Here is a 461,373-nt window from a genome sequence, read left to right as displayed (position 1 = left end):
GCCACCACATCGTGGCCATCCACTTCGCGCACACCGAAGCCGAAGCTGCGCCACTTGTCGGCCAGCGGGGCCATGTCCTGCACCTCGCTGACCGGGCCATAGGACTGCAGCTTGTTGTGATCGACAATGGCCACCAGATTTTCCAGGCCATGCTTGCCGGCCGACATCGCGGCCTCCCAGACAGAGCCTTCATTCAGTTCACCATCCCCGGTCACGACGAACACACGCCAATCCTGCTTCTGCATGCGTGCCGCCAGAGCCAGACCCAGGCCGATCGACAGACCATGCCCCAGCGCCCCGGTCGAGGCCTCGACACCAGGCAGACTGCCAAATTCCGGATGGCCGCCCAGGCGGCTATCGTATTGGCAGAAAGTCTGCAGCTCTTCACGCGGAAAGAATCCCTTGTCGGCCAGAATCGCATACCAGGCCAGGCAGCCATGCCCCTTGCTGAGGATGCAGCGATCGCGCAGCGGCCAGCCCGGCTCGTCGGGCCTGACACGCAAAATATCGTCGTAAAGCACACGCATGACCTCGACCAGCGACAGCGCCGGACCGGGATGGCCACGCTTGGCGGCCACCATGGCCGATACCACCAGCTGACGCAAAGCCAGCGAGCGCGCATCCAGCGCGGCCACACTGAGCTCAGAAGGATGGGCAGTCATCAATCACCTCCTGCAATTGCACGAAGAACCCCCGGGCCAGCTCAAGCTGCTGTGCACCGGCCTCGGCCAGGGAGCGCTGCTCGCCCGCCAGCACGCGGCGTTGCCAGATCTCGGGGATAAACACATTCAGAATAATCAGACACCACAGGCTGCCGCACAGCCCGAGCATGGCTGGCAGCCTGGCGGCAAACAGCGGGTCGCGCGGCGCAAACTGCTGCAGCGCCCGGGTCAGTGCCATGCGGCGCATGGCGGGCGACAGGGCAGAACCGGGATGCAAGACCAGATCACAGCTGAATTTCACTGCGTCATCCCAGCCAAAATATTCAAAATCAAGAAAACACAGACGGCCATCGCGGCGGCGCAGCAGATTGTGCCGGCCAAAATCCGACGGCGACAGGCACAGGGCGGACGCCGGCAGCGGTGCCGCCAGCGCACAGCCATGCTGCGCCAGCAGCGCGGCATACGGCGCCAGCAGGCCCTGCTGGAAGGGCTGCAGCGTATTCAGGGCAAAATCGCGCAGCGCCTCATGCTGCGACAGCACAGGCTGAAGACGTTGCCAGCGCTGCGCGAACTGCCTTTGCGGCGCGGCGAAATCCAGGCTGGCGTGCGAGGCCGCCGGCAAGTCCTGCGCATCCGGCGCCAGACGCAATCGGTCCAGCGCGGCCACCAGGGAGAACATCTGCTCGAGATCCGCAGCCGCCAGTGCCTCCGGGCGCACCCCCTCAATCCATTCGTAGATGGCGATCCGCCGCGCCGGATCACAGGCAATGGCCTGTGGCGTCAGCGTGACACCATGCCGGAACAGGAAACGCAACGCACCGAATTCCGCGCCGAGGCGATCACGGTCATCCGGCGGATAATGCTTCAGCACATAACGCTGCCCGGCCACCGCCAGCAGAAACAGCTGGTTATTGCCGCCCCCCGGCATAGGCTCACAGGACTGCACGGGCATCCCGAGCAGGCCCTCGGCCAGGTCTTTCATCGTCATCACGTTGCAGCAGGCCATAGCACGTCACTCAGCGTGGCCCAGGAAGGCAGGGCCGTCAGCGGCGGATGCTGCCGGTTGCCGGGCGCAAACCACAGCGCACGGCAATCTGGCGGAAAGGCGCCGTCCAGCAAGACCTCGGGCAGATCATCAATGAACACCCGGCAGCCCTGACGGGCAATGGCCGCCAACTTCTCGCCCCGCTCGTCGTGAAACGAGACATCCCCCGCGACAAAGCCCAGCCCATCGGGGGCAAAGAAGCCTCGCTGCAGCATCCAGTCCATGGCCGCCTGGCGCAAATCCACCTGCTCGGGATCAAAATGACCATAGCGGGACTTGTGGCTGATGATGCGCAGTACGGCGCCCTCTTGCCTGGCCCGTTGCACGAACTGATCAAAGCCGGGGAACACGCTGGCCAGACCGATTTCCCGGCCATAGACCAACCCCTGCAAACGCATCCAGGCCTGCTCGCCGGCCTGTTCGCGCACCCGCTGCCTGACTTGCGCCTTGTCGAGACCGCTGGCCTCGTCCAGCAGTCCCATGGCACAAGCCACGCGGGCAAAGGCCTGATCATAGCAGGCAATGGTATTGTCGAAATCGATGCCGATGATCAGCGGGCCGGACGCAGCCTGGGCCACGTCCGCTACCGCAGCCTGCCGTTTCATCGGGTAAACGCCTGCACCCACTCGTCGAGGTGGTCTTCCAGCAGATAATGCCGACCCACCCACTCACGCAGGGCATCCCCTTCGCGATAAGCGGCATCCAGATCATGCACCCGCTCACGGATGGCATCGGTCCAGGCTTCCACCGTGTTCGGCACACGCTTCACCGGCGCCTGGTTGGTCTGGTACGGATAGATATCGGTACACACCACCGGCCAGCCCATGGCACCGTACTCCAGCAGACGCAGATTACTCTTGCTCTCGTTGAAGGCATTCACCTCCAGCGGGGCAATCGCCAGGTCCAGATTCAGACTGGCCATGGTGCCCGGATAATCCTTGAAGGCCACCCAGTTGCGCTTGACCTTGATGAGATCCTCCAGCTCCTTGGGCCACATGCCCATGAAGACCCAATCCACTTCATCCGCCGTGGCCCGCACCACTTCCTGAATAATCTCCAGGTCACCCTGATGCTGCTGCGCGCCGACCCAACCTACACGCGGCTTCGGTCCGACGCTGCGCTTCGAGCGCAGATTCCACCACATTTCCTTGTTCAGTCGGTTCGGCACCAGGCGCACATCGCCGATCAGGTCGCGGCAGGCTTCGGCCAGTGGTTCGGTCGAGACAATGGCACGGTCAACCAGCGCCAGGCACTCGCGCATGCGACGGCGCGCATCGCGGAAGTTGGCTTTGATGTGCTTGTAGAGCGAGCTCTTTTCCGGCAGATCCGTCAGCAAGTCGTCGATCGTCACGATGCGCAGCTTTTCCGGGAAGAACTCACGATAGAAGCGCGAGGTTTCCAGATGCATGTCGTTGAAGCCGTTTTGCGACACCAGCACATCCGGATTCATGCGCTCGATTTCCAGCGGCTTGGGCATCAGGTTACGGTTCTGCTCCATGCGGATGCAGCAAACCTGAGCCTTGCCGGCCACCGCCAGCGCACGCAGCGGTTGCACCACACGATACTCGCCACTGCCGCCGGCAATGGCGGCAGCCAGAATGCGTGGCCGCTCGGTGAACTCAGGATCCCAGGTATAGGGAATGCCATGCTCGATGGTCAGCGGGGTGTTGCGCAGGGTCAGGTTGCGGTTGTAGGCCCGGTCATTGGCCAGTTCCTTCATCCAGTGCTCGAACATATACATGTGTTCGCGCTTGCTGCGCTCGGCAAAGCGGCCCTGCTCGATCGGATCGGCCAGACGGGCATTGACGCTCATGCCATGGTGATGCACCAGGATGGCATAAGGCGTCCACAACAGCTTGTAACCGGCGCGGCTGATCCGCAGCCCGAACTCGATATCATTGAACAGTACGCTGAGTTCTTCATTGAACCCGCCGACCTCCTGGTACACATCACGGCGCACCAGCAGGCAGGCGCCGGTCAGGCCGGAGAGACTCATGTCGCACTGGTTACGGTTCATGTAGCCAGGATCATCCAGCTTGCAGTCCATGCCGTAGTGATTGCCGATCGCCAGCATGATCTGGCCATTGCCCAGCACGATCCCGCCATGCTGAACCATGCCGGTTTCCGGATACACCAGTTTGGCGCCGACAGCCCCGACTTCCGAGTGCTGCGCATGCATCAGCAGGCGCTCCAGCCACTCGGGCTGAACGATTTCAATATCGTTGTTCAGCAACAGGACATAGTCGCCACGAGCGGCACCGGCCCCGAGGTTGCACTGCGCCGAGAAGTTGAACGGTGCATCGTAAGACACCACCCGTACGCGATCCGGATACTCCGCCACCACACGTTCGTAGTAATCCAGTACATCCGGGTCCTGACTCTGGTTGTCCACCACCAGCACTTCGAAGTGCTGGTAGGCGGTCTTGGCGAACAGACTTTCCAGGCAGGGCTGCAGGAATTCCAGCTTGTCGCGGTTCGGGATCACGATCGACACCAGCGGCTGACCCTCTACCGGGTACTCGACCTTGAAGATGCCGGGACGGGCACCGTCCAGCACCTGCCCCGGGCGGCCGAGGCGTGCCAGATGCTGCTCGATCGCCACCCGCTGTGCGGTCCACTCCAGCACACCTTCTTCGACCTGCGGCAGGTGGAACATCGGGAAGGCAATGTGGCCGATCGACGACTCGCCGTACTGTTGCGACATCCGCAGCAACAGCTCGTAGCTTTCCTTGCCCGGGAAGGCGGCAAAGCCGCCGACATTCATCACGGCCTGCTGATTGAAGACGCAGGCAGCACCGATGTAGTCCCAGGACAGCAGGTACTCCAGATTGAAGTCAGGCTTGAACTGCGGATCGGAGAAGCTGCCCGGCAGCAGCAACTGGTCATGGTCGGTATAGACGGCGGCCAGATGATCCTTGCCCTGGACATAATCGCCCAGACGCAGCAGGCACTCCGGCGACAGCTCGGTGCCCGGCGGCACCAGTGCCAGCCAGTCGCCCGGCAGGTCGGTCACAATGGCATTCAGCCCGGCCACCACCTGCTCGTCGTTCTCCAGCGATTCGACCTCCAGCCAGCCCAGCAGATCGGTGCTGTTGAAAATCGGATCCGGGGCCGGGAAATCGGCCACCACGATCAGCCGCCAGGTCTGATACATCTGTTGCTGCAGAGACTGGATGGTGCCACCCAGCGCCTCCAGATTGGCCTGCGCCACCTTCATCACCAGGGTGATCAGCGGTTTGCGGTGCCACTTGGTCAGCATGCGTTCGGCCAGGATTTCCACGTCGACTTCGCGCAGGCCATGGGCGTCTTGCCACAGCAGGTATTCTGTCGACCCCGCCGAGGCACGGGCCGGATGATCCGCAGCCATGACGGCGGCACGGCCGACACGGATCAGGGCATTGCCCATGTCGTCATAACGTTCGTAAATCTTGCTGAACAGCGCCTTCAATCGTCCCGACTCACGGCCGGTCATGTGATCTTCGGCATCTTCGCGCTGCCGCACTTCGACCGTGGTCTGCTGCAAATGGATGAACTGAGTGGCACGAGACAGGCGAATCAGCAGATCCCAGTCCTCCAGCGCCGTCAGGGTTTCATCGAACACCCCGACCTGATCGAACCAGGCGCGGGCAAAGGCATAGATATTCACCGGCAGGTAGTTGGCCACCTGCAGACGAACCATGTCGTAATCTTCATGCACGAAGTAGCGGGAACGCTTCACCTCGCGGCGCACGCCCTTGTCGACCGACTCCGTCACCAGTTCAGCGCCGGTGTAGACCACGCACTCCGGATTGGCCACCAGACCATCGCGCAGCACCTGCAGGTGATTCGGCTGCATCAGGTCATCGTCATCCAGGAAGCAGACAAATTGGCCACGGGCCAGCTTGATGGCGGTATTTCGTGCTGCAGACAGGCCGCGATTAGGTTGACGGACATAGGTGATACGCGGATCACGGCCAGCCCATTCGACGGTGTTTTCCATCATGTCACCGCCATCATTGACCACCAGCACCTCAAAGTCCTGGCAAGTCTGCGCCAGAATGCTGGCCACGGCATCCTGCAGCATGCGCGGGCGCTTGTAAGCGGCAACAATCACCGAGAAGAACGGTCCGTCCTGCACCGCGATCTGGCTCTGGCGCGTCGACTTGTTCAGCACGGCACGCAAGGCCGGCGAGACCACGGTGAGCGGATCCATCTTGATCAGCGTATTGAAGCGCTGGCGGAAATACTCGAAGCGCTCGTGAATATACTGATCCATCTCCTGGCTCGGCGGATTGGCGTGCTCGACATAGAACAGGTATTTGCCATACAGCAGGGTGAAAATATTACCCAGCTGACCGCTCAGACGCGGCAGATTGGTTTCGACCAGATAGCGGTCCAGCAACAGCATGTGCTCGACAATCGCCATCCCGCTGGCGGCATAGGTATCCACACTGGACGCCTGCTTGGCATGCTGGCGGAACACCGAAATCACTTCGTTGGTGAATACCCCGCGCACATTGCGCAGGCTCAGATCCAGCATCATGTCCCAGTCGGTGGCGCGGAAGAAGCGCTCCCCCGGGAAGGCCTTGAGCGTCACATCGAAGAAGGCCTCGCGCAGCTGCAGGACCTCGTTGCGGAACAGGGTCGAGCCGATCTGGATGTAGCAGTCATGTGCCAGTTGCGGGGCAAATTCATCGCGGGTACCGGCATAGGGCTCGGTCAGCCAGCCGGGATGCTGCAGTTTGAAAATATTATTGTCGGCTTGCTGAACGTTATAGCGACCGAAGGCATAGCCGCACTCCGGGTGGGCATCCAGTGCGGCCTTGAGCGTCTTGAGTGCGCCGGGCATCAGCGCATCATCGGCACTGACCACCATCACGTACTCGCCCTGAGCCAGGCCGACCGCATAGTTGTAGTTGAGGATGGCGCCCAGATTGACCAGGTTGCGGTAACCATGCACGCAAGGGTACTTGGCCTCGTATTCGGCAATCACTTCCGGCGTATTGTCGGTCGACGCGTCATCGCAGATCAGGATCTCGAGGTCGTCGATGCCCTGAGCTAGCACGCTGTCGATGGCCGCTGGCAGATATTTGCCATAGTTATACGCTGGAATGACGATAGAAATCATGCACCCTCCCGATTTCGGAATCTCAATGGTTTTCGCCGCCATACCCCCATCCGTCACCAGGGCATGGCAGTGGCAAATAATAATTCAGACAACATAACGCGCCGCGCCGGAGCCGCTCAAATGAAATTGATGTGCGGCACGCTTTGCTGCACCAGCCGGTCCAGATAACGGTTGACCTCATCCATGCGGCAATTCTTGCGGCACTCGTGAATATCCAGGTCATGGCGCACATAGCGGAAGTTTTCCCGGCGCTTGTCGCCCTCCCAGATTTCCTGGAAGGTATTCTGGTTGATGTTGCCGTATTCAAAGCGCTGGTCGAGCAAATAGGCGCTGCAGCCGTACACACGGCCATCCGCCATGACATAGCCCCACAGAAATGGCGTGGACTGGCATTTCTTGTAACGGGTTTGCGGGTCTTCCTGATATTTGCGCATGGTATGCGCACGGAAAACCACCTGGAACTGATCGGTATTCAGCGGCTCCAGCTGAGCCGCCAGATCCAGATACCCCTGATAATTGACATGCTCGTATTCATGCGTTTCGCTGAACAGGTGCTGTGAATAAGGTTTGATCACCAGATAATCTGCACCGATTTCATCACGGCAAATGCGTGCCAGCTCCACCATCTCGTGAGCATTTTCCGGTAGCAGCAAGGTCTGCACGCCAATCACGGTATCCAGCCCGTGCGCCCGCTTGTAATCGCTGGCCGCCCGCAGGTTGTCGATCACGCGCTGGAAATCACGTTCGCGCGTGCGGTGAATGGCGGCGTAGCTGGCAGCGCTGCCGGCATTGAGCGACACCTTGATCCACGACACCTTGTCCAGCGACTCTTCCACAAAACGCTGATTAAGCAACACGCCATTGGTCGTGAACGCCACATCGATGCCGCTGGCCTTGGTCATGGCCACGATCTCGTTGATCTTCTTGTGCAGCAGCGGCTCGCCTTCCCCGGCGTACATGATGCTCTTCACGCCCAGACGCGCCATTTCCGGAATGCGCTCGGCCAGCACCTGCTCGTCCAGCATCACCGCCTTGTAGCCGATGTAATCTACGGCACAGAAGGTGCAACGATGATTGCAGGCGCCCACCGGCGCCATCTCCAGATAAATCGGATAGACCGACTTGGCACGCTCCCAGTCATCGCCGACTTCCAGCAGCTGCGCCACGCGCTTCGGGTGATAGATCAGCTTGTGGCTGTCGATCAAAAACTTGTCCATATCACGGCCTTTCCCGGCTTACTTGAGTAGCGTGGTCGCGTACTTGAAGAACAATACCGGATCGACCGGCTCGCGGTTGCAGACGATCTGCACATCCAGCGCGGCAGAAATGCTGCCCGCCAGCACGGCAATCTCCGCCGGCAGCCCGGCGCCCATGCAGGCACCGGCCAGCGACAGGAAGGCATCGCCGGCACCGATGCGATCGACCACCTTGGAGGACAGCGCCGGGATCGACAACATGCGATCCTGACCGACCAGCAGGGCCCCCTGACTGCCGCGGGTAATGGCGGTCGCCCTGGCGGAGAGACGACCGTTGAGTTCGCTGGCAATCATTTCCAGCGGCGACAACCGGTCATGCGCGGCCAGACGGGCCTCGGGTTCGTTCAGGCACAGGAAGTCGGCACGCGGATAGCGGGTAATCACGTGATAGCCACGATTGCCACTGTTGATCTGGGTGTTGACCGCCAGGAAACGGGCATGGCGCGAGATGGCATTGGCGATTTCACGGGAAATCATGCCATTGCCGAAGTCCGGCACGATCACCGTATCGTAGTCGCCCGCATTCTCGGCCAGCCATTGGCAAACCTGCTGATCCAGCGTGGTGCGCTCCTGCTCCACGCCGCCGAAATACACTTCAAACAGCCGCTGCAGCTCCTGATCGACAAAACGTCGCTTGATCAGCGTCTGTGCCGTCGGGAACTCGATGGTCGGCAGCTGGACATTGGGGCGCAGCTTCTCGGTCACGTACTCGCGTGTGCCGGGCTCCTTGCCCAGTGCCGTCAGCAGCGTCACCTCCTGGCAGAAACCGGCCACATGATTGGCCACGGCGATGGCGCCACCGGCGAAACGCTCTTCCGAGGCGTAGCGCACGGCCAGGGTATTGCCCTTGCCCGTCTGCCCCAGCGTCGACACATAGTGATACTCATCGATGATGGCATCCCCGACGACCAGCACGCGCTGCGACTTGAGCTGTTTGACGCGGGCGATGAATTCGTCGAGCGGATATTGCTGCTTGAAGTCCGCCAGAAACGCTCGCGCTTCCGGCGAGAACACATCGAAATGGTTGTTGAGCAGACTGGTGGAGCTGAAGGTGATTTCATCCGTGAAATGCACATCGCCACCGTGAGCCCGAACGGCCTCGACTTCCAGCGCAATATTGCCGGTCAGGTCGGTACCGGCATCGACATAATCACTGCCCTTGACGTACAGCGAGGGCTTGAGGGCATGGATCACATTGATCGCCGTCTCGGCATGATTGATGGCGACATGATCCACGCAGGCCAATGCGGCCAGGTTCTCGGCGCGCAGGTCCTCGCCGAACACCGGGCGCCCGGGTCCCTTGCGCACGAAGGGGTCGCCGGTCAGGGTCACCACCAGCACATCACCCAGCTTGCGGGCGCTCTGCAGATGGCGGATATGGCCGGTATGCATCAGATCGAACGTGCCGTGGCACAACACCACCCTGCGCCCCAGCGCTTTCAGCTGGGCAACAATCGCTGCCAGATCGTCGAGAGAATGAATCTTGTGCTCGGTCATGTGCGCTCCGCCAGACAATCCGCCACGTAATGCAGCAAGAACAAATGAGAGACTTCGACTTCACCGTAATCGCCGGAGGGACTCCAGAAATTGATCTCCCCCAGCGTACGCAGGGGATTTTCGGCAGTGAAGCCGCTACAGGTCACGACCGAGGCCCCCGCTTCGCGCGCGGCAGCCACAGCCTGCAGGATATTGGGCGACTTGCCCGAACTGCTGATGGCAATCAGCATGTCGCCCTTGCGGGCATACAGTCCCACCATGCGGCCGAAGGCCTGGTCATAACCGAAATCATTGCTCATGCAGGTCATCAGCGATGGCTCGTGCAGCACCTGGGCACGCAACTTGCCCTTGTTGACCAGATCATTCTGGATATGCGCCGCCACGGCGGCACTGCCACCGTTCCCGATGATGAACACCGAGCCACCGGCATGCCGCAGGGTCACCAGCGCGTCCAGCAGGGCGGCAATGGCCGTATCCGCCGGGACCGGTCGATCCGCCTGAGTGCACAGCAAACCATTCATCACACCGGAAAAGCGCTCGCAGGCGCCTGACAGGGTTGCACTATTCATGATTTGTCCCCCAGGTTGTCGAACCAGCTCTTGGTGGCCTGTTCGATGCTTTTTGGTGTCCATACCGGCGCATCACGCCAGTCTTCCAGGCAGGCCAGCATATTGGCGACCCCCTGCTCCAGCGGGACCTCGGCCTGCCAGCCCAGCAGCCGGGTAATCTTGGCAGTATCGGCAAACGTGCAGTCCGGCTCGCCGGGACGTTTGGGGATATGCACTTTTTCACCGCCCAGCAGGGCCACCAGGCGATTGACCTGGTAATGACCGCCGCTGCCGACGTTCATGATCTCGCCCTCGACCCGGGAGGCGCCGGCCATCATGAAAGCACGCGCCACATCCGTCACATAGGTGAAATCACGACTTTGCTCGCCGTCACCCACCACGGTAAACGGCAGGCCTTTCAGCTTCTGGGCCAGGAAGACGCCAAACACGGCACCATAGGTGCCGGCAGTACGCGAACGCGGGCCGTAGACATTGAACAACCGCAGGGAAACCACCGGCAGATGGTAGACCTTGCCCCAGTGCATCACCAGCTCTTCCCCCATGGCCTTGGTCAGGGCATAGGGGTATTCGGGGCGGATCGGCGAGGTTTCCGGCGTCGGGTAAACATCCGGAATGCCATAGCAGGAGGAGGAAGCGGCATACACCAGGCGACGCACGCCATGCAGACGCGCCGACTGCAGGACATTGAGCGTGCCCTGCACATTCACCGAAAAATAGGTTTCCGGATCATCGATCGACGGCACGATATCGGCGCGGCCAGCCAGATGGAACACCTGCTCCACACCGGCAAAACAAGGTTCGAGCGCGGCGCGATCCCGAATGTCCACCTGATGGAAAGTGCAGGCGCCCCGGGCCAGCAATGCCTCGATATGTGCCCGTTTCCCGGTGGAAAGATCATCAACCAACACCACCTCGGCGCCCTGCTCAAGCAGCATTTCCGCCAGATGGCTACCGATAAACCCGGCGGCACCGGTAACAAGAGCTTTCATCTATCGTCACACCAATAAGAATGAATATTGTATCGGCCTCAAACGGCCTTACTTGAATGAGCGAACCTGCCAGGTCAGGAATTGAGCATTTGAAGCAATATCCGTTCCACGGAGGGCAAAGAGGTCGCCAGCACAGCCGAGGCACCGGAAAAGTCGACTTTATGGCCACTTTCCCCGCGACCGGCGGCAAAGTTTGCCACGACGGTCAGCATGGCATACGGCAAATCCTGCTCCCGCGCCAGCGCGGCCTCGGGCATGCCGGTCATACCGACCATGTCGGCGCCATCACGCTCCAGCCGGCGAATTTCGGCGGCGCTTTCCAGGCGCGGCCCCTGGGTGCAGGCATAGACACCGCCATCGACCAGATCAATCGACGCTTTGGCCGCAGCCTGAAGCAGGCGGGCACGCAAGTCGGGACAATAGGGATGGGTAAAGTCGGCGTGGACCACCGGCTTGTCGAGCCCCTCGAAGAAGGTATGCTCGCGCCCGGTGGTGTAATCGATCAGATCATCAGGCAACGCCAGCGTCCCCGGCGTCATGTCGGGGCGAATGCCCCCCACCGCGCCGATGGCGATGATGCCTTTGATGTTTTGCTGCTTGAGCGCCCAGATGTTGGCGCGATAGTTGATTTCATGCGGCGCCAGGGAATGGCCATAACCATGACGTGCAATGAAAACGACATGGCTTTCCCCCACCAGTCCGAACGTGAGGGCACAAGACGGTTCGCCGAATGGCGTACGCACGACCTGCCGGTGCGTCACTTCGAGAACCGACAGTTGCGCCAGACCACTACCGCCAATGATTGCCAGCATGCTGCCCTCCATCCATAAATTATGTCGCAACACTATGGGTGGGAGTGTATAGCCTTTGCGGGGCAAGGGATAGGGTGGCAAAGCGCCGAACGCCTCTCTTTGGGCGATTTGCCTCTCCCCACGCAGAAAAGCAAACAGGCCGATGCATCGCATCGGCCTGTCAGCTTGCCCAGGGGCGGAAAAACTTACTTCAGGGCATGGATGGCCGGCAGGTTACGCCAGGCGCCACGGACGTCCATGCCATAACCGAAGACATAACGGTCCGGCACGTCGATGCCGACGAAATCGGCAAGGATCGGCTTTTCCTTGGTGATCAGCTTATTGGCGAAAACACCGCTGTAGAATGCCTTGGCACCCATTTCCATGACTTTGTCGCGAATGGCGGCCATGGTATGCCCCTCATCCAGAATGTCATCCAGCACCAGTACCACGCGGTCCTGAACGTCTTCTTTCGGGGCCTGTTTCCACACCAGCTCGCCACCGTGCGTTTTGTCGCCATAGCGGGACACGTGCACATAGTCAAAATCCAGCGGGAAATGCAGGCGCGGCAACAGCTGGCCGGTAAAGACCACGGCACCACCCATGACGGACAGCACCAGCGGATAGGCTTCCCCAAGCTTGGCAGTAATTTCTTCGGCCATGCGATCTACGGCACTGCTGACTTCTTCCGCGCTGAACAGAATGTCCGAGCTATTCAGAATGCCCAGAGCTTCGGCTACGTTTGCCATGCTGACTCCTTTACTTCAAACCCCCGCGCCGCAGGCCGGACACGGGAGGATTACAATGATTGGTTTTTAGCGGTTGGCCAGATAATCCGCAAAGGCCTCGCCGACCTCGTGATGCTTCAGACCATAACTGACGGTGGCCTTCAGATAACCCAGTTTGGAACCGCAGTCATAGCGCACGCCGGAGAACGGCAGCGCCAGAATGTCTTCTTCCTTGAGCAAGGCCGCGATCCCGTCGGTCAGCTGGATCTCGCCACCGGCACCCGGCTTGGTATTGATCAGCTTTTCGAAAATGCGCGGGGTCAGAATGTAGCGACCGACCACGGCCAGGTTCGAAGGCGCCTCTTCCGGACGCGGTTTTTCCACAATCGAGGTCACCTTGCGATGGCCGCTGGCGCCATCACTCACCTCGACGATACCGTAGGAACCGGTTTCCGACGGCGCGACGGTTTCCACCCCAAGCACCGAGCAATGGGTCTCGTCGAACAACTTGACCATTTGCTCCATGGCACCCGGCTCGCCGTCGATCAGATCGTCGGCCAGAATCACGGCAAACGGCTCATTGCCGACCACCGGCTGCGCACACAGCACCGCATGGCCCAGACCCAGCGCCTCGGGCTGACGGGTGTAGACACAGGTCACCGACGGCGGCAGGATGCCCTGCACCATGTCGAGCAACTTCTGCTTGTTCTTGTTTTCCAGCTCGGTTTCCAGCTCATAGGCCTTGTCGAAGTGATCCTCGATGGAGCGCTTGTTGCGCCCCGTCACAAAGATCAGTTCGGTGATCCCGGCTGCAACGGCCTCTTCCACCGCATATTGAATCAACGGCTTGTCGACCACAGGCAGCATTTCCTTCGGACTGGCCTTGGTTGCCGGCAAAAAGCGCGTGCCCAATCCGGCGACCGGAAACACGGCTTTGGTAATTTTCTTCATTGGCGTACTAAGCTTTCTGAATTTAATCGGGCGTATTCTAACTTGCCGCAGCGACAGGCTCTAGCAATTTGCCGAATTATTGCGGTTCCAGCAGCGTGCTCAGCACTTCAGGCAACACCTGCAGCACATTCTGCCAGTCATGCAACGTCTGTTGGCGCAACAGGCGCATGGACGGATACCACGGCATCCGCTCCCCTTCGGCCGGGAACAGATTGCCCCCCAGGGCCGACATCAGCACCACGGTCGGCAAGCCCATGGCCGCGCCGAGATGGGCCGCGGCGGTATCCACCGTCACCAGCCCGTCCAGCTGCCCGAGAATGGCGGCGCTGTCGGCAAAGTCGGTCAGTGCCGGTTGCGCCAGCATGGCCTGCAGCTCGTCCGGCAGGGCCTCGGCCCCAAACTGCAGACTCACCCAGTCCGCGTCCAGCGACGACAACAAGGCGTGCAACACCTCGTGCGACAGACTGCGCGCCTGCCGGTCACGCTCATCCGCGCCGGTGCCGGCCTGCCCCGACTGCCAGACCAGTCCCAGCCTGGGACGACCACGCCGGGCAGGCAGTGACGGCGCCCACCGGGCAGTCAGGGCGGGATCCGCCGCCAGATAGGGCGCAAAGGGTGGCAAGGTGTCAGGCGTCAGTTGCAGCTGCATCGGCAGCGACATCAGGGACAGATGGAAATCCGCCGGCGGCAGCGGCGCTTGCGTGTCGAGCAGTAGATCCACGCCCGGCAAACCGGCCAACAGTCGCAGCAGGGGCGGCGCCACCCGCAGCACCACCCGGCATTCCGGCTGGCGCGCCCGCCACAGCGGCAGAAGACGCACCATCTGAAGCGTGTCCCCCAGCCCCTGCTCCTGCCAGAGCAGCAAGGTTTTGCCGGCGAGATACTCGCCCTGCCAGGCCGGCAGCTGCGCATCCATGTCCTGCTTGCGGGCCGCCAGACGCGGCAGGGCCCAGCGCTGCTCGTACCAGCGGAAACCGCGCAGCCACTCGCCGGACTGAATCAGGGCAATGCTGTAGTTGTAGGGCAATTCCGGTGGCGGGTCGCCGGCCTGGTCCAGTGCCTGACGGTAGATCGTCAGGGCCTCGTCCAGCCGGCCTTCGGCCTTGAGCAGCAAGCCCAGATTGGTCATGACGCGCGCGCTGTCCGGCGCCAGCTGCAAGGCCGTCTCCAGGCACAGATGCGCCTGCTCGAACTGTCGGCAATCCCGATACAGATTGCCCAGATTATTCAGGGCATCCTGGTAGTCAGGCCGGCTGTCCAGCGCCTCCAGCCACAATTGCTCGGCCAGCGACAGTTCGCCCAAACCGGCCAGCAGCAGGGCCAGATTGTTGCGGATCTCGGCCGAAGCCGGATTGATGCTCAAGGCTTTCATGAAGCCATCCAGCGCCTGCGGGTACTGGCCCAGCAGATAGGCCTGATTGGCCAGACCAAACCAGGCTGCGCCGTTGTCCGGCTGCAGGCGGGTCAGATGCAGAAAGGCATCATGCGCTTCGGCCGGCAGCGCCAGCTCGACACAGCGTTGCGCCAGCTTTTGCCACAGCACCGGGTTCTGACGCTGTCGCCCGGCTTCTTTTTTCAGTTGCAGCAACTCACCAGGAAGCGGATTCACCATCGCGTCTTACCCTTGCATGTCTTGCAGCTGACGCTGCACTTGCGCCAGTACCGGCAGCCAGTCACCAGCCACCGGCTGGCGCAGAACGCGGATACTCGGATACCAGGGGGCCTGCTCTCCCGTCACACCGAAGAACGGCGCCCCTTCCTGCCGCATCAGCAGCCAGACCGGATGCCCCATGGCACCGGCCAGATGGGCCACGGCGGTATCAACGCACAACACCAGATCCAGCTGGGCGATCAGCGCCGCTGTATCGGCAAAATCCTGAATCGCCGGCGCGTGAACGTGACCTTGCCAGCTGTCTGGCAAGGCACCGGGCCACAGGCTGACAAAATCGGCCAGCGGCAGCAGGCGCTGCAGCAAGCCAGGCTCGATCGACTTGTACTGCCGGGTCAGGTCCTGCGCGCCGACGCCCCAGACGCCTGACTGCCACACCAGACCGACGCGCCGCTTTCCGGGCTGACGGGCAGGCAGTCGCTCAGCCCACTGCGCCACCCGCTGTGGATCCGCCGCGAGATAGGGCAGGACCGGCAACTGATCGATTTCCGTCTGGAAAATGCCTGGCAGCGAGGCCATCGGCAGCTGCCAGTCGAATGGCACGCTGTCCGTGGCCTCGATCAGCTCGATGCCGGACAGCGAGGCGAACAGCCGGTGCAGACTGGCCGGGCAGGCCAACACCAGCCGCGCCTCAGGATGGGTGGCTCGCAGCAGGGGCAAAAAACGCGCCATCTGCAGACAGTCTCCCAGCCCCTGCTCGCTCCAGATCAGCAGACAATCCTGCCCCAGCGGCTCGCCCTGCCAGCGGCGTTCGGTAAAGCGCGGCGTCAGGATGGTCTGCCAGCGCGACTCGTACAGGGGCCAGGCCTCGCGATAACGCCCGAGCATGAACAGCGGAATCGACTGGTTGTAGCGGGCTTCATGGTAGTCCGGCGCCAGTTGCAGGGCATTGCCATAGGCCTCGACCGCTTCGTTGAGATACAGTCCGCCGGTCAGGGCATTGCCGAGATTGGTCCAGCGCGCCGGACTGTCACCCGCCAGCTCGATGGCACGCACATGGCATTGCGCCCCCTGGTCATATTGCAGCCGGTAGACGCGCACAATCCCCAGATTACTCCAGGCATCGGCATGCGCCGGGTCCAGCTGCAGGGCCTGAACCAGGAGCGATTCAGCGGTATCCAGCTGACCAAGTTCCTTGAGCAGTACGGCAAAGTTGACCAGCAGATTGACGGCATCCGGCTTGATGGCCAGCGCCAGGCAATAATCATCCAGCGCCTTGTCGAAAGCGCCGAGACGGTAATGGATCAGGGCACGGTTGGCGCGCGACTGCCAGTCCTGGTCATCCGCGGCCAGCAGCTGATCGAACACGGTCAGCGCGGCATGCAGTTCTCCCTGTGCCAGCAGATGGCACCCCTGTTCGAAATCTGCCACGCCCGCGTTGCCCTGATTCATGTCTTGGTCTCCAGCAATTGCCGTAATCCGGCTTCATCAAGGATGGCGATGCCCAGCGACCGGGCTTTGTCCAGCTTGCTGCCCGCCGCCTCGCCCGCCACCAGGTAGTCCGTCTTGCCCGACACGCTGCCGGCCACCTTGCCGCCGGCCGCCTCAATCAGCGCCTTGGCCTCATCGCGCGACAGGCTGGGCAACGTGCCGGTCAGGACCAGGGTCTTGCCGGCCAGCGGCAGGCTGGCCACATCGACAGCCGCTTCCTGTGGCCAGTGCACACCGGCTTCGATCAGGGCATTCACGACCTCGCGATTGTGCGGTTCGGCAAAAAAATCCAGGATGGATTCGGCCACGACCGGGCCGACATCCGGCACCGCCATCAGGGTATCGAGCGCACGCGCACGCTGCAGCGGATCGTCCAGCCCCTCCCCCAGTGCCATCAAGACAGACAGCTCGGCAAAATGCCGGGCCAGATCGCGCGCGGTGGCCTCGCCGACGTTGCGGATCCCCAGGGCGTAGATAAAGCGCGCCAGCGTGGTCTGCTTGCTGGCCTCGATGGCCGCCACCAGGTTGTCGGCACTTTTCTGCCCCATGCGCTCCATGGCCGCCAGCGTGGCCGCATCGAGCCGGTACAAATCGGCCAGGGTATGCACCAGCCCGCGGTCGACCAGTTGCTCGATCAGTTTGTCTCCCAGGCCATCGATATCCATGGCCCGGCGGGCGGCAAAATGCCAGATCGCCTGCTTGCGCTGAGCCGAGCAGAACAGGCCGCCACTACAGCGGGCGATGGCCTCTCCCTCTTCCTTGACGATATGCGAGCCACACACCGGACAGTGCGTCGGCAGGCGATAGGCCGGATACACCGGCTCCTGCGCCGGCGAGAACAGATCAGCCCCCGGCACATCGCGCATCGGCCGTCTTTCCAGTACCACCGACACCACCTCGGGAATCACGTCGCCGGCACGGCGCACGATGACCGTGTCGCCCACACGCACATCTTTGCGCAGCACTTCGTCCTGGTTGTGCAGTGTGGCATTGGTCACCGTCACGCCGCCGACAAAAACCGGCTGCAAACGCGCCACCGGGGTGATCGCCCCGGTTCGCCCGACCTGCTCCTCCACCGCCTCGACGACGGTCAGCGCCTCTTCCGCCGGAAACTTGTGCGCGATAGCAAAGCGCGGGGCGCGCGAGACAAAACCCAGCTGGGTCTGCTGATCAAGCCGGTTCACCTTGTAGACCACGCCGTCGATGTCATAGGGCAGCCCCGGCCGACGCGAGAGCACGGTTTCGTAATAGCCGGTCAGGCCATCCAGCCCCTGCACCACCGGCCGCAAGTCTGGCGCCACCACCGGCAGCCCGAGTTGCGCCAGCCAGTCCATCTCCCCCTGATGGGTGGACGGCCAGTCCGCCCCCTCGATGCGGGCGATGGCATAGGCAAAGAAGGACAGGTGGCGACGCGCGGTAATGCGCGAGTCCAGCTGCCGCAGACTGCCCGCCGCGGCATTGCGCGGGTTGGCAAAACGTTTTTCGCCCTGCGCCTCCTGCGCCTGATTCAGACGTTCGAAGTCGGCCTTGAACATCAGCACTTCGCCGCGCACCTCCAGCAGGGCGGGCCAGGCCTCCCCCTGCAGCCGCAGGGGAATGCCGCGCACGGTACGCACGTTCTCCGTCACATTCTCGCCGGTCAGGCCGTCACCCCGCGTCGCCGCCTGCACCAGCACGCCGTCGCGATACAACAGGCTGATGGCCAGGCCATCGAATTTCGGCTCGACGGCATACTCGACGGTGCCACTGGCCAGCTCGCGCGTCACGCGTTCGTCGAACTGGATCAGCTCGGCATGACGCAGGGCCGGATCGGTCTGTTCCATATCGGAAAAGGCATTGTTGAGCGACAGCATGGGAACGGCATGCGTCACCGGCTCGAAGGCATCCAGCGGGGCGCCGCCGACGCGCAATGTCGGCGAGTCGGCGGTTTGCAATTCGGGGAACTGGGCTTCGAGCGTCTGCAGTTCGCGCATCAGACGGTCGTATTCGGCATCAGGGACCGAAGGGGCATCCAGTTCGTAGTATTCGCGACCGTAACGGTCCAGCAAGGCACGCAACTCGGAGGCGCGTTGGTGAGGGGCAGTGGGCATAGGATTCAGGTCGGAAAGGAATCAGGGCCGGCGATCGGCCGGCCCTGCAGGTCAGGCAAACAAGCGCAGCGCGGCGACACTGCCCGGGGCAATCCCGCGGTCATCCATGCTGCCATAGATTGTTTTGAGCTGGTCGCGGATGCGGCCAAGGCCGACATCGGTCAGCAGGCGACGATTATCGTCCACCAGTTGGGCATCGAACTCCTGTGCCAGCAGACGGGCAAACTGAACGGCGCGGTCAAAGACCTCCACCCCGCCGGCGACACGCGGCACATCGAACAGCAGGCACAGCGCCGGGAAGCTGTTGTCGAGCAGGGTGTGCAGGGTGAACGGCATCTGGTCGGCCGCCATCAGCGAATAGAGGGTATTGCCGGAGTCGGCCAGATAGTGGAAGGCACCATCCGGCTCAAGCTGCATGCCGTTGGTTTCGGCAAAGCTGCGCAGCCGGGTGCCTTCGATGGCCTGGCGCGGCACGATATTGATGCCGATCAGCACATCCACGTCGGCACAGAAGCGGTCCAGCTCTCGGGCGGCGACCAGCTTTTGCTGGCGCTGAGGGAAGCTGGCTGCGGCGCTGTACTCGTCGGCAAAGCGCGTCACCTGCTGGCAGAAGCTCGCCAGTTCCTGCTCGGTCACGGCACCACCGCGATCCACCAGCTGCAGGCCAATATTGATCTGCTTGTAGCGGATGCCGGGCAGCACTTCGGCAGGTTTCCACAACCCCTTCTCGGTCCGTCCGATGATCTGGACGCGCTTGGCCACATTGAAGCGCGGCATGCTGACCAGTTCCAGCGGCTCGTGGAAAACCACTTCGCAGATGAAATCCAGCGAAGGATCGAGCATGGCCACCACCAGCGCCTGGTGGTCCGCCGCATCCAGCGACACCTCGGCCACCGGACTGGCGGGTGCCGGCTCGGTTTCCGCCTGGGCGTCCAGCGGCGGCACATCGACTTCGAACGGTTCCGGTTCCGGCAGATCAGCGCGTCCGGCATCAATCAGCACCGGCTCCAGGCGATCGGCACGGACACCGTCACGCACATTGTTCTTCGGGACGTTCAGCAAGGGATCGTCCTGCGTGCGCACGAAAGACTGGCGCATCCTGCGACGGAAGCGCCATTCCTGAATGACATTAAAACCGTATACCAGGCCGACTACCGACCCGCCCAACACCAGTAAACCTATTTGCAATTCGCTCATCAGCCAGTCCGCAAGGGCGAATAAATCCGTGGGTAGTATAACGAATCGCCGGTCAGGCGACACCTGTATAGCAGAGAATCATACGGGAAAGCCTGCCGATGCGGGGGTTCTCGCTCATTTTCAAGCTACCAGCATGCCACCACGGACAAGTGGAAGTCGATACATTCATCATCTATTTGTGCTAGAAATTCATGCACAAGCCACTTTACAATTAGTTCTAACACGAACTATATTCATCCATACAAAAACGGAGACACCATGAGTGCCACACCCCGGGAGCCCTTCTTGCCGGTGATCCGATTACTCGCTCAAACCTATCAGACCTTCGAGCAGTTCTCGGCGCATCACGTCCGGCAGATGGGACTGACACCGCCGCAATTCGACGTGGTTGCCACACTGGGCAATACCCGCGGCATGAGTTGCAAAGAGTTGTCCGAGAAGACGCTGATTACCAAGGGCACGCTGACCGGTGTCGTCGACCGTCTTTGCGACAAGGGCCTGGTACAGCGCACGACCATGGAACACGACCGCCGCAGCGTGTTTGTCGCGCTGACGGCCAAGGGGGAAGCCCTGTTCGAGCAGGCCTTCCCCGCCCATCTGGCGTATATGCAGCAGGCTTTTGCCGGTTTCAGCGGCCAGGATTATGAGCGTTGCGCAGCAGAACTGCTGCGCCTGAGAGAGGCCTTTGCCACGGCCATGAGCGAGGTACCCAATGAAATCTGCGATTAACGCCCGTTATGCCAAAAGCGCCGTCCTCCTGCACTGGCTGATGGCCTTTCTGATCATTGCCTGTTTTGCCGTCGGGCTGAAAATCTGGAGCCTGCCGCTGTCGCCCCTGCGCCTGAAGCTGATCCTCGGTCACAAGTCGACCGGCATCCTGATTCTGTCCCTGCTGGCACTGCGCGTGCTGGTCCGCCTGTTCAGCAAGGTGCCGCCGCTGCCGGATCACATGGGCCCGGGCGAGCAGCGCCTGGCCCACCTCGGTCATCTGGCACTGTATCTGCTGATGCTGGCGGTGCCGCTGTCCGGCTGGGCCATGAGTTCGGCCTTTGGCATTCCGGTCGTGGCATTCGGGGTGGTTCACCTGCCCGCCTTGTTGCCGGCGGATCAGGCACTTGGTGAACAACTGCAGCTCGTACACCGCGGCCTCAACCTGCTGCTGGCCCTGACGGTGATCGGCCATGTCCTGGTCGCCCTGAAACATCACTTTATCGACCGGGACGGCATGCTCAACCGCATGCGCCTCGGCGGTTCCTGACACCTGACAGAAGGAATTTGGCATGAAATGGTCTCTTGCTCCGTGGCTGTTGCTGATGAGCGGCCCACTGTTGGCCGTACCGCTCGATAGCGCCCAGAGTCGCATCGACTTCTCGCTGAAGCAGATGGATATCCCCATGCAGGGACAGTTCAAGCGTTTCAGCGGCGACATTGCCCTCGACCCGGCCCATGCGGCCCAGGGCAAGGCTGACCTGACCATCCAGGTGGCCAGCATCAGCCTGCCGACGGCAGACGCCACGGCGCAGGCCCAGAAACCAGAGTGGTTCGGTGTGGCACGATTCCCCACCGCACGCTTCGTCACCAGCAGCATCCGCCCGCTGGGCAACAACCGCTATCAGTTCAGCGGCAAGTTGACCATCAAGGGCATCACGCGCGACGTGTCGGCCCCCTTCACGCTGTCGCGCCAGGGGGCGCTCAATGTCGTGGACGGCACGCTGCCGGTGTCGCGTCTGGCGTTCAAGGTGGGCGAAGGTGAGTGGGCCGATACCGACACCGTCGCAGACCAGGTCAGCATCAAATTCCATGTTGCCTACCCAGGCAACAAATAACAGCCCTGCAAGGAGAAAACCGTGATGAAACCCCTGTTGTTGGCCAGCCTGCTGGCTGCGGCCAGTTCGTTGCCCCTGGCGGCACCGGTCAGCTATACCGTTGATTCCAGCCACACCTATGCCGCCTATGAAATCAATCACATGGGCTTTTCCAACCAGTCCGGTACCTTTACCAAGGTCGCCGGCAAGGTCGTGCTGGATGCGGCAGCCCACAGCGGTGCAGTCGATGTCACCATCGACACCAACTCGCTGCAAACCTTCTGGCCGGCACGCGACAAGCACCTGAAGAGCGAAGCGTTCTTCAATGTCGCCAAGTTCCCGACCATGAGCTACAAGGCCGACAAACTGGTCTTCGTGGGTGACAAGCTGAGCCGTGTGGATGGCAATCTGACCCTGCTGGGCGTGACCAAGCCGGTATCGCTGACCGTGACCAACTTCCACGGCGGCAAGGATATGGCCGGCAAGGATGCCTATGGCGCCAATGCCGTTGCCCAGATTAAGCGCAGCGACTTCGGCATGATGACCTACCTGCCGGCCATCGCCGACGACGTGACCCTGCACCTCACCATCGAAGCCCAGGCTCAGTGATTCAGCCTGAACGGCACAGTCATCCTCAACCGTGACGCAATCGGCACCCCGGCACGCTGTGCCGGGGTGTACGTCCCCCGCCGCAACAAATCCAGCGCCGCCTGATCCAGCTCCTCATCCCCACTGGAGCGAGTCAGCTTCACCGCGGTCACCCGACCGTCGGATGCCAGGGTCACTTGCACCTCAACCCGTCCCTCGGCACCACGCGACCGGGCCGACTCCGGATAAGGCGGATCCTGGGCATCGCCCAGATACCGGGCGGGCGTCACGCTGGCAGGCTGAACACTCCCCCCTGACGGTGCTGTCAACGCTCCCGCATTGTCCGCCTGTGTCGTCGCGGCCGGCGCCGGTGTTCTGGCACCGCCACGCTCGGCCTGGGCCGCCGCGGATGGCAAGGCGATCACCGCTGCCGGGGCAGGCGTGCTCACCGTATCAGCAGGATGATGAGCGCCCGGAGGCGCCGCCCTGGACTGGACCACCGGGCGTGAGGGATGAGGCCTGGCCGTGGTTGCCGCCCCGCCGCCATGGCCGGGAGCATTCAGCAACTCGACCTGCAGCGGTGCCGGCAAGGGTTGGCTGGCACGCAGCGGCAACAACAGCAGCAACACCAGCAGGTGCGCCAGCACGGACACAGCCAGGGCCAGACGCAAGGGATGACGACGCAGCATGGACATCAGCAACGCATGACCGCACCACGCCGGGTGTAGCACCACCAGGCAATCAGCGAGGCCAGCAGATAAAACAGGAAAAACAGGCCGAAAGCCGGTACGAAACTGTTGAACCAGCTCAGCGAACTGCCAAAAGACTTGGGAATGAAAAAGCCGCCGAACGCCGCCCCGACTGAACAGATGTTCATGGCCAGCGCGCCGTTGCGACCACCGCGGGTATAGGCCTGTGCCTCATCCTCGCCGCGCTCGGCCGCCTGCAGCATGGCTTCGTGCATGAAGACTTTGGGCGCCAGCTGGTAGGAGGAGCCATTGCCAATGCCGGCGGCAAAGAAAATCACCTGCACCATGCAAAGGAACAGCCAGAACGATCCGCCGCCATTGTCCCCAGGCAGGCTGAGCAGTACACCGACCGTCCCGGCGGCCATCAGCACATTGCTGAACAAAGTGGTAATCCCGCCGCCCAGATGATCCCCCAGCCAGCCGCCAAAGGGACGCACCAGCGCGCAGATCATCGGGCCGATGAACGCATAGGCCAGGGCGTTATGCAGCGGGAACATGGCATGCGACAGCAGGGGAAACGCTGCCGACAGGCCGAGAAAGGTGCCGTAGCTGCTCAAATACAGCAGACAGATCGCCCAGGTATGCGGATGCTTCATGGCACTGAGCTGATCGACCGGGGTCAGTCGCAGACGCGGCATATCGTGGGCGTAGAGCAGACAGATGATGGCCATCAGGGCAATCAGCGGCGTCCAGCAATAGCCGGCATTTTGCAGCCAGACGGCATGCACGTCGCCCCCCTGCCCCCAGATCTGCGGCTCGCCGCCGGTCCAGCCAAACAGATTGACCGAGATCAGCACGGCCACCACCAGTTGCGAGACCGAGACACCGAGATTACCCAGGCCGGCATTGATACCCATGGCAAAGCCTTTGGCCGCCTTGGGAAAAAAGAAACTGATGTTCGGCAGATGCGAGGCCGAGGCCCCGCCGCCAATACCGCAGCAGGCGGCAATCAGCAGCAGCATGGGAAACGGCGTGGCGATGTCCTGCACCACATGGGCCACGCCCAGCGCCGGAATCAGCAGGAACAGGGTCGATAGGGCCATCCAGGTCCCGCCCCCCACCCAGCTCCACGCCCAGGAATAGGCAATGCGCATCAGGGCCCCGACCAGACCGGGGATCGAAACCAGGAGGAACTCTTGCTGACGGGTCAACAGAAAACCGACGGCCGGCAGGTTGACGACCACCATGCTCCACATCATCCAGATATTGAAATTGAGATGAAGCGAGCAGGTAGACAGCAACAAGTTACGGTTGGCAATGCGTCGACCGTGCGTCAGCCAGAAAATCCTGTTTTCCGGTTGCCAACGCTGGATGCGAATGGTCATCGCGAACAGCTCGGTGGATAGAAGATCAGCATTATATATTTATTGTACGTCATCGATGAACCTCAGGCGCTCTCGCGCATCTGCAGCGCCTGGACAATATCCACCGCCACCACGCGGCTGACCCCCTTCTCCTGCATGGTCACCCCCACCAGTTGCTCGGCCATTTCCATGGTCAGGCGATTGTGCGAGATATAGAGGAACTGGGTGCGCTCGGCCATTTTCTTCACCAGATCGCAGAAGCGGCTGGTATTGGCATCGTCCAGCGGGGCATCCACCTCGTCCAGCAGGCAGAAAGGGGCCGGATTGAGGCTGAACAGCGAGAACACCAGGCTCATCGCCGTCAGGGCTTTCTCGCCACCGGACAACAAATGGATGGTACTGTTTTTCTTGCCCGGAGGCTGGGCAATGATCTGCACCCCGGCGTCGAGCAAGTCCTCGCCGGTCAGGGTGAGCTCGGCACGACCACCGCCGAACAGCGTCGGGAAAAACTCGCTCATCTTGGCATTCACCGCATCGAAGGTGCTCTGCAGAATGGCCCGCGATTCGGCATCGATTTTCTGGATGGCACTCTCCAGGGTGGCAATCGCCTGCAACAGGTCATCGGCCTGTGCGCCCAGATACTCGCCGCGCAACCGGGCCTGCTCCAGCTCTTCCAGCGCGGCGAGATTCACGGCGCCCAGTCCTTCCATGGCGCGAGCCAGGCGGGCGATTTCCGCCGCCAGCGCATTGGGTTTCACCCCGGCACCGAGATCGGCCAGCAGCGCCGCCTCATCGGCTGCCGCCTCTTTCAGCTCCTCGCTGTAGCGCTCCATGGCGATGCGCGCTTCCTGATGGGCCAGCAGGGCAGACTGACGGGCCTCGCGCAAGGCGGGCAGAGCCTGATTGATCTCGTGCTGCTGAGCGGCCAGGGCACGCATGCGCTCAGCCAGACCATTGAGCTGGTCACGGGCGGCTGCCAGCTCGCCATCCGCCTGCTCGCGCTCGGCGAGCAGCAGTTGCAGAGACGCCTGGCCATCATCCTCCAGCAGCGATTCCGCCTCTTCGGCCAGGGCTTCGAGTCGTTCCGCCAGCAGGGCATCGCGCTCGCCGCGCTCCTCATCGCGACGGGTCAGTTCGGCAACCTGCTGCTCGGCGGCCTGCAGGCGCAGACGAATGTCATGCATCTGGCGCTCGGCCTGCTGCGACTGCTCGCGCGCGGCGGCCAGCGTGGACTGGGTCCGGGCACGAGCCGCCCGGGCCTGAGTCATCTGCTCATCCAGCGTCTCCAGCTCGAGCGCCACGCTTTCGATCACTTCGGCCGCTTCCAGCATCTGTGCCTGCGCCAGCGCCAACTCTTCTTGCAGCTGGGCCTCCTCGCTCAGAATGGCCATGCGGCGGGCACTGCCCTGACGGGCAGCCTGATCCAGCCGCACATGCGCCACCGTGGCGGCATTGAGCTCGCCGTCCAGCCGGGTGACGGCCCCTTTCTGACCACGAATGGCTTCGGCCAGCATGTTCATCTGACTCACCAGGCTGTCACGCCGCGATTGCAAGGCCGCCACTTCGGGGCTCAGCGCCGCGACGCGGCTGACCGCCTCGTCCAGACGCGCCTTCTGCGCCATCAGACCATCGTCTGCGGTGTCCCCATGGAACTGCACACTATGGCGATCCACACGGTGTCCCTGCGGGGTCAGCAGACATTCTCCCGTCGCCAGCTGCGGGCGCAAGGCCAGTGCCTGCTGCAAGTCCTCGGCCAGATAGACCCCGGCCAGCCAGTCGTCCAGCGCCGCCGCGAACGGCGCACCGGCCTGCACGCGGTCGCGCAATGCAGGCAGAGACCTCGCCACCACCGCGGGGGCTGAGGCCGGTGCCTCATCGATCAGCACCAGGGCGGCCGGTGGCGGCTGCGCGGGCAACATGCCATGGCGTGCCGTCAGGCGTTCGGCCAGCACCGCTTCCAGCGCACTGCGCCAGGTTTCCTCCACTTGCAGTGCCTGCCACAGCTGCGGAGCCTGCTGCAGCCCCTGTTCGGCCAGCCAGTCCGTCAGTGCACCGGCATCCTGCTGGCGCGACAACAGCGCGCTCAGCGCCGAGACCTCGGCCTCGGCCCGTGCCAGCTCGCCCCGCAGCCGGTGCAAGCTTTCATCCAGCTTTTCGCGCTCGCTGGCCAGATCAGCCTGCTTGGCCTCATCACGCACCACGCGTTGCTGCACCGAGGCCAGCGCCTCGCGCGCGTCGTCGACCACTCGCTGCGCTTCATCCAGCGCGCTTTGGCTGGGAAGATTCAAGGCAATCTGCTCTTGCTGCAGCGCCTTGAGACGATCATTTTTTTGCTGCAGGGACTGCTGCAGGTGCTGGATATGCTGACTGGCCAGATCACGCTGACGCAAGCGCTCGCCATGCTGTTCGCTCAGACGACTCTGCAGGGCCTCGTGACCGGCATGCTCAGCCTCGACGTCCGGCAGCTGGGCCCGGTCGTCTTCCAGCCGCAGCATGGCCTCTTCCAGCTGCATCTGCAGCTCTTCACGCTGTGCCAGCCACTCGCTGCGCTGATCCGCAATGCCTGACTGCTCATCCGCCAGCATGGCGCGGTCATTGCGAGCCCGCGCCAGATCGCGCTCGATGCGGGCACGGGTTTCCTGACGATGGCGTTGTTGTTCTTCCAGTCGCGCCAGCTGGGCATTGGTTTCAAAGACCTGATGTTGTGCCGCCTGGACCCGGTCACCGGCACTGAAGTGGCTGTCGCGCACGGTTTCCAGCTCGGCATCCAGGGCGGAGAGCGCCTGCGACAAGCGAGCCTCTTCGCTCTCCAGCCGCGCCAGTTCTGCGCGGGCATGGGCTTCGTCGCGGGCAGCTTCCTCGCGCCGGGCCAGCGCCAGCAGATTCTGCTTGTGCGTCAGGGCGGCACGCAGATCATGGTATTGCGCGGCCACGGCGGCCTGTTCGGTCAGTCGCTCGACCTGGCGTTCCAGCTCCAGACGCAGGTCGTCGACACGGGACAGATTGTCTCGGGTATCCGCCAGGCGGTTTTCGGTTTCGCGGCGCCGGTCCTTGTAGCGCGACACGCCGGCCGCCTCCTCCAGATAGACGCGCAGCTCTTCCGGCCGGGCTTCGATGATGCGCGAGATCATGCCCTGCTCGATCACCGCATATCCCCGTGCCCCCACGCCGGTACCGAGAAACAGGTCGGTGATGTCGCGCCGGCGCACCACCTGATTGTTGATCAGATAGCTGGACTCACCCTGGCGGGTCAGCACGCGCTTGATGGCGATTTCGGCGTACTGGCCCCAGGGGCCGGCCATCTGGCCGTCGGCATTGTCGAAGACCAGCTCGACCGAGGCACGCGAAACCGGCTTGCGGGTGGTGGATCCGTTGAAAATCACGTCCTGCATCGACTCGCCACGCAACTGCTTGGCGGAGGACTCACCCAACACCCAGCGTACGGCATCGATCACATTGGATTTGCCGCAGCCATTCGGCCCGATCACCGCCACCAGCTGGCCGGGAACCGGGATGGAGGTCGGATCGACAAATGATTTGAATCCGGATAGCTTTATATGCGTAAGCCGCACCACACCCTCGCTTGCGAGACGCTCGAAACCGACAGTTTAACAAGGCTTGTCACGGCGTGCCGAACGCGATCCCGTCCCCACCGGGTACGGCAAGCGTCTTTATGTGCCGCCTGTGCCATAATGCAAAAATGAAATCGTTATCGCTCGCCAATCAGTTTCTCATCGCCATGCCCAACATGGCCGACCCGCTCTTTGCCCGCGCGCTGGTCTACCTGTGCGAGCACGGTGAGCACGGGGCCATGGGGCTGATCATCAACAAACCCTCCGGCATTGCGCTCGCCCAGCTGTTCGACCAGATCGACCTGTCGATCGAGCCGGGCCCGATCGCCGCCACCCAGGTGCTGTTCGGCGGGCCGGTTCAGCCAGACCGCGGCTTCGTGCTGCACAGTCCGATCAGCGACTGGCAGTCCAGCCTGAAGGTGACCGACGACATCATGCTGACCACCTCCAAGGATGTGCTGATCGCGGTATCCGAACAAAAGGGGCCCGAGCACATTCTGGTCACGCTCGGCTATGCCGGCTGGTCAGGCGGACAGCTGGAAGAGGAAATCGCCAGCAACGCCTGGCTGACCGTGCAAAGCGACCCGCAGATCATCTTCGATCTGCCGGCGGAAGAACGCTACGACGCCGCCATGGCCCTGCTGGGGTTTGATCCGTCCCTGCTGTCCGGGGATGTCGGTCATGCCTGAGGGATCCGCACTGGCATTTGATTTCGGCGAACGCCGTATCGGGGTCGCCACCGGCGAAGCGCTGGTCGGCATTGCCCACCCCCTTTGTACCATCGACACCGAAAGCAATGACGAGCGCTTTGCGCGCATTGCCGCCCTGATCGCCGAATGGCAGCCGCAATCGCTGGTGGTCGGGCTGCCGACTCACGCCGACGGCACCGAACACGACATGACAAGACTGGCTCGCCGCTTCGCCAACCGGCTCAAGGGGCGCTTTGCCCTGCCGGTATGGCTGGTGGACGAGCGTCACACCTCGCTGCTGGCCGAATCGCTGCTGCGTGAGGCCGGCCTGCGCGGCCGCAAGCAAAAACCCGTGCTGGACCAGGTCGCGGCGCAAGCCATCCTGCAAACCTGGTTCGAGCAGCCGGGCGAGCAGGTCTGAGCCCGGCCGGGTTTACTCGGCCGCCGACTTGCCCTGTCTTTCCTTCTCGCGCGCGGCCTTGTCCACCAGGCGCTGCGCTTCGCGCTCCCGCGCCACTTTGAGCCAGACCACCCACTCTTCCGGGCGCTCCAGGGTAATACGGCCGGTCGAACCAGCCCGGAAATCGGTCAACACCACCTCGGCAGCCTTCTGGATATTGACCCGTCCGCCGCCCAGCATGGCCCCGCGCTTGCGCCCGATGGCCTCAAGCACATCCACGTCCTGCAGCCCTTCCAGACTGTCGAGCTTGTAGCGCTGGCAAAGGGCATCCGGGTAACGGCGCATCAGATAGCCCAACAGAACCAGGCTGACCTCTTCCTCGTCCATGGCATTGCGACCGATGGCACCGCTGGCGGCCAGGTTGTAGCCCCCCTCCTCGACCAGGATTTTCGGCCACAGCATCCCCGGGGTGTCGAACAGCTCGAAGTCATCGGCCAGCAGGATACGCTGCTGTGACTTGGTGATGCCCGGCTCATTGCCGGTCTTGGCGACACGGCGCCCGGTCATGGTGTTGATCAGCGTGGATTTACCCACGTTCGGGATGCCGCAGATCAGCACCCGCAGCGGCTTGTCCAGCCCGCCGCGATGAGGGACCAGATCACGACAGGCGGTAATCAGTTTCTGCGTCGGCGCGCGGTCACCGGCATCCAGGGCCAGAGCGCGGGTATTGGGCTGACCGTTGTAATGATCCAGCCACAGCCTGGTCACCTGAGGGTCGGCCAGATCCTGCTTGTTGAGGATCTTCAGTGCCCGCTTGTTGCGCGTCAGCTGCGCCAGCATCGGATTGGCACTGGATGCCGGCAGACGGGCATCGAGCAGCTCGATGACCACATCGATATCCTGTACGCGCTCGGCAATTGCCTTGCGCGCCTTGTTCATGTGGCCGGGAAACCATTGAATTGCCATGCTTAACGCTTTCTTAGAGGATCCAAAAGAGACATCAGCCCGTTATGCTGGAGCTCAAACACCAGCTGCAACAGACGACCGATCTCTCCCGGCGGAAATCCCTCACGTGAAAACCAGGACAGATAATGAAGCGGCAAATCGGCAATCAGCCGTCCTTTGTACTTGCCGTAAGGCATCTGGCGCGTGACCAGCAGCATCAGGTCATCGTTTTGCATCGTGAAATATCTCGGCAGGGATGCGCATTGTGCCAAAAACGGCACAACTAAGCCATGAAAACGCTTTGTTTACAGCAATTTGTTGGATTGTCGGTGACATCTCCAGGCCTGGCCATGCTTTTGACATGGCTCAAGGGGATGTCGTTTGACTGACGACAAGGGCGGGTCAAAACCGGTAGCATCGGCGCCAGTCACAATCATGGCCCCGGACATCCCTCCCGGCAGGCTTGCATATTGTTGGCCATCCGGGTTTTCCCGGATTTGACGGCTCGCGCAGAGCGCTGGGGGCATTCCGCAAGGGTGCCCCGTTTTTATGGCCTAGGCCGCCAGGCCCCCAGCAACAGGGCAAAACGCTTCTGACAACGCTGGCGCAAGGCTCGCGCCTGAGGCGAGCCGGCAGCTGACGCCACCACCCCCTCCCCCTCGTCAACGGACAAGGGACTCCAGCCATGCAGCACCATCGGCGCCGTCGGCAACTGGGGAGACGTATTCAAGACCGGCAGCAGGCCCGTTGCCACGGGCAAACCATGGGCAGCGAGCCGGCGCAACCTGAGATTGGCCTCGTCGAACATGGCCATCTGGGCCAGCGTGATCTCGACATGCGACAACCCCAGCAAAAACGCCCGGGCGCACAGCCAGTCGGCCTCATCGGCGAAATGCGTCGGGGAGCGTGCGGCATGGCGATCGGCCCGCCGTGCGGCCAGCAGCATGGCCAGCGCACGGATTTCCGGCAGAGAAGACTCCATCACACACTGACCGGCCCCCTGCTGACGCAGCCGCTCGATCTGCGGTGCCAGCTGGGCATAAGGGCGCCAGACCGAAGAGAAAGCCTGTACATCGGTCACCAGCGTGACCGGCCGGAGCATCACCAGATGCCCGGAGTCTGTCTGTTCGGTCGCAACCTGTCGGTCGCCGGTCAATTCTTCCATGATGGGGATCCCCTTGTTCGACCGCTGGCCGGGGAGATCATCTGTATCGTCACTAGGTGAAAAAACAAATGCCGCCCGGTTCGCGGCGGCATTTGTCGTGATCATTCTGCAATAACTTCAGAACAGACAGACCCCTTGGCGCCGCGCGTCAGTGCGGTACCAATACCAATAACGGTTCAGGGAGAATGTCTGTTGGCTCATGGTGAGTATGCTGACCCGCCGTCAGAAGTAAGTCAAGCCTCTTTTCATCACTTCTGACGACAGGTCTTCCGGAATTACATATTCGGATAGTTGGGACCGCCGCCGCCCTCCGGCACGCTCCAGACGATGTTCTGCGTCGGATCCTTGATGTCACAGGTCTTGCAGTGCACACAGTTCTGCGCATTGATCTGCAGCCGCGGACCACTGCCCTCCTGCACGATCTCATAGACCCCGGCCGGACAATAGCGGGTTTCCGGCGCAGCATACTTTGCCAGATTGATGTCAATCGGCACCGAAGGGTCCTTCAGCCGCAAGTGAATCGGCTGATCCTCACTGTGATTGGTACTGGACAGAAAAACCGACGACAGGCGATCGAAGGTCAGCACGCCATCCGGTTTCGGATAGCTGATCGGCTCGACACTGTCGGCGGTCTGCAGACACTCGCTGTCCTTGTGGGTGTGATGCAGCGTCCAGGGCGCCTTGCCGCGGAACAGCCAGGTATCGATGGCCGAATAGATCATGCCGGCCCACAGCCCGTAGCGGAAGGAAGGACGAATATTGCGCACGCGATAGAGCTCGTCATACAGCCAGCTCTGGCGGTAACGCTGTGTATAGCCCTGCACCTCGGCCCCTTCGGTCTCGGGCTGCTGCGACAGCTGCTCGAAGACGCCCTCGGCGGCCAGCATGCCGGACTTCATGGCCGCATGCGAACCCTTGATCTTCGGTACATTGAGGAAGCCGGCGGTATCGCCGATCAGCGCGCCCCCCGGGAAAGTCAGCCTGGGCTGGGACTGAATCCCGCCCTCGTACAGCGCACGTGCCCCGTAAGCAATGCGGCGCCCCCCCTCAAAGACGCCACGGATCGCCGGATGGGTCTTGAAGCGCTGGAATTCTTCGTAGGGAGACAGATAGGGGTTGGCATAATCCAGACCGATGACAAACCCCACCGCCACCAGATTGTCTTCCAGGTGATAGAGGAAGGAGCCGCCATAGGTGCTGTTGTCCAGCGGCCAGCCGATGGTATGGGTAATCATGCCCGGCTGATGCAGTTCGGGCTTGACCTCCCACAGCTCCTTGATGCCGATGCCGTAAGTCTGGACATCGCTGTCGGCATCCAGCTTGAAACGTGCCAGCAAGGTCTTGGTCAGCGAGCCTCGACAGCCCTCGGCGAACAGCGTCTGCTTGGCCCAAAGCTCCATGCCCGGCTGCCAGGCATCCGTCTTCTCGCCATCGCGGCCAATGCCCATGTCGCCGGTCGCCACCCCCTTGACCGAGCCATCGGCGTGGTAGAGCACCTCGGCCGCGGCAAAGCCCGGGTAGATTTCGACGCCCAGTTCTTCGGCCTGGGTCGCCAGCCAGCGACAGAAATTGCCCAGGCTGACGATGTAGTTGCCTTCGTTGTGCATCTGCGGCGGGGTCGGCAGCTGCACCGACTCGGTCTGCGTCAGCAGCAGAAAGCGGTCCTCACGCGCCGGCGTGTTCAGCGGCGCGCCCTTTTCCCGCCAGTCAGGGATCAGCTCATTGAGCGCGCGCGGTTCGATGATGGCACCGGACATGATATGCGCACCGACTTCCGAGCCTTTTTCCAGCACACAGACGCTGATTTCCCGACCCGCCTCGGCGGCCAGTTGCTTGAGACGAATCGCGGCGGCCAGCCCGGACGGACCGGCGCCGACAATCACCACGTCATACTGCATCGATTCGCGTTCCACCGTTTCTCCTTTGCGCTTTGCGCTCTAATACACGCAATAATGCAATGAACCCACCACGTTCGTCAAAAATCAAACAAACGTTTAAATGGAGCCTTTGCCTCTGAGTTGTGCGATGGAAACAGCGTCATAACCCAGTTCGCTCAAAATGGCATCGGTATGTTCCCCCAACTTCGGCGGAACGCGGGTATAGCTGACGGGCGTGCCCGAGAGCTTGATCGGACAGCCGACCATGGGCACATCCTGTCCCCGTTCATCACGCAGATGAATCTCCAGACCACGGTGTTTCAGCTGGGGATCGGCAAAGGCCTCATCGATGGTATTGATCGGCCCGCCCGGTACGCCGATACGATCGAGGTCGGCCAGCCAGGCGTCTCGCCCGCGCCGGGCGAACTCGGCCGCCAGCAGCGGGATCAGCACATCGCGATGCCTGACCCGTTGCGGGTTACTGGCAAAGCGTTCATCGCTCGCCCACTCTGCATGACCGAGCAGCTGGCACAGCGCGGCAAACTGGCGATCATTGCCGCAGGCCAGGATGAAATGCCCGCCGTCACCACAGGCAAACACCTGATACGGCACGATGTTGGCGTGCGCATTGCCCAGCCGCGGCGGCACCTTGCCGCCGACCAGCCAGTTTGAATTGACGTTGGCCAGCATGGCAACGGCACAGTCGAACAGCGCCATGTCGATATACTGGCCCTGCCCGCTGCGCTCGCGCGCCAGCAGCGCCGCCGTCACGGCATTGGCGGCATACAAGCCGGTAAAGACATCAGTGACGGCGACGCCCACCTTGTGGGGCTCACCATCGGCGGGACCGGTAATGCTCATCAGCCCCGACATGCCCTGCAGAATGTAGTCATAGCCCGGCAGTTCGCTATAGGGTCCATCCTGACCAAACCCGGTGATCGAGCAATACACCAGCCGCGGATTCAGCTGCGACAGACTGGCGTAATCCAGACCATATTTGGCCAGCCCGCCGACCTTGTAGTTTTCCAGCAGCACATCGGCATCGCAGGCCAGGCGCCGGACGATCTCCTGACCTTCTGCCGTGGCGATATCCACCGTCAGCGAACGTTTGCCGCGATTGGTACAGAGAAAATACGCCGCCGTACCATCCTCCAGCGCCGGCGGCGCCCACTGCCGCGTGTCGTCGCCCGTGCCGGGACGTTCAATCTTGATGACATCGGCCCCCAGATCGGCCAGCAACTGGCCTGCCCACGGGCCGGCCAGCACGCGCGACAAATCCAGCACCTTGATCCCTTCCAGTGCGCCTGCCATGGTCATCTCCCGCTCAGCCGAAAGCCTGGATACCCGTCTGGGCACGCCCCAGAATCAGCGCATGCACATCGTGCGTCCCCTCATAGGTATTGACCGCCTCGAGGTTCATCACATGGCGGATGACGTGGAACTCATCGGCAATGCCGTTGCCACCGTGCATGTCGCGCGCCACGCGGGCGATGTCCAGCGCCTTGCCACAGTTATTGCGCTTGATCAGCGAGATCATTTCCGGTGCCGCCCGACCTTCGTCGAGCAGTCGGCCGACCCGCAATGCCGCCTGCAGCCCGAGGCTGATTTCCGTCTGCATATTGGCCAGCTTGAGCTGGACCAATTGGGTCGCCGCCAGCGGACGGCCAAACTGCTGACGGTCCAGCGTGTACTGACGGGCGGCATGCCAGCAGAACTCAGCCGCCCCCATGCTGCCCCAGGCAATGCCATAACGTGCCTTGTTCAGACAGCCAAACGGCCCCTTCAGCCCCTTCACCCCCGGCAGCAGGGCATCCTCCGGTACCAGCACGTCATCCATGACGATTTCCCCGGTGATCGAGGCACGCAGGCTGAACTTGCCGTGAATCTTCGGCATCGACAGCCCCTTCATGCCACGCTCGAGAATAAAGCCGCGGATCTCGCCTTCATCATCCTTGGCCCAGACCACACAGACATCGGCAATCGGGCTGTTGGTAATCCACATCTTGCTGCCCTTGAGCACATAGCCACCCTCGACCTTGCGCGCCCGGGTCTTCATGCTGCCCGGATCCGAGCCGGCATCCGGCTCGGTCAGACCGAAGCAGCCGACCAGCTCACCCGTGGCCAGCCGCGGCAAATACTTATCCTTCTGCGCCTCGCTGCCGTAAGCCCAGATCGGATGCATCACCAGCGAAGACTGCACACTCATGGCCGAACGGTAGCCGGAATCCACCCGCTCCACCTCGCGCGCCACCAGGCCATAGGCCACATGCGACAGACCGGCACAGCCATAGCCATCGATGGTGCAGCCCAGCAGGCCCAGCTCACCCATCTCCGACATAATCTCCCGGTCAAAGCGCTCCTCGCGATTGGCCGTCAGCACACGCGGCATCAGTTGATCCTGGCAGTAGGCGCGCGCCGTATCGAGCACCATGCGCTCGTCATCGGTCAGTTGCTCATTCAGCAGCAAGGCATCGTCCCAGGCAAAGGCCGGACGCTGGGTGGATTGGGCCATCTGGATTCTCCTTTTGTTCTGCATTGCAGAATTATGTTTTACTGTGCAAAATAAGCCTAGCAACCCCCACATGGACTTGTAAAGCGATTTATGTCAAATCAAAGGCTTGTCGAAGCATCCGACTACGACCCGGCGCAGGATCGCCACTTTGTCACCGCGCTGGCACGAGGGCTGGAAGTGCTCGCGGCCTTCCGCCCGGGCGAAGGAACACTGTCCAATCAGCAACTGGCTGCGCGCACCGGCCTGCCCAAATCGACGGTGTCGCGCCTCAGCTACACGCTGACGCGGCTCGGCTATCTGGCCCAGGATGCCGAACAGGGCGGCTACCGCCCGGGGCTGGCCGCCATCTCGCTGGCCGGCAGCCTGCTGGGCAGCTTCGACATTCGCCGTGTCATGGCGCCCCTGCTGCGCGACTTCTCGCTCTCGCATACCATCTCGGCCAGTCTCGGCCTGCTGGATGGCACCGATATCGTCTATCTGGAAACCTGCCGCAGCCAGGCACGCGTCTCGGTGCAACTGAGCGTGGGTTCGCGCGTGCCGCTGGCCACCACCGCCATCGGGCGGGCCTGCTACGCCGGCCTGCCGTCGTCAGAACAGCTGCGGCTCAACACGCTGCTGGCCAGCCGCTACGGCGAGGAATGGCCATCCCATGCAGCCCGCTTGCAGGCAGCCTGCGCACAGTACCAGCAACAAGGGTTTTGTTCGTCATTCGGAGAGTTCGAGCCGGATGTGATGGCAGTCGGTGTCGCCCTGCCGCCACTGGGGCCGGGGCAAGGCGCCATGTGCCTGAATGCCAGTGGCCCGGCCTTTGCCTTCACACCGCAGGACATGGCCGGGCGCATCGGCCCGGCACTCTTGGCGTTGCGCGACCAGATCCTGCCGCGCACAACGGGATGAGGGAGATCAGGCGGTCTGGATGTACTGCACCAGCTGATCAATAAAGAATTGCTGCTCGGCGATGGTGGCACGCACCAGGTCGCCAATCGACAGCATGCCGACCACCAGATCGTCCTCCAGCACCGGCAGGTGGCGAATATGGCGCTCGGTCATGAGCGCCATGCACTCCTGCAGGGTATTTTCCGGCTTCACATAAACCACGCGGCTGGTCATGATTTCGCGCACCGGCGTCGTCACCGAAGTACGGCCCTGCAACACGATGCGGCGGGCATAGTCGCGCTCGGAAAAAATGCCCACCACATCGCCCATCTCCATCACCAGCACCGCGCCGACATCCTGATCGGCCATCACCTGAAGCGCCTGATAGACCGTTGAATCGGGGCTGACCGTGATCAGCGAGCGATGCGATTTCTCATTGAGCAGCTGTCGTACCGTATGCATGTCATCCCCCATTGTTGTCGTGATTACACGGGTCGTGACATCACTATAGATCAATGAGAACGAATGTCATTATGCATGGATCATGGTGCCAAGAGGACTGTCGGTCAGCAGCTCCAGCAACAAGGCATGCGGCACCCGGCCATCAATGATATGCACGGCCCCCACCCCGCTGCTGGCCGCTTCCAGCGCCGAACTGACCTTGGGAATCATCCCCCCGTACAGCGTCCCGTCGGCCATCAGCGCCTGAATGCGCGCCCCGGACAGCGTGGTCAGCAAAGCCCCCTGCTTGTCCAGCACACCCGGGGTATTGGTCAGCAGCATCAACTTCTCTGCCTGCAGGCTCTGCGCCAGACTGCCCGCCACCAGATCGGCATTGATATTGTAGGCCTCGCCCCGCTCACCGACACCGATCGGGGCAATCACCGGAATGAAACCGGAACGGGCCAGGAGATCGATCAGCGTCGGGTCGATGGCACTGACCTCCCCCACCTGCCCGATATCCACCGGCTGGCCCTGCTCGTCCTGCAAGGTCAGCTTGTGGGCGCGGATGCAATGGCCATCCTTGCCAGTCAGCCCCACCGCCCGCCCCCCGTGCTGATTGATCAGCGAGACAATCTCCTTGTTGACCTGCCCGCCCAGCACCATTTCCACCACGCTCATGGTCTCGGCATCGGTGACCCGCATCCCCTGGACAAACTCACCCTGCTTGCCGACGCGCGCCAGCATGTCATTAATCTGCGGCCCGCCCCCGTGCACCACCACCGGATTCAGACCCAGCTGGCGCAGCAAGACCACATCCCGGGCGAAATCCGCCTTGAGAGCATCATCTGTCATGGCGTTGCCACCGTACTTGACCACGATGGTCTTGCCCGCCAGCTGGCGGATGAACGGCATGGCTTCGGCCAGCACCCCAGCCTTCTCTGCAGCTTGAATCGTCACGCGTTGCTCCTTTATTTCTTATCTTCCTGTCATCTTACCGGCTTGCCGGCACTTGTGCTGCCCTTATGCCTAATCTGCTCGCTGCGCGGTACAATCCTTGCCTTGTCCCCCACCAGCCTGACTGGCGAACTGCGCCAGCCGGGCCACAGAACCGGATCGCACCGTGAACAGACCCGTCCCCATCCTGGCCGCCATCCTGCTGTCGGGCAGCCTGGCGGCGACAGCTCAGGCGTTCGACCTGCTGCAAGCCTGGCAGGCAGCCCGTCAATATGACAGCGGCTATGCGGCGGCAGGCGCCAACTGGCGCGCCGGCCAGGCACAGGGCGACCAGGGCCGAGCCCTGTTGCTGCCCCAGCTCAGCCTGAGCGGCAACTACAGCCAGAACAAGCCAATCCACGCCGCCACCGCGGGCGGCAGCGAGCCTGGCGGCGTCACCCACGGCTACGGCGTCAACCTGACCCAGCCATTATTCGACGCGGCCAGACTGGCCAATTACCGCAAGGGCCAGATCAATCAGGCCCAGGCCGGGAGCACCTACGACAGCGCCGGCCAGCAACTGATGGTTGACGTCGCGGCGGCCTACTTCAGCGTGTTGCAGGCACAGGACAATCTGGCCGCCACCGAAATCGCCAAGCGCGCTTATGCCAGCCAGCTGGCCCAGGCAAAAACCGAATTCGACATCGGTACAGCCACCATTACCGATACCAACGAGGCACAAGCCGGCTACGATGGTGCAGTCGCCGATGAGATTCAGGCCCAGAGCGACCTGGAGCTCAACAGCAATACCCTGGCACGCCTGACCGGACTGCGGCCGCAAGAAATCCGCCCCCTGGCCGACAGTTTCCCGCTGCAGCGGCCGCAACCGGACAGTCTGGAGGACTGGCTGGCCATGGCCCAGCGCAACAGTCCGAAAATCATCAGCAAGCAGCAGGCGCTGGAACTGGCCGAACAGACACTGGCTGAAAAACGCGCCGGACACCTGCCCGTGGTACAGCTGACCGCCGGCTACCAGGACAACATCACCAACGACCCGGCCAGCACCCTCGGCGGTCAGGCCCGCACCCGCGGCAGCACGATCGGCATCAATATCACCGTGCCGCTGTATTCGGGCGGCGGCATCCGCGCCCAGGTCAGCGAAGCGGTCGCCCTGCGCGACAGCGCCCGCGACGAGCTGGAAAACACCCGCCGGCTGGTACGCGAAGAGGTCCGCCGCGCCTGGCTCGGCGTCACCAACGGCATTGCCGCCATCCGCGCCCAGCAGCAACGCCTGCGCTCAACCAAAAGCAAGCTCGATTCGACCCAGCTGGGCCGCGAAGTGGGGATCCGCACCAATCTCGACCTGCTCAAGGCCCAGCAAGACTACAGCACAGTCCTGAAAGACCTGGCCAGCGCCCGCTATCGCTATCTGAATGCCCGCCTGCAGCTGGCGCAAGCCGCCGGTACACTGGATGAAACCATGCTGGCCGACGTCAACCAGGCACTGCAACACAGCGCCCGCTGATCATGCTGCTGCCATGCAGCATGTGCTTGGCGCGCAACACGTGTTTAATTTATTCATCCCTCTGTAGCTTTTTGCTAAACGGGTTATTAGAATCAGATAATCCATTACAGGGCACTGCCTACAGAGGAGAACCAGATGTCGGATTTGCTGAAGCGCAAGGCGCAGGCTACCCCGCGCGGAGTCGGGGTCATGTGCGATTTCTTTATCGATCATGCCAAAAATGCCGAACTGTGGACCACGGAAGGCAAGCGCTACATCGACTTCGCCGGCGGTATCGGCGTACTGAACACCGGCCATCTGCATCCCAAGGTGCAGGCTGCCGTCAGCAAGCAGCTGCAACAGTTCAGCCACACCTGCTATCAGGTGGTGCCCTACGAGTCCTATATCTCGCTGGCAGAAAAAATCAATCAGCGCGCACCGGGTGCCGGCGCCAAGAAAACCGCCTTCTTCACCACCGGTGCCGAAGCCGTTGAAAACGCCGTCAAGATCGCCCGAGCCGCGACCGGCCGTCCGGCCGTGATTGCCTTCGGTGGCGCCTTCCATGGCCGCACCCTGCTGGGCATGGCATTGACCGGCAAGGTCGTTCCCTACAAGGTCGGCTTTGGCCCGTTCCCGTCCGACATCTATCACGCCCCCTATCCGAACGCCCTGCATGGCGTCAGCGTGGATGATGCCCTGGCCGGCGTTGAGAAACTGTTCAAGTACGACGTCGATCCGGCCCGCGTGGCCGCCATCATCTTCGAACCGGTTCAGGGCGAGGGGGGGTTCTACCCGGCACCGGCCGACTTCGTACAACGCCTGCGCAGCCTCTGTGACCAGCACGGCATCCTGCTGATTGCCGATGAAGTCCAGGCAGGCTTTGCCCGCACCGGCAAGCTGTTTGCCATGGAACATTACGGCGTCAGCGCCGACCTGACCACCCTGGCCAAGAGCCTGGCCGGCGGATTCCCGCTGGCGGCCGTGGTCGGTCGCGCCGAACTGATGGATGCACCGGCACCTGGCGGCCTGGGCGGTACCTATGCCGGCAACCCGCTGGCCCTGGCCGCAGCCGAAGCCGTCCTGGAAGTCATCGAAGAAGAAAACCTGGTGGCACGTTCGGCCCAGCTGGGCGCCCTGCTGCAGGAAAAGCTGCGCAGCCTGAAACAGGCGGTACCGCAGATTGCCGACGTGCGCGGCCTGGGAGGCATGGTAGCGGTCGAGTTCATGAAACCGGGCACCCACGAGGCCGATGTCGACTTCACCAAGAAGGTACAGGCCGAAGCGCTGAAGCGCGGCCTGATCCTGCTGACCTGCGGGACTTATGCCAACGTGGTGCGCTTCCTGTTCCCGCTGACCATTGAAGACACCGTATTCAATGAAGCACTCGGCATTCTCGAACAAGCACTCAAGGCCTGACAGGGAGTCATCGCATGCTGAATCTGAAAGATCCGAGCCTGCTGCGCCAGCAGTGCTATATCAATGGCGAATGGCAGGATGCCGATAACGGCGCCACCATCGAAGTGACCAATCCGGCAACCGGCGAACGCCTCGCCACGGTGCCGAAAATGGGCAAATGCGAAGCGGAACGCGCCGTTGCGGCGGCAGAAAAAGCTTTCCCGCTGTGGAAGAAAAAGACCGCCAAAGAACGCGCGGCCATCCTGCGCCGCTGGTATGACCTGATGATGGCCAACCAGGAAGACCTGGCCACCATCCTGACCGCCGAGCAGGGCAAACCGCTGGCCGAAGCCAAAGGCGAGATCGCCTATGGCGCCTCCTATATCGAGTGGTATGCCGAAGAAGCCAAGCGCGTCTATGGCGACACCATTCCGACCAGCCAGGGCGACAAACGCATCCTGGTACTCAAGGAACCGATCGGCGTCACCGCGGCCATCACACCGTGGAACTTCCCCAATGCCATGATCACCCGCAAGGCAGCACCGGCACTCGCCGCCGGCTGCCCGATGGTGGTCCGCCCGGCCAGCCAGACCCCGCTGTCCGCCCTGGCCATCGCCGTCCTGGCCGAACGCGCCGGTATCCCGGCCGGCGTCTTCTCGGTACTGACCGGCGGATCGAGCGAAATCGGCGGCGTGCTGACCGGTGCCGACGCGGTGCGCAAATTCAGCTTCACCGGCTCGACGGAAGTGGGCCGCAAGTTGATTGCCCAGTGCGCAGAAACCGTCAAGAAAGTCTCGATGGAATTGGGCGGCAATGCGCCCTTCATCGTCTTCGATGATGCCGACCTGGATGCGGCAGTCGAAGGGGCCATGATTTCCAAATACCGCAATGCCGGCCAGACCTGCGTTTGCGCCAACCGTATCTACGTGCAGGATGCTGTACACGATGCCTTCGTCGAGAAATTTGTCGCCGCCGTCGCCAAGCTGAATGTCGGCAATGGCCTGGAGGCAGGCGTGAACCAGGGACCGCTGATCGACGACAAGGCGATCAGCAAAGTGGAAGAGCATGTCGCCGATGCCCTCGGCAAGGGCGGACGTCTGGTGCTGGGCGGCAAACGCCATGCACTGGGAGGCAACTTCTTCGAGCCGACCGTGGTGACCGGCGTGACAAGCGAAATGAAGGTGGCGCGCGAAGAAACCTTCGGACCGCTGGCACCGATCTTCCGCTTCAAGACCGAGGAAGAAGCCATCCAACTGGCCAATGATACGGAGTTCGGGCTGGCCAGCTACTTCTACTCGCGAGATCTGGGCCGCATCTTCCGTGTCGGCGAAGGACTCGAGTATGGCATGGTCGCCGTCAACACCGGCATCCTCTCCAACGAAACCGCACCGTTTGGCGGCGTCAAACAGTCCGGACTGGGCCGAGAGGGATCGAAATACGGCATCGAGGATTATCTGGAAATCAAATACCTGTGTCTCGGCGGCATTGACCGCTAAAGACAAAAAAGCCGGCGCAAGCCGGCTTTTCTTCTTTGGACCACGCGCTCAGTGCAGCCGCGAGATACGCTCGGCCAGCGGCACACCGGCCTCGCGCAAGCAATAAGTCAGATCATCCAGGGCGCGACTGCGGTCCGGCGCCACATCCGGCACCAGCAGCCAGGGCAGACGCGCAACCACCTCTTCACGTCCGCTCTCGCGCAGCAACACCTCATAAGACAGATGCTCCGGCTGATACTCGGCTTCCGCATGCAGCGCCTTCAGCCCGCCCAATTGCGCGCCACACAGGGCCAGCGTCAGCCCCAGCCGCTTGCGATTGACACTGCCAATCCCGCTGGCCAAAGCCTCCCACCAGGGCATGGGCGCAAACAACTCGGCTTCGCCATACTCCATTTCCCGACCGATCGCCTCCTGCACCAGCGGCATCACCGCATCCAGCGCCTTGCGAGCATGTCGACGAGCCTGATCTGGCGGCAGCGCACCACGCTCCACCAGGAAGGGAATAAACGCCAGCATCAGTCGCGGATCCTGCGTCTGGCGAGCGGCTTCGTAAGTCGCACGCGCATCCTCCGGATTCACCGGCGCATAGTCACACCCCAGATCCATCACCGGCGCCAGATGCACCAGATCCTGGCAGCTGCGCTCATTGAGCATCTCGACGGTGAAACAGGTCGGCGACATCCACAGGATTTTCTTTTCCGGCAGCCCGAGCGCATCGGCCAGAACCGGCTCCACCCGCTCCATCATGGGGAAATGCCACCACGCCCCACCCTGCGCGCGGGAAAAAGCAAAAGGCAATGCCCACAGCTCGAACGACAGAATAGAGCCATCCTTGCGCACCACCTCGGGGAAGGCGATACAGTCACGCGCCGTCGCCAGCAATAAATCACGCGCCTGCGGCTGCGTCAGCAAGCCGAGCTGCGCTTCGGTCATGACCGCCTGATCATCCTGCGCCAGGGTCTGCTGCACCAGGCCACTCAATTGCAGCTTGCTCATCGGCCGTTCGCAGGCCTCCAGCGCCATGGCCTGCAAAGCCTTGACCGCAGCCGAACGCGCGGCAGGCAATAAAGGCTTGATCGGATAGGCACGCATCTCGCGCGCCGGCATGGTCGCCTCACGCTCGCGATGTTCCTGCAGCTGCAGATAGATCTTCATGGCCTCATCACAAATGGCATGCAGCTCTGCGGCCGTCGGCGTGGTGTCATGAAAATTGAAATCGAACAGACGAAAACCCGGATTGCAGACATAAATCGTGGCATTGTCGCCCTCATCAAACAGCAAGGCGCTGGCGAAGGCATCCTGATCACGACCATCAAACGGCGTGACATCATAGCCGACCAGACGGCAGACAAAAGCAGGCGACTCGGTATGAACCACATATTCGCAAGGCTCCAGGCCCTGCTCATCCATGGCATCACCGAAAATGAAGCGGTTCGGGCGCAAGGCCGAACCCTTGATACGGGCATTGCGGGGGTGCGGCTTCATCATTCCATCACATTCAATACTGGCTAACGGTGAATTGTAGCCTGAAATCGGCCTCGTTGATCACGGCATAGCCGGGCACGAGTCCTGGTACGGCCACAAAGCAAAAAGCCCAGACCTGTCGGTCTGGGCTTTGCATGGGGAGTCTGGCAGTGTCCTACTTTCACACGGCGAATGCCGCACTATCATCGGCGCTAAGGCGTTTCACGGTCCTGTTCGGGATGGGAAGGCGTGGGACCACCTCGCTATGGCCGCCAGACATAAACTGTCTACAAACTGCAGAAGCCGTTTGGTTTGAATTCGTATGTATCGGGCACAAAGCCCATCAAATGATAGGATCAAGCCTCACGAGCCATTAGTATCGGTTAGCTTCACGCCTCACAGCGCTTCCACACCCGACCTATCAACGTCCTGGTCTCGAACGACTCTTCAGGAGGGTCTAGCCCTCAGGGAAGTCTCATCTTCAGGCGAGTTTCCCGCTTAGATGCTTTCAGCGGTTATCTCTTCCGAACTTAGCTACCCGGCGATGCCACTGGCGTGACAACCGGTACACCAGAGGTTCGTCCACTCCGGTCCTCTCGTACTAGGAGCAGCCCCCGTCAAACTTCCAACGCCCACTGCAGATAGGGACCAAACTGTCTCACGACGTTTTGAACCCAGCTCGCGTACCACTTTAAATGGCGAACAGCCATACCCTTGGGACCGGCTACAGCCCCAGGATGTGATGAGCCGACATCGAGGTGCCAAACTCCGCCGTCGATGTGAACTCTTGGGCGGAATCAGCCTGTTATCCCCGGAGTACCTTTTATCCGTTGAGCGATGGCCCTTCCATTCAGAACCACCGGATCACTATGTCCTGCTTTCGCACCTGCTCGACTTGTCGGTCTCGCAGTTAAGCCACCTTTTGCCATTGCACTATCAGCACGATTTCCGACCGTACCTAGGTGACCTTCGAACTCCTCCGTTACACTTTGGGAGGAGACCGCCCCAGTCAAACTGCCTACCATGCACTGTCCCCGATCCGGATCACGGACCTAGGTTAGAACCTCAAACACACCAGGGTGGTATTTCAAGGACGGCTCCACGCAAACTAGCGTTCACGCTTCATAGCCTCCCACCTATCCTACACAAGTCTGTTCAAAGTCCCATGCAAAGCTACAGTAAAGGTTCACGGGGTCTTTCCGTCTAGCAGCGGGTAGATTGCATCTTCACAAACATTTCAACTTCGCTGAGTCTCAGGAGGAGACAGTGTGGCCATCGTTACGCCATTCGTGCGGGTCGGAACTTACCCGACAAGGAATTTCGCTACCTTAGGACCGTTATAGTTACGGCCGCCGTTTACCGGGGCTTCGATCAAGAGCTTGCACCCCATCACTTAACCTTCCGGCACCGGGCAGGCGTCACACCGTATACGTCCACTTTCGTGTTGGCACAGTGCTGTGTTTTTGATAAACAGTCGCAGCCACCGATTCTCTGCGACCTCTCAAAGCTTCGGACGCGAAGTCCTACACCCTAAGAGGCATACCTTCTCCCGAAGTTACGGTATCAATTTGCCGAGTTCCTTCTCCTGAGTTCTCTCAAGCACCTTAGAATTTTCTTCCTGCCCACCTGTGTCGGTTTGCGGTACGGTTCTCATACAGCTGAAGCTTAGAGGCTTTTCCTGGAAGCAGGGTATCAGTCACTTCAGGTCCGTAGACCCTCGTTATCACTTCTCGGCGTTAACGAACACGTGGATTTGCCTGCGTGTCCCGCCTACCAGCTTGAACCAACTATTCCAACAGTTGGCTGACCTAACCTTCTCCGTCCCCCCATCGCACTGTATGAAAGTACTGGAATGTTAACCAGTTTCCCATCGACTACGCATTTCTGCCTCGCCTTAGGGGCCGACTCACCCTACGCCGATGAACGTTGCGTAGGAAACCTTGGGCTTTCGGTGAGCGGGCTTTTCACCCGCTTTATCGCTACTCATGTCAGCATTCGCACTTCTGATATCTCCAGCATGCCTTTCGACACACCTTCACAGACCTACAGAACGCTCCCCTACCACTTGCACTCGCGTGCAAATCCGCAGCTTCGGTTATCAGTTTGAGCCCCGTTACATCTTCCGCGCAGGACGACTCGACCAGTGAGCTATTACGCTTTCTTTAAATGATGGCTGCTTCTAAGCCAACATCCTGGCTGTCTGGGCCTTCCCACTTCGTTTACCACTTAACTGATCATTTGGGACCTTAGCTGGCGGTCTGGGTTGTTTCCCTCTTGACGATGGACGTTAGCACCCACCGTCTGTCTCCCATGCTTGCACTTTCCGGTATTCAGAGTTTGCCATGGGTTGGTAAGTCGCAATGACCCCCTAGCCATAACAGTGCTTTACCCCCGGAAGTGATACATGAGGCACTACCTAAATAGTTTTCGGGGAGAACCAGCTATCTCCGAGTTTGTTTAGCCTTTCACCCCTATCCACAGCTCATCCCCTAATTTTGCAACATTAGTGGGTTCGGACCTCCAGTGCGTGTTACCGCACCTTCATCCTGGCCATGGATAGATCACTCGGTTTCGGGTCTACGCCCAGCAACTGAAGCGCCCTATTCGGACTCGCTTTCGCTACGCCTCCCCTATTCGGTTAAGCTCGCTACTGAACGTAAGTCGCTGACCCATTATACAAAAGGTACGCAGTCACCCCTTGCGAGGCTCCCACTGTTTGTATGCATCCGGTTTCAGGTTCTATTTCACTCCCCTCCCGGGGTTCTTTTCGCCTTTCCCTCACGGTACTGGTTCACTATCGGTCGATCATGAGTATTTAGCCTTGGAGGATGGTCCCCCCATCTTCAGACAGGATTTCTCGTGTCCCGCCCTACTTGTCGTACGCTCAGTGCCACCATTCAGTTTTCGTGTACGGGGCTATCACCCACTATGGCGAGCCTTTCCAGACTCTTCCACTAACTCAACGGCTAAAACGTACAGGCTCTTCCATTTTCGCTCACCACTACTCACGGAATCTCGGTTGATTTCTTTTCCTGCGGGTACTTAGATGTTTCAGTTCTCCGCGTTCGCTCTACCCACCCTATGTGTTCAGGTGGGAGTGACCCCTAAGGGCCGGGTTTCCCCATTCGGACATCGCGGGATCAAAGCTCTATTGCCAGCTCCCCCGCGCTTTTCGCAGGCTTACACGTCCTTCATCGCCTATGATCGCCAAGGCATCCACCAGATGCACTTACTCGCTTGACCCTATCATTTCAAGGGCCTTGCGCACTCGCCTTGCCGATACCTCTACCGGCAAAACGTCGATACATACAATTACCCAAAGTTGAATCCAAACGAGGATGAAACCATCCTGGCTCAGAATCAATTTTGTATTCGGCTTCTTCAGTTTGTTAAAGATCAGTGCGCTAAACAATTAACGCCAATCACAAGGCTCTGCTTGAAAGCCTTCTGATTGTCATTAAGAGTGGGGTGGTGGAGGCAGACGGGATCGAACCGACGACATCCAGCTTGCAAAGCTGGCGCTCTCCCAACTGAGCTATGCCCCCATTTGAACGGTCACATGCAGGATTGGTGGGTCTGGTTGGACTCGAACCAACGACCCCCGCCTTATCAAGACGGTGCTCTAACCGGCTGAGCTACAAACCCCCAGATAGTCATTGCATGCGACTTTGCGCTTTGAACAACCGATAGGCTGTGAGTACCAGGATCGACTTTCTCTAGAAAGGAGGTGATCCAGCCGCAGGTTCCCCTACGGCTACCTTGTTACGACTTCACCCCAGTCATGAAGCATACCGTGGTAAGCGGCCTCCTTGCGGTTAGCCTACCCACTTCTGGTATCCCCCACTCCCATGGTGTGACGGGCGGTGTGTACAAGACCCGGGAACGTATTCACCGCAGCATGCTGATCTGCGATTACTAGCGATTCCGACTTCACGCACTCGAGTTGCAGAGTGCGATCCGGACTACGATCGGTTTTTTGAGATTGGCTCCACCTCGCGGCTTCGCGACCCTCTGTACCGACCATTGTATGACGTGTGAAGCCCTGCTCATAAGGGCCATGAGGACTTGACGTCATCCCCACCTTCCTCCGGTTTGTCACCGGCAGTCTCATTAGAGTGCCCAACTTAATGATGGCAACTAATGACAAGGGTTGCGCTCGTTGCGGGACTTAACCCAACATCTCACGACACGAGCTGACGACAGCCATGCAGCACCTGTGTTACCGCTCCCTTTCGGGCACACCCAAATCTCTTCGGGCTTCGGTACATGTCAAGAGCAGGTAAGGTTTTTCGCGTTGCATCGAATTAATCCACATCATCCACCGCTTGTGCGGGTCCCCGTCAATTCCTTTGAGTTTTAACCTTGCGGCCGTACTCCCCAGGCGGTCAACTTCTCGCGTTAGCTACGCTACCAAGGATTCAAACCCCCAACAGCTAGTTGACATCGTTTAGGGCGTGGACTACCAGGGTATCTAATCCTGTTTGCTCCCCACGCTTTCGTGCATGAGCGTCAGTGTCATCCCAGGGGGCTGCCTTCGCCATCGGTATTCCTCCACATCTCTACGCATTTCACTGCTACACGTGGAATTCTACCCCCCTCTGACGCACTCTAGCCTTGCAGTCTCCAATGCCGTTCCCAGGTTAAGCCCGGGGCTTTCACATCAGACTTGCAAAACCGCCTGCGCACGCTTTACGCCCAGTAATTCCGATTAACGCTTGCACCCTACGTATTACCGCGGCTGCTGGCACGTAGTTAGCCGGTGCTTATTCTTCAGGTACTCTCATCCCCGCTCATTATTCACAAGCAGGATTTGCTCCCTGACAAAAGTCCTTTACAACCCGAAGGCCTTCTTCAGACACGCGGCATGGCTGGATCAGGGTTGCCCCCATTGTCCAAAATTCCCCACTGCTGCCTCCCGTAGGAGTCTGGGCCGTGTCTCAGTCCCAGTGTGGCGGATCATCCTCTCAGACCCGCTACTGATCGTCGCCTTGGTGGGCCTTTACCCCACCAACTAGCTAATCAGACGTCGGCCGCTCGAATAACGCGAGGCCCGAAGGTCCCCCGCTTTCCTCCTCAGAGCGTATGCGGTATTAGCACAACTTTCGCTGCGTTATCCCCCATTACTCGGCACGTTCCGACGCATTACTCACCCGTTCGCCACTCGCCACCAGGAGCAAGCTCCCGTGCTGCCGTTCGACTTGCATGTGTAAAGCATGCCGCCAGCGTTCAATCTGAGCCAGGATCAAACTCTTCAGTTCAATCTCTATGCTTTTCGTACTATCTGGCACGCAAGGACTTCAAAAGAACCCCGTAAGGTTTTTTTCTGTCTCTTGCAGTGCAAGTGTCGGTCTCTCCCGGCACTCACACCTATCGGTTGTTCGTTTTGTTAAAGAGCAGTGCTGCGTTGTTGCTGCAGCGGAGAAGGCGAACTATACAGACGGAAAAATCCGGCGTCAACCCCCATTTTCAGAAAAACCTTAACCCCCGCAGGGAACATCCTTGTCGAAAGCGTCGTCTTGCCGCTACCCTCTATCAGAACCTTATATCGGAGCAACAGTTTGCACCCCACCTGGATTTTCGACCTCGACAATACCCTGCACAACGCCGACCACGGCATTTTCCCCTGGATCAACCGCAGCATGACCGATTACATCATGCGCCAGCTCGGCCTTGATGAAGCTGCCGCCCATGCGCTGCGCCACCGCTATTACACCCGCTATGGCGCCACCATGCGCGGCATGCACCGACACCACGGCATCGACCCGGATCTCTTCCTGCGCGAAACCCATCCCGTCGCAGCCCTGCTACCGCTGATGAAATGGGATGCCCACGTCGGCACCTTGCTGGCCGCACTGCCCGGACGCAAAATCCTGCTCTCCAATGGCCCACAGACCTATGTCGAGCAAGTCACCCGCCGTATGGGCATCGATCGCCTGTTCGACGCCCTCTATGGTGTCGAACGCGTCGGCTATCTGCCCAAGCCCCATGCCCGCCCCTTCATCACCGTCTGCGCACGCGAGCGGCTCAACCCGGCGACCTGCATCATGGTGGAAGACAGCTTGCCCAATCTGCTCACGGCCAAATCACTCGGCATGCGCACGGTCTGGATCACCCCCACCCCGCGCCGCCCCGTCTATGTCGACTATCGCATCAGCTCGATACGCGACCTGCCGCGTCTGACCTGGCTGCAGGCGTAAAAAAAGCGCACCTGGGTGCGCTTTTTTCTGACGACGTCCGATCAGAACTTGGTACCGATACCCACACCGTAGACCCACGGGTTGATGGTCAGCGTACCCAGCGGGGTGCCGTTCAGGTCCACATCGGTCTTGATGTAGAGCTTCTTGACATCCAGGTTGACGAACCAGTCTTTGTTGATGGCAATGTCAGTACCCACTTGCAGCGCACCGCCCCAGCTATTTTGCTTGACGTTAATGCCGGCATTCAGGCCGTTATCGTAGAAACGGGTATAGTTCACACCGGCACCGACATACGGGCGAATCGTACCTTGCGGATTGAAATGATATTGCAGCGTCAGGGTCGGCGGCAGGACGCTGACCTTGCCGATGCTCGACCCATTGAGATCTACCTCATGGCGGGAAGTCCCCAGGATCAGCTCAGCACCAATGTTATTGGTGATCATATAAGTGAAATCCAGCTCGGGCACAACGTCGTTCTTTACCTTGGCACTATTGGCAGACAAATAACCAGTGCTGGAGGTTTGCGGGCTAACATCAATCACGCGGAAGCGAGCCAGAATATCGCCTTGGTCAGCAAAAGCGGAAGCAGAGAGCAGGCCGGCCACGGCAACAAAAGCGATCTTTCTCATTTTATGATTTCTCCTGGAATACAATAATTGGATACCCCGCCACGCATATTGAATTGATTTGCACCATAACGGGCCGCGTAGCGTTCATGACAAAATGTAGTGAACGTCATAACAGAAGACTTTGTTCTAGATCATGAGAGCGTCATGAAATACACCGATCTACGTGATTTTGTTGCACAACTCGAACAACAAGGGGAATTACGCCGCATCAGTCGGCCAGTGTCACCGCACCTCGAGATGACCGAGATTGGCGACAGAGTCCTCAAATCCGCCGGACCCGCCCTGCTGTTCGAACGGCCTCAGACGGGGGATCAGCAATATGACTACCCGGTGCTGGCCAATTTGTTCGGCACGCCTGAACGCGTTGCCATGGGGATGGGGGCCAGCCATGTCAGTGCCTTGCGCGAGATCGGGCAGTTGCTGGCCTATCTGAAAGAGCCAGAACCACCACGCGGCTGGCGTGATGCCTGGGACAAGCTGCCTATGCTCAAACAGGTCCTGAGCATGGCGCCGAAAGAAATCAGCAAAGCCCCCTGCCAGCAGATTGTCTGGGAAGGCGACCAGGTCGACCTGTCCAGACTACCCATCCAGCATTGCTGGCCCGGCGACGTCGCACCGCTGATCACCTGGGGGCTGACCGTCACCCAGGGCCCAAACAAAAAACGCCAGAATCTCGGCATTTACCGCCAGCAGGTCATCGGCAAGAACCGCGTCATCATGCGCTGGCTCGCCCACCGCGGCGGGGCACTGGATTACCGCGAGTTCCGCCTGGCCAACCCCGGGCAGCCCTTCCCGGTCGCCGTGGTGCTCGGCTGTGACCCGGCGACCATTCTCGGCGCCGTCACCCCGGTTCCCGACACCTTGTCGGAGTATCAGTTCGCCGGTCTGCTACGCGGCAGCCGCACCGAGCTGACGCGCTGCATCGGCTCCGAGCTGCGCGTCCCGGCCCGGGCCGAAATCGTGCTGGAAGGCCACATTCATCCCGATGACATGGCGCTGGAAGGCCCCTATGGCGACCATACCGGCTATTACAACGAACAGGACCAGTTCCCGGTCTTTACCATCGACCGCATCACCATGCGGGAAAACCCCATCTACCACAGCACCTACACCGGCAAACCACCAGATGAGCCGGCCGTTCTGGGCGTGGCGCTGAATGAAGTCTTCGTCCCCATCCTGCAGAAGCAGTTTCCCGAAATTGTCGACTTCTATCTGCCGCCCGAAGGCTGCAGCTACCGCATGGCCGTGGTGAGCATCAAGAAACAATACCCCGGCCATGCGCGGCGGGTGATGATGGGCTGCTGGAGCTTCCTGCGTCAGTTCATGTACACCAAGTTCATCGTCGTGGTGGACGACGACGTCAACACCCGCGACTGGAAAGAAGTCATCTGGGCCATTACCACCCGCATGGATCCGGTGCGCGACACCATGCTGGTAGAAAACACCCCGATCGACTACCTCGACTTTGCCAGCCCGATCTCCGGACTGGGCGGCAAAATGGGACTGGATGCCACCAACAAGATGCCGGGAGAAACCAGCCGCGAATGGGGCACCCCCATCGTCATGGACCCGACCGTCAAACAACGCGTCGATGCGATGTGGGATGAGCTCGGACTGTAAGGCGCTGCCAAGCCCCCGGCGCCACCGATCACTGGTATGATTCGGCGCAACAATATCGATTAGGAGTCAACAATGCGAACGGCACGTAACCCCGCACTGGCCAGCCATGTAAAACGCATGAGCCCGCGCCTGCGCAAAAAACTGCGCGTCGGCGAATTCCGCGAACTGGGCTTCAGCCTGAAGGCTTCGATTGATGCCGGACTGGAGGTGGCCGCGCAGGATGCCCTGCTGGATGCCTGGCTGGGCGAAGTGGACCGCCATGGTGTCAGCTTTGGCGGTCAGTTTGATGCCCGCGGCGCCATGGAAGGGGTCGTCTTTCCGGTCGCCGGCAATCTGGTCACCGAGGCGATTCGAACCGGGCTGCTGGACTGGCTCAAGGCCCGCCCGGAAGTCAAGGACCTGCAGGCCAGCGGTCTGTTCGACATCTGGCACGAAGCCTGAGCGCCAAAAAAAAGCCGCTTTTAGCGGCTTTTTTCTTGCCCGAAACATCACGACACCGTACGGAAAATACGGTATCCGACGTACAGCCAGGTTTCCCGCGACAAGAAGGCAATCCGCGCAGACAGCGTGCGGAAACGGGTTGAACGCGTCGGCGAGGGCGACGCCGCCAGCCCGAGATCACGCGCCATCAGTACCGCGCGACGCATGTGCCAGGGATCACTGACCAGCAGATAGGTATGAATACCGAACGGCTCCGCCAGCTTCTTGGCATTTTGCAGATTTTCCCAGGTCGTGCGCGAATCCGGCTCGGCCAGCATGACCGTCATCGGCACACCGGCCTTCAGCGCATAGTCCCGGCCGACATCCGCCTCGGACGGATAGCCCGGCACCGGGGTTCCGCCGGTAAACACGATCCAGTGCACCTGACCGGCCTTATACAGTTCAACGGCGTGGCGAATCCGCTCGCGAAACACCGGGGAAGGTTTGTCGCCCCAGGCCGCGGCGCCGAGCACCAAAGCGGCGTCAGCCCTGGCCGGATAATCCGGGGGCTCTCCATAACTCACGATGCTCCATGCGACCGCCCCCATTCCGACCAGCACCAGGAAAAAGGCCAGCAGCACACCTTTGAGCACCAACCACCAATAATGCATGCTCGACTCATTGTGCCAATTAACACGTTATTATAACGGTATGGGCGCATTGGCGGCACATCCGGTCAGGCCTTCCGTCAAACATTGCTGCCCGACACGCACCAGACAATCCTTCCCAAGCCGGTGATTCTCACTCCAGGCCACCAGATAAGGCTGCCAAACCGAGTCGGATCGAATGCAATGCGCAAGCACAGGCTCCTGCGCATCGACCAGGCCATGCAACAGCGCCAGCCAGTCCGCCAGCCAGCGCCGCTGCAACCGCCGACACTTGTCAGACAGCGGAGCAGCGCCGGACAGCGTGGTGGCGCCAAAGAAAAATTGGGAACGGCAGAAAACCTGCTGGCAACGCCAGTGACTGACATGAAGCGAGACCAGCGCGGGCCAGACACTCACCGGCACGGGGGGATCCATCATGACAAACTCCCATTGTGCACCGCACAATGGGAGTTTAGTCCGACCAGCGGGAGATACAAGCCCGCGTTACATCAGGCTCACTCGCGGGTGGCCTTGACCACCCAGTCCTGCGTACTGGGCGCGGCATTGAATTCCTGCACCACCGACTTCATCAGCTCGAAAGCCGAAACAGCATCCAGTTCGTGGCAAGCTGCCTGCAGGCGATCCAGCAAGGCACGCAACGCCGGCTCGGCAATCAGCGACTCCTGGGCCCGCATGATGCGCTCATGCTCGGTATCCAGCACATTGTCGCCGATCAGCAGCTCTTCATAGAGCTTCTCCCCCGGACGCAGGCCACTGAAACGGATCTCGATATCACCATGCGGCCGGTTGGCATCCTTCACCTCCAGCCCGGACAAATGGATCATGCGGCGCGCCAGATCGGCAATCCGCACCGGTTGCCCCATATCCAGCACGAACACATCCCCCCCCTGCCCCATGGCCCCGGCCTGAATCACCAGCTGCGCCGCTTCGGGAATGGTCATGAAATAGCGCGTGATGTCGGGATGCGTCACCGTCACCGGCCCACCCTGCTTGATCTGACGCTTGAACAAGGGCACCACCGAACCGGACGAACCGAGAACATTACCGAAACGCACCATGACAAAACGAGTGCGGCTGCCACGCGCATGACGAGCCTGCAACACCAGCTCGGCCAGGCGTTTGGTCGCCCCCATGACATTGGTCGGACGCACCGCCTTGTCCGTGGAGATCAGCACAAAGGTATCGACCCCGCAATCTTCCGCGGCCTGGGCGGCCGTGTCGGTCCCGAAGGCATTGTTGAGGATGCCGGAGACCGGATTATGCTCGACCATCGGCACATGCTTGTAGGCCGCCGCATGATAGACCGTCTCGACCTGGAAAGCCTGCATCACCTGACGCATGCGCGCGGCATCACCGACCGACCCCAGCAAGGCCACACGCGGACAGTTCGGCGCCATGACCGACAGCTCGTGGTCAATCGCATACAGGTTGTATTCCGACAGCTCGAACAAGACCAGCAACCGCGGGCGACACTGGACAATCTGCCGCACCAGCTCCGAGCCGATCGAGCCACCGGCACCGGTCACCATCACCACCCGATCTTCGATATTGGCCGACATCAACTCGCGACGAGGCGGCACCGGCTCCCGACCGAGCAAATCCTCAATATCAACCTCCTTGAGCTCTTCAACCCGCACCTCGCCCGACACCAGATCCGCCATCCCCGGCAACCGCTTGATCGGCACGCGCAGCGACTCGAGACTCTCCAGAATCTCGCGCTGCCGCGAGCGACTGACCGAAGGCAAGGCCAGCAAAATCAGCTTGGACGACGTCTCCTTGATCAGGATCGGCAGCTCCTGCGGACCATGCACCGCGACACCGCGGAAAGTCCGGCGCCACAACGAAGGATTGTCATCGACAAAAGCCATCGGCCGGTATTCCCGGCCCGCCTGCAAGGCCAGCATCAGCTGCACACCCGCCCGGCCGGCACCATAGATGATGACATGCTCGCGCGGAGCATCCACCGCATCGATCCGGCGCACCAGGCCGCGCAGCAGAAAACGGCTGCCGCCAAGATAAGCCATGGCGAACACCCAGAAAATAATGATCGAGGAACGCGGAAACGGATGCATGCCAGACAGGGCAATCACCGCCGTGAGCACCAGCACGGCCAGGGTCACCCCGCTGAACACCGTGTAGACGATCTTGTCGTCCAGATACTTGAGCACCGCCCGGTACAAGCCGAGATGGATGAAAATCGGAATCACCCAGAAAGGCGGGACAAAGAAAATCCACAGAAAAGGATTCAGCTTCGGATCCCAGCTGCCACCCAGCCGCAGCACCACCGCACTCCATAAAGCCAGCGGCAGCAGGATGGCATCCATCAACATCAGCAGCACCATCTTGTTGTGGCGCGAAAACGAAAGCATTTTTTCCAGCATGGCAGTCAACGTGAGACGATCTTCAGCAAGGTGGCAAGAATGATGCGAATGTCGCCAGGCAAGGTATGGGTGTCGGCGTAGCTCGCATAATAGGCCAGTTTCTCCGGCAGCACCTGTTCGATATACGCCCGCTCCGGATCTTCGGCAGCGCCCAGGATCTCGTTTTCATCAATCATGCGGATCGACGCCCAGTCCGTAATGCCGGGACGCAAGGCCAGCACCTTGTCGCGCAGAGGCGCCGGATAGCAGGCCACATAACGCGGCACCTCCGGGCGGGGACCGACCAGACTCATGCGCCCAGACACCACATCAAGCAGTTGCGGCAACTCGTCCAGCTTGGTTTTGCGCAACAGGCGTCCGGCACGGGTCACCCGACCATCCGCGCCGACCGTCAACTGGCCATGCCGCTCGGCATCCACCCGCATGGTACGGAACTTGTGGATACGGAACGGCACACCGTAGCGTCCGACCCGCTCCTGGCGGAAAAACACCGGCCCCGGCGAATCCAGCCGGATCCACAGCGCCAGCAGCAGCAAGACAGGCGACAACAGCAGCAGGCCGGTTCCGGCCGCCAGCAAGTCAAAAGCGCGCTTGACCCGATCCGAGCCAGGCGCGCCGCATCCGGCAACAGACGTCATCAGGCACCCAGAATCTGGCGAATAGCCGCAATCACCCGCGTCTGATCTTCATCCGTCATGCGGGTATACAGCGGCAGGGACACCTCACCCTCATACGCCTTCTGCGCATTCGGGAACTGCGCCGGCGTCAGCTGGTAGCTGTCGCGCCAGACCGGATGCAGATGCAAGGGGATGAAATGCACCGAGCAACCGATGCCCAGATCGGCCATGCGCTGGATGAACTCGCCACGCTCGATGCCCGCCTCCGGCTTCAGGCGGACCGGATACAGATGCCAGGCATGGGCATCACCGGCCAGCGGCTTGGCCGGCAGAATCAGCGGCAGCTCGGCCAGCTCAATATCGTAACGCTCGGCCATATCCATGCGCGCCAGGTGGAAACGGCGCAGCTTCTTCAGCTGGTGAATGCCGATCGCCGCCGAAATATCCGGCATGTTGTACTTGAAACCGGGCTCAATCACCTCATAGAACCAGGCCGGCGCCTTCGAGGTATAGCGATCAAAGGCATCACGACTGATCCCGTGCAGGCGCATGACCTTGCAACGCTTGATCAGCTCCGGATGCTTCGAAACCACCATGCCGCCCTCACCGGTCGTCATGGTTTTGTTGGCATAAAAGCTGAACACCGTGGCATCCGTATCCAGCGTGCCAATCAGCTTGCCCTTATAGCTGGTCGGCAGAGAATGCGCGGCATCCTCCACCACCTTGAGGCCATGCTCGCGGGCAATGGCGATGATCTCGTCCATCTCGCAGGCCAGACCGGCAAAATGCACCGGCACGATGGCCCGGGTCTTGTCGGTAATGGCGCGACGAATGGCCTGCGGATCAATATTCAGCGTCTGCGGATCGACATCCACCAGCACCGGATGCGCGCCCAGATAACGCACCACTTCCGCCGTCGTGGTAAAGGTATAAGTCGGCACGATCACCTCGTCGCCCGGACCGACCCCCACCGCTTCCAGCGCCAGATGCAGGCCGGACGTCGCCGAGTTCACGGCAATCGCCTCCACATCCTCGCCGATGAAGGCCGCAAAATCCGCCTCGAACTGCCTGGTCTTCGGTCCGGTCGTCACCCAGCCCGAACGCAGCGCATCCACCACTTCATTGATCTCTTCCTCACCGATTTCCGGCAGGGCAAAAGGCAAAAATTTCTCGCTCATGATTCTTTCCGTCATCCCCGATTGCGATCACATCTCGCTTAATTTGATCTCCGGCGTCCACTCGCCGTCCACTTGCTTGGTAATGGCCTGGGCGACAATCACCCGCTCACCGTTAAACGTCAGCGCCGGCGGGCCATGCAATAACCAGCCAGCATTCAGCGCCTCCGTCACCCGCAGACAAAACGTGGCATCATCCGGTCCGGTCAGCACCCGATAAAGATTCATCACGAAGCCTTGCTGCGCTTGAACAACTTCTGGAAGCGCTTGGCCAGCACACTGTAATCATGATTGTCGAGGACATAGCGCTTGCCGTTCTCGCCCAGGCGCTGACGCTCGGCGGGGTCCATCGCCATCAACTGGCGCACCGCCGCGGCAATCGCCGCCGGATCTTCGGCGGCCACCGACAAACCGGCCTGCGCCTCGCGCACAATGTCATTACCGGCCTCGACCGAATGAATCACCGGCCGTGCCGACATCATGTAATCAAACAACTTGTTCGGGTTAATCCCGAAACGATAGATCGGCAATTTGCGCCAGCCGATAAACAACGCATCCATATGAGCCAGCAAAGCCGGCACCGCGGCCTTGGCCACCGGCGGCAGGAAATGCACATTGCCCAGGCCCAGTTCGCGCGCCATCTGCTCCAGCGCCAGCTTGTCCGGACCATCGCCGACCAGCACAAAAGACACCGGCTCATCACGCAGCCAGTCAGCCGCCTTCAACAGCTCCTGCAGAGCATTCGCCAGGCCATGGCCACCCGCATAGCCGACCAGGAAATGGCCTTGCGCCTTCAACTGCTCGATCTTGGCCAGATGCACCTCCGGCAGCGACTGCGTCGCACTCTCCCACTCCGAGACCACAATGCCGTTCGGCACATAGTGGAACTTCTCCGGCGCCATGCCGTGCTCGACCATGTGCTCCTTGGCACAAGGCAACATCGACACCACCGCATCAGAAACGCGGTAAGCAAAATTCTCCGCCTTCTGCAGCAACCAGATCCAGGGGTGACGCGGCGACATCCCGCCCACCTCGACCGGCGTCAGCGGCCACAGGTCATGCACCTCAAAAATCAGCCGGGCCTTGGCATGCTTGGCAATGAACCGTGCCGGGTAAATATCCAGCGGATACGTACTGGAAGCGATCACCACATCCGGCGTCCACTTGTTGACGAAGAAGCGGCTCATGTTCCAGACCTGGAACAGATAGACAAAAATATTCAGCACCCGGCCGATACCATTACCCGAATACTTGGGCGTGGCGTACCAGGAGTAAATGATGCCGTCGATTTCTTCTTCGCCGAACAGACCCGGCAGATCCTTCGGGTTGTTTTGCCGCAGATGCGAATAACTGGCGGCCAGGATATTGACCTTGTCCCCGCTCTTCAGCCACTCGCGCGACAGGTAATACGGCCGATACTCCATGCCATGTTTCGGCGAGCCGGCATAATGGTTCAGATAAAGAATACGCATGTTCGGAATCAATCCAATCTTGTTGCGGAAACCGGGCAGGCCGACCACATCAGCCCGCAGCCGGTCCGGTCATGCCAACTGGTCGTAAAGTGCCAGCAACTTTTCGCCTTCTGCCTGCCAGCTGTACTTGGCCAGCACCGCCCGCTGGCCACTGGCGCCCATCGCCGCCGCACGCTGATCGTCGGCCAGCAGCGTATTCATGGCAGCAGCAATCGCGGCCGGATCCTGCGGATCGACCAGCAAACCACAACCGGCATCTTCCACAATGGCGCGCCAGACCGGAAAATCCGACGCCACCACCGGGATACCGGCCGCCATATACTCAAACAACTTGATCGGCAAGGCATCAACATAATTCGGCGTCGGGAACAGCGTCACCAGACCCACCTTGCTGCGCGCCAGCACCCCGGCCACCCCCTGGCGATCCAGCACGCCCAAATCATTCACCCGGCTCCAGCCCGCCGACGCCATCAGCTCATCCTTGAGCCCGGCCTCGCCCCAGATCCCGGCCAGATTCAGCCTGGCCGGCACATCCGGCATCGCCGCCACAATCGGGCCAATCCCGCGAATGCGGGTAATCCCGCCGAGATAACACACCTCATTGTGCCGGCTCTCCCAGGGCGTCTCGCGCACCAGCTCGCTCAGAATGGGATAATTGCAGACATCCACCGCGCGGGCGTTGACCCGGGCAAAACGCGTGCGGATATGCGGCGTCGACGTGACGATCGCATCAAAGCGGCTGGCCACCCGGTTCTCCAGCACCTCGAACACCCGGGAAGTCAGCGGACGCAACATACCCGGAATCCAGTGCTTGGCCAGCAACTGGCGCGGCAAATCTTCATGCACATCGTAGACCACCCGGATACCCGCCTTTTTCAGCTTCAGCGCCGCCAGCATCAGCTCCGGGTCATGGAAATGCGCCACATCCGGACGCAGACGCAACGCCGCCTGGATCACCCGATCCACCGTCCGGGTCATGCGCGCCAGACGACCGCCGGTCCTGGCGCCGACATCATGAATGCGCACCCCGTCGCGCACCTCTTCCCCCAGACCATCGGCCACGATCAGCGACACCTCATGGCCGCCGCGCGCCAGCGTACCGCACTCCTTGATGAAAATTCGAATGTCGTGACGCGGATGCGCACTGGTCAGATGGGCGATTCTCATTGCTTTTTCTTCAGCGGCCGAGGGCCGTCCTTGAGAGTACGGGCATACAGCGCGGCAAAGCGGCGCATATTGTCGGCATGCAAAGCCTTCTGCGCCACCAGCTGACGATTGATGTCCGCAATGAACTGCAGGCGCTGATCATCGCTGGCCTCCTGCATGGCGGCCAGCAGACTGTCAGACAGACAGCGCATATCCTCGGCAATCCGCCCGTTCAGGCCATCGATGATCCACTCGCCATTCGCCGGCAGATTGGACAACACCGGCAAACAACCATGACCCATGGCCTCCAGCAGACTGATACTGGTGGCATCCGAACGCGGCACACTGACAAACACCCGGCTCTTGCGATACAGCTCAGCCAGCTCATGACCGGGAATGAACCCCGGGAAATCAATCCGCTTCAAACCCAGCGAGTCCGCCAGCCGCTTCAGCTCCGGCGTCTGATCACCGCTGGCCGCCACCGTCAGATGCCAGTCAGCACACTGCCCACTGGCCTCGATCGCGGCCCAGGCATGCAAAATCGCGTCGATACGGTACAAAGGCTTGTGCAGCCGGCAGGACAACACCCGCTTTTCCTTGAGCGCCAGATCCGGCGACAGCGGCAGTGCATCCATGCCGTAATTCAGCAACTCGATGCGACACCCCTCACCGGCCAGCTCGCGAATCCGGGCCGCCATATACAGCGAATCCGAGGTAATCACGTCGGCAGCCTGCAAATTGCTGCGCACCATGCGCCCGAACAGCGCATTCGACTCCGGCAGCAACAGAATGTCCGAGCCCCAGGCCGTCAGCACCTGCGGAATGCGCAGGCCACGCATCGCCCGGCTGGCGTGCCAGGCCACACTATTGGCCTGATGCACATGCACCAGCTCAGGACGGATCGCCTTGATCCAGCCGCGCAGTCGCCCCGAAGCCACCAGCGAAGAAAGACGAAAATCGATTTTCTGGTAACCGGCCAGATTGGCCGGACGATACTGCTCCGGCGCCTCGCGATTACTGGCCAGCCAGACCTCGCCCACATAAGGCGCAATCCCGGCCAGATAGCGCCAGGTATGCACCGACGCCGAACCGACCACCAACAACCGCGACAGAACCGGCTCAGTCACGACTCCACTCCTCATACATCGCCCGCAACGCCGGATCCGACGCCAGCCACTCCTGATCCATCTCGCGCGTATCACCGACCACCTGAGCCGGGTTACCCGCCAGAATCGCATAGTCGGGATAATCCCCCGCGGCGACAAAACTATAAGCCGAGACCAGCGAGCCCCGGCCCAGACGAACCCCCGGCATCAGCACCGAATGCGGACCGATAAAGCTGTAGCGCCCGATTTCAGACGACTTGCGCAAATAACCCGCATGCTGCTTATGGTCCAGATAATGACGACCATACAGACGAATGGCGATATGACTCGAATGCGTCAGAATCGACACGTAATTGGTAATCTGGCAGCCCTCGCCGACGGTCAGACCGCCCGAGGCATCCACAAAGTTGAAATGGCCGATATACACGTTATCGCCGATATCCAGACGATGAACATGCTCCACCCGGGTCAGGTTGGACAAACGGGTGCGCGGCAGAAACACCCCGTCATGGCGACGAAAGCCATAGACCATGCGCGGTCGGATCCACGCAGAGAGGCGAAAACGCAGACTGGTCAGAAGTTTTGTCAGAATCATTTATTAGCTGCGTGATATAGCCAAGTGAAATAGAAAATAAAATACCCGACCATCACCCAGGAAACCAGTGTGAATGCGCAGACCGGATCACCCCAAAAATGGAAACCACTCCACAAAGCACCGACGAAAAGCACCGTCTGCACCAGCGAAAGCATAAACGCCGTGCGTTGGCGCTCAATCACCAAAGGCACCATGGCCAGCGGCGAGGCAACAAAATGAAACAAAATAAATGGCGACATCGCCTCCGCATAGCGCCCGGCCGTACGCCAGGCCTGGCCGAGCACCAGCCCGAACAGCGGCTCACCCGCCAGCTGAATCACCAGAAACGGCACCAGCGCCATCCCGCCCAACGCCACCGCCATCCGCTTGATGATCGGACGCAACGGACGACCGGCATTACGCGCCTCGGCCAACTCACGATAAGCCACCTGCGCCACCGCCTGCCCGATCAGCGCCGCCGGCAGCTTCAACAGGCGCATCATCATCCCGTAGTAACCCACCGTCGCCGTCCCTGACAGCGTCCCCAGCAAAGACAGCGTCAGTGAATCCTGCAAGGCCGTGACAAACGCATGCGGTGTATTGACCTTGGGAAACTCCGAATACTCGCGGGCCACCAGGACCATCGTGTAGCGATCCACCTCATGCAGCCAGCGGAACCGCTGCTTGATATCCAGCCAGGCCTGCGCCAGCAGCGACGAAACCTGACCGGCAAACTGCCCCAGAATCAAGCCGCCCGGCCCGGCATGCAGCACCCCGCCCACCAGCTGCGTCAGCGACATGCCGACAGACTGACTCATCCGCCCCGAAGCGTTCGCCTGATAACGACTGTGACGATTGTTCCAGTTGGTCCAGGCCTGCATCATGCCGGCCAGCCACAAAGACAAGGGCAGCAGATAGAGCCAGAAAGAAAAGTCATGCTCACTGGTGGCCCCGCCCATCAGCCGGAGCAGCCAGTGATTGACACCGAACAGCTGAGCCAGCAGCACCAGCGTCGCCAGCGTCGTGGCAAACAACATGGACAAGGCCATCAGATTGCTGGCGCGCTTCTCCTCTGCCGGCAACACGATGGCCAATTCATAGCGGGCGGTGGCCAGCACCGCCAGATTCGACATCAGCGCCACATACAGCGACAACACACCGAAAGCATGCGGCGTGTACAGGCGCGTCAACACAGGCTGCACCAACAGCGGAATCACCTGCGCCAGGGCGGCGCCCGTCGCCAGCGTGGCGATGTGGCGCACAAACCCCGAACTGGTGAAACGCCGGCACGAAGCCAGCAGCGAGGCCGCCCGGGCCTTAGCCGATGGCACGCTTCACGGCCTCGACAATCGCATCCTGCGTGGCCTCATCCAGGAACGGATGCATCGGCAGACTCATCACGCGCTGCGAAGCCGCCTCAGCATGCGGGAAACTGCCGGCCGGCTGATTCAGATGCGCAAAAGCCGGCTGCAAATTCAGCGGCACCGGATAATGCACCGCCGTCGGAATACCCGCCTCCTTCAGCGCCGCTTGCACCGCCTCGCGCCGATCCACCTCAATGGTGTACTGGGCATACACACAATCGCAGCCCTCGGCCATCTGCTGAACCCGCACCACATCCTGCAGCAACTGACTATAGCGGGCGCCAATACGCTTGCGCGCCGTCAGCTCCTGCTCGAAAGACGGCAACTTGGCCAGCAAAACCGCCGCCTGCAGCGTATCCAGACGACCGTTAATCCCGATCACCGGATGATGATAACGACGATCCTGACCATGCACACGGATCTGCTTCATCTTGCGCGCCAGCTCGTCATCATTGGTAAAGCAGGCACCGCCATCGCCATAACAACCCAGCGGCTTCGACGGGAAAAAGCTGGTGGTGGCAATCGTCGTCGCGCCGCAGGAACGACGATCCTTGTAACGGGCACCAAAACTCTGCGCACCATCCTCGATCACCGCCAGACCATGACGCGCCGCCACCGCATTGATGGCATCAAAATCGGCACACTGACCATACAGACTGACCGGAATAATCGCCTTGGTCCGCGGCGTGATCGCCGCTTCCAGCAGCGCCGGATCCAGGTTATAGGTCGCCGGATCAATATCGACAAACACCGGCTTGCCGCCCAGCAGGGCAATCATCTCGCCGGTCGCAATAAAAGTGAACGGCGTGGTAATCACCTCGTCACCCGGGCCGACCCCCAGCGCCATCAGCGCCACCTGCAGCGCCGTCGTGCCATCCGAAACACCAATCGCGTGCTTGACCCCGACAAAACTCGCCAGCTGCTGCTCCAGCTCCGCCACCTCCGGCCCCATAATGTACTGACCGTGATCCAGCACCGCCTGAATGCGGGCGTCAATTTGCGGTTTCAGATGCTGATACTGTGCTTTCAGATCAATGAAGTTGATGCTCATCGCGTATTTCCTCAGGCCAGCGGCGTGCAGTGATTGCCGCCGATATCATAACGTTGCGCGCATACCGGGCAGGCATGCTCGCCAATCTGGGTCGGCAAGCGCTCGCCGCACTGGCACATCCAGCCCAGCCGACGAGCCGGCGTCCCCACCATCAGCGCATAAGCCGGCACATCGCGCGTCACCACACTGCCGGCACCGATAAAGGCAAACTCGCCGATCGTATGACCACACACCACCGTGGCATTGGCCCCGATCGTGGCACCACGCTTCACCACCGTGCGGCGGTACTCATGCTTGCGCGAGACGTGACTGCGCGGATTATTCACATTAGTGAACACCATGCTCGGACCGCAGAACACATCGTCCTCCAGCGTCACCGCATCGTAGATCGACACATTGTTCTGCACCTTGACGTTATTGCCGACAATCACATCATTGCCGACAAACACATTCTGCCCGAACGAACAACGCTCACCGATACGGGCACCGGCGCAAATATGCGTCCAGTGCCAGACCCGGGTACCGGCCCCCACCTGGGCGCCGGCATCGATGATGGCGGTTTCATGGAACTGGCATTCGCTCATGGCCTGACCTTTCCTGTTCAGTAGTCCAGCGGCAGGCTGACACGACGGCCATCACGCGCCGACAAATACATGGCGATCAGCAGCTCCAGCGACTTCAGCCCCTCGCGACCATCCGTCTCCGGCTCCGCCGTGCCCTGCATCACATTCAACACATTGTCGTAATACATCGGGTGGCCGAAACCATAGACACTGGTCGTCGCATAACTGGCGTTCTTGATCTCCTCATCCATCGGATGCGGCTCGGCAAACTCCCAATGCTGAATCTCGTTCACCGCCACACCGCCCACACGGATCGAACCCTTCTCACCCAGAATCGTGATCGAACCTTCCAGATTCTTCGGATAAGTCAGCATGGTCACATTCATGCTGCCCAGCGCACCCGAACGCCACTTCAGGCTGACCACACCCGTGTCTTCCACTTCAATATTGCGCTCCAGCGTCGCCGTATAGGCCTGCACGCTCTCCACCGGGCCCACCAGCCAGTCCAGCAAATCCACATAGTGACTGGCCTGATTCATGAACGCCCCGCCATCGAATTCCCAGGTACCACGCCAGGCAGCCGAATCGTAATACGCCTGCGGACGCGTCCAGAACACATTGACGTTCACCATGTACAGACGACCGAAACGGCCTTCCTGCATGGCACGCTTGAGCAACTGCAGCGTGGCATTGCGGCGGTTCTGCTTCACCACGAACAGACGCTTGCCGGCGTGGTCGCAGGCCTTGACCATTTCCAGACCATCCTGCCAGCGCGTCGCCATCGGCTTCTCGGTCATCACATGGAAACCGGCTTCGGCACACTCAATCGCCTGCTGCGGATGCAGACCAGAGGGCGTCGTCAGAATCACGATATCGGCATTGCTGACCGCCAGCATGGCGCTCAGACTGCTGTGACCGCGGGCGCCGGTACGCTCCACCGCCGCTTGCAGTGCCTCAGGATTGATATCACACACATCCACCAACTCGGCGCGGTCGGCATGCTTTTCCAGCGAACCGAAATGATTGGCGGCAATGCGGCCACAACCGACCAGCGCGAAGCGGATCTTGCGGTCAGTAATAGCGGGATGTTGAACAGTTTGCATGGTTCGGCCTCGGCAAATGGCAAAAGGCGACCCCAGGGTCGCCCATATTTCCTGCGCTAAAGTTTTACGCTTTAACGATGTGTTCGGCAGGTTCCAGGAACTTGCCGCGCGAATCGACAATCAGCTTGGCCGATTGCTTCAACAGCGGATAATCGAACTTGTCATGATCCGTCGCCAGCACCACACAATCGTAGCTGGCCAGCGACTCGGCCGTGAACGGCTCGCTCTTCAAGTCGAACGTGTGCTCGCGCATCTTCGGGAACACCGGCACATGCGGATCCGAATAAGACACGCGGGCACCCAGATCACGCAGCTTTTCCATCAGCATCACCGACGGACTCTCGCGCATATCATCGACATTCTTCTTGTAAGCAATGCCCAGCACCAGCACACGGCTGCCGTTGATGGCCTTCTGACGCTTGTTCAGCGCCGCCGCCACCTTGCTGACCACATAATCCGGCATATTCGAGTTCACCTCACCGGCCAGCTCGATGAAACGGGTATTCACCCCGTACTCACGCGCCTTCCAGGTCAGATAGAACGGATCAATCGGAATACAGTGACCACCCAGACCCGGGCCCGGATAGTAAGGCACGAAGCCAAACGGCTTGGTCGCGGCCGCGCGGATCACTTCGTGAATATCAATACCCATGCGGTCGGCCACGATCTTCATCTCGTTCACCAGACCGATATTCACCGCACGGTGAATATTCTCCAGCAGCTTGGTCATCTCCGCAGCGCGCGTCGACGACACCGGCACCACCTTGTCAATCACCGCCGAATACAGCGCCACACCAATCTCCTGGCAGGCCGGGGTCACACCACCGCAGACCTTCGGAATCGTGCGGGTAGTGAAATCCGGATTACCCGGATCCTCACGCTCCGGCGAGAACACCAGGAAGGCATCCTGACCCACCTTCAGACCACGCGACTCAACACGCGGCAGCAGCTCTTCATCCGTCGTCCCCGGATAAGTGGTGGACTCCAGCGACACCAGATGACCCGGGCGCAGATACGGCACCAGCGAATCAATGGTATCCAGCACAAAAGACAGATCCGGCTCGCGATACTTGTTCAGCGGCGTCGGCACACACAGAATCAGCGTGTCGGCCTCGCCGGCACGGCTGAAATCCGTCGTGGCTTCAAAACCGCGCTCACGCGCCTGCGCAATCGAGGCCGCCGAAATGTGTTCAATGTAGGACTTGCCGGCCATCAGGGCGTCGACCTTGCTCTGGTCGATATCAAAGCCCAGCACCTTGTAGCCGACTTCGGCAAAACGCAGCATCAGCGGCAGGCCCACATAGCCCAGACCGACGATACCGATCACCGCGGATTTATCCGCAATCCGGTTGAGTACTTGCTGCTTGATCACAATGATTTCCTTCAAAAATAACCGTGGGCCCGTGCCGCCGGGCGGCAAGAGCCCAGAATTCTGTCATCCGTCTCCCCGTAGTGTGAGGCATGGCCTACGAAAGGCTGCTGATCTTGCTCAACACCCGGTCGGATTCAAACCAGCCATTATACGCCGCAACGCGGCAATGTATAACGCTAACAGCTAATACACCCAGATTGACTAAGGATTCAGGCAGCGCTCACCCTGCGGATTCATCAGCCGCATCCGCGAAACAAACTCACCAAACTCCAGCCCGAAACGACGCTCCAGCTCATCCGCCCGCTTCTCCAGCGCCGCCCAGCGCGTCAGCTTCGGCATACTGTTAAACGCCATCACCGCCACATTGCCATGACTGGCCGCCGGCAACTCCAGCACCCGACCTTCGAACACCCCCAGCAGCCGCTCCAGAAAAGCCATATAACGCTTATCCCCGCTCCACCAGTTCGTCACGAAAATCCCGTCCTCGGTCAGCGCACGGCGACAATCCTCGAAAAAATCCTCCGTCGTCAGCGCATCGACAATCTGCAGACCATCAAAACCATCCACCAGAATCACATCCGTCGAATCACGGAAAATCTTCACGTAGTCCGCGCCGTCCGCCTCAATAATCTCGAAACGCTCACCCTCTTCCGGCAACTCAAAGAAAGCCCGCGCCACCGCGATCACCTGCGGATTAATATCCACCGCCACACTCTTGGTATCACGCAAATAAAAATCAATGAAGCGCGACAGCGAGCCGCCCCCCAGACCAATCTGCAGAATATGCGCCGGATCGGCATTGAACAGCAGAAACCCCATCATGGCCCGGCTATAAGACAACACCAGATCCGTCGGGTCATCCAGATTCATCGAGCTTTGCACCGTTTCCGAACCGAGATGCAGCGAACGAATCCCATCCGCCTCGCTGATCTCCACCTCCGGCATGGCCTCGACGCCCGGCCGCACCCGGCGGCGGAACGGATGACGCGCCTTGTTATTCGCCACAGGCCGACTCCTTCGGGCGCGAATCCAGAATATTGATCGTGGCAGGCGATTTGAACTCTTCCTTGTCGAAAGCCAGGTCCCCCCCGCCCGCCGGCACCTCGCCCAGCTTCAGCCCGGCGAAATCAAACAGCGACGTATCCGCCAGATGCGAAGGCACCACATTGCGCAACGCACTGAACATGGTTTCGGCCCGGCCCGGGAAACGCTTGTCCCAGTCCTGAATCATCTGCTTCACCACCTGGCGCTGCAGATTCGGCTGCGAGCCACACAAATTGCACGGAATAATCGGGAACTGACGCAGCGCGGCATAACGCTCCAGATCGCTTTCACGACAATACGCCAGCGGGCGAATCACCATATGACGACCATCGTCGGACACCAGCTTGGGCGGCATCGACTTGAGCTTGCCGCCATAGAACATATTGAGAAACAGCGTTTCCAGAATGTCATCGCGATGATGACCGAGCGCAATCTTGGTCGCGCCCAGCTCATCGGCCACACGGTACAGAATACCGCGACGCAGACGCGAGCACAGACCGCAGGTGGTCTTGCCCTCGGGAATGACACGCTTGACGATCGAGTAGGTATCCTCCTCGACGATGCGATATTCAACGCCGAGGGTTTTCAGGTAATTGGGCAGCACATCCGCCGGAAAGCCGGGCTGCTTCTGATCGAGATTGACCGCCACCAGCGAAAAATCGATCGGCGCCGACTTCTGCAGGCCAAGCAGGATGTCCAGCAGGGCGTAACTGTCCTTGCCCCCCGACAGACACACCATCACCCGGTCGCCCGGCTCAATCATGTTGAAATCGTTGATGGCATCACCAACGTGATGACGCAGCCGCTTGGTCAGTTTGCCGGCCTCGTAGGCCGCCTTTTTGGCCTTGGCATCTGCCTCGGTAACGGGAGTTTGCATGGTCAGGCGTAACAGATTGAAAAACGGGCGATTTTAACCCGTTCCAGGCAGAAAAAGCCAGCAAAACCCGGGAAGACCGACCGACAGACAGCGGCAGCCACAACCACCGTCCGCCTTACAACACCACACTGCGCCCGCCATCGACCGCCAGCACCTGCCCGGTCACATAAGCCGCCTCCGGCGACAACAGCCAGGCCACCGCCCGCGCCAGATCCGCCGGCGCCCCGACCCGCCCCAGCGGAATCGACGCCTCAATCGCCGAACGCTCCTCGGCAGTGAAATGCTCCCCGCCCTCCGGCCAGATATTCGCCCCCGGCGCCACACCATTCACCCGCACCTGCGGCGCCAGCTCCAGCGCCAGCGCACGAATCAACTGCGCATGCCCCGCCTTGGCCAGGCTATACACCACAAAACTCTTCAACGGACGATCAGCATGAATATCGACAATACCGACAATCGCCCCCTGCGTTGCCGCCAGATGCGGCGCCGCCGCCTGCGCCAGAAACAGCGGCGCCTGCAAATTACTGCCCATCAGATCCGCCCAGTGCCCGGGCGTAATCTCCCCCAGCGGCGTGGCAAAAAAACTCGACGCATTATTGACCAGACCATCCAGCCGGCCGAAGCGCTCAATACACGCCTCGACCAACCGCGGCAACTGCGCCAGATCCAGCAGATCCGCCTGCACCGTCGCCACCGAATCCGGCCGGTGATGATTCAACTCCCCCGCCAGCGCCAGCGCCGCCGCTGCCGAACCACGATAATGCAACATCAGACAGGCGCCGCGCGCATGCAGCTCACGCGCAATCTGCGCCCCCACACGCCGGGCAGCACCAGTAATCAGCACCACCTTATTTTGCATCACTGGCCGCCCCCTTCTGCCCCGACAAAGCCCCGCTGCAAGGCCGCAACACCGACAACATCAGCGAAGCATCGGCCGGAATCACAAAATGAGCCTGCATATTGCCCTGATTACGCCGCAAACCATCCAGCACCACCTGCACCCCGTCCTGACGACGCGTCAGACGCGCCAGCAAAGCCTCATTCGGCTGCCAGCTGAACATAAAACTGGCGTTATCCCCGGCAATCCCGGTATACACCGGCCGGTCAATCACCCGGCGATTCGCCGCCATGATCTTCAGAAAACGCCGGCGCAGCGACACACTGCCACTGCCCGAACTGTCATACGCGTGAAAATCCCAGTCCGCCACCATCACCGGCACCCGCAACACCACCCGCGGCACCGCCGCCCCCGGATGACAGGAAAACTCCAGCGAGGCCGGAAAATGGTTGCCCGACGCCGTGCCCTCACCAGACAGCACCGCCACCTTGAGCGGATTACCCTGATAAGGCGTGGTGATACGCCATGCCGCCTCAGCCCGCGCCACACCCGCCAGCGCCAGCAACACCGCCAGCGGCAGTGTCATACGGAAAAATCGGCCCACCCTCTTCTCCTTATTCTCGCTTTCGCCCACAATCGCCTGTCATTGTAGCAGGACGCCCAGAATGAGCACTTTACCCGAACCCAGCCCGGCCGCCCTGGCCATCAGCCAGCAACTACAAGCCCGCCTGCGCCAGATCATCACAGACGCCGGCGGCTGGATTCCTTTTTCGCATTACATGGAACAGGTACTTTATGCACCTGGACTTGGCTATTATGCCGCCGGCAGCCACAAATTGGGCGGCGCCGGCGACTTTACCACCGCGCCGGAAATGACATCGCTGTTCGGCGCCACCCTGGCACGCCAACTGGCCGAACTCCTGCCGCAGACCGCCGGCACCGTGTACGAATTCGGCGCCGGCAGCGGCCGCCTGGCCGTCGACCTGCTTCGCGAACTGGAACAACTCGACAGCCTGCCGGCGCAATACTGCATCCTCGACCTCTCGCCCGACCTGATCGCCCGCCAGCGCGACACCCTCCGCCGCGAACTGCCGCACCTGCTGCCCCGAGTGCAGTGGCTGACCGCCCTGCCGGACACCCTCGACGGCGTCATCATCGGCAACGAAGTGCTCGACGCCATGCCCTGCGAACTGATCCACTGGACCCCCGCCCCCATGCAGCGCGGCGTGGTGATCCAGGACGAACAATTTGCCTGGCAGGACCGCCCGATCGACCACCCGGACCTGCAGGCACGGGCAGACGCCCTGGCCATCGACCTGCCCGGCTATACCTCGGAAATCAGCCTCAGCAACCTGGCCTTCCTCCGCACCCTGGCCAGCCAGCTCACGCGCGGCGCCATCCTGCTGCTGGACTACGGATTTCCGCAACACGAGTACTACCACCCGCAGCGGCGCATGGGCACCCTGATCGGCCACTACCGCCACCACACCATCGACGACCCCTTCTACCTGCCAGGACTGATGGACCTGACCTGCCATGTCGACTTCAGCGCCGTGGCACAGGCCGGCATCGACGCCGGACTCGACCTGATTGGCTACACCAGCCAGGCACAATTTCTCATCAACAGTGGCATTGGGGACGTGATGCAACGCCTCGACCCGCAGAACGTGCGCGAATGGGCGCCACAGGCCGCGGCGGTGCAGAAACTCATGTCACCGGCGGAAATGGGCGAGCTGTTTAAAGTGATCGGCTTTGGCCGCGCGGTCAGCATCGACTGGACAGGCTTCGTCGACGGCGACCGCTGCCACACCCTGTAGAAACCCCGAACTCAGCCGGGCAGATCGGCGGCCGCCAGGTCGCCCGTCTCCCGCTGACGTTGCCGCTGACGCAGCATGCGGGCAATGGTCATCAGATTGGCCACCCCGACAAACGACTCCAGCACCGTACCGCCAATCGAGCCGCTGTGCAGATTATTGGTGAACCACAGCACCGTCCCCAGCAGCAGGGTCAGACGCAGCGGCAAACCGGTCAGGCGGAACATGGCATACGTCCCCAGACAGGCCGCCAGAATCGGCAGCAAGCCCCAGGGGCTGTGCACCAGCCAGAACGCCATCAGCAAATTCACCCCGATCACCGCCCCGGCCAGCCACAGCGAGCGGGTACGCACCGCGGCAAACGAACGAAACGACGACACCAGCGAACTGGCCGCCGCGGCCGCATTGCCCAGCAGAAAGAAGTGCAACGCATAGGCCAGCGACTGGCAGGCATTGAAACGCTTCAGACGGTGATCCTGACGTTGCAGGAACGCGCAGACCCCCAGCAGCAGGGCCAGATAGCCAACGCACTGCGCCGGCGAAAGAAAGTCGGTAAACATGGGAAAAAACCAGGAAAACAATCAGCAGAGTCGATCACTGTACGCCGCTCAACGCCCCGGCACAATGCACGATTCCGACCGGCTCAGAAAAATCTTGGTGACAGGTGTTGACAGCCAGCCAGAGGCTCGGCATAATTCGCCCCACTTCGCGATTACATCAACGAGTACGGCGAATTAGCTCAGTCGGTTAGAGCGACGGAATCATAATCCGCAGGTCCGGGGTTCGAGTCCCTGATTCGCCACCAGGATTTCAAGGGGTTACGTGCAAACGTAACCCCTTTTCCGTTTCCGCAATTGCGGAGCATGCTTCGCAATTTTCTCCCCTCTGGAAAATCTAAGTATTTTCTATCAATAAGTTACCTGCACGACTCGACGGAAATTTGCTCCGCAAAACCATTTTTGCCATTTGCCTGTTCTTCATCAAGCCAAAACCAATTTGAGTCTGGAAAGGCTCAAAAAATGCCATTACGCTAGCAACTTGGGATTAGCGGCTTTCGGCCAAGAGCAGACAGAAGGTTGGATACTGACTGTATTTTATTTAGATTGATTCATTATCTCTATATGACGTATTCGATGATAGCCTTTTTTAAGAATCTCTTTGGGAAAAAAACTATACCAGACCAGTCTTTTGAAGAGAAAGGGTTCGTTGATTTAGATTTCCCAATAACAGAGATTACATTTGAGCCAACCGGTGCTACGCGTTGCAAAGTAAGGGGAAATGTCGCAGGCGTCGATGTTGGGCTTGCTGTCGTTCTTCATTCGGAATGGAACCCACAACCTCTGGTGGAGCACGGTGCGACTTTCTACTGGGGAACTGGCAATTTTCAGCGAACCGGCCCAGAGAGTGATCGATTTGTCAGCCTCTTGCGACACATCTACTCATTACCAGCACCAGACGGTCCTGCAGCCATGTTAGATAACATATCGGTGCAGGTCGTTGGCCTTAACTCCGATCCGTCTAAAGCAAAAGACATTGGGGCAAGAATGAAGATGTTTTTTCATTATGAGTCAGAAGATGGGCAACGGTACGCAGAAGTATTCACAAACATCAATATTGAAAAAGGCGTACTCGAATTTCACGAAAAGGACAATGAATACCGACTGCCACTTGTCCGCGCTTTCTGCAATGACTTGTAATGACCTACTGAATTCCTGCTCAGGTCATCATTCACACAGGAGCATGTGATGAGTATGACCATGGAAGACGAAATCAAGCGTTGGACCGCCAAGCGTAAAGCCGCTCTGGTGATGGAAATCATTCAAGGCAAGACCACGGCAACCGAGGCTTCGCGGTCCTTCGATCTGACACCATCAGAAGTCGAGGAGTGGGTCGATGAGGCCAAGCGCGGCATGGAGAATGCGTTGCGAGCCAGGCCGATGGAGACTCGTGAACAGAACGAGAAACAGATCAAGGATCTGCAGAAAGCCTACGGCGAAGCCATGCTGGCGCCACTTGCCAGAAAAATTGTGCAGTCCGTGTATGGCGAGGACGACAAGTCATCGCGTCTGTTCCGCAGGGACTGGCAGAAGACGGTATCCAGATATCGATCAGCAAATTGTGCCGCTGGTTTGATGTGCCGCGACGCACGGTGTATTACCGTGTGCAGAGGGCTGCGCCCAAGCTCCAGCAGCACTTGGTGGCACCGATCAAGTCGATGATCGAGGAGAATCCCTCGTTCGGTTACCGCACGGTGGCGGGTCTGATTGGTTTCAACAAAGACACGGTGCAGCGCATCTTCCAGCTCAAGGGCTGGCAGGTGAAGAAACGCCCGGGAGGCGTCCGTCCTCGCGTCCAGGCACTGCCTTCGGTGGCGCAGCCGCCAAATGAGCGCTGGGCCACAGATCTGTGCCGTATCTGGGCGGGAAAGGATGGCTGGAGTCACCTGGCACTGGTCATTGACTGCTGCACCCGGGAATTGCTTGGCTGGCATCTATCGCGCAGTGGCAAGTCGCAAACGGCGGAGTCGGCTCTGGAGCATGCGCTGATCAATCGTTTCGGGTGCCTGGGGCGCGTCCCCGAACGTTTCCTGCTGCGGAGCGACAATGGTCTGGTCTTCACCAGCCGGCGCTACACTACGCTGGTGAAAAGCTACGGCCAGCAGCAAGAGTTCATCACGCCATATACGCCGGAACAGAATGGCATGATTGAGCGCGTGATCAGGACCTTGAAGGAGCAATGCGTGCATCGCCATCGCTTCGAGCCCCTGACCCACGCCAGCCGTGTTAATGCAGACTGGATCGGGTTTTATCACCACCGGCGTCCCCATCAGGCATTGGGGATGAAAACGCCGGCGATGATGTATGAGTTAGCCGCCTGACCTGTGCAGGAAGTGCTGGGTCATTACATGCGGACAGAGCAGAGCTTACCAGTTGGATTGCGGTTGATGACCATCCAGAAGGATGGGCAGAAGAAGATCGGAAGCGTCTGATCCAGACGGCAAGCGCAACCGGACTATCTGATGAATACGTTCGAAGTCAGCTTTACCATACGCTACGCTCATTATCTCAACATAGTCGGCAGCCTTAACCTAAAGAGGCATCTTTCCCACGACCAAGTCCAACGGTTTCAAGTAGAGAGCTCCTTAGTGAACAGCCTTTGCATTCCATCAAATAGTCATAAATCATAAAAATTTTGATGCTTTTTTGATACAGCATATTCCGATATGACATCGGCTAATGTAAAATTTTGTGACGCCACACATATCAGATCGTGGACTTTTAGTGCCCGAAAGCGATACAACCTCTAAGTGGAAACAAGCAAAAATGTCCAATGGGAGCCCTTCCGTAGTTTGCGTCAACCCTCGAGAGGCCAACCTCAAAAGAAAGGTGCGTGAACACCTACAAGCTCTAGGATTTACAAAATCCGATGGAGGGCTTTTACAGGCCCCAGGACATGGAAAAGACACTATCCGATCGCTCCATCAACACCAGAGAGATGAACGGCAACTAGCAAATAGCCAATTTATATCCCGAAAAGGGAAAAAGCTTTTTCAATTCTTTGCATCTGGCAAGGAAGTTAATCCTGAAAAAATATCCCCCGTGTTGGAGCGTATTTCATCCAATACCGTACACGGTGATCTCTTCAGACTAGCTGCATTATCCTGGTCCGTTCCCGTGTCAAATGGATTCGGTCGGCGTCTCCGCTATCTAGTCTGGGATGAAAGCAATGGAAAACTGATTGGTCTTATTGCTATTGGAGACCCGGTTTTTAACCTTGCGGTCAGAGATCAGTATATCGGTTGGGACACTCACGATAGAAGCGCACGCCTAGTTAACCTTATGGACGCATACGTGCTTGGAGCGCTCCCACCCTACAATGCGCTTCTTGGAGGAAAGCTTGTAGCCAGCCTCCTCCGAAGCCGCGATCTTTATGACGATTTTTCAAACGTCTACGGCCGCTCTACTGGGGTTATTTCCAATGAAGAAAAGAACGCCAGACTCCTTGCAATTACAACATCATCTTCGATGGGCCGTTCATCTATTTATAACCGATTGAAGCTTGATGGGACTCAGTATCTCGAATCAATTGGTTACACGGGAGGATGGGGGCACTTTCACATTCCTGATTGGTTATTTTACGAATTACGTACTTACCTACGTGATATTGACCATACCTATGCAGACCAACATGGATTTGGCCAAGGACCAAACTGGCGTTTGCGAACAACTAAGGCAGCTCTATCCGCTCTTGGCTTCAAGGACGACATGATGAAACATGGAATACAGCGAGAGGTTTTTATCTGTCAACTAGCAAACAATGCGAGCAAAATTCTCAAAACAGGTAAAGGCCAACCCGACATATCCTCACTATTATCTGCAAAAGATATTGCTTCTTTAGCATTGGACAGATGGGTTATCCCCCGCTCGAAACGTAGGCCAGAATATCGCCATTGGGATTCTCGAGACCTCATTAATTTATATGGAAACCAAGCAGTAAATTTACATGCACAACTAGTAAACACTGGAGCAACAAGGAAAGCAGTCTAGCTCAGCGGCAAAGGGAGAAACGGGTGGAGTATGCTATCAACCGCTTAACCGGAAAGCTGGAGTCAGCAGCAGCAGCAACACGCTGGAGCACTTATATGTGCCCAGTCTGTAAAACTAGAGTTACCCACCGATCAAGTACTAAAATTTCACCATCCTTCGCCCATTGGCCAGGTTTGGGCTCTCCTGCATGTGAGAATTTTGTTCTTGGACAACAATGGAAACACATCCAGGACCATGCCTCCGTATCATCGGAAGTTCAGCGTATGGAACTCCGATTATTAATCCCAAACGAGCCTAACCGTGTCAGATGGTCACTAGAGCTGTTAATTCCCTCCTGTCATGAATGCGCGGCTACAATCGATTTGGATGTGGGAGGTCGAATTCAAAAGCTAGATATGCGGGGGATGAAAACCCGCCGTCGAGTCACAGCCGAGCTGTCAGCAGAACCTTACCGTATTATCTCCTTCAGTGGAAAACCTGATCCGGTTTTCTATGCAAATGTAGAACGCGAATGTCCAGGCTTACCACTTGTAGGGGCTGCGGCCTTTTCTGCCTATGGAGCAGGGGGAACCAAAGGCTTCCCAAGGTCACATGTGTTACGGAGTGGTGAGATATTCGCGCTGCTGTGGAAGGGTACAGAAGATGCAAAATTCCCAGCTGAATTAAGTGTCGAGCAACTGCCTAGCCGACAGGGATGGCAACTGGCTCTCGTTATGATCCCTGACCAGATATCAAAAAAATGTAGCGATTGGCTGCGTACCTTCTCAGGGTTACCTATAGCCCCCCCTGCTCCATCTATCACTGTCGTGTGGCCGTTTCTAACAAATGACTTAAGTCTTAATGAGGTCCAGTGCACAAATTCAGACAATATCCTGCTATCAGCAAACAGGATGCCGGCTAATAAAATCGGTAGTGGTCCAACCATGCTGGCTCAAAACTCGTCGACTGAACATACTGCCACCAGCGAGACACTATCACCTGCATTATTTACTCTACAACCTGCTGGTACTGATTTCCTTAAGGTCACGGCAACAAATATCCCCGAGCTTGAAAAATTCTTTTCATTCACCCCAATCCCGACTTTCACTCACAGCTATTCTGCCATTGAGTTTACCTTCCGAAGTAAAGCGGGCACTCTCCAAGTTGCGACTCTGCACAAAAAAAACTGCGTAGCTATCGTAAAGGAAGCTAGAGAGCAAGAAAGTCAACTTGAACACTTTTCGACCCCGCCTGGAGCGAAGGGATCACTCATAATTGAAAGTCCATTCGGTCGTGAAAAATATTCGATACAACCAGGGGAAGAAATCTCGCCTCTCAATCAAACCATGCGACTTGTCCCATCGGAGATCTTAATCAAGTTGAGATCAGCTTTTGCCGATCCACAATCGAATGTTGAAATTGATTTCGGTGGCTTCGGGCGCCTCTATCTCCCCGGATCATTGACCGGCACTAGTAATAAACGAATGGGCAGCTATTTGCAGCCAGCAGTACGGAATCGACTGCTCTGCTTCTTACGCCAACTACAGGTCACTCCCCCCCCCATTACAAGTGGGGATGATGCTGCGTTGGTATGCACATTGTCCTTGGTCAAGCCAGAACAAAAACTCTTACCGCATTACCGTGCGCTGCTGAAGGAAATCCTCTCCAGCGGCTTTGAAATTTAACACATCGGGAAATATATCTCGTCATGAGTTACCAGTACAGCCAAGAAGCCAAAGAGAGAATATCTGCATTGGGTCAGGCCACTGTCGTAGAGTTCATCGAAGAAATCCCCCAAGATCTTCGCAGGAAAGTGTATGACCGCTTACCAAAAGTCCAAGGATTTAGGCCCGGAACACAGGTTGAACTGAAAGAAAAACAAAAGCGCCTAATCGGACACCTAATTAACCCCCAAGCAAGTCAAACGTTCGACTGGCAAAGTTTCTCTCTTCTTTGGGAAGCATGGGCTAGGCTGCATTTTGGCAACACATTCCCCCCTGGAGATAACACCCTACCAACCTCAGAAGCCGGGGTAACTTTTTTAAAAAACCTTGCCACCAACTTCACTGGAGTCGCCAGGGAGGATGCTGAGCGATTATTCGTATTTAGCTGTTTTCCAAACCATCCTGACACTGCTGCCATACTCGAACGATTTCTCCCGGAATGTGCTCTTGCAAGAGATAGATTGATTGACTCCCTGCCAAAAAATTTGGGAGAAATTGAATCTCGCCTCAAAAAATCAGAGTCCTCAGTTGAAACTCTCACTCATCGAATTAAAGAAATTGAGAATTCCTCCGCTGCATTAATCCTCAGTCAAGAATCTGCAATTGAAAGCAATAACAAAAACGCATATGCAATAGCCAAATTAAATGCGGATCACGACAAAACATCCTCACAAGTGGATTCTATCGAGAGGCGAATAGAAACTCACACCACCGCCATTAGCGAATTATCAGAATCCATTTTGGCTAGAGAAAAACAATCTAATGCTATAGAGCAATGTGTTCACAACCTTGCCTCTCGAGGAAAAGAATGGGACACACTTGCTAAAGACGTAAGTTCTATTCAATCGACGATGGCAGCTTTTCAGGAACAGACAGTCGATTGGGCCATGACCGCAAATGCCTTAGGCATTCTAGCTAATCGAGTAACCGCCTTAGAGGGTATCTTGGCCAACGGAAATATTAGGGCCACAACAAACCAACGAATTAGCCCTTTTGAACGAAGGGTAGAGGGGCCTTTCGATGAAATCCTCTCCACCGACAATGCGTGTGTCATGGTTGTATCGAATCTTCTGGCAACAGGGGTTGCAAGGAGCACAGCCATCACTATATCCAGGCTGATTGTTTCTGCTCTTGTAACAGGCCAGTTGATCCAATTCACAGGTTCACTCGCCGACGTGATCGCAGACGCGGTGGCTGCGGCAATTGGAGGCCCTCTATTCCATGAAGTTCGGGTACCTGTCGGACTTATCTCTGATGGACCGATATCAGACTGTATTAAAGCAGTAGCAGAGTCATCTAGTTGCCTGATTTTGAAAGGGGCGAACCTTTCAGCTTTTGAGGTCTATGGCGCACCCATTCGAGATGTAGTAGTGCGACGGCAATTCACTACCTACTGTCATGGACAACTCGCCCTGATCGCAACGTGGGCACAAGGCCCTGCAACATTCCCTGATGGAGGTATGTTGGCCGAGTTAGGCCCCGTATTCGATACAGATACCTTCGCAATGAAAGGGGTGTCTACCAAACTACCTCAACTAGTTTGGGGCCGCCTCGCAAAAGATTCATGGGAGAAAATCGATCGCATTGAGTCCCAAACGACAGCAGCAGAAGCTGAGCAATTAAGCTCAATTCTAAACGAGGCTCAATTCGACGGTGGCGCACTGTGGAAGCGTATCGCCCACCGCGCATACACAACTCTCAGATCTATTCATGGGGAAGAGTCAGAAAGAGACCTTCACTCGATTTTGTACCACTGGGCAGTCCCTTGGGCAAAAGCAAAAGGGGTAAATACGGAGGACATCATCCGCATAGCGGCCCGCGAGTTGGCCGATCTGCAGGCCGATACGCCATATTAAGGGGCTACCGATGAAATGGAATGCGGCATCTGCAGAACAAGCCATGATGCTCATAGCAAAGGGAATGCATTGCAGGATGACCGGGGAAGGGCTTCGGATTTCGGCGATATCAGAATGTCTTCGAGCGGCATCCCATTTGTGTTCCGCACCAGGGGAAAACCGAAAAGAGTGGGAACCCGCAGCCTCGTTACGCCTTGCAAACATGGCCAAACATCGTCTAGTGCCACTTTGGCCAGACCTGATTGGCCAAGGAACCGATACTCGTCCAGGCGTTCTGGAAGTGCTCAACAGTTTGGCTGCTCTTGGCGACATGGCACGACTCACTGGAGGTCGATGGCTCCCCGCTCCACCTCATGCAATACAAGTAGATGACGAGCATGCAGTCTTACTAGGTGGCGGGCCCCTGGAAGTGCTACCTAGCGCCATAACCTTGACAGCCAAAACTTTAGGGCGAGTTCGACTTGTGGAGCAGTCGGCATGTAAAGACTGGACAGATATATGGGAAGTAAAGGAATGGATAGGAGCGCCAGAGAAAGGACTTCAGACATGGGCAGAGCGGCTCATAGCTGAAGCAAAAGAGCAACTCACAGATACTCCAAATGACATAGGCGAAGCTCACGCTTACGTATGCACCAAATGGATCAGGCTGCCCGAACTACCTTCAGGAGAGAAGGAGTTTATCCTCTGTAGGACACGAAGCGGACAAGAAGCTTTTTCATACTTTATCGGTGAATTCATCAGAGGAAATCTTAAAAGACTACGCTCCATTTCATCCACTGATGCAAGACGCCTTCGCTTTTATTTGGATGTCAAAGCCACCCGTCCATATAGGGTAAAGGCAACCAAGTCACAAGGACTAACCACTCTTAGGCTGACCCGCCTCTTGCCAGATAGAGAAGCCAAAGTTCTTCTTCTCGGCTGGCAACTCCCCATGCCTGCAAGAGAGCGTCCCGGAGTAACACATCACGTATTCCCATGGATTTGCCCCCGTATAACAGGACACCGATCAACGCTTAAGTTGATGAAGCCGCCAGGCGTCGAAACTCTCGTGGAGAGCGGTATTTCAACGCACTATGCGGGTGAAACTCGTTGTAGTGCTCAATGGCAATCGCCAGATTCCGGTAGGCCGTGTGGGCATCCGGTTTCGGCATATGGCCGACGTAGTCCCGCTTCAGCGTCTTGACCATGCTTTCCGCCATGCCGTTACTCTGCGGGCTGCAGACGGGCGTGGTTAACGGCTTGAGGCCGATTTCTCGCGCAAACAGCCGCGTGTCGGCGGCAATATAACTCGAACCATTGTCGCTCAGCCATTCCACCTCGGGCGAGATGCCCAACTGAATGCCGCGTTTCTCAACAGCTTCCAACATGACATCTCGAACCATGTCGCCCGTGTAGCCCCCGGTCGAGGCTGTCCAACTGATGATTTCACGGTCGCAGCAGTCCTCCGCAAACACGACACGCAGCTTTTCGCCGTTATCGCAGCGAAATTCGAAGCCGTCAGAGCACCAGCGGCGATTACTGTCGGCAACAGCAACCCTACCATCATGGCGCCGCGGGGTGCCTGGTTGCTTGATCCGCCGCTGAAGCAGCAGACCATGCTGGCGCATGACGCGATAAACGCGCTTCACGTTGACCGGCGGCAAGTGACCGGCCTCTCGCTGCCGGCGAATCACCCCCCAAGTCCGGCGGTAGCCGTAGCTGGGCAGCGGCGAAATCGCGGCCCGAATTGCCTCGACCAGCTCACTATCGTCGGTCGAGCGACAGGAACGCCCATCCCGCCAATCGGCAGAACGCGACACACGGCGAATCACATTCGAACGCGCCAACCCCAGCGAGGTACAGACCGGTGCTACTGGTCTTCCCCCGGCAATAAGGGTGAGCGCGCAATCCACTTTTTTGCGCGGGCGATTTCCACGGCTTCTTTGAGGATTTCGTTCTCCATCGTCTTCTTGCCGAGGAGTCGCTGTAGTTCGCGTATTTGCTTGATGGCAGAAGCCAATTCAGAGGCGGGCACGACTTCTTCTCCCGCGGCAATCGCCGATAGGCTGCCTTCCTGATAAAGCTTGCGCCACTTGAACAGCTGATTGGGATTGAGCCCATGACGGCGGGCAACGAGGGAAACCGACTGGCCGGGCATGAAGCTCTCGGCAACGATGGCCTGCTTCTCCTCGATGCTCCAGCGGCGACGACGCTCGGGTCCGAGCACGTCTGTCTTGTTGTTGGTGTTAGTCATAAACATAGCCTTAAACCTATCCCTTATTCTAAGCGGGAATCGGTGTCCTATGTTTCAGGGGGCTCGTCCATCCCATCAGAATTGATGCCAGTCGTTCGAGAAGCACTCAAGGGTCTTGGAATAGTGTTGGACGAACGCATTGAAGCGATAAGAGGAAACAAATGAGTATGACATCAAAAGAGACAGAGCTTACAGGTGTTCACGAAACCGCGAAGAGCTTGGCGGAAAGTCTCAGACAGTACATTGAGGCCCAATACCACATTCGTAATGAGGGTCTAGTCAGAGAACGACACGCGCTTCTTCGAAAGGACACAACAATCGCTCAGGTTCCCTATGTGGAGGCGACCCCTGTATACAAGACAGGAGATACATACGCGAACCTACCAATTCCCAAGCCTGCAATCGATGCACTTACTCAACTTGCGGATATGGGGGTCGGCCTATACCCCAAACCATATGAACATCAGTCTCAAGCACTAACGAGCTTTTTGGGCCAAGAGGCTGCCGATTTGGTTGTCGCAACCGGTACTGGTTCAGGGAAGACCGAAAGCTTTCTTATGCCTGTCATCGGAAAACTAGCCATAGAGGGGGTAGAACGGCCAGAATCCGCAGCACGGCCGGGCTGTAGAGCAATGCTACTGTATCCGATGAATGCTCTGGTCAACGATCAACTTGCGCGCATAAGACGATTGCTCGGCAACAGTGAAGCCGCCAAGGTCCTCTCAAAAGGACGACTAAGACCCATTCATTTCGGTAGCTATACTGGGCGCACCCCCTATCCCGGACAAAGGTCCGCAAAGAGGGACGAACAGTTCATCAAACCGCTCTTTGAAGAATTCTACCGCAAAGTCGCAGAACGACCAGTCGTCAAAGGGGAATTGGAGCGCATCGGTCGTTGGCCAAGCAAAGATCTCGATGCATTTTACGGACTCGAGTCAGCTCAAACCAAGACCTATTCCTCGGGGAAAAAAATTGGCCAACAGCATATCGCGAACAACTGGCGCTATCGACTTAAAACACAGCCTGGTGATCGTGAATTAATGACTCGGCATGAAATGCAGCAGGAATGCCCGGAACTGCTCATCACAAACTATTCCATGCTCGAATACATGCTCATGCGCCCCATTGAACGAAGAATATTCGAGCAAACAAGGGATTGGCTCAAATCCGACTCTAGAAATGAATTTATCCTCGTTCTCGACGAAGCCCATATGTACAGGGGCGCAGGCGGCGCAGAGGTCGCCCTGCTTATTCGGCGTCTGTGTGCACGCCTGGAAATACCACGTGAACGCATGCGTTGCATTCTTACCAGCGCGAGCCTTGGCACCGTAGAGGACGGTGAGCGGTTTGCCCGCGACTTGACTGGATTATCGGAGACCTCTCATCGAGCGTTCAGAGTAATCCAAGGAACCCAAGAACCCCGCCCTGCAGCCCGCTCAGCCACGCGCGAAGAAGCCGAGGCGTTAGCTAACTTTGATCTGACGGCTTTTCAGGACGCTGCCAACGATTTGGAATCTGCACGCGAGGCATTGACGATTCTGGCGACGCGTTTGGGGTGGAATCCACTCCCCCCGGTTGACCACGATTCACTCCGGAACTGGCTGTTCGAGAACTTGACAGGCTTCGGACCACTAGAGGCACTGATCACGACGGTATCTGGTAAAGCAGTCAAACTCGACGCCCTAAGCGAGAAGCTATTCACAGGGAGTCATCCCGATACGGCAAGGCGAGCAACTGATACGTTACTCGCCTTGGGTAGTTATGCCCGTCGACACTCGGACGGCCGAGTCCTCATTCCAACTCGGTTACACCTCTTCCACAGAGGCCTGCCGGGTCTTTATGCCTGCGTGGATCCAGAATGCACAGAAAGGCTCAACTCCCACAGTGGTCCAACCATCTTAGGAAGGCTTCACACGAAGCCACTGGATCAGTGTGGCTGCACGTCAAAGGGGAGGGTCTACGAACTTTTAACTCATCGTGACTGCGGTGCTGCGTTCATCCGTGGATACGTAAATTTGGACATGAATTTCGTCTGGCATCAACCGAGCGGCCCTTTGTCGGAGGGTGAGACTATTGAACTCACCCCTATCGAGATTTTGGTTGAAGAAAACGTTCATCCGCGGAGCCGTCACAGGGATAAGTGGCTGCATATTTCTACAGGGAGTCTTTCTTCAGTATGCCCTGCAGACGCATCGGGCTATCGAAAGGTACGTGTTCCGGACATGGCTCCAGGTAAGGATGGAATTACCTTCGATAATTGCCCTGTCTGCATGCGTAAGACAAGAAAGACCAAGGAAGATCCCTCCAAAATTATGGATCATGTGACTAAAGGCGAGGCTCCATTCGCCACATTGGTCCGCACACAGATGGCTCGCCAGCCAGCCAGCCGCCCTGTTGACGTAAAGCATCCTAATGGTGGCCGAAAAGTGCTTATATTTTCAGACGGTCGCCAGAAAGCAGCCCGACTGGCACGCGACATTCCGCGGGACATTGAACTCGACGTGTTCCGACAAGCAATCGCAGTAGCATGCGCACGCCTGACTGAAATTGGTCTGGAACCGAAGCCGAACCAGAACCTCTATCTCGCTTTCTTATCCGTTCTTTCTGATCACGATCTCCCAATTTTCGATGGTCAGGATGCAAGCAAAATTTCGGCCGCCCGTATCGAATACGAACGGGATTGCGAAAGTGACCTGACACAGGCGTTGGGTGACGGATTCGTGCCGTTAGATCCTCCTGCAAGATACCGGATTGCACTGCTTAAGCTCCTGTGTGGCAATTATTATTCGCTTTCTGGAACCACGGTTGGCTTTGTAGAACCCACACAGCCAAAATTCAAGAGGTTACGTGTAGACCTTAAAGCTGCAGGGGTCATGCTTGATGAGAAAGAAGTCCGCGCCCTAGCGGTAGCTTGGATAGATTCGCTACTGGGGGACTTTGCATTTGATGAATCTATCGACCATACACTTCGACGCAAAGCTGCAGGCTATTTCAGGCCAGACGGGGGGGGAAAAGGTCTGTTTGATAGTGCACTCAGGGAGACATTGATCAACCTCCCAGACTGGGGAAAAAAAACAGTAGAAGCTATTGAAGCTGTATTTCGCAGCCAGTTAGCATCAGAAACGGAAGTTGGATGGTTCTTGTCTCCGAACTCTCTTCGCCTTAGGGTTGACCTGTCTCATATATGGGCCCAGTGCCCAGAGTGCACGGCCTTAATGCCGTTCGCCTTTAGAGAAAAAACTTGCCTTGCCTGCGGAAGTGAAGGAACGATACAGGTCGATCCCACAACAAGCGATTACGTGGTCGCCCGCAAGGGCTTCTGGCGCATGCCCGTACAAGAAGCACTAGTCCCAGAGGCTCGGATTTCAAATCTCAGCGTTGAAGAACACACCGCACAACTGTCCAATCGTGATCGCAGCAGTGTCCACGCAACCACCGAACTCTACGAATTAAGGTTTCAAGATGTGCTCATCGATGCCGCTGATAGGCCAATCGATATACTAAGTTGCACTACAACCATGGAGGTCGGCGTGGATATCGGCTCGCTAGTTGCGGTAGCGCTAAGAAACGTCCCTCCGCAAAGAGAGAACTATCAGCAACGGGCTGGGCGAGCGGGCCGACGAGGTGCTTCAGTTTCGACCGTAGTGACATACTCTCAAAACGGCCCTCACGATAGCCACTACTACCTGAACCCCGAGGAGATCGTTGCAGGACCACCACGTACACCTGAAGTGAAGGTGGACAATGAGAAGATCGCCCGGAGGCATGTACACGCCTACTTGATCCAGACCTTCTTCCATGAGCTCATGGAGCAAGGTGTTCACGGTTCTGGCGAAACAACGTCGAGACTTGAGAAATCATTAGGTTCCACTCGAGAATTTTTCCATGGGGCACAAACCACTGGGTTAAACCTCGAAAATTTCAAGAATTGGGTGGACCGCCGAGTCCTGATAGAAAATGGAGACCTCAGGACATCTGTCGTAGCTTGGCTTCCCTCGTCCCTTGACACTGCAGGCCGCCCCTTAGAGCAGTGGCTTACGGACGTTGCTCAAGTTTTTCTAGCTGATCTACTCCGTCTTGGAGCAGATGTCCCGGCGCCTGTTACCTCGAATGAAAATGAAGAGAGCGACGACCCTGAGATTAGTGAGAACGCAGGGCAAAAACTGGAACAGGAAGATCTTCTAGAGTTTCTTTTCTTCCATAGCTTTCTCCCTAGCTACGCGTTCCCCACCAGCCTCTGTAGCTTCCTGGTGGAAAAATACGAGAAAAACATCAAAGGCATTCGAGAGGTCCGCACAGTTCAGAGACCACAGCAGTCGATCTCACAAGCGTTGAGCGAATACGCACCAGGCAGGTTGATTGTCATCGATAAGAAAAAATATCGGTCTGGAGGGGTATTCGCAGATCTCCCCGCAGGTGAAGTCAATCGTGCCAGGCCTTTGTTTGCAAATCCCAAACGGCTTATCCACTGCGCGGCGTGCTCCTTTATCCGCAATCCCCATAATACTCAGGGGGGCGACAGCGTCTGCCCAGTCTGCGGAGGGAATTTGATCGAGGAAATCATGATCGAACCAGAGGTATTTGGTCCCGAGGACGCCAAAGAACTGCCTGACGACGACAACGAGCAGGAGATTACGTTTGCCACTATGGCCCAGTTTCCACAACCAGTTGATCCAGAAGTTTTCACGTTCAGATCTTGCGGACCGAACGCAAGTTTTACCCATGCGACTGACCGTAGGCTAGTCACCGTCAATCGAGGCAAAGATAGTAGCTCAGCAGGAGGATTCTTAGTCTGTGGAGAGTGTGGTGCGGCATCCGTTTATGACGAATACTCCCCCGGGAAGGGAGCGCACAAGCGTCCCTACAGGCACATCGGACCACCAGGGACTCCAGAACTATGTTCCGGTGCATTCAAACACGTGCTTCTGGGCCATGACTTCAGTACGGATCTACTGCTGCTAAGGCTGAGGATTGTAGCCCCGCTTGTGACCGATACCTCGAACGCAATTGCGCTGCGAATGCTGGAGGACGCACTTCATACAATCGCCGAAGCACTTCGACTCGCGGCGAGCCGGCACAAGCAGTTGGACCTTGACCCGGCAGAGTTCGGTTCAGGCTTCCGGATTGTCCCAGAGCTCCAAAACGAAGCCCGGATGTTGGACGTCTTTTTATACGACACACTCTCAGGCGGGGCGGGCTACGCCGAGGTCGCAGCCAGGAACCTACCTGAGATATTGGAAGCTACACTCGCATTGCTTGAAGAGTGTACGTGCGACACTTCTTGCACTGAATGCCTCAACCACTTCCACAACCAGCACATACAAGGGAGGCTGGACAGAAAGCTAGGGGCTGCACTTCTCCGTTATGCCGTGCATGGGCAAGAGCCACAATGCGCATCTCCAGAAGACCAAGCAACCACTTTGTCCCAACTGTGCTCTAGTCTGGAATTGGATGGCTTTCATTGCATTAAGAGTGAAGTGCCAGAGGCGCCAATTTTGGTCGAGAGTGGCGGACACCGAATCGCCTTGGGATCCTTTCCTGGACTCATCGGTAGGCCTGAATTCGTTCATAAGGTTAAAGATGCATCTCATGTGAATGGGAGTCTGGCTCTGAACGAATATTTACTCAGAGCGAACGTACCAGATGCTCACCAACAGATACGAGCTATGTTCCGCTAGGTAATCACATGAAGGGGCATGGACAAGCCATGCCCCAATGTTAGCTCGGCAAACAGAGGAACAAGCCGTGTCTCCTCCCGGAAATCGCAAGATGAGATCGTTCGGTTAGCTGGGAGGAGGGTGTGCCCGGATATTTGTGTAAAGCAGCCATTGTCCACTACTCGGATCAATGGCTCCTTCGGCCCAAAAACCGCCCCCCCCACCAAGATCCCCCCCATCGGCGCACTTGAAGAGTGCGCCCTACGGTGCTCTCCAGGACGGATGACCGCGCAAACTTGCGGATCTGTCATCGCATTCGCTAGGGTATGTGGCGCGGCAATGATGCCGTGAAAGAGGCGCGGGCCCGAAGGTGCTGACACACCGACGGACCCGCTAACCAAACCAACTCTCGTGAGGAGTCAGTATGGCTGCCAAGCATGGTAATTCACCCCTGTCCCACTTCACAAATCGCCGTTCTCATCCGTCGTCGTTCATGCCGCTGTTTGAGCTGGTTTCCGAGCTGTGCCCACCGCGTGAAGCGCTGTCCCAGCCGGGGCTATGCCGCCTGATCGTCGATGGCCGGCTTGACTGGTCACTGGCCAGGGTCAATGGCCAGAGCTGGCTGTATCTGCCGCAGGCGGTACCCATGCGGCAATTGGCGGGCTGCACGGTGTTGTTGGCGGAGTAGGACATTCAACTGGAGGCCGGGGGGTGTTAAGCCCCCCGGGGGGGTCGGTTTGGTTCATTGCTGCGGTGCATTGCTGCGGTGCATTGCATCGGTGCATTGCATCGGTGCATTGCATCGGTGCATTGCCTTCGGCGAATGCACCCTACGCGAATGTGCCCTACGCGAATGCGCCCTACGCGAATGCGCCCTACACATCGAAAAGCCGTATCCCCCGAAACGGGCTAGACAGCCTTTTTCTCATACCGGAAGATAGCTGACAGTCCAAATAAAACCATCAGGCCTGAGGCCTGGTGATGCCAAGGGGGGTACACATATGTCCAGAATGTTTATTCTGGTGTTGCTGGTCGGTAATTTGCTAGCCCAAGCGTCTTGGGCAGAGGAAACGGACAGCAGCTGGGTAACGATTACAGAATCGTCCAACACTGTATGGCAAGGCAAAAAACTCAGCGGCCACCTGACCAGAGTGGATGGCAAGAAAAACGCTGGTTATGTCTATGTTTATCAGGTCAAAGACAAGCAAAAAGACACCTATGAGTTCGGCCAGGTTGTCGTGTTGCTGGACACCTGCCGAAAAGGCTACGGCTATCTGTTTTACAACGACATGCAGGGCAAGTTCACCGGCAAGGACGAGTTTGTCCGCTATGGCAAGACCGTTGCCGATAATCTGGGCAGTATGGCCTGTACCAGCTGGGACAACAGCACCGGCAAGATTTCACACGCCGAGAATGGCGACAAGTGGCAGTTGGTGGTGACGGCCACCCAATCGCGCAATGAATACTCCATCCTGCCGGACACCGTCCGCAGGCGCACATTCGGTGGCAAACCCGCCATTGCTGCATTGCTCAGCCTGAAAGATGTACAGGCGGACACCACCACCTACAACGAGTACGTCATGGCGACGGCAGACTGTCAGCGTGGATACGGCACCATTCGTACACTCAACTTTGATGGCGCGGTCCGGGAACAATATGATGTCGCGCTGAATGGGTCCTCGGTCATCGCCGCCATTGCCGATACATTATGTAAAAAAATGTAGCGTAAGGGCGCACGTTTCAAGTGCGCCATTCCTTTGGCGCATTGTTGTGGTGCATTGCCACTCGGCGAATGTACCAATGCAATGCGGACGGCGCACTTGGAGAGTGCGCCCTACAGCCGAAGGACACATTCACGTAGGACACATTCACGTAGGATGCATTCGCCGAAGGCAATGCATCAATGCAATGCGCCAATGCAATGTGGACGGCGCACTTGAAGAGTGCGCCCTACGTAGGATGCATTCGCCGAATGGCAATGCATCAATGCATCGCGTAGGGTGCATTCGCCGAAGGCAATGCGCCAATGGTGCATTCGCGTAGGATGCATTCGCCGAAGGCAATGCATCAATGCAATGCATCAATGCAATGCGCCAATTCAATCCATCAATATTCGATGGCGCATCATGGCTCCCGGCGTGTGGTTCATGGGCTATAGAGTGTTACGCAATAAGGGAGTTCCATGACGCTTTGCATGCCCCGGTCATCGCCCACCGTCGCCGCTCCTGTCCCCACACAACCGTTCAATTCCCTATTCCGCCGTTCGGAACATTCTTCTTTTTTGTACATTATTTATCTCTAAACTTCGCTGCGTCAGAAGTCCACTCTGGACGATTACTGTCATCAGGGAGATAAGAAAATGTCGTCATCAAGCGAAGTTGTACGCGACAGTGGTGCGGTCAGCACCGCTGCTACCCCCGCCTGGAGTTCCCACGATACCAGTTGGGTTCTGGGTCTGTTTGCCACCGCCATCGGCGCTGGCACCTTGTTCCTGCCGATCAATGCCGGCCTGGGCGGTATCTGGCCCCTGCTGGTCATGGCCGTACTGGCCTTTCCGATGACCTATCTGGCTCACCGTGGCCTGATCCGTTTCATCCTGTCCTCGTCCAAGCCGGGCAGCGACATTACCGAAGTGGTCGGTGAGCATTTCGGCGCCACTGCCGGCAAGCTGATCACCCTGCTGTACTTCTTCACCATTCTGCCGATTCTGTTCCTCTACGGTGTCGGCCTGACCAATACGGTCGAAAGCTTCGTCACCCACCAACTGGCCATGGAAGCCCTGCCGCGCGCGCCGCTGGCCTTCGTGCTGACCGCCATGCTGATCGCCATCGTGGCCAGCAGCGAGCAAATGGTCGTGCGTGTGATGGGCTGGCTGGTTTATCCGTTCATCTTCGTGCTGCTGGGTCTGGCGCTGTATCTGACCAAGTCCTGGAACGGTGCCATCCTGCAAGGTGGCGTGCCGAGCGCCGGCAAGTTCAGCTACACCCTGTGGCTGAGCATCCCGGTTCTGGTGTTTGCCTTCAACCACTCGCCGGTGATCTCGCGCTTTGCCGTGGCTCAGCAAGAGCGTTATGGCAAGAACGGTGTGCGCAAGGCAGAACAGATTGAAAAGTACGCTGTCATGATGATGACTGCCGTGGTGCTGTTCTTCGTCTTCAGCTGCGTCTTCGCCCTGTCGCCGGCTGACCTGGCGGCTGCCAAGGCTCAGAACATCTCGATCCTGTCCTACCTGGGCAACAAGTTCCAAACCCCGATCATCGCGCTGGTGGCACCGGCCGTGGCCTTCATCGCCATGTCCAAGTCCTTCCTGGGTCACTATCTGGGCGCACGTGAAGGCCTGCATGGTCTGATCGCGCAACAAATCGGTACCGAGAAGGCTGAACGTCAGGCCAAGACCATCAACCGCGGCATCATGGCCTTCCTGTTCCTGTCGATCTGGGGTGTGGCCACGGTCAACCCGAGCATCCTGGACATGATCGACTCGCTGTGTGGCCCGATCATCGCCGCCATGCTGTTCATCATGCCGATGTACGCCATCCGCAAGGTGCCGGCAATGCGCAAGTATGCCAACCAGCCGGGTAACGTCCTGGTGGTATTCATCGGTGCGATCGCCATGTCGGCCATCCTCTACAAGCTGCTCGGTCTCTAAGCCTCCCATTCGCGCGTCATCCGGCCCCCGCACCCGTCCCGTCGGGGCCGGGGATCCGGCTGGCGCGCGAAACGCATAAGGAAATCACATCATGATCAGCATGTTCCATCTGTATAAAGTCGGGATCGGTCCTTCCAGCTCGCATACGCTTGGTCCGATGAATGCCGCTCGCCGCTTTGTCGATGATCTGCGCGCACGCGGCCTGCTCTCCAGGGCCACCTCCCTGCAGATCGACGTGTTCGGCTCGCTGGCACTGACCGGGCTGGGTCACAAGACCGACGTGGCGCTGTTGCTCGGCCTGATGGGCGAACTGCCCGACACCGTCGATGTCACCGCCATCCCGGTACTGATTCAGCAGGTTCGCAAGACCGAACGCATCCGCCTGGGGCATGATGGTCCGGTTGTCGAGTTCTCCAACAAGGCCATGACCTTCCACCGCTCCAACCTGCCGCGGCACGAGAACGGTCTGACCATCAAGGCGTTTGGCGGCGAGCAACTGCTGCTGGACAAGAACTATTACTCCATCGGTGGCGGCTTCGTCATCGAAGATGGCGACAGCGCGGCAGAAGAAGATGGCGCGCCGGTCGGCCCCTACCCTTACCGCACGGCCGCCGAGCTGCTGGCGCATTGCCAGAGCACCGGGCTGTCGCTGTCCGGTCTGGTGATGGAAAACGAGTTGCACCTGCACACTCAGGAAGAAATTCAGTCCTACTTCGACCATATCTGGCAAACCATGCAGCAGTGCATGGCGCGCGGGATGAAGGCCGAAGGCGTGCTGCCGGGCCCGTTCCGCGTACCGCGTCGCGCCTCGGCGCTGCATCGTCGTCTGACGGCGGCCGAATCGCTGTCGCGCGATCCGATGAGCATTGTCGACTGGGTCAATATGTTTGCCCTGGCGGTGGCGGAAGAGAATGCCGCCGGTGGCCGTGTGGTGACCGCGCCGACCAACGGGGCCTGCGGCATCGTGCCGGCGGTACTGGCTTACTACAATCAGTTCATCAGCCCGCTGGATGAAGAGCGTTGCATTCGTTTCTTCCTGTCTTCCGCCGCCATTGGCACCCTGTTCAAGACCAATGCCTCGATCTCCGGCGCCGAAGTGGGCTGCCAGGGGGAAATTGGTGTGGCTTGCTCGATGGCCGCGGCCGGTCTGGCCGAGCTGCTGGGCGGCTCGCCTGAGCAGGTATGCATTGCTGCTGAAATTGCCATGGAGCATAATTTGGGCCTGACCTGCGACCCGGTCGGCGGCCAGGTTCAGATTCCCTGCATCGAGCGCAATGCCATGGGCGCGGTCAAGGCCATCAATGCAGCACGCATGGCGCTGGCCCGTACCAGTGCGCCGATCGTTCCCCTCGACAAGGTCATCGAAGTCATGCTGGAAGTCGGCAAGGACATGAGCGCCAAGTATCGGGAAACGTCGTGTGGCGGTCTGGCGCTGAAGCTGGCGGCACCGGTGCACAACTGCTCGGCAGACAATGAGGCAGAATGCGTCTGCTGGGCGCCGTAAGCGCACCGCACCATTAAAGGAACACCAGCCGGCGAAGGGCGACGGCGAACGAAACAGGAAAAGGGGTCAGGATGGATTTGCACTCGGTCATCACGCTGTCGGTGATGTTGCTTCAACAGATGTGCGTCTACCTGGCCGTCGCCTACGCCCTGAGCCGGACCCGGCTGTTCATTCCCCTGACGCGTGCCACCATTCGCTGGCCGCACCGTCTGGCCTGTTATGTCATCTTTACCGCGTTCTGCATCATGGGAACGCTGCTCGGTTTTCCGGTGGTCAGCGGCAATGCCATCGCCAATACGCCCGCCATCGGCGCGGTGCTGGGCGGTCTGCTGGGCGGCCCGGTGGTCGGCCTGGCGGTCGGCATTACCGGTGGTATCCACCGTTACTTCCTCGGCGGCTCTTTCGGTCTGGCGGCCTCGCTCGACATCGTGATGCAAGGGCTGATCGGCGGCCTGACGCACCGTTATCTGATCCGTCGCGGCAAGACCCGTCTGCTGTTCAGTCCGCTGCTGGCCGGCGGGCTGACCTTTGTCACCATCCTGCTGGAAATGGGCATCGACCTGGCGCTGTCGCGGCCATTCGATCAGGCGCTGCATATTGTCTACCTGATTGTGCTGCCGGAGCTGATCGCCAACTCGGCCGGTGCCGCGGTGTTTGCCAAGATCCTGCTGGACCGGCGTGACAGCCTGGAGCAACACTCGCGCGCGTTCTCCGCCAAGGCGCTGGAAATCGCCGCCCATGTGGATGGGGTGCTGCGTGACGGCTTTGATCATGAGAACAGTATGCGCGTGGCGCGCATCATCTACGATCAGACCGGCGTCGGCGCGGTGGCGATCACCGACTGCAACAAAATCCTGGCCTTCATCGGGATCGGGGCCGATCATCATCTGCCCGGCACGCCGATTACCTCGCCGCATACCTTGCATGCCATCGCCAATAACGAAGTGTTGTTCGCCGATGGCAACGAAATTCCCTATCAGTGCTCGATCAGTCCGCACTGCAAGCTGGGCTCCTCGCTGGTGATTCCGCTGGTCGGCGAAGACAAGCAGGTGATCGGCACCATCAAGCTGTACGAGCCGAAAACCCGGATTTTCTCGACCATCAACCGCACGCTGGGCGAGGGGATTGCCAAGCTGTTGTCGAACCAGATTCTCGACGGGCGCTTCGAACGGCAGAAGAGCCTGCTGCTGCAATCGGAGCTCAAGCTGCTGCATGCGCAGGTCAACCCGCACTTTCTGTTCAACACGCTCAACACCATCATTGCCGTCACCCACGACGACGTCGACAAGGCGCGCGGGCTGTTGACCGACCTGGCGGTGTTTTTGCGCAAGAATCTCAAGCGCCCGACCGAGGATGTGCAGTTGTCGGATGAAATTGAACACATTGATGCCTATCTGCGCATCCAGCTGGCACGCTTTGCCGACCGGCTGTCGGTCGAGTTCGACCTGCCCGAGCCGCTGTTGCGGGTGCGCGTGCCGGCTTTTACCCTGCAGCCGCTGGTGGAAAATGCCATCAAGCATGGCACTTCGCAGATGATCCGTGCCGGGGTGATCCGCATCAGCGCCCGCCAGAATGAGCAGGGGGTGGAGCTGGTGGTGGAGGATAATGCCGGCTTGTACGATCCGGGCAGCAGCGGCGGCCTGGGCATGAATATCGTCGACCGGCGCATCAAGACCCGTTACGGCGAATCCTACGGCGTCACCATGAGCTGTGAACGCAATGTTGTCACCCGGGCCACGGTCCGGATTCCTCTGGAGGCAGCAAGCTAATGATCACCGCATTGATCGTCGATGACGAAGTCCATGCCCGGCAGGCGCTGCGGCGCTCGCTGGAGCCGGCCCGGGATATCCAGATTCTCGCCGAGTGCGGCAACGCGCTGGAGGCGCTGGCCCGCATTCATACCGACAAGCCGGACGTGGTGTTTCTGGATATTCAGATGCCGCAGGTCACCGGCCTGGAAATGCTCAGCATGCTGGACCCCAAACACATGCCGTTCATTGTGTTTCTCACCGCCTATGACGAATATGCCGTCAGTGCCTTCGAGAAGAATGCCTTCGACTATCTGCTCAAGCCGGTGACGGCAGATCGTCTGGCGCTGACGCTCGACCGGCTGCGGCACAGTCTGATCCACCAGGATTTCAGTGCCCTGCCCGAGGCCAAGCATCTGCGCCAGATTCCCTGTTTCAGCTTGCAGTCGATCGTGTTTCTGAAGATGGAAGAGGTGGAGTACATCGAGTCGCGCACCACCGGGGTCTATGTACGGGATACGCTGGGCAAGGAGCATCTCACCAGTCTGCGGCTGAATGTGCTGCAGCAACGCACGCCGCTGATGCGGTGTCACCGGCAGTATCTGATCAATGTCGATCAGGTGGAAAAACTGCAGTACCTCGAGAGCGGCCTGGCGGAATTCGTCACGCGCAGCGGTCGCGTCCTGCCGATCAGCCGCCGTCTGCTGCCCGACATCAAAGAGCAGCTCGGCATCGCCTGAGCGAGGCTGTTGCGCGGGCCAGGCAGGTTCACTCTATCGCGGTATGATATCGGTATTGGAAACCAGCTTCCCGATACCATGACACCCATCCTGCTCGACTTTCCTGATCACTTTGCAACCGAACGGCTGCTGGTCCGTGCCCCGCGGCCCGGCGATGGTGCCGCCCTGTTCGCCGCCGTCAGCGAAACGCTGCCGGACTTGCGCGCCTGGCCGGCCTCCCTGCCCTGGGCGCAGCACGAACCGTCACCGCAAGCTTCCGAGCAGTTTTGCCGCAACGGTCATGCGGCGTTTCTGGCGCGCAGCGACTTGCCGATGCTGATGTTTCTGCAGCAGGACCATCAGTTTGTGGGGTGTTGCGGGCTGCACCGCCTGGACTGGTCGGTGCCGAAAGCGGAAATCGGCTACTGGTGCCGCAAGCGCTTTCATCACCAGGGCCTAGTCAGCGAGGCCGTCACCGGGCTGGTGCAGTTTGCCTTTGAGCATCTCGCCATGCACCGGCTGGAGATCCAGTCCGATGCCGCCAATCAGGCCAGTCGTGCCGTGGCGGAACGCTGCCGGTTTGCACTGGAAGGCATCATGCGCCATGAGCGCAAGACACCGACAGGCGAACTGCGCGATACCTGCCTGTATGCCTTCATCCGCTAACCAACGACGAAAACAGCCGGGGTCAGGTCTTGTATTTTGCGTAGGACGGGGTCAGGTCTTGCGTAGGACGGGGTCAGGTCTTGTATTTTGCATCTTGATGCAAAATACAAGACCTGACCCCGTCTGTTGGCGCATCTTGATGCAAAATACAAGACCTGACCCCGTCTGTTGGCGGACCCCGTCTGTTGGCGCGTCTGTTGGCGTTTCAGCGGCCTTTGAGTTTTTGGTAGTCGGCCAGCACGCCTTCGGCCAGTTTGCCGGCCTGTTGCAGTGCCTCGGCCTGGGGCCAGCCCTCGAAGGTTTGCGTGGTATCCAGCGCCTGCAGGGTGCGCAATGCATGCTGGCAGACTTCGACGCAGCTGTTGAAATCCGTGGCGCTGATCACCCGGCCGTGTCGGATTTTGCGGTAGTGGATGGCGGTCATCGACAGATATTGCTGTGCCCGCTCCGGCAGGGTTTCCCCTTTGTCGCGCTGCAGCTGGAACAGGGTGTCCATCAGTGAGCGGCACGCCGTCTCGCTGCGCTGCCAGCGCTTGAGCGCTTCCTGCTGCACGGCCTTGTTGGGGGGGGGTGCTTTCTTGCCTGCCATAGATGCCACCGGGAATGGGTAAGACGCGATTCTACCTGTCGGCGGCCCGGCACACTACCGCCATCCTGCGCCCGCGCTTACTGCCGCATGCCGACGGCCAGGCGGTTGAAGGCATTCATCAGTGCCACGGCAAAGGTCAGATCGCTGATTTCCCGGGCGCTGAAGTGTGCCAGCAAGGGCTGGTAATCCTGATCGGCGGCCTGGCGGTCGGGCAGTGCGGTCAGCGATTCGGCCCACTGCAGGGCCACCCGCTCGCGCTCGCTGAAGCGGCTGCTGGCCTGCCAGCCGGCCAGGGCATCCAGTTTGGGCTGTGGGACTTCGCGCTGGCGCAGGGCCTTGCTGTGCATCTCCAGGCAGTAGCTGCAGCCGTTGATCTGCGAGATGCGCAGGTACACCAGCTCGATGAGCTCGGCGCCCAGCGGGCTGTTTTCCAGTGCGGCTTTGGTCTGGCGCAGCCCGGCAAATGCTTCGGGCGACAGGGTGTAGTAGGGTTGGCGCAAGGTCGACATATCAAACTCCTTTGATGACTGTGTGGGTTCGCAGCAGGTAATGGGTCAACCGCTGGAGGGTCGGCGCCAGCAGCAGCACCACGGTGAAGGCCGCCGGCCAGGCATGGACGAAGGCATGGCCCCAGCGCGCCAGATAATCGGCGCTCAGGCCGAGGTTGAGCCAGGTAACCCAGCCGCACATCAGTGCTGACATGCACAGCGACATCAGCAGCGAAAACAACAGGCGGACTTTCAAGGCATGGTTCATCGAGATCTCCTCTGCTGGAATGCCAGCCACCTTACCTCACCCACTTTTTTGCAAATAGCGCTAAAATTTCAATTTCTAATTGCAAAAATGAAATCATGCTGGACGATCTGGCCTTATTTATCCGCATTGTCGAGTGCGGCAGCCTGAACGCAGCGGCTCAGCGCCATGCCATGCCGCCCGCCACGCTGACTCGCCGACTGCAGAAGCTGGAACAGGCACTGGGCTGCCGGCTGCTGCATCGCAGTGCGCGGCGCCTGCTGCCGACGGAAGCAGGCTGGCAATACTACGAGCGTTGCCGTCCCTTGCTGGCCTCGTTGCAGCAGGCCACCAGCTCGCTGGATGCCGAGCTGAATCGTCCGGCCGGGGTGGTGCGGGTGCTGGCACCGGTGACGCTGGCGGGCGTGCTGTATCGCGAAGCCTGGGCGCGGTTTATGGCGCAGTACCCGGATATCCGGCTGGTGCTGCAGCTGGCCAATGAGCGTCAGGACTTGCTGGCGGAAGGGGCGGATCTGGCGCTGCGTGTGGGGGAGCAGGCGGACTCGCTGTATGGCCAGCGTCGGCTGGGCACGGGGCAAACGGTACTGGTGGCGGCTCCGGACTATCTGGCGCGCGCAGGCTGGCCGGACTCGCCGGCGGCGCTGGCGCAACATGATTTGCTGGTGGCCGAACCGATGCGGCGCTGGCGCCTGCAGGACACGGCGGGCGGTAACGCGACGGTGTTCCAGCCGCAGGATCCGGTCAGGCTGCGGGTCAACGATATGCAACTGGCGGTCGATCTGGCGGTGGCCGGCCAGGGCATTCTGTATTGTCCTTTGCGTGCCGCCGAAGCGGCGCTGGCCAGCGGCCGGCTGGTGAATCCGCTGCCCGGCTGGCAGGGCGAGGCTTTGCCGGTGTATGCGCTTTGGCCGCCACAGCGTGCTTTGCCGGCGCGGGTCCGGGTCTTGCTGGATTTCCTGCTCGACTGGACGGCAGGTGCCACACCGCGCGGCGCACAATGAACTATGCTGGCAGTCCGGGCCAGACCACTTGAAGGGCATGTCATGGATACCAGTCATCATCACCTGTCGGCGTTGTTCGACGAGCTGGGCCTGCCGGCCGAGCCGGAGGCCATTCGCCGTTTCATTGCCAGCCACCCGCTGGCGGCGGATCAGAAGATCTATCAGGCCGACTTCTGGAATGAGGCGCAGCGTGATTTTCTGCAAAGTGCGCTGGAGGAGGATGCCGACTGGTCGGATGCGGTCGAGCAGTTGACCGTGATGTTGAGCCGTTAAGCGCCGTTAAAATTCGCCAAACCGTCTTATAATTGTCATAACAGTCTGCCGCGGTGTCATGACATCTGCCGCAGCGATAAAAACAGCATCACCGGGGGCGGTCATGACGACGGAAGAACAACACCACACAGCGGGTGATCTGTGGGGGGGGCTGGCGGCCATGCTGGTGGCGCTCCCCTCGGCGATTGCCTTTGGCGTCACCATCTTTGCCCCGCTCGGCGGGGACTATGCGGCTCACGGCGCGCTGGCCGGCATCCTTGGCGCCACCAGTCTCGGGCTGGTCGCCGCGACCTTTGGCGGGACGGACCGCCTGATCACCGCGCCCTGCGCGCCGGCGGCGGCGGTCATGTCGGCCCTGTCGATCTCCCTGATGCAGCAATCCACTTCCCCGGCCAGCATCATGCTGCTGCTGATGCTGATCGCGCTGCTCGCCGGTGCCATTCAGGTCATGCTCGGTCTGGCGGGGATCGGCCGTCTGATCCGTTTTATTCCCTATCCGGTGGTGAGCGGCTATCTCAGCGGGGTGGGTCTGACCATCATTTTCGGCCAGTTGCCCGCCCTGCTCGGCACGCCCAAGGGCATGAGCCTGTTCAGGGCCTTGCAGCAGCCGCTGCTGTGGCACTGGCAAAGCCTGCTGGTCGGTCTGGCGGTGGTGGCGACCATGTTGCTGGCGCCACGGGTGGTGCGCATTGTGCCGGCGGCGATTCTGGCCATGCTGACCGGCATCGCGGTGTATCTGCTGCTGGGTCTGGCGGACCCTGGTCTGTGGCAATCGCATGGCAATCCCTACATCATCGGTCCGCTGGTGGGCGGTCATGGCGAACTGGCCGAGATGCTGCAACAGAATCTGCAGGCGCTGCAGCAGGGTGACCCGGCCATGCTGGCCCAGGTGATCATTCCGGCACTGACGCTGGCCGCGCTGCTCTCCATCGACACCCTGAAAACCTGTGTGGTGCTGGATACCCTGACCTACTCGCACCACAATCCGAACCGTGAGCTGGTGGCCCAGGGGCTGGCCAATGTGGCCTCGGCGGTGATGGGCGGCATCCCCGGTGCGGGGCAGATGGGGGCCTCGATGGTCAATCTGTCCAGTGGCGCCCGCACGCGCCGTTCCGGTCTGCTGGCCGGCGGCTTTGCGCTGCTGGCCTTGCTGCTGTTGTCGCCGCTGGTGGCCTGGGTACCGCTGGCGGCGCTGGCGGGGATTTTGCTGGTGGTCGGGGCGCGCATGATTGATGTGCGCAGTCTGGCGTTCTTCCGCAGCAAGGCCACGCGCTTTGACTTTCTGGTCATCATTGCCGTGGTGGTGACCGCGCTGAGTGTCAGTCTGATTGCGGCGTCGGGGGTAGGCATCCTGCTGGCGATGATGCTGTATCTGCGCGAGCAGATGCGCAGCACGGTGCTGCGCCGCAAGATCGAAGGCGGCGGCGCCTTCTCGCGGGTGATGCGCCACGAACAGGAGCTGGCCATCCTGATCCGCGAAGGCAGCAAGACGGTGATCGTCGAGCTGCAGGGCAGTCTGTTTTTCGGCACCGCGCACCAGCTTTATCTGGCGCTGGAGCCGGAAATCGGTCCGCGCACTTATGTGATTCTCAATCTGCGCCGGGTGCAGTCGATCGACCTGACGGCCACGCATGTCCTCGAGCAGATCAAGGACCGGCTGGAGGCGGTCGGGGCCTGGCTGATTTTTTCGGAAATCCCGCACGGGCTGCCCAGTGGCTTGAAGATGAAGCGCTATCTGCGGCAGGTGGGCCTGCTGCAGGACAGCCCGAAGGCGCTGGCTTTCCGTCAGCTGGATGAGGCGCTGGAGTGGGTGGAGGGGCAAATGCTGCGCGAAGCGGCCTGTCTGGTGCGCGAGGAGGCGGAACCGCTCAGCCTTGACGCGCTGGAGCAGGTCTTGTGCTGGAAGCCCGGCTCACTGACCCGGCTGGCCGATCTGATGGAAACGCACCATGCGGCCGCCGGGGAAAAGGTGTTTGCGCTCGGTACCGAGGGCGGCGATTTGCTGTTCATCCGCCGCGGCACGGTGCGGGTCAGTCTGCCGTTGCGCAAGAAGGAGGCCTGGCATATCGGCACTTTCGGTCGCGGCGACTTTATCGGCGAGATGGGCTTTCTCGACAGTGTGCGCCGTACAGCCGAAGCCGTCGCCATGACCGACACTGACTATTACCTGCTGTCGCGTCAGCGCTTTGACCAGTTTGCGGCCACCCAGCCGGATGGCTGTGCCGCCATCTTCGAAGGGATTGCGCTGGTGCTGGCCATGCGCATGCGCATGATGAACAAGGAGCTGCGCGTGCTGCGCGACTAGGGCCTATGGCTTGAGCAGCAACTGGCGCCACTCGGCCGGGCTGTGGCTGACGTTGTACTGCATCCAGCGGCTGGCGATGCCGATGTTGAAGCCGTAGCGCAGCGCAATCACCAGTCCGGCACGATCGGTCGCGGCCATTTGCGGCAGCGCCGCGCGCGCCACCTGATTGGCCATGGTCTGCGTCAGCCGGGCGCGCTGATCGACCTGGGCCGAGACCTGCAGGAAGACTGTCGGTGGCGCCCCCTCAGGCGAGGTGCCGCCCTTCTGTGCCTCCTGCACGCCGATGGCCCTCACGCCGGGCACCGCCTGCACGGCATTCGCCACCCGGGTCAGCTCTCCATAGACCGGTGCATTGAGCCAGTGCGCCAGCATGGGCGGCAAGGCGGCGGCCAGGGCCAGCATGGACAGCCCGGCATAGGCATGACCTCGCCAGAAGACAGGGTTCGGCAAGTCTCCCGGCTGTTTGCGCAGCACCAGCGTGCGGCACAGTACATCGGGCAGCCACTGTCCCTGCCGGCGGTTGAAGATCATCATGTACAGGCAGGCCAGCCCGACCCCCAGGCTCAATGCCGCTTGCAGCATGGACAAGCCCATCTGGCCGTCGCCCGGCCCCTGGCTGAGGGCGTTGATTTCCAGCGGCAGCGCAATCACCAGGTAGCGCAAGGCGCTGCGTACGGGGCTGATCCGTTGCCCCGCCTGGTGGTAGAGCACGATGCCCAGCAGCCGTTTGCCCAGTGTCTGGCCGCCGCCCAGACGACTGTCGAGTACGCCGAAATACAGCACACTCAGCACCAGTCCGATCAGACGTCCCCAGCCACCGAGGCTCGCCAGCTGGTCAAAGGCCACCAGGCCGCAAAGCTGGCCCACGGTGCCCAGCAGCAACAGATCGATCGCAAAGGCCGCCAGGCGGCGCCAGAATCCAGCATGGGTCATCAACGGCTTCCTGTCTGAGGCGCGTCCGGTTGGCTGCCGGCACGCAATGATAAAAGCATGAAAAATAATTGGCGATTATAGCCTGCTCATGATCGGCGGGCATCCGTTCATCCGGTGTCAGCACCGGTCATCGTGCAGTACGGCAGTTCATCGCCTGGTCCTGTGCTCGCAACCTGCCGGTCGGCATGCTGGGCGCCATCGAACTCGACAAGGCGCCTGACATGCTTCTGATCATTCTGCAGCACACCCCGATCTGGGTGTTTCTGTTGCTGGCTTACCTGCTGTATGCCGGTTATCTGCAAACCCGGCCGCGCGAAGTGCCGCTGGCGCGCGTGCTGATCCTGCCGCTGGTGATGCTGGGGCTGTCGCTGGGCGGGCTGGCCAGTGCCTTTGGCTCGGCGCTGGCTTTTGCCTGCTGGGGCGGTGGTCTGGTGATCGGCCTGAGTCTGTGGCAACGCCGGGGGGGCGTATCGACCGCACGCTATCTGCCGCAGCAACGCCGCTTCTGGCTGCCGGGCAGCCGCTGGCCCATGCTGGTCATGCTGCTGATCTTCTGCAGCAAGTATGCGGTGGCGATCAGCCTGGCGCGCAGCCCGGCGCTGGCGCAGCAACGCGATTTCGTCATGACCATTGCCTTGCTGTACGGGCTGTTCAGCAGCTATTTCGCGGCGCGCCTGCTGCTTTTGCTCAGGCTGACGGTGCCAGCCAGGCCGACTTGAAATCGAACCAGCCCAGGCTGTTGAGCCGCACCCCCTGCATCTGGTGGCTGCCCTGCAGGCGGAACCAGTGATGAAACAGCGGCAACAGCCAGCCGCTTTGCACCACTTCGGCGGCCAGCGCCTGGGCCGTGACTTCACCGCGGCGCCAGGCGGAATGCCAGCTGGCCAGTGGCAGCGTGCCGGCGGCCTCCAGGCCATGGCGCAGCAGCGGCGTGCCGAGCAACCAGGCGGCGACGGCGTATTCCGGATTGCCGGCAAAATTGATGGAGCCCAGCCAGAGGTCAAACTCGCCCTCGCCCTGGTCCCAGGCGTCGTAGGGCAGGCAATGGCATTCGAGTTGCACGCCCTGTGCGGCCAGTCGTTGCTGCATCAGGTCGGCCACGATCGGGTAATCCGGCTGTTCGGCGTGGTAAGCCAGGCGCAGGGTCAGCGTGGGCTGCGGGGGCGTGGCTGTCTGCGCCATCTGGCCATGAAACCATTGCGGCAGCAGACCGGCGGCCGGGGTCCAGTAGCGGCGCACTTCGGGCGTCAGGCCGGCGATCAGGCCCAGCGGGGTCAGTTCCTGGCTCAGCCATTGCCGCAGCGGTGCCGAGTGCATGCGCGCCGAGCGGCCGTCAAACAACAGGAAGTGGCAGCCCTGCTCGCACACCATCTCGTCACGCGCCTGGCTGGCATCGCCGGCCTTGACCTGGACCTTCAGTTCGCAGGAAGAGCGCCGCTCATGCAGGGCCGAGCCATCGATCAGATCCGGCACGATCAGGATATCCACCTCGTCCAGCAGGGCCCGGTAGCCAAAATAGTCGTCGAAGGCCTGCAGCTTGAGCTGGTAGTTGTCATTGATCTGCACGCGGTAGGGGCCGGTGCCCACCGGCAGGCGCGCGAAGTCGGGCCGGGTCGACGCCTCGGGCGGGACGATCATGGCGCTGGCATCGGCCAGCAGCCAGGGCAGCCAGCCATCCGGTTCGTGCAGCTCGATGGCCAGGCAGCGCGGCGACAGGATGCGCACTGCCCGCCAGTGGCGAAACAGCGGTTGTGTCATCAGGCGCTGCAGGGCGGCCACGACTTGTCCGATCTCCAGCCGCGAGCCGTCATGCCACTGTACCGAGGGGCGTAGATGAAAGTGCCATTCAAGCGGAGTATGGGCATACCAGTGGTGCGCCAGATCCGCCTCGATTTCCCCTTTTTCCTCATTTAGTCGGGTCAGGCCGCTGAACAGCTGGCCGGCCAGATGGCGCTCGGTTCGCCGCAGCGGGGTTCCGGGCAAGAGGTGATGCAGCGGCCGGTAGTAGGGCACGGTCAGGACCTGGCGCCCCTGCTCCCAGCGCTGCCCCAGTCGCGACAGCAACAGCGAGGACAGCGCATCGCGATCTTCCAGCAGATCGACGGCTTGTTCCAGGCGTCCCTGCGCCAGCAATTGGCCGGCGCGCTCGCGCTGCAGCTGGTCCGGGGTATGGCAGAACACCAGCTGCGAACGGCCGCCGCGGCCGGCTCGCGACTGCCACTCGATCCAGCCCTGTGCCTGCATCAGCGCCAGCAGGTTGCGCATATGGCGCCGGGTGCAATGCAGGGTATCGGCCAGTTGCTGCAAGGTGGTCTGTACGGTTTGCCCGCCATGGGCCTGGTACAGACGCTGATACTGCTGGCTCAGCCGTGCGGATAGCATAAAGAGGAAATCCCTTTCTCATATCTCAGCAATTTTTCTTACCCCTTTTCAGCGCCAAAATAGCGCATCCCCCTTTGCGGAGTCCAGTATGCAAAAGCAAATCCTGCTCGGCTATCATGCCGAATACCTGAAACGCCATCTGCCGCGTTTCGGGATCCAACCCGAGGTCGCCATGGCGTTGCTGACCGATTTGATCCAGGGTCCGGCGCAGCGCAAGGGCGCCCCCCTCAACCCGTGCACACGAAAGCCATCATCCGATGCAAAGGCAAACTGATTTTTCCCTGTGGGCGAATGCCCTGCTGTTTGACATGGACGGCACGCTGGTCGATTCCAGCGCGGTCGTGGAAAAGGTCTGGCATGGCTTTGCCGCCCGCCACGGGCTGGATGCCGCCGCGGTCATGGCGCGTATTCCCGGCCGCAAGGCGGAGGAAAGTGTGGCCCTGCTGGCGCCTCCCGGGGTGGATGTCGCGGCCGAGGCGGCACGGCTGACGGCGGAAGAAGTGGCCGATACCGAGGGCATTGTCGCCTTGCCGGGCGCCGCACGCCTGCTGGCCGCGCTGCCGGATCATGCCTGGGCGCTGGTCACCTCGGCGCCCAGGGTGCTGGCCGAAGCCCGCATGCGGGCCGCCGGGCTGCCGCTGCCGGCGGTGATGATTTGCGGCGAGGAGGTGGAACGCGGCAAGCCGGACCCTGAGGGTTATCTGAAGGCGGCGCAGAGGCTCAAGGTGGCCCCCGCTGACTGTGTGGTGTTCGAAGACGCGCCGGCGGGTCTGCAGGCGGGTCTGGCTGCCGGCATGCAGGTGGTGGCGCTGGCCGGCACCTTGCCGTCCGCACAGCTGGCCGACTTCTGCTGGCTCACCGATTACCGCGATCTGCAGCTGCAACAGCAAAACGGCCGCTTCTGCCTGAGCAGAACGCGGCCGCTGGTGCAGGTGGAGCCGGTCATGGCGACACGTCTTCGCCAAAGTACTTGAGCGACAGACGCCTGTAGGTGCCATCGGCTCGAATCTGGCCCAGTGCCTGATTGATGGCACTGACCAGCGCCGGATTGCCCTTGCGCAGCACCACGCCGGCCGATTCGGCGTTGGCCTCGTAGGCGGCGACTTTCAGCGGGGCATTCGGCTGATGCTTCTTGAAGTCAAAGAAGGACAGACTGTCATTGATGGTCGCATCCGCTCGTCCGGACAATAGCAACTCGACGCTCTCGTTAAATCCCTGCACCGGGATCACCTCGGCGCCGTTGGCCTGGGCCAGGCGGGCAAAGTTGCTGGTCAGTGAATTGGGTGATTTCTTGCCTTTCAGGTCGGCAAAGGACTTGATGCTGTGGTTGTCGCTGCGCACGATCAGTGCCGCCTTGGAGACGATATAGGGCGCGGAGAAATCGTATTTGGTCTGGCGCGCTGGCGTGATCGACACCTCATTGATGACCACGTCGTAACGGGCCACATCCAGCCCGGCAATCAGCCCGTCCCATTTGCCTTCGACAAACTGCGGCTTGACGCCGAGTTTCTGCGCCAGCGCTTCGGCCAGTTCGACATCAAAGCCAACCAGCTTGCCGCTGGCGTCATGAAAGGTGAAGGGGGGGTACGAACCTTCCGTGCCGATTTTCAGTACGCCGGCGGCCTTGATCTGGGCCAGGGCATCGGCGGCGTGGGCACTGGCGGCCAGCAGGGGCAGAACCAGCAACAATAAACGGGGCGCAAATCGATTCATACAGCACTCCTGAGGTCTTCGTGAATAACGTCCCCCGTCAGCGGGGGTGATCAGGGATGAATGTAACAGCCGCGCTTTATTCTGATTAATAACTTAATTTCCGGCTGTCATTACTAAAATATATATATCACCCCTGTCGCACATCGTCCTGAGCCTGCTGCGGGCTGTTACACTCACCAGTCTGACATTGTTATTCATTCATCATGATCATTACACCTGCGACCAGTAGCGACTGGCCGGCGCTGGAGCAGCTCTTCCTGCACACCCGTCTGGCCACTTTTTACTGGCAAACCCCGGCACAGCTGAAGGCCGACAATTTGCGCCAGCAGAGCGAGGGCGAAGCCATCTGGCTGGCGCGCGACGCGACCGGGCAGTTGTGTGGTTTCATCAGCGTGTGGCAGCCCGATCACTTCATCCACCACCTTTATGTCGCCCCCGGCCATCAGGGCCAGGGCATTGGCCGCCTGCTGCTGCAGTCGTTGCCTGACTGGGGCCGCCAGCGTTACACCCTGAAGTGTCTGCAGCAGAACCTGGCCGCCAGGGCTTTTTATGATCGGCAGGGGTTTGTCCAGCTGGCGCGGGGCGAGGGCCCGGACGGCGCTTATTGCCTGCTGGCGCATGAGGGACGAGGCAGCATGATGTATGACCGCAAGACCGCCGACACAATGGACATCTCGCCCGCCACGTCCGCCGAACGCTCGGCGGTGCAAGCGTTTTACACCCTGGTCGGCTACAACGGCAGCTTGCGTGAGACGGACCTGATCATGGTGGCACGCCTGCATGGACAGCTGGTCGGTGCCGTTCGCCTGTGCCTGGAGCAGCAGACCATGGTGCTGCGCGGCATGCAGATTCATCCCTTGCATCAGCAACAAGGCATCGGTGCGCGCTTGTTAGGTGCCTGCATCCCGCACCTGCAGCTGGCGACTGCCTACTGCCTGCCCTATGCCCACCTGCGCAACTTCTATGGCCATGCCGGCTTCGAAACCGTGTCCGCCAGCGAGCTGCCACCATTCCTCGCCGAGCGACTCACCGACTGCCTGGCACAGGGAGAACCCCTGATTGCCATGCGCCGCCACCCCAGCACCCACCGTTGATGGCGCAATGAAAGATTGCGCCCTACAACATCCACGTAGGGCGCATCCACGTAGGATGCATTCGCGTAGGATGCATTCGCGTAGGGTGCATTCGCCGAAGGCAATGCGCCAATGCAATGCATCAATGCAATGCCACAACCGTTGAGGCGCAATTAAAGATTGCGCCCTACCGCCACAGGACACATTCGCGTAGGGTGCATTCGCCGAATGCAATGCCCCAATGCAACGCCCCCATGCCCCCCACCAACGGTTGACATGAACCTCACCGGCTGCCGAGATGAGGCCGCGGGTGTTCGTACCAGTCTCTGGAGCCATTCACGACCCGCACGACCAGCAACATCACCGGCACCTCGATCAGCACGCCGACCACGGTGGCCAGTGCCGCGCCAGACTCGAAGCCGAACAGGCTGATGGCCGTGGCCACGGCCAGCTCGAAGAAATTCGACGCCCCGATCAGCGCGGACGGCGCGGCAATCGCATGCTTTTCACCCAATTGCCGGTTCAGCCAGTAGGCCAGCGCGGCATTGAAAAACACCTGAATCAGGATGGGCACCGCCAGCAAGGCGATCACCAGCGGCTGGCGCAGGATGGCTTGCCCCTGAAAGGCAAACAGCAGCACCAGGGTGGCCAGCAGCGCCGATATCGACCAGGGTGCGATGCGGGCCAGGGTGGCATCGAACACCGCCTGTCCTCTGGCCAGCAGGGCTCGACGCCAGAGTTGGGCCAGGGTGACGGGCAAGACGATGTAGAGCAGCACCGAGGTGAGCAAGGTGCCCCATGGCACGCTGATCGAGGATATCCCCAGCAGCAGGGCGACAATCGGCGCAAAGGCAAACACCATGATGGTGTCGTTGATGGCGACCTGCGACAGGGTGAACAGCGGGTCGCCGCCGGCCAGGCGGCTCCAGACGAAGACCATGGCCGTGCAGGGCGCGGCCGCCAGCAGTATCAGGCCGGCAATATAGCTGTCGAGCTGCCCCGCCGGCAGCCAGGGCGCGAATAGCTGACGCACGAACAGCCAGCCGAGCAGGGCCATGGAAAAGGGCTTGATCAGCCAGTTGACCAGCAGGGTCACGCCAATGCCGCGCACGTGGTGCCGGATTTCATGCAGGGCGGCAAAGTCCACCTTGAGCAGCATCGGAATGATCATCACCCAGATCAGCAGCCCAACAGGCAGATTGACGCGGGCAAACTCGATGGCACCGATGGCATGAAACAGGCCCGGCGCCCACTGGCCGGCCGCGATGCCGGCCAGAATGCAGAGGACAACCCACACGCTCAGATAGCGTTCGAAGCGATTCATGGCCATGGCCGGACGAAGGGGCTGCGCCATCATGCCTGCTCCAGTCCGAGCGCGGCGCACACTGCCGGCACCAGGCGGGCGCGAATGTCGTCGCGCACCGCCAGGAATTGCTGCAAAGGCTCGCCATGCGGGTCATGAAAACCGACATGCAGCTGTTTGACCCGGCGCGGAAACACCGGGCAGCTTTCCCGGGCGTGATCACACACCGTCACCACCAGATCAATCTGCCGGTCCAGCCAGGTATCGACCGATTTGGGCCGCAAGCCCTCGCAGGGCAATCCGGCCATGCGCAGGGCGGTCAGTGCCCCCTCGGCCACTTGCGCCTGGGGCTGGGTGCCCGCCGAGATGGCCTGTACCCGCCCCGCCAGGTCATGGTTCAGAATGGCTTCGCCCATCTGGGAACGGCAGGCATTGCCGGTGCACAGCACCAGCACGGTCGGAAGGTCAGACATTTTGCATGGTCTCCGGTCGGTCGGCTGGCGTGCAGCAGGCTGTTGTCGTCAGACAGGGCGAGCCCTGACAGCAGTTCTGCGTCAGAAAGGCGATCAGTCCATCGACCGATTCATAGTTGGCTGAGTAGTGAATGAAACGGCTGGCGCGCTGACCACGGATCAGGCCAACCCGGCTGAGATGCGCCAGGTGGAAGGACAGCGTGGCCGGCGCCATGGCCAATTGGGCGGCAATGGCACTGGCGTGCAGACCTTGTGGTCCCGCTTCGACCAGCAGGCGAAAGACCGCCAGGCGTGAGGCATGCCCGAGGGCTGCCAGCAATTCGACCGCATTTTCTATTTCCATATTTCCATTATTATCGAATCATCAGCAAAAGCCAACCCTTGTGTCTGGTGCGCACAGGCACAGCTTGCGCCGATTTGTTAGCATGGCGTTTTCTCTTCAAGCCAACCCATCGTGTCCTCCTCTCTGCGCCGACTTGATACGGCCACCCTGTCCGCCCTGCTGCTGATCCTGTTCAATCCGCTGGGGGTCGATCTGTATCTGCCGGCGCTGCCTGCCATTGAACAATCGCTGGGGGGCCATGCCTCGGTCAGCATCAGTGTGTTTGTGTTCAGTCTCGGGCTGGGGCAATTGCTGTTCGGCCCGCTGGCCGACCGGATTGGCAGGCGGCCGGTGGCTTTGTCCGGCCTGCTGCTTTATGCCCTCAGCGCCCTGTTGGCCAGTCACAGTCAGCAGCTGGGCAGTTTTCTGCTGCTGCGGCTGACGCAGGGGCTGGGCGCCAGTGCCAGTGCGGTGTGCGCCTTTGCCGTAATCCGCGACTGCTTCGATGGTGATGCCGCCGCTCGCCGTTACAACCTGCTCAATGGCACGCTGAACATTGTCCCGGCGCTGGCGCCGGCGCTCGGTGGCTGGCTGACGCAGGGCTGGGGCTGGCCGCTCTGCTTTGAACTGCTGGCCGGCGCGGCCTTGCTGGCCTCGCTGTGGCTGGGCTGGCGTATGCCGGAAACGCGCGTCATCCGGGTTGCGCATGCTCGCCCGCTGCCGCTGGCTCGGGTACTGACCCACCCGGCCATGCTGCGTTATGGCTTCTGCTGCTGCGCGGCACTGGGGCTGATCATCAGCTATGTCACGCTGGCGCCGGCGGTGCTGATTGCCCGCGGCGGGCTGTCCGGCGCGGCGTTTGGCCTGCTGTTCGGGGCCAATGCCCTGCTGATCATGGCGGCCAGCTTCATCAGCCTGCGTACCATCGGCCGCTTCAAGCTGCGTCATGTCTTGCGCTTCGGGCTGTTGTTGATGTTGCTGGCCGGCCTGTTGATGTGGCTGTTGGCCGCCCGGCAGGGCGCGTGGCACTACATGCTGCCGGTGGGCGTGCTGGGGATCGGGTTCGCCTGCACGCTGGGTCCGGCCAGCAGTCTGGCCATGGCACCGTTCGGCGAGATGGCCGGGCGCGCCGCCGCGGTGGTGGGCTGTGCACAGATGCTGTTTGCCTCGCTGCTGTCGGCGACGCTGGCGGCCCTGCCCTGGCCGGCTGAATGGGCGCTGGGCGGTGGCATCATTGTGCTCAGTGGGGTCGGCTTGCTGCTGTTGCGGGATCGTCAGGGCGACTGAGTCGGTGCCAGCGGCGTCAGCCGGCGCAGGCGCCAGGCCAGCGCCAGCGCCAGTAGCTGCAACAGCGCGAGCAGCAGGATGACACCCGGCCAGCCGCGTGCCCCGAAGGCCAGACCGGAGACCGATCCGATGATACTGCCGCCCAGATAGTAACAAGCCAGATACAGTGCCGAAGCCAGTGCGCGCCCCTGGCGGGCGCGCAGGCCGACCCAGCTGCTGGCCACCGAGTGGCCGGCAAAGAAGCCGATGGTGCAGAGTGTCAGTCCGGCGATGATGAGCCACAGGCTGTCGGCCAGTGTCAGGCCGAGGCCGGCCAGGACGACGCACTGGGTCAGCCACAGCACATTGCGTCGCCCGACCCGATCGGACAGGCGCCCGGCCCAGGCCGACGACACGGAGCCGACCATGTACAGGCTGAACACCAGCCCGATGGTGCCGGGACTCAGCAGATAGGGGGCCGCTGCCAGGCGGAAGCCGAGATAGTTGTAGACACTGACGAAGCAGCCCATCAGGGCAAACGAGGTCAGAAACAGCCATGGCAGCCCGGCATCGGCCAGATGCGCGCGTGCGGCCTGTGCCATGTCGCCCAGTCGCGTGCGTTGCGGCCGGAAATGCCGCGATGGCGCCAGGTTGTGCCAGAACACCCAGGCACTGCCGGCGCCCAGCAAACCGATCAGCAGCAGTGCCACGCGCCAGCTGAAGTGCTCCACCACCAGCGACGACAGAAAGCGACCGCTCATCCCGCCCAGGGCATTGCCGCCCACATACAGCCCCATCACCCGACCGAGCGAGGCAGGCTCCATTTCTTCTGCCAGATAGGCCATGGCGGTGGCCGGCAGGCCGGACAGGGCCAGTCCGACCAGTGCGCGAAGCAGCAGCAGCTGGCCAAAGCCGGTGGTCAGTGCGCAAGCCAGGGTCAGCAGGGCGGCCAGTGCCAGCGCCGCGCCCATGAGCGGCTTGCGGCCGACCCGATCGGCCAGCCAGCTGGCCGGCAGCAGGCCGAAGGCCAGGCTGGCGGTCGAGGCGGACAACACGCCGCTGGCGCTGGCCGCACTGATCCCGAAGGCCTGGCTGAACTGCGGCATCAGGGGCTGCAGGCAGTAGAGCATGGCAAAGGTGGCGAAGCCGCCGGCAAACATGCCGCGTGCCGTGCGCCAGAAGGCGGGGGTGCCGGCGACCAGACGGGCGGGTTCGGTGCTGCGGGGCAAGGACATGACGGAATCCGTCGAAGAGGTCTGTCGATTGTAAGCGACTTTGCGCTTTCTGGTGACGCTCGTGGTCCAGCAGCCATGGCGGGTGCCTCAGCCCGCTGCCATCGCCGGTCAGGGTGCCCATGCGGATTGTCTGTCCCTGAGCGCTGTCGGTCTGACCATACGGCACCGGCTGCCTGGGGCATTGCGCTATCATCAAGACGCCGAGCCTGACGATGCGTATGCCTTGTGGAGTGACTATGTCGCCGTTATCCCGAACCGCCCTGACCCTGATGATCTGCCTGCCGCTGTCTGCTGCCGCCTGTACCCTGTGGGGGGTGACAGGCTCACAGGCGCCGATGACGCTGATCGCCAAGAATCGCGACTGGCGGCCGGATCACCAGCAGTCGCTGCGGCTGGTGAAACCGGTACATGGCCTGCCCTATGTCGGGCTGTTCGCCGATGGCGGCCGGGCGCCCGGGCTGAAGGCCGGCGTGAATCGTGCCGGCCTGGTGGTGGTGAGTGCCTCGGCCAGCAGTCTGACGCGCGCGCAGCGCGACGCCAGCAGCGGCGAACAGGGGGTGATGCGCCGCATTCTGGCGCAGGACGCGGATCTGGATGCCGTCGAACAGCATGCCGCGCAGTGGTTCGCCCATGCCCGGCCGATGTTTCTGCTGCTGGCCGACCGCCACGGACTGATGCAGGTGGAGATCGGTCTGAATGGCCGCTATGCCCTCAGTCGGCAGCGCGATGGCAGCATGGCGCATACCAATCATTATTTCGACCCTGCCCTGGTGGACGGCGCTCAGCGTATCGGCCAGAGCAGCCGCGTGCGGCTGGCGCGGGTGCGCAGTCTGATCGCCGGGCATCAGGGGCCGTGGGCGATCGCCGACTTTCAGCGGATCAGTCATGACCAGCACGATGGCCCGGATGACAGCCTGTGGCGCCATGGTCGCGAAGATACCCTGGCCGGCTGGCAAGTGGCGCTGCCGGCGCAGGCGGCGCCGCAACTGTGGCTGCGGCTGGCCAACCCCGGGGCGCCGGTGCGTGATCTGCAGCTGACCCTGGACGAGGCCTTCTGGCGGCAAGCCGCCCAGACCCTGGCCGGGGCGGCCGGGCGTTGAGCCTGTCATGGCATGCTCATGACAAGTTAATCATGCCGCCACATAATGAGCCCATGTCGATGGAACTGTCATGAGCAAATACCGCGAACTGGTCGAACACCTGATTCACAGCATCGAGCGGGGGGATTATCTGCCCGGTGAGCTGATCCCTTCGCTGCGCCACAGCGAACAGCATTTCAACGTCAGTCTGAACACGGTGCGCCGTGCCTACGAAGAACTGGAGCGTCTGGGCTATATCGAGGCGCGGCCGCGCAGCGGTTACGTGGTGGCCCGCGGGGCTGCCGGCATGCAGGATCTGCTGGCCGCACCGCTCGGTGCGCCGTTCATCAATCCGCAGCTGCATGACACCCGGGCGCTGACGCGGGCGTTTTTCCATGCCATGCGCCATTACCAGCAGGGGCTGGCGGAGCCGGCGCTGGCCGGTTTGCCGGCACTGCGGCGCCAGCTGGCGCGTCTGGCGCACGGTGAAGGCTGGTCGCTGCATGCTGACGAAATTCTGGTGACCTGTGGCGGGATGGAGGCTTTGTCGCTGGCGATTTCGGCGGTCACGCTCGGGCAGCATGAACCGGGGGTGGCGGTGCTGTTGCCGGCTTTCCCCGGCCTGCTGGGCCGGCTGAACGAGCAAGGGGTGCGCATCTGGCCCATGACCTTGCTGCCGGATGGTCTGCCCGATCTGGCGGCCATCGAACCGGCGCTGTCACAGGGCAAGATTCAGGCCATTGCGCTGATGAGTGTCTATGGTCATCCGCACGGCCAGACCCTCGGTCCGGCCGCCCGGCAGGCCATCCTGCAACTGGCGCAGCAGCACGATATCGCCATCATTGAGGATGATGCCTACCGCTGGCTCGGGTTTCATGCGACCACCCCGGTTCCCTTGCAGGCGATGGATCAGTCCGGACGCGTCCTGCTGTGCAGTACGTTCTCCAAGACGCTGACGCCCGGTTACCGTCTCGGCTGGCTGGTCCCTGGCCGCTATGGCGAGATCTGCCGCCGCCTGAAGCTGGCGCAGACGCTGTCGTCGCCCCTCCCCAATCAGATGGCGCTGGCCGAGTTGCTGGCGCAGGGCAGGCACAAGGGGATGCTGGCGCAGCTGACTGACCGGCTGGCGCAGCAGGTGCGTGCCGTGGAGGGGCTGCTGCACGACAGGTTGCCGTTCGGACGTTTCAGCCCGGCTCAGGGCGGCTATTTTGTCTGGTTGCGTGATCTGCCGGTCGACAGCAGTCATCTGACGGTGCAGGCCCAGCGCCACGGCATCCAGCTGGCGGCGGGCTGGCTGTGCCAGCCCGACGAGGTCGGCCGCCATGCCTTGCGCATCAATGCCAGCTACTACGATCCGGCGCAACAGGCCGCGTTCGACTGGCTGCTGCAGGCGCTGGCACAGCCTGACCTCAGGGCATCAGCAGCCGTGCCGCTTCGCTGACGCGCTGGCCGGGCTCACGCTGATCGACCAGTTCAAACTGCAGGGGATGGCTGCCCGGCGCCAGCACGGAGGGGTCGGCAATCACCGCCAGCTGCACGCTGGCGCTGCCATCGGCCGGTGCACGCAGTGGCTGGCGCAGGTCGGTGCGCACGACGCCGCTGCCGCGGACAGTCAGGGCGTATTGACGCGCCTCTGGCCGGGTATTCTGGATGCGCAGGGTATAGACATTTTCGATCAGGCCATCGGGGGTTTCGCGCGCCATGACCGCCCGGTCACGCAGCACATCGACGCGGAAGGGTTCGCGCCATGCCAGCCCCCAGACCATCATCGCCACCAGGGTGCCGAGCAGGGCGCTGTACACCAGCACGCGCGGACGCTGCCACAGGGTGCGTGCCTGCGGGGTCTCCGGGTTGAGCCGGTCGAGGCGGATCAGGCCGCGCGGCCGTCCGATCTTGTCCATCACCTGGTCACAGGCATCGATGCAGGCGGCACAGCCGATGCACTCATACTGCAAGCCCTGGCGGATATCGATGCCGGTCGGGCAGACCTGCACACAGAGGCCGCAATCGACGCAGGCGCCTTTGCCGGGGCTTTTCAGGCTGCCGCGCGGTTCGCCGCGCCGGGTGTCATAGGTGACCAGCAGGGTATCGGCATCAAACATGGCACTTTGAAAGCGGGCATAAGGGCACATGTGCTTGCACACGCTCTCGCGCAGATGGCCGGCCAGCAGCCAGGTAAAGCCGGCATAGCCCAGGGCAAACAGCCACTCCCATTGTCCGGCGCCGCCGTTGAACCAGCGCGGCGCCAGTTCGCGCATCGGCGAGAAATAGCCGACCAGGGTCCAGCCGGTCAGCAGGCTGAAGGCCAGCATCAGCGCCTGGGTCAGGCTCTTGCGCGCCAGTTTGCCGGCGGACCAGGGCGCGGCATCGCGGCGGCGGCGCTCGGCTGGCGGACCTTCGATCCAGCGCTCGATCCACAGCATGATCTGGCTGTAGACCGTCTGCGGGCAGGAGAAACCACACCACAGGCGCCCGGCCAGGGCGGTCCACAGAAATAGTCCCAGGGCACAGAGAATCAGCGTCCCGGCCAGGTAGATCAGGTCGCCGGGCAGCAGGGTGAGGCCGAACAGATAGCCGCGCATGCTGACGAAATCGAAGCGCACGGCTTGTCGCCCCTGCCAGTCCAGCCAGGGGGTGAGGAAGAACAGCGCCTGGGTGATCAGCACCAGGCCGACGCGCCAGCGATTGAACCGGCCGCTGGTCAACCGTGGATAGAGCTTGATTGGCTGGGCTTGCAGGGGCGTTGCCATCGGGTCGTGCCTCATCGGGAAAAACGTTCCCCGAGGGTAGGCACTCTGTGCCGGCGGCAACAGGCACAGATGGCACGCAATGACGGATACAGGTCCGGACCGGGCCTGTATCTGTCAGGGATGCAGGGGTTCGGTCAGATGCGCACGGTTCTCCGGCGCCGGATAGGGGTCGGGCCAGTATTCCACCAGCCGGACGATCAGGTCGTCCTCGACACTGAAGAAGGAGATGGCGCGTGCTTGTTGCACGCCATCGGTAATGCTGACGTCGCTGACGACTTCATGTTCGTCGGCCACCAACCGGTTGATGGTGAAGCGCCATTTGCCATGTGCCGGGTATTCCTGGTTCATGCGTGCGAAGCGCTCGGCTCCGCGGATGCGTTCATTGGATTGCGGCCATTCCAGCACAAAACCGGGCGCCAGCAGCGGGCACACCGAATGGAAATCATTGCTGGCCATGCGGCGCCAGAATTCGCGCACCACATTCAGGGCAGAGGCTTGGGACATGGGGCACTCCTGAAACAGATGTCGAGGCATTGTGGCATCCTTGCCCCTGCCATGACAACGTCAACATCCATGCCATGGTTCTGCCCATCTTGCCGCACTCAGATCAAAGACTTGGCTTGGCAAACTGCGGTACGCTAGGCGCCCCGCTTGCCCATTTGCAGGACATCATGCAGGTTGATTATCAGGCCATCCTTGAGGATATCGCGCTGGAAGTGGCGCCGCTGACCCATCAGGGGCGCGTGGCCGACTATATTCCTTCGCTGGCACAGGTGCCGCTGGCTCAGTTCGGTATGTGCGTCGTCACGCTGGATGGCCGTTATTATTCGGTCGGCGCGGCTGACAAACGCTTCTCCATCCAGAGTATCTCCAAGCTGTTTGCCCTGACCCTGGCCTTCCGCCAGTTGGGGGATGCCTTGTGGGAACGGGTGGGACGCGAGCCCTCGGGCAATCCGTTCAATTCGCTGGTTCAGCTGGAGAATGAGGCCGGCAAGCCGCGCAATCCGTTTATCAATGCCGGTGCGCTGATGGTGACCGATGTGCTGTGCAGTCACTCGGTCAACGCCCATCTGGCCATTTTGCATTTCCTGCGCCGCCTGAGCGGGCGGAGTGATATCCACTTTGATCACGCCGTGGCCGAGTCGGAAGCCGCCACCGGCCATCGCAATGCGGCCATGGCGCACTTCATGAAGAGTTTTGGTCGCATCCAGTCGCCGGTCGATGTGCTATTGAACAGTTATTTCCACCAGTGTTCGATTGCCATGAGCTGTCGTGAGCTGGCCACGGCGGCGCTGTTTCTGGCCAATCGCGGGGTGGTGCCGAATAGTGGCGAGCATTTGCTGACGGCCAGTGAGGCCAAGCGGATCAGTGCGGTGCTGCTGACCTGCGGCACCTATGATGCGGCCGGTGACTTTGCCTATCGGGTGGGCTTGCCGGCCAAGAGCGGGGTCGGCGGCGGGATTGTGGCCATCGTGCCGGGCGAACTGGCGGTGTGCGTCTGGTCGCCCGGGCTGGATGCCAACGGCAATTCGCTGGCAGGGGGCATGGCGCTGGAGCGCTTTACCACCCTGGCGGGTAACTCCATTTTCTAGGCGACCCGGCGCTCAGACTTTTTTCAGGAAGCAGGCCTTGAGCATGAAGTTGCCGGCATCCATGCGGCAATCCACTTCGTGATCGCCGCCGCTGACCAGGCGGATGCTTTTGACTTTGCTACCCATTTTGAGGGTGATGGAACTCCCCTTGACCTTGAGATCCTTGATCAGGACCACGGCATCGCCATCATGCAAGATGGTGCCGTTGGCATCCTTGACCGGTGCGGCCTCTTCTTCACTGGCCGCTGTGGCGAGCGCCGACCACTCGTGGCCGCAATCGGCACAGACATAGTTGTCGCCATCCGGATAGGTGTTTTCCATGGCGCATTGTGGGCAGGCGGGAATCTGGGACATGCTGCATTCCGATCAAGGTAAAAGAAGGCGAGAGGATAACCGATCCCCCTGATGGCAGAATAGTCTTCTGCCGCGACATTTTCCCGGACCTGTGAGGCAACAGGCCGGTTTCAAGGAGTGATCGATGCTGAGTCCCCGTCTTTCCCTGAGCCGTCATGGCCCGTCTTTTTCCCGCATTGTGGCCGGCATGTGGCGTCTGGCCGACTGGAATCTGTCGCTGGCCGAGCGCATTCGTCTGATCGAGCAGTGTATCGAGCTGGGGGTCACGACGTTTGATCACGCCGATATCTATGGCGATTACCAGTGCCAGCAGCTTTTTGGCGCGGCGCTGCAGCAGGCGCCGGCGCTGAAGCAGCAGATTCAGCTGGTCAGCAAGTGCGGCATCAAGCTGACTTCGTCGCACCGGCTGGAACACCGCATCAAGCATTACGACACCAGCGCGGCCCATATTCTGGCCTCGACCGAACGTACGCTGGCGGAGCTGCAGGTCGAGACGCTGGACCTGTTGCTGATTCACCGCCCCGATCCGCTGATGGACTATGACGAGATGGCCCGGGCGTTTGAAACGCTGCGTGCCGCTGGCAAGGTGCGGCATTTCGGCGTGTCGAATTTCACCCCGCTGCAGTTCGAGGCGCTCAACAGCCGTATTGAGCTGGTGACCAATCAGGTGGAGTTCTCGCCGCTGCAGCTGTCCGCCCTGCAGGACGGGCAGTTCGATACGCTGCAGCGTCACGGGGTCGCCCCGATGATCTGGTCGGCGCTGGGGGGCGGGCTGTTGTTCCGCCACAATGACACTTCGCCGCTGCAGGCGGTGCTGGCCCAGCTGGCGGCGCAATACGGCAGCTCGGTGGCCAGCCTGGTCTACGCCTGGATCATGCAACTGCCCTGCCGGCCCCTGCCGCTCACCGGCAGCGGGCGGATCGAGGTGATCCGCGACGCCGTGGCCGCGTGTTCCTTGTCGCTGGAACGGCAGGACTGGTACCGGATTCTGCAGGCCGCCTGCGGCCACGAGGTCGCCTGAGTCAGGCATGCCGACCCGCCCGCAACGGGGTCGGCATTTTTCTTGTCCGGCCACTAGACGACCGGTCTAATTGATATTATAGTGTGCTCATTGATGCCATCGCCGCAGTTGTCTGCGGATTTTTTTGGCCCACAACCTAGACGACTGGTCTACTCAACAGGATCTGCCATGACACACGCTTCACTGAACAATCGCCGTATCGTGCTGGCCTCGCGCCCGGTCGGCGCCCCGCAGGCCGAGAACTTCCGCCTGGAGGACGCCACGTTGCCCGCGCTGCAAGAAGGGGAACTGCTGGTGCGACAGGTTTATCTGTCGCTGGACCCGTATATGCGCGGTCGCATGAGTGATGCCAAATCGTATGCGGCGCCGGTGGCGATTGATGAGGTGATGGTGGGCGGCACTGTCGGTCAGGTGCTGCAATCCAGGGACCCCGACTTTGCCGAAGGTGACTGGGTGCTGGCCAATGGCGGCTGGCAGGAACTGGCCGTCGTCGCGGCCGGGTCGGTGCACAAACTGGGGCGGGAGGTCGCCGAACCGAGCCGTTATCTGGGCGTGCTCGGGATGCCGGGCTTTACCGCCTATATGGGTCTGCTGGATATCGGCCAGCCGAAGGCCGGCGAGACGGTGGTGGTGGCCGCCGCGACCGGTGCGGTGGGTTCGGTGGTGGGTCAGTTGGCCAAGCGTCTGGGCTGTCGGGTGGTCGGCATTGCCGGCGGCGACGAGAAATGTCGCTACGCCGTGGAAGAGCTGGGCTTTGATGCCTGTATCGATCACAAGGCGGCTGATCTGCCCGGCCGGCTGGCTGCGGCCTGTCCGCAGGGGATTGATGTTTATTTCGAGAATGTCGGCGGTGCGGTGTTCGATGCGGTGCTGCCCTTGCTCAACCCGGCCGCGCGCGTGCCGCTGTGCGGGCTGATCTCTCAGTACAACGCCACCGGCCTGCCGCAAGGCGAGGACCGCCTGTCGCTGCTGATGGGGACGTTGTTGCGCAAGCGTATCCGCATGCAGGGTTTCATTATTTTTGATGATTATGCCCATCGCTATGGCGAGTTTCTCGAAGCCATGCTGCCGCTGGTGAACAGTGGCGCGATCAAGCTGCGCGAAGACCGGGTCGAGGGGCTGGAGAAGGCACCCGAGGCCTTGATGGGTCTGTTGCAAGGCAAGAATTTCGGCAAGCTGGTTGTCCGGCTGGCCTGATCCCTATCCAACATCACGAGGAGCATCATGATGAAGATTTTTTACAAGACCAGTGCCACCGCCATCGGTGGCCGCAGTGGCCATGCCCGTCTGGATGACGGCAGCTTTGATGTGGCGATGTCGACGCCGGGCAGTGGCAAGTCCGGTGTCAATCCGGAACAACTGTTTGCGCTGGGCTATGCCGCCTGTTTCGACAATGCCCTGATTCATGTCGCGCAACGTCTGAAAATGGCGCTGCCGGGCAGCCAGACGCGGGCGGAAGTCGGCATGGGGCAGAATGCCAGTGGCGGTTTTTCGCTGGACGTTGATCTGCATGTCAGCCTGTTTGGCGTCGATCAGGAAAGTGGGGAGAAACTGCTGGCCGCGGCGCATGCCGCCTGCCCCTACTCTAATGCGCTCAAGGGCAATGTCGAGGTACGGCTGCATCTGACGGTGGTGCCGAAGCAGGCTCGTGTGCTGATGGTGCTGACCTCGCACGATCAACTGGGCAATACCGGCCACAAAACCGGCTTCTGGCTGGAAGAGTTTGCCGCGCCCTACTACACCTTCCGCGATGCCGGTGCACGCATTACCCTGGCCTCGCCCAAAGGCGGTCAGCCGCCGCTGGACCCGAAAAGCGATGATCCGGCGTTCCAGACCGAGGAAACCCGCCGCTTCCGCCAGGATCCTGCCGCTCAGGCCGCGCTGGCTGCCACGAGCCCGCTGGCCGGCCTCCATGCGGAGGACTTTGATGCCGTGTTCTATGTCGGTGGTCACGGTCCCTTGTGGGATTTGAGCGAAGATGCCCACTCGATCGCCCTGATCGAGGCTTTTGATCGTCAGCGCAAGCCGGTGGCCGCGGTGTGCCATGCGCCGGCCGTGCTGCGCCATGCCCGTCAGGCGGATGGCCGCCCGCTGGTGGCCGGCAAGCGGGTCACGGGTTTCTCCAATAGCGAGGAGGATGCGGTACAGCTGAGTGCGGTCGTGCCGTTCCTGATCGAGGACGAGTTCAAGCGTCTGGGGGCCGATTATCGCAAGGGCGATGACTGGCTGGCGCATGTCGAGGTGGATGGTCTGCTGATCACCGGTCAGAATCCGGCCTCTTCCGCCCCGGTGGCCGAAGCGCTGTTGCAGCTGCTGTCGCGATAAGTGATTCTCATTGCCGCCCCCGGTTGCCGCATGGCAGCATGGGGGCATTGATCTGCCCGGAGTTATCATGACATCCAATTTGTTGCGTCACCCGATTGTCGGCCTGGACGGCCAGCGTATTGACCCGGCCAGCCTGCAGGGCAAGGTCTTGCTGCTGGTGAATACCGCCAGCCAGTGTGGCTTTACGCCGCAGTTTGCCGCCCTGCAGGCGCTGCATGAGCGCTTTGCCGCTCGCGGTCTGGTGGTGGTGGGCTTTCCCTGCAATCAGTTCGGCAAGCAGGATCCGGGCAGCAATCAGCAGATCGGTGCTTTTTGCCAGAAGAATTTTGGCGTGAGTTTTCCGATGGCCACGCGGATCGAGGTCAATGGTCCGCAGGCACACCCGCTGTGGCGCGAACTCAAGCAGGCTCGGCGCGGGGTGTTGGGCCTGGGCAGGATTCACTGGAACTTCACCAAGTTTCTGGTGAATCGTCAGGGCCAGGTGGTTGGCCGTTTCGCCCCGTTCACCCGGCCGGAAAAACTGGCCGCCCGCATCGAGGCCCTGCTCTAGGGGCCACAGGCATCTTTCCGGCAGGCTCAGCCCGCCGGTTCCAGCAGGCGAATGCGGTGACCATCCGGGTCGAGCAGCACCATGCTGCGGCCATAGGTCATGTCCTGTGGCGGCTGGATGATGCACAGGCCCAGCTGCTGCAATGCATGGTAGCGCTCGTCCACGGCGTCCTCGTCGTCCAGCACGATGACCAGCTCGGCCCCGCCGCCGGCAATGGTCGCCTCCGGCTGCACGCTGTGTCGGGCCCACAGCCCGAGGCGCAGGCCGGTAGGCTGCTCGAACAGGACAAAGGATGGGTCGCTGCGCACCGGCAGGTCGCCGAGCACGGTCTGATAGAACGTGGCACTGGCGTCGGGATCGTCGACATAGAGCAGTACGTGAGAGGGAATCGCCATGGCAGCTCCTGTGCTTGCCTTTCTATTTTCCTGTCATAAACCGTTATAGTTGATTTTTTAGTAGTTTATTAATCTGCATTTGAATAGAGGCCTGCATGCCCCCGCGTCGCGTCATCTTGTCTTTTCTGCTGCTGTCCGCCCTGCTGCATCTGTATATCGGTCTGCGGCTGCTGAGTGCGCCCGGTCCGGTCTCGCTGGCCCTGTTGCTGCTTTCGGTGCTGGTGGTGCCGTTTTCTCTGCTGCTGCGCAGTATTCGCTGGCCGGCCCTGGCCGATGCGCTCTCCTGGATCGGCCTGAGCTGGTTCGGTCTGTTTGCGCTGACATTGAGTTTGACGGCATTGCGGGATGTGGCGCTGCTGGCCATCCGGCTGGTGCATCCGGACTGGCTGGCCAGCTTCTCGCCTGACTCGGCCACGGCGGTCATCTGGCTGTCGCCTTTGTTGCTGCTGGTCGGCATGGCGGGGGCCCGCCGGGTGGCCCGGGTACGACAGGTCACGGTGCCGATTGCCGGTCTGCCGCCCGAGCTGGAAGGGCTGCGTATCGCCCAGCTGAGCGATATCCATGTCGGGCCGACCATCAAACGTGGGTATCTGGCCCGGATGGTGGCGCGAACGAATGCCCTGGGTGCGGACGTGATCGCCATCACCGGGGACGTGGTCGACGGCAGTGTACGGCAGCTGGCCGGGCATACCCGCCCGCTGGCGGACTTGCAGGCCCCGCAGGGGGTCTATCTGGTGACCGGCAATCATGAGTATTACTCGGGGGCGCGCGAATGGATCGCCGAGTTTCGCCGGCTCGGCCTGACGGTGCTGGAAAATCAGCACGTGGTGCTGCCACGCGGATCGCGTTCATGGGTGCTGGCCGGGGTCACGGATTATTCGGCCGGGCACTTTGAAGGGGGGGTGGCCAGCGATCCGCAGGCTGCGCTGGCCGGCGCGCCCGCCGAGGCGGCGCTGCGCGTCCTGCTGGCCCATCAGCCGCGCTCGGCCCCTGCCGCGCAAGCCGCAGGTTTCGATCTGCAGCTTTCGGGGCATACCCATGGCGGTCAGTTCGTCCCCTGGAACTGGCTGGTGCCGCTGCAGCAGCCCTTTGTCGCCGGGCTGCACCGCCTGGGTGATTTATGGGTCTACACCAGCCGGGGTACGGGCTACTGGGGACCGCCGGTCAGGCTGTTTGCCCCGTCGGAGATCACGCTGTTGCGCTTGACGCGCGCATAGAGAGGCTAGCGATTTGATGGCTTTTGGCCGTATAATCAGCGGTTTGAATACGCACCCGCCAGAGCGGCGCGTCACGCCCAAGCCCGTTGAGCCGGTTCAACGGGCTTTTTGCATCGGACATGCGCCCCTGGCCTGACAGGCTGGATCGATTGCAATGAAGAAAGTGTTTATCAAGACCTTCGGCTGCCAGATGAATGAGTACGATTCGGACAAGATGCTCGACGTACTCGGCAGCGCCGAAGGCATGGTCAAGACCGACTCGCCGGAAGACGCCGACGTGATCCTGTTCAACACCTGTTCCGTGCGCGAGAAGGCACAGGAGAAGGTGTTCTCCGACCTGGGGCGCGTGCGTGAGCTGAAGTTGCAGAAGCCCGATCTGCTGATCGGGGTGGGCGGCTGTGTCGCCTCGCAGGAGGGCGAGCAGATCATCAAGCGCGCGCCCTATGTGGACGTGGTGTTTGGTCCGCAGACCCTGCACCGCCTGCCGGAGCTGATCAAGAGCCGCCAGGACAGCGGGCGCTCCCAGGTGGACATTTCCTTTCCGGAAATCGAAAAGTTCGATCATATCCCGCCGGCCAAGGTGGAAGGGGGCGCGGCCTTTGTCTCGATCATGGAGGGCTGCTCGAAGTACTGCTCCTATTGCGTGGTGCCCTACACCCGGGGGGAGGAAGTCTCGCGGCCGTTCGAGGACGTGCTGACCGAGGTGGCCGGTCTGGCGCAGCAGGGCGTGAAGGAAATCACGCTGCTGGGGCAGAACGTCAACGCTTATCGTGGCCTGATGGCCGATGGCAACATCGCCGACTTCGCCATGTTGCTGGAGTATGTGCACGAGATTCCGGGGGTGGAGCGGCTGCGTTTCACCACCAGCCATCCGCGCGAGTTCACCGACCGGCTGATCGACTGCTACCGCACACTGCCCAAGCTGGTCTCGCACCTGCACCTGCCGGTGCAGAGTGGTTCCGACCGCATCCTGATGGCGATGAAGCGTGGCTATACCGCGCTGGAGTACAAGTCGGTGATCCGCAAATTGCGCGCCGTGCGGCCGGATCTGTGCCTGTCATCCGACTTCATCGTCGGTTTCCCGGGCGAGACCGAAGCCGATTTCGAAGCCACGCTGAAGCTGACGCGCGACCTGGCTTTCGATCTGAGCTTTGTGTTCATCTACAGTCCGCGTCCCGGCACGCCGGCAGCCAATTTGAGCGATGACACGCCGCAAGAGGTCAAGGTGCGTCGTCTGGAGGCCCTCAATGAAGTGATTGAGGCCAATCATTACGCGACCAACCAGGCCATGGTGGGCAGCGTGCAACGGGTACTGGTCGAAGGACTGGGCAAGCGGGAGGCGGGTCAGCTGGCGGCGCGTACCGCCAATAACCGGGTGGTGAATTTCCTGGGGCACCCGCGTCTGATCAATCAGATGATCGATGTCCGCATCGTCGAGGCCTTCGCGCATTCGCTGCGCGGCGAGGCACTCATCCAGGACTGAACGGGAGAACACGGCATGTATATTGTTTCGCTGACTTATACCCGTCCGCTGCAAGAGGTGGATGCCCTGCTGGAAGCGCACATTGCCTGGCTGAAGGACGCGTATGCCGCCGGTGTTTTCATCGCCTCCGGCCGCAAGGTGCCGCGCGAGGGTGGCGTCATTCTGGCGCGCGGCGAGCGTGCCGAACTGGATGCCTGGCTGGCCAGGGATCCTTTTGCTGTCGGCGCCGTGGCGCGCTACGATGTGACCGAATTCGTGCCGAGCATGACGGCGCCCGGCTTTGAAGTGCTGACAACGGCGTGACCGTACGCCTTCTGGAGATCTCTGCAACTTGCTGACAGAACCACTGAGTTTCAATCCCGTCGACAATGAGCGCCTGGCCAATCTGTGCGGCCCGCTGGACGAGAACCTGAAACAGATCGAAAACGCCCTGGACGTGGCCATTCAGCGCCGGGGCGAACATTTCAAGATTCAGGGCGAACTGGCCCGCACCGCGGTCCAGGCCCTGACCGAACTCTATCTGCAGGCGGAAAAACAGCCGGTGGACATCGAGGATGTGCAGCTGTGTCTGGTGGAGATTCGCCGCCAGGGTCCTGCGGCAGAACAGGAAGATCGACTGCACCTGCGCACCCGTCGTGGCGAATTGCGCGGGCGCACGCCGCGTCAGGCGCATTACATCAAGGCCATTCTCGAGCACGACATCACCTTCGGTATCGGTCCGGCAGGGACGGGCAAGACCTATCTGGCGGTGGCCTGCGCGGTGGATGCCATGGAGCGCGACCAGGTCAAGCGTCTGGTGCTGGTGCGCCCGGCGGTCGAGGCGGGCGAGAAGCTGGGCTTTCTGCCCGGCGATCTGGCCCAGAAGGTCGACCCCTATCTGCGCCCCCTGTATGACGCGCTGTATGACCTGATGGGTTTCGACAAGGTCACGCGCCTGTTCGAGAAGGGGCTGATCGAGATTGCCCCGCTGGCTTATATGCGCGGTCGCACGCTCAACAACAGTTTCATCATTCTCGACGAAGCGCAGAACACGACGCCGGAACAGATGAAGATGTTCCTGACGCGGATCGGCTTCGGCTCGCGCGCGGTGATCACCGGCGACGTGACGCAGATCGACCTGGCCCGGCACCAGAAGAGCGGCCTGGTGGAGGTCGAGCGCATTCTCGGCCAGATCCGCGGCATTCATTTCCAGCATTTCCAGAGCGAGGACGTGGTGCGCCACCCGCTGGTGCAGAAGATCGTCGACGCTTACGAACAATGGCAGGGTCAGGATGAAAATCGCCAAGCAAAGAACTAGACGACAAGCCGCTGCCCGTCTGCAGCTGGCGATCGAGTTTGTGGTGGACCCGACGGGTCTGCCGGATGCGGCCCTGCTGCGCCGCTGGGCCGAAGCCGCCCTGCTGCCGGACGTGGCGCAGGCGGAAATCGGCCTGCGGGTGGTGGATGAACAGGAAGGCCGCACGCTGAACCGCGACTATCGCGGCAAGGACTATGCCACCAATGTCCTCACCTTTGCCCTGAATGAGGGCGAAGATCCGATCCCCGGCATGCCGCTTTTTGGCGACATTGTGCTGACGGCCGGTGTGGTGGCGCGCGAGGCGGAAGAGCAAGGCAAAACACTGGATGCACACTATGCGCACCTGGTGGTGCACAGCATGTTGCATCTGCAGGGCTTCGATCATCTGGAAGAGGATGAGGCCGAAGCCATGGAAGCGCTTGAAACCGTCATCGTGAAACGGCTAGGATACCCTGACCCCTACGGCGAGGAGCACGCCTGAACATCATGGAAGACCCCAGTAAACCCCGTCCCAACTGGTTTGAACGTTTGTCCGAGCTGTTCCAGCACGAGCCTGAAGATCGCGAGGAACTGGTCGAACTGTTGCATACCGCCTTCGAGCGCAAGCTGCTGGATGCCGATGCGCTGGGCATGATCGAGGGGGTGCTGTCGGTCGGCGAACTGACCGTCGGCGATGTCATGATCCAGCGCAGTCAGATGGATGTGATCCGCGAAGCCGAGCCGATCGAGCGTTTTCTGCCGATGGTGGTCGAAAGTGGTCACTCGCGTTTTCCGGTGATCGGCGAAGACCGCGATGATGTGATCGGCATCCTGCTGGCCAAGGATCTGTTGCGCTACTTCCACAATCCGGAAACCTTCGACCTGGCCAAGACCTTGCGCCCGGTGGTGTTTGTTCCGGAGTCCAAACCGCTCAACGTGCTGCTGAAGGATTTCCGCAGTACCCGCAATCACCTGGCGGTGGTGGTGGACGAATATGGCGGCGTCGCCGGTCTGGTCACCATCGAGGATGTGATCGAGCAGATTGTCGGTGACATCGAGGATGAAACCGACTTTACCGATACCGAAGAACAGATCGTGCCGGTACGCGGCCAACGCCACCGGGTGAGCGCCCTGACCGAAATCGATACTTTCAACGATTACTTCGGCACCCGCTTTGCCAGCGACGATGTCGACACCATTGGCGGTCTGGTGCTGGAGATGTTCGGCCACGTTCCCAAGCGGGGCGACAGCCAGGTGTCCGACGGCATGCGCTTTACCGTTATCAAGGCCGACAGCCGTCGGCTGCAAACCCTTCTGGTAGAAAAAATCCGCAGTGACGCCTGAACGTTCCAAAGCCATGCGCCTCGCGCTGTTGCTGATCCTGGCCACCCTGGCCGGGGTCATGACCCTGCTCGCTTTCGCACCCTATCGCCTCTACTGGGTGATGCCGCTGTCGCTGGCCATTCTGGCCAACACGCTGCAGCGCGGCGGCAAGCATGCCTTCTGGCTGGGCTATGCCTGGGGGCTGGTCGCCTATCTGTGCAATTTCAACTGGATCTTCATCTCGCTGCATGACGTGGCCGGCATGCCGGCGGTGCTGGCCGGGCTGCTGACCTTGCTGCTGCCGGCCTATCTGGCGCTTTACCCCGGTCTGGCGGCCTGGATGACTGTCCGCATCAGCGACACCTGTCAGCATGGCGCAGCCACCCGCTGGCTGGTGCTGTTTCCCGCCAGCTGGACGCTGACCGAGTGGTTGCGCAGCTGGATGCTGTCCGGCTTCCCCTGGGGACAGATTGGTTATTCGCAGATTACCGAGAGTGCACTGGCCGGCTTCGCGCCGATCGGCGGCATTCTGCTGGTGACGCTGCTGGTGGCGCTGACTGCCGGGGCCTTGCAGTTGGCGCTGCAATCCGGCAAGTGGTGGCGCGCGGGTCTGGCCATCGGCCTCGCGCTGCTCTGGGTCTGGGGCATGCAGCTCAAGATGCTGAGCTGGACCACGCCGGTCGGCAAGCCGATCACCGTGGCACTGGCTCAGGGCGATGTCCCGCAATCACTGAAGTGGGATCCGGTCAGTTTCGAATCGACGTTGCGGCTGTATGGTCAGCAGGTCGCCAACACCCGGGCCGATTTGATGATTCTGCCGGAAACCGCCCTGCCGGTGTTTCTGAACGAATTGCCGCCGAATTACGTCGAGGTGCTGCAAAGCATCGCCAGCCACAACGACATGGCGCTGGCGGTCGGCGTGCCGCGTCGCAGCGACAAGGATCCGGCGGGCTATCTGAACGCCGTGGTGGCACTGACCACGCCGGGCATGCCCTATTACGCCAAGGATCATCTGGTGCCTTTCGGCGAATTCATTCCCTTGCCCTGGCTGACCGGCTGGCTGTATCAGCTGATGCACATGCCGCTGGCCGGCTTTTCGCGCGGTGGCAGCGATCAGGCACCACTGGAGATGGCCGGGCAGAAGATTGCCTTCAATGTGTGCTATGAGGACAGTTTTGGCGAGGAGCTGATCGGTCCGGCCGCACGTTCGACCATGCTGGCCAATGTCAGCAATCTGGCCTGGTTCGGCAAGAGCACTGCCGCCAGCCAGCATCTGCAGCTAGCTCAGGCGCGGGCGCTGGAAACCGGCCGCTTCATGCTGCGTTCGACCAATACCGGCATGACCGCCATCATTCGTCCGGATGGCGCGGTGGATGCGATTGCCGCGCCGTTCACCCGCCAGGTGCTGCTGGGCTATGCAGAGGGGCGCAGCGGTCTGACGCCCTATATGCGTTTCGGCAACCTGCCGGTGCTGCTGGCCTGTGCCGCCTTGTTGCTGCTGCCGCTGCTGCGGCTGTGGCGTCGCCCGTCCGGCATCCGGGCGCGCTATCGCGATCATCTGTGAGTCACGGGGCCGGGCCGACCGGCCGGCCCCGATGGACTCAGACCTTGAACTTCGCCACCAGACTGCGCAGCAGCTCGGTGCGCCGGTGAATCTCTTCTACCGCCTGTGAAGTCTGCATGGTCGCCGAGGCGTTGGTATTGCTGCTCTGTGCGATCTGATCGACATGGCGGGCAATGTCGGCACTGACCTCGCCCTGCTGACGCAAGGCTTCGGTAATGTCCTGCACCGCGCTCAACACTGATTCGGCACTTTGCTGAATGCGGCCAACGGCATCGCCCCCCTGATGCATCATGTTCAAGCCGCTTTCCAGCCGCTCGACCGCCTGCGCCATGGTTTCATGGGAGGCATCCGAGCCTTGCTGGATTTCCTCCACCATGGTGGCAATTTCCCGGGTCGCCGAAGCGGTCCGCTCGGACAGTTTGCGCACTTCATCGGCCACCACGGCAAAGCCTCGTCCGGCCTCTCCGGCCCGGGCGGCCTCGATGGCCGCATTCAGCGCCAGCAGGTTGGTCTGATCGGCCACTTCGCGAATGACCTGGACGATGGAGGTAATGTTGGCTGTCTTGGCTGCCAGATCGCCGATGGTCTGCGCCGCCGCATTGACCGAGTCGCCGATGCGGTTCATCTCCCCTTCGGCCTGGCGCAAGACATCGGTCCCTTCGCGCGATAGCTCGCCGGAGACCTGGGACAGGCGTCGGGCCTCCTGGGCATGCTCGGCAATCGATTGAATGCTCTGGGTCATGGACTCGACCGAGGCGGCCATATTGCTGGCTGCCTGGCTCTGTTCGCGCGAGCCGATGGCGACGTGCTCGGCACTCTGGGTGACCTGGGCGCTGGTCTGTCCCAGATGATTGGCGCCGGCCAGAATGTCATTGACCAACTGGCGCAGTTGCTGGCGCATGTCGTCCACGGCGGCCAGCAGGCTGTGGCGGTCGCCGGGCTGCAGCGGCACCGGTTCGTCCAGATGCCCGGCGGCAATGCGATGCACCACGCCGGTGGTGATATCCGGCTCGGCCCCGAGCTGGCGCAGGATGCGGCGGGTCACCAGGGCGCCCAGTGCCAGCAACACCAGCAAGGACAGGGAGACCTGCAGCAGCAGCCAGCGCATCTGGGCATAAAAGGCATGGTCGACATCATCCAGATAGATGCCGGTGCCAATGATCCAGTGCCAGCCGGGTGTCGTCATCAGGTAGGAGACTTTGGGTTGCGGGGTATCGAACCCCGGTTTGTCCCAGATATAGGCGGCAAAGCCCTTGCCGTTGCCCTGTGCCAGCGTCTGATCGAACAGCTCACCCAGATTCTTGCCGCCGGCATCGTGCAGCCCGTGGGCATCCTTGCCGAGCAGGGCTGGTTTCACGCCCTGCACCAGATAGTGCATGCCGGCGTCGAAGCCAAAGAAATACTCTTTCTGGTCGTAGCGCATGGCCGAGAGGGCGGCCTTGGCCATCTTTTGCGCCTGATCCAGCGGCACCTGCCCCTCGGCAGCCATGGTTTCGAATCGGCTCACGGCACTGACGGCCGACTCGACCTGATTGCGGATTTTGTCCTGACGATCCTGCAACATGATGTCGCGCTGATTGAGGATGCTGAATCCCCCCTGGACACAGATCAGGAGTGCGGCAAAGGCCATCAGGGCGATGAGCCTGAGCCTGAGACTCATGCCTTTGGATGCTGCTGTAATCATATCCCCTCCGCATCGGGCTTCGCCCGTTTGTCATTATTTATATATTTAGATTTTCAATACGTCATTACTTATAAATCACAGTTTAGTATCACACCCGCGGGAGACAAGCAGAAGCAACAAGCCCTGCATTGAGCAGGGCTTGGGGAGAAACGCAGCGAAAATGCAACGTTATTTCATGGTCGGCATCACAAACTCGGCATGAAGGTTGTCCGGCCAGCGGCTGGTCACCGTCTTGATGCGGGTATAGAAGCGCACGCCTTCTGGCCCGTGCATGGCGTGATCGCCGAACAGGGAGGCTTTCCAACCCCCGAAGCTATGGAAGGCCATCGGCACCGGCAGGGGCACATTGATACCGACCATGCCGACCTGGATGCGCTGCTGAAACTCGCGGGCAACGCCCCCGCTGCGGGTAAACAGGCTGACGCCGTTGGCGAACTCGTGACGGTTGATCAGCGCCAGCGCCTGCTCGAAATCGTCGACGCGCACCACGCTCAGCACCGGGCCGAAGATTTCTTCGCGATAGATGGTCATTTCCGGGGTGACGTGGTCGAACAGGCTGGCCCCGAGGAAGAAGCCCTCCGGCGCCTGCGCATGCCGGTATTCCCGCCCGTCCACCACGAGCGAGGCGCCCTGCTCAACCCCGCTGGCAATGTACTGGCTGACCTTGTCGCGATGCTGGCGGGTCACCAGGGGACCCATTTCGGCCCCGGGCTGATTGCCGCTGCCGATTTTCAGCGTGCGGGCACGCTCGGCCAGCCGCTCAACCAGCCGATCGGCCACGTTGCCCACGGCGACAGCGACCGAGATGGCCATGCAGCGCTCGCCGGCAGAGCCGTAGGCGGCACCGATCAGTGCCTCGACCGCCTGATCGAGATCGGCATCGGGCATGACCACCAGATGGTTCTTGGCGCCACCGAGTGCCTGGACACGCTTGCCGTGGGAGGCGCCGGTTTCATAGATGTACTTGGCGATCGGGGTCGAGCCGACAAAGCTGAGTGCGGCGACTTCCGGATGCGCCAGCAAGGCATCGACGGCCAGTTTGTCCCCGTGGACCACATTGAATACGCCGGCGGGCAGGCCGGCTTCTGCCAGCAGTTGCGCCAGCAGCAGCGCGGCAGAGGGATCGCGTTCGGAAGGCTTGAGGATGAAGCAGTTGCCGCAAGCCAGCGCCACCGGGAACATCCACATCGGCACCATGGCCGGGAAGTTGAACGGGGTGATGCCGGCCACTACCCCCAGGGGCTGGCGCAGACTGAAGCTGTCGATGCCACTGCCGACCTGCGGGCTGTATTCGCCTTTGAGCAGATGGGGAATGCCACAGGCAAATTCCACCACCTCCAGACCGCGGGTGACCTCTCCCAGCGCATCCGGCACCAGCTTGCCATGTTCGGCGGAGATCAGCGCGGCCAGCTTTTGCTGGTTTTGCTCCAGCAGCTCCTTGAAGCGGAACAGGATGCGGGCGCGCTTGAGCGGCGGGGTGTCGGCCCAGGCGGGGAAGGCGCGGCGGGCGGCGTCTACCGCTGCCGACACTTCGGCGGCACTGGCCAGCGGAACGCGGGCGGTGACGCTGCCGCTGGCAGGGTCGAACACATCGGCAAAGCGTTCGCTGTTGCCAGCGTGTGGTTCGCCGGCGATGTAATGAGTCAGGGTCTGCATGGGGGCTCCGGATTCAGTGTGTCTGTTCAATGGCGCTGCCGATGACGGCAAACAGGCGATCAATCTGCTGGGCATCGATGATCAGCGGTGGCGAGACGGCGAGGGTGTCGCCGGTCACGCGCACCATGACACCCTGTTCCCAGCACTTGAGGAAGACCTCCATGCCGCGTTTGCCGGGCTCGCCGGCCCGCGGGGTGAGTTCGATGCCGGCGACCAGTCCCAGGTTGCGGATGTCGCGCACATGAGGCTTGCCGCGCAGGCTGTGGACGGCCCCCTCGAACAGCGGCGCCATCTCGGCGGCGCGCTGGAACAGGCCCTCGTCGCGGTAGAGCTGCATGGTGGCAATGGCCGCCGCGCAGGCCAGCGGATGGGCCGAGTAGGTGTAGCCGTGCGGGAATTCGATCACGTGCTCCGGCGCGCTCTCCATGAAGGCCTGATAGATGCCGGGTTTGACCAGTACGGCCCCCATCGGCACGCAGCCATTGGTCAGGCCTTTGGCACAGGTCAGCAAATCGGGCAGGACGCCGAATTTGTTGCTGGCCCAGTCGGCCCCCAGTCGCCCGAAGCCGGTGATCACTTCATCGAAGATCAGCAGAATGCCGTACTGGTCGCAGATCTGACGCAGTCGCTGCAGGTAGCCCTTGGGCGGCAGGATGACCCCGGTCGAGCCTTGCATGGGTTCGACGATGACGGCGGCGATGGTCGACGGGTCGTGCAGGGCCAGGATGCGGCTTTCCAGTTCATCGGCCAGTTCGGCGCCATGTTCCGGCAGGCCGTGGCTGAAGGCGTTTTTCTCGATGTTGAGCGGGTGGCGCAGATGGTCGACGGTGGGCAGGCCGACCGGAAAGTGCTTGCGGTTGCCGGCCATGCCGCCCACCGAAATGCCGCCGAAATTGACGCCATGGTAGCCGCGCTCGCGACCGATCAGGTTGACGCGGGCAGCGTCACCGCGTACCCGGTGGTAGGCCAGGGCCATCTTGAGGGCGGTTTCGACCGCCTCGGAACCGGAGTTGACGAAGAAGGCCTGGGTCAAGCCCTCGGGTGCCATGGTCACCAGTTGCTCGGCGGCTTCAAAGGCGAGCGGGTGCCCCATCTGGAATGGTGGCGCATAGTCGAGGGTGGCCGCCTGACGCTGGATGGCCTCGACGATGGGTTGGCGGTTGTGGCCGGCGTTGACGCACCACAGGCCGGCCGCGCCATCCAGTACCTGACGGCCATCGGCATCGGTGTAGTACATGCCATCGGCGGAAACGAGCAGACGCGGGTTCTGCTTGAACTGACGGTTGGCGGTAAACGGCATCCAGTAGGCGTCGCGATTGCTGCTCATGGTGTTCTCCTCTGCCCGGGCGGGTCTGATGCGTTCAATCTAATCGCCTCACCAATACAATTACATATACAGTTGGCGATTTTTGTGAAAAACCGTATCAGTGTTCCGACCAGTACAGTTGCGGTCATCGCCATGAAAAAAGCCACCGCTGGGCGGTGGCTTCGTCGGCAAGACGGTCGTGATCAGACGCGGAAGCGGCCGAACATTTCACGCATCTTGGAGGCGGCATCATTGAGGACCGACAGGGTCTGGTGCACGCCCTGCAGCGAGTTGTCGCTGTCGATGATGCGGCCGTTGATGCGCTCGGTACTTTGCGCGATCACGGTAGTGGCATTGTGCTGCTCACTGGTGGACAGCGAGATTTCGTTCATCTTGGCCACGACGCTCTGCATGGCGGCACGGATGTCCTCGATACGCTGCACCGCGTTCTGGGTCAGTTCGACCCCGCCATCGACCGAGCTGACGGTGCGCTGCATGTTGGTGACGGCCTGGCTGGTTTCTTCGCGGATGGTGTTGACCATGCCGGTAATTTCCAGCGTCGCCTGTGCCGTGCGTTCAGCCAGCTTGCGCACTTCGTCGGCCACCACGGCGAAGCCGCGGCCCATTTCACCGGCACGGGCCGCCTCAATCGCGGCATTCAGCGCCAGCAGGTTGGTCTGGTCGGCAATGTCCTTGATCACGTTGGTGATGCCGGTAATCTGCTGCGAACGGTTGTCGAGGGTTTCCAGCATGCTGGACAGGCCCTTGACGGCGTCGACGGTGCGTCCCATTTCGCGCGAGATCTTCTCCATGTCGGCGGCACTTTCGCTCGACACCGAGCCGGTCTGGCTGACCAGGTTGTCGGCTTCGCGTGCGGCATCGGCAATGTGCGAAATGCTGACGGTGATCTGTTCCAGCGTGGCCGCATTGGAGCTGGACACATCGGAGATTTCGCGCGAATCGTCTGCCACGCGACGTACCGTGCTGCCGGCCTGTTCGACACCGCTGATGACGCGATCCGCTTCTTCCTTCACGGCACGGAACATGTCTTGCAGGTGGCCGACGAAGGTATTGAAGGCCATGGCCGTTTCGGCAATTTCATCCTGACCCGAAACATTGATGCGACGTGTCAGGTCACCTTCACCTTGCGAGATTTCGCGCATGGCCTGGCTCAGGCGCTTCAGGCCGGACAGCATGCTGGCGAGCACGGCACTGGCGATCGGCACCAGAATGATCAGCGCGATGACGGCAATACCAATGATGGTCAGCAGCAGCTTGGTCATCGGCTCGCTGACGACGCTCGAACCCATGGACATGCCGAGCAGCCAGTCGGTGCCGGCAATCGGCACCACCTTCACGTAGTTGTCGGTCCCTTCCAGCTGGGTTTGCAGTACGTCGCCACTGGCCGCCGCCGCATTGAGTTTGTCGGCGGTCAGATCCGGGGCGATGTTGGCCAGCGGCTTGAGCGTCAGTTGCTGGTTGTGGTGGGCAATCACGTTGCCAGCCTTGTCGACCAGGAAGGCATAGCCATCACCACGCAGCTTGACCGACAACACGGCCTTGACCAGCGCATCGATGAACACGTCGCCCCCCACCACGGCCTTGACGTTGCCCCCCTCCATGACCGGGGAGACAAAGGTCAGGCAGAGCTTGCCGGTATCAAAGTCGACATAGGGTGCCGAGACGCCCGGCTTGCCCATGGCGACGGCCTGTTGGTACCAGGGGCGCTTGACGGGGTCATAGCCGGCTTTTTGCGGGTGGCCGTCCGAGTAGACGATGTGGTGATCGGCAAAGCCGACATAGGTGGTGGCGAAGCCGGCCGCTTCGTTCATGCGGGCCAGTGTCGGCACCGGGTCGGCGCTGTTGACCAGCGGATTGCCGGCAACGACGGCCTGCAGACGGTCGTCATACCAGCCTTTGACGAAGGTCGCATAGCCTGCTGCCGTGCCGCCGAGTTCGTTGTTGACCCCCTCGACGATGCTGCTGCGCATCTGGCTGTAGACCAGACCGGCAATCACCGCGCTGAGAATGGTCATCAGCACAGCGACAAAGATGATGAGCTTGACTTTCAATGACCGCATGATTGGTGCTCCCCGAAGACTCTTATATTTATACTCAGCCTGCCCGGCATGCGACCGGTTTGGCCACCGCGTTTACTGAATGTTGTTCCTCAATGCAGCTTGTGTCTTGTTTATTGCGCCAGCGCGCGTTTGCTACCCCACTATAGACAGAGAATGGCAATAATGAATAACACTACATTACTGCTTATGCGATATTTGTAACATATAGCCTTGGGTTTCGATAGACTAGGGTTTAAATTAGCCATAATGCATAACCAATTGCAGCAAAATCGATGAAACCACGCCTGAAAGCAGCGCCGACGCGCGCTGAACAAATTGAATTATCGATGGCCGAGGCGATCGAGCAGGGCAGCAGCCCGCCGGGAACCCGCCTGCCCTCCATCCGGCAGCAAGCGGCGCAAATTGGCGTCAGTCCTTTCACGGTGGTGGAGGCGTATGAGCGGCTGGTCGCACGCGGGCTGATCGAGTCACGGCGCGGCTCGGGGTTTTTTGTGCGCGAGCGTCTGACACGCTCGCCGGTCAGTACCCCGCGCATTGTCGACCTGCCGGTCGATGAGCACTGGTTGCTGCACAATGTGTATCACCAGTCCGACCAGCGACTGCCGGCGGGCTGCGGCTGGTTGCCGCAGGACTGGTATGACATCGAGGCGCAACACCGCGCCTTGCGCGCGCTGGCGCGCGACAATGCCCTGACGGCGGAGTATGGCGACCCGCAGGGCTTCGCCGGTCTGCGCCAATGGCTGGCAGGCGCGCTGGGCGAGCAGGGTCTGGCGCTGGGAGCCCAGGAGATTCTGCTCACCCAGGGCGCCAGCAGCGCACTGCATATCGCGGCGAGCTGCCTGGCACGGCCTGGCGATACGGTGCTGGTGGATGACCCGGGCTATTGCAATGTGTTGTCGAGTCTGACCTTTCAGGGGATCCAGGTGGTCGGGGTTCCCTGGACGCCGCACGGACCGGATACGGCGGTACTGGCAGGGTTGCTGCGACAGCACCGGCCCAAGGCGTTCATTACCAATCCCTGGCTGCAGAATCCGACCGGGGCCAGCTATGACATGCAGACGGCGCATCAGGTTTTGAAGCTGGCCGAACAGCATGATTTTTATCTGATTGAGGACAATGTTTCGGCGGAGTTGGCTGGCTGGCCGCAACCGACGCTGGCAGCGATGGATGGGCTTGAGCGGGTGATTTATATCGGCAGCTTTTCCAAGTCCTTGTCACCGGCGCTGCGGGTGGGCTTTCTCGCGGCACGCGAACCGCTGCTGGCTCAGATGACGCGCTTCAAGATGATGACCGGCATGACGTCGCCGGAATTGAACGAGCGGGCGATTCTGACCATGTTGCAGGAGTCGAAGCAACACAAGCAGCTGGAGAAGTTGCGCGGCAGGCTGGCGCAGGCGCAGTTCCGCTGTGCGGATCGATTCTCGGCCATCGGCTGGAAGCTGTTTACCCGTCCCTATAATGGGCTGTTTTTGCTGGCCCGACCGACCATGCCCTATGACAGTCTGGAGCTGGCCCGGCAGGCCAAGGCCGCGGGCTTTTTGCTGGCTCCGGGCAATCTGTTCCGCCCCGGCGGTGGGGTATCGCCCTGGCTGCGCTTCAATGTGGCATTCTGCCAGGACGAGTCGCTATGGGATTTTTTGCAGACATTCAACCTGTAATGCAGGCAGAGGGCTGATGCGGCGCCCTGCCCGGTTTTCAAGGAAGGTTTATGCGTTTAGCTAATCTGTTTGTGCACCCGCTGAAATCTGGCCGCGGGATCGAATATACGCGGGCGTTTGCCGACCAGCAGGGGCTGCTGCATGACCGTGAGTGGCTGCTGGTGGATGGCAGCGGGGCGTTCATGACGGCCAGGACGCATCCGGCCATGGTGCGGATCGAAATTGACCTGATTCCGGGGGCGGCCTTGTTTAAAACCGCTGACCGGGCGCCTGTACTGGCGATGATGACCGTCTATGACGAGCCCGTGGAGTGCCAGGTATGGGGCGATCACTTTGTGGCCTATCACGGTGACGAGCGGGTGGATGCCTGGTTCAGCGACTACCTGGGTGAGCCCTGTCGGCTGCTCTGGCTGGGCCAGCAGCCGACCCGGTCGCAGAAGGATCAGGAAGCGGCCTTGTCTTTTGCGGATGGCTATCCTTATCTGCTGGTGAACCAGTCCTCGCTGGAGGCGCTCAATGGCTTGCTGGCGAAACCGGTCACCGTTCGTCATTTCCGGCCGAATTTGCTGATTAGCGGGGCCGCAGCTTATGAGGAAGATGACTGGCTGCGAATTCGTATCGGGGAGGTGTTGTTCGAGGTCACCAAGCCATGTTCGCGTTGTGTACTGACGACGGTGGATCCGGATACCGGTGTGAAGGATGAGCAGAATGAGCCGTTGAAGACGTTGATCCGTACCCGGCAGCTAGCCGAGGGAATTTGCTTTGGCAGCAATTTGCGGGCGCTGAATGCCGGACTGATCTACGTCGGCGATGAGGTGGAGGTGCTGGAAAGCCGTTATTCGTTTTGATCAGACGTAAAAAAAGCCAGCTCGATGAGCTGGCTTTTTCGAATCAACCGATATTACTCGGCGGATTCATCAGCAGCAACCACGCCTTCGGCACGGTCTACCAGCTCTACCAGAGCCAGCGGAGCGTTGTCGCCCTTGCGGAAGCCACATTTCAGGATACGCAGATAACCACCATTGCGGGTAGCGAAACGCGGGCCGAGCACGTCGAACAGCTTAACGACGATTTCGCGATCACGGGTACGGTCAAAGGCCAGGCGGCGGTTAGCCAGCGAGGGTTCTTTGCCCAGGGTGATCAGCGGCTCTGCCACACGGCGCAGTTCCTTGGCCTTCGGCAGCGTGGTCACGATCGCTTCGTGACGCAGCAGCGAGTTGGCCATGTTGCGCAGCATCGCCAGACGATGGCTGGTCGTGCGGTTCAGTTTACGATTACTGTAACGATGACGCATTGTTAATGTCCTTTAGTCTCAAACCTTACGGCTTTTCCAGCCCTGCCGGAGGCCAGTTCTCCAGCTTCATGCCGAGAGTGAGGCCCTTGGAGGCAAGAACTTCCTTGATCTCGTTAAGAGATTTACGGCCCAGATTCGGCGTCTTGAGCAATTCAGTCTCAGTACGCTGGATCAGGTCACCGATGTAATAGATGTTCTCGGCCTTCAGGCAGTTTGCAGAACGAACCGTGAGTTCAAGATCGTCGACCGGACGCAGCAAGATCGGATCGATCGGCGGCGCCTTCTCAACGACTTCTTCAACCGCAGTGCCCTGGAGATCAGCAAAGATCGACAGCTGGTCAATCAGGATGCGGGCAGCGCTACGCACTGCCTGCTCCGGCTCGACAACCCCATTGGTCTCGATATCGAGAACCAGGCGGTCGAGGTCGGTACGCTGTTCCACACGGGCGCTTTCCACTGCATAGCTCACGCGGCGAACCGGCGAGAAGGAAGCGTCCATCTGGATGGTACCGATGGAGCGGTTGTCATCATGACTGGAGCGAGCAGAGACGGGCTGATAGCCACGACCCTTTTCGATCTTCACTTCGAGCTCGATCTTGCCGCCGGCAGCGAGGTGACAAATCACGTGGTCCGGATTGATCACTTCAACGTCGTGCGGCAATTCGATATCGCCAGCCAAAACAGCGCCTTCACCTTCTTTACGAAGGGTAAGTACGACGCTGTCGCGACCATGCAGCTTGAGTACGACGCCCTTGAGGTTCAGCAGGATGTCAACGACATCTTCGCGGACACCGTCGAGGGCCGAGTACTCATGCAGAACGCCAGCGATGGTCACTTCGGTCGGAGCGTAACCCGGCATCGACGACAGCAGAATGCGACGCAGCGAATTGCCCAGAGTATGGGCATAGCCACGCTCGAACGGCTCCATCGACACACGTGCATGCGTAGCCGAAATCGGTTGGACGTCGATGATTCGAGGTTTCAGAAATTCCGAAGCGCTGTTTTGCATAGTCATTCCCTAAGAGCTAGCGATTACTTGGAGTAGAATTCCACAACGAGCTGTTCGTTGATATCGCTAGACAGTTCGGAACGTTCCGGAGCGCTCTTGTAAACGCCTTCCATCTTCTTCGAATCAACAGATACCCAGGAGGGGAAGCCGCTTTGTTCAGCCAGGGACAGGGCTTCGGCTACGCGAACCTGCTTCTTGGCTTTTTCACGAACAGCTACCACGTCGCCAGATTTGACCTGGAAAGACGGAATATTCACAACCTGACCGTTTACCACGATGGCCTTGTGGCTGACCAGCTGGCGCGATTCCGCGCGAGTGGAGCCAAAGCCCATGCGATATACAACGTTGTCGAGACGGGACTCGAGCAGTTTCAGCAGGTTTTCGCCAGTGGAGCCCTTGCGACGAACAGCTTCCGCGAAGTAGTTGCGGAACTGACGCTCAAGAACGCCGTAAATGCGGCGAATCTTTTGTTTTTCACGCAGCTGTACGCCGTAATCCGACAGGCGGCCTTTGCGGGCGCCATGTTGGCCAGGTACGCTGTCCAGTTTGCACTTGGAATCAAGTGCGCGACGCGCGCTCTTCAGGAAGAGGTCGGTGCCTTCGCGGCGCGCGAGCTTACATTTCGGGCCGATATAACGTGCCATGTCTCACACTCTCCGAATTAAATACGACGTTTCTTGGGCGGACGGCAGCCGTTGTGCGGCACCGGCGTCACGTCGGAGATGCTGGTAATCTTGAAACCAAGCGCGTTGAGAGCACGAACAGCGGACTCGCGACCCGGTCCCGGGCCCTTGATCCGAACTTCGAGGTTCTTCACACCATATTCTTGGGCAACTTTACCAGCGTGCTCCGCTGCTACCTGAGCAGCAAAGGGTGTACTCTTGCGCGAGCCCTTAAAACCAGCGCCGCCAGAGGTAGCCCAAGACAGTGCATTGCCTTGACGGTCGGTGATAGTGATGATGGTGTTGTTGAACGAAGCGTGCACATGCACGATACCTTCGCTCACGCTCTTGCGCACTTTTTTACGTACACGGACAGCTGTGTTTGCTTTAGCCATTATCTGTGTTCCTTAAGTTACTTCTTGCCGGCAATCGCCTTGCGCGGACCCTTGCGGGTACGAGCATTGGTACGAGTGCGTTGGCCACGGCAGGGCAAACCACGACGATGACGCATGCCGCGGTAGCAGCCCATGTCCATCAGTCGCTTGATGCTCATCGTGACTTCGCGGCGCAGGTCACCTTCAGTGACAAACTTCGCTACTTCTACACGCAGAGCTTCCATTTCGGCTTCGGTCAGATCCTTGACTTTCGTCGAGGTCGCCACGCCGGCAGCAACGCAAATTTGCTGGGCGCGGGTTTGACCGATGCCGTAGATTGCCTGCAGGCCGATAACGGCATGTGCATGATTGGGGATATTTACCCCTGCAATACGGGCCATTCTCTTTCCTTAAGCCTTAAGACCTTGAAAAGGTTGCGATTGTAACACGCAATCGCAAGACTAACAAATATTAGCCTTGCTTTTGCTTGTGACGGGGATCCGTGCAGATCACTCGAACTACGCGATTGCGGCGGATAATTTTGCAGTTACGGCAAATTTTCTTTACCGAAGGCTGTACTCGCATTTCAGTTCCTTTCAATCTAAAAGAGCGAGTGCGTCATTTCGCACGGAACACGATTCGGGCACGGGTCAGGTCATAGGGCGTCAATTCGACCGTAACCTTATCCCCTGGAAGAATACGGATGTAGTGCATCCGCATCTTCCCGGAAATATGACCGTGCACTATGTGTCCATTCTCAAGCTGGACCCTGAAAGTTGCATTAGGCAAATTTTCAAGGACCTCGCCTTGCATCTGGATGGTGTCTTCCTTAGCCATAGAACCCAGTGTCAACTCGTTTATCAGCGGGTGAGCGCATTGCCTTTGAAGTTAGCCTTCTTCAGCAAGCTCTCATACTGGTGAGACAATACGTAGGATTGAACCTGCGCCATAAAGTCCATCGTGACGACAACAATAATCAACAGCGATGTGCCACCGAAGTAGAACGGAGCGTTCCACTTCAAGACCAGAAATTCAGGCAACAAGCAAACCAACGTGATATAGATCGCACCGATAAGCGTCAGACGCAGCGTGATCTTCTCGATGTAACGAGAGGTCTGCTCACCTGGACGATAGCCCGGGATGAACGCGCCACTTTTCTTCAGGTTGTCTGCGGTTTCTTTCGGGTTAAACATCAACGCCGTGTAGAAATAGCAGAAGAAGATAATGGCCGCTGAGTACAGCAGGACGTAGATCGGTTGCCCAGGGTGCAGCTTGTCGGCAACACTCTTCATCCAGCCCAGACCATCCGTATTACCGAACCAGCCGAGTGCGGTGGCCGGGAACAGGATGATGCTAGAAGCGAAAATCGGCGGAATCACCCCTGCCATGTTGAGCTTGAGCGGCAAATGCGTGCTCTGACCCTGCATGACGCGATTACCGACCTGGCGCTTGGCGTAGTTCACCAGTACCTTGCGTTGGCCTCGTTCGACGAAGACCACCAGATAGGTAACAAGCAGAACGCCGGCAAACAGCACGACGGCAAACAGAAGAGGCAGCGAACCCTGACTGGTCAGAGTCAGGGTCTTACCGATCGCCGCGGGAACACCGGAGGCAATACCGGCGCAGATGATCAAGGAGATACCGTTGCCGATACCCCGCTCGGTAATCTGCTCACCAAGCCACATCAGGAACATGGTGCCGGTCACCAGGGTGACCACGGTGGTCAGGTAAAACTCCCATTGGGCAGTTACCACCAGATTGGGCTGCTTATAAAGCATAACCGCAATGCCGAAACTCTGGAACGAGGCCAACACTACAGTCGCGTAACGTGTGTACTGGGTTACCTTGCGACGTCCCGCATCGCCCTCTTTCTTCAGCTCCTTGAGGCTGGGGATAACCTCAGCCGCAAGTTGCAGAATGATCGAGGCAGAGATGTACGGCATGATGCCAAGGGCAAAAACCGTAAATCGGGACAGGGCGCCCCCCGAGAACATGTTGAACATGTCGAGGAGCCCTGTCTGCGACGTGCGGAACAACTTCGCTAGCTCAGCCGGATTGATCCCGGGAACCGGAATGTGTGCGCCGATGCGGAAAACGATCAACGCCCCGATCAGGAACCAGATCCGGCTCTTCAGATCACCAAACTTATTGGCTTTTGCCACTATCGAAGTATTCGCCACGTACGTGTGCCTTATTCAACAATACTGCCGCCAGCTGCCTCAATTGCGGCGCGGGCACCGGCCGTAGCGGCCAGACCACGCAGCTTGACAGCACGCTCAACCTTACCGGACAGGATCACCTTGGCGGAGATCGCCAGGGCGCTTACCAGACCAGCTTGCTTGAGGGCGAGCAGATCGATTTCGTCAACCGGCAGCAGGTTCAGTTCGGACAAACGAACTTCAGCCATTTTGCCAGCCGTCAGGGACTTGAAGCCACGCTTCGGCAGACGACGTTGCAGCGGCATTTGACCGCCTTCGAAGCCTACCTTGTGGAAACCGCCCGCACGGCTCTTTTGACCCTTGTGGCCACGGCCACCAGTCTTGCCCAGGCCGCTGCCGATACCACGGCCGACGCGACGCTTGGCATGCTTGGCACCGGCACCAGGTTTAATGGTATTCAGTTCCATGCTTAGCCCTCGAATTTCAGCAGATAGCTGATCTTGTTGATCATGCCACGGTTCTCAGGCGTATCGATCACTTCGACAGTCTGGCGAATCTTCTTCAGACCCAGACCGCGAGCGCAAGCCTTGTGAGACTCCAGGCGGCCGATCAGGCTCTTAACCAGAGTCACCTTGACAGTCTTGGTGTTACTCATGATCTACCCCCAGAATTTCTTCCACGGTCAGACCACGCTTGGCCGCGATTTGCGCCGGAACGCAAATCTTGTTCAAGCCGTCCAGCGTGGCGCGAACCACGTTGTACGGGTTGGTCGAACCCTGGATCTTGGCGGATACGTTGCGAACGCCCATGGCTTCAAAGATTGCGCGCATCGGACCACCGGCCTTGACACCGGTACCATCCTTGGCGGGCTGCATCAGAACGGTGGTAGCACCGTGCTTGCCGTGTACGGCGTGGTGCAGGGTACCGTTCTTCAGCGGAATCTTTACCAGATTGCGGCGAGCTTGTTCCATTGCCTTCTGCACAGCGACCGGCACTTCCTTCGAGCGACCTTTGCCCATACCGATGCCGCCGTCGCCATCACCAACCACGGTGAGAGCGGAGAAAGCCATAATGCGACCGCCCTTCACCACTTTGGTGACGCGGTTGACGCTGATCATTTTTTCGACCAGACCGTCGCCACGATCTTCCATTTCGTGCTTAGCCATTCTTCACTCCGAATTAGAATACCAGACCGTGTTCGCGGGCAGCGTCAGCCAGTGCCTTGATACGACCGTGGTACTTGAAGCCCGAGCGATCGAAAGACACGGTTTGGATGCCGGCAGCCTTGGCTTTTTCGGCAATTCGCTTGCCAACCATGGCTGCTGCGTTCACGTTGCCACCATTGGCGATGTCGGCGCGTACTTCGGCTTCCAGGGTGGAAGCGCTTGCAAGTACCTTGCTGCCGGTCTCGTCAATGATCTGAGCGTAAATGTGGCAGTTGGTGCGGAATACGGTGAGTCGCACCATCTTGAGCTCCGCAATCCGTGCACGGGTTTTACGTGCGCGGCGGAGTCGAGCTTGTTTCTTGTCCATATCAGGGCCTCAGTTACTTCTTCTTGGTCTCTTTCAGAACCACGACCTCATCAGCGTAGCGAACGCCCTTGCCCTTGTACGGTTCCGGAGAACGGTACGCGCGGACTTCAGCGGCTACCTGGCCGACTTGCTGCTTGTCGGCGCCCTTGATGATGATCTCGGTCTGAGAGGGCGTTTCCACCTTCACGCCAGCAGGCATCTTGTGCGCTACCGGGTGGGAGAAGCCCAGAGAAAGGTTGAGCACGTCACCCTGAGCCTGGGCACGATAGCCCACGCCGACCAGGGTCAGCTTCTTTTCGAAGCCCTTGCTTACACCTTGGACCATGTTGTTGAGGAGCGCACGCAGCGTGCCAGACATGGCACGAGCGAACTTGCTGTCATTCTTGGCTGCGAACGTCAGCTGACCGTTGTCCAGCTTGACATCCACCTCAGTGCACAGCGGGGTGCTGAGGGTGCCAAGGGAGCCCTTAACGCTCACCTCGGTTGCGTTGAACTTGACTTCAACGCCGGCCGGGATCGCTACAGGATTCTTAGCTACGCGAGACATTACACCCTCCCTTACGCCACGATGCAGAGCAGCTCACCACCGATGCCGGCAGCACGTGCCTTGCGATCGGTCATCACACCCTTGGAGGTGGACAGGATAGCTACGCCCAGGCCATTCATGACCTTCGGAATTTCAGTGGTGCCCTTGTACACACGCAGGCCAGGACGGGATACGCGCTCGATGCGCTCGATCACCGGACGGCCAGCATAGTACTTGAGCTGGATATCGAGGACAGGCTTCTTGGCTTCGCCGGCGACGGCGAAGTCTTCGATGTAGCCCTCTTCTTTCAGGACCTGCGCAAGTGCAATCTTCAACTTGGAAGACGGCATCGCAACGGCGACCTTGGCGGCGCGCTGTGCGTTGCGAATGCGGGTCAGCATATCGGAAATAGGATCATGCATGCTCATTTATGTGTCTCCTATTACCAGCTGGCCTTCGTAACACCCGGGATTTCGCCTTTGAGGGCGATTTCACGCAGTTTGCTACGACCGAGACCGAATTTGCGGAACACGCCACGCGGACGACCGGTGATGGCGCAGCGACGACGCTGGCGTACCGGGCTGGCGTTACGCGGCAGTTGCTGAAGTTTCAGACGGGCTGCGAAACGCTCTTCTTCCGAGAGGCTCTGGTTGTTGATGATGGCGAGGAGCGCTTCGCGCTTGGCAGCAAACTTGGCAGCCAGCTTTGCGCGCTTCTCTTCACGGTTAATCAGTGCTTGTGTCGCCATGTGCTTAACCCTTGAACGGGAACTTGAAAGCTGCCAGCAGTGCGCGGGCCTCTTCGTCAGTTTTCGCCGTAGTGGTAATGGTGATGTTCATACCGCGCAAAGCATCAATCTTGTCGTACTCGATTTCCGGGAAGATGATTTGCTCGCGCACACCCATGTTGAAGTTGCCGCGGCCGTCGAAAGACTTGGCGGAAACACCACGGAAGTCGCGTACGCGCGGCAGCGCGATGGTAACCAGGCGGTCGAAGAACTCGTACATCCGTTCGCGGCGCAGGGTAACCTTGCAGCCGATCGGATAATGATCACGGATCTTGAAGCCTGCGATCGATTTGCGAGCGGTGGTCACGACCGGCTTTTGGCCAGCCAGCTTTTCCATATCGCCCACAGCGTGTTCCATCACCTTCTTGTCGGCTACCGCTTCACCGACACCCATGTTCAGGGTGATCTTCTCGATGCGCGGAACTTCCATAACCGACTTGTAGCCGAACTGTTTCATCAGATCCGGCACTACGGTGTCTTTGTAGAAATCGTAGAGACGTGCCATGTTGACTCCTTACGCCCCGATGACTTCGCCGGAAGACTTGAACACGCGTACCTTGCGGCCGTCTTCAAGAACCTTGAAGCCTACGCGGTCAGCCTTTTGGCTAGCCGGATTGAAAATAGCCACGTTGGACACGGCGATCGGCATGGTCTTTTCGACAATACCGCCGGCGATCCCACGGATCGGGTTCGGCTTTTGATGCTTCTTGGCAACGTTAACGCCTTCTACGACGAGCTTTTCGTCCAGGACGCGCAACACGGTACCACGCTTGCCTTTGTCTTTGCCGGTGATTACTACGACTTCATCACCCTTGCGAATTTTGCGCATGTGTTCTCCTTACAGCACTTCAGGAGCCAGCGAAACGATCTTCATGAAGCGTTCGGTACGCAGTTCACGCGTTACCGGCCCGAAGATGCGAGTGCCGATCGGCTCAAGCTTGGTGTTGAGCAACACAGCCGCATTGCCGTCGAATTTGATCAACGAGCCATCGGCACGACGCACACCCTTGGCAGTGCGTACAACGACAGCGTTGTATACATCGCCTTTCTTGACGCGTCCGCGCGGAGCGGCATCCTTGATGCTCACCTTGATGATGTCGCCAACTGCTGCGTAGCGACGCTTGGAGCCGCCCAACACTTTGATGCACATAACAGAGCGCGCACCAGTGTTGTCTGCGACCTCAAGAATGGTCTGCATTTGGATCATTTATGATTACCTTTCTATCCAACTTATCCCGTCACTTTCATCCGTGATTACGCAGCCTATTGCCGCCAGACCACGATCACAGACGAAACGCCGCAGATGACTCTGCGGCGTATCAAACGGCCAGTTTTGGACCCCGTAAGGGCAGAGTCCTGCCAAAACGGTGGCAGGAAAACGGCCATTGTACAGAGGAGTTACCCCCTCTGCAAGCTTTTTACACTTGACGAGATTTCTCGACCAGTGCAGTTACCACCCACGACTTGGTCTTCGAGAGGGGACGGGACTCGCTGATGACTACGATATCGCCGGCCTTGAACTCGTTGTTCTCATCGTGTGCATGGAACTTTTTGGAAAGACGGACAATCTTGCCGTAGATCGGGTGCTTAACCTTGCGCTCGACCAGAACGGTTACGGTCTTGTCCATCTTGTCGCTGACCACCTTGCCGGTCAGCGTACGTACCACTTTGGTTTCGCTCATCTTAAGCAGCCTTCTCTTTCAGAATGGTGCGTACACGAGCTACATCGCGGCGCACTTTCTTCAGTTCACTGTTCTTGGCGAGCTGCTGGGTGGCGTGCTGCATGCGCAGCGCAAACTGGGCCTTCAGAAGGCTCAGCAGTTCGGCCTTCAGCTCGTCCACGCTTTTCGCTCTCAGTTCGGACGCTTTCATTACTGACCTACCTGTCTAATTACAAATACAGTCGGGATCGGCAACTTGGCTGCGGCCAGACGGAAAGCTTCGCGAGCGAGTTCCTCGGAAACACCATCCATTTCGTACAGCATCTTGCCAGGCTGAATTTCCGCAACGTAGTATTCCGGGCTACCCTTACCATTACCCATACGTACTTCTGCAGGCTTGGAGGTAATCGGCTTGTCCGGGAAAATACGAATCCAGATGCGGCCACCACGCTTAATGTGACGGGTCATCGCACGACGGGCGGCTTCGATCTGACGTGCAGTCAGACGACCACGGCCCAGCGCCTTCAGACCAAAATCACCAAAGCTCACCTTGTTGCCACGGGTGGCGATACCGGTGTTGCGGCCTTTTTGCTGTTTACGGTACTTGAGTCTAGTTGGCTGCAGCATTGCGAGCGCCCTTTCTCACTTTCTTTTCAGGAGCAGCAGGAGCAGCGGCCTGTACTTGGCCCGGCTTCAGCTCACCCTTGTAGATCCACACCTTGATACCAATGATGCCGTAAGTGGTCTTGGCTTCAGAGGTAGCGTACTCAACATCGGCACGCAGGGTGTGCAGCGGAACGCGGCCTTCACGGTACCATTCGCTACGAGCGATATCGATACCATTCAGACGGCCGGAGCTCATGATCTTGATGCCCAGGGCGCCCATGCGCATTGCATTTTGCATGGAACGCTTCATGGCGCGACGGAACATCACGCGCTTTTCCAGCTGCGAGGCGATACCATCGGCAATGATTTGTGCATCCAGTTCCGGCTTGCGAACTTCTTCAATGTTCACATGCACCGGAACGCCCAGACGCTTTTGCAGTTCAGCCTTCAGAACTTCGATGTCCTCACCCTTCTTGCCAATCACGACACCCGGACGGGCGCTGTGAATGGTGATACGGGCGGACTTGGCCGGACGCTCGATGGTCACGCGACCAACCGAAGCGTGCGCCAGGCGCTTCTTCAGGAACTCACGGACTTCGATGTCTTGCTTCAGCATGCCAGGGAAATTGGCGCTGTTGGCAAACCACTTCGAAGACCAGTTTTTGGTGACGGCAAGACGGAATCCCGTCGGATGAATCTTCTGACCCATTTCTTACCCCTTAATTGCCCACGGTCAACATGATGTGGCAAGTCTGCTTTTCGATCTTGTTGCCACGACCTTTAGCACGTGCCGTGAAACGCTTCAGGCTCGGGCCCTTGTCAACGTAGATGGTCTCCACCTTCAGGGTGTCGATGTCAGCACCTTCGTTGTGCTCAGCGTTGGCGATTGCCGACTCCAGCAGCTTCTTGACCAGACCGGCGCCCTTCTTGGGGCAGAAGGTCAAAATGTTCAGCGCCTCTTCGACGGACTTGCCGCGAACGAGGTCAGCCACCAGACGGCCCTTCTGTGCCGACAGGCGAACGCTCTTCAGATATGCAGATACTCTCATCGCTTCACCTTACTTCTTCTTCGCCTTCTTATCGGCCGCGTGGCCTTTGAAGGTACGAGTCAGCGAGAATTCGCCCAGTTTGTGGCCGACCATGTTTTCAGAAACATAGACCGGGACGTGGGTACGACCGTTGTGCACAGCGATGGTCAGACCAATGAAGTCCGGCAGAATGGTCGAACGGCGAGACCAAGTCTTAATCGGACGCTTGTCACTGGTCGCACGCGCCGCGTCCACCTTCTTCAGAAGGTGAAGATCAACAAACGGGCCCTTTTTTTGCGAACGTGCCATATGTCAATTACCCTTTAGTGGAATAGCGGCGGCGTACGATCATGTTGTCGGTACGCTTGTTGCGACGAGTACGGTAACCCTTGGTCGGCGTGCCCCATGGGCTAACCGGTACACGACCTTCGCCGGTCTTACCTTCACCACCACCGTGCGGGTGATCGATCGGGTTCATGACCACACCACGGACGGTCGGACGGATACCGCGCCAGCGGTTCGCGCCGGCCTTGCCGATCTTGCGCAGGTTGTGCTCTTCGTTACCAACTTCGCCAACGGTCGCGCGGCAATCAACATGGACCTTGCGGATTTCACCGGAACGCAGACGCAGCTGGGCGTAAACGCCTTCACGTGCGAGCAGCATGGCGGAGGAACCAGCGGAACGCGCCATTTGCGCGCCACGGCCAGGTTGCAGTTCCACGCAGTGAATCGTGGTACCCACCGGGATATTGCGGATCGGCAGCGCGTTGCCGGCCTTGATCGGGGCTTCTGCGCCCGACAGCAGCTCGGCACCAACCTTCACACCACGCGGAGCGATGATGTAACGGCGTTCGCCATCGACATAGCACAGCAGGGCGATATGCGCGGTACGGTTCGGATCGTATTCGATACGTTCCACCTTGGCCGGAATACCATCCTTTTCGCGACGGAAGTCAACGATACGATAGTGTTGCTTGTGACCACCACCCTTGTGACGGGTCGTGATATGGCCGTTGTTGTTACGGCCACCGGTCGAGTTCTTCTTTTCGACCAGCGAAGCCAGCGGGGCGCCCTTGTGCAGGTCAGGGTGAACCACCTTGACGACTGCGCGACGGCCTGCCGATGTCGGTTTTACTTTTTGGATAGGCATGCTCTATCTCCTTACTCAGCAGCTGCGCCGGTCAGATCAAGTTCCTGACCTTGCACGAGGCTAACGTAAGCCTTTTTCCAGTCCTTGCGACGACCGGTCATGCGGCCAAAGCGCTTGACTTTGCCCTTGACATTCACGGTGGACACACCCTCAACCTTGACGTTAAACAGCAGTTCAACGGCAGCCTTGATTTCGGGCTTGGTCGCATCGCCAGCAACGCGGAATACCACTTGCTGGTTCTTCTCGGACACCATGGTGCTCTTTTCAGAAACAACCGGAGCAAGAATGACTTGCATCAGACGTTCTTGATTCATGCCCATTGCTCCTCAAGTTGCTTCACGGCGTCACGGGTGATCACGATCTTCTTGAAGCGCAGCAGGCTGTACGGATCAGCTTGCTGAGCCTCGATCACCAGCACGTTCGGCAGGTTGCGAGACGAGAGATAGAGGTTTTCGTCGAGTTCCTTGGTGATGAACAGGGCGTGTTCCAGGCCCATGGACTTCACCTTGCCAACGAATTCCTTGGTCTTCGGCGATTCAACCGTCAGGCTGTCAACCACGATCAGACGCTCGTCACGGACCAGCTGCGACAGAATCGCGGCCATGCCGGCACGGAACATCTTGCGGTTAACCTTCTGGCTGAAGTTTTCATCCGGCTTGTTCGGGAATGCACGGCCACCACCACGCCATACCGGCGAGGAAGTCGTACCGGAACGCGCACGGCCGGTACCCTTTTGACGCCAGGGCTTGTGGGTGGTGTGCTTCACTTCGGCACGGGTCAGCTGAGCGCGGTTGGCGCTACGGGCATTTGCCAGGAACGCAGTCACGACCTGGTGAACCAGTGCTTCGTTGTATTCACGACCGAACAGGGACTCGGAAGCTTGCAGGCTGTCTTGAGCCTGACCTTGGGTATTGATTACTTTCAATTCCATCATGCACCCGCCTTCACGCTAGGACGTACGACCACGTCGCCGTTCTTGGCACCGGGTACAGCACCCTTGACCAGCAGCAGCTGACGCTCTACGTCAATACGGACAATTTCCAGGCACTGCATGGTGCTCTTGGTGTTGCCATATTGACCAGCCATGCGCTTACCCGGCAGTACGCGGCCCGGATCCTGCGCTTGACCGATGGAACCCGGCGAGTTGTGCGAGCGCGAGTTACCATGGGAGGCACGGTTGGAGGAGAAGTTGTGGCGCTTGATGGCACCGGAGAAGCCCTTACCCTTCGAGGTACCGGTTACATCAACCAGTTGACCTTCGGAGAAGATCTCGACGGTAATGGAATCACCAGCCTTGTAGCCAGCCAGCTGTTCAGCAGTCAGCGTGAATTCACCCACGCCACGACCGGCTTCAACGCCTGCCTTGGCAAAGTGACCAGCTGCCGACTTGTTCACGCGGTTAGCGCGACGCTCGCCGAAAGTGACTTGAATGGCGCTGTAGCCATCCACTTCGGGGGTTTTGATTTGCGTGACGCGATTAGCGGACATGTCCAGCACAGTTACCGGAATGGAAGCACCATCTTCGGCAAAAATGCGGGTCATGCCGACTTTGCGACCGACAAGACCTAAACTCATGTTTATTTCCTTTTGCAGGGCCGATTACGATTGACCGGCTTACAAAAACAATAGCGGACTCGCCAAAATGACGAGTCCGCTACTATATCACCAAAAATTCAAGCACCGCAAGCACTTAGCGTACTCGCGGGCTGGATTCGTGATTATTGCAACTTGATTTCCACATCCACACCGGCCGGCAGGTCCAGCTTCATCAGCGCGTCGACAGTCTTGTCGGTCGGGTCGATGATGTCCATCAGGCGCAGGTGGGTACGGATTTCCAGCTGGTCACGCGAGGTCTTGTTCACGTGCGGCGAACGCAGAACGTTGAAGCGCTCGATCTTGGTCGGCAGCGGAACCGGGCCCTTGACAACGGCGCCGGTACGCTTGGCGGTTTCAACGATTTCTTCAGCCGAACGGTCGATCAGGTTGTAATCGAAAGCTTTCAGGCGGATACGGATCTTTTGGCTCTGCATGATAGCTTCCTGATTACTTGATGATCTTGGCTACAACGCCGGCGCCAACGGTACGGCCACCTTCGCGGATAGCGAAGCGCAGACCTTCTTCCATGGCGATCGGAGCGATCAGCGCAACGGTGATGCTGACGTTGTCGCCAGGCATAACCATTTCCACGCCTTCAGCCAGCGATACAGCACCGGTCACGTCCGTGGTACGGAAGTAGAACTGCGGGCGGTAGTTGGCGAAGAACGGGGTGTGACGGCCGCCTTCTTCCTTCGACAGAACGTAAACTTCAGCGGTGAAGTCGGTGTGCGGGGTGATGGAACCCGGCTTGGCCAGAACCTGACCACGCTCAACTTCTTCACGCTTGGTACCACGCAGCAGAACGCCGACGTTGTCACCAGCCTGACCCTGATCCAGCAGCTTGCGGAACATTTCCACGCCGGTGCAGGTGGTCTTGGCGGTAGCCTTGATACCAACGATTTCGATTTCTTCGCCGACCTTGACGATACCGCGCTCAACACGACCGGTCACAACGGTACCACGGCCGGAGATCGAGAACACGTCTTCGATCGGCAGCAGGAACGGCTTGTCGATGGCACGTTCCGGGGTCGGGATGTAGCTGTCCAGAGCATCAGCCAGACGGAAGATCGACGGTTCGCCGATTTCGGACTGGTCGCCTTCCAGCGCCTTCAGGGCCGAACCCTTGATGATCGGCAGATCATCGCCCGGGAAGTCGTAGGAAGACAGCAGATCGCGCACTTCCATTTCAACCAGTTCCAGCAGCTCTTCGTCGTCTACCATGTCGCACTTGTTCAGGTAAACGATGATGTACGGTACACCCACCTGGCGAGCCAGCAGGATGTGTTCGCGGGTTTGCGGCATCGGACCGTCAGCGGCCGAGCAAACCAGGATCGCGCCGTCCATCTGGGCAGCACCGGTAATCATGTTCTTCACGTAGTCGGCGTGGCCCGGGCAGTCTACGTGTGCGTAGTGGCGGGTCTCGGTTTCGTACTCAACGTGAGCGGTGTTGATGGTAATACCACGTGCCTTTTCTTCCGGCGCGCTGTCGATCTGGTCGTAACCCTTGGCTTCGCCACCGAACTTCTTCGACAGAATGGTGGTGATTGCTGCGGTCAGGGTGGTCTTGCCATGGTCAACGTGACCGATGGTGCCGACGTTTACGTGCGGTTTCGTCCGCTCAAACTTGCCTTTTGCCATTTTTGCAAAATCCTTAAATATAAAGAACAGTAGATCAGGGCGGGGCCCAGGGCCCCGCCACAGCGCGCATTACTTCTTGGCGTTCATGACGGCTTCAGCAACATGCTTCGGCGCTTCAGAGTAGTGCTTGAACTCCATGGAGTAGGTAGCACGACCCTGGGTAGCAGAACGCAGGTCGGTCGAGTAGCCGAACATTTCAGCCAACGGCACTTCGGCACGAATCTTCTTGCCGCCGATGCCATCATCATCCATGCCCTGAACGATACCGCGACGACGGTTCAGGTCACCCATCACGTCGCCCATGTACTCTTCCGGGGTTTCCACTTCAACAGCCATCATCGGTTCGAGGATGCACGGGCCGGCACGACGCATGGCTTCCTTGAAGGCCAGCGAGCCGGCCAGTTCGAAGGCGATCTGCGACGAGTCGACATCGTGGTACGAACCGAAGGTCAGGCGAACGGTCACATCGACGACCGGGAAGCCGGCGAGAATACCGTTGTTGAGGGTGTTCTGGATACCCTTGTCCACCGACGGGATGAATTCGCGCGGAATCACGCCACCCTTGATTTCGTCGATGAACTGGTAACCCTTGCCTTCGCCCGACGGTTCCAGCGTGATCACGGCGTGACCGTACTGACCCTTACCACCCGACTGCTTGACGTGCTTGCCTTCCACGTCGGTCACGGTCTTGGTGATGGTTTCACGGTAGGCCACTTGCGGTGCGCCGACGTTGGCTTCTACGCCGAATTCACGGCGCATGCGGTCAACCAGAATTTCCAGGTGCAGTTCACCCATACCGGAAATAATGGTCTGGCCGGATTCTTCGTCGGTGCGTACGCGGAACGACGGGTCTTCCTTGGCCAGGCGGTTCAGGGCAACGCCCATCTTTTCCTGGTCAGCCTTGGTCTTCGGCTCAACGGCAACGTGAATCACCGGATCCGGGAACTCCATACGCTCGAGGATGATCTCGGCGTCAACGGCACACAGGGTTTCACCGGTGGTGACTTCCTTCAGGCCGATGGCAGCAGCGATGTCGCCAGCGCGGACTTCGTCGATTTCCTTACGGTCGTTGGCGTGCATCTGCACGATACGGCCGATACGTTCCTTCTTGCCCTTGACCGAGTTCAGCACGGTGTCGCCCGACTTCACCACGCCCGAGTAGACGCGGAAGAAGGTCAGCTGACCGACGTACGGGTCGTTCATCAGCTTGAACGCCAGCGCCGAGAACGGCTCGTCGTCCGAAGCGTGACGTTCGGCTTCAACGCCATCGGTTTCGCCCTTGATCGCCGGTACTTCGGTCGGCGACGGCAGCAGCTCGATCACGGCGTCCAGCATGCGCTGCACACCCTTGTTCTTGAACGCGGAGCCACACAGCATCGGCTGGATTTCGCACTTCAGAGTACGTTCGCGCAGACCCTTGACGATTTCCTCTTCAGAGAGCGTGCCCTCTTCCAGGTACTTGTTCATCATGTCTTCGTCGGCTTCGGCAGCTGCCTCAACCATCTTTTCGCGCCACTCTTCGGCAACGGCAACCAGGTCGGCCGGGATTTCACCGTATTCGAACTTCATGCCTTGCGAGGCCTCATCCCAGATGATGGCCTTCATCTTCAGCAGGTCGACAACACCGGTGAAGCCGTCTTCTGCGCCGATAGGCACAACGATAGGCACCGGATTGCCGCGCAGGCGGGTCTTCACTTGCTCAACCGCACGGAAGAAGTTGGCACCCTGACGGTCCATCTTGTTCACGAAGGCGATGCGCGGAACGTGGTACTTGTTCGCCTGACGCCATACGGTTTCGGATTGCGGCTGAACGCCGCCCACCGCGCAGTAAACCATTACCGCGCCGTCAAGGACACGCATGGAACGTTCAACTTCGATGGTGAAGTCAACGTGTCCGGGGGTGTCGATGATGTTGAAGCGGTGTTCCGGGAACTGCATCCCCATACCCTTCCAGAAGGTAGTGGTTGCAGCGGAAGTAATGGTAATACCGCGTTCCTGCTCCTGCTCCATCCAGTCCATGGTGGCAGCGCCGTCGTGAACTTCACCAATCTTGTGGTTCACACCGGTGTAATACAGGATGCGTTCGGTAGTAGTGGTCTTACCGGCATCAATGTGAGCGCTGATACCAATGTTACGGTAGCGCTCGATAGGGGTTTTCCTAGCCACGGCCTTAACCTTTATGGTTAGTTGAATTTAGAAGCGGAAATGCGAGAAGGCCTTGTTGGCTTCTGCCATGCGGTGTACTTCTTCGCGCTTCTTCATTGCGCCGCCACGGCCTTCGGCTGCATCCAGCAGCTCGCCTGCCAGACGCAGGTCCATGGACTTCTCGCCACGCTTGCGCGCAGCATCGCGCAGCCAGCGCATGGCCAGAGCCATACGACGGGACGGGCGTACTTCAACAGGAACTTGATAGTTGGCACCACCAACACGGCGGCTCTTTACTTCGACAACCGGCTTGGCGTTCGAGATGGCAGTGTTGAACACTTCCAGGGCGTTTTTGCCGGTCTTCTTCTCGATCTGTTCCAGGGCACCGTAGATGATGCGTTCTGCAACAGACTTCTTGCCGTCAATCATGACGACGTTCATGAACTTGGACAGGTCCTGGCTACCGAACTTCGGATCCGGCAGGATCTCGCGTTTCGGGACTTCTCTGCGTCTTGGCATTTCGATTCCTTCAATCTATTCAGTTGAGCTTCGCGCTCATGGCGCCCATGTTGGAGCGACCACTTACTCGACGACACAAGGCCGCCGTTGCAGCTACCGCCAGCGACTTACTTAGGACGCTTGGCACCGTACTTCGAACGGGACTGCTTACGATCCTTGACGCCTGCGGTATCCAGGGAGCCACGGACGGTGTGGTAACGCACACCCGGCAAGTCCTTAACACGACCGCCGCGGATCAGTACCACGGAGTGCTCTTGCAGGTTGTGGCCTTCACCGCCGATATACGAAATCACTTCGAAACCGTTGGTCAGACGTACCTTGCACACCTTACGCAGTGCCGAGTTCGGCTTCTTCGGGGTGGTGGTGTATACGCGGGTGCACACGCCACGCTTCTGCGGGCAGGCCTCCAGCGCAGGCACCTTGCTCTTCGCCTTTTCGGCGAGACGGCCCTTGCGGACCAGTTGGTTGATGGTTGGCATTACTCTCAGTTCCTAGTTGAGTTCCTCACAACGGCAACACGCCGCCATGAAAGAGGGTGGATTATATTTTAGTCAACAACCCACCGTCAATGGAAAACACGCTGCCATTCAACGGTTTAGCGTTGAATGGGCAGCGTTGTTTTCTAAAACCACAAAAAACCGGGTTTTATTCGTTGCTTTCCAGGCTGGTTTGCGGCGTTTCCAGCGACATCGCGTCAGCAAACAGATCTTGCGAATCCGGGTTGCGACGACGGTTGCGGTGGTAAGCCAGGCCGGTACCAGCCGGGATCAGACGACCGACGATCACGTTTTCCTTCAGACCACGCAGATCGTCCTTCTTGCCCATGATGGCCGCTTCGGTCAGAACTCGGGTGGTTTCCTGGAAGGAAGCCGCCGAGATGAACGAGTCGGTGGACAGCGACGCCTTGGTAATACCCAGCAGTACGTTTTCGTACTGAGCCGGTTCCTTGCCGTCGGCCAGCATGCGGTCGTTGGTTTCCAGCACTTCGGCACGTTCTACCTGCTCACCCTGGATGAACTCGGTCGAGCCGGAATCGGTGATGATCACACGGCGCAGCATCTGGCGGATGATCACTTCGATGTGCTTGTCGTTAATCTTCACACCTTGCAGTCGGTACACTTCCTGTACTTCCTGCACGATGTAGCGCGCCAGCGCTTCGATACCCTGCAGACGCAGAATGTCGTGCGGATCAACGGCACCGTCGACAATCAATTCGCCGCGGTTGACCACCTGACCGTCGTGCACGAGAACGTGCTTGTCCTTCGGAATCAGGTTTTCAAAGGTATTGCCGTCCAGATCAGTAATGATCAGACGTTGCTTGCCCTTGGTGTCCTTGCCGAACGATACGGTACCGGTGACTTCGGCCAGCATACCGGCGTCCTTCGGCGAGCGGGCTTCGAACAGCTCGGCCACGCGCGGCAGACCACCGGTAATGTCGCGGGTCTTGGTGGTTTCTTGCGGAATACGCGCCAGAACCTCACCCTTGCCGACTTCCTGACCATCCTTGACGGTAATGATGGCGCCGACCTGGAAGGTGATGGACACCGAAGCATCCGAACCGGCCAGTTTGACTTCCAGACCATTCTCGTCCAGCAGCTTGACCAACGGACGCAGCAGCTTGGATTGCGAACCGGCGCGACGTTTCGGGTCGATGACCACCAGCGTCGACAGACCGGTCACTTCGTCCACCTGCTTGGCGACCGTGGTGCCTTCTTCCACGTTTTCGAACTTCACGCGGCCGGCGTACTCGGTAATGATCGGACGGGTATGCGGGTCCCAGGTCGCCAGCACGTGACCAGCCTTGATGACCAGACCATCGGTTACCAGCAGGGTCGCACCGTACGGTACCTTGTGACGTTCGCGCTCGCGGCCGATATCATCATGGATCACCACTTCACCGGAACGGGTGATCACGATCAGCTCGCCCTTGGTGTTGGTGACATAACGCATCTGGCTGGAGAAGCGTACGGTACCGTTCGACTTGGCTTCCACCTGGCTGGCAGCAGCGTTACGCGATGCGGCACCACCGATGTGGAAGGTACGCATGGTCAGCTGGGTACCCGGCTCACCGATCGACTGGGCAGCGATGACACCGACTGCTTCACCGGCATTGACTTCCTTGCCTCGGCCCAGATCGCGGCCGTAGCACTTGGCGCACAGACCGTAGCGCGTGTCGCAGGTGATCGGGGTGCGAACCTTGACTTCGTCGATACCCAGGTTGTCGACCATGTCAACCAGATGCTCGTCCAGCAGCGTGCCGGCTTCGATCACGGTTTCGCCGCTCGACGGATCAATCACGTCCACCGCAGCCACGCGACCCAGAATACGGTCACGCAGGGCTTCGATCACGTCACCACCCTGCAGGACGGCCTTCATGGTGAAGCCGTTGGTGGTGCCGCAATCGTCCTGGATCACGACCAGATCCTGCGTCACGTCGACCAGACGACGGGTCAGGTAACCGGAGTTTGCCGTCTTCAACGCGGTATCCGCCAGACCCTTACGGGCACCGTGGGTCGAGATGAAGTACTGCAATACCGTCAGACCTTCGCGGAAGTTCGAGGTAATCGGGGTCTCGATAATCGAGCCGTCCGGCTTGGCCATCAGGCCCCGCATACCGGCCAGCTGCTTGATCTGAGCCACCGAGCCCCGGGCACCGGAGTCGGCCATCATGTAAATCGAGTTGAACGATTCCTGGTCGACTTCCTTGCCGTCGCGATCCAGCACCTTCTGCTTGGACAGCTCGTCCATCATCGCCTTGGCGACCTTGTCACCGGTGCGACCCCAGATATCGACCACCTTGTTATAGCGTTCGCCCTGGGTCACCAGACCCTGGCGATACTGCTCTTCGATTTCCTTGACTTCCTTGTGCGCCTCGGCGAGCAGATCGGTCTTCTTGGTCGGCACGAGCATGTCGTCGACGCAGATCGAGATACCGCCGCGGGTGGAGAAGGCGAAACCGGTGTACATCAGCTGGTCGGCAAAGATCACCGTGTCGCGGATGCCGCAACGACGGAACGATGCATTGATCAGCTTGGAGATTTCCTTCTTCTTCAGCGCCTTGTTGATGTGCTCGAAGCCCAGGCCCTTCGGCAGGATGTCGGACAGCAGCGCACGACCCACGGTGGTCTCGTAACGCTTGATGACCGGCTGGAACTCGCCTTGCTCGTCCTTTTCCCATTCCTTCAGGCGCACGGTGATGCGGGTGGCCAGTTCGACCTGACGGGTTTCGTAGGCGCGATGCACTTCCTTGGTGTCGGCAAATACCATGCCTTCACCCTTGCCATTCACGCGGTCGCGGGTCATGTAGTACAGACCCAGCACGATATCCTGCGACGGCACGATGATCGGCTCGCCGTTGGCTGGCGACAGCACGTTGTTGGTGGCCAGCATCAGGGTACGGGCTTCCATCTGCGCTTCCAGCGACAGCGGCACGTGAACGGCCATCTGGTCACCGTCAAAGTCGGCGTTGAATGCCGCGCAGACCAGCGGATGCAGCTGGATGGCCTTGCCTTCGATCAGCACCGGCTCAAAGGCCTGAATACCCAGACGGTGCAGGGTCGGGGCACGGTTGAGCAGGACCGGATGTTCGCGGATCACGTCTTCCAGGATGTCCCAGACTTCCGGCACTTCCTGCTCGACCAGCTTCTTGGCCGCCTTGATGGTGGACGCCAGGCCCATGACTTCCAGCTTGTGGAAGATGAACGGCTTGAACAGCTCCAGCGCCATCTTCTTCGGCAGACCGCACTGATGCAGACGCAGGGTCGGGCCCACGGTAATCACGGAACGGCCGGAGTAGTCGACGCGCTTGCCCAGCAGGTTCTGACGGAAGCGACCGCCCTTACCCTTGATCATGTCGGCCAGCGACTTGAGCGGACGCTTGTTGGCGCCGGTCATGGCCTTGCCGCGACGACCGTTGTCCAGCAGCGAGTCCACCGACTCCTGCAGCATGCGCTTTTCGTTGCGCACGATGATGTCCGGCGCGCGCAGTTCCAGCAGGCGCTTCAGACGGTTGTTACGGTTGATCACGCGGCGATACAGATCGTTCAGATCCGAGGTCGCGAAACGACCACCATCCAGCGGTACCAGCGGACGCAGTTCCGGCGGCAGGACCGGCAGCACTTCCAGGATCATCCATTCCGGCTTCATGCCGGAACGCAGGAAGGCTTCCAGCACCTTCAGGCGCTTGGCAATCTTCTTGATCTTGGTGTCGGAACCGGTGCTTTCCAGTTCGCGGCGCAGGGTTTCAATCTCGCGTTCCAGGTCCAGGCTGCGCAGCAGTTCGCGCACGGCCTCGGCACCCATCATGGCCTTGAACTCTTCGCCGTACTGGTCTTCCTTGTCCAGGAAGTCTTCTTCGGACAGCAGCTGGCCACGGGTCAGCGGGGTCATGCCCGGGTCGGTCACGACGAAGCCTTCGAAGTACAGTACGCGTTCGATGTCGCGCAGGGTCATGTCGAGCACCATGCCCAGACGCGACGGCAGGCTCTTCAGGAACCAGATGTGCGCGGTCGGGCTGGCCAGCTCGATGTGGCCCATGCGTTCACGGCGAACCTTGGACAGCGTGACTTCCACGCCGCACTTTTCGCAGATCACGCCACGATGCTTCAGGCGCTTGTACTTGCCGCACAAGCATTCGTAATCCTTCACCGGCCCGAAGATGCGGGCGCAGAACAGGCCGTCACGTTCCGGCTTGAAGGTACGATAGTTGATGGTTTCGGGCTTCTTGACTTCACCGTAGGACCAGGAACGGATCTTGTCCGGTGAGGCGATGCCGATCTTAATCGCATCAAACTCTTCTTCTTGCGTCACCTGCTTAAAGAGGTCGAGCAGTGCTTTCATTGCGTCTCCAGTCAGGGGGCCGGCGCGGCGAGTGCCGCACCGGCGCGCCTATCAATAACGTTCCAGGTCGATGTCCAGGCCAAGCGAGCGGATTTCCTTCACCAACACGTTGAAGGACTCCGGCATGCCGGCGTCGATCTTGTGCTCGCCCTTGACAATGTTTTCGTACACCTTGGTACGGCCGGTCACGTCGTCGGACTTCACCGTCAGCATTTCCTGCAGGGTGTAGGCGGCGCCATAGGCTTCCAGTGCCCAGACTTCCATCTCACCGAAGCGCTGACCACCGAACTGTGCCTTACCACCCAGCGGCTGCTGGGTCACCAGCGAGTACGGGCCGGTCGAACGGGCGTGCATCTTGTCATCGACCAGGTGATGCAGCTTCAGGTAGTGCATCACGCCAACCGTGACCTTGCGGTCAAAGGCTTCGCCGGTACGGCCATCGTGCAGCGTCAGCTGGGTCTTGGAATCATTGAAGCCCAGTTGAGCCGTACGCGGATCTTCGTCCAGGTAGGCCAGGTTCAGCATGTGGCGGATTTCCGCTTCCTTGGCACCGTCGAACACCGGCGTGGCGAACGGCATACCCTTGCGCAGGTGGTCGGCCAGCATCAGGATTTCGTCGTCCGTCATGCTGTCGATCTGCTCCGGCTTGCCGGTTTCGTTGTACACGCGGGTCAGGTACTCGCGGATCTCGGCCACAGCGCGCTGACTCTTCAGCATGCCGTCGATGCGCTCACCGATACCCTTGGCGGCCCAGCCCAGATGCACTTCCAGAATCTGACCGATGTTCATACGCGACGGTACGCCCAGCGGGTTCAGCACGATGTCGACCGGGCGGCCATCGCCCATGAACGGCATGTCTTCCACCGGCAGGATGCGCGACACCACACCCTTGTTACCGTGACGACCGGCCATCTTGTCACCGGCCTGCAGGCGGCGCTTGACGGCCAGGTAGACCTTGACCATCTTCTGCACGCCCGGGGGCAGTTCGTCGCCCTGGGTGAGCTTGCGCTTCTTGTCTTCGAACTTGAGGTCGAATTCTTCACGCTTCTGCGCCAGGCTGTCCTTGATCAGTTCCAGCTGCTTGGCGATGTCTTCATCGCTCATGCGGATGTCGAACCAGTCGTGCTTGGCACCCAGGCTTTCCAGGTACTCGGCATCGATGATGGTGCCCTTGGCCAGACGCTTCGGACCGCCATTGGCCGGCTTGCCGGTGATCAGGCGTTCGATACGGCTGAAGGCATCGTTCTCGAAAATACGCAGCTGGTCATTCAGGTCCAGACGATAACGCTTCAGTTCGGCGTCGATGATCGACTGGGCACGCTTGTCGCGCTCGATGCCTTCACGGGTGAAGACCTGAACGTCGATCACGGTACCGGTCATGCCGGTCGGTACGCGCAGCGAGGTGTCCTTCACATCGGAGGCCTTCTCGCCGAAGATCGCACGCAGCAGCTTCTCTTCCGGCGTCAGCTGGGTTTCACCCTTCGGGGTGACCTTGCCGACCAGCACGTCACCGGCCTCGACCTCGGCGCCGATGTAAACGATACCGGACTCATCCAGACGGCCAGCCATGCGCTCGGACAGGTTCGGGATATCACGGGTGATTTCTTCCGGTCCCAGCTTGGTGTCACGGGCAACGACCGACAGTTCTTCGATATGGATCGAGGTGTAGCGGTCTTCTGCCACCACCTTTTCCGAGATCAGAATCGAGTCCTCGAAGTTGTAACCGTTCCACGGCATGAAGGCGATGGTCATGTTCTGACCCAGCGCCAGTTCGCCCAGGTCGGTCGACGCACCGTCAGCCACCACATCACCCTTGGCCAGCTTGTCGCCGACATGCACGACCGGGCGCTGGTTGATGTTGGTGTTCTGGTTGGAACGGGTGAACTTGGTCAGGTTGTAGATATCCACACCCACTTCACCAGCGGTGGCTTCGTCGTCATTGACGCGAATCACCACGCGGTTGGCGTCCACCAGATCGACCACGCCGCCACGGCGCGCCACGACGGTGGTACCCGAGTCGATGGCCACATCGCGCTCGATGCCGGTGCCGACATACGGCTTTTCCGGACGCAGGCACGGTACGGCCTGGCGCTGCATGTTGGCGCCCATCAAGGCACGGTTGGCGTCATCGTGTTCCAGGAACGGAATCAGCGAGGCAGCAACCGACACCACCTGACCGGTGGCCACGTCCATGTACTGTACGCGGTCCGGGGTGGACAGAATGGTTTCGCCCTTCTCACGGCAGGTCACCAGGTCGTCGATCAGACGGCCTTCTTCATCCAGCTCGGCGTTGGCCTGAGCGATGACGTAACGACCTTCCTCGATCGCGGACAGGTAATCGATCTCGCTGGTTACCTTGCCATCCACGACCTTGCGGTACGGGGTTTCCAGGAAGCCGAACTCGTTGGTGCGGGCATAAACCGACAGCGAGTTGATCAGGCCGATGTTCGGACCTTCAGGCGTTTCGATCGGGCACACGCGGCCGTAGTGGGTCGGGTGCACGTCGCGGACTTCGAAGCCTGCACGTTCGCGGGTCAGACCGCCCGGGCCCAGGGCCGAAACACGGCGCTTGTGGGTAATTTCCGACAGCGGGTTGGTCTGGTCCATGAACTGCGACAACTGGCTGGAACCGAAGAATTCCTTGATCGCGGCCGATACCGGCTTGGCGTTGATCAGATCATGCGGCATCAGGTTGTCAGATTCAGCCTGGTTCAGACGTTCCTTGACGGCGCGCTCGACACGCACCAGACCGGCACGGAACTGGTTCTCGGCCAGTTCGCCCACCGAACGCACGCGACGGTTGCCCAGGTGATCGATGTCATCGACTTCGCCGCGACCGTTGCGCAGTTCGGTCAGGATGGCAATCACCGAGACGATGTCTTCGGTCGACAGGGTGCCGTCCATGATGTCGCGACGCGACGCGAACTTCTCGCCGATCAGGGTCTTGAACCACTCCGGCGTCTTGTCATCGAACTTGTACTGGTAGGTGCGCGAGCTGAACTTCATGCGACCCACGCGCGACAGATCGTAGGTTTCTTCGCTGAAGAACAGGCGCTGGAACAGTTGCTCGACGGCATCTTCGGTCGGCGGTTCGCCAGGACGCATCATGCGATAGATCGCAACACGCGCCTGCAGGCGATCCTGGATGTCATCGACACGCAGGGTTTGCGAGATGTACGCCCCCTGATCCAGGTCGTTGGTGAACAACACGTCGATTTCCGATGCTTCGGTCAGCGCCAGCTTGGCCAGGATTTCTTCCGAAATCTCTTCGTTGGCACGGGCGATCACTTCACCGGTATCGGTATTGACCACGGCGCGGGCCAGTACGCGGCCCAGCAGGGCATCGGCCGGCACTTCAACGCGGTCCAGCTCGGCGGTCTGAATGTCGCGGATGTGCTTGGCGGTGATGCGCTTGTCCTTGGCGACGATCAGCTTGCCGTCGGCACCGACCAGATCAAACTTGGCCACTTCGCCCTTCAGACGATCGGCCACCACCTTCATGAACACGCCGTTCTTGGTCAGGTAGAAGGTGTCGAAGCTGTAGAACTCGGACAGGATCTGCTCTTCGGTATAACCCAGGGCCTTGAGCAGGATGGTGACCGGCATCTTGCGACGACGGTCGATACGGAAGTACAGCAGGTCCTTCGGATCGAACTCGAAGTCGAGCCAGGAGCCGCGGTAGGGAATCACGCGAGCCGAGAACAGCAGCTTGCCCGAGGAGTGGGTTTTGCCGCGGTCGTGCTCGAAGAAGACGCCAGGCGAGCGATGCAGCTGGCTGACAATCACGCGCTCGGTACCGTTGATGATGAACGAACCGTTGGTGGTCATGAGCGGAATTTCACCCATGTACACTTCGTTTTCGCGCACTTCCTTCACCACCGGCTTGGAAGATTCTTTGTCAAAGATCGTCAGGCGGATACGGGCGCGCAACGGAGCAGCATAAGTAATGCCGCGCAGTTGACACTCCTGCATATCGAACGGAGGCTCGCCAAGAATGTAGTGTGCAAAGTCCAGACGGGCATAACCGTTGTGACTGGTGATCGGGAAGATCGACTTGAAGGCAGCCTGCAGACCAACATCCTTGCGCTGCTCTACCGGAGTACCCAGTTGAAGGAATTCGGTATACGAATCAATCTGGGTCGCCAACAGGAATGGGACATCGAGAACACTGGCACGTTTCGCAAAGCTCTTACGAATACGTTTCTTCTCAGTAAACGAATAACTCATAGAGTCTCCATCGAGGTGGGGTGGCGCAAGAAACCAAATGTCAGCAACCACACGCTATTAATTGCTGGCGTTTAACTTCTCTAATCACTCATTCACAAGCGCAACAAGGCTGGCGGATTTCTCCGCCAGCCTTCCTTCTTTTTTCAAAGAAGATTACTTGATTTCAGCCTTGGCACCGGCTTCGGTCAGTTGCTTAACGATGTCGTCAGCTTCAGCCTTGGCAACGCCTTCCTTGACCGGCTTCGGAGCGCCGTCAACCAGGTCCTTGGCTTCTTTCAGGCCCAGACCGGTGATAGCACGTACAACCTTGATCACGTTAACCTTGTTGTCGCCAACGGCGGACAGGATAACGTCGAACTCGGTCTTTTCTTCAGCAGCAGCAGCGCCACCAGCAGCCGGGCCGGCAACGGCAACGGCAGCAGCGGAAACGCCGAACTTCTCTTCGAACGCCTTAACCAGGTCGTTCAGTTCCATAACGGTCAGGCCAGCAACGGCTTCGAGAATGTCTTCTTTGGTGATTGCCATGTGAAAATCTCCAGAAATCTGTATATATCAAAAAGGTTAAGCGGCTTCGGCCTGCTTCTTTTCCGCCAGTGCGGCCAGTGCGCGGGCAAAGCCGGACACAGGAGCCTGCATAACGAACAGAAGCTTGGACAGCAGTTCTTCGCGGCTCGGGATCGACGCCAGCTCAGCAACCTGAGCGGCATTCAGAACGTTGCCATTGTAAGAACCGGCCTTGACGATGATCTTGTCGTCGGTCTTCGCGAATTGTTGGAGCACTTTGGCTGCAGCAACCGGATCAGCAGAGATACCGTAAACCAGCGGGCCGACCATGTGGTCAGCCAGGCCTTCGAATGCGGTACCCTGAACGGCGCGACGTACCAGCGTGTTCTTCAGAACGCGCAGATACACACCGTTCTCGCGTGCCTTGGCACGGAGCTGGGTCATGCTGCTAACCTCGATCCCCCGATATTCGGCGATTACGATGGTCTGGGCGTCAGCCAGCTTGGCCGATACCTCAGTGACAACCGCCTTTTTATCTTCAAGATTGAGACTCAAGGTCTACCTCCTAGTCTGAAATGAAGTGCGAACATCGCACTCCGCTTTGCAGCGGCGACCTTTCAGGAGACAACATGCGTCGTTTCGGTGGTGCCCATGGGCAGAATTGAACTGCCGACCTCTCCCTTACCAAGGGAGTGCTCTACCCCTGAGCTACATGGGCTCGAAACGCTGAAGCCTTCTATTCGGGTACACCATCTGCGTAGGATGCTGTTTCCAGCGATTAAGCCCTGAGGCTCCTACGGTCTTTGACAATCTGGCGGGACGAGCCCGCCAGCCCAAAGCCTTGACAGGCTTGCGCCTGTCACAACTTCATTGCACTCAGGCAGAGAAGCTGTTGGTATCTACGCGAACGCCGACGCCCATGGTGCTGGAAACGGCAGCCTTCTTCAGATACTGACCCTTTGCTGCGGCCGGCTTGGCCTTCAGCAGGGCATCAACCAGTGCAACCAGGTTCTCGCGCAGGGCAGCGGCTTCGAACGAAGCGCGACCGATGGTGGCGTGAACGATACCGGCCTTGTCGGTACGGTACTGAACCTGACCAGCCTTGGCGTTCTTCACAGCCTCGGCAACGTTCGGGGTCACGGTACCCACCTTCGGGTTCGGCATCAGGCCGCGCGGACCGAGGATCTGACCCAGCTGACCGACAACGCGCATGGCGTCCGGTGCTGCGATCACAACGTCGAAGTCCATTTGACCGGCCTTGACTTGCTCGGCCAGGTCTTCGAAGCCAACGACTTCGGCACCGGCTTCACGGGCTGCATCAGCGGCAGCACCCTGAGCAAACACGGCAACGCGAACCGACTTACCAGTACCACGCGGCAGAACCACGGAGCCACGAACCACTTGGTCGGACTTACGCGGATCAACGCCCAGGTTAACGGCAACGTCGATAGACTCGTCGAACTTGGCAGTCGCCGCTTCCTTGACCAGCGCCAGGGCTTCGTCTACCGGGTACAGCTTGTTGCGATCGATCTTGGCAACAACTGCTTGCATGCGCTTGGAAACTTTAGCCATTTACACACCCTCCACTTCGAGACCCATGGAGCGAGCGGAGCCAGCGATGGTACGCACGGCGGCGTCCATGTCGGCGGCAGTCAGATCCGGCTGCTTGGTCTTGGCGATTTCTTCCAGCTGGGCACGGGTCACCTTGCCTACCTTCTGGGTATTGGCACGGGGACTACCCTTCTGCAGGCCGGCGGCCTTCTTCAGCAGAATGGTGGCCGGCGGGGTCTTCATGATGAAGGTGAAGGACTTGTCTGCGTAAGCAGTGATCACAACCGGAATCGGCAGACCCGGCTCAACGCCTTGAGTCTGGGCGTTGAACGCCTTGCAGAATTCCATGATGTTCAGACCGCGCTGACCCAGAGCCGGGCCGATAGGCGGCGACGGATTGGCTTTACCAGCGGGCACTTGCAGCTTGATATAGCCGACAATTTTCTTTGCCACGATTTACACTCCTAAACGGGTATAACGCAGGCGCAAGCCTGCTTCCCAGACGAAAGGGTTGGATTATACACATCCTTCACCCACATTGCCAAGTAGCAATCAGACTTTTTCTACTTGACTGAATTCCAGCTCAACCGGGGTATCACGACCGAAGATCTGCACCGAGACACGCAGCTTGTTGCGCTCGTAGTTGACTTCGTCGACCGTACCGTTGAAATCGTTGAACGGACCATCGGTCACACGGACCTTTTCGCCCACTTCGAACAGCACCTTCGGACGGGGCTTCTCCACCCCTTCCTGGATCTGCTGCATGATCGAATCGACTTCCTTCTTGGAAATCGGCGCCGGCTTGTTCGCCGTGCCGCCAATGAAGCCGGTCACCTTGGGCGTACTCTTCACCAGGTGCCAGGTTTCATCGGTCATTTCCATTTCGATCAGCACATAGCCCGGGAAGAACTTGCGCTCGGTGATCGAACGGCGACCGTTCTTGATATCCACCACTTCTTCAACCGGCACCAGAATCTGGCCGAACTGATCAGCAACATCGGAACGATCGATGCGCTCGCGCAGTGCTTTTTGCACGCTCTTCTCGAAACCGGAATAAGCGTGCACGACATACCAGCGTTTAGCCATTTATCTATCAACCTCGACCGAGAATCACGTCGTAGACCAACCAGGTCAGACCCGAGTCAACCAACCACATGAACAATGCCAGGACGGCAACAAACAGGAAGACAATCCCCGTCATCTGCATGGCTTCCTTGCGGGTGGGCCATACCACCTTGCGCCCTTCGGCGACCGAGTCGCGCGCATAGGCAACGAACTCTCGTCCGGACTGCGTGGTCCAGACAACGGCGGCAGCCAGCACCAGCGCCACAAACATGGCCAGGACGCGCACAAAGCTCTGCGCCTCCGGAATCATATAGAAGCCTACCACGCCAGCGGCGATCAGCAGACCAGCCAGGGACAGCTTGATTTTGTCTTGCATTTCCATACGGAATGTTCTCAGCGCGTATGTGACAAAAGACCAACCGGCGCAATAGCGCCGGTTAGTCTTACTTGGCAGGCCAGGAGGGTCTCGAACCCCCAACCCTCGGTTTTGGAGACCGATACTCTACCAATTGAGCTACTGGCCTATAAACCTGCAATTACTTGATGATCTTGGCTACAACGCCGGCGCCGACGGTGCGGCCACCTTCGCGGATAGCGAAGCGCAGACCTTCTTCCATGGCGATCGGAGCGATCAGCGCAACGGTGATGCTGACGTTGTCGCCAGGCATAACCATTTCCACGCCTTCAGCCAGCGATACAGCACCGGTCACGTCCGTGGTACGGAAGTAGAACTGCGGGCGGTAGTTGGCGAAGAACGGGGTGTGACGGCCGCCTTCTTCCTTCGACAGAACGTAAACTTCAGCGGTGAAGTCGGTGTGCGGGGTGATGGAACCCGGCTTGGCCAGAACCTGACCACGCTCAACTTCTTCACGCTTGGTACCACGCAGCAGAACGCCGACGTTGTCACCAGCCTGACCCTGATCCAGCAGCTTGCGGAACATTTCCACGCCGGTGCAGGTGGTCTTGGCGGTAGCCTTGATACCAACGATTTCGATTTCTTCGCCGACCTTGACGATACCGCGCTCAACACGACCGGTCACAACGGTACCACGGCCGGAGATCGAGAACACGTCTTCGATCGGCAGCAGGAACGGCTTGTCGATGGCACGTTCCGGGGTCGGGATGTAGCTGTCCAGAGCATCAGCCAGACGGAAGATCGACGGTTCGCCGATTTCGGACTGGTCGCCTTCCAGCGCCTTCAGGGCCGAACCCTTGATGATCGGCAGATCATCGCCCGGGAAGTCGTAGGAAGACAGCAGATCGCGCACTTCCATTTCAACCAGTTCCAGCAGCTCTTCGTCGTCTACCATGTCGCACTTGTTCAGGTAAACGATGATGTACGGTACACCCACCTGGCGAGCCAGCAGGATGTGTTCGCGGGTTTGCGGCATCGGACCGTCAGCGGCCGAGCAAACCAGGATCGCGCCGTCCATCTGGGCAGCACCGGTAATCATGTTCTTCACGTAGTCGGCGTGGCCCGGGCAGTCTACGTGTGCGTAGTGGCGGGTCTCGGTTTCGTACTCAACGTGAGCGGTGTTAATGGTAATACCACGTGCCTTTTCTTCCGGCGCGCTATCAATTTGATCGTAGCCCTTGGCTTCGCCACCGAACTTCTTCGACAGAATGGTGGTGATGGCAGCAGTCAGGGTGGTCTTACCATGGTCAACGTGACCGATGGTGCCGACGTTTACGTGCGGTTTAGTCCGCTCAAACTTACCTTTTGCCATGATGAACTTTTCCCTGAATCCAAATCAAAAAGTTACGTGGTGGTGCCCATGGGCAGAATTGAACTGCCGACCTCTCCCTTACCAAGGGAGTGCTCTACCCCTGAGCTACATGGGCCTCTAACAGGCTAATACGCTTGGAGCGGGTGAAGGGAATCGAACCCTCGTCATAAGCTTGGAAGGCTTCTGCTCTACCATTGAGCTACACCCGCCTATCACGAACACGGACGACCATTTACTACTCGCGCCAAAACGCTTGAAATCTGGTGGAGGGAGAAGGATTCGAACCTTCGAAGGCAGAGCCGTCAGATTTACAGTCTGATCCCTTTGACCGCTCGGGAATCCCTCCGTGAAGAGAGCCGAATATTATAGAAGCCCCTCAGGGGTGTCAACACCCAAAACAAAAAAAATTCAGCTTTTTTCCACACCGCCAAAAGACAACGCCCGGCAGGCTGGGCGGCCATCCCGGGCGTTTCCTTTCGGATCATGAACTTAGCGGCAGGAATCAGCCTTTGGCAGAGATCCGCTCATACTTTTGCATCAGCTCTTCTTCGCTTTCGACACGCGAAGGATCCAGCGGAATGCAATCTACCGGACAGACTTGCTGGCATTGCGGCTCGTCGTAATGACCAACGCACTGGGTGCACAGCTCGGGGTCGATCTGATAAATCTCTTCGCCCTGCGAAATCGCATGATTGGGGCACTCGGGTTCACAGACGTCGCAATTGATGCATTCGTCGGTAATCATCAAAGCCATAATTCATTCCTCTACACATTTCACGGCAGACTCGTCCGGTCGCAGACCGGTCTCATCCATTCATACACCATTCAGTCGGCGGCGTCGCGGGCAATCAATCCATAACAGACCGTTCCCGCCTTCCCCCGACGCAATTCCGTCCACCCTGCCAGAGCGGGCCATTGCCGGCTCTCCAGATACACGACCGCTTCCGGTGCCAGCAATCCCGGCAACATGGGCAGCACCTGCTGCAGCAAGTCGCTATCGTACGGCGGATCGACAAACACCACATCAAACACTTCACGACTGTGGCGCAGATACTGCAGTGCATCGGTACACTGCACATCGACATTGCCCGCAGCCAGCAACTGCCTGTTGGACTGCAGCGATGCAGCCACGGCCTTGCTCTTCTCCACCATCACCACACTGCTTGCGCCGCGGGACGCGGCCTCAAACCCCATGGCACCGCTGCCGGAAAACAAATCCAGGCATTTCTTGCCGTACAGATTCTGCCCCAGCCAGTTGAATACGGTTTCCCGCACCCGGTCCGGTGTCGGTCGCAAGCCTGCGGAGTCCGGGAAGGACAACAGGCGCCGCCGGTGCTCGCCACCGATGATTCTGACTTTGTTACGTTGCTGATTCATGCCATCCGCCAGAGTTGCATACTACCGTTTGTCGAACAGGCTGACACCGCCCTCGGTCAAACATCGTCAATAAAATACGTACAACCCGTTATTCTTTCATGAACCGGCGTGCCGGGCACAGCTTTAATGGGTACAATTTCACCATTCGCCTTTAATAGCATCAACAGGTCACGCATGTTCAGTTTTTTCAAAAAGAAATCCGATACCGACGTCAGCGAAGTCGAAGCCGCTCCGCGCGAACCTTCCGACACGCCGGCCATCCCTCAGCGCAGCTGGACCGAACGACTCAAGTCGGGCCTGGCCAAGACGCGTGACAAACTCGGCAAAAACCTCGCCTCGCTCTTCGGTGGCGGACAGATCGACGAAGCGCTCTACGAAGAACTCGAGACCGTGCTGCTCACGGCCGACATGGGGGTCGATGCCACCGAACACCTGCTGCGCGAGGTGCGCGCCCGTGTCTCCCTGCGCGGTCTGAAAGACAGCACTGAACTCAAACAGACACTGAAAGACGTGCTGTATGAGCTGATCGCGCCGCTGGAAGTACCGCTCGACACCAGCCAGGGCAAGCCGTTCGTCATCATGATGGCCGGGGTCAACGGCGCCGGCAAGACCACCTCCATCGGCAAACTGGCCAAGTACTTCCAGAATCAGAACAAATCCGTGTTGCTGGCTGCCGGCGACACCTTCCGTGCCGCGGCGCGCGAACAGCTGATGGAATGGGGCGAACGCAACAATGTGACCGTCATTACCCAGCAGGGTGGCGACTCCGCCGCCGTTTGCTTTGATGCCATCAACTCGGCCAAGGCCCGCGGCATCGATATCGTGCTGGCCGATACGGCCGGCCGCCTGCCGACTCAGCTGCACCTGATGGAAGAAATCCGCAAGGTCAAGCGCGTCATCCAGAAGGCGCTGCCCGAGGCACCGCAGGAGGTCGTTCTGGTGCTGGATGCCAACATCGGCCAGAACGCCCTCAATCAGGTCAAGGTGTTTGACGAGGCGCTGGGGCTGACCGGCCTGATCCTGACCAAGCTAGACGGTACGGCCAAGGGAGGCATCATCGCCGCCATCGCCAAGCAGCACCCGGTTCCACTGCGCTTCATCGGCGTCGGTGAAGGTCTGGACGATCTGCGCCCCTTCTCGGCCCGTGACTACATCGATGCACTGTTCGATTGAGTGGCACGACAGCAACCCGACATTGTTGAGGATCACACCGCATGATTCAGTTTGACCAGGTGAGCAAGCGTTACCCCGGTGGCATTGAGGCACTGAAGAACCTGTCCTTTTCCATCGACACCGGCGAAATGGTTTTCCTGGCGGGGCACTCCGGCGCAGGCAAGTCCACCCTGCTGAAGCTGATCGCCGGTATCGAGCGTGCGACCCAGGGTGGCGTGCTGGTCAATGGCCAGAACCTTACCCGCATGCGCAACAATCAGATCTGCTTCATTCGCCAGCATATCGGCATGGTGTTCCAGGACCACAAAATCCTGTTCGACCGCAACGTCTTCGATAATGTGATGTTGCCACTGGACATCATCGGCTTCGACCGGCGCGACGCCGCGCGACGCGTGCGTGCAGCGCTGGACAAGGTCGGTCTGCTGGGGCGGGAGAAATCCATGCCCATCCGCTTGTCCGGTGGTGAGCAGCAGCGCCTGTGCATCGCCCGCGCCGTCGTGCACCGTCCCTCCATCCTGATCGCCGACGAACCTTCGGCCAATCTGGACCGTGCCTACGCACTGGACATCATGGAACTGTTCAAATCCTTCCATCAGGTTGGGGCCACCGTGGTGATCTCGGCGCACGACGAAACCCTGATGGAGGATTACGGCCGCCGCATCATCCGTCTGAGAGAAGGACAATTCGCCGCATGAAACACTTCTTCTATCTGCACGCACAAAGCGCCCGCAGCGCCCTGATCAAGATTATGCGCCAGCCCTTTGGCAGCCTGCTCAACCTGCTGATGCTGTCGGTGGCCCTGGCGCTGCCGCTGTCGCTGTTTGTCGCCATGGCCAGCCTGCAGGACTGGGCCGGCCGGCTCACGGCCACGCCGCAAATCACGCTGTATATGGAGCAAAGCGCCGAGGCGGCCGACATTTCTGCCGTCAACAGCACCTTGCACAAGCACCCCGAAGTGCAATCCTTCGTCTACATCAGCAAGGGTCAGGCACTGAAAGACATGGAAGCGCGCAACGGCCTGCAGGGCCTGTCGGACGGACTGGGCAGCAACCCGCTGCCCGACGCCTTCGTCGTCACCCCGACCACACTCGACCCGCGCGAACTGGACATGCTGCAAAAAGAGCTATCCGGCCTGCCAATGGTCGAGAGCGCCCAATTCGATGCCAGCTGGGCCAAGCGCCTGTTCGCCATGATCTCGCTCGGCCGCCAGCTCACCTGGTTCCTGGCCGCGGTGCTGGGCGTAGCCCTGGTCCTGGTCACCCACAACACCATTCGTATGCAGATCCTGGCCCGGCGCGATGAAATCGAAGTCACCAAGCTCATCGGCGCACCGGACAGCTTTATCCGCCGCCCGTTCATCTACCACGCGCTGTGGCAGGGCATTCTGGCCGCCCTGATCGCCTGGGGGCTCACCAGCTGGCTGGCGCTGATTGCCAATCCGCCGATTCAGGCCTTTGCCCGTCTCTATAACGAGCACGTCTCCCTGCGCATGCTTCAGCCTGTAGAACTGGCGGTATTCATCGGTGGCGCCGCCCTGCTGGCGGTGATTGGCGCCCGTCTTGCCGCCGACCACCACCTGCGGCATATCGGGCCACGCTGATAACAACAGGCTATTAAATCGATAAACAAATACATCAGGGAATGAAACTTTATCGACTAGCACTCGACTAACCCGAGTGCTAACATTGCATTACCTTGATTGGAGAACCAACGCCCTATGACCACAACTTTTGCATTGCCCGTTCCATCAACCTCCGGCAGTCTGGAGCAGTACATCCAGGCCGTGAACAGCGTCCCGATGCTGACGGCGGAAGAAGAGAACGAGCTGGCAACCCGCTACCACGGATCCAACGATCTGGAAGCGGCGAAAAAGCTCGTGCTCTCGCACCTGCGCGTCGTGGTGTCCATTGCGCGTGGCTATGCCGGTTACGGCCTGCCGCAGGCCGATCTGATCCAGGAAGGCAATATCGGCCTGATGAAGGCAGTCAAGCGCTTCGAGCCCAACCGCGGTGTCCGCCTGTTCTCGTTCGCGATCCACTGGATCAAGGCTGAAATCCACGAATTCATCCTGCGCAACTGGCGCCTGGTGCGCATTGCCACCACCAAGCCGCAGCGCAAGCTGTTCTTCAACCTGCGCAGCATGAAGAAGAACTTTTCCGCACTCACCGATGCAGAAGCACAGGCCATCGCAGATGATCTGGGCGTCAAGCGTGAAGAAGTGCTGGAAATGGAAACTCGCCTGACCGGTCAGGATATCGCCCTGGTGGCGGAAGAAGGCGACGACGAAGCCTTTGCCCCGATCGACTGGCTGGCCGACGCCGAAACCGAGCCGACCCGTCAGCTGGAAAAGAAGGCCCTGGCTCAGCTGCAGACGGTTGGACTGGAAAAAGCACTGTGCACGCTGGATGACCGCAGTCGCCGCATCATCGAAGCGCGCTGGCTGGCCGATGACAGCGGTGCCACCCTGCATGATCTGGCTGCCGAGTTCGGCGTCTCTGCCGAGCGAATCCGCCAGATCGAGGCCAAGGCGCTGGGGAAAATGAAACAGGCGATGCTCAGCCAGGCCTGATCTTCACTCACCGCCCATGAAAAAACCCTGCCGCAGCCGGCAGGGTTTTTTATTGCCTGCCCCGTACGGGGCCCTGTCGAACAGGGCCCGGGGCATCCGCGGCATTATTCGGCCGGGGCGGTACGATAACGCGCCGGCAGCCTGGCATAAGCCTCACTGCTGATGACACGCAAACGCTGCCAGGATGCCGGGCCGTCCTTCAAATCTTCGATAAAGTCATGGGCATAGGTCGGGAACGAAGCCAGCGCCAGACGCAGTGTCTGTTCGGCCTGTGCTTCCTGCCCCACCAGCGCCTGCATTTCTGCCTGCTTCAGCAACACATCCGGATAGGGACGAATGGCGGCCATCTGATCCACCCAGGCACGCTTCTGCTGCAGATTGTCCGGTGTCGCCTCGAGATAATTGTCGAGCGTATACAGTGCATGGAAGGCGTACAGCGGCTCATCGCGCACAATCTGCCCCAGGCGAGCAATGCGGGGATTGTCGATTTTCTCGTTGTCTGCCGGGGTATAGAGCCCGGTCAGCTCGCTGTAATGCCGCACCGACGCCACCGACATCACCGCCAGCGCCACCATGCCGGCAAACAGCACCAGCCGCCACAACACCCCCAGACCGGTACCGCGACCACGTTCCGGCAAGGGCGCCAGCGACATGAAAACCACCAGCATCGCCAGGAAGTACAGATACCACAGCGGATACTCGACCATGCTGTGGATCAGGGTCACCGCCATGCAGGCCAGCGGCAGCACGCCTTCCACCTGGGCCTTCTGGCTGAAATAGGGCCAGATCACCCAGCCGAAACCAACGAAGACAATCGCGGTGATCACCCAGCCCATTTCGGCCAGCAACTGCAGCACCAGGTTATGGGCATTGGTAAACAGGCCACTGTTAAAACCATCATTGGCAAACTGCGGCAAAGCCTGCAGACGCACACTTTCGGCAGCAAACTGCGACCAGCCCACGCCGTGTACCGCGTGGGCACGGAACACCAGCCAGGCCTTGTACATCTCGGCAAAACGCCGGGAAGACATATCGTCGCCATTGGCGGCCAGCCGCTGCACACCGGAAGATACGGCCTGCTGATTATGGGTAAACAGCGCCACAAACTGATTGACGTATGGCAGCAGGAACTGGCCCGCCACAATGGCGGCGCAGGCCAGCAGCATGGACAGCATCAGCCGGCGCGAAATGGCCGTGCGAATCCGGGCATGCCAGACAATGCTGATCAGCACCACGGCCACCACGTACAGCAGTACGGTACGCGAGCCGGCATAGGCCAGCATCACCGACAGCCAGACCATCCACAGCAGGAACCAGCGCCCGCGCAGTTTCTCGGTCGAGAACAGGTATACCCCGGCGATCATGCCCCACATCAGATAATGCGCGTACTGATTGCGCTGCCCGATATGACCAAAGATGTTGGTCGTCAGATGTGAGGAATCATAAAACACCACGCCGCCCAGCATGGGGGCAATCCCGGTCAGCTGCGTCAGACCGATCAGCGATTGCACCAGCGCCCCGGCCATCAGGGCCCAGGCCAGCCAGTAGGTCAGGCGCGGCAGACCCAGCTCATCACGCAAGGTCAGGGTCACGGCTGCCAGATAGGCCAGCGCACTGAATGCCAGCGCCGTGGCGTAATTCATGCCGGGGAACAGGATTTTCACAAACCAGGGCTGAATCGCCCAGCACAGCGCCAGCACCAGACACCAGATCATCGCGCGCGGCAGGCGTTCGAACAGGATGCCGTTGCAGGCCAGCAGCAGTCCGGCCCCAAAGGCCAGCCAGACCGTCATGAGCTCACCCCACCATTGCGGCAGCGGCACATAGTGAATTGGCGAGGCGAAGGGGACGATGGCAATCAGGCACCAGAACAGGGTGGCCATCGACAGGGTCAGGGTTCTGAATTGCATAGCTCGGGGTCGTTTCGTTGAAGCCGCAAGGATAGCGCAAAAATCGTGCTAAGCCAGCACGCTTTTTAATCAAATTCGCTTAAACAACAACGTTTGCCGCCTCCCCGGCGGTTTTGATGCACAAAGCACACAGGAGAAGCCCCTGTGTGCCTGTTTGCCACATCCTTTTCGTCTTATTTCCCGCCAGAGCGGCAGTTGGCTGGCAAGAATGAATTCGGGATCGGTTCCGCCCCGGAGGCATTTCCCGGCAGGCAACGCCAGCTGATCACCCCGCGGGCATTGAGGGTGCGCTCGCTGCCATCAGCCCCCTGCACCGTCCCCGTGCCGCCGGACTGGGCCATTTCGCCTCGCATGGAAAAGGATTTGCCATCGACCTGCGGATTACCCGTGTTGTGCACCGTGACCGTCAACACAGCATCATTACCCTTTTTTGTTAATTCGATCTTCTTGACCACTTCGCTGCTGATCTCCTCAACACCGGCCTCCTCCAGGCTCTCCGGCCAGCCCCCCCGGGTCACCATGGCCTCGGCCACGCTGACCCGGGCCGCGGCCACTAACTGAAGCGCCTCGGTCAGTTTTGCCCGGGTGGTGTAGTCCTGATAGCGCGGTATGGCCGTCACCGCCAGCAGCCCGACAATCGCCACCACCACCATCAGTTCGATCAAGGAAAAGCCCGCATGGACCCGCTTGTGCCACATATTGCCTCCTTTGACAGTGTCAAATCCCCGAAGGGCGGAAGTCCATGCTAGCCAGCCGGCGAAGCTTCAACAGCTCAGCGCGGCAAGCCGGAAGTCGGCGAGCGTGATAGCATCACTACCCTGATTTTGTTCTTGGATGGAATACCGGCATGTCGAATCAAGACTGGCTGACACGCAGCACTCAGGCTGTATGGCACCCCTGCACCCAGATGAAACGTCACGAGCGCTTTCCCCTGGTGCCGATCGCCAGCGCCGAGGGCGCCTGGCTGAGTGACTTCGATGGCAAACGCTATCTCGACGCGGTCAGCTCCTGGTGGGTCAACCTGCTCGGTCACGGCCATCCGCGCATCAAGCAGGCTATCCGCACCCAACTGGATCAGCTGGAGCACGTCATGCTGGCCGGCTTTACCCACCGTCCGGTCATCGAATTATCCGAGCGCCTGGCGGCGCTGACGGGACTGGGCCATGCTTTCTATGGCTCCGATGGCGCCAGCGCCACCGAAATTGCCCTGAAAATGAGCTTCCACTACTGGAAGAACAGCGGCAAAGGGGAGAAGTGTCGGTTTATCAGTCTGGAGAACAGCTATCACGGTGAAACCGTCGGCGCGCTGGCAGTCACGGATGTGCCCCTGTTCTCGGCCACCTATGCCCCGCTGCTTCAGCGCGCCATTCGTGTCCCGACACCGGATGCCCGCCTGGCGCAGTCGGATGAAACGCCAAGTGCCGTCGCACTGCGCGCCGCCCGGGCGCTGGAGAATGTCCTGCGCAAGCATGCAGGGGAGACCGCGGCGCTGATCCTGGAGCCGCTGGTTCAGGGTGCCGCCGGCATGGCCATGTACCATCCGGACTATCTGCGCGAAGCCCGCCGTCTGTGCGACCAGTACCAAATTCACCTGATTGCCGATGAAATCGCCGTCGGTTTTGGCCGCACCGGTACGCTGTTTGCCTGTGAGCAGGCCAACATCCGTCCGGATTTTCTTTGCCTGTCCAAGGGCATCACCGGTGGTTTTCTGCCGCTGTCCTGCGTCCTCACCACCGACGAGGTCTATCAGGCCTTTTACAGCGACGATGTCCGCGACGGCTTTCTGCATTCACACAGCTATACCGGCAACCCGCTGGCCTGCAGCGCTGCACTGGCGGTACTGGACACCCTGCAGGAAGAAGACATCCTGGCGCTGAACCGCGACAAGGCCGAGCGCTTCAGCCGGCTGATGCAGCCTCTCGCCACGCGAGGCGATGTACGCCACTTCCGTCATCAGGGCATGATCTGGGCTTTTGATGTCGAGACAGAACGCGGCGATTTCGCCCTGGCCTTCTTCGCCGCCATGCTGCAACGTGGCTGCCTGTTGCGACCGATCGGCCAGTCGGTGTATTTCATGCCGCCCTACTGCCTGACGGACAGCGAGATGAGCCAGTTGATCGAGGCCACCTGCCTCACACTGGACCACCTGGCGCAGGGCCGGACGGAGGGCGCGGCACAACCTCCGCTGCCCTGAGAGGCTTCGCCGCCGACGCGGCTCCGCCTATAATTGACCTCTTTCATTCGGACATCTTTCACCATGCATTCGGTCATCCACGCAGCCAGCCGCATTGTCGTCAAGGTCGGCTCCAGTCTGGTCACCAACGACGGCAAGGGGCTCGACCTGGCGGCGCTGGGTCGCTGGGCTGAAGAAATTTCTGAACTCAAACGCCGCGGCAAGCAGGTGGTGCTGGTTTCCAGCGGCGCCATTGCCGAAGGCTGCCAGCGACTGGGCTGGGCGACCCGCCCCAAAAGCGTCGACCAGTTGCAGGCCGCGGCCGCCGTCGGGCAAATGGGTCTGTGTCAGGCTTACGAAACGGCCTTTCGCGCCTTCGGTCTCGGTACCGCACAAATCCTGCTCACCCACGAGGATCTGGCCGACCGCACCCGCTACCTCAACGCCCGCTCGACCCTGACGACACTGCTCAACCTGAACGTGGTGCCGATCATCAATGAAAACGACACCGTGGTAACGGATGAAATCCGGCTGGGGGACAACGATACACTGGGCGCACTGGTCACCAACCTGATCGAAGCCGATGCCCTGGTGATCCTCACCGACCAGATCGGCCTGTTCACTGCGGACCCGCGCAAGGATCCCCAGGCGCGGCTGGTTGAAGATGCCACGGCGGGGGACCCGGTGCTGGAAGAGATGGCAGGCGGTGCAGGCAGCAAGGTCGGTACCGGCGGCATGCTGACCAAGATTCTGGCAGCCAAGCGCGCGGCCCACAGCGGCGCCCACACCGTCATCGCCTGCGGTCGCGAGCACCATGTGCTGTCGCGCCTGGCCGACGGCGAGCGCATCGGCACCCAGTTGCAGGCCGTCACCAGTCGCATGGCGGCACGCAAGCAATGGCTGGCCGACCACCTGAAACTCTCCGGCCGCATCATGCTGGATGCGGGAGCGGCCAGGGCCATCGGCGAAAACGGCACCAGCCTGCTGCCCATCGGGGTGGAGGCGGTCGAGGGCGACTTCCTGCGGGGTGAAGCCGTGGCCTGCATCGCGCCGGACGGCCGCGAACTGGCTCGCGGTCTGGTCAACTACAGCTCGGACGAAGCCCGGCAGATCATCAAGGTCGCCACCCGCGACATTGAGGGCGTGCTCGGTTACATCGGCGAGCCGGAACTGATCCACCGAGACAATATGGTCCTGTCCTGACCTCGGCCGTTGTGCAAAAAAAATGCCGCGATATCGCGGCATTTTTGCTTCCTCGCAGATCAGGCCTGCGGGTCCTGGTCTGGTTTTTGTCGCTTTTGCTCGATACTGCGCAGAATCACGATGGCAATCATGCCGCAGAGGAAAAACAGCAACAGCAGCCAGACAATCGACTGCAAGGTCTCAATGACCGTGCGATACACCTCCAGCACCCAGCTCATGAAGGTGAGCGGCGGCGGCGCGCCACTATCCCCCTTGTTGGCGATGTACTTCTGCAGCTCCCACAGCTGTACCCCGCCGGATACCCCGACCACCACGATGGCGAACTGGATGTACTTGTGCCAGGCATCGGCCAGCTCGACGCCGACAATCCGCGCCAGAATACTGTCCACCGCCTTGTCAAAAAAGCGAGCGGTCAGCGTGGCCGTCAACAGCGACACCACCAGCGCCACCACCAACATGACTAAAAACATGCCTCACCTCATCGTTGAATTATCAGATCGTTTTCGATCATTCTAGACGCTCACGCCAGCGGCGTGGGCATCGTTCCAAAGCATGCCCCCGGCTTGGCCTCCGGGGGAGTGACTTGTCCGGGGAACCTGGGTTCAGTCCTTTTGCGGCAGCCCGAAATGCGTGAAGGCCTGGGCGGTCGCCATGCGGCCACGCGGCGTACGCTGCAGATAGCCCTGCTGGATCAGATAGGGCTCGATCACGTCCTCGATGGTGTCGGTACTCTCGCCGATCGCCGCCGCAACATTATCCAGCCCGACCGGCCCGCCACCGAATTTCTCGATGACCGCCGACAACAACTTGCGGTCCATCACATCCAGCCCGGCCACATCCACATCCAGCATCGACAGCGCCGCATCGGCCACTTCCGCGCTGACCACGCCGTCGGCACGAACTTCGGCGTAGTCGCGCACCCGCCGCAGCAGACGGTTGGCAATGCGCGGCGTCCCCCGGCTGCGGCGCGCCACTTCGAAAGCGCCATCCGCCCCCAGCGTGACCTCCAGCAGACCGGCCGAGCGCTGCACGATGCGTGTCAGCTCCTCGGCAGAATAAAACTCCAGCCGCGAGACAATGCCGAAACGGTCCCGCAGCGGGTTGGTCAGCATGCCGGCGCGCGTCGTCGCGCCGACCAGGGTAAACGGCGGCAAATCGATCTTCACCGAACGCGCTGCCGGCCCCTCGCCGATCATGATGTCGATCTGATAATCCTCCAGCGCCGGATAGAGGATTTCCTCCACCACCGGGCTGAGACGATGGATTTCATCGATGAACAGCACATCATGTGGTTCCAGATTGGTCAGCAAGGCGGCCAGATCGCCGGCACGCTCCAGCACCGGTCCGGACGTCTGGCGCAAATTGACGCCCATTTCACGCGCGATGATATGCGCCAGTGTGGTCTTGCCCAGGCCGGGCGGACCGAAGAGCAACACGTGGTCGAGGGCCTCGCCGCGTTTGCGCGCCGCCTGAATGAAAATTTCCAGTTGCTCGCGTGCCTTGACCTGGCCGACATACTCGTCGAGCACCTTGGGGCGCAATGCTCGCTCCAGCGCCTCTTCCTGCGCCGACAGCGGTTGCTGCGTGACGATGCGGCGCGGCGCATCGCCCATGAGATTGTCGGTTTCCAGCATGACGAGCCATTAAAAGTAGACGTTAGACTGCAATCTTATCATCCTGCTATGATCATTGCCGACCTTCGGGTCAAGACAACGTCTTCAGGGCGGGGTGAAATTCCCCACCGGCGGTAAGCTGATCATACCAGCAAGCCCGCGAGCGCCTGACGGCCATCCCCGGCCGCCAGGGTCAGCAGATCCGGTTCAAGGCCGGAGCCGACGGTCACAGTCCGGATGAGAGAAGACATGCACCCGCCAGATCTCTGGCGGGTGTGTTCGTTTGCCCTGCATGCGTGTTTCTCTATTTTTATTTCGAGGACCGATGCAATGAACCTGATACAAGACTCCCGCACCCTGGCCGTGGAAACCGCGCTTGATGCACTGCGCCGGGGCCTGCCGATGGCACTGACGGACGATGATGACCGAGAAAACGAAGCGGATCTGATCGTTGCCGCCGAACTGATCGACACCGCCGTGATGGCACAGCTGATCCGCGATGGCAGCGGCATCGTCTGCCTGTGTCTGACGCAGCATCATGCCGACCGTCTGGGTCTGCTCCCCATGGTGGCCGACAATCAGAGTCGCTATGGCACCGCCTTCACGGTGTCCATCGAGGCACGCCAGGGTGTCACCACCGGGGTATCGGCCGCCGACCGCGTCACCACCATTCGCGCGGCCATGGCACCGAACGCCGGACCGGACGATCTGGCCCGTCCCGGCCATGTGTTTCCGCTGATCGCCCGCGACGGCGGCGTGCTGACTCGACGCGGCCATACCGAGGGTTCGGTCGATCTGGCCAGACTGGCCGGCTTGCAACCGGCTGCCGTATTGTGCGAATTGATGAACCCGGACGGCAGCATGATGCGTGGCGCGGCACTGGACAGCTATCTGCAGAGCCGGCGGATACCACGACTGAGTATCGCGGCACTGGCTGACTATCGTCGGGAACGCGGAGCGTAAAACAGCAAAGGGGGCGATGATCGCCCCCTTTTTCTTTGGTTAGCCCCGGGCCAGCCCTTTGAGGGCGAGGCGGATGCCTTCGCTGACATCGACCCCGGCCGGCAGGGTCTTCATGGCCAGTTGCGCCTCTTTCTCGCTGTAGCCCAGCGCCAGCAGCGCATTGAGAATATCGCTCTTCTCGTCCGGCGTGACGGTAAACGGCAAGCCGCCCGGTACCGCCAGCGCCGCACCGGTCACCAGCTTGCCACGCAATTCGAGCACCAGGCGCTCGGCGGTTTTCTTGCCGATACCCGGCACGGCCGACAAACGCTTCAGATCTTCGCTGGCAATCGCCTGCGCCAGCTCATCGGCACTCATGCCCGACAGAATCGCCAGGGCGATCCGTGCGCCGATGCCGGTCACCTTGATCAGCTGACGGAAGGTCTCGCGCTCGGCACGGCTGGCAAAACCGAACAACAGATGGGCGTCTTCGCGCACCACCTGATGAATGTACAACACCACTTTTTCGCCCAGCGCCGGCAGCTGGTAGTAGGTGGTCATCGGCACATCGACCTCGTAGCCGACGCCCTGCACATCAATCAACAACTGCGGGGGGAGTTTTTCCAGCAATACCCCGTTCAGGCGTCCGATCATCTTGGTTCAATCCATTCAATAAAGGTCAGTCATCGCCTCACACCAGGCGACCACCCTTGATACGTACCCCTTTGGGCATCAGGCCGGCCAGGGCATCGTGGCGATGATTGGCGTGAGCCAGCGCCACCGCCAGTGCATCGGCGGCATCGGCCTGCGGCGTCCCGGACAGCGACAGCAGACGCACCACCATGGCCTGTACTTGTTCTTTCTGCGCCTTGCCATGGCCCACCACAGACTGCTTGACTTGCAAGGCGGTGTATTCGGCCACCGGCAACTGGCGCAACACCAGCGCCGTCACCACCGCTCCGCGCGCCTGCCCCAGCATCAGCGTGGCCGCCGGGTTGACGTTGACAAACACCTGCTCCACGGCGGCCTCATGCGGCTGGTAGGTCTCGATCACCTCGAACAGATGCTCGGCAATCACCCGGATGCGCTCGGCCAGTGGGGCACCCTCGGGGGTTCGGATGCAGCCGGAGGCCACATAGTGACGCTGCTGCCCGACCACATCGATGACCCCGAAGCCAGTGATGCGTGAGCCGGGGTCAACGCCAAGAATGCGGCGACTCATGGCAACGACCAGCCGCCGGCGATGCGCTCAGCCTGTTGCAAACGCTCCGGCGTACCGACATCCAGCCATTGCCCGGTGAAACGCTCGCCAGTGACCTGGCCGGCCAGCATGCCCTCCAGCAGCACCGCCAGCAAGGGCAGCTTGACCGGCGAACGCCTGGCCAACTCGGCAAACAGGCGTGGATGGAAAGCGCCAAAGCCGGAATAAGTCAGGCGCGGCAGTCCTCCCTGCGGCTCGCGTGTCACCTTGCCGTCGGGATGCAGGGTGAAATCTCCGCCCGGGCGATGTGGCGGATTATCGATCAGCATCAGGTGGGCCAGATGCTGATGACCATCGAGCTGCGCAGTACGCTGCGCCAGCAGGGCGAAATCCAGATCACTGAGGATATCGGCGCTGATCAGCAGAAACGGTTCATCCCCCAGCAGCGGCAAGGCCTTGGCGACCCCGCCTGCCGTTTCGAGGGCCTCCCCCTCGGCCGACCAGCGAATCTGCACGCCGTAGCGCTGCCCGTCGGCCAGCGCGGCCTCCAGTTGCTCACCCAGCCAGGCGTGGTTGATCACCACTTCGCGGATACCACAGGCGGCCAGCCGGCGCAGATGCCAGCCAATCAGGGTTTCGGCACCGGCCTGCAGCAGCGGCTTGGGAGTATGGTCGGTCAGCGGCCGCATGCGCTCGCCGCGCCCGGCCGCCATGATCATCGCGCGCATCAGAAGGTGTATCCCGTCTGCACATCCTCATCGCCGTCCAGCTGACAGATCAGCTGGTACAGAGGGGCGAGCTCGCTGTAGCGACGTGTGGTTTTTTTGAGATAGCGCAGGAAGCGCGGTACCTCGGGCAGATAGCGTTCCTTGCCGTCGCGATGCCACAGCCGGCAGAAGATGCCAGCCACCTTCAGGTGGCGCTGTACGCCCATCCATTCGAAGTCGCGGTAGAAGTCGTCGATATTGGCGGCCACCGGCAATCCGGCCTTGCGGGCCCGCTCCCAGTAGCGCACGGCAATGTCGAGCACCAGCTCTTCATCAAATTCGATGAAGGCATCGCGCAGCAGGGAAACCAGGTCATAGGTAATCGGGCCATAGACTGCATCCTGAAAGTCGAGTACGCCGGGGCGCCCTTCGCTCAGCATCAGGTTGCGCACGATGAAATCGCGGTGCACGAATACCTTCGGCTGGGCCAGCGCCTGATCCAGAATGCGCGGCACGGCCTGCTCCCACAGCTTGCGCTGCGCGTAGCTGAAGGGTTTTTGCAACTCTTTGCCGGCAAACCACTCCGGAAACAGATCCACCTCGCGCTGCAACAGGGCGCGGTCATATTCCGGCAACACGCCGGGACGACTGCCCTTTTGCATCTCGATCAGGCTGTCCACGGCTTCCATCAGCAGCAGATGAATGGTTTCCGGCGTCTGTGGCTGCTGCAGGGCCGCCATATAGGTCACACGCCCCAGATCCTGCAGCTCCATGAAGCCCTGCAACGGGTCGTGGGCATGAATGACCGGCACGTTAAGCATGGACAGCACCTCCCGGGCATGGACATAGGGCGCGGTGTCCATTTTTTCCGGCGGCGCATCCATCAGAATGCGCGTCGAGCCATCGGGAAAGGTCGCGCGGAAGTAGCGCCGGAAGTCGGCATCGGCCGCGGCGAACTCCACTTTCAGGTCGATTCCCGGGTGTCTAGCAGAAAGCCACTGCTTTAATTGTTCTAATCGCTGCATGTCTGTTCATTGCGGTACTGGTAGAATTGTGAGATTTTATACCGCCGACTGCACCCACGATATGGTTTTGTGCATGCCCAGAATTCAAAAAACACAAATTGTCCTGGCACTCGCTGCCGCCTTTTCTGCGCCGATGGCCAGCGCGGACGAGCCTCTGGACTACGTCCTGCCCTCCAGCACCGTGCCGGGAGAGGCCCATGTCACCGCCGACCGTATCGAAGGGGCAATGGAAAATGTCCTGCAGGCTCGCGGCAATGTGGTGGTCACACGCGATGACCAGAAGCTCAACAGCGACTGGCTGGACTACTACCAGGCCAAAAACAACGTCAAGGCCGGTGACCACTTTACCCTGACCAGGCAACAGGACCGGGTGGATGGCACCCTGCTCGACTACAACCTGGACTCTCGCACCGGCACAGGCCAGCAGCCGGTCTTCCAGTCCGGTACCCCGGGCAAGCAGATGCGGGGCGATGGCCGCGAGGTCATTTTCCGCGGCAAGGACAATTACCGCGTCATGCAGTCAGAGGCAACCACCTGCTCGGTCGGAGACGACAGCTGGTATCTGAAGTCCTCTCAGCTGGATCTCGACTACACCAGCGGCATCGGAACAGCTTACAACGCCCATGTGGTGTTTCAGGGCGTGCCCATCCTCTACTCGCCCTGGCTCGATTTCTCGCTCGACGGCAAGCGCAAGTCCGGGCTGCTGTATCCGACCCTGCAGGGGGGCAGCCGTGGCGTCGACCTGGCGATTCCGTACTATTTCAACCTGGCGCCGAACTACGACGCCACGCTGACCACGCACCTGAATACCAAGCACGGCGTCATCCTGGGGGGAGAATTCCGCTACCTGCAGCCGGAGTACAGCGGCTGGCTGTATACCGAGCAGAACCAGCGCGACACGGCCACCCACCGCTACCGCTACCTGTGGAGCGGGGCACACCGACAGACCCTGGCGCCCGGACTGACCGCCGGCTATGACGCCACCACCGTCTCGGATGACAACTACTTCAGCGACATGGGCGACCGCTATACCGTCGCAGACAATGTCAACTTGCTGCGTCAGGCCTACATCAACTACGGCAAGTCGTGGGAAGGCGGCAGCACCAACTTCGGCGTGACCGCCCTGCGCTATCAGACCCTGCAGGCGACCGGCACCACCGTCACACCACCGTATGCCAAGCTGCCGGAGCTGACCCTGAATGCCAACCAGCAACTGCCATGGGGGCTGACCGGCAATCTGACCTCGGTACTGACCGAGTTCTCTCACCCGACACTGCAGGAAGGCCAGCGCTGGGTGATCTATCCCAGCATTTCCCTGCCCTTCCAGCGCACCTGGGGCTTCTTCAAGCCGAAGCTGGGCATCCATGCCACTGACTACCAGCTCAACAGCTTCAAGGGTGCCAACGCCTACAGCGTGGATCGCACCTTGCCGATTGTCAGCATTGACAGCGGCCTGTATTTCGACCGCCAGGTCAACATGTTCGGCGGCGAACGCACCCAGACGCTGGAGCCGCGGCTGTTCTATCTGAATGTGCCTGCGCGCGACCAGAGCCGGATCCCCAACTTCGACTCCTCGCTGAATGACTTCGGCTTTGCGCAGATCTTTACCGAGAACGACTACTCCGGTTACGACCGCATTGCGCCGGCCAATCAGGTCACGGCGGCGCTGACTTCGCAATTGATCGACAACGACAGCGGCCGTGAAATCATCCGGGCAGCCTTTGGTCAGCGCTTCTACTTTGATTCGACCCAGCTCAACGCCGACGGCACGCTCGGCAAGCGTACCACCGGGGCCTCGGACTTCCTGGCCAGCCTGGGTGGCGAAGTGGTGAAAAACTGGAACCTGGACAGCCTGTATCAGTACAGCGCCACCACGCACGCACCGGTCCAGTACAATGTATCGCTGCGCTACCAGCCGGCCGCCGGCAAGGTGGTGTCCCTGCGTTACCGCTTCTACAGCAACAATCAGGTGAACGCGCAGGGTCTGCCGGAGAATCTGCACGAGGTCGATCTCGGCGTGCAGTGGCCGCTGACACGCTCGCTGTACGCGCTGGCCCGAACCGACTACTCGCTGCAGGACCGGCAGATCATGCAGCAGCTGGCCGGTATCGAGTACAACAGCGGCTGCTGGCTGCTGCGGCTGGTCGCCGAGCAGTACATCACCAACCTGACCCAGCGCAAGACCGGTTTTTACTTCCAGGTTGAACTCAAGGGCCTCGGCGCCCTGGGCACCAACCCGCTGCAAACCCTGCGCCTGGCGATTCCGGGCTACACCCAGACCAACGATATCCAACCATGACCATGAAAAAAACACTGCTTGCCTTGCTGACAACCGCTGCGATTTCCTCCGCGATGGCGGCACCGGTGGTACCGGTTGACCGCATCGTTGCCGTGGTCAACAAGAGCGTCATCACCGAACTCGAACTGCAAAAGCGCGTCAGCCAGGCCACCGCCTCCCTGCAGGAGCAACATGTCACTCCGCCGCCGATGGACGTCCTGCGTCGCCAGGTGCTGGATCAAATGATCACCGAACAAACCGAGCTGCAATATGCGGACAGCAATCGCATCAGCGTCACGGACGGGGATATCGACCAGGCCATTCAGCGCGTTGCGCAGCAAAACAAGACCGACGTCAATGGTCTGCGTCAGTTGCTGTCCAAGCAGGGACTGGACATGGCCACCTTCCGCACCGAAGTGCGGCGCGAATTGCTGCTGTCCAAACTCAAGGAAAGCGTGATCGCCTCGCGCGTCAACGTCACCGACAGTGAAGTCGAACAGGCGCTGAAGAACCCGCAGTTTGCCAACCATACCGAATACCATCTGGCCAATATCCTGATCGATGTTCCGGAGCGAGCCGATGCGGCCCAGATCGACAGCCGGATGCAGCGCGCCCGTCAGGCGCTGGCCGAACTGAAGGCAGGCAAACCTTTCGCCAACGTGGCGGCAGCTTACTCGTCTGCCCCCAATGCCATGCGCGGCGGGGATATCGGCTGGCGCCCGGCGGCCAGCCTGCCGAGCGACTTCACCAGCATGCTGGAAGCGCTGAAGCCGGGTGGCATCACCGACATCATCCGTACCCAGCAAGGCTTCTACATCTTCCAGCTGGTGGAAAAGCGCAGCCAGCAGGCACAGCAGATGGCCGAGCAGTATCACACCTTCCACATCCTGATCCGCACCAACGAAGCCGTGTCGGAAAGTGATGCAAAGGCCAAGATCCTGCAGATTCGCGATCGTATCCTGCGCGGCGCTTCCTTCCAGGAAATGGCCAAGCTTTATTCCGAAGACGGCAGCAACACCAAGGGCGGTGACCTGGGCTGGCTGTCCAAGGGCGATACCGTGCCGGAGTTTGAGCAAGCCATGACCACCCTGCCGCTCAACACCCTGTCGGAACCAGTTCGCTCGCCCTTCGGCTGGCACCTGATCAAGGTCGAGGCCAAGCGCACTGAAGACGTGACGGCCGACCGCAGCCGGTCTGTCGTTCGTCAGCAGATCCGCAACCGCAAGGTGGACGAGGCCTATCTCGACTGGGTGCATCAGCTGCGTGATTCTGCCTTTGTCGATGATCGTCTGAACGAGCAGCAATGAGTCCGCCACGCCCTGTTCTGGCCATCACTGCCGGTGAGCCTGCCGGCATCGGCCCCGAGCTGATGCTCAGCCTGCTGCAACTGGCAGATGGCGGAACACGGCGTGTGATTCTCGGCGATATCGGCCTGCTGCAGCAGCGCGCCCGTCAACTCGGTCTTGCACTCACCTGCGTCCCGTATCAGGCCGGACAGCAGCCGCCTGTCGGCTGTCTGGAAGTGCTGCACCTGCCACTGCTCGCGCCCAGTCAGCCCGGCACGCTCAACCCGGACAATGCCGGTCACGTGCTGGCCCTGCTGGATCGTGCCATCGACGGCTGCCTGACCGGCGAATTTGCCGCCATGGTCACCGGCCCGGTCCACAAGGGTGTCATCAACGATGCCGGCATCCCCTTTACCGGTCATACCGAGTACCTCGCAGAGCGCACGGGCACCGAAAGAGTGGTCATGATGCTCGCCGGAGACAAGCTGCGCGTGGCCCTGGCCACGACCCACCTTCCCTTGCGCGACGTGGCCGATGCCATCACCCCCGAGGATCTGACCCGGGTCATTCGTATCCTGCACCACGATCTGGTACAGCGTTTCGCCCTGCCCCGGCCCCGCATTCTGGTCGCCGGACTCAATCCGCACGCCGGCGAAGGCGGCCATATGGGCCGCGAAGAAATCGATGTCATCATGCCGGTGCTGGATCTTTTGCGTGCCGAAGGCATGCAGCTGATCGGTCCGCTGCCTGCCGACACCCTGTTCAATCCGGACCGCCTGGCCGACTGTGATGCCGTGCTGGCCATGTACCATGACCAGGGCCTGCCGGTTCTCAAATACGCCACCTTTGGCCATGGCATCAATATCACCCTCGGTTTACCGCTGATCCGCACCTCGGTGGATCACGGCACGGCGCTGGATCTGGCGGCCACCGGCAAGGCCTCTCCCGGCAGCCTGTTCGAAGCCGTCCGCCTGGCTGAACAACTGGTTTTCGCCGCCCCCCGCTAAGCTCCCGCCAGCTTGTCGGACAAAATCCAGAGGCGATGACTGTTTCATATAAAGACAGTTTTCCGCTGCAATATCCCCTATAACAACATCGTTTTCCGCGGCGCAACATTTGGGATACACTTTCTGCAGACAAAGATGATCGAGCAGAAAAAATAATGAACGCTCCCGAAAAAGCGCGCTTGCGCGAAATACCGTATAACTACACGTCGTTTGCCGACCGTGAAATCATGATTCGCCTGCTGGGCGAAGACATGTGGCAATTGCTGGAAGCCCTGCGCAGCGAGCGCCGTACCGGGCGCTCCGCCCGCATGCTGTTCGAAGTCCTGGGGGATATCTGGGTCGTCGACCGCAATCCCTATCTGGTAGACGACCTGCTGGACAACCCCAAGCGCCTGAATGCCCTGGTCGAAGCCATGCACCATCGGCTGCACGAAATCGACAAACGCCGCGAAGGCAATGACAAGGTGCAGGCGCTGATCCAGGCGACGGCACAGGCCGTTGACCGCTTTGAAGCCCAGTTCGTCGAAACCCGAACACTGCGCAGCCGCATCCTGAAGCGCCTTGGCCGCCTGACCCGCCGCGACAACATCCTGTTTGACGGACTGGCTCGCGTTTCGCATGTCACCGATGCCACGGACTGGCGTGTCGAATATCCCTTTGTGGTGTTGTGCCCGGACAGCGAAGAAGAAATCGCGCCGCTGGTCAAAGCCTGTATCGAGCTGGGGCTGACCATCATTCCTCGCGGCGGCGGTACCGGCTATACCGGAGGTGCCGTGCCGCTGGACCGCTTGTCTGCGGTGATCAACACCGAGAAGCTGGACCATCATCAGGGCGTCGAATATATCCCCCTGCCCGGCCTGACGGGCAGTCATGCCACCATCCATTGTGGTGCCGGCGTCGTGACGGCGCGGGTGTCCGAGGCAGCATCTGCGGCCGGCCTGGTCTTTGCCGTCGACCCCACCTCGGCAGAAGCCTCCTGTATCGGCGGCAATGTCGCCATGAACGCCGGCGGGAAAAAAGCCGTGCTGTGGGGCACGACACTGGATAACCTCGTCAGCTGGAAAATGGTTGATCCGGATGGCAACTGGCAACTGATCGAGCGGCTGGCGCACAACTACGGCAAGATCCACGACGTGGAGCAGGTACGCTTCCGGGTATCGCGTCTGGCCGAGGATGCCCGCACAGTCCTGTCGGCCGAGGTGCTAGAGATCCCCGGCAGCGCCTTCCGCAAGACCGGGCTGGGCAAAGATGTCACCGACAAATTCCTCGCCGGCCTGCCCGGGGTTCAGAAAGAAGGCTGCGACGGCATTATCACCAGTGCCCGCTTTGTACTGCACCGCATGCCCGACCATATCCGAACGGTCTGCCTGGAGTTCTTCGGCACCGTCACGCAGGCCACCCCGGCCATCGTCGAGATCAAGCAATACATTGATGGCCATGGCGCCGTACAGCTGGCCGGCCTTGAGCACCTGGACTGGCGCTATGTCCGCGCCGTCGGCTATGCCACCAAGGCCAAGTCCCGCGGACGCCCGAAGATGGTGCTGCTGGCGGACATTGTTTCCGATGATGAAAATGCACTGGCCGAAACCTGCAGTCATGTGGTGAAGCTGGCCAACGCCCGCTGCGGCGAGGGCTTCATTGCCGCCAGCCCGGAAGCCCGCAAGCGCTTCTGGCTGGACCGGTCGCGTACGGCTGCCATCGCCCGCCATACCAATGCCTTCAAGATCAATGAAGACGTGGTCATCCCGCTGGATCGGCTGGGCGACTACTCCGACGGGATCGAAAGACTGAACATCGAACTGTCGATCAGCAACAAGATCCGTCTGCTCGACAGCCTGAGCGACTATTTCCATGGTCGCCTTGAAGTGGATAGCGACAGCAGCACGCTGTCGACGGACGATGTCATCGCCGACCGGCGTGAAGCCGCGCTGGCACTGCTGACACATGTGCGCAGCCGCTGGCAGTGGATGTTGGCCAATCTGGATCAGCCGCTGACGGCCTTCCGACAGCGCTGGCCCGAATGTGAAGCCCCCGCTGAAGGCAGCCTGTTTACGGCCATGCGTGATTTTCAGCTGCGTGTCAGCTGGAAGGCCGAAGTCCAGCAGGAGCTGGAAACCATGTTCGCCGGCAAGACCGATGCGCCCATTTTGGCCGCCATCCGCGCGATCCATCAGAAGGTGCTGCGCAGCCGGGTGTTTGTGGCACTGCACATGCATGCCGGCGACGGCAATGTGCATACCAATATCCCGGTCAATTCCGACGACTACGCCATGCTCCACACCGCCAACGAGGCGGTCGTGCGCATCATGAAGCTGGCGCGGGATCTGAACGGCGTGATTTCAGGCGAGCACGGCATCGGCATCACCAAACTCGAATTCCTGCGCGAAGAGGAACTGGCCCCCTTCGTCGCCTACAAGCAACGCGTCGATCCGCATGGCCACTTCAACCGCGGCAAACTGCTGCCAGGCGCCGACTTGCGCCGGGCCTATACACCGTCTTTTGCCCTGCTGGGTGTCGAGTCACTGATTCTGGAGCAATCCGACATCGGCGACATCGCTGACTCGGTCAAGGACTGCCTGCGCTGCGGCAAGTGCAAACCGGTCTGCTCGACCCATGTACCGCGTGCCAACCTGCTGTACTCGCCCCGCAACAAGATTCTCGGCGTCGGTCTGCTGACCGAGGCCTTTCTGTACGAGGAGCAGACCCGTCGTGGCGTCAGCCTGAAACATTTCGAGGAACTGTCTGATGTGGCCGACCACTGCACGGTCTGCCATCGCTGTGTCAAACCCTGCCCGGTGAATATCGACTTCGGCGATGTCTCCATCGCCATGCGCAACTTCCTGCGCAAAACCGGCAAAAAGTCGTTCAATCCCGGCACCGCACTGGGGATGGCCTTTCTCAATGCCAAGGACCCGGCCACCATCAAGCTGTTGCGCAAGGGCATGATTGAATGGGGCTACAAGGCTCAGCGCAGTGCCCACTCGGTCGCCAAGCGTTTCGGTCTGCTTGGCGATCAGACCAGCCGGCCGCCCGCCACCGTGGAGAAAGCGCCCATCAAGGCGCAGGTCATCCACTTCATCAACAAGCCCATGCCGGGCGGCTTGCCGAAGAAAACGGCCCGCGCCCTGCTGGATCTGGAAGACCCGACGGTGGTGCCGGTAATTCGCAAGCCGACCCTGGCGGATGACACCGAGGCGGTATTCTATTTCCCGGGCTGTGGCTCGGAACGGCTGTTCAGTCAGGTCGGCCTGGCCACCCAGGCCATGCTGTGGCACATGAACGTCCAGACGGTGCTGCCGCCGGGCTATCTGTGCTGCGGCTACCCGCAGGCAGCGTCGGGCTTTGCCGACAAGGGCGAGGCCATCACCACGGAAAACCGGGTATTGTTCCATCGTGTTGCCAATACCCTGAACTATCTGGACATCAAGACGGTGCTGGTCAGCTGCGGCACCTGTTTTGACCAGTTGACCAAGTATCGCTTCGAGGACATCTTCCCCGGCTGCCGCGTACTGGACATCCACGAGTACATGATGGAAAAGGGGCTGCGCATCGACCAGGTGACCGGTCAGCGCTATATGTACCATGACCCCTGCCACAGCCCGATGAAGAGCCACCAGCCGATCAAGGTCGTCAATGAACTGATGGGGGGGGGCGTCAAGCTGAATGATCGCTGCTGTGGTGAGGCGGGCACCTTTGCCACCAGCCGGGCCGACATCTCGACCCAGGTCCGCTTCCGCAAGCAGGAAGAGATCAGCCGCGATCTGAGCACGCTGCCGGCGGGCGATGCCCCGGTCAAGATCCTGACCTCCTGCCCGTCCTGCCTGCAGGGCCTGTCGCGCTACAACAACGATACCGGCACCGAAGCCGACTACATCGTGGTGGAAATGGCGCGGCATGTACTGGGCGAGAACTGGATGCCACAGTACCTGCAACAGGCCAGTCAGGGGGGGATCGAGCGCGTACTGCTCTGAGTCGGCAGTTCCCCGAAACAAAGCGGCAAGTCTTGCGACTTGCCGCTTTGTTTCGCAGATAGCTTCAGACGCAAAAAAGGGAGACTACTGTCTCCCTTTTTTGTACGACCAGGTATTCCGTCAGGAATTACTTGGAAGCGGTAGCCTTCTTGGCAACCTTGTGATGCTTCTTGGCAGCGTGCTTCTTGGCCGGGGCCGAAGCGTCAGCAGCCTGAGCCTTCTGAGCCGAAGCGGCCTTCTTGGCTACCTTGGCGTGCTTCTTGGCAGCGTGCTTCTTGGCAGCGTGCTTCTTGGCCGGAGCCGAAGCGTCAGCAGCCTGAGCCTTTTGAGCCGAAGCGGCCTTCTTGGCTACCTTGGCGTGCTTCTTGGCAGCGTGCTTCTTGGCCGGAGCCGAAGCGTCAGCAGCCTGAGCCTTCTGAGCCGAAGCGGCCTTCTTGGCTACCTTGGCGTGCTTCTTGGCAGCGTGCTTCTTGGCCGGAGCCGAAGCGTCAGCAGCCTGAGCCTTCTGAGCCGAAGCGGCCTTCTTGGCTACCTTGGCGTGCTTCTTGGCAGCGTGCTTCTTGGCCGGAGCCGAAGCGTCAGCAGCCTGAGCCTTTTGAGCCGAAGCGGCCTTCTTGGCTACCTTGGCGTGCTTCTTGGCAGCGTGCTTCTTGGCCGGAGCCGAAGCGTCAGCAGCCTGAGCCTTCTGAGCCGAAGCGGCCTTCTTGGCTACCTTGGCGTGCTTCTTGGCAGCGTGCTTCTTGGCCGGAGCCGAAGCGTCAGCAGCCTGAGCCTTTTGAGCCGAAGCGGCCTTCTTGGCTACCTTGGCGTGCTTCTTGGCAGCGTGCTTCTTGGCCGGAGCCGAAGCGTCAGCAGCCTGAGCCTTCTGAGCCGAAGCGGCCTTCTTGGCTACCTTGGCGTGCTTCTTGGCAGCGTGCTTCTTGGCCGGAGCCGAAGCGTCAGCAGCCTGAGCCTTCTGAGCCGAAGCGGCCTTCTTGGCTACGTGCTTCTTGGCAGCGTGCTTCTTGGCCGGGGCCGAAGCTTCAGCTGCCTGAGCCTTTTGAGCCGAAGCTTCGGCTTTTTTGGCTACGTGTTTTTTAGCGGTGTGTTTTTTAACAACGTGATGCTTGGCCGGAGCGGCTGCAGCGGCGGAAGCGTCAGCAGCGAAGCTGCTGGCGGAAACCAGGCCGAATGCAGCGGTCAGGATAAGCGCAGCGATCTTTTTCATGAAAATCTCCACAATTGATGAATTTGACTCCTGAAGCACTGCAGTTAGCGCTTCCATAGTCGGTATCGTAGGCATGCCCTGTCTATCCGTCTGTGAGTGGTATGTAAGGCCATGTAACGACGTGTACATACTTTATTTACACATTCGGCTCATTTGACGTAGGTGCATGTAGTTGTGTGACGAGCAGCTGGTCCACCTTGAAGTTCTCGGTATCGACGACTTCAAACTTGTAGCCGGCATATTCCACCACATCAGTACGCTTGGGAATCTTGCGCAACATATACATCATGAAGCCGCCGATGGTTTCGTAGTTGGCATCATCCGGGAACTCGTCGATATCCAGTGCACGCGACACATCCTGCAGGGCCGTCATGCCATCTACCAGCCAGGAATGCTCGTCGCGGCGCAGGATCTGCTCTTCCTGGCTCTGGCTGACCAGGTCTCCCATCACGGTGCTCATCACATCGTTCAGGGTAATGATGCCCACCACCAGGGCATATTCATTCATGACCACAGCAAAGTCTTCGCGCGATGCCTTGAAACGCTCCAGCAGCTCGGACAAAGTCAGCGAATCCGGAATGACCATCACGGTGCGGATCGGCAGCTCCTTGCGCAGGGAAATCGGCAACCCCTTGAGCAAGCGCATCAGCACGTCCTTGGAATCGACATAGCCGACCACCCGGTCAATGGTCTCGTCACAGACCAGGAACTTCGAATGAGGCTGAGTGGCGATCTTCTCGCGAATTTCGTCCTCGGTATCTTCCAGCGAGAAATACACGATGCTCTCGCGACTGGACATGGACGACGGGACCGTGCGGCTGTCGAGTTCGAATACATTCTCGATCATGTGGTGCTCTTCGCGCTGCAACACCCCGGCCTCGGCGCCGGCATCCATGATGGCGAAAATATCATCGGACGTGATTTCATCACTGCGCACCGACGGCAACTTGAACAGCTTGAACATCTGGTTGGCCGTGCCATTGAAGAACCAGACCAGCGGGCTGAACAACATCAGGGAGAACAACAGCGGGCCGACAATCACCACTGCGATTTTTTCCGGGTGGATCATCGCGGTTCGCTTGGGAATCAGGTCCGCGAAAATGATGAACAACGAGGTCACCACGGCAAACGACATCATGAAGCTGATCGTGGGCAGCATGTCGCCCTGGTAAACCGTTCCGACCCAGGCTTCGAAAAACGGCGTCAGCGCCGATTCACCCAAAATACCGCCGAGAATGGCCACGCCATTCAGGCCGATTTGTACCACTGTAAAAAACTTGCCCGGTTTTTCCTGCAGAGCGAGTACTTTTTCAGCGCGCAAATCGCCTTCTTCCAGCATTTGACGCAGCTTGATCTTGCGGGACGCAGCCAGCGCGATTTCAGACACGGAGAAAAACGCACTGATGCACATCAACAGAAAAATAATCAATAAATGACTAGAGAGGCTCACAACACTATCCTTGCTCGGAATTTGCGGCTTCCCCGAAAGAATCCGGCATCCGCATTTGATACTTGCGAATCGTTCAGATTCAGGAAGCCTATGTTAGGATACCTTAATTTGATTGGGTGACAATAACATGTTGAATTGCGAGCTTTGTTTTCCCGGCGAGGAAACCGTGTTATTCCGCGACGAAAAACTGCGCGTGATACTGGTTGATGACCCTGTCTATCCTGGCTTTTGCCGCATCATCTGGCAACAGCACATCAAGGAAATGTCGGACCTGAGCGAAGCAGATCGCCAGCACCTGTTTGCCTGGCTGATGCATACCGAACGCGCCGTGCGCGAAGTTCTCAACCCCGACAAGATCAACCTGGCCTCGCTGGGCAATATGGTGCCGCACCTGCACTGGCACGTCATCCCGCGCTTTGCCGACGATGCTCACTTTCCGGCGCCGATCTGGGCCACCGCCGCTCGCGACAGCAAGCGCAGCGCCCCCTCAGACCTGGCCGAGCGCCTGCGTGCTGCCCTGCCCGGCGGCTGACAGGCTTGCCGAACGGCCCGCAGCTGGATAGGCTTTCCTGAACCGTCAGGAGAGCCCCCCATGTTCAAGACCCTCATCAGCGCCGAAGCGCTGCTCACCCAGCGCCGCCCGGAATGGGTCATTCTGGATTGCCGTTTCAGCCTGAACGAGCCGGAAGCCGGCGAAGCCGCCTGGCGCCAGGGACACCTTCCCGAAGCCCATTACCTGCACCTCGATTACCATCTGTCGGGCAGCAAGACCGGCCAGAACGGCCGCCATCCGCTGCCGGACGGTCAGCGACTGGCCGTCGATCTCGGCGCGCGCGGCATCAGCGCCAGTACCCAGGTCGTGGTCTACGACGATGGCCAGTGCCAGTATGCGGCCCGCGCCTGGTGGCTGCTGCGCTGGCTGGGGCACGACCGGGTTGCCGTGCTGGATGGCGGCCTGCCGGCCTGGCTCGCCGCCGGCGGCACACTGGACACACACCAGCCGGCGCGCCACACCCGGCGCTTTGCCATGCGCGCCAGCCACGCTGCGACGGTGCAGGTCGAGGAGGTTCTGGAAAACCTGGACAATCCGCAATTCACGGTGATCGATGCCCGGTCGGCGGAGCGCTTCGCCGGTATCGGCGAAACACTCGATCCGGTCGGCGGACACATCCCCGGCGCCATCAACCGCTTTTTCCGCGACAACTTCGACGCGCAGGGCCGCTTCAAGGATGCGGCAACGCTGCGCCAGGAATGGCAGGGCCTGCTGGGCGAGGAACGGACCGCCGAAGACATCGTCCATCAGTGCGGTTCCGGCGTCACCGCCTGCGTCAACCTGCTGGCAATGGAAATTGCCGGTCTGCATGGCAGCCGGCTGTATCCGGGCTCATGGAGCGAGTGGTGCGCCGACCCGGCCCGCCCTGTTGCCCGCTAGCACCAAACAATCGGCACAGCGCCGCTAGTCGCCGAGAATCAGTCGCTGCAACAAGCGCTGGCCGGTTTCCCAACTTCCCAGACCGCTTTCGGCATTGATATGGCCGGCCGGGCCGAGATCCACGAAGTGAGCCCCCCATGACTGGGCCATGCGCTCGGCACGATCAATCTGGCAGTAGGGGTCATTGCTGCTGGCCACCACGATGGCGGGCGCCGGCAGCCGCCAGTCGGGCTGCGGGGCAAAACCGCTCGCCGGCACATTGGCGACAAACCCCTCGCCAGTCACATCCGGCGGCGCCACCAGCAACACACCACGCACCCGGCGTTGCGCCCGCAGGCTGAGCGTGGCCAGCCAGTGCACGCTGGTAATGCAGCCCAGGCTGTGCGCCACCAGCACGATTTCGTCCTCGGCCATCTGCACCGTGTCGTCCAGCCCCTGCACCCAGGCGGCACGATCCGGATGCTGCCAGTCGGCCTGCCGCACGCGCAGACAACCCGGGAAGCCCTTTTCCCACAAGGTCTGCCAGTGTTGCGGGCCGGAATCCTGCCAGCCCGGCACAATGATCAGCGTCGCCATGGCATGCCTCAAGTCTGGTGCGGATAGTCGTAGTCGACAATCAGCGGGGCGTGGTCGGAAAACTTCTCGTCCTTGTAGACCGAGGCCTGCCGGGCCAGTGCGCCAATCTCCGGCGTGGCGAGCTGATAATCAATGCGCCATCCCACGTCCTTGGCATAGGCCTGCCCTCGATTGCTCCACCAGGTGTAGCCCGGCACTTCCGGGTACAGGGTACGCCAGGTATCCACCCAACCGACACGCGCCAGCAGATCACTCATCCAGGCACGCTCTTCGGGCAGGAAGCCGGAGTTTTTCAGGTTGCCCTTCCAGTTTTTCAAATCGATTTCGTTGTGTGCGATATTCCAGTCACCGCAGATCACCAGATCACGACCTTCCGCGCGCAAGGACTCAAGGACCGGCAGGAAGCGGGCCATGAAGGCGAACTTGACCTGCTGCCGCTCTTCGCTGCTGGAGCCGGACGGCAGATACAGCGACACCACGCTCAGCTTGCCGAAGTCGGCACGCAAATAGCGGCCTTCCGCATCGATATCCTCGATGCCGAGCCCGATTTGCACCCTGTCAGGCGCACGGCGCGCGTACAGCCCGACACCGCTGTAGCCTTTCTTTTCGGCCGGATGGAAAAACCCCTGATATCCCGGAGGTGCCAGCATGTGCGGAGCCAGATCGGCCTGCTGCGCCTTGAGCTCCTGGACGCAGACGATGTCGGCATCACTGCCGGCCAACCAGGTGAAAAAGCCCTTTTTATCCGCAGAACGGATGCCATTCAGGTTGGCGGAAACGATTCGAAGCAAGCGGCTCTCCCGTGATATCCTTGCCGGCATCATGCGTGCGATGCAGACAGTTTTTTGAGGTAATGATGAGTAATTTCCGACACGATTTTATTCGATTTTCGCTGGACCGGCAGGTTTTGCGCTTTGGCGCCTTTGTCACCAAGGCCGGGCGCGATTCCCCCTACTTCTTCAATGCCGGGCTGTTCAATGACGGCCTGTCGACCCTGACCCTGTCGCGCTTTTATGCCCAGTCGATCGAAACCAGCGGCATCGCCTTCGACATGCTGTTCGGCCCGGCCTACAAGGGCATCATCCTGGCGTCGGCGACCGCCATGGCACTGGCCGAACGTGGCCGCAACGTGCCATTTGCCTACAACCGCAAGGAAGCCAAGGATCACGGCGAGGGCGGCACGCTGGTCGGCGCACCGCTGCAAGGCAAGGTGCTGATCATTGACGACGTGATTTCCGCCGGCACCTCGGTGCGCGAGTCCGTCAACCTGATCCGCGCGGCGGGTGCCGAACCGGCCGGTGTCGCCATCGCACTTGACCGCATGGAGCGGGGTCAGGGTGAATTGTCTGCCGTGCAGGAGGTCAGCCGCGACTTCGGCTTGCCGGTGGTAGCCATTGCCACCCTGGAGGACATGCTGGGCTACCTGCAACAAAGTCCCGACCTGCAGAACCATCTGGGTGCCGTGCAGGCTTACCGCCAGCGATACGGCATTCGCTGAGCGCGGGGTACAAAAAAGCCGGCAGTTGCCGGCTTTTTTCATGCCCTGACGGTCACTGGCCGGCATCCTTGCGTTTCCAGGCCTCACTTAGCGAGCTGGTCAGGGTATCCATGGTTTGCTTGGCGGCATCTTCCGCGGCCTTGGCCGCGGCCAGCTCGGCATTGCTGCGTTCGACAGCCGCCTGCGCATCCAGCAGTCGCTGATCGGCCAGCTGCTTGGCCGACTCAGCCTGTACACGTCGATTGGTCGCCTGTGTCAGCTGGGCATCGCCCTGCTGATAGGCCATCTGCGCAGCCAAGAGCTGCTCATCCACGGACTGGGCCACGGCACCGGCTGTCATGGCCAGCAACAATACTCCCAAGGCGTGACATTTCATGCGCAAACTCCCTTTATTGGCTTTGATCATGGAATTATGCGCGAGTGCGGTTGTCGAGACAAATGGCCCCATAACACCATTGGCAAAGCAAAGCCATTAAGGTTATGCAAAATGCAATTATCAGTTACAGTTCGCGAGCAGGCCAGCGCGCCCCTTCCCGCAATCAGACGGATCAAAACATGACGACACGCACCTCTCCGCTCCCGATATGGACCCTCCTCGCCCCGGCAACAGGCTGGCTGCTGCTGGCCGGCAAATTCACCGGCCTGCTGAGCGGCTGGCCCATCCTGCTTGCTGCCGGCTTATTGTTCGGTGTGCTGGCAGCAGTACATCATGCCGAAGTTGTCGCGCACAAAGTCGGAGAACCCTTCGGCACCCTGGTCCTGGCCGGGGCGATTACCGCCATCGAGGTCGCCCTGATCGTGACACTGATGATCTCGGGCGGCAGTGCCACCTCCGCACTGGCGCGCGATACCATCTTTGCCACGGTGATGCTGATCCTCAATGGCATTGTCGGCCTGTGCCTGCTGGCGGGGGGGCAACGCTTCGGTGAACAGCGCTTCAGCCTGCTCGGTGTCAACGCTGCCCTCTCGACCCTGGCGGCGATCGTCACCCTGACCCTGATCCTGCCGAATTTCACCACGACCGTGCCCGGACCGTTGTACAACGCACGCCAGCTCGGCTTTGTCGCCGTGGCCTCGGTGGTCCTGTATGCCGCCTTTGTCTTTATCCAGACGGTGCGTCATCGGGATTATTTCCTGCCGGAAGAGGGGGCAGGCAACGAGCACGTCCATGCGGCGCCGCCCACGGGACGCGTCACGCTGATCAGTCTGACCTGTCTGGTCGCCGGGCTGGCGGCCGTGGTGCTGCTGGCCAAGGCAATCTCGCCACAGATTGAGGCCGCGGTGGCGGGCATGGGTGCGCCCCCCGCGCTGGTGGGGGTGATCATTGCGGCCATCGTCTTGCTGCCCGAGGGGCTGGCCGCCTGGCGCGCAGCCCGCGCCAACCGGCTGCAGACCAGCCTGAATCTGGCGCTGGGCTCGGCACTGGCCAGTATCGGCCTGTCGATCCCGGCAGTCGCCGTCGTCTCGATCTACCATGGCTGGCCCCTGACCCTGGGCATTGACGCCAAATCGACGGTGCTGCTGGTGCTGTCTCTGCTGATCGCCACCCTGTCGCTGGGCAACGGACGCACCACCATCCTGCAGGGCGTCGTGCACCTGGCGCTGTTCGCGACCTATCTGTTTCTGACAATCTTTCCCTGAGACGGGCAAGGTAGAATGAAAAAAGCCCTGACGTTTGTCAGGGCTTTTTTCGAAATTGGTGGGTTGTGAAAGGCTCGAACTTTCGACCTACGGATTAAGAGTCCGCTGCTCTACCAACTGAGCTAACAACCCGGTGTACTTGCGAAGTGAGACTTTAACAGATTGTCTTGGCTTGCGCAAGATAAGTAACTACTCATCAACAGTGATGCTAGAAGGATGGTGGGTCGTGAAAGATTCGAACTTTCGACCTACGGATTAAGAGTCCGCTGCTCTACCAGCTGAGCTAACGACCCCCTTCGGGCACTGCTGTTTTCTCTGGTGGGTCGTGCAAGATTCGAACTTGCGACCAACGGATTAAAAGTCCGCTGCTCTACCGGCTGAGCTAACGACCCCCGAGAGACCGCAACTATAATGACCGATTTTTGAAATGTCAACGATTTTTTTCCTACACCCTCACCCCAATGCCATTGTATTGGCGCGGCTCTCAGACCATTTTCATGCCCTTGAAAAAACCGACTCGCCTACCCATGTTAAGTAATCAGGCAGGCCTGCCGCGATGTCGCAAGCAATGATTTCCGGTACCTGATAGGGGTGTAGCTCGCGCAATTGCTGCTCGAGATACGGGTAGGCTGCTTCGGTGGTCTTGATCAGCAGCGGGACTTCATCGGCGGATGTCACCGCCTCCTGCCAGCGATAGACCGAACGGCAAGGCGCCAGAATGTTGACGCACGCGGCCCACTGCCCGGCCACCAGCGCCTCGGCGATACGTTCGGCCTGCGCCCGATCCGGCACATTACAAAACACCAGCAACGCTTTCATGGCGAACACTCCATCATGCCCATCCTCCTTTTGATTTTGCTTCTGCCGGTCATCGAGATCCTGCTTCTCGTCAGCCTGGCCAGTCATATCGGCCTGATGGCCACCCTGCTGTATCTGCTGTTGAGCGCCATGCTGGGCAGCTGGATGCTGCGCAACCAGAAAGTTGGCGCCTTGCTGACCCTGGGCAGCCTGATGCGTCAGGGCGGCGACGTGTCGATCTACAGTCTGCTCTGGCCGCTTCGCTACGCTCTGGCAGGCGTCCTGTTCATCATCCCCGGTGTACTGAGCGAGATTGCCGCCATTTTGTTGCTCCTGCCGCTCAAGGGACCACAATGGCAAATGCCCCCCGCTCAGCCGACCCGCCCGATGGACGATGACGTCATCGAGGGTGAGTTTCACCGCGTCGATGACCCGTCCAGTCAGCTGCAGCGTCCGGGGGACGAGCACAAGCCGGGGGCCTGAGTCAGTCTTGCGGCACGCCCAGTCTGTCCATCAGCTCGGTCTCAGAGCAGTCGGTACGGATGGCGACAATCTTGTGCCGGCTCTTGTCGCCGCTGAGCAGCTCGACCGCCCTCTGCGGCAGATCAAAACGGTCTGACAGCCAGCGCAACAAGGCCGCGTTAGCCTTGCCATCGACCGGTGGTGCGGCCAGCCTGATCTTCAAGGCCTCGCCATGCTCGCCGCTGACTTCCGTCTTTTTCGCCCCGGGCTGGACATGCAGGGTCAGATTGAATCCGTTTTCCGTGGGTTTCAGCCAGGATTTCATGCCATCTTTCTTGAATGCCCCCCGCACACCGGGGATGGCGCAAGCTGGGATTATGCCCGGCTCCTTGCCGGCCTGAAAGCATCGGACCGGCAAGGCCGCCGCCCCGCCCGGCCGACAGCCGCCTCTGCTATGAAAAATCGCTTGGAGGCAGGCCAGTCTTCTGGAAAAATATCGCCAATCAATCCATTGAGCCACGGTCGCTTCCACGTGATCGACCACCCGGACCGGACATGCCCTCAGCCCCGCATCACACCCATCACCTGACTCGTGCCTGGCCACTGTTGACGGCATTGCTGCTGTCGGCTGCCGTGCATTTGCTGCTGATGCTCCTGCCTGGCGTTCCGGCCCATTCCCCGCGATTCACTCAGACCATTCCGCTCCAGCTGACCTTGCAGCCCCCTCCTCCTGCCACCACAGGCGACATGGGAACGCCGCCCGCAGCGGCCATGGCCATGCAGCCGGCCGACACACCGCCCGCCGCCACCGGCAAGCCGCAGACACGTCACCTCCGTCAGCTGGCGGCAAAGCCGCAGCCGGCGCCCATCGCTCAAGCGGTGGCGCCGCAGCTTGCGCCCCCTGCGGCCAAAGGGGTGTCCGTCGCCTCGCTGTTGTCCCAGATCTCGACGGAAGCCGGCAATACGTCACCGCAGACACCGCCTCCCGGTCGACTGGTGTACGGCAGTTCGGCACGCGGCTATATGTGGCGGCAGTATATGGACGACTGGGCGGGCAAGATGGAAAGGATCGGCGCCCTGAACTACCCGCAGGAAGCGCGCAACCAGGGGCTGACCGGCGGTCCGACCCTCAGTGTCGTGATCAACGCCGACGGCACGCTGGCCGCGCTGAGCATCAGCCGCAGCTCCGGCAACCAGATTCTGGACGAGGCCGCTCAGCGCATCGTCCGTCTGGCCGCCCCGTTTGCCCCCTTCCCGCCGGAACTGGCCGCTCAGGCGCGCTCACTGGAAATCCGGCGAAAATGGCATTTCACCACCGGCAATGAGTTGTCGGTGCAATAACCAGGAAACCACATGTACGAAGTCAATCGCAGTGTCATCATCCTCCGTCCCCAGCAACCCTTTCTGGATTGGCTCAACAGCCTGCCGGGCGGTTTCGACACCCCGCCGACCCTGTCCGCCCTGCAGGCCGGCAGCAATGCCCTGCTGGTTCCCGCGGTCGATCACGGTGACGAGCTGGCGGAATTCATCGCCGAACACTACCAGACGATGTTTCAGGCCGAGCTGGCCGACTGGTGCGAAGACCCGGGCCTGTGGCCGAGCCCCTTGAGCGCCAGCCTGTTCACCCAGTGGTTCGAGATCCATCTGCACGGCGTGGTCTCCGACATGGTGGAAGAACCGCTGGAGCGCGAGCAATTCATGCCGTTTGATCTCGACCAGCATTGATTCGGTTATGCTTGCAGTTCTTTCATAACAAAAACCCGGCAAGTCATCGCCACGAGGAAAGTCAGGAGAAACCCAACCATGCCGCACACCACCCGCATCAAGGTCCGGGGCTACCATCTGGACCTGTACAGTCATGTCAACAATGCCCGCTATCTGGAGTTCCTCGAAGAGGCGCGCTGGACTTTGTTCGAAGAGAAAACAGACCTGCCGCGCTACATGGCCTCCGGCATTGCGCTGATCGTGGTCAATATCAACATCGACTATCGATTCCCGGCCACCATGGGCGACGAGCTGCTGATCACCTCCTCGGTCAAGAGCATCAGCAATCGCAGTGCCGTGATTCACCAGCGCGTGACCCTGGCGGGCAAGGACACCCTGGTCGCCGAGGCCGATGTCACCATGGTGGCTTTTGACGGCAAGGCCAACAAGGCCGTGCCGATCAGCGGCGAACTCAAGGACATTCTGGAATCCATGCAAGATCCGGCCACCATCGCCTGATCACCTGACGGGAAGTTGCCTCATCATGAAGAAAAGCCTGATTCTGCTGGCCATTGGTCTGATTGCCGTCTTTGCCGGCTACACCCTGTGGTTCAGCAAGACGCCGGCGCCGGCGGTCAGTTTCACCACGCTGCAGGGCCAGAAGATGGATCTTGCCTCGCTGAAGGGCAAGGTTGTACTGGTCAATTTCTGGGCAACCAGTTGCTCCGGTTGTGTTCAGGAAATGCCGCAGATGAAGCAGATGTATCAACAGTTTGCTCCGGCAGGCTTCACCATCGTCGCCGTGGCCATGAACTATGACCCATCGAACTATGTGCAGGCCTACGCCCAGAAAAACCAGCTTCCCTTTCTGGTAACCATGGATAGCCAGGGCGCTATCGCCAAGGCCTTTGGCGATATTCAGCTGACACCGAGCACCTTCCTGATCGATCGTGATGGCCACATCGTCAAGCGCTATGTCGGCGTAATGAATTTCAACGAGGTGCGCCAGCTCATCGAGCAAGGCACCCGCGCCTGATTCGTGCCAGACGCAAAAAAATGCCCGGGGACCTCCGGGCTTTTTTCTTCATGACGTCTGTCCGCAGACCGGACAATCCGGATCACGCGGGATGCGCAACTGGCGAAAGCTGCCGGCCAGCGCATCGTAAACCGTCAACTGGCCCAGCGGAGCAGGCAAGCCGACGATCAGTTTGATGGCCTCGACGGCTTGCATGCTGCCCATCACTCCCACGAGCGGCGCCAGCACACCGAAGGTCGCGCACGGACCATCGCTGGCAGGGCCATCCTCCGGAAACAGACAGCAGTAGCAGGGGCTGTCGGCCTCACGGCTGTCAAACACCGCCAGTTGCCCGTCAAAGCGTACGGCCGCCCCGCTCACCAGCGGCACCCGGGCCTGAACAGCCGCCCGGTTGATGGCATGGCGGGTGGCAAAATTATCCGAACAGTCGAGCACGACGTCGTGGGTCGCCATCAGGGCAGACAGCGACTCGGGCGCCAGCCGCTGTTTCAGGGCAGCGACCTGGATAGAGGGGTTGAGCGCCAGCATGTGTTCGCGTGCCGATTCGGCCTTGCTGCGCCCCAGACTGGCCATATCATGCACCACCTGACGCTGCAGATTGCTCAGCTCGACGATGTCGTCATCGGCAATGGTCAGGCGACCGACACCGGCACTGGCCAGATACAGCGCCACCGGCGAACCCAGTCCGCCGGCACCGACGACCAGCACCCTGGCGGCGCTCAGCCGGCGCTGCCCTTCGACATCGATCTGCGGCAATAGAATGTGCCGGCTATAGCGCAGCAGCGCGGAGTCATCCAGTTCCATCATCCATCATTCTCGTAACAACGCCGCTGCCTGACGGTCAGCGGCGCTTTGGGGCGACCCGGTCAACGACCGGTCATTCTTCGGCGGTACGGCGGGAGAACTTGATCCCCAGCTGTTTCAGCTTGCGGTACAGGTGGGTACGCTCCAGGCCGACCTTCTGTGCCACGCGGCTCATATTGCCGTTCTCCAGCGAGATGTGGTACTCGAAATAGCGCCGTTCCAGCTGCTCGCGCAACTCACGCAGCGGCAGGTTGAAGTCGAAACCGGTTTCCTCGATCGGCTTCTCGTGGCGGAACTGCGCCAGCACCTTGTTGACGGCCGGCGCATCAATATCATCGGACTCGGCGGTCAATGCCAGGCTCTTGATGATGCTGCGCAATTGTTCGAGGTTGCCCGGCCAGTCGTACTGGCGCAGGGCGTTCAGGGCGGCGGTGGTCAGCTTGCGTGCCGGTACCTGCTTGGATTCGACCAGTTCGGTCAGGATCTGCTCGGCAATGAAGATGATGTCTTCGGCATGGTCACGCAGCGGAGGAATCGGCACGATGACGCTGGACAGCGAGGTCAGCAGCCGGTTGTCGCACTCGGGATCCACCAGCAACTCCTGCAGCGGACGGCTGCAGGAACAGATCAGACGGACATTGAATCGGTCCAGCTTGGACAGCAAAAACAGCAGGCCCTGCTGAACACGGCGGCTGTACTGGCCGATTTCCGGCAGGAACAGCACACCATTATTGGCTTTTTGCAGCAGCTCGAGCGGCGCATCGGCCAGCTGCTCCGGCTTGGCCGGGGTCACCCAGGGGGTGTTGCCCTGGTGGAAGAAGCGTGCTACCAGCTCGAAGCCCGAACCGGACTCGCCGGTCATCAGTACCGGGGAGCGGACCTTGGCGACCCGCTCCAGCTGGCGTTTGAGCTCCTGAACCGGTTCGCTCTTGCCCAGCTTGTCGAGATTCAGCGAGGTATTGGCCTGCATATCGCCGTACTTGAGCGCACGCTGCACGGTCGTCAGCAGCTTCTGCAGGGCAATGGGCTTTTCCAGAAAGTCGAAGGCACCGATACGGGTGGCCTCGACGGCGGTGTCGATGCTGGCATGACCAGACATCATCACCACCGGCATGTTCAGGTGTCCCGACTTGGCCCACTCCTTCAGCAGCGTGACACCGTCGCAGTCTGGCATCCAGATGTCCAGCAAGACGAGTGCCGGGCGGGTCTGATTCCGCAGCTGTCTGGCGACCTCGGCGTTTTCCGCCAATGCCACCGTATATCCTTCATCCTGCAGGATTTCGGACAGCAATTCGCGGATACCGATCTCATCGTCCACAATCAAAATGTCGCTGCTACGCACGCTTAGGCCTCCAGCATTGGCAAGATGAGAAGAATACGTGCGCCATGTTGATCGGCATTACCCAGAATGATTTGGCCCTGGTGTTCTTCCACAATTTTCTTCACCACGGCCAAACCCAAACCGGTGCCCTTGGACTTATTGGTCACATAAGGCTCGAATGCACGCGGAAGAATGTCTGCCGAAAAACCGGCGCCATTATCTTCCACACAGACATGCACGTTTCTTCCTTCTAGTCGGCTGCTAATTTGAATCATCGGGTTTTCGGCGTCAAGAACGGCATCTTGGGCGTTTTGCAAAAGATTATGCAAAACCTGCCGCAGCAAAGCCGCATCCCCCATGATCATCAGCGGACCGTCGGAAAGATCAATCTTAACAGCAGGATTGGATTCGTAAAGCGTCATGACCTCACGAATCACCTCATTTACATCAAGGTTTTGTAATTTGGTACGAGGTGCGCGGGCATAATCGCGGAATGCATCCACCATTCCTTTCAAAGCCGTCACCTGATTGACAATGGTATCGGTGGCCCGGTGCAGGATCTCGGCATCGGCGGGCTCCAGCTTGTCTGCCAGCTTCATGGCCAGCCGTTCGGCCGACAACTGAATCGGCGTCAGCGGGTTGCGGATCTCGTGTGCCAGCCGCTTGGCCACCTCACCCCAGGCTGCATCACGCTGCGCACGAGCCAGGTCGGTAATATCGTCGAACACCAGCACATAGCCGGCGTTACTGAGCTCCGACAGGCGTGCACCACGGATCAGCAGCGCACGCTCACCCTGCGAGGTCTGATAGTCCAGTTGCAGCTGCCAGTCGCGCCGGTCCTGATCGCCGGCCTGCTGTCCGACGGTATCCGCGAGCGCCTGCAGCGCAGGGATCTTTTGCGGCCACTCGGCAAAGGGCAGCTTGCCGACATCATCAAAATCGACATTCAGAATGCGGGCAGCACTGATATTGAAGGCCCGCAACTGCCATTCCGCGTCAAAGGCAATCACCCCGGCAGACAAATTGGCCAGAATGCTTTCCAGATAAATTTTGCCGGCCTCCAGCTGGCGGTGATTTTCCTCCGCCAGCTGTCGCGCCTCATCCAGCTGCCGCGTCATGCGGTTGAACATCGACGTCAGCATACCCAGCTCATCGCGCCGGTAGACGGGGTGACGGCGGGAAAAGTCACCCTGGGCGACGGCCCGGGTGGCGGCAGCCAATTCCAGCAACGGCGCAGAAAAGCGCTCGGACAGAAACAGGGCAAAAGCCAGCGCCAGCGTAAGGGCCAGCAGAAAGGCCAGGGCCAGCGTCAGCATGTAGAAGGTTTTAAGGCCATGCCGATTGAACAACAGCCCGCGATAATCCGATCGTGCGCTCTCGATCATGTCCGCGTCGCGGGCAATGCTCTCCGGTGCGCCCTGCATCACCATCAGCACCCGCACGCTGTCATCGGGCATGCGATACCCCAGCAGTACCTTGAGCAGCAGACCGGTCTGGTTTTCGTTCTCGATGGTGTCAACCGACTGCATCGGACTGATGCTGCGCAGGGTATCCCTGGGCGGCGGCAGCGGTGCCCGCAGGCCGGGCTGGCCCGAGTATGCCAGCAACTTGCCGCTGCGATCGAAAATGGCGATTTGCCGCAATGCCAACTCCTCGCGCATCACATCCAGCCGCCCGCCCAGCGCCCCCTGGTCCAGCCCCTGGATGTTCTCCTGCACGACATGGCTCTTGCGGCTGACATCCTGCAGCACAAACCCAAGGGCATTGCGTCCCAGAGACAAGCCGCGGTCGAGTGCGGACTCGACCCGCACATCAAACCAGCTCTCGATGCTGCCGGTCAGAAACTGGGCGGAAATGGTGAAGATCAGCACCCCCGGCACCAGCGCCACCAGGGCAAACATGCCGACCAGCTTCTGGGTCAGCTTGGCCCCGAACATGCGACTCTTCACCCGGGCGCGCAAACGCAGCATCTGCCGGCCGACCACGCCGATCAGCGCCGCCAGCAACAGGGAGTTCAGCCCGAAAACCCACCAGTAGTAGGCCTCCAGCCGGCTGGCATTGCCGGTGGCAATCGCCAGCAGATAAAGCATGATGGCCGCCACCGAGGCGACAGCGACCACAGCATAGGGCATCAGCTGCCCCCTTTCATGTCCAGCGACGTCCAGTTCGAGCCCAGCGTCCAGTCGGACGAGCCGAGGGCATTGAGCTGGAAGGGCTTGGGCAACTCGCTGATGTCCAGCACCAGCCGCACCCGCCCGGCCACCTGATCCGGCGAATTGCCGGACAGGGCGCCCACATTGAGCACGCGCCAGCTCTGGATGGCGCCGATGGCACGCATGGCCTCATTCAGATTGGAGTAGTAATTGGCGAAGGACCCGATCGCCACCCGATAGCGATCAGTCAGGGGCTGGTAGGAAAGACGGAAAACCATGCTGGCATGCGGCGCAAACCACTGGCTGAGATTCAGGTACAGCGCCGTGCTGCGCGGCCTGGTCAGTTCGAACTCGAGACGAAAGGTCAGCGGCACGCCCTGAGTCAATGCTTCGCTCAGGCCGCTGGGCAGCTTGATATTGAAACGCGTGCTGATGGCAAGCTGGCCATCGATCAGCTCAGCCTCTGCCCGGCGCGCATTGACGTTGTCGGCCCAGGCAGGATGGGCCAGACAAGCCAGCAGGCCCACCAGCAGGCTAACGTTTCTCAAGCAGCGCGTAATAAAAGCCGTCATGGCGATCGGTAGGCAGCAACTGTTCCTGATTCAGGCAAATCGCGTCGTCTCGACGCTGCAGGAATGCCGACAATTGCTGCGAGTTTTCTTCTGGATAAATCGAGCACGTAGCGTAAAGCATTTTACCGCCCGATGCGAGCAAAGACCAAAGAACATCCAGCATTTGCGCCTGCTGGCGCGCCAGATTGCGGAAGTCGTCCGGACGCCGCAGCCAACGGATGTCCGGATGACGCCGCACGACGCCGGAAGCGCTGCAGGGTACGTCGGCCAGGATACGGTCATACGGACGGCCATCCCACCAGTCTTGCGACCGCCCGGCATCCCCGGTCAGTAACTGTGCCTGCAGGCCGAGACGATCCAGATTCTCGCGCACACGCGCCAGTCGCATGCCATCGACATCCAGCGCAGTCATCTCCACATCGGCCAGCTCCAGCATATGGCAGGTTTTGCCACCTGGCGCCGCACAGGCATCCAGCACCCGCAATCCCGGCTGAAGATCCAGCCGTCGGGCCGCCTGCTGCGCGCCCCAGTCCTGCACCGAGACCACCCCTTCGGCAAACCCCGGCAGCTCGCGCACCGGCATCGGCTGGGCCAGCAGCACGGCCTGCTCATCCAGCGCTTCGGCCTGAATCCCCGCTGCCGACAAGTCCGCCAGATAGCGCGTCATGTCGCTGCGACGCGTATTGACGCGCAGAATCATCGGGGGATGGGCATTGTCGGCCTCGACAATCGACTGCCAGTGATCCGGGTAGTGCTGCTGCAGGGCTCGCAGCCACCAGCCGGGATGATTGCTGCGCGCCTCTTCATCACGCGCCACCACCTGCATCAGTTCGTCGCGACGGCGCAGCGCGTTGCGCAGCACACCATTGACCAGCCCCTTGAAACGGCCGCGCGCCTGGGTCGCGGCCAGGCTCACGGCCTCATTCACCACGGCATACTGTGCCGTGCGGCTGTAATACAGCTGATAAATCGCCACCACCAGCAGGTGCTCGAGAAAAGGCAGCGCCAGGGCATTCGGTACCAGTTGCCGCAAAATCAGCTTCAGCTCGGCCCAGTGGCGCATTACACCAAAGGTAATGTCCTGGATGGCGCCCCGTTCCTGGGGACTCAGATCCGGCACACGGCGCAGCTGTGCTGCCAGCGCATCGGTAAGATTTTTGCCGGCGGCAACCTGTTCGACCGTCAAGGCGGCCAATTCCTGAATACGGTGCATAGCGCTTCTTCAAAGGGTCGGGCCACAGCCGGCATGGCCTGGCTGTGGCCCGAAAACGATCCCGCCGGGATCATCAGAGGGTATCGGCACACACGCCGATACCACAGGATTCAACGGACGCCGCGTGCCATGTCATGCAGGCGCGCAATGCGCTCCTCGGTTCGCGGGTGGGTGCGGAACAAATCCGCCACCCCGGCCCCGCCGGCCAGCGGATTGATGATCATCATCTGTGCCGTCGCCGGATGGGCTTCTGCTGCCGCAAACGGCAGGCCCTGCGCATAATACTCTATTTTCTGCAAGGCAGAAGCGAGTGCCAGCGGATCTCCCGAGATCTCGGCGCCACCGCGGTCGGCATCGAATTCACGCGAACGGGAGATGGCCATCTGGATCAGACTGGCTGCCAGGGGCGCCAGCAGGGCGATCAGGATGCCGGCCAGCGGATTCACCGGCCGGCCGTTCTCGTCACGCCCCCCGAAGAACAGGGCGAAATTGGCCAGGGCGGAAATGGCCCCGGCCACGGTGGCGCTGATGGTGGAGATCAGAATGTCGCGATGCCGCACATGGGCCAGCTCATGCGCCATCACCCCGCGCAATTCACGCCGGTCCAGCATGCGGATGATGCCGGTGGTGGCCGCCACGGCGGCATTCTCCGGATTGCGCCCGGTCGCAAAGGCATTGGGCTGGTCCTCGTGAATCACATAGACACGAGGCATCGGCAGACCGGCGCGCTGCGCCAGCTCGGCGACCAGCGAGTAAAACTCCGGCGCAGTGTGCTGATCGACTGGCTGAGCGTTGTACATCTGCAACACCATCTTGTCGGAATGCCAGTAGGCAAACAGATTCATCGCCCCGCCAAACAGCAGGGCCAGCAGCATGCCGGTCTTGCCGCCGATCAGCGCACCGATCACGCCGAACAGCGCGATGATGCCCGCCATCAGTACCGTGGTTTTCAGCCAGTTATTCATAGCAGGTATTCCTCCTTAACAGGTTCTGCTTTGGAGTGTTTTACCCCAAACGGGTTCCCACCAGGCCGGGGTGCCCGGCCAGAAATTCGCGAGCCGGCAAACGCCGCGCACCCGGAGCCTGCAATTCGCTGATGCAGACCAGACCACGGCCGCAGCCGACCAGGACGCCCTCCGCGTCGGCCGACACCACCAGGCCAGGCTGCGCCTGCCCCTCCCTGGCCTGAGCCTGCCACAGCTTCAGCGGCTCGCCTTGCAACAAGGTATGGGCACCCGGGGCCGGATTAAAGGCACGAATCGTCCGCGCCACCTGCTCGGCCTCCTGCGTCCAGTCGACCAGCGCCTCCTGCTTGCTGATCTTGTGGGCATAGCTGACCCCCTCGGCCGGCTGCGGCTGTGGCGTCAGGCTGTCGAGCCGGGCCAGCGTGTCCACGATGGCCTCGGCCCCCAGCTGCGTCAGGCGGGCAAACAGGCTGGCACTGGTTTCCGTGTCGGCAATATCGATCACGTGCTTGCTCAGCATGGCGCCGGTATCCAGACCGGCATCCATCTGCATGATGGTGATGCCGGTCTGACGGTCTCCCGCCTGGATCGCGCGCTGAACCGGCGCGGCGCCACGCCAGGCCGGCAGCAGCGAGCCGTGGATATTCAGGCAACCGCGGCGCGGCATGTCGAGCACGGCCTGTGGCAGCAACAGGCCATAGGCCGCCACCACCATGACCTCAGCACCGATGGCACGGAGCATGTCCTGCGTCTCTGCCGACTTCAGCGAAGCCGGCTGCTCGACACGCAGACCGTGCGTCTGTGCCACCACCTTGACGGCACTGGGCTTGAGTTTCATCCCGCGACCAGCGGGACGGTCAGGCTGGGTCAGCACCAGGGCGATCTCGTGCCCGGCAGCAATCAGCGCCTCCAGGGCGCAAGCGGCGAAATCCGGCGTACCGGCAAAAATCAATTTCATGAGTCTTCCTGCGAGGGGGGCTTACAGCGTGCGCTTTTCCAGCTTTTTCATCTTGGTGCGAATACGGTTCTGCTTGAGCGTCGACAGATATTCGACGAACACCTTGCCATCAAGATGATCAATCTCGTGCTGCAGGCAAATGGCCAGCAGACCATCCGCTTCCAGCTCGAACGGCTTGCCGTCACGCCCCAGGGCACGGACCCTGACACGCTCGGCGCGCCGCACCGTCTCGTAAATACCCGGCACGGACAGGCAGCCTTCTTCGTATTCGGTTTCACCGATCTTTTCGATGATTTCAGGGTTGATGAAAGCGGTGGCGCCTTCACGCTCTTCCGAGACATCAATCACCACCAGGCGACGATGCACATTGACCTGCGTCGCGGCCAGACCGACGCCCTTCGACGCATACATGGTTTCAACCATATCATCGATCAGCTGCACGACTTCGTCGTCCACCTTGTCAATCGGCTTGGCCACCTTGTGCAAACGTTCATCCGGGTAATGCAGGATATTGAGCAAGGCCATCTGGCTAACAGTCTCCGTACGGTTGTCACCAGGCCAGACCAGGTCTGACATGGCGGGTTACATAGTCAATTCCCTGCATTATATCGCGACATGCGCCCTTCACAGCGAGGCAATCATGACCGAGACCCTGCCGCCCCCATCTCCCGATCCCGACTGGCTGCTCGCCGCCCTGACCCCCGGCCTCGGACCGCGCGCCATGCTGGCCTTGCTGCAGCGTCATGGCAGCCTGCGCCGTGCCCTGGCGTCAGACCTGGCCACACTCTGTCAGACTCTGCCCCGTCAGGTGGCACAGGCGCTGAAGTGCAGACAGGCAGCCCCGGCAGTCGGAGAATCGCTCGACTGGCTGCACCGTACCCCTGGCGCCTTTCTGCTCAGCCTGCAGGACGCCGATTACCCGCTGGCGCTGGCGGAATCCCCCTCGCCGCCCAGCCTGCTTTTCGGTCTGGGCCAACGCAGCTTGCTGGCCCGACCGAAACTGGCCATTGTCGGCAGCCGCCATGCCGGCCCGCAAGCCTGCCGACTGGCGCACGATTATGCCGCAGCCCTGGCGGAGCACGGCTATTGCATCGTCAGCGGCATGGCCAGCGGCATCGACAGCAGCGCCCACCAAGGCGCCTTGCGCCATGCGGCCTCCAGCATCGCCGTCATCGGCACCGGCATTGACCGCGTTTATCCGGCAAATAACCGGCAACTGGCCAGACACCTGGCGCAACAGGGGCTGATCCTGTCCGAATACCCGCTGGGCGCCGGGCCGGTCGCACGCCATTTCCCGCAACGCAACCGCATCATTGCCGGCCTGTCGCTCGCCTGCCTGGTGATCGAAGCCTCCGTGCGCTCCGGTTCGCTGATCACCGCGCGCCAGGCGGCGGCGGCCGGTCGTGACGTCATGGCCGTACCGGGCTCGATCCACCACGCAGGCGCCCGTGGCTGTCATCGTCTCATCAAGGAGGGCGCCGCCCTGATCGAGACGGTCGACGATATTCTCGATCAGGTCGGACGCCTGCAGGCCGAGTCGCCGGCCTCCCCGCCCCCCGGCCAGCCTCATCCCGTACTGGATGCCATCGGGACCGAACCGGTGTCGATTGACGAACTCGGACCAAGACTTGGGTTGACTGTCGCCGAGCTTTACGAGATCCTCTTGCAGCTTGAGCTGGAAGGCCGCGTCGCACCCCTGCCCGGAGGTCGTTTCCAGCGTATCGACCCCCCGCCGGTCGAATCGCATCTATAAAAGTAAAGTTGCACCATGTTTGATGTTCTCGCCTATCTGTTTGAACAATACCGCGACCCGGACGCCTTCGATGATCGCAACCTGCTGGCACACCAACTGGAAGCCGCCGGTTTCGACAACGACGAAATCCAGGACGCACTGGACTGGATCGACAGCCTGTGTCGCATCTCGGAAGGGGCGTTCGCCGGCGCGGATCAGGCCAGCGGCATGCGCATTTACAGCGACATCGAACAAAAACGACTGTCCGTCGAAGTGCGCGGCCTGCTACAGTTCCTTGAGGATCACGGCGCATTGAGCGGCGCGCAGCGGGAAATGGTCATCGACCGCCTGCTGGCACTGACCGACGACGAGATTACGGTGCCTTCTGCCAAACTGGTCTCACTGATGGTGTTGTGGGTGCAAAAGGCCGAACTGCCCATTTTGCTGGGCGAAGAGCTGCTGGATGCGGTACATGGCGAACCAACCATGCAATGACTTGTCAGGCGCACAAGGCCGGCATACCATCGCCGGCTTCCGTGCAGACACCCGTCGCCGCATCCAAGAGCGCAAGCAGCGCTCTTGTTTTGTTTTGGACAAACCGATATTGAGTATCCCGGGCTGACAACGCCACCGGACCCTGCGGCCGGCTAACTGAAGAATACGAACATGCCTTCGAGCCTCTTGATCGTCGAATCGCCCTCCAAGGCGAAAACACTGAAAAAATACCTGGGCCCGGACTTCGAAGTCCTGGCTTCCTACGGTCACGTGCGTGACCTGGTGCCGAAAAACGGCGCCGTGGATCCGGCCAAAAACTTCGCCATGAAGTACCAGCTGATCCCGAAAAACACCAAGCACGTCGATGCCATCGTCAAGGCGGTCGCCGAGGCGGACAACATTTATCTGGCCACTGACCCGGACCGCGAAGGCGAAGCCATCTCCTGGCATCTGGTGCAGATCCTGGACAGCAAGAAGTTGCTCAAGTCGAAGACCGCCAAACGGGTGGTCTTCCATGAAATCACCCGCAACGCCGTACTGGAAGCCATCGAAAACCCGCGCGAAGTCTCGCAGTCGCTGGTCGATGCCCAGCAGACCCGACGTGCGCTCGACTATCTGGTCGGTTTCAACCTGTCGCCCCTGCTGTGGAAAAAGATTCGCCGCGGCCTGTCGGCTGGTCGCGTGCAAAGCCCGGCGCTGCGACTGATCTGCGAGCGCGAGAATGAAATCCGCGCCTTCGTCTCGCAGGAGTACTGGAGCATTCACCTCGACAGCCACAAGGGACGGCAAAAGTTCGGGGCGCGCCTGATCGAGCTGGACGGCAAAAAACTCGACCAGTTCGACATTGCCAATGACAGCCTGCACCAGGAGGCCGTCGCCAAGCTGGCCAACCACCCGGCCATCGTCGGCAACATCGAAAAGAAAAAGAAAACCCGCAACCCGACCGCACCGTTCACCACCTCGACACTGCAGCAGGAAGGTGTGCGCAAGCTGGGCATGACCACCGACCGCACCATGCGTACGGCTCAGCAACTGTATGAAGGCGTGGACATCGGCCAGGGTACGGTCGGCCTGATCACCTATATGCGTACCGACGCCGTCGTGCTCGCCAACGAGGCCGTGGCGGAAATCCGCGACTACATCAGCGCCAACTTCGAGCCGGAGTTCCTGCCGAAGAACCCGGTCACCTACAAAAACAAATCGAAGAATGCCCAGGAAGCGCACGAAGCAATTCGTCCGACGTCCATCCAGCGCACGCCCGAATCGGTCAAACCCTTCCTGACCGCCGACCAGTACAAGCTCTACGAACTGATCTGGAAACGTACGCTGTCCTGCCAGATGGCACCGGCCAAATTCGATACCACCAGCGTGGATATCGCCGTCGGTCCGGGCACCTTCCGCGCCAGCGGTCAGGTGCAGGTGTTTGCCGGCTTCCTCGCCGTCTACGAAGAAGACGTCGATGATGCCGAAGACGAAGACAACGCCAAGCTCCCGCTGCTGGAAACCGGCGAGACGCTGCCGATTGACAAGCTCTACGGCGAGCAGCACTTCACCCAGCCGCCGCCCCGCTTCTCGGAAGCCAGCCTGGTCAAGGCACTGGAAGAATTTGGCATTGGCCGTCCCTCGACCTACGCCAGCATCATTTTCACGCTCAAGGATCGTGAATACGTCACGCTGGACAAGAAGCGCTTCATGCCGACCGACACCGGTGAAATCGTCAACAAGTTCCTGACCGAACACTTCGCCCAGTACGTCGACTACAACTTCACCGCCAAACTGGAAGATCAACTGGACGAAATCGCCGGTGGTCAACGCGCCTGGATTCCGGTCATGGAGACCTTCTGGAACGGATTTTCCAAGCAGATCGCCGAAAAAGAGACCATTTCGCGCGCAGAAATCACTACAGAAAGTCTGGACGAGGCTTGCCCGAAGTGCAGCAAGCCGCTGATGATCCGTTTCGGCAAGCGTGGCCGCTTCATCGGCTGCTCCGGCTATCCTGACTGCGACTACACCCGCAACATGAACGAGACGGCAGAGCAGGCGGCCGAACCGGAAGAACCGGAAATCATCGAAGGCCGGACCTGCCCGGATGACGGTGGTCAGCTGGTGATCAAGAAGGGGCCGTACGGCAAATTTATCGGTTGCGCCAACTACCCGAAGTGCAAGCATATCGAGCCACTGGAAAAACCGCGTGACACCGGCGTGCAGTGTCCGGAATGCAAGACCGGCAACCTGATCGAGCGCAAGAGCCGCTACGGCAAGCTGTTCTACAGCTGCAATACCTATCCGAAGTGCAAGTATGCGACCTGGAACCCGCCGGTGGCAGAACCCTGCCCGCAATGTGGCTGGCCGATCCTGACCATCAAGACTACCAAACGTCGAGGCACCGAAAAGGTCTGCCCGCAGAAGGAGTGTGGCTACAGCGAGGTCATCACCCCGCCAGAACCCAAAGCGTAACCTGCCTGACATGCCGGCACAGCCCCAGGCTGCGCCCGGAAAAAAGTCCCACAAGGCGCTGCCAGAGACATCTGGCAGCGCCTTTCTGCTTTCCGACAGCCCATGGATTCGGACTCACCTGATTCGTCACGCCCCCCTGGCGGTTTACCTTGAGCACCCCGGACAGCGCCAGAAGAAGAGTGGCTCATGCCGTCTGGCACTGCACGGAACCATCCTCCATCCGAGGTCTCGCAGGACTGGCAATCAGTCACTGCTCACATCAGGAGTTTACCCATGAGAAGCAAGTTTGCACTCTCCGCGCTGGCTGCCAGCTTGGCCAGCGCATCGGTTTTTGCCGGTGCTTTTTCCCCCTATGTCGATATGACGCTGTGGCCGACCCCGCAGATCGATAAAATCGGTGTCACCCAGGGGATCCAGCAGTTCACCATGGCCTTTGTCGTCTCTCAGGGGACTTGTGCACCGTCCTGGGGCGGTGTTCTGCCGATCACCGCTAGTGCCGGCGCCAGCAGCGACAGCCAGATGAGCGCCATCAGCAATGGCATCCAGAACTTCCGCGCCAAGGGCGGCGAAGTGGCCCTGTCCTTCGGCGGCGCCAACGGCATCCCGCTGCAGCAGTCCTGCACCACCACCGCCGCACTGCAGTCGGCCTACCAGACCGTGCTGGACGCTTATGACCTGAGTCGCATCGACTTTGACATCGAAGGCGCGGCACAGAACGACGTCGCTGCCAACAAGCGCAACTTCGAAGCGGTTGCCGCCCTGCAAAACAATTTCAAGGCCAAGGGCAAGACCCTGCACGTCACCCTGACCCTGCCGACCATGCCCTACGGCCTGACCCAATCCGGCCAGGATGTCGTCAAGTCGGCACTGGACAACGGTGTGACGCTGGATGGCGTCAACATCATGGCCATGGACTATGGTCAGGCCACCTCGGACATGGGCGCCGCTGCCAAGCAAGCCGCCCAGGGCCTCTATGGCCAGCTGGACGCCGCCTACAAGGCGCACGGCCAGTCGCTCAGCAACGAACAACTGTGGCAATTGGTTGGCGTGACCCCGATGATCGGCCTGAATGACACCAAGCCGGAAACCTTCACCATCGACAACGCCAAAGATCTGCTCCAGATGGCCAGCAGCAATGGCATTGGTCTGCTGGGGATGTGGTCCTTGACCCGCGACAAGGCCTGCGCCGGCAATGGCAGCTATGTGGATGCCCAGTGCTCGGGCATCGTGCAAGACCCCTATGCCTTCAGCAGCATCTTCCAGGCCTACGCAGATCATTGGGGTACCGGTGTCACCCGTGACCCGAACTATGGCGGTGGCGATAACGGCGCCGGCGGCAACAGCGGTCCTGTCAACGGCCAACCCTGGTCGGCGACTCAGGTCTACACCGCCGGTGACACCGTGACCTATGCGGGCAGCACCTGGACCGCCAAGTGGTGGACGCAGGGCGATGTCCCGGGCCAGGCGGCCGTTTGGCAGCAAGGTGGCAACACCGACAACGGCGGCAACACCGCTGGTGGCAATACCGACAACGGCGGCAACACCGCTGGTGGCAACACCGACAACGGCGGCAACACCGCTGGTGGCAATACCGACAACGGCGGCAACACCGCTGGCGGCAACACCGACAACGGCGGCAACACCGCTGGCGGCAACACCGACAACGGCGGCAACACCGCTGGCGGCAACACCGACAACGGCGGTGGCGATGTTACCCCGGTCAATGGCGCACCGTGGTCCTCCAGCCAGATCTATACCAGCGGCAACACCGTCAGCTATGCCGGTGCCGACTGGAAGGCCCAATGGTGGACTCAGGGTGATATCCCGGGTCAGTCTTCGGTCTGGCTGCAGCAAGGTGGCGGTTTGCAACAATGGTCGGCCAGCGCCGCGTATAACGGGGGCAGCTGCGTGATGTACCAGGGCAAGGAATACTGTGCCAAGTGGTGGACCCAGGGCAATCTGCCCACCGCCGGCGATCCCTGGGCTGCCAAGTAATCCCCTGAATCTGCTGTAAAAAAAGGCGCTGCCGGACAACCGGCAGCGCCTTTCGTTTTGTGCAAGCGGGTCTCTCAGCCGAACAGCACGACGCCCCAGACCAGCGCCAGATTGATCAGACCCAGCAACTGGGCCGCACTGCCCATATCCTTGGCGCGCTTGGCCAAAGGGTGGCGCTCCAGCGAGGTGTGATCCACCGCCGCCTCAATCGCCGAATTCAGCAACTCGATGATCAGGGTGGCCAGCGAGCTGGCAATCAGCAAGGCACGGGCCAACGGTGTGGCATGAACGATAAAGGCCAGCGGCACCAGCACCAGCGCCAGCAACACTAGCTGGCGAAAGGCATCTTCATGCCGGAAGGCGGCACGCATGCCGTCAATCGAGTAGCCAAGGGCATTCACCAGCCGTACTACCCCCGTCTTGCCCTTGAAAGGACTTTCTCCTGACGGCACGCTGTCCTTCCTCTCCATACTGTCTCCGTTCACGGCGCGACCAGGGCGCGTTCGAGGGCATCGATATACAGACCGGCCACATTCAAACCGGTCTGGTCCATGATCTCGCGGAAGCATGTCGGACTGGTGACATTAATCTCGGTCAGATAGTCACCGATGACATCCAGCCCGGCCAGCAGAATCCCGCGCTTTTTCAACATGGGACCAACGGTTTCGGCGATCTCGCGGTCACGGGCGGACAGCTCGCGGGCTTCACCACGCCCCCCCGCGGCCAGGTTGCCGCGCGTTTCTCCCGCCTTGGGAATCCGCGCCAGGCAGTAATCCACCGGCTTGCCGTCAATCACCAGCACCCGCTTGTCGCCGTTGCGGATCTCCGGAATATAACGCTGGATCATCACTGTGCGGGCGCCACGCTGGGTGATGGTCTCCAGAATCACGTTCAGATTGGGGTCATCGGGACGAATGCGGAAAATGCTGTCTCCGCCCATGCCATCCAGCGGTTTGACAATGGCATCGAAGTGCTGATTGACGAAGGCATGCAGCCGGCCGATGCTGCTGGTCACCATGGTCGGGGCAATCAGATCGGGGAACTGCAGGATCGCCAGCTTTTCGTTGAAGTCACGCAGCGCCTGACCGCTGGTAAACACCTTGCAGCCCTGCTGCTCGGCCAGGGTAAACAGCTGCGAGGCGTAGAGATACTCCAGATCGAACGGCGGATCCTTGCGCATCACCACGGCATTGAACCCGGCCAGCGGCTGACGGTAACAGTCGCCGGCACGATACCAGGGATCCTGTTCGCCAGTCAGCGTCAGGCTGGTAGCGTCCACCATGATGCGCCCCCCCTCGAGCGCCATGTCCTGCACGCGGGCGAAGGCCAGGGCATGGCCGCGGCGGGCCGACTCCTGCATCATGGCAAAAGTGGTGTCCTTGTAGATCTTGAACGACTCCAGCGGATCGGCAATAAACAGGACTCTCATGGTTTTCCTCAATCGTTGTCCGGGTCGGTCGCTTCCAGTTCGCGCGAACCGGCCAGCAAGGCCAGCCGGGCGATCACCCCGTATGAATAGAAACGGTTCGGCGCACAATCCGGGCTGCCCTGGCGGTCCGGCAGGCAGGCAGTCTCGAACGACAGCGGGACGAAGTGCATCCCCGGCGCATTGAGGTTTTCATCGATGCCCCGGCCGGTATGCACCCGGTAGAAACCGCCGATCACAAAGCGATCCATCATGTAGACCACCGGCTCAGCCACGGCATCCTCCACCGTCTCGAAAGTATAGACACCCTCCTGCACGATCACCTCGGAGACCTCCAGCCCCTCCTTGACCACCGCCATCTTGTTGCGTGCCTTGCGATTGAGACCGATCACCTCGTCCGGCGACTTGACGCTCATCACGCCCATGCCGTACGTACCGGCATCCGCCTTGACGATCACAAAAGGCTCGTGCTCGATGCCGTTTTCCTGATACTTGCTGCGGATGCGTGCCAACAGATCGGACACACTGTCGGCCAGTTGCTGCTCACCCTGGCGCGACTGAAAGTCCAGCCCGCTGGCACTGGCAAACATCGGATTGATCAGCCACGGATCAATCGAAATTAATTCGGCAAACTCGGCCGCCACCTCGTCATAGGCGCGGAAGTGCTGACTCTTGCGCCGCACGGCCCAGCCGGCATGCAGGGGAGGCATCAGATTCTGTTCAATATTCTGCAGCAGTTCGGGGATGCCGCCGGACAGGTCATTGTTCAGCAGCACCATGCAAGGATTGAAGCCATCCGCCAGCACCAGACGATTGCCACGGCGCTGCACCGGTTCCAGGCGCACCGGCACGCCATTGGCAGCGATCAGTTCGGTCGGCTCGGTGATTTCCGGGTTCAGGGTGCCCAGCCGTACCTTGAGGCCGGCCAGTTCGAAGATGCGCACCAGAGCGGCCACATTCTGCAGATAATAGGTATTGCGCGTGTGATTCTCCGGAATCAGCAGTACGCTCTTGGCCTCGGGACAGACCTTGTCCACGGCACTCATGGCCGCCTGAACCGCCAGCGGCGTCATGTCGGTGTTCAGATTATTGAACCCGCCCGGGAACATGTTCATGTCTACCGGTGCCAGCTTGAAACCGCTATTGCGCAGATCGACCGAGCCGTAAAACGGGGTGGCATGGTTATGCCACTGACTGCGGAACCAGTGCTCGATCTGTGGCTGCGCCTCGAGGATGCGGCGTTCCAGCTCCAGCAAGGGACCGGTCTGCACATTGGAAAGGTGCGGTATGGGCATCACGCCCTCCTAGGAAGAATGAAGATGGCTCAGTGGTGGGGGTTGACACGAGGATATTCAACCCTGTGGACATGACAAACAATCACAAAACCGGCTCGCATGACACCATCAGCCACGTTATGATTGAACGCTTGTCCGGATTCCGTGTCATTTTAGCACCAAGCCCGTTCGCCCCGTGCACTGTCAGAACCTTTCGCCAGAGAACACCATGATGATCCGCCTGCTCCGACCGCTCCTTTGCCTCCTGCTCCTCCTGCCCGGCCTGAGCCACGCCACGGCACTCGACCAGACGATCTTCACCGACCTGAATGGCCGCCAGGTCAAATTGGCCGACTTGCGCGGCAAGCGGGTCATCGTCAATTTCTGGGGCACCTGGTGCAGCCCGTGCCGCAAGGAAATGCCCATGCTCAATGCCTTCAGCCAGAAATGGCAACCACGCAACGTCGTGGTGGTTGGCATTGCCCTGGACGAAAAAAAACCAGTCCAGCAGTTCGTTCAGCAGCAAAAAATTCGCTACCCCATCTGGATTGGCGACGAAAACAGCACGGATTTGCTCCCCGCACTGGGCAACCCGACGATAAATATCCCCTTTACCCTGCTGATCGACAAAAACGGCCAAATTTTGCAACGCTGGATTGGTGAGATCAACGAAGCCACCCTGCAAAAAGCATTAAAGTAACCAGGCAAACACACAACAAGAAGCAAAAAAAGCGCATTTCGATCAAAAAAACTGACCACACACATCATTTTCCGCTCAGAAAAGTCGGCCCGCCGGCAAATTTTTTGCCATTTGCGGGCTTTTTTTCGCCCCCAATGCTTAGTTCTACATAAAGATATTTCGAATTATTTGATTTGCATCATATAAAGATACAGGTGCCATCCTATACTGCGATTTCACTCTACGGACTCCTCGCGTAGGCCTTTTTCCAGCACTCATACGGGACTCCCCATGGCACAACTCGGCAAATCGCTGATGGATAAAATGCACGCCTACTGGCGCGCCGCCAACTATCTCTCCGTCGGCCAGATCTACCTTATGGACAACCCGCTGCTGCGCCAACCGCTGCAGCGCGAGCATATCAAGCCACGCCTGATGGGCCACTGGGGGACGACACCCGGCCTGAACTTCATCTACGTTCACCTCAACCGTGTCATCAACGCCCGCAAGCAACCGATGATCTATATCACCGGTCCTGGCCATGGTGGTCCGGGTCTGGTGGCCAACAGCTGGCTGGAAGGCTCCTACTCCGAGGTTTACCCGAACGTCTCGCAAGATCATGAAGGCCTGCGCAAACTGTGCAAGCAGTTCTCCTTCCCGGGCGGCATTCCCTCGCATGTGGCACCGGAAACCCCGGGCTCGATGCACGAAGGCGGTGAGCTGGGCTACTCGGTCTCGCACGCCTATGGCGCGGTCTTCGACAATCCGGAGCTGATCGCCGCCTGCGTCGTGGGGGATGGCGAAGCCGAAACCGGTCCGCTGGCCACCAGCTGGCACTCCAACAAATTCCTCAACCCGCTGCGTGATGGCGTGGTGCTGCCGATTCTGCATCTGAACGGCTACAAGATTGCCAACCCGACCGTCTTGGCCCGTCTGTCGACCGATGAACTGACCAAGCTGTTCGAAGGCTATGGTCACAAGCCTTACTTCGTCGATATCGGCAAGGATCCGGACGATTTCGCCGCCATCCACCGCAAGATGGCCGCGACACTCGACACCATCATGGACGAAATCGCCGATATCAAGGCGCGCGCCGCCCGTGAAGACAAGGCCGGCAAACCGCTGTCGCGTCCGAAATGGCCGATGATCATCCTCAAGACCCCCAAGGGCTGGACGGGACCGAAGGAAATCGACGGCAAGAAGGTGGAAGGCTACTGGCGCAGTCACCAGGTGCCGTTCTCCGACATGACCCCGGAGCACATCAACGCACTGGAAACCTGGCTCAAGAGCTATGGTCCGGATGAGCTGTTCACCGAATCCGGCGCCCTGCGTCCGGACCTGGCGGCCCTGGCGCCGCATGGCGAACTGCGCATGAGTGCCAACCCGCACGTACATGGTCTGGTTTCGCGCGATCTGAAAATGCCGGACTTCCGCGATTACGCCGTCCAGTTCGACAAGCCGGGCAACAAGGTGGCCGAAGCCACCCGCGTGATGGGCAAGTTCCTGCGCGATGTGATGCGCGGCAATATGGACTCGAAGAACTTCCGCATCTTCGGCCCGGATGAAACCGCCTCCAACCGCTGGGGCGATGTACTGGATGCCAGCGCCAAGGTCTGGCTGGCCGACTACAAGCCGGAAGACGAAACCAACGATCATCTGGCCACCGATGGCCGCGTGATGGAAATCCTGTCCGAGCACACCTGCCAGGGCTGGCTCGAAGGCTACCTGCTGACCGGCCGCCACGGCTTCTTCAGCTGCTACGAAGCCTTCATCCACGTCATCGACTCGATGTTCAACCAGCACGCCAAGTGGCTGAAGACCACCCTGGACATTCCATGGCGCCGTCCGCTGCCTTCGCTGAACTACCTGCTGACCAGCCACGTCTGGCGCCAGGACCATAACGGCTTCAGTCATCAGGACCCGGGTTTCCTCGACCATGTGGTCAACAAGCGCGCCGAAGTCATCCGCGTCTATCTGCCGGCCGATGCCAATATGCTGCTGGTGACGACTGACCACTGCCTGCGCTCGCGTCACTACGTCAACGTGGTGGTTGCCGGTAAACAGCCTGCACTGCAGTACCTGACCATCGACCAGGCCATCAAGCACTGCACCAAGGGGGTGGGGATCTGGGACTGGGCCTCGACCGATGCCGGTGCCGAACCGGATGTGGTGATTGCCTGCGCCGGCGACGTGCCGACCATGGAAGCCCTGGCCGCCACCGATCTGCTGCGCCAGCACTTCCCGGATCTCAAGGTACGCTTCGTCAACGTGGTCGACCTGATGACACTGCAGCCGAAGAGCGAGCACCCGCATGGCCTGGACGATCATGAGTACGAGTCGATCTTCACCAGCGACAAGCCGGTGGTGTTTGCCTTCCACGGCTACCCGTGGCTGATCCACCGCCTGACCTACCGTCGTCGCGGCCAGGAAAACATGCATGTCCGTGGTTACATCGAAGAAGGCACCACCACCACCCCGTTCGACATGGTGGTGATGAACCAGGTAGACCGCTTCACCCTGGCCATCGATGTCATCGACCGCGTGACCAAGCTCAGCCACACCGGTGCCCATGTCCGCCAGGCCTTTGCCGACAAATTGATCGAACACAAGTCGTACATCCATACCCATGGTGACGACATGCCGGAGATCAAGAACTGGACCTGGCCGTACTAATCGCAGTCTGTGCATGAAAAACGGCGACCACCTGGTCGCCGTTTCTTTTTGCAGATCGCGGAGAAGATCAGAGGGTCGCCGCCAGCTGAGTACCCTGCGCAATGGCGCGCTTGGCGTCCAGCTCGCTGGCCACATCGGCCCCGCCGATCAGGTGCACGGTCTTGCCCATGGCTTGCAGCGGAGCCTGCAGGGTACGCAGCGGCTCCTGGCCGGCACACACCACGACATTGTCCACCGGCAACAACTGGCTTTGTCCCTTGATGGTCACATGCAGCCCGTCGTCGTCGATCTTGTCATACTGCACGCCACCGAGCATCTCGACCTGCTTCATTTTCAGGCTGGCGCGATGGATCCATCCGGTGGTCTTGCCCAGACCTTCACCCGGCTTGGCCGGCTTGCGCTGCAACAGCCAGATCTGCCGCGGGCTGGGCTCGGGGTGCGGGCCGGAAGCGCGCAGACCGCCAGGTTCTGCCACATTCATGTCCACGCCCCACTCCTGCATGAAGGCCGCCACATCCAGCGAAGTCGGCGTCCCCTGATGCGCCAGATATTCCGCCGTATCGAAGCCGATCCCGCCGGCCCCGATGATCGCCACGCGCTGGCCGACCGGCTTCTTGTCGCGCAAGACATCCAGATAGCTCAGCACCTTGGGATGGTCAATGCCAGGAATCGGTGGCGTGCGCGGGGCAATGCCGGTCGCCAGCACGACTTCGTCAAAGTCGGCCAGTGCTTCGGCTGTCACGCGCTGATTCAACCGCAGGGTCACGCCGGTCACTTCAAGTCGGCGGGCGAAGTAGCGCAAGGTCTCATGGAACTCTTCCTTGCCCGGGATCTGTTTGGCGACATTAAATTGGCCGCCAATTTTATCGGCCGCATCAAACAAGGTGACCGCATGGCCGCGCTCGGCCGCCTCCGTGGCAAAGGCCAGACCGGCAGGCCCCGCCCCGACCACGGCCAGTTTTTTCTGCTGGCTGGCTGGCCGGGTCACCAGCTCGGTTTCGCGGCAGGCACGCGGGTTGACCAGACAGGAGGTCAGACGGCCCTGGAAGATGTGATCAAGACAGGCCTGATTACAACCAATGCAGGTGTTGATTTCATCACCGCGTCCGGCCGCGGCCTTGTTGACGAACTGCGGATCGGCGAGGAAGGGGCGCGCCATCGACACCATGTCGGCACATCCCTCGGCCAGCACCTGCTCGCCGACTTCCGGTGTATTGATACGGTTGGTGGTGATCAGCGGAATCTTCACCTGCCCCATCAGCTTTTTCGTCACCCAGGCAAACCCGGCACGCGGCACCATGGTGGCGATCGTCGGAATACGCGCCTCGTGCCAGCCAATACCGGTATTGATGAGGGTGGCACCGGCGGCTTCGACAGCCTTGGCCAGCTGCACCACCTCGTCCCAGGTACTGCCGTCATTGACCAGGTCCAGCATCGACAGGCGATAGATCACGATGAACGACGGGCCGACGGCTTCGCGCACGGCCTTGAGAATCTCCAGCGGGAAACGGATGCGGTTCTCGAAACTGCCCCCCCAGCCGTCGGTCCGCTTGTTGGTTGCCCGGGCGATGAACTGGTTGATCAGATAGCCCTCCGACCCCATGACCTCAACGCCGTCATAGCCGGCCTGCTGTGCCAGGCGGGCACACCGGGCAAAGTCGGCGATGGTCTGCCAGATGCCCTCTTCGCTCAGTTCCTTCGGCTTGTAGAAATTGATCGGGGCGATCAGCGGCGACGGCGCCACGCAGCCTTCCTGAAAACTGTAGCGCCCGCTGTGCAGGATCTGCAGACAGATCTTGCCACCGGCGGCGTGCACGGCATCGGTCACCACGCGGTGATGGGCCACGCCCTCTTCGTCCACCAGCTTGGCCGCACCTTCCCCCACACAGCCCTCGGCATTCGGTCCGACCCCGCCAGTGACGATCAGGCCGACGCCGCCCGCCGCCCGCTCGGCATAAAATGCCGCCATCTTTTCAAAGCCGTTGGGCGCCTCTTCCAGTCCGGTGTGCATCGAGCCCATCAGGACACGATTTTTCAGCGTGGTAAAGCCCAGGTCGAGCGGAGCAAGCAAATGCGGATAGGCAGTCATGTCGAGGCCTCGGTCAAGTCAGTGGGGAGGGTGCAGCACACCCGAATCTCGTTGCGGATCAACATACTGACTAGTAAGTAAGTTGTCAATGGCATAGCGAGAGACGTCACCCCCTCAGCGCCCTGCGCAGACATTAATCGGGCAGGTTCACCACAGGGGCTGGCTCCGGCAGCAAGGCGCCCTGCTGTTCCAGCCACACCACCAGATCGTGCATGACCGCTTCGCGGTTGATCTCGTTATGCATTTCATGACGGCCGCCGCGATACACCAGCAGTTCGACCCGGGACAAACCCGCCGCGCGATAGCGCGCTGCCAGTTGTCGCAAGCCAAAATAACCCAGGCTCACCGGATCCCGGCTGCCGGCCAGCAACAGGACCGGGCAGGTCCGGGGCAAAGACGGGGCATGCTTTTCGGCCGACTCCATCTGACGTACGCCACCGAACAGATCGACCCAAAGGCCTGCAGTCGGAATGCCGGCACACAACGGATCCGCCAGATAACGGTCCACCTCGTCAGCATCGCGCGACAACCAGTCGGCACGAGTGCGTTTGGGCCAGAACGTCAGATTGAAGCTGCCAAATACCAGTCTGGCCAGAAAAGGACTGGGCACCTTGTACCCCACGACCTTGCCCCAGCCAGAGGCAATGGCGCGCATGACCCGGGCCATCCCCCCCTGCCGGTAACCGGTCGCCGACAGCACCAGTGCCGCCAGGCCTTCGCCATGTTGCAGAAAATAACTGCGGGCAATGAAGGAGCCCATGCTGTGGCCAAACAGCACCAGCGGCAGACCGGGGTGCTGTTGCTGCAGATGGTGGCGCACCACGTTGAGCCGCTCGACCACACGCCACCAGCCGTCCTGATCGGCAAAATAGCCCGGTATTTCGGCCTGCGGACCATGTCCGGGATGATCCAGGGCATAGACCTCGTAACCGGCCAGATTCAGGGCGCGCGCCATGCGCTCATAGCGCTGGCCATGCTCGGAAAGACCATGGGAAATCAGCAGCACCCCGCGGGGGGCCGAGGCGGGGGACCAGCGATAGACCGCAATGTCGGGCCCCGGGGAAAAGGGCAGGTGCAAGGTATCCATGCGTCTCCAGGCGAGGGCTATAGCATGTTGTCAGCGTCAAAGCGCGGGTTGATCAGCGCGGTCACCACATGATCGCGCCAGGAGCCGTTCAGAAACAGGTATTGGCTGGCGTGCCCCTCAATCAGGAAACCGAGGCGCGCCAGGACGGCGGCACTGCGCTGATTGCTGGGCTGGTAGCTGGCCTGAAGACGATGCAGCTTGAGCTCGTCAAAAGCAAAGCGCACTACCGCCTGTAAAGCCTCGGACATCATCCCCTTGCCCTGGCAGGCATGGTCGATGCCATAACCGAGCATGGCATACTGGGCGATGCCGCGATGAATCTGCGAAATCGACACCGTGCCGAGGATCTGCTCGGGGTCCTGCTTGTCCTGCAGGAAAAACGCCGCCCCCAGCCCTTCTTGCCACTCGCGCATGCGCTGCTTGAGGCGGCTTTCCCAGAAGCCCAGCGTAAAAAAATGCTCGCTCGGGGTCGGATCCCAGGGACCAAGATGGGACCGGTTGCGCAGTTGATAGGCCAGCGTGGCGGCGGCCAGCGCCGGATCAGCCGGCTGCAGCCACAGCCGGGGCGTTTCTAGTCGGGGTTGCAACAACATGTTTTCATCCATGAAAAAAGGCGCCATGCCCTCGCATCGCGCCTCTGGATCCATCGGACCTGAGGATCACTCCGTCAGGCGAATCAGCGCTTCACGATACTTGTCGGCAGTTTTCTGACGTACCGCCAGCGGCACGGAAGGTGCGGGCGGACGCTTGTTCCAGCCACTGGCCTCCAGCCAGTCACGCACAAACTGCTTGTCGAAGCTGGGTGGGTTGCTTCCGGGTTGATACTGATCGGCCGGCCAGAAACGACTCGAGTCCGGCGTCAGCACCTCATCCATCAGGGTCAGCGTGCCCTCCTGATCGATGCCGAATTCAAATTTGGTATCACAAATAATAATCCCACGACTTAATGCATATTGACTAGCATTCTGATACAGCTCGATGGCCTTGGCACGCACAGCGGCTGCCAGATCCGCACCAATCAGCTCGCTGCAACGCTCGAAACTGATGCTCTCATCATGGTCCCCCACCGCCGCCTTGGTCGACGGCGTGAAGATCGGTGTACTCAGCACCTGGGCCTCGACCATGCCCTCAGGCAGACGAATGCCGCTGACCATGCCGGTCGCCTGATAGTCCTTCCAGCCGGAACCGGCCAGATAGCCCCGCACGATGGCCTCGATCGGCACCGGCTTGAGACGCTTCACCACCACGGCACGACCGGCCACCTGCGGCAGATCTGCCGCGCTGACCACGTCTTCGACACGATCCCCGGTCAGGTGGTTGGGAATCACCGCCTTGAGCTTGTCGAACCAGAAATTGGAAATCGCGGTCAGGATCTGGCCCTTGGCCGGAATCGGCTCGTCGAGAATCACGTCAAACGCCGACAACCGGTCGGTGGCCACCATCAGCATGCGCTGATCGTCAATGGCATAGAGATCGCGAACCTTGCCGGAATAGATTTTCTGCAGGCTGCTCAGATGGGTGGTGCTAATGCCGCTCATGTCTACAAATCCTTGCTGGAAAATTCGAAAGGGCTACAAGGTCTCGAACAATGCCCGAGCCTGGGCCAGCGCGGCTTCGTTGTCGCCGGCCAGCACGTTGAAATGGCCCATTTTTCGTCCCGGACGAGCCTCGGTCTTGCCGTAAAGATGCAGATGGGCATTGGGCGCCTCCATCAGCACATCCCAGTGTGGCTCGCCCTGCGGCGGCCAAAGATCGCCCAACAGGTTGACCATGGCGACCGGGGACAGCAGATCGGTATTGCCCGGCAGCAGGCCGCACAGCGTGCGCACTTGCTGCTGGAACTGGTCGGTCAGGCAGGCATCGAGGCTGAAGTGACCGGAGTTGTGCGGCCGCGGCGCGATCTCATTGATGATCAGCGTATCGTCGTCCAGCACGAAAAACTCGACGGCCAGCACCCCGACATAATCCAGTGCATTGGCCAGCTGGCAGGCCATGGCACGCGCCCGCTCCGCCATGGCCGCCTCAATGCGCGCCGGCACCAGACTGATATCCAGAATGCCATCGCGGTGACTGTTTTCGGCAACCGGAAAGACTTCGATCTGTGCGGCACTGCTGCGCGCCACAATCACCGAGACCTCCATCTTCAGGTGCTGGCGCTTTTCCAGCACGCAAACCTGAGCGCCGAGGGCAGCAAAGGCGGCTCGCGCCTCTTCAGCCGTCTCGACCCGCTGCTGCCCCTTGCCGTCATAGCCGAGGCGCGCCGTCTTGAGGATGCCCGGCAGGTAATCGGCCAGTTCCCCTTGCAGATCGGCAGCAGCCTGCACCGCCAGCCAGGGCGTGGTCGGCAACCCGGCACGATTGATCCAGCCCTTCTCGGCAATCCGGTCCTGGGCGATCGCCACGCACTCGGCGGAGGGGGCCACACGGGTCAGCGTCGCCAGCAGCCGCATGGCATCGGCACTGACATTCTCGAACTCGGTGGTAATCGCCGCACAGCGCTGCCCCATCTGGCGCAGCGCCTGTTCATCGTCGAAGGCAGCACACAGATGCACGTCGGCAAAGGCGGCGGCCGGTGCCCTGGCATCCGGATCCAGCACCATCACGTGATAGCCCATGCGGCGTGCTGCCACGGCAAACATGCGCCCGAGCTGACCACCGCCCAGGATGCCCAGCATGGCCGGGGGAAGGATGGCGGCCATACTCACTCCACCTCCGGCAGGCTCATGGCCAGTACCGTCTGTTCTTGCTGCAGGCGGAAAGCCGCCAGCTTGTCCCCCAGGCGCTTGTCGGTGCCGGCCAGCATGGCAATGGCGAACAGGGCCGCATTGGCCGCACCGGCCTCGCCGATGGCAAACGTCGCGACCGGAATGCCTTTGGGCATTTGCACGATCGACAGCAGGGAATCTTCACCACGCAGGTATTTGGAGGGGACCGGTACACCGAGAACCGGCACCGTGGTCTTGGCAGCCAGCATGCCGGGCAGGTGGGCCGCACCACCGGCACCGGCGATGATGGCCTTCAGGCCGCGCCCGGCCGCCTGCTCGGCGTAGTCGAACAACAGGTCCGGCGTACGATGCGCCGAAACAACTCGCGTTTCGAATGCCACCCCGAAATCCCGCAACATGCGCGCTGCATGCTGCATGATTTCCCAGTCACTGTTACTGCCCATCACGATACCGACTTGAATCATGTCTTTCGCTGCTCGATGCGTTGAAAAACAGGATTTTACCTGATGGGGCCGTCAGGCCGGGGAGTGTCTTTATGTGGAAGGAATAAACACGGCGGGTAAAGACTGGCCGGCCAGTCCTTCCGGTCGCCTGGGAAAATGAAGAAGCCCGCAATGTACTGCGGGCTTCCCGGACAAAGCGGACCTTAAAGACTCTTGAGCATGGTCTTGGCCTTGGTGGCCGCCGCACTCTTCGGATAGAGCTTGATCAGTCGCTTGAGGGTGACCTTGGCTTCATCGTTCTGCGACAGCTCGATCTGGCAGCTGGCGATGTTACGCATGGCATCCGGGGCCTTCGGATGATTGGGGTTCTGCGTGACGAACTGACGATGGATGGCGATGGCAGCATCATATTGCTTGAGCGCCGTATGGGCGACACCAATCCAGAACAGCGCCTCGACTGCCTGCGGCGAATCCGGATTCTGCTTGATGTACTGGTCCAGGGCCGGAATGGCGTCGGTAAAATTGCGCTGGCGCAGCAGATTCAGGGCGCGGTCATAGTCCGGCACTGCCTGGGCGCTGGCACCAGCCGGGGGCACCGAAGCCGCAGGGGCACTGCTCGCAGCGGCGGAAGCCGGCGTTTCCAGCTTCGTCAGGCGACCATCCAGGTCGGTATACAGATCATTCTGCCGCTTCTGGGTGCTCTGCAGGTTGTAGTTCAGCACTTCTACCTGGCCACTGAGCTTGGCGACCTGAGCCCGCAAGTCATCCAGCTGGCTGACCATGTCCAGCAGCTTGTCGTTGGAAAGCTTGGTTTCAATCTGGGAGAGGCGGGCACTGGCCTGCTGGTTGACCTGAGAGATCTGTTGGCGCGTCGCCTCCAGATCGGAGTTGGTCGCGCAACCGGAAACCAGGCTCAGCAAGACACAGCCAATGGCAAGGCGTTTCATCAGGGGCTCCACAAAAGGAAACAGCCGGTCATCTTAACGATCACCGGCCGTAATGTCATGGACAACGCAGGATCACGGCTTACTGGCCGTCATACACGATATCGTCACGACGGTTCTGGGCGTAATCGGCATCGCTGTTGCCTTCAGCCTTCGGCTTTTCCTTGCCGAAGCTCACCGCTTCCAGTTGCTTGTCCGGCACACCCAGCACTTCCATGGCTTTCTTCACGCTCTCGGCTCGGCGCTGACCCAGGGCCAGGTTGTACTCGCGGCTGCCACGGGCGTCGGTATTGCCCTGAATGGTGATCTTGTGTGCCGCATTACCCTTCAGATAATCGGCATGGGCGCTGATCAGCGGCTTGTACTCATCCTTGACCAGCGAGGAGTCGAAGTCGAAGTACACGCTGCGTTGTGCCAGCGGGCTGTTCGGATCATTCAGCGGATCCACCGGGGTCTGGGCCGACTTGGTCGAGGCGGAATCGACCGGTGCAGCCGGTTGGCTGGCCGAGGCGGCCGAAGTGTTGGTTTCCGGCGGCTTGGTGCTCGAGCAGGCAGCAAGCAGAGAGACGGCAGCGGTACCAACAAGCAAGTGTTTCCAGTTCATAACCTACTCCTTCACGCGGATCAAACTGATCAATGGTTTGTAAACGGCCCCCAGGCCGGGTCCTGAACTTCACCATGCAGTACGGCCAGCCGTGCCTTGTTGGCGCCATCCAGCGTGGCGGCATAAAGCACGCTTTGACCACCCTGCACACTGGCATACAGCACCATCTGGCCATTGGGCGCAAAACTGGGTCGTTCATTGTAGGGATCACTCGACAACACTCGGGTGTCCCCACTGGTCATATCCTGCATCATCACGCGGAATGCACCCGCCTGTCGCTGGATATAGGCCAGGGTCTTGCCATCTGGCGACAGTCGCGGTGACACGTTGTAACTGCCTTGCCAGGTCAATCGGGTCGCTGCGCCACCGGCAGCGGCCATCGAATAAATCTGCGGGCCACCGGCGCGGTCCGACACGAACAGGATCTGCGAACCATCGGCCGACCACGAGGGTTCGGTGTCGATGGCATCGCTGAAGGTCAGCCGCCGCGGCGTGCCGCCATCCGGGCCGACCAGATACAGCTCCGAGTTGCCGGTCGTGGTCAGTACCACGGCCAGCTTGCTGCCATCCGGCGACCAGGCCGGTGCCGAATTGCTGCCTTTGAAATTGGCGGCAGCATGTCGCTTGCCGGTCGCCAGGTCCTGTACCCAGACCACCGGCTTGCGGGTCTCGAACGACACATAGGCCAGATAACGCCCATCCGGCGACCAGGCCGGTGACATGATCGGCTCTTTCGAGCGCAGGATCGTCTGGGCCCGGGCGCCGTCCATGTCCGCCACCTGCAACTGGTAGCTGGCATTGCCCTGCTTGAGCACATACACGATGCGCGTGCCGAAAATCCCCTGCTGACCGGTAATGGCCTGATAGATCATGTCGGCGATCTTGTGCGCCACCTGCCGCCCCTGATCCGGCGTCACGGTAAACTGCCCGGCCGTCAGTTGCTTTTTCTGCGCAACATCCATCAGGGCAAACGACACGGTCACCTGACCATTGCCGGCATCGACCACCGAACCAACGGCCACCGATTGTGCCCCGGCCGCCTGCCACAGCGGATAGTGAATCCCCGCCGGCGCACTCGGCAGATCATTCACCGTTCCCGCATCCAGCACGCGAAACAGACCGGAAATATTCAGATCGTTGCGTACCACCAGCGTCAGCGGATCTCGCAGCCGTGTGCTCTCATCCTTGAACGGCACGATGGCGATGGCATGACGCGTCGCGCCGCCGCCAACAATTTCAATTGTCATATCTGCTTTCGCTACACCACTCGCGAAAGCTAAGACAATCAACAGTACTCTGAACAGATACTTTGAACTAATCATTAGTTCCCTCAAATATCAATTTATTTAACTGATATACAAATAAATTAGCAAATCATGATCAACTTGGCCTGAACTCCAGCTTCAGCTGGCGCACATCACCAAAGCGGGTCCCTGCAGGCAAGGAGGGGAATGTCCCGGCCTCACGAATGGCACGTTGTACCGCTTCGTCATAGGCATGATTGCCGCTCGACTGAAGCAGGGTCACGCTGCGCACTTCCAGTGTCGGCAGCAAGACCACCTGAACCACCGCTTTGGGATTGCCCTGCAGACCGGGCGGGAGCTGCACCAGCGGCAGAATCTTGGCGCGCACCTTGGCGGCGTAATTGTCACGCGCCTGGGCGGAGCCGTTCGGCACACCACCGGCAACCCCATTGGCCGCACCGGCCTGAGTCACCTTCGAATTGGGCGCATGGGTGCTGCTGCCCAGCTCCGACAACAGATCATTGCTGTCATCGATCGGATGCTTGCTGGCCGGCTTGGCCTTGCTGACAGGCGGCGGCACAGGCTTGGCTTTGGGTTCGGGCTTGGGCGCCGGCGGCGCGGCCGGCTTGGGCGGCTGTCGCACGGAGGGATGCGACGCCTCCTGTTTTTTGGGCTCGGGCTTATGCGCCAGTTGCACATCGGCCTTCGGGGCTTCTGCCGGCGTCACGGTCTGAGGCTGGGGGGGCGGTACGACAGGCTGGGCCACCGGCTGCGGCGCGGCTACCGTTGCCACGGGCGCGGCTGACCAGAGTTCCACCGACACCGGTGCCGGCTCGGTCATGACGGTTTGGCGTGCCGCCAGCACCAGCACAGCGATCAGCGCAGCATGCAACAGCAGCGAGAACAGGGCGGGTCGGCTCAGGCCGCGCGGCGAGGTCATTGGCTTTGCTTCACCGTCAGGGCCACCCGCTTGATGCCGGCCTTGTGCAGCGCATCCGCCACCTTGAGCACATCTTCATATTTCATGTCGCGCGCCGCAGAAATGGCAAAGGGCTGATCATTCTGCGCCATCGTACTGGCGGCAGCGGTCAAGGCATCGACACTGGTGAAGGTTTGCGTCTTGTCGGCCCCCTTCAGCGTAATGTTGCCGCTGCTGTCGAGTTCAACCTCAACGGGCTGAACATCCGGCGTACGCGCCTGGGAAACACTGGGAACATCGATGACACCCGGCGTGAACATGGGCGTGGTAATCATGAAAATCACCAGCAATACCAGCATGACGTCGATATAGGGCACCACATTCATCTGATTGATCTGGCGGCGGGGGCGGCGATTCAGCATAGTCGGATCGGGTTAGGTATCAGCCCACATCATAGCACCGGCCAACCCTGGCCGTGTGCAGTGCACTGCAAAGAGGATGTCAGACATGCCTCCCCGGTGTTAGTTCACAATTTCATAGCCAATGTCATGCCATCACCCATTGGCAGCACACTCAGATGGATACGTTCATCGCGCGCCAGCGCGGCATTGAAGTCATGCATGATCTGTACGCCGGGCGGATCTTCCTCGCGCGGAGACACCACGCGGCCACCGAGGAAAATATTGTCGAGCAGAATGACGCCGCCCGGCCGGACCAATTGCAGGCAGGCCTCAAAATAATCGGGCGTACCCGGCTTGTCGGCATCGATGAAAGCCATGTCAAAGGCATTGTGCTGTCCCTGTTGCAGCAGGGATTGCAGGGTTCGGATGGCCGGCTGCAAGGTCAGGTGGATGCGATCGGCCACGCCGGCTTTCTGCCAGTACTCGCGCGCGATCCGGGTGAACTCTTCGCTGACATCGCAGGCCACGATCTCGCCGTCCGCTGGCAGGGACAGGGCCACCGACAGGGCGCTGTACCCGGTAAAGACACCGATTTCAAGGTAGCGCCGTGCACCGATCAGCCGCGCCAGCCAGCCCATGAACTGTCCCTGTTCGGGGGCGATCTGCATTTTGGCCAGGCGATGGCCGGCAGTAAACTCGCGCAGTTCGCGCATGACAGGATGTTCGGTCACGCCGATGGCGTGCAGGTAACCGGTCAGGCCGCCATCGAGCGGAATGGATTGTCTGGTCATGATTTCGGGTCACAGGAAAGCAAACAACGCCCGGCAGGGCGTTGTCAGGGGCGAATCAGGCATTTTCCGCCGGCATCAATCCGGCTGGTAAACATAGGGTTTTTGCGGCACGCGCGATTCGCGCCAGCGACGCTGGTCATCCAGGTCAGGCTGACGATCCCACCAGGTCAGGCGCAGCTCCTGGCGCTGGGTGTCAATCTGCGGATTCTTTTGCAGAAAATCCTGCATGAATTTGGTGAAATCAGACTGGTACATGCCGACTCCTGAAACGGATACTTGACCCGATTGTACTGTAAATCGATCCCGTTCGCATCTGGCATAGCGCCTCAGACGACCAGAACCGGCTCGTTCTTTTCACCATACATCTTGCGATCAGCAACGGACAGCAGCTCCTCGATCAGGACACCATCCTCCGGATAGTAGGCGACCCCGATACTGACCCCGAGCTGGATGTGATGACCGTCCATATCGTAACTGCGCTCGATGGCACGTTTCAGGCGCTCGACCACCTGGGTGACCTCCTGCTTGGACTCGACCTCTTCGATCAGTACCGCAAACTCATCACCACCAAGCCGGGCCACCGTGTCCTCGGTACGCAGCTCGGCTTTCAGGCGCGCGGCAATCACCTGCAGCACGCGGTCACCGGTAGCATGGCCATAGGTGTCATTGACCGGCTTGAAGCGGTCCATGTCGAGAAACAGCACGGCCAGGCTCTTGCCCTTGCGATTCAGGCGAGAAATGGCATGCTGCAGACGATCGTAAAACAGGTTGCGATTAGCCAGATTGGTCAGGCGATCATGGTTGGCCATGTAGAACAGCCGCATTTCACGCTCCTGGCTCCCCGCCATGAACCGCGCGTAGCTGGCCAGACCCGTCAGGATCACCGCCAGCAGGCCCAGCGAAATCAGGCCGGCTACCAGACAATCCAGCGGATTCACCTCGGCAAAGCCCAGCTGCCAGGTCAATTGAATCGTCAGCGGCTGATCCACACCGCCCAGGCGGTGCAACGAATAGAGCTGCGGAAACAGCAAGACCTCGATATTGCGCCGTGCGGCCGTCTGCTGACTCAGCAACAGGCGAGCACTTTGCTCCCCCTGCCACATGCGCAACTGCCCCCCTGCTGGCAGGCCGCGCAAATCCGGCAACAAGCGCGCGGCAGACACCTGCAGTCCGACAAAGTGCTGCAAGGACGCATCGACCGAGCGCAGCAGCAGATAGCCCGGTTCTTTGCCACCTTGCATGCGCAATTGCATCACCGGTGCGCCGCCACGCAGCACCACGGCTTGCTGCAAAGTCTGCAACTGGGTCAGATCCGCGGCGGAAAAGGCGCCATTGGCGGCCTGCTCCAGCTGAACACGATGCACCGGCGCATTCAGATCCTGAAAATAGAACAAGCGTTTGATCTGTGGATTATGTGGCAGGACACTGGCCTCGAAGGCCCGGCCCGCCGAATCGGATCGATCGATCGATCGCAAGGCCGCATAGCTGTAGAGCACTACTTCGTTCGCTTTCAAGGTCTGGCCGAGCTGTTCAGCCAGATGCTGCTCGAAAGCGTGAAAATCCTGTTCGGCCCGAAATACCGAACGGCTGACAAAAGACAGCCCGATCAACGCGCTCATTACCAGCCACAGCAATGTGCAAGTCAGATAGACCAGTCTCATTCGCATGGCTTTGCCATATTTCTTGTGGAATAACAGAATATTGTAATTGAAACTGATTAGATTATCAGCCTATTTAGACGGCGAAAACCGGCCAAAACAACAGCGGGAAGGCAACAAAACAGCAAGATGCGCAGACCGGACAAAACCTACAGGCCCCAGTGCGGTTTTCCCAGCTTTTCGGTCAGAAGACGCCAGGATTGCATCTGTTTCTGGAATTTGTTGTTGGTCGGCGCCACGTCCCTCACCTTCATCAACAGCTCGCTGGCGCGTCGCATATAGCTTTCATGCCAGCCATGGCGATGCACATAGGCCATGGTGGCATTGACCAGATTGAGCATGATCTGGATATTGTTGGGCATTTCGGTCAAAGCGCGGGCGAAGCGCTCAATGGCGGCATCATAAGCGCCACTCTGAGCATCGCGCACCGCCAGGTTGTTCATGTCGACCACGCCCTGCACATTCTCGGCAATCAGGCGGCGGCCCACTTCTCCGCGCCCGACCTCGTCAAACAGCACGCCAAGCCGGTTAAGCATGGACTCGTCATCATGGTGATTGCGCACCAGATCACGCATCACCTGATCGCCGAGCTGGGTCCGGTGCTGGGCGTAGCAGGCGCGGGCGAACTCCATCTGCGCCTCGGCATCCAGACCATCCGCCATTTGCTCGAAGCGCGCTTCGGCCTCTTTCAGCAATTGCTCGGCGCGCATGCCATTGCCGCTGTGAATCTGCACCTGGCTGTCGATGACATCGGCCATCCATTCGCCGGTCTGGTTGTAGCGGAAATCGCGCCGCAACCGCCCCAGGGTGCGACTGGCGTTACCGGTTTCCCCCTGAGCCAGTTGCACGCGCGCCAGCATGGCATAGTGGTTCGGGCTGCGATGCCAGGTGTACTTGGCAATCTCCAGCGTTTCGGTGCAGGCCACTTCCGCCACGGCCAGGTCATTGTTCATGAAGGCCACTTCGGCCAGCTGCTTCTGACGCCGGATCACCACCGGCGACAGGGCGGTAGCGGTCTGCAGGATGGCCTGAGCCTTCTCCAGTTCGCCACTGTCCCGGTGCAGGCGCGCCAGCCAATCGTAGGCTTCCATGATGCGATCATTGTCTGCCAGTACTTCCTCGAACAGCATGCGGGCCTCGCCATGCGCCTTCAGGCCGGTCAGCGCCTTGGCCAGACCGAGCTTGGCCCAGGGCACATCCTTCATGCGCAGCACATCCATATACAGGCTGCGCGCCGTATCGTAATCGCCGATACGCAGCGACAGCGAACCCTTGATCTTCATGAAGTCGAGCGTGAACTCTCCGCGCTCGGCGATCTTGCGGCTGCAGATTTCGATGGCGACCAGATACTCGTTGCGCAGGATGGCTTCGTCGATGGGGCGGAAGGCCGTGCGCTTGCGCATGGCCTTCGACAATCGCTGGGACAGCATCTCCCCGGAGAAGGGCTTGAGCAGATAATCGTCGGGGGCCAGTTCGGCAGCAGAAATCACGCGTTGCGAACGGCGCTCGCCGGTCACGATCATGAACACGCAGGACTGCTTGATCAGATTGCGTTCCTTGACCTCTTCGAACAGGTACAAGCCGTCGTAGCCATTGCCCAGGTCATAGTCACACAGCACGACATCGAAGTCGTAGCGCCCCATCTTGGACAGCGCATCACTGGCGCGGTTGGCGTACTCGACCTTCTCCGCCCCGAATGATGACAGAGTCATACCCATGGCGCGCTGCATCTCCGGCACGCTGTCGACGACCAGAAACAGCCTTCCACTGAAGCTGTTGCGGTACTCTTCCTCGCGATGCCCGGGTTCCGCGCCCAAGCCGAGCGCGGCAGACTGGATTGCCGGCTTGCCGGCTTTCGGCTTGTCACCCATGGTTGCCTGATCGCTCCATCCGCCTTCAGGCTGGCTGCAGCTTGGCGTAGCGCAGATCCAGCCATTTCATGCCGTGTTCGGCAAAATTGATTTGCAGGCGCACATCACTGCCGGCGCCCTCGGCATTGACCACCACCCCCAGACCAAACTTGGCATGGCTCACCGACTGACCAATGCGATAACCATGATCGGTCGCCGCACTACTGCGGCCCTGTGGTGCCCGCTGCCATGCCGCCGGGGCTTGCGGCGCCACCGCCGCCTGCTGTCCGGACAGCACCTTGACCAGTCCGGCGGGGACTTCGTCGACAAAGCGCGACCGGATCGGATAACGGCTCTGGCCGTGCAACATGCGCGCCTGGGCACAAGTCAGATATAGACGCTTGCGAGCCCGTGTCACTGCAACGTACATCAGCCGTCGCTCTTCTTCCAGCCCTTTACTGTCATTCAGGCTGTTTTCATGCGGGAAAAGCCCCTCTTCCAGACCGGAAACAAACACGGCGTCGAACTCCAGGCCCTTGGCCGCGTGCACCGTCATCAATTGCAGCGCATCCTCACCGGCTTCGGCCTGGTGATCGCCAGCCTCCAGAGCCGCCGAGGTGAGGAACTCGATCAGGGCCAGCGAAGGTTCATCGGCCACGAATGCCGCGGCAGCATTGACCAGTTCGTCCAGGTTGGCCAGTCGCTCCTCACCGTCCTTCTTGTCCTGTTCGTACATGGCGCGCAGGCCGGAGTCATCAATGGCCAGGCTGACCGTCTCGGCCAGCGTCAAGCCCTCGGCACGCTCGCGCATGGCATCCATCAGCAAGACAAACCTGGCCAGACTGGCCGCGCTGCGTCCCCCGCCGGCGGCGCAGGCCGCCTGCCAGAGCGACATGCCGCCCGCGACGCTGGCCGCCTGCAGATTCTCGATGGTCCGGGCACCGATGCCGCGTGCCGGCAGGTTGATCACCCGCAGCAAGGCATTGTCGTCCTCCGGATTGGCCAGCAGGCGCAGATAAGCCAGCGCATGCTTGATTTCCTGGCGTTCGAAGAAGCGCAGGCCGCCATAGATGCGATAGGGGATGCGACCATTGACCAGCGCATGCTCCAGCGCCCGCGACTGGGCATTGGAGCGATACAGCACGGCGATGTCGGACAGGTTCAGCCCTTCGCGCTTGAGGGCGCGGGCCTCATCGACAATGAACTCCGCCTCATCCCCATCCGACCAGGCCTCGTAAAAGCGGATTTCTTCACCGTCCCCCGCCTCGGTCCACAGGTTTTTGCCCAGACGACCGTCATTGTTCTCGATCAGGGCATTGGCGGCCTTGAGGATGGTGCCTGCCGAGCGATAGTTCTGTTCCAGCCGGATGGCGTCGCCGATGCCGTAATCGCGCAGCAGTGCGCGCATATTGCCGACTTCCGCCCCGCGGAAGGCGTAGATCGACTGATCGTCGTCACCGACGGCGAACAAGGCATTGTCCGTACCGGCCAGCAGGCGCAGCCAGGCGTACTGCAGGCGGTTGGTATCCTGAAACTCGTCGACCAGCAAAAAGCGGAAGCGGCTGCGGTAGTGCTCGCACAGGGCCTGATTGGCCGACAGCAATTCGTAGCTGCGCAGCAGCAGTTCGGCAAAATCGACCACACCTTCGCGCCGGCACTGGGCATCATAGGCCGCGTACAGCTCGATCAGCTTCTGGCCGTAGTAGTCATGGGCAGTCAGGCGATCCGGGCGCTGGCCGGCTTCCTTGTTGCCGTTGATGAAGTGCTGCACGCTGCGCGGCGGGAATTTCTCGTCGGACAACTCGAGGCTTTTCAGCAGGCGCTTGATGGCCGCCAGCTGATCCTGGGTATCCAGGATCTGGAAGGTCTGCGGCAGACCGGCATCACGGTAATGCAGCCGCAGCAGGCGATTGCACAGGCCGTGAAAGGTGCCGATCCACATGGTACGCACATTGACCGGAATCATCGCGGACAGCCGGGCCTGCATCTCGCGCGCCGCCTTGTTGGTAAAGGTCACGGCCAGCACCCCGGCCGGGCTGATCTGCCCGGTCTGGATCAGCCAGGCGATACGGGTGGTCAGCACACGGGTCTTGCCACTGCCGGCACCGGCCAGGACCAGGGCGCTTTGCGCCGGCCAGGTCACGGCACGCAGTTGTTCCGGATTGAGGCCGGCCAGCAAATCTGAACTCATGTGCATCTCGCAAGCGGTAAAAGCCGGATTTTACACCAGCCAGCGTCGGAAAACCGTGTCCGGCAGAGACGCGTCAGACGCGCTGATCCATCTCCAGTGCGGGGGTACCGCCTGTGCCCTGGCTGACGATGCGGGCCGGCACGCCGGCCACGGTACAGTGTGGCGGGACCTCGTCCAGCACCACGCTGCCGGCGCCCACCTTGGCGCACTCGCCGACATGGATGTTGCCCAGGACGGCCGCACCGGCACCGAGCATCACACCGTCACCGATCTTCGGATGGCGATCGCCGCGCTCCTTGCCGGAACCGCCCAGGGTGACACCATGCAGGATCGAGACATTGTTGCCGATCACGGCCGTTTCACCGACGACCACGCCGGTGCCGTGATCCAGCAAGATGCCGCGACCTAGCCGGGCGGCGGGATGAATATCGGCACCGGTCACCTCGGAAATGCGGTTTTGCAGGAACAGCGCCAGTGGCTGACGTCCGTTCAGCCACAACCAGTGGGTGATGCGCTGGCTCTGGATGGCATGAAACCCCTTGAAATACAGCAGGGGGGTAGCATAACCGTCACAAGCCGGATCGCGCTGGTAACACGCCTCGATATCGGCGCGCACGCTGTCGATGATGCGGCCATCGGCATCAAACGCCTCGCGGAACAACTCCATCAGGGCACGGGCATCCATCACCGGACTGGCCAGTTTGCTGGAGAGGTGAAACGCCAGCACGTCTTCTAGCGAGCGGTGCCGCAGCACCGTCATGTGCAGGAAACTGGCCAGCAGGGGCTCGGCTTCGGCCGCGGCCTGGGCCTCGAGCAGAATCGCCGACCACAAGGGATCTTCAGGCATATCGGACATCTGTTTTCTTTCTTGCTGCGGCCGGGCAGACCCCGACCGCGGGTTACAACAACACTACGTCAAACTGTTCCTGGGTATAGGAGCTCTCCACCGACAGCGACACCGGCTTGCCGATGAAGTCCACCAGCATGGCCAGACTCTGCGACTCCTCATCCAGGAACATATCGATCACCGGCTGCGCAGCCAGGATGCGGAAGCCGCGCGCCTCGAACTGCCGCGCCTCGCGCACAATCTCACGCTGAATCTCGTAGCAGACGGTCTGGGCGGTCTTGACCTCGCCACGGCCCTGACACTGCGGGCAGGTCTCGCACAAGACATGAGCCAGGCTTTCACGCGTGCGCTTGCGGGTAATCTCCACCAGTCCGAGGCTGGTAAAGCCGTTGAGGGTCACCCGGGTGCGGTCGCGCGCCAGTGAGCGCGCCAGCTCGTTGAGCACCGAATTGCGGTGTTCTTCGTTCTCCATGTCGATGAAATCGACAATGATGATGCCGCCCAGATTGCGCAGCCGTAACTGGCGTGCCAGTGCCTGGGTCGCTTCCAGATTGGTCTTGAAGATGGTTTCGTCGAAGTTGCGGTTGCCGACAAAGCCGCCGGTATTCACGTCGATGGTGGTCATCGCCTCGGTCTGGTCGATGATCAGATAACCACCGAACTTGAGGTTAACCCGACGCGCCAGCGCCTTGTCGATCTCGGCTTCAATCCCGTGCAACTCGAACAGCGGCCGTTCACCGCTGTAGCGCTGAATCTTGTCCACCGCCAGCGTCACATACTGCTCGGCAAACTCGGTCATGCGGCTATAGTTTTCCGTCGAGTCGACGATCACCTGCTCGGTCGATTCACTGACCATGTCGCGCAGCACACGCAAGGACAGCGGCAGATCTTCATACAGCAGGGATTGCGCCGGCAGATTCTTCGACTTGTAGCGGATGTCGGTCCACAGCTTGGACAGGTAGCCGACGTCGGCGGCCAATGCCTCATCGCTGGCGGTCTCGGCACTGGTGCGGATGATGAAGCCATGCGGCATGTCGGGCGGCAGCAGCTTCTCCAGCCGCGACTTGAGCGAATGACGCTCCTCTTCGTTTTCGATTTTCTGCGAAATGCCGATATGGGTTTCCTGAGGCAAATGCACCAGGAAGCGCCCGGCCAGGCTGATCTGGGTACTCAGGCGCGCGCCCTTGGTGCCGATCGGATCCTTGATGACCTGCACCAGTACCGTCTGCCCCTCGAACAGCATCTTCTCAATGCGCTGTGGCTCGGTCGGATGCTGGCGCTGTTCCAGCACGTCGGCGATATGCAGGAAGGCCGCTCTTTCCAGGCCGATCTCGATAAAGGCCGACTGCATGCCCGGCAGTACGCGCTTGACCTGGCCCAGATAAATATTGCCGACGATCCCGCGGCTGGCCGAACGCTCGATGTGCAGCTCCTGCACGATGGCATCTTCCAGCACCGCTACACGGGTCTCCTGCGGGGTGATGTTGACCAGAATCTGTTCCTTGTGGCGCGGAACATCGCGCGGCAGGGGAATGGTTTGATGCATCATGCGCCCCCTCAAGGAAAGACGTAGCCGAAGCGCGACAACAGTGCCGCGGTTTCAAACAGCGGCAAACCGACGACACCGGTGAAGCTGCCGTTGATGCGTTCGACAAACACCGAGGCTTTGCCCTGAATGCCATAGGCGCCGGCCTTGTCGAAGGCTTCGCCACTGTCCAGATAGCGCTGGATATCGGCCTCGCTCAGCGGTCGGAAGGTCACGTCGGTGATCGAGGTCACCTGCTCCACCCGCTCCCCCAGGCGTACGGCCACCGCGGTAATCACCTGATGGGTGCGACCGGAAAATGCCTGCAACATGCGCCGGGCATCTTCGGCATCCAGTGGCTTGCCGAAAATGACCCCGTCCTGCACCACCGTCGTATCGGCTGACAACAAGGCTCGCTCCGGCAGAGCGCAGCTTTGCACCACCGACCAGCCGGCATCGGCCTTGGCGCGCGCCAGGCGCTCGGCATAGACCCGGGCGTCTTCGCCGGGGAGCACCGATTCATCGATATCGGCATGGATCCGTTCGAAATGCAGGCCGAGCTGGGTCAACAACTCGCGGCGACGCGGACTTCCGGACGCCAGATACAGGGTTTCGTTTGCAGTCATGTTGGGCTATGGCAGTCGTGATTTGCTGTAAGCCTACCAGACGGGGGCATGGCGGACTACCTGCTTTCCGACGCGACCGTGACAAACCCTGCCGACATGCGTTCCAAGCGCCGACAGAAACCAAGGCTCGAAATGAAAAACGCCACGCGCAAGGCGTGGCGTTCATTCGTTACCGGGACCGAAGCGGTCAGGCCAGACGGCCGTGGCACTGCTTGTACTTCTTGCCGCTGCCGCACGGGCACGGATCATTGCGACTGATGCGCAGACCACGCTCGGCCAGAGCCTCCGGACTCAGCGCTTCATCTGAGAAGCCGGACCCCGGGGTGTCATGGTGCATCGAGGTTTCTCGTGCTTCCTGTGCTTCCAGCGCCTCGACTTCCTCGCGGCTGCGGATCTGTACCGTCATCAGCACACCGACCACGCTGCGCTTGATGCGCTCCAGCATATCGGCAAACAGCTCGAAGGCTTCGCGCTTGTATTCCTGCTTCGGATTCTTCTGTGCATAGCCACGAAGATGAATCCCCTGACGCAGATGCTCCATCGCCGACAGGTGTTCGCGCCAGTGAGAATCCAGCATCTGCAACACGATCGAATGTTCGAACTTGCGCATGCCCTCGTCACCGACCAGGGCCACCTTGGCGGCGTAGCTCTCTTCGGCCAGCTTGAGGATGCGTTCGCGGATATCGGGAATATCCAGCGTGGCTTCCTGCTGCAGCCATTCGCTGACCGGCGCATGCAACTGGTACTCGGCTTCCAGCACCTTCTCCAGCCCCGGCAGATCCCACAGCTCGTCCATTGAATCCGGCGGAATGTGCAGGTCGATCAGATCGCCCAGCACGCCTTCGCGCATATTGGTCACGATGGCGCTGACATCTTCGTCTTCGAGAATCTCGTTACGCTGCTGATAGATCACCTTGCGCTGATCGTTGGCAACGTCATCGTATTCCAGCAGCTGCTTGCGCACGTCAAAGTTGCGGCCTTCCACCTTGCGCTGGGCGTTCTCGATGGAACGACTGACCCACGGATGCTCGATGGCCTCGCCTTCCGGCATTTTCAGCCGCTCCATGATCGCGGCGACGCGATCGGAGGCAAAAATCCGCAGCAGCGGGTCTTCCAGCGACAGATAGAAACGCGAGGAACCCGGGTCGCCCTGACGACCGGAACGGCCGCGCAGCTGGTTGTCGATCCGGCGCGACTCATGGCGCTCGGTGCCGACGATATGCAGACCACCGGCGGCCAGCACGGCATCATGGCGTTCCTGCCACTCGCTGCGCAGGGCTTCGATGCGCTGCTGCTTTTGCTCTTCGCTCAGACTCTCATCATTGCGCACCGCCTGGATATCGGTTTCCGGGTTGCCACCCAGCACGATGTCGGTACCGCGACCGGCCATATTGGTCGCGACGGTCACCACGCCCGGACGACCGGCCTGAACCACAATGTCGGCTTCGCGGGCGTGCTCCTTGGCATTGAGCACGTTGTGCGGCAGCTTGGCGCGGGTCAGCAGCGACGAGATCAACTCCGAGTTCTCGATCGAAGTGGTACCGACCAGAACCGGCTGGCCACGCTTGTGACAATCGGCGATGTCGTCGATGATCGCCTGGTATTTTTCGGCAGCGGTACGATAAACCTTGTCCTGCGCATCCTTGCGCACCATCGGACGGTTGGTCGGGATCACCACGGTTTCCAGACCGTAAATCTCCTGGAATTCGTACGCTTCGGTGTCGGCGGTACCGGTCATGCCGGACAGCTTGCCATAGAGGCGGAAGTAGTTCTGGAAGGTGATTGAGGCCAGCGTCTGGTTTTCGCGATTGATCTCGACGCCTTCCTTGGCTTCCACGGCCTGATGCAGGCCATCGGACCAGCGGCGGCCCGGCATCAGACGGCCGGTAAATTCATCCACGATCACCACTTCGCCATCCTGGACCACATAGTGCTGGTCACGCAGGAACAGCGAATGGGCCTTGAGCGCGGCCATCAGGTGATGCATCAGCGAAATGTTGGTGGCGGAGTACAGGCTGTCGCCCTCGCGCAGCATGCCCATTTCGGCCAGCAGCTGTTCACAGCGCTCGTGACCTGCCTCGGACAGCATGACCGAATGGCCCTTCTCGTCCACCCAGTAGTGGCCTTCGCCATCTTCCTTTTCCTGGCGCTGCAGCTTGCCGGGAATGGCATTCATCCGGGTATAGAGATCAAGATTGTCTTCCGCCGGACCAGAGATAATCAGCGGGGTACGCGCCTCGTCAATCAGGATCGAGTCGACTTCATCGACCACGGCGAAGGCCAGCGGGCGCTGAACTTTCTCGCCCAGATTGAAGACCATGTTGTCGCGCAGGTAATCGAAACCGAATTCGTTGTTGGTCCCGTAGGTAATGTCGGCGGCGTAGGCGGCCTGCTTGGTCGAGTGATCCATCTGGCTGAGGTTCACGCCGACCGACAGGCCGAGGAAGTTGTACAGGCGGCCCATGGTACCGGCATCGCGGCTGGCCAGATAATCGTTGACCGTTACCACGTGCACACCCTTGCCGGTCAGGGCATTCAGGTAGACAGGGAGGGTGGCGACCAGGGTCTTGCCTTCACCGGTGCGCATTTCGGCGATCTTGCCGGCATTGAGTACCATGCCGCCGATCAGTTGCACATCGAAATGGCGCATGCCCAGCACCCGGCGCGAGGCTTCGCGGCAGACGGCAAACGCCTCCGGCAACAGATCATCGACCGTGGCACCGGCGGCCAGGCGCTGGCGGAATTCAGCGGTCTTGCCTGCAAGCGCCTCATCGGACAGCGAGCGCATGCCTTCTTCGAGGGCATTGATGCGAACCACCACTTGGCGGTATTGCTTCAGCAACCGTTCGTTGCGGCTGCCGAACACTTTCTTGAGGAGCGAGGAAATCATCTATCGAATCCAGGGGAGCCAGCTAGGCCAAAAATGACGGAGAGTTTAGCACATTCAATGCACTGCATATCAGGGCATGATTGCTTTGAATCAAGAGGCTGTTGCGTCGAGCCGGTCGTTTCTTTGCACCAAGCGGCGATTTCTGACAGCTTAATAGCGCAATGATGAATTAGAATTCAGACGAATCCCATACTGAGCCATTCATGAGAAGTCGCACACCGTATCAAATCGCCAGCCATGATCGCACTCTGGCTCAACTGACGGAACAAGCCCGCGCCCTGCTGAAACTGGACCGGGCATTTCGCAAGATGCTGCCGCCAGCCGTCGCGGCCAGTTGTCGTGCCGTGCGCATCGAAGACGGGGAACTGCTGCTGTTTGCCGACAACGGCCTGATCGCCGCCCGGCTGCGCATGCTGGCGCCGGGCCTGTTGCCGCAGCTGGCGGCACTGGGCTATCCGGCAGACCGGGTCAAGGTTCGCGTCAACCTGCAAATCGCACCGCCGGTGCGGGAAAAGAAACTGGTGATCGGTGAAAGCGCCCTGGACGCCATCGAGCAGGCGGCGGCTCAGGCGGTGAAGCACCCGCTGGTCGCCGAGGCGCTGGCCAGGCTGATCGCCCATCACCGCAAATAAGCCCAGCCCTCAGATCACGTAATCCTGAACATCCGGAAACACCGCCAGCTTGCGTGGCCGCACATACACCAGATCTCCCGGCGCCAGCGCCAGCTCGCGATAACGCTCCTTGGCCAGCGCCACCTCAATGGGCTCGGCATCGTCACGGCGCAACTCGAGCCGTACCAGCGGTCCCACCGCATGGATATGCTCGACCCGCCCCTGTGCCAGCGCACCGGCCGGGTCGCGGCTGATATCCAGATCGTGCGGACGCACATAGGCCACCGCCCGCTCGCTGTCATCCACACCCTGAACATGATGGGCAAACGGCCCGATGGTCAGCTGCCCCTGCTCCACCCTGCCGTGGAACAGGTTCACATCCCCCAGAAAGTGGGTGACGAACGGCGTGGCCGGATGTTCGTAAATCTCGTCCGGCGCACCGACCTGCTCGATGCGGCCATGGTTCATTACCACCACCCGGTCGGAGACTTCCAGTGCCTCTTCCTGGTCATGGGTGACAAACACGCTGGTCAGATGGATTTCATCGTGCAGATCGCGCAGCCAGCGCCGCAGATCCTTGCGCACCTTGGCATCCAGTGCGCCGAAGGGTTCATCCAGCAACAGCACCTTGGGCTCGACCGCCAGCGAACGCGCCAGCGCGATTCGCTGACGTTGCCCGCCCGACAACTGCGCCGGATAGGCATTGGCCAGCCAGTCCAGCTGGACCAGCTTGAGCAGAGACATCACCCGCTCGCGAATTTCCGCCTTGCCCGGGCGCGTGGCACGCGGCTTGACCGACAGGCCGAACGCCACGTTATCGAATACCGTCATGTGGCGAAACAGCGCGTAATGCTGAAAGACGAAACCGACTTGCCGCTCGCTGACGTGCCGCCTGGTAGCATCCTCGCCGGAAAACAAGATCTGTCCGGCATCCGGCTGATCCAGTCCGGCAATCATGCGCAGCAGCGTGGTCTTGCCACAGCCGGACGGGCCGAGCAATGCCAGCAGCTCGCCGGGGTTGACCTGCAAATCCACCTGATCCAGCGCGGTGAAATCGCCAAAACGTTTGCTCAGCTTGCGAACCTCGATACTCATACCGACTCCTGGTTAAGCGGTCTCATGGCTTGCAGACGCAGATCCAGCGTCCGGGTAGTGGCCAGCGCGTCGGCACGACGCTGACGCCACTCCACCAGCGCTTTGGCCAGCAAAGTCAGCAAGGCCAGCAGCGTCAGCAGCGAAGCACAGGCGAAGGCGCCGACGAAGTTGTATTCGTTGTAAAGAATTTCAATGTGCAGCGGCAGGGTAATGGTTTCGCCGCGGATATGGCCGGACACCACGCTCACGGCACCAAACTCGCCCATGGCCCGGGCATTGGTCAGAATCACGCCGTAGAGCAAGCCCCATTTGATATTCGGCACCGTCACACGCCAGAAGGTCTGCCAGCCCGAGGCGCCGAGCACCAGCGCCGCCTGCTCTTCCTCCGAGCCCTGTGACTGCATCAAGGGGATCAATTCCCGCGCCACGAAAGGGAAGGTGACAAAGACCGAGGCCAACACGATGCCGGAGACGGCAAACACCACCTTGAAGCCATGCGCTTCGAGCCATCCCCCCAGCGGCGAATGCACACCGAACAGCAGCACATACATCAGACCGGCGACCACCGGCGAAACGGAAAACGGCAGATCGATCAGGGTGGTGAACAGGCTTTTGCCGCGGAATTCGAAACGGGCGATACACCAGGCGGCACAGACCCCGAAGATCAGGTTCAGCGGCAAGGCCACCGAGGTGGCCAGCAGAGTCAGACGAATCGCTGCCAGCGCATCCTCATCGACCAGAGCGGCCGCATACAGGGAAAACCCCTGGCTGAAGGCCTGCTGGAACACCACGAACAGCGGCAAGAGCAGGAACAGTGTCAGGAACAGGACAGCCAGCACAATCAACGACCAGCGGATGACCGGGCTGCCCGCACGCGAATCGACGTAAGCACTCATGAAGGGTTCCTCAACGTCCGGCGCCGTGACGCCGGGCAATGCGCCACTGCAACACATTGATCAGCAACAGGCAGACAAAGGCAATGGCCAGCATGACCACCGCCACGGCCGTCGCACCGTTCTGATCGTACTGATCCAGCTTGGCCACAATGATCAGCGGCGCAATCTCGGACACCCGCGGAATATTGCCGGCAATGAAAATCACCGAACCGTATTCCCCAGCCCCGCGGGCAAACGCCAGTGCCACCCCGGTCAGCAGAGAGGGGAGCAAGGCAGGCAAAACCACCCGGCGGACGATTTGCCAGCGTGTCGCCCCCAGACAGCTGGCGGCCTCCTCAAGCTCACGCTCCAGGCCCAGCAAAACCGGCTCCACGGTACGCACCACAAAAGGCAGGCCGATGAAAGTCAGTGCCACCACAATGCCCAGCGGCGAGAACGCCACCTTCAGCCCCAACGGCGCCAGGTACTGGCCGATCAGGCCGGAAGGGGCATACAGGGCGGTCAGAGCAATGCCGGCCACCGCCGTCGGCAGGGCGAAGGGCAAATCAATCATCGCGTCGAACAGGCGTCGACCCGGAAAGGGATAGCGCACCAGGACCCAGGCCACCAGCAGGCCAAACACGGCATTGATCAGCGCCGCGTACAGCGCCGCCACGAAGGACAGACGGATGGCGGCCAAGACACGGCTGTCGCTGATGGTGTGCCAGAAAGCCGGCAAGCCCATGCTTGCGGTCGAGACGATCAGCGCGGCAAAGGGCAGGATGACGATCAGTCCGAGCCAGAACAGGCTCACACCGAAGGCCAGGCTGAAGCCCGGCAACATGCTGTATTGGCGGTTAAGTAAGGTCATGGGTGCGGCATCACGATGGCGAAGGCAGTATGGCACTATACCGTCTGATTTTTATTCCCATAAATAATATCGGGAAATACCATTAGCCACCGTGGTTATAACCAGTCCCGCCCCTGTCTCAGACCAGCTGAAAACGCCGCACCTGCTCGCTTAGCGCTTGAGACAGGCATTTGAGACTGTCACTGGTACTGGCGACCGACTGGGTTGCACCCAGGTTCTCGGTCGCCATACTGCCGATTCGTTCGATACTGGCGGCAATCTGGCGGCTTTCACTCACCTGACGGCCCAGGGTCTCGCGCAGTCCATCCAGCTGATCCAGTGAATTCTGCGCATCCTGGCTGAGTTGGGTCAGCGGCGGCATGATGCCCTCGATCAATTGCACACCGCGCTGCATCTCTTCCCTGCCCTGGCCGATACGGGCCACCGCCACACCGGTTTCGTCATCGATAGCGGTAATCACCCGATTGATTTCTGACGTCGCCTGCGAGGTACGATCGGCCAGCTTGCGCACCTCATCCGCCACCACGGCAAACCCGCGTCCGGTTTCGCCGGCACGCGCCGCCTCGATCGAGGCATTGAGCGCCAGCAGGTTGGTCTGATCGGCAATTTCCTTGACCGTATCCAGCATCTGCCGCACCGACAGCGCCCGTTCGCGCAGCGCCTCCACCGACGTCGCAGACTCGCTGACGGTCACGGCAATGCGAGCCACCTCGCGCGAAGCGTCTTCAATCATGCGGCAACCCTGACGGGCCAGATCGCGCGCCCGCTCTGCCTGATCTCGGGTTTCATCCGCAGCCGCCGCCACCGCGCGCGATTCGCTGGCCAGACCACTGACGGCCGTCGAGACCGAGGCGACAGCGTCATGCTGGGCATGCGAGCCATGCCGCACGTGATCCACCGGTCCGGCCATGGCACCGGCAGCACCATGAACCTGATCCGCGGAGGAACGAATGGCGCTGATCAGGCCGGACAAGGCTCGCTGCATGCTGTTGAGCGACTGCGCCAACGCAGCCGGCTCGCCCCCTCCCGACACCTGCAGCTCACCGCTCAGCTGCCCTTGCGCCACCTGGTCGGCAAACTGCACCGCACGCCGCAGGGGCAGCACGATGCTGCGTGTTACCAGCAGCGCCAGCAGGGCACCGAGCAACACGGCCACGATCGCCATGCCACTGAGCAGCAACCGGGCCTGTGCCACAGCCACCTCCAGCTGCTGACGACCGTCCTGCATGGCCTGACGCTCTTTGTCGACCAAAGCGGTGGATGCGGCCAGCACGGACTGCAGCGCCGGCTGGGTCTTGGCGACAAAATGGGCCAGCGCGCCCTCCGGTCCCTGTACCTCGATCTGGATCACCGTCTCGTGAAACAGGTCGGCATAACTGGCCCGCTGCGACACCAGTGCATCAATCAGGGTCTTGTCCATCGGTTCGTCATCGGACTTGACCAGCCTGGCCAGCGACTGATCCACCGCCGCGTTTGCCTCATCCATCTGCTTGTAGAGCGGGATCCGCTGGGCCTGCTCTTTGGTCAGCAGCAATTGCAGCAAGGGCAGCGCCGCCCCCTGGGCATGTCGCTGAATATCCTCGGCCAGCGACAGACGCACGGCCTGCTGGTCGACAATCTGGCGGGTAACCATTTGCTGCTGCTGCATTTGCGACAGCGCCAGACCCGCCACCAGCAACAGCAGGGCCAGCAAGACGGCAAAAGCCAGCGCAAGCCGGCCACCGATACCAAGATGACGCAAGGGATTCATGATTGCCCCTGATGAAGAAGTTGGACAGTCATCCTGTCCGATCAAGGCAGCTCAAGATCGCGAGTTGCCCAGTTTCTGATTGAACCAGTGATCGAGCGACAGACGACCACTGCCATGAAAAGCCAGCACCAGCAACAGGGCGCCCCACAAATAATGGTCTTTCAAGCCGAGTTCCGGGATATCCGGAAAGGAAATGGCCGCCATGAGGTTGGTCACGAACAGCCCGGCGGCAGCAAAGCGTCCGCAGAATCCGAACAGTAGCAGGGTCGACAGGCCGACCTCGCCCGCCGTGCCCATGACAGCCGCCAGATGTGGCGGCAGCACCGGCACCTTGTAGAAATAGTCGAACAGGTCCAGCGTCCCGGACCAGTCAGACAACTTGAGCCAGCCGGCGCGGAAAAACACCTGCCACAGATAAATACGCAGCCCCAGATCAAACAGCGGCCGCACCCAGCACTCAATCAACGTGATCACCTGCAGGCAAAACCGGTAGCCCTGGCACCATACGTTCTTCATGATCACTCCCTGGCCCGGGCCCGAATCAGCAGGCCACGGCCAATCAACATGGCCAGCAGGGCCTGCAAATCAAAATCCGACTCATCCGGCACGGCATCCAATGCCTGTTGCAGCGTTTGCCCTGCAGCAAGCGCCGCCAGCACGGTTGCTGCCAGTGCCGGCAGCAGACTCACGGTCACCCCGACGGCCTCTCGCACGACCAGCACCGATTGCGCACAGGAAAAATCGATGGCCATCTCACCGACATGATCCGGCTGATTGACGCGCCAGATGTCATGCAAAGGCCAGTCAGAGCGCAGCAGGGCATGTGCCGACATCAGCTCGAAACACAGCGCCCCCACTCCTCCGGCGGCGTCCGCGTCAGCAGCGACAGATCTTGTGGCGGCGCATCCGCCGCACCGCTGACCTGCAGCATCAGCCACTCCAGCCGGGCCACGTCGGGCAGATAGGGCAAACCGGCCACAGCTTCCAGGCCGGCCAGAAATGCCGGAAAAGCCTCGCCATAGCGATTCAAATCGCCTGACTTACTGGGATAACGCTGCGCATAACGGCGGGTGACCGCCTGCATAAAGGGCTCGCCGACAATTCGGCCCACCAGCGGATAGGTGAGCTGCAAGGCCCCCGCCAGATTGGACAACACACTTTGCCGATAGGCCTGGATGGCTCGCCCGGCACGGGCCGGATCGCCGGCGCAGCAGGCCAGCAGGTCGTCCGCCTCATTGGCAAAGACCGCCGTGGCGAATGCCTGTTGCAACTCATGCAAGGCAGACATTTCGCACCTCCCGACAGTCATCCAGGCAGGCTTGTGCCCGGGCGGCCTCGGCCAGCAGCTCGCTCAGCGGCGGAATGTCCTGATCCCATTCGATCAGGGTCGGTCTCGGGCCAAAGCGTTGCAGCGCCGAGCGGTATAGGGCCCAGACCGCTTCGTGCACGGGCCGGGAATGGGTATCGATCAACAAACCATCGTCTTCTTCGTAGCCTGCCAGGTGGATTTCGGCCACCGCCTCGGCGGGCATGGCGGCCAGGAATGATTCGGCGCAAAAGCCGTGATTGACGGCGCTGACGTGAATATTATTCACATCCAGCAGCAACAGGCAGCCGGTTCGCTGCACCACTGCCGCGAGAAAATCCCACTCCGGCATGTCCTCGGGCAAGAAACGCAGATAGCTGGAGACATTCTCCAGCAGAATCTGGCGCCCCAGCACCTGCTGAACCTGTTCGACATGATCACAGACCCGCTGCAAGGCTTCTCTGGTATAGGGCAAAGGCAGCAGGTCATTGAGCCAGCGGCCACCGATGGCCGACCAGCAGAGATGCTCGGAAACGGCGGCGGGCTCGATGCGCGCCACCAGCCGTTTGAGTTGTTGCAGATGGCGGGCATCCAGTGCATCAGCCCCGCCCAGCGACATGCCGACCCCGTGCAGGCTGACCGGGTAGTGCGCCCGGACCGATTCCAGCGCAGCCAGTGCCGGTCCGCCTGCCATGAAGTAGTTCTCGCTGTGCACTTCCACCCAGCCCAGCTTCGGCCAGCCTGCCCGCACCTCGTCGAGGTGCGGGGCACGCAGACCGATGCCGGCACTCACGGGCAGAGACACCGCGTTCGTCAGGATCGGCATCGTCACTCCCCGCCTCAGTGACCGGCCGGTTGCAGTTTGCCGCCCATCTGCTGGCACGAACCGGTCGGCACCAGCTTGAAATCATTGGGATCATTGTCGACCTTGGACTGGCCGGCGCAGGAGTGCTTGCTGAACTTGCTGGCGCAGTCGTTCTTGCCCGCCTTGGCGATACCGAAGCATTGTTCCTTGTCGGCGGCCGAGGCGGTGGCAGCAACGGTCATCAGGCCAACGGCAAGCAGGCCAACAGCAGCGGACTGGATCATTTTGCGAGAAGTCATGGTTTCAATCTCCTTGGTGTTTGCATCAAGGCACCGGCCCTCCGGTACCAGAAACCCTTGATCGGGCTTTCTGATGGTTGGTCGCGGCCCAAGTGGATTTCTTACACCACACTGTAGATTTTTTTACCGAAACTGCTCGCCCAGCCGCGCCAAAGACCAGTCGACTGACTACAAACGCAAAAAACCTCCCTCTTTAATGGCAGGCGATGCCGCCAACCAGCCATATCTAACCCGACATTCCGCCGCAAACGTCATTTCACTGCTTTTCTCAGCCTGCCTGTGCCCGCATTTCAGGTTGCCGCACTGCATCATGTCGGTTACGCTGACTTTCATCACGGACATCAATAAATATCGGGACAAAGCATGACGATTCACGACTATATGCAGACCGTTGGTCGCGCTGCCCGGGCCGCCAGCCGACAGCTGGCCCGTGCCGACAGCGAGCAGAAGAATCGCGCCCTGCTGGCCATGGCGGATGCCATCGAACGCGATCGCAGCCAATTGGCCGAAGCCAACCGCCAGGATCTGGCAGCGGCTGAAGCGGCCGGGCTGGAGCCCGCTCTGCTTGACCGGCTGACCCTGAGCGACAAGGGCATCAGCGCCATGGCCGAAGGCCTGCGCCAGGTTGCCGCGCTGCCGGACCCGGTCGGCGAGATGAGCGACTTCAGCTATCGTCCGTCCGGCATCCAGCTGGGCAAGATGCGCGTGCCGCTGGGTGTGGTCGGCATCATTTACGAAGCGCGGCCGAACGTCACCGCCGACGCTGCCGCCCTGTGCCTGAAATCCGGCAATGCCGCCATCCTGCGCGGAGGCTCCGAGGCCTTTCATTGCAATCAGGCCATCGCCGCCTGTGTGCGCGAAGGGCTGCAGGCTGCCGGCTTGCCGCAGACCGCCGTGCAGGTCATCGAAACCACTGACCGTGCCGCGGTTGGCGCCCTGATCACCATGCCGGAGTACGTCGACGTCCTGGTGCCGCGCGGCGGCAAGGGGCTGATCGCCCGCATCAGTGCCGAGGCGCGCGTACCGGTGATCAAGCATCTGGATGGCAACTGCCACGTTTTCATCGATGAGGCAGCCGATCCCGCAAAGGCCATCGCCATTGCCGTCAATGCCAAGACCCACCGTTATGGTACCTGCAACACCATGGAGACCCTGCTGGTTCATCAGGCCATGGCCGCTGCGCTGCTGCCGCAACTGGCCGCCGCCTATGGCGACAAGGGTGTAGCTTTGCGCGGCTGCGAACGGACGGTGGCCCTGCTGGGCGCCTCGGTACAGGCGGCCAGCGAAGAAGACTGGTTTACGGAGTATCTGGCGCCCATTCTGGCCGTGCGCGTCGTCGACGATCTGGATCAGGCGATCGAGCACATCAATCACTATGGCAGCCACCATACCGATGCCATCGTGACCGAAAACTACACGCGGGCACGGCGTTTCCTGCGCGAGGTGGATTCTGCCAGTGTGATGGTCAATGCCAGTACCCGCTTCGCCGATGGCTTCGAATATGGTCTGGGCGCAGAGATCGGCATTTCGACCGACAAGATCCATGCACGCGGGCCAGTCGGGCTGCTCGGCCTGACCAGCCAGAAATGGGTCGTACTCGGGGACGGCCAGATCCGGCAATGAGTTTTCGGCATGGCCCATGCCATGCCACAACCGGGAGATGTGGACAAGCTGTGCACAAGCTGTTCACAAGATGTGGAGTGATTCGAGGCTCCTAAGTACTACCACTTAAATGCCACTTTTCTTTTGGCAAAGCCCCGACAAGTTGCATAAAACGGCTAATGAGTCTCCTGGTTACAGGGCTCATTGGCCCCCCGCAGCCATTTCTGCCCACCCCCACTCGGGTGGGCATTTTTCTTTGCCGGCCGCGGAGCTCATCACTCGCCGTGATTGCCATGACACCAAGCAGGCATCGCCATGTATCGACATATCATTGCTGCCGTCGATGGCAGCCCTTCTGCCAGCCATGCATTGCAGGAGGCGGCACAACTGGCCAGGCAAATGCAGGCCGCCCTGACCGTGGTCCACCTGCTCGACCTGCAGCAGTTGGCCCGGGGCGATCATGAGCTGATTCCGCTGGCGGAAAGCCTGGCGCAAGCCAGGCTGCACGGACAAACCCTCCTGGCGCAGGCCTGCCGCCAAATACAGGCAGCCGCGGACATCGAGGTACGGCACTATCTGGGAGAATGCTGGCATGGCAAGCGGGATATGGCGATGGTACTGACTCGCTTTGCCCGGGAGGTTGATGCCGATCTGCTGGTGCTGGCCACGCATGGCCAGGGAGGGATGCGTCACATGCTGATGGGCAGCTTCAGCGAGCATGTCATGCGTCAGGCCTCCTGCCCGATGATGATGGTGCGTTACAACCCGGCCAGGGCCAGCACACCAGCCCCACAAACCATGAGCAATGCTTAATCTGCCTTCCTGGCAAAGACAAAAAACTCGCGATTACCGTCCCCTCCGGTAATCGGGCTGTCGAACCACTTCAGCAATTGCATCCCCTCGGCGGCCAGTGCATCGCTCATCTTGCGACGAACACCGTCATACAGCCGTGGATCGCGCACAATGCCACCACGACCGATGCCTTCGCGGCCCACTTCAAACTGCGGCTTGACCAGCGACAGCAGGTAGCCGCCCGGACGCAACAGGGCCAGCGCAGAAGGCAGCACCAGAGTCAGGGAAATGAACGACACATCGCCAATCACCAGGTCGAAGGGCTGCGCCTCATTGGCTGCCAGCAATATCGACGGATCCAGCGCCCGGGCATTCACCCCCTCAAAGAAACGCACGCGCGCATCGCTGCGCAGCCGCGCCGCCAGCTGGTCATGGCCGACATCCACCCCGACCACCCGGCACGCACCAGCCTGCAGCACACAATCGGTAAAGCCCCCGGTCGACTGACCGACATCCAGCACGCTCATCCCCCGCACATCGAGTTGGGCCGACTGCAACGCGCCGGCCATTTTCAGACCGCCACGCGAGACATAACGATCAGCCGGGTCAGGGCGGACCTGGAAAGCAGCAAAATCAGGGGGAAACTTCTGGCCGGACTTGTTGACCGGCACCAGACGGCCGTCGATCTCGGCGCTGACGCGACCGGCATCAATCAGATTTTGGGCATTGGTCCGCGAAGGGGCCAACCCCAGGGCAACGAGCAACAAATCGGCACGGATCATGGCAGGTGGCAGGCTGGAAAAGCCGTCAGGGTGGCGTCGTCAGACAAAGCTGTCAACTGCCGTACCGCATCCCGGTGCTAGAATCGCATTTTTACCCATGCAGGAGGCGGTTTATGGATGGCTATCAACTGGATGCCGTTGAAGTCCGGGTCTTGAGCGTACTGGTGGAGAAACAGGCGCTGACGCCGGATGCCTATCCGCTGACGCTCAACGCGCTGACCGGCGCCTGCAATCAGCTGACCAGCCGCGAGCCGGTCATGCAACTGAGCGAGAGCGACATTCTCGCCGCGCTGGACAGCCTGATGGCGCAGAAGCTGATCGCCGAACGCACGCCGGCCGGCAGCCGGGTGGCCAAATACGAGCATCGCCTCAACTACGCCTGGAATATTGACGGCGCCAGACTGGCGGCCCTGGCCTTGCTGATGCTGCGCGGCGCCCAGACCGCCGCCGAAATCCGTGCACGCAGCGGACGGATCTATGCCTTCTCCAGCACGGAAGAGGTCGAAAGTGCCCTGCTGGCGCTGGCGGACAAGTATCCGCCCATGGCGCTGAAACTGGCCAGACAACCGGGGGCACGCGAGGCGCGCTGGGCGCACCTGCTCAGCGGCGAACCGCAGCAGATGGCACAAGCGTGCAGCGAGATCGATGTCGGGCTGGCCGGACGGGTGGCTGCCCTGGAAGCACAGGTCGAGGCACTGCGCACCCGGCTGGCCGAACTCGAGAGCCAGCTCGATCAGTAGCCCCCAGCAAACCGGCGGGGACCGGCTCAGTCAAACAGCTGCTGATACAGATACACCAGCACCCGCGCCAGATCGGTCGCGGTCTGAGCCTGACCGGCATTCCCGCCATGACCGCCACTGTCGGTCTCGTAAAACAGCGGGGCATGACCGAGCGCATTGAGTTGCGCCACCATCTTGCGTGCATGGGCCGGATGAACCCGGTCATCGCGCCGGCTGGTGGTAAACAGCGCTCGCGGGTAACCCTTCCCAGGCTGCAGTTGATGATAGGGCGAGTAGGCCTGCAGATGCGGACGCTGAGCAGCATCGTCCGGATCGCCATACTCGTCGATCCAGCTGGCACCGGCCAGCAGCCGGGTATAGCCCAGCATGTCCAGCAGCGGCACCTCGCACACGACTGCACGGAACAGCTCGGGACGACGCACCATGGCGGCGCCGACGAGCAAACCGCCATTGCTGCCCCCTTCGATGGCCAGCCGGTCGGGTCGGGTGACGCCCCGTGCAATCAGGTCCTCGGCCACACAGATGAAATCTTCAAAACTGACCGCACGCCGAACCCCTTGTGCCGCCTGGTGCCAGGCCGGGCCAAACTCGCCACCGCCTCGGATATTGGCCACCACGAAAACCCCGCCCTTTTCCAGCCAGTGCGGCCCGAAGTTATCCATGTAATACGGCAACATGGCCACCTCAAAGCCGCCATAACCATACAGCAGGGTCGGGGCCTGTCCGTCGCGGGGCAGATCGCGGGCATGCACGATGAAATAAGGAATGTCGGTGCCATCGGCGGCACGGGCATGCCACTGTTCGGCGACAAAACGCGAGGCATCGAAGGCCGCCGGCTGGGCGCGCAGGCATTCCGGCGAGCCCAGCGGCAGCTCGAGGCGATACAGGCCGGTCGGGGTCAGAAAGTCGCTATAGCTGTAATACAGTACGTCGGTGTCCCAGGGCTGGTCGACAAATTCGATCACGCCATCCGACTGGGCCTGCAAGGCCACCTCGCACCATTGTCCCTGCTGCCAGCGAAAAGCCAGCAAACGGCTTTTCACATTCTCCAGCAGATTCACCAGAATAAAGCCGCGACTGCACTCGACCGACTCGACCGAGGCGCGCACCCCGGGACACAACAGGGGTGCCACCACGCCATTGTCGACCCGGTAGGTGATGAGCGCACCGGCCGGCAGGGTCTGCCCGGCATGCGTCCAGGGCTGGGCCAGCTTGACCAGCAAATCGCCATGCAGCCAGGCCAGCACTTCGGCATCGGCCGGCAGCGGCAGCGGCTGCGTACTCAAGTCCGCTCGCAGCAAGTGATAGCGCTTGCGGTAAAAGCCATCGGAAGCTTCGATCATGTCCAGCCAGCCGCCCGCGCAATCAAGAAAGCGCCAGGCCGTGACCATCATCGCACTGACCGGGGCGGTAAACAGCCGACGGGCCTGCGACCAGTCCTGACCACGCTCGAGCAGCCAGACCTCGCGCGGATAGCCGGCACGCGAGCATTGCCGCGCCTCCCAGGCCGGACAGACAAACAGGCTGTCCTGATCGCGCCATGCAACATGATTCTTGCCGAAGGGCAGGCTGAATCCCCCCTCGACAAAGGCCGCGGCCTCCAGATCGTACTCGCGGGTCACCGCGGCATCACTGCCGCCCAGACACAGTGTCAGCAGGCAGCGCGCGGGCCCCAGGGTGTAATGGGACACCCCTTCGAGATACCAGTCCTGCTGCTCGGCGGCGGCCAGTTGATCAATATCAAGCACCACCTGCCAATCGCTGGCTCCCGCGCGGTAGGCCGCCAGCGTGGTACGCCGATACACGCCACGCGGCTGCGCCTCGCTCTGGTGGAAGTTGTACAGCCACTCGCCATGCTGGTTGAAATAGGGAATCTGCCGGGTGTCACGCAAGGTTTGCAGGATCTCGGCCTGCAGGGGGGCAAAGCGTGCATCGGCATCCAGCACGGCGCTGGTACGGGCATTTTGTGCCTCGACCCAGCGCACGGCTTCGTCACTGTCGAGTTCTTCCAGCCAGAGATAGGGGTCAGCGTAAGCAGTCATGGTATTCGGGTTCGTCGCGGAAGCCGCGAGGGTAACACAAAGCCCCGACTCAGGCCGCCAGCACCGTGCGCAGCACGGCAACCACACGGTCGATTTCTTCCCGGCCGATCTGCCAGTGCGTCACCAGCCGCATGCGTCCGGCTTCCGGCGGGTTGGCCTTGATGCCGGCCTGCTCCAGCGCCTGCATCAGTCGCTCGGCAGACAGGGTCGGCGGTACCGTGAACCACACCAGATTGATGTCCACGGTCTGCAGATCCAGCTCGATACCGGGCAGTCCGGCCAATTGCTGCGCCATATAGCGGGCATGAGCATGGTCTTCGTGCAGTCGCTGGCTCATTTCGTTGAGGGCCAGCAGACCCGGCGCAGCCAGCACACCGACCTGACGCATGCCGCCACCAAGCAGCTTGCGCTTGCGCCTTGCCTGGGCAATGAAGGCGGACGAGCCGGCAAGAATCGAGCCGACCGGCGCCGCCAGACCTTTCGACAGGCAGAACATCACACTGTCGACCTGCGCAGTGATCTCGCGCACATCCACGCCAAGGCTGACTGCGGCATTGAAGACCCGGGCACCATCCAGATGCACCGGAATAGCATGGTCCCGGGCGATGGCACGGATCGCCTGCATATAGCTTAGTGGCAGGACCCGGCCGCCAGAGTGGGCATTTTCCAGGCAGATCAGACCGGTTTTCGGGAAATGGATGTCATCGCCAATGCGGATCCGGCTGGCCACGGCCTCGGGTGGCATCAGGCCATCGACGCTGTCGACCGTGCGCATCTGCACACCGGCAATCACGGCCGCTGCACCAGCCTCATGCCAGATGATGTGGCAGTCATCGGCGGCAATCACCTCATTGCCACGCTGACAGTGGGTAAACAATGCCAGCTGGTTGCCCATGGTGCCGCTGGGCACGAACAGAGCGTCCGCCATGCCGACCTTCTGCGCCGCCTGCCGCTCCAGTTCACACACGGTCGGGTCATCACCATAGACATCATCCCCTACCGCCGCCTGTGCCATCGCCGCCCGCATGGCGGGTGTCGGCTGGGTGACGGTATCACTGCGCATATCGATCCACTGCATGTTTTTCCCCAATTTAAAAGACGCAACGGCGACCCTGGGTCGCCGTTGACTGCAGACATCACGTCTGGCTCATGCCGGCCGTACCGGCGCATATTGTGCGACTGCTCAGACGTCAGACGCCATAAGATTGTTTGATCTGGCTGACTCGTTCCTGCGCTTTGAGAATGGCGTGCGGCGTCATGCCGATCTGGGAACCGCACTTGCATCGGACGGGGACATCGGGCGACAGGGCTTTCAGGTCTACCCGGCTTTCATGACCGCACGCATCGCAGGCAATGACGATGGTGGCGTTGTAATGCTTGTCGAGGTCGATATCGAATCTCGGCGACTGCTTCATGGGACTCTCCCTTGCAGAAACGACGAAAAGCCTTGTCGGCCAACGACGGGAACCTCGACGGAACAACGGTGAAAGCCATCAGGACCCGACCGTGACACACGCAAGACTCTCCCTAACGATAGCGAGAGACACCGCGTGTCACCAGCAATTTCTCCTTGCCACGCAGAATTTGGCTGCTCGCGTTGCAAGCACGCCAATCGGTCCGACCTGACTGTTGCAAGCCTGCCTCAGGCCGGCCACAGGGTAGTCAGCCCGCCCCCTTTGCAGTATGCTGTCGCCGCTTGAAAAGCCCGCAGGAATTCAACGACATGGACCAGCCCAGCGCCAACCTTGAACGCCGTTTCGGCGGCATCGGCCGTTTGTACGGCAACGATGCGCTGTCGCGTTTTGCCAACGCCCACGTTTGCGTGATCGGCGTCGGCGGCGTCGGCTCCTGGGCGGTGGAAGCCCTGGCGCGCAGCGCCATCGGCAAACTGACGCTGATCGACCTCGACAACGTGGCTGAATCCAACGTCAACCGCCAACTGCCGGCCCTGGATCCCCACTTCGGCATGGCCAAGGTCACGGCGCTGCATCAGCGTATCCTGGCCATCAATCCGGCCTGCCAGGTCACCGAGATCGAAGACTTCGTCACCCTCGACAATCTGGACCAGATGCTCGGCGCCGGCTACGACTTCGTCATCGACTGCATTGACGAACTGCGCGTCAAGACTGCCATCGCCGCCTGGTGTGTGCGCCATCGCCTGCCTTTCATCGTCAGCGGCGGCGCCGGCGGGCAGATGGATCCGACCCAGATCAAGACTGGCGACCTGTCCGAAGCACGCTATGACCCACTGCTCTCAAAGCTGCGCTACAGCCTGCGCCGCCATCACGGCTTCCCGCGCGACGCCCGCATGAAAGTACCGTGCATCTACTCCACCGAGCAGCTGATTTATCCACAGGCCAGTTGTGACACCTCACAAGGCGCGGCCCCCCAGGGCCTGTCCTGCGCCGGCTTTGGCGCGAGCATGGCGGTCACGGCCAGCTTCGGCCTGATTGCCGCAGCCGAGTGCCTGAAACAGCTGAGCAAAGGCAAAGCAGTGCGCTGAGCGCCCCTGTCCAGCCGGTCAGCCCGGTAAACTTCGGCCCTCATCGGGCGTCTCAGGGAAACCCGGTACGGAGTACGCCCATGACATGTCCAAAAACATGGATCACCAGCCTGACAGGCAGCGCCCTGTCCCTGGGTTTTCTCGCGGTTTTGCTGCCTCACCTGCTCAGTCATCTGCGCTCAGGTGACCTGCTGCTCACGGCAGGACATCTGGTGTTGTTGGCCTTGCTGAGCTTTACCTTGCAGTACCATGCCAGGCGGCTCTGGGCACAACGACCTTGACACTCCCCCCCGCCCTCTCCCCTGCATGCTTCATGGCAATTTTCCGCAGCAAAAGGTAATTCTTTTGTCATGGCCATTTATTTCATATAAAGATATATTGATGTAATATGATGGCGATTCCTTCACTTTTGCTTGGAAATACAATGAAAAAAATACTGTTCCCTTGCGTGCTGGCACTCTTACTGGCACAGCAAAGTCAGGCTGCCGGGGCTTTGCTGGAAACGCCGGTGCGTTACACCGACGATGCCGGGGTGGTTGACTCGGTCAAGGCGGAATGCAAGATCGAAGACATGCTGGCCAAGGACGTCGGGGCGGCGCTGGCAGACGATCATGGCGGTACAGGCACCATCGATGCCAAGGCCGATCAGAGTCAGCAGACCGTCCTGCGCCTGCGTATTTCCTTCGTCATGGGTGTCGGTGGCGGCGGCTGGACCGGGCCGAAAGCCATCACGGTGAAGCCTCAGCTGCTTGAAAACGGCAAGCTCACCCGCGAGGGCAAGTTGACCCGCTGGTCGACCGGTGGCGCCTTCGCTGCGTTCAAGGGAACCTGTGACATCCTGCGCCGCTGCAGCAAGCAGATTGCCGAAGATATGGTGGAGTGGGTGAAGGACCCGACGTACGAACTGGATAGCGAAGATCCTCCCAAGGACGCATCGGCCGCCAAATAAGCCTGACAGTCGAGCCCGGGGCACGTCTCTATTCGCCCCGACAACTCGAAGGATACCGTGAACAAAAAAAGGCGCTGCCAGACTGGCAGCGCCTTTTTCTTCTACTCGCAGAGGTGCTCAGACCAGCAGGCAGGAGCACTGCGTCTCGCCGGTGACCGAGTGCAGCTTGGGCATTTCGCTGGCGCAACGTGCTTCGGCTTGCGGACAACGGGTACGGAACACGCAGCCGGACGGCGGGTTGATCGGTGAGGGCAAGTCGCCATTCAGAATCTGGATGGTCTTGTTACGCTCACGCTCCGGATCGGGGAAGGGAATCGCCGACAACAGAGCCCGGGTGTACGGATGCGTCGGGCTATCGTACAGCGCATGCTTGTTGGCCAGTTCCATTTCACGGCCCAGATACATCACCAGGATGCGGTCGGAGATGTGCTTGACCACCGCCAGATCGTGCGCGATGAAGATCAGCGCCAGACCCATCTCCCGCTGCAATTCCTTGAGCAGATTGATGATCTGCGCCTGAATCGACACATCCAGTGCCGAGACCGGCTCGTCGCAGATGATCAGCTTCGGCTCCAGAATCAGCGCACGGGCAATCCCGATACGCTGACACTGACCACCGGAAAACTCGTGCGGGTAACGGTTGATTTGCTGTTCGGTCAGACCGACGCGCTTCATCATCTTGCGCACACGATCCTTCACCTCTTTGTCAGACAGTTCCGGACGGTGCGTACGCAGCGGCTCGGCAATGATCTGCGCCACGGTCATGCGCGGGTCGAGCGAGGCCAGCGGATCCTGGAAGATCATCTGGATGTCGCGGCGGACCCGATGCCAGTCACTGCTGCCCCCCTTGCGCAGATCCTTGCCCATCCAGACGATTTCGCCATCCGTGGCCGGGATCAGGTTGAGGATGGCACGCGACAGCGTCGACTTGCCGCAACCCGACTCGCCCACCACTCCGAGGGTTTCGCCGGCATACAGATCGAACGACACACCGTCGACTGCCTTGAGGGTCTTCTTGGGCGTCCAGGGCCAGGCCTTCTCGCCGCCAGTCACCTTGAAGTGCACTTTGACATTACGTACCGACAGGATCGGCTGTTTGGATTCAGACATGAGCCGCCTCCTTGTTCATATTGATCAACTGGCTGGCTGGCACATGGCAGGCACGACGCACGGTATCGTCCTCGTTCGACACCAGGACAGGCACCTCGCTGGCGCACTGGCTGGTCGCATGTGTGCAGCGTTCGGCAAACGGACAGCCCTTGGGCATATTGGCCAGGTTGGGCGGGTTGCCCGGAATGCTCACCAGTTCACTGCCATCTTCGTCCATGCGCGGCAGCGCACCCAGCAGACCGATGGTGTAAGGATGGCTCGGCGAATAGAAAATACTGTCGGAGTAGGCATACTCCATGACACGACCGCCGTACATCACCATGACCTGATCACACAAGCCGGCAACCACCCCCAGATCGTGCGTAATCATGATAATGGCGGTGCCAAAGTCTCGCTGCAGCTCTTTGAGCAGGGTGAGGATCTGTGCCTGGACAGTCACGTCCAGCGCAGTGGTCGGCTCGTCGGCGATCAGGATTTCCGGTTCGCACAACAGGGCCATGGCAATCATCACCCGCTGACGCATGCCGCCGGAGAATTCATGCGGGTACATGTCCACCCGACGCTTGGCATCCGGAATACGGACCGCATCAAGCAGCTGGATCGCGCGCGCCTTGGCGCTCTTGCGATCCATGCCCTTGTGCAGTTCCAGCACTTCGGTCATCTGGCGCTCGATGGTCAGGTAAGGATTCAGCGAGGTCATCGGGTCCTGGAAGATCATCGACAGACGGTCGCCACGAATCTTGTTCAGTTCATGGGCCGGCATGGTCAGCAGATTCTTGCCCTGATAAAGCGCCTCGCCCGAAGTCTGACCATTGCGCGCCAGCAAGCCCATCATCGCCAGTACCGACTGGCTCTTGCCCGAGCCAGACTCACCGACAATCCCCATGGTCTGGCCGCGCTCCAGGTTGAAACTCACACCGTTGACGGCGTGAACCATGCCATCGTGCGTGCTGAAACGCACGCCGAGGTCTTTCACTTGTAACAATGCCATTGTCTGTCCTCCGCTCAACGGTCTTTCGGGTCGAGCGCGTCGCGCAGACCATCACCAACATAATTGGCGCAATACAGGGTGACCATCAGGAAGGAGGCCGGGAAAGCCAGCATCCACAAGGCCGAATCCATGTACTGAGCACCGTTCTGCACCAAAACCCCCCAACTGGTCATCGGTTCCTGCACGCCCAGGCCGAGGAAGGACAGTACCGACTCGGTCAGGATCACGTTCGGGATGGTGACCGTGGCGTAGACCACCACCACGCCCAGCAGGTTGGGCACGATGTGGCGGAAGATGATGGCCCAGCGGGAAACGCCGATGGCGTGTGCCGCTTCGATGAACTCTTTCGACTTCAGCGACAAGGTCTGGCCACGCACGATACGCGCCATGTCGAGCCAGGAAATCGCCCCCAGGGCAATGAACATCTGCACCAGACTGCGACCGAAGAAGGTCATCAGCAAAATGGCGAACAGCATGAAGGGCAGCGCATACATCACGTCAACGAAACGCATCATCACTGCATCGACCTTGCCGCCGACGAAGCCGGCGATGGCCCCCCAGGCGACACCGATCACCACGGCCACGAAGGAGCCGAGAATGCCGACCATGAAGGTAATACGGCCGCCGACCAGAACACGCACCAGCAGATCGCGCATCTGATCGTCCGAGCCGAACAGATGCCAGTTTTCCAGCGTCGGTCCGAAAGGCTGACCAGCCGACCAGTCCTGTGCGTCAAAGGCATTCGGCAAGACCCAGGGGCCCACCGTCACCAGCAGACCGATCAGGATCAGCAGCATCAGACTGACCACGGCAGCATGGTTCTTCATGAAACGCAGCCGGGCATCCTTCCATGGGCTGCGGCCTTCCACCACGGCCACATCCAGTGCCGACTCCAGGGTTTGCGTCATTTCCTGACGCTTGGCTTTGCTAAACATATCTTGAATCTCCTGAGGTCAGTAACGGATACGTGGATCGAGCATCGCGTACACAATGTCGACCATCAGGTTGAACAAGACCGTCAGAATCGCCACCAGGGTCACCAGGCCGAGCACCAGCGTGTAATCACGGTTGATGGCGCCATTGACCAGCAGGCGACCCAGACCGGGAATGGAGAACATGGTTTCCGTCACCACGGCCTGTGCAATCGAGCTGACGGCCAGCGGGCCAAGTACGGTCACGATCGGCAGCAAGGCCGGTTTGAGCGCATGGCGCATGATGATGACGCGCATCGGCAGGCCCTTGGCTTTCGCCGTGCGGATGAAGTTGCTGTGCAGCACTTCGATCAGGCTGCCGCGCATCATCCGGCCCAGCGTGGACACGTTGATGATGGTGAGCAAGGCCACCGGCAGCGCCAGATAGGCCAGGGTCAGGTCAAACTGGCCAAAGGGCAGCAGTTTGGACCAGATGCAGAAAATCAGAATCATCACCGGCCCGATGATGAACGACGGGACGGCACTGCCGAAGTTACCCAGGAACATCACGAAATAATCGATGATGCTGTTCTGCTTGAGCGCAGCGGTAATCCCCAGCAAGACGCCAATCACCAGCGACAGGACCATCGCCACACCACCGACCGTGATCGAATAGGGCAAGGCCTGGGCCACCAGGGTATTGACCGACCAGTCCGCATAGCGGAAAGAGGCGCCCAGATCCCCGTGCAGCAGGTTGTTCAGGTAGTAGCCGAACTGCTTGTAGACCGGCTCGTTCAGATGGTACTTGGCCTGCAGATTGGCCAGCACCTCGGGCGACACCTTGCGTTCGCGGTCGAACGGACCGCCCGGCGTCAGTTGCAGCATGACAAAACAGACCGTGATCACGACGAACACGGTCGGAATCGCACCCAAAATGCGTTTGAAGGTATAAGACAACATGGATCAATAACTCCGACTCAGATCCTCACAACACGTTTGAAACGCCGATGGAATCAACGCGCGTGGCAAAAACCCGCCCGGAATCGCTCCGGGCGGGAATACAGGCAGTCTGACTGCTGATTACTGCTGGATATACAGGAACTGGGTCTTGTAATGATCCGTCGGATTGGGGATGTTCCAGCCACCGACCTTGGTCTTCACCAGATACGGGTTGGTGTACTGATACAGCGGCATCATCGGATAGTCATCCATGGCCGTCTTGGCTGCCTGGGTCAGCAAGGCAGTGCGCTTGGCAGCGTCGATGGTTTCCTTGCCCTGGGTGATCAGTGCGTCCACCTTCTTGCTGCAATACTTCAGGTCGTTCTGGTCCGAACCGCAACGGATCAGGTCGAGGAAGGAGGTGGCGTCGTTGTAGTCAACGGTCCAGCCGTTACGGGCAACCTGATAGGCACCGTCGTGACGGGTCTTGAGGAATACCTTGAACTCCTGGTTTTCCATCGAGGTCGTCACACCCAGCTTGGTCTTCCACTCGCTGGACAGGAACAACGCGACCTTCTTGTGCGCTTCCGAGGTGTTGTACGACAGCTTCAGGTTCAGCGGATGGTTCGGGCCATAGCCGGCAGCGGTCAGCAGCTTCTTGGCTTCGTCCACACGCTTGGCCATCGGCCACTTGCTCCAGTCATAGGCAGTGACGTTGGCGCCATTGGTACCGGCAACCGTCAGACCATAAGCAGGTACCTGGCCTTCGCCCAGCACCTTCTTGGTCAGGATGTCACGGTCAACCACCATGGACAGGGCCTGACGCACGCGCTTGTCCTTGAGGACCGGATCGGCGTTATTGAAGCTGTAGTAGTAGAGTGCCAGCAGCTTGTTGGTCTTCACTTCCTTCGGCATGGTGCTCAGCAGCTTCTGATACATGCCGGTCGGTGCGCGCAGAACGGTATCCAGTTGACCGGCCTGGAACATCTTCAGGGTGGCGTCTTCACTGTCGGTCGGGTTGTAGGTGACCTTGGTGATGTGGACGTTCTTGGCATCCCAGTAGTTCGGGTTCTTCTCCAGTACCAGACGGCTGTTGACCACCCATTCCTTCAGACGATAGGCGCCGTTGGAAACCAGGTTGCCCGGCTTGGTGAATTCCTTGCCGAACTTGACGAACGAAGCCTTGTGCAGCGGAGCCATTTGCGGGTTGGCCAGCATGTCGGGCAGGAAAGCCGTCGGCGTTTCGGTGGTGATTTCAATGGTGTGAGCATCGGTGGCCTTGATGCCCAGATTGGACACCGGCTGCTTGCCGGACATGATGTCCTTACCGTTCTTGATGAACTCGAAGAAGATGCCGTACTGGGTGGCGGTCTTCGGATCAACGGTACGCTGCCAGGAATAGACAAAATCTTCAGCAGTCACAGGATCGCCATTGGACCACTTGGCATTCTTGCGCAGGTGGAAGACCCAGGTCGTCGGGCTGGTCTGCTTCCAGCTTTCGGCCACGCCCGGCAGGATCTTGCTGTGTGCATCACGGGTGGTCAGACCTTCGTACAGGTCATCCGCCACGTTGATGGCCGGCTGCGATTCGACCTGGGAGATATCCAGCGACTCGACTTCGGAGCCATTACCACGGACCAGTTCCTGATTGGCGGCCAGCTTGACGCCAGCCGGTACGGCGGCCTGGGCGGCCGGTACAGCGAGCGCCAGGGCGACGGAAGCCGCCAGAACGCTCAGCATGTTCTGCTGTTTCATTGTGTCTATTCTCCTGTATTTCTGAGTGCGGCCGATGAGGCTGCTTTTTGGTTTTACCGATCCGGTTTCGTGAACCGCACGGATGAGCCTATTATGCTCTTGCACTTTTTATATCATCAAGCATTGATCAGCATGATATTTTAAAAAAATCGAATAACAGACAATTTCCCCACCCCGAACCACGCCATTGTCATACCCGCACCCAGTTGGCATTTGATGTCGCAAAAGCCTGCCAGTTGCACAGGCTGTCGCCAAAATGCGAATCATTTGCACACAAGATCGCACACTCTTGCCCAAAAGCTGTCTGGCGCTGCCGCCAAAACCCTGTGGAATGCCGATATGCAATTGACACAAAATTTATGGTTATAGCCAATAACGCAATATTGTTTCACCGGCCAGAAGGCCTGGGATGACTGCTGACCGGCACTCCAACAACCCTGTTGTTGGACAATGCAAAGGTGTACCCATCTGACCGCACCTGCCCGTCAGCAGCCCGCTAAGCGTCCGTTCAGGGATAAAAAAACCCGCACGTTTTGCAATGTGCGGGCTTTTGATGACACCAGAGGTCAGCAGGACGTCATGCGCCGACCATGGCAATGCGCAGCAGGTTGGTAGCGCCTGGCGTGCCAAACGGCAAACCGGCAGCGATCGCCAGCATCTGGCCCGGCTCGGCAAAACCATGCGACTTGGCCAGCCGGCATGCGGCATCGGTCATTTCGTCAACCGACTCGGCATCCTTGGTCACCACGGCATGTACCCCCCACAACAGCGCCAGCTGACGTGCAGTCCCGACACGCGGCGTCACGCACAGAATCGGCGCTTCCGGTCGCTCGCGGGCTACCCGCCAGGCGGTATGGCCCGAGGTGCTGTAGGTCACCATCACCGGCAGCGACAGGGTATGGGCGATCTGGCGCAGCGCGGCACTGATGGCATCCGGCGCCGTGCTGCGCGGGTCACTGTGCGAGGCATCCAGCATGGCCTGATGCAGCGGGTCGCGCTCGACCTGGGCAATGATGCGATCCATCATCGACACCGCCTCGACCGGGTATTCACCGGAGGCCGATTCGGCCGACAGCATCACGGCATCGGTGCCGTCATAGATGGCCGTTGCCACATCAGAGGCCTCGGCACGGGTCGGTACCGGAGCATGCACCATCGAATCCAGCATCTGGGTCGCCACGATGACCGGCGTCCCCTTGGCGCGGCAGACACGCAGGATGCGACGCTGCGTCGGCGGGACTTGTTCCGGCGGCATTTCCACGCCCAGATCACCACGCGCCACCATGATGCCGTCGGCCACGTCGACAATGGCGTCCAGCCGCTCGATGGCGGCCGGCTTCTCCAGTTTGGCAATCACCTGGGCACGGCCATCGATCAGCTGCTTGAGCTCAAGGATATCTTCCGGGCGCTGCACGAAGGACAAGGCGACCCAGTCCACGCCAAGGGTCATGCCAAAGTCCAGATCCTGCCGGTCCTTGACCGTCAGCGGCGACAGCGGCAGCACCACACCGGGCACGTTCACGCCCTTGCGATCAGACAGATCACCGGCTGTGCGTACCACGGTCTCGGCTTCGGTCGGGCTGCATTTGACCACTTCCAGCTTGACGCGGCCATCGTCCAGCAGCAGTTCGCTGCCGGGCTTGAGCGCAGCGAAGATTTCCGGATGTGGCAAACCGACACGCTCGACACTGCCGGGCTCCAGCGACTGATCCAGGCGGAAGGTCTGCCCGGCGGTCAGATGCACGCTGTCGGTGGCGAAGGTGGCAATCCGCAGCTTCGGCCCCTGCAGATCCAGCAGGACACCGATCGGACGATCAATTTCTGCTTCGACACTGCGGATGACCGCCATGCGTTCTGCGTGTTGTTCATGAGTACCGTGGCTGAAGTTCAGCCGGAACACATCGGCACCGGCTTTGGCCAGGGCCAGGATGGTAGCGCGGTCAGAACTGGCCGGCCCCAGGGTTGCAACGATTTTGGCTTTGCGATGTCTGCGCATCTCTGTGTTTCACCTGTTCGAATGGGTACCTGTCAGGGCACCATAGTCCATGAGAGCGTCTCGCCTGCCCGCAAGGGGACCAGTTCCTCACTGCCAAACGCCAGTGTGGCTGGCACCGCCTGCGGCTTCCGTTCCAGCGTGATCTGGTCGGTGTTGCGCGGCAAGTGATAAAAATCCGGACCGTTGAAGCTGGCAAACGCCTCCAGTCTGTCCAGCGCATTCACGCTGTCGAAGGCCTCGGCATACAACTCGATGGCTGCGTGGGCGGTATACATGCCGGCACAGCCACAGGCGCTTTCCTTGGCACCCCGCGCATGCGGAGCACTGTCGGTACCGAGAAAAAACTTCTTCGATCCGGATGTTGCCGCCCGCAGCAAGGCCTGTCGGTGTACTTCACGCTTGAGCACCGGCAGGCAATAGTGATGCGGACGGATACCACCGACGAACAGCGCATTGCGGTTCATCAGCAGATGGTGGGCCGTCAGGGTGGCAGCCAGGTTGTCGCCCCCTTCGGTCACAAAGTCGACAGCGTCCTTGGTGGTAATGTGTTCGAACACCACGCGCAGAGACGGCAATCTGGCCAGCAGCGGCATCATGACGCGCTCGATGAAAACCGCCTCGCGGTCGAACACATCGATCTCGCCATCGGTCACTTCGCCATGCACCAGCAGCGGCAAACCACACTCGGCCATGGCGTCCAGCGCCGGCATGGCATGCTCGACCGCTCTGACCCCGGCATCGGAGTTGGTGGTGGCGCCGGCAGGATACAGCTTGATGCCATGCACGAAACCGCTGGCGCGCGCCAGGCGCACCTCTTCGGCGCTGGTGGATTCCGTCAGATACAGCGTCATCAGCGGCTCGAAGCGGCTGCCGGCCGGACAGGCCGCCAGGATACGCTCACGGTACTGGCGCGCGGCGTCCACGGTGGTCACCGGCGGACGCAGGTTCGGCATGATGATGGCGCGCCCCATCTGGCGACAGGTATCGCGCAGCACATCGGCCAGCACGGCGCCATCGCGCACATGCAGATGCCAGTCATCCGGGCGGGTCAGGGTCAGGGTGTGCATGCGGGAGATTCCTGAGTGGTTCATTTGCGTTGCAGGATCAGCCTGAACTTGCCTTCGGCCGTGGTCTCGGAAACCTGCAAGGTGTTGCCGGTCTGGCGGCAGAAAGCGGCGAAATCCGCCGGTGCGCCCGGATCGGTGGCCAGCACCTCCAGGGTACTGCCACTGGCCATATCGGCCAGCGCCTTCTTGGCGCGCAGGATGGGCAAGGGGCAGTTCAGGCCCGACAAATCCAGAGAGCGATCAATTTGCATCTTGGGTAATCCAGGTTCATTCACGATACAATGTAAACATTAGCGCCTGCCGATAATCTTGCGCAGGATCTAATAGTGTACGCTGAGTGCGTATGACTCCCAACTTTAGTTGTGGTGATTATTCATGTGTGTTCTCGCCTTCGCCTATAAAATGCCCGGCCTGGGACAGCTGGTCCTGCTGGGCAATCGGGACGAGCAATATGCCCGACCGACCGAAGCGCTGGATTTCTGGCCGGATCGTCCGGATGTGCTTGGCGGACGCGACTTGCAGGCCGGCGGCAGCTGGATGGCGATCCGCAACAACGGACGCTTTGCCGCCGTGACCCATATCCGGGAAGGCTTTGCCACCACCGGAGAACGCTCGCGCGGCGAACTGGTCAGTCAGTTCGTCCTCGGCGACGAGCCCGCGCTGGACTTTGCCGCCCGCCTGCCTGATGTCCGCCAGCACTACGCGCCCTTCAATCTGCTGTTCGGCAGCACCGATGACCTTTACCATTTTCATAGTCGCACCGGACAGTTAACGCGGGTCACCCCGGGTTTGCACACCCTGTCGAATGCCTCGCTCGACACGGCCTGGTTCAAGACCGAACGGCTGGCCGATCACCTGCGCGGTCTGCGCGCCGCGCCGCGCGAGGAAGAAGCATTTGCCTGGCTGGAAGATCCCCAGCAGGCCCCCCCCGGTCGCATGCCGAATACCGGTATCGGATCGGCCCTCGAACGGGTACTATCTTCGATCTTTATCGTCGGGCGCGACTATGGTACGCGCGCCTCAACCTTGCTGGTCGTCAGCAGCCGTGGCGATATCGCCGTGTCTGAACGCAGCTTTGGTCTGGCCGGTAAAGAAACCGGCAGACGACGTTATACCCTGCGCCCGGGTCCGCAGCCCGCCGGCACCCGCTAACGGAGAATTCATGCGTATCAAGCTTCTTGTCGCGTCCCTGGCCTGCTGCCTGCTGGCCCATGGCGCACTGGCCAACCCGGCAACCCGGGACTACAAGCCGATCAACAATGGTGTCTATGCTTTTGAAGACACCGGCCCCTGGAAAGAGGGGGAGTACACCGTCCCGCCCTATCCGGACAAACCCGATTGGGTCGGTTTTTTTGTCCCCCTCAAGAAGGACTACCATTTTTACGTGGATGCCAAATCGCTCAGCGTTGGCAGTGATGAAGTCGTACGCTTCACCTTGCGCGTGGTCAGTGCGACCGGTGCGGAAAATGTCAGCTACGAAGGGATCCATTGCCGGAGTCGCGAGACCCGCCCCTATGCCTTCGGTGATACGGTGGGCATGAAATGGTATGAATCCAGGCGCTCCGTGTGGCGCCGGGTCAATGAAGATGACATGACGCGTCTGCGTCTGGCCGAAGATCTGTGCGTCGACTGGCAAACGCCGGCGGATGCCGCCACGGCGCTGACGCTGCTGAAAAAGGCCCCCTGGCTTTAATCGCCATCCCAGCCGGCGGTCGGCCACAGGGCGACCGCTGCGCTCATTCGGCAAATTAACCACACCATTGGTATGGTTTTCGTTTCATATGAAACAAACGTTTGACTCCCCTGCACCCGGGTAGCATCCTCTCTACATATATCTTTAGATCAAGGGACTCTTCTGGCATAAGCAGCGGATATCGCAGCACGGTGTCGGACCCGCTTTTGAACCTTGCCCGTCCGAACACCCGGATGACAGGGGCGCTCAGCCCCCTCCCTCTCGCCATTTCCGCCCGATCGCCCCGCCCTGACCGCTCAGGACACGGTGTCAGCACGCTCGAAGTGACCTTGCGTTGATTCACTGATCCATCATCAAGGGGAGTGTAATGAGCGAGTACCGGGAAATGTGGCAATCACTGGGGCTGGATCTGGATGCCCACGATGCCTTGCTGTCCTACCTGGGGCAGGTTTATCAGGATGTATTCATCTCTCAGCCAAACCGGCCTCAGGGCATGCAGTATTTTGATTTCGTCATGAGCGAAGTCCATGGCCTGCGCATCAAGGAATTGATGGATGCCAAGGCGGCTGGCCGCAAAATCATCGGCTCATACTGCACCTACGTGCCGGAAGAGCTGATCCTGGCGCTGGATGGTGTGTCGGTTGGCCTCTGTACCGGTGGCGAATGGGCGACCGAATTGGTGGATCAGATTCTGCCGCGCAATACCTGTGCACTGATCAAATCGGCCTTCGGCTTCAAACTGGGCAAGGTCTGTCCCTACGTCGAAGCCTGTGATCTGGTGGTTGGCGAAAATACCTGTGATGGCAAGAAAAAGGCCTATGAGATTCTGGGTGACTATATCCCCGACCTCTATGTCATCGATCTGCCGCAGGTGAAATCCGCAGCGGGCAAGCAGCTGATGCTCAGCGAGTATGCGCAATTTGCCCGCAAACTCGAAGCGGTGACCGGCAAAACCTTGCAGGCCGACAAACTGGCCGCCGCGATTGTCACCGTCAACAACAAGCGTCGGGCACTCAAGCGCCTGGCGGCTTTGCGCACGGCACGACCGGTACCGATTTCTGGCCTGGATGCCCTGCTGATCTCGCAGGTGTCGTTCTACGACGACCCGGTGCGCTTTACCAACTCGGTCAATCAACTGTGTGATGAACTGGAGCAGCGGGTCCAACAGGGCGTCGGGGTTTTCCCGGCCGATCATCCGCGCGTGGTGTTGTCGGGCTGCCCGATGGCCGTGCCGAACTGGAAGATTCCGGCCATCGTCGAAAGCAGCGGCGCAGTCATCGTGGCGGAAGAAGGCTGTGTCGGCGAGCGCAGTACGCGCTGGCTGACGGACGAAAGCGGCAGCACGCTGCCACAGATGATGCAGCATCTGGTCGACCGCTACCTGCAGATCGACTGTGCCGTGTTCACCCCCAACCCGTCGCGGCTGAACTTTGTGCGGGATGTTTCCGCCGAGCGCAAGTCCGATGGCGTGATCCACTATACCTTGCAGTTCTGTCAGCCATACCAGATGGAGACCGGTCCGGTGATCAAGGCGCTGGAGCAATCGGCCATCCCGACCTTGCGCATTGACACGGATTACAGCCAGGAAGATGTCGGCCAGATCCGTACCCGTGTCGAGGCCTTCATCGAACGGTTGAGTGCATGAGAACAGCCGGCATTGATATCGGCTCACGTACCGTCAAGCTGGTCATCCTGGAGGATGGCCAGCCGGTACTGCACCGAGTGATGGAAAACACCTTCGAGCCGCTGGCGGTCTGCCGCCAGCTGCTGCAGGATCAGCATTTCGACGCCATCGCCGCGACCGGCTATGGCCGGCGATTGTTCGCCGGCCAGCTGGGCGGCGAAGTCATTACCGAGATACGCGCGGCCGCGCTGGGTGCCCGCCACTGCTTTCCGGACTGCTGCACCGTACTGGATATCGGTGGACAGGATACCAAGGCCATTTCACTGGGTGCGGACGGCCACGTCGGTCAGTTCGAAATGAACGATAAATGCGCAGCCGGCACCGGACGGTTTTTCGAAGTCCTGGCCATGTCGCTCGGCTGCACCCTCAACGAGTTCGGGGAATTGGCCCTGGCGGGTCAAGAGGGACCTGGGCATGTCATCAACAGCACCTGCACCGTTTTTGCCGAGTCGGAGGTGGTCAGCCTGATCGCCCGTGGCTGCCGGCGAGAGGAAATTGCCCGCGGTATCGTGGATGCGGTTGCCTCTCGCGCCGCCGCACTGGTGCGCCGCATCTCGCCGGTGTCGCCCCTGGTCTTCATCGGCGGCCTGGCGCACTGTCATGCTTTGCGTCAGGCCCTGACGCAGCGACTGGACATGCCCGTGCTGATTCCGCCGCAAAGACAAACCGTCGTGGCCCTCGGCGCCGCGCTGGCGGCCGAAGCCAGCATCCAGACGAGACGCTCAGGCAAGGCACAGACCGACAGAAATGATGTATTTGGCACAACAAATTCAGCTACTTAATGCAAAATAATTAGCCCGAACGCCTTGGCTTCTCTCCGTCCCCCCAGGCTGCGATAGTGTCGCCCCAGCCTCCCTGGGAGGCAGCACTTTACCCGGAGAATCCAAGATGTTCCCCATTGACGACACCAGCTATCCCGCCAGATCGGGCTTCAACCAGCGCATCCGCTTCCTGATCATCCACTATACTGCTCTGCCCTTTGCCGGTTCAGTCACCGCCCTGACCCGGGGCAATGTCAGTGCTCACTATCTGATTCCGGCACGACAAGACGCGAGCTACCGGGCGGCCGGCTTCGACACGCTGCGCATTTTCAGGCTGGTCAGGGAAGAGGATCGGGCCTGGCACGCCGGCATCAGCCATTGGGCAGGCAGGGATAATCTGAATGACACGGCGATCGGCATCGAGATCGTGAACCTGGCCAGTGCCCGCGGCGGGGTATTTGACTTCCCCGACTACGAAGAAGAGCAGATCCTGGCGCTGCAGCAGTTGGCCACTTCGATTCTGGCCCGCTATCCGGATATCTCGCCAAAGCATGTGGTCGGCCATGCGGATGTCGCCTATGAGCGCAAATCCGACCCCGGCCCGAAATTGCCATGGCAGCGCTTGCACCAGGCCGGGATTGGCGCCTGGTATGAGGAGTCGGTCAAACAGCAGTTCGCGGCACAATTCACGCGTACGGGCTTACCCGCGCGGGCAGAGCTGGCGGTGGCATTCAAGCGCTACGGTTATGCCGCCCCGGCATCAGACAGTCAGTGGCGATCGCTGCTGCGGGCATTCCAGATGCACTTCCGGCCCGGCGATATCCGTGGTGAACTCGACATTGAAAGCTGCGCCATTCTCTACGCGCTGAACCAGCGTTACAGCCAGGGTGCCTGAGCTCGCCTGCCTGCCACCACGGGCAGGCAGGCGGGTGGCTTATTTCTCTTCGTTGAAACCAAACGGCCCGCTATGCACGAAGGCCAGCTTGCAATCGCTCAGGTAGCGGGCATCGTGGATACGCCCGGCACGGTTATAACCGGTTTCGCCCTGCTCCAGTACAAAGGGGTCGCCATCCTTCTGCAGGCTGCCATCGGCGGCCCGACAGTAGTACTGCACCTGCATCCGGCCAGCGACCACCACGGTCATGTCATCACCAGGGTGCGAGTGCGGCGGCTCGGTCATGCCGGCGTCCCAATGCTCCAGCAGCAATTCGACCCCATTCGGATCGGCAGGCAGGGTCGACCGCATGCGAAAGCCGGCCGGTTCGCCTTCCGGCGTCACCAGGTGTTGCCATACTTCACTGCTGTCAGTCGTGACCTCAAGCTTGTGGTTCATTGTGTGCTCCTTGAAAAATGGGCGAAGGTTGGTTTCAGCTTACACCTTGCCGGAACGCTCTGTATTGGCCTGCATCATGGGCCCGGGTAGTCGCAGCAGCAGAATCGTCGCCATGAGCAGTCCCAGTGCGCTGCTCAGGTACAGGCTGATGGCAGGACGAAGCATGTCGGCCAGCCAGCCGGCAGCCATGCCCATGCACGCCGCAGTCCACACCTGGCGTCGATAGCTGCAGGCGCTCGCCCAGCCGATCAGCTGCGGCGGGAAATGTCGCAGCAAACCATGCCAGCCCAGGCTGAACACCACGTTGGAGAGCACATGCGCCAGGAAAACCAGCAGCAAGGCCCATGGGAGCTGACTGACCACGGGCAGCAGGCCATAGCAAAAGGCAAACCCGGCCAGACAAAGCAGCAATAACCGGTTGCTGGCACCTTTCGACAGCCAGTGCTCCCGCACCAGCAAGGGACCACACAATTGCCCCAGGCTGCGGGCAAACAGCAGCGGCAACATCTGCTGGTTGCCTTGTGAGCCCAGTACCGGCAACAGGGCCATGGCAGGCGCACCGACCAGGGTCAGCACCGAGAGCAGCCACAGGCTGCGGCGCTGCCCGGCGGTCAGCGTCGTGGGATGCCGCTGGCGGCCTGATGGTGTCGGTGCTGGGCGGGTGATGACGGGCAGGGCGTTCAGCCAGGCGATGGCCAGCAGATAGCTGAGCGCATCCAGCGCCAGCAAGCTCCGGGCGGGCCAGTGCGGATAGAGCAGCACGCCCAGCCCGATACCAAACAAGACGTGGCAGGCAAACACCAGGGTGTCGATCAGGGCCCCCGCGGCGGTCTCCTCTGCCGCCAGCCCCTGCTTCAGCAGGGTGGTCAGCGCAGGCAGCGCCATACCGCCGGTCAATGCCGACATCAGGCTGGCCAGCAACAACCAGCCCGGATGCTGCAGGGCGAGCGCCAGCCAGGGCAGCAACAAGCCGGCGAGTCCCCCGGCCTCGGCCAGCATCAGGATGCGGGCCGGCGACATACGGCCAAGCAGGGACTCACCGAGCCGGCTGCCGAGCAGTCCGGGGGCCGTATTCAGCACAAAGGCCAGTGCCATGCCGGATGGCGGGGCATGCCATTGCCTGAGGGTAGCAAAAATGACAATGAAGGTCAGACCATTACCGATCGAGCTGGCGATCAGCGCAAAGCATAGGCGGCGCAGCCAGGCGTGGTGACGCCATGCGCGCAGAAAAATCCGGAACATGATGTTTTCCCATGAAAAATCAGCCCTGTCGGGCAAAGATGGCTGGATTTTTCAGGAATGCATCACATGGGCAAGCGCAATCAGGACAGAGGAAGAAGCAATGACAATATCATTGCGGCAACGCTTTCACAATCAGTTTTCAAACCGCCCCTAGTGCCGGGCCAACCCCAACAGCCAGAGCACCAGCAGCACGCCGCAAAGCCATGTCAGATAGCGCAGGCCACGGCCGATCTTTTGTGCCTGCAGGGCATCCGGCCGACGTGCCAGACGGATCATCCCCACGCCACAGAACAAGGTGCCGGCAAACAGGGCAAAACGCAGTAGTGCCTGCATCACTCGGGGTCCGGAATACGGTGGAAACTGGAGGGCGCGTCTTCCGGTTCGCGGAAGCTGACATATTCCCAGGCATCGGGCGTCGCCAGCAGCTTGCGCAGCAACTGATTATTCATGGCATGGCCGGATTTAAAGCCGGAGAAGGCACCGATGATCGGATGACCAAGGATGTACAGGTCGCCGATGGCATCAAGGATCTTGTGACGGACAAACTCATCCGGGAAACGCAGTCCGCCCTCATTGAGGACAAATTCGTCATCGATCACGATGGCGTTTTCCAGATTGCCCCCCAGCCCCAGACCGTGATTACGCATCGACTCGACCTCATGCATGAAGCAGAAGGTGCGGGCCCGGCTGATCTCGTCGATATAGGAATGGTTGGCAAAATCGATCTGTACGGTCTGCGGCGCCAGATTAAACGCCGGGTGATTGAACTGGATCGACAGGGTCACTTTGAAGCCATCATACGGCTCGAAGCGGACCCATTTGTCGCCCTCAACCACCTCAACCGACTGCTTGATGCGGATAAAACGTTTTGCTGTCTTTTGCTCGATGATGCCAGCAGTTTGCAGCAAATAGATAAAGGGGGCGGCAGAGCCATCCATGATGGGAATCTCTACCGCCGTCACTTCGACATCCAGGTTGTCGATCCCTAATCCGGCGAAAGCAGACATGAGGTGCTCGATGGTGCCGACACGCACACCGGTCTCCGTGACCAGTGTTGAGGAGAGTCGCGTGTCGTTCACCATCAGCGGCTCGGCTTTCACCGCTTCCGACCCGGGCAAGTCGGTGCGATAGAAGGTGATTCCCGAGTCGGGTTTGGCCGGCAACAGGGTCAGGCGTACCCGTTCGCCGGAGTGCAAACCCACACCCGTGGCGCTGATCGCTTGCTTCAGCGTGCGCTGCAGAATCATTTGATGCTTTCTACCAAATCAGGGACGACCTGAGTTTAGCATGGCCAAGACCTATGCTTTATTAATTAATAAAATCAAATCGATAGCGCGTATCGATCAGTCTGCCTGCTTGCGCAGGAAGGCCGGGATATCGAACGATTCGCTCACTTCCGGATTCGAGAAGTCGGTCGAGCTCGGCGTGCGACGGCCACGGCTGCGCATGATCGCCGGGGTATCGAAATCGTCGTAGTTCAGCACTTCGACCGCACGGTCATCGGTGCCGGTCTTGACGATCTTGATGTATTCCGGACGCTCTTCATTGCGGGTTGCCGGCTTCTTGCCCAGACCGGTGGCGATCAGGGTGACACGAATGGTGTCTTCCGGGATATCGTCCACTTCGGCGGTACCGAACTTCACCTCCGCGCTTTCGTCGGCGTACTGACGGACGATCGACATGATTTCGCGGTATTCGCTCATCTTCAGGCAGCCCGGTGCGGTCGAGATATTGACCAGCACGCCACGCGCACCTTCCAGCGTGATGTTGTCCAGCAGCGGGCTGGCAACGGCCTGCTCGGCCGCCACACGGGCACGGTCGATACCGGAGGCGTAGGCCGAACCCATCATGGCCAGGCCCATTTCGCACATCACGGTGCGGACGTCGGCAAAGTCGACGTTGATCAGACCGGGGCAAGTGATCACTTCGGCGATACCGGCCACGGCGCCCTTGAGGACGTCATCCGCCGCGCGGAAGGCTTCGCGCATGGTGACATCATCGCCCAGCACTTCCATCAGCTTTTCGTTCGGGATCACGATCAGCGAATCGACATGCTTTTTCAGATCATCGATACCGGACTGGGCCACCTTGGTCCGTTTGCCTTCGTGTTCGAAAGGACGGGTCACCACACCGACGGTCAGGATGCCCATTTCCTTGGCCACTTCGGCGACCACCGGGGCAGCACCGGTGCCGGTCCCGCCACCCATGCCGGCCGTGACGAACACCATATTGGCACCGCGCAGGGTGTCGGCGATGCGCTCACGGTCTTCCAGCGCCGCATTGCGGCCGATTTCCGGGTTGGCACCGGCGCCCAGGCCCTTGGTCAGGCAAGTGCCCAGCTGCAGCTTGATCTGCGCCTTGTTGCGCTTCAGGGTTTGGGCATCGGTATTGGCGCAGATGAATTCCACGCCTTGTACCTTGCCGTCGATCATGTTGTCGATGGCATTGCAACCGCCGCCGCCCACACCGATCACTTTGATGACGGCTTCCTGAGCCGCATCCTGCATGACTTCGAATACCATTCCGCTCATTTTTCTCTCCTCATTAAAGATGAGCCTGTTACTGATACAACGCCCGAACAATGTTTAGAAATTGCCTGCAAACCACGCCTTCATGCGCGAGAACACACTGCCCACGCCGCCTGAAGCCGCCTTCGACCCCGACGGGGCCTGAATCTGATCCTTGCCGTACAACAGCAGGCCGACACCGGTGGAGAAGCGCGGCGTCTTGACCACCTCGGCCAGACCGCCCACGTACTTCGGCACACCGACACGCACCGGCATGTGGAACACCTCTTCGGCCAGTTCGACCATGCCCGGCATCAGGCTGGCACCGCCGGTCAGCACGATGCCGGAAGACAGCATGTCTTCGAAACCGCTGCGGCGCAGCTCCTGCTGCACCAGCTGGAACAACTCTTCGACTCGCGGCTCGACCACTTCGGCCAGCGTCGCGCGCGACATCTGGCGCGGTCCGCGCTCACCCACGCCGGGCACTTCGATCATCTGCCCGGGATCGGCCAGGTTCACCAGCGCCACGCCATGCTGGATCTTGATGTCCTCGGCTTCCTTGGTCGGCGTACGCAGTGCCATGGCGATGTCGTTGGTGATCTGGTCACCAGCGATCGGAATCACCGCCGTATGGCGGATGGCGCCATTGGCGTAAACCGCGATATCGGTAGTCCCGCCGCCGATGTCGATCAGGCACACGCCCAGATCCTTTTCGTCTTCCGACAGCACCGCGATGGCCGAGGCCATCGGCTGCAGCACCAGATCCGACACTTCCAGACCGCAGCGCCGCACGCACTTGGTGACGTTCTGTGCTGCCGACACGGCGCCGGTGACGATATGCACCTTCGCCTCCAGCCGGACACCGCTCATGCCCAGTGGCTCGCGCACCCCTTCCTGACCATCGATGCTGTACTCCTGGGTCAGGATGTGCAGCACCTGATGATCCGGCGGAATGCTCACCGCACGGGCGGTTTCGATCACGCGGTCAATATCCATCTGCGTCACTTCACGGTCCTTGATCGCCACCATGCCGTGCGAGTTGACGCTCTTGATGTGGCTACCGGCAATGCCGGTAAACACTTCATGGATCTTGCAGTCAGCCATGAGCTCCGCCTCTTCCAGCGCGCGCTGGATCGCCTGCACGGTGGACTCGATGTTCACGACCATGCCGCGCTTGAGTCCGCGCGAGGGGGTCTGCCCCATGCCGACGATGTTGAGCTGGCCATCCTCCAGGACCTCCGCGACGATCGCCACGATCTTCGACGTGCCGATGTCGAGGCCAACCAACATGTTCTTGCTTTCCTTCGGTTTGCTCACCTGTCGCTCCAACTGCTTACTTTTTACCTTGAGCCGCCTGCGATGCCTGATACCCCGGCATGCGGACAGCGAATCCATTCGGATAACGCATATCGACGTAGCTGATCGGGTACGGCAGCCTTGCCAGCGTTCCCTTCCAGTGGGTCGTGAACCGGAGCGCGCGATTCTCGACATCGCCCCGTCCCAGCTCGATATGTACCCCGTTATCCAGCTCAACACTCCATGCGCGCCGATCAGACAACACCAGCCGCACGATCTTCAAATCTGCCAGGGCGAAGTCCTGCTTCAGCCGCTGATACATCTGCGCCATGTCCTTCTGGGCGCCTGCCGGACCGTAAAACACCGGCAGATCATTCTGGTCGCTGGCGGCGTCAAACCATGTGCCATTGACATCGACCAGCCCGTCCTCCCCCCAGCGCGACAGCGCCGCATACTCGTCAATCGAGATCTCCAGCGTATCCGGCCAGGTTCTTCTCACCTGTGCGCCCCTGACCCAGGGCAGCTTGCCGAATGCCGCACGCGTACGATCAATGTCCAGGGTAAAGAACGAACCGGTCAGTTCATGCTCGGCAATGAACTTCAGCTGTTCCGGCGTGACCCGCTGCATCTTTCCGGTGATGCGGATCTTCTTCACCGGGAACACCGGTGCATGCGTTACCCAAAACCCACCTGCGTACAGCAACATCCCGATCGAGACCAGCAACAGCAGATTCGCCAGCCTGCGCAACGCGATGTGGTTATCCCACATGCGCCGTATCCAGTACCGCCAGACACAGATCCTCGTAGCTCATGCCGGCCTGACGGGCGGCCATCGGCACCAGACTGTGGCTGGTCATGCCCGGGGCGGTATTCACTTCCAGCAGGTAAGGCTGACCGGCCTCATCCATCAGGAAGTCGATGCGGCCCCACCCCTGCCCGCCAAGTACCTTGAAGGCACGCAGGGCATATTCGTGAACCCGGGCCTCGGTGTCGGCCGGAATCCCCGACGGACAGCGGTACACCGTGTCATCACGGAAATACTTGGCGTCATAGTCATAAAACTCGGTCGCCGGCTCGATCTTGATGGTCGGCAGCGCACGCTCGCCCAGCATCGCGCAGGTGTACTCGCCACCACCAATGAACTGCTCCGCCAGCACCAGGCTGTCGTACTTGCGGGCAGCTTCGTAGGCTGCACGCATTTCCGCCGCGCTTTTCACCTTGCTGATGCCGATGCTCGAGCCTTCACAGGCAGGCTTGACGAACAGCGGCAGTCCCAGTTCGGCAACCACCTGATCCAGGTCCGTCTGCTCATCCAGCAGACGGAACGCCGGAATCGGCAGCCCGGCGGCCTGCCACAGCAACTTGGTGCGCCACTTGTCCATCCCGATGGCCGAAGCCATGACGCCACAACCGGTATACGGCAGCCCGAGGGTTTCCAGCGCGCCCTGCAGCGTGCCGTCTTCGCCAAACGGGCCATGCAGAATGATGAAAACGCGATCGAAGCCTTCCTCCTTGAGCGCCGACAGCGGCTTCTCGGAAGGATCGAACGCGTGCGCATCCACCTGACGCGACTGCAGCGCCTTGAGCACGCCACTGCCGCTCATCAGCGACACCTCGCGCTCGGCGGAGGATCCGCCCATCATCACTGCCACTTTGCCGTACTGCTTCATTGCCTTGTTTCCTGTGCTGGCCGCCTGTGCGGCCGGTTTGCTTAAACTTGTGCCACCACTTTGGCCGGCACGGCACCAATGGAGCCTGCCCCCATGGTGATCACCACATCGCCGTCGCGGGCAGCATCGAGAATCGCCTGCGGCATGTCGTCGATGCTTTCGACGAAAATCGGTTCGACCTTGCCGCCGATCCGCACGGCACGCGCCAGGGCACGGCCATCCGCGGCCACGATCGGGGCTTCGCCCGCGGCATACACCTCACCCAGCAACAGACCGTCCACGGTGTTCAGCACCTTGACGAAGTCTTCGAACAGGTCGCGGGTGCGGCTGAAACGGTGCGGCTGGAAGGCCAGCAGCAGCCGGCGGTCCGGGAATGCGCCGCGGACGGCAGCCAGCGTCGCGGCCATTTCGACCGGATGATGGCCGTAGTCGTCGATCAGCGTGAACTGCCCGCCATCCTTGCTGGCGACTTCACCGTAGCGCTGGAAGCGACGGCCGACGCCGGCGAAGTCAGCCAGGCCCTTCTGGATCGACGGAATATCTGCACCGCACTCCAGACCGATGGCAATCGCCGACAGGGCATTGAGCACGTTGTGGCGGCCCGGCAGGTTGAGCAGGACCGGGAAGCGCTGGCCGTCCTTCAGCACGACGTCGAAACGCATGCGGCCGGCATCGGCGACCAGGTTCTCGGCGCGGATATGGGCATCGGCATCAAAACCATAGGTCGTGACCGGCTTGGTGATACGCGGCAGAATCTCGCGCACATTGGCGTCGTCGACACACAGCGCGGCACACCCGTAGAACGGCAGGCGCTGCAAGAAGTCGACGAAGGCCTGCTTCAGCTTGTCGAAGTCATGACCATAGGTGTCCATGTGGTCGGCATCGATATTGGTCACGACGGCCATCACCGGGGTCAGATACAGGAAAGAAGCATCCGACTCGTCGGCCTCGGCCACCAGGAACTCGCCCGAGCCCAGACGCGCATTGGTGCCGGCCGCCGTCAGCTTGCCGCCGATGACGAAGGTCGGATCCAGTCCGGCAGCGGCCAGTACCGAGGACACCAGGCTGGTGGTGGTGGTCTTGCCGTGGGTACCGGCAATGGCGATGCCCTGCTTGAAGCGCATCAGCTCGGCCAGCATCAGCGCGCGTGGGATCACCGTAATGTTCTGGGCCTTGGCGGCCATCACTTCCGGGTTGTCGGCCTTCACGGCCGTCGAGGTCACCACCACATCCGCACCCTGCACATACGTGGCATCGTGCCCGAAATACACGCGCGCCCCCTGGCCGACCAGGCGCTTGGTGGTGGCGTTATCGGACATGTCGGAACCGCTGACGGTATAACCCAGGTTCAGCAGTACCTCGGCGATGCCGCTCATGCCGACACCGCCAATGCCTACGAAGTGGATGTGATTGACTCTGTGTTTCATTTCATTCTCTTGTCAGTGCCTCGCAGGCATCGGCGACGCGCGTGGCGGCATCGACGATGGCGAGACGGCGTGCGTTGCGGGCCATTTCCAGGCACTCGTCACGCGTCAATGTTTGCAGGCTGGCCGCCAGGCTGGCCGGCGTCAGTTCCTTTTGCGGCACCAGACGGGCTGCACCGGCCCGGGACAGGTAGCGGGCATTGCCGGTCTGGTGGTCATCCACGGCGCTGGGCAACGGTACCAGCATGCTGGCTACACCGGCCGCGGCCAGTTCGGCTACCGTCAAAGCGCCGGCACGGCAGATCACCAGATCGGCGCGGGCATACTCGCCGGCCATGTCATCGATGAAGGCGCGGCAATCTGCCTCGACGCCGGCATCGGCATAATGCTGTTTCAGGGCATCGATCTGCTTGACGCCGGCCTGATGCACCACCTGCGGTCGCTGCGCTTGCGGCAACAGGGCCAGCGCCTGCGGCAAGGTTTCGTTCAGCACCTTGGCCCCCAGGCTGCCGCCCACCACCAGTACGCGCAGCGGGCCGCTGCGATCGGCAAAGCGGCTTTCCGGCTCGGCCACGGCGGCGATCTCCGGACGTACCGGGTTGCCGACCAGGCCGTCATCTCCCGGGAAGGCACCCGGGAAGGCAAACAGGGTGCGGCTGGCAATCTTCGACAGCAGGCGATTGGTCAGCCCGGCCACCGAGTTCTGCTCGTGAATCACCAGCGGCTTCCACAGCACGCGGCTCATCAGGCCACCCGGGAAGCCGGTATAACCACCGAAGCCGACAGCGATATCCGGACGGTGGCGCAGGATGACGCCGGTGGTACAAGCCAGGGCTCGCGCCATCATGAAGGGCAGCGAGAGCCAGCGCTTGAGACCGTTCTTGCGCATGCCGGCGATGCGGATGGTTTCGATGGCATAGCCGTGCTGCGGCACCAGACGGGTTTCCATCCCGCCCGCGGCACCGAGCCAGATCACCTGCCAGCCGCGCCCCTTGAGGACGTCAGCCACGGCCAGTGCCGGGAAGATATGCCCCCCGGTACCACCCGCCATGATCATTACGGTCTTGTTTGCCATCATCGTTTCCATGCGCCTCAGCCTTTGTAGCCGCGCATGATCCTCCGGTTTTCGTAATCGACGCGCAGCAACAGCGCCATCGAAATCAGGTTGAACAACATCGCCGAACCACCAAACGACATCAGGGGCAGCGTCAGACCCTTAGTCGGCAACAGACCCATGTTCACGCCCATGTTGAAAAAGGCCTGAATCCCGAGCCAGATGCCGATGCCCTGCGCCACCAGCGACTGGTAGTAACGCTCCAGCTTGCGCGACTCGACCCCGATGTGGAACGCGCGGCGCACGATCCAGGCATACAGGGCAATCAATACACAAATGCCGAAAAAGCCGAACTCTTCGGCAATCACGGCCAGAATGAAGTCGGTGTGCGCTTCCGGCAGGTAAAACAGTTTTTCCACACTTGCGCCGAGCCCGACACCGAACCACTCACCACGACCGATGGCGATCAGCGAGTGCGACAGCTGATAGCCCTTGCCGAACGGATCATCCCAGGGGTCCATGAACCCCAGCACCCGCTTCAGGCGATACGGCGAGCTGATGATCAGCAGCACGATCGCCACCAGCGCCATCGCGGCCAGCCCGCTGAAGATGCGCATGTTGATGCCGCCGAGGAACAGAATCCCCATGGCAATCGTCATGACCACCATCAGCGCGCCGAAGTCCGGCTCGCGCAGCAGCAGGAAGGCCACCACCACCATGGCGACAAACATCGGCAGAAAGCCTTCCTTGAGGCTGTGCAACTTGTGCGACTTTCGCACCGTGTAATCTGCCGTGTAGATCACCGTGGCCATCTTCATCAGTTCAGACGGCTGCAGATTGATCACGAACAGCGAGATCCAGCGCCGCGAACCGTTGACCACCTTGCCGATCCCCGGGATCAGCACCGCCACCAGCATCAGTACGCCGATCAAAAACAACTTGCCGGCGTATTTCTGCCAGAAGGCCGTCGGAATCTGAAACGCGACATAGCCGCCGGACAGACCAATCACCATGAAAATCACATGGCGAATCAAATAAAAGTACTTGTTCTGCGTTGCCGCATCGGCTTCCGCATAAGCAATCGAGGCCGAGTACACCATCACCAGGCTGATCGACAGCAACAGGGCAATGGCCCAGGCCAGTGCCTCGTCGATCACGCTGGTGGCGGCATACTGTCCTTTCATGCTGGCCACCGTCATAGCCCGCGCTCGCTCTGCACGGCGCGCACGGTATCAATGAATACCTGGGCGCGCTCGGCATAATTGCGGAACATGTCCAGGCTGGCACAGGCGGGCGACAGCAACACCACATCACCCGATTGCGCCAGCGCACAGGCGGCACGCGTCGCATCCTGCAGCGTCTCGAAGTGCTGCAGGGCAATCTCGCTGCCGGACAGCGCCGCAGCGATCTTGTCGGCATCGCGGCCGATCAGCATCACCTTGCGCACAATGCGCTGGCAGGCCGGCGCCAGCGGCGCGAAATCCTGGCCCTTGCCATCGCCACCGGCAATCAGCACCACCGGACGGGTCATGCCGTTGAGCGCCGCTACCGTGGCACCGACATTGGTGCCCTTGGAGTCGTCGATGAACTTGATACCGTCGAATTCATTGACCAGCTCGACGCGATGCGACAAGCCGCGGAAGCTGCTCAGACCGGCCAGCAGGGTCTCGCGAGCCAGGCCGATGCCTTCGCACAGCGCCAGTGCCGCCAGGGCATTGGCGGCATTGTGCAGTCCCTCGAGCGGGAGCTGTGCCAGGTCGAATGACCGCTGGCCATCCAGGCACAACCAGGCCTGCCCCTCTTGCTGCTGCAGCCCGTATTCAACACGATCATTCAGCGCGAACCATTTGATGGCATGCCCCGGCCGCACCATGGCGCGCACCAGCGGGTCTTCGGCATTCAGTACCTGCACGCCGCGGCCGTTGAACACGGCGGTCTTGGCATGGGCGTAATCCAGCAGATCGTTGTAGCGATCGAGGTGATCCTCGGAGATGTTCAGTACCGTGGCCGCATCGGCGTGCAGGCTGGTGGTGGTCTCCAGCTGGAAGCTGGACAGTTCCAGCACCCAGACATCCGGCTGCTTGCCGCTGGCCTCGCGCTGCGCCAGGGCTTCCAGTACCGGCAGGCCGATATTGCCCGCCACTTCGGCATCCAGACCGGCATGGCGGCACAAATGTCCCACCAGCGTGGTCACCGTGCTCTTGCCGTTGGAGCCACTGATGGCAATCACGCGCGCGTCACTGCCGGCGATGGCACGGGCAAACAGCTCGATATCGCCGACCACCTCGCCACCCCGGGCGCGATAGGCGGCAATGGCCGGGGTGGACAATGCCACGCCCGGGCTGACAACCAGCAGTTCGACGCCGTCGAAGGTCTGTGCGTCAAAGGCGCCGGCACGCACCGTCACCTGAGGCAGTTCGCGGTGCAGCACGTCCAGGTTGGGCGGCGTGGCACGGCTGTCGGCCACCGACACGATCGCGCCGTGCGCGGCAAGCCAGCGCACGGTGGCCAGCCCGGAATCTCCGAGCCCCACGACCATGATGTGACGGTTGGCAATATTCATTTTCATTCTCAGCGCAGCTTGATGGTCGACAGGCCGATCAGCACCAGCATCATGGTGATGATCCAGAAACGCACGACCACCTGCGTCTCTTTCCAGCCCTTCAGTTCATAGTGGTGATGCAGCGGTGCCATGCGGAACACCCGCTTGCCGGTGAGCTTGAACGATGTCACCTGGATCATCACCGACAAGGCTTCCATCACGAACAGACCACCCATGATGAAAAACACGATTTCCTGCCGCACGATGACGGCCACGGTGCCCAGCGAAGCCCCCAGTGCCAGCGCCCCGACGTCGCCCATGAACACCTGGGCCGGATAGGCGTTGAACCACAGAAAGCCCAGGCAGGCGCCGCAAATCGCCGCGCAGAATACGGCCACTTCGTGGGCCCCCGGAATAAAGGGCAGGCCGAGGTATTTGGAAAACACCGCGTGGCCGGCAATGTAGGCGAAAATCGCCAGCGCTGCCGCCACCAGCACCGTCGGCAGGGCCGCCAGACCATCCAGGCCGTCGGTCAGGTTGACGGCATTGGAGGCGCCGACAATCACCAGATAGGTCAGCACGCAGAAACCGATGGCGCCGAACGGATAGATAACGTTCTTCAGGAACGGCACGATGAACTCGGTCGATGCCGGCAGGCTGGCGGTGCTCACCAGCAACACCCCGGCGCTGATGGCGATCAGCGACTGCCAGAACATCTTGGCGCGGGCCGAGATTCCCTTCGGGTCGCGGTAGACGACCTTGCGCCAGTCATCGTAAAACCCGATGGCACCGGTGCTCAGCATCACGGCCAGCAGAATCCAGACATATTTGTTGCGCAGGTCGGCCCACAGCAGGACGGTCAGGGTGATCGACAGCAAGATCAGCGTCCCGCCCATGGTCGGCGTCCCGGCCTTGATCAGGTGGGTTTGCGGACCATCGGAACGTACCGCCTGGCCAGCCTTCAGCTCGGTGAGCTTGCGGATCAGCATCGGCCCCAGGCACAAGGAGATCCCCAGCGACGTCAGCGATGCCAGCACGGCACGCAAGGTCACGTAGTTGAAGACACTGAATGCGCGAATATGATGCGCAAGCAAATCAGCTAACCAGAGCAACACTTCATTTCCCCTTCTGGCCGACCAGGTGGTCGACGACACGATCCATGTTCATGAAGTGCGAACCTTTGACCAGCACAGTCGCCTGCGGCGGCAAGGCGCCGTCCAGCCAGGCCAGCAAGGGTTCGATCGCTTCAAAATGCTTTGCCGGCGCGCCATAGGCCTCGCTGGCATGGCGGCTGAGTTCCCCCAGCGTCACCATCATTTCGACGCCAAGCTGACGGGCAGCCTGACCAATTTCGGCATGCAACTGCGGCGCCGTCTCGCCCAGTTCGCCCATGTCGCCCATCACGAACCAGCGCGGTGCACGCAGTCGCGACAAGACTTCCAGCCCGGCATGCATCGAATCCGGGTTGGCGTTATAGGTGTCGTCCAGCACACTGGCCCCATTGCGGGCGGTCTTCTTTTGCAGACGCCCCTTGGCGCCTTCGAAGGCCATCAGGCCGCGCGTGATGGCAGCAGGCGGTACATCCAGCGCCAGCGCCAGCGTGGCGGCGGCCAGGGCGTTGCGTACGTTGTGCTCGCCCGGTGCGGGGATGCGTACGGCCATCTCGCCCAGCGGGGTGTGCAGCGTCATGCTGCTGCCGTCACTGCCCAGGGTGTAATTCAGCGCCTGCACATCGCCCTGCTTGAGGCCAAAACGCAGCACGCGATGCGCACCGGCGGCTGCGGCAAACAGTTCGGCATTCGGGTCTTCGGCGTTGAACACGGCCACGCCATGTTCCGGCAGGCCCTCGAAGATTTCCGACTTGGCCCGGGCAATGCTCTCGACCGAGTCAAACTGGCCCAGGTGGGCACGCAGGGCATTGTTGATCAGCGCGACATCCGGACGAGCCAGCGCGGTGAGATAGCTCAGCTCCCCGGTATGGTTCATGCCCATTTCGATCACGGCATAGCGATGCGAGGCATTCATGCCCAGGAGCGTCAGCGGCAGGCCGATGTCGTTGTTCAGATTGCCGGCGGTCATCAGGACGGCATCGGCACCGGCGTGGGCACGCAGGATGGCGGCCAGCATTTCCTTGACCGTGGTCTTGCCGTTCGAGCCGGTCACCCCCACCAGCGGCAGGTCGAAGCGGGCACGCCAGCCGGCGGCCAGCTGACCAAGCGCCAGCCGTGTATCGGCCACGGCGATCAGGCTGCCTTCCTGCTCAAGCGCAAACCCTTCGTGAACCACGGCGGCCACCGCCCCCTGTTCCAGCGCTTTTGCCACGAAATCATGCGCATCGAAGCGCTCGCCCTTGAGGGCAACAAACAGATCGCCCGGCTGGATGGCCCGGCTGTCGGTCACCACACGCATGATCTCGGCATCCGCGCCGATCAGCTGGCCGCCCGCCAGGCGTGCGGCTTCAGAGAGCGTCAGCATCATGTGTCTTGCCCCATTCGGTCAGTGCATCTTCAGCGACGCGAAAATCGGAGAACGGCCGTTTGACGCCGTTGATATCCTGATATTCTTCGTGCCCCTTGCCGGCAATCAGGATGATGTCGCCAGCCCGTGCCTGCGCCACGGCCCAGTGAATGGCCGCTTCGCGATCCACTTCCACATGGCCCGGGTGCTTCATGCCGGCCAGCACCATATTGATGATGGACAGAGGATCTTCGGTACGCGGATTGTCGCTGGTCAGCACCGCGACGTCGGCAATCCGCTCGGCAATCCCACCCATGATCGGACGCTTGCCGTTGTCGCGGTCGCCGCCACAGCCAAACACGCAGAACAGCTTGCTGCCGGCCGGACGAATCTCGGCCAGCGTCGACAGCGCCTTGTCGAGCGCATCCGGGGTGTGGGCGTAATCCACGACCACCAGGGGTTCGTGCGCACCGCCGATGCGCTGCATGCGGCCACGAGCCGGCTGGATCTTGCCCAGCGCCTGGGCGGCAATGGTCAGATCGACGCCATTGGCGCACAGGGTAGCCAGGCAGGCCAGCAGGTTGGCGGCGTTAAAGCGCCCCAGCAGCCCGCTGCGGATGTCAACTTCGCCCCAGGGGGTGGTCACATGCATCTGCAGGCCATCGAGCGAATTCAGCAACTTGAGCGGGCGAACATCCCCCTGCTCCAGGCCATAGGTGATCACCCGCACTTGCTCGTGATCGAGACGGCCCACCATGGCGCGACCGAAATCGTCGTCGACATTGACCACGGCGTTTTGCAGCCCTTGCCAGTGGAACAGCTTTTCCTTGGCCGCACCGTAGGCTTCCATGGTGCCGTGATAATCCAGATGGTCGCGGGTCAGGTTGGTGAACAGCGCGGTATGGAAAGCCACGCCATTGGCCCGTGCCTGATCCAGACCATGCGAGGACACTTCCATGGTCACCACATGCGCCCCCTGGCGGCGATACTCGGTCAGCTTGTGCTGGATGGTCACCGGATCCGGGGTGGTATGGGTGGTTTCAGTCAGCTCGCCATAAATACCGTTACCAACCGTACCGATCAGTGCCGCTTTCTGGCCCAGCAGCGAGAAGGCCTGCGCCAGCCAGTGCGACAGCGAGGTCTTGCCATTGGTCCCGGTAATGCCGATCACGCGCATCGCGCGGCTCGGGTCATGGCTGACGTGGCTGGCAATGATGCCGGCGCGCAGGCGCAGTTCAGGCACGGCCAGGTTCGGCACCTGCCAGGCAGGGTTCCAGACGAAGCCATCCGCGGGATCCCACAGGACGGCCACCGCCCCATTGGCAATGGCCATGGGGATGAAGTGGCGTCCGTCGGCAAACGCACCGCCGAAGGCGAGGAATACATCGCCCGGCATGACGCGCCGACTGTCGGACTCGACACGCTTGATGTCGACGCCCAACTGGTTGAGATCTGCCGGATTCCAGTCCGGCAACGGTGACAAGCGACTGAACATTTGTCTGGTTTCTTTAAAAATCCGCCGGTATCGGCGTGGTTGCCGGCAACAGGGTGTTGTTGTACGGCTGATCCGGCTGCACATTCAGGATGCGCAGGGCGCCACCGGCCACATTGGCAAACACCGGTGCCGCCACGGCGCCACCGTAGTACTTGCCGGCCGAAGGCTCATCAATCATCACGGCCACGATCATTTTCGGGTCCTTGCCCGGGGCAAAGCCGATAAACAGGGCACGGTGCTTGTCGGCGACATAAGTGTTGCCGACCAGTTTGCGTGCGGTACCGCTCTTGCCGCCGATGCTGTAGCCCAGGATGCGGCCACCGACGGCACCACCGCCGGGTTCGCTGTTGGCGATCAGGACATCGCGCATCTCGTCGGCAGTTTTGGCCGCCAGAACCTGCTTGCCCGGCAGCGGTGTACCGGTCTTGTACAGCGAAACCGGCATCATCATGCCGTGGTTGGTAAAGATGCTGTAGGCACGGGCCATTTGCAGCAGGCTGACCGACACGCCGTAGCCGAAGGACATGGTGGCCTGCTCGATCGGGCGCCAGGTTTTCCAGTCACGCAGACGGCCGGCGGCCTCCCCGGGGAAGCCCGTGTCCGGCGAGCGGCCGAAACCGAGCGAATCGTAGTAGCTCCAGAAATCCTGCGGCTTGACCATCAGCGCCAGCTTGCTGGCGCCGACGTTACTGGACTTCTTGATGATGCCTTCGATATCCAGACGGTCGGAGTCGGTCACGTCGTGAATCCGTGCCGGGCCGATCATGTAGGGATGGGTGTCGAGCACGGTCTTGACGCTGGCCTTGCCCTCCTCCAGCGCCACGGAGATCGACAGCGGCTTCATGGTCGAACCGGGCTCGAAGGTATCGATCACCGCCCGGTTGCGCATCATCTCGGTGGTGACGCCCTGGCGGTTGTTGGGGTTGTAGGTCGGGAAGTTGGCCAGCGCGAGCAATTCGCCGCTGTGGGCATCCAGCACCACCACCGAGCCGGCCTTGGCCTTGTTGGCCTCGACGGCGGCCTTGATTTCGCGCGAAGCCAGATACTGGATGCGCTGGTCGACGGCCAGCATCAGGGTCTGGCCATCACGCGGCGGTTCGATCGGGCCGACATCCTCGATGATGTGACCACGCTGATCCTTGATCACGACCCGGCGGCCGTTGCTGCCGGCCAGCATCTTCTCGCGTGCCAGTTCGACGCCTTCCTGACCCTTGCCGTCCACACCGGTAAAGCCAATGATGTGGGCAAAAATGTCACCGGCCGGGTAGAAGCGGCGGAACTCCTGCTGCTTGGCAATGCCGGGAATACCCAGCGCCATCACCTGTGCAGCCAGCTCCGGGCTGATCTGACGCTTGAGATAGACGAACTCGCGCTTGTGGTCGGACAGCTTGCTGTCCACCTCTTCCGGCGACATTTCCAGCAGGCGGGCCAGCTCACGCAGCTTGGCCGGCGGCACCGGATCCATGTCGGAAGGGCTGGCCCAGATGGTCTGCACCGGGGTACTGATGGCCAGCGGTTCGCCATTGCGGTCGGTGATCAGACCACGATTGGCTTCCAGCACCATCGAACGGCGGAAGCGCGCATCCCCCTGATTCACCAGGAAGGATTGCTGTGCCACCTGCAGGTAAATGGCACGCCCGATCAGGCCGGCAAACAGCAGGCCGATGGCCGCAAGCATAAAACGGACACGCCCTGTCGACATGCGCAGGGCGGGAGGTGGCGGCACGAAGCGCTTGGCGGGCTGGTAGACCTTCATCAGGTGGCTCCCGCCGTAATGACCTGAACCTGACGCGGATCAGGTGTATGCATGCCAAGTCTGGCTTCTGCCGCTTTCTCGATCACGGCATGCGCGCCCCAGGTGCCTTGCTCCAGCATCAGCTGGCCATATTCGACATCCAGTTGCTGCTGGGATTTCTGTTCTTTCTGCAGATCACTGTAAAGCGTGCGCGAGACGTGCTGCGAGGTCACCACTGACCAGGCACACAGAACAACCAGGGCGAGCAGGATGGCGTTGAGCTTGTTCATGCCCCCTCCCCTTGCCATGTCCCGGCAGTACGCTCGGCCACGCGCATGATGGCGCTGCGTGAGCGCGGGTTGGCGGCGACTTCCTCATCGCCGGCGCGCACGGCCTTGCCGATCAGCTTCATCGGTGCTTCGGCCAGATCGCTGGCACGAACCGGCACCCAGGAGGGCAGCTTGTCGGCCGTGCTGGCATCGCGCAGGAACAACTTGACGATGCGGTCTTCCAGCGAATGGAAGCTGATGATGGCCAGACGACCGCCGAGGGCCAGTCTGGAGACCGCCTGCGGCAGAATGTTGTTCAGCTCGTCCAGCTCGTGGTTGATGTGAATTCTTATCGCCTGGAAAGTCCGCGTTGCAGGGTCTTGCCCCGGCTCACGAGTACGGACGTTTTTCCCAACGAGCACAGCGAGCTCACGCGTAGTCGTGATGGGCTCGATGTCCCGTTGCGCAACAATGGCTGCTGCGATCTTGCGAGCAAACCGCTCTTCACCATAAGTCTTGATAACCTCCCTGATTTCCGCCTCGTCAGCCGTGGCCAGCCATTCGGCAGCGGTCATGCCGCGCGTGGTATCCATACGCATGTCGAGCGGCGCATCGAAGCGGAAACTGAAACCGCGTCGCGCATCGTCGATCTGCGGTGAAGACACCCCCAGATCGAGCAGGATGCCGTCGACCCGGGCAATACCCAGTTGATCGAGAGAACGTGCAAGGGACTCGAAACCGTCATGCACCAGTGTGAAGCGCGGGTCCTGCTCGGACAGGGCACGGCCGACGGCCACGGCTTCGGGGTCTTTGTCGAAGGCAATCAGGCGCCCCTGGGGGCCCAATTGCGACAGGATCAGCCGACTATGCCCACCACGCCCGAACGTGCCATCGACGTACACACCGTTCGGGCGAACGGCGAGTGCGGCAACAGCTTCGTTCAAGAGCACCGTCAGGTGCACGAAGGGGGCGGTGGTCACAGCGTGAAATCTCCAAGGTGTTCCGCCAGGTCATCCTGGCTGATTTCCAGTGCAGCATTGGTCTGGTCGTCCCACTCGCGGGCATTCCACAGTTCGAAGCGGTTCCCCATGCCCACCAGGGCCACTTCCTTGTCCAGACCGGTGAGTTCACGCAAACGCGACGGCAGCAGGATGCGGCCGGCGCTATCCATTTCCAGGGTTTCGGCATGCCCCAGCACCAGGCGCTGATAGCGCTTGAGGGTGGGATTACCGGTGGGCAGGGCCAGCAGGCGGGCTTCAACCGGGCGCCAGTTCGGCTCCGGATACATCAGCAGGTGGTCGGAAGATTCGAGCGTCACGACCAGCTTGTGGCCGAAAGCGGACAACAGCGTCTCCCGGTGTCGGGCCGGAATGGCCAGACGACCTTTGCTATCGAGAGAGACTACGCTGACACCGCCAATCATTTTATTTGCTCACGCTTCCCTTAGAGTGCTTCCATTCTCCACTTTAACCCACTTTGCCCCACTTTTCGCCACTATAAGAAAGAAGTTCCCCACGGTCAATATCGTTAACGGCTAATTCGCCTTATGAGACAAAGACTTAGCTGGAGGGTATGAAGTGATAAACCGAGACAAATCAGTACCTTAAATAATGCACTGAATGTGGGGTGTGAAATGAGAAAAAACCACAATCTGTAGTATTAATCCGAAAAAAATCAGACGGCCGGTCAAGACCGGCCGTCTTAAATCAAAGAATTAACAATCAGGCAGTCAATTTATTCTTGAGTATTTCAAGTACCTGAGCCGGGTTGGCCTTGCCCTTCGAAGCCTTCATGACCTGACCCGCCAGCGCATTGAGTGCCTTTTCCTTGCCGGCACGGAATTCTTCGACTGCCTTGGGGTTGGCGGCAATGGCTTCTTCCACCATTTTCTCGATAGCACCGACGTCGGAGACCTGCTTCAGGCCATCACGCTCGATAATGGCATCTGCCGACAGATCACTGTCCCACATGGCATCGAACACCTGCTTGGCCAGCTTGCTGGACAAGGTATTGTCGGCAATGCGCGCCACCAGGCCAGCCAGACGCTCGGCCGAGATCGGACTACTGCTGATGTCGCGGCCATCCCGGTTCAGCCGGGCTGCGATTTCGCCATTGATCCAGTTGGCCACCAGCTTGCCCTGGCCACCGACCTTGACAGCCGCCTCAAAGTATTGCGCCTGAGCCAGGCTGCTGGTCAGCAGGGCGGCATCGTAGGCCGAGAGGCCGTATTCGCTGGCAAAGCGCGCCTTCATCTGCCCCGGCAGTTCCGGCATCTCGCCGCGCACACGGGCAATCCATGCCTCGCTGATCCACACCGGCAGCAAATCCGGATCGGGGAAATAGCGATAGTCGTGGGCATCTTCCTTGCTGCGCATCATGCGCGTCTCGCCGCTCTCCGGATCGAACAGCACGGTGGCCTGCTGGATCTTGCCGCCGTCTTCCAGCGTATCGATCTGCCACTGGATCTCGTAGCGAGCCGCCTGCTCGAGGAAGCGGAAGGAGTTGAGGTTCTTGATCTCGCGCCGGGTGCCGAATTCCTTTTGCCCCTCGGGCCGCACGGAAACGTTGACGTCCATGCGGAAGCTGCCTTCCTGCATGTTGCCATCGCAGATACCCAGCCAGGTCACCAGCGTGTACAGCGACTTGGCATAGGCGACGGCCTCTTCCACGGAACGCATGTCCGGTTCGGAGACGATCTCCAGCAGCGGCGTACCGGCACGGTTCAGGTCGATGCCGGACAGGCCATGGAAATCTTCGTGCAGGCTCTTGCCGGCATCTTCTTCCATGTGCGCGCGGGTCAGGCGGATGATCTTTTCTTCTTCACCCAGCTGAATGGTAATTTGCCCGCCCTCGACCACCGGCAGATCCATCTGGCTGATCTGATATCCCTTGGGAAGGTCCGGATAGAAGTAATTCTTGCGGGCGAAGACGTTTTTCTGATTGATCTTCGAGCCCAGCGCCAGGCCGAGACGGATGGCCTTGTCGACGGCCGCCTCGTTCAGTACCGGCAGCACACCGGGATAGGCGAGGTCGACATTGCAGGCCTGGGTGTTCGGCGCCGCACCGAAAGCGGTCGAGGCGCCGGAGAAAATTTTGGACACGGTGGACAGTTGCACATGCACTTCCAGACCGATCACGACTTCCCATTTCATAGTCTGTTCTTCCCTTTACAGCGCCGGTGCGCGGGTGTGCCAATCGGTGGCCAGCTGGAACTGGTGAGCCACATTCAACAGGCGCGCCTCGTCGAAATAGTTGCCGATCAGCTGCAGACCGATCGGACGGCCATTGCCGGCGAAACCGGCCGGCACGCTCATGCCGGGCAGGCCGGCCAGGTTGACCGACAGGGTATAGATGTCCGACAGGTACATCTCGACCGGGTCGTTGTTCATCGAGCCCAGGTCGAAGGCTGCCGTCGGCGCCACCGGTCCGAGAATGACGTCACAGTCGCGGAAGGCCGCGGCAAAGTCATTGGCAATCAGACGACGGATCTTCTGCGCCTTGAGGTAATAGGCGTCGTAGTAGCCATGCGACAACACATAGGTGCCGACCATGATGCGGCGCTTGACCTCGGCGCCAAAGCCTTCGGCACGGGTCTTTTCGTACATGTCGACCAGATCGCTGTACTCTGCCGCACGGTGGCCATAGCGCACGCCGTCATATCGGCTCAGGTTGGACGACGCCTCTGCCGGCGCAATCACGTAATAGGACGGGATCGACAGGGCAGTGTTCGGCAGGCTGACGTCGACAACGGTCGCCCCCTGCTTCTTCAGCTCGGCCACAGCCGCGTCGACCACGCGCGCCACATCCGCAGACAGACCTTCGGCGAAATACTCGCGCGGCAGACCGACCCGGAGTCCGGCCAGCGGTCTGGCCAGATCACGGGCATAGTCTTCGGCAGCACGCTCGACGCTGGTCGAGTCCCGCTTGTCGAAACCGGCCATCACATTGAGCATCAGGGCACAGTCTTCGGCCGTCTGTGCCATCATGCCGCCCTGATCAAGCGAGGAAGCAAAGGCCACCATGCCATAGCGGCTGACCACGCCGTAGGTCGGCTTGAGACCGGTCACACCGCAATGCGATGCCGGCTGGCGAATCGAGCCACCGGTATCGGTTGCCGTGGCCACCGGTACCATGCGCGCGGCGACGGCAACGGCCGAACCACCGGAGGAGCCCCCCGGAATGGCGGCGGTGTCCCAGGGGTTTTTCACGGCGCCATACCAGGAGTTCTCGTTGGAGGACCCCATGGCGAATTCATCCATATTGGTGCGGCCCAGCGTTACCAGGCCGGCCTTTTTGCACTGTTCGACCACATGGGCATCGTAAGGCGAGACAAAATTGTCCAGCATGCGCGAGCCGCAGGAGGTCTTCCAGCCCTGCTGGCAGAACAGGTCCTTGTGCGCCATCGGCACACCGGTCAGCAGGCCGGCCTGGCCGGCGGCGCGACGGGCGTCGGCCGCGCGGGCTTCTGCCAGGGTCTTGTCGTGATCGACGGTGATGAAGGCATTCAGCGCCGGGTTCAGCGCATCGATGCGCGCCAGGTAGGCGCGCGCCAGCTCTTCGCTGGAAACGGCGCCGCTCGCCAGTTGCTGCGACAGGGTCTTGAGCGTGGCAGTGATCATTGTTGTCATTCCATTAGCCGTTGGCGCAGGGCGGCACTGGCTGCCACTACGCCCGAATTCGGGTACAGAGAGGGTTTATTCGATGACCTTGGGTACCAGGAACAGCCCGGCTTCGGCCTGCGGGGCCAGGGCCATGAAGGCGGCACGCTGATCGGCTTCGGTCACGGCGTCGGCACGCAGGCGCAGAGCGACATCCTGCGGGTGCGACATCGGCTCGACGTCATCGGTGTTGATCGCCTGCATCTGCTCGATCAGGCCGAAAATGTCATTCAATTGCTGGCCGACGGCCTCGATTTCCTGTTCGGTGACCGCGATGCGAGCCAATTTGGCGATACGCGCGACATCTTGCTGCGTCAGTGACATGGCGTCCTCTTTAAAACCTTTAATCTTTCAAGAGTAATAGGGTATCATAGCCCGTTTGATTCTCCCAAGATTGATGCATCACTGCGGCGCATGCCGATTGATGGGTGGCACTGTCCGGCCCACGATTCAGCAGCCGGGGTGGATTCAAGTGTAAACTCATGGACTTTCGGGCCTCGGGCCCGGCACCCGTCAACGGACAACTGAACCAGGATCGACCCAATGTTTCGTTCGCTAACCGGCTATTTTTCGAATGACCTCGCCATTGACCTTGGCACCGCTAACACTCTGATCTACATGCGCGGCAAGGGCATTGTGCTTGATGAACCCTCGGTCGTCGCGATCCACAACGATGCGCCGACCAACAAAAAATCCATCCTGGCCGTCGGCCTGGAAGCCAAGAAGATGCTCGGTCGTACCCCGGGCTCGATTCAGGCTATCCGTCCGATGAAGGACGGCGTGATCGCCGACTTCACCGTGACCGAACAGATGCTCAAGCAGTTCATCAAGAAGGTCACCCCGAGCCGCTTCTTCTCGGCCAGCCCGCGCATCGTGATCTGCGTTCCCTGCGGTTCGACCCAGGTTGAGCGTCGTGCGATCAAGGATTCGGCCCTGGCGGCCGGCGCCCGTCGCGTCGAACTGATCGAAGAACCGATGGCAGCCGCCATTGGCGCCGGCCTGCCGGTTGAAGAACCGACCGGCTCGATGGTCGTGGATATCGGCGGCGGCACGACCGAAGTCGGCGTGATCTCCCTCGGTGGCGTGGTGTACTCGAACTCGGTGCGTGTCGGTGGCGACAAGTTTGACGAAGCCATCATCAACTACATCCGCCGCAACTACGGCATGCTGATCGGCGAAACCACCGCTGAAGAAATCAAGAAGACCATCGGCTCCGCCTTCCCGGGCGCCGAAGTGCGTGAAATGGAAGTCAAGGGCCGCAATCTGGCCGAAGGGATTCCGCGTTCCTTCACCGTTTCTTCCAACGAAATTCTGGAAGCCCTGACCGAGCCGCTGAACCAGATCGTTTCCGCCGTGAAGATCGCTCTGGAACAGACCCCGCCGGAACTGGGTGCCGACATTGCCGAAAAGGGCATGGTGCTGACCGGTGGCGGCGCGCTGCTGAAGGATATCGACCGCCTGCTGGCGGAAGAAACCGGTCTGCCGGTATTTGTCGGTGAAGAGCCGCTGACCTGCGTGGTACGCGGTTCCGGCAAGGCACTGGAAAAGATGGACAAGATCGGCACCATCTTCACCAACGTACCATAATCACATTGCCAAAGGCCCCGTAGCGCCCTCGGGCGCCGCGGGGTTGCAACCAGTCATGCCCCACCGGGGGAACGCAGGGTCTGATGGATTTTGCCAATAATCCCAGTTTCATTCGCCAGGGACTTTCGCCCGGCTCGCGGCTTGCCATCTGCGTCGCGATGTCGGTTGCCCTGCTGATCGGCGACAGCCAGTACGGGCTGATGGAATACACCCGTCAAGGCATGTCGGTGCTGTTCTATCCGCTGCAACGCGCAATCAACTTCCCCTTGGTTGCCGCACGGCGCATCGACGACTTTCTCACGACACAAAGCACCCTGCAGGCGGAAAACGAAGTGTTGCGCCGGCAGCAGATCGTGCTGCTGTCGCGCGTACAGCGTCTGGAAGCGGCAGAGCACGACTTCGAAGCCCTGCGCGCACTCAACCAGCTCAAGAGCGAACGACCGGACGGCGCCAGCCTGGCGGAAATCCTCTACACCGGCCGCGACCCCTTCTCCTACAAGATCATCATCGACAAGGGCCAGGATTCGAAGCTGCACGCCGGTCAGCCGGTGGTCGATGATCGCGGCCTGATCGGCCAGATCACCCGCGTCCAGCCCCTGACGGCCGAAGTCACGCTGATCACCGACAAGACCCTGATGATCCCGGTCACCATCCAGCGTACCGGTCTGCGTGCCATCCTCTATGGCTACGGCGGCGGTGTCGAAGCCCGCTATCTGCCGATTCATGCCGACGTGCGCCCGGGCGACCTGATGGTCACCTCCGGTATCGACGGCCTCTACCCGGAAGGGATTCCGGTGGCGTTCGTCACCCGCGTCGAGCGCAACCCGGACAGTGCATTCATTCATGTGACCACCATGCCGACTGCCGGCGTCCAGAAGGGACGCTACGTGCTGATCCTGCAGGAAAAGGCCAATATCCCTGCCCGACCGGCCGACCCGGCCACGCCTGCGCCCAAGAAGGGCAAAGCACAACCCGACGATTCCACGGAGTAAGCCATGTCGTTTGACCGACCGAAAGAACTGTTGAAGCCGGTCCGGCGGCGCTTCATCTACCTGAGCTTTGTCATTGCCATCCTGATCGACCTGCTGCCGCTGCCGGTCAGCACGGCGCTCTGGCTGCCCGACTTCATCGCCCTGCTGATCCTCTACTGGGTCATCAACCAGCCGCGCCGCGTCAGCGTCGGCACGGCGTTTACCCTGGGCATCATTGCCGACGTCGCCTCGACCGGCATGTTCGGCCAGCACGCCCTGGCGTATTCGATCACCAGCTATATGGCACTGCTGCGCCAGCGCCAGCTGATCATGTTCAACCTCGGCCAGCAGACGCTGGCGGTGCTGGCGCTGATGCTGACCAACCAGCTCATCATGGTGGCCACCCGCATGGCCACCGGCTCGGCTTTTATCGGCTGGTCGTATTTCATCCCGCCACTGACCGGCGCCATCCTCTGGCCGCTGCTGACCAAGCTGCTGCTGTTGCCCTACCGATCGCATAAAGTCTGACCATGCCACGCGAGAAACTCACCAGCCTGAAAAACCTGCGTTCGGAAGAGAATCAGTTCCAGCTGCGCCTGGTGGTGGCGTACGTCTTCATGTTGCTGATGTTTTTCCTGCTGATCGGCCGCTTTGTCTGGCTGCAGGTCGTGCAGTACCAGCACTTCACCACCCTGGCCCAGAACAACCGCATCTCGCTGGTGCCCATCCTGCCCAACCGCGGACTGATTCTGGATCGCAACGGGGTGGTCCTGGCGCAGAACTATTCGTCTTACACGCTGGAACTGACCCCCAGCAAGATCGACGACATGGAAGCCACCATCGCTCAGCTCAAGCAGCTGGTCGATATCACGCCGCGTGATATGAAGCGCTTCCGCAAATTCCAGGAAGATGCCAAGGATTTCGAGACCCTGCCGCTCAAGGTCAAGCTGACCGATGAGGAAGCCGCTCGCCTGGCCGCCAATATGTGGCGTTTCCAGGGGGTCGAGGTCAAGGCGCGCCTGTTCCGCGACTATCCGTTCAAGGAACTGACCAGCCATGCGCTGGGCTATATCGGCCGTATCAACCTGAAAGAAAAGCAACAGCTCGAAGACGAAGACAAGACCACCAATTACCGTGGCACCACGTATATTGGCAAAACCGGCCTGGAAGCGGTGTATGAAGATCAGCTGCATGGCCAGGTCGGCTTCGAGGAGGTTGAGACCGACTCCGGTGGCCGAGCCATCCGCTCGCTCAAGCGCACCCCGCCCGTCAACGGCAACACCCTCAAACTGGCACTGGATATCCGTCTGCAGGAAATTGCCGACAAGCTGTTTGGTGACCGCCGTGGCGCCCTGGTCGCCATCGATCCCAATGACGGCGGCGTGCTGGCCTTCCTCTCCAAGCCGGGTTTCGATCCGGCCCTGTTCATCGACGGTATCGACAGCCAGACCTGGGCCGCACTGAACGGCGACTGGCACAAACCGCTGGTCAATCGCGCCATGCGCGGTATCTACCCTCCCGGCTCGACTTTCAAGCCGTTCATGGCCATGGCGGCACTGATGTCCGGCATCATCAAGATGGATGACATCCGCGGCGCACCGGGGGTGTTTGTGCTGCCGGGCAGCTCGCACCAGTTCCGCGATGCCGACAAGAACGGCCATGGCATGGTGACCCTGCAAAAGGCCATCACCGTGTCCAGTGACACCTTCTTTTACAAGCTGGCCTGGGACATGGGCATCGACCGGATTTCGCCGGTGATCGGCCAGTTCGGGCTGGGCAGCAAAACCGGCATCGACCTGGATGGCGAGCTGGCCGGCGTCCTGCCGTCGAAAGAATGGAAAGCCCGCCGCTTTGCCAGACTGGGGCCGGCAGCGCAGAAATGGCTGCCGGGCGACGTCGTCAGTATCGGTATCGGCCAGGGTTACAACTCCTATACCCCGCTGCAGATGGCCAATGCCACCGCCACCATGGCCAATGACGGCAAGCTGTTCCGCCCGCATCTGGTCGAATCGATTGTCGATGTGCGCACCGGCCGCGAGACGCATGTCAATACTTCGCCGCTGCGACAGCTGCCCTTCCCGCAGGCCTACTTCGATTACATCAAGGCCGGTATGGAAGGCGTGCTCAAGCCGGGCGGCACGGCAGGCTCCATTGGTGCCGGCCTGACCTATACCATGGCCGGCAAGACCGGTACGGCACAGGTGGTGGCGATCAAGCAGGGCGCCAAGTACAACGCCTCTGCCATTGCGGAGCAAAACCGCGACCACTCCTGGTTTATTGCCTTCGCACCGGTGGATCATCCGAAAATCGCCGTGGCGGTGATCGTCGAAAACGGCGGCTGGGGTGCCGGCGCCGCGGCACCGATTGCCCGCGCCATTTTCGACTTCTATCTCACCGGCAAAGTCCCCCCGGCCATTGCCGAAGAACTGAAAACCGCGACCCTGCCGATCGTGCAGGCGCCCCCACCCGCCAAGAAGGTTGCCAGCGATGAAGTCGCAAATCCTTAAGCGCCTGTGGGCCAAACTGATCGAGCCGCTCGATGGCTGGCTGATGCTGTTTCTCGGCCTCATTTTCATGCTGAGCCTGCTGGTGCTCTACTCTGCCTCGAACCAGAGTTTCGACAAGATCGACAACAAGCTGGCCTACACCGTGCTGTCGCTGTGCATCATGTGGATCATCGCGCGTACGCGACCGCAGGTGATCATGCATTTCGGACCGCCCCTGTATCTCGTCGGCCTGCTGCTGCTGATCGCCGTCCATTTCAAGGGCATTACCGTCAATGGTTCCACCCGCTGGCTGTCACTGGGCTTCACCCGCATCCAGCCATCGGAAATCATGAAGATCGCCCTGCCGATGATGATCGCCTGGTACTTCCAGAAGCACGAGGCCAATCTGCGCTGGTGGCACTTTATCGGTGCGGTGCTACTGATGCTGCTGCCGGTCGGCCTGATTCTCAAGCAGCCTGACCTGGGGACCGCCACCCTGATCATGGCCGCCGGCTTCTTCGTGCTGTTTTTCGCCGGCCTGTCCTGGCGCGTGATCGTCGGCGGACTGATCGCCTTCTCGGCCAGCCTGCCGGTCATCTGGCACGTCATGCACGACTACCAGCGAAAGCGCATTCTGACCCTGATCGACCCGATGAGCGACCCGCTCGGCGCCGGCTACCACATCATCCAGTCCATGATCGCCATCGGTTCCGGCGGTCCGATCGGCAAGGGCTGGCTCAACGGCACCCAGACGCACCTCGACTACATTCCGGAGCGAACGACCGACTTCATCTTTGCCGTATTCTCGGAAGAGTTCGGCATGATCGGCAACCTGATCCTGGTCGGCCTTTACCTGCTGATCATCAGCCGCGGCCTGATGATCACCGCGCGGGCTCAGACGCTGTATGGCCGCCTGATGGCCGGCTCGATCACCCTGTCGTTCTTCTTCTACGCCTTCGTCAATATGGGCATGGTCTCGGGTATTCTGCCGGTGGTCGGCGTGCCCCTGCCCTTTGTCTCCTATGGCGGTACCGCCACCGTCACCCTGTTCATCGGCACCGGCATGCTGATGAGCATCGGCAAACTGCGCAAATGAACACGGGGGCCTCGGCCCCCGTTCTTCTTGGTATCGATACCACACCCGGCAGGCCGTGCCATGCCATTTTTCATCCGCATGCCGCAGCGATGCTATTATCATGACTAATGGTCATTCAATCTGCCGGGGGCACCATGCATCTGGATGTCGAACTGATTCTGCTGGCGATGTCGCCGCTGTTTCTGCTGTTTGTCGCCGGCGAATTTGTTTACTGGCGCCGGCATGGCCACAGCGAGTATTTCAGCCTGGCAGACTCACTGTGCAATGCCGTGCTGGCACTGCTGCATCAGGGGGCAGACAAGCTCGCCTGGCTGCTGACCCTGCCACTGTTCACCTGGCTGGCCGAAAAGCACCACCTGTTTGTCATCACCCCGGGCTGGCAAAGTACCCTGGCGCTGTTTGTGCTGCAGGACTTTCTCTACTACTGGTTCCACCGTGCCAGCCACCGTGTACGCTGGCTATGGGCCGCCCATAACGTCCATCACAGCTCGACGCGCATGAACTTCACCACGGCCTTCCGCCAAAGCCTGATGTATCCGGTGGCCGGCATGTGGCTGTTCTGGCTGCCCCTGGCCTGGATCGGCTTTCCGGCACAGTCGATCATTACGGTCGTGCTGCTGAATCTGGCCTATCAGTTTTTTGTCCACACCCGCCTGTGCCGGGATCTGGGACCGCTGGAGTTTGTGCTCAACACCCCGCAGGTGCATCGCTGCCATCACGCGCGCAATCCGCTCTACATCGACCGGAATTACGCCGGTGTGCTGGTGATCTGGGACCGGTTGTTCGGCACCTATGTGGCGGAGCGTGACGACGAGCCCTGTGACTATGGCACGGTCAAACCCGTCAACACCTATAACCCCTTGCGCGTTACCTTCTGCGAATGGCGCGACATGCTGCACGAAATCCGTCAGGTCAAGGGCTGGCGTGCCAAACTGGCCATGCTGCTGGCACCGCCGGAGCGGGCCGCGGCCATCGTGGCCGCCCAAATCAACGAATAGGAATTGGCTGATCGCATTTTCCAGATTGGCTGACTGACCGGTGTACTGAGAAACCATAAATTTGGCTCCGTTTTCACCCACGACAAGAGCGCTGACGCGCTCTTGTCCTTTCAGGAGCCAATATGCGCAAATCAAGTCCCCTCCTCCTGGCCGGCAGCCTGCTGGCCTGCAGCAGCTGGGCGCAGGCAGATCCTTTTGTCGGCCCTTCCATCAGCCTTGGCGCCTCCCTGGCCGGGATTCAACATCAGGTCAGCAACGAGGAGATTTACAAGCTGTTCATCACCATCAGTAATGGCAACCCCAACATGAGTTCGGGCAATGATTTCCGTGCCAGCCTGCTGCCGGTCATCGACATGAACTGGCAATGGCAGATGGCGCCGAAATGGGTGGCCGGTATCGGCGTGGAGTATGAGGCTGGCAAGCGCACCAGTGGAGAAAGCATTGTCAGCTACATTCCACTGACCGGTTCGCAAACCCTCACGCTCACGCTGAAAAATCACACCGCAGTCTATGGCACCATCGGACGAAAGTGGGGAGAGAACTGGCTGGTATCCGGCAAACTCGCTTACCACGAGGCCAACGCTGAGTCGGCATATCGGTTCCGCACCACCCCGACCTGGATGGATAATATACAAAGCAAGAAAGTGAAGGGCTACGGGATCGGACTGGGGCTGACCCGCAACTGGAAAGATGGCCTGGAACTCCAGTTTGAGGGGGAATATGTCCAGTTCGCCAACATCAATCACTCGATTACGAACACAATAAGCGACTTTAGCACCAAGCCCTCAATGACCCGGTTTAATGCAAAAGTCGGCTATCGTTTCTGATCATCACGCAGGCCATGGCGCGCCATGGCCTGTACTTTCAGACCCGTTGTTCGATCCAGTGCCAGGCTTCGCCCATATTGCCGCAGCGCGTTTCAGCGCCGGAGAAATCGTGATGCTGCGACAGAGCCGTCGGAACGGCGATGCAGCGTATCCCCGCCGCGTGTGCTGCCCGGGCCCCGGATTCGGTATCTTCGATCGCGATACACTCTTCGGCCTTCAATTCCAGTCTTTCCAGTGCCAGCAGATAGACATCCGGTTCAGGTTTGCTGAAGCGCACGTCATCGCGGCTGACCATGGTGGCAAAGCGCGAGAAGCAGGCATGCTCGCGCGCCGACGCCGCGACGCCATGCTGGTTGGCCCCGGTTACCACCGCCAGGTCGAGGCGATGACGCCGACAGGCATCGAGCATCTCCGGCACACCGGGCATCAGGGGGAAAGCCTGCTGCGCGAGATAATCGACCGTGCGCTGATCCTTGGCGGCAAACAGCGTCTCGGCAGCGACATCCAGCTCGAAGCGCGTCACCATGTCCCGGGCATTATCGTCCGACGGCACCCCGGCATAACGTTGCTGATAGACCGGCAAGGGCAGATCGACACCATGCAGGCGCAGGACGTCATACCACAGTCGATAGTGAATCATTTCCGAATCAACCAACGTCCCGTCGTGGTCGAACAGTACCGCTTTGATGGTCATGGCACCCCCTGGCAGATTTTGAAATAAAACTACATTTCAAGTGTGCGCCGCACCATGACAATGGTCAAATCGTTGATAAAAAGACAAACAGCCCGTGTGCCGAGTAGCAAACGGGCTGTTGCAAAAAAGTAGTTTGACTACAGATCAGGAACCGGCCATGAAGCTGCGGATGCCCGAGCCGATGAACTGCACACCGACACAAATCAGCAGGAAGCCCAGCAGCCGTGTCATGACCTCCGTGCCGTTGCGCCCCATCTTTTCGGACAGCAAGGCCGAGAAGCGCAAGACAAACCACATGCCCAGGCTGGTCAGAAAGATGGCGGTGAAGGTCATGCCGAAAGCCAGCGCCTTGGTCGCCAGCGAGTGCTCTTCGGCGATCTCCGTGGCGATGCCGATCACCACGGCAATGGTCCCGGGACCACTGATGCCGGGCATGGCCAGCGGAAAGAAAGCGTAATCTTCGCGATTATTGCTCGGCTTGGGGGCCTGCCCCGGATCCTGTGACAGGAACAGCATGCGATAGCCCAGCACCGCCACGACAAACCCGCCGGCAATACGCAGCGCCCCATAGGAGATGCCGAAGACCGACAGGATGACGTTACCGGCCAGCAGGCTGACTGCCATGATCGATCCTGCATAGACCGCTGCCATCTTGGCCTGATGGTTGCGGCGCAGGTCACTCATGCCGGCCGTCAGGGTGACAAACATCGGGATTTTCGACAGCGGGTTGGTAATCGTGATCAGGCTGATCAGGCCACCAAACAGGTACTGCAGGAAAAAGGTCTTGAACATGTTGTTAGCAACCGAAATGGTCGAGGCGGCTCATTCTAATGCCGCACGGGTCAAAAAGCCCCGGTGCGGCGGCTAAAGGTAGTTTCAGGTCGCAGATTAGCATAAGGGAGTGTGGCAATTTGCCGCTTTTGCTCTGAATCAGCCCATGTTAATTTGACGTAGTCATCATTCATCTGCGCGAGGTCATATGAAGAAGTTATTTGCTGCGGTCTTTTTGCTACTGGCCAGTCAATTGGCATCGGCCCATCCGGTCAAGGCAGGCGATCTGACCATCGACGGCGTATGGGCTCGCTCGACGGCCGCTCAGGCCGCCAATGGTGCGGCCTACCTCACCATCAGCAATCATGGCGCCAGCAGTGACAAACTGATCTCGGTCAGCACGGCCGTCGCCGATCAGGCCCAGCTGCACCATACCAGCATGGACAATGGCGTCATGCGCATGCGCGAGGTCGAAGGGGGTGTCGAGATTGCCGCCGGCAAAACCGTCAAATTTGCGCCGGGTGGCTTCCACATCATGCTGATGGGACTGAAAAAGCCGCTGAAGCAGGGTGAGCACTTTGCCATCACCCTGCATTTCGCCCGTGCCGGTGAGGTCAAGCTGAATGTGGCCGTCCGTGATATGGCCGCCGGGCATGAGATGCACGGTGACATGCACGACGGTATGAAGATGGATTGACCAACTGTTGCGTTGCATCCAGTCCACATGATGCAGCGCAACATCCAGCCCTGTCCTTTACCCTTTCGGCCCGGACGTGCACACTGGCGTCCGGAGCACGCATACCCAGCGCCGATTCCCGCAAACACGCCAGGTCGACACCAATAAGGAAAAGATGGAGGATGACCCGGGGAATCGGCGGCTCCATTCGCCCGTACCTGCCACCCTCTGTGCATGTCATGACACCCGGCCGCAAGATCATCCATATCGACTGTGACTGTTTCTACGCCTCGATCGAAATGCGGGACAACCCGTCCTGGCGAGGGATTCCGCTGGCGGTGGGTGGCCGGCCGGACAGTCGCGGGGTGATCGCCACCTGCAATTACGAAGCGCGCCGTTTTGGTGTCCATTCTGCCATGTCGTCGCGACGCGCCCTGATGCTGTGTCCGTCATTGCTGATCGTCCCGCCGGACATGGCCCGCTACAAAGAAGCCAGCCAGCGCATCATGTCGATTTATCGCGACTACACGACCCTGATCGAACCCCTGTCGCTGGATGAGGCCTACCTGGATGTCAGCGGCCAGCCCCATTGCCGCGGCAGCGCCACCCTGATGGCGGAAGCGATCCGTCAGCGCATTCGCGATGAAATCGGTATCACCGCCTCCGCCGGCATCGCCCCCAACAAATTCCTCGCCAAGGTCGCCAGCGACTGGCACAAGCCGGATGGTCAGAAGGTGATTCTGCCGGATGAGGTCGATGCTTTTGTGGCGGCCCTGCCGGTCAGCAAAGTCCCGGGCATCGGCAAGGTCACGGCGGAGCGGATGAAGCGCATGGGCATTGAAACCTGCGCCGATCTGCGAACTCGCCCGCGGGCAGATTTATTGCTGGCATTTGGCCGCTTCGGCGAACGGTTGTTCCAGCTGGCCAGGGGCGAAGATGAGCGGGAAGTGGCCGTGGACCGGGTGCGCAAGAGTATCAGCGTCGAAGAGACCTATGCCACCGACTTGCCGGATCTGGACGCCTGCCTGGCGACCCTGCCGGTCTTGCTGCAAAAACTGCAGGAGCGCATTGCACGTGCCGGCAATCCGAGCTGGCGCGGCATCAGCTGCAAACTGAAGTTTACCGACTTCAGCCAGACCACCGTGGAACAGGCAGACAGCCGGCTGGATGCCGCGCATTTCACTCAACTGCTGCAGATGGGCTATGCCCGCGGCCAGCAACCGGTGCGGCTGGTCGGCGTCGGGGTCAGGCTCGATACCGGGACCAGCGAACCGACGGCCAGACAATTGCCCTTGTTCGACTAAAGCCAAACCGGGCCATGCGGCCCGGCTTTCCTGTCATTTGTTTGCCGCCTGTTCCAGCAGGTAGGCCAGCGCCTTGTCGCGCGCCGCCCAGGTGGTGGTCACGGTCTGGCGCTTGGCCAGTTGTGCCAGATAGGTCTCCGCCCCGGGCAAATGCTGCAGCAGATCTTCACCCAGCATGTCGCTGGCCAGCTTCACACCGGGCAACACCGCCGCGGCCGACAGGTCGGCATAGCTGAAGGTATCGCCCGCCAGGAAGGGTGCGAAGACCGCAATGCGCGCCATCCCCGCCAGGGTCCGGATGATCTTGGCGCGCGCATCGCTGCGGGCCTGCTCATCCAGCGGCGCACCAAAGACCTTGTGACGCTGGAACGGTGCACAACCCTGGATCAGATCCAGGTCGATCAACTGCATCAGCTGCCGCGACAGCGCCCGGCTATTGGGGGTCGGAGGCAGCAGGCTGGCGGTGGGATAGGCATCTTCCAGCCACTCGATGATGGCGGTCGATTCCGACAGGTGGAACTGCCCGATCTCGACGTAGGGAATCTTGCCCAGCGGGCTGCACGCCAGGACCTCGGCATCCTGCGACGGGCGTTGCAGTATTTCCTCGAATTTCACGCCCTTTTCCAGCAAGGCGATCCGCACCTTGTTGTAGTACGGCGAAAGCGGCGCTCCATACAGTTTGATCATGCACTCCTCCTTGGAAAACGGTGCTTTGCTGAGTATGCCATTACTTTGTCATGGCCAGTTGCTTCTGTTGCAGCCTGGCCCTGATCTGGGCAACCGCCTGCTGGGCAGCGAGTTCACCGGCACGAATCGCCTGATTACGGGCATCAAAGGCGGCAGAGCCGATATTCTGTACCTGCGGCCGGATCACAACATCGGCCTGCTTCAATTCACTGGCCAGCGCCGCCACGCTCATGATATTCAGACTCTGGTCCAGCGTGGACAGGAAGCCGGTTGCCGCACCGGCCTTGGGACGGGCGGAAATGTCGACAGCGATCACCAGGTCGGCCCCCATCTCATGTGCGGCGCTGACCGGCACCGGACTGACCAGGCCACCATCCACATAGCGGTGCCCGGCAATGTCCACCGGCAGGAAGACATTGGGAATGCTGGCCGAGGCGCGAACGGCCTGGCCGGTATTGCCCAGACGGAAGACCACCCGCTTGCCGGTGTCCAGCTCGGTGGCCACCGCGCCGAAGGGTTTGGCCAGCTTTTCGATCGGACGATTCTGCACCTGGGTATTGATGAAGGACTGCAGGCGCTCGCCCTTGATGAAGCCACGCGTCGACAGGGTGAAGTCGGCCAGATTGGTTTCATCGAGCCGCACGGCGATCTGTTGCAGCTGCGCAGGCGAATAGCCGGCAGCATACAGACTGCCCACCACGCTGCCGGCGCTGGTGCCGGTGACGATATCCGGCACGATGCCGTTGGCCTCGAGCACCTTGATCACCCCGACATGGGCAAACCCCTTGGCGGCCCCCCCCCCGAGCGCCAGACCAATTCTGATATGCGGCGGCGTAACCGGTTTGGGCGCGACCACCGGCTCGGGTTTGTGAGACAGGGAGCCACAGGCGGCCAGCAGGCCGGCCAGCAGCAACAGCGCAGTTTGTTTGTAAATCTTCATGAACTCATCTCTATAAAAAACAAAGGCCATGCGGCCAGGTTGCCCCGACTGCATGGCCAGCCCCCGCGCGCTCAGCGCCTGGGCTGGAATTCAATCACCTGACGCCCATCCGGCAAAGTACGCGAAGGTTTGTCCTGCCCGCGCCAGGCGTGGCCATAGACCACCTCGTAGGTTGCCGGCAGGCGTCCGTCGCGGCGCAGCGTCTCGTAACGGGCCTCCACCTGCCGCCATGCCTGCTTGCCCATCAGGCCGCGCCCGCGTCCGGCAGTCGCATTGTGGGCACCGATGGCTTTCAGATCGTGCATGACGTCGCGTACGCCCTCATAGGTCATGACGATTTTTTCCATGTCCATCACCGGTTCGGACAAACCGCCCGCCAGCATGGCATCGCCCAGATCGTGCATGTCGATGAACTGATTGACGTGGGTAAACCCATCCAGACCGGCAAAGGACTGTCGAAGTTCCTGCAGCGTATCCGGTCCCAGGGTGGAAAACAGGATCATGCCTCCCGGCTTGAGCACGCGGCGGAACTCGGCAAAGGCCCCGTCCGGCACATTGACCCACTGAATGGCCAGATTAGACCAGATCATGTCCACACTGGCATCGGCCAGGGGCAAGCGCTCGATATCGGCGCACACCTGCCAGGGCTTGTTGCGCTGAAACAGCCGGTCCATCAGCCCGGCCTGTTGCTGCTGCCGGCTGCGCGACGCGGCCAGCATGGCATGGGCGAGATCCAGCTCGATCACCCTGGCATCGGGATAACGGCGGCGCAGCTCGGCGGCCCCTGTTCCCGTGCCGCTGCCGGCATCGAGGATGACGCCGGGCTGCAGCTTGATGTAATCGAGTCGTTCGGCCATGCGCTGCGCGACCTCGCGCTGCAACACCGCAGCACAGTCATAACTGGCGGCGGCGCGCTCGAAAGCCGCGCGAACCCGCGCCTTGTCGGTATAAAAAACTTCACTCATGCATGGCAATCCAGAAATTCGGTCAAGCTTGCGAGGAACGCCGCCTCATGGGACAGAAACGGCGCGTGAGAGGCTTGCGCAAAGGTGATCATTGTAGCGGAAGGCAGCTGGCTGGCCAGCCATTCACCGGCAGCGGGCGGCGTGAGGACATCACGCTGGCCATAAAACAGGCCGACCGGGCACTGAATCTCGCGGGTGCGGCCACGCAAGTCAGCCTGCAGCAGCAGTTGCAGCGCCGCCAGCAAGCCTTGCGGACGGCCGTGGGCGAATAACTGCGCCCGCAGCGCTTTCAGCGTATCGCGCGCACTGCTCGATCCCAGCATCTGTAGTGCCAGAAAACGCTCCAGAGTGACTTCAAACGCCGCGTCCAGACTGGCACCCACCGCCTCGATGGCGGCGGCAGACTGAGCGTGGGGCCAGTCTGCCTTCTTGACGAAGCAGGGACTGGAGGCCACCAGCGCCAGGCTGCGCACTTGCTGCGGAGCCTGCAGCGCCCAGTATTGACCGATCAGCCCGCCCAGCGACCAGCCGACCACATGCACCGGCCAGGGGAACTGCGCATTCAGCAACCCCACGACCTGCTCGCCCTGATAAGGCTCAAGCGGCGCGGAGGCCCCATGGCCGGGCAAGTCGACGCAATGGACACAATATTGTTCGGCCAGAGACTCGGCAACGCGGGCAAACACCCCGCCGTGCAACCCCCAGCCATGCAACAGGACGACATCGGCACCACGGCCGATGGTTTCGACATACAGGGTCATACCGCCCCCTGTGTGCCGACGGGAAAATCAGACAATGGCGTACTCCTGCTCGATGGCCGCCAGCCTCAGCCAGTCAACATCGCCGGCCGGGGCGGGGTGAGAAAACAGATAACCCTGCACCTTGTTGCATCCCATGGCACGCAGACGCTGTAGTTGCGAAGCGGTTTCCACCCCCTCGGCCACCACCTCCAGGGCGAGCGCCTCGGCCAGTGCCAGGATGGCGCGCACAATGGCGGCAGACTCTTCGGTACGATCGACATCAAACACGAAAGACTGGTCGATCTTCAGGACATCGAAGCGATAGCGATGCAGGTAGGACAGCGCCGAATAGCCGGTACCGAAGTCATCCAGCGCCAGCCGCAGCCCCATCTGATGCAGCTGCCGCATCACCGTGGCGGCGGTGTCCGGAACATCGATCAGCGCAGTTTCGGTGATTTCGAGGTGCAGCATGCCTGGCTGCAGATCATGCTGGCGAATCAGGTCTGCAATCCAGCCGACCAGTTGGGCATCCTGCAGATTGGCGGAAGACAAATTGACGTGCAAGGCCATGCCCGGCCCCACGCGCCCGGCATCCAGCCACTGGCGCCACTGGGCGCACGCCGCCTGGATCATGTAGCGGTCGAGCCGCATGATCAGGCCACTTTCTTCGGCGATCGGCAGGAAACTGGAGGGCGAAATCAGGCCACGCATCGGGTGGCGCCAGCGTACCAGGGCCTCGAAGCCGGCCAGACGCCCGGTGTCGGCCTCGATAAAGGGCTGATAGTAGGGCACCAGCTGGTCTTCATCGTCGAGGGCCCGGCGCAGCTCGGCCTCCATGGCCAATTGATCAGCCTGATCGGCACGCAATTCATGATTGAACACGGTAAAGCCGTGCCGTCCCTGCTGCTTGGTGCGGTACATGGCATGGTCGGCATCGCGCAACAGGTCATCGGCACTGTGGTGGTGTTCGCGATCTGCCAGCACCACGCCCAGGCTGGCGGTGGTAAACACCTCTCGGCCGGCAATGATGATCGGGCGCTCGAACTCGGCCACCATACGGCGCGCAATCATTTCGCAACCTTCGATCTGGCTCATGCCGACCAGCAGCACAGCAAATTCATCGCCGCCCAGGCGCGCCATGAAATCGTTCTGACGCATGCAATTGCGGATGCGGCTGCCCGCTTCGGCCAGCAGATGATCGCCGGCCAGATGACCCAGGGTGTCATTGACCAGCTTGAAACGATCCAGGTCGATGAAGAACACGGCAAAGCGCTCGCCGACGCCGTTGACATAGGCTTCCCAGGTACGGCGCAGCGTTTTGGCAAAGAAGCTTCGATTGGGCAGCTTGGTCAGGGAGTCATGCATGCTGTCGAATTGCAGTTGAGCATTGACCGCATCCAGCGCACTGGTGCGCTCACGCACCCGCTCCTCCAGCTCGGCGTAGGCCCGCTGCAACTCTTCCAGCACCCGTACCCGCGTCAGGGCGCTGCCGATGCTGTTGGCGACGCAAGCCAGTACTTGCTGATCGCGGAAGCTGAACAACACCCCCTGCTGATAGCTGCGTACCGACAACACCCCGAGCAGATCGTGCCCGCTATACAGCGGCACACCCAGCCAGCTCTCGGCCTCAGCGAGCTGCCCCTGCAAGGCACCCGACTGCTGGCGCGGCCGCGCCAGCACCGGCAGGCCGCTGTGCAGCACCTGCTCGATCAGGCCGCGTCCCGGCTTGTGCGGGGCCGGATCGGCCTCATGCTCATCGACGCTGTAGGGAAAACGAATGGTGTCGCTCAGGGGGTCATACAGCGCCACCTGAAAATTGTGGGCCGGCATCAGCTCAACCAGCTGACGATGCACGCCGGCGAGGAATGCCGCCAGCGACAGGCTGGTATTGGCCAGCCCGGCAATCTCGAACAGAACCTGCTGCACCTGCTGCGCCTGGCGACGCTCTTCCACTTCAGCCATCAACCGGGCATTGGCACCTTCCAGCTCACGCGTGCGCAGCCAGACCTCCTGCTCCAGCTGCGCCCGGTATTGCATCCGGGCCAGGGCACTGCCCATGGCACGAACCGTATACTGGAACAGACGCTGCTCGGCCACCGAAAAGACCGGCTCGCCCTGATAGCGCTGCAGCACCACGGCACCGCGGGCGACGCCATCCGCACCGAACAGGGGTTCGCCGACCCACAGTACCGGCGGCTCGGTCTCATCCGGCAAGGCCTCATACACGGCAGCCTGGTCAAGGTACAGGGTGGTTTGCGTGCGCACGACCCGCATGGCCAGTTCGACCTGGCGGACCTCATCCAGCTGGAACAATCGTTCCGGGGCCGGGGCAAAGGCACTGTGGCGGTTGCGATAGAAAGGGAAACGCAGGGCCGTGCCACTCTCGTCCAGCAGTGCCACGTGCAGATTGCCGACCGCAAACAACGGGTCGAGCAAGCGGTAAACCTGGGAGAAAAACTGCTCGACGCCGGTGCACTCGCTGGACAGGCGGCTGATCTCCAGCAGCGCTTCCTTCACCACCCGGGAGCGCGCCTCGGACTCAGCCTGATGCCAGGCCAGCCAGGCCGGGGCAAGCAGGCTGACCAGGGTTGCGGCCTGGGCTTGCGGCATGCCGCGCCAGACCAGACAGCCCAGCTGTTGCCGGCCATGCATGACCGGCAACATGCCCTGGTCGGCATGCGGCATCAGGGCGGCATCCGTTCCTTGCGGCACCGGCAGTGACCCGCTGTCATCCGACGTCGCCAGACACTGCCAGCCATGATCGTCCTGATGCCAGATCGCCAGGCAGACGTCCGGGGACAGCCACCGGGCCAGGCTCAGCACCTGATCGGCAGTCTGCGCCGGCGTTACCAGTGCGTCACCCATGCCACTCATAAGATGAATCGTTGTCTTTCATTGGCAGAAAGCACATCAGCCGGTCGTTACATACGCGCTGCGCAGCCCCTCGATCAGACTGGCCACCTCATGCTCCTCATGGGCGGCCGACAGGGAGATGCGCAAACGGGCGCTGCCTTTCGGCACAGTAGGCGGGCGGATGGCCGGCACCCAGAGTCCCATCTGGCGCAACCTGGCCGACATGCTTAGTGTTTGTTTATTGTCGCCTATAATAAGTGGCTGGATTGGCGTTCGGGAAGCTTTAAATTCAATAACATTGTCATTTCTCAGTGCCTGCAACTGCCCGATGTGCCGGTGCAGCCGCTCGCGCCGCCAGCTTTCCTCGCGCATCAATCTCACGCTGGCCCGAATGGCCGCTGCCAGAACCGGCGAATGCGCCGTCGAAAACACATAGCTGTGTGCCGTGTTCATCAGCCAGTCGATCAGCGCCTGACTCCCCGCGACAAACGCGCCACTCACGCCGGCAGCCTTGCCCAGCGTCGCCATATAGATGATGCGCTCGCTGGCGGGCAAGCCAGCCAGACTGCCGCGGCCCTCTCCCAACACGCCAAAACCATGGGCGTCGTCCAGATACAGCCAGGCATCATAGCGCTCGGCCAGTCGCAGTAAATCCGCCAGCGGGGCCTGATCACCGTCCATGCTGTACACCGCATCAACGGCAATCAACCGGGTGCGGGCGCGGCTTTTTTGCAACAATGCTTCAAGATGATTCAGGTCATTATGACGAAAGCGTTGAAAGTTCGCCCTGGATAGCAGGCAGGCATCATTCAGAGAGGCGTGATTGAGGCGATCGGCAAAGACACTATCCCCGCGTCCGATCAGACTGGTGATCACGGCCAGGTTGGCCGCATAGCCGGCACTAAACAGTAGCGCGGCGGGTTGACCGACAAACTCGGCCAGATCGGCTTCGGCCTGCTGGTGAACATGCGCATGCCCGGTCACCAGCGGTGAGGCGCCGCTGCCGACGCCCCATTCCTCCGCGGCCTGGCGTACCGCTTCGATCAACAGCGGGTGCCTGGCCAGACCCAGGTAGTCATTGCTGGCAAATGACAGATAAGGCTGACCGTCAATGACCACCCGGCTCCCCTGCGGGCTGCCGAGCACGGCACGCTGGCGCAGCTGATCCCGATGCGCCAGCGCGGTCAGGGCCGCATCAAGATCAGATGCCTTCATGGGTATTTACTCTTTATATATATGTCTGCCTGCCAGTCACTCCGCGGCAGCAGACAGCTCAAGCGGCAGCAGATCCAGTTTTTGCATCAATTGACGATCCGCTTCCACATCCGGGTTCCCCGTGGTCAGCAGCTTATCGCCATAGAAAATGGAGTTCGCCCCGGCCAGGAAACACAAGGCCTGCATCGCTTCAGGCATGCTGCGCCGCCCTGCCGACAGGCGTACAAAGCTGCCCGGCATGGTCAGACGTGCCACGGCAATGGTGCGCACAAACTCGGTCCAGTCCAGATCAGCCGCATCTTCCATCGGCGTGCCATGCACCTTGACCAGCTGATTGACCGGCACCGATTCAGGCTGCGGATCCAGATTGGCCAGCTGAGCGATCAGCCCGGCGCGATCCTGCCGGGTCTCGTTCAGCCCGACAATGCCGCCACAGCACACCGACAGACCGGCCTGGCGAACCTTGCCCAGCGTATCCAGGCGATCATTATATTCGCGAGTCTGGATGATATCGGCGTATTTGTCCGGTGCGGTGTCCAGATTGTGGTTGTAGTAGTCGAGGCCGGCCCCCTTGAGCTGTTCGGCCTGGCCATCCTTGAGCAGACCGAAGGTGGCACAGGTCTCCAGACCCAGCGCTTTGACCTGACGCACCATCTCCAGCGTCTTGGCCAGGTCGGCATCCTTGGGGCCACGCCAGGCGGCCCCCATGCAGAAGCGGCTGGCACCGTTGTCGCGCGCGGCACGCGCAGCCGCCACCACTTCGTCCACCGTCATCATCGGCTGATCTTCCACCGGGGTATCGTGATGCGACGACTGCGGGCAATAGCCGCAGTCTTCTTCACAGCCACCGGTCTTGATCGACAACAGCGTGGACAGCTGCACGCGGCAAGGATCAAAGAACTGGCGGTGGACCTCGGCGGCACGGAACACCAGTTCCATCAGCGGCAAGTCATACAGCGCCTCAACCTCGGCCACGGTCCAGTTGCTGCGTTGCGGATGCGGTTGCGACGGGGAGGCAAAGCGAATCGTACTTTGTTGCATGGGGAGTCCTCGAACGATGTCGTGCACTCTTCTATAAGAGTGCTCGAGCACTTTAAGCTGGGCGTCGCGCCTGAGCACTGGCCCGCCCGCGAGGCGGGCAGGCATCGGGCTCTGGGCTGACAGGAAATCGGGAGCATCTTGGCGTGTGGCGAACTGCATTGTCAAACATATTGACCACATTAATTGACAGTAGATCAATATTTAATCAATCGTGCCTGTTATGCGGCAGCGCCGATGCCAACCAGGGACTTTGCCTTCCCTGTCGGCAGGATTTACCCGTCCTTCCCAGGCCATTTTGTCCGCGCTGTGCGCTCCCCCTGCCTGAAAACGGGCTTTGCGGGCGCTGCCTGCGTCATCCGCCGGTTTTTGACGCCCTACACGTTCCTTATGTCTTTCGCTACCCCATCAGTGCTTTGATACATGCCTTCAAGTATGGCCGCAGGCTAGAACTGGCGGGCATTCTGGGCAACTTGCTGGCCGCCGGCACGCCTCCCGTTGACAAAAAATACGACCTTGTCATGGCGGTTCCACTGTCAAAAGAACGACTTGCCGAACGCGGCTTCAACCAAAGCCTTGAACTCGCCAGGTCACTTGTTGGTATAATCCCTGACCGATTTTTACCGGGTTTGTGTTGGCGAAAATGCAACACCCTCCCGCAGACCGGTCTGAGACACCGGCAAAGACGGCGGAATGTCCGCCATGCATTTTGCGTAGAAACCAGACTGGACGGGCTCTCTGTTGCCGTTGTCGACGACGTGGTCACCACCGGTTCGACCCTCGATTCACTGTCCTCGGAACTCAAAAAAATGGGGGCAAAACGGGTCGAAGTCTGGGCCCTTTGCAGGGCAATCCGCGTAAAGACTTGACCAACTTTTTGATTCTTTGGAACAATCCACCCTGCCAACGATGTTCACAGTAGTTCTATTCCAGCCGGAAATCCCGCCTAATACAGGCAATGTGATCCGTTTATGTGCCAATACCGGCTGTGAACTGCATCTGGTCAAACCGCTGGGCTTCCCGCTAGATGACGCCAAATTGCGTCGGGCGGGCCTGGATTATCACGAGTACGCCAAACTGGTCGTGCACGAGAACTGGGAAAGCTGCCTGGCGAGCCTTCAGGGGCGACGAATTTTCGCCGCCACCACCAAAGGCGCGACGCGCCATGACCAGATTGTTTACCGAGCCGGGGATGTATTCCTGTTCGGACCTGAATCTCGCGGTTTGCCTGACGATGTCCTCGCCGGGTTCCCGCACGAGAGGAGGATCCGTCTGCCGATGCAACCCGAGTCACGCAGCATGAATTTGTCGAATGCTGTGGCCGTTACCGTTTATGAGGCGTGGCGGCAAATTGATTTTCTCGGAGGCAGCTAGCAGTTCAGCCGTTGGCCTAACAGCATAAGGGAGGTATATGAAGCCTGCATTCCGATGGCTGTGGCTTGTGTTAGTCAGTCTAGTGCTCGTGGCCTGCTCCACCGTCAAGACAGCAAGTGCCACCAGTCAATCGTCGGCTTCCCCGACGAAGAAGTCGCTGGCCAGAAACGGGGCGTATTTCCAGAATGATGGTCCGGCAGACCACATTCCGGTCAACCTCGATCTGGTTCCCAATGCGGTTCCGCAAGACGAACCGCTGATTCGCGCAGCCAATCTGCCGTACTCTGCCATGGGCATGAGTTTCCGCCCTGACACCAGCAACACCCCCTACAAGGTACGGGGGACGGCGTCCTGGTACGGCAAGCAGTTCCACGGTCGACGCACCACGTCGGGCGAGCGTTACGACATGTTCGCCATGACGGCCGCACACCCGACCTTGCCGATCCCGAGCTATGTTCGGGTGACCAACCTGAAAAACGGCAAGACGGTCGTCGTACGCATCAATGATCGTGGCCCGTTCCACCGTGGTCGCATCCTGGACCTGTCGTATGCCGCCGCCCACAAGCTCGGCTTCGTCGGCCAGGGCAGTACCAAGGTTCAGATCGAACGGGTATGGCCGGCCACCGAGACCGCTTCGACCCAGCAGGCCAAGCCCGCCGAAGTCGCAGCGCTCAAGCAGGAAGACGCGCCGAAGTACCTGCAGCTGGGTGCCTTCGATCAGCTGTCCAATGCCGAAGCACTGCTGAAGAAGCTGGTTGACCGGCTCGACGCCAGCTACGATCCGAAGCTCGGCATCGTCAACCAGAAGGGAACCTATATGGTTCGTCTGGGGCCGTTTGACTCTGCCGCCGCCGTGCGCAGCGCTGCCGAATCGCTGAACGTGGAAAACATCGTGATGAACTGATCGCGAACCAACAGACTGACACAGCCACAAGGGCGAAGCACTTCGGTGCTTCGCCCTTCTCTTTGGCAGAGCCCAAAAACAAAAACCCCGACAGCGCGAGCTGCCGGGGAAAAAATGCCTTCAGGTATCAGCAAAGGCCCCGCTCAGGGAGGTGAAGCGGGAGGCGCCTGACAGGCGCCATATCGTTTAGTCAGAATCCTCCTGGCAAAGTTCCTCGCCACCGAGGTAACTTGCAAACCAGCCTGCCACGACGGTTTCCACCTCGTCGATACCCGTCTTCTTCAGGCTGGAGAACAGCTGCACCGTCACCCCGGGATAATCGGCCAGTGCACTCTTGACCGCCGCCAGCGTCTTGCTCTGCTCCTGACGGCTGAGCTTGTCCGCCTTGGACAGCAGGATATGCACCGGTCGCTGCGTCACGCGGAAATACTCCAGCATGTGCTGATCCAGCTCCTTGAGCGGATGACGGGCATCCATGATCAGCAACAGGCCGATCAGGCTGGAGCGGGTCTGCAGATAACGACCGAGCAGTTCCACCCAGTGGCGGCGCACCGCCTCGGGCACCTCTGCATAGCCGTAGCCCGGCAAATCGACCAGATAACGTTCATCGCCCAGATCGAAGAAATTGATATGCTGCGTACGCCCGGGGGTCTTGGAAACGAAAGCCAGACGGGTGCGGTTGGCCAGCGTATTGATCGCGCTCGACTTGCCTGCGTTGGAGCGTCCGACGAAGGCCACTTCGGCGCGCGTAGCCGGCAAGTCCTTCATATGGTTTACAGTGGTGAAGAAGCGCGCATTCTGAAAAATCGTCATAGTAGTAGGGTCAATGCAATTGGTATAGAATAGCAGATTCAAATTGCCGCGATTACAGGTTTATTAAACCATTGCACGACAAGGAGCGACCATGAGACAAAAGGTGCTGTTGGCACTGGCCGCCGCCACACTGGCTGGCAGCGTATCGGCCCAAACCCAGGGCGACCCCGCCAAAGGTCAGCTGTTGGTACAGCAGGTCTGCGCAGCCTGTCACGGGATCGATGGCAACAGCGTAGCATCCAGCAATCCGACCCTGGCCGGTCAGCACCCGGCGTATATTGTCAGCCAGCTCAAGGCCTTCAAGTCCGGCCAGCGCAAGAACCCGATCATGCTCGGCATGGCCAGCGCGCTGTCCGATCAGGATATGCTCAATGTCGCCGCCTACTTCAGCCAGCAAAAGCCGAAGGAACACGATGCGGCCGACAAGAGCCTGCTGGCCGCAGGCAAGACGTTGTACCGCGCCGGCAATCCGGCCACCCGCGTCCCGGCCTGTATGGCCTGCCATGGTCCGTCCGGTGCCGGCATGCCGGACCAGTTCCCGCGCCTGGGCAGCCAGCAGTCGGCCTATGTACTGAAGCAGCTGAATGACTTCAAGGCAGGTACCGACCGCAAGAACGCCGTGATGTACGACATTGCAAACCGCCTGTCGGACGCCGAGATGAAAGCCGTTGCGGAATACATTTCCGGATTGCGTTGATTCAAGGCTCTGCGCGCAGACCGTGTCCGACATCATACGCAGTTTTGTCCGGACCCGATAACCCGATCTGGCATCGCCTGCCTGGCAGGTGATGCCGGTTGTGCCCGGCGCGCACCTCGCTGTGCGCCCTCAGACAGCCCCCTATGAAGACAGACCGCCGTACCCAGACCTCACTGCGTGCCCTGTACGAGCTCCTGAGCTCGATGCGTTTTGCCATCGGCCTGCTGACCATCCTGGCCATCGCCTCGATCATCGGTACCGTCCTCAAGCAGAACGAGCCCTACCCCAACTACGCCTTCGAATTCGGTCAATACTGGTTCCAGGTCTTTGCCACGCTGGGGCTGTACGACGTCTATCACTCGGCCTGGTTCATTACCATTCTGGCTTTCCTGATGCTCTCGACCACCCTGTGCATCATCCGCAATGCACCGGGCTTCCTGCGAGACATCCGTTCCTATCGCACCAGCGCCCGCGAACGCTCGCTGGCCGCGATGAAACTCAGCGCCCAGTGGGCGGGACAGGCCGACACGGCCGCCCTGAGCAGTTACCTGCAGCGCCAGGGCTTCCGGCTGCGCACCGTCGAGCGCGAAGACGGCAGCACACTGATCGCGGCCAAGAAGGGCAGCGCCAGCCGTCTGGGCTACTTCTTTGCGCATGGCGCCATGATCATCATCTGCCTGGGGGGCCTGATCGATGGCAACCTGCCGCTGAAGATGCGCGAACTGTTCGGCAGCGTGGTGGCAGAAACCCGCGACCTGCCGCAATCGCAGATTCCGGCGCAAAGCCGCCTGTCCACCGGCAACCTGTCATTCCGCGGCGACGTCACCATTGCCGAGAACAAGAGCGCCGACGTGGTGTTCATCAACTCCGGCCCCGGTTATCTGGTGCAAGAGCTCCCCTTCATCGTCACCCTGCGCAAGTTCAACGTCGATTACTACAGCAACGGCATGCCCAAGTTGTTTGCCAGCGACATCGAAGTGACCGACAAAGCCAGCGGCAAGATCACCCGTGCCCGGGTCGAGGTCAACCATCCGCTGATCGTCGACGGCGTGGCCATCTACCAGGCCAGCTTCGGTGACGGCGGCTCGCCGCTGAAACTCAAGGCCTGGAATCTCGACAGCCCGCAATCGGCACCGGTTACCATCGACGGTCTGTCCAAAGCCAGTCAGCCGCTGCGGGCCAATGGCCGCGATTACCGGCTGGAGTTCAACGATCTGCGCGTGTTCAATATCGAGGACATGAGCAACCGCAGCCAGACAGACCACAGTCTCGGCCAGCGCATGAAAGATGCGCGCGAAGTCACGCGCGAGCGCCAGCTGAAGAACGTCGGGCCGTCGATCGGCTTCAAGATCCGCGACAGCCAGGGTCAGGCCCATGAGTACCTGACCTATATGGCACCGATCCAGCAGGACGGCGCCAGCTACCTGATCGCCGCATCCCGCAGTGAGGTCTCGCAACCCTTCGACTACCTGCGCATTCCACTGGATGATCAGATGTCGGTCGATACCTTCATGCGCCTGCGCGCCGCCGTCATGAATCCGGCCCTGTATGACGAGATTGCCGCGCAAAGCGGCGCCAAGGCCATGCAGGGCAATGCCATCAGCCCGGCCATGCGCAAGGAATTCGAAGCCAGCGTCAAGTGGATCCTCTCCCGCTTTGCCGAAGGCGGCTTTGACGGACTGCAGACCTTCCTCGAGCAACACGTACCGGCTGACAAGCGCGCCGACGTGGCGCAGACCTATATCAAAATTCTGCAGGGTGCCATCATCGACGTCATGGACGTCGCCAACCGCCATGCCGGCGTCGCACCCATGGCGCGAGATGCCGGCCACTACCGCTTCCTGCTCGACAGCCTGGTGGCCATCAGTGCCTTCAAGGACTATGGCGCACCGGTATTCCTGCAACTGGACAGCTTCCAGCAAGTTCAGGCCTCCGGCCTGCAGATGACCCGCTCGCCGGGCAAGACCCTGGTCTACCTGGGCTCCCTGCTGCTGGTCATCGGCATCCTGCTGATGTTCTACATTCAGGAAAGGCGCCTGTGGCTGCTGATCAAGCCGGACAGCCTGCTGCTCGCCATGAGCGCCAACCGCCCCAACCCGGATCTCGACCGGGACTTCGCGCGTCATCAGGACGCCATCCAACAGCTAGCACGAGGTGAAGATGGACATCGCCCAACAGCGTGAAACCCGCAAACTGCACCAGCGCCTGGGCATCGGCGACTGGCTCTATGCCCTGTTCATCCTGGCGGCCGCCTTCGTGGCGTACAACCGCTTCGGTCAGTACATGGACTACTACGAGCACCTGATCCTGGCGGGTGCCAGCATCGGTCTGGTGGCCTTCGGCTGGTTCTGGACCGCCTGGCGCCGCTTCTTCCCGCTGGTGGCGGCCCTGTCCCTGCTGGCCGTCAACCTGTACCACGGCGACCTGGCTCGCGGCCAGAGTGCCTTCTGGCTCAAATACCTGCTGTCCAGCCAGTCGTCCATCATGTGGATGTGCGTGCTGTTCTTCCTGGCCACCGGCTGCTACTGGTTCGGCCTGCTGCGCCGTTCAGTGACCGGCATGGCGCTCGGCAGCGGCCTGACCTGGGCCGCCACCGCCATGGGTTTTGCCGGCATGTTCACCCGCTGGTATGAAAGCTATCTGATCGGCAGCGACATCGGCCACATTCCGGTTTCCAACCTGTACGAAGTCTTCATCCTGTTCTGCCTGATCACCGCGCTGATGTATCTGTACTACGAAGCCGGCTTCAAGGTACGCCAGCTCGGTGCCTTCGTGCTGCTGGTGATCAGTGCCGCCGTCGGTTTCATCCTGTGGTACACCTTCGACCGCCAGGCCCATGAAATCCAGCCGCTGATTCCGGCCCTGCAATCCTGGTGGATGAAGATCCACGTCCCGGCCAACTTCATCGGCTACGGCGCCTTCTCCATGGCCGCCATGCTGGGGGTAGCCGAGCTGGTGGTGATGAAGGGCTGGCTGCAAGACAAGCTGCCCAAGGCCGAAGTACTGGACGAAATCATGTACCGCGCCATCGCGGTCGGCTTCCTGTTCTTCACCATCGCCACCATCCTCGGCGCCATGTGGGCCGCCGATGCCTGGGGCGGCTACTGGTCGTGGGACCCGAAAGAAACCTGGGCACTGATCGTCTGGCTCAACTATGCCGCCTGGCTGCATGTGCGCCTGGTCAAGGGCTGGCGCGGCAAGCCGCTGGCCTGGTGGGCGGTGATCGGCATCTTCGTCACCAGCTTTGCCTTCCTCGGCGTCAACATGTTCCTGTCCGGCCTGCACTCCTACGGTGGACTGTAAGCCTGTCGCTGCCCGCCCCTGGTATCTGTATGTCATCGCTTGCCGGGGCGGCAGCCTGTATACCGGCATCAGTACCGATGTCGCGCGCCGCTACCAGCAACATGCCAGCGGTCGCGGCGCACGCTACACCCGCAGTCACCCGCCGGAAAAACTGCTGCTGAGCATCGAATTCCCCGACCGTTCCGAAGCGCTCAAAGCCGAATATGCCTTCAAGCAACTCAGCGCTGCCGAAAAGCGATCTTTCTGTTTGCGACATGAAACTGCCAGTGACTAGGCCACAGCTTTTTGCTATGCAACAATAATCCATCCACGACTACCCCGGTTTTTGCATCATGGCTCTCCACTATCACGTCATTCCGGTCACGCCGTTCGCCCAGAACTGCTCGATCCTGTGGTGCGACGAAACGCAGCTCGCTGCTGTCGTCGATGCCGGCGGGGATCTGGAGCGTATTCTGGACTTTACCCGCGCCAAGGGCCTGACCATCGAGAAACTGCTGCTGACCCACGGCCACATCGACCATGCCGGCGCAGCGGCCGAACTGGCACGCCAACTGGGCGTCGACATCGAAGGCCCGCAGGCCGATGACGCTTTCTGGCTTGATCAACTGCCACAACAGGGACAGTCCTTCGGCTTTCCGCACAGCGCCGCCCTGACCCCGCAACGCTGGCTCAACCAGGGCGACAGCGTCACCGTCGGCAAGCAGACCCTGCAGGTCATCCACTGCCCGGGCCACACCCCGGGGCACGTGGTGTTCTACAACGCCGAAGCCGGCCTGCTGGTCGCCGGCGATGTCCTGTTCCAGGGCTCGATCGGCCGTACCGACTTTCCGCGCGGCAACCACCGCGACCTGCTCGACGCCATCCACAACAAACTGTTCATCCTGCCGGACGACACCACCGTCATCACCGGCCACGGCCCCTTCACCACCCTGGGGGATGAAAAGCGCAGCAACCCCTTCGTGATGAACGCCGGCTACCGCTGAGGCCACGCAGCATCCGACAAAAAACCCGGGAGATCCCGGGTTTTTTCGCTTCAGCGTGCAGGTTGCGTCAGATCGCGCTGACTGCGCTCCTGTTGCCAGCCAAAGGGCAGCTTGCCCGACAACACATCCGTCAGCGCAGTGCCCGCCACGCCGATCGGCGTCCCCGCCAGCGACAAGCCAAGCTGACGACTATTCTCCTGCCCCGCCAGCGATGTCCGTTGCACCCGGCCATCCAGCGACACCGGCACGCCGGCAGCCGACATGACGGCACCCTGCAACTGAGCGGCCCCCCCCACCTGCCAGTCCGCCCCGGCGCTTGCCGCCAGGACCGCCGGGTCTCGCACCGCCGAACTTTGTTGCGCACGCTGCGACAGCTTCAGGCGCAGCAAGTCACCGCCCCCCGAGGCCAGTTCACCGAGATCGGGCGTCGACAGCCCAAGATCCAGCGCAAAGTGCTGCTCTTCCGCCTGCCGGGTCTGACTGGTCAGCGCCAGATTGCCGCCCACCTCGCCACTCAGTTGCGCCGCCTCGACCCGGGCAGACTGCCCCGCGAGCTGCCCGCCCGCCGCCAGGCGGACTGTGTCGGCATGGATCACCGTCCCCTGCTGGTCAGACTGCCGGCTGCCATCACGGCCAACCTTGAGCGCAAACTCGGCCCCGGCATCGGTACTCACGCGTGCATTGACCCCCAGCTCGACCTTGCCGGCCTGCTGATCTTCTTGCTGATGCCGACTCATGCTGCCCAGCGTCAGATCGCCGCCGGCCCGCAGACTGACCGAGGACAGCGGCGTCTCGGCCGAGCCCAGCTGTGCCGCCTGCAAGCGCAGATCCTGCCCGGCGCTCAGCACCACCCCACCGCCGGCCGCCAGCGTACTGCCCTGCACGCCCCCCTGCTGCCCCTGCTGCCGCTGCCACTCACCATTGATCTGACCACCGCCGCCAAACTGCGGACTATCCATATCCCCGCTCAGGGTCAGACTGGCCTGGATGCCGCCATGATCATTGCGCTGAGCCTGACGGGATTGCGCACTGGCAGCCGTCAGGGCCAGATCCCCGCCGGCACTGACCTGCAGGACACCGGAGCCACCATCCAGCCGGGTCGCCTGCAAGGCGGCATCCCCGGCCAGTTGCAACGACACCCCCTTGGCCCCTTCGATCCGGCCGGCCTGCACCCCTCCCTGTTCCGAACGTTGCAACTGACTGCCCGCACCAAGCCCCAGCTTCAGGTTGAGATCATGACCTGTCATGGTCGAGGCATGAAAACTGCCCTGATTGTCACGCTGCTGCCGCGACTCGTCGCGCTGCGTGGCCAGCGCCGTAGCACTCAGACTCTCCGCCACCAGCACCGCGCTGCCCTGCGTGGCCAGATACTGCGTCCCCTGATCCGTCAGGCTGCCATGACTGGTGATCTGCACGCTTCCCCCCTGATAGCGCGACGCCAGGGCATCCTGCACCGATTGGCGCACGGTCAGCTCGCTGGTCCCGGCCTTGCCCTCCAGACTGGCCCCCGGCAAGGTCACCTGGGCCAGCAAACTGGCCAGACCGACCCAGTCACCCTGCGCCAGCTTGTCCAGCCCCTGCTCCGGGCCATTACCGATCTGGCGAGCCGTAGCCACCGCCCCCGCCCAATCACCCCGCTTCACCTGATCCAGTACCTGATGCACCGGTTTGGTCAGATTGCCCGCCTGCCCGTCCAGTGTCAGCCCTGCCTGCATCTGGACGGTCTCCTGACGCGAGGAGGAGGACTGCGGTGCCGCCTGATTGACGATCTGACCGGCCTCGGCACTGAGCGCCCCGCCGGCCTGGAACTGCCCGCCCCGGGTACGCAATACCCCGCTGCCCGCCTGCAGCGACAGATCCCCCGTCGCACTGACCTGGCTACCCAATGGCGTCTGCTGCTCGCTGTCACTGGTTTCACGCCGATTGCGCATCTGACCGGCCACTTGCACCTGCTCGTTGCTGGCCATCAGCGACACACCCATGCTGTCCTCGCTGTTCACCTGCAAGCTGCGTGACTGCCCCTGGGCAGAGTCGAACGCCAGATTGCTGCCTCGCACCGACACATCACCATCCGTGGCCACAATGCGACTGCCGGTCAGGCGCACATCCCCCTGTGCCGCCACTTGCACACTGGCGCCGCTGAACTCGGCCGCCTGCGGCGACAGGCTGGCGGCATCCACCCGCTGATCATGGCGGGCAATCTCCAGACCGGCACGATAACGCCCGGCCTGTGCCGGATCCTGCCCCAGTGCGGTATTCACCATCAGCTGGCTGTCGAACTGCTTGTCCCGCGTACGCTGATCCGCCGCCTGCAGGACCACATCACCGGCCGCCGTCACATTCAGGGCGCCCGTGGCCGCCACCCGGCTGCCGCTGACGGCCACATCCTTGCCGCTGGCCAGACGCAGATTGCTCTCTGACATCACCGCTGCCGCGGCGACCGTATCCTGCCCGTGACTGCCAAGACTGCGGTGCGTCTGGATATCAAACACCCCGCCAGTGCGCTGATCGACCATCGACTTGGTCAAATCCGTGGCATGCTGGATTTGCAGATTGCCTTGACGTGTATCCGCCTGCGCCCCCTGCTGCCCCTGGGCCTCACTGCCGACAATGCGGATATCCTTCTCGGCGCTCACCATCAGCTTGCCCTGCGCCAGTACCTGCGTCGGCTGATGCCGTGCCTGCTCCTTCTGATCATTGTGACGTTGGCTGCCGGCAATCCCCCCCCAGTGGTTGCCATAGTCCCGTACCTGCTCCTGCTGGTTGATGACTTGCGCCACCAGGGCCACATCACCGCCGGACCGCAAACTGATATCGCCCTGCGCCAGCAGGCGGCTGCCCTCGAGCGAGATATCCCCGCCTGCCTGCAACTGCACAGACTGACCGGCCATGACCTGGGTCGGCTTCAACTGCTGATGCTGATCACGCCGATCCCAACTCCCGGAGGCCAGCTCCGGCCCTTCGAGATAGCGGCTGCCCTGCTCGGTCTTGGCCGTCCGCTCAATCAGACCGGCCAGTGCCAGCGTCTGGCCGGCCTGCAAACGCACCTGCCCGCCGGCCTTCAGCTCGGCCCCCTGCAGCGACATCCTCCCCGCGGCATTCAGCTGTAGAACATGCTGGGCATCCAGCAGGCTGCCTTCATAACTCAGTTGCTCGTGCTCCGTGCGCTCCTTGCGCTGCCAGGAATTTTTCCAGGCAAAGTAATCCCGTTCGGTCACATCACGGTCCGCCACGCCATCCAGCACCACCTCCCCGGCCGTGATGCGGATATCCTCGGCGCGCACATCCGTGGCGGCCAGCTGCACCGCTCCCCGCGCCTGCACTTTCACCAACTCACCATTCAGCGCCGGACGGCTCAGTGTGGTTTCGGTCACGGTCTCGACCGTATCGCTGGCGCCGGTCTGCCAGATGAACCAGCTCTCGTCGTGGCCGCGCTTTTCCCGCTTATCCTGATGCACACCAGGCCGCGCACTGACACGGTCTGCCTGAATCACCACCTTGGGCGCACTCAACTCGGCGCCGGTCAACTGCACGACGCCCTGGCTGTCGATGCGCACCCGCTCCTGCGCTTTCAGCACCCCTTCCAGATTGACCCCGGCACCGGCATCGGTACTGACAATACTGATGCGCCCGGCCTGCATACCGCCCAGAAAAGCACTGTCCAGCACCGGCCCTTCCGGCGCCGTGCCACGGGCGCTCACCTCGCGACGCTCATAGTCCATCGCGGCCTGCCCGGTCACCGCGTGAATGCCGCTGGTCGCCACCACACTACCCTGGGCATCAATACGGGGCGCGATCAGATCCAGGGCCTGCGCGGCCTGGATGCCTTCCTTGCCGATGCTCAGCGTACTGCCCGGACTGGCCGTCACCAGTTGCTGCAAGCGACCATCCTGCAGCCCGGGACTCCCGACCAGCAGGCTGGCACGGCGCGTATTGATGAAGCCGCAGCCCTGGCAGGTGATCCCGTTGGGATTAGCCAGGATCAGGTCTGCCGCCTTGCCGAACACCTCCTGCTGCCCGAGCAGCAAGGAGGGATTGCGACTGACCACCTCATTCAGAATCACCGCCGCAGGCCGTCCCGCCAGCGCCGCATTGCCCTGCAGCGCCCCGGCCAACTGCGACCGTCCCGCTTCGATGGCATTGTTCAGCACCACCCCGCCACGACCAACGTTGTAGTCCTGATACTGATTGTGAGACAGGCCCTGGGCATTGGCCGGGGCGATATTCACCACCGGCACCGCACCGACCTGCTGCACCTGGGTGGCTGAGCCGGCCACCGGCTCGATCCCTTCGGCCCATAAGCGCGGGGAGCATAATAAAGACAGCGCCAGGGCAGAGGCGATCTGCCCGTGGCTCGATAGCTTGAATGCTTTCATGATGGTTAACCTCTTTGTCGATTGAAGTTGCAGTCTTGCCGCGCTGTGTCGCGCGTGTCGTTATCGGGCCTGCGGGTGCCATACGCCCCGGTACCCTAAAATTGCCGGCTCAGCCGCAAAAGCACCTGCTGCGACTCGCCGACAAAATAATCCGGCTGCCAGAGCGGCCGGCTGTACTCGCCATCCAGTGACCAGTCGCCGTAGCGCAGTGTCATGCCAAGCCCCCAGCCCGCCATCCGCTGATCGCCACCATCGTCCCGGGTCTGCCAGACACCGCCCAGATCGAGCCCCAGCCGGGGGAGCCACTGCCAATCGCCGCGCCGGAACTGTCCGTGCAGGGTGTTGCGCCAGACCCAGCCGCGTTCGCTGGCCAGCGAGTTGTGACGAAACCCGCGCACCATGCTGTTATCCGCCAGCTCCAGCTGCTCCACCGCCGGCAGACGCCGCCCGCTGTACTGCCCCTGCAAACGGCTCTCCCACTGCCATCCCGGCAATGGCGTGAGATGGCGCAGGGTCGTACTCAGTCTCCATTTGTCAAAGCGGGTACTCGGCCCGCCGGGCACGCCGTCGTCAGCCCCGAACCAGCCCTGGCCACTGTCGAGCGACAACTCCAGCGTCAGCGAACCAAATGCCAGCAGACTCAGCCTGTCCACCCCCAGCGACAGCACCGACAGCGTCGGGCTGCTCACCTGCTGCAAACTGCCGAGAAAATAATTGGCCACCCGTTTGTGACTCACCTGGCCATGCGTACTCCAGATCCGTTGCTGGTCGCGCCACAGCACCCGGTCCAGCCGCAGACCAAGCTGTGACGATTCCCCGGTCAGCGCCACCGTGCCGTAGCGCAGGCGTTGCGGATTCAGATAGGCCGACTGGCCGGCAAACAGGCTGTAACTCCAGTAGCCGTGCGGCAGCGAATAAAACAGCGAGTGCCGCCGGCTGAAACGTCCCGCGGCCAGACTGTGCTCCAGCGCCAGACTCAGATAGTCATACCGGCCACTGAGGTTGTCGCGCGCCAGGGTCAGCCCCGCCACCTGGCGCCCGGTCGCGTCATAACCCCAGTTATCCAGCGCAATCCGGCCATGCCATGCCGGCGCCACCTGGCCACGCAACCGCACCGTCGAACCGCCCACCTGTCGCCCGGGCACAATCTCGGCGCGCAGCGCCGCCGATTGCAGGCGATTGGCCTGATCCAGTCCCTGCTCCAGATCACGGATATTCAACGGCTTGCCGCTCATGGCGGGAAACAGCCAGGCCGCGGCCTGCTCATCCCCCTCGATCTCCTCCACATGCCCTTCCAGCACCTGCAGCGTCATGACGCCATCGGCAGACAGCTGCGGCACCACCCGGGCAGCCACATAACCGCGCTCGACATACAAGGCCATCAGCCGCTGCAAAATCCGCTGCAAGCGCATGCCATACATGCAACCGGCCCCTTGCTCGCGCACCAGCGCCAGATCCTCTGCACCGAGCAGGGTGACCCCGGTCACCCGCAGTGCCCGCACCGGCAAACACGCATTGCCATGAGCGTCCGGCTCGGCCGGAGCGCAACGAATGTCCTCGTCGCGCAGTAACTGGCGCTGGCGAAGCGCATCGAACTCACCGCGCAGATGTTCGCTGTTGTCCTGCAGGAAAAAACGGCCATCCGTCCCTGGCGCCTCTGACGGTTCGGCCAACAACAGTGCATGCCAGCACGCCAGACACACGCCGCTTACCCAGCGACGAGTACGAACCCTATTTGCCAGCATGGCCGCTCCGGATTGTTTAATGTCGAATTGTCAGACATAAATAACGTCATTGGCATAGCGTGCCAACACGTATAAAGGACATATAGATGGAAAGACACGAATAAAGGAAAATGATCGACATTCAGCATGGAAATGACTGAAAGGACAGATCCTGGCGAGTGAATCGATGAGTTAGACAACAACAGGGCTTTGTTACAGGCAGCCTGCCCGTCAAAACGGCACAGCCAACGTGCAGCGCCGCAGGAACTGGCCGAGTGGCCAGCCAGCACCGGGCAAGAAGCCGCCCACAAACGGCCGTCTCATGCAACAGGGCCCCGCCTCCAGACGGAAGCGGGGCCCTCAGGCCATCATGGCAACGCAGATCAGTTCTGGTTGTACTGGCGATAGCGTTCGATCAGACGGGTCGTCGAACTGTCATGCTCAGCCTTGACCTTCTTGCCGCTCAGCTCGGCATGAATCGTCTTGGCCAGCTGCTTGCCCAGCTCCACCCCCCACTGGTCGAAACTGTTGATGTTCCAGATCACCCCCTGCACAAAGATCTTGTGCTCGTAGGCCGCGATCAGCGAACCGAGGTTGCGCGGGTCCAGCCGCGACATCAGCAGCGTGTTGGTCGGGCGATTGCCGCCGAACACCTTGTGCGGCACCAGGGACTCCAGCGCCTCGCCCTGCAGCCCCTGCGCCACCAGCTCGGCGCGCGCCTCTTCAGATGTCTTGCCGCGCATGAAGGCCTCGGCCTGGGCGAACACATTGGCCAACAGGATTTCATGGTGGCCCGGCAGGGAAGAGCGGCGCTCCAGCGAAGCAATCAGGTCGATCGGCGAGATGTGGGTGCCCTGGTGCAGCAGCTGGAAGAAGGCATGCTGGCCATTGATCCCCGTTTCCCCCCAGATGATCGGTGCGGTTTCGAAATCGACCGCCTCGCCGTTGAGCATCACCTGCTTGCCGTTCGACTCCATGTCCAGCTGCTGGATGAAAGCCGGAAAACGATGCAGGTACTGGTCATACGGCGCGATCACATGGCTGCCGCCACCATAGAAATTGATGTACCAGATGCCGATCATGGCCAGCAGCACCGGCATATTGGCTTCCAGCGGCGCATTGCGGAAGTGCTGGTCCATGATGTGCGCGCCGTTGAGCAGCTCGGAGAAGTTCTCCTCGCCCAGATACAACATGATGGGCAGGCCAATCGCCGACCACAGGCTGTAACGGCCGCCCACCCAGTCCCAGAACTCGAACATGTTCGCCGGATCAATACCGAAATCGGCGACCGCCTTCATATTGGTCGACACGGCAACAAAATGCTTGGCCACCGCGGCCTCGTCACGGGCACGCGCGACAAACCATTCGCGTGCCGTCAGCGCATTGGTCAGGGTTTCCTGGGTGGTGAAGGTCTTGGACTCGATGATGAACAGCGTGGTCTCCGAGTGGACCTTCTTCAGGGTCTCTTTCAGCTGCGCCCCGTCAACGTTGGAGACGAAATGCATGTTCATGCGCGGATGGCCGTAGGGCTTGAGCGCACTGCACACCATCAGCGAACCGAGGTCCGAGCCGCCGATACCGATATTGACGATGTCGGTGATCGGCTGGTTGGTATAGCCGAGCCATTCGCCGGAGCGCACGGCGTGACAGAAACGCCCCATGCGTTCGAGCACATTGTTGATCTGCGGCATCACGTCGACCCCATCGACCAGGATCGGCGAGTTGGTGCGGTTGCGCAACGCCACGTGCAGCACCGAGCGGTTCTCGGTGCTGTTGATCTTTTCACCCTTGAACATCGACTTGATGCGTTGCAGCAGGCCGGCCTGACGCGCCAGATCCATCAGCAGCTGCAGGGTTTCATCGGTAATGCGGTTTTTCGAATAATCGAGGAACAGATCGCCGACTTCGAGCGAGAAACGCTCCGCCCGATCCGGGTCGGCGGCAAACAGGTCGCGCATGTGATTCAGGCGCGACAACGAAAAATGTTGCTCCAGTGCCTGCCAGGCAGGCAATTGGGTGAGGGCGCTCATCGTTATTTTTCCTCTTGCTCCTGCATGCGCAATCGCTTGCCACGCAGGCTCTGTTTGGATTTCTCCAGCTGCGCGATCAACGCCGGACCCTGACGCAGGGCCACGCCGACAGCGAGAATGTCGACCAGCACCAGATGCACGATCCGGGAGATCATCGGACTGAAGGTTTCAGTATCTTCACGGGTATCTGCTGCCAGGGTCACCGTCGCCATGCGCGCCAGCGGCGACGCGCTGGCCGTGATGGCCACCACGCTGGCACCGGCATTCAGCGCCACCTCCACCGCACCCAGCAGTTCCACCGTACGTCCCGAGTTGGAGATCGCCACCATCACATCGCCCTCGGTCAGCACCGACGCAGCCATGGTCTGGATGTGGGTATCGGCGTAGGCCACGGTAGGAATGCCAAAGCGGAAGAACTTGTGCTGCGCATCGGCCGCGATAATGCCGGAGTTACCCAGCCCATAGAACTCGATGCGGCGTGCATGCGACAGCAAATCCACCGCCTGTTCGACGGAGGCCGGGTTGACCTCGTTGCGACACTTGATCAGCGCCGTCACCGTATTGTCGAACACCTTGGCCGCGACTTCGGAGGTCGGGTCCTCGGGACGGACACTGGAGTGCACATAAGGCACCCCGGTCACCAGGCTGCCGGCCAGCTTGAGCTTGAAATCCGGCAGGCCGGCGCAGCCCATTGAGCGACAGAAGCGGATGACCGTCGGCTGGCTGACACCGGCACTGGAGGCGATGTCGGCCACGGCGGCCTGCATCACGGTATAGGGCTGTGCGAGCGCCAGTTCGGCGACTTTTCTTTCGGCTGCAGACAAATCCGGCAGCTGAGCGCGAATTCGCTCAAGCATGATGGGATTCCCGTAAGTGGGCGGCCAGCGCGGCTTGTGCGCCGATCAGGCCGGGATACTGACTGTGAATGACATAGGTCGGCATTGCGGCCAGATAGCCGGAAAAACGACCCGCCTGCTCGAAACGGCGCCGGAAAGGCGATTGCCCGAAGGCCGCCCCCAGTCGTGGCACAATGCCACCGCCGATAAACACACCACCGCGCGCCCCCAGCGTCAGCGCCAGTGCACCGGCCGCACTGCCCAGCATGGCGCAGAAGCGGTCCAGACTGGCCTGACACTGCGGCGACTGGCCGCCCAGCGCATGACGCGTGATGTCGGCAGCCGACAAACCGTCATGGGCCAGACCCTGCATCGCCAGGCGCGCTTCATGAATCAGCGCCAGCCCCGGGCCGGAGAGGAAGCGCTCGGTCGAGACATGCCCGTAGCGGGCACGGGCAAAACGCCACAGCTCGACCTCCTCTTCATCCTCCGGTGCGAAACCGACATGACCGCCCTCCCCCGAAAGCGGTATCGGTCCCAGCGGCCCCGGAATCAGGCCTGACACGCCCAGCCCGGTGCCCGGGCCAATCAAGGCCATGGCGCACCCGGGCTCGGCCTTTCCGTCCCCCACCTGCTGCAGCTCGGCAGCCGGCAGAAACGGCAACGACCAGGCCAGTGCCGTGAAGTCGTTGAGCACCACCAGTGAATCCAGCGACAGGTCGCGCCGCATCCCCGCGATGGAAAAAGTCCAGTCGTGGTTGGTCATGCGCACCAGATCACCGGTCACGGCGGTGGCAATACCGATCGCGGCATGCGCGACCCGTCGGGCACCGGTCTGCCCGAGGTAATCGCGCACGGCATCCAGCAGCGTCGGAAACGACGCACTGGCGCGAACATCCACCTCTTCAATCACGCCCGGAGCGGTTTCCAGCGCAAAACGCGCATGGGTACCGCCCACGTCGGCGAGAAGACGCGGGAACAGGCTAGGGTGCCCAGTAGACATCAAGTGGTGTCTCGTCCTGTTGCAAGAAATAGCTGACCGGCCAGCGGCGATCTTCCGCCTGACGCGCACGTTCGAAGACCTCACGCTTGCCGTTCCCCTGTATCGACAAATACAACTTGTCGGATTTTAACAGCGCCTTGCGCGTCATGCTCAGGCGTCGATGAGGCGCAACAGGCGGCGTCACACCGATAATGGCCTGTGCTTGGCCCAGATCAAGGCCCGCGTCCAGCTCGGCCGCCTCCGGGAACAGCGAGGCGGTATGACCGTCATCGCCCATGCCCAGCACCGCCACCGTCGGCCAGGTGAAGGCCTGGCAGGCCTCGGCAATCGAGCGCGCCTCATCCTCGGGATACGGCGCCAGCGGCAGGAAGCTGGCGGCTGCCGCCTTGCCGGTCAGCAGATGCTCGCGGACCAGCCGGGCATTGCTGTCGGCGTGGTCGGCCGGCACCATGCGCTCGTCCACCAGAGTGATGGTGACACGCTGCCAGGGCAGATCCGCCATCGCCAGACGCTCGAAAAGCGCAATGGGCGACCGGCCGCCGGACACTGCCAGCACCGCTCGCCCATTGGTTTCAATGGTCTGCTTCAGATCGGCGGCAATCGCCGCCGCCAGGGCATCGGCCTGCGCCCCGGGTGATTCAAATTCCAGCCACTTCATAGTGTGGTTCTCCGTGCGTGCTGTATTTCCATGTGCATTAAAAAGCGGCGTCCGTCAGGGAGGCGGACGCCGTCAGAGTTTCCCCAACTCATTCAAGCCAGGATCCGGCGGCCAGCCTGCAGCGCGCCGGATCGCAGATCAATCAGCTTTCTTCGTGCCAGGCGATGCCGTCACGCGACAGCAGGGCCGACGAGGCCGCAGGCCCCCAGGTTCCGGCGGTGTACTGCTTGGGCGGCGTGGTGGAGTGTTCCCAGGCATGCATGATCGGCTCGACCCAGCGCCAGGCGGCCACCAGCTCGTCGCTGCGCATGAACAGGCCGAGACGGCCACGGATCACGTCCAGCAGCAGACGCTCGTAAGCATCGGCACGACGCACCTTGAACATGGCGTTGAAGTCCAGATTCAGGTAGGCCGGCTGCAGGTTCATGGTGTCGCCCGGTTCCTTGGCCAGGAAGTAGAGGCGGATGCTTTCATCCGGCTGCAGGCGGATCACCAGACGGTTGGCAGTCTGGCCGACCGGGCTCGGGAACAGATGGCACGGGACGTCACGGAAGTTGATGACGATTTCCGCCACCCGTTCCGGCATGCGCTTGCCGGTACGCAGGAAGAACGGCACACCGGCCCAGCGCCAGTTGTCGATTTCGGCCTTGAGCGCCACGAAGGTTTCGGTGGTCGAGGTCGGCGGAATGCCCTGCTCTTCCAGGTAACCCGGCACGGCGCCACCGACGATGGCACCCGCCTTGTACTGACCGCGGACGGTCTTGGTGGCGACGTCCTGCACTTCGAACGGACGCAGCGCCTTCAATACCTTGAGTTTTTCGTCACGAATGGCATTGCCTTCCATGCTGGCCGGCGGCTCCATGGCCACGATGCACAACAGTTGCAGCAAGTGGTTCTGCACCATGTCGCGCAGTGCACCGGTATGGTCGTAGAAACCGCCACGACCTTCGACACCCAGTTCTTCGGAAATGGTGATCTGCACGTTGTGCACCCACTCGCGACGCCACAGCGGTTCGAACAGCGAGTTGCCGAAACGGATGGCCATCAGGTTCTGTACCGACTCCTTGCCCAGATAGTGGTCGATACGATACAGCTGGTGCTCGTCGAAATACTTGGCAACGGCATCATTGATCTCGTTGGACGACTCCAGGTCGTGGCCGAGCGGTTTCTCCAGCACCACGCGCACATTGGGATGATTCAGGCCGACCGTGGCCAGGTTTTCACAGATCGGCGTGAAGAACTCGGGCGCGGTGGACAGGTAGCACACCACGCTGCGGCCCGGCACCATCGGCCCCAGCTTTTCGGCCAGCGGCGGGAAGTGTTCCGGGAAACCGGCATCGACACGCAGATAATCGATACGGTCGCAGAACTGTTGCCAATCTGCCTCAGTGAAGCACTCTTTGATATGCTTGCGCGAATGGTCTTCCACATAGGCCAGATATTCCTCGCGGGTCCACTCCTTGCGGCCCAGCCCCAGAATGCGGCCATCTTTATTAAGGAGACCGGCAGCATGCGCCTGATACAGCGACGGCAACAGCTTGCGCATCACCAGGTCGCCAGTACCACCGAACAGCACCATATCAAATGCAGGGGTTTGAGCAGCGTCGTTTCGCATAGCAACATCCATCCCAAGTGGTTAAGATGTAATTATATTACCACCAGAAAATTCTGCGCAGATTGGATTTGCATCAAGTTAAGCGCCATTTTTTCCAAGTAAGCTGAACACCATTCAATCTAATTAAAGCCTTCCTGTCAGCCGGATAGCACCGGAATGAAGGCAAAAGCCACACCGACGGGAAGGGAATCAGCTTGATTTTTGATTGTAGTAAAATTACCATCATTGCACATCCATGCGGGAGTCCAGACATGACGAAACATCCCGTCCTCGTCGAGGTCACAGAGCGAATCATCCAGCGCAGTCGCGTTCAGCGTCAGGCATACCTGAACCGGATTCGCGCCGCGACCCACCAGGGCAAAGTCGAGCGTAGCCAGCTCTCATGTACCAACCTGGCACACGCTTTTGCCGCCATGCCTGGCGATACCAAGCTGCGCATCAAGGAAGTCGCCCGTGCCAATCTGGCGATCGTCTCTGCCTACAACGACATGCTGTCGGCACACCAACCGCTCGAAACCTACCCCGCACTGATCAAGGAAGAAGCCTTCAAGGCCGGCGCCACCGCCCAGTTTGCCGGTGGCGTGCCGGCCATGTGCGACGGCGTGACCCAGGGTCAGCCGGGCATGGAGCTGTCGCTGTTCTCGCGCGACGTCATCGCCATGAGCACCGCCGTCGCCCTGTCGCATCAGATGTTTGACGGCGCCCTGTACCTCGGCGTGTGCGACAAGATCGTCCCGGGCCTGCTGATCGGCGCACTGTCCTTCGGCCACCTGCCGGCCATCTTCGTCCCGGCCGGCCCGATGACCTCCGGCATCAGCAACGATGAAAAGGCCAAGACCCGCCAGCTGTACGCAGAAGGCAAGGTCGGCCGCGACGCCCTGCTGGAGTCCGAGTCCCAGTCCTATCACGGCCCGGGCACCTGCACCTTCTACGGCACCGCCAACTCCAACCAGATGCTGATGGAGATCATGGGTCTGCATCTGCCCGGCACCGCCTTCGTCAACCCGGGCACCCCGCTGCGCGAGGCATTGACCCGCGCTGCTGCCCGTCAGGCCGTCAAGATTTCCGCTCAGGGTGAAGCCTTTACCCCGGTGGCAGAAATCATTGATGAAAAAACCATCGTCAACGCCATTGTCGGCCTGCTGGCCACCGGTGGCTCGACCAACCACACCATGCATCTGGTCGCGATCGCCCGGGTAGCCGGCATCGACATCAACTGGGACGACTTCGACGACCTGTCCGCCGTGGTACCGCTACTGGCCCGCGCCTACCCGAACGGCAAGGCCGACGTGAACCAGTTCCATGCGGCCGGCGGCCTGGGCTTCGTCATCCGCGAACTGCTGGATGCCGGCCTGCTGCACGAAGACGTGCAGACCGTCATCGGCAAGGGGCTGCGCGCCTACACCCGCGAACCCTGGCTCAACAATGGCCAGCTCGACTGGCGCGATGCCCCGGCCGAGCCGCTGGATCGCGAAGTCGTGCGCCCCCATGCCGACCCGTTCTCCGCCGACGGCGGCCTCAAGGTACTGGCAGGTGAACTGGGCCGGGCCGTGATCAAGGTCTCGGCCGTCAAACCGGAGCACCGTGTCATCGAAGCCCCGGCCGTGGTCTTCCACAGCCAGGACGACATGCTGGCCGCCTTCAAGCGCGGCGAGCTGGAAAAAGACTTCGTGGCGGTGATCCGCTTCCAGGGGCCGCGCGCCAACGGCATGCCGGAACTGCACAAGCTGACCCCCTCGCTGGGCATTCTGCAGGAACGCGGCTTCAAGGTGGCGCTGGTCACCGACGGCCGGATGTCCGGCGCCTCGGGCAAAGTCCCGGCAGCGATCCATGTCAGTCCGGAAGCTGCTCAGGGCGGTCCGATTGCCAAGGTACGCGATGGCGACCTGATCCGCGTCGATGCCGTTCAGGGCCGCCTGCAGGTGCTGGTCGATGCCGAAGAATGGGCGCTGCGCACGGAAAGCGATGCCGACCTGCACCATAATGAATACGGCGTGGGCCGCGAGCTGTTCGCGGTCTTCCGCAACACTGCCACCACGGCAGAAGAAGGCGCAACCAGCTTTGCCCTTCCACAATGGGAGAAAATGTAATGGATGCAATTACCCTGCTGCGTCAGGGGCCGGTGGTCCCGGTCATCGTGGTCGACGATCCGGCGATTGCCGTTGACATGGCCCACGCGCTGGTTGCTGGCGGTATCCGCGTGCTGGAAGTGACGCTGCGCACCAAGGCCGCACTGGCAGCCATCCGTCGCATGCGCGACGAAGTGCCGGACGCCATCGTCGGTGCCGGCACCCTGCGCACCCGCCCACAAGTCGAAGCCTGTGTCGATGCCGGCGCCCAGTTCGGCATCAGCCCGGGCCTGACCCCGGAACTGGCCTCGGCCGCCCGTGCCGCCAACCTGACCTTCCTGCCCGGTGTCGCCACCCCGTCGGAAGCGATGCGCGCCGAAGACGAAGGCTTCTCGGTTCTGAAGCTGTTCCCGGCAGAAGCCGTCGGCGGCATCAAGCTGCTGAAGTCGCTGGCCGGCCCCTTCCCGAACCTGCGCTTCTGCCCGACCGGCGGGATCGATCTGGCCCGTGCCAGCGACTACCTGGCCCTGCCCAATGTACTGGCCGTTGGCGGCTCCTGGCTGACCCCGAGCGATGCCCTGGCCGCGCGCGACTGGGACCGCATCACCGAACTGGCGCGTGCCGCCAGCCAGATCGGCGGCTAAGTCAGACAACCGCGCAATAAACCAAGGGTGGCGACAGCCACCCTTTTTTCTTATCCAACAGCCACTTACCCGCATCCCAGTCATTTTCCGGCTGTCTGACCCGGCCTCGATATGCTATCTGGATTTGCATTCGCCGCATGGTTGCCTAATCTCAATAGACACACAGCCATTTTTCGTGGAGATCGATGATGCAGGTGGCAGAGGTTTTTGAAAAAGCATCCGGCAAACTGCCGATGATTCCAAAGGTTGTCCAGGAGCTGGTCAACAGCTTTAACAGTGCCGATGTCATCAACAACGAAGAGATCGCCAAAACCGTCGGTCATGACCAGGTGCTCACCGCCCGGGTACTGCGCCTGGCGAATACCGCCCGCTTCGGCGGCAGCCGGCGCGTCGGCTCGCTGGATGATGCCCTGATCATTCTGGGCTTCGATACCCTGCGCGTGCTGGTGATCGCCTCCGGCATCACCGGCACCACCGCCAACATCCCCAACTTCGATCTCAAGACTTTCTGGAAAGGCTGCTTCGAGATTGCCAATACCGCCAAGGTACTGGCGCGCCTCAGCCACCAGAACCAGCAACTGGCCTTCACCTGCGGCCTGCTGGCACGCATCGGCGAGCTGGTGCTGCACCTGGCCGCCCCGGGCGTCACCCCCGAGATCGAGCGCAAGGTAGGTGACAGCCCGAATCGTATCGATATCGAGCGCGCACTGCTCGGCGTCGATTCGACCCAGGTCGGTGCCGAACTGGCCTGGCGCTGGAGCTTCCCGGAGCAGATCGTGGCCGCCATCGGCCAGCAATACCCGCTCGACGGCAAGGAAGGCAAGGCCCCGCTGGCCACCGTCATCGGACTGGCCAAGCAGATCGTGCGCGACTTCAACCAGCAAATCGACAGCGAAACCGTCTTCAAGCTGCTGCCGGACAGCGCCCTGACACAACTGGGTATCACCCGCGAACAACTGCAGGCCAGCGCCGACGAGCTCAAGGAAGCCAGCACCACGGTCGACGATCTGTTCTGAGCCATACAGGTAAACGAAAGAGGGCGCCGCAGCGCCCTCTTTGTCATGGCAGATCGCCGACGCGGGCACTCAGCCCTCTTCGCCGTCCACCACTTCTGCCGCCTCACCGGCCACCGGCCCCAGATAGCGACACTCGATGTCCTGCATCAGTTCATCAATGCGGGTAATCGCCAGGCGGATATGGGTGCCCGTCGGCATTTCCGGCAGACCGCCGACACGCAGACGCAGCGGGACACCATCCACCCGCACCAGATCTTCCTTCAGATACACGGCCGTCAGCTCGCTGATCCCCTCCTGGCCGAACCAGCGCAGACACCAGAAGTGCTCCATGCGATCCTGAAAACCCAGATAAGCCGAATAAGCGGCATCGAAATCACGCAGAATGGCAAACAGCATGGCATCGTTCTGCTCGAACGGCGGCTTTTCGCCCCGGATCATCGCCACCAGCTGACGCTGATTGACAAAGTCGGAAGCCCGACGCAGCGGCGAGGTCGACCAGGCATATTGCGCCACCCCCAGACCGATATGCGGCTCCGGCCGGGTGGTCATGCGCACCTTGCCCATGCTCTGCGCCCGATACAGACCGGGAATGTCCGCCTCGCCCAGCATGCGGCCCCATTCGCTGTTGGCCAGAATCATCAACTCCGACACCAGCTTGTCCATCGGTGCCCCGCGCTTGCGCGGCGTGATCTGTACCTTGCCATCCACGATGGCAAAGGTGTAATCCAGCGGCTGCACCCGGGTCGGGTCAAACTTGCCGCGACGCTTTTCCAGCGCATTGGCGAAATGCCACAGCCAGATCAACTCGCGCTTGAAGGCATAATCCACCCCCGGATCATTCAGCAGGGTGTCCTCATTGAAGACCTTCTCCAGCTCGGCATGACGCAGGTTGGCGGCAATCGGCACCAACTCGATGCGGTTTTCGTACCCCACCGGCTCGAAGTCCGGCGTCACCTCGACATACAGACTGAGCGCCGGGCAATTCTGCCCTTCCAGCAAAGTAAACGACTGCACCACCTCGTCCGGCAGCATGGTGATCTTGTCGCCCGGGTAATACACCGTCGACAACCGGCTGTAGACGATGCGCTCCAGATCGGAACCGACCGCGATGCCCAGCGTCGGCGCCGCGATATGGATGCCGACGCGCAGATTGCCATTGGCCAGCGGCGTCAGCGACAGGGCGTCGTCAATCTCGGTGGTGGCGGCATCATCGATGGAGAAAGCCTTGACCTCGGCCAGCGGCAAGGTCGTCGCATCGACCGGCTGCACTGGCTCGGCGTAATGAAAACCGGTGCCCTTGGGAAAATGCTCCATCAGGAAACCGGCCAGCAGATACTCCGGCACCGAACGGATGCCACCGACCTTGTCGGCCAGGCGCAAAGGCGGCAGGCCGCTCTGCTTGCAAGCCTGGTCAAAAGCCTTGAACTCCAGACTGTTCTTGTCCGGACTGAACAGCAGGGCCATCAGCTTGTCGGCCACTGCCTGCGGCAGTTTGCCCGCCACCAGCTCACCGGCCCACAGATTGATCTGCTCCTGCTCGCGCTTCTTGCGCTCCGCACCAGCCAGCGCCGCCTTCAGCGCCTCTTCCGGTGCGGCCTTGAAACGCCCCTTGCCCTTCTTGTAGAAGTACATCGGCGCCGAAGACAGACGCTGCACAATGGCCGCCGCCTCGACGGCAGAGGGGGCATGCCCCCAGTAATCGCGCGCCAGATCCTCATAAGCAAACTCGTCGCTGCCGCAGCACTCCCACAGAAAATCCAGATCGATGTCCTCGGCCAGTGCCTCGGCCTGAGTCAGAAAAGTATCGAGCGGGCTGGCAAACTCGAGAATGACATTGGCAGCCTTGATCTTGGCCCGCTTGCCATGCTGGGTATCCACCTGGAAGCTGGCATCGCTTTTGGACACAATGCTGCCGACCTTGAAACTGCCACTCTCTTCGTAAAATACGTTCATCCGCGCGCCAGACTGTTGCAATCAGTAAAGCCGGGATTATAGCAGGGAGCTACTGCGACGAGGATTTCGCTTGGAATACAGGGAGAAAATTCGGAAAGGGCACCAGGTAAGGTGGTGCCCATCAATCAGAATTGAACCGGATCAGCTGTCGGCCATGACCAGGCGAACGTTGTGCTGCTCCAGCAATTTGGTCAGCGCTTCAGGCGGACGAGCATCGGTGAACATCACGTGGAACTCGCTGATATGCCCCATGCGCACCAGCGCATTACGGCCGAACTTGCTGTGGTCGGCTGCCAGATAGCGATGGCGGGCATTGGCCATCATCGCCTGCGCCACCCTCACTTCACGATAATCGAAATCCAGTAGCGACCCGTCCGCCTCAATGCCGGAGACACCGAGAATGGCGTAATCCACCTTGAACTGATTGATGAAATCCAGCGTGGCAACCCCGGTAATGCCGCCGTCGGAGGCACGCACCACCCCGGAGGTAATCAGCACGTTGAAATCCGGATTGGCCGACATGGTCGAGGCCACGTGAATATTGTTGGTAATCACGCGCAGGCCCTTGTGCGTCGCCGACAGTGCCTGGGCCACCACCTCGATGGTGGTGCCGATGCTCATGAACAGGGAGGCATGGTCGGGAATGCTGGCGGCGATCAGATCGGCGATATGCGCCTTTTCATTCTGCAGCTTGCCCTTGCGGGCAAAGTAATCTTCGTTTTCGACACTGGAGCCCAGCGCGGCCCCGCCATGATAGCGCCGCAGCAGGTTGTCTTCGCACAGCTGGTTGATGTCGCGGCGAATGGTCTGGGGCGTGACGGCCAGGATGCGCGCCAGCTCTTCAATCGGCATGAAGCCGTTCTCGCGAACCAGTTGCAGGATTTTGTCGTGACGGGGTGAGCGGCTCATAAGGATTCGATTTCGAAAATCAGTCTGAGTTAATTATCATAAACACCCCCTGGCAAGCAACCCAAAGTGCGAATCCGCTCATGATTTGCCGCAATGAATGCCCAAAAGGATTCGAATAGTCGTACTGGCCATTCCATTCAGGTATGCATAGAATGTTCGCTTAGCCATCCCCGCCCCCCGCCAAGGCACCATGACCCTGTCCAGACTGCTGTATTCCTTCGTTCTGCGTCACCGACGTGCCTACTGTCTGGCGGCCGTGATGCTGGCGATGGTCGGCATGCTGACCGTGATGATTCCGCGTCAGGTCGGACATATCGTCGATGCCCTGGCTGCGCGCCAGTTGCACGGTACCCCGCTGTTGCTGTCACTGGGCGAACTGCTGCTGATGGGTCTGGCCATCTACGGTCTGCGCGTCAGCTGGCGGCTGCAACTGTTTACCGCCTCCTACCAGCTGGGTGTCGAACTGCGCACCCGCCTGTACCGCTCGCTGGCCCATCAGGGCCCGGCCTTTTTTCAGCAACAGCGCACCGGCGACCTGATGGCGCGCGCCACCAACGACATCGACTCCGTGGAGATGGCCGCCGGCGAGGCCATGCTGGCCGGTTTCGACGGCCTGCTGACCCTGCTGCTGGTACTCGGCATGATGACCTTCGCCATCGACTGGCGACTGGCGGCTGCCGCCTTGCTGCCCTTCCCGCTCATGGCCTGGGGCTTCAGCCGCATCGCCAACCAGATCCACCGCGCCTGGGGCGATGCCCTGCGCCACTTCGGCCGCATGAACGACCACGTGCAGGAAGCCCTGAGCGGGGTCCGTACCCTGCGTGCCCTGGGGCTGGAAACGCTCAACGATCGCCAGATGACCGCCCTTGCAGCCGCCGCCTCGGACAGCAGCCTGGACGCCCAGCGCTGGGAAGCGGCCTTCGATCCGGTCGTCGGGCTGGCCCTGGTCAGCGCCAACGTCATCGCCCTGTCGCTCGGCGGCTATCTGGTCTGGCAGGGACAGCTCACCATCGGCGCGCTGACCAGTTTCAGCATGTACCTGGTTCAATTGATCTGGCCGATGTTCGCCGCGGGCTGGGTGCTGTCGCTCCTGCAGCGCGGCAACGCCGCCTGGCAACGCCTGCAGCCGATCTTTGCCGCCGCGCCTTCCGTACCCGACCTGGGCCGGCAGACGCAGCTGCAACCTGGCCCGCTGCGCTTCCGGCAGGTCGGTTTTTACTACCCTGAGCAACAGACACCGGCACTCTGCGGCATTGACCTGCAGATCGAGCATGGCCAGACCATCGGTATCGTCGGCCCGACCGGCAGCGGCAAATCCACACTGCTAAAACTGCTGATGCGGCAATACCCGCTGCAACAAGGCCAGATCGACTGGCAGGGTACCGACCTGGCCGACTACCGGCTCGGCACCCTGCGCGGCGCCATCAGCTGGGTCCCGCAGGAGCCCTTCCTGTTCTCCGCCAGCGTGGCGGACAACATTGCCCTGGTACAGCCACAGGCCAGCCAGCAGGACATCGAACGCGTCGCCCGACTGGCGGCCGTACATGAAGACATCCTGCGCCTGCCACAAGGCTATGGCACACCGGTTGGCGAAAAGGGCGTCGCCTTGTCGGGTGGCCAGCGCCAGCGTCTGGCCATTGCGCGCGCCCTGCTGGCCGACACCCCGCTCCTGCTGCTGGACGACGCCCTGTCCGCCGTGGATACCCAGACCGAGCACCAGATCCTGCAACACCTGCGTGATGCCCGCCGCGGTCGCAGTGTCCTGATCGTCAGCCATCGCCTGTCGGCAGTGGCCGATGCCGATCACATCGTCGTCATGCATGGCGGGCGAATCGTCGAACAGGGCAACCACGCGACACTGCTGGCCAAAGATGGCTGGTATGCCAGTCAGTGGCGCTATCAACAACTGGAGGCCAGCCTCGATGCCGTCTGAATCCCCCCGACTCGACCGGCGTGCCGCCCTGACCCTGCTGGCGCAGGCAGCCGCCCCCGACCGCCGCCACCTGTGGCTGGGCGGTGTCTGGCTGTTGCTGGCAGCCCTGCTGGAAGCCACGGCGCCCTTCCTCGGCAAGGTGTTCATCGACAGCTACCTGCTGCCGCACCATCTGGCCTGGCCGGCGATGATCAGCCTGCTGGCGGCCTCCCTGCTGCTGGGCTACGGTGCGGCCCTGATCCGCTACCTGCAACTGGTGCGACTGGCCGGTGTCGCCATGCGCGCCGTACAGCGATTACGCGAACAGGTCTTCGCCCATGTCATCCGTCTGCCGATGGCCTTCTTCGACCAGGCCATCACCGGACAACTGGTCAGCCGCGTCACCAACGATACCGAGTCGGTCAAGGCGCTGTACGTCCAGGCCCTGTTCGTGATTCTCAACAACAGCATCATCGTGCTGGGGGCCCTGGCCGCCATGGCCTGGCTTGACTGGCATCTGATGCTGGTTTCGCTGCTGCTGTTTCCCGCGACCCTGGCCATCGTCTGGCTGTACCAGCGGCTGAGCGCCCCCTCGGTGGCCCGTGCCCGCGCCCTGCGCAGCGAGATCAACGCCCAGATGGCCGAATCCATCTCCGGCATCAGCGTGCTGCAGGCCAGCAATGCCGAGGCACGCTTCATCCGACGTTTCGATGACACCAACCAGCACTACTACCAGGCCCGCCTGGGCGAGTTGCGCGCCAATGCCTGGCTGCTGCGACCGGCGCTCGACCTGCTCAATGTGCTGCTGCTGACGGTGGTGATCTACCGCTTCGGCCTGCGCGAGCTGGGCGGACGCGAAATCGGCGTCCTGTATGCCTTCGTCAGCTATATCGGCCGGGTGGTCGAACCGCTGATCCAGATCACCATGCAATTCGGCCAGCTGCAGCAGGCGGTCGTCGCGGCGGCCCGTGTCGATCAATTATTGGCCGAGCCGGGCATGCCGGCAGATCAGGGGCAGGGGAAAATCGGGGCAGGGTCCGTACGCTTCGAGCAGGTCGGCTTCAGCTATCAAAGCGGGCATCCGGTATTACACGATCTGACGCTGGATATTCCGGCCGGCAGCTTTGTCGGCATTGTCGGCCATACCGGCAGCGGCAAGTCCACCCTGCTGTCCCTGCTGTTGCGCTTCTATCGCCCGCAACAAGGACAAATCCTGATCGACGGACAGCCACTGGACAGCCTCGGCAGCGTCGCCTTCCGCGCCGGTGTCGGCCTGGTGCCGCAAGAGCCTTTTCTGCTGGCCAGCAGCGCGTTCGACAACATCGACATGGGCCGGGGACTGTCCTCACAGCAGATCGAAGAAGCCGCCCGTGCCGCCGGCGTGCATGAGCTGATCCTGTCGCTGCCGCAGGGCTACGCCACCGACATGGGAGAAAGCGGCGGACGCCTGTCGAGCGGGCAAAAGCAACTGATCGCCATTGCCCGGGCCCTGGCCGGACGACCCAGCATCCTGCTGCTGGACGAGGCCACCTCGCATATCGACAGCGCCACCGAACAGCTGGTACAGCAGGCGCTGGCCCGCCTGACCGGCAAGATCACCCTGATCTCCATCGCCCACCGCCTGTCCACCATCCGCGACGCCGATCGCATCATCGTGCTCAGCCATGGCCGCATCGCCGAATCCGGCCGCCACGATGAGCTGATGCAGCAAGGCGGCATCTACCAGCGTCTCTACCTGCTGCAACAACTGCAGACCGCCGAGGCGGTCTGAGGAGCCTCTATGCGTACAACCCTGCCCCTTTGCCTGCTGCTGATCAGCGGCACCTGTCTGGCGGAAGCCCCCCAGCCCAGCCTGTCGGTCACCACCGCCGTGGTCACCCACCAGACCGACTTTGGCAGCAGTTCCCAGCTCCAGGTCGGTGTTTCGGCGCTGTACCCGACCCGCTACGGTGCCGCCTACTGGCAGGATGGCGAAGGCGGCTGGCTGCTGCCGGCGCCCGGTGGCTGGGTCTCGCTCGGCGCGGCCTTCGAACCGGTTTGGTCCCTTGGCAGCCATGCCTCACAAAGTCTGGGGGTCGCACGCTACGGCCTGGACCTGCCCAATGACGGCACGCTGTCCGTCGGCTATGCCAGCCGGCTCGGCAACCACAACCCGGGACATCTGCTGGTCGCCAGCCTGGATGCCCCGCTCACCATGCTTGGTCGCCACAAACTGAGTCTGGTGGGCTGGGCCAGTCTGGCCGACAAGACCCGTCGCCAGTCCCTCGATCACCAGAACCAGGCACAGGACGGCTGGCAACTGGAGCAGGGCAATCTGCTGCTGGTGGTCTCCCACCCGCTCAGCGGCAACTGGTATCTGGATGCCGGCGTTGGCAGCCATTGGCAGGCCGATCAGAACAGCCACCATACCGCTGGCTGGCAAACCCTGCTCGGTGTTACCTGGGAAATGAAATAATCAGGGTGCGGGCTGCAGCGTGCTGCTGACGATACACGCCGCCTGCGCCAGCACATCGCGCCGGGCAGAGGCATTCGGATCGTGCTGGGTGAAGTAGGTCACCAGCACCAGCGGTGCCTGTCCCTGGCGCCAGATCACGGCAATATCGTTGGTGGTACCGTAATCCCCGCTGCCGGTCTTGTCCCCCACCACCCAGCCCGCCGGCACACCGGCGCGGATGCTTTCGCCCCCGGTAGTATTGCCCTTGAGCCAGCTGACCAGCTGTGCCCGCTGCGCCGGCGCCAGCGCATCGCCCAGCGTCAGCTTGCGCAGACTGTCGGCCATGGCGGTCGGCGTGGTGGTATCACGCACATCCCCCGGTTTGGCGCTGTTGAGCTGGGGTTCGGTGCGGTCAAGCCGGAAAGTCCGGTCACCGATCTGGCGACTGAAGCGCGTCACCCCCACCGGGCCGCCCAGCTCGGCAATCATCTTGTTCATCGCCGGATTGTCGCTGTACTGCACCGCGGCGGCGGCGATATCACGCCAGCGCATGCCTTGATTCATGTGCTGATCGGTGATCGGCCCGTAGCCTGCGCGGTCTTTCGGCCTGATCGGCACCTGCCGGTCCAGCAGACCGGCATCCGACTCGCTTTTCTTCAGCAGGCCGGCCGCCGCCATCACCTTGCTGGTACTGCATAGGGCAAAGCGTTCGTCGCCGCGGTAGCTCATGCGTGTGTTATCGGCGGTATCGATCAGCGCCACCCCCAGTCGGCCCCCGCTGCTTTGTTCCAGCTGCGCCAGCTGCTTCCGCATGGCTTGCTGCTGAGCCGGGGTCAGTGCCAGCGCAGGGGTTGGCAGGGTGCACAGCGACAGCAGTAGCGCCGAGAGCCGGAAAACGGGCAGTTCATCCGTCAGTTTCATGGTCATGGTCTGGGAAAGTGATCTGAACCGTTTGGGCTGCCGACGACGGGTGAAGTTCCAGAAAAAACAGCGCCGTCCGGCGGCTTGCCGGACGGCGCTGTGGATTTCAGACAATCTCCAGACGGAGATCAGGCCAGCCTCTGCCGCCAGCGCGCAATCTGTGCCCGCACCTGGGCCGGCGCCGTACCGCCGACATGATTGCGCTGCGCCAGGCTGCCTTCCGGCGTCAGCACCTGGTAGATGTCCTCGCCAATCAGCGCGCTAAAGCCCTGCAGCTCGGTCAGCGACAGCTCGGCCAGATCGCGCCCCTGCTGTTCGGCATGGCGCACCGCCAGTGCCACCACCTCGTGACTGTCGCGGAACGGCAGTCCCTTTTTCACCAGGTAGTCGGCCAGATCGGTCGCCGTGGCAAAGCCCAGCAACACGGCGCGGCGCATGGCCTGCGGCTTGACCGTAATGCCGCGCATCATGTCGGCGTAGATGCGCAGCGTGTCGATCAGGGTATCCGCGGTATCGAACAGCGGTTCCTTGTCTTCCTGATTGTCCTTGTTGTAGGCCAGCGGCTGCGACTTCATCAGCATCAGCAACCCCACCAGATGGCCGCTGACCCGCCCGCTCTTGCCGCGCACCAGCTCCGGCACGTCGGGATTTTTCTTCTGCGGCATGATCGAGCTGCCGGTACAGAAGCGGTCGGCGATATCGATGAAACCGACACTTGGGCTCATCCACGACACCAGCTCTTCCGACAAGCGCGACAGATGGGTCATCACCAGACTGGCGGCGGCGCAGAATTCGATGGCGAAATCACGATCCGACACGGCATCGAGCGAGTTGTGGCAGACATCGTCAAAGCCCAGCAGCTCGGCCGTATAGTGGCGGTCGATCGGGAAGGTGGTGCCGGCCAGCGCCGCCGCCCCGAGCGGCAGGCGATTGACGCGGCGGCGACAGTCGGCCAGCCGCTCGGCATCGCGCGCCAGCATTTCCACATAGGCCAGCATGTGATGGCCGAAAGTCACCGGCTGTGCCACCTGCAGATGGGTAAAGCCCGGCATCACCGTCTCGGCATGCTGCTCGGCCAGATCCAGCAGTGCGCGCTGCAGATCGCCGACCAGCGGTCCGATCAGATCCAGCTGGGCACGCAGCCACAGCCGGATATCGGTCGCCACCTGATCGTTGCGGCTGCGGCCGGTATGCAGGCGCTTGCCGGCGTCGCCGATCTTGTCGGTCAGGCGGCGCTCGATATTCATGTGCACATCTTCCAGATCCAGTCGCCACTCGAACTGACCGGCGGCAATCTCCGCCTGAATTTCGGCCATGCCGCGGCGGATCGCCGCCAGGTCCTCGGCCGACAGCACCCCGGCACGCGCCAGCATGGCGGCATGCGCCAGCGAACCCTCGATATCGTAGGGCGCCAGACGGTAATCGAAACCGATGGAAGCAGTGTATTTCTTCACGAGTTCCGACACCGGTTCGGAGAACCGGCCGGACCAGGCATGTTGATCTTGCATCTGGATGTTTCCTTTTCTCTCTTTGTCGTTCTTGATGCCGCCGGCGAACGGGGCGGCGCACCGCCCCGTGTCACCGCTCAGCCACTGTTGCGCAGGCCGGCCGAGATCCCGTTGATGGTCAGATGGATGGTATACAGCGCATCGGCATCATCCGGATTGCGGCGCAACTTGCGCAGCAGCTCGACCTGCAGCAGGTTGAGCGCGTCCAGATACGGCAGGCGGGTAGCCAGACTGCGCGCCAGCGTCGGGTTGTTTTCCAGCAGCTGCTTCTGGCCGGTAATGGCAAACAGTGCCTCCTGAGTACGCTGCCATTCACTTTCCAGCGCACTGAACAGCTGATCCGCCAGCGCGCGGTCTTCCACCAGATCGGCATAGCGGCGCGCAATGCGCAGATCGGCCTTGGCCAGCACTTGCTCCATATTCGACAGGATCACGCGGAAGAAGCCCGAGTTGCGGGCCATGTCCTGCAGGCGCTGCATGCCGCCGCGGCCGTGGCGCTCGACAAAGGCCGTCACCGCGGAACCAAAGCCATACCAGCCCGGCAACATCACACGCGACTGCGACCAGGAGAACACCCAGGGAATGGCGCGCAGATCGGTGATCGAATTCAGGCTCTTGCGCGACGCCGGCCGGCTGCCGATATTCAGCTTGGCAATGGCATTGATCGGCGTGCCTTCGAGGAAGTACTGCATGAAGCGCGGGGTTTCCACCAGCTGGCGATAGGCCGCATAGGCATCGGCAGACAACTCGTCGAACGCCGCTCGGTCCACCTGTTCGCTGTGCACCTGACTCAGGGTCGCCTCCAGCGTCGCGGCCACCAGGGCCTCCAGATTGCGCAGGCCGATGTCCGGGTCGGAATACTTGGACGCGATCACCTCGCCCTGCTCGGTAATGCGGATACGCCCGGCCACCGATCCGGCCGGCTGCGCCACGATGGCCTCGAAAGCCGGACCGCCGCCGCGCCCCACCGAACCGCCGCGCCCGTGGAACAGCTGCAGACGCACCCCGGCACGGGCAAAACTGTTCACCAGACGGGTTTCAGCCTGATACAGCTCCCACTGACTGGTCAGATAACCGCCATCCTTGTTGCTGTCGGAATACCCCAGCATCACTTCCTGCAGATCGCCACGGCTCTTGAGCAGCGCGCGATACCAGGGCAGGGCAAACAACTGATCCATCACCTGATCCGCCGCACGCAGGTCGGCGATGGTTTCGAACAGCGGCACCAGATTCAGGCTGGCCACCGGCTGGCCATCGACCAGACGGATCAGGCCGTTCTCCTTGAGCAGCAAGGCTAGTGCCAGCATGTCGCTGACCGAGGCGCAGTTGGAGATGATGCTCTGCCCGATGGCCTCGGCACCGAAGTCGCGCTGGATACGCGCCGCCTCGCGGAAAATCGCCAGCTCCTTCTGCGCCAGCTCGCTATAGGCGGCAAAGGGCGACACCAGGGCGCGCGGCGAAGACAACTCGCGCAGCAACAGCTCGACACGGCGCGCATCATCGGCGGCGGCATAGTCTTCCAGCCCGGCATGGGCAAACAGCTCCCCCACCACCTGCTGGTGCAGGCCGGCAAACTGGCGCATGTCCAGCGGCATCAGGAAGAAGCCGAACACCTCCAGCGTGCGGATCAGCCGGCTCAGCCGCCCCTCGGCCAGGCTGGCGCTGCCATGGCTGCGCAGCGATTCGGCAATGGCACGCAGATCCGTCAGACAGGCCGCCACATCGGCGTAGTCATCATCCCCGTGCCAGCGGCCATGCAGTTTGACCCCCAGCCGACGGGCGGTATTGGCCAGGCGCGCCTGCACCGTCGCCAGGGCGCGACGATAGGGCTCCTCCTCGCGGCTGACCTTGTCATCCGGCGACACCGCCGACAGGGCCGCGACCGCCGGACTGACCTCGACATGGCGAATCGACAGCGACAACTCGCGGTACAGCGAGGCCAGTTCATCCAGATAGTGGTGGAAAGCCGCTTCAGCCTGATGGGTGATGGCGCTGTGCATCACATCGGCATCGACATTGGGATTGCCGTCACGGTCACCGCCGATCCAGCTGGCGACACGCAGGAATGGCTTGAGTTGCGGCGCCTGCCCCCAGCCTTCGGCGATCAGCTGGCTGAGCCGCTCGTACACCTTGGGCAGCGCACTGAAAAAGGTCATCGGGTGGTAGGCCACCCCGTTTTTGATCTCGTCCAGCACCGACAGCTTGAACGGACGGATCTCGGCGGTCTGCCACAGCGCCAGAATGGCACGCTTGAGCTTGGCTTCGAGCTCGGTTTTCTCTTCCGGCAGCAGACCGGGCTGATTGAGCCGGTGCATGAAGCGCCGCACGGCACGATGGCTGTCCAGCACGCTCTGGCGCTGCACCTCGGTCGGATGCGCCGTCAGCACGGCAACGATCGAGGCCTCGGACAGCATGCCGGACAAGCGGTCAAAACCGACCTGCTCCTGCTGCAGCTGCTGCAAGGCACGCTCCAGACTGCCCTGCTGCGGCGCCGAACCGGCCAGCCGGTGCGCCCGGCGGCGGCGGGTATGGTGCAGATCTTCGGCAATATTGAACAGCTGCGCATACAGGCCACAGGCCCGCACCAGCGCACTGTCGGCATCCGCCGGCAGGCTGGCGGGCAACTTGCCCTGCTGCTGCAATTGTTGCGGAATGGCCCGCATTTCCTGGTACAGCTGCGGGCCGGCCTGCTCGCTCAGCACTTCGCCCAGCAAACGTTCAAGCCGCGCCAGATCATTGCGCAGCGGCAAATCCTTTTCGAATTGATTCTTGTTATCCACCCTTAGTCACCCGGTTCATTGTTTTTAGAGATCAGAGTTCATTCTGCCTCATTTCCCCGGCGATTGGGACGCCATTTTTTGCAGCGCAAAACCAGACAACTTGCATGATAGAATCGGCCATCGCCACCCAAATCAAATCAACGCTTCATGGACAAAATCGTCATCGCCAGTCGCGAAAGCCGTCTGGCCATGTGGCAGGCGGAACATATCCGCAGCCGGTTGCAAGCACTCTACCCGGGCCTGACCGTCGAGATTCTCGGCATGACCACCCAGGGAGACCAGATCCTCGACAAGACCCTGGCCAAGATCGGCGGCAAGGGACTCTTCGTCAAGGAACTGGAAGTCGCCTTGCAGGAGGGCCGGGCCGACCTGGCCGTGCACTCGATCAAGGACGTGCCCATGGTCTTGCCACAGGGCTTTGCCCTCGCCGCCATCTGTACCCGCGAAGACCCGCGCGACGCCCTGGTCAGCAACCGTTACCAAAACCTGGCCCAACTGCCGCACGGCGCCGTGGTCGGCACCTCGAGCCTGCGCCGGGAAGCCCAGCTGCGCGCACGCTTCCCGCACCTGACCATCCGCCCGCTGCGCGGCAACGTCCAGACCCGTCTGGCCAAGCTGGACAACGGCGATTACGACGCCATCATTCTGGCCGCCGCCGGCCTCAAGCGTCTGGGACTGGGCGAGCGCATCGCTGCCCTGATCGAAGCGGATGACAGTCTGCCCGCCGCCGGACAGGGCGCACTCGGCATCGAGATCCGCGCCGACCGCAGCGATCTGCTCACCTTGCTGGCGCCGCTGAATGATGCCGACAGCCATGCCTGTGTCAGCGCGGAACGCGCCCTGGCCCGCGAAATGGGCGGCAGCTGTCAGCTGCCCCTCGGGGCCTTTGCCACCCTGCGCGAAGACATCCTGACCCTGACCGGCCTGCTGGCTCACCCGGACGGCTCGGTCATCCTGCGCGCCGAGGCCAGTGCCCCGCGCGACTATGCCGAAGCCCTCGGGCGCGCCGTGGCGAAGAAGCTGGATGAACAGGATGCCCGCAGCCTGATCGCCGACATCCTGCAGCAACAGGCATGAGCCTCGCCGGACGCACCGTCCTGATCACCCGCCCGGCCAGCCAGTCCGGCGCTCTGGAGGCGCTGCTGCGCGCGGAGGGCGCCCGACCGCTGCGCTTTCCGCTGATCGCCATCGAACCCGAGCCATCCGTGCTGGCCACGCTGGCGCCGCGCGCCGCCGCGGCCGACTGGCTGATCTTTACCAGCCCCAGCGCCATCGACCTCGGCTGGCCGGCCTTGCGCGAGATGAATACCACGCCGCGGCTGGCCTGTGTCGGGGCCGCCAGCGCAGAAAAACTCGGCAAGCTGGCGCAACGTCAGGTAATCTACCCTCAGGCAGGCAGTGATAGCGCATCGCTATTGACCCTGACCGAACTGCAGGACATCCGAGACCAGTTCATACTGATCGTGCGCGGCGCCAACGGCCGTGAAGAACTGGCACAGGCGCTGAAGCAACGCGGTGCCCGGGTCGCCTTCGCCGACATCTATCGGCGGGTCGACACCACACCGGACTGGGCCCTGTTTGACCGCCAGGCGGCAGCGGGCAAGCTGGACGCCTGCATCGCCACCACGAGCGAAATTGTCGAACGATTGTTTCGGCTTGCTGGCAGCGACCGTGCCCGGACGCTACAATGCCTGCAGTACTGTGTGCCACACCCTCGTATCGCCGAGCGACTGGCGGCACTAGGCGTGGCGCGGATCGTGACAACCCGGGCGGACGACGCAGCAATGGTCGCCGGCCTCAAAGAATGGTTCTCCCGTCATCCATGAGCGAATCCCAGCTGCTGGACGCAGAAAAGTCCGAACAACCCACCCTGCCACCACAAGAGAAAAAGCCCTTCAACTGGGCACTGTGGCTGGCGCTAGGCGCCCTGGCCTTTTCCGGCTGGCAGCTCTACGACACCCAGCTGCAACTGAGCGCAGTGCGGCAGGATCTGGCACGCCGCAGCGTCGAGCCGGCGGTCAAGACCATGACCGAACAGCTGCGCGCCACCGATGGCAAACTGGCCATGCTGGAAGCGCGCATCAACCAGTCGAACAGTCAGTTCGCCGCCCTGAGCAATATGTATCAGGACATGAGCAAGGTGCGCTCCGACTGGTTGCTGTCCGAAGTCGGCCATGCCCTGGCGCTGGCCAGCCAGGAACTGCAGCTGGCCGGCAACGTCCCCAGTGCCATCACGGCCCTGCAGGCCGTCGATGCCCGACTGGCCGCCTTCGACCGCCCGGAACTCATCGGCGTCAAAAAAGCGGTCGCCCAGGATCTGGAGGCGCTGCGCGCCCTGCCCTTCCTCGACATCATCGGTCTGTCGGCCCGCATCGACAGCCTGAGCCAGGGCGTGGACAAACTGCCGCTGAGCGTCGACATCCAGCGCCAGCCGGTCACAGCGGTGGCCTACGACCGCAACGCCCCGTTCTGGAGCCAGCTGATCCATGACATCTCGCAAAGCTTCGGCGAACTGGTGCGCATCCGCCGCATCGACAAGCCGGAGGCCATCCTGCTGACGCCGGAGCAGTCCTTCCAGCTGCGCGAGAACCTCAAGCTGCATCTGCTGGATGCCCGCATAGCCCTGCTGCAACGCAATGCTGCCCCCTTCAATGCCGACATGGTCGCCTTGCAGAGCTACATCGACCGCTACTTTGACCACAGCGCCCCGGCCACCCAGCAATGGCTGGCCCTGCTGGCCGAGCTGAAGAACGCGCCGATCAACAATGCCCTGCCCGATCTGTCTGCCAGCCTGAAGGCCGTCAACAGCGCGCAGGCCGCGCCGGAGGTCAAGCCGTGAAATTCGTGATCTGGATCACCGGCCTGTTCGCCCTGGCCGTGCTGGTCGGGTTGGCAGCCACCGTCAACAGCGGCTACGCCATCCTCTACCTGCCGCCGTGGCGCATCGAGTTTTCCTTCAACCTGCTGATCGTGGCCACCATCGCCCTGATCGCCGTCACCTATGGCCTGCTGCGCCTGCTCAGCCTGGCAGCCGGACTGCCGGCCGAAGTACGCCGCTTCCAGCGCCAGAAGCAGCTCAAGCAGGCACGCCATGCGCTGCGCGATGCCGGCATCGCCTTCTTCGAAGGGCGCTTCCAGAAAGCCGAGCGCGCTGCCGCACGCGCGGTCGACAGCGAGCATGCGCCGGAGAACAAGGCCCTCGCCCTGCTGATTGCTGCCCGTTCGGCCAGTGCCCAGCATGACTACGACAAGCGTGATGACTACCTGGCCCGCCTCGATGCCCTGCCCGAATCACTGCAACTGGCTCGCCACATGCAGGAAGCCGATCTGCGGCTGGAAGCCAAGGACCCGCTCGGCGCCCTGGCCGCCATCGACCGTGCCCGCTCGATCTCGCCCAACCTGACCAATGCCCTGCGGCTGGAGCTCAAGATCCGCCTGCAGCAGAAGCAACCCGAAGCCGTGCTGTCGCTGACCGAAAAGCTGCTCAAGGCAGACGCGCTCGAACCGGAACAGGCCCGTCGCTATCGTCAGGCGGCTTACAGCCAGCAGCTGGAAACCCTGATCAACGGTCGCGAGATCCTCGACTGGCTGCGTAAAGTGCCCGAGGCCGAGCGCAAGCTGCCCGGACTGGTCGCGCGCGTGGTGTCGCGACTCGTCGAGGCGGGAGAAGCCGACCAGGCTGCCGTCCTGCTGAGCGAAGCCCTTGCAGATGAAGACAGCGCCACGCCGGAGCTGACGCGCGAACTGGCGCATCTGGCCGACCAGCTGACCGAGACCCGCCGCCTGGAGCTGATCAAGACCGGCGAGCAATGGCTGAAACAGCGCCCGCGCGACCACATGCTGCTGCTGGCCCTGGGCCGTCTGGCCATGAGCCAGCAACTGTGGGGCAAGGCACAGAGCTATCTCGAAGCCAGCCTGTCGATCCAGCCGACCCTGATTGCCCATGCCGAACTGGTCAAGCTGTTCCAGCAGACCGGCAAGGAAGAGCAAGCTGCCCAGCATTACCGCGACAGCCTGGAACTGGCGCTCAACCTGGGTTACTGATTGTCGGGAAACCTTCAGGACAAAGGGACGCCTCGGCGTCCTTTTTTGCAGGCAGAATCTGCGCAATGAACACAACACAACGCCGTCTGGCGTCCGGTCTCATGACCGCTGCCAGTTTGGCCGCCGCAACGGATATTCGGACCCCTGGTCCTCAAGGCCCGCTGCAAGGCACGCTCCTCGCGGCAAGTTCGGCACACCGAACTGCGGCGCTGATCATTCCCGGCTCGGGCCCCACCGACCGGAATGGCAACAGCCCTCTTGGCCTACACACCGACACCTACCGACTGCTGGCCGAAGGTCTGGCCTCGCACGGTATCAGCAGCGTACGCATCGACAAGCGGGGGAGGTACGGCAGTACGGGCACCAGTCCGGATGCCAGACTCCTTTTACTTGACCAGACCAGTCATACCTTGAAGCTGGTCGCCAGCGACGACCGCACAGGGAATCTGCAAACCTATACCGACCCGACCCGGCTCGGCCGCTGGCACCGTCACTACGCCCGGCACAAGCACTAAACCACCCCCGCCTTGACGGCCACCATGGCCAGCGTCGAAGCGGTAAAGCTGCCATCCGCCTCCAGTTGCAGGCCCTGCACCACCTCGGCAGGCGCCCCTTGCTGCAACAAGCGGATCGCCTGCACCAGCGGTGCTGGCGTGCGCATGCGCGCCACCCAGTCGGCAAACACCAGACGCAAGGGCCAGTGCTGCACTTGCTGCAGGCTCAGCCCCCCTGCAGCCAGCATCCCGCGCCATTGCGTCTCACTGTAATTGCGCAGATGTGAGCGATCCCGCAGCAACTCAAAAGTCTGCAGATGGGTATCCACCAGCGCCGACTCATGCCCCGCGACATCGATCAGCAGCCAGGAGCCCCCCGGGCGCAATACCCGGTGCACTTCGGCCAGCGCACCGGCAACATCGCCCCAGTGATGGGCACTGTAACGACTGGCCACCAGGTCAAACTGCCCGTCGGCAAAGGGCAGACAATGCGCCACGCCCTCAATCGTCTCGACTTGCCCCAGCCCGCGCCGGCTGGCTTCCTCCTGCACCGTCTGCAACATGGCAGGCGAGGGATCCAGCGCCCACACCCGCTCAAACTGCGCCGCCAGCGCAAACGTCAGATGACCGGCACCACAGCCCAGATCAAGCGCCAGACCACCAGGCGGCAAGGCGGGCAGGCACTGTTCGCGCAACCAGCGCAGATCCGGCCCATCGGCATGCACGCTGCTGGTCAGATAGGCCTGCGCCTGCGGATCAAACTGCTGTTGAATGGTTTCAGCATGGTGTGTCATGGCATTCTCCCGATCATGGTGCAGTCAGCTTAGGCGCCACACCATACTGTTACAAGATAAGCACTTATCCTATTATCAGAGCTAACTGCCAACTGGATAAGCTCATGTCTGATCCCGCCCCGCTCGGTACGTTTCTGCGCGCCATCCGGGCACGCCTGCAACCACAGGAAGTCGGCCTGCCCCCCGGACAGCGCCGTCGGACCCCCGGCCTGCGCCGCGAAGAAGTCGCCCTGCTGTGCGGCATCAGTCCCACCTGGTATACCTGGCTGGAGCAGGGACGTGTCAGCAGCCCGTCCGGACCGACCCTGCAGGCCATCGCCCGCGGACTAAAGCTGTCCCTCGCCGAACGTCACTATCTGTTTCAGCTGGCCGCCCGCAGCGACCCGCAACCCGCACAGCGCCATCACGACCCGCACGCGCTGTCCCCCCTGCTGGCGGCCCTGCAGACCCCCGCCTACCTGCTCGACCCTCACTGGCATATCGTCGCCAGCAACCTGGCGGCGCAACAGCGCTTTGCCGGCTGGCTGGATCAGCCCGCCGCACCGGAGCACAACCTGTTGCGCTTCGTCTTTCTCGACCCGCGCGCCCGGCAGTGGATCGTCGACTGGCCGCAGCGAGCCAGACGGCTGGTTGCCGAATACCGCGCCGACAGCGCCGCACTGGCCCGCGACCCGCTGCATTGGCTGCTGATCGACGAACTGACGCAACACAGCCAAGCATTTCGACAATGGTGGGACGCCCAGGAAGTACTGCAACGCGAAGGAGGCATACGCCGCTTTCGTCATCCGACCGGTGAGCTGCACTGCTACCGGCAGTTCACCCTGCACCTGCCGCAGCACCCCCAATGGAAACTGGTCACCCTGCTGCCCGTACCAGACGGGCCGGACGAGGCTGAATCAGCATCCGGTGTGCCAGCAGACAGACCAGGGACAGCACCAGATACACCCACAGCAGATCCTGAGGATCACTGATCGGCAGCAAACTGAGCACCAACGCCGTCAGGCTGGTCATCAGGGTATTGATCAGAAACATCAGCGCCGTGGCCGTACCGGCAATATGGCCGAACATGGCCAGCCCCTTGCCCATCGACATCGGGAAAATAAACCCCTGGGCACAGAACATCAGCGCACTGACGATACACAACAGCGCCAGATGGCTGCCAAGCCACCAGCCCGCCAGCAAGCCGCACAGCGCCACGGCCAGCAGCAACAGCGTGGCGACGGCCTGCAGCCGCTCGACGGCAAAGCGGCCAATCAGCCAGCGGCAGAGAAACGTCGCCAGCATGAAGGCACAGCCCAGCAACAGGGCAATGTGGCCAAACACGATGGGTGAATAGTGCAGCCGACCCTGAATCAGGAAGGGGCCGACGGTATTGAACGCAATACTCAGCGAGTACACCGCCCCCATCATCAGCACCAGCCCCATGAACTCGCGATGACGCAGCACCTCGGCCAGATTGCGCCGGATGATCGCCAGCTGCAGCGGATGACGGTTGAAGTGTGTCTCCGGCACGATGCGGCGGATCAGCAGCAACAGCAGCCCCATCAGTGCGGCCAGAGACACGAAGCAGGCCTGCCAGCCAAACCACACCTGCAGATAGCCACCGAGCAAGGGACCAATGATCGGACCGAGGGCAAACATACTGCCGGTCAGCACCCCCAGCCGCACCAGCTCCGACGGCGCCAGCACGTCCGAATAGATCGAACGCGCCACCACCGAGATCGAGCCGATCATCAGCCCCTGCAACCAGCGGGTCAGCAACAACATGCCGATCGTCGGCCAGCACACTGGCAGCAGGCTGGTCAGCATGAAACCGGACATCGCTGCCAGCAGCAAACGGCGCCGTCCCCAGGCATCGGTGAGAAAACCGGTGACAAAGTTACCCAGCGCATAACCGAACAGATACAGGCTGATCAAATCCTGACCCAGCGTCTGGCTGGTATGTAGCGCCAGCGTGATCGCTGGCAGCGACGGCGACACCAGGTCCACCACCATGCCGATTACCGGCAACAGACAAAGCAAAACGCGCACGATCGCCGTGCGCCGTGACGCCGACAGCGCCAGGGAAACAGTAGTCATGCCAATCCTTGTTGCAGGGGGCAGCACCCGCTGCCCATTGAAACCATCAGGGAGTCAAACAGGTCGTCTGACAGACGAAGAGAAGGTCGCGAACATCATGCCGCGATACATTGAGACAGCACATCGGAGCATTCCGATGTGCTGACGGCGCCGGCATCAGCACAAGGGAGAATGCGGGGAAAACTTGCTGCAGTGAGTGACGAAAAAGGCCCGCACATTACGGACATTGGCCTGCGTGGTCAGCAAGCGATGCGCCAGCTGATGGTAGGCCGGCATGTCGGCCAACGCCAGCACCAGCACCAGATCCGGCCCGGGAGACACCCGATAGCACTGCGTCACGGCCGGCTCGTCGGCCACCAGCGTCTCGAAAGCCGCCAGTGCCTCAGCCGACTGACGCTCCAGCGAAATTTCCACCAGCGCCGTCAGGCCAATCCCCTGCGCCTGCGGCGCCACCAGGGCCACCGTGCGCTGGATCAGTCCGAGCTGTTTCAAACGACGCACCCGACGCAGACAGGTGGGCGCCGAGGCATGCACCCGCTCGGCCAGCTGCTGATTGCTCAGGTCGGCATCCTGCTGCAGCTGCTGCAGAATACGCTGATCCAGCTCATCCACCTGATGATTAATTTCTTGATAAGTCATATTTTGAAATTCGATTTCAATATTCAAATGTCTTGACGAATCGTTTCATATACCTGAGTTTTTTGAAACCATTCAACACCGCAATCGACCTAGCATAACCACATCATTCAACAAGGAGCAACCGCATGTGTGGCATTGTCGGCGCCGTGGCGCAACGCAATATCCTGCCCATCCTGGTCGAGGGGCTGAAGCGACTGGAATACCGTGGCTATGATTCCTGCGGCGTCGCCCTGTACCAGAACGGACAACTGCAACGCGCCCGCAGCACAGCCCGGGTCGCCGACCTGCAGGCCCATGTCACTGCCCAGGCCATGAGCGGCTATACCGGCATTGCCCACACCCGCTGGGCCACCCACGGACGACCGGAAACCTGCAATGCCCACCCGCATTTCTCGCCCGATGAACAACAGCCGCGCATCGCCCTGTCGCACAACGGCATCATCGAAAACCATGATGAACTGCGACAGATGCTGCAGCAGAAGGGTTACCACTTCGCCAGCCAGACCGACAGCGAAGTCATCGCCCATCTGATCGACTACCTCTACCGCGGCGATCTGTTCGAGGCGGTACAGCAGGCCGTACAACGCCTCAACGGCAGCTACGCCATCGCCGTGCTGAGCCGCGAAGAACCACATCGCGTCGTCGGCGCACGCCAGGGCTCCCCGCTGGTACTCGGGCTGGGTGAGCAGGAACACTTCCTGGCCTCCGACGCCCTGGCACTGGCCGGGGTCTGCCAACGCTTTGTCTATCTGGAAGAAGGCGACGTGGCCGACATCCAGCTGCAGCGCTACTGGATCAGCGATGCCCAGGGGCAAGCGGTCGAGCGTCCGGTCCGCTTCGTCAGCGCCCAGGACAACCAGGTCGAACTCGGCCCCTATCGCCACTACATGCAGAAAGAGATCTTCGAACAACCGCGCGCAGTGGCCGACACCCTGCACGATGTGCTGGCCATCATGCCCGAGCTGTTCGGCGACGGCGCCTATCCGGCGCTGCGCGAAACCGGACGCGTGCTGATCCTGGCCTGCGGCTCCAGCTACTACGCCGGCCTGACGGCCAAATACTGGATCGAGAGCCTGGCACGCATCCCGGTCGATGTGGAGATCGCCAGCGAATACCGCTACCGCGACAGCATTGCCCACCCCGACACCCTGGTGGTCGCCATCTCGCAAAGTGGCGAAACCGCTGACACGCTGGCGGCCGTGCGCTTCGCCGGTGAACAAGGCATGACCCGCACCCTGGCCATCTGCAATGTCGCCAGCAGCGCCCTGGTGCGCGAATGCCAGCTGCAGTTCCTCACCCGTGCCGGCGTCGAAATCGGTGTCGCCTCCACCAAGGGCTTCACCACCCAGCTGGTCGCACTCTACCTGCTGGCGCTGTGCCTGGCACAAGCCCGTGGCCGCCTGAGCGACGAACAGGAAGCCGCCGAACTCAAGGCCCTGCGTCACCTGCCGCAGTCCATGCGCGCCGTCCTGGCCCTGGAGCCGCAGATCATCGCCTGGGCCGAACACTTTGCCGGCAAGGCCCACGCCCTGTTCCTCGGTCGCGGCCTGCACTACCCGGTCGCGCTGGAAGGCGCACTGAAACTCAAGGAGATTTCCTACATTCATGCCGAAGCCTACCCGGCCGGCGAACTGAAACACGGACCGCTGGCACTGGTCAGCGAAGAGATGCCGGTGGTGGCCGTGGCACCGAATGACCGGCTGCTGGAAAAACTCAAATCCAATCTGCACGAAGTCGGCGCCCGTGGCGGTCAACTCTATGTGTTCTGCGACCGCGACAGCGCCATCGAACCAGGAGAATCCATCCGGGCCATCCGCCTGACCGAACACTACGGCCATCTCTCCCCGCTGCTGCATACCCTGGCAATGCAACTGCTGGCCTACCACACCGCCGTCGCCCGCGGCACCGACATCGACAAACCACGCAATCTGGCCAAGAGCGTCACCGTCGAATAATCCGCCAGCTCGGGGCACACAAGTTCGGGGTCAGGTCTTGTATTTTGCGTCGTGACGCAAAATACAAGACCTGACCCCGTTCCAGAACCAATCAGGCCGAGGCGGACTCGCCCACCACGCGATTGCGGCCCCCGTCCTTGGCGCGGTACAGCGCGCGGTCCACCCGCGCCAGCAAGCTTTGTGCGTTATCGTCTTCCTGCACACTGGCCACGCCAAAACTGGCCGACAAGGCGTCGATAATCGGGAAGTGGCAGCTCTCGACACGCTGACGCAACTTTTCCGCCAGTTCGAGTGCACTGAACAGGTCCGTATCCGGACAGATCAGCAAAAACTCTTCACCGCCCCAGCGGCCAATCACATCCACACTGCGCGTACTCTGCTTGAGCAATTGCGCCAGCGCCACCAGCACCATGTCGCCAACCGGGTGGCCATGGGTGTCGTTGATGCGCTTAAAAAAATCGATATCCAGCAACACCAGCGAAAACACCCCCCCATAGCGACGATAACGGTTGAGCTGCTCCTCCAGCACCCGGTCGAGCATCATCCGGTTCCCCAGACCGGTCAGCGAGTCAGTCACGGTCAGCCGCTCCAGCTGGCGATTGCTTTCCAGCAGCTCCTGCTGCGCCAGCCTGACCTGGCCCAGCGCCTCCTGGGTTCGCTGACTGGCCTCCAGGGCCGCCGCCTCCGCCTGGCGGTGACGGGCGATGACGGTTTTCACTTTACCCAGCGTGGCATTGAAGCCCTCGACCACCTGGTCGAACTCCAGCAGCTGCGTCCTGGGCAAGGCCTGCAAATCTTCGGCCTGATTGCTGGCCAGATCATGCAAGGCATTGCGCAGGCTGCTGAGCGGCACGAACACCAGCCGCAGGCTGAAAAACAGCACCATCAGCAACAGGATGTTCGCCACCAGGACTTCCACCAGCCGCCGCAGCATGGCGACGGAAAGCGCCTGCTCGAGCCCGGCCCGCGAAAAATACACCGAAACCCGGCCAATACTGATCTTGCGCCGTGCCGGATCCACCTGCGGCGGCGGGAAAATCAGCACTTGGCGCATTTCATCTTCCAACTGGTCCGGTGCCCGCGAGGGCAAATCACTGCCGGACAAATTGCGCGCCAGCCCGGCCAGCGCTTCCTTCTGATCTGGTACATACAGATAAACCGCCTGCACCTCATGCGGGATCAATGCCGCCTCCAGTTTGGCATTGACCACCCCCAGGTCCATGTCCCACAGGGGCTGAGCCAGATCCTGCTGCAATCTGCTGGCAATATCGCGCTGCAAAGCGACAAAGCGATTCTCCAGGTCGTGCCGCAGCAGACGTTGCTCGTAATAGGCAAAGGCCCCCAGCGTGGTGGTGGTCACCACCACAAACAGCAGGATCAGCCGCAGGCGAATGGACTTCATGGCGTCATCCGGGCCACCGGATAGCGGCTGGCAATCTGGTCAAACAATGCGCGAAAGGTCTTCAGCTCGGGGTGGCTGGCTTCATATTTTTTACTGAAGCCGACATGCACGCTCTCGGTCTTGACCAGCATGATGCGCCGCGATTTATAGCGCATGCGTTCCGGCAGGCCCTGCGCCTCCAGCGTGGTGATCGCCTGGTCCAGCACCAGGCTGGGATTGACCACACAATCAATCTCCCCCACCAGCATTTTCTTGACCAGCCCGGTAAACGCCAGCCCTTCGACCACCTTGATCCGCCCCTGCGCCGCCATGGCAAAGAACTGCGGCCCGGGCGCCAGATAGCCGCGCTGATTGCCAAAGGTCAGGCCGGCAAAATCATCCGGATAGCGCCTGAATTGCCGGTCCGCCACCGCATCGCGGTTGCAGTGCACCGCCACATCTTCCTGATAAATCGCTTTGGAATGGTTCAGATACGGCCGCTCCTGTGGCCGATAGTAAGCGCCGATCAGCCCGGCACTCAGCCCTTCGCGCGTCTCCTCCAGTCCGCGCGCCCAGGACGCAAAGTGGATTTCAATCTGATAACCGGGAACCTGGCGGGCAATACGCAGAAAATGATCGATGTATTCCCCTTTGGGCATGCCGTTCTCTTGATACGACATCGGCTTTTGCCCTTCTTCGGAATAAAACACCAGCGTGGGACCGGCCGCGGCCGGCAAGGCCTGCAGGCTCAGCGCCAGCATCCACGCGCTTAATCGACGTCCCTGCTCACAATCCTGTCTCACGACTCACTCCCAAAAGTGCGCGACCGGCAGGGCGGCACTGATTCTTCTCGCGGCGACAAGCCGGAGAAAGCGCCGGGCCCACCGGAGTGCAATGCCTGATGCATTGACCATGTCCATTTTTCAAGGACAGGTGCATTTAAGTAAGCATTGGGTCAAAAGTCGCAATAAATCAATGTTCATGCACTTGGCCTACCCCAAGCGGGGCAGAAACTTTCTGTTTAAGGCGCTGAAAGTGACAGGTGCTGACTGAGAAAATCCAGAAAGCAGGCAATCCGGGGAGCCAGGCTGCTCTGGCGGTAATACACCGCATGCACCGGCTGCCATACCGGCACCGTCTGCTCGGGCAAGATCTGACACAGTCTCCCCGCCTGCAGATCGGCCTGGGTCATGAAATCAGCCAGACACACCACCCCCTCTCCGTCCAGCGCCAACTGTCGCAAGGTCTCCCCGCTGGAAGCGCTCAGCGCTGGCGTGATGGCATAACGCTCACCCTGCCCGTGACGCAAGGGCCAGAGATTGAGGGACTCGGGCTGGGTAAAGCCGAGCAGACGATGCTGTGCCAGTGCCGCCACACTGCCTGGCAGGCCATGGCGCGCCAGATAGCCGGGACTGGCCAGCACCCGCAGCGGGTAGCGGCCAAGGGCGCGGGCATGCAGCGTCGAGTCGCTCAATGCACCGATGCGGATGGCAATATCCGTGCGCTCCTCCAGCAAATCGATCAATTGATCACTGCTGTGCAGCGCCAGTTCAATTTGTGGATAGGCACGATGGAAGGCACCGACCAGAGGCACCAGCACATGCAGCATGAAAGGTGATGCCGCGTTGATGCGCAGGCGACCGGCCGGCTGCTGCTTGCGAAGCGCCATCAGCTCGGCAGTCTGTGTCAGCTCTTCCAGGATGCGCCGCGCGCGCGGCAGGAAAAAGTGCCCCTCTTCGGTCAACACCATGCGGCGAGTCGTCCGCTGCAACAAGGCGGTCTCCAGCTTGCACTCCAGACGTGCCAGCGACCGGCTCACCGCCGACACGGTTTGCGTCAGCTGTTCGGCCGCGGCGGTCAGCGAGCCGCAGTCCACCACGGCCACAAAGGCCTGAAGCTCTTCGAAGGTCAGATTCATTTTTGCATTTTAGACAAAAATGTTTTCCGAATTAACCAGTTTTTCTGCAACAACCAATCCGCCACACTGCAGGCCTTATCACTTTGCAGGAGTCTGTACCATGCCCATTGCCTTGCTGGCGCTCACCATCAGCGCCTTTGCCATCGGCACCACCGAATTCGTGATCGTCGGGCTGATCCCGACCATTGCCGGCGATCTCGGCATCAGCCTGCCCTCTGCCGGGCTACTGGTCAGCCTGTATGCCCTGGGCGTCGCACTCGGCGCACCGCTGCTGACCGCCCTGACCGGCCGCGTCGCGCGCAAGCCACTGCTGCTCGGACTGATGATGCTGTTCACCCTGGGCAACCTGCTGGCCTGGCAGGCCCCCGGCTACGCCACCCTGGTTCTGGCCCGCGTCCTCACCGGTCTGGCACACGGCGTGTTCTTCTCCATCGGCTCGACCATCGCCACCGGTCTGGTGGCGCGCGACAAAGCTGCCAGCGCCATCGCCACCATGTTCTCCGGTCTGACTGTGGCCCTGGTCACCGGGGTACCGCTGGGCACTTTCATCGGCCAGCACCTTGGCTGGCGTGCCACCTTCCTGGCCGTGGCCCTGCTGGGGCTCCTGGCCCTGCTCAGTGCCAGTCTGTTCATCCCGCGCGACCTGCCGCAACCGCCCGTCACCCGACTGAGCCAGCAACTGCGGGTTCTGCAGCAACCACGGCTGCTGCTGGTTTATGCCATGACGGCGGTCGGCTATGGCGGCTCTTTCGTCGCCTTCACCTTCCTGGTTCCCATCCTGCAGCAGGTCAGCGGCTTCAGCGCCAATGCCGTCAGCCTGGTCCTGCTGGCCTACGGCATCTCGGTCGCCATCGGAAATGTGTGGGGTGGCCGGCTGGCAGACCGCCGCGGCCCGGTGAACGCCCTGCAGATTGTGTTTGCCGGCCTGTCGGCAGTGTTGCTGCTGTTTGCCGTGACCGCGCCCATGCCCTGGCTGGCCTTGCTCACGGTCTTGCTGTGGGGGGCATTCGCTTTCGGCAATGTGCCGGGACTACAGGTCTATGTGGTGCAACTGGCGCAGCGGGTCAGCCCGCAATCCGTCGATGTCGCCTCCGGACTGAATATCGCGGCCTTCAATCTTGGCATCGCCGGCGGCGCCTGGCTGGGCGGGCTGATCGTCAGCCGCGCCGGCCTGATGCCCACCCCCTGGATCGGGGCCCTGATCGTGCTACTGGCCCTGGCCCTGACCACCCTGAGCGGCCGTCTCGACCGCCGGGAACCGGGCGGGGAATGGGCCATGGGCACCCAGCCGCGTTGACCGAACGCTCAGGCGGCCGTGCCGGGTGCCGCAGCCTGCACATGCAGGCGCCAGCGCCCGTCGCGGCGCTCCAGCCGCAAACCGCGGTAGCGAATCAGATAGCGCAAGCCGACCAGCGCGGCGGTAACGCCGGCGCTCATGCCGACCAGCAGACCGCAGCGCGGACCGAAGCGGTCAGCCACCCAGCCGGCAAACGGTGCCCCCAGCGGCGTGCCACCCAGCATGATGGCCAGATGCATGGCCATCACCCGGCCGCGCATCGCCGGAGCCGAAGCCAGCTGCATGGCACTGTTACAGGCGGTATTGAAGGTTTGCGCACAAACCCCGAGCAGCGTCAGACAGAGGGCAAACACCAGGTAATGCGGCCAGAGAATGGCGACGGCAAATACCAGTGCAAACGCGGCCGCGCTGCACACCAGCAAGGCAATGCGCGGCTGGCTGCGGCCGGCTGCCAGCAGGGCGCCGGTCACCGAGCCAATCGCCATGGTCGAACTCAGATAGCCGTATTGCTGTGCGCCGGCATGAAACACCCCGACCGACATGGTGGCGATGAAAATCGGGAAATTCAGCCCGAAGGTGCTGAACAGGAACATCATGGCCATCATCACCAGCAGATCCGGCCGACCGGCCACATAATGCAGCCCGTCGACAAAACCGCTGGATTGCCGCGGATCGCGCGGCTTGCGATACAGCTGTGGCACGCGCAAGGCCCCCAGCGAAGCCAGCACCGCGACAAATGACACCGCATTGACCACAAACACCCAGCCGGTGCCGATGGCGGCAATCATCACCCCGGCCAGCGCCGGACCGATCAGCCGCGCACTGTTGAACGACAGCGAGTTGAGCGCCACCGCATTGGACAGGCGCTGCTCGCTGGCCAGCTCGCTGACGAAACTGTGCCGCGCCGGCCCGTCAAAGGCCGTGACACAGCCCAGCAGACCGGCAAACAGATACACCTGCCACAGCCGGACCCAACCCGTCATCGACAACAGGCCGAGCGCCAGCGCCAGCAGTGCCGCCGCCGACTGCGTGGCCATCAGCAGCTTGCGACGGTCCAGTCGGTCAGCGGCCATGCCGGCCAGCGGTGTCAGCAGCATTTGCGGACCGAACTGCAAGGACATGACGATGCCGACCGCCGTGGCACTGTGGTGGGTCAACTCGGTCAGTACCAGCCAGTCCTGCGCAGTGCGCTGCATCCAGGTGCCGATATTCGACACCAGAGCCCCCAGGGCCCAAAGGCGGTAATTGAATTCGCCCAGCGAGGCAAAGGTCTGCCCCAGACGGTGGCGAAGCCAGGCAGAGGCATCAGCGAACAGTGCAGACATGATGTCGGGCCAGCGACGAAGGTGAAATGCTCAGTCTACCTTCGCCCCTGGCCCGCTCCGGAACGGAATATTTAACAAATATGGCAGCCAGCGCCCTGCCAGGGCGCCATCAGAGCGGCAGCCACTCGATGGCGCGACAATCCGGCAGCCCGTCGTCACCCCAGGGCACGGCAGCCGCCCCGGCCAGCAAGGGGCGCAGATAACGCATGAAGGCCGGCGTCACCCACAGATTCTCGCGGTCGATGAAATCATCCGGCATCATGCGCTCGCGGTCGCCAATGTCGGCCAGCGGCACCGGCACCACCTCCCAGGACGGCGTGCTGCTGTCGCGGCGAGCCAGGCTGGTCATCACGCCATGCCGCCCGTTGACCGCCCACTCCACCGCCGTACTGCCGGCCAGATGCGCCAGCCGCAGATCGACGGCTGAGGCCAGATGGCGTGCCGCGCGCTGCAGGCAATCCACCTGAGCCACATGGCTGGTCATGCCCAGCTCGCGCTTGAGCAGCGCCGCCAGCCAGGTACCGACCCCGCCCAGCTGCTCATGGCCATAAATGGTATCGGAACGAATCTCGGCCAGCGCTCGCCCATCCTTTCCGGTCAAGCCCTCCGCCACGGTAATCGCACAGTTGCCATGCGTTTCCAGACTTTGATTCACCTTCTGCAGGAACAGCGCCGCATCAAAGCTGGCCTCCGGCAGCAAAATCACCTGCGGCGCATCGCCGTCGTGATGGGCGGCCGCGGCCGTCGAGGCGGCCAGCCAGCCGGTATGCCGGCCCATGGTTTCCATAATGAAGATGCGCCGTTGCGCCATGCTGGCCATATCCACCGCCACCTCACGCATCTGCGTGGCGAGGAAGCGGGCGGCGGAAGGAAACCCCGGGCTGAAATCGGTGCCGACCAGATCGTTGTCGATGGTCTTGGGAATGCCGATCACCGTCAGCGGGTAGCCGGTATGCTGCTCGAACTGCGCCAGCCTGGCGGCACAGCCGATGCTGCCGTTCCCGCCGTTGATCAGCAGATGATGGATATCATGGCGCTCCAGCCGGTCACGCAGCGCCAGCCACTCCTGCGGCGCCTCCTCCCAGGACGGCACCATGTGACGGCTGACACCGAAACTGGCGCCCGGCAGGGTATGCAGTCGTGCCACTTCACTGTCACTGGCGTGCGCGGTATCGACCAGCTCCCCCTTCACCAGACCCGCCAGACCATCACGCGCGGCCAGCAGGGGCCGGTCCAGCCGGCGGGCCGCCTCGATCACCCCTTGGGCCGAGGCATTGAGCACGGCGGTCGGGCCGCCGGATTGCAAATAAAGCAGGGGAGTTGCCGTCATGATGTCGCTTTCCGCTTCTTGGGCGCTGTGCCGGATGAAGATCCATTTCAGCACAGGCCCGTCCGTCCGAACAGTCGCCCCCGGCAACAAGGTTTGACCCCGGACAAACAACCCTGCCCTCAGTCGCGATCAGTGCGCCTGTCCCCCCGTCCCCTGGCGCTGACGCACCAGTTCGTCGAGCAACTGGAAAGTCTGCTGACTGGCCTGCTCCAGCGCTTCAAACTGCTGCACGATCTGCTGCTGGCGCGGCGCATCCTCCAGCCAGTTGGTCTCGGACAGCTGCATGGCCCGCTGCATGGCCTGATGCAGTTTTTCGTGCGGCTCGCGCAGCGCGCGGAAGGCCGGCAGACCGGCATAGCCAGCCTGATCGGCCACACTCTGATACCAGCTGCCGAAGACGCTCTCCTGCGCCGCCACCGAAGCCAGTTGCCGGGCGCTGCTGACCTGGTCGCCGCCCATCACCCCGATGTAGCCATTCTGTTTGAAGGACAGCATCTCGACCTTGGCCTGCGAGGCCACGCAAATATCATGCAGGTGCGCGGTGCCGACCAGCGCCTGCTGGGCGCGCTGGGCACTGAGCTGAAAGCGCTGCTCCACCCCGGCCAGATGCTCGCCGGAAGCATGCGCCATACTGCGCATCGACTGACTGATCTCGGCCATGTCATGCGCACGGCTGCCCAGCGTCGCCATCGACTGCGCAATCTCGCCCGAGGCCTGCTTGCTGCGCTCGGCCAACTGGCGCACCGCATCCGCCACGACGGCAAACCCCCGCCCCATTTCCCCGGCGCGGGCTGCCTCGATCGCCGCATTGAGCGCCAGCAAATTGGTCTGATCGGCAATATCGGCGATCACCCCGACAGCGCGTCCAACCTCCTCCGACAGGCTGCTGAAATCCTGCACCGAGCCACTGGTCAGGTCGATCTGACTGGTAATCTGCGTCAGTGCCTGCACAATCTCGCCCACCAGTTGCTGGCTGTCGGATGCCGCCGCGGCGTTGTCGCGCGACAGCTCGGCCAGTTGCTGCGTGGTGGCGGCAATCCCCTGCATATCGCCGTCCGTGGTGGCCAGATTGGCCAACAGATTGCGGGCATTGAGCGCAGCCAGCCGGGAGAGCAGGGCATCGCGGTGCTCGGCCTCGGCATTCTGCGCCAGGATGGCAAAAGACTGATCGGTGTGATCCAGTGCCGCGCGGAAGCTGCCATGCAGGCCCACCGGCTGAACCCGGCGGAAAAACTGCCCGGCACAGGCACGACTGATCGCCGTCTGCTGCTCGCGGAAACAGGCCTCCAGCTGGTCCAGCATGTCGTTCAGCGCCCAGGCAATGCGGCCGAACTCGTCACTGGCGGGGATATGCGTGATGCGCAGCGTCAATTTGCCGCGCGCCACCTGCAGGGTGACATCTTCGATTTTCTGCAGCAGGCGAAAATCCACCCGACTGCGCAAGACATACAGATAGCCGGCTGCCATGGCCACCAGCCACAGCACAAGCTGTACCCAGTCGAAGCCGCTGTGCCAGCATGTCCAGACAAAGGCCAGTCCCTGCAGACTGCACAGGATCACGACCGCCAGACTGACCCTAGAGTGAAAGGACAAGTTGTTCATAACTGACCCCTTTCTGGCTCAGGACGGACTGCAGCAGGGCAACGGAGGCAGCACAGGCATCGCGCGGGCCGGCGCGCTGCTCTTCGGCCAGCATCTGCTGGTACAGATCGGCACAGATCTCTACCGCACTGCGCTTCGGGCAACGCCGTACCGAGTAATAGCCGATGATGCGCCCCTGCTCGTCATAGTCCGGCGTGACATTGGCAAACACCCAGTAAAAACTGCCGTCCTTGGCCATGTTCTTCACATAGGCAAAGATCTCATGACCGCTACTGATGGTGTCCCACAGCAGCTTGAACACCCCGCGCGGCATGTCCGGATGTCGAATGATGTTGTGCTGGGCACCCAGCAACTCGGCTTCGGTATAACCGGAATACTCGATGAATACCCGGTTTCCGTAGGTGATGATGCCCTTGGTGTCTGTTTTCGAGACGATGAAGTCGTGCTCGCGCATGACCTTTTCCTGCCTGGTCGGCTGGATCTTGTTCTTCATGCTCCCCCCTGTGTGCAGCAGTACGCCCCATGCTGCCCGGCAGCCATCAGGCAGCAGTCACGACCCGCCTTCCATTATTGGGTCAGCCAGCGCACGATTCCAAATAGATATTCAAAAATACAGAGGCGAGGACACAAGCATTGCCAGCGCCCGCAGGGACACAGAAACAGGGGGGCAGATCAGCAAGGGGACAAGGCGGTGGTGGCCAACATGGCGCATGGCCGGCTGGCCATGCGCGCGAACGGGATCAGAGGATCAAACCGCGTCGAGATTGGCCTCGGCAGCGGCGGCCTCCGCAGCAGACAGACTGCCGAAGCGGCGCTTGCGGCCACCCTGGCCCTTGAGGCACTCGGGGCCGGTCGGCAGATCGTGGCGCATCACCACATAGGGACGCTGCTGGGCAGCACCATCGGTCTCCTCCAGGCAGGCTTGCCACGGGCCACGGGCCTTGGCGGCCAGCGGCGCAGACTTGACCGCTGCCGCGGCAGGGGTCACCGGCGCCACAGCGGCGCAAGAAGCAGAAAAGAAACGGGGGCGGCGCGACAGCACCTTTTGACGAAACGTAGCCATAACAACGATGTGATCCTGTACTTCAGAAAAAAGGCGTCAATATAACGACGTTTCGGCAAAAACTGTAGGGGATCATTCAGAAAACCAGCCCAAGATGCGCCTGCAATTGCCGACGACCCAGTGCGGTCAGTTGCAGGGCCCGGCTGTCCAGCACCGGCAAAACCCATTGCTGCTGCCGGCAGGCCTCCAGCAAGGCCGCCCCCAGCTGCCCGCCCAAATGCGGCCGACGCTCGCTCCAGTCAAGACAGCGACAGGCAAAGCGCCGCCGGCCGGCACGCCCGGACCCGTCCACGCCAAGCCGGGCCAGCCCCTGTTGCCCGGTCTCGGTCAACGCATAGTGCTCACCGTCCAGCCAGCCAAGACGGAACAAGCGATCATGCACCTGCACGGCCACTTCACCGGCCAGATGGTCATAACAGGTGCGGACATAACGCAGCGGCTCAGGCGTCTGACGGCGAATGACCGGCACCTCCGCGGCGACCAGCCCCAGCAACTGCTCCAGCGCCTCCGCCACCGGCACGCCAGCCAGACGAAAATAACGATGCCGCCCCTGCGGCAGACATTCGATCCACTGCTGTTGCTGCAGCCGCGCCAGATGGCTGCTGGCCGTCGATGCCGCCACCCCGGCCACGACGGCCAGCTCGGTGGCGGTATAGGCACGGCCATCCAGCAGGGCACACAACATGCGCGCCCGGGTTTTGTCGGCAACGGCAGCCGCCAGGGCCGCCAGCCGGTTTTCCATCCAGTCTTCTTCCATATTTCGATGGTAAGCGAAGCATCCGGTCCGGCCTAGCCCTATCTTGTCCCTGCAACACATTCATCAGGAGCCGCCATTGACCTTGCACACACACACCCAACCCGACCCGGCGCTGCACGCAGACCCCGCCCTGCCCGGCTGGCAGACCCGCTCAGCCGAAGCCGCCCGCGCCGTACTGCGCTGCCCGGCACTGCGGGTTCGACCGCTCGCCGAGCCCGTACCCGCTGCCCTGCTGGGCAGTGAGGCCGGCGAACTGTTCGCCCATCTGGTACGCATGCAAGATGGCGCAGCTCATGCCAACTTGAAAGCCGCCATCCGCCAGGCACTGGACAACTTCGAGCACGCGGCGCTGCGCGAGCGGACCCGTCATGTCGCCAGGCAACTACCCGCGCCGCAGACCGGGGACGAACTGACTGCCTATTGTTACCACCTGCCCTCGGCCGTGCTGGCCGATGCCTTCGGCCTGGCCCCGGCACACTGGCCTGCCATTGGCCAGGAAGTGCTCGCCATGCTGCGTTGCATCGCCCCCGGGGGGCTGCCGGCCGAAATCGCGGCCGGAGCCCGGGCCGCCAGCCAGCTCATGCAGCGCATTCGCCAGCAACTCGACCACCCCGGCCCCTTGCTGCAAACGCTGGCACAAACCCTTGAACGTAGCGGCCTGGCCAACACCACGACCCTGCTGGTGGCCAACGCCGTCGGTTTGTGGTTTCAGGCCTGCGAAGGCTGTGCCGGCCTGATCGGACAGAGCCTGCTCCAGGCCGAACAACAGCAGTGGCAAGGGCAAAGCCGCGACTGGATCCGCCAGGCCCTGCATGTGCAAGCCCCGATTCAGAATACCCGTCGCTTCGCGGCGGAACCCGTCAACCTGCTCGGTTGCCCGGTTCAGGCCGGCGACACCTTGCTGATCACCCTGGCCGGCCATACGGCCGATGGACCGAACGATCTGGCATTCGGCGACGGGGTGCATGCCTGCTGTAATCGGAAGCATAACTTTGCCGCGGGGTGGAAGCATAACCTTGCCGGGGAATGCTGCATGGGCAGTCTATGCCTGTCGGGGCCGTTCAAGAGCTTGGATACTTAGGAGGTTTTGTGTGGCTGTTTGGCCGGAGTTGCTGTTTTCATCGTCAACACAGGACTGCTCGGTGCCCATTGTGGCCATTACCATCCAGGATTACCGATGCCAAATATGATCAGCATCATTCCGGATTGGGGCTTGTTGGATGAACGCTAAGATTAAGACCTTCTGTCATCGGAAGGATAACTTTGCCGCGGGGCGGAAGCATATCCTTGCCGCGGGGCTCGAGCAGGCGTCAACGCGAGCGGGAGCAATTCCACCTCCGCAGGAAGCTGTCTAGTGAGACCGGGGCTATTCAGCTCTTCGGACAGCAGTTTCTCGACGTTGACGATTAAATGCCAAAAGTGTTTGATTCCACTTTTTATATTGGAACTGTCATGAGCTTGCTTCGTCCCTTGTCGGCCCCTTTTGTGCATGTCCCCAGGACGGACTTTTCCAGTGATGATGTTCCCCCCGTCAGCTGGTCTCAGTTTGTTAGGCTAATAATTGGTCTGTCAGCGGACTTGAGTATCATCTGCTGGGGACTGGCATTCATCGGTTCAGCAAAGGGGGTCAAACCCTACATTGCTTATGGTGCAGGTGGTGTTCTTCTGTTGACAGGAGGTATTCTGTATTGGCTGGTCGTGAAGGAGCATACTGCTCTGATAAGGCAACAAAGAGGGCTTGTTCGGAAAGCAGTTGCTATATTGCTTGCTGCAGGGTTGTTCATTGTCGCGAGTGTAATCCCAATTCTATATGGATTGGAGAATGGTGATCAGACACGTGCCAGTCACTCGAGTGCTAGCGACACTATGTGTCTATCAACCAAGAATACCAACTAATAACACGCAAATGTCAACGATGGGTGTTGGCCTCACTGCTGGTAGAGGCGGGCTTGCGTTCCGACATCTGACTGTACGTGTCCAAGCACGCAAGCCTCTTTCATGGAACCTCCAAGACTCCAAGGGCCAAGCGGTTTCCCCCGATATAAGCCTGGTCTTCGACGGAGCTTCGATGTATGATGAACCAGGCTGAGGGCACTCTGGCGCTCTGCCATCTAAAATGGCCGAAAACAGTACACTTATACCATTCCAAGCTGACGCACAAATCAGGGCTGCTCTGAGCAGCAAGACTACGTCAGACTCAACTTACTGGTCCTTCAGAGGGCGAGCGAAGCGTGACGCTGCGCATGCCTTGATCCAGTACCCCGCCATGATGGTTCCTCAAATGCAGGGGGAGATCATGGACATTCTCCTCTCTACGATGAAGGGGCACGCTACTGTCTTCGACCCGTTCGTTGGCTCTGGTACCGTCCTTACCGAAGCCATGAGGAGGGGGGCAAACTTTGTTGGGTTTGATATCAATCCGCTCGCTGTTCTCGCTAGTAAGGTTAAATCAGGACCATTTTATGTAACTGCTTTACAGGATAAAGCAGATGAACTCGTCACCCGGATTAGCTTAGACTTTGGGAAAAAAATCGAGGCAGACTTCCCTGGGATGGACAAATGGTTTACTCGCGAGATTGCTGTTGAATTGTCAAAGATCCGGCGAGCTATACGTCAAGAGTCCTCTCTTTGGGCTCGTCGTTTCTTTTGGTTAACTCTTGCCGAACTTGTTCGTCAAGTTAGTAATTCCCGTACATCTACATTCAAACTTCATCTACGAGACCCTCTTGATGCTCCTCTTGATTTTAAAGAGGTGTGTCGTAAGTATGGTGCCATTCTTGAAAATAATATTTCATCATACATAGAGCAAGCAGCAGTTCTTGCTGAAATCTTGACTAATGGCGTATATCAACCTGCGGTCAAAATTAAGATGCATAATTCAGCTATGTTTAGTCGGATTTCAGGGCTTGCCAAGAAAATTGATATTATGGTTACGTCTCCACCATATGGTGATAATGCAACGACTGTCCCATATGGTCAGTTTAGTTACTTGCCTCTGCAATGGATTGATTTGTGCGATATCGATAAAGCGATATCGAATGATATTTTGTGTTCCACTCACGAGATAGATGCGCGGAGTCTAGGTGGGTCAATTCGAAATGCTAATGAAAAAGCGGAGTCTCTTTCAGAGATGAGTCCGTCGTTTTGGTCCATATATAAGATGCTATGGGAAAAAAAATCAACGCAAGGGCACGCAAAGCGCATGGCAGCCTTTACGTATGACTTGGCAAAATCTATAGAAGTTACTGGTAGTTACGTTAAGCAATCTGGCTATGCCGTATGGACATTAGGAAATCGCAATACCGGTGGTTATGTCGTTCCTCTTGCAGAAATCGTGTCGGAAGTTTTTAATTTTTGCGGCTTTGCGGATGTTGCTAGAATAGGGCGCGACATACCATATAAGCGCATGCCAAATAAAAATAGCATATCTGCCACAATGACAGAAGAAGTTACTATTATCATGAGAAAAGAGTAGTAAAATCCATTTCATCATGATTTTGTAGATCAATCGGTTGTTGGTCTCTCTATGTGGTCTCTGAGAGATGATCTGCGGCCTAGTTTTTCTGTCGCAAATAATGACCTCCCCCGAGAGGGGAAATATCGGTAATAATTTGTGGATTGGCCCTTGTGCTGTATAGTCCTAGACTATTAATTAGGAAAGAGGGTCAGGTCAGATCGCCTTGCTGAAGTCATGTTCTTCAGAAGGTCGTCCAAATACCCCCATAAAGCGGCTGACGAGTTGGGCGGCATATTGATCACTGAGGCGTCCAACCCTACGTGCCGAAAACGTAACAGAGGATATTTTATCTTCTTCAATTTCTTCTATGGTAACGCCAATTCTCATTGGGCGTGCCATGCTTAAGAGATCATCTCTTGTAAGTCTTGCATACTCGGTATTAAGTATCTCCAACCGCAATTTTTGCGATCCAAGAAGATTTTCATAGAGCGTTTTTTCAAACATGCGCCATGTACATTGACCATCAGTATTGGTCCAGCATAGATCTAATAGAGAGAGAGGTAATGATTTATATGCACGAAGCTCAATTTGCCTAGTTGAGGCCCCCTTGATGCCAGTAAAGTCCAAATGTTGGAGTTCAAATCTGAATTGTCGGTCAGCAGAGGTGGCGGGTAGTTCGTCAACACATAGCATCATCCCTGTATCCAAACGTCGAGTTCCTTCCTTCCGTAACATCAGGTCACAAGCATTGGCAACGAGTACGTAAAGTTTCTCCACAGTCTCAATATCTCCTGTGCGCACGTTGTTTTCATCAAGTACAGGGATTTCTTCTGTGAGAATAAATAAATCGCCAGGCGAAAGTGGGCTAAAGAGGCTGTTTATGACCTCTGGTTTGTCGTAAAGCTCCGCACAGCGAAGTTTTAACAGCTCGCCATCTGACTCAAGATCTTTTTTCTCAATGGGAGTGTTGGCCGCTTTGCGTAGCTTTAAAATAGTAGAGCGAATGATTGAACTGCTGGATATGGCAAGCTTAAATTCCTCTCGCTGCGCAATGTTCATAATCCTCACTAAAGTCTCAGTTTCAGATGCTCCTTCTTCATGAGATGTACGTGTTACTGCAAATGCTAATTCTTCAATAGTTACAGTATCTAGTGCACTGAATGCACGTTCAATAGAATGTTTGAAGTGATCTCGCATTAATTCGGCAAATTCAAGTTGAACCAAAGACAGATTTGCACGCTCCAATGCATTCACGAACGCATCTATCATTCGCTCCGGCAATTCTTCAATAGACTTGGTGAATCTATTTTTAGACAATGCAAATACGGGAATTCGCTGAAGTTTATCGACGAAGTAATCATTTGTAAGTCGTCGCCCTCTCCGAAATTCCTCTGCGATATCGCACTCTGATGTGAGAACAATCAAATGACAGGCTTTTCGATCAATGTTAGCCGTTGCTACATCATTTAGTACGGTTTGACCATTTGTTGCTGTTTTTTCGCTTGAATTCTGAAGGTCTACGACGAGAAGAATTGACTCATCCCCGGCATGCTGACGAAGTATCTGTTTTCCTTCTGTTTCCCACTTCGTAAATGACAGGGTATTCCATGCCCATGTGGTTTCTGCACCACTGAATAAAGTCTTTAGTGCATCGCGCTCTGCATCACCGAGTGGCCCTGGAAGTTTTCTCAATTCACCAGCTAGGCCTGCTGCTGCATCTTTAATTCCATCTGTCAATTCCTGTAGGATTGGTGTAACACGCTCAATTTTTGATTCATCACTTTCGTCTACATTCTTCAGGATTCGCAGTAAGCTGTTTGCTTTTCCCCTGAGCTCCTCCTCCTTGAGAAAGATGCCCATCATGGATTTAGCTTCCAGAGCTGAGGCCCCAATTAGAGCACTGATGAAGCAATCAATCAGTCTCTCCAAACTGAGTTCGCTACCTTCTGCATTTTCATCGTCGACCCAGTAAACCGCGCTAATTTTTAGCTGCGACATTAGCTCATGGAATTTAGTCATTTCCTGCAAACAATTTTGGTTGTTGATGGGCTGTTGTGGCACCGCTGAGAGTGACGATAAACTTAAAGCGTCTTCCGATTTCATTTCGTTCGGCTGAGAGCTGTATTGAGCAACGTTCAGCTTCAAGGAATGTCGACACAATGTGCAGGCCCAACCCCTGACCTTCTGAAGCCGGCTTGTCAGATACGAAAGGCTCAAAGATCGATGATTCAAGTGAGGGGCTGATTCCTGGCCCGTTGTCGTACCAAATAAATCCGGTTTCTGTTGTTTCGATGACAATTCTTCGCTCCCGTCCATGCGATAATGGACCATGTGTCACCCAATACAAGCTATTGTTGAAAAGGTTTTCTACAATTTGCAAGAGCCTCGCTCGACTGAATTTCACTTCAAGATCTAAGCTAGTAGGTACTGTATTGAATATCAGGTCAGCACCTTTCGTTTCAGCGAACGATTTTCGTGCCTCTACATATTTCCGTAAGAACTCATGCAATTGTATTTTTTCTTTTAGCGAGCGACTCCCTGGTAGGAGAGGATCGATGGTAGCAACAAGCTTTGCTAGCTCTCTCGTGACGCTGCTTAGCATCTTTGTTGCTTCACGGATTTTTTCATCGCGATAGTTCTGGTTGCGGTCAACTACGAGCGCAACACCATCACGCAACTGTCGAACATAGTGATGTAATTCGTGTGAGAATGACCTTGCGGAAAGGCCAACAGCCGCGGCTTCTATAAGACGGTACTTCTGCTCGTCATCAGAAAGACGAACGATATGCATTGCCTCTGAAAGACGACTGTGATCTACAAGCTTCTCTTCGATTAATTGGAGGGCCTCCAAAGACTTAATTAAATCTGTTGATGCGTGCTCTAAAGGAGTCGACATCGTCGAGCGAACATCGACAGAGAGCTCATGCTTAAGGTTAAGCGTAGTACGTGCCTCCGTAAGCTCTTTCAGTGCTTTTGATAAAGTTGATTTCGCCCTTCGGATATTTTGATTCGACTCTGACTCTGCATCTTTTAGTTGCTTCGTTAATGCATGCGATGTTGGTGGAATTGGGTTGTTGACAAATAAAGTTGTAGCAAACTCATTGTAGGTTTTTCTGGTGGCTTCTAATATGTTGTTTGCATAAGATTTGCATCTCTGGCTTAGAGACATGAACCCACGAAACTCTCTATTATCTACAAAGCCTTCTCGATCTGATTTTTCTACAAGGCCACTGTTGTGCTCATTGGATAGCGCAAAGAAACCCAGGACATTAGTCGGGCGGAGCTCATAAAATGAACCACCTTTTGTTTGGCTTTCTGACAAGCGTAGCCAGTCCTTTTGAGCTCGAACTCTGAAACCATCACGATAAATTGCTATAGTAGCCATTGACTGCATTTGTGGCGTACTCATCCCGGCTTGCTGAAGTTTATTCTTTGTTGCCTCATTGAACATAAAAGAATATATTTCAGCATGGAATGGCCCAGGGTTAATAGCCCCAGGGTATTGTTTGTCTGTTGGAAATGTTTGGAATTGATTTTTTTCTGAAAATTTTAAGAGCCATGGATCTGAAGGTTTAATGTCAATATTATGGTCCCTGAGTCGCGGTTTATTGGCGAGAAATGATAAAAGCTTTGGTTTATTAATTTCGTTAAATACCAAATCAAATTTCTCTTGCCCTTCTTCGCCTGCCACCCCCCGAAATAGCGGCGGTGCGATCCATGATTTCATAGAAAGTTCACTGCCGTCCCATATGAATTCAAATTTTGCTGATGCAAGATTGAGAACGTCATCATGGAGTGTCTCGAGTTCAAATACGCGGGACTTCATTTTAACCGTAATGCTAAAATTATCCTGCGACTGGAACGGGCTAATAAGAGTAGAGAGATTAGGCACTAATTCTCGCTCAACAAAGATGGGATTGTTCCAATGCGCTGGATCATGCAAGCCGATAATCTCGATAATTGTGCCTGGACCGTCGAAATCCTCTGAATTGGTACCCTCAAAAACAGGAACCTGATCGAGTGTGCGCTCGGGCGTGAAGTCTGCCCAAGAAAACGATACTGTGCGCCATTGTGATTCACCTTCAGTCGCTGTTTTTAGACGTAAAACAGTACCAATTTTCATTGTGGCTAAGCGGCCCAGCCCCTTGTCACCAACAGGCGTGCGATTTTTTTTTGTTTTTTGCTTTGCCTGCTCCCCTGATGCACGCTTCAATGATGCGCTGATTCTTAACCAGCCACGATTGACCGCATCTGCAGGAATTCCAAGTCCACAATCGCGTACGCGAAGACGTCCAACTTTCTCCTTCTGACGATCAGCCGTATCTTTGCGATCAGGGAATAGCAGATCATATTCAGGATCCGTGGGCGAAATTTCCCAGTCTGGCTCGACGATGATTTCGCAAGTTTCAGAGTCTGCGTCGTAGGCATTTTTTGCTAACTCAAGCAACGCCTGCTCTACGTCGGTGACTAGCTCTGCCCCCAGCTGCACAACAACGTGGGAAGATATACTTAGATGAGAGCTGCTGGCTTCATCTTTCATGGCTAACTTATCATTCGGATCTTGACTCATTCGGCGGTTTGCCTTTTCATCCAAGCATTATTGTTTCCGTATTCATTGTATCCTGATGGCATTTTTTTATGTTGCTTTCTTCTTGTTCACGTCCACAGCATCGCTGGTGCGAAACGTAGTCGAAATCTAGTGGAGGATCTGTTGGGTACCGTGGCATTGTGATGCACCTGGCTGCTGAGATCCTAACTGACATGATGAGCATCAGCATTGATCTAGTCGACCCCGTAACAGCGCCCTAAGAGTTCTTGGGTGTAGTGTTGGCGGATGTCACCTTCCTCTTTATTGCCATCTCCAAACTGTTAGTTGGTAGTTTGCTGCCGCAATGATTGCATGAATGGCCTATCGGCACTTTGGCTGCAACAAGCTGTTTTAATGAAGTTTTCATGATTCTCTTATTAGAATCTCTGGCTCGATTTTGGTGAGTTCAGATCGTCATCAAAATGACTTAATAAAACTCGGATCCAGCAAGTCTTTCAAATCGACTTTGAGCGCATCCGCCAATAGCCCCATATTGTCGATTGACACATTCCTCTCCCCACGCTCCACCTCGGATACGTAGGTTCTGCTGAGGCCTGCTTGCAGAGCAAGGGCTTCCTGCGACACTTCTTTCAAACGTCTTGCCTGGCGCAAATTCCTGGCAAAAATCAGCCGAGCGGCGTGTGGTGTGCTTTGCTTTCCCATGGAGGAAAGCATCGGCTTTGCGCGTCTTGCGAACCACGCTATATAGTTGCATAAATGACAACTATAAGTGACTATATGGTTGTAATAAGTGAAGCATTGTCGGCATATAAAGGCAACAGTCTAGCGATGAGGGGGCGTTCGTGGGGAAAGCCAGGCAGTTGATGTACACTTTGCAGGAGGGTGTCTGCACTCTAACGTCGGGCGAGACGCTATGGCTGCAACAGGGCGAGGAGGCTGTGCCGTATAACCTCGGCTCTCTGATCGGCAACTTCTTGCCCGCCCATCAGGTACGATTGCTCTTCACCCGGGACGGCAAGCTTCTTCGCGCTTATAACGAGTCTACCCGGCAGCTATATTCGCCAGCCATCCGTTCTCTGTCCGAGAAAGAGATCACCGCTGTATCGCTTAAGCCCACCGTTGCGTGTGCAATCCCTGTACTCGGTATTTTGCCTGGTATCGCGATCGTTCTCGGCCTGCTGGGACAGACGGTGCGGATACCTGGGATGAGGGCAGAGTTCGTTAAAACCCTGCTGTTCTTTTCTGTGCTCTACTTCGCGGTCACATTCGGGGCAATCGGGTTACAGCTTTGGACCCTTCTTGCCATTGGCCCGGCTATCTCTGCATTTCTGGGTTTTAGAGCGCTGTTCCGCACTCAAAACGAACTGGCTGCATATCTATCTGACCAGGTTCGCTCTGCTCCTTGAGCGCATCGCTTGGGCCGGAATTGATTTGCGATATGGGATGGCTCATCATTGAAATCCAAGACCGGCCAAGGGCGGGCTACCATCCAAGAGGGACTTGTCTCCGCCTGCCCACGGCCACCTCTTCACTGAGGTTCCTCGCGACTATCCGATGATCGCTCCGCTGTTATCCGTGATCTGCTGCAGCCCAACGCCATAGGCCTGAAAGCCAAGATCCGCCCAGCACGGGGAATAGTCCAAATGATCGTGATGGTGGCCATGAAACGCCATGGTCACGCCCATGTCGCGCGCCAGGTCATCAATGACCTGGAAGCCGTGAGGATGACAGCTCGGCGCCTCGTGGGTGACCAGGATATCCGCGTGTTGCCCTTTCAGGTGCTCAAAATCTGCTGGGAAAATCGTCGATCGATGCTTGCGTGGAAGTCCTCCGCGCCAGAGATTGCCGCGGCCGCACTGTGCACAATATGCGTCTGGTGATTGAAAACTGGGCGCTGCCGGTGGCATCCACACTTGTCGACGAAACACGCCGCCCAACCCGGCAATTCTCACGCCGGCGATCTCCACCACACGGCCATGTAGATTCCTATCGGCCAGTGCCGAACTGAACAGGTGGTCGTAGTTCGGTTCTGAGTCGGTGTCGTGATTGCCGTGGATAAACCACACTTCCGTCAATCCCAGGATCGGGGCCAGTACGTCCTGCAATGGCTGAGTTGGCGTCAAATCCCCGAGCAGGATGATTGCATCCGGCTTGCCGTGTGTGACGACCTGGATCAGGTGGTCGAATCTGCCGTGCGGATCCCCGCAAAAGTAGATCGTTGCCATGTATCTATTTTCTTTCAGGCAAAAGGGCCGCGTAAACAACAGTTTTTTCTGCTGCTTAGGTGGTTGTCTCTTGGTGAAAGTCATTTTTCTTCAATGTGTTATCACGCACTCAAGATCGGGAAATGACTTTCGTTAGGCTATATCTGATGTTTATTATTTAATGTAAGTCGCTGATTTGAAAGAGCATTTGCTGTTGGCGGCCGTTGGTGATGTAATCAACCCTACTGTTGACAAAAATTCTTTGCATGCAGATGCACAAATCTGCAGGGCAATTGGGGATGGAATGATGGATAACCTGCTGAGCGCGAAGCAGTTGGCCGAGCGGCTAGGGATTAGTTTGCGATTGCTCGAGCAATTGATTGCCCGCGGGCAGGTACCGCCCTGCATCCGGTTGGGACGGCTTCGTCGTTGGAGTCCTCTCCAGGTCGACAAATGGATCGAAGAGCAGATTCAGATCCAAGAGACGGAGGGGCAAGCGAAGGCTGCAGAGTAATTGTGACGAGACGAAACAGAAAGGAGATCCCATGAGCTGATGCCCATGTTTTGCGAGGCCTCAGACGCAAAAAAACTTGGGGGTGGTGCCCCAAGCTTTTTGCAGAAACTGCATCAGTTTTCGCTCCTGATGCTCAGATTCTCGGCGTCCTAACGATGGTTGTCAATATCTATTGATGGCCGTCGGCCTCCCTGTGCCCTTCGGGGCTAAATCCTTGTTTTCCATTGATCTGATCGCTTGGTCGGTAGGGCTTTTTGCGCCTGTTTTCTGACCCGAAGCGATTGGCCGTTGATCGCTAGAGCTCTGTATCGCCCTCTTTGAAGGCGAGCAGCAGCAATGGCGATACACCGCAAACAGGAGTGCCGAAAATGTTGAACGAAGAAGAACTGTCGACGTTTTGTTTGAAGCTGCAATTGTCACGCCAGGCCTGCAAGGTGGTGCAGCGTGTCCGTAACCAGCAGCCCAGTCGCCGGGTTGCGAGCCGCATCGGCAATGTGTCTTGCCGATTCCCCAGTCGCAAGATGAGGTGTGTGATTCAGGCCGAGAGCCATACCAATGAACTGGCTGCCTTGTACGAGTGGGAGCACGATCCCAAGGTACACGAGTTCTATGACCAGCCTGAGCCCATCAAGCTGAGCTACATCAATGGCAACGGGCGCAAGGTGGCGTTTCCGCATACGCCTGACTATTTTCTGATTGCCGAAGATTTTGTTGGCTGGGTGGAATGCAAGAACGATCAGGAGCTGAGAAAACTCAGTGCCAAGTATCCTGAGCGCTTCCGCTATGAGAATGGCGGCTGGTTCAGCCCTCCCGGCGAGGCGTTTGCTGCACGGTTGGGACTGCGGTATCGAATCCGTGCCGGCGGAGAGACGGATTGGATTCTCACCCGAAATCTACGTTTTCTCGAAGACTACTTGCTTGAGATTGCGCCCGCGCCAACGGATGCACAGCGGTTGTTGGCGGCAAAGCTTTTTGCCCGGCAGGCATGCTGGTCGCTTTACGAGCTGTTGCACGCGGATCCCGCGTTGCCGGCAGACGCGGTTTATCAGCTGATTGCGGACGGGCATCTCTATGTTGATCTGTCCGCGGCGCCATTGGCCGACCCGGCTGCCGTGTCGGTTTATCGTGATGTGTTGGCCGCCGACTGTCTTCGAACCCATACGCTGACGCGTGGCCGGCTTCCTGTCGATGCCGTCATATCCTTTGAGCCTGGTACTCGATTAGTCTGGAACGATCAGTCGTGGAAAGTGGCCGGTAGCCAGAGCAACAAGCTCGAACTGGTTTCCGCCGCCGGCGAATTGCTGGCGCTGTCGTGGGAAACCGTCAATGAGCTTTGTGCTCGAGGAGACTTAAAGGGCGCAGCGCCCGCGCACGGAGGCGACGTACGCGAGTCATTGCTTGCTGCCCGCATTGCGCAAAGTTCTCCGGCGATGCTGGAGACTGCCAAGCTGCGGCTGGAGATTTTGCACGATGCCTCTCGGCAGACGGCGCTGAGTGTCCGCACCTTGCGTACTTTCCGCAAACGTTTCAGAGAGGCTGAGGCCTCGCTCGGCAATGGTTTTGTCGGCTTGATTGATCACCGTGATCGGCGTGGCAATCGACAACGCAAAATAGACGCTACAGTGATTGAGCTGATGCACCAAGTCCTGCGGACTCACTATTTCTCGGTAAACCAGGTCAGCATCGAGAATGCCTACGGCGAGTTGTTGTTGTGCTGTGAGGAGCAGGGATTAACTCCCCCCAGCCTGAAGACGTTTGCGCGCGAACGATGTCTGGTCAGCAGCCCGCATGAGGGGAAGCTCCTGCGCGAAGGCAGCCGCGCGGCGTACACCCTGGAAGAGTTGGTTTGGGACGGTGAGGGCGGCTTTCCTCCCCATGGCGAGCGCCCGTTCGATATCGCCCACATCGACCATACCGAGGTCGACCTGATGCTGCGTTTCAATGCCGAGGATAAGCCTGTCGCGTGTCGTGTCTGGCTATCGGTGTTGATCGACGCCTACTCGCGGATGGTGCTGGCCTACTACCTCACTTTTGATCCGCCAAACTTCACCACCTGCATGATGCTGGTGCGAAACTGTGTCCAGCGCCATGGGCGGCTACCGTCAACCATTGTGGTCGACGGCGGCAAGGAGTTTGGCAGCGAGTATTTCGAAGTTCTGCTGGCCTCCTTTGCCATGACCAAGAAGACCCGCCCGCCGCATTCTCCACGGTTTGGCTCAGTGATGGAGCGCCTGTTTGGTGTGCTCAACAAGCAGCTGTGGCACAACCTGCGCGGCAATACCAAGCCGTTGCGAGATCCCCGCTCTTGCTCATCCACCCATGATCCGCGCCGCCTTGCGGTCTGGACGCTGGATCAGCTTGAAGTGCAATTCGAGCGGTGGCTGAAGGAGGTTTACGAGGTTTCGCCGCACTCAACGTTGCAAGCCTCTCCTCGGTCTGTCTACGAAGCCGGACTGTTCGAGTTTGGTCAGCGTCACCACCTGCGGCTGAGCTACACCAAGGAGTTTGTCATTCAGTGCCTGCCGGCAGTACGGTCGACCGAATCGATGATTCACCCTGGTCGCGGGGTGTTGCACTTCGGTATTTGGTATTGGTGCGAGGCATTTCGCCGGCGCAGCCTGTCGGAGATGCACGCATTGGTTCGCTATGATCCGTTTGACTTGTCGACTGTGTATGCCCATCTCGACGGCGAATGGCACATCTGCCGTTGCCAGCAGCCCCATCTGTTTGCCTATCGCACCGAGCGCGAGATGCGCTGTACCGCTGCGGCATTCCGTCTCTTTCGTAAAGGGCTGGAGACGCAACGCCGCCGCAATGCCAAGACCTCTGCTGAGTATTTCCGTGTGCTGCGCGAAGACGAAGAGGCGCTTTATCAGGCGACATTACAATCTGCGTTGCCTCAACCGGCTCCTGTTGTCGATATTCCTGACACGTTCGCTCCGTACGTTCTGCCTGATGTGCTACCTGTGTATGGAGATCTCTGATCATGCTGAATCCTATCCCGCATCACAGCACATCGATCCCGCTGACCGCTGCACAGGAGGCTCAGCTGGAGCTGTTTCTGAAAAAGACCATACGGCATCCGCACATGGATCGTGCCGTCGAGGAAATCAAGAACGCCATCTGGAACAAGTCGCATGCCAACCTGGTGATTGTTACCGGGCCCACCGGCGTTGGTAAAACCACCCTGGCGCACAAGTTGGAGCAATTCATTCTTGAGCATGAGCAGGGGACACGGCAGGCTCATCCTGGCCATATTCCGGTGGTGCACCTTTCCGCCGTCTCGCCGGGGTGCAAGGCGTTTAACTGGAAGGATTTTTATATCCGGTTGCTGAATCAGTTGGACAGTTGCAGTCCGCAGATGAAGTTACCGTTTGCCATGGACAGCTTCCGCTATCTCGACCAGCCTATGCGCCTGCATCGGGAGGCCCCGACCGCCAGCAGCCTGGAGCGCGCCGTGGAGGGCGCCATCCGTCACCGCAAGGTTCGCTACATCATCGTCGATGAAGCGAACCTCATTCTGCTCGGTGCCCATGCGAAGGAGCTGCGGAGTCAGTTCGAGACGATCAAGTCGCTGTCGATCCAGACCAACGCTGTCATCATCCTGGTCGGCACTTACGACTTGCAGGAAATCCGTAACCAGAGTGCGCAGCTGATTCGGCGCAGCCGGATTTTGCAGTTCCCGCGTTATGACTGGGGCACGCCTTTCGATCGCGAGGCGTTCTCCGGAGCGCTGAATACCTTCCTGAAGTTTTTGCCGTGCGAAGTGTCACCCGACCTGGCCGAGGCCGTGGAGTTTTTTTATCTCAAGTCGGCGGGTTGTGTCGGCATTCTGAAGCGTTGGCTGGATGTCTCGGTTGAAACTGCAATGCGTGCCGGCTGTACCTGTCTCGATCGTGATTGGGTGGAACGGCATGCCCATGACAACCGCTCGATAGCCACTATCCTGAGTGAGGCATTTGAAGGAGAACGACAGCTACGCGACATCTCGCTGGGTCAGATCAAGAACATGCTGACCCGGCACCATAAGGAGATGAAAAACCAAGGAGCCAGCGAAGGCGAGGGCCTGGACCAGTATTTCGGCAAGCCCCGACAAAAGCGGACGGTCGGTACCCGGCGCGCCCAGCGCGATGCAGTCGGCGGTAACCTAGATCTGTTTGCCGGGCAGGAGCGCGGCAAATGACCCCGCCTCGCTCTATCTTGTTCGCCCTGCCGCCGTTGCTGGGGCCTGGAGCACAACGCGAAAGCCTGGTCTCCTATCTGGTGCGCCTGGCCCGTGCGCACCAGGTCGAAGTGCGGCCGATGGTGCGCGAGCTGATCTGGCCGCAGCTTGCTCAGGGCTCTGTGCAGCCGCATGCGCCGTTCTTTCGTCATCAGGCCCGCACCCTTAACGGTGTCGGCCGCTATGCCGCAGCGTTTGCACGTGGGCTTGGCCAGCTAACGGCCGTGCCCGATCTGGCGCAACTGACGCTGCTGCCATGGTCTGGCGTGATCCCACCGCAAAGCCCAGGGCTGCTGGCCAACGAAGTGCGGTGGTGTCCGGCTTGTCTTGCAGAACAGCGCGAGAACGGGCAGGAAAGTTATTTCCCGCTGTTGTGGAGCCTGGAGCACTACCGTGTCTGTTTGCGGCACCACAGACCGCTGGAGAGCCGTTGTCCGTGGTGCAATTGTCCCCAGGACTTCATCCCTTATTACCCGGAACAGGCGCGCTGCACGCACTGTTTTGGTTTTCTGGCGCCAGTGTCCTCGCTTGCGGTATCGACCACGGTTGCGCCTCGTGAGCTTCGCTGGGCACAGTTGCTGCAGTCCATGACATCCACGGCGGCATTCGATGCTGCGTACTCGCTGGACCGATTGCTGCTGACCCTGACGCACGCAGCCGAGCGCTGGTCAGACGGCGAGATGCAACGACTGTCATTGATGATGGGGCTGGGGTATAAGGCGATCAGTGGCTGGAGCAGCAAGCGGCAGAAGCCTGCGTTTCCGCTGTTGCTGCAGGTGGCCGAGGCGTTGAATGTGCCGGTGGCGGAATTGTTTTCGGGGGATCGAGCTGTCGAGCGCCCGAAGAAGCCGGACGGTCTGCTGACGTTAAAGCCACGCGGCTCATCGGCGTTGTCCTTGAGCGAACTGGGGCAACGCCTGCAGGACTTGCTGGCGACCGAGCAGGGGCAACATCCTGTCTCCGTGCTACTACGTCAGCTTGGCGTGTCGCGTAGCTACGCAAAGTATTGGTTTCCTGAGCAGGTTGTCGAGCTGGGCTTGCGCCATAAAGCATGGCAACGCAGGCAGACACGGGTATCGCAGTCGCAAGAGATTGCGCTGGGCAGACAGGCTGTCGCTGAGATCGTATCCAACGATTTGTATCCCAGCGGTCGTCGAGTACGGGAGGTTTTTCGCCGGCACAGACTCTCGTTGCTTCGGCCGTATTTGCGTCAGGCATATCTTGGCTGGCGCGATGCACTGAGGTGATTGTTGTTATTCTCAGCAGCCAAAGGAATCGATCATGGCAAAAGCGAAGTAAGCTTGTTTGACCACGATACCAATACTTGATATGCCAGCCTCTACAAAAAACCGGGCACTCGGCCAATGGATGGGTAAATGCCCGGTTTTTTCTTGAGCAGACTACGGAAGAAGGTCGCTGCGCCTGATGACATCGTCCACATTTTTCAAGAGCCGGCGCTTGACCTGTGCGAGACGAATCAGGTTCTCCTTCTCGGGCACCCCATTCGAGTAGAGGTCGCCGCGCCAGACGCCATCGACGAAGCGACCGTCATCGATGCCGTTGTGCCGATATTCTGCAGTTGTTTGGATGAGCCACTTCTCCATTCGGGGTAGCTCAAAGCTGAACGTCGAGTTGTGCCAGAGCTTCAAAACGTTTTCGGGAAGGCGCATTTCTACTCGCCAGGCGCGACCGGCCTCGTAATTGTCAGGCTTGAAAATGGCACAGCGTACCTTCGTCGGCAACGATGGCAAGATGGCACGAGCAAGAGCTGTCTTTGCAGCTTGGATGCAGCGCTCATCATCAATTTGGTCTGCGTGAGCGTAAACGTAAAACCCCCCGTACCAGTGCCCCCTCAAGAGTTTTGCCACACGAGTAGTGCTACGGGTGCCAAAGTGGCGCAGTAGGTACTCCGCGGCAACACGTCTGTCGTGTGCGGAATCGACCCGGTACGGTTCACTGTTGTAGTCGCGTCCGAACTGCGGCAGATGGAAGATGATGTCCTTTTCCAAGATTTCGGCTGGAACCCCCGTCACCCGTACCTCTACATCATAGGCGATGTCCCAGTAGCGGCCACTTTGCTGGCGGGCGTCCTGGCGTTTGCAGATGCTGATTTCAAGACCCGCGCCAGTGAGTACAGCCTCAACCGTTTCGGCGGATGGTCCGTCCGAGAGTTCGGATAAGCGATCGACGAAAAGATCTGTGTCAAATACGCGGCTCGGAAGCTCCGGCGTCTCTTTAAGCGCAGCAACCAGAGCCGCTTCGGTATTGAAACCAAGGCCACGAGGGATAGATTCCTTGAGCGCGCTGTCCTTTACAGGGACAAGCCAGCTGGGGTTGCGTTGGAGGTTTGCTTTAAAAGCGGCAATGGACGAAGCCGTCCAAGTTTTGGGCTGCATGTGTTACTCCTAATTCAGATTGGTCGATGTCTGCCGATTACGCACTCGACCTCCGTCAGGAGGAACAAATGCTGCGAGGTCTCGCTGCATTGAAAGCAGCGCTCTAGCGAGCCGGCAGCAGCTCAGGCCGAGAAGCCCGGGCGAGTAGCCCACTTTAAAACTAGCATCGGATCTGAAAGATCGCAAGGGTGCCCCAAGAACGTGTCCATGCTAGTAACTTCGTTGTATGGGAAGCATAACCTTGCCGCAGGCAAAAAAAGGAAGCATAACCTTGCCGAAATTGGCCGGAGTGGGGCCGTGGCCAAAGCTTTGTCTTGCAAAGGGAATTTGAGGAACAACAGATGCCACGCACAGAAACGGTGCAAAAATCAGCGGATTTGAGCGTCGGCAGGAAGCATAAACTTGCCGAACGGCAAAGATATGGTTCCGATCACACCTGCCCTGGCGCCGACTGGGCAGATGCCGTGGCCCAGGGGGGGATCGAACACCTGCTGCAAGGCGGTATCAGCCGACGCCCCCTGCCGAGCTGGCACTGGCGCCGTTCCCTTAATGCCCGTGTTGTGGAATTTGAATAAAGGTCAAAACGATGATTGCCGTCATTTTCGAAGTCGAACCGGCAGAAGGCGCCCGAGCACACTATCTCGACCTGGCTGCCCAACTGAAGGACGAATTGATGCAGATGGATGGCTTCCTCTCCATCGAACGCTTCCAGAGCCTGAGCCAGCCGGAAAAACTGCTGTCCCTGTCCTTCTGGCGTGATGAACACGCCGTTGCGCGCTGGCGCTCGCTGGCATCCCATCGCCGTGCGCAGCAGGCCGGCAGAAACGGCGTCTTTGCCGCCTACCGCCTGCGGGTCGCCAGCGTCATGCGGGATTACGGCCTCGATGAACGGACACAGGCACCGGCAGACAGCCGGATACGCCACGGCGCCTGAAGCACGGCCGGCGCCTCAGGGCGGCGTCGGCCAGCTGCCCAGATCCTCGCAGTGCTCCACAACGACCTGCTGATGCTGCGCATCATTCGGCAGATACACCTGATTGACGGCAGAGGGAGGATAGATCTGTGTCTCGCCGCATTGAGCGCTCTGCCCCGGCCCCAGCACCATCCGCGCACCCGGCTTGAGCGTGCAGCGACTGAGATGATCCAGCGCACTCCAGGACGGGCAGATGTCATTGGCCAGACGATAGGCATCGCGCGGCCCCTGCGGCCGCTGCAGCGACCACCAGCCACCGAGCGCGGTATAGGGCTTGCTGCTGTCCCACACCCGGTACACCGTCAGCGTTTGCCCGGCTTGCAGCTGTCCCACCTTGCCCTGGCACAGCTTGCCCTGCAGCGGCGCACCGAGCGCCCGGGCCAGCAGCGCCGGATCAGCGACCTCGACCACGCCGGGCGGCATGGGCTGCACCTCGCCGACACAGACATTGTCGGTGCCGGCGACAGGGGCCATGGTCGAACTGCAGGCCGACAACAGTGCTGTGGCGAACACCACAATGACAGGGGTAAAACGACGCAGCATGGGCAGGCTCCCGGTTCCATGCCGGGTGCCATCGGCACACCGGTCATCCATGATGATAGTGCAATGCCGACAGCATACAACCTGTCCATTTGTGATTGATGACAAGCTACAGCTGGTCGATCACCTGACGGAACAGATCCTGATTCAGCCCATGGCGCAGACTGAGCCCCTCCAGCCGATACCAGCTTTGATCCGCTTCCAGGTGCGGGCCGATCAACACCACCTTGCCCTGACCAAAGCGTGTTTCCAGCGCGGCAATGCGACCGGTTTGCTCATAACGCCCGAGCACCCTGGCACCGGCGGGCGCCTGCTTGCCAAAATGCGCACCACTCTGGTTGTACATCCAGCGCGACTGGCCGCCCCACCTGACCTTCAGCAACGAGGCATGGGCATAGCGGGTCTCCGGGTGCAGTTCATCGAGGGCAATCAGACCGAAGGCCGGCTTGCGACTGGCCGCATCACTATAGCGTGCCGCCAGATAAGCCCCGGCGCACACCCCGAGATAACGTTTCCCGCCACGGACAAAGTCGCGCAGGGCAGCGACCTGCCGGGGGGACAGCACGTCCAGCGTCTCATCGATATCGTCCGAGCCGCCCGGCTGCACATAGACCTGCAGATTCGCCAGCGTGGCGGCGCTCAGCGTGCGCTGGTCCAGATAGACCACCTTGTCGCCGCGCTGCGTGAACAGCGCACCGATGGTCTCGGCACACCCATCGCAGGTGCCTGGTCCATTGAAAATACCGACCGTCTGCGCGGACACCGCCGCCGACAGACACCACAAGCCACTGACGAGCCATTTCTTCATCTGTCTCTCACAGAACGCAGGCAAGATTGTTTATGACGATGATATTTTGAATCAGTTCAACATAGCAGACACCCGCACAGCACCGTGCCAGATTTGATTGTCATAAGCCATTGTTTTAAGGTGTGGATTCCCGCCACAGGAGCAACCCCATGCATATCGCCATTCTGACCTTCGACGGCTTCAATGAGCTCGACTCGCTCATTGCCTATGGTCTGCTCAACCGCATCAAGCAGCCCGACTGGCACGTTTCGATCGCCAGCCCGACGCCCCAGGTGACGTCGATGAATGGCCTGCAGCTGACCAGACAGATTCCCCTCGACGAGGCCAGCCAGGCAGATGGCGTCATCATTGGCAGTGGCATGAAAACCCGGGAAATTGTCGAAGATGACGCGCTGATGGCTCAGCTGCAGCTGGATCCGACGCGACAACTGCTGGCGGCGCAATGCTCGGGCACACTCATCCTGGCGCAGCTGGGCCTGCTGCGGGAGATCCCGGCCTGTACCGACCTGATCACCAAGCCCTGGGTGCAGGCCGCCGGCGTCGACGTGCTCCCCCAGCCCTTCTTTGCCCGCGACAATCTGGCCACCGCCGGAGGCTGCATGGCGTCCAGCTATCTGGCCGCGTGGATGCTGACCCGGCTCGCCGGCCCGCAGGCCGCACGAGACGCCCTGCACTACGTGGCGCCGGTCGGCGAAAAAGACAGCTATGTGGCCCAGGCCATGGGCCACATCACCCCCTATCTGCCCGACACCATCGCGACGGTCTGACGGGGACGCTACGCCGGCAACCACACCGCCGGCGTGATGACCTGCTGCACGCCCCCCGCCCGCAGACAATCCGCCACCCACAACAAACGCTCGCGAGTCATGGCGGGCCAGGTCTGTGCCGCCGCACGCACGCCGTGGTGATGAAAGGCATTGAGCCGGACAGGGATCGACAAACCGATCGTCTGCATCAGCGCAATCAGGGCCGTGATTTCCTCCGGCTGATCGGTCTGCCCCGGAATCAGCAGGAAGCGCAGTTCGTGCAGCTTGCCGGCCCGGGCCAGCCGGTGTGCCGAGGCCAGAGACAGATGCGGGTCGCGTCCGGTCAAATGCCGGTGCCGACCCGGATCCAGCGCTTTGATATCCAGCATCACCCCGTCGGTCAACGGCAGCAGCCTGTCCCAGCCCCGGGCGCCAAAATGGCCGTTACTGTCGATGAAGCAGCTCAGATGACACAGATCCGGCGCCGCCTTGATGGCGGCGAACAGCGCGGCGATGAAGGCATGCTGCCCCGTCGGCTCGCCGCCGGACAGCGTTATCCCATTGAGAAAGGCCCGTTGCTCGCGCAACAAGGCCAGCACCGCCGCCACCCCCAGGGTTTGCACCTTGGGATTGGCATCGCGCGGACAGACTTTCAGGCAGGCATCGCAGTGGGTGCAGGCATCGCGCCGGTACACCACGCGTCCGGCCTCGCGGAGCAAGGCGCCGCCCGGACACACCGCCAGACAATCCCCGCAGTGGTCACAACGCCCGATCGTATGCGGGTTATGGCAGCTCGGGCAATCAAACGGGCAGCCTTGCAGAAACAACACCATCCGGTTGCCCGGACCGTCCACCACCGACCAGCGCAGCATGCGCGACACCTGTGCCGTCAGCCCGGCAGCAGGCTGATTCTGTTCAGCGTTCGGCACCGGCCAGCCACTCCTGCGCCACCACCCGTGGCTGACGCGCCAGAATCCCCGTAGACGCCGCGGCCTCCGCCCCCAGGACGGTGGTATTGATGCGCGACCCCCTGGCCTCGTTGAAACGCTGCACATCCGACAGGCGGATCATATAGCCGGTCACGCGCACCAGATCATTGTGCTGCACATTGGCGGTGAACTCGCGCAAGCCGCTGGCCAGTGCTCCCTGCGCCAGTTGATACACGGCCTCGGGATTGGCCCGCACGGTTTCATCCAGCGTCAGGATTTCCGAAATGCCGGACAGGTAATAAGCATGATGCGGCAGCAAGGCCAGCACATGCGTCACCGGATCCGGCTCGCTGCCATAGGGAATGCGCAGGGCCGGCGTCGCATCCTGGTCCGAACTGATCCCCGCCTGGGCATGCAGCATGGCATGCCCGCGCCAGACATGATCCATCGGCTCGGCCGCCACCAGGCGTGCCAGCTCGGCGGAAATCCGGTAACCGAGGGCATTGGCCGTGGCATCGTGGCCGTAGCGGCCGGCACGCCCGGCCAGATCCTGCAGCTGATTCACCGCCTCGGCCATGCCGAACACGCCGAACATCGCCGTGAAGCGCGCGGGATCAATCCAGCCCTCCGCCACCAGAAAGGACGAGACAAAAAAGCCCGACTGCTCAAACAAATAATTCACCCGGCTGCGGGTCAGCCGGGCGTTCAGATCGACATAGCGTGGCAACTGATGCCGGAAGAAATCGTCCTCATCACGGCTCAGCCGCGCGACCCGCGCCAGATTGATCCGCGTCAGCGTCGACGCCCCGCCGCCCAGTGGCAGCGAGTTGTAACAGCTGACCACCGCATAACCGCGCGCATCGAAGGCCTGCCGTTGCAGCGGGTGATTGGCGATATGCGGCTTGCCGCAGCGGATGATGTTGTCGGTACAAAGCCGCAGCATGGCTTCACCACTGACGGCCGGGTCATACAGGAAGGTCAGGTTGGGCGCGACCTGCTGCAACTCGGCATCCACCTGCAGGACGGCCCGCGCCACGCGGTTGTCGTCCGGGCCAATATTGGCATGCATGAAGGCATCCGGCAGCGTGCGGTCAAGGTAACGCCAGAACAACTTGATCTGGCGGTACAACACCTCATCACTGACCCCCTCGCAAAACGGCAGCAACAATTGGTCGAGATGCCCGATAAACACCGGCATCCCCGTCACCGAGGGGACATGATGATAGGCAATCATCAGCGTATGAATCGCCTCCTCCAGCGTCTGCGGTGGCGGCAACTCCAGCCAGGCCGAGCCCTGCTGCAGCAACACGGCGTAATCCGGCAGCACATAGCGCGGCTTGTACGGGGCATGACCTTCATACATATCGCAGATGATGCGCGCATCCAGCGCCGCCTGCGTCGCCTCGTCCAGCGCGGGATAAGGCAAGAGGCGCTCGGCCGTCACCGACAGGGCATGGGCCTTCTGCGCCGGACTCAGCGTCGGATCAGTGGCAATTTGCTGCAAAACACGCAAGATTTCGGACATCGTGGATGCTCCCGCTCAAGGGGGCCGCTGCCAGGATGAGGTCGCACACCCACCTGCGGCGCACTCTGCGCCAAATCAAGCAACGGCGTGGAAAAACTCGCCATTCGGTCGCCAGGCCGGTAGCGTCGGATAGCGGCAGAATACCCGCATCAAAGGTAGGGGAAAATGGACCAGACAGGCATACAGATAGACAAAAATCGCATCGGTGAAGTGGGCGAGAGCAGCCTGTACTTTCACACCCCCTCAGCCATCGACTTGCTGTTTCCTTACCATGTGGCGGCGTGCGGCCGCACGCGCGCGCTGCCATCACAAGCGGCCGTCGTGCGGCGCTATGACCAGCATGTGCTGATCCTGACCCTGGCCGGGCAGGGGGAGGTCGAAGTCAACGGACAACCATACCTCGCCGGGCCGGGCAGCCTGTGCTGGCTCGATACCGGCCGGCAATATGCGCACAGCTGCAGCCGCCATTCAGACGACTGGCACTATCTGTGGCTCGGCATGCAGGGCTTCGGCCTGGACAGCCTGCTCGCCTCGCTCAGCCACGGCGACCGCCCGCCGGTCATCGTGCTCGACCAGGCCGCCCCGGTACAGCACCTGTTCGAGACACTGATCGAGCGCATGGCAACCCGCCCGCCCGACCAGAGTGCCGCCGATAACGCCGATGTCGCGCAGATTCTGGCCCGGTTGCTCAATCAGCAGACCGCCGCACTCACGCCCGACCGCCTCTCGCCCGTGCAGCAGGTCATGCAGCAAATGCGCGCCGCCCTGGCACGACCATGGCACCTGCCCGAGCTGGCCCGACTGGCCGGCCTGTCAGTGTCCCAACTTCACCGCGTCTTCCGCCACAGCACCGGCATGTCCCCCATGAGCTGGCTGCGCCTGGAGCGCATTCACGCCGCCAAAACCCTGCTGGTCAGCGATACGCGCAGCATCGCGGCGGTGGCCGAGGCCGTGGGCTACCCCGACCCCTACCACTTCAGTCGTGACTTCAGGCGACTGACCCAGCGCTCACCCAGCGCCTTTCGCCTGGCTGGCGGGGCCTGAGGCCGCCGCCGGGTTGACGAGATAGGCATGAGCTGCCACGCACCATGGGCAACACATGCAAACAGACTCACGGGAGGTCATCTTACATAAGCAGAGGCGAGACGAGGCCCGGCGCAGCCGGGACCTCCTGCCTCAGAGGGAAGGCGAATCCGCCGCCTGAAGATGCGTCAAGAACGGGCCTTGAACACATTGCGGCACCATCGGTTATTGCGCCATCAGTTTGGCAAATCCGGCTTGATCCAGGTAGCGCACGAAATCAATCATCTTCGTTTCGACTTCCGGCGCGGCCATCAGCTCGCCGACAGAAACCTCTCCGATCATGCCAAAAGCCACCTTCGTACTAGTCGACCCGTCGGTCTTGATCATCGAAACATACGGATCTTTACAGTCCACCAGGAAAATACGATTGATAATGACACCTGCTCTGGCATTCAGTTGATCGCGCTGCTCAGCAGAAATCGCTGACATGGCACTCAACTTTGGTGAGCTGGCCATCATGGCAAACAACCAGCGCGACAACTCCGTCCGGTCTTTCCCCGTGGTCGCGTCACGCAAACACGACCGGAAGTTGTCCGAAGCCGGCGAGGCATAAACGGGCGCAACACAGGCCATCAAGGCAATGATCAACAGTAGTTTTTTCATTTTCGTCATCATGAAGTGAAAGAATAAAGTGCTGAATGAAGCTAGCGTCAGAACGGCAAAAACGCTTGATTTGTTGCAGTTTGCTACAAATAATCAGCAATTATTAAATCATATAATGACGTGAATCAGCTTCACTTTCTTGCTGACTGCGCGGACTAATCCACACCGCCAGCAGCGCCAGCAAGGCCGACGTCCACAGCGCCGGCATGGCACTGGGCATTTGCCCGGCAGCAGGCTGCAACAGCAAGGCACCCAGCGCCAGCACCACGCTGGAGAACAGCGCATCGCTCAACTGCAAGGCCGAAGCATTGCTGCCCTGCTCCTCGGGACGCGACAACTGCATGGTCAGCACCGACAACATCGGAAACGACAGACCGATCCCCAGACCAACCACCGCCCAACCCAGCACCAGCACCCAGGGCGTACCCAGCCGCATCGCCAGCAACGCCAGCAGCGTGCCGCTGACGAACAGGACAAACCCGGCCGTCAACCCCCGGCGGCGCCAGGCCGAGGGCAAGCGCGCCTGCAACGCACTGCCGGCACTCCACATCAAGGCCCCGGCCGTCAGCGCCGCCCCCGCCTGAGCCACCGACCAGCCATCACGCGACAACTGCAAGGGAATATAGGCCTCGGCATTGAAGAATGCCGCCGCAATCAGGCCGCGCATCGCGACCACGGAGGGCAAACCGGGCGCCGCACGCAGACTGCCGTGCGGCAACAGGCGCCGGGCGGCCAACAGCACCGCCGCCAGACCGGCCGCCACCATCAGGGCGGTGGCCAGGCCGGATCGACATTGCACCGCCTGATGCAGGGACATGGCGCCCAGGGCCGCCAACAGGCTCCAGGCCGGCTGTTCCCAGCGCAGCGGCGCGCCAGATGTCAGGCGCGGCAGACGTGACATCGCCGGCCACAACAACCCCAGGGCCAGCGGCGTCAGCAAAGCCACCAACAAAAACACCGCGCGCCACCCCAGCCAGGCGACCAGCCCGGCGGCCACCACCGGGCCGACCAGCGCCGGCACCACCCATCCCGCGGCAAACAGCGCAAACAACTGCGGATGCAGGCTGGCCGGCATCACCCGACAACAACCGACATACAAAGCCACCGACAACAGCCCCGCCCCCAGCCCCTGCAACACCCGCCCCCACACCAACAGCGACATATTGCCGGCCAGACCGGCCAGCAGCAGCCCGGCAGTAAACAACAAAGCCCCCAGCCAGCAGGCCAGCCAGGGCGTGCGCCGGTCACAAACCTCGCCCCCCAGCACCATACCGACCACCGATGCCGCCAGCGTGCCGCCAAAGGCCACCGCATAGTGATCCATCCCATGCAGGGCACGAGCCACCGTCGGCATCACCGCCGCCACCGCAATCGCCTCAAACGCCAGCAACATAATCAGCGACACGGCGCCGATACTGGTGGCCATGCGGTCGGCACGAAACAAACCGCCCCCGGCATGATCTTGCTCCGTCATGGAATCCCCTTCTCTCTGCATTGGAGACCCCACGGTAAAACTTCAAGTTAACTTTAAGTCAAGCACCCTGATAGGCGCCCGCCGAATACGTCAACTCATAGCTGTGGCTGTAGATTTCCAGAATGTTGCCGAAGGGATCCTCCATATACACCATGCGATACGGCTTCTCGCCCGGGAAGTACTCACGCACCGGCATGCGCTGCTTGCCGCCCGCCGCCACAATGCGCGCGGCCAGCCCCTCGACATCCGGATCCTGCACACAGAAATGGAACACCCCGCTCTTCCAGTACTCGAAGTTGTCCTCGCGGCGTTCCGCGTTGGCGAACTGGAAAATCTCCACCCCGACCCGGTCCCCGGTCGACAAATGCGCAATGCGGAACGAGCCCCAGCCCGGACCGAAGACATCGCTGCACATCACCCCGATGGCCGAATCGTCCTCCGTGATGGTGGTAGGCGGCATGATCAGATACCAGCCGAGCACTTCGGTATAAAAACGAACAGCGGCATCCAGGTCGGTGACCGACAGGCCGAGATGAGAAAAACTGCGGGGGTAGGTCATGGTTTGCATATTGCGCTCCTGTTCAAATCAGTGGCGCCAGTCTAAGCTGCCAAAAACATAAACAAAATCGACCGCAACTAATGCAAACCATAAGATTTCATTATGATTAATCCTCTGTGGCTGCGCTCCTTCCGCGCCGTCGTGCAACACGGCAACTACACCCGCGCCGCCGAGCAACTGGATCTGACCCAGGCCGCCATCAGCCAGCACATGGCCCGGCTGGAAAGCGCAACCGGCAGCCTGTTCGTGCGCCAGGGCCGCTCACTGGAACTGACCCCGCGCGGCCAGGCACTGCTCGATTACAGCCAGGAACTCGACATCGCCACCCACCGCCTGCAACAGCGCCTGAGCAGCAGCGGCCCGCTGTCCGGCCCGGTATCGCTGGCCGTACCGGGCAGCGTCGGCCTCAAACTCTACCCGGCCCTGCTGGCCTGGCAATGCCACCACCCCGCCATCCGCATCGACATGCGCTTCGCCCCCGAGCCCGGCATCCTCAGCGCCCTGCTGGCGCAGGAAGTCGAACTCGGCATCGTGACCCTGCCCCCCTCCGACAGCCGTCTGCATCGCACCCTGCTGGGCCAGGAAGCCCTGTGCCTGGTCCTGCCGGCCAGCAGCCAGGCCAGCCGCTGGCAGGATCTGGTAGACCTGGGCTGGATCGGCCACCCGGATGGCGTGGCCATGGCCAGCCGCTGGCTGGCACGCGCCTTTCCCGGCAAACAACTGGCCGACATCCCTCAACGCGGCTTCATCAACCAGATCGGCATGATCCTGCAGCCCGTCGCCCGCGGACTGGGCTTTGCCATCCTGCCGCAATACGCCGTGCAGGCTTTCCCCGACCAACAGGCCATTCGCCTCTGGCCGCTGCCGCAACCGGTCAGCGACAACCTGTGGCTGCTCCGGCGACGCGAATGGCCACTCAGCCGCGCGGCAGCACTGGCTGCCGAACAATTGCAGCAACGACTGGCCTGAAACCACCGCCCTCCCCCCGCGCCGGGCACCTTGTGTAACAGAATGTGCCCCGTCATTAACAATCAATAAAAAACATGATTTTAATATTAGAAAAACATAATTTACGTTTGAAACAATTAAATTAAAGGACGACACTGGGTTTGTACCGCAGCGAAACCGATACCGCATCATGACAAACAGTTTGCTATCGATTCCGTTGCCTGTTCCCTTAGATACGAACGAGCACGGGCTAACCGCGTTAGCCCGACAGGAGAGTCCATCATGTACATCAACGCCATTCGCACCACCACCCTGATCGCCTTGAGCACGGCCGTTCTGACCCTGACCGGTTGCGCCAGCACCAGCGCACTGGAACAACTGCAAGGCCAGGTTCAACAGATCAAGCAGCAAGTTGGCCAGACCCAGCAAACGGCAGATCTGGCCCTGCAAAAGGCCAATGCCGCCCAGTCCACCGCCATGACGGCAGAGCAAACGGCCAACCAGGCGCAACAGACGGCAAGCGACACCAATCAGCGTCTGGATCAGATGTTCAAAAAGTCGATGCGCAAGTAACTAGTGAATCACCACGGACATGCCCGGATAGACCAGGCGGGCCAGCCGGCGAATCTGACGGTTGGTCAGCGCAATACAACCACTGGTCCAGTTGTAGCGCTGCTGAATATCCGGGCTGCCACGCCCCAGACCATGAATGCCGATGGCCCCGCCTAACGGGCTATCCTGCGGCGGCAGTCGCCCGCTGGCCGCTGCGGCCACAATGTCATCCCGAACCTGCTGACTGATCTCTCCCCGTTGCCAGGCCAGCTCGGCCTGTTGCTGTTGCGGATAATCCAGCAGCAGAAAGGTCTTGAAGGTCGCGGAGGGACGAATCGACACCACATGGAAATGGCCGCGCGGCGTGGTGTGATCCCCCTGACGATGCACATCGGCCACCCCGCCACTGCCGATGGCAATGTCGTCGAATTGCGCAAGCGGATGGTGCTCCCCGTCCAACACAGTCAAGGTCTGTTGACGGGTATCGATGTCGATCCAGGACCAGTGGGCGACCGCCGCATGGGCCACGAGGGCAAACACCATGCACAGCTGCAGGGGGGGACGACCTGATGACATGTTCTTCAACTTTCGCGGAATACCGGTTATGTCATTCTGTGCTTTTATAGGCAAGCAAGCACCATCCATCCTGGCCCGGCTCGTCCTCGCCCTGGCGCTGCAACCTGTCTGGTCGGCAACCTTCACCCTGCCCGCCGATGGCTCCACGGTCGTGGGACAAATCCGCAAAGTCGAGGCCACCCACCAAAACACCTTGCTCGACATCGGCCGCCACTTCGACCTGGGCTACGCCGAAATGGAAGGCGCCAACCCCGGCATGTCGGTCTGGACGCCCCATGGCGATGTCGTGGTCCCCACCCAGTTCATCTTGCCGCCCAAACCCTGGAGCGGCATCGTGGTCAACATCCCGCAGCGACGCCTGTTCTTCTTTCCCAAGGCCCGGCACGGCCAGCCGGCCCAAGTCATCACCTACCCGATCAGCATTGCCCAGCCCGGCTGGTCGACCCCCCTTGGCACCAGCAAGATCATCGCCAAGTTCAAGGATCCCGCCTGGTTCGTGCCCAAAAGCATCCAGGCTCAGCACGCGCGCGAAGACGGCACCCCCTTCCCGGACTACTTTCCCCCGGGACCAGACAATCCGATGGGCATGCTGGCCATGCAAACCGGATTGCCAGGCATCTACATTCATGGCACCAATCACCCCTGGGGCGTCGGTCTGAGAACCAGCCATGGCTGCATGCACCTTTACCCGGAAGATGCCGCACAATTGTTTCCCCTGGTCAGTCGCGGCACACCGGTCACCATCCTCAACCAGCCGGTCGTCACCGGACACCTGGCCGATGAGTGGATGATCGCCATTTTTCCCCCCGTGGCCGAATATCCCGACCAGCCCCCCCTCAACGATTTGGTCGCCAGCGCCTTGAGCAATCTTCCGCTGCCACCGCCACAGATCGCCATGACGCGGGTCGCCGCCCGCCTTCGCCAACCCGGCCCGATTGCCGTGCCACTGGACATCAACCAACCCGAACCAGAGACCACTCTGGAGGACATCACGGTCGAAGCCTATCCATTCCAGCCCTATGACACGAATGCCAATACCGCCCAGGCCCCGGCCGGAAGCCCGCCCGCCACACCGTGAGTCAGCACGCCCCCGGCAGCATGCACGGGGGCCCGCCACCACCATTCGCCGCAGATGACAACACCGTGGCGAATTTGATTAAATTTCTCTGTTATTCAACCCGGAACACTCAATCGACAAACCCTGCCTGACGGACTTTTTGACGATGACTGAAGACCGCATCCTCAACACGGCCCCCTCCGACAACCCCTGCACGACCTGCGGCGCCTGCTGCGCCCACTTCCGCGTGTCATTCTATTGCGGCGAACTGACCGGCGGCTCCGGCGGCATCGTGCCGGCCGAACTCGCCAGCCAGCTCAACCCGGTCATGGCCTGCATGAAAGGCACCGAAACCGGCAACGGTCGCTGCATCGCCCTGCGCGGCACCCTCGGCAGCCCCGATATCCGCTGCAGCATCTATCCACAGCGCCCCAGCCCGTGCCGCGCCTTCAACAGCTGGCTCGATGACGGCCAACCCAATCCGGATTGCCAGCGCCTGCGTGCCGGCATCGGTCTGCCGCCGCTGACACCGCGCACCGTGGCCGAGCCCCAGCTGCTGAGCGACTGACCCCAAGGGCAATCCGGATTCTGAATGGCCATGCGCGATGGCATGGCAGTAAGATATCGTCTTGCCATCGAAACAAAGCCGCCTCATGACCGCCCAGACCCGACACAAAGTCCTGTTCGATACCGACCCCGGCATCGACGATGCCATGGCGCTATACCTGCTGCACCGCCATCCCGACATCGAACTGCTCGGCATCACCACCGTGCACGGCAATGCCCACACCGACATCACCACCCGCAACGCCCTCTATCTGTGCGAACGCTTCGGCATCGACGCCCCGGTCGCCCGCGGCGCCAGCCAGCCGCTGGTCGGCAGGAAAGACCATGTGCCGGCGATGGTGCATGGCGAGGATGCCCTGGGCAACATCGGCCCCATCGCCCCGCCCCGGCGCCAGCCCGACCCGCGCCCGGCACACCGGCTGATCATCGACACCGTGCGTCAGCACCCCGGTGAAGTCACCCTGGTGGCCGTCGCCCCGCTGACCAACCTGGCGCTGGCCCTGAAAGAAGACCCGGAAATTGCCGGCCTGGTGCGCCAGGTCGTGATCATGGGCGGCGCGTTTGCCATCCACGCCCCGGGCGGCAACGTCAGCCCGGTGGCCGAAGCCAACATCCTGTGCGACCCCTACGCCGCCGACCAGGTACTCACCGCGCCCTGGCCCGTGGTGATGGTCGGCCTGGACGTCACCCACCAGGTACTGATGCCGCGCACCCTATTCCAGCAACTGCGCGACCAGGGCGGCGAACACGGTCGCCTGCTGTGGCAGATCTCGCAGCAATACCTGTCGTTCTATGCCCGCCAGGAGAAAATCGACGGCTGCTTCGTCCACGACGCCAGTGCCGTCGCCTACGTCATCAACCCGGCACTGTTCCAGCTGCGACACGGCCCGATCCGCGTCGTCACCGACGGCATTGCCGTCGGCCAGACCATCCAGAACGCCAGCGGCCGTTCATACCGCAGCAACGCCTGGCAGGACATCCCCTCCCAGGCCGTTTGCGCCGACGTCGATGCCGACGCCTTGCTGCAAATGATGATGCACACCCTCACGGCACATTGAGCCCACCACAAGGGGTCAACAACAGGGGGTCAGGTCTTTCATTTTGCATCCGGGTGCAAAATGAAAGACCTGACCCCCTGTTGTTCGCTGTTGTTCGGTAATTAGCTGGCCAGCTCGACGCTGTCCAGCAACTGATTGGCTTTTTGCGCAAAGGCCGGATCCTGATGGCCGTCGAAATAGCGCTGGTAATAGCGAATCTCGGTGCCCAGCTTGCCGCCGGGCGCAAAACGGCATGACAGCAAATATTGCTCGCTGTACCACTTGCCCTGGGCCTCATTCTGCGTGTCATCCACCAACAGCAAGTGCCCCCGGATACAACGCTTCAGCCTGGCATCCACCTTGAGATCCAGCGTGACGAGCTTCAGTTTGCCCTCGGCATACCCCGACTCCAGATGACGGCGCAGGATCGGCAAAAAATCGCTCACAGACAGTTCAGGCTGGTCCACGCGGATCAATGCCGTATCAATCTGCTGGTTTTCATCCCTGGAAGGTCCCGGTTTGATCAGGTCCACCCCCGCCGCCCGGTTGCGCTCCATCTGCCAGCCCGGCCCGGCGGGCGGCAGGAAACTGGCGCCATAGCGCTCGGCAGGCCCGGCGGCGATACCGTAATGGATCCGCTCATCCTGCGCCTGCGCCAGGCTGCCCATCCACAAGGCCAGCAACGGAACAAGGTACATGCTGTATTTCATCATGGGACACCTAATAGGATCATGAGGTAAGCATTCGCCACTCTATGGAGCGAGTAGCGGCAAGGCAAGGCAGCCAGCTGCCGCACTTGGCCTGGATCAAGGCTTTGGCGGTCGTTCGCATGCGATATGGATGTATACTGGCGGCGTACCGATGCCAGCAGGAAATGGTATGTCGCCCCTGTTAGATCTCAGAACCATCGCCCTGGTTTACGTTGCCGTCCGGGTTGGCCTGGCGGTGGTACTGGCCTACCTGTGGAGCGTTCAGCGCAACTACCCGCCCGCACGCGACTGGGCCATCGGCGCCGGGCTGACCGCGGCCGGACTGTTCCTGATGGCCTTGCGCCATCTGGTCTCTTCCGGGATATCCGAAATCCTCTCCAACGCCCTGCTGTTTCCCGGCTGGATGATCTTCGACTTCGGCATCATCAAGGCCTGCGGCCGCCAGCCGCCTCAGAAACTCGGCCTCGCCCTCTGTGGCCTGGCACTGTTCGGCATGATCTGGTACGGCTATGTCCAGCCCAGCGATCCCGGCCAGACCCTGGTACACCACCTCTTGCTGATCCTGTTCGATCTGGCCAGCATCCACGCCTGCCTGAGCAGCGACAGCCGCAGCCGGCGCCAGACATTTCGCGCCATTGCCTTCCTGCAGCTCATCTCGGTCGCCATCTTTCTCCTGAAACTGGGCGAAGAAGTCTTCGGCCTGCTCGGACCGCTCCCGCCCCATGCCCCGCAGATCATGCTGCTCATCGGCTCGGTGACGATCTTCCCGATGCTGACCATGCTGCTATCCCTGCAGACCTCACAGAAACTACAGGAAGAACTCAACGACCAGGCCCGTCTGGACATGCTGACAGGCGCCTACAACCGCCGCGCCCTGAGCGAATTCATCGACCGGGCCTGGGGTCGGCGCCAACAACAGCCACTGTCCGTGCTCTCGCTGGATATCGACAACTTCAAGGCCTTCAACGACCGCTATGGCCACCAGACCGGCGATCAGGCACTGGTACTGGTCTCGCGCGTTGCCCAGACCACCCTGCGCCAGGCCGACATCTGGTGCCGCCACGGCGGCGAAGAATTTGTTGCCCTGCTACCCGACACCGACCTGCAGCAGGCACGCGCCAGCGCCGAGCGCATTCGCCAGGCCGTGGCGCAGAGCCAGCTGGCTTCGCCACAGGGTGGACTGACCCTCACCGTCAGCATCGGCGTGGCCCAGCGCCGTCCGCAACATGCCCACTGGAACGAACTGCTGGCCATCTCGGATGCCGCGCTGTACCAGGCCAAAGCCGCCGGCAAGAACTGCGTCATGACCGGCGGCGAAGAAAACGCATAACAACGGGGTCAGGTCTTTCATTTTGCGTCCTGATGCAAAATGAAAGACCTGACCCCGGGTTGATGATGCATTGCATTGATGCATTGCATTGATGCATTGCCTTCGGCGAATGCATCCTACGCGAATGCATCCTACGCGAATGCATCCTACCTTGGGCGCAATCTTCCATTGCGCCGTCCATCGATGTCAGCCGATCTGTTCCATCAGCTTCAGATCCCAGGATGCGATCATCCCGTCCACCTTGCGCTGATAGTCGGCCAGATGCGGCGACTGCAGATGCTTGTCGAGCAGATCCTTGCTGGCCCAGTTTTCGTAAAACACAAACACATTCGGCTTATCCAGTTCGCGATGCAGGTCGTACTGAATGAAACCTTCGTCGTGGCGGCTCGGTTCGATCAGTGCCAGCAGGGCAGCTTCGACCGCTTGTTCGTAACCCGGCTTGGCGGTAATCGTGGCGACAACAGTCAGTTTTTTCATGCTCATTCTCCGTTCAGGAAGGGATGGAATGGTTGCCAGTGTAGACAAGCCGATTATGAGGATAAATACTGATAATTCGAATTAACTATCCGCACACACGAACAATATGTTCCCGCTCAATCTGATGGCCATCTTTGCCCGTGTTGCCGAAGCCGGCAGCTTTACCCTGGCCGCCGAACAGCTGCAGCTGCCCAAGTCCACCGTCAGCCAGCGCGTGGCCGAGCTGGAGGCCATCCTGCAAATCCGCCTGCTGCAGCGAACCACCCGCAAGCTCAGCCTCACCGAAGCCGGCAAAACCTATCTGCACTACTGCCAGGCCATGCTGGAGCAGGTCGAGGCCGGCAACGCCGCCCTGTCACTGATGCGCGACCAGCCCGCCGGCAGCCTGCGCATCACCAGCCCGGAGGCCTCGGCCATCCTGCTGCTGCCACCGCTGCTGGCCGACTTCGAACAACGCTATCCCGAGGTGCGGGTTCAACTGATCGCCAGCGATGAACCGCTGGACCTCATTGCCGAAGGCATCGATCTGGCCATCCGCACCGGCAAGCTCGACGACTCCAGCTATGTCTCGCGCAAAATCGGCAGCGTACGACGCCAGCTGGTGGCCGCGCCGGCCTATCTGCAGGCACACGGGCAACCCGCCTCGCCGGCCGAACTGAGCCGCCACCGCCTGCTGCGCCACCTCTCCGCCCCCATCTGGTACCTGCAGCAGGACCAGGGCAGCCAGCCGCTGGTCCTGCCCGACCGCGCCAGCAGCAGCAACAGCCTGCTGAGCCTGTGCCAGCTGGCCATCCATGGCCGCGGCATCGCCATGCTGCCCGCCTTTGTCTGCCGCCAGGCGCTGCAACAGCAGCAACTGGCCGAGGTGCTGCCCGATGTCCCGGTACGGCCCTCCGACTACTACATGATCTACCCCTCGCGCAGCCATCCTTCCGCCGCGCTGGTGGCGCTGATTCAACACCTGCAGGGCAGCACGCTGGCGGCACAAATCGCCTGAAAAAATGACATCCGTATTGCCGGTCCGCTCGACTATAAAGAAACGACAGGCCTGACATTTCGGTACCGTCCCGCGAATCCCTCGGCCCAACGAGAAAGGTAGCGCGTCTGGCATGAGGGTACAAAGACGAAACAACCTGCTATTGGCCGTGTCGTTCCCCGTGCTGGGTGCCGCACTGCAATGGTGGCTCTGGCCCCACATCAAGCCGCTGATCTGGCTGTGCTTCTACCCGGCCGTGTTTTTTGCCGCCAGCCTGACCGGTCTGGAAGGCGGCCTGCTGGCGACCCTGGTGTCGGTCCTGCTCGGTTTCGGTTTTCTCAACACCCTGGACATCGGCAGCTGGCAGAGCGTACTGGACACGGCGCTGCGCACCCTGATCTTCGTCCTCTCCGGCGTGGTCTACAGCGTGCTCATCCATCGCTTACAACAGCAACAGGCACGCCAGGCCCATGCCGCCAGTGATGAACGCCTGCGCCTGATGCTGGACCTGGCCGCCGATCCGGTGTTCGTCGCCGACCAGCGCGGCCATTACACCTATGTCAACCAGAAGGCCTGTGAACTGCTCGGCTATGAGGACAACGAGCTGCTGCGCATGGCCTTCCCCGACATCACCCCGCCCGAAGACCTGCCCCTGGCCCAGCGCCTGTTCAGCGAACTGCAGCAAAACGGGCATGTGCGCTGCGAGCTGCGCCTGAGCAAGAAACAGGGCGGCCTCGCCCTGGTCGAGATCAACGCCATCCTGCTGCCAGACGGCAGCGCCTATGGCGCCTGCCGCGACATCGCTGACCGGGTGCAAGCAGACCAGGCCAGGCAAGCCGAGCGCCAGATGCTGCGCACCCTGGTGGACACCCTGCCGGATATGATCTGGCTGAAAGATGCCCGCGGGGTCTATCTGTCGTGCAACCAGCGCTTTGCCCAATTCTTCGGCTGCGACGAATCAGGCATTGTCGGCAAGACCGACTACGACTTTGTCGACGCCAGCCAGGCCGACGCCTTTCTGGCCGCCGACCGCCGCGTCATCGCCAGCGGCGAGGCAGACATCCTGGAAGAAGAAGTCGCCTTCGCCAGTGACGGCCACCGCGAAATCATCGAAACCATCAAGGTGCCGATGTTCGACAGCGAACACCGGCTGATCGGCGTGCTGGGCGTCGGCCGCGACATCACCGAACGCAAACAGGCAGAAAGCGAACGCAGGCAGCAGGAGGCACGCTATCGCGACCTGTTCGATGCCAACCCGCAGGCCATGTGGATCCACGATCCGCAAACCCTGGCCTTCCTCGCCGTCAACGATGCCGCCCTGCAGCGCTTCGGCTACGAGCGGGACGCCTTTCTCGCCATGACGCTGCTGGACATTCGCCCCCCGAAAGAACGTGCCATCGTGGCCATCAAGGTGGCCCAGGTCGAGGCCGGCGAATCCAACCTGGGCATCATGCGCTACCAGACCCGCGACGGACGGGAAATGCTGGCGGAGATCACGGCACACAAGATTCGCTTTGGCGGCAAGCAGGCGGTGGTGGTACAAGCCATGGATGTCACCCAGCGCGAACAGGCGCAGGAAACCCTGCGCAAGCTCTCCAGCGCCATCGAACAAAGCCCGGAGAGCGTGCTGATCACCAACCTGAAAGGCGAGATCGAATTCGTCAATGACGCCTTCGTACGCAATAGCGGCTACCAGCGCGATGAAATCCTCGGCCAGCATCCGCGCCTGCTGCAGTCCGGGCTGACGCCGCCGGAAGTCTTCCGCGAGCTGGCACAGGCCCTGATGCGCGGCGAAAGCTGGCGCGGCGAGTTTTACAACCGGCGCAAGGACGGCACCGAATACATCGACTTCGCCATCGTCACCCCGATCCGGCAGCCGGATGGCACCATCACCCATTTCGTCTCGGTACAGGAAGATATCACCGAGAAAAAACGCCTCGGGCAAGAGCTCGACCGCCACCGCCACCACCTGGAAGAACTGGTGGCACAGCGCACCGAAGAACTGGTCATCGCCCGCGAACAGGCCGAAGCCGCCAACGTCGCCAAGAGCGCTTTCCTCGCCAATATGAGCCATGAAATCCGTACCCCGATGAACGCCATCATCGGCTTCGGCCTGCTGCTGCAGCGCAGCCCGCTCAGCCCCGAACAACTCGCCCAGGTCGACCAGATCAACGCCGCCGGCAAACACCTGCTCACCATCATCAACGACATCCTCGACCTCTCCAAGATCGAGGCCGGCAAACTGACCCTCGAAAGCGTCGACTTCTCCCTCACCGAACTGCTGCACCACGTCAGCGCACTCATCGCCCCGGCCGCCCAGGCCAAAGACCTGAGCATCCGCCTCGATACCGATGCCGTGCCCAACGCCCTGCAGGGCGACCTGACCCGGCTGCGCCAGGCCCTGCTCAACTACGCCACCAATGCCGTCAAATTCACCACCCACGGCAGCGTCACCCTGCGCTGCCGCCTCGAACGCTGCATCGGCCCCGACCTGTGGGTACGCTTCGAAGTCGAAGACACCGGCCCCGGCATCGCCGCCGAACGCATCGGCAACCTGTTTCAAGCCTTTGAACAGGGCGACACCTCCACCACCCGCCGCTTCGGCGGCACCGGCCTCGGCCTGGCCATCACCCGCCACCTCGCCGCCCTGATGGACGGCGAAGCCGGCGTCGCCTCACACGAGGGCCAGGGCAGCCTGTTCTGGTTCACCGCCCGCCTGCGCGAAGGCGCCCTCCCGGTCGCCACCCCCAACAGCACCCCGTGGCTGCAGGCAGAACACCAGCTCAACCGCGACCATGCCGGCCAGCGCATCCTGCTGGTCGAAGACGACGAGATCAACCAGCAAGTCGCGCTGGCCATGCTGCAACGCACCGGCCTGCTGGTGGACATCGCCAATGACGGCCGGCAGGCCGTCCAGATGACCACCGCCCAGCCCTACGCCCTGATCCTCATGGACGTGCAGATGCCGGTCATGGACGGCATCGAAGCCTGCCGCGCCATCCGCGCACTGCCCGCCTATCGCCACACCCCCATCCTGGCCATGAGCGCCAATGTCTTCAGCGAAGATCGCCAGCGCTGCCTGGCCGTCGGCATGGACGACTTCGTCGCCAAGCCGGTCGAACCCGACCTGCTGTTCGATGCCCTGCTGCGCTGGCTGCCCGGCAGCGAAACCGACCGGCCCGCGCTGGCCGACAAAGTCGAACCAGCCAACGCCGAGCACAGCCTGCGCCAGCGACTGAGCACCATCAGCGGCATGGATGCCGAAGCCGGCCTGCACGCCCTGGGCGGCGACATCGACTTCTACTGGCGCATGCTGGACAAACTGCAACAACGCTACGCCAGCGTGCCCGAGACCCCTGACGTGCTGTGGGCTCACGCCCTCAAGGGCGCAGCCGGCAATATGCGCCTGACCACCCTGCAGTCGCTGGCAGCCCGGCTGGAACTGGCACTGAAATCCGGCGAACCCTGGCAAGCAGCGCGCCAGGCCGTCGAGCAGGAACTGCAGCGGCTGAGCCATGCCTGGCAGACACTGCCCGCGCCGGACGACCACCGCCGTGCGACCGCCCCCGATCTGGCGCAGACAAGGCAGGTATTGAACGAGCTGGCGCACTGGCTGCGCGAAGCCGATTTCCGCGCCTGCCAGCTGTATGAAGCACAACAGGCACTGCTGATCGCCAACTATCCGGCGGCGGCACTGCAGCCACTGAACCAGGCCATGCAGAACTATGACTTTGCCGCCGCCCTGCAACACATCAACCCATTGCTCGCCGCCATTTCAGCAGAATCCACTGAAAGAAATGGCTATTCTTAAGAAATGTGAAAAAACGGACCCGGCCATGTCCCCGCAGAGCAAGCGATGAACAACCCACCCCACCCCAACAGACGGCTCACCTGGTTACTGCTGCTGGCACTGCTGCTGACCTTCACCCTGGTGGCCGTGACCGGCATGGCTCAATACATGCGGGTCAAGACACAGCTCGAATCCGATCTGCGGCTGTCCGCCAATGCCAGCAACCGCTGGGTCACACAACAGCTTTTCGATGAAATCCGCACCGCCCGCTCGGTGGCCGCCGCGCTGGATGACGATATCGTCAACCAACGTTTCGCCCTGGTCCATGAACAGGCCCTGCGCATCCTGCGCGCTTCGGCTCTGTGCGACCACATCGCCCTGACGGCCGAATCCGGCCAGCAAGTGGTCAACACCCTGATTCCCTATGGCCAGCCCCTGCCGGTCAGCAAAAACCGCCAGCGTCTCAAGGCCATCTTTGCCTCTGGCAAACCGCAATTATCCAATCTGGTGATCGGCACCCTGTCCGGTCAACTCGAAATCCTGCTCGACGTGCCCGTCATCGCCCGCGGCAAAGTCATCTACGTCCTGACCTTTGTGCTGCATCACAGCGAATTCCAGCGCTACCTGATGAAACAGGATTACCCGTCAGGCTGGACGGCCCTGGTGTTCGATGGCAACGCCAGAATCATCGCCAGGAGCGACGATCAGGGGCAGAAAGCCGGCGAACTGCTGGCAGACAAGGTTCTGGCACCAGTCAAGGCCGGGGCATCCGGGGTCTTCACACACCCGGACCCGACCGGACAAACCGTCATCAGCAGCTTCGTACGCAATCCGCCCAGCGGGTTTGGCGTGCTGATCAGCACCCCGCAGGACCGGGTGATGCGCACCGTGCTGGCCGACATGCCGCAAACCGCCATCCTGATCACCACGGCCGTACTGGCCCTGCTCGCAGCCTGGCACTTCTCCAGCAACCTCAAGTTGCGCCGGCAGACCGAAATGCAGCTCAAGCAATTCATCATGCAGGCACCGGTCGCCCTGGCCATGCTGGACCGCAACATGAACTACCTGGCCGTCAGCGACCGCTGGATCGAAGAACACTGCCCGGACCTGCAGGATGTGATCGGACAGAACCACTATGTGCTCCATCCGGACATTCCGGATGCCTGGCGCATCGCCCATCAGCAAGGGCTGGCCGGCCGGGCGATAGAAAAAGAAGCCGACATGATGGTGCACGCCGACGGCAGCGTGCAATGGACCCGCTGGGCCGTCAGCCCCTGGGAAACCAGCAACGACATGATCGGCGGCATCATCATCTGCACCGAAGACATCACCGAGCGCATGAACGCCGAACAGGCATTGCGACGCAGCGAGGCACGCTACAAACAACTGACCGAAGAACTGGAAATCCGCGTCAACCAGCGCACCGAGCAACTGGTCATCGCCCGCGAACAGGCCGAAGCCGCCAACGTCGCCAAGAGCGCCTTCCTCGCCAATATGAGCCATGAAATCCGTACCCCGATGAACGCCATCATCGGCTTCGGCCTGCTGCTGCAGCGCAGCCCGCTCAGCCCCGAACAACTCGCCCAGGTCGACCAGATCAACGCCGCCGGCAAACACCTGCTCACCATCATCAACGACATCCTCGACCTCTCCAAGATCGAGGCCGGCAAACTGACCCTCGAAAGCGTCGACTTCTCCCTCACCGAACTGCTGCACCACGTCAGCGCACTCATCGCCCCGGCCGCCCAGGCCAAAGACCTGAGCATCCGCCTCGATACCGATGCCGTGCCCAACGCCCTGCAGGGCGACCTGACCCGGCTGCGCCAGGCCCTGCTCAACTACGCCACCAATGCCGTCAAATTCACCACCCACGGCAGCGTCACCCTGCGCTGCCGCCTCGAACGCTGCATCGGCCCCGACCTGTGGGTACGCTTCGAAGTCGAAGACACCGGCCCCGGCATCGCCGCCGAACGCATCGGCAACCTGTTTCAAGCCTTTGAACAGGGCGACACCTCCACCACCCGCCGCTTCGGCGGCACCGGCCTCGGCCTGGCCATCACCCGCCACCTCGCCGCCCTGATGGACGGCGAAGCCGGCGTCGCCTCACACGAGGGCCAGGGCAGCCTGTTCTGGTTCACCGCCCGCCTGCGCGAAGGCGCCCTCCCGGTCGCCACCCCCAACAGCACCCCGTGGCTGCAGGCAGAACACCAGCTCAACCGCGACCATGCCGGCCAGCGCATCCTGCTGGTCGAAGACGACGAGATCAACCAGCAAGTCGCGCTGGCCATGCTGCAACGCACCGGCCTGCTGGTGGACATCGCCAATGACGGCCGGCAGGCCGTCCAGATGACCACCGCCCAGCCCTACGCCCTGATCCTCATGGACGTGCAGATGCCGGTCATGGACGGCATCGAAGCCTGCCGCGCCATCCGCGCACTGCCCGCCTATCGCCACACCCCCATCCTGGCCATGAGCGCCAATGTCTTCAGCGAAGATCGCCAGCGCTGCCTGGCCGTCGGCATGGACGACTTCGTCGCCAAGCCGGTCGAACCCGACCTGCTGTTCGATGCCCTGCTGCGCTGGCTGCCCGGCAGCGAAACCGACCGGCCCGCGCTGGCCGGCAAAGTCGAACCAGCCAACGCCGAGCACAGCCTGCGCCAGCGACTGAGCACCATCAGCGGCATGGATGCCGAAGCCGGCCTGCACGCCCTGGGCGACGACATCGACTTCTACTGGCGCATGCTGGGCAGACTACAGCAGCGTTTCAGCACCGTACCGGAGACCCCCGATATCCTGTGGGCCCACTCCCTCAAGGGCGCAGCCGGCAATATGCGCCTGACCACCCTGCAGTCGCTGGCAGCCCGGCTGGAACTGGCACTGAAATCCGGCGAACCCTGGCAAGCAGCGCACCAGGCCGTCGAGCAGGAACTGCAGCGGCTGAGCCATGCCTGGCAGGCACTGCCCGTGCCGGACGACACGGACGACGCCGTGCCCGGCGACCGGGCCCAGGCCCTGCAGGTCCTGGGCGAGCTGGCGCACTGGCTGCAGCAGGCCGACTACCGCGCCTGCCAGCTCCATGAGGCACAACACGCCATGCTGGCGCCCTACTTCGATGTGACCGAGCTGCGGGCGCTGAGCCAGGCCATGCAACACTTTGACTTTGCCGCCGCCCTGCGGCTGACCAACAGGCTGCTGGCCTCCGCGCAGCGCCAGGAGAGCCCCCTGTGAACGCCCTGACCCCCGGCATCGGCCATCCTCCCCTGCTGCTGATCGTCGACGACCAGCCCGACAACCTGCAACTGCTGGGCAAACTATTGAGCCCGCTGTACCGCGTACGAGTGGCCAACAGTGGTCGCACCGCCCTGACCCTGCTGCAACAGGGCCCCTTGCCCGACCTGATCCTGCTGGATGTGATGATGCCGGAGATGGATGGCTACGCCGTCATGCAGACCCTGCGCCAGCACCCGCAATGGCAGGGCATTCCGGTGATCTTTCTCACCGCCCTGGATGGCGCCACCGACGAAGAACACGGTTTCACCCTGGGCGCCATCGACTACATCACCAAGCCCATCCGGCCGCCGGTGGTCCTGGCACGCATCAAGACCCATCTGACGCTCAAACACCTGCGCGACGGCCTGAGTGCACGCAACGGCATGCTGGAAGAGGAAATCGAACGCCGCATGCACGAAAACCAGATCGTGCAGGACGTCAGCATCCTGGCGCTGGCACATCTGGCAGAAACCCGCGACAACGATACCGGCAACCACCTGCGCCGTACCAAGGAATACATTGCCCTGCTGGCCGAATACCTGCTGAAGCACGGCTATCAGGATCCACACCTCACCCCGGCCTATGTCCGGCTGCTGGTCAAATCCGCCGTGCTGCACGATATCGGCAAGGTTGGCATCCCCGACCACATCCTGCTCAAACCGGGCAAACTGGACAGCGAAGAATGGGCCATCATGCAGCGCCATGCCGCCCTGGGTGCGGCAGCCATCGAACTGGCCGAGGATGAGGCCGAACAGCCGGTGGCGTTTCTGGCCCTCGCCAAACAAGTGGCGCGCTGGCATCACGAACGCTGGGACGGTTCCGGCTATCCGGACGGACTGGCCGGCCGGCAGATTCCGCTGGCCGCGCGACTGATGGCGCTGGCCGATGTGTTCGACGCGCTGATCTCGCGCCGCGCCTACAAGGACCCTTTCCCACTGGAGACCGCCCGCAGCATGATCCTGGCCGAGCGCGGCAAGCACTTCGACCCGGACATCGTGGATGCCTTCGAGGTGCTGTTTGACCGCTTCGTCGACGTCGCGACCCGCTACGCCGACGAGGCGTGACCCGGTTGTTCGTTCCGGGTCCCTCCGGCACTGCTAAAATGAAGCCACTACCCCGTCTTCAGGATGCGACATGAACCGCCCGGGACTCCCACGCTGCCTGTTACTGAGCACACTGAGCCTGCTCGCCCTGGCCTGGCGCCCGGCAGCCGCCATCCCCAGTCAGGTCACCGCCGACCTGCCGCCGTTCAGCATCCAGGATGCGCAACACCCGCGCGGGCTGATCTATGACATCGTGCAAGCGGCCCACCGCCGGCTCAACTGGCCCTTTCATCCACAGTTTCTGCCCTGGGTACGGGCGCAGAAACTCGCCAGCATGACGCCCGACACCCTGATCTTCGGCCTGTCCCGCACCCCGCGGCGCGAGCAACAGTACCAGTGGATTGCCGTCATCTACACCGCACAAAACCATTTCGTCACCCTGGATGGTCCCCCGATCGGCACCCTGGCCGAAGCCAGGCAGCGCATGTTCATCGGCGTGGAACAGGGCTCGGCCATGGCCGACTATCTGCAGCAGCAACAGTTCACCAATGTGGTCGCCCTGCCGAACGAGCAAAACGGCGTCACCATGCTGATGCAACATCACATCTCCGCCTGGTTCACCTTCGCCATCCGGGCCAACTACTATCTGCGCGCCGAACACTACCGCGGCAAAGTATCGATCAGCCCGCCATTCCAGACCGTCAAGCTGTGGCTGGCGGCCAACCCGGACTACCCGGCCCAAAAAGCCAACGCCCTGCGCCGCGAACTGGCCCGCATGAAAGCGGACGGCAGCTACGACCGGATTGTCGCCCGTTATACCGACGGGCGTTGAAGGGGGGCGTTGCATCGGCGCATGGCATTGGCGCGTTGCATTGGCGCATTGCATTGATGCATTGCATTGATGCATTGCCTTCGGCGAATGCATCCTACGTGAATGGCGGCTACGTGAATGGGGCTCGTAGGGCGCACTCTCCAAGTGCGCCACGCTATCCCCCTTACTCGGCGCAAACCGCTCCTGCCAAATTGTCATATTGGCACGCAAATTGCTCTGCATATGTCATTACCGCATCAGGAATGGCATCATGCAGATTCAGGGAAGCTACCGCGCAGGCCAGGTGGCCAGCGCCTATTCGGCACTCTCCGGCCCCCGCAACACCAGCAACACCCCCTCCGCGCAGACGGCAAATTTTGCCGATGTGGTGACGATCTCCGCCGCCGCACGCGACCGACTGGCCGCCGACCAGCCAGGCAGCCGCCAGGGCGCCGTCCATCTCGATACCGACAAGGGCGATGTGGCACTGAACCTCGATGACTACTTCGGCCCCAAGTCCACCGTCATCAACGGCGAACTGCCGCCGCTGCTGATGCCCTCGCAGCGCAATATCGATGCCATCACCCAACACCTTAACCAGGCGTTTCCGGCCTTTCTCGCCGCCAACGGCATCCCGGCGGCACCGGCCAGCATCAACTACGATGGTGCCGGACAAATCCAGTTTCCGGCCGACTACCCCTACGCTGCACAGCTGAAACAAGCCCTGCAGGACACCCCCGGCATGGACCGCGAGCTGATGACCGCCAAGGGCCTGAGCGAATTCAAGAACCTGCTCGACGAAAGCCAGGCGTTCCAGCAGGACTACAGCGCGGCCAACGGCCAGAGTGAGATCAACGCCGTGATCGCACGCTACTCAAGCCTGCTCTCGTCCAATGGCAACACCGCCAGCATGGCGCTGTTCTTTAACCAGCAAGGCCAGATGCACATCGGCAAGGCCAGCGACGCACACGTCTCGACCTGAACACCCGCCAAAACAAGCACGGCAAGCACGGGGTCAGGTCTTGCATTTTGCGTCCTTGATGCAAAATGCAAGACCTGACCCCGTTTGGGGGCTGGGCGGCGGGTGATCGTCTCAGGGGCGTTGCCCGCCCAGCTGCCACAACAGCGTCTGGCGCGCATGGGCAATACGCGGCTGGCGCAGCTTGCTCGGCAACCACACCAGGTAATAGCGGATTTCGGTATACCCCACCGGCGGCGGGATCTCCTCCAGTTGCCCGCTGGCGAGAAAACTGTCGCATAAATAGCGCGGCAGCAAGGTCCAGCCGAACCCCTGGCACAGCAGGCTGCGCAAGCCGCGCAGGTCCTGGCCGATCAGTGCCGGAATCAGATCCGTACTGCGCATGCGGTTCTTCATCAGCCACTGATCAATCAGGGACAGCTCCAGGTTATAGGCCAGGAGCGGCTCAGCCAGCAACGCAGTCGCTACGTCCCCGCCAGCCCTGATCCGTTGCGCCACGGAAGGCGCCGCCACCGCCAGCACCTGATCGCTCAACGCCAGCTCGCCCTTCAGTCGCGGGTCGGTGACCGGATGCGCCGAAAACCCCAGATCGTAGTGCTCCTCCAGCAACATCTGCGTCACCATCGGCCCGTCACCGGTATGCATGCGCACCCGGATCCCCCCCTGCAACAAGGGCAGCAGCGCCGGTGCCAGCTTCTCGGCCATGAAATCCGAGTGGCCGATGATATGCAGCGAACCGGCCAGATCCACCGAACGCGCGCGTGCCGTGGCCAGCGCCGCCTCGGCGGCATCCAGCTTGTCGCCGATGTCGGCCGCCAGTTCATCGGCCGCGGCCGTCGGCACCACCCCCTGACTCTGCCGCTCGAACAGCGGTCGCCCCAGTGCCACCTCCAGCCCGGCAATGTGCTGCGACACCGCCGGCTGAGTCAGATTCAGGCTGCGAGCCGCCGCCGTGATCGAATGCTGTCGATACACCTCAATGAATGTGCGAAGACGAACCAGCGACATACGGCACCATAAATTTATTTATATCCCCAGCAAAATACCCCTATTGGCGGCCAAACGCCAGTCACGCCTACTATGTGTCCATCGTCTTCGAGACCAAACAAGCAAGGAAAAACACCATGTTGAGCAAAGTCCTGTATCAAACCGAAGCCACCGCCACCGGCGGCCGTGATGGTTATGCCCGTACCCGTGACGGTTCGCTGAATGTCTGGCTCGGCCTGCCGCACGAACTGGGCGGCAAGGATGTCGGCAACAACCCGGAACAACTGTTCGCCGCCGGTTATGCCGCCTGCTTCCTCAGCGCCATGAAAACCGTTTCCTCCCTCAGCAAGGGTGCCCACCCCAAGGTGCCGGACAGCGCCAAAGTCACCGCCCAGGTCGGCATCGGCCCGCGCATCGAAGGCGGCTTCGGTCTGGCCATCAGCCTGAGCGTCGAACTGCCGGGGATCGAACGTGCGGCTGCCGAAGCCCTGGTCGCCACCGCCCACGAAACCTGCCCTTACTCCAACGCCGTGCGCGGCAATATCGACGTTGCCCTGCAAGTGATCTGATCCGGCGCGCAGTGCCGCTGAAAAACAACAAGGAGAAATAGAACATGGACAAGCAATCCCACCACGATCTGCAGGTCATCCTCAGCGCCATGAAACGAGCCCACCTGAGCGCCGGCCCGGCCAGTGCGGCACTGCGACGCGACCGACTGCAGCGCAGCGCCAGGCTGATTCGCGACAACCACCAGGCGCTGGCCGAGGCCATGAGTGCCGACTTCCACCATCGCAGCGAATATCAAATGATGGTGGCAGACATGCTGACCACGGTACGGGGTCTGGAACATGCCGCAGAGCATGTCGAAACCTGGATGCAGCCCGAGCCCGCCGAGACCCCGGCGCCGGACATGCAGGCCTGGATCGAACCCCAGCCGCTGGGCGTGGTCGGCGTGATCAGCCCGTGGAACTTCCCGATCAACCTGTCCTTCGGCCCGCTGGCCGGGATCTTCGCCGCCGGCAACACCGCCATGCTCAAGCCGTCGGAACTGACCCCGCGCACCTCGGACCTGCTGGCCGAACTGGTCGGCCGCTACTTCTCGCCGGATGAACTGGTCGTCGTTCTCGGCGATGCCGCCGTCGGCCAGGCCTTCAGCGCCCTGCCCTTCGATCATCTGGTCTTTACCGGCAGCACCGCCGTCGGCAAACATGTGATGCGCGCCGCCGCCGAAAACCTGGTACCGGTCACCCTGGAACTGGGTGGCAAGTCGCCGGTCGTCATCGACCAGGATGCCGACCTGCAGACCGCCCTGGCCCGCACCCTCACCATCAAGGCCTTCAACGCCGGGCAGATCTGCCTGTCGCCTGACTACCTGCTGGTGACCGAGCAACAACTGCCGGGCGTGATCGAAGCGGCGCGCCAGTTCGTCACCGACACCTATCGCCACTTCATCGACAATCCGGACTACACATCCATCATCAGCCCGCGCCATTTCGAGCGCCTGCAGAGCCTGCTGGACGATGCCCGCGCCCGGGGCGCCACCATCATCAGCCTGGCCGCACAGGACGAGGCCGATGCCGAAACACACCGCCGCAAGATGGTGCCGCACCTGGTCCTCGGCGTGACCGACGACATGGCCATCATGCAGGAAGAAATCTTCGGCCCGCTGCTGCCGGTCAAGACCATTGGCGGCTTTGACGAAGCCGTGGCCTATATCAATGCCCACCCGCGCCCACTGGCCGCCTATTATTTTGGTCATGATGCCCGGCGCCAGCGCGCTTTCATGCAGCAAACCACCTCCGGTGCCCTGGTGATCAACGACGTCATGACCCACGCCTCGCTCGACAGCCTGCCCTTCGGCGGTGTCGGTGCCTCGGGCATGGGGGCCTACCACGGCATCCACGGCTTCCGCCGCTTCACCCACGCCAAGGCCGTAGTGGTGCAAAGCCCGGATGGCGCCAGCAACCTGCGCCTGCGCCCGCCTTACCAGCAAGCCCTCAGCGCCGTACGCGACTTGCTGAACAACGCATAAACACGACACAGGCCGCCTGCCGGCGGCCGCACAACAAAGGAACACTCATGAAAGTCTTGATGGTACTCACCTCGCACGACCAACTGGGCAACACCGGCAAGAAAACCGGCTTCTGGCTGGAAGAATTCGCCGCGCCCTACTACGTCTTCAAGGATGCCGGCGCCGACATCGTGCTGGCCTCGCCGCTCGGCGGCCAGCCGCCGCTCGACCCGAAAAGCGACCTGGCCGAATTCCAGACCGAACTGACCCATCGCTTCAAGGCCGACCCGGCCGCCCAGCAAGCCCTGGCCAACACCGTGCGCCTGGACAGCGTGCAGCAGCAGGACTTCGATACCGTGTTCTACCCGGGCGGCCACGGCCCGCTGTGGGATCTGACCGTCTCGCAGACCTCCATCGACCTGATCGAAGCCTTCGAACGCGCCGGCAAACCGATCGGCTTCGTCTGCCACGCACCGGGTGTACTGCGCCACGTCAAGGCCGCTGACGGCCGCCCGCTGGTCGCCGGCCGTCGCGTCACCGGTTTCACCAATGGCGAAGAAGCCGCGGTCGAACTCACCGACGTCGTGCCGTTCCTGATCGAAGACGAATTCAAGCGTCAACAGGGCATCTACCTGAAGGGTCCGGACTGGGCACCGTTCATCGTCGAAGACGGCAAGCTGATCACCGGCCAGAACCCGGCCAGCTCGGAAGGCGTCGCCCGGGCACTGCTCAAGCAACTGGCAGCAGCCTGAGTCAAGGATGGCGCACTTAAGAGTGCGCCCCACCAGAAAGGACGGGGTCAGGTCTTGTATTTTGCGTCTCGATGCAAAATACAAGACCTGACCCCGTCCTTTGCTTACTCCTACAGCCCCAGCAACCTTTCCAGCTGCTGCATCTCCTGACGCCAGGCTTGCTGCGACTGCGGTTTCTGGTACTTGGGCTTGCGCTGTAAATCTGCCTGCAACAAGGCATCCAGCTCGCACCAACGCTGCCACTGCGCCTCGGCCTCGCCCGGTGCCGCGACAGGCGTCGCCTCGCCGACGCGGACCGCCGGCGACACCCCACCCTCATCGCCCTGCGGTGCCGGCTCGAACAGGCTGGCATAGGCACTGGCCGCATCCGGCCAGGCTTGCAGCCGTCCCTCGCGCAACACCCAGAACCGGTTGCAGGCCGCTTCGATCAGCTCGCGGTCGTGCGACACCAGCAGCACACCACCGGGGAAGCCCTGCAGCGCTTCGGCCAGCTGCGATTTGCCGTCCAGATCCAGATGGTTGGTCGGCTCATCCAGCCACAGCAGATGATGACTGGCCAGCGACAGGCCGAGGAACAGCAGCCGCGCGCGTTCACCACCGCTCAGCGTGGCCACCCGCTGACCGTGCCGGGCATAGGCAAACCCGGCGGCGATCAGCGCCTGCCGGCGCGTCACCTCGGGCAGCGGGGCCAGCGGGTAAAGCGCATCGATCAGCGTGTCCTGCGCCGCCAGCTGCTGCAGATTCTGGTCGTAGTAAGCAATGCTGGCGGCCGGATGCCAGCGCCAGCCCGCTTGCGGCTCACCCTGCTGCACATCGCCCCAGCACTGGCGCAGCAGCGACGACTTGCCGCTGCCATTGGCCCCCAGCAGCGCCACCTTGTCACCGGGACGCAACCACAGCGCCTCCGCCTGAAACAAGGGGGGCAGACCGGGCGCGGCCCGCACCGGCAAGGACTCGAAGGCCATCAGGCTGTCGGCCGACAGCGCCTGCCCCTGAACACTCAGGCGCCACGGGCTGCCTCGGCTGAGCGCAGTCTGCGCCTCCTTCAGCTTGTCGATACGCTTTTCCATCGACTTGGCCTTGCGCACCAGCTTCTCGTTATCGTGCTCGCGGCCCCAGATCGCCAGCCGCTTGCTGCTGGCTGCCAGACGATCAATCTCCTTCTGCTCGCCACTGCGGCGCGCCTCGGCCGCCAGATCCGCCTCGGCCAGCGCCGCCCGTGCCTCGGTGCACGGCAGCTCAAAACGCTGCAGCTGCGCATCACGCAGAATCCAGCTGCGCCGGGTGGTACGGTCCAGCAGACGGGCATCATGCGACACCAGAATCAGCCCGCCACGCCAGCGATTCAAAAAATCCTCCAGCCACAACAGCGAGGGCAAATCCAGGTGATTGCTCGGCTCGTCCAGCAACAGCAGATTAGGCTGGCGCAACACAGCCCGCCCCAGCAGCAGGCGAGTATGCTGCCCACCACTCAGGGCAGACACCGCCACCCCGGCCTGCTCGGCCAGCCCCAGCTCGACCAGCAGACTGTCGGCACGCCAGGCCTGCGCCGGGTCATGCGCCAGCGCCTCCATCAGCACATCACACGCACTGAGCGTGTGCAGCGCAGCGGGCAGATGCTGCTCGACCAGCTGCAGACGGCAGGCGGCGGCATACTGAATCTCGCCGGCATCGGCTTCCAGGTGACCGGCCAGCAGCTTGAGCAGCGTACTTTTGCCGCAGCCGTTATGACCGATCAGGCCGATACGTTCGTCGTGACTGACCGTAAAACTAAGATCTTGAAACAGGGTGCCGTGATCGGCATTCAGGCGCAGGGACTGCGCGGAAATCAGGGTTGTCATTTTATTCAGCTCTCGCTTGCTCGGGACGCAAAAGTCCCTGTCAACAGGCGCGCTGGCGACAACGGGGATGAGTCGAGACCGACTCCTTACAGGAAAGGTAACTAGGCTCGAACCCGCTTATCGCAGCGCGATGAAGGGCAGGCTAGAGCGGGCAACTGTGCTGAACATGCGTACCAGCATGAGCGGACGCGAGTTGAAAGCCATATTTACCTCCTTTCTTTTCGTGAGGTTGTTCATGATGAATGATTGTAGCGCAAAGCCTGGAACAGCAGGAACGGGGTCAGGTCTTGTATTTTGCATCGAGACGCAAAATACAAGACCTGACCCCGTTCGGTTCCGTTCGGTTTGGCTTGATCAGGCCTGGCTTTCTTCCGTCCGCGTTTTGGTCGGGATCAGTTGATAGTCACCACTGAGTGGCAGGGCCTGCAGAATGGCCATCAAGGCTTCCGGCGGCGCAATCAGCTTGCGATCCTGCAGCCGCAGCCAGGCACCGGACACCTCATAAATCGCTGCCAGCGTGCCATCCTGCTTGCGGATCTCCTGCCGCAACTTCCAGCGCGAAAAATCTTCGCTGGCCCCGGCCAGCTCGACATTGATCTCCACCCGGTCACCCAGGTGCACTTCCTTGCGATAAATGGTCTGCTCGCTGAACAACACCGGCCCGAAACCATGGCGGACAAACTCCCCCGCCGGGAAACCGCAGGCGTTCAACCACTCGAAGCGGGTATGGGTGCACAGATCCGCATAGGCACTGTGCCGCAAGTGCTGATTGGCATCGATATCCGCCCAACGCACCTCATGTGTCTTGGTAAAAACCGTCATAAGCCCCTCGTTATTCTCGTGTTGTGGCAGTCATGCTGCCAACCAAGGCTATGACAAATAATATTTATTCTCAAGTAGCATGGTGGATGACTTTGGCCGAATGTCCCGGCAGGGGAACAGGCCATGACGTTGTTGTAACACCAGAATCAGAAGGCGTTTCCGACAGATTTTCTCGCCGAAAAATAACGACAAGCGTAGCATGAGCGCTGTCCCCTCCGGGTCTGGTGAATCGACCTTATTCAGGCAAGCGACAAGATGAACTACCAACCTCCATTGATCAGCTACTTCCTGGCGCATCCCCTCAAAACCATCCTGCTCATCGTGGTCTTTTCCGTCGCGGCGGTACAAGGCCACGGGATGTTGATCAGTTCGGTCATCTGGCTGCTGCTCATCGGCCTGCTGCCCTTGCAGCTGTCGATGTCGCTCAGCACCCAGCACCAGCAAAACAAGCTGCTGTACGAAAGTTGCCCCGGCATCGACAAGGCCTACTTGCTGGGCATCGCCATTCCCTACCAGGCGCCTGCCCTGCGCAATGTGTATTTTTTCTCGGCAGAGCAGATGCGCGACTGGATGTCCCGCCAGGCCGGGCTACGCGGCATGATCTACCTGATTGGCGTGATCCTGGCCTTGCTGGATCTCTACCAGATTTTCCATACCTGGTCGGGCCTGCAAGACACCAGCCTTATCCTGTTGCCGATCTTGCTGGCCGGCTTTTATCTCTGGCGCAGCCGAACTTACTACCAACTCTGGCGCCTAGCCGAGCAGCAACAATGGCTGGTCGGCTCCGCCATCATGGGGGCGCAATCAGCGACCGTGTTTTCCGCCTATCTGCCCACCAGTGATGCTGAACAGCCCCCCGTACCCTACCTCTCGGCCTTGCTCGACCCGGATGTACATTGACCAGTCCTAAAGACATAAAGACGGGGTCAGGTCTTGTATTTTGCGTCTCGATGCAAAATACAAGACCTGACCCCGTCTTAGTGCGTCTTAGGGCGTCTTAGTTGGCGATGTCTTTGAGGGTTTGCCGCAGGCGGGGGGCGGTGGATTTGCCCCCGTATAACAGGACACCGATCAACGCTTAAGTTGATGAAGCCGCCAGGCGTCGAAACTCTCGTGGAGAGCGGTATTTCAACGCACTATGCGGGTGAAACTCGTTGTAGTGCTCAATGGCAATCGCCAGATTCCGGTAGGCCGTGTGGGCATCCGGTTTCGGCATATGGCCGACGTAGTCCCGCTTCAGCGTCTTGACCATGCTTTCCGCCATGCCGTTACTCTGCGGGCTGCAGACGGGCGTGGTTAACGGCTTGAGGCCGATTTCTCGCGCAAACAGCCGCGTGTCGGCGGCAATATAACTCGAACCATTGTCGCTCAGCCATTCCACCTCGGGCGAGATGCCCAACTGAATGCCGCGTTTCTCAACAGCTTCCAACATGACATCTCGAACCATGTCGCCCGTGTAGCCCCCGGTCGAGGCTGTCCAACTGATGATTTCACGGTCGCAGCAGTCCTCCGCAAACACGACACGCAGCTTTTCGCCGTTATCGCAGCGAAATTCGAAGCCGTCAGAGCACCAGCGGCGATTACTGTCGGCAACAGCAACCCTACCATCATGGCGCCGCGGGGTGCCTGGTTGCTTGATCCGCCGCTGAAGCAGCAGACCATGCTGGCGCATGACGCGATAAACGCGCTTCACGTTGACCGGCGGCAAGTGACCGGCCTCTCGCTGCCGGCGAATCACCCCCCAAGTCCGGCGGTAGCCGTAGCTGGGCAGCGGCGAAATCGCGGCCCGAATTGCCTCGACCAGCTCACTATCGTCGGTCGAGCGACAGGAACGCCCATCCCGCCAATCGGCAGAACGCGACACACGGCGAATCACATTCGAACGCGCCAACCCCAGCGAGGTACAGACCGGTGCTACTGGTCTTCCCCCGGCAATAAGGGTGAGCGCGCAATCCACTTTTTTGCGCGGGCGATTTCCACGGCTTCTTTGAGGATTTCGTTCTCCATCGTCTTCTTGCCGAGGAGTCGCTGTAGTTCGCGTATTTGCTTGATGGCAGAAGCCAATTCAGAGGCGGGCACGACTTCTTCTCCCGCGGCAATCGCCGATAGGCTGCCTTCCTGATAAAGCTTGCGCCACTTGAACAGCTGATTGGGATTGAGCCCATGACGGCGGGCAACGAGGGAAACCGACTGGCCGGGCATGAAGCTCTCGGCAACGATGGCCTGCTTCTCCTCGATGCTCCAGCGGCGACGACGCTCGGGTCCGAGCACGTCTGTCTTGTTGTTGGTGTTAGTCATAAACATAGCCTTAAACCTATCCCTTATTCTAAGCGGGAATCGGTGTCCTATGTTTCAGGGGGCTCGTCCAGGCGGCAAAGTCGAGGAAGCTGCGCAGTTTCAGCGGCATTTGCCCGCGTAGCACATGCAGCAGATGCACCGGAGCCGGCACTGGTTCGTAGTCCTGCAACAGGATTTGCAGCGCCCCCTGTCTGACGCCCTCCGCCGCCTGGTAATGCAACAAGCGCGCAATGCCGACCTGGTGGATGGCGGCCTGGGCCGCGGCTTCTGGTGTGGTAACGGTCAGGCGCGGCTGGATCGTGACATCGATGGCCGCTCCGGTGCCCGGGTGACAGAAACGCCAGGACTGGGTGGGCATGGGCGCATCCACCGTGACGCAGGGGAAGGCTCGCAGATCGTCCGGGGTTTGCGGTCCCCTGTGCGCCGCCAGCAGCGCGGGGCTGGCACAGGTGACGGTACGCATCTCGCCGATTTGCGTAGCCCCCATCGTACTATCCGGCAGCTTGCCGATGCGCAGCGCCAGATCCACATGATCGCTGACCAGATCCACATTGCGATCGGACAGCAGCAGCCGGATGCTGATTTGCGGGTTGGCCGCCAGAAACTCGGCCACCAGCGGCAACACATGCAGGCGACCAAACATCAGCGGCGCGGTCATCACCAGTTCCCCCTTGGGCGTGGTGAACTCCCCTGCCGCCTCACGCTCGGCCTCTTCCACCTGCTCCAGAATGCGCCGCGCCGCGGCAACATAGGCCACACCCGCGTCGGTCAGGGTGAGCTTGCGCGTGGTGCGGATCAGCAGCCGCGTGCCGAGCGAGGCCTCCAGATCGGCTATCTTGCGGCTGAGCGTGGCCAGCGGCACCTGCCGCGTCCGGGCAGCGGAGGACAGGCTGCCGCGCTCGACCACCGCCAGCAGCATCGACATGGCTTCCAGACGATCCATCAAACTCTTCCAAATAATGAGAGAAAGGTTCTTATTTTTACAGGATTATCAGCAATAATGGAAAGGACTATTGTTCTCCCAACGGAACCGATCCCGGTTCAGCCCCTGAGGAGAATGAGATGTCCCGCCTGACCATCCCGACCGTCGATACCGCCCCGCAAGCTTCGCAAGCCATTCTGGACGCCGTCCACAAGCAGCTTGGCGTGGTACCCAACCTGTTTCGCCTGATCGCCCAGAGCCCTGCCGCCCTGCAAGGCTTCACCGCCAACAGCGGCGCGCTGGCCAAGACCCTGGACGTCAAGACCCGCGAGCGCATTGCACTGGCCGTCGCCCAGATCAACGGCTGCGACTACTGCCTGTCGGCGCACAGCTACCTGGGCCTGAATCTGGCCAAACTCAGCGCCGAAGAAATCACGCTCAACCGCCAGGGCCGCTCGGCCGATGCCAAGGCCAATGCCGCCGTGCAGTTTGCCGCCAAGGTCGTGCGCGAACGCGGCCAGGTCAGCGCGGCCGATGTGCTGGCGCTGCGTGAGGCCGGTTACAGCGATGCCAACATCGTGGAAATCGTCGCCATCGCCGCCGAAAACATCTTCACCAACCTGATCAACCTGGTCGCCGACACCGAGATCGATTTCCCGGTGGTGCGAGCCGCCGACCTGGCCTGAGCCCGGGCGTGGTCGCGCTGAAGCAGGAGAACCGTCATGAGCTATGGCTTTCTGGATATCGCCATCACCCCCGGCGTGCGCGCCGTGCAGGCGCAAATGGGGGCCGACCAGCTCTGGCAGGACTTCAAGGGTCAGCGCGACTTCGATCGCTTTGGCGCGCAGGAGGCTGCCTTTATCGCCGAGCGCGACAGCTTTTATCTGGCGACGGTGTCCGAGACCGGCTGGCCCTATGTGCAGCACCGAGGCGGCCCGCGCGGTTTTCTCACCCTGCTGGACGAGCGCACCCTGGCCTTTGCCGACTATCGCGGCAACCGCCAGTACCTGACGCTGGGCAACCTGGCCGCCAATGACCGCACCTGCCTGTTTCTGATGGATTACCCGCGCCGGACGCGCATGAAGCTGTATATGCGTGCCGAAGCCGTGGCACTGGACGCCGACCCCGCGCTGACCGAGCGCGTCTGTGCGGCCGGCGGCAGGGGCCGGCCGGAACGGATGATCCGGCTGCACCTGCAAAGCTTCGACTGGAATTGCCCGCAGCACATCACCCCACGCTTCAGTGAGCCGGAGATCAGCGAGGCCATCCGCCCGCTGCATGAACAACTGGCCCGGCTGGAAGACGAAAACCGCGCACTGCGCGCACAACTTGCCCAAAGAGGACACGCCCCATGACCACCCAACGCCCCCCCTTGCCCCCGTTCGACCTGGAAAGCGCCCGCGAAAAAGTGCGCCTGGCCGAAGACGGCTGGAACAGCCGCGACCCTGCCCGGGTGGCACTGGCCTATACCGAAGACAGCTTCTGGCGTAACCGCACCGAATTCGTCCAGGGCCGTGAAGCGATCATCGCCTTCCTGCAGCGCAAATGGCAGCGTGAACTCGACTACCGGCTGGTCAAAGAACTGTGGGGCTTTCGCGAAAACCGCATGGCGGTGCGCTTTGCCTACGAATGGCATGACGACAGCGGCCACTGGTTCCGCTCCTACGGCAACGAAAACTGGGAGTTCGACGACAACGGCCTGATGCGCCGCCGCTTTGCCTGCATCAACGATGCCCCCATCCGCGCCGAAGAGCGACGCCTGCTGTGGCCGCTGGGACGACGACCGGACGACCACCCAGGGCTGAGTGAGCTGGGGTTTTGAGCGTGGAAAGCGGCGCAATTCAAGATTGCGCCCTACCGTAGGACACATCCGCGTAGGGTGCATTCGCGTAGGGCGCATTCGCCGAAGGCAATGCGCCAATGCAATGCGCCAATGCAATGCGCAAATGCAATGCGCCAATGCAACGCGCCGATGTCATTTCCAACCGGGTTTATTGCAGGTGGGGTTGCAAATCCTGTGGGCTCAGCCCGCTGTAACGCAATACGGTTGCCAGGTCTAACCCGTCTTTCAGCATGGCCAGTGCCATCTCCAGACGGGTTTCGTTCCGACCCTTCTCCATCCCTTGCTGTATCCCCTTCTCCATCCCTTGCTGCATCCCCAGCTCCATCCCTTCCAGTCTCAATTCATCTGCAGCCGTCATGATGTCTCTCTCCTGTTGAGGTGCTTCCTGCACCAGGGTTTGCACAATGTCTTTCGCCAGCCCACCCTTGCTCAGACTCAGCAGGTATTTCAACAACGCCTGCAGCTGATCGTGGGTATGCCACCCCTGCCTGAGCAGCTGCCCGAGCTGTCTGACCAGCATCAGCTTGTCGCGCTGGCGGCTGTGTTTCTGCACCAGCTCCAGCAGCGCCATGCGGCGGTGCCGGAGGATGGTGTCGTCGTCGATGACGGTGACATCGATCAACGGAAACGGTTGTTGATAGAGTGCGGTGGCGGTCTCAGGTTCCGCAAACAGGTCAAGCCATCGGGTACTGAAGGGATAGGGGCTGCGGCGACCGTGGTAGAACAACATGGGGATGACCAGCGGCAAATGGCGTGGTCGTTGCTCCAGATGCTGCTGCATGGCGGCCAGGCTGTACCGCATCAGGCGAAACGCCATCCAGCGGTCAGGCGTCGACTGGTGTTCGATCAACGCGTAGACATAGCCTGCCTGCCCGGCGGTCTGCAGGGCATAGAGCACGTCACAGCAATGGCTGCGCAGGCCTGGCTCGACGAAGCTGCCGGGGGCGAGCCGCAGGCTGTCGAGATCGCACAGCCGCTGCAGGTTGGGCGGCAGATGAAAGCGCAGAAAGTCGCGGGCGGTGTCCGGGTCGTGCAGAAACTGTTTGAACAACAAGTCGTGCGGCGTGGGTGAGGTCATGCCGTCGCGTCCCTGAGTGATGGCCGAGGTCGACAACGCTAAGGGCACAGCAGTGACTTAGGGAAGGGAGCGTGGCAGGGACCACGCCGCGCGAAGCGGAGACTGACGGCATGCACGTTGGCGAATGCACCCATGTTCCCGTTGCATTCAGGAACGGGAACGCGGTGTACCCGGTTGAAACCCTTGCCAGACAAGGCTGTTCCCGTTGTTCCCGCTGTTCCCGTTGGTTTTAAGCAAGAAAGTAAAGAGAGGGGGAGAGGGGAGGAATTGATCTGTTATGTAGGTAATTAGTATTTGTATGTATGACTTTATGTATTTATATGTATTTGTCATCCTTAAACATCTCTCCCGTACAGTATTTCACGTGATCACGGTACCTATTCCCCTCTTTACCTCAAAAGGCACGGGAACAACGGGAACAACGGGAACATCCTTGTCTGGCAAGGGTTTGCGGCGGGCGTCCCTGTTCCCGTTCCAAATTGGCAACGGGAACAGGGAGACGCCGATCGGGTTTACTCCCAAATTTTTGGGGGCAGGCATAGACATTCAGTTTGCCCTCACCAAACCCGGGACAGCGCACATTCAAGCAACAGGGTGACACACTGAGCGACTTGCTGTTCAGCGGCTGCCGCGCGGAACGCCGATCGCGCGAGGCAGGAGAACAGTTCAAGCTGCAGTAGGCGATGCTGGCGCTGGCGAAAGCGATTCGTGCGGCGCTGTTAGCGGACAGGCAGGCAAGGCAACGGCGGGCGGTGCGGCGTGAGGGGCTGTGGGTGGTGGGGTGACTGCGCGGCACGAGTAGGGCACATTCGCGTAGGGTGCATTCGCGTAGGGCACATTCGCGTAGGGTGCATTCGCCGAAGGCAATGCACCGCAGCAATGCACCGCAGCAATGCACCGCAGCAATGCGCCAAACCGACCCCTCCGGGGGGCTTAACACCCCCCGGCCTCCAGTTGAATGCCCTACTCCGCCAACAACACCGTACAACCCGCCAATTGCCGCATCGGCACCGCACGCGGCAGATACAGCCAGCTCTGGCCATTGACCCTGGCCAATGACCAGTCGAGCCGGCCATCCACGATCAGGCGGCACAAGCCGGGCTCGGCCAGTGCCGCACGTGGCGGGCACAGCTCCGAGACCAGCTCAAACAGCGGCATGAACGACGACGGATGAGAACGGCGATTTGTGAAGTGGGACAGGGGTGAATTACCATGCTTGGCAGCCATACTGACTCCTTACTCGAGTTGGTTTGGTTAGCGGGTCCGTGGGTGCTGCAACACCTTCGGGCCCGCGCCTGTTTCAGCGGCACCATGCCGCGCCACATACCCTAGCGAAAGCGATGACAGATCCGCAAGTTTGCGCGGTCATCCTTCCTGGAGAGCACCGTAGGGCACACTCTTCAAGTGCGCCGATGGGGGTAAGGTCTTGGTGGGAGGGGCGGTTTTTCGTACGCGCGCCCCGGTGCGACGACAGTATCTAACTGTGATATATAAACAGCTTTCCGATGACAAAGTATTTAGAAATGCAGGGCTCATTCGCCACACATCCCGTGCCGACGCACCACCTTTGCAAGCAAATACTTCACAATAAAGCGTAAATTTTATATCATATTGTTACATGCACCATGCATCAATGTGAACAAGGAAAATAGGTCTAATGAAGAAGCACATTTTCACCCTGCCGATGCTCCTCGTCGCCCTGGCCGCCACCCCGAGCCACGCCATCGACCTGAACGGCATGCTGAGCGCCGGCATGAAACTGGCCTCCGCCACCACCCTGTCCGATGACGACGCGAAGTCGCTATCGCTGGCCAGCATCAAGCAAGAAGACGCCAAGAGTCGCATCGCCCCGGCCAACAACAAGTACAGCAAGCGCCTGGCCAAGCTGACGCGCGATATGCAAAACGAAGATGGCCTGAAGCTCAACTACAAGGTCTACCTGACCAAGGACGTCAATGCCTTCTGCACCGCAGACGGTTCGGTACGCGTCTACTCTGGTCTGATGGACATGATGAACGACGACGAATTGCGCTTCGTCCTCGGCCATGAAATCGGCCACGCCAAGCTGGGTCACGTTCGCAAGGCCCTGCAAGTTGCCTACGCCACCTCCGCCGCCCGCGATGCCGCCGCCGCCACCGATGGCACTGCGGCACAGCTGTCGCAGTCCGCATTGGGCGACCTGGCAGAAGCCGTCGTCAACGCCCAGTTCTCGCAGAAAGAGGAAACCGATGCCGATGCTTACGGTGTGGGCTTCCTGAAGAGGCATCAGTACGATCTGCACGCCGCGGTCACGTCGATGAGCAAGATCCAGACCATCAGCGACGACCACAGCTGGCTGGCCGACCACCCTGCCTCGAGCGACCGCGTCGCCAACCTGAAGAAGCTGGTCGGCGAATAAGCGCCCCTCCTTCCTCTCTGGAAATTAAAGGCAGTCAGCACCCGGCGAAGACCGTCTTGCCGGGTGTTGTGATTTATCCGCTCAGGCTGCGCCGGGAGTTTTCGGCGCGAGATTTCAGGGCAGCAGAAAGAAAAAGGCCTCCAAAACAGGAGGCCTTTTTCTTTCTGCTACGCCGACTTAAGCGCTCAAATCCCACTGACCTCCTCCAGCCCAACGATGCACGATCCGTGCGACGTCCCCCCGCTAATGAGTAGCATAAAGGCATGATCACCCTCTCCGGCCGACCACCGGTCACCAGGCGAATTGTGGCTGTCAATGGCGGCACCTCGGCCTGAGCAGCCACTGGGCGGAGCCCCACGATAAGTCCGCAAACAGTCGGTTAGCTGCCGGAGGCGGTAGATTCGGACTGAATGACTGCTTTTCTCAGTAGCTAGGGACTGCTTCCGACCCAAAACGGAAGTACGTGGTTGCGAGAATCTGACCTTCAGGAATGCCTGAATTCACCGGCCTGCGCGACTTTTTGCGCAGGTCCGGTATAATGATGGGTTAGCCACCACGCTGAAATTCATCATGCTCGGTTTCCCAATAGCCGCTGTGGATTTGCTTCCATAGGATTGCTTGCTTCTCGGCCATGGATACAACCTGACGTCCAAGTTCGGTCAGTGTGCAATTCATGTACCCCCGATATTTCTTGGCAATGAGGCCCTCAGCTAATAGGGGCTCAATTTCTTCAATGAATTGCTCGTTCTTTCCCCACTTCGTGACTAACAATTGCCACGTGTCGGGTGAGAAATGTAGCTCTGACAATGTTCTCGAACTACCGAATCTAGCAACTAGGGAATCCAATTGAGACTCTCTCAGGATGTTCTCAATCGGCTTTTCCTTGCCCTTGCCTTCCACTCCGAGACTCTTCGCAATCCTTTCGGCAGCTTGCGCGATTACTTGGTCGGTAGCTACAGCGGACTGAGCGGGTGCTACACGACCTTGGTTGTATTCAAATTCATTCTTGAGATATTGGGCGTAGTAAGAGTCTTCCTGCATTTGCGGGCGGAACTTCGTTTGCAGTAAGAAAAGGGCACCGATAAACACTGGAACATTAACGACAGTAGCAATGACCAGCAATCCACTAGCCCAAGAAGGATTTGAAATTTTCTGCGCACCAGCAAGGAACGAAGCATTTACCACAACAAGGCCTACCAGCCACGCGGCGAGCAATTGAATTGGTTTGGTGACCTTTTCAGGCGTGATATGCGGATCGGTCATGATGATTCCTGTGATGGCTAACAGTGTTTACACGGACGCAGGGGCCCATATAGCAATTAATATTGCTGACGTCGGATATGCTGCACCAAGATCATTGTATTAAGTCACTTGGAATATCCTCTGTTAGTACAACAAGATTAATATGTCAGACAACTAACCTAGATCAATGTCTGCTTTGAGACGAGCAATCAAGTATCCGCTTGTGGCCGATTGTACGCGTAGGCAATGACAACGGAAAGCGGCCGCTTAAAAAATATGCACGGCCGCTATAGCTTGTCTAGATTTCCGTTTGCTCTGAAATTTCCAGAGCATCATCCACTTCAATACCCAAATACCGCACTGTACTTTCCAACTTAGTGTGGCCCAACAGCAACTGAACCGCTCGTAGGTTCTTGGTCCGTTTATAGATCAGCATGGCTTTGGTCCGCCGCATCGAGTGAGTTCCGTAAAGAGATGAGTCCAGCCCAACATCCTCGACCCAATGATGGACGATCCGAGCATACTGGCGCGTGGAGATATGGGGCGAGCATTTGACTCTGCTCGGAAAGAGGAATTGATCTGCGCCCCGCAGATGTGCTTTTTCTATCCAGGCCGCAACCGCAGATCTTGTTGGCTCTGTTAGTTCAAATTGCACTGGGCGCTGCGTTTTCCGCTGAATGACCATGGCACGAGAAAGAATCTGAGCCCCATGGCAGATGTCTCGTACTCGCAAGTTGACCAGATCGCAGCCTCGCAGCTTGCTGTCGATTGCCAAGTTGAACATGGCCAGATCACGCACGGAATGGGTATTTTGGAGGTGAATACGGATTGCCCAAATGTCTTTTAGCTTCAGTGGTGGTTTCTGCCCGACGAGCTTTCCCTTGTTCCATGCTTCACGCTTCTGAATCGTTTCCATAACAGACCCCTAGGTTGTTGTCCGAAGTCTGATTATTCGATGTTGTCGGGATTGTCACCCCAGGAGTACCATGCCAAATGAGTGCCATCAATCAGGATCGAAAGGCCGTCAATGACAGCTTTGCCGTTGCATGTTCTTGGGGCTCTTGATGTGAAAGATCAGTTGTAACCCGTGCCGCTTTTGTCGGGCTTTTTAGAATCCTGGGTGGGGCTGGAAATTGCGATAAGTCACTTATGAATCAACGGCTTGAGATAGCTTCCCGCGATATCGTCATGCGGACGGCGCCGATGTTATGCACCAGCTTTTGTCTCCCTACAACACGTTAGCATTCGCCAATCATCCTTGGAAGTGAATCTATGATCAGAGTTGGTGTTCTGTCCGTTCTTGGTGAAGACGAGAAAATTCATAGAATAATCGAGCGAGCTTCACCTCGATACGATCTGGTTATTGAGACTGTCGACAGGTTTTCCCCTGAGACTCCTGTCATCAATCGTGTGCTGTCGCTCTTGAACCTTGTTGATGTCGTTGTTGCTGATATCCGCTCAGGAAGCCCTAGTATTTTCTATGAAGTAGGCCTCGCCCACGGGATTGGAAAACCAGTACTACTGATCGTTGACTCCGCAAGTCGAATTCCTGCCGATTTGCTAGGTCACCAGTATCTGGTTTTTCACAAAAATACCGAGTCCGAGGAACAGCTAGCATTCTCAATCGGAGAACATCTTCAAACACTCAGCAAGCGATCACAGCGGGCACTACTGATATCCCCCCGGTTTGAGCTTGCCGTAACACCGGAGGCACACGGTCAAACCAGCCTGGAATTCCGCGATCTTTATGCATTTACGGGTGCCAAGCGAGGCAGATTGCTTGAGCGATGGTTTCTTGAGCTAGCAAAGAGCGTCCCTGGATGGGAAATTATCCAAAGCGAATCACAGAGTCGAGCCGAAGGATACGATCTGCTAATTTGGAACTCGCTTGAGTATCCCGAATTTCAGGCTCTCGGGAACCCTATTCCCATTGAATTCAAGGCGCTTCGGGCGTTTACCGCTTCCAGCTTTCATCAACTCCTTGATACGGCCCGCCGATCAAAACTTCGGAGCTTAGTTCTTATTACGACGGCCCAGAATGACGCTCCATCGAAGCGGATGCTTGACCGACTGAGAAACGAAACTGACATAACCGCCATCTGCTTAGATCGTGAAGATTTGATTGATGTAAGAACACCCAAAGATCTCGTCTATGCACTGAAAAAATCTCTACTAGAAGCTCTCTATAGGAGAGAACGCTATGTTTGACTTGCAGCATTATCAAGGCCTGTTGCTGCAGGTTCAAATCGCACAAACACCTCATCAGAAAGGCCAGACATTTGAGACGCTATCTGAATACCTTCTAAACAGCCTAGATGGAGTGGAAGTTCAAGAGCGTGACATTCAAATGCCCTACGAAGAAATAGACCTTCTACTCTGGAATGCTAGAACGGAAGAGGTTTTGCAGCCATGGGATCATGTTGTACTGGTTGAGTGCAAGAATTGGTCGGCGCCAGTTGGAGCTGCTGTATTGGATAACTTCCTGCAGAAACTTCGGCGCAGTCACATCACAACGGGAATATTTATCGCCGCAAACGGTGTAACCGGTGATTTTTTGAACGGCAACAACGCACACCGAGGAGCTATTGCGTTACTTCGCGACGCGCTGATGCTGGATGGTATGCGCATTGTCGTAATTCGGTGGGAAGACTTGCAGGCGATTCAATCCGTCGCCGACATCTGCGAACTGATAAAGAAGCGCTACTGCGCTCCATACATGAATCGTGTGTTCTAGGCTAACCCATCATTCCACCGGACCTGCGCTAAAGGCCGCACAGGCCGGTGAATTCAAACGTTAGGCATCGAGTATGACAACCACCGTTTATCAGTTCATCCAAAAGCAACACGCTGAGTTCACAGCGTTTCACCAAGCCCTTACAAATGAGTCTGACCGAGGCTGTGCCCTGTTTGCGGCGGCATTCCTTGATAAGGCGCTTTCTGATCTTCTCTATCTTTCCCTCGTCGCAGACAAACGAATCGAGAAGGATCTGTTCGAGGGAACCGCCCCACTCTCATCGTTCTCAGCCAGGATCAAGCTCGCCTTCTATCTAGGCAAGATTTCCAAGGAGTGCCGTGCCGATCTAGACACAATTCGAAGAATCAGGAATGAGTTCGCCCACCATGCAGAGCTCATCTCATTCGACGACCAGTCCATCGCCGGTAGATGCAGAAACCTACAATTCTCTTACCACGAGCGAACACAACAGCCGAGAAGCCACTTCACCGCAGCCGTCAGCAGAATTCTGGCAATGCTGCAAGCCACAGGTTTGAGTTCGGTGGCCCCACTGGTGAAACCTGACGACCGCCCCACTGAAACGGAGAAGGCGGAAGCTCGAGCGCAGGCTGAGTTGGCAATTCAAGACCTCGCAAAAAGCTTCAGCAGCAAGACTGAGGCGATACCTAACGCATCAGTCAAGGGGGCGTCTTGCGGTAAGCCTCAAGACGCCTCTTATCCAGAGGATTGAACGTCAGATTCTCGGTAGCCTTCTTGGCCGCCGCCAACTTCCGCTCAGGATTGATTTCGGCCATTGGAAAATGATAAAAGCGAACATTAGCCCTGCAACAAGGGGGATGTCCGCTTTTAATCTCTGAGCCGACTATTCGAGTTGGCAGCGCGACAGTCCGCTCCGGCCGAAATGCGGTAGTTTGATCAATTGTAAAAAGCCCACCGGATTGCTCCGGTGGGCTTTTTCATTATCTGTGTCAGCATTTTTTCACTAACCTGACACAACAACACTTTCAGTATCACCCGAAATGTAGGTTTGCGCTGTTAGTGAAAAACGCGATCCTTGATTTGTAATGGATTTTTCATTGATGTGCACATGCGGAGAGCCTACCAACTGGCAGACTACGTGAAAAATTCCTACAGAATTTGCGCTCTTTGTGAAAAAAAGTCGCAAATATAGGAAGATCAAAGGCTTGCATCAGATGGATTTCCTGTTTTTACAGGGCTAGTACTTGCCAAACAGCCGCGCCCAGAAGCCCGTTTTCTTCGCAGGAGCGGGATTGCAGCTCGCCACTTGTTGCTGCCAGACGGTGGAAATCTCTGCTACTTGAACCTTCGCTGACTCTTGAAACACGCGGCCCTCGATGGCCGCTTCCCGCAGGACTTTCAAGGCAACCATCCCGAGAAGCTTCGTTAGTTCTTGTTCGAAGCCCAGAGTGATGTCCGTTTCCCCGCTTTGAGCATGGGCAATCTCGTGGAGCAGTACAGAGGCGTAACCCTCGATAGAGGCGAGTTCACTCCGCTTAATAATGATTTCCGCACCTGTCCAAAGCCCTCTAGCCTCCGCAAAGCTTCCCGTCTCAGGGCGCATCGTCTCGGAAATTTCGATCGCTTGAACCCTCGATGGGAGCCCTCCGACGAGGTCGGCGATCCTACCTGTCAAAGCGAATACTGACCTTTCCGATGAAGTGAGATTTTCAGGCGGGACGAACTTAAACTCGAAAGAGCGGTTCCACTCTGAAACGAAGTTACCCAGGTCCTGAATCGCATTGCCCTCCACATCCACCTGACCCAACAGCTTATCCTTGACGGTGCTGGGAATTGTAATGATCTGCCTGCCACTCGCTTGGGCTTCCTCGACAAAGCGAGGAGAGTTCATGATCTCCTCATCAGTCAGAAACAGGACATTCCCTGTTGCGTTGGTAATCTTTGAGGCATGTACGGAGACATCGGCCCACTTCATCTCGTCATGAAGGGTTCCTCTCCCAAAGTTACCCAAATCGTCGACGAGTACCTTGGCGATGGTTTCTGAAGAGGATGCGAGCAAGATGGACTTCACTCGGTCGGAGTAGGCTGACCTGCCAACATTCGTCCTTTCTCGATTGAGAGCCTTCTTAATGGCTGCTGTCAGTGAAGTGATGTTGTAGGAAAACAGAAAGTTCTCTTCTTCCGCGACGCGGATGCCGTTAATGTAGATGTAGGATAAATCGCCCCCTTTTCTGAGAACTTCTCCGTATGGGGTTCTTTCGAGTGTTTCCTCACCCGAGAATTGCAGGAATAGCTGTTTTGCCCTCTCGATGTCCTCGGCAGAACATCCTTTCAAAATAAACTCGGTACCGACGAATGTAGGATCGGACGGGTCAGAAATGCAAGCGTGCAGAGTAATGACATCGGAGAAGTCGTGCTTCTCGGAGCGGTCGAAGGAGACATCGCAGAATTTAGACCGGATGCTAGCCTCAATGCCTAAACGGTCGAATGTAGCCAGAGCATCTTTCAAACCCACTCCGAACTTTCCGATGAGACCCGGATGGTCGAGCTTTTCCTGGTTCTCGTTCATCGTGAAGTGCTCATGCCGGAGGCCACGTCCGAAATCCCGGATATGCCAAAAACCGGGGCCATCGTGGGTGATGGAGATTTCCTGAGTGCCGGTCAAGATCTGCTCGTCGAGTGCGTTAGCGATGATTTCTCGGATAGCATGAAACGCGTCCCAATTTTCCAGCATCCGGTCTATGTTCAGATCAAATTTCTTCACCACTCCCTCTCCTGCTCTTTGCCTCAAGCTTGCATAGTATCTGACCCAGAATAAGGCCTACTGGAGCATGGATGATTCAGACATTACCTTCCTCGTCTTCATCTGGAAGCTCTTCAATGTAGAGCAGCGTAACCTTGTATCCATCCTGTTGATACAGTGTCTGTTCTAGAACAGTATCAGGAAGCTGGTTCCTTTTGTTTTCTTCAAGCCATTGATAGCTGTCTACCTCATCCCAATCGGAAATCCCCTGCCCATTCTGCCTAGCAGGGGATTGGGTTGGAAGAGAGTGTCCCTTGCGGACGCAGAGGGTGTAGGGAAACTCAGCGGCACGCGTCCAGTAGCGGACTACATTGTTATGCGAAAAAACAAACGCCACGGGATAGTCAGAAAGCGCCTTATACCGCCAGACCGTTGCCTCAACGCTAGCGTCATAGTTGGAAGCGAGTTCAAGTAGGTGTCCAAGTTCAGGCTCACCATATGCCTTTAACTTTGCCTTGAACTGTACACGTGGCATTAGTAGCTCAGAGGCAAAGGAATTGGCTTCCGTCTCGATGTCTTGCCTTACCCCAGCAGCCGATGTACGTCCAAGGCCATCGCTCGAGTCCTTGATGTCTTCTTGCTTGCAGTTAAAGCTTGTTTGCCGGTGCCACGGAAGAAGGAAATGCCCCAGCTCATGGCCAATAGTAAAGCGCCGGCGTTGAGGATTGACACCGCCCTTCACCATTATGACTCCGCATGACTTTTCTGGATTAGTAATCAGTGCTCCCTCAAAGCCTTCCGTTGTCAGTTCCGCTATTTTTTCAATGCCGACTAATGTAGCAAACTCCTCAACGGGTACTGGCCCTTGAAGACTTGGATTCTGGCGGAAAATTTCATTAGCGATGGCTATTGGAGTAGCTTTTCCATCCAATTCCATTAAATCGAGGGTTAACGTATTTGCCACTACTACTTCCCCTTTAGCAGCTCAATCATCTGACGAACAGTATCCTGGTCGCGTTGGTCAAGAGATTTCAAATCTCGATAAAAAACCAAAGCTTCTGCTTCTGTTGAGAGTTCCTCTTGGCTAGGGTCAATCAAGTAGTCAACGGTGACCTTGAAGTGATCAGCCAGCTTTCTAAGCAAATCAGCCGTTGGATTTTTACTTTTGCCTTTTTCAAGTTCCCATATATGGGTTTTGGTCACTCCGACTGCATCTGCAGTGTCCTGCAGCGATTCCCCCTTCTTCAGCCGAAGTTCGTTCAGCTTCGCTCCTAGGGACATGTTGACTTCTCCAAGTAGTAAAAGCCCCGCAACTAATTGCTGCCGAGCCTACCCGTAAGATACACCCGAACAAAATTGTATGCCAGTAGTTGCATATTCGTGGCGTTAGATGTATCTTACGATCGTGGGTGTATGAATCTTCCCAAGCTCTGCCAGGTATGACGCTACCCATGACTATCGGGCGTTGAGCATGCAAGCAAGGGTAGCAAATATGCAATTTGCATTCATAGATTGATGGAACGTGTATGAAGTGCTACCAGAGACACTTGGCCGCAATACATGTGTAGTCCAAGGAGTAAAGCTTCGCAGTAAAAGACTTGAGGATTATGAAGTTTAGATCGACCGTGAGGTGGGTCTGAAAGAAGGGGGTCGCTTGGGCAGTTGGCGCTGCCCAAGCGAAAAACGATCTCCGAAGAGACCGCTGCCGTTAGACAGCTGCGAGTATCTGTGATGACAGTGCCTTTCGTCAAGAAAGGGCTGTGCTGGAGGTCGCCCCATGTTTTAGTCGTGCTCATTTTTTTGGAGAAATTCCATGAGCAGTCAACTCAAACCGGGCGCAACTGCACCTGAATCTGTTTCGGAGGGTACTTCCATGGTTGCAACTGCAGCAAACTTTCACAATGATCATCATGTGATTGAGGTGGCAGATGAGAATCTGACCTACCGCTCAATTCACATTAGTGATTTGACCCCAACGGGCCAGCAACTTGCCACTGCGGCAGGTTTCAAGCCCACTCAGAGCCCAACCGTTCTGCATGTCCTTCCTAACGGCGAGTTGGAGGATATTCGGCCTGATGAAACCATTAATCTGCATAATGGATATGGCCATTTCATCATCGTAGAAAGCGATCGCTTGTATCGTTTTACTATTGATGGCGTGCGATTTGACTGGCCCTGCCGAATGGTTTCTGGTGAGCTTATCCGCAAGCTGGGCAAAGTGCCGGTAGAAATGGGACTCTACTTCGAGCGCAAGGACGAGGCCGATCGCCTAGTGAATGACGACGATCTAATCGACTTGGATGCTCTAGGTGTTGAAGCTTTCTATAGCCGAAAGCTAGCGTGGTCTCTTAACGTTCAAGGAGTGATGCTTGAGATCCTAACCCCCACAATTTCCGTCAGAGATGCTCTGACTCGCGCGGGTTTTGATCCCAATCAGGGCTGGCAGATTTTCTTGAAGATTGCAGGACAGCCAAAGCAAGCGGTTGAGTTGTCAACTGTAGTTGATCTACGTACACATGGTATTGAAAAGCTGAGGCTTACTCCTCGAGAAGTGAACAATGGTGAAGCGGCTCCGACACCACGCAGGGATTTCGCGCTTCTTGATGTAGATGAAGCCCACCTCGGACAGCTTGCTTTGCGCTGGGAAACCGTGGTTGATGAGGGCAGACGTTGGCTGCTTATTCACTCCTATGATATCCCGCAAGGTTACACTGCGGGTCAGACACTGCTGGCTCTTGAAATCCCGCAGTCCTATCCGGGGGCGCAGATTGATATGTTTTATACCAATCCGCCTCTTGCCTTAGAGTCTGGTCGTCCAATCGACTGCACGCAAGTTCGGGCCACCATCTTTGGTATTGAGTTTCACGGATGGTCCCGGCATCGAGGGGCTCAATCTCCTTGGAATCCCTCGACCGATAATGTCATTACGCATCTCGCTCTTGTCGAATCGGCGCTGGCAAAGGAGGTTGGAGAGTGAAGCCTACTTCGACGCTGACACTGCCAGCTTCATTGTATGCCCAAGTCCGGGACCACTTGTTTCCGGGTGATGGGCTTGAGGCGGCTGCGATTCTACTCTGTTCTCGAGTCCCTGGGCCGCGCCTTCGTTTGCTTGCAAGAGAAGCCATTTTTGTCCCTCATGAAGCTTGTTCACACAGAGCTCCAGACGCTATCACGTGGCCTGGTGAGTTCGTTGAACATGCTATCGATCAAGCTGAAACGGATGAATTAGCGATTATCCTGATCCATTCGCACCCTGGCGGACTGTTTGATTTTTCCGATGCTGACGATGCCAGTGACGCTGCAGTATTACCAAGCTTATTCCATGCATTCGGCGAACTGCACGGCTCGGCTATTATGGTGCCCGGCGGGGCCATCCAAGCCCGTCTTTATACGCCCAGCATGGATAATCAGCCCATCGATTTGGTGTCGGTCGCGGGGGATGACATCCACTATTGGTGGAGTGATCTCACGTCGGTGACTCCCAGCCGTCGCCCCGTCGCTTTTACCAGTGATATGACCGCCGAAGTCGGCCGGCTGACAGCGGGAGTGATTGGGGTGTCAGGAACAGGTTCAATAGTTGCCGAGCAGCTAGCCCGGCTTGGTTTTGCGAATGTGACGCTGATTGATTTCGATCATCTAGAGCATAAGAATCTGAATCGCATCTTGAATTCAACCATCGAAGGGGCAAACCGCAACCAATTGAAGGTAAACGCATTTGCCGCTGCGATAGCAAGCTATCGTGGTGAGGGTGTGGCCAATGCAGTCCCAGCTTCGGTAGTAACAAGGGAGGCCGTTCTAGCAGCAAGCCAATGTGACGTTTTGTTCTGCTGTGTTGACACCTTGGAGGCTCGCCATATTGCTGACCTTATTAGTTCAGCTTTTTTGCTCCCTTTGTTTGACGTAGGTGTCGTAATTCCAACGCGTAATGCTGGGGTTACGCGGGCAATTGGGGATGTCTGTGGGCGTATCGACTATGTACAGCCCGGAGGTTCGACATTGCAAGACCGTGGGGTCTATTCGCCTGTCTCACTGCGGGCTGAGTACCTGCGCAACGTAGCACCTGAGGCGCATCGCGAGGAACAAAGAGCAGGCTATCTTCAAGGGATGGCTGATGAAGCTCCGGCTGTTATTGCACTAAACATGCGTGCAGCGTCTGCTTGCGTGATGGAGTTCATTGCTCGTGCCTATCCATTTCGGCTAGAAGCCAACCGGCTTTATGCGCGAACTCAGTTCAGCCTTGCCGCTTGCGAGGAAGAGTATATTGCAGAAAATTTTTTCGCAAAAATACCTAATCCAGTTCTGGGGCGAGGCTCGAAAGAGCCTTTATTGGGCCTTCCCGCTTTGAAAAAATTGGCGCATGAGGTGAAGCAATGAGTTTAAAACGCTGGTGGCGGAACACATGGGAAAACATGGCACCCATCCGCAGGCTTCATGTTATCGAAGGGGATAGCCTACCGCAGCACTTGCCGCGTAGAGATTTAATCCTCGCTCGTGAGGATGGTGAGGATTGGTGTGTTGGGATGCGCTGCCCTTGTGGCTGCGGCCGCAGAATCGAGCTTCTGGTTATTCCCGAAGCAAAGCCACGCTGGGATGTTAAGGTTGATGCGAGGGGTGTACCGACCATATCCCCATCAATATGGTTGAAGAAGGAATGCCGTTCACATTTTTGGCTTAGAAATGGCCGGGTTGTCTGGTGCGATTAAATTATCGAATAATTGCCTACAATAATAATATTGCATAAATAATGAAATTTTTATCCATGTTGCCAACATTTTCTCATCTATCTCGTGAGATATTCGATTTCATTGCAAGGGATGACGTGTTTATTGTCTCAGCTCCATTTCTTTGTAAAGACATTTACAATTTGGATGATGGAAAGCCGCTAACCGGATATTTGGGAAGCTTTGATCTTTAATCAACTTCGTATCACTTTCTGACTTTAATGACAGCCAAAAATAGCCGCATATTCATTTCATCTCCACGCGTGAGAATGGCGCTCGTGTTGGGTGGTCTATTTGCATTTGTTTTATTACTCAAGATCATTCCATTCTTTACATACTTAATCCTACTGGCAATCATAGTAGCCATAGGAATCAGCTTACTCTTTCGAATTCATAATTTATACGTAGAAAATCGAACGATTGCACTAAACAGACTGGCTAGATTTGCCAGAGGTGCGAGATCCATCTTAAAGATGGGGGCTAATGTAGAGGCTTTTTACTTGGTTGGACTTTTGATAGATATTGTCGCCATTCTATATTTAGTAATAAGGCCTGAACATGTGGCTTCGGTTTCGGGAGTGTTTTTTATTGCAGGGGTATGTTTAGCGACTGCAGGATTCCTGGACTTTTTACAAGCCGCTTACAAGCTAACTAAGTATGCATGGAGCCGTGCCATGGGTAAGGCTCTACTGGGGGTTGCTGGTACAACCGCATATTTCATTGCCAGTGCAATGGCAAAGTCAGTAATTGCTCCCGCATTAGCCTATGACCCGAAGTATTTCGCTGATAGTGTTAGTATTTTTCAGACTTTGTTGACGCCAATTGCATACATAAATATATGCGCTGCGATAATTGCACCGTGCTGCATTTTTGTCGTGGTAATAAACACATTATTTATATTTTCCACCCTGCAGTGGAAGCAGCTACGACAAATATTCACGCAGCCAAGTAGAGTAAATAAACTGCGCTTGGCATCACTTCCAAAAAGATTGTGGACTGGAAGAAAGTATGTTCGTCAATTTGTTCTGTTCGACTGGAATGAAACGCGTCCGATTATCAGGCCAATGGCCATATTAGCAGCTGCTAGTGCGATTTTTGCCCTTACTTCACAAGCGGCATCGTTCAATATTGGTTTACGACAACGATTCATTCGTTCAATAGTTGTGGCGATCGAATTCCGGTCTGGTGCAACCTGTAATAACGCGCCAGTATTGTTTCCTGCAAACTACGCAGAGCCTGGCATCTTGTTGATTGCAAAGCCCAATGGCGAGTTAGTGAGAATGGATTGCTCCGTCTCAAAGACGCCCCATCTCCCATAGTCGCCCGATGCGCGACATCCCCGTATGCACCAAGCTGCTTGTCCGAAATGCCAAGTGGCAATACAAGGGGATAGCAGTAAGTATCACTGTGGCTTCATGCTGTTGTCGTGAGGTTGTGATTGTTAATAGTGGGAAAATAATAATCGGCTTGCTATGTTGAAGCAGAACGTAGTGGAAACATATCAGCTTGACTAGTTTCTAATGCATTGGCTTTACTTGCAACTTGCCAATTTTTCTCGAAAATCAGTCAACGTGTCTTGTTTGCCAATTCCCTGGCTTGGATCTGTGAGAATAAGCCGATAGCGATCATTCTCACCCCAAGCCTCATCATCATCGTCCAACGCAAGCCACTCGGTTGGCGATGTCCGAGACAGATAACGCCGGATCTGCTGATACCGGCTCAGCTCGCGCCATTCCACCGGATCCGTGCGGGAATGCCAGGTCGCCCCGATGACACGAGACTGCAGCCTGGATGGCAACGCCTTGCGCGTGCGACTGAACGAGCGAAAACGGACCCAACTGGTCGATAGCACGATTTTTAAGTCAGGATGAGGGGCCAAAGCGTCTTCCAGTAGCCCTGCCCACATGAATAACTCGCCAGGGGCTCGCAGCACTGGGCCGCGTTTTTCCAGGTACACCGCGTCCGGGTGTAATACGCCGTCGAAATCTAGGAAGAGGATCATTTCACGGGCTCCTTTTCGGACTTTTTCTGAGGGGCCGCTGTGTTCCTGAGCGGTCCACACCTTGGCTTCAACCAGCCGCGTTTCGAAGGCTCTCATGGTCGTCATCCTGGAATATTCAATTGGATTTCATCCAGTCTACCTGTAACTGCTGCACGTTCCCTTCGATCCAGATAAGCCATGACATCTGCGCGCAAAAACAGATAGGTGGTGCCGCCGTCCACCGTGGGGCCGGTGATAGGCCACACGCCTTGATTGAGCATCGCCCGTGAAGCGGATTTCTCGCCGAATCCGGTGAGTTGCCCCAGTGACCGCCCCCAGACATAGAGTTGCTTGAAGCTGTCCAGCGCCTGCCGAGTCAGCCGAGGTTTTCCGTCGTTGTCTGAGTGGACGAAGCCATGCAGCAGCCCACGGTCTCGTAGCCAGTACAGCACATGCTCTTTGATTCCCAGATATTGGGAGGCGGCGGCCAGGGCGAACTGATCTTTTTCCGGCAGGATGGCAACGAACCAGGATTCAAATTGCTGTCGATTGAGCAGTAGGCCCTGCAGGCCGGGTTTACACGGGTCGCGTGCAACCACGGTGAGCGTTTGGTTTTGCAAAGCGCGTAGCAGCGTCACCAGATCCGCGCCATCGCGCGTACGGCCACGGCAGATTTCTTCGAGAGACATCAGGCTGGCGCAATCCGGTGTCGGATGCAGGGCGAGGGAGAGTCCACCTAGCAACTGGTCCAGCTCCGCTTTTTGGAACATCCAGTGGCTATGCCCGTTGTCGCTCTCTCCGGGCGTGTAGCAGGGATGGATGAGGCTGGATTCCACGAACAGGCGTACGCGTGGGCGTGTGGTGCCGAGATAGCGAGCCGTATCGGTGAGCGTAAACAAGGCGCCGGCGCTGCCTTGTCGGAAACGTTCCACCGATGCGCGATCGACGACCAGATAGCGCCGTGTGCCTGGCGAGTGTTGATACCAGCCGTGAATTTGTCGCGCAGAGACCAACGTGGCCAGCTTCTGGCGCGAGATGCCCATTATCTCGCTGGCTTCGTTGGCTGTGATCACCGGGTGCTGGAGCGAAATGTCGTCGACGATGAAATGGTGGCGCTCGGCGATGACGCCTTTCCAGCGCTCGGAAACAAAGCGTTCGAACTCGATGCGCACGAAGTGCAGCTCGGGATGGTTGAGCGCCTTGCTCAAAGCCTGTAAATGGATACCGAGAAATTGGCGCAGATCGAGGGCATGCTGCTGCGACGGATCCACCAGTTTGTCCATGAAGCGATGGAACGCCGCTGGCCAGTCCGCCAAAATGTCGGCCGCGCTGGTCAGGATGGGCTGAACAATTGCAAGACGATGGTGGTTCTGCACCTTGAGTGGCTTGCCGAGCTCGCGATGGTGCACGTAGCAGCCCAGGGCCCATAAAAGATCGAGCAGGCGTGCCAGGTGAAGCTCTGCGAGTAGTGTCGACGCAGGCTCTGGGTCGGTGTCGAGCGGTCGGTACCCGCTGCACGCCGTGGAAAATTTGGTTGATACCCATTCGGTTGCTCGAGCCAATGAAGCAGGTAACGATTCGGTGGTGCCTTCCGTCAGCGGGTGACTGCATCGGCACTGGAGCACTTCGCCGCTGTACCAGCTCACAGGGCGCGCGCAGCTCGGACATCGATCCAGCAATAAGCATTGATGAATGGGGCAACCGATCTGCAGGGTCAGTAGCCATTCGGCTCTCCAGTAGCCGTGCTCGCGTAAGCACAGAGGGCACCAGCGTCGCAGATGCAGATTCCAATAAATGGTCTTGATGCCGAGTAGCTTTTTTGGCCCGATCGGCAGTGTCGAGCAGGATGGCCCCCACAGATTCAACAATTCCTCGACGCTGTGACCGGTGCTGCCAGCGATAAAGTCTTCGAACCCTTGTGCCGGTAGCGCCAGATGTTTGCAATAGGCCTGCAGCCAGCTCAGCGATGGAAAGTCATTTGCTGCGCCCAAGCGCAACAAATAGCCGATTGCGCTTTCCAGCGGTCTCGGCAGCGGACGGAAAGGTAATAGTGATGGATGTTTCATGTTTGGAAATGCCCGCTGGCACCCCGGCGGGCAGGTCTCCGGTTAATGGTTCGAGCTTGGTGCGGTGAAACTAGTCGGTGCGAACAGCTCGCCCGCCTTGTTCAATACGCGCCACTGGAAGCGCTTGTTGAACGGGTTGAGTGGCCCGACGCCCTCGTTCCACAGCTCCTTTGAGAAAGCCTCCTCCAGCATCCATGGCTCGACGCTGCGGTAGCCCCGTTCGAGTCGGATTTCCAAGGCGGCGATCAACAGTTTGCTGAGGTAGCCGATCAGTCCATTGCAGGCATAGAACAGACGCACCAGCATGTCGCCCTCGCACAGGCGAGTCGAAGCCCTCATGAAGCCTATCGCAACTTGTGGCTCGGGCTTGAGGCTTTACTTTCAGCAGTTGAACCGAAAGGTAAGAAGGAAAAGGAAGGCGTCTGGCTTCGTAGATCGCTAAGTCAAATTGCAAAAAATCGGGATCTATCCCGTGAAGCCCCGAGCGGTGTGAGCATAGTTGACTACATCATGGACCGCCATTATTCGGCGATGCGATGCAATCTATTCCATGCAAAGATCGGCACAACGTCGGCTACACCACAGATGCCAACTGTCGAAGATGCGCTTGATGCCTATTCGGAATTAGTCCGAATTTGGAGAGCCATTGCTATGTATGTAGGAGGCTTTCGCTTCGTTGGAAGTGGATTAATTACATATGCAGGCTACGCGATGCACATGGCGGGGGTATTTGCGCAAGTACTATTTAACGCTACCGAGGATGACACGTTGCCTGCCATAACCGATACTTTGGTGAGTCCGAAGAACTGCACGATCGTCGATTTTGACTCCTCAAATTACATTGGAGAAATTGCTCCAGGTAGGGTAGAAAATCTAGGGACTATCGACGTTTCAGCAAGGGAATTGCTTCCACCTTTCCGTAGAATAACAACAAGTATCGGGGACACTCTTTATAGCATTGATTACATGATGGGCGGTCTTGACGTGAATGGAGTAGATCAGTTCGAATATCGTCAGAGATGGCGATTGCTTAATACCGGCATGCCTAGGACATATTTTGATTGAGTAATGGTATTGCCTATGAGCTTCGAGTTTGGTTGGCTGTTCATGCTCGGAGGAAACCATTGTTCCCATAAATTACAAATTCAGCATCTTACCGAGTAGATATGACGAACACGATAAAGGCCCCGCAGAATCTACGGGGCCCTTATCAATCAACCCAGAGCAGTTTTCACTTTTCGCAAAAAGTTTGCACTAACTCCGCAAACCTACACGAAATATCAAACATCAATATTCCGCGCAATCAGCGCATTGCTCTCAATAAACGCACGGCGCGGTTCGACGTTGTCGCCCATCAGGGTGGTGAACACATCGTCGGCGCTCATCGCGTCTTCGATGCGCACCTTGAGCAGACGGCGCACGGTCGGGTCCATGGTGGTTTCCCACAGCTGTTCGGCGTTCATCTCGCCCAGACCTTTGTAGCGCTGGATGCTCATGCCCTTCTTGGCGTCGGCCAGCAGCCAGTCCAGCGCTTCGCCGAACTCGCTCACCGGGCGCACGGTTTCGCCGCGGCGCACGCAGGCGCCCTCGCCCAGCAGACCACGCAGCATGTCGCCGGTGCGTACCAGCTCGTTGTAGTCGTTGGAGTCGAGGAAGTCCTGGTCCAGCACCGACACCATCACGTTGCCGTGCAGCTTGCGGATGATCTTGATCATCCAGCCGTCGTTCTTGCTGTCGTGCATCAGTTCCAGGGCCAGGTCGTCGGCCGGGATCTGCGCGTTGAGCTGGCTGATGGCGGCATTGGCCTCTTGCTCGGTTTCCAGCGACAGGCGCGGTACTTTGAGCATGGCTTCCTGCAGCAGCGGGTCGATGACGCGGCTTTCGCGTTCGATGGCGGCGCGGGCCAGCAGGAACTGGCGTGCCACCTTGCCCAGCTCTTCGCCGGTCAGCGGGGCGGCGCCTTCGCGCGGGATCAGCTCGGTCTTGTCCAGGGCCAGTTGCAGCAGGTACTGGTCAAGTTCGTAGTCGTCCTTGAGGTAGCGTTCCTGTTTGCCGTGCTTGGCCTTGTACAGCGGCGGCTGGGCGATGTAGATGTGGCCGCGTTCCACCAGTTCCGGCATCTGACGGTAGAAGAAGGTCAGCAGCAGGGTACGGATGTGCGAGCCGTCCACGTCGGCATCGGTCATCAGGATGATGCGGTGGTAGCGCAGCTTGTCCGGGAAGTATTCTTCCTTGCCGATGCCGCAGCCGAGCGCGGTAATCAGGGTGGCGATTTCCTGGCTTTGCAGCAGCTTGTCGAAGCGGGCTTTTTCCACGTTGAGGATCTTGCCCTTCAGCGGCAGGATGGCCTGGAACTTGCGGTCGCGGCCTTGCTTGGCCGAACCGCCGGCGGAGTCACCCTCGACCAGGTACAGTTCGGACATTTTCGGGTCTTTTTCCTGGCAGTCTGCCAGTTTGCCCGGCAGGCCCAGCCCGTCCATGATGCCCTTGCGGCGGGTGATTTCGCGTGCCTTGCGCGCGGCTTCGCGGGCGCGGGCGGCTTCGACGATTTTGCCGCAGATGATCTTGGCGTCGTTGGGGTTTTCCAGCAGGAAGTTTTTCAGCGCTTCGCCAACCACTTCGTTGACCACCGGGCCGATTTCGCTCGACACCAGTTTGTCTTTGGTCTGGCTGGAGAATTTCGGGTCAGGCAGCTTGACGGAGAGCACGCAGGTCAGGCCTTCGCGCATGTCGTCGCCGGTGGTTTCCACCTTGGCTTTTTTGGCGTCACCGCCTTCGTCGATGTACTGGTTCAGGGTACGGGTCATCACCTGGCGCAGCGCGGTGAGGTGGCTGCCACCGTCGCGTTGCGGGATGTTGTTGGTGAAGCACTGTACCGATTCCTGGTAGGAGTCGTTCCACTGCATCGAGATTTCGGCGCTCATGCCGTCTTTCTCGCCAATGGCGTAGAACACCTTGGGGTGCAGCACCGTCTTGTTGCGGTTCATGTATTCGACGAAGCCGGCCACGCCGCCGGAGTAGGCGAAGTTTTCTTCTTTGCCGTTGCGCTTGTCGATCAGGGTGATGGCGACGCCGTTGTTGAGGAAGGACAGTTCGCGGATGCGCTTGGCCAGGATGTCGAAGTGGAATTCGATGTTGCCGAAGATTTCGCCGTCGGCATGGAAGTGCACTTCGGTACCACGGTGGGTGGTGTGGCCGGTGACGGTGAGCGGCGCCACGGCCTCGCCATGGCGGAATTCCATTTCGTGCACCTTGCCGTCACGCCACACCTTGAGGCGCAGCCAGTCGGACAGGGCGTTGACCACCGAGACGCCCACGCCGTGCAGGCCGCCGGAAATCTTGTAGCTGTTGCTATCGAATTTCCCGCCGGCGTGCAGCACGGTCATGATGACTTCGGCGGCGGAGCGGCCTTCTTCCGGGTGGATGTCGGTCGGGATGCCGCGGCCGTTGTCTTCCACCGAGATGGAGTTGTCCGGGTGGATGATCACGCGAATGGTGTCGCAGTGGCCGGCCAGGGCTTCGTCGATGGCGTTGTCGAGTACTTCGAACACCATGTGGTGCAGGCCGGTGCCGTCTTGCGTGTCACCGATGTACATGCCCGGGCGTTTGCGTACGGCATCAAGGCCTTTGAGTACCTTGATGCTGTCCGCGCCGTATTCCTGTTCGCTCATAAAACCTTCTTCTTCGTGTGTCTGTCAGTGCGGGGGCGGCTGCCCCCGCGCGCGTCAGATGCGCATCGGCATCACGATGTATTTGAAGTCGCTGTTGTCCGGGATGGTGAACAGCGCGCTGCGGTTGGCATCGCCAAACGCCAGCTGCAGGGTGTCGGCCGGCAGGTTGGTCAACACGTCCAGCAGGTAGTTGATGTTGAAGCCGATTTCCAGGCTGCCGCCGGTGAAGCCGATTTCCAGTTCTTCTTCGGCTTCTTCCTGTTCGCTGTTGGTACACAGGATGGACATGGCACCGGGCTTGAGCACCAGGCGCACGCCGCGGAATTTCTCGTTGGCGAGAATGGCCGCGCGTTGCAGGGCGTGCAGGAAGGTCACGCGCTCGATCAGGAAGATCTTGTCGTTGTCGAGCGGGATGACGCGGTTGTAGTCGGGGAACTTGCCGTCCACCACCTTGCTGATGATCACGGTGGAGCCGAAGGTGAAGCGCACCTGGTTGGCCAGTACCTCGATGTTGATGGCGTCGTCGCTGTCGGCGAGCAGTTTGTACAGCTCGAGGATGGTCTTGCGCGGCAGGATGACTTCGGCCTTGGGCAGGCTGGCTTCGACCTGGGTGGAGGAGAAGGCCAGGCGGTGTCCGTCGGTGGAGATCAGGCGCACCTGGTTGCCTTCGGTCTGCATCAGCAGGCCGTTGAGGTAGTAGCGGATGTCCTGGACGGCCATGGCGTACTGCACTTGCGAGATCAGGCGGCGCAGTTCGCGCTGGCTGACGCTGAAGCTGGCTTCCGGGCTGCCGTTGACCGGCAGCAGGGGGAAGTCTTCGGCCGGCAGGGTCTGCAGGTTGAAGCGCGATTTGCCGGCCTTGAGGGTCAGGCGTCCGTCCTGTTGTTCCAGGGTGACGCTGGCCTTGTCGGGGATGGCTCGCAGGATGTCCTGCAGCTTTTTGGCCGAGGTGGTCAGTCGAAAATCTTCGCCCGGCAGCGCTTCGGCGCTGGCGGTGGTGATTTGGATTTCCAGGTCGGTGGCGAGAAAGCCGACTTCGGCGCCCTTCTTTTCAATGAGTACGTTGGAAAGGATGGGCAGCGTGTGGCGGCGTTCAACAATGCCTGTCACCGCCAGCAGCGGCTTGAGCAGGGCATCGCGTTCGGCTTGCAGAATCAGCATGTTCCGGACTCCCGAAGAGGAACGAGTGGTGAATTAATCATGGCCATCAGTTGCGAAGCATGGATAGCAATGTTTCGTAATCGTGTGCGATGTCGCTGTCCACGGTGCGCATTTCGGCAATGGTCTTGCAGGCGTGCAGCACGGTGGTGTGGTCTCGCCCGCCGAAGGCCTCGCCGATGTTCGGCAGGCTCAGCTGGGTGATCTCCTTGGCCAGCGCCATGGCAATTTGCCGTGGGCGGGCAATGTCCCGGCTGCGCTTTTTGGAGTGCATGTCCGAGAGTTTGATCTTGTAGTAGTCGGCAACGGTTTTCTGGATGGTGTCGACGGTGACCTGGCGGTTGCCGGCGGCCAGGATGTCTTTCAGCGCTTCTTTGACCAGCTCCATGGAGATGCTCTGGTTGGTGAAGCGGGCGTAGGCCACCACGCGCTTGAGCGCGCCTTCCAGTTCGCGCACGTTGGAGCGCATGTTCTGGGCAATGAAGAAGGCCACGTTGTGGTCGAGCTTGATGTTGTCGGCTTCGGCCTTTTTCATCAGGATCGCCACGCGCATTTCGAGTTCCGGCGGCTGGATTTCGACCGTCAGGCCCCAGGAGAAGCGCGAGATCAGGCGTTCTTCCATGCCTTCGATCTGTTTCGGGTAGGTGTCGCAGGTCATGATGACTTGCTTGCCGCCTTCGATCAGGGCGTTGAAGGCGTAGAAGAATTCTTCCTGGGTGCGGTTCTTGCCGGAGAAGAACTGGATGTCGTCGATCAGCAACAGGTCGAGCGAGTGGTAGTAGCGCTTGAACTCGTCGAAGGCTTTGTGCTGGTAGGCGCGCATGATGTCGGCGACGTAGCGCTCGGCATGGATATAGCGGATGCGTGCCTGCGGCGACTTTTGATAGACGTGGTTGCCGATGGCCTGGATCAAGTGGGTTTTGCCGAGGCCGACGCCGCCGTAGACGAACAGCGGGTTGTAGGCCGGGTCGCCGGGGTTGTCGGCGATCTGGGCGGCGGCGGCGCGGGCCAGCTGGTTGCCTTTACCGGTCACCAGGGTGTCGAAGGTGAAGGCCGGGTTGAGGCGGGTGCTTTCGTGGCCGGCACCAATGGCCTTGACCGCGGCGGCCTGGCGCGACGGGGTGATGATGGACGGCGCGGCCGGGGCGGCGGGCGCGTTGTCGCCGCTCTGGGTTTTGCTGGCGGCAGGCGCGCTGACCGGGGCGGCGGCCACGGGTTCGCTGCGCGCGGGGCGTGCCTGCGGCGTGCCCAGGCGCAGTTCAACCGGCACTTCTCCCATCAGTTCAACGGCGATTTCCTCGATGCGGCCGAGGAAGCGGTCTTTGATGAACTGCATGATGAAGCGGTTGGGCGCGAGCAGCGCAACGCAGTCTTCGTTTGCTTCAGCGGCCAGTGGCTTGATCCAGGTATTGAACTGTTGCGACGACAGTTCGGATTCCAGGCGAGCCAGGCACAGCGGCCAGAATTGATCCAGTTCGGTCAT

Annotated in this window: 428 protein-coding genes, 11 tRNA genes, 3 rRNA genes and 1 riboswitch (1 of these 443 only partly in view); of the genes, 162 read left to right on the top strand and 280 right to left on the bottom strand. The window is 60.4% G+C overall.

The features are described 5' to 3' along the window. The 15 genes from JNO51_RS02205 to JNO51_RS02135 all read right to left on the bottom strand — a co-directional run. Window positions 1-662, bottom strand: the 5' portion of a protein-coding gene (locus JNO51_RS02205) for a transketolase (protein WP_215780844.1). It extends 187 nt beyond the left edge of the window; 662 of the gene's 849 nt are visible here — the first part of the coding sequence; the start codon lies at window positions 660-662; its stop codon lies off the left edge, out of view. Next, complete coding sequence (locus JNO51_RS02200) at window positions 643-1,650, bottom strand: aminoglycoside phosphotransferase family protein (RefSeq protein ID WP_215780842.1); 1,008 nt, start codon at window positions 1,648-1,650, stop codon at window positions 643-645. The genes JNO51_RS02205 and JNO51_RS02200 overlap by 20 nt, the downstream gene beginning before the upstream one ends. Further along, complete coding sequence (locus tag JNO51_RS02195) at window positions 1,650-2,312, bottom strand: hypothetical protein (RefSeq protein ID WP_215780840.1); 663 nt, start codon at window positions 2,310-2,312, stop codon at window positions 1,650-1,652. Before JNO51_RS02195 ends, JNO51_RS02200 begins: the two co-directional genes overlap by 1 nt. Beyond that, window positions 2,309-6,814: a glycosyltransferase gene (locus JNO51_RS02190; protein WP_215780838.1), complete on the bottom strand. Its 4,506-nt coding sequence runs from the start codon at window positions 6,812-6,814 to the stop codon at window positions 2,309-2,311. The genes JNO51_RS02195 and JNO51_RS02190 overlap by 4 nt, the downstream gene beginning before the upstream one ends. A 116-nt stretch (window positions 6,815-6,930) precedes the next feature. Beyond that, a complete protein-coding gene (locus JNO51_RS02185) occupies window positions 6,931-8,031 on the bottom strand; it encodes a radical SAM protein (protein WP_215780836.1) in 1,101 nt (366 codons plus the stop codon). 18 nt (window positions 8,032-8,049) lie between these two features. After that, complete coding sequence (locus JNO51_RS02180; protein ID WP_215780833.1) at window positions 8,050-9,567, bottom strand: PfkB family carbohydrate kinase; 1,518 nt, start codon at window positions 9,565-9,567, stop codon at window positions 8,050-8,052. Further along, window positions 9,564-10,136 carry an SIS domain-containing protein gene (locus JNO51_RS02175; RefSeq protein ID WP_215780831.1) on the bottom strand — a complete coding sequence of 191 codons (573 nt, stop codon included), beginning with the start codon at window positions 10,134-10,136 and terminating at the stop codon, window positions 9,564-9,566. The genes JNO51_RS02180 and JNO51_RS02175 overlap by 4 nt, the downstream gene beginning before the upstream one ends. After that, a complete protein-coding gene (locus JNO51_RS02170; protein WP_215780828.1) occupies window positions 10,133-11,125 on the bottom strand; it encodes an SDR family oxidoreductase in 993 nt (330 codons plus the stop codon). Before JNO51_RS02170 ends, JNO51_RS02175 begins: the two co-directional genes overlap by 4 nt. A 74-nt stretch (window positions 11,126-11,199) precedes the next feature. Continuing rightward, window positions 11,200-11,937: an S-methyl-5'-thioinosine phosphorylase gene (locus tag JNO51_RS02165; RefSeq protein ID WP_215780826.1), complete on the bottom strand. Its 738-nt coding sequence runs from the start codon at window positions 11,935-11,937 to the stop codon at window positions 11,200-11,202. Window positions 11,938-12,122: 185 nt separating this feature from the next. Then, window positions 12,123-12,665 carry a hypoxanthine-guanine phosphoribosyltransferase gene (locus JNO51_RS02160; RefSeq protein ID WP_215780824.1) on the bottom strand — a complete coding sequence of 181 codons (543 nt, stop codon included), beginning with the start codon at window positions 12,663-12,665 and terminating at the stop codon, window positions 12,123-12,125. Window positions 12,666-12,731: 66 nt separating this feature from the next. Further along, complete coding sequence (gene galU, locus JNO51_RS02155; protein WP_215780822.1) at window positions 12,732-13,595, bottom strand: UTP--glucose-1-phosphate uridylyltransferase GalU; 864 nt, start codon at window positions 13,593-13,595, stop codon at window positions 12,732-12,734. Between the two features lie 76 nt (window positions 13,596-13,671). Beyond that, window positions 13,672-15,207, bottom strand: a complete 1,536-nt coding sequence (locus tag JNO51_RS02150; protein WP_215780819.1) for a tetratricopeptide repeat protein — start codon at window positions 15,205-15,207, stop codon at window positions 13,672-13,674. 6 nt (window positions 15,208-15,213) lie between these two features. Beyond that, a complete protein-coding gene (locus tag JNO51_RS02145) occupies window positions 15,214-16,656 on the bottom strand; it encodes a tetratricopeptide repeat protein (RefSeq protein WP_215780814.1) in 1,443 nt (480 codons plus the stop codon). After that, the gene (gene ligA / locus JNO51_RS02140) at window positions 16,653-18,785 is read right to left on the bottom strand and encodes an NAD-dependent DNA ligase LigA (RefSeq protein ID WP_215780811.1); all 2,133 of its coding nucleotides are present in this window, start codon (window positions 18,783-18,785) and stop codon (window positions 16,653-16,655) included. The genes JNO51_RS02145 and ligA overlap by 4 nt, the downstream gene beginning before the upstream one ends. A 51-nt stretch (window positions 18,786-18,836) precedes the next feature. Further along, window positions 18,837-19,982, bottom strand: coding sequence for a cell division protein ZipA C-terminal FtsZ-binding domain-containing protein (locus JNO51_RS02135; protein ID WP_215780809.1), 1,146 nt, complete (start codon window positions 19,980-19,982; stop codon window positions 18,837-18,839). A 258-nt stretch (window positions 19,983-20,240) separates the two neighbouring features. Between JNO51_RS02135 and JNO51_RS02130 the strand changes: the two genes are divergently transcribed. The 4 genes from JNO51_RS02130 to JNO51_RS02115 are packed head-to-tail and all read left to right on the top strand — an operon-like array spanning window position 20,241 to window position 22,396. Continuing rightward, entirely contained in the window at window positions 20,241-20,711 is a 471-nt protein-coding gene (locus tag JNO51_RS02130; protein ID WP_215780807.1) for a MarR family winged helix-turn-helix transcriptional regulator, read from the top strand. Continuing rightward, window positions 20,695-21,240, top strand: a complete 546-nt coding sequence (locus JNO51_RS02125) for a cytochrome b (RefSeq protein WP_215780804.1) — start codon at window positions 20,695-20,697, stop codon at window positions 21,238-21,240. The genes JNO51_RS02130 and JNO51_RS02125 overlap by 17 nt, the downstream gene beginning before the upstream one ends. A 22-nt stretch (window positions 21,241-21,262) precedes the next feature. Further along, window positions 21,263-21,808, top strand: a complete 546-nt coding sequence (locus tag JNO51_RS02120; protein ID WP_215780802.1) for a YceI family protein — start codon at window positions 21,263-21,265, stop codon at window positions 21,806-21,808. Between the two features lie 24 nt (window positions 21,809-21,832). Continuing rightward, complete coding sequence (locus JNO51_RS02115; protein WP_252346220.1) at window positions 21,833-22,396, top strand: YceI family protein; 564 nt, start codon at window positions 21,833-21,835, stop codon at window positions 22,394-22,396. On the opposite strand, the gene JNO51_RS02110 is transcribed toward JNO51_RS02115, so the two are convergent. The 3 genes from JNO51_RS02110 to smc all read right to left on the bottom strand — a co-directional run bounded on the left by JNO51_RS02110 (window position 22,390) and on the right by smc (window position 28,000). Beyond that, on the bottom strand, window positions 22,390-23,070 hold the full coding sequence (locus JNO51_RS02110) for an energy transducer TonB (protein ID WP_215780798.1): 681 nt from the start codon (window positions 23,068-23,070) through the stop codon (window positions 22,390-22,392). The genes JNO51_RS02115 and JNO51_RS02110 overlap by 7 nt on opposite strands. Continuing rightward, window positions 23,070-24,449, bottom strand: coding sequence for an MFS transporter (locus tag JNO51_RS02105; protein WP_215780795.1), 1,380 nt, complete (start codon window positions 24,447-24,449; stop codon window positions 23,070-23,072). Before JNO51_RS02105 ends, JNO51_RS02110 begins: the two co-directional genes overlap by 1 nt. Before the next feature lie 62 nt (window positions 24,450-24,511). Then, window positions 24,512-28,000 (bottom strand): chromosome segregation protein SMC, encoded by a 3,489-nt coding sequence (smc, locus tag JNO51_RS02100; RefSeq protein WP_215780793.1) that lies wholly within the window; start codon window positions 27,998-28,000, stop codon window positions 24,512-24,514. A 128-nt stretch (window positions 28,001-28,128) separates the two neighbouring features. On the opposite strand from smc, the gene JNO51_RS02095 reads away from it, so the two are divergent. After that, window positions 28,129-28,689: a YqgE/AlgH family protein gene (locus tag JNO51_RS02095; RefSeq protein ID WP_215780790.1), complete on the top strand. Its 561-nt coding sequence runs from the start codon at window positions 28,129-28,131 to the stop codon at window positions 28,687-28,689. Next, window positions 28,673-29,110 carry a Holliday junction resolvase RuvX gene (ruvX, locus tag JNO51_RS02090; protein WP_215780786.1) on the top strand — a complete coding sequence of 146 codons (438 nt, stop codon included), beginning with the start codon at window positions 28,673-28,675 and terminating at the stop codon, window positions 29,108-29,110. The genes JNO51_RS02095 and ruvX overlap by 17 nt, the downstream gene beginning before the upstream one ends. A 12-nt stretch (window positions 29,111-29,122) precedes the next feature. Here ruvX and ylqF read toward each other — a convergent pair whose 3' ends face one another. The 6 genes from ylqF to JNO51_RS02060 all read right to left on the bottom strand — a co-directional run bounded on the left by ylqF (window position 29,123) and on the right by JNO51_RS02060 (window position 35,588). Continuing rightward, the gene (ylqF, locus tag JNO51_RS02085; protein WP_215780784.1) at window positions 29,123-30,055 is read right to left on the bottom strand and encodes a ribosome biogenesis GTPase YlqF; all 933 of its coding nucleotides are present in this window, start codon (window positions 30,053-30,055) and stop codon (window positions 29,123-29,125) included. Window positions 30,056-30,057: 2 nt separating this feature from the next. Continuing rightward, a complete protein-coding gene (locus tag JNO51_RS02080; RefSeq protein WP_215780781.1) occupies window positions 30,058-30,270 on the bottom strand; it encodes a DUF3820 family protein in 213 nt (70 codons plus the stop codon). Window positions 30,271-30,581: 311 nt separating this feature from the next. Beyond that, window positions 30,582-31,199: a hypothetical protein gene (locus tag JNO51_RS02075; RefSeq protein WP_215780778.1), complete on the bottom strand. Its 618-nt coding sequence runs from the start codon at window positions 31,197-31,199 to the stop codon at window positions 30,582-30,584. A 275-nt stretch (window positions 31,200-31,474) separates the two neighbouring features. Next, window positions 31,475-33,097 carry an electron transfer flavoprotein-ubiquinone oxidoreductase gene (locus tag JNO51_RS02070; protein WP_215782637.1) on the bottom strand — a complete coding sequence of 541 codons (1,623 nt, stop codon included), beginning with the start codon at window positions 33,095-33,097 and terminating at the stop codon, window positions 31,475-31,477. Window positions 33,098-33,193: 96 nt separating this feature from the next. Beyond that, window positions 33,194-34,387, bottom strand: coding sequence for a CaiB/BaiF CoA-transferase family protein (locus JNO51_RS02065; protein ID WP_215780776.1), 1,194 nt, complete (start codon window positions 34,385-34,387; stop codon window positions 33,194-33,196). Window positions 34,388-34,400: 13 nt separating this feature from the next. After that, window positions 34,401-35,588 carry an acyl-CoA dehydrogenase gene (locus tag JNO51_RS02060; protein WP_215780774.1) on the bottom strand — a complete coding sequence of 396 codons (1,188 nt, stop codon included), beginning with the start codon at window positions 35,586-35,588 and terminating at the stop codon, window positions 34,401-34,403. A gap of 90 nt (window positions 35,589-35,678) precedes the next feature. Here JNO51_RS02060 and JNO51_RS02055 point away from each other — a divergent pair, with 90 nt between their 5' ends. Next, window positions 35,679-36,485 (top strand): IclR family transcriptional regulator, encoded by an 807-nt coding sequence (locus tag JNO51_RS02055; RefSeq protein WP_215780772.1) that lies wholly within the window; start codon window positions 35,679-35,681, stop codon window positions 36,483-36,485. A 6-nt stretch (window positions 36,486-36,491) separates the two neighbouring features. Here the strand turns inward: JNO51_RS02055 and JNO51_RS02050 are convergent, their stop codons facing one another. Both JNO51_RS02050 and argB read right to left on the bottom strand, forming a co-directional pair. Next, complete coding sequence (locus JNO51_RS02050; RefSeq protein ID WP_215780770.1) at window positions 36,492-36,926, bottom strand: CBS domain-containing protein; 435 nt, start codon at window positions 36,924-36,926, stop codon at window positions 36,492-36,494. A gap of 69 nt (window positions 36,927-36,995) precedes the next feature. Next, entirely contained in the window at window positions 36,996-37,865 is an 870-nt protein-coding gene (gene argB / locus JNO51_RS02045; protein WP_252346159.1) for an acetylglutamate kinase, read from the bottom strand. Window positions 37,866-38,028: 163 nt separating this feature from the next. Between argB and JNO51_RS02040 the strand changes: the two genes are divergently transcribed. The 3 genes from JNO51_RS02040 (at window position 38,029) to gabD (ending at window position 42,236) form a co-directional block, all read left to right on the top strand. Beyond that, window positions 38,029-39,366: a TolC family outer membrane protein gene (locus tag JNO51_RS02040; protein WP_215780767.1), complete on the top strand. Its 1,338-nt coding sequence runs from the start codon at window positions 38,029-38,031 to the stop codon at window positions 39,364-39,366. Between the two features lie 135 nt (window positions 39,367-39,501). Further along, on the top strand, window positions 39,502-40,761 hold the full coding sequence (gabT, locus tag JNO51_RS02035; protein ID WP_215780765.1) for a 4-aminobutyrate--2-oxoglutarate transaminase: 1,260 nt from the start codon (window positions 39,502-39,504) through the stop codon (window positions 40,759-40,761). Between the two features lie 14 nt (window positions 40,762-40,775). Then, entirely contained in the window at window positions 40,776-42,236 is a 1,461-nt protein-coding gene (gabD, locus tag JNO51_RS02030; protein WP_252346158.1) for an NADP-dependent succinate-semialdehyde dehydrogenase, read from the top strand. Window positions 42,237-42,284: 48 nt separating this feature from the next. Here the strand turns inward: gabD and JNO51_RS02025 are convergent, their stop codons facing one another. From JNO51_RS02025 to JNO51_RS02000, 6 genes are all read right to left on the bottom strand, one after another. Next, window positions 42,285-43,724 (bottom strand): hypothetical protein, encoded by a 1,440-nt coding sequence (locus tag JNO51_RS02025; RefSeq protein WP_252346157.1) that lies wholly within the window; start codon window positions 43,722-43,724, stop codon window positions 42,285-42,287. Window positions 43,725-43,862: 138 nt separating this feature from the next. Continuing rightward, a 5S ribosomal RNA gene (gene rrf, locus JNO51_RS02020) occupies window positions 43,863-43,977 on the bottom strand. A 75-nt stretch (window positions 43,978-44,052) separates the two neighbouring features. Continuing rightward, window positions 44,053-46,943, bottom strand: a 23S ribosomal RNA gene (locus JNO51_RS02015). 226 nt (window positions 46,944-47,169) lie between these two features. Beyond that, window positions 47,170-47,245 (bottom strand) — tRNA-Ala (locus JNO51_RS02010). Window positions 47,246-47,268: 23 nt separating this feature from the next. Beyond that, window positions 47,269-47,345, bottom strand: a tRNA-Ile gene (locus JNO51_RS02005). Between the two features lie 75 nt (window positions 47,346-47,420). Continuing rightward, window positions 47,421-48,958, bottom strand: a 16S ribosomal RNA gene (locus tag JNO51_RS02000). Together the 16S, 23S and 5S rRNA genes with 2 tRNA genes alongside form the textbook arrangement of a ribosomal RNA operon. A gap of 300 nt (window positions 48,959-49,258) precedes the next feature. Between JNO51_RS02000 and JNO51_RS01995 the strand changes: the two genes are divergently transcribed. Beyond that, window positions 49,259-49,897 (top strand): pyrimidine 5'-nucleotidase, encoded by a 639-nt coding sequence (locus JNO51_RS01995; protein ID WP_215780764.1) that lies wholly within the window; start codon window positions 49,259-49,261, stop codon window positions 49,895-49,897. 41 nt (window positions 49,898-49,938) lie between these two features. On the opposite strand, the gene JNO51_RS01990 is transcribed toward JNO51_RS01995, so the two are convergent. Further along, the gene (locus JNO51_RS01990; protein WP_215780763.1) at window positions 49,939-50,526 is read right to left on the bottom strand and encodes an OmpW family protein; all 588 of its coding nucleotides are present in this window, start codon (window positions 50,524-50,526) and stop codon (window positions 49,939-49,941) included. A gap of 144 nt (window positions 50,527-50,670) precedes the next feature. On the opposite strand from JNO51_RS01990, the gene ubiD reads away from it, so the two are divergent. Both ubiD and JNO51_RS01980 read left to right on the top strand, forming a co-directional pair. Continuing rightward, the gene (gene ubiD, locus JNO51_RS01985; protein WP_215780762.1) at window positions 50,671-52,146 is read left to right on the top strand and encodes a 4-hydroxy-3-polyprenylbenzoate decarboxylase; all 1,476 of its coding nucleotides are present in this window, start codon (window positions 50,671-50,673) and stop codon (window positions 52,144-52,146) included. A 72-nt stretch (window positions 52,147-52,218) separates the two neighbouring features. Beyond that, window positions 52,219-52,587: a YggL family protein gene (locus tag JNO51_RS01980; protein WP_215780761.1), complete on the top strand. Its 369-nt coding sequence runs from the start codon at window positions 52,219-52,221 to the stop codon at window positions 52,585-52,587. Window positions 52,588-52,634: 47 nt separating this feature from the next. Here JNO51_RS01980 and JNO51_RS01975 read toward each other — a convergent pair whose 3' ends face one another. From JNO51_RS01975 to JNO51_RS01885, 19 genes are all read right to left on the bottom strand, one after another. Then, window positions 52,635-53,237, bottom strand: a complete 603-nt coding sequence (locus JNO51_RS01975; protein WP_215780760.1) for a YdcF family protein — start codon at window positions 53,235-53,237, stop codon at window positions 52,635-52,637. A 30-nt stretch (window positions 53,238-53,267) separates the two neighbouring features. Then, window positions 53,268-53,651, bottom strand: coding sequence for a hypothetical protein (locus tag JNO51_RS01970; RefSeq protein ID WP_215780759.1), 384 nt, complete (start codon window positions 53,649-53,651; stop codon window positions 53,268-53,270). Between the two features lie 77 nt (window positions 53,652-53,728). Next, window positions 53,729-55,615 carry a nucleoside-diphosphate sugar epimerase/dehydratase gene (locus tag JNO51_RS01965; RefSeq protein WP_215780757.1) on the bottom strand — a complete coding sequence of 629 codons (1,887 nt, stop codon included), beginning with the start codon at window positions 55,613-55,615 and terminating at the stop codon, window positions 53,729-53,731. Between the two features lie 5 nt (window positions 55,616-55,620). Beyond that, the gene (locus tag JNO51_RS01960; protein WP_215780755.1) at window positions 55,621-56,253 is read right to left on the bottom strand and encodes a sugar transferase; all 633 of its coding nucleotides are present in this window, start codon (window positions 56,251-56,253) and stop codon (window positions 55,621-55,623) included. After that, on the bottom strand, window positions 56,253-57,410 hold the full coding sequence (locus tag JNO51_RS01955) for a DegT/DnrJ/EryC1/StrS aminotransferase family protein (RefSeq protein ID WP_215780753.1): 1,158 nt from the start codon (window positions 57,408-57,410) through the stop codon (window positions 56,253-56,255). The genes JNO51_RS01960 and JNO51_RS01955 overlap by 1 nt, the downstream gene beginning before the upstream one ends. 27 nt (window positions 57,411-57,437) lie before the next feature. Next, window positions 57,438-57,635, bottom strand: a complete 198-nt coding sequence (locus JNO51_RS01950; protein ID WP_215782633.1) for a DUF1737 domain-containing protein — start codon at window positions 57,633-57,635, stop codon at window positions 57,438-57,440. Next, window positions 57,635-58,879 carry a glycosyltransferase family 4 protein gene (locus tag JNO51_RS01945; protein ID WP_215780751.1) on the bottom strand — a complete coding sequence of 415 codons (1,245 nt, stop codon included), beginning with the start codon at window positions 58,877-58,879 and terminating at the stop codon, window positions 57,635-57,637. Before JNO51_RS01945 ends, JNO51_RS01950 begins: the two co-directional genes overlap by 1 nt. Window positions 58,880-58,948: 69 nt before the next feature. Then, window positions 58,949-60,046, bottom strand: a complete 1,098-nt coding sequence (locus JNO51_RS01940; protein ID WP_215780749.1) for a glycosyltransferase family 4 protein — start codon at window positions 60,044-60,046, stop codon at window positions 58,949-58,951. Further along, window positions 60,043-61,152 carry a glycosyltransferase family 4 protein gene (locus JNO51_RS01935; protein ID WP_252346155.1) on the bottom strand — a complete coding sequence of 370 codons (1,110 nt, stop codon included), beginning with the start codon at window positions 61,150-61,152 and terminating at the stop codon, window positions 60,043-60,045. Before JNO51_RS01935 ends, JNO51_RS01940 begins: the two co-directional genes overlap by 4 nt. After that, window positions 61,145-61,726, bottom strand: coding sequence for an acyltransferase (locus JNO51_RS01930; RefSeq protein ID WP_215780745.1), 582 nt, complete (start codon window positions 61,724-61,726; stop codon window positions 61,145-61,147). Before JNO51_RS01930 ends, JNO51_RS01935 begins: the two co-directional genes overlap by 8 nt. Further along, window positions 61,723-63,036, bottom strand: a complete 1,314-nt coding sequence (locus JNO51_RS01925; RefSeq protein ID WP_215780743.1) for a lipopolysaccharide biosynthesis protein — start codon at window positions 63,034-63,036, stop codon at window positions 61,723-61,725. Before JNO51_RS01925 ends, JNO51_RS01930 begins: the two co-directional genes overlap by 4 nt. Continuing rightward, on the bottom strand, window positions 63,023-64,120 hold the full coding sequence (locus tag JNO51_RS01920) for a DegT/DnrJ/EryC1/StrS aminotransferase family protein (protein ID WP_215780741.1): 1,098 nt from the start codon (window positions 64,118-64,120) through the stop codon (window positions 63,023-63,025). Before JNO51_RS01920 ends, JNO51_RS01925 begins: the two co-directional genes overlap by 14 nt. A gap of 11 nt (window positions 64,121-64,131) precedes the next feature. Next, entirely contained in the window at window positions 64,132-64,704 is a 573-nt protein-coding gene (locus JNO51_RS01915; RefSeq protein ID WP_215780739.1) for an acyltransferase, read from the bottom strand. A 17-nt stretch (window positions 64,705-64,721) separates the two neighbouring features. After that, entirely contained in the window at window positions 64,722-65,786 is a 1,065-nt protein-coding gene (locus JNO51_RS01910; RefSeq protein ID WP_215780736.1) for a Gfo/Idh/MocA family protein, read from the bottom strand. A gap of 64 nt (window positions 65,787-65,850) precedes the next feature. Then, on the bottom strand, window positions 65,851-67,155 hold the full coding sequence (locus tag JNO51_RS01905) for a nucleotide sugar dehydrogenase (protein WP_215782632.1): 1,305 nt from the start codon (window positions 67,153-67,155) through the stop codon (window positions 65,851-65,853). A 204-nt stretch (window positions 67,156-67,359) separates the two neighbouring features. Continuing rightward, window positions 67,360-68,103: a polyamine aminopropyltransferase gene (locus JNO51_RS01900; protein ID WP_215782631.1), complete on the bottom strand. Its 744-nt coding sequence runs from the start codon at window positions 68,101-68,103 to the stop codon at window positions 67,360-67,362. A gap of 49 nt (window positions 68,104-68,152) precedes the next feature. Continuing rightward, window positions 68,153-69,079 carry a tRNA 2-thiocytidine(32) synthetase TtcA gene (gene ttcA, locus JNO51_RS01895; protein WP_215780734.1) on the bottom strand — a complete coding sequence of 309 codons (927 nt, stop codon included), beginning with the start codon at window positions 69,077-69,079 and terminating at the stop codon, window positions 68,153-68,155. Between the two features lie 115 nt (window positions 69,080-69,194). Next, on the bottom strand, window positions 69,195-69,938 hold the full coding sequence (locus tag JNO51_RS01890; RefSeq protein ID WP_215780732.1) for a pteridine reductase: 744 nt from the start codon (window positions 69,936-69,938) through the stop codon (window positions 69,195-69,197). Further along, entirely contained in the window at window positions 69,928-70,503 is a 576-nt protein-coding gene (locus JNO51_RS01885) for a hypothetical protein (RefSeq protein ID WP_215780730.1), read from the bottom strand. The genes JNO51_RS01890 and JNO51_RS01885 overlap by 11 nt, the downstream gene beginning before the upstream one ends. A gap of 79 nt (window positions 70,504-70,582) precedes the next feature. On the opposite strand from JNO51_RS01885, the gene JNO51_RS01880 reads away from it, so the two are divergent. After that, a complete protein-coding gene (locus tag JNO51_RS01880) occupies window positions 70,583-71,734 on the top strand; it encodes a class I SAM-dependent methyltransferase (protein WP_215780727.1) in 1,152 nt (383 codons plus the stop codon). 11 nt (window positions 71,735-71,745) lie between these two features. Here JNO51_RS01880 and JNO51_RS01875 read toward each other — a convergent pair whose 3' ends face one another. Further along, window positions 71,746-72,291 carry a YgjV family protein gene (locus tag JNO51_RS01875; RefSeq protein ID WP_215780725.1) on the bottom strand — a complete coding sequence of 182 codons (546 nt, stop codon included), beginning with the start codon at window positions 72,289-72,291 and terminating at the stop codon, window positions 71,746-71,748. Window positions 72,292-72,459: 168 nt separating this feature from the next. Here JNO51_RS01875 and JNO51_RS01870 point away from each other — a divergent pair. The 8 genes from JNO51_RS01870 (at window position 72,460) to JNO51_RS01840 (ending at window position 79,837) form a co-directional block, all read left to right on the top strand. Further along, window positions 72,460-72,536 (top strand) — tRNA-Met (locus tag JNO51_RS01870). Between the two features lie 271 nt (window positions 72,537-72,807). After that, window positions 72,808-73,428, top strand: coding sequence for a hypothetical protein (locus JNO51_RS01865; RefSeq protein ID WP_215780723.1), 621 nt, complete (start codon window positions 72,808-72,810; stop codon window positions 73,426-73,428). Window positions 73,429-73,476: 48 nt separating this feature from the next. After that, on the top strand, window positions 73,477-73,950 hold the full coding sequence (locus tag JNO51_RS01860) for a DUF1153 domain-containing protein (protein WP_252346154.1): 474 nt from the start codon (window positions 73,477-73,479) through the stop codon (window positions 73,948-73,950). Next, complete coding sequence (locus JNO51_RS01855; RefSeq protein ID WP_215780721.1) at window positions 73,848-74,609, top strand: IS3 family transposase; 762 nt, start codon at window positions 73,848-73,850, stop codon at window positions 74,607-74,609. Before JNO51_RS01860 ends, JNO51_RS01855 begins: the two co-directional genes overlap by 103 nt. After that, on the top strand, window positions 74,606-74,818 hold the full coding sequence (locus tag JNO51_RS17520; RefSeq protein ID WP_371822929.1) for an HAD domain-containing protein: 213 nt from the start codon (window positions 74,606-74,608) through the stop codon (window positions 74,816-74,818). Before JNO51_RS01855 ends, JNO51_RS17520 begins: the two co-directional genes overlap by 4 nt. 194 nt (window positions 74,819-75,012) lie before the next feature. Next, a complete protein-coding gene (locus tag JNO51_RS01850) occupies window positions 75,013-76,278 on the top strand; it encodes a Druantia anti-phage system protein DruA (protein WP_215780719.1) in 1,266 nt (421 codons plus the stop codon). Between the two features lie 404 nt (window positions 76,279-76,682). Then, window positions 76,683-77,942 (top strand): hypothetical protein, encoded by a 1,260-nt coding sequence (locus JNO51_RS01845; protein WP_215780715.1) that lies wholly within the window; start codon window positions 76,683-76,685, stop codon window positions 77,940-77,942. Between the two features lie 23 nt (window positions 77,943-77,965). Then, entirely contained in the window at window positions 77,966-79,837 is a 1,872-nt protein-coding gene (locus JNO51_RS01840; protein ID WP_215780713.1) for a hypothetical protein, read from the top strand. 1,013 nt (window positions 79,838-80,850) lie between these two features. Here JNO51_RS01840 and JNO51_RS01835 read toward each other — a convergent pair. Next, a protein-coding gene (locus JNO51_RS01835; RefSeq protein WP_215777831.1) for an IS3 family transposase occupies window positions 80,851-82,070 on the bottom strand; the annotation gives its coding sequence in 2 pieces (ribosomal slippage) (window positions 80,851-81,728 and window positions 81,728-82,070; 1,221 coding nt in all). 161 nt (window positions 82,071-82,231) lie between these two features. Between JNO51_RS01835 and JNO51_RS01830 the strand changes: the two genes are divergently transcribed. The 8 genes from JNO51_RS01830 to JNO51_RS01795 all read left to right on the top strand — a co-directional run bounded on the left by JNO51_RS01830 (window position 82,232) and on the right by JNO51_RS01795 (window position 96,013). After that, on the top strand, window positions 82,232-87,748 hold the full coding sequence (locus JNO51_RS01830; protein WP_215780711.1) for a DEAD/DEAH box helicase: 5,517 nt from the start codon (window positions 82,232-82,234) through the stop codon (window positions 87,746-87,748). 403 nt (window positions 87,749-88,151) lie between these two features. Continuing rightward, entirely contained in the window at window positions 88,152-88,415 is a 264-nt protein-coding gene (locus JNO51_RS01825) for a hypothetical protein (RefSeq protein ID WP_215780709.1), read from the top strand. Window positions 88,416-88,737: 322 nt separating this feature from the next. After that, window positions 88,738-89,451: a hypothetical protein gene (locus JNO51_RS01820; RefSeq protein ID WP_215780707.1), complete on the top strand. Its 714-nt coding sequence runs from the start codon at window positions 88,738-88,740 to the stop codon at window positions 89,449-89,451. Between the two features lie 635 nt (window positions 89,452-90,086). Next, on the top strand, window positions 90,087-91,376 hold the full coding sequence (locus JNO51_RS01815) for an HAAAP family serine/threonine permease (RefSeq protein WP_215780704.1): 1,290 nt from the start codon (window positions 90,087-90,089) through the stop codon (window positions 91,374-91,376). A gap of 91 nt (window positions 91,377-91,467) precedes the next feature. Further along, the gene (locus JNO51_RS01810) at window positions 91,468-92,880 is read left to right on the top strand and encodes an L-serine ammonia-lyase (RefSeq protein ID WP_215780702.1); all 1,413 of its coding nucleotides are present in this window, start codon (window positions 91,468-91,470) and stop codon (window positions 92,878-92,880) included. A 71-nt stretch (window positions 92,881-92,951) separates the two neighbouring features. Beyond that, window positions 92,952-94,649, top strand: a complete 1,698-nt coding sequence (locus tag JNO51_RS01805) for a sensor histidine kinase (protein ID WP_215780700.1) — start codon at window positions 92,952-92,954, stop codon at window positions 94,647-94,649. Then, on the top strand, window positions 94,649-95,368 hold the full coding sequence (gene btsR, locus JNO51_RS01800) for a two-component system response regulator BtsR (RefSeq protein ID WP_215780698.1): 720 nt from the start codon (window positions 94,649-94,651) through the stop codon (window positions 95,366-95,368). The genes JNO51_RS01805 and btsR overlap by 1 nt, the downstream gene beginning before the upstream one ends. A gap of 78 nt (window positions 95,369-95,446) precedes the next feature. Then, entirely contained in the window at window positions 95,447-96,013 is a 567-nt protein-coding gene (locus JNO51_RS01795; RefSeq protein WP_215780696.1) for a GNAT family N-acetyltransferase, read from the top strand. A gap of 205 nt (window positions 96,014-96,218) precedes the next feature. Here the strand turns inward: JNO51_RS01795 and JNO51_RS01790 are convergent, their stop codons facing one another. The 3 genes from JNO51_RS01790 to JNO51_RS01780 all read right to left on the bottom strand — a co-directional run bounded on the left by JNO51_RS01790 (window position 96,219) and on the right by JNO51_RS01780 (window position 97,358). Then, the gene (locus tag JNO51_RS01790; protein ID WP_215780693.1) at window positions 96,219-96,602 is read right to left on the bottom strand and encodes a hypothetical protein; all 384 of its coding nucleotides are present in this window, start codon (window positions 96,600-96,602) and stop codon (window positions 96,219-96,221) included. Window positions 96,603-96,679: 77 nt separating this feature from the next. Next, on the bottom strand, window positions 96,680-97,111 hold the full coding sequence (locus JNO51_RS01785; RefSeq protein ID WP_215780691.1) for a carboxymuconolactone decarboxylase family protein: 432 nt from the start codon (window positions 97,109-97,111) through the stop codon (window positions 96,680-96,682). Between the two features lies 1 nt (window position 97,112). Next, complete coding sequence (locus tag JNO51_RS01780) at window positions 97,113-97,358, bottom strand: DUF2798 domain-containing protein (protein ID WP_215780688.1); 246 nt, start codon at window positions 97,356-97,358, stop codon at window positions 97,113-97,115. Window positions 97,359-97,453: 95 nt separating this feature from the next. On the opposite strand from JNO51_RS01780, the gene JNO51_RS01775 reads away from it, so the two are divergent. From JNO51_RS01775 to JNO51_RS01765, 3 genes are all read left to right on the top strand, one after another. Next, the gene (locus tag JNO51_RS01775) at window positions 97,454-98,356 is read left to right on the top strand and encodes a LysR family transcriptional regulator (protein ID WP_215780685.1); all 903 of its coding nucleotides are present in this window, start codon (window positions 97,454-97,456) and stop codon (window positions 98,354-98,356) included. Window positions 98,357-98,398: 42 nt separating this feature from the next. Beyond that, window positions 98,399-98,629 (top strand): DUF2789 domain-containing protein, encoded by a 231-nt coding sequence (locus tag JNO51_RS01770; RefSeq protein WP_215780683.1) that lies wholly within the window; start codon window positions 98,399-98,401, stop codon window positions 98,627-98,629. A gap of 103 nt (window positions 98,630-98,732) precedes the next feature. Next, window positions 98,733-100,934 carry an SLC26A/SulP transporter family protein gene (locus tag JNO51_RS01765; RefSeq protein ID WP_215780680.1) on the top strand — a complete coding sequence of 734 codons (2,202 nt, stop codon included), beginning with the start codon at window positions 98,733-98,735 and terminating at the stop codon, window positions 100,932-100,934. 3 nt (window positions 100,935-100,937) lie between these two features. Here the strand turns inward: JNO51_RS01765 and JNO51_RS01760 are convergent, their stop codons facing one another. Next, entirely contained in the window at window positions 100,938-101,867 is a 930-nt protein-coding gene (locus JNO51_RS01760) for an RDD family protein (protein WP_215780678.1), read from the bottom strand. Window positions 101,868-102,088: 221 nt separating this feature from the next. On the opposite strand from JNO51_RS01760, the gene JNO51_RS01755 reads away from it, so the two are divergent. Then, the gene (locus JNO51_RS01755) at window positions 102,089-102,586 is read left to right on the top strand and encodes a DUF6622 family protein (protein ID WP_215780676.1); all 498 of its coding nucleotides are present in this window, start codon (window positions 102,089-102,091) and stop codon (window positions 102,584-102,586) included. Here JNO51_RS01755 and sgrR read toward each other — a convergent pair. After that, window positions 102,555-104,249, bottom strand: coding sequence for an HTH-type transcriptional regulator SgrR (gene sgrR, locus JNO51_RS01750; protein ID WP_215780674.1), 1,695 nt, complete (start codon window positions 104,247-104,249; stop codon window positions 102,555-102,557). The genes JNO51_RS01755 and sgrR overlap by 32 nt on opposite strands. Window positions 104,250-104,337: 88 nt before the next feature. On the opposite strand from sgrR, the gene JNO51_RS01745 reads away from it, so the two are divergent. Both JNO51_RS01745 and JNO51_RS01740 read left to right on the top strand, forming a co-directional pair. After that, window positions 104,338-104,523, top strand: a complete 186-nt coding sequence (locus tag JNO51_RS01745) for a hypothetical protein (RefSeq protein WP_215780671.1) — start codon at window positions 104,338-104,340, stop codon at window positions 104,521-104,523. Continuing rightward, entirely contained in the window at window positions 104,507-105,223 is a 717-nt protein-coding gene (locus JNO51_RS01740; RefSeq protein WP_215780669.1) for an HAD family hydrolase, read from the top strand. The genes JNO51_RS01745 and JNO51_RS01740 overlap by 17 nt, the downstream gene beginning before the upstream one ends. Here the strand turns inward: JNO51_RS01740 and JNO51_RS01735 are convergent. Continuing rightward, complete coding sequence (locus tag JNO51_RS01735; protein ID WP_215780667.1) at window positions 105,192-105,962, bottom strand: amino acid ABC transporter substrate-binding protein; 771 nt, start codon at window positions 105,960-105,962, stop codon at window positions 105,192-105,194. The two genes, JNO51_RS01740 and JNO51_RS01735, sit on opposite strands and share 32 nt — an antisense overlap. Window positions 105,963-106,165: 203 nt before the next feature. On the opposite strand from JNO51_RS01735, the gene JNO51_RS01730 reads away from it, so the two are divergent. Continuing rightward, window positions 106,166-107,056, top strand: a complete 891-nt coding sequence (locus JNO51_RS01730; protein WP_215780664.1) for a GNAT family N-acetyltransferase — start codon at window positions 106,166-106,168, stop codon at window positions 107,054-107,056. A 262-nt stretch (window positions 107,057-107,318) separates the two neighbouring features. Here the strand turns inward: JNO51_RS01730 and arsB are convergent, their stop codons facing one another. Genes arsB through JNO51_RS01715 form a run of 3 tightly spaced genes read right to left on the bottom strand, consistent with a single transcriptional unit; the run spans window position 107,319 to window position 109,154 of the window. Continuing rightward, on the bottom strand, window positions 107,319-108,389 hold the full coding sequence (gene arsB / locus JNO51_RS01725) for an ACR3 family arsenite efflux transporter (RefSeq protein WP_252346152.1): 1,071 nt from the start codon (window positions 108,387-108,389) through the stop codon (window positions 107,319-107,321). Continuing rightward, entirely contained in the window at window positions 108,389-108,811 is a 423-nt protein-coding gene (locus JNO51_RS01720; protein WP_215780660.1) for an arsenate reductase ArsC, read from the bottom strand. The genes arsB and JNO51_RS01720 overlap by 1 nt, the downstream gene beginning before the upstream one ends. Continuing rightward, window positions 108,804-109,154, bottom strand: a complete 351-nt coding sequence (locus tag JNO51_RS01715) for a helix-turn-helix transcriptional regulator (protein ID WP_215780657.1) — start codon at window positions 109,152-109,154, stop codon at window positions 108,804-108,806. The genes JNO51_RS01720 and JNO51_RS01715 overlap by 8 nt, the downstream gene beginning before the upstream one ends. A gap of 111 nt (window positions 109,155-109,265) precedes the next feature. Between JNO51_RS01715 and JNO51_RS01710 the strand changes: the two genes are divergently transcribed. Further along, on the top strand, window positions 109,266-110,420 hold the full coding sequence (locus JNO51_RS01710; protein ID WP_215780655.1) for a multidrug effflux MFS transporter: 1,155 nt from the start codon (window positions 109,266-109,268) through the stop codon (window positions 110,418-110,420). On the opposite strand, the gene JNO51_RS01705 is transcribed toward JNO51_RS01710, so the two are convergent. Further along, a complete protein-coding gene (locus JNO51_RS01705) occupies window positions 110,408-111,634 on the bottom strand; it encodes an MFS transporter (protein WP_215780653.1) in 1,227 nt (408 codons plus the stop codon). The two genes, JNO51_RS01710 and JNO51_RS01705, sit on opposite strands and share 13 nt — an antisense overlap. A gap of 236 nt (window positions 111,635-111,870) precedes the next feature. On the opposite strand from JNO51_RS01705, the gene JNO51_RS01700 reads away from it, so the two are divergent. Next, entirely contained in the window at window positions 111,871-112,734 is an 864-nt protein-coding gene (locus JNO51_RS01700) for a carcinine hydrolase/isopenicillin-N N-acyltransferase family protein (RefSeq protein WP_215780650.1), read from the top strand. Between the two features lie 70 nt (window positions 112,735-112,804). Next, window positions 112,805-114,154, top strand: coding sequence for a PLP-dependent aminotransferase family protein (locus JNO51_RS01695; RefSeq protein ID WP_215780647.1), 1,350 nt, complete (start codon window positions 112,805-112,807; stop codon window positions 114,152-114,154). Here the strand turns inward: JNO51_RS01695 and ccoG are convergent. Together ccoG and JNO51_RS01685 are read right to left on the bottom strand one after the other, a co-directional pair. Continuing rightward, entirely contained in the window at window positions 114,123-115,463 is a 1,341-nt protein-coding gene (gene ccoG / locus JNO51_RS01690) for a cytochrome c oxidase accessory protein CcoG (RefSeq protein ID WP_215780645.1), read from the bottom strand. The genes JNO51_RS01695 and ccoG overlap by 32 nt on opposite strands. A gap of 114 nt (window positions 115,464-115,577) precedes the next feature. Beyond that, complete coding sequence (locus tag JNO51_RS01685; RefSeq protein ID WP_215780628.1) at window positions 115,578-115,967, bottom strand: nuclear transport factor 2 family protein; 390 nt, start codon at window positions 115,965-115,967, stop codon at window positions 115,578-115,580. Between the two features lie 167 nt (window positions 115,968-116,134). Here JNO51_RS01685 and JNO51_RS01680 point away from each other — a divergent pair, with 167 nt between their 5' ends. Further along, the gene (locus tag JNO51_RS01680; RefSeq protein ID WP_215780627.1) at window positions 116,135-117,055 is read left to right on the top strand and encodes a glutaminase; all 921 of its coding nucleotides are present in this window, start codon (window positions 116,135-116,137) and stop codon (window positions 117,053-117,055) included. A gap of 12 nt (window positions 117,056-117,067) precedes the next feature. Here the strand turns inward: JNO51_RS01680 and JNO51_RS01675 are convergent, their stop codons facing one another. Beyond that, on the bottom strand, window positions 117,068-117,409 hold the full coding sequence (locus tag JNO51_RS01675; protein ID WP_215780626.1) for a zinc ribbon domain-containing protein YjdM: 342 nt from the start codon (window positions 117,407-117,409) through the stop codon (window positions 117,068-117,070). Window positions 117,410-117,533: 124 nt separating this feature from the next. Here JNO51_RS01675 and JNO51_RS01670 point away from each other — a divergent pair, with 124 nt between their 5' ends. From JNO51_RS01670 to JNO51_RS01650, 4 genes are all read left to right on the top strand, one after another. Beyond that, complete coding sequence (locus JNO51_RS01670) at window positions 117,534-118,430, top strand: aldo/keto reductase family oxidoreductase (protein ID WP_215780625.1); 897 nt, start codon at window positions 117,534-117,536, stop codon at window positions 118,428-118,430. Window positions 118,431-118,598: 168 nt separating this feature from the next. Beyond that, entirely contained in the window at window positions 118,599-119,627 is a 1,029-nt protein-coding gene (locus JNO51_RS01665; RefSeq protein ID WP_215780624.1) for an NADP-dependent oxidoreductase, read from the top strand. Window positions 119,628-119,654: 27 nt separating this feature from the next. Further along, window positions 119,655-120,755 (top strand): Ohr family peroxiredoxin, encoded by a 1,101-nt coding sequence (locus tag JNO51_RS17305; protein ID WP_252346151.1) that lies wholly within the window; start codon window positions 119,655-119,657, stop codon window positions 120,753-120,755. A gap of 67 nt (window positions 120,756-120,822) precedes the next feature. Continuing rightward, on the top strand, window positions 120,823-121,305 hold the full coding sequence (locus JNO51_RS01650) for a glutathione peroxidase (protein ID WP_215780621.1): 483 nt from the start codon (window positions 120,823-120,825) through the stop codon (window positions 121,303-121,305). A gap of 26 nt (window positions 121,306-121,331) precedes the next feature. Here JNO51_RS01650 and JNO51_RS01645 read toward each other — a convergent pair whose 3' ends face one another. Next, the gene (locus JNO51_RS01645) at window positions 121,332-121,700 is read right to left on the bottom strand and encodes a VOC family protein (RefSeq protein ID WP_215780619.1); all 369 of its coding nucleotides are present in this window, start codon (window positions 121,698-121,700) and stop codon (window positions 121,332-121,334) included. Between the two features lie 95 nt (window positions 121,701-121,795). Between JNO51_RS01645 and JNO51_RS01640 the strand changes: the two genes are divergently transcribed. The 7 genes from JNO51_RS01640 (at window position 121,796) to lnt (ending at window position 128,563) form a co-directional block, all read left to right on the top strand. Further along, entirely contained in the window at window positions 121,796-122,917 is a 1,122-nt protein-coding gene (locus JNO51_RS01640; protein ID WP_215780616.1) for a metallophosphoesterase, read from the top strand. Window positions 122,918-123,071: 154 nt separating this feature from the next. Next, complete coding sequence (gene miaB / locus JNO51_RS01635; RefSeq protein WP_215780613.1) at window positions 123,072-124,400, top strand: tRNA (N6-isopentenyl adenosine(37)-C2)-methylthiotransferase MiaB; 1,329 nt, start codon at window positions 123,072-123,074, stop codon at window positions 124,398-124,400. Between the two features lie 15 nt (window positions 124,401-124,415). Then, the gene (locus JNO51_RS01630; RefSeq protein WP_215780611.1) at window positions 124,416-124,703 is read left to right on the top strand and encodes a YciI family protein; all 288 of its coding nucleotides are present in this window, start codon (window positions 124,416-124,418) and stop codon (window positions 124,701-124,703) included. 28 nt (window positions 124,704-124,731) lie between these two features. Next, the gene (locus JNO51_RS01625; protein WP_215780608.1) at window positions 124,732-125,697 is read left to right on the top strand and encodes a PhoH family protein; all 966 of its coding nucleotides are present in this window, start codon (window positions 124,732-124,734) and stop codon (window positions 125,695-125,697) included. Further along, window positions 125,672-126,178 (top strand): rRNA maturation RNase YbeY, encoded by a 507-nt coding sequence (ybeY, locus tag JNO51_RS01620; protein ID WP_215780606.1) that lies wholly within the window; start codon window positions 125,672-125,674, stop codon window positions 126,176-126,178. Before JNO51_RS01625 ends, ybeY begins: the two co-directional genes overlap by 26 nt. A 5-nt stretch (window positions 126,179-126,183) precedes the next feature. After that, window positions 126,184-127,020 carry an HlyC/CorC family transporter gene (locus JNO51_RS01615; protein ID WP_215780587.1) on the top strand — a complete coding sequence of 279 codons (837 nt, stop codon included), beginning with the start codon at window positions 126,184-126,186 and terminating at the stop codon, window positions 127,018-127,020. Continuing rightward, window positions 127,010-128,563 carry an apolipoprotein N-acyltransferase gene (lnt, locus tag JNO51_RS01610; protein WP_252346150.1) on the top strand — a complete coding sequence of 518 codons (1,554 nt, stop codon included), beginning with the start codon at window positions 127,010-127,012 and terminating at the stop codon, window positions 128,561-128,563. The genes JNO51_RS01615 and lnt overlap by 11 nt, the downstream gene beginning before the upstream one ends. A 37-nt stretch (window positions 128,564-128,600) precedes the next feature. Here the strand turns inward: lnt and JNO51_RS01605 are convergent, their stop codons facing one another. From JNO51_RS01605 to JNO51_RS01590, 4 genes are all read right to left on the bottom strand, one after another. Then, window positions 128,601-130,247 (bottom strand): methyl-accepting chemotaxis protein, encoded by a 1,647-nt coding sequence (locus tag JNO51_RS01605; protein ID WP_252346149.1) that lies wholly within the window; start codon window positions 130,245-130,247, stop codon window positions 128,601-128,603. A gap of 168 nt (window positions 130,248-130,415) precedes the next feature. Then, entirely contained in the window at window positions 130,416-131,903 is a 1,488-nt protein-coding gene (locus JNO51_RS01600) for a CoA-acylating methylmalonate-semialdehyde dehydrogenase (protein WP_215780576.1), read from the bottom strand. 13 nt (window positions 131,904-131,916) lie between these two features. Then, complete coding sequence (locus tag JNO51_RS01595) at window positions 131,917-133,230, bottom strand: aspartate aminotransferase family protein (protein WP_252346148.1); 1,314 nt, start codon at window positions 133,228-133,230, stop codon at window positions 131,917-131,919. A gap of 182 nt (window positions 133,231-133,412) precedes the next feature. Further along, entirely contained in the window at window positions 133,413-135,290 is a 1,878-nt protein-coding gene (locus JNO51_RS01590) for a methyl-accepting chemotaxis protein (protein ID WP_215780573.1), read from the bottom strand. A gap of 272 nt (window positions 135,291-135,562) precedes the next feature. Here JNO51_RS01590 and JNO51_RS01585 point away from each other — a divergent pair, with 272 nt between their 5' ends. Further along, window positions 135,563-136,948, top strand: coding sequence for a PLP-dependent aminotransferase family protein (locus JNO51_RS01585; RefSeq protein WP_215780571.1), 1,386 nt, complete (start codon window positions 135,563-135,565; stop codon window positions 136,946-136,948). A 50-nt stretch (window positions 136,949-136,998) separates the two neighbouring features. Then, entirely contained in the window at window positions 136,999-137,796 is a 798-nt protein-coding gene (locus tag JNO51_RS01580; protein ID WP_215780569.1) for an MOSC domain-containing protein, read from the top strand. Window positions 137,797-137,849: 53 nt separating this feature from the next. Here JNO51_RS01580 and rplQ read toward each other — a convergent pair whose 3' ends face one another. The 49 genes from rplQ to rsmD all read right to left on the bottom strand — a co-directional run bounded on the left by rplQ (window position 137,850) and on the right by rsmD (window position 170,925). Then, complete coding sequence (rplQ, locus tag JNO51_RS01575) at window positions 137,850-138,242, bottom strand: 50S ribosomal protein L17 (RefSeq protein ID WP_215780566.1); 393 nt, start codon at window positions 138,240-138,242, stop codon at window positions 137,850-137,852. Window positions 138,243-138,267: 25 nt separating this feature from the next. After that, window positions 138,268-139,251, bottom strand: a complete 984-nt coding sequence (gene rpoA / locus JNO51_RS01570) for a DNA-directed RNA polymerase subunit alpha (RefSeq protein WP_215780563.1) — start codon at window positions 139,249-139,251, stop codon at window positions 138,268-138,270. Between the two features lie 23 nt (window positions 139,252-139,274). Further along, the gene (gene rpsD / locus JNO51_RS01565; RefSeq protein WP_215780561.1) at window positions 139,275-139,895 is read right to left on the bottom strand and encodes a 30S ribosomal protein S4; all 621 of its coding nucleotides are present in this window, start codon (window positions 139,893-139,895) and stop codon (window positions 139,275-139,277) included. Window positions 139,896-139,912: 17 nt separating this feature from the next. Further along, the gene (gene rpsK, locus JNO51_RS01560) at window positions 139,913-140,308 is read right to left on the bottom strand and encodes a 30S ribosomal protein S11 (RefSeq protein ID WP_008955659.1); all 396 of its coding nucleotides are present in this window, start codon (window positions 140,306-140,308) and stop codon (window positions 139,913-139,915) included. A 17-nt stretch (window positions 140,309-140,325) separates the two neighbouring features. Further along, window positions 140,326-140,688: a 30S ribosomal protein S13 gene (gene rpsM, locus JNO51_RS01555; protein ID WP_215780558.1), complete on the bottom strand. Its 363-nt coding sequence runs from the start codon at window positions 140,686-140,688 to the stop codon at window positions 140,326-140,328. Window positions 140,689-140,758: 70 nt separating this feature from the next. Continuing rightward, window positions 140,759-140,872, bottom strand: coding sequence for a 50S ribosomal protein L36 (gene rpmJ / locus JNO51_RS01550; protein WP_011137711.1), 114 nt, complete (start codon window positions 140,870-140,872; stop codon window positions 140,759-140,761). Between the two features lie 33 nt (window positions 140,873-140,905). Continuing rightward, window positions 140,906-141,124 carry a translation initiation factor IF-1 gene (infA, locus tag JNO51_RS01545; RefSeq protein ID WP_215780556.1) on the bottom strand — a complete coding sequence of 73 codons (219 nt, stop codon included), beginning with the start codon at window positions 141,122-141,124 and terminating at the stop codon, window positions 140,906-140,908. Between the two features lie 23 nt (window positions 141,125-141,147). Beyond that, window positions 141,148-142,467 (bottom strand): preprotein translocase subunit SecY, encoded by a 1,320-nt coding sequence (gene secY / locus JNO51_RS01540; RefSeq protein ID WP_215780554.1) that lies wholly within the window; start codon window positions 142,465-142,467, stop codon window positions 141,148-141,150. Window positions 142,468-142,478: 11 nt separating this feature from the next. Next, the gene (gene rplO / locus JNO51_RS01535) at window positions 142,479-142,913 is read right to left on the bottom strand and encodes a 50S ribosomal protein L15 (RefSeq protein ID WP_215780551.1); all 435 of its coding nucleotides are present in this window, start codon (window positions 142,911-142,913) and stop codon (window positions 142,479-142,481) included. A 2-nt stretch (window positions 142,914-142,915) separates the two neighbouring features. After that, the gene (gene rpmD, locus JNO51_RS01530) at window positions 142,916-143,101 is read right to left on the bottom strand and encodes a 50S ribosomal protein L30 (RefSeq protein ID WP_215780549.1); all 186 of its coding nucleotides are present in this window, start codon (window positions 143,099-143,101) and stop codon (window positions 142,916-142,918) included. After that, a complete protein-coding gene (gene rpsE / locus JNO51_RS01525) occupies window positions 143,094-143,612 on the bottom strand; it encodes a 30S ribosomal protein S5 (protein ID WP_215780546.1) in 519 nt (172 codons plus the stop codon). Before rpsE ends, rpmD begins: the two co-directional genes overlap by 8 nt. A gap of 13 nt (window positions 143,613-143,625) precedes the next feature. Then, entirely contained in the window at window positions 143,626-143,979 is a 354-nt protein-coding gene (gene rplR / locus JNO51_RS01520) for a 50S ribosomal protein L18 (protein ID WP_215780543.1), read from the bottom strand. Between the two features lie 13 nt (window positions 143,980-143,992). Continuing rightward, window positions 143,993-144,526, bottom strand: a complete 534-nt coding sequence (gene rplF / locus JNO51_RS01515) for a 50S ribosomal protein L6 (protein ID WP_215780540.1) — start codon at window positions 144,524-144,526, stop codon at window positions 143,993-143,995. Between the two features lie 11 nt (window positions 144,527-144,537). Then, window positions 144,538-144,933, bottom strand: coding sequence for a 30S ribosomal protein S8 (gene rpsH, locus JNO51_RS01510; RefSeq protein ID WP_215780537.1), 396 nt, complete (start codon window positions 144,931-144,933; stop codon window positions 144,538-144,540). A 14-nt stretch (window positions 144,934-144,947) separates the two neighbouring features. Beyond that, entirely contained in the window at window positions 144,948-145,253 is a 306-nt protein-coding gene (gene rpsN / locus JNO51_RS01505) for a 30S ribosomal protein S14 (RefSeq protein ID WP_215780535.1), read from the bottom strand. Window positions 145,254-145,257: 4 nt separating this feature from the next. Next, complete coding sequence (gene rplE, locus JNO51_RS01500; protein ID WP_215780533.1) at window positions 145,258-145,797, bottom strand: 50S ribosomal protein L5; 540 nt, start codon at window positions 145,795-145,797, stop codon at window positions 145,258-145,260. Between the two features lie 9 nt (window positions 145,798-145,806). After that, complete coding sequence (gene rplX, locus JNO51_RS01495) at window positions 145,807-146,121, bottom strand: 50S ribosomal protein L24 (protein WP_215780530.1); 315 nt, start codon at window positions 146,119-146,121, stop codon at window positions 145,807-145,809. A 9-nt stretch (window positions 146,122-146,130) separates the two neighbouring features. Then, window positions 146,131-146,499 carry a 50S ribosomal protein L14 gene (gene rplN / locus JNO51_RS01490; RefSeq protein WP_215780528.1) on the bottom strand — a complete coding sequence of 123 codons (369 nt, stop codon included), beginning with the start codon at window positions 146,497-146,499 and terminating at the stop codon, window positions 146,131-146,133. A gap of 211 nt (window positions 146,500-146,710) precedes the next feature. Further along, window positions 146,711-146,974 carry a 30S ribosomal protein S17 gene (rpsQ, locus tag JNO51_RS01485; RefSeq protein WP_215780525.1) on the bottom strand — a complete coding sequence of 88 codons (264 nt, stop codon included), beginning with the start codon at window positions 146,972-146,974 and terminating at the stop codon, window positions 146,711-146,713. A gap of 1 nt (window position 146,975) precedes the next feature. Then, window positions 146,976-147,164: a 50S ribosomal protein L29 gene (gene rpmC, locus JNO51_RS01480; RefSeq protein WP_133679763.1), complete on the bottom strand. Its 189-nt coding sequence runs from the start codon at window positions 147,162-147,164 to the stop codon at window positions 146,976-146,978. Continuing rightward, window positions 147,164-147,580, bottom strand: a complete 417-nt coding sequence (gene rplP / locus JNO51_RS01475) for a 50S ribosomal protein L16 (RefSeq protein WP_133679765.1) — start codon at window positions 147,578-147,580, stop codon at window positions 147,164-147,166. The genes rpmC and rplP overlap by 1 nt, the downstream gene beginning before the upstream one ends. Next, on the bottom strand, window positions 147,564-148,268 hold the full coding sequence (rpsC, locus tag JNO51_RS01470) for a 30S ribosomal protein S3 (protein ID WP_215780522.1): 705 nt from the start codon (window positions 148,266-148,268) through the stop codon (window positions 147,564-147,566). The genes rplP and rpsC overlap by 17 nt, the downstream gene beginning before the upstream one ends. A gap of 10 nt (window positions 148,269-148,278) precedes the next feature. Beyond that, entirely contained in the window at window positions 148,279-148,608 is a 330-nt protein-coding gene (rplV, locus tag JNO51_RS01465) for a 50S ribosomal protein L22 (protein ID WP_215780520.1), read from the bottom strand. 9 nt (window positions 148,609-148,617) lie between these two features. Further along, complete coding sequence (gene rpsS, locus JNO51_RS01460; protein ID WP_133679771.1) at window positions 148,618-148,896, bottom strand: 30S ribosomal protein S19; 279 nt, start codon at window positions 148,894-148,896, stop codon at window positions 148,618-148,620. Window positions 148,897-148,903: 7 nt separating this feature from the next. Then, on the bottom strand, window positions 148,904-149,737 hold the full coding sequence (gene rplB / locus JNO51_RS01455; protein WP_215780518.1) for a 50S ribosomal protein L2: 834 nt from the start codon (window positions 149,735-149,737) through the stop codon (window positions 148,904-148,906). An 11-nt stretch (window positions 149,738-149,748) separates the two neighbouring features. Beyond that, complete coding sequence (gene rplW / locus JNO51_RS01450) at window positions 149,749-150,057, bottom strand: 50S ribosomal protein L23 (protein ID WP_215780516.1); 309 nt, start codon at window positions 150,055-150,057, stop codon at window positions 149,749-149,751. Further along, the gene (gene rplD, locus JNO51_RS01445) at window positions 150,048-150,668 is read right to left on the bottom strand and encodes a 50S ribosomal protein L4 (protein WP_215782626.1); all 621 of its coding nucleotides are present in this window, start codon (window positions 150,666-150,668) and stop codon (window positions 150,048-150,050) included. The genes rplW and rplD overlap by 10 nt, the downstream gene beginning before the upstream one ends. Further along, the gene (gene rplC, locus JNO51_RS01440) at window positions 150,668-151,312 is read right to left on the bottom strand and encodes a 50S ribosomal protein L3 (protein WP_215780514.1); all 645 of its coding nucleotides are present in this window, start codon (window positions 151,310-151,312) and stop codon (window positions 150,668-150,670) included. Before rplC ends, rplD begins: the two co-directional genes overlap by 1 nt. 143 nt (window positions 151,313-151,455) lie before the next feature. Further along, on the bottom strand, window positions 151,456-151,767 hold the full coding sequence (gene rpsJ / locus JNO51_RS01435) for a 30S ribosomal protein S10 (protein WP_133679779.1): 312 nt from the start codon (window positions 151,765-151,767) through the stop codon (window positions 151,456-151,458). A gap of 13 nt (window positions 151,768-151,780) precedes the next feature. Then, window positions 151,781-152,971 (bottom strand): elongation factor Tu, encoded by a 1,191-nt coding sequence (gene tuf, locus JNO51_RS01430; RefSeq protein WP_215780495.1) that lies wholly within the window; start codon window positions 152,969-152,971, stop codon window positions 151,781-151,783. Window positions 152,972-153,040: 69 nt separating this feature from the next. Next, the gene (gene fusA / locus JNO51_RS01425) at window positions 153,041-155,137 is read right to left on the bottom strand and encodes an elongation factor G (protein WP_215780512.1); all 2,097 of its coding nucleotides are present in this window, start codon (window positions 155,135-155,137) and stop codon (window positions 153,041-153,043) included. A gap of 27 nt (window positions 155,138-155,164) precedes the next feature. After that, window positions 155,165-155,635, bottom strand: a complete 471-nt coding sequence (gene rpsG / locus JNO51_RS01420; protein ID WP_215780510.1) for a 30S ribosomal protein S7 — start codon at window positions 155,633-155,635, stop codon at window positions 155,165-155,167. A 107-nt stretch (window positions 155,636-155,742) separates the two neighbouring features. After that, window positions 155,743-156,114 (bottom strand): 30S ribosomal protein S12, encoded by a 372-nt coding sequence (rpsL, locus tag JNO51_RS01415; protein WP_215780509.1) that lies wholly within the window; start codon window positions 156,112-156,114, stop codon window positions 155,743-155,745. Between the two features lie 166 nt (window positions 156,115-156,280). Next, the gene (gene rpoC, locus JNO51_RS01410; protein WP_215780508.1) at window positions 156,281-160,474 is read right to left on the bottom strand and encodes a DNA-directed RNA polymerase subunit beta'; all 4,194 of its coding nucleotides are present in this window, start codon (window positions 160,472-160,474) and stop codon (window positions 156,281-156,283) included. 51 nt (window positions 160,475-160,525) lie between these two features. Then, a complete protein-coding gene (gene rpoB, locus JNO51_RS01405) occupies window positions 160,526-164,701 on the bottom strand; it encodes a DNA-directed RNA polymerase subunit beta (protein WP_215780507.1) in 4,176 nt (1,391 codons plus the stop codon). Window positions 164,702-164,854: 153 nt separating this feature from the next. Continuing rightward, the gene (gene rplL / locus JNO51_RS01400; protein ID WP_215780506.1) at window positions 164,855-165,226 is read right to left on the bottom strand and encodes a 50S ribosomal protein L7/L12; all 372 of its coding nucleotides are present in this window, start codon (window positions 165,224-165,226) and stop codon (window positions 164,855-164,857) included. A 36-nt stretch (window positions 165,227-165,262) separates the two neighbouring features. Beyond that, window positions 165,263-165,760 carry a 50S ribosomal protein L10 gene (gene rplJ / locus JNO51_RS01395; RefSeq protein WP_215780505.1) on the bottom strand — a complete coding sequence of 166 codons (498 nt, stop codon included), beginning with the start codon at window positions 165,758-165,760 and terminating at the stop codon, window positions 165,263-165,265. A gap of 88 nt (window positions 165,761-165,848) precedes the next feature. After that, window positions 165,849-165,923: transfer RNA gene (locus tag JNO51_RS01390), tRNA-Thr, on the bottom strand. 158 nt (window positions 165,924-166,081) lie between these two features. Then, window positions 166,082-166,777, bottom strand: coding sequence for a 50S ribosomal protein L1 (gene rplA, locus JNO51_RS01385; protein WP_215780504.1), 696 nt, complete (start codon window positions 166,775-166,777; stop codon window positions 166,082-166,084). After that, window positions 166,778-167,209, bottom strand: coding sequence for a 50S ribosomal protein L11 (gene rplK, locus JNO51_RS01380; protein ID WP_215780501.1), 432 nt, complete (start codon window positions 167,207-167,209; stop codon window positions 166,778-166,780). A gap of 99 nt (window positions 167,210-167,308) precedes the next feature. After that, on the bottom strand, window positions 167,309-167,842 hold the full coding sequence (gene nusG / locus JNO51_RS01375; protein ID WP_215780499.1) for a transcription termination/antitermination protein NusG: 534 nt from the start codon (window positions 167,840-167,842) through the stop codon (window positions 167,309-167,311). A 7-nt stretch (window positions 167,843-167,849) separates the two neighbouring features. After that, complete coding sequence (secE, locus tag JNO51_RS01370) at window positions 167,850-168,203, bottom strand: preprotein translocase subunit SecE (protein ID WP_215780497.1); 354 nt, start codon at window positions 168,201-168,203, stop codon at window positions 167,850-167,852. A 66-nt stretch (window positions 168,204-168,269) separates the two neighbouring features. Further along, window positions 168,270-168,345 (bottom strand) — tRNA-Trp (locus JNO51_RS01365). 12 nt (window positions 168,346-168,357) lie between these two features. Then, window positions 168,358-169,548, bottom strand: coding sequence for an elongation factor Tu (tuf, locus tag JNO51_RS01360; protein ID WP_215780495.1), 1,191 nt, complete (start codon window positions 169,546-169,548; stop codon window positions 168,358-168,360). 40 nt (window positions 169,549-169,588) lie between these two features. Beyond that, a tRNA-Thr gene (locus JNO51_RS01355) sits at window positions 169,589-169,663 on the bottom strand. 20 nt (window positions 169,664-169,683) lie between these two features. Then, window positions 169,684-169,757, bottom strand: a tRNA-Gly gene (locus JNO51_RS01350). Window positions 169,758-169,809: 52 nt separating this feature from the next. Continuing rightward, a tRNA-Tyr gene (locus JNO51_RS01345) sits at window positions 169,810-169,894 on the bottom strand. Between the two features lie 156 nt (window positions 169,895-170,050). Then, on the bottom strand, window positions 170,051-170,302 hold the full coding sequence (locus JNO51_RS01340; protein WP_215780493.1) for a YfhL family 4Fe-4S dicluster ferredoxin: 252 nt from the start codon (window positions 170,300-170,302) through the stop codon (window positions 170,051-170,053). A gap of 71 nt (window positions 170,303-170,373) precedes the next feature. Then, on the bottom strand, window positions 170,374-170,925 hold the full coding sequence (rsmD, locus tag JNO51_RS01335) for a 16S rRNA (guanine(966)-N(2))-methyltransferase RsmD (protein WP_215780490.1): 552 nt from the start codon (window positions 170,923-170,925) through the stop codon (window positions 170,374-170,376). 174 nt (window positions 170,926-171,099) lie between these two features. Between rsmD and ftsY the strand changes: the two genes are divergently transcribed. The 4 genes from ftsY to rpoH all read left to right on the top strand — a co-directional run bounded on the left by ftsY (window position 171,100) and on the right by rpoH (window position 174,667). Beyond that, window positions 171,100-172,098 carry a signal recognition particle-docking protein FtsY gene (gene ftsY, locus JNO51_RS01330; RefSeq protein WP_252346147.1) on the top strand — a complete coding sequence of 333 codons (999 nt, stop codon included), beginning with the start codon at window positions 171,100-171,102 and terminating at the stop codon, window positions 172,096-172,098. A gap of 41 nt (window positions 172,099-172,139) precedes the next feature. Next, window positions 172,140-172,793, top strand: coding sequence for a cell division ATP-binding protein FtsE (ftsE, locus tag JNO51_RS01325; RefSeq protein ID WP_215780485.1), 654 nt, complete (start codon window positions 172,140-172,142; stop codon window positions 172,791-172,793). Continuing rightward, the gene (gene ftsX / locus JNO51_RS01320) at window positions 172,790-173,698 is read left to right on the top strand and encodes a permease-like cell division protein FtsX (RefSeq protein WP_215780482.1); all 909 of its coding nucleotides are present in this window, start codon (window positions 172,790-172,792) and stop codon (window positions 173,696-173,698) included. Before ftsE ends, ftsX begins: the two co-directional genes overlap by 4 nt. A gap of 117 nt (window positions 173,699-173,815) precedes the next feature. Continuing rightward, window positions 173,816-174,667 (top strand): RNA polymerase sigma factor RpoH, encoded by an 852-nt coding sequence (gene rpoH / locus JNO51_RS01315; RefSeq protein WP_215780479.1) that lies wholly within the window; start codon window positions 173,816-173,818, stop codon window positions 174,665-174,667. Between the two features lie 104 nt (window positions 174,668-174,771). Here the strand turns inward: rpoH and JNO51_RS01310 are convergent, their stop codons facing one another. Both JNO51_RS01310 and JNO51_RS01305 read right to left on the bottom strand, forming a co-directional pair. After that, window positions 174,772-176,577: a PglL family O-oligosaccharyltransferase gene (locus tag JNO51_RS01310; RefSeq protein WP_215780476.1), complete on the bottom strand. Its 1,806-nt coding sequence runs from the start codon at window positions 176,575-176,577 to the stop codon at window positions 174,772-174,774. 173 nt (window positions 176,578-176,750) lie between these two features. Further along, the gene (locus JNO51_RS01305; protein WP_215780474.1) at window positions 176,751-177,275 is read right to left on the bottom strand and encodes a pilin; all 525 of its coding nucleotides are present in this window, start codon (window positions 177,273-177,275) and stop codon (window positions 176,751-176,753) included. A gap of 149 nt (window positions 177,276-177,424) precedes the next feature. Between JNO51_RS01305 and bioA the strand changes: the two genes are divergently transcribed. Together bioA and proB are read left to right on the top strand one after the other, a co-directional pair. Next, window positions 177,425-178,771, top strand: coding sequence for an adenosylmethionine--8-amino-7-oxononanoate transaminase (gene bioA / locus JNO51_RS01300; protein ID WP_215780471.1), 1,347 nt, complete (start codon window positions 177,425-177,427; stop codon window positions 178,769-178,771). Window positions 178,772-178,834: 63 nt separating this feature from the next. Continuing rightward, window positions 178,835-179,953, top strand: coding sequence for a glutamate 5-kinase (gene proB / locus JNO51_RS01295; RefSeq protein WP_215780469.1), 1,119 nt, complete (start codon window positions 178,835-178,837; stop codon window positions 179,951-179,953). 59 nt (window positions 179,954-180,012) lie between these two features. Here the strand turns inward: proB and JNO51_RS01290 are convergent, their stop codons facing one another. Then, window positions 180,013-180,423 carry a hypothetical protein gene (locus JNO51_RS01290; protein WP_215780467.1) on the bottom strand — a complete coding sequence of 137 codons (411 nt, stop codon included), beginning with the start codon at window positions 180,421-180,423 and terminating at the stop codon, window positions 180,013-180,015. A 132-nt stretch (window positions 180,424-180,555) separates the two neighbouring features. Further along, window positions 180,556-181,587, bottom strand: coding sequence for a Holliday junction branch migration DNA helicase RuvB (gene ruvB, locus JNO51_RS01285; protein WP_215780465.1), 1,032 nt, complete (start codon window positions 181,585-181,587; stop codon window positions 180,556-180,558). 76 nt (window positions 181,588-181,663) lie between these two features. Then, window positions 181,664-181,819: riboswitch (FMN riboswitch) on the top strand. A gap of 77 nt (window positions 181,820-181,896) precedes the next feature. On the opposite strand from ruvB, the gene ribB reads away from it, so the two are divergent. Then, the gene (gene ribB, locus JNO51_RS01280; protein ID WP_215780462.1) at window positions 181,897-182,529 is read left to right on the top strand and encodes a 3,4-dihydroxy-2-butanone-4-phosphate synthase; all 633 of its coding nucleotides are present in this window, start codon (window positions 181,897-181,899) and stop codon (window positions 182,527-182,529) included. A 39-nt stretch (window positions 182,530-182,568) separates the two neighbouring features. Here ribB and ruvA read toward each other — a convergent pair whose 3' ends face one another. Genes ruvA through amgK form a run of 4 tightly spaced genes read right to left on the bottom strand, consistent with a single transcriptional unit; the run spans window position 182,569 to window position 185,441 of the window. After that, the gene (ruvA, locus tag JNO51_RS01275; RefSeq protein ID WP_215780460.1) at window positions 182,569-183,162 is read right to left on the bottom strand and encodes a Holliday junction branch migration protein RuvA; all 594 of its coding nucleotides are present in this window, start codon (window positions 183,160-183,162) and stop codon (window positions 182,569-182,571) included. A gap of 37 nt (window positions 183,163-183,199) precedes the next feature. Then, window positions 183,200-183,730: a crossover junction endodeoxyribonuclease RuvC gene (gene ruvC / locus JNO51_RS01270; protein WP_215780459.1), complete on the bottom strand. Its 531-nt coding sequence runs from the start codon at window positions 183,728-183,730 to the stop codon at window positions 183,200-183,202. Continuing rightward, a complete protein-coding gene (murU, locus tag JNO51_RS01265) occupies window positions 183,727-184,437 on the bottom strand; it encodes an N-acetylmuramate alpha-1-phosphate uridylyltransferase MurU (protein WP_215780428.1) in 711 nt (236 codons plus the stop codon). Before murU ends, ruvC begins: the two co-directional genes overlap by 4 nt. Further along, the gene (gene amgK, locus JNO51_RS01260) at window positions 184,437-185,441 is read right to left on the bottom strand and encodes an N-acetylmuramate/N-acetylglucosamine kinase AmgK (RefSeq protein WP_215780426.1); all 1,005 of its coding nucleotides are present in this window, start codon (window positions 185,439-185,441) and stop codon (window positions 184,437-184,439) included. Before amgK ends, murU begins: the two co-directional genes overlap by 1 nt. A 73-nt stretch (window positions 185,442-185,514) precedes the next feature. Between amgK and JNO51_RS01255 the strand changes: the two genes are divergently transcribed. The 4 genes from JNO51_RS01255 (at window position 185,515) to JNO51_RS01240 (ending at window position 193,983) form a co-directional block, all read left to right on the top strand. Continuing rightward, on the top strand, window positions 185,515-187,740 hold the full coding sequence (locus JNO51_RS01255; protein ID WP_215780424.1) for an LPS-assembly protein LptD: 2,226 nt from the start codon (window positions 185,515-185,517) through the stop codon (window positions 187,738-187,740). Continuing rightward, window positions 187,737-189,026, top strand: coding sequence for a peptidylprolyl isomerase (locus tag JNO51_RS01250; RefSeq protein WP_215780422.1), 1,290 nt, complete (start codon window positions 187,737-187,739; stop codon window positions 189,024-189,026). Before JNO51_RS01255 ends, JNO51_RS01250 begins: the two co-directional genes overlap by 4 nt. After that, the gene (gene pdxA, locus JNO51_RS01245) at window positions 189,023-190,012 is read left to right on the top strand and encodes a 4-hydroxythreonine-4-phosphate dehydrogenase PdxA (RefSeq protein WP_215780419.1); all 990 of its coding nucleotides are present in this window, start codon (window positions 189,023-189,025) and stop codon (window positions 190,010-190,012) included. The genes JNO51_RS01250 and pdxA overlap by 4 nt, the downstream gene beginning before the upstream one ends. Window positions 190,013-190,167: 155 nt before the next feature. After that, a complete protein-coding gene (locus JNO51_RS01240; RefSeq protein ID WP_215780417.1) occupies window positions 190,168-193,983 on the top strand; it encodes a DUF3683 domain-containing protein in 3,816 nt (1,271 codons plus the stop codon). A gap of 127 nt (window positions 193,984-194,110) precedes the next feature. Here the strand turns inward: JNO51_RS01240 and JNO51_RS01235 are convergent, their stop codons facing one another. Together JNO51_RS01235 and JNO51_RS01230 are read right to left on the bottom strand one after the other, a co-directional pair. Further along, window positions 194,111-195,190: a hypothetical protein gene (locus tag JNO51_RS01235; RefSeq protein ID WP_215780415.1), complete on the bottom strand. Its 1,080-nt coding sequence runs from the start codon at window positions 195,188-195,190 to the stop codon at window positions 194,111-194,113. A gap of 136 nt (window positions 195,191-195,326) precedes the next feature. Beyond that, a complete protein-coding gene (locus tag JNO51_RS01230; protein WP_215780412.1) occupies window positions 195,327-196,640 on the bottom strand; it encodes a hemolysin family protein in 1,314 nt (437 codons plus the stop codon). Window positions 196,641-196,767: 127 nt separating this feature from the next. Here JNO51_RS01230 and JNO51_RS01225 point away from each other — a divergent pair, with 127 nt between their 5' ends. After that, window positions 196,768-197,172: an HIT family protein gene (locus JNO51_RS01225; RefSeq protein WP_215780410.1), complete on the top strand. Its 405-nt coding sequence runs from the start codon at window positions 196,768-196,770 to the stop codon at window positions 197,170-197,172. 60 nt (window positions 197,173-197,232) lie between these two features. Further along, window positions 197,233-198,072, top strand: coding sequence for a sulfurtransferase (locus JNO51_RS01220; protein WP_215780408.1), 840 nt, complete (start codon window positions 197,233-197,235; stop codon window positions 198,070-198,072). Between the two features lie 24 nt (window positions 198,073-198,096). On the opposite strand, the gene JNO51_RS01215 is transcribed toward JNO51_RS01220, so the two are convergent. Further along, complete coding sequence (locus JNO51_RS01215; RefSeq protein ID WP_215780405.1) at window positions 198,097-198,648, bottom strand: alpha/beta hydrolase; 552 nt, start codon at window positions 198,646-198,648, stop codon at window positions 198,097-198,099. Between the two features lie 8 nt (window positions 198,649-198,656). After that, window positions 198,657-199,439 carry an exodeoxyribonuclease III gene (locus tag JNO51_RS01210; RefSeq protein ID WP_215780403.1) on the bottom strand — a complete coding sequence of 261 codons (783 nt, stop codon included), beginning with the start codon at window positions 199,437-199,439 and terminating at the stop codon, window positions 198,657-198,659. Window positions 199,440-199,504: 65 nt separating this feature from the next. On the opposite strand from JNO51_RS01210, the gene pyrE reads away from it, so the two are divergent. Further along, on the top strand, window positions 199,505-200,146 hold the full coding sequence (pyrE, locus tag JNO51_RS01205) for an orotate phosphoribosyltransferase (RefSeq protein WP_215780400.1): 642 nt from the start codon (window positions 199,505-199,507) through the stop codon (window positions 200,144-200,146). Between the two features lie 52 nt (window positions 200,147-200,198). Here the strand turns inward: pyrE and JNO51_RS01200 are convergent, their stop codons facing one another. Next, the gene (locus tag JNO51_RS01200) at window positions 200,199-200,522 is read right to left on the bottom strand and encodes a hypothetical protein (protein WP_215780398.1); all 324 of its coding nucleotides are present in this window, start codon (window positions 200,520-200,522) and stop codon (window positions 200,199-200,201) included. Between the two features lie 179 nt (window positions 200,523-200,701). Here JNO51_RS01200 and JNO51_RS01195 point away from each other — a divergent pair, with 179 nt between their 5' ends. After that, on the top strand, window positions 200,702-201,787 hold the full coding sequence (locus tag JNO51_RS01195; RefSeq protein WP_215780395.1) for a calcium:proton antiporter: 1,086 nt from the start codon (window positions 200,702-200,704) through the stop codon (window positions 201,785-201,787). Window positions 201,788-201,843: 56 nt separating this feature from the next. Here JNO51_RS01195 and JNO51_RS01190 read toward each other — a convergent pair. The 4 genes from JNO51_RS01190 to cutA form a co-directional block, all read right to left on the bottom strand. After that, window positions 201,844-201,919 (bottom strand) — tRNA-Lys (locus tag JNO51_RS01190). An 85-nt stretch (window positions 201,920-202,004) separates the two neighbouring features. Next, window positions 202,005-202,080 (bottom strand) — tRNA-Lys (locus JNO51_RS01185). Between the two features lie 23 nt (window positions 202,081-202,103). Beyond that, a tRNA-Lys gene (locus tag JNO51_RS01180) sits at window positions 202,104-202,179 on the bottom strand. 103 nt (window positions 202,180-202,282) lie between these two features. Then, window positions 202,283-202,606 carry a divalent-cation tolerance protein CutA gene (gene cutA, locus JNO51_RS01175; RefSeq protein WP_215780393.1) on the bottom strand — a complete coding sequence of 108 codons (324 nt, stop codon included), beginning with the start codon at window positions 202,604-202,606 and terminating at the stop codon, window positions 202,283-202,285. 15 nt (window positions 202,607-202,621) lie between these two features. Here cutA and JNO51_RS01170 point away from each other — a divergent pair, with 15 nt between their 5' ends. Beyond that, window positions 202,622-203,068: an FxsA family protein gene (locus JNO51_RS01170; RefSeq protein WP_215780391.1), complete on the top strand. Its 447-nt coding sequence runs from the start codon at window positions 202,622-202,624 to the stop codon at window positions 203,066-203,068. Between the two features lies 1 nt (window position 203,069). Here JNO51_RS01170 and JNO51_RS01165 read toward each other — a convergent pair whose 3' ends face one another. Continuing rightward, window positions 203,070-203,372 carry a DUF167 domain-containing protein gene (locus JNO51_RS01165; RefSeq protein ID WP_215780389.1) on the bottom strand — a complete coding sequence of 101 codons (303 nt, stop codon included), beginning with the start codon at window positions 203,370-203,372 and terminating at the stop codon, window positions 203,070-203,072. A gap of 230 nt (window positions 203,373-203,602) precedes the next feature. Here JNO51_RS01165 and JNO51_RS01160 point away from each other — a divergent pair, with 230 nt between their 5' ends. The 4 genes from JNO51_RS01160 (at window position 203,603) to JNO51_RS01145 (ending at window position 205,787) form a co-directional block, all read left to right on the top strand. Then, window positions 203,603-204,388 carry an energy transducer TonB gene (locus JNO51_RS01160; protein ID WP_215780387.1) on the top strand — a complete coding sequence of 262 codons (786 nt, stop codon included), beginning with the start codon at window positions 203,603-203,605 and terminating at the stop codon, window positions 204,386-204,388. 12 nt (window positions 204,389-204,400) lie between these two features. Beyond that, window positions 204,401-204,772: a VacJ gene (locus JNO51_RS01155; RefSeq protein WP_215780385.1), complete on the top strand. Its 372-nt coding sequence runs from the start codon at window positions 204,401-204,403 to the stop codon at window positions 204,770-204,772. A gap of 78 nt (window positions 204,773-204,850) precedes the next feature. After that, window positions 204,851-205,270, top strand: coding sequence for a thioesterase family protein (locus JNO51_RS01150; RefSeq protein WP_215780382.1), 420 nt, complete (start codon window positions 204,851-204,853; stop codon window positions 205,268-205,270). A 25-nt stretch (window positions 205,271-205,295) separates the two neighbouring features. Further along, window positions 205,296-205,787 carry a peroxiredoxin gene (locus JNO51_RS01145; RefSeq protein WP_215780380.1) on the top strand — a complete coding sequence of 164 codons (492 nt, stop codon included), beginning with the start codon at window positions 205,296-205,298 and terminating at the stop codon, window positions 205,785-205,787. Between the two features lie 48 nt (window positions 205,788-205,835). Here the strand turns inward: JNO51_RS01145 and JNO51_RS01140 are convergent, their stop codons facing one another. From JNO51_RS01140 to def, 8 genes are all read right to left on the bottom strand, one after another. Next, complete coding sequence (locus JNO51_RS01140; RefSeq protein WP_215780377.1) at window positions 205,836-206,594, bottom strand: molybdopterin-synthase adenylyltransferase MoeB; 759 nt, start codon at window positions 206,592-206,594, stop codon at window positions 205,836-205,838. Window positions 206,595-206,664: 70 nt separating this feature from the next. Continuing rightward, entirely contained in the window at window positions 206,665-207,933 is a 1,269-nt protein-coding gene (locus tag JNO51_RS01135) for a sigma-54 dependent transcriptional regulator (protein WP_215780375.1), read from the bottom strand. Window positions 207,934-207,935: 2 nt separating this feature from the next. Next, window positions 207,936-210,044, bottom strand: a complete 2,109-nt coding sequence (locus tag JNO51_RS01130) for an ATP-binding protein (protein WP_215780373.1) — start codon at window positions 210,042-210,044, stop codon at window positions 207,936-207,938. Next, window positions 210,044-210,613 (bottom strand): DUF4390 domain-containing protein, encoded by a 570-nt coding sequence (locus tag JNO51_RS01125; RefSeq protein WP_252346146.1) that lies wholly within the window; start codon window positions 210,611-210,613, stop codon window positions 210,044-210,046. The genes JNO51_RS01130 and JNO51_RS01125 overlap by 1 nt, the downstream gene beginning before the upstream one ends. Next, on the bottom strand, window positions 210,600-211,850 hold the full coding sequence (gene rsmB / locus JNO51_RS01120) for a 16S rRNA (cytosine(967)-C(5))-methyltransferase RsmB (protein ID WP_215780369.1): 1,251 nt from the start codon (window positions 211,848-211,850) through the stop codon (window positions 210,600-210,602). The genes JNO51_RS01125 and rsmB overlap by 14 nt, the downstream gene beginning before the upstream one ends. A 110-nt stretch (window positions 211,851-211,960) precedes the next feature. Then, on the bottom strand, window positions 211,961-212,815 hold the full coding sequence (gene htpX, locus JNO51_RS01115; protein WP_215780359.1) for a zinc metalloprotease HtpX: 855 nt from the start codon (window positions 212,813-212,815) through the stop codon (window positions 211,961-211,963). Between the two features lie 40 nt (window positions 212,816-212,855). Further along, window positions 212,856-213,773, bottom strand: coding sequence for a methionyl-tRNA formyltransferase (gene fmt / locus JNO51_RS01110; RefSeq protein ID WP_215780356.1), 918 nt, complete (start codon window positions 213,771-213,773; stop codon window positions 212,856-212,858). Between the two features lie 21 nt (window positions 213,774-213,794). Then, window positions 213,795-214,298, bottom strand: a complete 504-nt coding sequence (gene def / locus JNO51_RS01105) for a peptide deformylase (protein WP_215782625.1) — start codon at window positions 214,296-214,298, stop codon at window positions 213,795-213,797. Window positions 214,299-214,413: 115 nt separating this feature from the next. On the opposite strand from def, the gene dprA reads away from it, so the two are divergent. The 4 genes from dprA to JNO51_RS01085 all read left to right on the top strand — a co-directional run bounded on the left by dprA (window position 214,414) and on the right by JNO51_RS01085 (window position 220,452). Beyond that, window positions 214,414-215,526 (top strand): DNA-processing protein DprA, encoded by a 1,113-nt coding sequence (gene dprA, locus JNO51_RS01100; protein ID WP_215780354.1) that lies wholly within the window; start codon window positions 214,414-214,416, stop codon window positions 215,524-215,526. Window positions 215,527-215,541: 15 nt separating this feature from the next. Continuing rightward, window positions 215,542-216,000, top strand: a complete 459-nt coding sequence (locus JNO51_RS01095) for a DUF494 family protein (protein WP_215780351.1) — start codon at window positions 215,542-215,544, stop codon at window positions 215,998-216,000. 171 nt (window positions 216,001-216,171) lie between these two features. Continuing rightward, complete coding sequence (gene topA / locus JNO51_RS01090; RefSeq protein WP_215780347.1) at window positions 216,172-218,457, top strand: type I DNA topoisomerase; 2,286 nt, start codon at window positions 216,172-216,174, stop codon at window positions 218,455-218,457. Between the two features lie 273 nt (window positions 218,458-218,730). After that, a complete protein-coding gene (locus JNO51_RS01085) occupies window positions 218,731-220,452 on the top strand; it encodes a carbohydrate-binding protein (RefSeq protein ID WP_215780342.1) in 1,722 nt (573 codons plus the stop codon). Window positions 220,453-220,526: 74 nt separating this feature from the next. Here JNO51_RS01085 and JNO51_RS01080 read toward each other — a convergent pair whose 3' ends face one another. The 3 genes from JNO51_RS01080 to gshA are packed head-to-tail and all read right to left on the bottom strand — an operon-like array spanning window position 220,527 to window position 223,173. Then, window positions 220,527-220,922 carry a diacylglycerol kinase gene (locus JNO51_RS01080; protein WP_215780339.1) on the bottom strand — a complete coding sequence of 132 codons (396 nt, stop codon included), beginning with the start codon at window positions 220,920-220,922 and terminating at the stop codon, window positions 220,527-220,529. Window positions 220,923-220,933: 11 nt separating this feature from the next. Further along, on the bottom strand, window positions 220,934-221,881 hold the full coding sequence (gene gshB / locus JNO51_RS01075; RefSeq protein WP_215780337.1) for a glutathione synthase: 948 nt from the start codon (window positions 221,879-221,881) through the stop codon (window positions 220,934-220,936). 8 nt (window positions 221,882-221,889) lie between these two features. Then, window positions 221,890-223,173, bottom strand: coding sequence for a glutamate--cysteine ligase (gene gshA, locus JNO51_RS01070; RefSeq protein WP_215780335.1), 1,284 nt, complete (start codon window positions 223,171-223,173; stop codon window positions 221,890-221,892). Between the two features lie 208 nt (window positions 223,174-223,381). Between gshA and JNO51_RS01065 the strand changes: the two genes are divergently transcribed. Both JNO51_RS01065 and JNO51_RS01060 read left to right on the top strand, forming a co-directional pair. Next, window positions 223,382-223,852 carry a TlpA disulfide reductase family protein gene (locus tag JNO51_RS01065; protein ID WP_215780333.1) on the top strand — a complete coding sequence of 157 codons (471 nt, stop codon included), beginning with the start codon at window positions 223,382-223,384 and terminating at the stop codon, window positions 223,850-223,852. A gap of 270 nt (window positions 223,853-224,122) precedes the next feature. Further along, on the top strand, window positions 224,123-226,504 hold the full coding sequence (locus JNO51_RS01060; protein ID WP_215780331.1) for a phosphoketolase: 2,382 nt from the start codon (window positions 224,123-224,125) through the stop codon (window positions 226,502-226,504). A gap of 67 nt (window positions 226,505-226,571) precedes the next feature. On the opposite strand, the gene JNO51_RS01055 is transcribed toward JNO51_RS01060, so the two are convergent. The 20 genes from JNO51_RS01055 to secA form a co-directional block, all read right to left on the bottom strand. After that, a complete protein-coding gene (locus JNO51_RS01055; protein ID WP_215780328.1) occupies window positions 226,572-228,593 on the bottom strand; it encodes an NADPH-dependent 2,4-dienoyl-CoA reductase in 2,022 nt (673 codons plus the stop codon). Between the two features lie 133 nt (window positions 228,594-228,726). Next, window positions 228,727-229,680: an alpha/beta hydrolase gene (locus JNO51_RS01050; protein WP_215780326.1), complete on the bottom strand. Its 954-nt coding sequence runs from the start codon at window positions 229,678-229,680 to the stop codon at window positions 228,727-228,729. 17 nt (window positions 229,681-229,697) lie between these two features. After that, the gene (locus JNO51_RS01045; RefSeq protein ID WP_215780323.1) at window positions 229,698-230,273 is read right to left on the bottom strand and encodes a GNAT family N-acetyltransferase; all 576 of its coding nucleotides are present in this window, start codon (window positions 230,271-230,273) and stop codon (window positions 229,698-229,700) included. Window positions 230,274-230,339: 66 nt separating this feature from the next. Continuing rightward, window positions 230,340-231,218: a phosphoribosylaminoimidazolesuccinocarboxamide synthase gene (locus tag JNO51_RS01040; protein ID WP_215780321.1), complete on the bottom strand. Its 879-nt coding sequence runs from the start codon at window positions 231,216-231,218 to the stop codon at window positions 230,340-230,342. A 33-nt stretch (window positions 231,219-231,251) separates the two neighbouring features. Further along, window positions 231,252-232,385 (bottom strand): 5-(carboxyamino)imidazole ribonucleotide synthase, encoded by a 1,134-nt coding sequence (locus tag JNO51_RS01035; protein ID WP_215780319.1) that lies wholly within the window; start codon window positions 232,383-232,385, stop codon window positions 231,252-231,254. Then, the gene (gene purE, locus JNO51_RS01030) at window positions 232,382-232,870 is read right to left on the bottom strand and encodes a 5-(carboxyamino)imidazole ribonucleotide mutase (RefSeq protein WP_215780317.1); all 489 of its coding nucleotides are present in this window, start codon (window positions 232,868-232,870) and stop codon (window positions 232,382-232,384) included. The genes JNO51_RS01035 and purE overlap by 4 nt, the downstream gene beginning before the upstream one ends. A gap of 182 nt (window positions 232,871-233,052) precedes the next feature. Further along, complete coding sequence (gene ybgF, locus JNO51_RS01025) at window positions 233,053-233,796, bottom strand: tol-pal system protein YbgF (protein WP_215780315.1); 744 nt, start codon at window positions 233,794-233,796, stop codon at window positions 233,053-233,055. A 79-nt stretch (window positions 233,797-233,875) separates the two neighbouring features. Continuing rightward, complete coding sequence (gene pal, locus JNO51_RS01020; protein ID WP_215780313.1) at window positions 233,876-234,397, bottom strand: peptidoglycan-associated lipoprotein Pal; 522 nt, start codon at window positions 234,395-234,397, stop codon at window positions 233,876-233,878. 29 nt (window positions 234,398-234,426) lie between these two features. Further along, window positions 234,427-235,644, bottom strand: a complete 1,218-nt coding sequence (tolB, locus tag JNO51_RS01015) for a Tol-Pal system beta propeller repeat protein TolB (protein ID WP_252346145.1) — start codon at window positions 235,642-235,644, stop codon at window positions 234,427-234,429. Between the two features lie 133 nt (window positions 235,645-235,777). Then, window positions 235,778-236,581, bottom strand: a complete 804-nt coding sequence (locus tag JNO51_RS01010; RefSeq protein ID WP_215780308.1) for an energy transducer TonB — start codon at window positions 236,579-236,581, stop codon at window positions 235,778-235,780. Further along, window positions 236,578-236,982 (bottom strand): biopolymer transporter ExbD, encoded by a 405-nt coding sequence (locus tag JNO51_RS01005; RefSeq protein ID WP_215780305.1) that lies wholly within the window; start codon window positions 236,980-236,982, stop codon window positions 236,578-236,580. Before JNO51_RS01005 ends, JNO51_RS01010 begins: the two co-directional genes overlap by 4 nt. Window positions 236,983-237,086: 104 nt before the next feature. Next, window positions 237,087-237,752, bottom strand: a complete 666-nt coding sequence (locus tag JNO51_RS01000) for a class I SAM-dependent methyltransferase (protein ID WP_215780303.1) — start codon at window positions 237,750-237,752, stop codon at window positions 237,087-237,089. A 75-nt stretch (window positions 237,753-237,827) separates the two neighbouring features. Further along, window positions 237,828-238,007, bottom strand: a complete 180-nt coding sequence (locus JNO51_RS00995) for a DUF3460 family protein (protein ID WP_215780302.1) — start codon at window positions 238,005-238,007, stop codon at window positions 237,828-237,830. A 71-nt stretch (window positions 238,008-238,078) separates the two neighbouring features. Beyond that, window positions 238,079-239,419: a GGDEF domain-containing protein gene (locus tag JNO51_RS00990; protein ID WP_215780301.1), complete on the bottom strand. Its 1,341-nt coding sequence runs from the start codon at window positions 239,417-239,419 to the stop codon at window positions 238,079-238,081. 140 nt (window positions 239,420-239,559) lie between these two features. Then, on the bottom strand, window positions 239,560-241,281 hold the full coding sequence (locus JNO51_RS00985) for a response regulator (protein WP_215780300.1): 1,722 nt from the start codon (window positions 241,279-241,281) through the stop codon (window positions 239,560-239,562). A gap of 25 nt (window positions 241,282-241,306) precedes the next feature. Beyond that, on the bottom strand, window positions 241,307-243,451 hold the full coding sequence (locus JNO51_RS00980) for a UvrD-helicase domain-containing protein (protein WP_215780299.1): 2,145 nt from the start codon (window positions 243,449-243,451) through the stop codon (window positions 241,307-241,309). 73 nt (window positions 243,452-243,524) lie between these two features. Further along, entirely contained in the window at window positions 243,525-244,307 is a 783-nt protein-coding gene (cysE, locus tag JNO51_RS00975; protein WP_215780298.1) for a serine O-acetyltransferase, read from the bottom strand. A gap of 43 nt (window positions 244,308-244,350) precedes the next feature. Further along, entirely contained in the window at window positions 244,351-245,847 is a 1,497-nt protein-coding gene (gene rng / locus JNO51_RS00970) for a ribonuclease G (protein ID WP_252346144.1), read from the bottom strand. Window positions 245,848-245,855: 8 nt separating this feature from the next. Continuing rightward, window positions 245,856-246,449, bottom strand: a complete 594-nt coding sequence (locus JNO51_RS00965) for a nucleoside triphosphate pyrophosphatase (RefSeq protein ID WP_215780297.1) — start codon at window positions 246,447-246,449, stop codon at window positions 245,856-245,858. Between the two features lie 187 nt (window positions 246,450-246,636). Continuing rightward, window positions 246,637-249,339, bottom strand: a complete 2,703-nt coding sequence (secA, locus tag JNO51_RS00960) for a preprotein translocase subunit SecA (RefSeq protein WP_215780294.1) — start codon at window positions 249,337-249,339, stop codon at window positions 246,637-246,639. Window positions 249,340-249,542: 203 nt separating this feature from the next. Here secA and JNO51_RS00955 point away from each other — a divergent pair, with 203 nt between their 5' ends. Next, a complete protein-coding gene (locus JNO51_RS00955; RefSeq protein ID WP_215780292.1) occupies window positions 249,543-249,971 on the top strand; it encodes a DciA family protein in 429 nt (142 codons plus the stop codon). Window positions 249,972-249,980: 9 nt separating this feature from the next. On the opposite strand, the gene JNO51_RS00950 is transcribed toward JNO51_RS00955, so the two are convergent. The 9 genes from JNO51_RS00950 to JNO51_RS00910 form a co-directional block, all read right to left on the bottom strand. Further along, the gene (locus JNO51_RS00950) at window positions 249,981-251,045 is read right to left on the bottom strand and encodes a sulfate/molybdate ABC transporter ATP-binding protein (RefSeq protein WP_215780291.1); all 1,065 of its coding nucleotides are present in this window, start codon (window positions 251,043-251,045) and stop codon (window positions 249,981-249,983) included. Then, the gene (gene cysW, locus JNO51_RS00945) at window positions 251,042-251,941 is read right to left on the bottom strand and encodes a sulfate ABC transporter permease subunit CysW (protein WP_215780290.1); all 900 of its coding nucleotides are present in this window, start codon (window positions 251,939-251,941) and stop codon (window positions 251,042-251,044) included. Before cysW ends, JNO51_RS00950 begins: the two co-directional genes overlap by 4 nt. Window positions 251,942-251,951: 10 nt before the next feature. Beyond that, window positions 251,952-252,791 carry a sulfate ABC transporter permease subunit CysT gene (cysT, locus tag JNO51_RS00940; protein WP_215780289.1) on the bottom strand — a complete coding sequence of 280 codons (840 nt, stop codon included), beginning with the start codon at window positions 252,789-252,791 and terminating at the stop codon, window positions 251,952-251,954. 118 nt (window positions 252,792-252,909) lie between these two features. Then, entirely contained in the window at window positions 252,910-254,541 is a 1,632-nt protein-coding gene (locus JNO51_RS00935) for a methyl-accepting chemotaxis protein (RefSeq protein WP_215780288.1), read from the bottom strand. A gap of 51 nt (window positions 254,542-254,592) precedes the next feature. Next, window positions 254,593-255,057: a DoxX family protein gene (locus JNO51_RS00930; RefSeq protein ID WP_215780287.1), complete on the bottom strand. Its 465-nt coding sequence runs from the start codon at window positions 255,055-255,057 to the stop codon at window positions 254,593-254,595. Window positions 255,058-255,059: 2 nt separating this feature from the next. Continuing rightward, the gene (locus JNO51_RS00925) at window positions 255,060-255,374 is read right to left on the bottom strand and encodes a hypothetical protein (protein ID WP_215780286.1); all 315 of its coding nucleotides are present in this window, start codon (window positions 255,372-255,374) and stop codon (window positions 255,060-255,062) included. Beyond that, on the bottom strand, window positions 255,374-255,829 hold the full coding sequence (locus JNO51_RS00920) for a DNA-binding domain-containing protein (RefSeq protein ID WP_215780285.1): 456 nt from the start codon (window positions 255,827-255,829) through the stop codon (window positions 255,374-255,376). The genes JNO51_RS00925 and JNO51_RS00920 overlap by 1 nt, the downstream gene beginning before the upstream one ends. Next, window positions 255,813-256,673, bottom strand: a complete 861-nt coding sequence (locus JNO51_RS00915) for a DUF692 domain-containing protein (RefSeq protein WP_215780282.1) — start codon at window positions 256,671-256,673, stop codon at window positions 255,813-255,815. Before JNO51_RS00915 ends, JNO51_RS00920 begins: the two co-directional genes overlap by 17 nt. Window positions 256,674-256,687: 14 nt before the next feature. Continuing rightward, window positions 256,688-256,951, bottom strand: a complete 264-nt coding sequence (locus tag JNO51_RS00910) for a DUF2282 domain-containing protein (protein ID WP_215780281.1) — start codon at window positions 256,949-256,951, stop codon at window positions 256,688-256,690. A 363-nt stretch (window positions 256,952-257,314) separates the two neighbouring features. Between JNO51_RS00910 and JNO51_RS00905 the strand changes: the two genes are divergently transcribed. Both JNO51_RS00905 and JNO51_RS00900 read left to right on the top strand, forming a co-directional pair. Next, a complete protein-coding gene (locus JNO51_RS00905; protein ID WP_215780280.1) occupies window positions 257,315-258,574 on the top strand; it encodes a glutamate-5-semialdehyde dehydrogenase in 1,260 nt (419 codons plus the stop codon). A gap of 294 nt (window positions 258,575-258,868) precedes the next feature. Then, on the top strand, window positions 258,869-259,366 hold the full coding sequence (locus JNO51_RS00900; protein WP_215780279.1) for a universal stress protein: 498 nt from the start codon (window positions 258,869-258,871) through the stop codon (window positions 259,364-259,366). Here JNO51_RS00900 and JNO51_RS00895 read toward each other — a convergent pair. Beyond that, the gene (locus JNO51_RS00895) at window positions 259,363-260,127 is read right to left on the bottom strand and encodes a TlyA family RNA methyltransferase (RefSeq protein ID WP_215780278.1); all 765 of its coding nucleotides are present in this window, start codon (window positions 260,125-260,127) and stop codon (window positions 259,363-259,365) included. The two genes, JNO51_RS00900 and JNO51_RS00895, sit on opposite strands and share 4 nt — an antisense overlap. A gap of 113 nt (window positions 260,128-260,240) precedes the next feature. Here JNO51_RS00895 and JNO51_RS00890 point away from each other — a divergent pair, with 113 nt between their 5' ends. After that, on the top strand, window positions 260,241-260,867 hold the full coding sequence (locus JNO51_RS00890; RefSeq protein WP_215780277.1) for a YceH family protein: 627 nt from the start codon (window positions 260,241-260,243) through the stop codon (window positions 260,865-260,867). 26 nt (window positions 260,868-260,893) lie between these two features. On the opposite strand, the gene JNO51_RS00885 is transcribed toward JNO51_RS00890, so the two are convergent. From JNO51_RS00885 to JNO51_RS00875, 3 genes are all read right to left on the bottom strand, one after another. After that, window positions 260,894-262,909, bottom strand: a complete 2,016-nt coding sequence (locus JNO51_RS00885; protein WP_215780276.1) for a prolyl oligopeptidase family protein — start codon at window positions 262,907-262,909, stop codon at window positions 260,894-260,896. A gap of 49 nt (window positions 262,910-262,958) precedes the next feature. Then, complete coding sequence (ltaE, locus tag JNO51_RS00880; RefSeq protein WP_215780274.1) at window positions 262,959-263,987, bottom strand: low-specificity L-threonine aldolase; 1,029 nt, start codon at window positions 263,985-263,987, stop codon at window positions 262,959-262,961. Window positions 263,988-264,099: 112 nt separating this feature from the next. Next, entirely contained in the window at window positions 264,100-264,324 is a 225-nt protein-coding gene (locus tag JNO51_RS00875) for a hypothetical protein (RefSeq protein WP_215780271.1), read from the bottom strand. 308 nt (window positions 264,325-264,632) lie between these two features. On the opposite strand from JNO51_RS00875, the gene JNO51_RS00870 reads away from it, so the two are divergent. The 3 genes from JNO51_RS00870 to JNO51_RS00860 all read left to right on the top strand — a co-directional run bounded on the left by JNO51_RS00870 (window position 264,633) and on the right by JNO51_RS00860 (window position 266,361). Continuing rightward, window positions 264,633-265,412 carry a ThiF family adenylyltransferase gene (locus JNO51_RS00870; protein ID WP_215780269.1) on the top strand — a complete coding sequence of 260 codons (780 nt, stop codon included), beginning with the start codon at window positions 264,633-264,635 and terminating at the stop codon, window positions 265,410-265,412. 80 nt (window positions 265,413-265,492) lie between these two features. Continuing rightward, window positions 265,493-265,693: a hypothetical protein gene (locus JNO51_RS00865; RefSeq protein ID WP_215780267.1), complete on the top strand. Its 201-nt coding sequence runs from the start codon at window positions 265,493-265,495 to the stop codon at window positions 265,691-265,693. A gap of 143 nt (window positions 265,694-265,836) precedes the next feature. Then, window positions 265,837-266,361: a hypothetical protein gene (locus tag JNO51_RS00860; protein ID WP_215780265.1), complete on the top strand. Its 525-nt coding sequence runs from the start codon at window positions 265,837-265,839 to the stop codon at window positions 266,359-266,361. A gap of 117 nt (window positions 266,362-266,478) precedes the next feature. Here the strand turns inward: JNO51_RS00860 and oppF are convergent, their stop codons facing one another. The 8 genes from oppF to JNO51_RS00820 form a co-directional block, all read right to left on the bottom strand. After that, entirely contained in the window at window positions 266,479-267,471 is a 993-nt protein-coding gene (gene oppF / locus JNO51_RS00855) for a murein tripeptide/oligopeptide ABC transporter ATP binding protein OppF (protein WP_215780264.1), read from the bottom strand. Continuing rightward, window positions 267,464-268,462: an oligopeptide/dipeptide ABC transporter ATP-binding protein gene (locus tag JNO51_RS00850; RefSeq protein ID WP_215780263.1), complete on the bottom strand. Its 999-nt coding sequence runs from the start codon at window positions 268,460-268,462 to the stop codon at window positions 267,464-267,466. The genes oppF and JNO51_RS00850 overlap by 8 nt, the downstream gene beginning before the upstream one ends. A 14-nt stretch (window positions 268,463-268,476) precedes the next feature. Further along, window positions 268,477-269,397, bottom strand: a complete 921-nt coding sequence (locus tag JNO51_RS00845) for an ABC transporter permease subunit (protein WP_215780262.1) — start codon at window positions 269,395-269,397, stop codon at window positions 268,477-268,479. Between the two features lie 18 nt (window positions 269,398-269,415). Continuing rightward, on the bottom strand, window positions 269,416-270,333 hold the full coding sequence (locus tag JNO51_RS00840) for an ABC transporter permease subunit (protein ID WP_215780261.1): 918 nt from the start codon (window positions 270,331-270,333) through the stop codon (window positions 269,416-269,418). A 120-nt stretch (window positions 270,334-270,453) separates the two neighbouring features. Next, on the bottom strand, window positions 270,454-272,067 hold the full coding sequence (locus JNO51_RS00835; RefSeq protein ID WP_215780253.1) for a peptide ABC transporter substrate-binding protein: 1,614 nt from the start codon (window positions 272,065-272,067) through the stop codon (window positions 270,454-270,456). Window positions 272,068-272,644: 577 nt separating this feature from the next. After that, window positions 272,645-274,063, bottom strand: a complete 1,419-nt coding sequence (pyk, locus tag JNO51_RS00830; RefSeq protein ID WP_215780250.1) for a pyruvate kinase — start codon at window positions 274,061-274,063, stop codon at window positions 272,645-272,647. Between the two features lie 32 nt (window positions 274,064-274,095). Further along, window positions 274,096-275,130, bottom strand: coding sequence for a dihydroorotase (gene pyrC / locus JNO51_RS00825; RefSeq protein WP_215780248.1), 1,035 nt, complete (start codon window positions 275,128-275,130; stop codon window positions 274,096-274,098). A 20-nt stretch (window positions 275,131-275,150) separates the two neighbouring features. After that, entirely contained in the window at window positions 275,151-275,381 is a 231-nt protein-coding gene (locus tag JNO51_RS00820) for a sulfurtransferase TusA family protein (RefSeq protein WP_215780246.1), read from the bottom strand. Between the two features lie 124 nt (window positions 275,382-275,505). Between JNO51_RS00820 and JNO51_RS00815 the strand changes: the two genes are divergently transcribed. The 5 genes from JNO51_RS00815 to JNO51_RS00795 all read left to right on the top strand — a co-directional run bounded on the left by JNO51_RS00815 (window position 275,506) and on the right by JNO51_RS00795 (window position 280,163). Beyond that, the gene (locus tag JNO51_RS00815; protein ID WP_215780244.1) at window positions 275,506-276,282 is read left to right on the top strand and encodes an NRDE family protein; all 777 of its coding nucleotides are present in this window, start codon (window positions 275,506-275,508) and stop codon (window positions 276,280-276,282) included. Window positions 276,283-276,292: 10 nt separating this feature from the next. Continuing rightward, window positions 276,293-276,823, top strand: a complete 531-nt coding sequence (locus JNO51_RS00810; protein WP_215780242.1) for a CNP1-like family protein — start codon at window positions 276,293-276,295, stop codon at window positions 276,821-276,823. A gap of 367 nt (window positions 276,824-277,190) precedes the next feature. Continuing rightward, the gene (locus JNO51_RS00805) at window positions 277,191-278,468 is read left to right on the top strand and encodes a double-cubane-cluster-containing anaerobic reductase (RefSeq protein WP_215780241.1); all 1,278 of its coding nucleotides are present in this window, start codon (window positions 277,191-277,193) and stop codon (window positions 278,466-278,468) included. Further along, window positions 278,465-279,289, top strand: coding sequence for an acyl-CoA dehydratase activase (locus tag JNO51_RS00800; protein WP_215780240.1), 825 nt, complete (start codon window positions 278,465-278,467; stop codon window positions 279,287-279,289). The genes JNO51_RS00805 and JNO51_RS00800 overlap by 4 nt, the downstream gene beginning before the upstream one ends. A gap of 106 nt (window positions 279,290-279,395) precedes the next feature. Then, window positions 279,396-280,163 carry an N-acetylmuramoyl-L-alanine amidase gene (locus tag JNO51_RS00795; RefSeq protein WP_215780238.1) on the top strand — a complete coding sequence of 256 codons (768 nt, stop codon included), beginning with the start codon at window positions 279,396-279,398 and terminating at the stop codon, window positions 280,161-280,163. Window positions 280,164-280,202: 39 nt separating this feature from the next. On the opposite strand, the gene JNO51_RS00790 is transcribed toward JNO51_RS00795, so the two are convergent. The 22 genes from JNO51_RS00790 to gatC form a co-directional block, all read right to left on the bottom strand. Beyond that, window positions 280,203-280,601 (bottom strand): cupin domain-containing protein, encoded by a 399-nt coding sequence (locus JNO51_RS00790; RefSeq protein WP_215780236.1) that lies wholly within the window; start codon window positions 280,599-280,601, stop codon window positions 280,203-280,205. A gap of 39 nt (window positions 280,602-280,640) precedes the next feature. Further along, window positions 280,641-281,843: an MFS transporter gene (locus tag JNO51_RS00785; RefSeq protein ID WP_215780234.1), complete on the bottom strand. Its 1,203-nt coding sequence runs from the start codon at window positions 281,841-281,843 to the stop codon at window positions 280,641-280,643. Between the two features lie 150 nt (window positions 281,844-281,993). Beyond that, a complete protein-coding gene (locus tag JNO51_RS00780; protein ID WP_215780231.1) occupies window positions 281,994-282,176 on the bottom strand; it encodes a hypothetical protein in 183 nt (60 codons plus the stop codon). Then, window positions 282,176-283,087 (bottom strand): UDP-3-O-acyl-N-acetylglucosamine deacetylase, encoded by a 912-nt coding sequence (gene lpxC, locus JNO51_RS00775; protein ID WP_215782623.1) that lies wholly within the window; start codon window positions 283,085-283,087, stop codon window positions 282,176-282,178. The genes JNO51_RS00780 and lpxC overlap by 1 nt, the downstream gene beginning before the upstream one ends. A gap of 99 nt (window positions 283,088-283,186) precedes the next feature. Then, window positions 283,187-284,374 carry a cell division protein FtsZ gene (gene ftsZ / locus JNO51_RS00770; RefSeq protein WP_215780229.1) on the bottom strand — a complete coding sequence of 396 codons (1,188 nt, stop codon included), beginning with the start codon at window positions 284,372-284,374 and terminating at the stop codon, window positions 283,187-283,189. Window positions 284,375-284,428: 54 nt separating this feature from the next. Beyond that, the gene (gene ftsA, locus JNO51_RS00765; protein WP_215782622.1) at window positions 284,429-285,640 is read right to left on the bottom strand and encodes a cell division protein FtsA; all 1,212 of its coding nucleotides are present in this window, start codon (window positions 285,638-285,640) and stop codon (window positions 284,429-284,431) included. A gap of 43 nt (window positions 285,641-285,683) precedes the next feature. Next, on the bottom strand, window positions 285,684-286,415 hold the full coding sequence (locus JNO51_RS00760; RefSeq protein ID WP_215780227.1) for a cell division protein FtsQ/DivIB: 732 nt from the start codon (window positions 286,413-286,415) through the stop codon (window positions 285,684-285,686). Further along, the gene (locus JNO51_RS00755) at window positions 286,405-287,316 is read right to left on the bottom strand and encodes a D-alanine--D-alanine ligase (protein WP_215780225.1); all 912 of its coding nucleotides are present in this window, start codon (window positions 287,314-287,316) and stop codon (window positions 286,405-286,407) included. Before JNO51_RS00755 ends, JNO51_RS00760 begins: the two co-directional genes overlap by 11 nt. 41 nt (window positions 287,317-287,357) lie before the next feature. Next, complete coding sequence (murC, locus tag JNO51_RS00750) at window positions 287,358-288,743, bottom strand: UDP-N-acetylmuramate--L-alanine ligase (protein ID WP_215780223.1); 1,386 nt, start codon at window positions 288,741-288,743, stop codon at window positions 287,358-287,360. A gap of 1 nt (window position 288,744) precedes the next feature. After that, a complete protein-coding gene (gene murG / locus JNO51_RS00745; RefSeq protein WP_215780221.1) occupies window positions 288,745-289,815 on the bottom strand; it encodes an undecaprenyldiphospho-muramoylpentapeptide beta-N-acetylglucosaminyltransferase in 1,071 nt (356 codons plus the stop codon). Between the two features lie 17 nt (window positions 289,816-289,832). After that, window positions 289,833-290,978 carry a putative lipid II flippase FtsW gene (gene ftsW, locus JNO51_RS00740; RefSeq protein ID WP_215780218.1) on the bottom strand — a complete coding sequence of 382 codons (1,146 nt, stop codon included), beginning with the start codon at window positions 290,976-290,978 and terminating at the stop codon, window positions 289,833-289,835. Between the two features lie 11 nt (window positions 290,979-290,989). Further along, on the bottom strand, window positions 290,990-292,357 hold the full coding sequence (murD, locus tag JNO51_RS00735; protein WP_215780216.1) for a UDP-N-acetylmuramoyl-L-alanine--D-glutamate ligase: 1,368 nt from the start codon (window positions 292,355-292,357) through the stop codon (window positions 290,990-290,992). Window positions 292,358-292,365: 8 nt separating this feature from the next. After that, window positions 292,366-293,451: a phospho-N-acetylmuramoyl-pentapeptide-transferase gene (gene mraY / locus JNO51_RS00730; RefSeq protein WP_215780214.1), complete on the bottom strand. Its 1,086-nt coding sequence runs from the start codon at window positions 293,449-293,451 to the stop codon at window positions 292,366-292,368. Window position 293,452: 1 nt separating this feature from the next. Then, window positions 293,453-294,814 (bottom strand): UDP-N-acetylmuramoyl-tripeptide--D-alanyl-D-alanine ligase, encoded by a 1,362-nt coding sequence (gene murF, locus JNO51_RS00725; protein WP_371822866.1) that lies wholly within the window; start codon window positions 294,812-294,814, stop codon window positions 293,453-293,455. Next, window positions 294,795-296,288, bottom strand: coding sequence for a UDP-N-acetylmuramoyl-L-alanyl-D-glutamate--2,6-diaminopimelate ligase (locus tag JNO51_RS00720; protein ID WP_215780211.1), 1,494 nt, complete (start codon window positions 296,286-296,288; stop codon window positions 294,795-294,797). The genes murF and JNO51_RS00720 overlap by 20 nt, the downstream gene beginning before the upstream one ends. Before the next feature lie 13 nt (window positions 296,289-296,301). After that, on the bottom strand, window positions 296,302-298,044 hold the full coding sequence (locus JNO51_RS00715) for a penicillin-binding protein 2 (protein WP_215780209.1): 1,743 nt from the start codon (window positions 298,042-298,044) through the stop codon (window positions 296,302-296,304). After that, window positions 298,044-298,313, bottom strand: coding sequence for a cell division protein FtsL (gene ftsL, locus JNO51_RS00710; RefSeq protein ID WP_215780207.1), 270 nt, complete (start codon window positions 298,311-298,313; stop codon window positions 298,044-298,046). Before ftsL ends, JNO51_RS00715 begins: the two co-directional genes overlap by 1 nt. Then, a complete protein-coding gene (gene rsmH / locus JNO51_RS00705; protein ID WP_215780205.1) occupies window positions 298,310-299,272 on the bottom strand; it encodes a 16S rRNA (cytosine(1402)-N(4))-methyltransferase RsmH in 963 nt (320 codons plus the stop codon). The genes ftsL and rsmH overlap by 4 nt, the downstream gene beginning before the upstream one ends. Continuing rightward, window positions 299,269-299,715, bottom strand: a complete 447-nt coding sequence (mraZ, locus tag JNO51_RS00700) for a division/cell wall cluster transcriptional repressor MraZ (RefSeq protein WP_215780203.1) — start codon at window positions 299,713-299,715, stop codon at window positions 299,269-299,271. Before mraZ ends, rsmH begins: the two co-directional genes overlap by 4 nt. A gap of 298 nt (window positions 299,716-300,013) precedes the next feature. Further along, entirely contained in the window at window positions 300,014-301,444 is a 1,431-nt protein-coding gene (gene gatB / locus JNO51_RS00695) for an Asp-tRNA(Asn)/Glu-tRNA(Gln) amidotransferase subunit GatB (protein ID WP_215780200.1), read from the bottom strand. Between the two features lie 15 nt (window positions 301,445-301,459). Beyond that, window positions 301,460-302,911: an Asp-tRNA(Asn)/Glu-tRNA(Gln) amidotransferase subunit GatA gene (gene gatA / locus JNO51_RS00690; RefSeq protein ID WP_215780198.1), complete on the bottom strand. Its 1,452-nt coding sequence runs from the start codon at window positions 302,909-302,911 to the stop codon at window positions 301,460-301,462. Window positions 302,912-302,986: 75 nt separating this feature from the next. Then, entirely contained in the window at window positions 302,987-303,274 is a 288-nt protein-coding gene (gene gatC, locus JNO51_RS00685) for an Asp-tRNA(Asn)/Glu-tRNA(Gln) amidotransferase subunit GatC (RefSeq protein ID WP_215780196.1), read from the bottom strand. 219 nt (window positions 303,275-303,493) lie between these two features. Here gatC and JNO51_RS00680 point away from each other — a divergent pair, with 219 nt between their 5' ends. The 7 genes from JNO51_RS00680 to JNO51_RS00650 all read left to right on the top strand — a co-directional run bounded on the left by JNO51_RS00680 (window position 303,494) and on the right by JNO51_RS00650 (window position 310,915). Beyond that, window positions 303,494-304,537, top strand: coding sequence for a rod shape-determining protein (locus JNO51_RS00680; protein WP_133682305.1), 1,044 nt, complete (start codon window positions 303,494-303,496; stop codon window positions 304,535-304,537). 83 nt (window positions 304,538-304,620) lie between these two features. Then, complete coding sequence (mreC, locus tag JNO51_RS00675; RefSeq protein ID WP_215780193.1) at window positions 304,621-305,529, top strand: rod shape-determining protein MreC; 909 nt, start codon at window positions 304,621-304,623, stop codon at window positions 305,527-305,529. 3 nt (window positions 305,530-305,532) lie between these two features. Beyond that, window positions 305,533-306,036, top strand: a complete 504-nt coding sequence (mreD, locus tag JNO51_RS00670) for a rod shape-determining protein MreD (protein WP_215780191.1) — start codon at window positions 305,533-305,535, stop codon at window positions 306,034-306,036. Window positions 306,037-306,038: 2 nt separating this feature from the next. Further along, the gene (gene mrdA / locus JNO51_RS00665) at window positions 306,039-308,015 is read left to right on the top strand and encodes a penicillin-binding protein 2 (protein ID WP_215780189.1); all 1,977 of its coding nucleotides are present in this window, start codon (window positions 306,039-306,041) and stop codon (window positions 308,013-308,015) included. Then, a complete protein-coding gene (gene rodA / locus JNO51_RS00660) occupies window positions 307,996-309,090 on the top strand; it encodes a rod shape-determining protein RodA (protein ID WP_215780186.1) in 1,095 nt (364 codons plus the stop codon). The genes mrdA and rodA overlap by 20 nt, the downstream gene beginning before the upstream one ends. Window positions 309,091-309,197: 107 nt before the next feature. Further along, the gene (locus JNO51_RS00655; RefSeq protein WP_252346143.1) at window positions 309,198-310,088 is read left to right on the top strand and encodes a sterol desaturase family protein; all 891 of its coding nucleotides are present in this window, start codon (window positions 309,198-309,200) and stop codon (window positions 310,086-310,088) included. A 122-nt stretch (window positions 310,089-310,210) separates the two neighbouring features. Beyond that, on the top strand, window positions 310,211-310,915 hold the full coding sequence (locus JNO51_RS00650) for an outer membrane beta-barrel protein (RefSeq protein ID WP_215780184.1): 705 nt from the start codon (window positions 310,211-310,213) through the stop codon (window positions 310,913-310,915). A 37-nt stretch (window positions 310,916-310,952) separates the two neighbouring features. On the opposite strand, the gene JNO51_RS00645 is transcribed toward JNO51_RS00650, so the two are convergent. Continuing rightward, window positions 310,953-311,609, bottom strand: coding sequence for an HAD family phosphatase (locus JNO51_RS00645; RefSeq protein ID WP_215780181.1), 657 nt, complete (start codon window positions 311,607-311,609; stop codon window positions 310,953-310,955). Window positions 311,610-311,753: 144 nt separating this feature from the next. Next, window positions 311,754-312,401 (bottom strand): MarC family NAAT transporter, encoded by a 648-nt coding sequence (locus JNO51_RS00640; RefSeq protein WP_215780179.1) that lies wholly within the window; start codon window positions 312,399-312,401, stop codon window positions 311,754-311,756. 187 nt (window positions 312,402-312,588) lie between these two features. Between JNO51_RS00640 and JNO51_RS00635 the strand changes: the two genes are divergently transcribed. Continuing rightward, window positions 312,589-313,077 carry a copper chaperone PCu(A)C gene (locus JNO51_RS00635; protein ID WP_215780177.1) on the top strand — a complete coding sequence of 163 codons (489 nt, stop codon included), beginning with the start codon at window positions 312,589-312,591 and terminating at the stop codon, window positions 313,075-313,077. Window positions 313,078-313,238: 161 nt separating this feature from the next. Further along, the gene (gene dinB, locus JNO51_RS00630; RefSeq protein ID WP_215780175.1) at window positions 313,239-314,360 is read left to right on the top strand and encodes a DNA polymerase IV; all 1,122 of its coding nucleotides are present in this window, start codon (window positions 313,239-313,241) and stop codon (window positions 314,358-314,360) included. Between the two features lie 33 nt (window positions 314,361-314,393). Here the strand turns inward: dinB and JNO51_RS00625 are convergent, their stop codons facing one another. The 7 genes from JNO51_RS00625 to bioB all read right to left on the bottom strand — a co-directional run bounded on the left by JNO51_RS00625 (window position 314,394) and on the right by bioB (window position 322,801). Then, on the bottom strand, window positions 314,394-315,047 hold the full coding sequence (locus JNO51_RS00625) for a glutathione S-transferase family protein (protein WP_215780161.1): 654 nt from the start codon (window positions 315,045-315,047) through the stop codon (window positions 314,394-314,396). A gap of 40 nt (window positions 315,048-315,087) precedes the next feature. Continuing rightward, window positions 315,088-315,987: a patatin-like phospholipase family protein gene (locus JNO51_RS00620; protein WP_215780159.1), complete on the bottom strand. Its 900-nt coding sequence runs from the start codon at window positions 315,985-315,987 to the stop codon at window positions 315,088-315,090. A gap of 71 nt (window positions 315,988-316,058) precedes the next feature. Beyond that, a complete protein-coding gene (bioC, locus tag JNO51_RS00615; RefSeq protein WP_215780157.1) occupies window positions 316,059-316,952 on the bottom strand; it encodes a malonyl-ACP O-methyltransferase BioC in 894 nt (297 codons plus the stop codon). Next, window positions 316,949-317,713, bottom strand: coding sequence for a pimeloyl-ACP methyl ester esterase BioH (gene bioH / locus JNO51_RS00610; RefSeq protein WP_215780155.1), 765 nt, complete (start codon window positions 317,711-317,713; stop codon window positions 316,949-316,951). The genes bioC and bioH overlap by 4 nt, the downstream gene beginning before the upstream one ends. Window positions 317,714-317,740: 27 nt before the next feature. Further along, complete coding sequence (locus JNO51_RS00605; RefSeq protein ID WP_252346142.1) at window positions 317,741-320,557, bottom strand: bifunctional diguanylate cyclase/phosphodiesterase; 2,817 nt, start codon at window positions 320,555-320,557, stop codon at window positions 317,741-317,743. Between the two features lie 45 nt (window positions 320,558-320,602). Further along, entirely contained in the window at window positions 320,603-321,760 is a 1,158-nt protein-coding gene (bioF, locus tag JNO51_RS00600; RefSeq protein ID WP_215780151.1) for an 8-amino-7-oxononanoate synthase, read from the bottom strand. Between the two features lie 36 nt (window positions 321,761-321,796). Next, the gene (gene bioB, locus JNO51_RS00595) at window positions 321,797-322,801 is read right to left on the bottom strand and encodes a biotin synthase BioB (protein ID WP_215780149.1); all 1,005 of its coding nucleotides are present in this window, start codon (window positions 322,799-322,801) and stop codon (window positions 321,797-321,799) included. Window positions 322,802-322,944: 143 nt separating this feature from the next. Here bioB and JNO51_RS00590 point away from each other — a divergent pair, with 143 nt between their 5' ends. The 3 genes from JNO51_RS00590 (at window position 322,945) to JNO51_RS00580 (ending at window position 325,076) form a co-directional block, all read left to right on the top strand. Continuing rightward, window positions 322,945-323,667: a ComF family protein gene (locus JNO51_RS00590; RefSeq protein WP_252346141.1), complete on the top strand. Its 723-nt coding sequence runs from the start codon at window positions 322,945-322,947 to the stop codon at window positions 323,665-323,667. Window positions 323,668-323,707: 40 nt separating this feature from the next. Then, window positions 323,708-324,172, top strand: a complete 465-nt coding sequence (trmL, locus tag JNO51_RS00585) for a tRNA (uridine(34)/cytosine(34)/5-carboxymethylaminomethyluridine(34)-2'-O)-methyltransferase TrmL (RefSeq protein WP_215782618.1) — start codon at window positions 323,708-323,710, stop codon at window positions 324,170-324,172. Window positions 324,173-324,260: 88 nt separating this feature from the next. Then, the gene (locus JNO51_RS00580) at window positions 324,261-325,076 is read left to right on the top strand and encodes a septal ring lytic transglycosylase RlpA family protein (RefSeq protein WP_252346140.1); all 816 of its coding nucleotides are present in this window, start codon (window positions 324,261-324,263) and stop codon (window positions 325,074-325,076) included. 186 nt (window positions 325,077-325,262) lie between these two features. Here JNO51_RS00580 and yihA read toward each other — a convergent pair whose 3' ends face one another. Beyond that, a complete protein-coding gene (yihA, locus tag JNO51_RS00575; RefSeq protein WP_215780143.1) occupies window positions 325,263-325,889 on the bottom strand; it encodes a ribosome biogenesis GTP-binding protein YihA/YsxC in 627 nt (208 codons plus the stop codon). A gap of 91 nt (window positions 325,890-325,980) precedes the next feature. On the opposite strand from yihA, the gene JNO51_RS00570 reads away from it, so the two are divergent. The 5 genes from JNO51_RS00570 (at window position 325,981) to JNO51_RS00550 (ending at window position 330,872) form a co-directional block, all read left to right on the top strand. Further along, window positions 325,981-326,586 carry a cytochrome c gene (locus tag JNO51_RS00570; protein WP_215780141.1) on the top strand — a complete coding sequence of 202 codons (606 nt, stop codon included), beginning with the start codon at window positions 325,981-325,983 and terminating at the stop codon, window positions 326,584-326,586. A gap of 143 nt (window positions 326,587-326,729) precedes the next feature. Then, window positions 326,730-328,769: a cytochrome c biogenesis protein ResB gene (locus JNO51_RS00565; RefSeq protein WP_215780138.1), complete on the top strand. Its 2,040-nt coding sequence runs from the start codon at window positions 326,730-326,732 to the stop codon at window positions 328,767-328,769. Beyond that, on the top strand, window positions 328,747-329,889 hold the full coding sequence (gene ccsB, locus JNO51_RS00560; protein WP_215780134.1) for a c-type cytochrome biogenesis protein CcsB: 1,143 nt from the start codon (window positions 328,747-328,749) through the stop codon (window positions 329,887-329,889). The genes JNO51_RS00565 and ccsB overlap by 23 nt, the downstream gene beginning before the upstream one ends. Further along, window positions 329,879-330,163, top strand: a complete 285-nt coding sequence (locus JNO51_RS00555; RefSeq protein WP_215780131.1) for a GIY-YIG nuclease family protein — start codon at window positions 329,879-329,881, stop codon at window positions 330,161-330,163. Before ccsB ends, JNO51_RS00555 begins: the two co-directional genes overlap by 11 nt. A 58-nt stretch (window positions 330,164-330,221) precedes the next feature. Continuing rightward, a complete protein-coding gene (locus tag JNO51_RS00550) occupies window positions 330,222-330,872 on the top strand; it encodes an MBL fold metallo-hydrolase (RefSeq protein ID WP_215780126.1) in 651 nt (216 codons plus the stop codon). A 50-nt stretch (window positions 330,873-330,922) separates the two neighbouring features. Here JNO51_RS00550 and JNO51_RS00545 read toward each other — a convergent pair whose 3' ends face one another. From JNO51_RS00545 to zwf, 7 genes are all read right to left on the bottom strand, one after another. Beyond that, window positions 330,923-335,248: a hemagglutinin repeat-containing protein gene (locus JNO51_RS00545; protein ID WP_215780122.1), complete on the bottom strand. Its 4,326-nt coding sequence runs from the start codon at window positions 335,246-335,248 to the stop codon at window positions 330,923-330,925. Window positions 335,249-335,343: 95 nt separating this feature from the next. Beyond that, window positions 335,344-336,993, bottom strand: a complete 1,650-nt coding sequence (locus JNO51_RS00540) for a ShlB/FhaC/HecB family hemolysin secretion/activation protein (RefSeq protein ID WP_215780118.1) — start codon at window positions 336,991-336,993, stop codon at window positions 335,344-335,346. A 362-nt stretch (window positions 336,994-337,355) separates the two neighbouring features. After that, on the bottom strand, window positions 337,356-339,002 hold the full coding sequence (pgi, locus tag JNO51_RS00535; RefSeq protein WP_215780115.1) for a glucose-6-phosphate isomerase: 1,647 nt from the start codon (window positions 339,000-339,002) through the stop codon (window positions 337,356-337,358). A 2-nt stretch (window positions 339,003-339,004) separates the two neighbouring features. Further along, window positions 339,005-339,859 (bottom strand): transcriptional regulator HexR, encoded by an 855-nt coding sequence (gene hexR, locus JNO51_RS00530; RefSeq protein ID WP_215780112.1) that lies wholly within the window; start codon window positions 339,857-339,859, stop codon window positions 339,005-339,007. Continuing rightward, window positions 339,852-340,841, bottom strand: coding sequence for a glucokinase (locus tag JNO51_RS00525; protein ID WP_215780109.1), 990 nt, complete (start codon window positions 340,839-340,841; stop codon window positions 339,852-339,854). Before JNO51_RS00525 ends, hexR begins: the two co-directional genes overlap by 8 nt. Further along, window positions 340,822-341,499: a 6-phosphogluconolactonase gene (gene pgl / locus JNO51_RS00520; protein WP_215780106.1), complete on the bottom strand. Its 678-nt coding sequence runs from the start codon at window positions 341,497-341,499 to the stop codon at window positions 340,822-340,824. Before pgl ends, JNO51_RS00525 begins: the two co-directional genes overlap by 20 nt. Window positions 341,500-341,641: 142 nt before the next feature. Continuing rightward, a complete protein-coding gene (gene zwf / locus JNO51_RS00515; RefSeq protein WP_215780102.1) occupies window positions 341,642-343,114 on the bottom strand; it encodes a glucose-6-phosphate dehydrogenase in 1,473 nt (490 codons plus the stop codon). A gap of 251 nt (window positions 343,115-343,365) precedes the next feature. Here zwf and edd point away from each other — a divergent pair, with 251 nt between their 5' ends. From edd to JNO51_RS00500, 3 genes are all read left to right on the top strand, one after another. Further along, window positions 343,366-345,204: a phosphogluconate dehydratase gene (gene edd / locus JNO51_RS00510; protein ID WP_215780098.1), complete on the top strand. Its 1,839-nt coding sequence runs from the start codon at window positions 343,366-343,368 to the stop codon at window positions 345,202-345,204. Next, window positions 345,204-345,827, top strand: coding sequence for a bifunctional 4-hydroxy-2-oxoglutarate aldolase/2-dehydro-3-deoxy-phosphogluconate aldolase (gene eda / locus JNO51_RS00505; protein WP_215780093.1), 624 nt, complete (start codon window positions 345,204-345,206; stop codon window positions 345,825-345,827). Before edd ends, eda begins: the two co-directional genes overlap by 1 nt. Before the next feature lie 233 nt (window positions 345,828-346,060). Then, entirely contained in the window at window positions 346,061-346,843 is a 783-nt protein-coding gene (locus JNO51_RS00500) for an HDOD domain-containing protein (RefSeq protein WP_252346139.1), read from the top strand. A gap of 69 nt (window positions 346,844-346,912) precedes the next feature. On the opposite strand, the gene JNO51_RS00495 is transcribed toward JNO51_RS00500, so the two are convergent. After that, on the bottom strand, window positions 346,913-348,796 hold the full coding sequence (locus tag JNO51_RS00495) for a ribonuclease catalytic domain-containing protein (RefSeq protein WP_215780088.1): 1,884 nt from the start codon (window positions 348,794-348,796) through the stop codon (window positions 346,913-346,915). Between the two features lie 141 nt (window positions 348,797-348,937). Next, window positions 348,938-349,705, bottom strand: a complete 768-nt coding sequence (locus JNO51_RS00490) for a DeoR/GlpR family DNA-binding transcription regulator (protein WP_215780085.1) — start codon at window positions 349,703-349,705, stop codon at window positions 348,938-348,940. Window positions 349,706-349,895: 190 nt separating this feature from the next. On the opposite strand from JNO51_RS00490, the gene JNO51_RS00485 reads away from it, so the two are divergent. From JNO51_RS00485 to JNO51_RS00475, 3 genes are read left to right on the top strand one after another with little or no spacing between them, the layout of a single operon-like run. Next, the gene (locus JNO51_RS00485; protein ID WP_215780081.1) at window positions 349,896-351,638 is read left to right on the top strand and encodes an ABC transporter transmembrane domain-containing protein; all 1,743 of its coding nucleotides are present in this window, start codon (window positions 349,896-349,898) and stop codon (window positions 351,636-351,638) included. Beyond that, entirely contained in the window at window positions 351,628-353,388 is a 1,761-nt protein-coding gene (locus JNO51_RS00480) for an ABC transporter ATP-binding protein (protein WP_215780079.1), read from the top strand. The genes JNO51_RS00485 and JNO51_RS00480 overlap by 11 nt, the downstream gene beginning before the upstream one ends. Window positions 353,389-353,397: 9 nt before the next feature. Beyond that, a complete protein-coding gene (locus tag JNO51_RS00475; RefSeq protein ID WP_215780078.1) occupies window positions 353,398-354,072 on the top strand; it encodes a hypothetical protein in 675 nt (224 codons plus the stop codon). Here JNO51_RS00475 and bla read toward each other — a convergent pair whose 3' ends face one another. The 3 genes from bla to ppc all read right to left on the bottom strand — a co-directional run bounded on the left by bla (window position 354,073) and on the right by ppc (window position 359,260). Beyond that, window positions 354,073-354,972: a class A beta-lactamase gene (gene bla / locus JNO51_RS00470; RefSeq protein WP_371822865.1), complete on the bottom strand. Its 900-nt coding sequence runs from the start codon at window positions 354,970-354,972 to the stop codon at window positions 354,073-354,075. It lies immediately after the preceding gene. 128 nt (window positions 354,973-355,100) lie between these two features. Next, entirely contained in the window at window positions 355,101-356,480 is a 1,380-nt protein-coding gene (argH, locus tag JNO51_RS00465; RefSeq protein ID WP_215780076.1) for an argininosuccinate lyase, read from the bottom strand. 77 nt (window positions 356,481-356,557) lie between these two features. Beyond that, window positions 356,558-359,260 carry a phosphoenolpyruvate carboxylase gene (gene ppc / locus JNO51_RS00460; protein WP_215780075.1) on the bottom strand — a complete coding sequence of 901 codons (2,703 nt, stop codon included), beginning with the start codon at window positions 359,258-359,260 and terminating at the stop codon, window positions 356,558-356,560. Between the two features lie 147 nt (window positions 359,261-359,407). Here ppc and hemC point away from each other — a divergent pair, with 147 nt between their 5' ends. The 5 genes from hemC to JNO51_RS00435 all read left to right on the top strand — a co-directional run bounded on the left by hemC (window position 359,408) and on the right by JNO51_RS00435 (window position 363,819). Next, complete coding sequence (gene hemC / locus JNO51_RS00455; protein WP_215780073.1) at window positions 359,408-360,337, top strand: hydroxymethylbilane synthase; 930 nt, start codon at window positions 359,408-359,410, stop codon at window positions 360,335-360,337. Further along, the gene (locus JNO51_RS00450) at window positions 360,334-361,086 is read left to right on the top strand and encodes a uroporphyrinogen-III synthase (protein WP_215780071.1); all 753 of its coding nucleotides are present in this window, start codon (window positions 360,334-360,336) and stop codon (window positions 361,084-361,086) included. The genes hemC and JNO51_RS00450 overlap by 4 nt, the downstream gene beginning before the upstream one ends. Beyond that, entirely contained in the window at window positions 361,083-362,099 is a 1,017-nt protein-coding gene (locus JNO51_RS00445; protein ID WP_215780068.1) for a uroporphyrinogen-III C-methyltransferase, read from the top strand. Before JNO51_RS00450 ends, JNO51_RS00445 begins: the two co-directional genes overlap by 4 nt. After that, a complete protein-coding gene (locus JNO51_RS00440) occupies window positions 362,096-363,304 on the top strand; it encodes a heme biosynthesis protein HemY (protein WP_215780067.1) in 1,209 nt (402 codons plus the stop codon). Before JNO51_RS00445 ends, JNO51_RS00440 begins: the two co-directional genes overlap by 4 nt. Window positions 363,305-363,369: 65 nt before the next feature. Then, complete coding sequence (locus tag JNO51_RS00435) at window positions 363,370-363,819, top strand: hypothetical protein (protein ID WP_215780065.1); 450 nt, start codon at window positions 363,370-363,372, stop codon at window positions 363,817-363,819. On the opposite strand, the gene JNO51_RS00430 is transcribed toward JNO51_RS00435, so the two are convergent. Continuing rightward, window positions 363,816-364,592 (bottom strand): class I SAM-dependent methyltransferase, encoded by a 777-nt coding sequence (locus JNO51_RS00430; RefSeq protein ID WP_215780062.1) that lies wholly within the window; start codon window positions 364,590-364,592, stop codon window positions 363,816-363,818. The genes JNO51_RS00435 and JNO51_RS00430 overlap by 4 nt on opposite strands. 104 nt (window positions 364,593-364,696) lie before the next feature. Here JNO51_RS00430 and JNO51_RS00425 point away from each other — a divergent pair, with 104 nt between their 5' ends. Further along, the gene (locus JNO51_RS00425; RefSeq protein WP_215780059.1) at window positions 364,697-365,563 is read left to right on the top strand and encodes a helix-turn-helix domain-containing protein; all 867 of its coding nucleotides are present in this window, start codon (window positions 364,697-364,699) and stop codon (window positions 365,561-365,563) included. Here JNO51_RS00425 and JNO51_RS00420 read toward each other — a convergent pair. Then, a complete protein-coding gene (locus tag JNO51_RS00420) occupies window positions 365,448-366,671 on the bottom strand; it encodes a Bcr/CflA family efflux MFS transporter (RefSeq protein WP_215780057.1) in 1,224 nt (407 codons plus the stop codon). The two genes, JNO51_RS00425 and JNO51_RS00420, sit on opposite strands and share 116 nt — an antisense overlap. A 156-nt stretch (window positions 366,672-366,827) precedes the next feature. Next, a complete protein-coding gene (locus tag JNO51_RS00415) occupies window positions 366,828-367,310 on the bottom strand; it encodes an Lrp/AsnC family transcriptional regulator (protein WP_215780055.1) in 483 nt (160 codons plus the stop codon). Between the two features lie 125 nt (window positions 367,311-367,435). Here JNO51_RS00415 and glmS point away from each other — a divergent pair, with 125 nt between their 5' ends. After that, complete coding sequence (gene glmS / locus JNO51_RS00410; protein WP_215780051.1) at window positions 367,436-369,265, top strand: glutamine--fructose-6-phosphate transaminase (isomerizing); 1,830 nt, start codon at window positions 367,436-367,438, stop codon at window positions 369,263-369,265. A 91-nt stretch (window positions 369,266-369,356) separates the two neighbouring features. Here the strand turns inward: glmS and JNO51_RS00405 are convergent, their stop codons facing one another. The 3 genes from JNO51_RS00405 to JNO51_RS00395 form a co-directional block, all read right to left on the bottom strand. Further along, the gene (locus JNO51_RS00405; RefSeq protein ID WP_215780049.1) at window positions 369,357-370,667 is read right to left on the bottom strand and encodes a sensor domain-containing diguanylate cyclase; all 1,311 of its coding nucleotides are present in this window, start codon (window positions 370,665-370,667) and stop codon (window positions 369,357-369,359) included. Further along, window positions 370,664-371,449 (bottom strand): ABC transporter substrate-binding protein, encoded by a 786-nt coding sequence (locus tag JNO51_RS00400; protein WP_215780046.1) that lies wholly within the window; start codon window positions 371,447-371,449, stop codon window positions 370,664-370,666. The genes JNO51_RS00405 and JNO51_RS00400 overlap by 4 nt, the downstream gene beginning before the upstream one ends. Before the next feature lie 218 nt (window positions 371,450-371,667). After that, window positions 371,668-372,564 carry a LysR family transcriptional regulator gene (locus JNO51_RS00395; RefSeq protein ID WP_215780044.1) on the bottom strand — a complete coding sequence of 299 codons (897 nt, stop codon included), beginning with the start codon at window positions 372,562-372,564 and terminating at the stop codon, window positions 371,668-371,670. A gap of 100 nt (window positions 372,565-372,664) precedes the next feature. On the opposite strand from JNO51_RS00395, the gene JNO51_RS00390 reads away from it, so the two are divergent. Further along, window positions 372,665-373,861, top strand: a complete 1,197-nt coding sequence (locus JNO51_RS00390; protein ID WP_215780043.1) for an MFS transporter — start codon at window positions 372,665-372,667, stop codon at window positions 373,859-373,861. A gap of 8 nt (window positions 373,862-373,869) precedes the next feature. Here the strand turns inward: JNO51_RS00390 and JNO51_RS00385 are convergent, their stop codons facing one another. The 6 genes from JNO51_RS00385 to JNO51_RS00360 all read right to left on the bottom strand — a co-directional run bounded on the left by JNO51_RS00385 (window position 373,870) and on the right by JNO51_RS00360 (window position 379,938). Then, window positions 373,870-375,186: an MFS transporter gene (locus JNO51_RS00385; protein ID WP_215780042.1), complete on the bottom strand. Its 1,317-nt coding sequence runs from the start codon at window positions 375,184-375,186 to the stop codon at window positions 373,870-373,872. Window positions 375,187-375,295: 109 nt separating this feature from the next. Then, window positions 375,296-376,516: a 6-phosphofructokinase gene (locus tag JNO51_RS00380; protein ID WP_215780040.1), complete on the bottom strand. Its 1,221-nt coding sequence runs from the start codon at window positions 376,514-376,516 to the stop codon at window positions 375,296-375,298. 129 nt (window positions 376,517-376,645) lie between these two features. Continuing rightward, the gene (locus JNO51_RS00375; RefSeq protein WP_215780039.1) at window positions 376,646-378,118 is read right to left on the bottom strand and encodes a methyl-accepting chemotaxis protein; all 1,473 of its coding nucleotides are present in this window, start codon (window positions 378,116-378,118) and stop codon (window positions 376,646-376,648) included. Then, on the bottom strand, window positions 378,093-378,611 hold the full coding sequence (locus JNO51_RS00370; protein ID WP_215780037.1) for a PAS domain-containing protein: 519 nt from the start codon (window positions 378,609-378,611) through the stop codon (window positions 378,093-378,095). The genes JNO51_RS00375 and JNO51_RS00370 overlap by 26 nt, the downstream gene beginning before the upstream one ends. Before the next feature lie 255 nt (window positions 378,612-378,866). Further along, a complete protein-coding gene (locus tag JNO51_RS00365; RefSeq protein ID WP_215780034.1) occupies window positions 378,867-379,181 on the bottom strand; it encodes a hypothetical protein in 315 nt (104 codons plus the stop codon). Window positions 379,182-379,257: 76 nt separating this feature from the next. Next, window positions 379,258-379,938 carry a helix-turn-helix transcriptional regulator gene (locus JNO51_RS00360; RefSeq protein ID WP_215780031.1) on the bottom strand — a complete coding sequence of 227 codons (681 nt, stop codon included), beginning with the start codon at window positions 379,936-379,938 and terminating at the stop codon, window positions 379,258-379,260. Between the two features lie 76 nt (window positions 379,939-380,014). Between JNO51_RS00360 and JNO51_RS00355 the strand changes: the two genes are divergently transcribed. Both JNO51_RS00355 and JNO51_RS00350 read left to right on the top strand, forming a co-directional pair. Further along, complete coding sequence (locus tag JNO51_RS00355; protein ID WP_215780027.1) at window positions 380,015-381,019, top strand: hypothetical protein; 1,005 nt, start codon at window positions 380,015-380,017, stop codon at window positions 381,017-381,019. 1,215 nt (window positions 381,020-382,234) lie between these two features. After that, window positions 382,235-383,413: a DNA methyltransferase gene (locus tag JNO51_RS00350; protein ID WP_215780024.1), complete on the top strand. Its 1,179-nt coding sequence runs from the start codon at window positions 382,235-382,237 to the stop codon at window positions 383,411-383,413. A 195-nt stretch (window positions 383,414-383,608) separates the two neighbouring features. Here the strand turns inward: JNO51_RS00350 and JNO51_RS00345 are convergent, their stop codons facing one another. The 3 genes from JNO51_RS00345 to JNO51_RS00335 form a co-directional block, all read right to left on the bottom strand. Beyond that, the gene (locus JNO51_RS00345; protein WP_215780021.1) at window positions 383,609-385,498 is read right to left on the bottom strand and encodes a hypothetical protein; all 1,890 of its coding nucleotides are present in this window, start codon (window positions 385,496-385,498) and stop codon (window positions 383,609-383,611) included. After that, window positions 385,407-387,965, bottom strand: a complete 2,559-nt coding sequence (locus tag JNO51_RS00340) for a sensor histidine kinase (RefSeq protein WP_215780019.1) — start codon at window positions 387,963-387,965, stop codon at window positions 385,407-385,409. Before JNO51_RS00340 ends, JNO51_RS00345 begins: the two co-directional genes overlap by 92 nt. Window positions 387,966-388,400: 435 nt before the next feature. Further along, on the bottom strand, window positions 388,401-388,658 hold the full coding sequence (locus JNO51_RS00335; RefSeq protein WP_371822863.1) for a helix-turn-helix domain-containing protein: 258 nt from the start codon (window positions 388,656-388,658) through the stop codon (window positions 388,401-388,403). Window positions 388,659-388,807: 149 nt separating this feature from the next. On the opposite strand from JNO51_RS00335, the gene JNO51_RS00330 reads away from it, so the two are divergent. After that, window positions 388,808-389,350, top strand: coding sequence for a hypothetical protein (locus tag JNO51_RS00330; RefSeq protein ID WP_215780017.1), 543 nt, complete (start codon window positions 388,808-388,810; stop codon window positions 389,348-389,350). A 141-nt stretch (window positions 389,351-389,491) separates the two neighbouring features. Here JNO51_RS00330 and JNO51_RS00325 read toward each other — a convergent pair whose 3' ends face one another. After that, entirely contained in the window at window positions 389,492-390,253 is a 762-nt protein-coding gene (locus JNO51_RS00325; RefSeq protein WP_215780014.1) for a metallophosphoesterase, read from the bottom strand. Window positions 390,254-390,452: 199 nt separating this feature from the next. On the opposite strand from JNO51_RS00325, the gene JNO51_RS00320 reads away from it, so the two are divergent. The 4 genes from JNO51_RS00320 to JNO51_RS00305 all read left to right on the top strand — a co-directional run bounded on the left by JNO51_RS00320 (window position 390,453) and on the right by JNO51_RS00305 (window position 396,131). Continuing rightward, window positions 390,453-390,662 carry an AlpA family transcriptional regulator gene (locus JNO51_RS00320; protein WP_215780012.1) on the top strand — a complete coding sequence of 70 codons (210 nt, stop codon included), beginning with the start codon at window positions 390,453-390,455 and terminating at the stop codon, window positions 390,660-390,662. A gap of 368 nt (window positions 390,663-391,030) precedes the next feature. After that, a complete protein-coding gene (locus tag JNO51_RS00315) occupies window positions 391,031-393,646 on the top strand; it encodes a DDE-type integrase/transposase/recombinase (RefSeq protein ID WP_215780010.1) in 2,616 nt (871 codons plus the stop codon). Window positions 393,647-393,750: 104 nt separating this feature from the next. Then, window positions 393,751-394,845, top strand: coding sequence for an ATP-binding protein (locus JNO51_RS00310; protein ID WP_215780007.1), 1,095 nt, complete (start codon window positions 393,751-393,753; stop codon window positions 394,843-394,845). Continuing rightward, entirely contained in the window at window positions 394,842-396,131 is a 1,290-nt protein-coding gene (locus JNO51_RS00305; RefSeq protein WP_215780002.1) for a TniQ family protein, read from the top strand. Before JNO51_RS00310 ends, JNO51_RS00305 begins: the two co-directional genes overlap by 4 nt. A 153-nt stretch (window positions 396,132-396,284) precedes the next feature. Here JNO51_RS00305 and JNO51_RS00300 read toward each other — a convergent pair whose 3' ends face one another. Further along, window positions 396,285-397,280 (bottom strand): hypothetical protein, encoded by a 996-nt coding sequence (locus tag JNO51_RS00300; protein WP_215780000.1) that lies wholly within the window; start codon window positions 397,278-397,280, stop codon window positions 396,285-396,287. A gap of 341 nt (window positions 397,281-397,621) precedes the next feature. On the opposite strand from JNO51_RS00300, the gene JNO51_RS00295 reads away from it, so the two are divergent. After that, window positions 397,622-397,855: a hypothetical protein gene (locus tag JNO51_RS00295; RefSeq protein WP_215779998.1), complete on the top strand. Its 234-nt coding sequence runs from the start codon at window positions 397,622-397,624 to the stop codon at window positions 397,853-397,855. An 11-nt stretch (window positions 397,856-397,866) separates the two neighbouring features. Further along, window positions 397,867-398,214: an antibiotic biosynthesis monooxygenase gene (locus JNO51_RS00290; protein WP_215779996.1), complete on the top strand. Its 348-nt coding sequence runs from the start codon at window positions 397,867-397,869 to the stop codon at window positions 398,212-398,214. Window positions 398,215-398,229: 15 nt separating this feature from the next. On the opposite strand, the gene JNO51_RS00285 is transcribed toward JNO51_RS00290, so the two are convergent. Continuing rightward, the gene (locus tag JNO51_RS00285; RefSeq protein WP_215779994.1) at window positions 398,230-398,796 is read right to left on the bottom strand and encodes a hypothetical protein; all 567 of its coding nucleotides are present in this window, start codon (window positions 398,794-398,796) and stop codon (window positions 398,230-398,232) included. Window positions 398,797-398,902: 106 nt separating this feature from the next. Continuing rightward, the gene (locus JNO51_RS00280; protein WP_215779991.1) at window positions 398,903-399,601 is read right to left on the bottom strand and encodes a BPL-N domain-containing protein; all 699 of its coding nucleotides are present in this window, start codon (window positions 399,599-399,601) and stop codon (window positions 398,903-398,905) included. Between the two features lie 149 nt (window positions 399,602-399,750). On the opposite strand from JNO51_RS00280, the gene JNO51_RS00275 reads away from it, so the two are divergent. Then, window positions 399,751-400,368, top strand: coding sequence for a DJ-1/PfpI family protein (locus JNO51_RS00275; protein WP_215779989.1), 618 nt, complete (start codon window positions 399,751-399,753; stop codon window positions 400,366-400,368). A gap of 8 nt (window positions 400,369-400,376) precedes the next feature. On the opposite strand, the gene JNO51_RS00270 is transcribed toward JNO51_RS00275, so the two are convergent. Both JNO51_RS00270 and JNO51_RS00265 read right to left on the bottom strand, forming a co-directional pair. Further along, the gene (locus tag JNO51_RS00270; RefSeq protein ID WP_215779987.1) at window positions 400,377-401,276 is read right to left on the bottom strand and encodes a YjjW family glycine radical enzyme activase; all 900 of its coding nucleotides are present in this window, start codon (window positions 401,274-401,276) and stop codon (window positions 400,377-400,379) included. Continuing rightward, complete coding sequence (locus JNO51_RS00265; protein WP_215779984.1) at window positions 401,263-402,801, bottom strand: YjjI family glycine radical enzyme; 1,539 nt, start codon at window positions 402,799-402,801, stop codon at window positions 401,263-401,265. Before JNO51_RS00265 ends, JNO51_RS00270 begins: the two co-directional genes overlap by 14 nt. Before the next feature lie 165 nt (window positions 402,802-402,966). On the opposite strand from JNO51_RS00265, the gene JNO51_RS00260 reads away from it, so the two are divergent. Further along, entirely contained in the window at window positions 402,967-403,845 is an 879-nt protein-coding gene (locus tag JNO51_RS00260) for an AraC family transcriptional regulator (RefSeq protein WP_215779982.1), read from the top strand. Window positions 403,846-404,049: 204 nt separating this feature from the next. On the opposite strand, the gene JNO51_RS00255 is transcribed toward JNO51_RS00260, so the two are convergent. From JNO51_RS00255 to JNO51_RS00245, 3 genes are all read right to left on the bottom strand, one after another. Further along, entirely contained in the window at window positions 404,050-404,487 is a 438-nt protein-coding gene (locus tag JNO51_RS00255) for a hypothetical protein (protein WP_215779980.1), read from the bottom strand. A gap of 103 nt (window positions 404,488-404,590) precedes the next feature. Then, window positions 404,591-405,961: an MFS transporter gene (locus JNO51_RS00250; protein ID WP_215779977.1), complete on the bottom strand. Its 1,371-nt coding sequence runs from the start codon at window positions 405,959-405,961 to the stop codon at window positions 404,591-404,593. A 58-nt stretch (window positions 405,962-406,019) separates the two neighbouring features. Next, window positions 406,020-406,529 (bottom strand): lactoylglutathione lyase family protein, encoded by a 510-nt coding sequence (locus tag JNO51_RS00245; protein ID WP_215779975.1) that lies wholly within the window; start codon window positions 406,527-406,529, stop codon window positions 406,020-406,022. 93 nt (window positions 406,530-406,622) lie between these two features. Between JNO51_RS00245 and JNO51_RS00240 the strand changes: the two genes are divergently transcribed. Then, window positions 406,623-407,489, top strand: coding sequence for a LysR family transcriptional regulator (locus JNO51_RS00240; protein ID WP_215779972.1), 867 nt, complete (start codon window positions 406,623-406,625; stop codon window positions 407,487-407,489). Between the two features lie 261 nt (window positions 407,490-407,750). Then, window positions 407,751-408,041, top strand: coding sequence for an Lpp/OprI family alanine-zipper lipoprotein (locus JNO51_RS00235; RefSeq protein WP_215779970.1), 291 nt, complete (start codon window positions 407,751-407,753; stop codon window positions 408,039-408,041). On the opposite strand, the gene JNO51_RS00230 is transcribed toward JNO51_RS00235, so the two are convergent. Further along, window positions 408,042-408,563: a murein L,D-transpeptidase family protein gene (locus JNO51_RS00230; protein ID WP_215779968.1), complete on the bottom strand. Its 522-nt coding sequence runs from the start codon at window positions 408,561-408,563 to the stop codon at window positions 408,042-408,044. Window positions 408,564-408,624: 61 nt separating this feature from the next. On the opposite strand from JNO51_RS00230, the gene JNO51_RS00225 reads away from it, so the two are divergent. From JNO51_RS00225 to JNO51_RS00215, 3 genes are all read left to right on the top strand, one after another. Next, window positions 408,625-409,674: a L,D-transpeptidase family protein gene (locus JNO51_RS00225; RefSeq protein WP_215779966.1), complete on the top strand. Its 1,050-nt coding sequence runs from the start codon at window positions 408,625-408,627 to the stop codon at window positions 409,672-409,674. Between the two features lie 145 nt (window positions 409,675-409,819). After that, window positions 409,820-410,221 (top strand): YkgJ family cysteine cluster protein, encoded by a 402-nt coding sequence (locus JNO51_RS00220; protein ID WP_215779964.1) that lies wholly within the window; start codon window positions 409,820-409,822, stop codon window positions 410,219-410,221. 85 nt (window positions 410,222-410,306) lie between these two features. Beyond that, entirely contained in the window at window positions 410,307-411,278 is a 972-nt protein-coding gene (locus JNO51_RS00215; RefSeq protein WP_215779962.1) for a nucleoside hydrolase, read from the top strand. Between the two features lie 101 nt (window positions 411,279-411,379). On the opposite strand, the gene JNO51_RS00210 is transcribed toward JNO51_RS00215, so the two are convergent. Next, window positions 411,380-411,955, bottom strand: coding sequence for a hypothetical protein (locus tag JNO51_RS00210; RefSeq protein ID WP_215779959.1), 576 nt, complete (start codon window positions 411,953-411,955; stop codon window positions 411,380-411,382). A gap of 181 nt (window positions 411,956-412,136) precedes the next feature. On the opposite strand from JNO51_RS00210, the gene JNO51_RS00205 reads away from it, so the two are divergent. Beyond that, window positions 412,137-413,297 (top strand): GGDEF domain-containing protein, encoded by a 1,161-nt coding sequence (locus JNO51_RS00205; RefSeq protein WP_215779957.1) that lies wholly within the window; start codon window positions 412,137-412,139, stop codon window positions 413,295-413,297. A 186-nt stretch (window positions 413,298-413,483) separates the two neighbouring features. Here JNO51_RS00205 and JNO51_RS00200 read toward each other — a convergent pair whose 3' ends face one another. Further along, window positions 413,484-413,774: a putative quinol monooxygenase gene (locus tag JNO51_RS00200; RefSeq protein WP_215779954.1), complete on the bottom strand. Its 291-nt coding sequence runs from the start codon at window positions 413,772-413,774 to the stop codon at window positions 413,484-413,486. A gap of 106 nt (window positions 413,775-413,880) precedes the next feature. Between JNO51_RS00200 and JNO51_RS00195 the strand changes: the two genes are divergently transcribed. From JNO51_RS00195 to JNO51_RS00170, 6 genes are all read left to right on the top strand, one after another. Continuing rightward, window positions 413,881-414,771 (top strand): LysR family transcriptional regulator, encoded by an 891-nt coding sequence (locus JNO51_RS00195; RefSeq protein ID WP_215779952.1) that lies wholly within the window; start codon window positions 413,881-413,883, stop codon window positions 414,769-414,771. Between the two features lie 112 nt (window positions 414,772-414,883). Beyond that, the gene (locus JNO51_RS00190) at window positions 414,884-418,561 is read left to right on the top strand and encodes a PAS domain S-box protein (RefSeq protein ID WP_215779950.1); all 3,678 of its coding nucleotides are present in this window, start codon (window positions 414,884-414,886) and stop codon (window positions 418,559-418,561) included. Between the two features lie 45 nt (window positions 418,562-418,606). After that, window positions 418,607-421,768, top strand: a complete 3,162-nt coding sequence (locus tag JNO51_RS00185) for a response regulator (protein WP_215779948.1) — start codon at window positions 418,607-418,609, stop codon at window positions 421,766-421,768. Further along, entirely contained in the window at window positions 421,765-422,874 is a 1,110-nt protein-coding gene (locus JNO51_RS00180) for a two-component system response regulator (RefSeq protein WP_252346138.1), read from the top strand. Before JNO51_RS00185 ends, JNO51_RS00180 begins: the two co-directional genes overlap by 4 nt. Before the next feature lie 70 nt (window positions 422,875-422,944). After that, a complete protein-coding gene (locus JNO51_RS00175) occupies window positions 422,945-423,685 on the top strand; it encodes an ABC transporter substrate-binding protein (RefSeq protein ID WP_215779946.1) in 741 nt (246 codons plus the stop codon). Window positions 423,686-423,935: 250 nt separating this feature from the next. After that, window positions 423,936-424,646, top strand: coding sequence for a hypothetical protein (locus JNO51_RS00170; RefSeq protein ID WP_215779944.1), 711 nt, complete (start codon window positions 423,936-423,938; stop codon window positions 424,644-424,646). A 111-nt stretch (window positions 424,647-424,757) separates the two neighbouring features. Here the strand turns inward: JNO51_RS00170 and JNO51_RS00165 are convergent, their stop codons facing one another. After that, window positions 424,758-425,651 carry a LysR family transcriptional regulator gene (locus JNO51_RS00165; protein ID WP_215779942.1) on the bottom strand — a complete coding sequence of 298 codons (894 nt, stop codon included), beginning with the start codon at window positions 425,649-425,651 and terminating at the stop codon, window positions 424,758-424,760. 116 nt (window positions 425,652-425,767) lie between these two features. On the opposite strand from JNO51_RS00165, the gene JNO51_RS00160 reads away from it, so the two are divergent. Genes JNO51_RS00160 through JNO51_RS00150 form a run of 3 tightly spaced genes read left to right on the top strand, consistent with a single transcriptional unit; the run spans window position 425,768 to window position 428,393 of the window. After that, window positions 425,768-426,199, top strand: a complete 432-nt coding sequence (locus JNO51_RS00160; protein WP_215779929.1) for an organic hydroperoxide resistance protein — start codon at window positions 425,768-425,770, stop codon at window positions 426,197-426,199. A 44-nt stretch (window positions 426,200-426,243) separates the two neighbouring features. After that, window positions 426,244-427,662 carry a coniferyl aldehyde dehydrogenase gene (locus JNO51_RS00155; RefSeq protein WP_215779927.1) on the top strand — a complete coding sequence of 473 codons (1,419 nt, stop codon included), beginning with the start codon at window positions 426,244-426,246 and terminating at the stop codon, window positions 427,660-427,662. Window positions 427,663-427,709: 47 nt separating this feature from the next. Next, complete coding sequence (locus tag JNO51_RS00150) at window positions 427,710-428,393, top strand: type 1 glutamine amidotransferase domain-containing protein (RefSeq protein WP_215779924.1); 684 nt, start codon at window positions 427,710-427,712, stop codon at window positions 428,391-428,393. A gap of 110 nt (window positions 428,394-428,503) precedes the next feature. Here the strand turns inward: JNO51_RS00150 and JNO51_RS00145 are convergent, their stop codons facing one another. After that, entirely contained in the window at window positions 428,504-430,234 is a 1,731-nt protein-coding gene (locus tag JNO51_RS00145; RefSeq protein WP_215779922.1) for an ABC-F family ATP-binding cassette domain-containing protein, read from the bottom strand. 354 nt (window positions 430,235-430,588) lie between these two features. Further along, window positions 430,589-431,056, bottom strand: a complete 468-nt coding sequence (locus JNO51_RS00140; RefSeq protein WP_215779920.1) for a thioesterase family protein — start codon at window positions 431,054-431,056, stop codon at window positions 430,589-430,591. Between the two features lie 255 nt (window positions 431,057-431,311). Here JNO51_RS00140 and JNO51_RS00135 point away from each other — a divergent pair, with 255 nt between their 5' ends. Beyond that, window positions 431,312-431,956, top strand: coding sequence for a hypothetical protein (locus JNO51_RS00135; protein ID WP_215779918.1), 645 nt, complete (start codon window positions 431,312-431,314; stop codon window positions 431,954-431,956). A 178-nt stretch (window positions 431,957-432,134) separates the two neighbouring features. Here the strand turns inward: JNO51_RS00135 and JNO51_RS00130 are convergent. Both JNO51_RS00130 and JNO51_RS00125 read right to left on the bottom strand, forming a co-directional pair. Next, window positions 432,135-433,354 (bottom strand): IS3 family transposase gene (locus tag JNO51_RS00130; RefSeq protein ID WP_215777831.1). Its coding sequence is split into 2 segments (ribosomal slippage): window positions 432,135-433,012 and window positions 433,012-433,354, totalling 1,221 coding nucleotides; the frame shifts between segments, so codons are not numbered across the junction. A gap of 28 nt (window positions 433,355-433,382) precedes the next feature. Beyond that, a complete protein-coding gene (locus tag JNO51_RS00125) occupies window positions 433,383-434,297 on the bottom strand; it encodes a LysR family transcriptional regulator (protein ID WP_215779916.1) in 915 nt (304 codons plus the stop codon). A gap of 119 nt (window positions 434,298-434,416) precedes the next feature. Between JNO51_RS00125 and JNO51_RS00120 the strand changes: the two genes are divergently transcribed. From JNO51_RS00120 to JNO51_RS00110, 3 genes are read left to right on the top strand one after another with little or no spacing between them, the layout of a single operon-like run. After that, a complete protein-coding gene (locus tag JNO51_RS00120; protein ID WP_215779914.1) occupies window positions 434,417-434,962 on the top strand; it encodes a carboxymuconolactone decarboxylase family protein in 546 nt (181 codons plus the stop codon). A gap of 36 nt (window positions 434,963-434,998) precedes the next feature. Beyond that, on the top strand, window positions 434,999-435,631 hold the full coding sequence (locus JNO51_RS00115) for a pyridoxamine 5'-phosphate oxidase family protein (protein ID WP_215779911.1): 633 nt from the start codon (window positions 434,999-435,001) through the stop codon (window positions 435,629-435,631). Then, window positions 435,628-436,098: a nuclear transport factor 2 family protein gene (locus tag JNO51_RS00110; RefSeq protein ID WP_215779908.1), complete on the top strand. Its 471-nt coding sequence runs from the start codon at window positions 435,628-435,630 to the stop codon at window positions 436,096-436,098. Before JNO51_RS00115 ends, JNO51_RS00110 begins: the two co-directional genes overlap by 4 nt. A gap of 169 nt (window positions 436,099-436,267) precedes the next feature. On the opposite strand, the gene JNO51_RS00105 is transcribed toward JNO51_RS00110, so the two are convergent. Both JNO51_RS00105 and JNO51_RS00100 read right to left on the bottom strand, forming a co-directional pair. Next, a complete protein-coding gene (locus JNO51_RS00105) occupies window positions 436,268-437,197 on the bottom strand; it encodes an Rpn family recombination-promoting nuclease/putative transposase (RefSeq protein ID WP_215779905.1) in 930 nt (309 codons plus the stop codon). 963 nt (window positions 437,198-438,160) lie between these two features. Next, window positions 438,161-438,424 carry a hypothetical protein gene (locus JNO51_RS00100; protein WP_215779903.1) on the bottom strand — a complete coding sequence of 88 codons (264 nt, stop codon included), beginning with the start codon at window positions 438,422-438,424 and terminating at the stop codon, window positions 438,161-438,163. A gap of 430 nt (window positions 438,425-438,854) precedes the next feature. On the opposite strand from JNO51_RS00100, the gene JNO51_RS00095 reads away from it, so the two are divergent. Next, window positions 438,855-439,595: a M48 family metalloprotease gene (locus JNO51_RS00095; RefSeq protein ID WP_215779901.1), complete on the top strand. Its 741-nt coding sequence runs from the start codon at window positions 438,855-438,857 to the stop codon at window positions 439,593-439,595. Window positions 439,596-440,141: 546 nt separating this feature from the next. On the opposite strand, the gene JNO51_RS00090 is transcribed toward JNO51_RS00095, so the two are convergent. Then, on the bottom strand, window positions 440,142-440,858 hold the full coding sequence (locus tag JNO51_RS00090) for a hypothetical protein (protein WP_215779890.1): 717 nt from the start codon (window positions 440,856-440,858) through the stop codon (window positions 440,142-440,144). 277 nt (window positions 440,859-441,135) lie between these two features. After that, the gene (locus tag JNO51_RS00085) at window positions 441,136-441,753 is read right to left on the bottom strand and encodes a tyrosine-type recombinase/integrase (protein ID WP_215779886.1); all 618 of its coding nucleotides are present in this window, start codon (window positions 441,751-441,753) and stop codon (window positions 441,136-441,138) included. A gap of 356 nt (window positions 441,754-442,109) precedes the next feature. On the opposite strand from JNO51_RS00085, the gene JNO51_RS00080 reads away from it, so the two are divergent. The 3 genes from JNO51_RS00080 to JNO51_RS00070 all read left to right on the top strand — a co-directional run bounded on the left by JNO51_RS00080 (window position 442,110) and on the right by JNO51_RS00070 (window position 444,301). Then, window positions 442,110-443,045 carry a hypothetical protein gene (locus JNO51_RS00080; RefSeq protein WP_215779883.1) on the top strand — a complete coding sequence of 312 codons (936 nt, stop codon included), beginning with the start codon at window positions 442,110-442,112 and terminating at the stop codon, window positions 443,043-443,045. Next, window positions 443,038-443,571, top strand: a complete 534-nt coding sequence (locus JNO51_RS00075; RefSeq protein WP_215779881.1) for a restriction endonuclease — start codon at window positions 443,038-443,040, stop codon at window positions 443,569-443,571. Before JNO51_RS00080 ends, JNO51_RS00075 begins: the two co-directional genes overlap by 8 nt. 73 nt (window positions 443,572-443,644) lie before the next feature. After that, entirely contained in the window at window positions 443,645-444,301 is a 657-nt protein-coding gene (locus JNO51_RS00070) for an MltR family transcriptional regulator (RefSeq protein WP_215779878.1), read from the top strand. A gap of 486 nt (window positions 444,302-444,787) precedes the next feature. On the opposite strand, the gene JNO51_RS00065 is transcribed toward JNO51_RS00070, so the two are convergent. The 3 genes from JNO51_RS00065 to JNO51_RS00055 form a co-directional block, all read right to left on the bottom strand. Beyond that, the gene (locus tag JNO51_RS00065) at window positions 444,788-446,314 is read right to left on the bottom strand and encodes a hypothetical protein (protein ID WP_215779876.1); all 1,527 of its coding nucleotides are present in this window, start codon (window positions 446,312-446,314) and stop codon (window positions 444,788-444,790) included. Between the two features lie 76 nt (window positions 446,315-446,390). Then, window positions 446,391-447,257, bottom strand: coding sequence for an ImmA/IrrE family metallo-endopeptidase (locus JNO51_RS00060; protein ID WP_215779874.1), 867 nt, complete (start codon window positions 447,255-447,257; stop codon window positions 446,391-446,393). A 2-nt stretch (window positions 447,258-447,259) separates the two neighbouring features. Beyond that, window positions 447,260-447,574, bottom strand: a complete 315-nt coding sequence (locus JNO51_RS00055; protein ID WP_215779872.1) for a helix-turn-helix domain-containing protein — start codon at window positions 447,572-447,574, stop codon at window positions 447,260-447,262. A 532-nt stretch (window positions 447,575-448,106) separates the two neighbouring features. Here JNO51_RS00055 and JNO51_RS00050 point away from each other — a divergent pair. The 4 genes from JNO51_RS00050 to JNO51_RS00040 all read left to right on the top strand — a co-directional run bounded on the left by JNO51_RS00050 (window position 448,107) and on the right by JNO51_RS00040 (window position 452,333). After that, complete coding sequence (locus JNO51_RS00050; RefSeq protein WP_215779869.1) at window positions 448,107-449,270, top strand: multiubiquitin domain-containing protein; 1,164 nt, start codon at window positions 448,107-448,109, stop codon at window positions 449,268-449,270. Continuing rightward, window positions 449,267-450,667: a ThiF family adenylyltransferase gene (locus JNO51_RS00045; protein ID WP_252346137.1), complete on the top strand. Its 1,401-nt coding sequence runs from the start codon at window positions 449,267-449,269 to the stop codon at window positions 450,665-450,667. Before JNO51_RS00050 ends, JNO51_RS00045 begins: the two co-directional genes overlap by 4 nt. After that, window positions 450,664-450,996, top strand: a complete 333-nt coding sequence (locus JNO51_RS17515; RefSeq protein WP_371822862.1) for a DUF6527 family protein — start codon at window positions 450,664-450,666, stop codon at window positions 450,994-450,996. The genes JNO51_RS00045 and JNO51_RS17515 overlap by 4 nt, the downstream gene beginning before the upstream one ends. 287 nt (window positions 450,997-451,283) lie before the next feature. Continuing rightward, a complete protein-coding gene (locus JNO51_RS00040) occupies window positions 451,284-452,333 on the top strand; it encodes a hypothetical protein (RefSeq protein ID WP_215779863.1) in 1,050 nt (349 codons plus the stop codon). A gap of 212 nt (window positions 452,334-452,545) precedes the next feature. Here JNO51_RS00040 and JNO51_RS00035 read toward each other — a convergent pair whose 3' ends face one another. Genes JNO51_RS00035 through JNO51_RS00025 form a run of 3 tightly spaced genes read right to left on the bottom strand, consistent with a single transcriptional unit; the run spans window position 452,546 to window position 455,367 of the window. After that, window positions 452,546-453,112: an HAD domain-containing protein gene (locus JNO51_RS00035; RefSeq protein WP_215779861.1), complete on the bottom strand. Its 567-nt coding sequence runs from the start codon at window positions 453,110-453,112 to the stop codon at window positions 452,546-452,548. Window positions 453,113-453,117: 5 nt separating this feature from the next. Then, window positions 453,118-455,061, bottom strand: a complete 1,944-nt coding sequence (locus tag JNO51_RS00030; protein WP_215779850.1) for a TniQ family protein — start codon at window positions 455,059-455,061, stop codon at window positions 453,118-453,120. Window positions 455,062-455,103: 42 nt separating this feature from the next. Then, window positions 455,104-455,367 carry a hypothetical protein gene (locus JNO51_RS00025; RefSeq protein WP_215779848.1) on the bottom strand — a complete coding sequence of 88 codons (264 nt, stop codon included), beginning with the start codon at window positions 455,365-455,367 and terminating at the stop codon, window positions 455,104-455,106. Window positions 455,368-455,571: 204 nt separating this feature from the next. Here JNO51_RS00025 and JNO51_RS00020 point away from each other — a divergent pair, with 204 nt between their 5' ends. Next, window positions 455,572-456,126, top strand: a complete 555-nt coding sequence (locus JNO51_RS00020) for a hypothetical protein (protein WP_215779845.1) — start codon at window positions 455,572-455,574, stop codon at window positions 456,124-456,126. A 215-nt stretch (window positions 456,127-456,341) separates the two neighbouring features. On the opposite strand, the gene gyrB is transcribed toward JNO51_RS00020, so the two are convergent. The 3 genes from gyrB to dnaA are packed head-to-tail and all read right to left on the bottom strand — an operon-like array spanning window position 456,342 to window position 461,373. Further along, complete coding sequence (gene gyrB, locus JNO51_RS00015; protein WP_215779843.1) at window positions 456,342-458,732, bottom strand: DNA topoisomerase (ATP-hydrolyzing) subunit B; 2,391 nt, start codon at window positions 458,730-458,732, stop codon at window positions 456,342-456,344. 54 nt (window positions 458,733-458,786) lie between these two features. Further along, window positions 458,787-459,893: a DNA polymerase III subunit beta gene (dnaN, locus tag JNO51_RS00010; RefSeq protein ID WP_215779841.1), complete on the bottom strand. Its 1,107-nt coding sequence runs from the start codon at window positions 459,891-459,893 to the stop codon at window positions 458,787-458,789. Window positions 459,894-459,939: 46 nt separating this feature from the next. Continuing rightward, window positions 459,940-461,373, bottom strand: a complete 1,434-nt coding sequence (gene dnaA / locus JNO51_RS00005) for a chromosomal replication initiator protein DnaA (protein WP_215779838.1) — start codon at window positions 461,371-461,373, stop codon at window positions 459,940-459,942.

Origin of the sequence: Paludibacterium sp. B53371, from assembly GCF_018802765.1 — a bacterium.
Classification (GTDB): Bacteria; Pseudomonadota; Gammaproteobacteria; order Burkholderiales; family Chromobacteriaceae; genus Paludibacterium.
The sequence above is the reverse complement of the archived record's forward strand: the minus strand, read 5'-3'. Positions and strand labels throughout refer to the sequence as shown.

Coding starts and splice junctions, on each gene's coding strand:
- JNO51_RS02200 (WP_215780842.1), bottom strand. CDS start 1,650: ATGACGATGAAAGACCTGGCCGAGGGCCTGCTCGGGATGCCCGTGCAG.
- JNO51_RS02195 (WP_215780840.1), bottom strand. CDS start 2,312: ATGAAACGGCAGGCTGCGGTAGCGGACGTGGCCCAGGCTGCGTCCGGC.
- JNO51_RS02190 (WP_215780838.1), bottom strand. CDS start 6,814: ATGATTTCTATCGTCATTCCAGCGTATAACTATGGCAAATATCTGCCA.
- JNO51_RS02185 (WP_215780836.1), bottom strand. CDS start 8,031: ATGGACAAGTTTTTGATCGACAGCCACAAGCTGATCTATCACCCGAAG.
- JNO51_RS02180 (WP_215780833.1), bottom strand. CDS start 9,567: ATGACCGAGCACAAGATTCATTCTCTCGACGATCTGGCAGCGATTGTT.
- JNO51_RS02175 (WP_215780831.1), bottom strand. CDS start 10,136: ATGAATAGTGCAACCCTGTCAGGCGCCTGCGAGCGCTTTTCCGGTGTG.
- JNO51_RS02170 (WP_215780828.1), bottom strand. CDS start 11,125: ATGAAAGCTCTTGTTACCGGTGCCGCCGGGTTTATCGGTAGCCATCTG.
- JNO51_RS02165 (WP_215780826.1), bottom strand. CDS start 11,937: ATGCTGGCAATCATTGGCGGTAGTGGTCTGGCGCAACTGTCGGTTCTC.
- JNO51_RS02160 (WP_215780824.1), bottom strand. CDS start 12,665: ATGGCAAACGTAGCCGAAGCTCTGGGCATTCTGAATAGCTCGGACATT.
- galU (WP_215780822.1), bottom strand. CDS start 13,595: ATGAAGAAAATTACCAAAGCCGTGTTTCCGGTCGCCGGATTGGGCACG.
- JNO51_RS02150 (WP_215780819.1), bottom strand. CDS start 15,207: ATGGTGAATCCGCTTCCTGGTGAGTTGCTGCAACTGAAAAAAGAAGCC.
- JNO51_RS02145 (WP_215780814.1), bottom strand. CDS start 16,656: ATGAATCAGGGCAACGCGGGCGTGGCAGATTTCGAACAGGGGTGCCAT.
- ligA (WP_215780811.1), bottom strand. CDS start 18,785: ATGCCCACTGCCCCTCACCAACGCGCCTCCGAGTTGCGTGCCTTGCTG.
- JNO51_RS02135 (WP_215780809.1), bottom strand. CDS start 19,982: ATGAGCGAATTGCAAATAGGTTTACTGGTGTTGGGCGGGTCGGTAGTC.
- JNO51_RS02130 (WP_215780807.1), top strand. CDS start 20,241: ATGAGTGCCACACCCCGGGAGCCCTTCTTGCCGGTGATCCGATTACTC.
- JNO51_RS02125 (WP_215780804.1), top strand. CDS start 20,695: ATGAAATCTGCGATTAACGCCCGTTATGCCAAAAGCGCCGTCCTCCTG.
- JNO51_RS02120 (WP_215780802.1), top strand. CDS start 21,263: ATGAAATGGTCTCTTGCTCCGTGGCTGTTGCTGATGAGCGGCCCACTG.
- JNO51_RS02115 (WP_252346220.1), top strand. CDS start 21,833: ATGAAACCCCTGTTGTTGGCCAGCCTGCTGGCTGCGGCCAGTTCGTTG.
- JNO51_RS02110 (WP_215780798.1), bottom strand. CDS start 23,070: ATGTCCATGCTGCGTCGTCATCCCTTGCGTCTGGCCCTGGCTGTGTCC.
- JNO51_RS02105 (WP_215780795.1), bottom strand. CDS start 24,449: ATGACCATTCGCATCCAGCGTTGGCAACCGGAAAACAGGATTTTCTGG.
- JNO51_RS02095 (WP_215780790.1), top strand. CDS start 28,129: ATGAAATCGTTATCGCTCGCCAATCAGTTTCTCATCGCCATGCCCAAC.
- ruvX (WP_215780786.1), top strand. CDS start 28,673: ATGTCGGTCATGCCTGAGGGATCCGCACTGGCATTTGATTTCGGCGAA.
- ylqF (WP_215780784.1), bottom strand. CDS start 30,055: ATGGCAATTCAATGGTTTCCCGGCCACATGAACAAGGCGCGCAAGGCA.
- JNO51_RS02080 (WP_215780781.1), bottom strand. CDS start 30,270: ATGCAAAACGATGACCTGATGCTGCTGGTCACGCGCCAGATGCCTTAC.
- JNO51_RS02075 (WP_215780778.1), bottom strand. CDS start 31,199: ATGGAAGAATTGACCGGCGACCGACAGGTTGCGACCGAACAGACAGAC.
- JNO51_RS02070 (WP_215782637.1), bottom strand. CDS start 33,097: ATGCAGTATGACGTGGTGATTGTCGGCGCCGGTCCGTCCGGGCTGGCC.
- JNO51_RS02065 (WP_215780776.1), bottom strand. CDS start 34,387: ATGGCAGGCGCACTGGAAGGGATCAAGGTGCTGGATTTGTCGCGCGTG.
- JNO51_RS02060 (WP_215780774.1), bottom strand. CDS start 35,588: ATGGCCCAATCCACCCAGCGTCCGGCCTTTGCCTGGGACGATGCCTTG.
- JNO51_RS02055 (WP_215780772.1), top strand. CDS start 35,679: ATGTCAAATCAAAGGCTTGTCGAAGCATCCGACTACGACCCGGCGCAG.
- JNO51_RS02050 (WP_215780770.1), bottom strand. CDS start 36,926: ATGCATACGGTACGACAGCTGCTCAATGAGAAATCGCATCGCTCGCTG.
- gabT (WP_215780765.1), top strand. CDS start 39,502: ATGTCGGATTTGCTGAAGCGCAAGGCGCAGGCTACCCCGCGCGGAGTC.
- gabD (WP_252346158.1), top strand. CDS start 40,776: ATGCTGAATCTGAAAGATCCGAGCCTGCTGCGCCAGCAGTGCTATATC.
- JNO51_RS02025 (WP_252346157.1), bottom strand. CDS start 43,724: ATGATGAAGCCGCACCCCCGCAATGCCCGTATCAAGGGTTCGGCCTTG.
- JNO51_RS01990 (WP_215780763.1), bottom strand. CDS start 50,526: ATGAGAAAGATCGCTTTTGTTGCCGTGGCCGGCCTGCTCTCTGCTTCC.
- ubiD (WP_215780762.1), top strand. CDS start 50,671: ATGAAATACACCGATCTACGTGATTTTGTTGCACAACTCGAACAACAA.
- JNO51_RS01980 (WP_215780761.1), top strand. CDS start 52,219: ATGCGAACGGCACGTAACCCCGCACTGGCCAGCCATGTAAAACGCATG.
- JNO51_RS01975 (WP_215780760.1), bottom strand. CDS start 53,237: ATGCATTATTGGTGGTTGGTGCTCAAAGGTGTGCTGCTGGCCTTTTTC.
- JNO51_RS01970 (WP_215780759.1), bottom strand. CDS start 53,651: ATGATGGATCCCCCCGTGCCGGTGAGTGTCTGGCCCGCGCTGGTCTCG.
- JNO51_RS01965 (WP_215780757.1), bottom strand. CDS start 55,615: ATGCTGGAAAAAATGCTTTCGTTTTCGCGCCACAACAAGATGGTGCTG.
- JNO51_RS01960 (WP_215780755.1), bottom strand. CDS start 56,253: ATGACGTCTGTTGCCGGATGCGGCGCGCCTGGCTCGGATCGGGTCAAG.
- JNO51_RS01955 (WP_215780753.1), bottom strand. CDS start 57,410: ATGAGCGAGAAATTTTTGCCTTTTGCCCTGCCGGAAATCGGTGAGGAA.
- JNO51_RS01950 (WP_215782633.1), bottom strand. CDS start 57,635: ATGAATCTTTATCGGGTGCTGACCGGACCGGATGATGCCACGTTTTGT.
- JNO51_RS01945 (WP_215780751.1), bottom strand. CDS start 58,879: ATGCGTATTCTTTATCTGAACCATTATGCCGGCTCGCCGAAACATGGC.
- JNO51_RS01940 (WP_215780749.1), bottom strand. CDS start 60,046: ATGAGAATCGCCCATCTGACCAGTGCGCATCCGCGTCACGACATTCGA.
- JNO51_RS01930 (WP_215780745.1), bottom strand. CDS start 61,726: ATGATTCTGACAAAACTTCTGACCAGTCTGCGTTTTCGCCTCTCTGCG.
- JNO51_RS01920 (WP_215780741.1), bottom strand. CDS start 64,120: ATGAGCATCAACTTCATTGATCTGAAAGCACAGTATCAGCATCTGAAA.
- JNO51_RS01915 (WP_215780739.1), bottom strand. CDS start 64,704: ATGAGCGAATGCCAGTTCCATGAAACCGCCATCATCGATGCCGGCGCC.
- JNO51_RS01910 (WP_215780736.1), bottom strand. CDS start 65,786: ATGCAAACTGTTCAACATCCCGCTATTACTGACCGCAAGATCCGCTTC.
- JNO51_RS01900 (WP_215782631.1), bottom strand. CDS start 68,103: ATGCCGGAGGTGGAGATCAGCGAGGCGGATGGGATTCGTTCGCTGCAT.
- ttcA (WP_215780734.1), bottom strand. CDS start 69,079: ATGCAAACTCCCGTTACCGAGGCAGATGCCAAGGCCAAAAAGGCGGCC.
- JNO51_RS01890 (WP_215780732.1), bottom strand. CDS start 69,938: ATGCAAAATAAGGTGGTGCTGATTACTGGTGCTGCCCGGCGTGTGGGG.
- JNO51_RS01885 (WP_215780730.1), bottom strand. CDS start 70,503: ATGACACTGCCGCTGGCGGTGTTGCTGGCGCTGGCGGGTGTGGCGCGG.
- JNO51_RS01880 (WP_215780727.1), top strand. CDS start 70,583: ATGAGCACTTTACCCGAACCCAGCCCGGCCGCCCTGGCCATCAGCCAG.
- JNO51_RS01875 (WP_215780725.1), bottom strand. CDS start 72,291: ATGTTTACCGACTTTCTTTCGCCGGCGCAGTGCGTTGGCTATCTGGCC.
- JNO51_RS01860 (WP_252346154.1), top strand. CDS start 73,477: ATGAGTATGACCATGGAAGACGAAATCAAGCGTTGGACCGCCAAGCGT.
- JNO51_RS01845 (WP_215780715.1), top strand. CDS start 76,683: ATGAAAACCCGCCGTCGAGTCACAGCCGAGCTGTCAGCAGAACCTTAC.
- JNO51_RS01840 (WP_215780713.1), top strand. CDS start 77,966: ATGAGTTACCAGTACAGCCAAGAAGCCAAAGAGAGAATATCTGCATTG.
- JNO51_RS01830 (WP_215780711.1), top strand. CDS start 82,232: ATGAGTATGACATCAAAAGAGACAGAGCTTACAGGTGTTCACGAAACC.
- JNO51_RS01825 (WP_215780709.1), top strand. CDS start 88,152: ATGGCTGCCAAGCATGGTAATTCACCCCTGTCCCACTTCACAAATCGC.
- JNO51_RS01820 (WP_215780707.1), top strand. CDS start 88,738: ATGTTTATTCTGGTGTTGCTGGTCGGTAATTTGCTAGCCCAAGCGTCT.
- JNO51_RS01815 (WP_215780704.1), top strand. CDS start 90,087: ATGTCGTCATCAAGCGAAGTTGTACGCGACAGTGGTGCGGTCAGCACC.
- JNO51_RS01810 (WP_215780702.1), top strand. CDS start 91,468: ATGATCAGCATGTTCCATCTGTATAAAGTCGGGATCGGTCCTTCCAGC.
- JNO51_RS01805 (WP_215780700.1), top strand. CDS start 92,952: ATGGATTTGCACTCGGTCATCACGCTGTCGGTGATGTTGCTTCAACAG.
- btsR (WP_215780698.1), top strand. CDS start 94,649: ATGATCACCGCATTGATCGTCGATGACGAAGTCCATGCCCGGCAGGCG.
- JNO51_RS01795 (WP_215780696.1), top strand. CDS start 95,447: ATGACACCCATCCTGCTCGACTTTCCTGATCACTTTGCAACCGAACGG.
- JNO51_RS01790 (WP_215780693.1), bottom strand. CDS start 96,602: ATGGCAGGCAAGAAAGCACCCCCCCCCAACAAGGCCGTGCAGCAGGAA.
- JNO51_RS01785 (WP_215780691.1), bottom strand. CDS start 97,111: ATGTCGACCTTGCGCCAACCCTACTACACCCTGTCGCCCGAAGCATTT.
- JNO51_RS01780 (WP_215780688.1), bottom strand. CDS start 97,358: ATGAACCATGCCTTGAAAGTCCGCCTGTTGTTTTCGCTGCTGATGTCG.
- JNO51_RS01775 (WP_215780685.1), top strand. CDS start 97,454: ATGCTGGACGATCTGGCCTTATTTATCCGCATTGTCGAGTGCGGCAGC.
- JNO51_RS01770 (WP_215780683.1), top strand. CDS start 98,399: ATGGATACCAGTCATCATCACCTGTCGGCGTTGTTCGACGAGCTGGGC.
- JNO51_RS01765 (WP_215780680.1), top strand. CDS start 98,733: ATGACGACGGAAGAACAACACCACACAGCGGGTGATCTGTGGGGGGGG.
- JNO51_RS01760 (WP_215780678.1), bottom strand. CDS start 101,867: ATGACCCATGCTGGATTCTGGCGCCGCCTGGCGGCCTTTGCGATCGAT.
- JNO51_RS01755 (WP_215780676.1), top strand. CDS start 102,089: ATGCTTCTGATCATTCTGCAGCACACCCCGATCTGGGTGTTTCTGTTG.
- sgrR (WP_215780674.1), bottom strand. CDS start 104,249: ATGCTATCCGCACGGCTGAGCCAGCAGTATCAGCGTCTGTACCAGGCC.
- JNO51_RS01745 (WP_215780671.1), top strand. CDS start 104,338: ATGCAAAAGCAAATCCTGCTCGGCTATCATGCCGAATACCTGAAACGC.
- JNO51_RS01740 (WP_215780669.1), top strand. CDS start 104,507: ATGCAAAGGCAAACTGATTTTTCCCTGTGGGCGAATGCCCTGCTGTTT.
- JNO51_RS01735 (WP_215780667.1), bottom strand. CDS start 105,962: ATGAATCGATTTGCGCCCCGTTTATTGTTGCTGGTTCTGCCCCTGCTG.
- JNO51_RS01730 (WP_215780664.1), top strand. CDS start 106,166: ATGATCATTACACCTGCGACCAGTAGCGACTGGCCGGCGCTGGAGCAG.
- arsB (WP_252346152.1), bottom strand. CDS start 108,389: ATGGCGCAGCCCCTTCGTCCGGCCATGGCCATGAATCGCTTCGAACGC.
- JNO51_RS01720 (WP_215780660.1), bottom strand. CDS start 108,811: ATGTCTGACCTTCCGACCGTGCTGGTGCTGTGCACCGGCAATGCCTGC.
- JNO51_RS01715 (WP_215780657.1), bottom strand. CDS start 109,154: ATGGAAATAGAAAATGCGGTCGAATTGCTGGCAGCCCTCGGGCATGCC.
- JNO51_RS01705 (WP_215780653.1), bottom strand. CDS start 111,634: ATGTCCTTGCCCCGCAGCACCGAACCCGCCCGTCTGGTCGCCGGCACC.
- JNO51_RS01700 (WP_215780650.1), top strand. CDS start 111,871: ATGTCGCCGTTATCCCGAACCGCCCTGACCCTGATGATCTGCCTGCCG.
- JNO51_RS01695 (WP_215780647.1), top strand. CDS start 112,805: ATGAGCAAATACCGCGAACTGGTCGAACACCTGATTCACAGCATCGAG.
- ccoG (WP_215780645.1), bottom strand. CDS start 115,463: ATGGCAACGCCCCTGCAAGCCCAGCCAATCAAGCTCTATCCACGGTTG.
- JNO51_RS01685 (WP_215780628.1), bottom strand. CDS start 115,967: ATGTCCCAAGCCTCTGCCCTGAATGTGGTGCGCGAATTCTGGCGCCGC.
- JNO51_RS01680 (WP_215780627.1), top strand. CDS start 116,135: ATGCAGGTTGATTATCAGGCCATCCTTGAGGATATCGCGCTGGAAGTG.
- JNO51_RS01675 (WP_215780626.1), bottom strand. CDS start 117,409: ATGTCCCAGATTCCCGCCTGCCCACAATGCGCCATGGAAAACACCTAT.
- JNO51_RS01670 (WP_215780625.1), top strand. CDS start 117,534: ATGCTGAGTCCCCGTCTTTCCCTGAGCCGTCATGGCCCGTCTTTTTCC.
- JNO51_RS01665 (WP_215780624.1), top strand. CDS start 118,599: ATGACACACGCTTCACTGAACAATCGCCGTATCGTGCTGGCCTCGCGC.
- JNO51_RS17305 (WP_252346151.1), top strand. CDS start 119,655: ATGATGAAGATTTTTTACAAGACCAGTGCCACCGCCATCGGTGGCCGC.
- JNO51_RS01650 (WP_215780621.1), top strand. CDS start 120,823: ATGACATCCAATTTGTTGCGTCACCCGATTGTCGGCCTGGACGGCCAG.
- JNO51_RS01645 (WP_215780619.1), bottom strand. CDS start 121,700: ATGGCGATTCCCTCTCACGTACTGCTCTATGTCGACGATCCCGACGCC.
- JNO51_RS01640 (WP_215780616.1), top strand. CDS start 121,796: ATGCCCCCGCGTCGCGTCATCTTGTCTTTTCTGCTGCTGTCCGCCCTG.
- miaB (WP_215780613.1), top strand. CDS start 123,072: ATGAAGAAAGTGTTTATCAAGACCTTCGGCTGCCAGATGAATGAGTAC.
- JNO51_RS01630 (WP_215780611.1), top strand. CDS start 124,416: ATGTATATTGTTTCGCTGACTTATACCCGTCCGCTGCAAGAGGTGGAT.
- ybeY (WP_215780606.1), top strand. CDS start 125,672: ATGAAAATCGCCAAGCAAAGAACTAGACGACAAGCCGCTGCCCGTCTG.
- JNO51_RS01615 (WP_215780587.1), top strand. CDS start 126,184: ATGGAAGACCCCAGTAAACCCCGTCCCAACTGGTTTGAACGTTTGTCC.
- JNO51_RS01605 (WP_252346149.1), bottom strand. CDS start 130,247: ATGATTACAGCAGCATCCAAAGGCATGAGTCTCAGGCTCAGGCTCATC.
- JNO51_RS01600 (WP_215780576.1), bottom strand. CDS start 131,903: ATGCAGACCCTGACTCATTACATCGCCGGCGAACCACACGCTGGCAAC.
- JNO51_RS01595 (WP_252346148.1), bottom strand. CDS start 133,230: ATGAGCAGCAATCGCGACGCCTACTGGATGCCGTTTACCGCCAACCGT.
- JNO51_RS01590 (WP_215780573.1), bottom strand. CDS start 135,290: ATGCGGTCATTGAAAGTCAAGCTCATCATCTTTGTCGCTGTGCTGATG.
- JNO51_RS01585 (WP_215780571.1), top strand. CDS start 135,563: ATGAAACCACGCCTGAAAGCAGCGCCGACGCGCGCTGAACAAATTGAA.
- JNO51_RS01580 (WP_215780569.1), top strand. CDS start 136,999: ATGCGTTTAGCTAATCTGTTTGTGCACCCGCTGAAATCTGGCCGCGGG.
- rplQ (WP_215780566.1), bottom strand. CDS start 138,242: ATGCGTCATCGTTACAGTAATCGTAAACTGAACCGCACGACCAGCCAT.
- rpoA (WP_215780563.1), bottom strand. CDS start 139,251: ATGCAAAACAGCGCTTCGGAATTTCTGAAACCTCGAATCATCGACGTC.
- rpsD (WP_215780561.1), bottom strand. CDS start 139,895: ATGGCACGTTATATCGGCCCGAAATGTAAGCTCGCGCGCCGCGAAGGC.
- rpsK (WP_008955659.1), bottom strand. CDS start 140,308: ATGGCTAAAGCAAACACAGCTGTCCGTGTACGTAAAAAAGTGCGCAAG.
- rpsM (WP_215780558.1), bottom strand. CDS start 140,688: ATGGCCCGTATTGCAGGGGTAAATATCCCCAATCATGCACATGCCGTT.
- rpmJ (WP_011137711.1), bottom strand. CDS start 140,872: ATGCGAGTACAGCCTTCGGTAAAGAAAATTTGCCGTAACTGCAAAATT.
- infA (WP_215780556.1), bottom strand. CDS start 141,124: ATGGCTAAGGAAGACACCATCCAGATGCAAGGCGAGGTCCTTGAAAAT.
- rplO (WP_215780551.1), bottom strand. CDS start 142,913: ATGGAACTGAATACCATTAAACCTGGTGCCGGTGCCAAGCATGCCAAG.
- rpmD (WP_215780549.1), bottom strand. CDS start 143,101: ATGAGTAACACCAAGACTGTCAAGGTGACTCTGGTTAAGAGCCTGATC.
- rpsE (WP_215780546.1), bottom strand. CDS start 143,612: ATGGCTAAGCACGAAATGGAAGATCGTGGCGACGGTCTGGTCGAAAAA.
- rplR (WP_215780543.1), bottom strand. CDS start 143,979: ATGGACAAGAAACAAGCTCGACTCCGCCGCGCACGTAAAACCCGTGCA.
- rplF (WP_215780540.1), bottom strand. CDS start 144,526: ATGTCTCGCGTAGCTAAGAATCCTGTAGCGATCCCGGCCGGCGTTGAA.
- rpsH (WP_215780537.1), bottom strand. CDS start 144,933: ATGAGCATGCATGATCCTATTTCCGATATGCTGACCCGCATTCGCAAC.
- rpsN (WP_215780535.1), bottom strand. CDS start 145,253: ATGGCGACACAAGCACTGATTAACCGTGAAGAGAAGCGCGCAAAGCTG.
- rplE (WP_215780533.1), bottom strand. CDS start 145,797: ATGGCACGTCTCTACGATTTCTACAAAGACACCGTAGTGCCGGATCTG.
- rplX (WP_215780530.1), bottom strand. CDS start 146,121: ATGCGCAAAATTCGCAAGGGTGATGAAGTCGTAGTAATCACCGGCAAA.
- rplN (WP_215780528.1), bottom strand. CDS start 146,499: ATGATCCAAATGCAGACCATTCTTGAGGTCGCAGACAACACTGGTGCG.
- rpsQ (WP_215780525.1), bottom strand. CDS start 146,974: ATGAGCGAAACCAAAGTGGTACGTACGCTGACCGGCAAGGTGGTCAGC.
- rpmC (WP_133679763.1), bottom strand. CDS start 147,164: ATGAAAGCGTCCGAACTGAGAGCGAAAAGCGTGGACGAGCTGAAGGCC.
- rplP (WP_133679765.1), bottom strand. CDS start 147,580: ATGCTGCAGCCAACTAGACTCAAGTACCGTAAACAGCAAAAAGGCCGC.
- rpsC (WP_215780522.1), bottom strand. CDS start 148,268: ATGGGTCAGAAGATTCATCCGACGGGATTCCGTCTTGCCGTCACCAAA.
- rplV (WP_215780520.1), bottom strand. CDS start 148,608: ATGAGAGTATCTGCATATCTGAAGAGCGTTCGCCTGTCGGCACAGAAG.
- rpsS (WP_133679771.1), bottom strand. CDS start 148,896: ATGGCACGTTCGCAAAAAAAGGGCCCGTTTGTTGATCTTCACCTTCTG.
- rplB (WP_215780518.1), bottom strand. CDS start 149,737: ATGCCTATCCAAAAAGTAAAACCGACATCGGCAGGCCGTCGCGCAGTC.
- rplW (WP_215780516.1), bottom strand. CDS start 150,057: ATGGGCATGAATCAAGAACGTCTGATGCAAGTCATTCTTGCTCCGGTT.
- rplD (WP_215782626.1), bottom strand. CDS start 150,668: ATGGAATTGAAAGTAATCAATACCCAAGGTCAGGCTCAAGACAGCCTG.
- rplC (WP_215780514.1), bottom strand. CDS start 151,312: ATGAGTTTAGGTCTTGTCGGTCGCAAAGTCGGCATGACCCGCATTTTT.
- rpsJ (WP_133679779.1), bottom strand. CDS start 151,767: ATGCAGAGCCAAAAGATCCGTATCCGCCTGAAAGCTTTCGATTACAAC.
- tuf (WP_215780495.1), bottom strand. CDS start 152,971: ATGGCAAAAGGCAAGTTTGAGCGGACGAAACCGCACGTAAACGTCGGC.
- rpsG (WP_215780510.1), bottom strand. CDS start 155,635: ATGCCAAGACGCAGAGAAGTCCCGAAACGCGAGATCCTGCCGGATCCG.
- rpsL (WP_215780509.1), bottom strand. CDS start 156,114: ATGCCAACCATCAACCAACTGGTCCGCAAGGGCCGTCTCGCCGAAAAG.
- rpoC (WP_215780508.1), bottom strand. CDS start 160,474: ATGAAAGCACTGCTCGACCTCTTTAAGCAGGTGACGCAAGAAGAAGAG.
- rpoB (WP_215780507.1), bottom strand. CDS start 164,701: ATGAGTTATTCGTTTACTGAGAAGAAACGTATTCGTAAGAGCTTTGCG.
- rplL (WP_215780506.1), bottom strand. CDS start 165,226: ATGGCAATCACCAAAGAAGACATTCTCGAAGCCGTTGCTGGCCTGACC.
- rplA (WP_215780504.1), bottom strand. CDS start 166,777: ATGGCTAAAGTTTCCAAGCGCATGCAAGCAGTTGTTGCCAAGATCGAT.
- nusG (WP_215780499.1), bottom strand. CDS start 167,842: ATGGCTAAACGCTGGTATGTCGTGCACGCTTATTCCGGTTTCGAGAAG.
- secE (WP_215780497.1), bottom strand. CDS start 168,203: ATGGAAATGCAAGACAAAATCAAGCTGTCCCTGGCTGGTCTGCTGATC.
- tuf (WP_215780495.1), bottom strand. CDS start 169,548: ATGGCAAAAGGTAAGTTTGAGCGGACTAAACCGCACGTAAACGTCGGC.
- JNO51_RS01340 (WP_215780493.1), bottom strand. CDS start 170,302: ATGGCTTTGATGATTACCGACGAATGCATCAATTGCGACGTCTGTGAA.
- rsmD (WP_215780490.1), bottom strand. CDS start 170,925: ATGAATCAGCAACGTAACAAAGTCAGAATCATCGGTGGCGAGCACCGG.
- ftsY (WP_252346147.1), top strand. CDS start 171,100: ATGTTCAGTTTTTTCAAAAAGAAATCCGATACCGACGTCAGCGAAGTC.
- ftsE (WP_215780485.1), top strand. CDS start 172,140: ATGATTCAGTTTGACCAGGTGAGCAAGCGTTACCCCGGTGGCATTGAG.
- ftsX (WP_215780482.1), top strand. CDS start 172,790: ATGAAACACTTCTTCTATCTGCACGCACAAAGCGCCCGCAGCGCCCTG.
- rpoH (WP_215780479.1), top strand. CDS start 173,816: ATGACCACAACTTTTGCATTGCCCGTTCCATCAACCTCCGGCAGTCTG.
- JNO51_RS01310 (WP_215780476.1), bottom strand. CDS start 176,577: ATGCAATTCAGAACCCTGACCCTGTCGATGGCCACCCTGTTCTGGTGC.
- JNO51_RS01305 (WP_215780474.1), bottom strand. CDS start 177,275: ATGTGGCACAAGCGGGTCCATGCGGGCTTTTCCTTGATCGAACTGATG.
- bioA (WP_215780471.1), top strand. CDS start 177,425: ATGTCGAATCAAGACTGGCTGACACGCAGCACTCAGGCTGTATGGCAC.
- proB (WP_215780469.1), top strand. CDS start 178,835: ATGCATTCGGTCATCCACGCAGCCAGCCGCATTGTCGTCAAGGTCGGC.
- JNO51_RS01290 (WP_215780467.1), bottom strand. CDS start 180,423: ATGTTTTTAGTCATGTTGGTGGTGGCGCTGGTGGTGTCGCTGTTGACG.
- ruvB (WP_215780465.1), bottom strand. CDS start 181,587: ATGCTGGAAACCGACAATCTCATGGGCGATGCGCCGCGCCGCATCGTC.
- ribB (WP_215780462.1), top strand. CDS start 181,897: ATGAACCTGATACAAGACTCCCGCACCCTGGCCGTGGAAACCGCGCTT.
- ruvA (WP_215780460.1), bottom strand. CDS start 183,162: ATGATCGGACGCCTGAACGGGGTATTGCTGGAAAAACTCCCCCCGCAG.
- ruvC (WP_215780459.1), bottom strand. CDS start 183,730: ATGAGTCGCCGCATTCTTGGCGTTGACCCCGGCTCACGCATCACTGGC.
- murU (WP_215780428.1), bottom strand. CDS start 184,437: ATGCGCGCGATGATCATGGCGGCCGGGCGCGGCGAGCGCATGCGGCCG.
- amgK (WP_215780426.1), bottom strand. CDS start 185,441: ATGCAGCGATTAGAACAATTAAAGCAGTGGCTTTCTGCTAGACACCCG.
- JNO51_RS01255 (WP_215780424.1), top strand. CDS start 185,515: ATGCCCAGAATTCAAAAAACACAAATTGTCCTGGCACTCGCTGCCGCC.
- JNO51_RS01250 (WP_215780422.1), top strand. CDS start 187,737: ATGACCATGAAAAAAACACTGCTTGCCTTGCTGACAACCGCTGCGATT.
- pdxA (WP_215780419.1), top strand. CDS start 189,023: ATGAGTCCGCCACGCCCTGTTCTGGCCATCACTGCCGGTGAGCCTGCC.
- JNO51_RS01240 (WP_215780417.1), top strand. CDS start 190,168: ATGAACGCTCCCGAAAAAGCGCGCTTGCGCGAAATACCGTATAACTAC.
- JNO51_RS01235 (WP_215780415.1), bottom strand. CDS start 195,190: ATGAAAAAGATCGCTGCGCTTATCCTGACCGCTGCATTCGGCCTGGTT.
- JNO51_RS01225 (WP_215780410.1), top strand. CDS start 196,768: ATGTTGAATTGCGAGCTTTGTTTTCCCGGCGAGGAAACCGTGTTATTC.
- JNO51_RS01220 (WP_215780408.1), top strand. CDS start 197,233: ATGTTCAAGACCCTCATCAGCGCCGAAGCGCTGCTCACCCAGCGCCGC.
- JNO51_RS01215 (WP_215780405.1), bottom strand. CDS start 198,648: ATGGCGACGCTGATCATTGTGCCGGGCTGGCAGGATTCCGGCCCGCAA.
- pyrE (WP_215780400.1), top strand. CDS start 199,505: ATGAGTAATTTCCGACACGATTTTATTCGATTTTCGCTGGACCGGCAG.
- JNO51_RS01200 (WP_215780398.1), bottom strand. CDS start 200,522: ATGAAATGTCACGCCTTGGGAGTATTGTTGCTGGCCATGACAGCCGGT.
- JNO51_RS01195 (WP_215780395.1), top strand. CDS start 200,702: ATGACGACACGCACCTCTCCGCTCCCGATATGGACCCTCCTCGCCCCG.
- cutA (WP_215780393.1), bottom strand. CDS start 202,606: ATGAAAGCGTTGCTGGTGTTTTGTAATGTGCCGGATCGGGCGCAGGCC.
- JNO51_RS01170 (WP_215780391.1), top strand. CDS start 202,622: ATGCCCATCCTCCTTTTGATTTTGCTTCTGCCGGTCATCGAGATCCTG.
- JNO51_RS01165 (WP_215780389.1), bottom strand. CDS start 203,372: ATGAAATCCTGGCTGAAACCCACGGAAAACGGATTCAATCTGACCCTG.
- JNO51_RS01160 (WP_215780387.1), top strand. CDS start 203,603: ATGCCCTCAGCCCCGCATCACACCCATCACCTGACTCGTGCCTGGCCA.
- JNO51_RS01155 (WP_215780385.1), top strand. CDS start 204,401: ATGTACGAAGTCAATCGCAGTGTCATCATCCTCCGTCCCCAGCAACCC.
- JNO51_RS01150 (WP_215780382.1), top strand. CDS start 204,851: ATGCCGCACACCACCCGCATCAAGGTCCGGGGCTACCATCTGGACCTG.
- JNO51_RS01145 (WP_215780380.1), top strand. CDS start 205,296: ATGAAGAAAAGCCTGATTCTGCTGGCCATTGGTCTGATTGCCGTCTTT.
- JNO51_RS01140 (WP_215780377.1), bottom strand. CDS start 206,594: ATGATGGAACTGGATGACTCCGCGCTGCTGCGCTATAGCCGGCACATT.
- JNO51_RS01130 (WP_215780373.1), bottom strand. CDS start 210,044: ATGCCCTATGCTGTGGTCGCTGTCGCCTCGGTGGCGGCCATCATGCTT.
- rsmB (WP_215780369.1), bottom strand. CDS start 211,850: ATGCACCGTATTCAGGAATTGGCCGCCTTGACGGTCGAACAGGTTGCC.
- htpX (WP_215780359.1), bottom strand. CDS start 212,815: ATGAATAACTGGCTGAAAACCACGGTACTGATGGCGGGCATCATCGCG.
- fmt (WP_215780356.1), bottom strand. CDS start 213,773: ATGAAATTGATTTTTGCCGGTACGCCGGATTTCGCCGCTTGCGCCCTG.
- def (WP_215782625.1), bottom strand. CDS start 214,298: ATGGCCTTGCTCAATATCCTGCATTACCCGGATGAACGTTTGCACAAG.
- dprA (WP_215780354.1), top strand. CDS start 214,414: ATGACCGAGACCCTGCCGCCCCCATCTCCCGATCCCGACTGGCTGCTC.
- JNO51_RS01095 (WP_215780351.1), top strand. CDS start 215,542: ATGTTTGATGTTCTCGCCTATCTGTTTGAACAATACCGCGACCCGGAC.
- topA (WP_215780347.1), top strand. CDS start 216,172: ATGCCTTCGAGCCTCTTGATCGTCGAATCGCCCTCCAAGGCGAAAACA.
- JNO51_RS01085 (WP_215780342.1), top strand. CDS start 218,731: ATGAGAAGCAAGTTTGCACTCTCCGCGCTGGCTGCCAGCTTGGCCAGC.
- JNO51_RS01080 (WP_215780339.1), bottom strand. CDS start 220,922: ATGGAGAGGAAGGACAGCGTGCCGTCAGGAGAAAGTCCTTTCAAGGGC.
- gshB (WP_215780337.1), bottom strand. CDS start 221,881: ATGAGAGTCCTGTTTATTGCCGATCCGCTGGAGTCGTTCAAGATCTAC.
- gshA (WP_215780335.1), bottom strand. CDS start 223,173: ATGCCCATACCGCACCTTTCCAATGTGCAGACCGGTCCCTTGCTGGAG.
- JNO51_RS01065 (WP_215780333.1), top strand. CDS start 223,382: ATGATGATCCGCCTGCTCCGACCGCTCCTTTGCCTCCTGCTCCTCCTG.
- JNO51_RS01060 (WP_215780331.1), top strand. CDS start 224,123: ATGGCACAACTCGGCAAATCGCTGATGGATAAAATGCACGCCTACTGG.
- JNO51_RS01055 (WP_215780328.1), bottom strand. CDS start 228,593: ATGACTGCCTATCCGCATTTGCTTGCTCCGCTCGACCTGGGCTTTACC.
- JNO51_RS01050 (WP_215780326.1), bottom strand. CDS start 229,680: ATGGATACCTTGCACCTGCCCTTTTCCCCGGGGCCCGACATTGCGGTC.
- JNO51_RS01045 (WP_215780323.1), bottom strand. CDS start 230,273: ATGTTGTTGCAACCCCGACTAGAAACGCCCCGGCTGTGGCTGCAGCCG.
- JNO51_RS01040 (WP_215780321.1), bottom strand. CDS start 231,218: ATGAGCGGCATTAGCACCACCCATCTGAGCAGCCTGCAGAAAATCTAT.
- purE (WP_215780317.1), bottom strand. CDS start 232,870: ATGATTCAAGTCGGTATCGTGATGGGCAGTAACAGTGACTGGGAAATC.
- ybgF (WP_215780315.1), bottom strand. CDS start 233,796: ATGAAACGCCTTGCCATTGGCTGTGTCTTGCTGAGCCTGGTTTCCGGT.
- pal (WP_215780313.1), bottom strand. CDS start 234,397: ATGAACTGGAAACACTTGCTTGTTGGTACCGCTGCCGTCTCTCTGCTT.
- tolB (WP_252346145.1), bottom strand. CDS start 235,644: ATGACAATTGAAATTGTTGGCGGCGGCGCGACGCGTCATGCCATCGCC.
- JNO51_RS01010 (WP_215780308.1), bottom strand. CDS start 236,581: ATGACCTCGCCGCGCGGCCTGAGCCGACCCGCCCTGTTCTCGCTGCTG.
- JNO51_RS01005 (WP_215780305.1), bottom strand. CDS start 236,982: ATGCTGAATCGCCGCCCCCGCCGCCAGATCAATCAGATGAATGTGGTG.
- JNO51_RS01000 (WP_215780303.1), bottom strand. CDS start 237,752: ATGACCAGACAATCCATTCCGCTCGATGGCGGCCTGACCGGTTACCTG.
- JNO51_RS00995 (WP_215780302.1), bottom strand. CDS start 238,007: ATGTACCAGTCTGATTTCACCAAATTCATGCAGGATTTTCTGCAAAAG.
- JNO51_RS00990 (WP_215780301.1), bottom strand. CDS start 239,419: ATGCGAATGAGACTGGTCTATCTGACTTGCACATTGCTGTGGCTGGTA.
- JNO51_RS00985 (WP_215780300.1), bottom strand. CDS start 241,281: ATGGGTGACAAGCCGAAAGCCGGCAAGCCGGCAATCCAGTCTGCCGCG.
- JNO51_RS00980 (WP_215780299.1), bottom strand. CDS start 243,451: ATGAGTTCAGATTTGCTGGCCGGCCTCAATCCGGAACAACTGCGTGCC.
- cysE (WP_215780298.1), bottom strand. CDS start 244,307: ATGTCCGATATGCCTGAAGATCCCTTGTGGTCGGCGATTCTGCTCGAG.
- rng (WP_252346144.1), bottom strand. CDS start 245,847: ATGATGCATCAAACCATTCCCCTGCCGCGCGATGTTCCGCGCCACAAG.
- JNO51_RS00965 (WP_215780297.1), bottom strand. CDS start 246,449: ATGACTGCAAACGAAACCCTGTATCTGGCGTCCGGAAGTCCGCGTCGC.
- secA (WP_215780294.1), bottom strand. CDS start 249,339: ATGATTTCCTCGCTCCTCAAGAAAGTGTTCGGCAGCCGCAACGAACGG.
- JNO51_RS00955 (WP_215780292.1), top strand. CDS start 249,543: ATGAGAAGTCGCACACCGTATCAAATCGCCAGCCATGATCGCACTCTG.
- JNO51_RS00950 (WP_215780291.1), bottom strand. CDS start 251,045: ATGAGTATCGAGGTTCGCAAGCTGAGCAAACGTTTTGGCGATTTCACC.
- cysW (WP_215780290.1), bottom strand. CDS start 251,941: ATGAGTGCTTACGTCGATTCGCGTGCGGGCAGCCCGGTCATCCGCTGG.
- cysT (WP_215780289.1), bottom strand. CDS start 252,791: ATGACCTTACTTAACCGCCAATACAGCATGTTGCCGGGCTTCAGCCTG.
- JNO51_RS00935 (WP_215780288.1), bottom strand. CDS start 254,541: ATGAATCCCTTGCGTCATCTTGGTATCGGTGGCCGGCTTGCGCTGGCT.
- JNO51_RS00930 (WP_215780287.1), bottom strand. CDS start 255,057: ATGAAGAACGTATGGTGCCAGGGCTACCGGTTTTGCCTGCAGGTGATC.
- JNO51_RS00925 (WP_215780286.1), bottom strand. CDS start 255,374: ATGTCGGCACATGCCCTGCTGCGCTCTGACTGGCCTTTGCATGACATC.
- JNO51_RS00920 (WP_215780285.1), bottom strand. CDS start 255,829: ATGTCTGCCTTGCATGAGTTGCAACAGGCATTCGCCACGGCGGTCTTT.
- JNO51_RS00915 (WP_215780282.1), bottom strand. CDS start 256,673: ATGCCGATCCTGACGAACGCGGTGTCTCTGCCCGTGAGTGCCGGCATC.
- JNO51_RS00910 (WP_215780281.1), bottom strand. CDS start 256,951: ATGACTTCTCGCAAAATGATCCAGTCCGCTGCTGTTGGCCTGCTTGCC.
- JNO51_RS00905 (WP_215780280.1), top strand. CDS start 257,315: ATGACGATTCACGACTATATGCAGACCGTTGGTCGCGCTGCCCGGGCC.
- JNO51_RS00900 (WP_215780279.1), top strand. CDS start 258,869: ATGTATCGACATATCATTGCTGCCGTCGATGGCAGCCCTTCTGCCAGC.
- JNO51_RS00895 (WP_215780278.1), bottom strand. CDS start 260,127: ATGATCCGTGCCGATTTGTTGCTCGTTGCCCTGGGGTTGGCCCCTTCG.
- JNO51_RS00890 (WP_215780277.1), top strand. CDS start 260,241: ATGGATGGCTATCAACTGGATGCCGTTGAAGTCCGGGTCTTGAGCGTA.
- JNO51_RS00885 (WP_215780276.1), bottom strand. CDS start 262,909: ATGACTGCTTACGCTGACCCCTATCTCTGGCTGGAAGAACTCGACAGT.
- ltaE (WP_215780274.1), bottom strand. CDS start 263,987: ATGCAGTGGATCGATATGCGCAGTGATACCGTCACCCAGCCGACACCC.
- JNO51_RS00875 (WP_215780271.1), bottom strand. CDS start 264,324: ATGAAGCAGTCGCCGAGATTCGATATCGACCTCGACAAGCATTACAAC.
- JNO51_RS00870 (WP_215780269.1), top strand. CDS start 264,633: ATGGACCAGCCCAGCGCCAACCTTGAACGCCGTTTCGGCGGCATCGGC.
- JNO51_RS00865 (WP_215780267.1), top strand. CDS start 265,493: ATGACATGTCCAAAAACATGGATCACCAGCCTGACAGGCAGCGCCCTG.
- JNO51_RS00860 (WP_215780265.1), top strand. CDS start 265,837: ATGAAAAAAATACTGTTCCCTTGCGTGCTGGCACTCTTACTGGCACAG.
- oppF (WP_215780264.1), bottom strand. CDS start 267,471: ATGTCTGAATCCAAACAGCCGATCCTGTCGGTACGTAATGTCAAAGTG.
- JNO51_RS00850 (WP_215780263.1), bottom strand. CDS start 268,462: ATGGCATTGTTACAAGTGAAAGACCTCGGCGTGCGTTTCAGCACGCAC.
- JNO51_RS00845 (WP_215780262.1), bottom strand. CDS start 269,397: ATGTTTAGCAAAGCCAAGCGTCAGGAAATGACGCAAACCCTGGAGTCG.
- JNO51_RS00840 (WP_215780261.1), bottom strand. CDS start 270,333: ATGTTGTCTTATACCTTCAAACGCATTTTGGGTGCGATTCCGACCGTG.
- JNO51_RS00835 (WP_215780253.1), bottom strand. CDS start 272,067: ATGAAACAGCAGAACATGCTGAGCGTTCTGGCGGCTTCCGTCGCCCTG.
- pyk (WP_215780250.1), bottom strand. CDS start 274,063: ATGCGCAGACATCGCAAAGCCAAAATCGTTGCAACCCTGGGGCCGGCC.
- pyrC (WP_215780248.1), bottom strand. CDS start 275,130: ATGCACACCCTGACCCTGACCCGCCCGGATGACTGGCATCTGCATGTG.
- JNO51_RS00820 (WP_215780246.1), bottom strand. CDS start 275,381: ATGCAAATTGATCGCTCTCTGGATTTGTCGGGCCTGAACTGCCCCTTG.
- JNO51_RS00815 (WP_215780244.1), top strand. CDS start 275,506: ATGTGTGTTCTCGCCTTCGCCTATAAAATGCCCGGCCTGGGACAGCTG.
- JNO51_RS00810 (WP_215780242.1), top strand. CDS start 276,293: ATGCGTATCAAGCTTCTTGTCGCGTCCCTGGCCTGCTGCCTGCTGGCC.
- JNO51_RS00805 (WP_215780241.1), top strand. CDS start 277,191: ATGAGCGAGTACCGGGAAATGTGGCAATCACTGGGGCTGGATCTGGAT.
- JNO51_RS00800 (WP_215780240.1), top strand. CDS start 278,465: ATGAGAACAGCCGGCATTGATATCGGCTCACGTACCGTCAAGCTGGTC.
- JNO51_RS00795 (WP_215780238.1), top strand. CDS start 279,396: ATGTTCCCCATTGACGACACCAGCTATCCCGCCAGATCGGGCTTCAAC.
- JNO51_RS00790 (WP_215780236.1), bottom strand. CDS start 280,601: ATGAACCACAAGCTTGAGGTCACGACTGACAGCAGTGAAGTATGGCAA.
- JNO51_RS00785 (WP_215780234.1), bottom strand. CDS start 281,843: ATGTTCCGGATTTTTCTGCGCGCATGGCGTCACCACGCCTGGCTGCGC.
- JNO51_RS00780 (WP_215780231.1), bottom strand. CDS start 282,176: ATGCAGGCACTACTGCGTTTTGCCCTGTTTGCCGGCACCTTGTTCTGT.
- ftsZ (WP_215780229.1), bottom strand. CDS start 284,374: ATGAGCGGAATGGTATTCGAAGTCATGCAGGATGCGGCTCAGGAAGCC.
- ftsA (WP_215782622.1), bottom strand. CDS start 285,640: ATGTTGGTTGGCCTCGACATCGGCACGTCGAAGATCGTGGCGATCGTC.
- JNO51_RS00760 (WP_215780227.1), bottom strand. CDS start 286,415: ATGTGGGATAACCACATCGCGTTGCGCAGGCTGGCGAATCTGCTGTTG.
- JNO51_RS00755 (WP_215780225.1), bottom strand. CDS start 287,316: ATGAAGCAGTACGGCAAAGTGGCAGTGATGATGGGCGGATCCTCCGCC.
- murC (WP_215780223.1), bottom strand. CDS start 288,743: ATGAAACACAGAGTCAATCACATCCACTTCGTAGGCATTGGCGGTGTC.
- murG (WP_215780221.1), bottom strand. CDS start 289,815: ATGGCAAACAAGACCGTAATGATCATGGCGGGTGGTACCGGGGGGCAT.
- ftsW (WP_215780218.1), bottom strand. CDS start 290,978: ATGAAAGGACAGTATGCCGCCACCAGCGTGATCGACGAGGCACTGGCC.
- murD (WP_215780216.1), bottom strand. CDS start 292,357: ATGAATATTGCCAACCGTCACATCATGGTCGTGGGGCTCGGAGATTCC.
- murF (WP_371822866.1), bottom strand. CDS start 294,814: ATGATGCTGACGCTCTCTGAAGCCGCACGCCTGGCGGGCGGCCAGCTG.
- JNO51_RS00720 (WP_215780211.1), bottom strand. CDS start 296,288: ATGTTCAGTCGCTTGTCACCGTTGCCGGACTGGAATCCGGCAGATCTC.
- JNO51_RS00715 (WP_215780209.1), bottom strand. CDS start 298,044: ATGAAGGTCTACCAGCCCGCCAAGCGCTTCGTGCCGCCACCTCCCGCC.
- ftsL (WP_215780207.1), bottom strand. CDS start 298,313: ATGAACAAGCTCAACGCCATCCTGCTCGCCCTGGTTGTTCTGTGTGCC.
- mraZ (WP_215780203.1), bottom strand. CDS start 299,715: ATGATTGGCGGTGTCAGCGTAGTCTCTCTCGATAGCAAAGGTCGTCTG.
- gatB (WP_215780200.1), bottom strand. CDS start 301,444: ATGAAATGGGAAGTCGTGATCGGTCTGGAAGTGCATGTGCAACTGTCC.
- gatA (WP_215780198.1), bottom strand. CDS start 302,911: ATGATCACTGCCACGCTCAAGACCCTGTCGCAGCAACTGGCGAGCGGC.
- gatC (WP_215780196.1), bottom strand. CDS start 303,274: ATGTCACTGACGCAGCAAGATGTCGCGCGTATCGCCAAATTGGCTCGC.
- JNO51_RS00680 (WP_133682305.1), top strand. CDS start 303,494: ATGTTTCGTTCGCTAACCGGCTATTTTTCGAATGACCTCGCCATTGAC.
- mreC (WP_215780193.1), top strand. CDS start 304,621: ATGGATTTTGCCAATAATCCCAGTTTCATTCGCCAGGGACTTTCGCCC.
- mreD (WP_215780191.1), top strand. CDS start 305,533: ATGTCGTTTGACCGACCGAAAGAACTGTTGAAGCCGGTCCGGCGGCGC.
- mrdA (WP_215780189.1), top strand. CDS start 306,039: ATGCCACGCGAGAAACTCACCAGCCTGAAAAACCTGCGTTCGGAAGAG.
- rodA (WP_215780186.1), top strand. CDS start 307,996: ATGAAGTCGCAAATCCTTAAGCGCCTGTGGGCCAAACTGATCGAGCCG.
- JNO51_RS00655 (WP_252346143.1), top strand. CDS start 309,198: ATGGTCATTCAATCTGCCGGGGGCACCATGCATCTGGATGTCGAACTG.
- JNO51_RS00650 (WP_215780184.1), top strand. CDS start 310,211: ATGCGCAAATCAAGTCCCCTCCTCCTGGCCGGCAGCCTGCTGGCCTGC.
- JNO51_RS00645 (WP_215780181.1), bottom strand. CDS start 311,609: ATGACCATCAAAGCGGTACTGTTCGACCACGACGGGACGTTGGTTGAT.
- JNO51_RS00640 (WP_215780179.1), bottom strand. CDS start 312,401: ATGTTCAAGACCTTTTTCCTGCAGTACCTGTTTGGTGGCCTGATCAGC.
- JNO51_RS00635 (WP_215780177.1), top strand. CDS start 312,589: ATGAAGAAGTTATTTGCTGCGGTCTTTTTGCTACTGGCCAGTCAATTG.
- dinB (WP_215780175.1), top strand. CDS start 313,239: ATGACCCGGGGAATCGGCGGCTCCATTCGCCCGTACCTGCCACCCTCT.
- JNO51_RS00625 (WP_215780161.1), bottom strand. CDS start 315,047: ATGATCAAACTGTATGGAGCGCCGCTTTCGCCGTACTACAACAAGGTG.
- JNO51_RS00620 (WP_215780159.1), bottom strand. CDS start 315,987: ATGAAGATTTACAAACAAACTGCGCTGTTGCTGCTGGCCGGCCTGCTG.
- bioC (WP_215780157.1), bottom strand. CDS start 316,952: ATGAGTGAAGTTTTTTATACCGACAAGGCGCGGGTTCGCGCGGCTTTC.
- bioH (WP_215780155.1), bottom strand. CDS start 317,713: ATGACCCTGTATGTCGAAACCATCGGCCGTGGTGCCGATGTCGTCCTG.
- JNO51_RS00605 (WP_252346142.1), bottom strand. CDS start 320,557: ATGGGTGACGCACTGGTAACGCCGGCGCAGACTGCCGATCAGGTGCTG.
- bioF (WP_215780151.1), bottom strand. CDS start 321,760: ATGAAGGCATCTGATCTTGATGCGGCCCTGACCGCGCTGGCGCATCGG.
- bioB (WP_215780149.1), bottom strand. CDS start 322,801: ATGCAACAAAGTACGATTCGCTTTGCCTCCCCGTCGCAACCGCATCCG.
- trmL (WP_215782618.1), top strand. CDS start 323,708: ATGTTCACAGTAGTTCTATTCCAGCCGGAAATCCCGCCTAATACAGGC.
- yihA (WP_215780143.1), bottom strand. CDS start 325,889: ATGACGATTTTTCAGAATGCGCGCTTCTTCACCACTGTAAACCATATG.
- JNO51_RS00570 (WP_215780141.1), top strand. CDS start 325,981: ATGAGACAAAAGGTGCTGTTGGCACTGGCCGCCGCCACACTGGCTGGC.
- JNO51_RS00565 (WP_215780138.1), top strand. CDS start 326,730: ATGAAGACAGACCGCCGTACCCAGACCTCACTGCGTGCCCTGTACGAG.
- ccsB (WP_215780134.1), top strand. CDS start 328,747: ATGGACATCGCCCAACAGCGTGAAACCCGCAAACTGCACCAGCGCCTG.
- JNO51_RS00550 (WP_215780126.1), top strand. CDS start 330,222: ATGGCTCTCCACTATCACGTCATTCCGGTCACGCCGTTCGCCCAGAAC.
- JNO51_RS00545 (WP_215780122.1), bottom strand. CDS start 335,248: ATGAAAGCATTCAAGCTATCGAGCCACGGGCAGATCGCCTCTGCCCTG.
- JNO51_RS00540 (WP_215780118.1), bottom strand. CDS start 336,993: ATGCTGGCAAATAGGGTTCGTACTCGTCGCTGGGTAAGCGGCGTGTGT.
- pgi (WP_215780115.1), bottom strand. CDS start 339,002: ATGAGCGCCCTCACCCAATTGCCTGCCTGGCAGGCACTGGAGCAACAT.
- hexR (WP_215780112.1), bottom strand. CDS start 339,859: ATGCTTGAGCGAATTCGCGCTCAGCTGCCGGATTTGTCTGCAGCCGAA.
- JNO51_RS00525 (WP_215780109.1), bottom strand. CDS start 340,841: ATGTCTACTGGGCACCCTAGCCTGTTCCCGCGTCTTCTCGCCGACGTG.
- pgl (WP_215780106.1), bottom strand. CDS start 341,499: ATGAAGTGGCTGGAATTTGAATCACCCGGGGCGCAGGCCGATGCCCTG.
- zwf (WP_215780102.1), bottom strand. CDS start 343,114: ATGCGAAACGACGCTGCTCAAACCCCTGCATTTGATATGGTGCTGTTC.
- edd (WP_215780098.1), top strand. CDS start 343,366: ATGACGAAACATCCCGTCCTCGTCGAGGTCACAGAGCGAATCATCCAG.
- eda (WP_215780093.1), top strand. CDS start 345,204: ATGGATGCAATTACCCTGCTGCGTCAGGGGCCGGTGGTCCCGGTCATC.
- JNO51_RS00500 (WP_252346139.1), top strand. CDS start 346,061: ATGATTCCAAAGGTTGTCCAGGAGCTGGTCAACAGCTTTAACAGTGCC.
- JNO51_RS00495 (WP_215780088.1), bottom strand. CDS start 348,796: ATGAACGTATTTTACGAAGAGAGTGGCAGTTTCAAGGTCGGCAGCATT.
- JNO51_RS00490 (WP_215780085.1), bottom strand. CDS start 349,705: ATGAGCCGCTCACCCCGTCACGACAAAATCCTGCAACTGGTTCGCGAG.
- JNO51_RS00485 (WP_215780081.1), top strand. CDS start 349,896: ATGACCCTGTCCAGACTGCTGTATTCCTTCGTTCTGCGTCACCGACGT.
- JNO51_RS00480 (WP_215780079.1), top strand. CDS start 351,628: ATGCCGTCTGAATCCCCCCGACTCGACCGGCGTGCCGCCCTGACCCTG.
- JNO51_RS00475 (WP_215780078.1), top strand. CDS start 353,398: ATGCGTACAACCCTGCCCCTTTGCCTGCTGCTGATCAGCGGCACCTGT.
- bla (WP_371822865.1), bottom strand. CDS start 354,972: ATGAAACTGACGGATGAACTGCCCGTTTTCCGGCTCTCGGCGCTACTG.
- argH (WP_215780076.1), bottom strand. CDS start 356,480: ATGCAAGATCAACATGCCTGGTCCGGCCGGTTCTCCGAACCGGTGTCG.
- hemC (WP_215780073.1), top strand. CDS start 359,408: ATGGACAAAATCGTCATCGCCAGTCGCGAAAGCCGTCTGGCCATGTGG.
- JNO51_RS00450 (WP_215780071.1), top strand. CDS start 360,334: ATGAGCCTCGCCGGACGCACCGTCCTGATCACCCGCCCGGCCAGCCAG.
- JNO51_RS00445 (WP_215780068.1), top strand. CDS start 361,083: ATGAGCGAATCCCAGCTGCTGGACGCAGAAAAGTCCGAACAACCCACC.
- JNO51_RS00435 (WP_215780065.1), top strand. CDS start 363,370: ATGAACACAACACAACGCCGTCTGGCGTCCGGTCTCATGACCGCTGCC.
- JNO51_RS00430 (WP_215780062.1), bottom strand. CDS start 364,592: ATGACACACCATGCTGAAACCATTCAACAGCAGTTTGATCCGCAGGCG.
- JNO51_RS00425 (WP_215780059.1), top strand. CDS start 364,697: ATGTCTGATCCCGCCCCGCTCGGTACGTTTCTGCGCGCCATCCGGGCA.
- JNO51_RS00420 (WP_215780057.1), bottom strand. CDS start 366,671: ATGACTACTGTTTCCCTGGCGCTGTCGGCGTCACGGCGCACGGCGATC.
- JNO51_RS00415 (WP_215780055.1), bottom strand. CDS start 367,310: ATGACTTATCAAGAAATTAATCATCAGGTGGATGAGCTGGATCAGCGT.
- glmS (WP_215780051.1), top strand. CDS start 367,436: ATGTGTGGCATTGTCGGCGCCGTGGCGCAACGCAATATCCTGCCCATC.
- JNO51_RS00405 (WP_215780049.1), bottom strand. CDS start 370,667: ATGAAGTCCATTCGCCTGCGGCTGATCCTGCTGTTTGTGGTGGTGACC.
- JNO51_RS00395 (WP_215780044.1), bottom strand. CDS start 372,564: ATGAATCTGACCTTCGAAGAGCTTCAGGCCTTTGTGGCCGTGGTGGAC.
- JNO51_RS00390 (WP_215780043.1), top strand. CDS start 372,665: ATGCCCATTGCCTTGCTGGCGCTCACCATCAGCGCCTTTGCCATCGGC.
- JNO51_RS00385 (WP_215780042.1), bottom strand. CDS start 375,186: ATGTCTGCACTGTTCGCTGATGCCTCTGCCTGGCTTCGCCACCGTCTG.
- JNO51_RS00380 (WP_215780040.1), bottom strand. CDS start 376,516: ATGACGGCAACTCCCCTGCTTTATTTGCAATCCGGCGGCCCGACCGCC.
- JNO51_RS00375 (WP_215780039.1), bottom strand. CDS start 378,118: ATGAACAACTTGTCCTTTCACTCTAGGGTCAGTCTGGCGGTCGTGATC.
- JNO51_RS00370 (WP_215780037.1), bottom strand. CDS start 378,611: ATGAAGAACAAGATCCAGCCGACCAGGCAGGAAAAGGTCATGCGCGAG.
- JNO51_RS00365 (WP_215780034.1), bottom strand. CDS start 379,181: ATGGCTACGTTTCGTCAAAAGGTGCTGTCGCGCCGCCCCCGTTTCTTT.
- JNO51_RS00360 (WP_215780031.1), bottom strand. CDS start 379,938: ATGGAAGAAGACTGGATGGAAAACCGGCTGGCGGCCCTGGCGGCTGCC.
- JNO51_RS00350 (WP_215780024.1), top strand. CDS start 382,235: ATGGACATTCTCCTCTCTACGATGAAGGGGCACGCTACTGTCTTCGAC.
- JNO51_RS00345 (WP_215780021.1), bottom strand. CDS start 385,498: ATGAAATCGGAAGACGCTTTAAGTTTATCGTCACTCTCAGCGGTGCCA.
- JNO51_RS00340 (WP_215780019.1), bottom strand. CDS start 387,965: ATGAGTCAAGATCCGAATGATAAGTTAGCCATGAAAGATGAAGCCAGC.
- JNO51_RS00335 (WP_371822863.1), bottom strand. CDS start 388,658: ATGCTTTCCTCCATGGGAAAGCAAAGCACACCACACGCCGCTCGGCTG.
- JNO51_RS00330 (WP_215780017.1), top strand. CDS start 388,808: ATGTACACTTTGCAGGAGGGTGTCTGCACTCTAACGTCGGGCGAGACG.
- JNO51_RS00325 (WP_215780014.1), bottom strand. CDS start 390,253: ATGACTTTCACCAAGAGACAACCACCTAAGCAGCAGAAAAAACTGTTG.
- JNO51_RS00320 (WP_215780012.1), top strand. CDS start 390,453: ATGATGGATAACCTGCTGAGCGCGAAGCAGTTGGCCGAGCGGCTAGGG.
- JNO51_RS00315 (WP_215780010.1), top strand. CDS start 391,031: ATGTTGAACGAAGAAGAACTGTCGACGTTTTGTTTGAAGCTGCAATTG.
- JNO51_RS00310 (WP_215780007.1), top strand. CDS start 393,751: ATGGATCGTGCCGTCGAGGAAATCAAGAACGCCATCTGGAACAAGTCG.
- JNO51_RS00305 (WP_215780002.1), top strand. CDS start 394,842: ATGACCCCGCCTCGCTCTATCTTGTTCGCCCTGCCGCCGTTGCTGGGG.
- JNO51_RS00300 (WP_215780000.1), bottom strand. CDS start 397,280: ATGCAGCCCAAAACTTGGACGGCTTCGTCCATTGCCGCTTTTAAAGCA.
- JNO51_RS00295 (WP_215779998.1), top strand. CDS start 397,622: ATGCCACGCACAGAAACGGTGCAAAAATCAGCGGATTTGAGCGTCGGC.
- JNO51_RS00290 (WP_215779996.1), top strand. CDS start 397,867: ATGATTGCCGTCATTTTCGAAGTCGAACCGGCAGAAGGCGCCCGAGCA.
- JNO51_RS00285 (WP_215779994.1), bottom strand. CDS start 398,796: ATGCTGCGTCGTTTTACCCCTGTCATTGTGGTGTTCGCCACAGCACTG.
- JNO51_RS00280 (WP_215779991.1), bottom strand. CDS start 399,601: ATGAAGAAATGGCTCGTCAGTGGCTTGTGGTGTCTGTCGGCGGCGGTG.
- JNO51_RS00275 (WP_215779989.1), top strand. CDS start 399,751: ATGCATATCGCCATTCTGACCTTCGACGGCTTCAATGAGCTCGACTCG.
- JNO51_RS00265 (WP_215779984.1), bottom strand. CDS start 402,801: ATGTCCGAAATCTTGCGTGTTTTGCAGCAAATTGCCACTGATCCGACG.
- JNO51_RS00260 (WP_215779982.1), top strand. CDS start 402,967: ATGGACCAGACAGGCATACAGATAGACAAAAATCGCATCGGTGAAGTG.
- JNO51_RS00255 (WP_215779980.1), bottom strand. CDS start 404,487: ATGAAAAAACTACTGTTGATCATTGCCTTGATGGCCTGTGTTGCGCCC.
- JNO51_RS00250 (WP_215779977.1), bottom strand. CDS start 405,961: ATGACGGAGCAAGATCATGCCGGGGGCGGTTTGTTTCGTGCCGACCGC.
- JNO51_RS00245 (WP_215779975.1), bottom strand. CDS start 406,529: ATGCAAACCATGACCTACCCCCGCAGTTTTTCTCATCTCGGCCTGTCG.
- JNO51_RS00240 (WP_215779972.1), top strand. CDS start 406,623: ATGATTAATCCTCTGTGGCTGCGCTCCTTCCGCGCCGTCGTGCAACAC.
- JNO51_RS00235 (WP_215779970.1), top strand. CDS start 407,751: ATGTACATCAACGCCATTCGCACCACCACCCTGATCGCCTTGAGCACG.
- JNO51_RS00230 (WP_215779968.1), bottom strand. CDS start 408,563: ATGGTGTTTGCCCTCGTGGCCCATGCGGCGGTCGCCCACTGGTCCTGG.
- JNO51_RS00225 (WP_215779966.1), top strand. CDS start 408,625: ATGTCATTCTGTGCTTTTATAGGCAAGCAAGCACCATCCATCCTGGCC.
- JNO51_RS00220 (WP_215779964.1), top strand. CDS start 409,820: ATGACTGAAGACCGCATCCTCAACACGGCCCCCTCCGACAACCCCTGC.
- JNO51_RS00215 (WP_215779962.1), top strand. CDS start 410,307: ATGACCGCCCAGACCCGACACAAAGTCCTGTTCGATACCGACCCCGGC.
- JNO51_RS00210 (WP_215779959.1), bottom strand. CDS start 411,955: ATGTACCTTGTTCCGTTGCTGGCCTTGTGGATGGGCAGCCTGGCGCAG.
- JNO51_RS00205 (WP_215779957.1), top strand. CDS start 412,137: ATGTCGCCCCTGTTAGATCTCAGAACCATCGCCCTGGTTTACGTTGCC.
- JNO51_RS00200 (WP_215779954.1), bottom strand. CDS start 413,774: ATGAAAAAACTGACTGTTGTCGCCACGATTACCGCCAAGCCGGGTTAC.
- JNO51_RS00195 (WP_215779952.1), top strand. CDS start 413,881: ATGTTCCCGCTCAATCTGATGGCCATCTTTGCCCGTGTTGCCGAAGCC.
- JNO51_RS00190 (WP_215779950.1), top strand. CDS start 414,884: ATGAGGGTACAAAGACGAAACAACCTGCTATTGGCCGTGTCGTTCCCC.
- JNO51_RS00185 (WP_215779948.1), top strand. CDS start 418,607: ATGAACAACCCACCCCACCCCAACAGACGGCTCACCTGGTTACTGCTG.
- JNO51_RS00175 (WP_215779946.1), top strand. CDS start 422,945: ATGAACCGCCCGGGACTCCCACGCTGCCTGTTACTGAGCACACTGAGC.
- JNO51_RS00170 (WP_215779944.1), top strand. CDS start 423,936: ATGCAGATTCAGGGAAGCTACCGCGCAGGCCAGGTGGCCAGCGCCTAT.
- JNO51_RS00165 (WP_215779942.1), bottom strand. CDS start 425,651: ATGTCGCTGGTTCGTCTTCGCACATTCATTGAGGTGTATCGACAGCAT.
- JNO51_RS00160 (WP_215779929.1), top strand. CDS start 425,768: ATGTTGAGCAAAGTCCTGTATCAAACCGAAGCCACCGCCACCGGCGGC.
- JNO51_RS00155 (WP_215779927.1), top strand. CDS start 426,244: ATGGACAAGCAATCCCACCACGATCTGCAGGTCATCCTCAGCGCCATG.
- JNO51_RS00150 (WP_215779924.1), top strand. CDS start 427,710: ATGAAAGTCTTGATGGTACTCACCTCGCACGACCAACTGGGCAACACC.
- JNO51_RS00145 (WP_215779922.1), bottom strand. CDS start 430,234: ATGACAACCCTGATTTCCGCGCAGTCCCTGCGCCTGAATGCCGATCAC.
- JNO51_RS00140 (WP_215779920.1), bottom strand. CDS start 431,056: ATGACGGTTTTTACCAAGACACATGAGGTGCGTTGGGCGGATATCGAT.
- JNO51_RS00135 (WP_215779918.1), top strand. CDS start 431,312: ATGAACTACCAACCTCCATTGATCAGCTACTTCCTGGCGCATCCCCTC.
- JNO51_RS00125 (WP_215779916.1), bottom strand. CDS start 434,297: ATGGATCGTCTGGAAGCCATGTCGATGCTGCTGGCGGTGGTCGAGCGC.
- JNO51_RS00120 (WP_215779914.1), top strand. CDS start 434,417: ATGTCCCGCCTGACCATCCCGACCGTCGATACCGCCCCGCAAGCTTCG.
- JNO51_RS00115 (WP_215779911.1), top strand. CDS start 434,999: ATGAGCTATGGCTTTCTGGATATCGCCATCACCCCCGGCGTGCGCGCC.
- JNO51_RS00110 (WP_215779908.1), top strand. CDS start 435,628: ATGACCACCCAACGCCCCCCCTTGCCCCCGTTCGACCTGGAAAGCGCC.
- JNO51_RS00105 (WP_215779905.1), bottom strand. CDS start 437,197: ATGACCTCACCCACGCCGCACGACTTGTTGTTCAAACAGTTTCTGCAC.
- JNO51_RS00100 (WP_215779903.1), bottom strand. CDS start 438,424: ATGGCTGCCAAGCATGGTAATTCACCCCTGTCCCACTTCACAAATCGC.
- JNO51_RS00095 (WP_215779901.1), top strand. CDS start 438,855: ATGAAGAAGCACATTTTCACCCTGCCGATGCTCCTCGTCGCCCTGGCC.
- JNO51_RS00090 (WP_215779890.1), bottom strand. CDS start 440,858: ATGACCGATCCGCATATCACGCCTGAAAAGGTCACCAAACCAATTCAA.
- JNO51_RS00085 (WP_215779886.1), bottom strand. CDS start 441,753: ATGGAAACGATTCAGAAGCGTGAAGCATGGAACAAGGGAAAGCTCGTC.
- JNO51_RS00080 (WP_215779883.1), top strand. CDS start 442,110: ATGATCAGAGTTGGTGTTCTGTCCGTTCTTGGTGAAGACGAGAAAATT.
- JNO51_RS00075 (WP_215779881.1), top strand. CDS start 443,038: ATGTTTGACTTGCAGCATTATCAAGGCCTGTTGCTGCAGGTTCAAATC.
- JNO51_RS00070 (WP_215779878.1), top strand. CDS start 443,645: ATGACAACCACCGTTTATCAGTTCATCCAAAAGCAACACGCTGAGTTC.
- JNO51_RS00055 (WP_215779872.1), bottom strand. CDS start 447,574: ATGTCCCTAGGAGCGAAGCTGAACGAACTTCGGCTGAAGAAGGGGGAA.
- JNO51_RS00050 (WP_215779869.1), top strand. CDS start 448,107: ATGAGCAGTCAACTCAAACCGGGCGCAACTGCACCTGAATCTGTTTCG.
- JNO51_RS17515 (WP_371822862.1), top strand. CDS start 450,664: ATGAGTTTAAAACGCTGGTGGCGGAACACATGGGAAAACATGGCACCC.
- JNO51_RS00040 (WP_215779863.1), top strand. CDS start 451,284: ATGGCGCTCGTGTTGGGTGGTCTATTTGCATTTGTTTTATTACTCAAG.
- JNO51_RS00035 (WP_215779861.1), bottom strand. CDS start 453,112: ATGAGAGCCTTCGAAACGCGGCTGGTTGAAGCCAAGGTGTGGACCGCT.
- JNO51_RS00030 (WP_215779850.1), bottom strand. CDS start 455,061: ATGAAACATCCATCACTATTACCTTTCCGTCCGCTGCCGAGACCGCTG.
- JNO51_RS00025 (WP_215779848.1), bottom strand. CDS start 455,367: ATGCTGGTGCGTCTGTTCTATGCCTGCAATGGACTGATCGGCTACCTC.
- JNO51_RS00020 (WP_215779845.1), top strand. CDS start 455,572: ATGGACCGCCATTATTCGGCGATGCGATGCAATCTATTCCATGCAAAG.
- gyrB (WP_215779843.1), bottom strand. CDS start 458,732: ATGAGCGAACAGGAATACGGCGCGGACAGCATCAAGGTACTCAAAGGC.
- dnaN (WP_215779841.1), bottom strand. CDS start 459,893: ATGCTGATTCTGCAAGCCGAACGCGATGCCCTGCTCAAGCCGCTGCTG.
- dnaA (WP_215779838.1), bottom strand. CDS start 461,373: ATGACCGAACTGGATCAATTCTGGCCGCTGTGCCTGGCTCGCCTGGAA.